Source organism: Enterococcus sp. SMC-9, from assembly GCF_021011285.1.
GTDB lineage: Bacteria > Bacillota > Bacilli > Lactobacillales > Enterococcaceae > Enterococcus_C > Enterococcus_C montenegrensis.
The window spans coordinates 1-461,373 of the sequence record NZ_JAILYE010000001.1 but is presented as its reverse complement, the minus strand read 5'-3'; the positions used below and the strand labels follow the sequence as shown (position 1 = coordinate 461,373).

Below are 461,373 nucleotides of genomic sequence, written 5' to 3'. Positions count from 1 at the left end.
TGAGGTTGCCAATCAACTTGACTTTTATATGCGCTCTCTTGGCGCAACCAGCGTCTCTTTTGACACGATTGTAGCAAGTGGTCTTCGTTCTGCAATGCCTCATGGGGTTGCCAGTGATAAAATAATTGAACAAGGTGATTTAATTACGTTAGACTTTGGTTGTTATTATGAGGGATATGTTTCGGATATGACGAGAACATTTGCAATCGGCGACCCAGGCGAAAAGCTAAAAGAAATTTATCAAATTGTGTTAGAAGCACAATTAAAAGTAATTGAAGCAGCACAACCAGGTTTAACCGGTATTCAATTAGATGCCATTGCCAGAGACCACATTGCAGCGGCTGGATATGGCGAAGCATTCGGACATTCTACCGGTCATGGTATTGGTTTAGAAATTCATGAAGGACCAAATGTTTCCTTTAGAGCAGATAAACAGTTTGTTGTAAATAACGTCATTACAGATGAACCAGGAATTTATTTACCGGGAATCGGTGGTGTGAGAATTGAAGATGATTTATTAATTACAGCTTCTGGGAATGAAGTCTTAACTCGCTCACCAAAAGAGCTGATTATTTTATAAGCTACTAAGCAAAAAAATGCGTTACTACTTGTTGGTAACGCATTTTTTATGTTTTTTTCTAATTTGACCCGAATGTTAATAGTATTTTTTTATTTGCAAAAAGAAATGCGAGAATTATTTTGACCTAAGTGAAAATAACGCTTACAATTCGAAGGAAGGAGGGAAATTATGGTAAAAGAAATTGATGCTGTTTTAAAGCAAGCTGAGCTAATCTATGTACATCAATCTAAATTTAGTGAAGAAGATTGGCATAGTACTTTACATACCCATTATTTTACGGAAGTTATGTACGTATTAAGTGGTAGGGGGAGTTTTATTGTCGAAGGGAAAGAATATCCGATTGCAGCCCACGATATTGTCGTGGTTAATCCGTATGTACGCCATACCGAAAAATCATCAGGAGAATTTCCTTTATGGTATATCGTGATTGGAGTGAACAATATCCGTTTTGTTAAACAAAACAAGCGGGAAAGCCACTATATTTTTCGCGATGTTTTGGACGAAATGGTGCCTTTATTAAAATTGATTATTGCTGAAATAAATGAAAAACAACAAGGGGCAAATGCTGTTTTGCAAAGATTGGCGGAAGTTGTTTTGGTGAAAGTTTTACGCAGTAATAATTTTAGTTTAATCGAGATTGAAAATAAAAATATTTCAAAAGATGGCGCGATTATTAAAGACTTTATTGATCAACATTATAAAGAAAATCTAACCTTAGATGTTTTATCCCGTCAACTGCATTTGGATAAATACTATATGATTCATATTTTTAAAGAGAACTTTGCTGAAACACCCATGAATTATATGATGCAAAAGCGTCTAGAAAACGCCCAAGAATTATTAATTAGTACCGACTATTCTGTTGGTCAAATTGCAGAAATTGCGGGTTTTACTTCGCAATCTTATTTTAACCAAGCCTTTAAAAAAGGGATTGGCACTTCCCCTAATCAATATCGTAAACACCACCGTTAGTTTTAGTATATTTTACTAAATCGGGAATTTATAAATATTTCTAAAAAAACGACCAATATTTTAAAACTAAAGCGCTTACAATAAAGGTATACTTAAGCCATCAAATGAGGGAGGAATCCGACATGAAAAAAGCATTAGGATTGGTATTAGCTTTGGGGTTATCAGGTCTTTTACTAGCAGGTTGTGGCGGTGGTGGCAGTACTGACGGCAGCAACGGAGACAAAGCAGCAGGAGATAAAAAAGTTTTGAAAGTGGCGGCACTAGAATCTGCCTATGGCGCAGATATGTGGGATAAAGTAAAAGCTGCATACGAAAAAGACAATCCCGGCGTGACCGTAGAATTGACCGTTGACAAAAAACTAGAAGATGTCATTAGTCCAAATATGAAAGCAGGAAACTATCCAGATGTAATCTTACTTGCGACCGGGCGTGAAGCGGGGTTGACCGAAACCTTTATCAAAGACAAAAACTTGGAAGATTTAACAGATGTATTTGATATGAAAGTACCTGGTGAAGATAAGACCGTGAAAGATAAATTGATTCCAGGCTTTATTGATACACTAGCAACAAATCCTTACAATGACAAAAAGACGTATATGGCTCCGATGTTTTATTCACCAACTGGTTTATTCTATGATGCAAATCTTTTAAAAACTAAAGGTTGGGAAGTACCAAAAACTTGGGATGAGATGTGGGATTTAGGTGAAAAAGCGAAAAAAGAAGGAATTGCATTATTTACTTATCCAACAGCCGGTTACTTGGACTCATTTATGTATAGTTTGCTTTCTGTAACAGGTGGCCCAGAATTCTTTAATGAAGCGATGACCTATCAAAAAGGAGCTTGGTCTTCTAAAGAAGCGACAGAAGCATTTGATACAGTTGGTAAATTGGCGAAATATACGGCTACAACAACAGTTGCCAATGCCAATGACAATGACTTTACTAAAAATCAACAACTAATTTTAGATGATAAAGCGATCTTCATGCCAAATGGAACATGGGTACCTGGTGAGATGAAAGATGCACCACGAGCTGATGGTTTTGAATGGGGAATGACTGCTTTGCCTGCCTTTGAATCAGGTGGTGATAGCTATTCTTATACATTCTTTGAACAAATGTGGATGCCAACAGGAGCTGCAAATAAAAAAGAAGGTAAGAAATTCATTTCTTATATGTACTCTGATAAAGCAGCAGATATCTTTAAAGAAGCTGGCGCAATTCAACCAATCCAAGGGATGTCAGAAAAATTAGAGGGCGACAATAAATTATTCTACAGTATTTACGATAATGGTGCCAAAGCAGTAATGGGTGGCCTTGAAAATACTGTAACAGTTGAAGGCGTAAATATGCGGGATACATTATTTAGCGCAGTAGACAGTGTTGTTTCTGGCGATAAGACAGTAAAAGACTGGCAAGATAGCGTTGTAAGTGCGGCGGATAAAATTCGTGAAGCAGCAGATAAACAATAAGTAGCAGATAAAAGGCTGTGACAAAGGAATTTGTGGCAGCCTTTTATCATAAAGTAGTAAAAGTTATAAATAAAAAAATAATATCTGTTTATAAATAATACTAAAAAAGGTGATCCTATGAATGAAAAGAAACAAAAGAAGGTGTTTATCACTTTATGTCTGCTCCCAGCGACATTATTGGTATTGATTTTCATGGTGTATCCCACCATTAATGTTTTCTTTATGTCCTTATTTAAATGGGGCGGTTATTCTGCTGAAAAGACATTTGTTGGGTTAGATAATTTTAAGACCTTAATTAAAGACATGGCATTTTTCCGTTCTTTCCAGAACACAATTTTATTAATTGTTATCGTTACTATTTTTACGTTAGCTCTAGCCTTAATTTTTGCTTCAATTTTGACGCGGGAAAAATTCAAGGGTGTTAATTTATTCCGGATTATTTTTTACATCCCTAATATTTTATCAATCGTTGTTATTGCAGCTATTTTTTCTGCTATTTATGATCCCAGCAGCGGGTTATTGAATAATTTATTAAGTGCAGTGCGTCTTGAAAACTTACAACAGTTGTGGCTGGGTAATCAAAAAATTGTTATCTATTCAATTGGGGCGGCCTTAATTTGGCAGGCAATTGGGTATTACATGGTGATGTACATGGCTTCAATGGCTTCAATTCCAGAAAGTCTTTATGAAGCTTCGGCTCTAGAAGGGGCGAGTGCAATCCAGCAATTCTTCACGATAACATTGCCACTAACTTGGAGTACCATTCGAACAACCTTAACTTTTTTTGTGATTAGTACGATTAATTTAAGTTTCTTATTAGTCAAAGCAATGACCAATGGTGGTCCAGATGGCTCAACAGAAGTATTTTTAAGTTATATGTATAAACAAGCTTATACAAATTCTTCTTATGGCTATGGGATGGCAATCGGAGTGGTTGTCTTTACTTTTTCGTTTATCTTATCTGCAGTGTTAAACAAAATTACCAAACGTGACGTTTATGAATTTTAGGAGGGAAACAAGATGAAAAAATCTACAAAACTTTATAAAATCTTTGTCTATGTTGCCCTCATCACGTTGGCAATTTCGATTGTTGTACCGATTGCGTGGGTATTTTTAGCATCAATTAAAGAAAATTCAGAGTTTTACGGCGATCCGTGGGCACTACCAAAAGGCTTTTATTTCGACAATTTTGTAGCCGCCTTCCAAAAAGCTAACATGGGACTTTACATGTGGAATTCAGTCAAAGTAACAGCACTGGCATTAGTGATTTTAATTGTTGTGGCACTCCCAGCAGCATACGTTTTAGCCCGCTTCAAATTTAAAGGCCGTGGGATTTTAAATACATTGTTTATGATGGGCTTGTTTATTAACTCCAATTATATTGTCGTACCGATTTTTCTAATGCTTTTGGACGGGGATAATGCATTGCGAAAAATCAGTGGTCAAGGTTTCTTTATTGATAATCTCTTTGTTTTAGCCCTTGTGTATGCCGCTACGGCCTTACCTTTTACGATTTATTTATTATCAAATTATTTTCGTACGTTATCTTCTTCTTATGAAGAAGCAGCTTATATTGATGGCGCTGGTTTTTTCAAAACGCTGGTGGTCGTCATGGCGCCTTTGGCAAAACCAAGTATTATTACGGTTATTTTGTTTAACTTCTTGAGTTTTTGGAATGAGTATATCATCGCCTTAACGTTGATTCCAGGTCCGAATAAGACGTTACCAGTCGGGTTAATTAATTTGATGGCCGGACAAAAAGCTGCTGCTAATTATGGGCAATTATACGCCGGTTTAGTAATCGTGATGTTACCTACACTAATTTTATATATTTTAGTTCAAAAACAATTGACCCAAGGAATGACAGTTGGCGGGAATAAGGAATAGGAGAGACGAAGATGGAAAAAGGAAGAGTAACCATTCCAAGTGAGAGTAACTTCTTGGCAGAAACCAAACGTTTAATGGCTTTGTGGGGGGCAGATGCCATTCGCGATAGCGATGGTACAAAGCTTGATGAAGAGCTAAAACAAATTGGAGCAAAAATTTATACGACTTATTTTGTAGCAAGAGGACACAATGACTTTGCCCAAAAGCACTTAGAAGAAGTGCAACAAGCTTTTTTGTTAAGTGAGCGGGTCTGTGCCACAGAAGATGAACCTAAAATTTGGTTTATGAAAGGTTATCTAGAAGAACAACTGCAACCAAATTACAGAGAAGATCCCAAAGAATTATGGGAAGTATACGATCGAACGACTGGTGAGAAGTTAGCCAATGAAGATTGGGAAGTGGATCAAAAACAAAATGTCGTTTCTTTAAAAAAATGGCAACCTTATCATGAGTACACAGTTTCCTTTTTAGCCAGTATGATTTGGGATCCAACTCAAATGTACAATCATATCACCAACGATTGGGGAGATAAACCCCATGAGATTCCTTTTGATATTAGACAGCCTGAGTCCAAAGCCTTTGTTCGTAATTTTTTGACCAACTGGCTAGCCGATAATCCAGATACTGATGTGGTGCGTTTTACGACCTTTTTTTATCATTTTACACTATTTTTCAATGATCAAAAAAAGGAAAAATTTGTCGATTGGTTTGGTTATGGTTCGACGGTATCTGTGCGAGCGTTAAAAGAATTTGAACAAGCCTATGGCTACAAATTACACGCTGAAGATTTTGTTGATGAAGGGTATTATAATTCACCATTTCGTGTTCCTTCCCAAGCCTTTTTGGATTATATTGATTTCATCCAACGCTTTGTTGCAAATGAAGCCAAAAAGCTAGTGGAAGTTGTACATGATGCTAAACGAGAAGCGATGATGTTTCTAGGAGATAACTGGATTGGAACAGAGCCCTATGGACCTTATTTTAAAGAAATTGGCTTGGATGCAGTTGTAGGAAGCGTAGGCAACGGAACGACTTTAAGAATGATTTCAGAAATTCCCCATGTGAAGTACACGGAAGGAAGATTTTTACCGTACTTTTTCCCAGATGTTTTTTATGAGGGAAATGATCCAACAATCGAAGCCAAAGAAAACTGGTTAACAGCGCGACGCGCTATTTTACGTAAACCTGTCGATCGCATTGGTTATGGCGGGTATTTATCCCTAGCCAATAAATTTCCTGAATTTGTTGATTACGTAAGTAGTGTCACTGCAGAATTTCGCGATTTGTATGAAAGAATAGCAGATGTCAAACCTTATGTAGGCATAAAAGTTGGTATTTTAAACTCTTGGGGAAAACTGCGTTCATGGCAGACTCATATGGTGGCCCACGCTTTGTGGTATCAACAAATTTATAGCTATCTTGGTGTCTTAGAGTCATTATCAGGACAAAAAATTGCCGTTGAATTTTTAAACTTTGCGGATATAAAAGCAGGTGTTCCAGGAGATATTGATGTTTTGATTAATGTAGGAGATGCGGGTACCGCGTTTTCTGGTGGCAAAAATTGGCAAGATACACAATTAATTGCAACTTTAACGAAATGGGTAGCAAACGGTGGTGGTTTAATTGGAATTGGAGAACCAACGGCTCATCTAGCGAATGGACGCTTCTTCCAATTGGCGCATATTTTAGGTGTCGACAAAGAATTAGGATTCAGCTTATCGACAGATAAATACTTTAAAGATGAAGTTTCAGCACATTTCATCACCGACAAAGCAACGCAGGTAGAATTTGGAGAAATGCAAAAAAATATTTATGCACTATCGGAAGAAACACAAATTTTACGCTATCTTGATGGTAGTGTACAATTGGCTACCCACGACTTTTCTAAAGGACGTGGCGTGTACTTTAGTGGCATGCCTTATTCACCAGAAAATGCACAAATCTTTTTACGGGCCATTTATTATGCAGCCCATAAAGAAGAAGAGTTAAACATTTGGTATGCAGAAAATCCCGATGTGGAAGTTCATGCGTATCCAGAAAAAAGACAATATGCGGTGGTAAATAATACAGACGAAAAACAAGTGTCAAAAATTTATACAGACAAAAAAAATTACGTGATTACATTGGCTCCTGGGGCAATCGAATGGAGGAATTATGATGAGTAAAGCGAAGTTTTGGCTGCAGGTAGCAGTCTTTATCGTCTGTTTTTTATTAATCGTTTATGGTCAAAAAAATATTGGCTATACAGGTTTAGCGTTACAAGTTGTAGGTCTTGCAGGGCTACTTAGTCTTTTGTGGCGCTATAACAAAAATTATCAGTAGGAGATGGCAAAATGAAATATGCAATCGGTATTGATATTGGGGGGACAAAAGTTGCTGGTGGTTTGGTGGATGAACTGGGGAATGTCACCCATATCACCCGTCTACTTTCAAGTGCTAGTGATCGTGAAGGAATGTTTGCTGTCGTTTGTCGCGTAATCGAACAAGTGTTAGTTGATAGTAAGTTATCCCCTCATGAAGTGTGTGTAGGACTAGGGGTTCCCGGTCTAGTGGACCGCAAAGCTGGTGTGGCAGTTTTTCAAAATAATTTAGCTTGGGAAAATTTTCCAGTTGTCGCGCGTTTAAGAGAAGCATTCCCGGCTGTGGGAAATATCGTGATCGACAATGATGTCTATCAAGCAACGCGAGCAGAATGGAATTATGCTGGTCTTAAAAATGAGGAATTACTCGTCTATGTCACCATTAGTACAGGATTGTCTTGTGCTATTATGACTAGAGGTGACTTTATTCGTGGCAATGGTTTTGCCGGAGAACTTGGTTTAATTCCATTAAAGAAAAGAAATGGTCAAATGTATTCTGTCGAGCAAAGTGCGGCAGGTCCTGCTTTAGCAGAACAAGGCAAAGAAGCCTATAATGATGGGACTGTAACACCAGAAGAAATTTTTCGCCGTTATCGCTTAGGAGAACCCTTAGCAAAAGATTTAGTGGAAGCTTGGGGCAAAGATGTTAGTCAGGCGATATACACCATCGTGTCATTGCTAGACCCACAAAAAATTGTTTTTGGCGGCAGTGTTATGACGCTAAATCCTGATTTACTTCCATTAATCAAAACAAAATTAGGAGAATGGATTGTTCCTGCGCAAAGTCATAGTATTAGTACATTAGCTATCTCTCCTTATCCAAACACTGGCGGAATTATTGGGGCTGGTTTACACGCCTTGCAGTAATTTTTTAAGCGCAATTTTTTATTTGGTTTTATCCGATAAAAAATTGCGTTTTTTTGTCGTGAACGCAAACGGTTTTACATAAGAGTTGTAGCTAACAAAGAGGGTTTTTATAGCCTTTGGATTAAAATAATGATAAACTATTAACGAATATGCTGGATTGCAGACAGCCTTTTGGTGCTAGTAAATAAGGAGGATAGCCATGATTTCAGTAAATGATTTTAAAACAGGTTTAACAATTGAAGTTGACGGTGATATTTGGCGTGTGGTAGATTTCCAACACGTAAAACCTGGTAAAGGGGCAGCTTTTGTCCGTTCAAAATTAAAAAATTTGCGGAATGGCGCCGTGCAAGAAAAAACTTTCCGAGCCGGTGAAAAAGTTGCGAAAGCGCAAATTGATAATCGTAAAATGCAATACTTGTATGAAAGTGGCGACAGCCATGTTTTTATGGACTTGGAAACTTATGAACAAATTGAGATTCCAACAGAACAAATTAAAGACGAACTGAAATATATGCTAGAGAACATGGAAATCACGGTTATTATGTATGGATCAGAGATTTTAGGTGTTGATTTACCAAATACTGTGGTTTTAGAAGTTGCTGAAACAGAACCCAATATCAAAGGAGATACTTCTTCTGGGGGCGGTAAACCAGCAACCATGGAAACTGGCGTGACCGTGAACGTACCGTTTTTTGTTAATCAAGGTGATAAATTGATTATTAATACAACTGACGGTTCATATGTTTCACGCGCATAATTGTAATTAGACTGGGGGACGTCATTGTGGCTGACGAAAAGAATTTAGTATTAGATGCAAATCAAGATTTAGGAGAAATTGTAATCGCTCCTGAAGTGATTGAGATTATTATTGGGATTGCCGCTTCCAAGGTTGACGGTGTCTATGACATGCAAGGAAGCTTTACGAGTAATGTGACCCAACTATTAGGTCGTTCAAACCATGGTAAAGGTGTTTCTTTAACAATTGACGAGACCGGGATTAAGGTTGACCTTTACTGCTATATGAAGTATGGTGTTTCTGTGCCAAAAACAGCGATGGAAATTCAAGAACGAGTGAAACAACAAGTACTCTTTATGACAGATGTTGAATTAACTGAGGTAAACGTTCATGTTGTTGCTGTCGTACCAGAAAAAATTGAAACACCAGATTTAGATGAATTATTTGAAAATGAGGAAGAAAATGAGTAAAGAATTATCTCGTCACGAGATCCGAAAAATGGCCTTACAAGCTTTATTTCCCTTAGATTTTAACCAGGATTTAGACAAAAAAGATGCCATTATGCAAGCAATCGAATTAGAGCACCACGAAATGGTGGACGCAGAACAAGAAAATTTTGTTCCTGCATATTTAGATCAATTAGTAGTAGGTGTGTGTGAACATAAAGTAGCCTTAGATGAATTGATTCAAAAACATTTAAAAAAAGGTTGGAGTATTAAACGTCTTTCTAAAATGGATTTGTGTATTTTACGCATTGCCAGCTACGAAATGATGTATGAAAAAGATGTTCCCAACAAAGTGGCCTTAAACGAAGCCTTGGAACTGACCAAGACATTTAGCGATGATCAATCACGTAAATTCGTCAATGGGGTTTTATCCGCAATTAATACGGATTTGACTAAAGAAGTGGCCGATAAGGATAAACTGTAGTGAAGTAAATTAAGGCAGGTGAGAATCTTAAATGATTTTCACCTGTTTTTTTTAGTGATTAGAATTTTTTTAAGACACGAGGGAATCTGCTTTTTAGTCAATTTTATTGGTAGTTTACTTCAAAAATCAACTTTAGTGGCAATCTGTAAAGTATTTCAAAAATTAAGAGAGCATTTTAAAAATATTTTGCCTGAATTACTCAAAAGTTAAGTGAATTTGCCAAGCCTTTATATGCTGTGAGTTGATTTTATTTTTCAATGGTAAATTCTTACAAAATATCGCGGGAACTTTCACAATAAAACTCCCCTGTGCTAGAATAGGTCTAAATGAATGAAAGAGGCGATTGTGTGGCCCAATTATTAGATGGAAAAAAATTAGCAACAACGATGCAGGCAAAAATGAAAGTTGAAGTTCAAAAGATTAAAGAAAATGATGGAACTGCACCTGGTTTAGTCGTAATTTTAGTAGGCGAAGATGCTGCCAGCAAAATTTATGTTCGTAATAAAGAAACGGCAGCAGGTAAGATGGGAATTTATTCTAAAGTTGATCGACGGGCAGCTGATATTACTGAAAAAGAATTATTGGCTTTAATCGAAACTTATAATCAAGATCCACGTTTTCATGGAATCTTAGTCCAATTGCCGCTTCCTGCCCATATTGATGAAGAAAAAGTCATCATGGCCATTGACCCCAAAAAAGATGTGGATGGCTTTCATCCTTTAAACATTGGCCGTTTGTTTGCTGGAGATCCCTTGATGGTTCCATGTACCCCTTATGGAATTATGAAACTTTTAGCAGCTTACGATATTTCAGTAGCCGGGAAAAATGCGGTAGTGATTGGTCGTAGTAATATTGTTGGTAAACCAATGGCCCATCTTTTGTTACAGGAAAACGCGACAGTAACGATTACTCATTCCAAAACCAAAAATTTACCAGAAATTGCTAGACAAGCTGATATTTTAGTTGCAGCAGTAGGTGTCGGACATTTAGTGGATGAAAGTTATGTAAAAAAAGGTGCCGTCGTGGTCGATGTGGGCATGAATCGCGATGCAAATAATAAGTTGATCGGTGACGTTGATTTTGCTGCGGTGGAGCCGATTGCCGATTTTATTACGCCAGTTCCTGGTGGTGTAGGGCCTATGACGATTACGATGTTGTTGTATCAAACAATCAAAGCTTATAATATGCAGAAATCAGGTGTTTAAATGGCGCAGGAGTATTTAACAGTCACAGCATTAACCAAGTATTTGAAACGTAAATTTGATGCAGATCCGTATTTGGAAAAAGTGTACTTGACTGGTGAAATCTCAAATTTTCGCTTGCGACCTAATCATCAATATTTCTCATTAAAAGATGATGGAGCTAAAATTTCTGCGGTAATGTTTAAAGGCGCGTTTAGTAAACTAAAATTTCAGCCAGAAGAAGGAATGAAGGTTTTTATTGTAGGGCGTATTTCCCTTTATGAAGCAAGTGGAAATTATCAAATTTATGTTGAACAAATGGAACCTGATGGCGTCGGAGCTTTGTATCAAGCTTATGAACAATTAAAGGCAAAGCTGGAAAAAGAGGGCCTGTTTTTAGCGCCAAAGAAAGCTTTACCCAAATATCCTAAAAAAATTGCCGTTTTAACCAGTCCTAGTGGAGCCGTCATTCGTGATATTATGACGACTGTGAAAAGACGGTATCCGATTGCTGAGATTACGTTGTTTCCAACCGTGGTACAAGGAGATAAAGCAGCCGGAGATGTCGTAGCTAATATTGAACGTGTAGAAGCCAGTGGAGATTTTGATACGATGATTATTGGCCGCGGGGGTGGCTCGATTGAGGATTTGTGGCCATTCAATGAAGAAAAAGTTGCACGGGCAATTTTTGCAGCTAAAACGCCGATTATTTCTTCGGTGGGACATGAAACAGATACAACGATTGCCGATTTAGTAGCGGATGTGAGAGCGGCAACACCGACTGCCGCAGCCGAATTGGCGGTACCGGTGTTAAGTGATGAGATTTTAAAAATTAAAGAACGACAAACGCGACTAGAACAAGCCTTTATGCATCAACTAGCCTTGAAAAAGGAACGTTATGAACGTCTAAGTGCTTCGTATGTCTTGCGCCAGCCGGAACGATTGTATGAAGCTCAAGCGATTAAATTGGATCAGTTGACACAACGACTGCTGCAAAGTACGCAAAATCGTCTTTTTGAAGAAGAAAAAAAAGTTATGCAACTAGATCATAATTTGCGTCAATTTAATCCTAAAAATAAAGTAAATGAATTAATGCAACAACAAAACTATTTACAAGAACGTTTAGAAAAAAGTATTTATCACTTGTTACAACAAAAGCAACAAGTGTTTCAAAATACAGTGCAGTCTTTGGATTTATTAAGCCCGCTAAAAATTATGGGACGAGGCTATAGTTATACTACTAAAGACGATAGTGTGATTAAAAGTGTTATAGAAATTGTAGTGGACGATACATTAGTTGTTCACTATCAAGATGGTCTGGCCACAGCAAAAGTTAAAAGCATTGCTGAGACAGACAATAAGAAGATAAGCGAGTAAACTAAAAAAAGCTTGAATGTTAAAGCAGCGTCTTTATAAATGGAGGAAATAATGGCTAAACAAACATTTGAAGAATCATTGCAAGAATTAGAAGTTATTGTAAAGCAGCTAGAACAAGGAGATGTTCCTTTGGAAGAAGCTTTGACTGCTTTTAAAAAAGGGATTACATTGAGCAAGCAATGTCAAGAAACTTTAACCAAAGCCGAAGATGCACTAACAAAGATTATGCAAGAAAACGGTGAGACTGTTGTATTTGAAGAGGAAGAAAAATGAGTTTATTAACGACTTTTAAAAACAATCAGCTCCCATTGGTTGAAGCTGAAATGCGCAATTTTCTAAGGCAGCAGACAACAGATGAAACACTCCTTAAAAGTATGCTCTATTCAATTGATGCTGGGGGCAAAAGAATACGCCCGCTATTATTATTAGCCACGATTGCCGGTTTTGAAAAAGAAATTGATTTAGGTGCCTATCAGGTAAGTGCAGCACTAGAGTTGATTCACACCTACTCGTTAATTCATGACGATTTACCGGCGATGGATAATGATCAACTGCGGCGCGGTTTACCAACAAACCACATGAAATTTGGTGCCGGAATGGCGACTTTAGCAGGTGATGGGCTTTTGACTGAAGCATTTCACCTTTTAAGTCGAGCTGATTTAGACGGTGAATTGCGTTTATTATTAGTTCAAAATCTAGCCAAAGCTAGCGGCAGTTTTGGGATGGTTGCTGGTCAAGCGGCAGATGTGCAAGCCGAAGGAAAGCTATTAAATTTACAAGAAATGGCTTATATACACCAACGCAAAACAGGGGCCTTGTTTACGTTTGCTTTGACAGCTGGAGGTTTGTTGGCTCAACAAGAGGAAAGTGTCATCGCCTTATTAGCTATTTTAGCGGAGCATTTAGGACTAGCTTTTCAAATTCGCGATGATTTATTAGACGTAACTGCGACTACTGCCCAATTAGGTAAAAATGTCGGTCATGATGCCGCGTTAAATAAAAGTACCTATCCAGCTTTACTGGGGGTAGAAAAAAGCTATCAATTATTAGCAGCTGAATTAGCAGCATCCAAAGAATCTCTTAAAAAATTACAGGAAATTTCACTGGTGAAACCAGAGTTGTTGCTTATGTTAACAGAAGAATTAACCTTGGAGGCGAAGTTGTAAGATGAAAAAAGAACGTGTAGATGTTTTAGCACACCAACAAGGTTTATTTGAAACCAGAGAGCAAGCTAAAAGAGGTGTGATGGCAGGGTTAGTCTACTTAGCTAAAAATAGCGAACGCTTGGATAAACCCGGTGAAAAGATTGCAGAAGATGCCCTATTAGAACTAAAAGGCGCCAAATTACCCTATGTTTCTCGCGGCGGTTTAAAATTAGAGAAAGCTTTACAAGTTTTTGATTTGACGATGCAAGATAAAGTTTTGTTAGATATCGGCGCTTCTACAGGTGGCTTTACTGATGTGGCGTTGCAAAATGGTGCGAAGTTAAGCTATGCATTAGATGTCGGCTATAATCAATTGGCTTGGAAACTACGCCAAGATCCCCGGGTAGTCGTGATGGAACGCACGAATTTTCGTTATAGTAAACCGGATGATTTTATCGATGGCTTGCCACAAATTGCCACAATTGATGTCTCCTTTATTTCACTAAGTTTAATTTTACCTCCGTTAGCTAAAATTCTAGTGGACAACGGAGATGTCATGGCCCTTATCAAGCCTCAATTTGAAGCTGGAAAAGAAGCAGTAGGAAAACACGGAATTGTAAGAGATCCTAAGGTCCATCAAGCGGTATTGGAAAAGACGCTAAAAATGGCAGTAGCCAGCGGATTTTCTGTGGTTGGGCTAGACTATTCACCAATTAAAGGTGGCGAAGGAAACATTGAGTTTATCACCCACCTGAAAAAAAGTGAAGTTCCAGTGCTGGCTTCAGATATTGTCATTTCCGATGTGGTGGATAGAGCCCATCTGCAATTAAAACAATGAAAGTTTTAGCTCCATCATCCAAATAGTAATTGTATTTTAATTTTACAACGTTTCTCCTTGTGCTAAAGCGTTGTGAAAATAGCTAAAGTACAGCTACTATTTGGATTTTTTTTATTTTTAAAGAAAGTAACAGGGCAATTTTAGTTTTACTCCTACCTTTATTTATACGCAAAAATACGTTATTATTAATAAGAATTCAAAGTAAAATAATTTTTAGAAAAAGGCGTGTGAATTGATTTATTTGATTTACTGCGGCTTTATTTTATGTGAAGGAGCAAGCTATGAGAAAGAAAGAGCGTCATCGTTTGATTACCCGCTTGTTAACAGAAAAGAATATCCAAAAACAAGAAGACTTTGTTGATTTGTTAAAAAGTCGCGGTGTTGTGGTTACACAAGCAACGATTTCTCGTGATATAAAAGAATTAAAATTAATCAAAGTACCATCCCAAGAAGGTGGCTATCGTTATAGTCTACCAGCTGAAACAGCAGAAGATGTAGGCGCAAAATTAGAAAAAATGTTAAAAGATGCCTTTGTTTCTGTCGATCAGATGGAAAAATTTGTGGTGTTAAAAACATTACCCGGAAACGCGTCTGCTATCGCCAATTTAATTGAAAAAAGATTTCAAGATAATCTTTTTTCGGTGTTAAATGATGATGATACGGTTTTAATGATTACCAGGACGGAAACGGCAGCGCAAGATTTACGTCGGGAATTTTTACGCTTTTTATAAAAGCAGGAGTTGAGGCAGATGTTAGTAGAATTAGCGATTAAAAATTTTGCCATTATTTCCAGCCTACGACTGCAGTTTCATGAAGGAATGACTGCCTTAACCGGGGAAACAGGAGCAGGCAAGTCGATTATTATTGATGCGATGGGCCTTTTGTGTGGTAGTCGTGGATCGAGTGATTATATTCGTGAAGGCAGCAGTAAATGTAGTCTAGAAGGCTTATTTGAATTGCCTAAAGACAGTCAATTTAGTGAACTATTACAAGAATTAGGCATTGAAACAGAAGAGGAATTATTAATAGTGCAGCGGGACATTAGCCAAAGTGGTAAAAATATTTGTCGCGTGAACGGGCGCACATTGACGTTGGCTAATTTGCGCCGGATTGGGGCTTTTTTAGTTGATATTCAAGGGCAAAATGAACATCAAGAACTTTTGCAGCCGGAACGTCATTTGCATTTATTGGATCAATTCGGTGGTAAAAAATTTCATGGGTTATTGGAAAAGTATCAACGAGCCTATGAAAAATTTACCCATTTGAACCAGCAGATGCGTAAAATTCAAGCCAATGAACAGTCCTATGTACAAAGAGTGGATATGCTGCATTTTCAGCAAGATGAAATTGCCAGCGCAAATTTAGTACCAAACGAAGAAGAAGAATTAGCAGAAGAACGAGCAAAATTGGGTAACTATCAAAAAATTGTCGATAGTTTGGCCCAAAGTTATGCGCTTTTAACCAATGATGAAGCAAATAGTTTAGATGGAATCGGTGCAGCTTTAACGAGTATGCAAGATATTGCGCATTTGGATAGTGAATACGAAACAGTCAGTGAAAATTTACAATCTGCTTTTTATCTGTTACAAGATGCTGCTGGGGATATTTCCCGGCAATTAGATAGTTTATCCTTTGATGAAGGTCGCCTAGAAGAGGTTAACCAACGTTTGGAATTAATTCGCCAATTAAAACGTAAATATGGTGAAACTATTTCAGAAATTTTAGTTTACTATGATGAAATAAAAAAAGAATTGGCAGAATCGGCTTTTTCTGAAGGACAGTTGGAACAATTAGCAAAAGAGGTCAGTGCCCAAGAAGAAATTACTTGGCACTTAGCTGAAGAATTACACCAAGAGCGCAAAGAAATTGCTAGAAAACTTGCCAAAGCAATTGTAACCGAGTTAAAAGAACTCTATATGGAACACAGTCAATTTGAAGTACGGTTTAAAAATGGTAAAAAAGTACTCCATGAAAATGGGTTTGATGAAGTTGAATTTTATTTGACTACAAATCCGGGAGAACCGTTAAAACCATTAGTCAAAGTCGCGTCTGGTGGGGAATTATCGCGGATGTTGTTAGCATTAAAAACCATTTTTTCTCAAAGTCAGGGCATTACAAGTATTGTTTTTGATGAAGTTGATACTGGCGTGAGTGGCAGGGTCGCACAAGCTATTGCCGAGAAAATCGCTAAAATTGCTGAAAACTCACAAGTTCTATGTATTACCCACTTGCCACAAGTGGCCGCCATTGCCGATTATCAATATTACATTAAAAAAGAAATTAGCCATGGACGGACCCAAACGATCGTCTCTGAATTAGCCCCGAATAAACGGGTGAATGAAATCGCCCGTATGTTAGCAGGTTCAGAAGTGACAGATTTAACGCTGGAACACGCCAAAGAACTTTTAGCTATGGCAGGTCATTAAAGTGTAAAAAAGCCGTGGAATGTAAATGTTTTTCTGTGATTAGATTGAAATTAAAAAGTAAAACAGAATTACCACTAAGACAAAAAGACCATAAAATTCAAAAGATAGCGCTCAAACTTTTGGATTTTATGGTCTCTTTGTTTATAACTGGACAATTCGTCTCCAGTTTTTGTTTAATCAGTATTCATTTTTACATGACGCTTAAAATGGCAGTCAAAAAGACAGAACCAACCGTTAAAATTAGCATCGTCCAGATGACGATTTTAGTTACTTTACTAAAAGTGCTGCTTGATTTTTTTTCGTTCATAGAGGCCACCCTTACATAGATTCTTCTCTTGGAGTTTACTCTCTTTTGCGCCTTACTTCAAGTAAACTGGCAATAAATTCACAAAAGATTCTTCTTTTTTAAATATTTAATTGCTAAATAGCAAAGAAGGATCGTAGCACCAGTAATCAGTAAAAAAGCATTATCCGATTCGGCAAAAGGCAGTTTTACATTCATGCCATAGATACCACCTATAATAGTAGGAATTGTTAAAACGATCGTTAGAGAAGTCAAAATTTTCATCACGATATTCAAGTTGTTTGAAACAATGGCCGAAAAAGTTTCATTCATTTGACTAACGAGTTGTAAATTGATTTTAGCAGAGGTCATGGACTGCTTTGTTTCAACTAATATATCATGGAGATGATTATGATAAGCATGATGATCTTGAAACTCGGTTGTGCTGGCTAATTTAGTTAAGGTTTTAAAATTAGCTTTTGTAGCGGCTTCAAACAAAACCAGACTTTTTTGAATATCCATAAGTTGATAGAGGTGTTTATTTTCGGTGGAAACTTGGATTTGGCCTTCTAATTTGTCGACTTGCCGTTTTAAATCAGCGAGATTTTGATTATACGTTAATGCCAAATGCCATAAAATTTGTAAAACCAAGTTTAACTTGCTGCTCATATCATTTTTAGGTAACGGTTTTTCCAAAATAGCTTTAAAAAAAGGCATATGATAGTTGCAGACGGTAATCAGTTTTTTGTCAGGGGTGATAATTAAGGCTAAAGGGTAAGTATTAAATTGCAAATAACCACTAGGACTTGTTGAAACATAAGGAAACTGTAATAATAGCAACGCAGGAATTAAAAAGTTTTCTTGGTTAAGGCCTTCAGCACGCGCATTTTCTGCATCGTCTAAGACACTGGTTAAGTAATCTTTTGGCAATTCGTATTTTTTTGAAAGATGTTCGATTTCTTCATTGGTTGGTTTTTCAACATGAAGCCAAAGAGACTCTTTAATATCTTCTGTTACATTCAATTGATTATCTTTAAGAAAATAATGCGTAATCATGTAGTCACATCCTTTATGAAACATTATAATAGAAAAACGGTGTGATTTCTTTTGAAAGGGCATGAAAACTTAAGAAAAACTTAGGTGACTACAAGAACTTTTAAAAGAACTGTTACACGGATGTAAAGAAAATCAAGTATAGTTACCCTAGCGGTATGGAGAGGAAATGAAAAATGGAAAAGTTTACACCGTTATTAGCATTTTGGTACATTTTTCCGGTAATCGTTTTGGTTGCCTGTAACTTTTTAGTTACGACCTTTGCTTTAACGAAACGTTTCAAAATCAAAGCACCAGATTTGGCTGTTCCTTTTCTTTTTTTGGGAATCAACCAAGTATCACAAGCTACTTTTGCTTTTTCAGCATTACCGTATTTTATTATTGGTATGTTGGTTTTAGGGATTGGCTTGGCAATTTTCCACGCTTATTTTTATGGTGAACTGTCTTACGGACGTTACTTGAAAATGTTTTGGCGCTTGGTTTTTCTGTTAACAATGGTATTTTATATTTTTGTTATTGTGCTTAGCATCCTGCATTTTGTCTGATTTTCTAGCATTCAAAAGTGAAATGAATTTGTTATTGATTCTGTTGTCTTTCTTGGTGAATAAAAGTCAAAAAACTTCTCTGATTAGTATACATAATTGGTGGTAGAAAGTGGGGGATTGTGGTAGACTGTGTATATCAAGTGGTGACAGGGGGGCTTTTTCGATGTTTATGGGGGAATTTCAGCATTCAATCGATGCAAAAGGTCGTTTAATCGTCCCCGCGAAATTACGAGAAAAACTCGGCGAAAAGTTCATTGTCACAAGAGGACTTGATGGCTGTCTATTTGGTTATCCGATAGCAGAATGGGAAAAATTAGAAGAAAAGCTAAATGAAATGCCATTGGCTAAAAAAGATGCCCGTACCTTTGTCCGTTTTTTCTACTCCGCAGCAACCGAGTGTGAGATTGACAAACAAGGTCGGATTAATATTCCCCAGACTTTACGAAAACACGCCAGTTTGACGAAAAATTGTGTGATTACCGGCGTTAGTAACCGTATTGAAATTTGGGATGAAGCAAAATGGCAGGCTTTCTCAGAAGAAGCCGAAGAGAATTTTGACGAAATTGCCGAAACAATGATTGATTTTGGCTTATAGAAAGAGGAACTTAAATGGCGGAGTCGTTTCAACATTACACCGTGATGCTTAAAGAAACAGTTGATGGACTAAATATTAACCCAGACGGTATTTATGTTGATTGTACCTTAGGCGGAGCCGGTCATAGTCAATATTTATTATCCCAATTGAATGAAAAAGGTCATCTTTATGCCTTTGATCAAGATCAAAAAGCAATTGATCATGCAAAAGATTTTTTAAAAGACGCGATTGCAGCTGGAAAAGTAACCTTTATAAAAAGTAATTTCCGCAATTTAGCTGCCGCATTAAAAGAGCAAGGAATAAATCAAGTTGATGGAGTTTTATATGACTTAGGTGTTTCATCGCCACAACTTGATGAAGCGAGTCGAGGCTTTAGTTACCATCAGGATGCGCCTTTAGATATGCGGATGGATCAAACGGCAGATTTTTCTGCTTATGATTTAGTTAATACTTATGATTATCATGAGTTAGTCAAAATCTTTTATCGCTACGGCGAGGAAAAATTTTCTAAACAAGTGGCCCGTAAAATCGAACGCGCACGTCAAATTGCACCAATTGAAACTACCGGAGAATTGGTGGATTTAATTAAAGAGGCGATTCCTGCACCGGCAAGACGTAAGGGTGGTCATCCAGCGAAACGAATTTTCCAAGCGATTCGCATTGCAGTCAATGATGAGTTAGGTGCAATTGAAGAGTCTCTAGAACAAGCGATAGCACTTTTGAATGTTGGTGGTAGAGTGAGTGTGATTACCTTTCACTCGTTAGAAGATCGTTTGGTTAAAAATATTTTTAAAGAATACAGCAGTCCCAAAGATTTGCCACCAGGTTTACCAATCGTACCAGTGGAATATCAACCAGAATTAAAATTAATTAATCGCAAACCAATTGTTGCAACTACAAAAGAGCTTGATGAAAACAATCGCTCCCGTAGTGCAAAATTGCGAATTGCTGAAAGAATTAAAGAATAAAAAGGAGCGTCGAAATGGCAGAAGCGAAACGTGAATATCACTACGATATGAATCAAGCAGCACCACAAATTGAACAACCAAATCCGTCAGCGAAACCATCGACGCCACCTCGTCCTGAAATTATTCGCATCCCATCTTCACCCGCACGAAAATTAAAACGTATCAGTGGTTTGGAAAAAATTATTGGAATCTTTCTTTTGGCAGCAGTTATCGGATTAGCTGTTTTAACTGTCTATGTAAGGACTGATATCAGTCAATTAGAACGAGAAGTTTCCCAAATTGAAGCACAAACAACACAGCAAGCGGAAGAAAAAACGCGGCTAGAACAAGAAAAAAGCGAACTTTCGAAAACTGAGCGAATTAAAAAAATCGCAGAAAAAAAAGGACTTAAAATTAACGATGATAATTTAAGGAAAGTGAAGTAAATGCGTTTTAAACGAATTAGAAAGTATTTCCGCAAGAAAAATCAAAATCCAACGAACAACCGCAAAAAAGTAGGGATTATTCTCTTTGCTACGAGTATTGGGTTGTTCTTTTTGTTTGCCACTCGTTTGGGCTATTTAGTCGTAGTAGGAAACGTTGCTGGCACATCACTGGAGAAAAAGACAGCGGCATTATATGAAGGCAGCAAAGTAGTCAAGGCTAAAAGAGGAACGATTTACGACCGTAATGGTGTTGCAATTGCTGAAGACGCTACCTCTTATTCTTTAAAAGCTATTTTGTCAAAAAATTACAAAACCGGGGATAAAAAACTGTATGTCCAAAGTAAGGACTACGAAAAAGTTGCTACTATTTTGCATGATGTTTTAGGCTTAGATGAAAAAGAAGTCATAGATCGCCTTAAAGACGGTGCCAAAAATGAACTGTATCAAGTGGAGTTTTCCGGTAAGGGAAAAAATATAACTTTAGAGAAAAAGAAAAAAATCGAAAAAGCGATGGAAGATGCAGGACTTTCGGGATTAGACTTTGATGAACATCCCAATCGTATTTATCCTAATGGTACATTTGCATCTCATTTTATTGGTTATGCCGAGCCTGAAGTAGATGACAAAGGAATTGATAAAGGCTTAGTTGGCAAGATGGGATTGGAGGCTGCTTATAACGATATTTTAAGCGGGACAGATGGCAAAATTGTTTATCAAAAAGATAACTACCAAAACCCATTGCCAGGAACCGTTGCTCAAAAAAAAGCAGCCAAAGATGGTCAAGATATTTACACAACACTTGATAGTGGATTGCAAACTTATTTAGAATCCTTAATGGACACTGCTGTTAAAAAATACAAACCAGAAGATGCGACTGCTGTCTTGATGGAAGCTAAGACTGGCGAAATATTGGCCATGACACAACGTCCAACTTTTAACCCTGAAACAAAAAAAGAATTTTCTGATAAAAACTTCAATTGGATGAACCTGTTAGTTGAAGATCGCTACGAACCGGGTTCAACGATGAAAGTAATGACTACCGCAGCGGCAATTGAGTCCGGTGTCTTTAATGAAAACGAGACGTTTACTTCTGGTGAAATTAAAATTGCTGATGCTACAATTAACGACTGGGATTACCAAGAGCAACGCCGAACTTTGAATATGCGACAAGCGCTATCTTGGTCAAGTAATGTTGGAATGGTAAAACTCGAGCAAAAAATGGGAGATACTTGGCAACAGTATTTGAAGAAATTTGGGTTTGGTCAAAGTACTTACTCCGGTTTGCCGGGGGAAAATAGTGGTATTTTACCAACTAATAATATTGTGGATAAAGCCATGAGCTCATTTGGTCAAGGGGTTGGAGTAACGAATTTTCAAATGATGCGGGCATTTTCTGCAATTGCCAACAATGGTAAAATGTTAGAGCCACATTACATTAGTAAAGTTGTTAACAGTCAAAATGGCACAGAACGTGTAACCGAACCTGAAGTGGTGGGCAATCCTGTTAGTGCACAAACAACGGCAAAAGTACGCGAATATATGCGAGATGTAGTGGAAAGCAAAGACTATGGCAGTGCTTATAACGTGTATCATGTTCCAGGCTATAAAATCGCTGCTAAAACCGGTACTGCCCAAATTGCGGATGAAAAAAACGGCGGCTATTATCAAGGGGATACAGCTTATTTGTATTCTATTGTTGAAATGGTACCTGCAGAAGATCCAGAGTATGTGTTGTACATGACGATGAAGATGCCTGAACATTGGGAACAAAAAGCTTTAGGCGACATTGGGAATTCATTATTAAAACGTGCGATGGAATTTAAAGATGAACAGACAGATCCCGCTAGTGAGAATACAGAAAAAATTGAAATTGCCGACTATCGTAATTTAGGAACAGACTCTGCTGCAGCTGATGCCAGCAAAAATGGTTTAGTTCCTGTCGTGCTTGGCACAGGTAGCAAAATTAAAGAACAAGGAACTTCCCATGGAACAAAAGTATTAGCCGGAGAAAAATTATTGCTGCTAACGACTGGTTCAGAATATTATATGCCAGACGTAACGAGTTGGTCTAAAGCTGACTTAGTTAAATTAGGCGACTTGTTGGGGGTAAAAGTCACTTTTAAAGGCGATGGCTACTGCACAGCACAAAGCCTGGCTCCTTACGAACGCATCGGTGATAAGGCAATAGAATTCACCATGGAATAATTTTTCTAAGCGATTTCTGCTGTAGAAAAATGATATACGCAGTGAAAATAGAACTCATTTTTTAGAAAAAATGAATACATTAAAAAGAACTAGGATGTCAGTTTTTCTAAGCGATTTCTGCTGTAGAAAAATGATATACGCAGTGAAAATAAAACTCATTTTTTAGAAAAAAATGAATACATTAAAAAGAACTAGGATGTCAGTTTTTTTAAGTGATTTCTGCTGTAGAAAAATGATATGCGCAGTGAAAATAAAACTCATTTTTTAGAAAAAATGAATACATTAAAATGAACTAGGAGAATTAAAAAATGGAATGGACAAAGATGATTTTACCGATTGTGAGTAGTTTTGCGATGACCTATGCCGTCATGCCACTTTTTATTGGCTATTTTAGAGTCAAACAATTTGGACAAGAAATTCGTGATGAAGGACCAATGTGGCATAATGCTAAGGCTGGTACACCAACAATGGGTGGCGTTGTCTTTTTAATTGCCTCGGTTTTAACAGGCCTTTGGGTAGGTGCGTGGCAAAATTTACTAACACCATCGTTGTTCATTCTTTTATTTATTCTATTTTTATATGGTTTATTGGGTTTTTTAGATGATTTTATTAAAATCTTTAAAAAACGCAATATGGGGTTGAATTCTCTACAAAAATTAATTGGTCAAATTTTAGGCGCAATTATTTTTTATGTTGTTTTTTTACATGAGGGAAATGCGAACACATTAAATATTTTTGGTTTAGAAGTTAACTTAGGAATTATTTATGGGCTTTTTGTCATTTTCTGGTTAGTTGGTTTTTCCAATGCTGTTAATCTAACGGACGGTATTGACGGATTGGTATCCGGATTGGGGGTTATTTCCTTTGCAACTTATGGTATGATAGCTTGGAAGCAAAACCAATTTGATGTCTTGATCATCTGTTTAAGTGTGATTGGTGGACTATTGGGTTTTTTCCCTTACAACCACAAACCAGCAAAGATTTTTATGGGAGATGTAGGATCGCTTGCCCTTGGCGGTTTGCTTGCGGCAACATCAATCCTTTTACATCAAGAGTGGACGTTGTTATTGGTTGGTTTAATTTATGTGATTGAAACAGCCAGTGTTATGTTACAAGTCACTTCCTTTAAATTAACCGGTAAACGCCTGTTTAAAATGTCACCTATCCATCATCATTTTGAGATGAGCGGTTGGACTGAATGGAAAATCGATCTGGTTTTTTGGGGGATCGCGGTAGTCTGTTCTGCACTTACGCTTTTGATTATTTGGTAGGAGATGGAAAAAATGAAGCAAATTAATGAATATCAAAATAAAAAAGTTCTTGTGCTGGGATTAGCAAAGAGTGGATTCAGTGCGGCCAAATTGTTACATGATTTGGGCGCACTTGTTACCGTTAACGACGGTAAACCCTTTGAAGAAAACCCGGAGGCACAAGATCTTTTAGCGTTAGGGGTAAAAGTTGTTACGGGAAGTCATCCAATTGAATTGTTAGATGAAGATTTTGCCTTGATGGTGAAAAATCCGGGGATACCTTATAGCCAGCCGTTAGTTAAAAAGGCTTTAGAAAAAGGTCTGCCAATTATTACAGAAGTTGAGTTAGCTTATAAAATTGCTGAATGTCCGCTAATTGGGATTACAGGGACAAATGGTAAAACGACCACGACTACTATGATTGGTAAAATTTTAAATGCGGGTATGCGGGAAGGTAAAGCGCTACTAGCCGGCAACATTGGCTATCCTGCTAGTACAGTCGCCCAACATGCGCAAAAAAAAGACGTTATGGTGACCGAACTATCAAGTTTTCAATTGATGGGAATTCAGACTTTTCATCCTGAAATTGCGGTTATCACCAATATTTTTTCGGCACATTTGGATTATCATGGTTCACAAGCTGAATACGAAAAAGCCAAATGGCATATCCAAGAAAATATGACGCCAAATGATCACCTAATTTTAAATTGGGATCAAGCAGTATTACAAAATTTAGCGAAAAAAACCAAGGCAGAAGTTATTCCCTTTTCTAGCACACAAGTTGTTTTTGGTACCTATCAAAAAGCCGGTAAGCTGTACTTTAAAGATGAATTTATCATGGATTCAGACACATTAGGTGTTCCCGGAAATCATAATGTGGAAAATGCCCTGGCCGCAATTGCAGTAGCAAAACTTAAAGGCATTTCAAATGAAGATATCAAAGAAACACTACAAAGTTTCAGTGGTGTGCCGCATCGAACACAATTTGTCGGTACTGTTAATGAACGACGCTTTTTTAATGATTCCAAGGCTACCAATATTTTAGCTACTGAAATGGCTTTAAGTGGTTTTGACCATGAAAAATTAATTTTATTAGCAGGTGGATTAGATCGTGGTAATAGTTTTGATGAATTGGTTCCATCTTTAGTCGGTCTGAAGGCTGTAATTGTTTTTGGTGAAACCAAAGATAAGCTCGCGCAAGCCGCACGAGATGCAAAAGTACCGCGGGTTGAATTTAGTGAAAATGCTGAAACCGCAGTTGAAAAAGCCTATGGAATTAGTGAAGTTGGCGATACGATTTTATTATCTCCGGCAAATGCTAGCTGGGATCAGTACAAAAACTTTGAAATTAGAGGAGATCGCTTTATTGCGGCGGTCAATAACTTGAATAAACAATAGAAATGAGCGAAGCACGTGAAAATACTAGTAACCGGTGGCGGAACAGGGGGACATATCTACCCAGCCTTAGCCTTTGTGAATTATGTTAAACAACAAGAACCGGCTTCTGAGTTTATGTATGTTGGTGGAAAAAAAGGATTAGAAAATAAAATTCTACCAAAAACGGATATTCCTTTTAAAACGTTAGAAATACAAGGATTTAAGCGCAAGTTGTCTTTTGATAATGTTAAAACTCTGCAACTTTTTTTTAAGAGCATCAAAGAAGCAAAACAAATTTTAAAAAACTTTAAACCTGATGTTGTAATTGGAACAGGAGGCTATGTTTCTGGTGCGGTAGTTTATGCTGCTGCCAAGATGAAGATTCCCACAATTGTTCACGAACAAAACAGTATTCCAGGGATAACCAATAAATTTTTAAGTCGTTATGCGACAAAAATTGGGATTTGTTTTAAAGATGCTGCCCAGTTTTTTCCTGCAGAAAAAACGGTATTGGTAGGGAATCCTCGTGCCAGTGAAGTTAGCAATACGCAAAAATCGGATATTTTAACAACGTTTGGTCTAGCAAAAGAAAAGCCTACTGTTTTAATTTTTGGTGGTAGTCAAGGGGCATTAAAAATCAATCAAGCTGTCACAGCTGCGCTCCCGATTTTTGCTAGTCGAGATTATCAGGTTTTATACGCTTCTGGTGAACGCTACTTTAATGAAATTAAAGATGCAGCAAAGATTGATTTAAGCCAGTTGACAAATGTCAGGGTTGCCCCCTATATTGATAAAATGGCAGCAGTGATGGTTTGCTGTGACTTATTGGTGGGACGTGCTGGTGCAACATCTATTGCCGAATTTACGGCTTTAGGCTTGCCAGCAGTTTTAGTTCCAAGTCCTTACGTGACCGCAGATCATCAAACAAAAAATGCGCAAAGCTTAGTCGATGCTAAGGCAGCACTAATGATTAAAGATGATGCGCTAACAGCTGAAACATTAGTTCGTGCTGTTGACGAAATTATGCAAGATCAAGTAAAACGCCAACAGATGGCTAAGGCCTCTAAGGCTGAGGGAATTCCAGATGCTAGTGAGCGTTTATATCAATTAGTTAAAGCAATTACAGTGTAAGTTAAAGGTGGTGACGCATATCAGTAAAAAAGACCAGTCCAAGCAAAAAGGTGAGAATTCTGATGTTCATGCAGTGGATCTGACGCCCTGGCAAAAGGCCAACTTGGAGTATCGGAAAAAAAATGGTCAAGATGCGCCGTGGTCGCCAACAGTCATTGATGGGCAAGAAAAAGAAGAAGTGCAGTTACCCGAAAATGCGAGCGACTTACCAGCTGAGGGAGGATCGTTAAATCCTAATGGTTCTTTTGCCGATCGGCTGCCAAAATTGAAATATGAGCGCAATTCGGTTCTTTATCGCCGCTTAGCAATTATCATCACGCTGTTTTTGATTCCGTTGTTATTTGCTCTTTATTATGTTTCACCATTAAGTAAATTATCCGCACTTCATGTGGTGAAAAATGATGCCGTCTCAAAGGCTGCTGTGACAAAAGCGGCAGACTTTAAACTAAGTCAAGGCCTGTGGTCGCAATATTTTCAGCGTAGTAGTAATGAAGAGAAGATAAAAAAAGCACTACCACGTGTTAAAAATGTGGCAATCTCAATTGAACATTTCAACGAATTTAAACTAGCGATTACCGAATATCAAGAAGTGGCTATTTTAGAAAAAGGCGACAGTTATGCCCCTGTCATTGAAAATGGGAAAGTGTTAGCAGAGACAGTCAAAGAACCAGCTAAAAACTTACCAATTTTAGAAGATTTTAAATCGCAAAAACGAATTCTAGCTGTTTTAACGCAATATCAAAAACTTTCCCAAGAATTACGTTCTAGAGTGTCACAAATTAAATACACGCCAACTAGCGCTAATCAAGAACTGCTAAATCTATTAATGAATGATGGCAATACGGTGATTATTAATATCTCGAATTTAGCAGAACAATTAAAATACTATCCTCAAGTTGCTAAAGAATTAAAAGGCAAAGGGGTAGTGGATATGGAAGTGGGGATTTTCACTTATCCTTATCCCAAAGAAGAAAAAAAAGCTACTACAAAAACCAATGAAACAACAACCGCAAATGATACTACCAATCAAAATGAAACTAATGAAAATACAGCAGAAAATGAAAGCCAAAGTGAAACAAATAATAACAGTCAAATAGGGCAATAAAAATTTCAAATATTTTTCATAACGTATTTCTAAAAAGTCGATTTTTGTGGTATTATTGTTAGCAGTGAACAAAATATTAAACTGATAGATAAAAACGAACCTTTACTGTTCGATCTATATGGAAATTTAGTAGGAGGGAATCCCATTCATGGCAAAAACGGGAATGTATGTCGGCCTTGACATTGGAACGACTTCAGTCAAAGTTGTCGTTGCAGAGTATGTCGAAAACCAAATGAATATCATTGGTGTAGGCAACGCCAAATCTGAAGGTATTAACAGAGGGATTATTGTCGATATTGAAAAGTCGGTTCAAGCAATTCAACGGGCCGTCAAGCAAGCAGAAGAAAAAGCAGGTATCCAAATTCGCAGTGTGAGCGTTGGTGTTCCAGCAAACTTATTAGAAGTAGAAAACTGTCAAGGAATGATTGCTGTTAACAGCGAATCAAAAGAAATTACAGATGAAGATGTACGTAACGTCGCTTCAGCTGCTTTAGTACGTTCAGTTCCTCCTGAAAGACAAATCATTACGATTTTGCCGCAAGAATTTACTGTGGATGGCTTTGAAGGTATTAAAGATCCACGGGGGATGATTGGTGTACGTCTAGAAATGTTCGGCGTTGTTTTCACCGGCCCTAAAACAATTTTACACAACATTCGTAAATGTGTTGAAAAAGCAGGACTTCATTTAAATGAAATGGTGATTACACCACTCGCTTTAACAGAGTCTATTTTATCTGATGGTGAAAAAGATTTTGGTACGACCGTGATTGATATTGGTGGCGGTCAAACGACAACTTCAGTTATGCATGATAAACAATTGAAATTCACCCACGTTAACCAAGAAGGTGGGGAATATGTTACAAAAGATATTTCAACTGTTTTAAATACTTCATTTAACAACGCTGAAGCACTAAAAATCAATTATGGGGATGCTTATCCAGAGCGTACTTCTGCTAGCGAAGAGTTTCCAGTAGATGTCATTGGTAAATCTGAACCGGTTAAAATTGATGAACGCTATTTAGCAGAAATTATTGAAGCGCGGATGGAACAAATCTTCAACAAGTCTAAAGAAGTACTAGACGAAATTGATGCGTTAAGTTTACCAGGAGGTGTCGTTTTAACAGGCGGCGCTGCAAGCTTACCTGGTGTGGTAGACTTAGCCCAAGAAATTTTTGGCACAAATGTGAAATTGTACGTGCCAAATCACATGGGATTACGTAACCCAGTCTTTACTAATGTGATTTCAATCGTAGACTATTCTGCTAACTTAAGTGAAGTTTATCAATTAGCTAAAACGGCTGTAACAGGGGAAAAAACACAACCTGCAACAAGCCATGAAGCACCAGTTCCTGTTACACAAGAGCAAGCCTATGATGAATATGACGGCCAAGAAGATACTTATGAAGAAACAAATGAATCTACTGGCGAAAGCGTTAAAGATAAAGTAAAAGATTTCTTTTCGAATATTTTCGACTAAACCCAAGCAGGAGGAATAAACATTATGGAATTTTCAATTGACAATACCGTAAATGACGGCGCAGTCATTAAAGTTATCGGCGTCGGCGGTGGCGGTGGCAACGCAGTCAACCGAATGATCGAAGAAAACGTTAAAGGTGTAGAGTTCATCGCAGCTAATACGGATGTGCAAGCCTTAAAAAATTCAAAAGCAGAAACAGTTATTCAATTAGGCCCTAAATATACACGTGGTCTTGGTGCTGGTTCACAACCTGAAGTTGGCCAAAAAGCCGCTGAAGAAAGTGAAGAATCAATTCGCGAAGCCTTAGATGGTGCAGACATGATCTTCATCACCGCTGGTATGGGTGGCGGTACTGGTACTGGTGCTGCTCCAATCGTAGCTAAAATCGCCAAAGAACTTGGCGCATTAACTGTGGGTGTTGTGACACGTCCTTTTACTTTTGAAGGACCAAAACGTGGCCGCTTTGCAGCTGAAGGTATCGCACAATTAAAAGAAAATGTGGATACATTATTAATTATTTCAAACAACCGTCTATTAGAAGTTGTTGATAAGAAAACGCCAATGTTAGAAGCTTTCCGTGAAGCTGATAATGTTTTACGCCAAGGTGTACAAGGCATTTCTGATTTGATTACAGCTCCGGGTTACGTGAACTTGGACTTTGCTGATGTGAAAACAGTTATGGAAAACCAAGGTACTGCTTTAATGGGGATCGGGGTTGCCTCTGGTGAAGATCGCGTAATCGAAGCGACGAAAAAAGCTATTTCTTCGCCATTGTTAGAAACTTCAATCGATGGTGCTGAACAAGTCTTATTAAATATCACAGGCGGCTTGGATATGACTTTATTTGAAGCACAAGATGCTTCTGATATTGTTGCAAATGCTGCAACTGGCGATGTAAACATTATCTTAGGTACTTCAATTAATGAAGAATTAGGTGATGAGATTCGCGTAACAGTAATTGCAACAGGAATTGATCCAACAAAAAAAGAAAATAAAGGCCGCACTTCAAGACAAAATCAAATCCACAGCATCCCACAAAAACCGGTTTTAGATATGGAACAAGCAAAACCAACACAACCTGAAGATGATAATGCTTTTGGTGATTGGGATATTCGCAAGGAGCAAACAGTGCGTCCTAAAGTTGATGATACACAATTTGAAAATATCGAAAAGAAAGAATTCGATACATTTAATCGTGACGATGTAAAATCTGGTGATGATGACGAATTAAGTACACCACCATTCTTCCGTCGCAAACGTTAATTAAAGCTTTGGAGGTAAGAGCACATGATTGCTGAGAACTTGCGGGAGGTCCGACAAGAGATACAGGAGTCATGTGCTCTTGTTGGTCGTGATGAAAAAAGTGTCCGGTTGGTTGCCGTGACGAAAACTGTCTCCAGCCAGGTAATGCGCCAGTTAATTGCGCAAAATGTTTTGGATCTAGCAGAAAACCGGACAGATGTTTTCTTAGAAAAAAAACAAGAATTAGCCGATATTAACACGATTTGCTGGCATTTTATTGGCAATTTACAGCGGAGAAAGGTAAAATTAATTATAAATAAAATAGACTATTTCCATGCTTTAGATAACTTAAGCTTGGCGGCTGAAATTCAAAAAAGAGCGGAGCATGTAATTAAATGCTTCGTAGAAGTTAACGTTTCTGGTGAAGCGTCAAAACATGGCGTCACACCGGCAGAACTTCCTGAATTTATTGCTGCTCTTTACGCTTATGATAAAATCCAAGTCGTAGGTCTGATGACAATGGCACCATTTGGAGCTAAGGTAGAAGAACAACGCGCTATATTTGGAAAGCTACGGCAGCTGCAACAAGAAATTGAAGCAGCCAATTTAGTCTATGCTCCCTGTCATGAATTAAGTATGGGAATGAGTAATGACTTTCCAGCAGCTATTTATGAAGGGGCAACATTTATTCGTGTCGGTACGGCTTTAGTCAAAGATGCCTAAAAGGAGGAGTTATCATGTCGATCTTTAGTAAAGCGGCAGATTTTTTCGGTCTATCAGAAGATAGCTATGAAGAATATGAAGTGGCCCCTGCGGTCAATGGTTATGAAGAAGCAGTTGTTGAAGAAATTCCGGTTGAAAAATCAAATCCTGTAACAAATCATGAACCTGTCTATGAAACACCCAAATCAGATAAAAAAGTTGTTTCGTTACGGCAAAATATGAAGACACCCGTAACGCCTAAACGGCAACAGCCGGTAAATACAAGTAAAAATACGGCTGGAAAAATTACGATTTTAGAGCCGCGTAATTACCATGAAGTAAAAAAGATTGCCCAACATATTTTAAATGGAGAAGCAGTCTTAGTTAATTTTCAATCAGTTGAAGAAGATCAAGCAAGACGAATCGTAGATTTTCTAACCGGAACAGTCTATGCTCAAGATGGCGACATTAAACGCGTGGGGGACGAAATTTTCTTATGTACGCCCTATGATGTTGAAATTGACGGTCAAGGAACTTTTCCAACTGAAACGGATTTATACGATTTAAATTGAGGAGGCAATTGCCATTTTTAGGTTATTGAGTTTATTTAGCGATGCCGTTTATTTATATTCGGTTTTACTAATGATTTATGCTTTACTGTCTTGGTTTCCAGGCGGTTATCAATCAGCGATTGGTCGCTTTTTGCGGAAAATTTGTGAACCATATTTAAGTTTATTCGATCGTCTTAATTTAACAATTGGGCCGATTGACTTAACGATTGCTGTTGCAATTATCGTGTTAAATTTGGCCAGCCAAGGCCTAACGACTATATTAGTCAATATTATGTATTAGGAAATGAGGGGTGGGAGTCAATGAACGTAAATGTCTATCAACATTTTCGGGCTGATGAACGCCCTTTTATTGACGCTGTAACCGATTGGATTGAACAAGTGCAAATGCAATATGCACCGTATTTAACCGACTTTTTAGATCCGCGTCAAGCGTATATCGCGCAAACGTTGATTCGTCAGGAAACAGAATTGAAATTTATGTTTTATGGCGGTTATGAACAAGCTGAAAGACGGCGTTTATTAATTTATCCGGATTATTACGAACCCTCTTTAGACGAATTTGATATTGCCGTTTATCAAGTGCACTATCCTGTTAAATTTGCCAATTTAAGTCACGGTAAATTATTAGGTACTTTAATGGGTACTGGAATTAAGCGGGAATATTTCGGTGATATTATTAGTGATGGTACAGCCTGGCAAATCTTCATTGCAAAAGAAGTTGCTAGTTTTGTTGCCTTACAACTTACTAAAGTCGGTAATGTAACAACTCGCCTAGAAGAAGTGCGCTATACAGAGATTTTAAAACCCAAAGACAGTTGGGAAGAAGAAAAAACTACGGTTTCTTCTTTACGTTTAGACACAGTAATCTCTACTGTTTTCAACATTTCCCGCCAGCGGGCCAAACAATTGGTGGAAAGCGGGAAAATCAAAGTCAACTGGACAGAAACGCTGCGACCAGATTTTATGTTAGATTTACTAGACATTATTTCAGTACGGGGCTTTGGTCGTATTCAGCTACAAGGAATTGAAGGTAAAACTAAAAAAGATAAAATACGCTTAACATTAGGTGTTTTAAGAAAATAAGTAAAGGTGGTAGAAAAAATGGCATTAACTCCATTAGACATTAATAATAAGACCTTCGCAGTAAAAATGCGGGGATATAATCAAGATGAAGTAGACGACTTCTTGGATTTAGTTGGTCGTGATTATGAAGAATTACTTCAAAAGAATCGTGAAATGGAAAAAGCTTTAAAACATGCAGAAGAAAAACTGGAATATTTCAATGAATTAAAAGACGCCTTAAACCAGTCCATCATTGTAGCCCAAGATACTGCCGATAAAGTAAAAACGAGTGCCAGCAAAGAATCTGAAGTAATTGTTACCTCAGCGCAAAATCGTGCCGATGAGTTAGTTTCAAGTGCTGAAAAACACGCCCATGAATTAACCACCGCTGCAGAACAAAAAGCTAAAGAAATTTTAAATGATGCTAGCGAAAGTGCGCGTCAACTTGCAACAGAAACCAATGATTTGAAAACCAAAACACGCGTTTTCCACCAAAACTTAACATTAATGTTGCAATCTCAATTAGAACAAGTGAAAAGTCCAGAATGGGATGAAATTTTGAAGCCATTTGCAAGCTACGTTCAAGATGGCCACGAAGCTTTCCAACAACTAATGGAAAAAGAACTTGACAAAGAAAATCCAGATGAAGTAAACTCAAACAGTGATATGACTGAAAATCAAGTCGATATAGTAGAAGCTAGTGAAAAAATCATTACACCAAGTCAAGAAATTCCTGCGGTCAACACATTAGATGATGCCAAAGAATTATTAAATAAAATTGAAGAAAAAGACCAAAAATAGAACAGAAAAGTTTTTAGCATTTCTAAAGCGAGTCGGTGACAGTGAAAGACCGATGAACCCTACTAAAAAAAAGATCCTCTATTGGTTTTAATGTTGAATGAAGTAAACATTGACGTGTGATTCACGTTAACAATCACAAAGAAGTACAGTTTTGTACAAATTTGGGTGGTACCACGACAACGTTCGTCCCTTTTTGGGGATGAGCGTTTTTTTATACACTTTTTCACAGTTGCTAACTGTAAAAATAAAGGACAGGAGCGGATATTCATGAAGATGAAAGAAACATTACATCTAGGTAAAACCGGTTTTCCAATGCGAGGCAATTTGCCAAACCGGGAAAAAGAATGGCAAAAAAATTGGGAAGAAGCTGATTTGTATGGGCAACGCCAAAAATTAAACGAAGGTAAACCTTCTTTTGTTTTACACGACGGTCCGCCATATGCCAATGGGAATATTCATATTGGTCATTCATTAAATAAAATTAGTAAAGATATTATCGTCCGCTTCAAATCAATGTCTGGTTTTCGGGCGCCATATGTTCCTGGTTGGGATACACATGGTTTACCAATCGAACAAGTTTTAACCAATAAAGGGATTAAACGTAAAGAAATGACAATGGCAGAGTACCGGGAAAAATGTCGGGAATATGCGATGTCACAAGTTGATAAACAACGTAATGACTTCAAACGACTAGGTGTTGCTGGTGACTGGGATAACCCCTATGTTACCTTAGACCCAGCCTATGAAGCAGCCGAAATTCGCGTTTTTGGTAAAATGGCAGAAAAAGGCTATATCTATAAAGGTTTAAAACCAATTTACTGGTCACCATCAAGTGAATCTTCTTTAGCTGAAGCCGAAATTGAATATAAAGATGTGAAATCACCATCAATTTATGTTGCCTTTAAAGTAGTAGATGGCAAAGATTTGCTAGATACGGACACTTCATTTGTAATTTGGACAACAACCCCTTGGACCTTACCAGCAAATCTTGGTATTTCTGTTAATCCAACCTATACTTACGTACAAATTGAAGCCGATGGAAAAAAATATGTCGTTGCCAAAGACCTATTAGATACCGTTAAAGATCAAATTGGTTGGGAAAATGTCAAAGTTTTACAGGAATTTCCAGGTACAGCAATGGAGTATATGACGGCAAAACATCCATTTTACGATCGGACCTCACTTGTAATGTGTGGAGATCATGTTACGCTAGATGCCGGAACTGGTTTAGTTCACACTGCTCCAGGACATGGTGAAGATGACTACATCGTTGGTAAAAAATACGGACTAGAAGTTTTATCACCAGTTGATAACCGTGGTATGTTTACGGCTGAAGCACCTGGTTTTGAAGGGATGTTTTACGACAAAGCAAACCCAGAAGTTACCAAGTTATTAGAAGATAAAGGTGCATTATTAAAACTAGACTTCTTTACCCATAGCTATCCTCATGACTGGCGAACAAAAAAACCAGTTATTTATCGCGCAACACCACAATGGTTTGCTTCAATTGATAAATTTAGAAGCGATATTTTAACTGAAATCGAAAAAGTGGATTGGATTATTCCTTGGGGAAAAACACGTCTTTACAACATGATTCGTGACCGTGGTGATTGGGTGATTTCCCGTCAACGAGCGTGGGGTGTACCATTGCCAATTTTTTATGCGGAAAATGGGGAAGCAATCATCACACCGGAAACAATTGAACATGTTGCTGAATTATTTGCCGCTCATGGTTCAAATATCTGGTTTGAAAAAGAAGCCAAGGAATTATTACCTGCAGGCTTTACACATCCTGGTTCACCAAACGGAGAATTTACGAAAGAAAATGATATTATGGATGTTTGGTTTGACTCAGGTTCATCCCATGAAGCAGTCTTGCGCCAACGTCCCGAATTAAGCTTTCCTGCGGATATGTATTTGGAAGGCTCTGACCAATACCGTGGCTGGTTTAACTCAAGTATCACTACCAGTGTTGCCATCAATGGCGTGGCACCTTATAAAGCCGTCTTATCACAAGGCTTCACGTTAGATGGCGAAGGTCGGAAGATGAGTAAATCTTTAGGCAATACCATCGCTCCTGAAAAAGTTATCAATCAAATGGGCGCAGATATTTTACGCCTGTGGGTAGCAAGTGTGGATTATGAAGCTGATGTACGGGTTTCAATGGATATTTTGAATCAAGTTTCAGAAGTTTACCGTAAAATCCGTAACACGATGCGCTTCTTGTTAGCTAATACAAATGACTTTGATCCAAAAGCTGACGCTGTGCCTTTTGAAGAATTACGCTCGGTTGATAAATATATGACAGTACGGTTAAACCAAGTTATAAAGACAATCTTAGAAGATGGCTATGAAAAATATAATTTCTTACACATCTATCGTACCGTCATGAATTTCTTAACAGTAGACTTATCTTCTTTCTATTTAGACTTTGCTAAAGATGTCGTCTATATTGAAGCTGAAAATGACCATGCGCGTCGCGCGATGCAGACAGTCTTTTATCAAGCAGTCGTTGCTTTGACAAAACTTTTGACACCAATCATCCCGCACACAGCTGAAGAGATCTGGTCTTACTTACCAGAAGAAGAAGATTACGTTCAATTAGCAGAAATGCCCGGCTATAAAGAATTTGCCAACCAAGATGAATTACTTGATCTGTGGAGTGCCTTTTTAGACTTTAGAGATAATGTATTAAAAGCTTTAGAGCAAGCCCGAAATGAAAAATTAATCGGTAAACCACTAGAAGCAAAAGTAACGATTTATCCCAATGAACAAGTTGCTGCCCTTTTAACTGCAGTTGATAGCAATTTGGCGCAATTACTAATTGTCGCAGAAGATTACTTTAAAGTTGAACAAGTTGGTAGCCTTGTTCCAGAAAATGCTATGAAATTTGAAGACGTTGCGATTTTAGTTGAAAAAGCAGATGGTCATGTCTGTGATCGTTGCCGTCAAGTTAGAAAAGAAGTCGGTAGTGATAGTGCCTTACCAACCTTATGTCACCACTGTACACAAATCGTCAAAGAAAATTACCCTAATGAAGTAGCTGAAGGAATCGAATAAAAATTTAAAGTCGCCAATCCCGGCTTTTCATGTTATAAATAAGGACCTGGAATGTCTTACATTTCAAGTCCTTATTTCGTCTCTGTTTTTTTAAGCAGATGTTATATTTTACGAACGTTTCTAAAAAAAAACGATGAAAATTTTTGAAAGTAATTGCAGTGTCGTGAAAAACAATGTAAACTAGTAAAAATTAGAATTTTCAGAAAATAAAAAAAGTAGGTGCTTGCGTGGAAAAAATTGCAGAAAAAAACTTGATGTATGACCCCAAGTTTGAAAAAGATGCGTGTGGGATGGGCTTTATCGCACAAAAAGATGGCAAGCCCTCTCACCAATTAGTTGAACATGCCTTAACGATGTTAGAGCGAATGAATCACCGTGGTGGGACTGGTGCTGAACCAGACACTGGTGATGGCGCAGGCATTTTAATGGCTTTACCAGATCGTTTCTTTCAAAAAAAAGCCCAAGAAGCTGGAGTAACATTGCCTAAAAAAGGCGAGTACGCAGTAGCAATGTTATTTTTACCTAAGGATAAAATACAAAAAGAACAAATGACTAATGTTTTAATACAGGACATTTTACAAGCGGGGTATGATGTTTTGTGGGCGCGGGATGTACCCTTTAACTTTTATGAATGTGGCCCTGGCGCTCAAGCTGTTATGCCGAATTTTTTACAATTATTTATTGAAAAACCGATGGATGTGAAAAGCGGCCGCACTTTTGAAGACCAACTATTTCGTTTGCGCCGGAAAATTGAAAAATCATATAATCCAGATGAGCTGGTCATTTGTAGTTTGTCTGCCAAAACAATTGTTTATAAAGGGATGCTACATGCTTACCAAGTAGGCCTTTTTTACCCAGATTTAAAAGATGCGTCAATGGAGACGAGCATTGCCTTGACTCATTCTCGTTTTTCTACCAACACATTTCCAAGTTGGGACCGCGCACAGCCTTTTCGTTTTTTGGCCCACAATGGGGAAATCAACACACTTCGAGGTGCAGAAAATTGGATGCATAGCCATAAAATTGAAGTCTACAACAAAGACAATTCAGATTCGGCAAAACTAGAGAACTGTTTAGAATATTTGTATCGTAACGGCCGCGATATTCCCCATGCATTAATGATGATGGTACCAGAAGCCTGGTCAAAAGAAGCCAATTTAACCAAGGAACTACAAGCCTTTAATGAATACAATGCGAGCTTTATGGCGCCTTGGGATGGACCGGCTGCATTATGTTTTACCGATGGTGAAATTGTTGGGGCAGCTTTAGATCGAAATGGATTACGGCCTTCTCGTTACTCTATTACAAAAGATGGGTTAATTGTGGTTGCTTCAGAATCCGGGGTAGTCGATTTAGCCCCAGAAGATGTACTTGAAAAAGGTGTTTTAGGACCGGCTAATCTGTTTTTAGTCGATACAAAACAAGGAAAAATTTATCGTAACGAAGAAATTCGTCAAAAATATGCTACGGCTAAGCCTTATGAAACATGGCTAAAAGAAAAGCGAATCAATTTAAACGAAATAAAAACACCAAAGAAAAAAAGCAACCCCTTGTCAGAAAAAGAAATCCGACAATTGTGGCGACTCAATGGGTATACTGATGAAATTTTACGTACCGTCATTGTACCAATGGCTGAAAATGGAGAAGAACCTGTTATTTCGATGGGATTTGACTCACCGCTAGCAGTTTTAAGTGAAAAACCACAATCTTTATTCACATACTTCAAACAACAATTTGCCCAAGTGACCAATCCGCCCATTGATGCTATTCGTGAAAAAATGGTAATTGGGACAGAACTTTTCCTCGGTAGAGATAGCGATATTCGCAAAGATCAGGCTGAAAATTGTAGTAAAGTAAAAATTGACAGTCCAATTTTAAGTACAGCAGACTTTGAAAAGTTATTAACGGTCGATCAAGATCAACAAAAAACCGTAGTTCAATCTATTTTGTATCCAGTAAATGAAGATGATCCCAATAGTTTGCAGCAAGCTTTAGAACATGTCTTTAAAGAAGCGGAAACAAAAATCGATAATGGCGGAACGATTATCGTTTTAAGTGATCGCAATCGCCAAAAGGGGGAAATGGCAATCCCAATTTTATTAGCAGTTTCTGGGTTGCATAACTATTTAGTTTCTCGTGGAAAAGGATCACTGGCTTCAATTGTGGCTGATACTGCTGAGGTTTGTGAAGTACATCACTGTGGCATGTTAGTCGGTTATGGTGCTAGTGGTGTACATCCTTATTTAGCCTATGCTTCTTTACTAGCTTATAATTTAAGTGATAAAGTGGAAAATTTTCGCAAGGCTTGTGAAAAAGGTCTCATTAAAGTGATGTCGCGGATGGGTATTTCCACTGTCGCAGGCTATCACGGGGCACAGTTATTTGAAGCAGTAGGAATTTCCAGTACAGTAGTAGAACAATATTTTACTGGTACGGCTAGCCGGATTGGCGGTTTAAATTTGGCCCAAATTGAAGCAGAATATTATGCTTGTTATCAACAAGCTTTTGGTGCTAATGCCAATGATTATTTACCTTCTGGTGGTAGTTATCAGTACAAAGCTGATGGCGAACATCACTTGTTTAATCCCAAAACGATTTATAATTTCCAAAAAGCAGTTCGTAGTGGGCGTTATGAACTCTATCAAGAATACGCCAAAGCTATGAATGAAGAAGCATTAGCAACACCTGCGACTTTGCGTTCGATGTGGGAGTTTAAAAATGTCCGACCGTCAGTAGACTTGGCTGAAGTGGAACCAGCTGCTGATATCGTGAAGCGATTTAAAGTTGGTGCTATGTCCTATGGTTCTTTAAGTGAAGAAGCCCATAAATGTTTAGCAGAAGCTATGAACGCTATTGGTGCGAAATCTAATAGCGGTGAAGGTGGCGAACATCGCGATCGTTTCAAACCACTGCCAGATGGACGAAACTTTAATAGTAAAATTAAACAAGTCGCCTCTGGCCGTTTTGGTGTGAACGCCGAATACTTAATGAGCGCTGAAGAATTACAGATTAAAGTGGCACAAGGGGCTAAACCCGGCGAAGGCGGACAATTGCCAGGCAATAAAGTTTTTCCTTGGGTTGCAGAAATTCGCGGTTCTACTCCAGGGGTTAGGCTCATTTCACCACCACCGCACCACGATATTTATTCCATTGAAGATTTGGCACAATTAATTTATGACTTAAAAGCGATTAATCCTTACGCCAAAATCAATGTTAAGCTGGTCTCTTCGACTGGTGTGGGTACTATTGCAACCGGAGTGGTAAAGGCCGGAGCAGATGTTGTGGTAATCTCTGGCTATGATGGCGGAACCGGCGCATCTCCTAGAAACTCAGTGAGAGATGCTGGTCTGCCTTGGGAAATGGGTTTAACTGAAGCCCATCAAACATTGGCGCTAAATCAGTTGCGCCAACGGGTTATTTTAGAAACTGATGGCAAACTTATGACAGGAAAAGACATTGCCGTTGCCGCCTTATTAGGAGCAGAAGAATACAGTTTTGCTTCTTTAGCATTAGTGGCAGTTGGCTGTGTCATGATGCGGGTATGTAGTTTAAATACCTGTCCTGTCGGTGTCGCCACCCAAAATCCTGCCCTCCGACAATTCTTTGCGGGCAAACCTGAACACGTGATAAATGCAATGATGTTCTTAGCCGAAGATTTACGGGAGATTATGGCGCAATTAGGTTTTAAAACGATTGATGAAATGATAGGTCACACCGAAGTGATTAAACCGCGTTATGTAGCAAAAGGTAAAGCAAAATCCCTTGATTTTTCTAAAATGTTAGCTACAACTGCCGGTATTGAACGAAAAGTAAGTGATCCTTTCTTGGAAAAACGGCAATGGCCATTGCTAGATGATTATGCTAAAGCGGCAATTGAAGCCAAACAAACCGTAACAGTAAAAGAAAATATCAACAATGTGAAACGCTCTGTGGGCGCGCGCATGGGAGGCTGGATTGCTGAACGTTTTGGCAATTACGCCTTAACGCCAGGTTTATTGAAATACGAGTACGAAGGAATTGCGGGTCAAAGTTTTGGTGCCTTTACAACCCAAGGGATGGAGTTAAAATTAATCGGAGAAGCTAACGACTACGTAGCAAAAGGATTAAGTGGTGGACGCTTGATTATTGTTCCTCCCCAAAAAGCAGCATATGATACAAAAAATTCGCCAATTGTTGGAAACGTTGCGTGTTTTGGCGCTAATAAAGGAGAAGCTTACTTCCGTGGTTTAGCGGGCGAACGTTTTTGTGTCCGCAATAGCGGTGCCAAAGTAGTGGTTGAAGGTGTAGGTGATAATGGCTGTGAGTATATGACTGGTGGTATTGCAGTTATTCTAGGAAAAACTGGTCGTAACTTTGCTGCGGGTATGTCAGGTGGCTTAGCTTACATTTACGATCCAGATAAGAGTTTTCCTGCTTGCTGCAATATGGAAATGGTAGAGCTGTATCCAATTGACGAACAAGACCATATCTTAAAAGAATTGATTGAAAATCATTTTGAATATACTGCTTCACCAAAAGCAGCCGAAATTTTAGCAAATTGGGAAACAGCAAAAACAGATTTCATTAAAGTTTATCCAAAGGAATTTCACGCTGTCAACGATGCCTTAAAAGAATTTCAAGCACAAGGACTGGCAGGCGATAAATTGCTACATGCCGCTTTTGAAAAAGTAATCGGCACAAAAAAAGAAGTAACAATTTCAGTTGCAGGAAAGGAGCGTGGCTAATTTGGCAGATCCATTTGGTTTTTTAAAATATCAACGTCAAGATAATCCTTTTCGCCCCGTATCAGAGCGAACTGCCGACTGGTATGAACTGCAAGAACCGCTTGCTGAGAAACAAAGAACAGAGCAAGCAGCCCGCTGTATGAATTGCGGTATTCCTTTTTGTCATTCGGGAACATTTTACGGTACACAAAAAGTTGCCTCTGGTTGTCCCAATGATAACTTAATTCCAGAGTGGAATGATCTCCTTTACCAAGGGCGATTTAAGGCAGCTTTTGAACGTCTTGCCAAAACTAATCCACTACCGGAAATGACCGGTCGCGTTTGTCCAGCTCCATGTGAAAAAGGGTGCACAGAATCATTAAATGGTGATGGTGTAACGATTCATGATAATGAACGTTTTATTATTGATAAAGCCTTTGATGAAGGCTGGGTAAAAGAAAGTGGTCTCTTTGTTACACGTACAAAATTTAAGGTTGCCATTGTTGGCAGTGGTCCGGCTGGGTTAGCGGCGGCTTGGCGTTTAAACCAATTGGGACATAATGTAACGATTTATGAACGTAGTGATCGTTTTGGTGGTTTATTGATGTATGGCATTCCGAATATGAAATTAGACAAAGATATCGTTATGCGCCGCATTAATCTGATGCAAGAGCTGGGAGTTAAATTTATTGCAAATACCGAGATTGGGGTAGATATTACCGCTGCTGATTTAGAAAAAAAATACGATCGCGTGATTTTAGCGACAGGAGCCAGTGTGCCGCGAGACTTAAATGTAACTGGACGACATTTTCAAGGAATTCAATTTGCAGTAGATTATTTAACCGAAGCGACCAAGGATGTTTTAAAGCATGGCAAAGATGCGACCAGCAAAAAATTAGCTGGAAAACATGTGGTGGTGATTGGTGGTGGTGATACTGGAAATGATTGTATTGGTGCAGCCATTCGACAAGGAGCCGCTTCTGTCAAACAATTAGAAATCACACCGGCATTGCCAACACAACGTGCAAGCGATAACCCGTGGCCAGAATACCCATTAACTGGAAAAATCGGCTACGGTCAAGAAGAAGCCCTGCAAACTTTTGGGGAAACGATTACGACTTATAGCACTTCGACTACAGGTTTTATTGGCGCTGAAAGAGGACAAGTGATTGGGGTTGAAACAGTTGCTGTTGATCAAAACTTCCAGCCAATTCCTGAAACCAATCAAGTAGTTCGAGCAGATTTGGTTTTACTTGCGATGGGCTTTTTAGGGGCAGAAAAAAGTTTATTGGAACAGTTTTCAGTTGCTGAAGTTTACGATGATTATACGACCAATAACGAACGTGTTTTAGTAGCCGGGGATGCAAAACGTGGGCCTAGTTTAGTTATTTGGGCGATTTTTGAAGGCCGTAAAACAGCGGAAAAAGTTGATGAAGCTTTGCGCGCATTAGTTTACCAGTAAATAAAATAGAAAACTCCAGTACAAAGGTTCAACATGACCTTTGTACTGGAGCTTTTTTTGGTGTTAAAACGATAAAGATTTGAATTTTAGTCTAATAAATTCCGTTCTCTATACCATTCATCTGGTTGCCAGATCCATGTAAAACCGTCTTTTGCCAGTAAATCAAAAGCAGCTTGTGGCCCCATTGTACCAGCAGCATAATTAGGAAAATCAGGTTTTTGTTTATCCCAAGCAGCGCGAATGCGGTCCACGATGCGCCAAGATTGTGCTACTTCATCCCAATGGGTAAAATTGGTACTATCGCCATTCAAAGCGTCAAAGATCAAACGTTCGTAAGCTTCTGGTGAGTTTTCTACCATTTCAGCAGTATTGCGGTAGTCCAATTTTACGGGTTTTGTAGAATAACCTTGACCGATTTCTTTTCCATTCAACGTCATACTAAAACCTTCTGTTGGTTGAATATAAATTGTCAAAACATTTGGCGGTAATTCGCTTTGGGTATTAACTTCAGTCGTGCTAGAACGAAAGACATTAATTGGTACTTGTTTAAAGACGATATTAATCCGTGTGCCTTTTTCCGTTAGGCGTTTACCCGTACGGACATAAAAAGGTACTCCAGACCAACGGAAGTTATCAATTAAAAATTTGCCTGCAACAAAAGTTTCGGTAGTAGAATCTTTTGCGACATTTGGCTCATGACGATAATCGATAAATTCTTTATCCCCAAGTTTACCCGTTGTGTATTGTCCTCTGATGAAATTTGTATAAACTTCTTCTTCTGAATAAAGGCGTACGGCATTTAAGGCCTTTATTTTTTCGCTGCGGATTGCTTCTTCTGTGAAAGCTACCGGTGGCTCCATCGCAAGTAAAGATAAAACTTGCAGGATGTGGTTTTGTACCATATCTTTTAATGCCCCACTTTGATCGTAGTAGCCACCGCGATCTTCAACACCTAAATTTTCTGCTAAACTAATTTGAACATTGTCAATGTAGCGTTGATTCCACATAGATTCAAATAAATTGTTGGCAAAACGAATAGCTGAGATATTTTGTACCATTTCTTTACCTAAATAGTGATCAATTCGATAAATATCTTTTTCGGCAAAAACTTCATTAATTTCATTATTCAAATCATTGGCAGAAGTAAAGTCAGAACCAAATGGTTTTTCAATGATAACACGATGGTAGCCATCGGTAGCTAACATACCACTTGTCTTTAATTGGGTAACGATAGTCCCAAAAAAGCGGGGAGACATAGCCAGATAGTATAAGCGATTGCCGCCAAGTTGATATTTTTCATTTAAAGTATCCGTCAATTCTTTTAAAACCGAATAGTGACGAGTATCAGAAACATCGTGAGACTGATAATAAAAATGACTAGCAAATTTGTCTGCTTCTTCTTTTGTTGGTTCTAAAGAAGCAATAGACTCTTTAACGACTTCATGATAATGTGCATCACTCCAAGGTCTGCGGGCAGTGCCAATTACTGCAAAGCATTCGCTTAACTCTCCTTTTTTATATAAGCGGAATAAAGATGGGTAAAGCTTTCGTTTGGCAAGGTCTCCGGTAGCACCGAAGATGGTAAACAATACATTAGTATTTTCAGTCATGTGATCTCTCCTTACAATTTATCGACAAAAATCGTGTTGGCAGCTTTATAACTGACCGCCATATTTTTTTCTTTATTGGCAATTGTGATTGGACCTTCATAAGGCGCAATAGCAGTAATGGTGTATTCTTCGTGGATGGCTAAGTCAATACTAACGAGATAATCCAGTAACTCTCGCTCGTCTAATACTCGAGCGATTTTAATTTTTGTCCCGACTGGAAAATCTGCTAATGTTTGCCGTTTTTTCTCTGTAACCAAGGCGTTTTCAGCCGGAATTTGTCCTCCGTGGGGGCAATATGGCGGATGGTTTAAATAATCTTCTAAACGTTTGGCTAATTTGCTAGATGTAACGTGCTCTAAAACTTCGGCATCATCATGGACCTCATTCCAAGAGTAGTGGAGGTGTTCCACGAGAAAAACTTCCCATAAGCGATGTTTACGGACTAAATCACTCGCACTTTTTTTACCAGTTTCAGTCAATTGCACACCTTGGTAGGCAGTATGTTCGACTAAACCTTCTTTTACCAGCTTAGATAGCATTTCGCTAACAGAAGCAGGTGAAACACTTAGTCCAGCGACAATCTGCTTATTGCTGATTTTTTCTTCGTCGCCACCAAGTTCTAAAATTAATTTTAAATAATCTTCACGATTAGGTGTCACAGGAGTCAATCCTTTCTGGTGAATGTCTCATTCACAATGGCTCGCTAACTGTTAGTCAGTAGGCTATCACTATAAATTTTACCAAAAAACGGCTTGATTTACTATGTTTTCAGCTTGAAGTTAGTACAGATAGACAAATGTTTCGTATGATTTTTTTTAAAGCTAAAATTGAGTAAATAAAAAGACCTTTTTCGGCCTTTTTATTTACTCAATTTGGTTAAAGTCTTTTTTAATGACGGTTCATCGCGATTGCTGGATAATTTTGCCAGTATCAGTTCTTAGTTATTAAACTAAAATTACAAAATTTAAGCCCAGTCACCATTGCGGAAAATAGGAACTTTGCTGCCATCTTTTTTTATCCCGTCGATATTCATTTTATCAGAGCCCACCATAAAGTCTACGTGAGTTTGACTACGATTTAAACCATGAGCTGCTAATTCCTCTTCGCTCATTTCAGTTCCGCCCTGTAAACTAAAGGCATAAGCTGACCCCAAGGCTAAGTGGTTGGAGGCATTTTCATCAAAAAGTGTATTGAAGAAAATAATACCCGATTGTGAAATCGGCGATGGATCCGGCACTAATGCAACTTCCCCTAAACTTTTAGCCCCTTCATCGGTAGCTAGTAATTTAGCTAAAACTTCTTGACCTTCTTTGGCGGAAAAATCAACGACTTTCCCATCTTTAAAGGTGAATTTCATCCCAGAAATAATTGAACCAGCGTAACTTAATGGTTTCGTACTGGAGATTACACCGTCAATACGGCGGAAATCTGGGGCAGTGAAAACTTCCTCAGTCGGCATGTTGGCCATAAATTCTTCACCACGAGCGTTAAAGCTACCTGCACCTTCCCAAAGGTGATTTTCTGGCAGACCGATAATTAGATCCGTACCAGGCGCTGTATAATGCAGGGCAGAAAATTGCTCTTTGTTTAGTTCTTCTGCTTTATTGCGTAATGTTTCATCGTGTTTTTTCCAAGCAGCAATGGGATCTTTTGTATCAATTCGCGTTGTTTTAAAGATTTCATCCCATAATTTTGCTTGCGCTTTTTCAGCTTCAAGTTCAGGAAAGACTTTTTGCGCCCATTCTTTTCCAGCGGCTGCGACAACTGTCCAACTAACTTTATTGGCTTGTGTTGCTTTTCGTAGGCCCATCATTGCTTTGCCACTAGCAGCTTGATAAGTTGCTACGCGATTGGCGTCGACACCAGCTAATGCCCCTGGATCAGAAGAAACAACACTAATGCGGCTTGCTCCTTTTTTTAGCCAGTCTTCTGTTTGCTCGACTTTATAAGCAGGAATATTTTCTAAACGTTCTTCATCAGCATGAAGTAAGAATTCCCGTTGAATTTGATCATCTGTCCACTGGACTAAAACTTCTGCTGCACCTAACGCGTAAGCTTTTTGCGTGATTAGGCGAGCTAAAGGCGCTTGGTCGACACTAATTTGTAAAACGACGGTATGGCCTTTTGAAACATTCACGCCCACTGCCACAATTAGCTCAGCGTATTTTGCTAAATTGGTATTAAAATCTGTCATAAAAAAACCTCCAAATTCTTTTAAGAAGTGACAAAATATAGCTCTAATTGTCACTTTTCAAACTATTTAAATAATATCATTTTACAAAATTAAAGACAATGAAAGGGCTTGTTTTTCGTTTTATCGTCTTTTTTAAAAAATATTTTTTTATAAAGCAAAAATAGTTGTCGTTTTCTTTTTTGCAAAGACAAAAAAACATGGTACAATATTAATATAACAAAAAAACGATAAGACTAAAGGAAAAGGGAGTTAAAAAATAATGGCAAGAAAGAAAACAATCACCCGTGATCAGATTTTGAATGCGGCCTATGATGTCGTTGCTACTGATGGTTTTTCCCGTTTCACTGCCCGAAATATTGCGGCAAAAATGAAGTGTTCAACACAGCCAATTTATTTGGAATTTAAAAACATGGAAGATCTTAAAATGGCGTTGATCAAAAAACTACACGATTATTTAGCAACTGAGATTTTTCCAGTAGAACACACTGGGGAAAATATTGTTGATTTAGCTTTGAATTATATTGGTTTTGCGACAGAACATAAGCGCTTGTATCGGGCGATGTATTTAGAAGAGTACGGTGGTGGAAAAGAGATGCAGGAATTTTCTTTCCAATATTTTTCTAATGCGGTAAAAGCTGATTTGGCCTTTAAAGATTTGGCAGATAGTGAAATTGAATCGTTGCATACTGGTTGTTGGATTGTCGCAACTGGAATTGCGGCCTTGAAATCATCCGGAATTATTAACCCAACAGAAGAGCAAATTATTGCCTTAATGCGGGACACAATCAAACAAATTGTGGAAAGAAAAGAGCCACTAGAAATTAATTATTAATTAGAGCGTAAAAATAAAAAAACCAAAAGATTAGCTCCTCATGCAAGTTGTGTTCTTTGTAACCTAGTATTTGGTTAGAACACGAGCAAATCTTTTGGTTCTTTTTTGACGAAATCAAGCAAATATCATCTTGGTGTGTAGCTTTAAAAAATAGTTCGTCAAAGTATGCGAAATTTTCAAAAATACAAGAAACAATTTCAAAAAATCCTATGCTAATTTTTTGAGAACTGAGGGCAGTTTGTAGGCTTTTCTAATAAAAAAGCTAGTTATCCCAAAGCTGTGACGAGTTTTTTAGCGAAGTCTTCTAAATTGTCGATATCTTCTGCTTCAACATTTAGGTCCACTTTAATTGAGTCAGCGCCTTTTGTTGCACCACTTTTTTCAAAAGCTTGCTCAAAATCATCAACTGACTTGGCAAAGTCGTCATAAAAAGTATCCCCAGAACCGCAGACACCATAAATTTTTCCAGCTAAGTCCAATTCTTGCAGTTCTTCGTAGAAATCAACAATCTCATCAGGAAGTTCGCCATCGCCATAAGTATAAGTTGCGACAACACAAATATCTGCTTCTTCAAACTCGGTTGCGTCAACTTGTGTACACTCATCAACTGTAACATCAATATTTAAATTTTCTAATGCTTCTGCCACAACATCGGCAATCTCTTCGGTATTGCCGGTTAAACTGGCGTAGACAATTTTTGCTAAGGTCATTTCAGCCACTCCTTTAAGTAAAAATTAAACTATCGTTTCTCATGATTTTCCTGAAGTTCGTAACGATTATAACAAAAGTAAGGTACCTTGCCTACTATTGTGTTATTTGAATATTTGGCGAAAACCGGTGCCTGTGGTAGAATAATAAAGGTTTAAAGATAAAAAAATCTTTTTTTATCATCTTTTATTTGTACGATTAGTTTAAAAGGAATCTTTATTTAAAAGGAGACGACAGTATGATTACATTAAAATCTGCTAGAGAAATTGAAGCAATGCGAGAATCTGGTGCGTTGTTGGCAGATGTTCACAAACATTTACGTGATTTTATTAAACCAGGTATCACAAGTTGGGATATTGAGGTTTTTGTTCGTGATTTTATTGAAAGCCATGGTGGCGTAGCCGCGCAAATTGGTTTTGAAGGCTACAAATACGCAACTTGTGTCAGCATTAACTCAGAAATTTGTCATGGTTTCCCTCGTAAGAAGCCTTTACACACAGGAGATTTAGTTAAGGTAGATATGTGTGTGGACTTAAAAGGCGCAATGTCAGACTCTTGTTGGGCTTATGTGGTTGGCAGTGCAACGCCAGAAGTTGAAAAATTAATGGCTGTTACGAAAAAGGCTTTGTATTTAGGCATTGACCAAGCACAAGTAGGAAATCGGATTGGCGATATCGGCCATGCTATTCAAACCTATGTAGAAAAAGAAGGCTTCGGTGTTGTGCGAGACTTTATCGGTCATGGCATTGGGCCAACCATTCATGAAGCACCAGCTGTTCCTCATTTTGGTGAAGCCGGTAAAGGGTTGCGCTTAAAAGAAGGAATGGTGATTACCATTGAACCAATGGTAAATACTGGTACTTGGAAAATGAAAATGGACCCGAATGGCTGGACGGCTTATACATTAGACGGTGGTTTGAGTTGTCAGTATGAACATACAATTGCCATCACAAAAGCAGGACCACAAATTTTGACTTCCCAAGGCGAAGAAGGTACGTATTAATTTGAGTAACGGAGTAGGCAAGTGCCTTTTGGTGCTTGCTTATTCTGAAATTTAATTTAAGAAAATAATTAACAATCTCGATAAGCGATAGGTTTGTCGTGATTGTTAATTACTTTCTTACTATCAAGTGTTTCATTTACCTAGTTAGCGACATTTCTTTTGCAAAAAAATTAAAGGAGTGCCAGATGAAGTTTGTTGAAAAAATAAAGAACAACGAAAAATTAATGCGGTTTTTCACCATTGTAAAAAATCGGTTTAGTGATGCTCAAATTGGAAATAACGCAGTCATTGTTGCGTATTATTTACTATTGTCACTTTTTCCCCTCTTAATTGCGGTGGGAAATTTATTACCTTTTCTAAAAATTGATCCAAATTCTATCTTGCCTTATGTTAAAGATATTATTCCCCAAGAGGTTTATACTTTTATTGGTCCAGCAATCAAAAGCCTTTTGACCCAAGGTTCTGGTGGTGTCTTGTCGATTTCAGCACTAGCTGCCTTATGGTCAGCTAGTAAAAGTATTAATGGTCTGCAAACGGCTATGAACAGTGCCTATGGCGTGAATGATCGTAAAAATTTTATTGCTGTACGAATTGTTTCTGTAATTGTAATTGTCTTACTTTTAGTCGCCATGGTTGGTGTAACAGTCGTATTAGGTCTTGGTCGCATGTTATTAGATGGCTTACAACCAATACTTGGTTTTTCAGGCCAGATTATCGATACCTTCCAGCGCTTCAAGTGGCCCCTAACAATTGTTGCTTTACTAGCGATTATGATGATTATTTATTGGATTGTACCAAACGCTAAAGTCAAGTTAATGACCACTTGGCCAGGAGCTGTGGTGGCGACGATTGGCTGGATGGTCTTGGGACAAGCATTTGGTTTGTATGCGCAATTTTTCGCTGCCAAAGTCAGCGGTTATCAAATTATTGGTAGCTTTATCGTCTTAATGTTGTGGTTGAATATGGCTGCAACGATAATTATTTTAGGTGGTATTACCAATGCAATTATTGCAGAGTATATTACCGGACAAGAAGTTCAAGATCGGAAAGGACCATTAACCAAGCTTAGCAAAAAAATTGAAGCTAAAATTGGCAAAGATGATTCCAAGAACTCTTCTAAGTAAAGAAAGCGAGAAAACACGATGACCTTTACCTTTCGTTTTATTATAAGGCTCTTTTTAACAATGATTATCTCTTTGGTTTTGACACCTATTATTAAACTTTTGGCTTTTAAAATTGGAGCAGTGGATAAACCTGGGGCTAGAAGAATTAACACCAAAACGATGCCAACAGCTGGTGGCTTGAGTATTTTTATTTCATTTTCGATTGCGGTGCTTTGGGAATTTAATGATACGTTACCGATTGGAAAAGTTTGGCCAATGATTTTAGGTGCATTAATCATTGTTATTACCGGCTTAATTGATGATGTTTTTGAATTAACCCCACTGCAAAAGACACTAGGGATAACGTTAGCCGCTTTGGAGGCTTACTTCATTGGGGGCATTGAAATTAATACCTTTAGTTTGCCGTTTTTTGGTCGCTTTGAATTAGGATGGTTGAGTTTACCGGTAACATTATTGTGGATTTTAGCAATAACCAATGCTGTCAATCTTATTGATGGTTTGGATGGTTTAGCGGCTGGGATTTCCATTATTGGATTAACGACAATCGGGTTGATTAGTTACTTTTTCTTACCGCGTACGGGTGTTTTTTTGGCAATTATTATCTTTAGCCTAGTAGCTGCTATCCTTGGTTTTTTTCCGTATAATTTTCATCCAGCGACAATTTATCTAGGCGATACAGGAGCACTTTTTTTAGGTTATATGATTGCGATTTTATCTTTGCAAGGATTGAAAAATGCCACATTTATCACGATTTTAACACCAATGTTTATTTTGGGCGTGCCAATTACAGACACTGTTTACGCGATGATTCGCCGTAAGTTTAATAAACAACCTATTTCTTCGGCTGATAAAATGCATTTACATCATCGCCTGCTTTCTTTAGGTTTTACCCATCGCGGGGCAGTGCTGACAATTTATGCGTTAGCCTTAGTTTTTTCTTTTATTGCTTTATTAATGAATTATGCGAGTACCTGGGCGACGGTTTTGCTAATTCTCTTTACTGCTATTGGTTTAGAATTATTTATTGAATTAATTGGTTTGGTGGGAGAAAATCGACAACCGTTAATGTGTGCTTTGAAATTTTTAGGCAATCGCCGTTTTCGGCAAGATGTTTTAAACAAACATCCAGAAGATAAAGAGGATAAATAATAAGGAGTTTTGCTTAGTTGCGAAACTTCTTTTTTTTACGCTTGACATATGAATTGGCATTCATTTATAATACATATGAAAAGATATTCATGTAAACGGTTGTAAAGGAGTGGTTAAAATGGAATTAAAATATCAATTAAATGGTTTGGATTGTGCAAATTGTGCCGCTAAAATCGAACGCGCAATAGCAAAAGTTGATGGAGTGAGTAAGGCACAAGTGGATTTTATGCAGGCAAGCTTAGCGATTGATTGCGATGAAAAAAATGCAGAAGCCATTGAGATAACAAGTAAGCAACTTATAAAAAAAATTGAGCCAGATGTAACGATGATAAAAAAAGATACAGTTAGCCAAAAACATCATCACGATCATGGAAACAAAAACGCAAAAGTATTAGTGACAAGAATTTTACTTACAACGCTAGCACTGTCATTACTACTTTTTTTGCAACTTACAGATCCTTGGAATACAATTTTGTATGCAGCCGTCTATCTTTTAATCGGCTATGACATTGTGAAAACGGCAGTTACAAATTTATTTTCTGGTCAAGTTTTTGATGAAAACTTTTTGATGACCATTGCAACAATTGGCGCTTTTTTTATTGGAGATCACACAGAAGCGGTATTGGTTATGCTCTTATATCAAATCGGTGAGTGTTTCCAAGACTATGCGGTGGGGAAATCTCGCAAAAATATTAAAGCCTTAATGGATGTACGTCCAGACGTTGCACGTTTAGTTACAAAAAATGAGTCGGTAATGGTGAAACCTGAAACAGTTAAGATAGGAGAGCTGGTTCAGGTCAATCCTGGTGAGAAGATTCCTTTGGATGGGATTGTAAAAACAGGGAGTGGCTATTTGGATACTTCTGCTTTGACAGGTGAGTCCATGCCACAAGCCGTAGCCGTCGGTGATCAGGTGTTGAGTGGTTGTATTAACAAAGATACTACTTTAATCGTGGAAGTAACGAAAAATTTTGGTCAGTCAACGGTCAGCAAAATTTTAGATTTAGTAGAGAATGCCAGTAGTCAAAAAGCACCAGCAGAACGATTTATTACAAAATTTGCACGTGTCTACACGCCAATTGTTGTAGTTTTAGCGCTCCTATTAGCCATAGTTCCAACGCTATTTGTCGGTGATTTTCAAGAATGGTTGTACCGAGCCTTAACTTTCTTAGTTATTTCTTGTCCTTGTGCGTTGGTTATTTCAGTGCCGCTCAGTTTCTTTGGTGGTATCGGAGGTGCTAGCCGTGCCGGAATTTTAATCAAAGGATCAAATTATTTAGAAACCTTAGCAAAAGTTAACACAGTTGTTTTTGATAAAACAGGTACTTTAACTAAAGGTGAATTTGCTGTTGCTAAAGTCGTGGTTGAAAAAAGTGAAATTCCTGTTTTAGCCTATGCCAGTGCTTTAGAACAAAATTCAAGTCATCCCATTGCACGTTCAATAGTTTTAGCGGCAAAAGATGAAAAAATACCTGTTGTAAGTGCAAGTAAAGAGATTGCCGGCTTTGGTGTCAGCGGCATAATTGAGGGAAAAGAAGTTTTTGCTGGAAATGATAAATATTTAAAAGAGCATCATATTGCTTTACCCAAAGTAAGCAGTTTAGGCACCGTTGTTTACTTAGTAGTCAACGGCCAATTGGCTGGCTATTTGTTAGTAAACGATCAGATTAAACCAGAAGCTAAAGGTGCAATCAACAAATTAAAAGCACTTGGGGTCAAACAAACAGTTATGTTAACCGGTGACCGCAAAGCAGTTGCCGCAAGTGTAGGCGAAACATTAGGTTTAGATCAAGTTTATGCCCGTCTTTTACCACAAGATAAAGTTAACCATGTAGAAAAATTGCGTGAAAATGATAATAAGGTTGCCTTTGTGGGAGATGGAATTAATGATGCGCCGGTTTTAGCAACAGCTGATATTGGGATTGCAATGGGTGGCTTAGGAAGTGATGCAGCCATCGAAGCGGCAGATGCTGTAATTATGGATGATAACCCAGTTAAAATTTCTACGGCAATCACAATAGCCCGTAAAACATTAAAAATTGTAAAGCAAAATATTATTTTTGCCCTCACTATCAAAATTTTCTTTTTGATTTTAGGTGCTGCCGGTTTTGTTGCAATGGGATGGGCTGTCTTTGCTGATGTGGGCGTCACTTTAATTGCAGTTTTAAATGCGATGCGCTGTTTAAAAACACCAAAGCTTTAAAATAAGTTATGGGCTCGTTTCATTTGCTCTTAGTCCTACATTCATCTAAAATAAAAAAGAAGATTGCCTATTTTCATTATTGTTTTGTACAATGAAAATAGGTATAAGTAGGAGGAGTTCATATGAAAATCAAAGAAAAAATTGCTGAAACTGTAACTGAAACAGCTGAAAAAGTTCGTTATATGTTAAAAAATGATGATTACTTTATCAACGTTTCTAAAAAGGGACTAGACGTAAAAAAAGCACGTCCAACCAAGCACACAATTAAATGGCGGGCTAAAAACTATTAAAAAAATGAAAAGTATCTGATTAAAAAAGGCTCTGGCGAAAAAGTTGTAAAAACTTTCTCCAGAGCCTTTTATTTCTCAATTTCAATACCTAAAACAGTTAAATGGCCGTTACCAACTAATTTAATAACCAATTTGGCCAGATGTTCTGGTGTCATTTGTGAATCTGTTGTTAGCCACCAATGTAAAGTGCCGATAAAAATGGAGGTCATATATTCGATAATAAAGTCCATGGGCACTTCAATTTCATTTTCGGTAATTTTTAAACGGTTAAAGACGTCGGCATATTGTTCATTTAATATGTCGGCAATTTTTTTACGTAAAATTTCATTTGCCGAAGCGTCCATAATCGTCAGATAGAATTTGCGATTTTCATGGATATTCCGATAAATTTTAGTCATAACGACTTCGATTTGTTTGACTTTAATCCGATTGCCTTTTACCAATTCGGCAGGATTTAAAACTGAGGTAAAGGCGGTTAGCGCATAATCGAAAATTGTTTCGTACAGGTCTTGCTTGTCTTTGTAGTGAGCATAAAAAGTCGCACGGTTGATCATTGCCTGATCGGCAATATCTTGTACGGTAACTTGTTCATACCCATTTTTTTCCACCAAATGAATAAACGCTTCAATAATCATTTTATTTGTGCGTTTAACGCGTAAGTCAGTTTTTTTCATTGAAATTTCCTTTCTAGATAAGCAACAAAAAACGTAAGTTTGTTGCTTATGTCACAAACTGCTTTTGTTTGTGTATTGTCAAAAAGTGAGCAAGAATTTAAAATAGACATGAGTATTATATCAGACGGGTTGTAAGTTAATCAACAAGCTGTTGTATAAAAAGGGTGATACATATGAAATTAAAAGCAGGTATTGATGTCGGTTCTACGACGGTTAAATTAGTCATTTTAAATGAAAAAAATGAAACAATTTTCGCAAAATACGAACGTCACTTTTCGGATGTGAAAAAAGCGACAAATAAAATTTTGTCTGAAGGTCAAGCAGTAATCAAAGATACTCCCGTATCTTTACAAATTACCGGTTCTGGTGGGATGGGTCTGGCAGAAGTTTTAGAAATTCCCTTCGTGCAAGAAGTAATTGCTTGTACCAAAACGGTTGAAACAATTATCCCTCAAACAGATGTCGTCATTGAATTAGGTGGTGAGGATGCTAAAATCACCTTTTTTGAAGGGGCATTAGAGCAACGCATGAATGGTAGTTGTGCCGGTGGTACCGGTGCTTTTATCGATCAGATGGCGGTACTTTTAAAAACGGATGCCAATGGGGTTAATGAATTGGCAAAAAATTATCAAACAATTTATCCTATTGCTTCTCGGTGTGGTGTCTTTGCTAAAACCGATGTTCAGCCTTTAATTAATGAAGGCGCTGATAAAGCAGATATTGCAGCGAGTATTTTTCAAGCAGTGGTTAATCAGACAATTGCAGGCCTTGCAGCAGGACGAAAAATCAAAGGGAAAGTTGCCTTTTTAGGTGGTCCTTTGTATTTTATGTCTGAACTAAGAAAACGGTTTGTTGAGACGTTAAATATCGCCCCAGAAGATATTGTTTTTCCTGAAAATCCACAACTATTTGTGGCGATGGGGGCAGCTTTGTTTGCTAAAGAAGGTGAGGCTACCACGTTAGCAAATTTATTGGACCGCTTAGAAAATGGACAACAAGACCAATTAAAGCCTACCGATACATTACAACCCTTATTTAGTAGTGATGCGGAGTTAACAGAATTTAGAACACGTCACGGCCAAGCAACAGCAGAAGAAAAAGATTTGACTACGCATCAAGGCGCAGCATTTTTAGGAATCGATGCAGGTTCAACCACAACAAAAGTGGTGTTAATTGATGATGCGGGTCGGATATTATTTTCTTTTTACGGTAACAATGAAGGCCAGCCACTCGAAACAACCATGGCAGTTTTAACCGATCTTTATCAGAAAATGCCAGCTGATGTTTTTGTCGGAAAAGCAGCAGTAACAGGTTACGGAGAACATCTCATCAAAAATGCGTTGAAAGTCGATATTGGCGAAGTCGAAACCATGGCTCACTACAAAGCAGCCAATCATTTTCAACCAGGTGTAGACTTTATCTTGGATATTGGTGGCCAAGATATGAAAGCTATGACGATTAAAGATGGTGTTTTATCTTCCATTCAGTTAAATGAAGCGTGCTCATCTGGTTGCGGTTCTTTCATCGAAACATTTGCTAAATCGCTAAATTACGATGTAAAAGATTTTGCCCTTGCAGCCACACAATCACAAGCGCCGGTAGATTTAGGTTCTCGTTGTACGGTTTTCATGAATTCAAAGGTAAAACAAGTCCAAAAAGAAGGTGCCAGTGTTGGCGATATTTCAGCAGGACTTTCTTATTCGGTCATCAAAAATGCCATTTATAAAGTAATTAAGATTCGTCGTCCTGAAGAATTGGGAGAAAAAATTGTCTGCCAAGGAGGAACATTTTATAACGAAGCGGTTTTACGTGCTTTTGAAGAAATTTCTGGGCGTCAAGTTGTCAGACCTTCTATTGCAGGGTTAATGGGTGCTTATGGTGCCGCATTAATCGCATTAGAAAATTATGATATTGCTGAAGAAAGCACGATTTTAGATGCCGAAGAATTGGCGACGTTTACTGCTGAAAAAGAATTCACCCATTGCAATTTGTGTGAAAATAAATGTCAATTAACGGTCACGATTTTTTCTGATGGGCGTCAATTTATAACAGGAAATCGCTGTGAACGCGGAGCAAAAATCAAAATTAAAAAAGAAGATCGTCGCGTCAATTTAATAGATTATAAATACAAACGTCTTTTCAAATACCGTCCATTGCGGAAAAAAGATGCGCTAAGAGGCGTGGTGGGGATTCCTCGAGTCTTGAATATGTATGAAAATTATCCTCTATGGCATACGTTATTTACAGATTTAGGTTTTAGAGTCCAACTTTCACCCCGATCAAATAAAGCGTTGTATGAACAAGGAATGGAGACGATTCCAAGTGATACCGCTTGTTATCCAGCTAAAATTACTCACGGTCATATTCAAGCTTTGATTGACAAAGAAGTACCACTGATTTTTTACCCTGGTGTGGTTTTTGAACGGCAAGAAAGTCCAGAAGCAGACAATCATTTTAATTGTCCCATTGTGCAAAGTTATCCCGATGTTATTCGCAACAATGTTGATGATATTCGCGAAGGTAAAGTTGATTACCGCAATCCTTTCTTGAACTTAGCAAATGAGGCTGCGGTAATTGAGGTCTTGAGCAAAACCTTTGCAGATTTGGGGATCACAAAAGAAGAAATGGCTGCTGCTGTTCACCATGGTTTTGCAGAATTGGAAAACTTTAAACAAGACATTCGCAATAAAGGTGAAGAAACTTTGGCCATGTTACAAGCCAAAGGAGAACGTGGTATCGTTATTTCTGGCCGTCCGTATCATTTGGATCCTGAAATTAATCATGGTATCAGTGAGGTTATTACCCAAGAAGGTTTCCATGTTTTAACCGAAGATAGTATTTCTCATTTAAGTGATGTTGGTAATTTGCGCGTGGTAAATCAATGGGTTTATCATTCCCGCCTCTATGCGGCAGCACGCGTGGTGGCAAAATCTAAAAATCTTGAATTAGTGCAATTGAATTCCTTTGGCTGTGGTTTGGATGCGGTGACAACTGACCAAGTCGAAGAAATCATGGAGCAGTATGGAAAAATTTATACGGTGCTAAAAATTGATGAAGGTTCGAATTTAGGTGCGATTCGGATTCGCTTGCGTTCATTAAAAGCAGCAGTGAAGGAACGGGATAAACAAGACTTCACGCCAACAAAACGCTACGATGAGCCAGAAAAAATCGTCTTTACTAAAGATATGCGTAAAAAACATACTTTACTATTGCCGATGCTTAGTCCGATCCATCAAGATGGACTAGTTGATGAAGCCTTAAAAGCTTCGGGGTATAATGTGGTTTGTTTACCTGCAGAAGATAAAGATGCTGTAAATGTTGGCTTGAAATACGTGAATAACGATGCATGTTACCCTGCCATTATCTCAATTGGTCAATTAGTGGAGGCATTAGAAAGTGGTGCTTACGATTTAAACAATACCAGTGTGATGATGACACAAACTGGTGGGGGATGTCGTGCGACAAATTATATTCCGCTCTTACGCAAAGCTTTAAATGATGCTGGCTTCCCACAAGTGCCAGTCGTTTCAGTATCGATGGGAAATAAAGGAGTCGAATCAAATCCAGGTTTCAAATTTACCCTGCCGATGTTAAAACGAATTGTAGTTGCCTTTTTATATGGTGATTTATTTGAACGGGTGGTTTATCGCACTCGTCCTTACGAACTTAAAAAAGGTCAAATTGATCAAATGCACGCAGATTGGTTGAAAAAAGTAGCTAAAAATGTACGCAATGGTTCATTGACCCAGTTTAATCGCAATATGAAAAAAATTATCGCTGATTTTGATACTGTCCCTTTGTCTGATGCAGTGAAACCCAAAGTCGGTGTAGTTGGGGAAATCTTAGTGAAATATTCACCAACGGCCAATAATGATATTGTGCGCTTACTAGAAGCAGAAGGGGCTGAAGCGGTAGTTCCAGATATTATTGGTTTTATGAATTATTCTTTATACAATCAAATTTGGAAGTATGAGAATTTGGGAATGGCCAAAAAAGGGAAAGTTTTAGCTGAATTTGGGATTCGTTTAATCGAAATGGTTGAACGTCCGATGGATAAAGCACTGCGAGCTTCAGAGCGCTTTGATGGTATTCAGTCTATTTACGATTTAGCAGAAGATGCCAGCAAAGTTTTATCCATTGGAAATCACACGGGTGAGGGCTGGTTTTTAACTGGGGAAATGATTGAGTTGTTAAAAACGGGTGTTAATAATATTGTTTGTATGCAACCTTTTGGCTGTTTGCCAAACCATGTAGTTGGTAAAGGCGTTATTAAAGAATTGCGTCATCAATATCCAAAAGCTAACATCGCTGCGATTGATTATGATCCAGGTGTGTCTTTAGTAAATCAATTAAATCGAATTCGTTTAATGATGGCCACAGCCAATAAAATGTTAACTGAAGAAGAACTTTCGGTTTAAAAATGACAGTAAATATCTGTACCAAAATGAAAGTGTAAAAGTAAATAGTGAAAAAAGTCTTGGGAAGATAGCTAATTTCCAAGGCTTTTTTGTGATAAAGGAGAAGAAAAGCAGCTGAAAAGTTTGCTAATTAGGTATATACCAGTTATAATGATGATACGATTTGAGTGGAAATATTACATCAAATGTGATCTTAATTGAAGGAGAAATAATGAATGTCTGATAGTTTACCAATTTATATTCAGATTCACGACCAAATCAAAACTAAAATTGAAAAAGGGGTCTGGCAAATCGGAGACCGCTTGCCATCAGAACGGGAGTTGGCTACTCAATTTAGTGTTAGTCGGATGACCTTGCGCCAAGCAATCCAAACTTTGGCAGATGAAGGGATTTTGGAAAGAAAAATCGGATCTGGAACTTATGTGGCACGACAAAAAGTCCAAGAAAAAATGACTGGCACGACTAGTTTTACTGAAATTATGCTATCTCAAGGCAGAAAGCCTTCTAGTAAAGTAGTTTCTTATTTTATGACGGCGCCAAGTTCTTCAGAAATGGAGAAATTAAAATTGGCCCCAGAAGAAGGTATTTTACGAATGGAGCGAATTCGTTATGCTGATGATGTTCCAATCTGTTTTGAAGTTGCCAGCATTCCAGAGCATTTAATTAAAGAATATAGTAAAGCCGAAATTACGACTTCTTTTTATAAAACTTTAGAAGAAAAAGGCGGTTTAAAAATTGGCGGTGCAAATCAAACGGTTTCTGCCATGTTAGCTTCAGAGCAAATTGCCGAATTTTTGAAGATTAAACGTGGGGATGCAATTTTGCGGATGCGTCAAGTTTCGTATCTAGATGACGGTGCTCCTTTTGAATATGTGAGAACCCAGTATGTTGGCAATCGATTTGAATTTTATTTAGAAAAATAAAAGCCTAAGTTTGTAGCCAAAAGTACAGCTGTTTTTACAGCGTACTTTTTGGCATAAACGAAGGCTTTTTATGCTAGCAAAATTTCGTTATAAGTTTTTTGACCATAAAAAAACTGTACTTGACCGCTTAACAGTTCAGTGATACTTGCTTCAAAGGCGGCCACACTTTCTTCATCGATTGAGCAGACAACCACTACCTCATCGGTAAAGAGTGTCTCTTTTATCGCTAGCTGGTTGTTTTCCAAGTAGTTTTGCAACTTTCCTAGTAAGGGATAAGCAATTGTTAGTGAAACTTCTTGTTGGAGTTTTCCTTCAACGATACCAATTTCATCGATTCCATGGGAAACAGCATGAGAATAAGCGCGAATTAATCCACCCGCTCCTAATTTTGTCCCGCCAAAGTAGCGAGTAACAACCGCTGCAACGTTGATTAAATCTTTTTTGACTAACACTTCTAACATGGGGATGCCAGCAGTTCCACTAGGTTCACCATCGTCACTACTACGTTTGATTTCACTTTTGTCCCCGACTACAAAAGCGCTGCAATTATGGGTAGCTTTCCAATGTTCTTTTTTTACACGTTGAATAAATAGTTTAGCTTCATCTTCTGTTTCCACTCGTTTTAATGAGCAAATAAAACGAGATTTTTTAATTTCAATTTCGGCTACCCCGTCTTTTTGAATCGTTAAATAGTGATCTATCATGAAGGTACTCCTTAGCTTGACTTTTATTTTTAGTATAAAAAAAATATCAACAAGTTGCAAATAGCTATTGGTTGCACTTTTAACCTTATTTAAGCGATAATTAGTAGAGGTGATCAGCATGGCACGAAAATATGACGTTATTACACATTATTTGAAAACAAATGGCGGGTCGCAAGTAACACTGACCTTTACTCAATTTGATGAACTATTATTTCCTGCTAGTGGTCTGCCCAAAAGTGCTCGTAAAACCAAAGAATGGTGGGCCAATGATTATCATTACCCTGAAAAAGGGGCGTATGCTTGGTTAAATGCCGGCTATGAAGTCGTTTATGTTAATTTGGATAAAGAATTTAGCGTTTTTAATAAACTCGTCAAAGCCAAGTGGTTGCTGGCGGAAGACAAGTAGTAAGCGTTGACAAAAAATATTGTTATCTTATAATTGACGTAAGCCTAAGTTAAGCTTAAAGATTACATAAGGAGGAAATAAAATGGCTAAAAAAACAATTATGTTAGTTTGTTCGGCTGGGATGAGTACCAGTTTATTAGTTACAAAAATGCAAAAAGCAGCAGAAGCACAAGGTGTTGAAGCAGATGTCTTTGCGGTATCTGCCTCAGATGCGGATAATTCAATTGAAAGCAAACCCGTTGACGTTATGTTATTAGGACCACAAGTTCGCTTTATGAAAGGCGACTTTGAAAAACGCTTAGCACCAAAAGGAATTCCACTTGATGTCATCAATATGGCCGATTATGGCATGATGAATGGCGAAAATGTTTTAAAACAAGCTATGACGTTAATCGAAAATAAATAATAATAGTAAAAAAAGGTGAACCAAACGTTAAACTTAACGTTTGGTTCACCTTTTTTTATCCTTTCTGCGTACCTATTTTTGAGGTGAAAAAAATGGAATTTTATCCTGGCTATCAGTACTTGGTAACAAAAGCAGAAGTAAGAAAAAACTCAGCACTGTCTTTTCAAAAGGCGATTACAGTTGATGGAGTTTTTTTACGTTGTCGTCGCTGCAATACTAAATTTTTAAAATCAGAAAATCAATTGCCCGATGGCCGTCATTACTGCCGTGCGTGTATGGCATTTGGTCGCGTTACTTCTAGCCATTATTTAGGTGTGCTGCCACTAGCAAACCCGAAAAAAAAGACAGTAGACTTGATTTTTTGCGGACAACTGACTGCTGCGCAGAAAAAAATCAGTCAAGGATTAGTAGAAAATTTTAAACAACAGCGAGCCAGTTTAGTTTATGCAGTCACTGGAGCCGGTAAAACCGAAATGTTGTTTGAATTACTTCATTATTGTTTAGCTAAAGGCCTGAGTGTGGCATTTTGTAGTCCGCGTGTTGATGTCTGTTGTGAAATTCAGCCTCGTCTGCAAGCTGTATTTCCAAAGCTTGAAATCGGGTTGCGTCATTATGGTGCTAAACCCTATCAGCCAACTTCGCTTTTGGTTTGTACGACCCACCAATTACTCTATTTTAAAGCAGCATTTCATTTGATTGTCGTTGATGAAATTGATGCCTTTCCTTACGCTGGTGATCAGAGACTACATTTTGCTGTAAACAATGCCTTACACAAAACAGGTTCTTGTGTCTTTTTAAGTGCGACCCCTAGTGAAACTGAAATTAAAGCTGCTCAAAAGACAGGGGGGTTATTTTGTCTACCTGCACGATTTCATCGTCGCCAGTTACCTCTTCCAAAACTAATAAGAATCAAGACACAAAAATTACCACTATCCTACCGAATTAAAAAGAAGTTTTTAAGTCAAGTGATGCAATTATTACAACACAATCACTTACTCTTATTTTGCGCCACAGTACAGCAAGTGTTGGCCATGGAAAAATTTCTCAAAATGGAATTAGGCAACGTCGCTGTTGGCAGTGTGCATGCGGCAGATTGTGAGCGCCAAACAAAAGTAAAACGTATGCGACAAAATAAATTTCAAATTTTTTGCTGTTCGACTGTCATGGAACGCGGTGTGACCTTTGCCAATGTTTCTGTTTTGGTTTTTGGTGCAGATCATCTAATTTTTACCCAAGCTACCCTCTTACAGATTGCTGGAAGAGCGGATCGTAAAGGTGATTTTTCAAATAGCGAGGTCGTTTTTTATTTTACGCAAATGACAAACGCAATAAGAAAAACGCTTCAAACAACTAAAAACTTGAATCAGCAAGCAAAAAAGGCAGGGTTGCTTAATGAAATGTAGTAATTGTCAGCAAAAAATTAGCCGTAATCTTTTGATACAAGAAATCATCTTTCCTTGGTTACTTGCAAATGAAGAATTATGCGAAGACTGTCTGGCTCGCTTTCAAAAAATTGAACCCAAGCGCGCCTGTGAAGGGTGCATGCGTCCAAATTGCGATGAACTTTGCCAAGATTGTCAAAAATGGCGAAAAATGTATCCTGACTTTGTTCTTTATCACCAAGCACTTTATCACTATAATGATGCTTTTAAAGAATGGTTGTATCGCTATAAATTTGAAGGGGATTATCCATTGTGTCACACGTTTTCTTTATCGGTAAAGCAAGCACTAAAGAGGTATCGTGACTTTATTATTGTTCCGTTGCCGTTATCAAAAGAACGTCAAAAAGAGCGTGGCTTTAATCAAGCAGAAGAACTATTGAAGGCTGCTGGGATTACTTATGAAAATATTTTAATTCGTAAACAACACGATCGTCCGCAAGCAAGTAAAAAAAGAACGGAACGGCTGGGTTTAAAACAACCTTATATTATCAAAAAAGATGTGATAATTTCAGGACGTAAATTTTTATTAGTAGACGATGTTTATACGACAGGACGTACGCTTTACCATGGCGTAGCACTTTTATACGCCCACAATGCAAAGGCCGTTGCAACTTTTACATTGGCACGTTAAAACCTTATGTTAGACGTCATGAATAGATTTGAGAAATTCATGAATTTGTTAGCGTTTAACTTTGCAAATAGGTTAGAGTTCGCTATAATAATAGTAAGAAGAAGGCAAAAGAGTGGTCCTTTTACCTTCTTTAGTGGTAGACGAAAGGGGCAATTGTTATGTTTAGATACAATGTACGCGGAGAAAATATTGAAGTTACAGAAGCTATTCGCGATTATGTAGAGAAAAAAGTCGGTAAGTTGGAGCGTTACTTTACAGATGCGCCCGATGCAACGGCTCATGTGAACTTAAAGGTTTATACTGAAAAAACAGCGAAAGTGGAAGTGACAATCCCACTACCATATTTGGTATTGCGCGCAGAAGAAACTTCACCAGATTTATATGCAAGTATCGATTTGGTCGTTGATAAACTAGAACGTCAAATTCGTAAATTCAAAACAAAAATCAATCGTAAATCTCGTGAAACAGCAGTTCCTGCAGCAGAAGCAGCGGTTTTATTTAACAATGAAGCAGGTGACGATGAAACAGAAGCAGCATTAGATATCGTCCGCACCAAACGCTTATCATTAAAACCAATGGACAGTGAAGAAGCTGTTTTACAAATGAATATGTTGGGACATAACTTCTTTATTTTTGAAGATGCTGAAACCAATGGCACTAGCATCGTTTACCGCCGTAAAGATGGTAAATACGGTTTAATTGAAACAAACTAAAAAAGATAAAAAGGTTCAAGCCAGGCGTCTTAAGTCGTCTAGCTTGAACCTTTTTTTATTTTTGTTTTTTGGAGAAATTTCGTTACTCGCTTTTTTATTCGTTATATTTTTCACTTTGAAAAATTTTGGTTAATAGCCGATTTTTCCGGGCATCATTTAAACGATAATGAACATGGTAAAGACCTGCTAAAATTAAAATACAGTCAAAGACAATCATGGAGATGAAATGCTCTTGTAAAGAAAACACAGCGAATAGTTCATGGGTCGCAACAATCCCATTTAGCACCCCAGCAATAGCGATGTAATACCAAGCTACCGCCTTGTTGAAATAACGAAAAAGTCGATCCATTTCTTTTTTGCTGCTGATATTATCCCGCAACATTTTTATGCCTCGGATTTTTTCTTTGTGAATTTTTAAAGGGGGAAAGAGCCAATACCAAGGGGATACTTTGGGATATTTATGCCCGCTTTTTTGAAATCTCTTTAGCATTTTGTTAGGTTCAGATAACTCTAAGGCTCCTTGGTACAAAGGAAAAACATAAAGTAACCAAACTCCGCAAAACGTTAAGACAGCGTAAATTTTTTCAGCCACAACAATTCACTCCTTTTGGTTTTGTTTTAGCATGTAAGCTTATTTTTGTAAAATAAGCAAAATAGGCTTTCACAAACTTTATTATAGCGTGAAATAAAAATAAATTTCACCTAAAAGCTTGATTACGAAAAATAAAAGGTTAAATATCTTCTCATATTTTGTCTTATTTCCCTTATTTAAAAAAGATAAAATAATAAATTAGAGTAAAGCTTCTTGATTCTAATGCTAAGTATTTCATTTGTTTCAACTTAATGCTAAAATATATGGGAGAGTTTCTAATTGAAACGAGAATTGATGCAAAGAAGGGGAATTATTCACTAATGGCCAACTTTATACGTAAGTTAATTGAAAATGATAAAAAAGAATTAAAACGGTTGGATAAAATTGCCAATGAGGTCGAAACGTTTGCTGAAAAAATGGCGGCATTATCTGATCTTCAGTTAAAAGAAAAAACCGATGAATTTCGCGGACGCTATCAAAAAGGTGAAACGCTAGATCAGCTATTACCAGAGGCGTTTGCAGTTGTACGTGAAGCTGCAAAACGGGTCTTGGGGCTTTATCCTTACCATGTTCAATTAATGGGGGGGATTGTTTTACACGATGGTAATATTTCTGAAATGCGAACTGGTGAAGGGAAAACATTGACTGCAACAATGCCCGTCTACCTAAACGCCCTAAGCGGCGAAGGGGTACATGTGGTAACAGTTAACGAATACTTAGCCACTCGTGACTCGCAAGAAATGGGCGAATTGTACAATTTTCTTGGGATGACGGTTGGTTTAAACATCAACTCTAAAACACCAGAGGAAAAACGGGCTGCCTATGCTTGTGATATCACGTACTCAACGAATAATGAATTAGGTTTTGACTATTTGCGAGACAACATGGTAGTTTATCGCAATCAAATGGTGCAACGACCACTAAATTATGCTGTTGTCGATGAAGTGGACTCGATTTTAGTCGATGAAGCTAGAACACCGTTGATTATTTCTGGACAAGCTGAAAAATCAACCGCACTTTATACGCGCGCTGATAACTTTGTCAAACGCTTGAAAGAAGAGGAAGATTATAAGATTGATATTCAGTCTAAGACAATTGGGTTAACAGAAGCTGGGATTGAAAAAGCTGAAGAAAACTTTGGTCTAAAAAATCTTTATGATATTGAAAATACAGCCTTAACACATCACTTAGATAATGCATTACGCGCTAATTTCATTATGATTCGCGACTTTGATTATGTGGTACAAGAAGGAAAAGTTTTAATCGTTGACCAATTTACAGGACGGATTATGGATGGACGTCGGTATTCTGATGGCTTACACCAAGCGATTGAAGCTAAAGAAGGCGTTGAAATTGAAGATGAAACAAAAACAATGGCAACCATTACCTTCCAAAACTATTTCCGGATGTATAAAAAATTAGCCGGGATGACAGGTACAGCCAAAACCGAAGAAGAAGAATTCCGGGAAATCTACAACATGCAAGTTATCCAAATTCCAACTAACCAACCGGTAATTCGTGATGATCGAGCTGATTTGCTTTATCCAACGCTACATTCTAAATTCGATGCAGTTGTTAAAGACATTAAAGAACGTTACCGTAAAGGACAACCTGTATTAGTTGGTACCGTTGCCGTTGAAACATCAGAATTGTTATCTAACATGTTAGATAAAGAAAAAGTTCCCCATGAAGTCTTGAATGCTAAGAACCACTTTAAAGAAGCGGAAATTATTTTAAATGCCGGACAAAAAGGTGCCGTCACAATTGCAACCAACATGGCTGGTCGTGGTACGGATATTAAATTAGGTTTAGGTGTGGCAGAATTAGGCGGTTTAGCTGTTGTCGGTACTGAACGCCATGAATCACGCCGGATTGATAACCAATTACGTGGCCGTTCAGGTCGTCAAGGGGATCCAGGGGTTTCACAATTTTATTTATCCCTTGAAGATGATTTGATGAAACGTTTTGGTTCTGAACGAATTAAGGCCTTTATGGAACGTATGAACTTGGATGAAGAAGATCAAGTTATTCAAAGTAAAATGTTGACTAAACAAGTGGAATCAGCACAAAAACGGGTTGAAGGTAATAACTACGATACTCGTAAAAATGTCTTGCAATATGACGATGTAATGCGGGAACAACGTGAAGTTATTTACGGTCAACGACAAGAAGTAATTATGGAAGAAAAGGACTTGTCACAAACGCTGATGAACATGGTGAAACGTACGATAAGCCGTGTCGTAGATGCGCATACTCAAGTTGAAGATAAGAGTCAATGGAATTTAGCTGGGATTGTTGATTTTGCAGGTAACGCCATTGTTCACGAAGATAGTATCGCAGTGGCTGATCTGGAAAATAAATCACCCGAAGAAATGAAAACTTTCTTAATGGAGAAAGCACAAGCTATTTTTGATCAAAAGAAAGAGCAATTAAATAGTCAAGAACAATTATTGGAGTTTGAAAAAGTTGTTATCTTGCGGGTAGTTGACTCTAAATGGACAGACCATATCGATGCGATGGATCAATTGCGTCAATCAATTGGCCTGCGGGCTTACGGACAAAACAATCCACTCGTAGAATATCAAACTGAAGGCTATACGATGTTTGAAGATATGGTGGGGGCAATTGAATACGAAGTGACACGTCTATTTATGAAGGCTGAGATTCGTCAAAATGTGCAACGAGAGCAAGTTGCACAAGGTCAAGCGGAACAAGAAGAAGAAGTAAAACCGCAAAAACCACAACCAGTTAAAAAAGTTGGACGTAACGATCCATGTCCTTGTGGTAGCGGTAAAAAGTATAAAAATTGCCACGGCAAAAACGCATAGTTAAAATCATTCATAGACTAAGGCTGGTACGCGACTTGTACCAGCCTTATCTTTTGGTTATGATAGAACCATAAAAATATCTCTACTATAAAAAGAAAAAGCAAAAAGCTGTTTTTAACAGGAGGAATCTTCAATGGAATTAAGTGAGATGAAACAACAGTTAAGTACCATGAAAGACCAAATTCAATCATTTAGGAGGTCTCTTTGACTTAGACGAGTTGGAAGAGGATATTGCTCAAGCTGAACATCAAATGGCTGAGCCAGGTTTTTGGGATAATACAAAAAAAGCGCAAAAAGTTATTAATGAAAATAATGCTAATAAAGCAACTTATGATCAGTTTAATCAATTAGCAGCAGAAGAAGAAGAATTAGCGGTAATGGTAGAAATGTTAGAAGAAGAAGACGATTCAGAAATGAACGCAGAACTGGCAACCAGATTACCTGCGCTAAAAGAAAAATTACAAACTTATGAACTTTCTTTACTCTTAGATGAACCTTATGATCATAATAATGCAATTTTAGAACTACACCCTGGTGCTGGCGGGACAGAATCCCAAGACTGGGGAAGTATGCTTTTAAGAATGTACACCCGCTGGGCAGAAAAGCATGGTTATCAGGTAGAGACATTGGATTACCAAGCCGGTGATGAAGCAGGAATTAAAAGTGTAACCTTGTTAATTAAAGGCCATAATGCTTTTGGTTATTTAAAATCAGAGCGTGGCGTACATCGCCTAGTTCGGATTTCACCTTTTGACTCAAATGCAAGACGACATACTTCTTTTTGTTCGGTGGATGTAATGCCGGAATTAGATGATACGATTGATATCGCAATTAATCCCGATGATTTAAAAATTGACACGTATCGGGCTAGCGGTGCTGGTGGACAGCATATCAATAAAACTGAATCTGCTGTACGTATTACCCATATTCCAACAGGTGTTGTAGTGGCTAGTCAAGCGCAACGTTCCCAGTTAAAAAATAGAGAACAAGCAATGGGCATGTTAAAAGCAAAATTGTATCAACTAGAAGTTGAGAAAAAAGAACAAGAAGCAGCTGCATTAAGAGGCGAACAATTAGAAATTGGCTGGGGTTCGCAAATTCGTTCTTATGTTTTTCATCCTTATTCAATGGTTAAAGATCACCGTAATAATTACGAAACCGGAAATGTCACAGCTGTAATGGATGGTGATTTGGATGGTTTCATTGATGCCTTCTTGAAAATGAAACTACGTCAAGGTGAGGATTAATTTTCTTTTAAATGAAATCAAAATGTAAACTTGTGAAAGATTACTGCAATATTGACATGTTATAATGAGCGGGTATGAAAAAAATGAGATGGAGAGATAGCCATGATTGAAATGAAGGATGTAATGAAGAAGTACTCCAACGGTACGACTGCCATCCGTAATATCACTATCGATATTGATCAAGGTGAATTTGTCTATGTGGTCGGACCTTCCGGCGCTGGGAAATCAACCTTTATTAAATTGATGTATCGGGAAGAAAAAGCTACCAAGGGCGTTTTAAACGTTGCTGGTTATGATTTATTAAACATCAAAAACAAAGAAGTTCCTTTGTTGCGCCGAGAAATCGGGGTAGTTTTCCAAGATTATAAATTATTGCCAAAAAAAACAGTCTATGAAAATGTTGCCTATGCAATGCAAGTAATTGGACGTAAGCCACGAGATATCAAAAAACGGGTAATGGAAGTTTTGGATTTAGTTGGTTTAAAACATAAAGTCCGTGTTTTCCCAAGTGAGTTATCTGGTGGGGAACAACAACGGGTTTCCATCGCGCGGGCAATTGTGAATACACCTAAAGTATTAATCGCCGATGAACCAACTGGTAACTTGGATCCAGAAAATTCATGGGAAATTATGAAACTATTGGATCGGATTAATGGACAAGGAACGACAATTGTAATGGCTACCCATAATAGTACAATTGTAAATACGATTAGACATCGGGTTATTGCAATTGAAAATGGACGCATTATTCGCGACCAAGCGGAAGGAGAATACGGCTACGATGATTAGAACTTTTTTCCGCCACTTATTGGAAAGTATTAAAAGCTTAAAACGTAACGGCTGGATGACAATTGCTTCTGTCAGTGCGGTTACCATTACCCTGACCTTAGTTGGTGTCTTTATGGGTGTTATTATGAATGCTACGAAATTGGCACAAGATATTGAAAAAAATGTGGACGTTTCTGTCTTTGTTGATATTGGAACCAAACAACCTGATATGGATAAATTAAAAACCGAACTAGAAGGATTGGATCATGTTAAAGGGGTACATTTTTCTAGTAAAGCTGATGAATTGAAAAAAATTCAAGACGCGATGGGGGATGCGTGGCAACAATTTGAAGGGGATAGTAATCCGCTTTATGATGTTTATGTTGTGAGTGCAGAAAATCCTAAATATACAAAGACAATTTCAAAAGAAGCTGGAAATTTAAGCAATGTTTTCCGGGCAGATTATGGTGGTACCAACTCAGATCGAATCTTTAAAATTGCCGATGCAATTAAAACATGGGGCTTGGCTGCAGCAGTCTTGCTAGTTTTTGTCGCAATGTTCTTAATTTCCAATACGATTCGAATTACCATTTTATCCCGTCAAAGAGAAATTCAAATTATGCGTCTAGTAGGCGCCAAAAACGGTTATATCCGTTGGCCATTCTTTTTAGAAGGTGGTTGGATTGGCTTACTTGGTTCAGTCGTACCCGTATTGATTATGGTATTTGGTTACAATCAAGTTTACCGTTGGGTTAACCCGTCTTTATTACGTTCAAACTATAGTTTATTAGCACCGGACACTTTTACTTGGCAAATTTGTCTTTTAATGGTGGTTGTCGGTGTGGTTATTGGTTCAATTGGTTCGGTGATGTCTATGCGCCGTTTCCTAAAAGTTTAAAAACTCTTTACGACCGGTTTTTAGCCGGTCGTTTTTTTTTTTGACCATAAGGCAAGTATAAAATTTTCAGATAAGGTATAAAAATCAGTTGTATTGTGTTGTTCTTTACTTTGTTTGCTAAGTCCGCTATCCTTTATAAGGAGAATTCAAATGAAGTAAGGAGAAAAAAGGTGTTGGATTATCTTACCCAAAACATATCGACTATTTTAGTAATCGCCAATATGCTTTTGTCTTTTATTATCATTTTTCGAGAACGAAAACAAACAGCGCAAACATGGGCATGGCTTTTGGTTTTGATGTTTATTCCCGTGTTAGGTTTCATTTTGTATATTTTCTTTGGGCGGGGAATTTCCAAAGAGAAAATCTTTGACTTGAAAATGCAAGGAAAAGTTGGGATGAATGTTGAAATTGAGGAGCAGCGACAAGCCTTAATGCGGAATTTATTTCCCCATCCTAATACTGCGCAAGTGGATGTTAAGCAAATTGTTTATATGCTCACTGTTTTTGAACGGTCCTTATATACAACAACGAATGATGTACAATTATTTACCGATGGCCGTCAGAAATTTGATCGTTTGATTCAAGATATCGATGCGGCTAAAAATCATATTCATATGCAATACTACATTTATCGAAGTGATAATCTCGGCGTAGAAGTTCGAGATGCACTAACGCGGGCAGCCAAAAGAGGAGTAAAAGTAAGAGTTTTGTTGGATGCATGGGGGTCTACCCAAGTCAGCTTGAATTTTTTTAGTGAGTTAAAAGAAGTCGGAGGCGAGGTCTCTTTATTCTTTCCTCTTTTTGTCCCCTACATCAATCCCCGTATTAATTACCGAAACCACCGCAAAATTGTGGTGATAGATGGAACGATCGGCTATACAGGTGGCTTTAATGTGGGAGATGAATATTTAGGGATTGTAGAGAAATTTGGCTATTGGCGGGATAATCATTTGCGCATCTTTGGTCCAGCGGTCTATTCTTTGCAAAACCGATTTTTAATGGATTGGAACTCACAACATAAAAATGAAGTGTTATTTGCAGAAGATTATTTTCCTGTAGTTGAAGCCAGTGGAAACGTGCCAATTCAAATTATTACCAGTGGCCCTGACTCAGAATATGAGCAAATCAAAATGACATATTTGAAAATGATTGGTATGGCAAAAAAAGAAATTCTTATTCAAACACCGTATTATATTCCCGACGAATCCATTCACGAAGCCTTAAAATTAGCGTTGTTATCTGGGGTTCATGTGCAAATTCAAATTCCCAATAAACCAGATCATCCCCTCGTGTATTGGGCAACTTATTCTTTTGCTGCGGAATTATTGGAATATGGGGCGGTGATTGAAACTTATGAAAATGGTTTTATGCACGCTAAAACAATGATTATTGATGCTGGAATTGTTTCCGTTGGGTCAGCCAATATTGATGTGCGTTCTTTTCGACTGGATTTTGAAGTGAACGCTTTATTATATGATGAGAAAATGGCGGCTAAAGTACGACAGGCTTTCTATAATGATTCCTTAAAATCCAAGCTTGTGACAAAAGAATTGTACAACAAACGAAGCGTGATAGTGAAATTTAAAGAAGGTTTGGCACGCTTGATTTCCCCCTTGCTATAAAAAAGCTGAGGAATCATTTACCCTTGAGCCATAAAACCAGGATTTGCTGGAATGTTTTTTCATTTGCGCAATTTTTGATTTATGGCTCAGGGAGTTAGTTAGAAAAGCTGGACAGAGCTAGAGCAGCCAACCAATTTTTTCTTGTAAAAATTTATCCTTTTTTTCTAGATAAAAAAAAGACCGGCAGTCGGCCAGTCTTTGCTTTCATTTCACTGCATATGGGGAGAATGCTGTTGAAATGGTGAAAAGTGAAGTTAATCTTGATTTGGGGTATTTCTTATTTTGGGGAAGTAAGAAAGAATCAATTATCAAATGACACTTTTCACAAAATAGTATAGCATAGTAAAAAATAACTGGGTAGTATTTTTGTAACCCTTGCCAACGGCAGCTAAAAATTTTTCATTTAAATGGCTGTCACTTAATGTTAAAATAATGACTATCGATAAAAGACTTGAATACGTAATGTAAATTACAAGGATGAAAGACAAGGAGCAGATGATGAAAAAAGCATTATTATTTGTAGCATCTTGTAGCCTATTATTGGCTCTGACGGGTTGTGCAAAATGGATTGATCGTGGTGAGTCAATTACCGCCGTAGGATCATCGGCGTTACAACCTTTAGTGGAAACGGTCGCCGAAGAATATCAAAATAAATATCCAGGTAAATTTGTAAACGTTCAAGGGGGCGGCAGCGGGACTGGTTTAAGTCAAGTACAATCAGGTGCCGTTGAAATTGGGAATTCAGATTTATTCGCTGAAGAAAAATCCGGCATTAAAGCCAAAGATTTAGTTGACCACAAAGTTGCAGTAGTGGGAATTACACCGATTGTAAATAAAGGTGTGGGCGTTGATGCGTTGACGATGACACAATTGCGGGATATCTTTTTAGGGAAAATTACCAATTGGCAAGAAGTTGGCGGTAAAAATCAAAAGATTGTCATTTTAAACCGAGCTGCTGGTAGTGGCACGCGGGGAACTTTTGAAAAATGGGTGTTGGATGGAAAAACTGCTATTCGCGCTCAAGAACAAGACTCTAGCGGAATGGTACGTCAAATTGTTGCAGATACTCCGGGGGCAATTAGCTATGTGGCCTTTTCTTATGTAACAAAAGATGTGGCGACTATAAAAATTGACGGTATCACACCAACTGATGAAAATGTTACAACCAATGATTGGAAAATTTGGGCCTATGAACACATGTATACAAAAGGAAAACCAACCAAGTTAACCGAGGACTTTTTAGCTTATATTTTATCAGATGATGTCCAAAAAAATATTGTCGGAAAATTAGGCTATCTTCCTGTTTCAGGTATGAAAGTTGAACGAGACTGGGAAGGTAATGTGATTAATTAAGGAGTTTTTACAAAACACTTTGTCTATGAGACAAGGTGTTTTTTTATAGGGATAGGATAACATTTTCCTAAGAATAAATCGCTTTACAGCAGACTACTTCAAGCAGGCTTTAGCTACAAACTTTTGTCGATTGTAAGTAAGAGTCTGCGAAGCTTTTTATCAATTTGTCAGCATATTTGCCTATTTGGAAGAATGAAAAAGAAAAGGATTTTTTTGACTCAAAAAATTTAAAAAGCAAAAATCGTAAAGTTTACACAAAATTTACAATAAGTTAAAAGCAAATTGACTTTGACGAGGTAGACTGTACAAGTGTGAAAGTATGTCACAAAACCTCTAACAAAAAAATAAATGAGTATAATACGTGAAGTATTAAGGAGGAATTCTTTTTGGAAGATGTAAAAAAAGCACTACTAACCAAATCGAAACGGGCTAAAATGGAAACGCGAGGTAAAATAATTAGTTTTTTATGTATCGCTTTAATTGTTCTAGTGGTTTTATCAATTTTTTATTTTGTCGCCAGTAAAGGTTTGGCAACTTTTTTCACCGATAAAATTAATCTATTTGACTTTTTATTTGGAACCCAGTGGAATCCAAGTCAATTAGGGGCAGATGGAAAACCAATGGTAGGAGCACTTCCAATGATTGCAGGCTCTTTTATCGTTACTTTTTTATCCGCAATTGTTGCAACACCTTTTGCCATTGGGGCAGCAGTTTTTATGACTGAAATTTCTCCAAAGCAAGGACAAAAGATATTACAGCCAGTTATTGAATTACTTGTTGGGATCCCTTCGGTTGTTTATGGTTTTATCGGCTTGTCTGTCATCGTACCGGCCGTCCGTTCGGTCTTTGGTGGCACAGGTTTTGGTATTTTGGCGGGAACATTTGTCTTATTTATTATGATTTTACCGACCGTAACAACGATGACCGTTGATGCGTTAAAAGCAGTCCCAAGACATTATCGGGAAGCATCTTTGGCATTAGGGGCAACGCGTTGGCAAACGATTTATAAAGTGGTTTTACGTGCAGCTGTGCCGGGAATTTTAACGGCCGTAGTTTTTGGTATGGCGCGAGCTTTTGGAGAAGCACTAGCCATTCAAATGGTAATTGGTAATGCGGCTTTAATGCCAAACAGTTTAGTAACGCCTGCATCCACTTTGACATCGATTTTAACGATGGGAATTGGGAATACGATTATGGGAACAGTGGAAAATAACGTCTTATGGTCATTAGCACTCATCTTATTATTAATGTCATTAATCTTTAATATTGTTATTCGTTTAATCGGGAAGAAAGGGGCCTTGAAATAATGAATGCAAAACGTTCTGATAAAATTGCAACTGGCGTTTTATACGCAATTTCTGGTATTATCGTTTTGATTTTAGCCTCTTTACTTTTATATATTTTAGTCAGGGGCGTCCCCCATATTTCATGGGATTTTTTAACACAACCTTCTAAAGCCTACCAAGTTGGTGGTGGGATTGGTATTCAGTTGTTTAACTCGTTTTATTTACTTTTTATTACGATGCTGATTAGTTTTCCGATTTCTCTTGGCGCAGGAATTTATTTATCTGAATATGCCCAAAAAAATTGGATTACAGATGTGATTCGGACGTCAATTGAGATTTTAAGTTCACTACCTTCAGTTGTAGTTGGTTTATTTGGCTTCTTAGTTTTTGTTATCCAGTTTGAATATGGCTTTTCGATTTTATCAGGTGCTTTGGCATTAACTTTCTTTAACTTGCCACTTTTAACCAGAAACGTCGAAGAATCTTTACAAGCGGTTCATTATACGCAACGAGAAGCAGGGCTTGCTTTAGGTCTGTCTCGTTGGGAAACCGTGACACGTATTGTTGTACCTGAGGCAACACCGGGAATTTTAACTGGGGTGATTTTGAGCTCAGGCAGAATCTTTGGTGAAGCGGCGGCTTTGATTTACACAGCTGGACAAAGCGCCCCTGCCCTTGACTTTACCAACTGGAATCCTTTAAGTGTTTCCAGTCCGATTAGTATTTTCCGGCAAGCTGAAACATTGGCTGTCCATATTTGGAAAATCAATACAGAAGGTACTATGCCTGACGGCGCGGCCGTTTCGGCGGGAGCTTCTGCGGTATTAATTATCGCGGTATTGCTCTTTAACTTCGGCGCGCGGGCAGCGGGTAAACGACTATACAAAAAAATGACTTCAGCATAAAATGTGTCCAATTAACAATAAGACAGAAAAAATCCTTACATTTTAAACAAGGAGAAATGTTATGAGTGCCTATAATTTAGAAGATCGCCACATTATTACATTAAATGAAAACCAAGAAAAAGCTTTATATACAGATGACTTACATGTTTGGTATGGTCAAAACGAAGCGATTAAAGGTGTCGATTTAGAATTTGAAAAAAATAAGATTACTGCTTTAATCGGACCTTCTGGTTGCGGTAAATCAACCTATCTACGCTCATTAAATCGGATGAATGACGGTATTGCCAATACGAAAGTTACCGGTAAAATTATGTATAAAGGCGTAGATGTTAATCAACCAAACGTTGATGTGTATGAAATGCGTAAAAGGATTGGCATGGTATTTCAACGTCCCAACCCTTTTTCAAAATCTATTTATGAAAATATTACCTTTGCCTTAAAGCGTCATGGTGAAAAAGACAAGAAAAAATTAGATGAAATTGTAGAAACTAGTTTGAAACAAGCCGCTTTATGGGATCAAGTTAAGGATAGTTTGAATAAAAGTGCCTTGGCGTTATCTGGGGGCCAACAACAACGCTTGTGTATTGCAAGAGCGATTGCGATGAAACCAGACATTTTATTGTTGGATGAACCTGCCAGTGCCCTGGATCCAATTTCAACCGGTACGGTTGAAGAAACGTTAGTAAACTTAAAAGAAAACTATACGATTATTATCGTGACACACAATATGCAACAAGCTGCCCGAATTAGTGACTACACATCATTTTTCTACTTGGGCAAAGCGATTGAGTACGATGAAACCCGTAAAATCTTTACGCGGCCGAAAATTAAAGCCACCGAAGATTATGTTTCCGGGCACTTTGGTTAACAGCAAGTTTAATAGGATTATGGAGGAATAAAATGTCAGATGTAATAATCCAGTCAAAAGATTTACACTTGTACTACGGTGAAAAAGAAGCCTTAAAAGGGATATCCCTTGCAATTAATAAAGGTGAAATTACTGCGATGATCGGACCTTCTGGTTGCGGCAAGTCAACATATCTGCGTTCTTTAAACCGGATGAATGATCTAATTCCAAACGTGACGATTACTGGTAATGTCATCTATAAAGGAAAAGATATTTATGCGCCAAAACAAGATACGGTTGAATTGAGAAAAGAAATCGGCATGGTTTTCCAACAACCCAATCCTTTTCCTTTTTCGATTTACGAAAACGTTATTTATGGGTTAAAATTAAAGGGTGAAAAAGATAAACAAAAACTCGATCAAGTAGTTGAGGAAAGTTTAAAAGCAGCTTCTGTATGGGATGATGTCAAAGATAAACTACATACCAGTGCTTTATCTTTGTCTGGCGGTCAACAACAACGGGTTTGTATCGCCCGCGTATTAGCTGTAAATCCTGAAATTATTTTATTGGATGAGCCTACTAGTGCACTAGATCCAATTTCTTCAGGGAAGATTGAAAATACGTTGTTAGAACTAAAAGAAAACTATACTATGATTATGGTTACTCATAACATGTCACAGGCATCGCGAATTTCAGATAAGACAGCCTTTTTCTTAGATGGTAATTTAATCGAATTTGACGATACAAAGAAAATCTTTTTACAACCGGGTAAAAAAGAAACAGAAGACTATATCTCAGGAAGATTTGGCTAGGAGGGAAAACATGTTACGGACACAATTTGAAGAAGAATTATTAAACTTGCATAACCAGTTTTATGAAATGGGGATGATGGTGAGTTCTGCTGTTCATAAATCCGTGCGAGCTTTTATTAAGCACGATAAAGAGCTGGCAAATGAAGTAATCGACAATGATGAAGCCATCAACGACATGGAAGTAAAACTAGAGAAAAAAAGTTTTGAAATGATTGCCTTACAACAACCAGTAACTACCGATTTGCGTATGATCATTACGGTCATGAAAGCAAGTTCTGATTTAGAAAGAATGGCTGACCATGCTGTTTCAATTGCAAAATCAACGATTCGCGTAAAAGGTGAAACACGGATTGCGGAAATTGAAAAAGATATTTCTGACATGTCTGACTACGTCAAGAAAATGGTAGATAATGTTTTAGTTGCCTACGTTAAAACCAATGAAAAAGATGCCCGTATGATTGCACAAATGGATCAGCGGATCAACGATTACTATGCTTCGATTTATGAAAAAACCATCATCAGCATGAAAGAAAATCCTGAAACTGTCATCAGTGGTACCGACTATTTGTCAGTTGCCCAATATTTGGAACGAATTGGGGATTATGTAACCAATATTTGTGAATGGATTGTTTATCTTGCAACCGGGAAAATCACCGAATTAAATTCCAATCATGATGAGAGTTTCTAAATAAAAATACTAAGCTAAACTTTTCTTGCTGTCATGACGTCAGTTTTAGAATCTTTTGATTTTAGTAACTTGAATTTCTAACCATACTAAAAACACCACAATTCAGCTTTGCAGATAATTTTGCTTGGCGATGATTTGTTGGTGTTTTTATTTTGTAAGTATGAAAGCTAAGTAGCGGTGCTCGTTTTAATCACCGTCAACTTCTGGCTGTTTTTCATTAGCAAGGGCGGCCTTTAAAGTCTGATCATAATTGCGGGCTACAGGTAAAAACAAGTTTATCAAACCACACAGCACCGTACCAACTCCAGCGATTAAAAATAATTTTTCAACGCCCAATTGATCGGCTAAAGGGCCAGCAAAAATTAAACCCACCGGTCCAGTGATACTCATAATGGCGTTTAGCACGCCTAAAACCCGACCTAAATATTGCGGTTTATAACTTTGTTGAATCATGGCCATTAATAAAGTGTTGAAAAAAGGTGTGGCTAGACCACAAAGAGCATTTAATAAAATGAAGTAAAAGAAGCCCTTTTGATTTCCTGGGAGATAACCACAGATAATGTAGCTAATTCCGATAATAAAATAAGCTAGTAAGATTGGCTTCATGCGATCTTGCCATTTGCCAAAAATCCCGATTACAATCCCACCAGCTAACATTCCGACAGAATAAATGACTTCAATTAAACCAGCTTGTTGAATTGTTCCTTGAAAATAGGTTAACGTCATGAGAGGATACATACTTACAGCCGGCATAAAAAGCAGAGTAAAAAATGTACCGATTAAAGTAATGGCCCACAAACCTTTATTTTCAATTAAAAGTTTAAACCCCAACTTACTGTCAGTTAAAAGATGGACCGCTTCTCCTTGCGTTTTAATTTTAGGAATTGTAACTTGTAACAGTAGACTAATCCCTAAAACAGCACCTAAAACATCCAATAAAATTAGAACATTCATTGGGATAACAGCAAATAAATAAGCACCTAGGGCAGGGGCAATAATCATATTAGCTGAACTGACCATCCCAAGTTGCCCGTTGACTCGGGTAAGCTCTGTGTTAGGTACCATAGTTGGTAAAATGGATTGAATTGTAGGCATTTGAAAGGTTTGTGCGACAGAACGGATAAATAAAGAAACAAAAACCAGCCACAGAGGAAAATCTTTGGTAAAGGTGCCAACAAAAGATAAAAGTAAGGCAAACATGGCTACGATTAAGTCGGTTACAATGAGTAATTTTTTCTTATTTAAGCGATCGACAAAAGGGCCGACAAAAGGACTTAATAAAACCATTGGTAGCATCCCTAGTAAAGTCGCAAAACTTAATACTGTTGCGGAACCGGTTTTTTCAGTTAAATACCAGATAATGGCGTATTGTACGACCATACTGGTAATACCTGATAAAAATTGCCCAGATAAAAAGAAGATAATGTTTTTTTGCCAGTTTAAACTGGCGTTTGGTGATGATTTATTAGCCATTAAAATTCCCTCGTTTTCTTTGTTTACCGTTATTTTATCCTGTTTGAATCCCAGTTACAATCTTTTGATAGCTTTTTTCAAGTGTTTTTAGTAGTGTAAGAAACTTTGGCTTGAGGTGGAGAAAAAGTTACGTCTTAAGTCCTATGACAAGTTGGCGTAAAGAAGGCATAATATACGTGTAAGGAAAACTTGCAAATAATAATTAAGGAGGCAATTTCCATGAATGAAAGAGAACGAATTTTGGATTTAGTGAAAAAAGGTGTGCTTTCAACGGAAGAAGCCTTGGATTTGCTGGAAAGCATGGCAACTGCCAGAGACGAAAAACAAATCAAGCAGGCTAGTAAAACAATTCATGCCGATAATGCCAATACTGTAGAAGATAACCATGATACTGCTGATGAAAAATCAGCTGCCGAAAAAGAAGTTGAAGATATTTTAGATAATTTAGCCACAGAAGCGGGCAAAGCTTCGGCTGAACTAGATGAACTAAATGTAGAAATTGCGGGTGTCAAAGACCAACTAACCGAAGTTCGCCACGCTTTAATGGAGTACAACACAAAAGAAGAGTTGGAAATATTAAGTGAGGCAGAAGTAGCCGAACGTCAATTGCTAGAAGAAGATATTAAAGATTTAGAATCTTCTTTAGATGATTTGATTGCGGAAAAAGTTGCGTTAGAAGCACAATTAAAAGACATTAAAAAAGATCAATGGCAAGAAGCCAAAGATAAGATTTCGGCTAAAATTGATTTACCAGATGATTGGAAAGAACAAGCAACTGATGCAATCAATCAAGCTGGAGAAAAAATGGCTGAAGCAGGAACCCACTTAGGTCGCTTTTTAAAGCAAACTTTCCAAACCGTTTCAGAAACTGTGAATGATAACGTGGAGTGGAAAGATATCAATTTAAAAGTTCCTGGTGTTGCGACTACAAAATTTGAACACACATTTGAATACCCTGAAACAGCAGCTAGCATTTTGGATGTTAAAGTTGCAAACGGAAATATTCGTTTTGAAATGTGGGAAGAAGACAGCGTCAAAGTAGATGCTAAAATTAAACTCTACGGCAAAATGAATGAAGCAACTCCTTTTGAAGCGTTTGAAGCTCGCAGTAAAATTGATGTGGATGATGAACATATCTCTTTTCAAGTGCCCAATAAACGAGTACGGGCTGATTTAGTCTTCTATTTACCAAAACGAATTTACGATCATGTTTCAATCCGTTTATTAAATGGGGATGTGACCGTTAAAGAATTGGATGCAAAAGATGTTTATACGAAATCAACTAACGGAAACATCGAATTTCAAACGGTTAATGCCACAATGCTGGAAATTGAAGGCGTCAATGGCGCAATTGATGTATTTAAAGGTAGCATTCTAGATAGTATTATTGAAACAGTCAACGGGACTGTAACGATGACGACTACACCGCAAACATTAGGAGTCTCCTTGGTTAATGGTGATGTTCGCTTAACTTTTAAAGAAAATAATTTGAAAAAAGCGAATGCCAGCTCTGTAAATGGCAATGTTAAAATTGCTTTACCACCAACACTGGGTGTGGAAGGAAATGCCAGAACAAGTTTGGGGAGTATTAATTCACGAATGTCAGCTTATGATGTTGTCAGAGAGAAAAAAGAAAAAATGAATCAAATGCTACAATTTCGTCGTATCAGTGAAGATGAAGTTGCCCATGTAGAATTAACGACTACAACTGGCAATATCTTCTTGAAAGATGCCGATTAAAACAAAAGACAAATCAAAACATGCTAGTGTATTATATAGAGGATAGAGGTGAGAATGATGAAAAAAAGACTGACAAAATCAAGTAATAATGTTGTGTTGACAGGAACTTTGGGAGGAATTGCTGAATTCTTCGGCATTGATCCAACCATCGTACGTGTAATCTTTGTGTTCTTCACTTTGTTTGGTGTTGGCTCAACAATTCCTTTATATATTATCCTGGCGATTATCATGCCTTCTGGGCGTAGTAATCAAAGTGGTTATGGACAATCAAAACGCAACTATCATCCAAATTACAGTGAGCCTAAAGAACGTCCAAGAAAACCAGCTGAAAAAATTGACGATGACGATTGGAGTGATTTCTAATGACTTACTTCCAACGTTTAGTAGTGAATACATTGACGTTTATTGCCCTGGCAGTTTTACTGCCAGGGATGGTTCATGTTAGTAGTTGGCTCATGGCTTTAGTCGCGAGTTTCGTTTTGTCCATTTTAAATGGCTTTGTAAAGCCGATTCTTTCGCTATTGTCACTACCTTTGACGTTTTTGACACTGGGCCTTTTCAGTTTTGTCATAAATGCAGCAATGTTAAAGTTAACGTCAACTTTTGTTGGTGAAATGAACTTTGGTTTTTCATCTTTTGGCGCTGCGATTATGGTGGCTGTAATTATGTCGTTGGTAAATATGATCGTAACGGAACACAATATGCAAAAATATCAAGATGATTAAAAAATCCCGACCTTTTTGGTCGGGGTTTTTGTTTTATCAAAATTTTGCTGTATTATGCTTCTTCAATAAGCTTTTGCAAATGAGCACCGAATTGTGCTGTCGTTTGTAAAGTTGCTGCAGGTAACATCGCAGCAAAATCAGCAGTTACGTAACCTTGTGCCAGAGCTTTTTCAATGGCAGCTGTGATTAAAGCACCCGCTTTAGAGCAGTCTAAATAATCGAGCAGCATGACAGCAGAAAGTAATAATGAACAAGGATTAGCTTTTCCTAAGCCCGCAATATCTGGAGCAGTCCCGTGGGTCGCTTCAAAAATAGCATGACCGGTATTGTAGTTAATATTAGCACCTGGGGCAATTCCAATCCCGCCCACTTGCGCTGCCAGTGCGTCAGAAATGTAGTCACCATTTAAATTGCAGGTAGCGATAACAGAAAAATTAGCGGGATTTAGTAAAATTTGTTGTAAAAAATTATCAGCGATAACATCGTTGACGATAATTTTATGTGTCATCGCTTCATTTAACGCGTTTGTGGCTGCTTCTTTGCCATCTTTTAATAAGATACTTTGGTATTGATTCATTGTAAAACAATAATCAGCATATTTTGTTTCCGCCAGTTCGTAGCCCCATTTTTTAAAACCGCCTTCGGTAAATTTCATGATGTTTCCTTTATGAACTAAAGTAACGGTTGGTAATTTTTGTGTGATAGCATACTCAATTGCTGCACCAATTAACCGTTGACTGCCTTCTTTTGAAATTGGTTTAATTCCAATCGCACTGGTTTTGGGAAAACGAATTTTTGTTACATCAAATTGGTTTGTTAAAATTTCAATTAATTCTTTAACCTCAGGGCTATCTTTTTCAAATTCAATTCCAGCATACACATCTTCGGTATTTTCACGAAAAATCACCATGTCTGTTTTTTCTGGTTCTTTCAGCGGGCTTGGTATGCCAGTAAAGTAGCGAACTGGCCGCACACAAGCAAATAAATCCAGTTCTTGGCGTAAAGCGACATTTAAAGAGCGGATGCCGCCTCCCACGGGTGTTGTTAAGGGACCTTTTAGTGCAACTTTTGCTTCATAAATTGCGTGTAATGTTTCTTTTGGTAACCATTCACCGGTTTTTTCAAAGGCTTTCTCACCAGCTAAAACTTCTTGCCAAATAATTTTTTTGCGCCCTTGATAGGCCTTATTGACTGCGGCATCTATGACAGGGTACGTTGCCTGCCAGATCTCTTTACCAATGCCATCACCTTCTATAAAGGGGATAACAACATGATTTGGAATTTGTAATTTTTTGTTTACTACTGAAATTTTTTCCATGAATACCTCCTATGAAATGTTTTAAGCGTCTAATTTTTTACGAATCACCATAGGTAAAATTCCTTGGTTTTGCCAATAACGAATATCAGCTGGTGCATCAAACCGTAATTTAGCAGAAAAATTGATTGTGCTACCATCACTTTTTTTAGCGACTATTGGAACAATAGCGCCAACTTGTGGTGTTTTGTCTAATAAAATACTGAAATTCTCACTACCGTCTAGTCCCAGACTACAAGCATTTTGATTGGCAAGATATTCGAGTGGAATAATTCCCATCATCACTAAGTTGCTGCGATGAATCCGTTCAAAACTTTCGGCTAAAACAGCTTTAACTCCTAATAGTTGTGGTCCTTTAGCCGCCCAATCACGAGAAGAGCCCATTCCGTAATCTTTTCCTGCTAAAACAATGGTACCTTGATTTTTGCCCTGGTAATACATTGCAGCATCATAAATAGACATCGCTTCACCTGTGGGTTGCAATCGCGTGTAACCACCACTTTTTTCTGGTATTAATTGGTTTTGCAAACGAATATTGGCAAATGTTCCCCGCATCATAATTTCATGATTGCCACGACGCGCACCATAAGAATTAAAATCAGCAACACCAACGCCAAGCGTCTGTAAGTAACGACCAGCTGGAGTATCCAGTGCTATGGCACCAGCAGGAGAAATATGATCGGTTGTAACCGAATCGCCCAGTTTTGCCAAAACGGCTAAATTGGTTAAGCTGCTAACATCAGATAACTCTTTTTTGAGATTGTCAAAAAATGGTGGATTTGCGATATAAGTTGAGTCATCCTCCCACGTGTAACAATCACTAACAGAGGTTTTAATAGCGTTCCAACGCTCGTTTGCATCAAAAAGATTGCCATAGGCTGCCTTGAAAGTTTTAGGACTGATAAAATCAGCAATCGCTTGATTAATCTCTGCACTTGTTGGCCAAATATCTTTTAACATAATATTTTTGCCACAAGTGTCGTAGCCTAATGGTTCGCACGTCAAATCTTTTTGCATTGTTCCTGCAAGTGCATAGGCTACGACAAGTGGTGGAGAGGCCAGATAATTTGCTTTGATTAGTGGGTGAATACGTCCTTCAAAATTGCGATTTCCCGATAAGACCGAAGTTGTCAAAAGATCATTTTCCTCAATGGCGCGACTAACATTTTCTTGTAAAGGTCCTGAATTTCCGATGCAAGTTGTACAGCCATAACCTACTAAGTGAAAGCCTAACTTTTCCAAATAAGGTAAGAGACCACTTTTAGTTAAATAGGCTGTTACAATTTTTGAACCTGGGGCAAGAGAAGTTTTGACATAGTCTGGTACTGTTAAACCCTTTTCAACTGCTTTTTTAGCTAACAAGCCAGCTGCTAACATGACGGAGGGATTACTCGTATTGGTACAACTAGTAATAGCAGCTAATACGACTGCCCCAGTTTGCAAAGATTTTGTTTGATTGTCACAGGTCATAAGTGGCACTGATTTATTTAATGTAATTTCTGGCAGACCAAAGCCTTTAGGTCCAACCGTACTACTGACGCTTTCTTTAAAATCTGTGGCTGCTTTAGATAGGACAATGCGGTCTTGCGGTCGTTTAGGTCCGGCTAATGATGGCTCAACTTGGTTTAAATCTAAGTCAACTACTTTGGTGTAGTTTATTTTATCTGCATCGTTTAAAAAAAGTCCGTTAGCTGTGGCATAGTCTTTTACTAGCGCAATTAAATTCTCGTTACGACCGGTTAGAGCTAAATAAGCTAAAGTTTCTTCATCAATGGGGCAATAGCCACAAGTGGCACCGTATTCTGGCGCCATGTTGGCAATGGTCGCGCGATCGGATAAACTTAGCGTTTTGTAACCACTGCCAAAAAATTCAACAAATTTTCCGACCACATTTTCTTTTCGTAGTTTTTCTGTAACCGTCAATGCTAAATCAGTTGTAGTTGTTCCGGCTGCTAAAGTGCCAGAAAGATTTACACCAATAACTTCTGGGGCTGGAAAATAAGAAGCTTCTCCTAAGATTGCTGCTTCTGCTTCAATTCCCCCCACGCCCCAACCTAAAACACCTAAGCCGTTGATCATGGTGGTGTGGGAATCTGTCCCTTGTAGTGTGTCAGGAAAAATAAGTGCATCTTCAGCATCATTTTCTTTTTTTACCAAAACAACATTCGACAAGGCTTCAATGTTGACTTGATGAATAATACCAGTTTCTGGCGGAACTACTTCGAAATTTTGAAAAGAACTTTGTGCCCATTTCAAAAATTGATAGCGTTCAGTGTTACGTTCAAATTCTTTTGCAGTGTTATAACTCAGTGCTTCTGCAGATTTTGCGCAATCTACTTGAAGGGAATGATCCACTACAAGAGAAACAGGAATGGCTGGATTAATTTGATTTGCATCGCCACCAAGAGCTACCAGTGCATCTCGCATTGCGGCCAGGTCTACGACAGCTGGAACGCCGGTAAAATCTTGTAAAATGACGCGGGCAGCTTTGAAGGGGATTACTCCTGTTGGTTTTTCTGCTTGCCAATTGGCTAAAGCAGCTACATCTGTTTGTGTAATATCTTCGTCTACATTACGGGCGACACTTTCTAAAAGGATGCGAATTGCATAAGGTAGTTTTTTTAGGTCACTATTAAATGTTGCACAAACCTTTTTCAAATCACAATAACGATACGTTTTCTCTGCTACCTTTAGCTGATTTCTCCAGTTCATAAAAACACCCCATTCACGATAATTAGCATAATTATACGTTTTTCTGAAAAGAAAGTAAATATAAAATTATTTATGTTTTTTTCAATAAAAGCGTGTTATAATCATTTTTAACGATTTTTTAGCAGATAATCGCAATAAATTTTATAGGATGTGATGTTATTTATGGGAAAAGAGGATTTTAAAAATGACGATTACCAAAAGTTAGCAAAGCAATGTCAGGATATTTATAAAATCGATATGTATAATTATTCTAAATATAACATTAAAATCGGGTTGCGAGATGTCGATGGAAAAGGTGTCTTAGCTGGTTTAACAACAGTCTCTACGATTTATCCAGAAAAAAAAGTCGCTGGTAAAATAGTTCCTGGTATTGGTGAATTACGCTATCGGGGAATTGATATTAATCAGCTCGTGTCAGGTTTTGTTTCAGAAGGTCGCTTTGGTTTTGAAGAAGTGACATACTTATTATTATTTGGAACGCTGCCAAATGAACAAGAATTAGCAGAATTTCAACAATTGCTTGCAGATAAACGTACATTGCCAACAAATTTTGTCCGTGACGTGGTGATGAAAGCACCATCATGTGATTTGATGAACAATTTATCCCGCAGTATTTTGACCTTAGCGTGTTATGATGAACAGCCAGATGATACCTCGATAGAAAATGTTTTAAAACAAAGTATTATGTTAATCAGTGTCTTTCCATTGTTAGCCGTTTATGCCTACCATGCCTATAATCATTATACTCTGGGAGAAAGCATGTACATTCATCGTCCTGCAGCTAATTTAAGTACAGCAGAAACGATTTTAACGATGCTGCGACCAAATAAAAAGTACACCAAGCAAGAAGCTCAGACTTTAGATATGTCTTTAGTTTTACACATGGAACATGGTGGCGGGAACAATTCGACTTTCACCACAAGGGTCGTGACTTCTAGTGGGACCGATACGTATTCCACGATTGCAGCTGCGCTTGGTTCGTTAAAAGGACCAAAACATGGCGGTGCGAATATTAAAGTTACCAACATGATGGAAGACTTAAAAGCAAATGTTGCAGATTTAACAAACGAAGCTTGTGTAAAAGCTTATTTAGAAGCTGTTATAGAAAAAGAAGCCTTTGATCAAAAGGGATTAATTTATGGCTTTGGTCATGCGGTGTATGGTGACAATGATCCCCGTGCTTCCATTTTTAAAGGATATGTAGAAAAGCTAGCCGAAGAAAAAGGGCCAGAAGAAAAAGCAGAATTTGATTTGTATGCACTAGTGGAGCGTCTAGCACCAGAAGTTATCGCTAAAAAGCGAAAAATATATAAAGGCGTGAGTGCCAATATTGATTTCTTTAGTGGGTTTGTCTACAACATGTTGGGGCTACCAAAAGAATTGTATACCCCGATGTTTGCAGTTGCCAGAATTGTAGGTTGGTCAGCTCACCGGCTAGAAGAGTTGATTAATTCGAGTAAAATTATGCGTCCGGCTTATATGGAAATTACCGAAGACAAAAATTATACGCCTCTTTTTAACCGAGAGTAAAAAAGTAAGCAGTGGCAAGTTAGATTATCTATTACAAAGTCGTCTTTTTTTTAGACTTTATAATAGAAGTAAAAATCGACTTGTCACTGTTTTTTTCGTGCGCCTATCCTAGTAACTTTAGGGATACAATGGTAAAATGAGGCAGATTATACTTTTAGAAATGAGGGAATTATATGGCAGAAGTTGTCAAAGTCATCCAAATGGTTGAAAAATTAAATTTGGAAGTAGTGACAGGTTCGGAAAAAGCGTTAAATCGATTAATTAAAACTGCTGATATATCACGCCCCGGTTTAGAATTAACGGGCTATTTTAATTATTATTCTTATGATCGGTTGCAATTATTTGGAAGTAAGGAAATTACTTTTGCAGAGCGGATGATGCCAGAAGAACGTTTAATGGTATTACGTCGCATGTGTAATGAAGAAACACCAGCTTTTATCGTTTCAAGGGGATTGCCAATACCAAAGGAAATGACTGATGCCTGTGAAGAATTTGATATTGCGATTTTACGTTCACCAATTTCAACATCCCGACTTCTAGGCGAAATGTCGACCTACTTAAGTAGTCTATTAGCCCCACGAACTAGTGTCCATGGTGTATTAGTCGATGTTTATGGTTTAGGTGTTTTAATTCAAGGTGATAGTGGTATCGGGAAAAGTGAAACCGCATTAGAATTAATTAAAAGAGGACATCGGCTAATCGCAGATGATCGCGTTGATGTTTATCAGCAAGATGAATTGACCCTTGTGGGAGAACCACCAAGAATTTTACAACATTTAATTGAAATTCGTGGCATTGGGATTATCGATGTCATGAATTTATTCGGTGCGAGTGCGGTTCGCGGAAGTATGCAAGTACAATTGGCTGTTTATTTAGAAGGTTGGTCAAAAGAAAAAACTTATGATCGCCTTGGTTCAGCATCTACAACTATTCAAATTGCTGAAGTAGATGTACCTCAAATTAAAATCCCAGTAAAAACAGGACGAAATGTGGCGATTATTGTAGAAGTAGCAGCGATGAATTTTCGGGCGAAGGCGATGGGGTATGATGCAACGAAAACTTTTGAACAACGCTTAAGTCAGCTGATTGAAGAAAATTCTGATAGTTAATGAGGCTGGGGAAAACAAGTCGTTTACAGTAGTAATAATTTAATTGAATAGGAGTTTTTTCATGTTAGCAGTAGTTGATCGCGTCGCTTTTGAATTTTTTGGGATAGCCATTTATTGGTATGCCATTATTATTGTTACTGGCGTCATTATTGCGATGTTTTTAAGTTCACGAGAAGCTGTCCGGGTCGGTTTAAAGGCTGATGACGTGACAGATTTCATGTTAGTTGGGTTGCCCGTTGCATTAATTGGTGCCAGACTTTACTATGTATTGTTTGATTTGCCGACTTATTTAAACGATCCCCTGCAAATTTTTAACGTGCGTTCTGGTGGACTTGCAATATATGGCGGCTTAATCGCTGGTGGGATTTGGCTGGTTATTTTTTGTCGGCATCACTTTATTCCAATTTGGAAATTTTTAGATATTGCAGCACCAAGTATTATCTTAGCGCAAGGCATTGGCCGTTGGGGAAACTTCATGAACCATGAAGCATATGGTGCTGTTACTACTAAAGATTTTTTGCAAAATTTACATTTGCCACAATTTATTATTGATAACATGTACATTGAAGGCCATTTCCGACAACCAACCTTTTTATATGAATCTGTTTGGAATGTATTGGGCTTTTTAATCTTAATTATTTTAAGAAATAAAAATATCTTTAAAGAAGGCGAAGTTTTCTTAAGTTATATCATCTGGTATAGTTTAGGCCGTTTCTTTATTGAAGGCATGCGCAGTGATAGTCTTTATCTATTTGGTTCGATTCGCATTTCGCAGGCGTTATCCTTTATCTTGTTCTTTGGTGCCTGGGGGATTTTAATTTATCGGCGTAAAAATAACCAAAAGTTAAAAGATTATGACCGCAGTCACGGCAGTAACCGCTTTTTAATTTAACTAACAGCTGTTAGTCAAATTGTGCTAAAATGAAGTTTGTGTAGTACCTTTCCATTATGGAAAAATAGTTTTTTATGACGTTTTGTTATAGAGAACTTTACAATCAAGGAGGGTTTATTTTGAAACAAAAAATTGCTGTCTTAGGACCGGGTTCATGGGGAACGGCGTTAGCGCAAGTTTTATCTGAAAATGGTCACGAAGTAAGAATTTGGGGGAACAATCCGGCACAAATTGATGAGATTAACACTTATCACACCAATCGTCATTATTTGCCTGATGTGAAGTTACCGGAAAATATTGTCGCAGTAAAAGATATTAATGAAGCAATAGACAACTGTGACGCAGCCCTTTTTGTCGTACCAACCAAAGCAATGCGAATTGTTGCAAAAGAGTTTGCTAAAAATGTAAAACATCAACCTGTTATTATTCACGCTTCTAAAGGTTTAGAACAAGAAAGTCACAAGCGCATTTCTGAAATTTTAACCGAAGAAATTCCTGCTGAAAATCGCAAAGCAGTTGTCGTTTTATCTGGCCCAAGTCACGCTGAAGAAGTGGTGCGTCACGATATTACAACAATTACGGCTGCTAGTGTGGATCAAGCAGCAGCCCAATATGTTCAAGATTTATTTATGAATGATTATTTTAGAATTTATACCAATGATGATGTTATTGGGGTAGAAACTGGAGCTGCGTTGAAAAATATTATTGCCATTGGAGCTGGCGCAATTCATGGTCTAGGCTATGGTGATGATGCAAAAGCTGCAATTATGACCCGCGGTTTAGCTGAAATTAGTCGATTAGGAGTCGCAATGGGAGCTAATCCATTAACTTTCATCGGTTTAAGTGGTGTAGGTGATTTAATTGTAACCTGTACAAGTGTTCACTCCCGTAACTGGCGTGCGGGTAATTTATTAGGTAAGGGTCATTCACTAGATGAAGTTTTAGACAATATGGGCATGATTGTTGAAGGTGTTGCCACAACGAAAGCCGCAATGGAATTGGCTCAAACGTTAAAAATTGAAATGCCAATTACAGAAACTATCTATAGTGTTTTATACGATAATAAACCAATTAAAGATGCTGCTCGGGACATCATGTTGCGGGATGGTCGCAAAGAAAACGAGTTTACTTTAAAATAAAAATTGAGGAGTCTTGGAAAATGAAAGTTAAAAAAGCTGTTATTCCCGCTGCTGGACTTGGTACCCGTTTTTTACCGGCAACAAAAGCGATGGCAAAAGAAATGTTGCCGATTGTGGACAAGCCAACAATCCAATTTATCGTTGAAGAAGCGCTAAAATCAGGAATTGAAGATATCTTAATTGTGACCGGTAAAGCAAAACGTCCTATTGAAGATCATTTTGATGCGAATATTGAATTAGAAACCAATTTAAAAGAAAAAGGTAAGACAGAATTATTAAAATTGGTGGAAGAAACCACAGACGTTAATTTACATTTTATTCGGCAATCACATCCAAAAGGATTGGGACACGCCGTTTTACAAGCTAAAGCCTTTGTTGGTAATGAACCATTTGTTGTTATGCTAGGCGATGATTTGATGGAAGACAAGGTGCCGCTAACAAAACAACTCATCAACGATTACGAAAAAACCCATGCTTCTACAATTGCAGTTATGAAAGTACCACATGAAGATACATCTAAATATGGTATTATCAATCCGGGTGAACAAGTTCAGCCTGGTTTGTACAACGTTAAAAACTTTGTAGAAAAACCAGCGCCAGAAAAAGCGCCAAGTGATTTAGCGATTATTGGTCGTTATTTACTAACACCAGAGATTTTTAATGTTTTGGAAGTACAAAAACCCGGTGCAGGTAACGAAATCCAATTAACCGATGCCATTGATGAATTAAATAAAACACAACGGGTCTTTGCTCGGGAATTTAAGGGCCAACGTTATGATGTTGGCGATAAATTAGGTTTTATGAAAACAAGCATTGACTATGGCTTGAAACATCCTGAAGTTAAAGATGGCTTAAAAGATTATATTTTAGAATTAGCTGATGAATTTAAAAAAGATACAAAAACAAAATAAGCGAACAGAAAAACTTGCGTAAGATTTTTTCTTACGTAGGTTTTTTGTTTTTGGAAGCGGCTTACAAATAGATTGCAATAGGAAAATAGAAAAATTCATTTGTTCTTTTTATTTGTTTCAAAAGTTACCTCGTGATATGCTTAGTATGACGGAATTTAAAAAAATTTCAGTGTTGGAAAGGAGTTTTGGCATGAGTGGAGGAGAAATTGCAGCATTAATTGCAGCGATTGCCTTTGCTGTTTTAGTGGTATTTGTTATTCGTTTACTAGCCCAAGTGCAAAAAACAGTAGCAAGCGTCAGTACAACTGTGGAGGAAGCAAACAAAACAATTCGTGTTGTTACCAAAGATGTGGATGTTTTAACTAGTGAGGTAGAAGGGTTATTGGTTAAAACCAATACTTTACTTAATGATGTCAATGGAAAAGTTGCTACCATTGACCCGTTATTTACAGCAGTTGCTGATTTAAGTGAAAGTATTTCAGATTTAAATCGCTCTGGTAAAAATGCCGTAGCCAAACTAGGTGCGGTGGGTAAAACGACTGCTCAAGCAACAGTAGCAGGAAAAGTTGGTCAAACAGCATTAAAATTTTTCAATAAACAACGCGCAAACTCAAAAAGCGAATAGATAAAAATAAATGGAGGGATTCAAGTGGGAAAAACAAGTGGATTTTTATTAGGCGCAGTAGTAGGTGGTGCGGCAGCTGCAGCAGCGGTGATGCTGCTGGCACCAGAATCTGGTCAAGAATTACGTAAAAAAATAGCAGCACATACTGATGATTTATTGGACTTTGCTAGCGATTATGCAGATATGGCAAAAGAAAAAAGCCAAGATTTAACGGACATTGCCAAAGATAAGGCGGCCAAATTATCACAACAAGCAGAAGAAACAGCAGATAGCTTGAAAAATAAAACAAGTGATTCTTTGGAGGATTTACAAGACTCATCAGCAGACTTGATTGCCAATTTGAAAAAACAAACCGGAGATCTGTCTGAAAAATTTAAAAAATCAGCTGCAGAAGTAAAAGAACAAGGTCAAGACATCGCAGAAGAGAAAAAAGATGATATGCAAGACATTATCATTGATGCAACAAAGAGTGCCAAAGATATGCAAGAAACAGTTGAAGAAGGTGTATCAGAAGCCAAACCGGTGGCAGAATCCTTAAAAGAAAATACAAAAGCGGCTGCAAAAGAAGCAAGTGTAGCAGCCAAAGATGCTGCTGACAAAACAAAAGATGCGACGGCTGAAGAAACCAACATGGCAGCACAAGATTTTAAAGCGGCTGAAAAAGAATTAAAAGAAAAAGTGGAAGAAAATAATCCTGAATAATAAAGAAGCACCTCTGCCAAATAATTAGCAGAGGTGTTTTTAATGTATCAAACAAATGTAAGCTAAAAGGCATCTACTCGCCTACTGGACTTAAATTTCCAGTTAAAAATAAATTATGCGTAAAACAGATTATTCTCTTTAAATCAATAAGTGACACTAAAAATAAAATAAACTGGATAGTCCCACAACAGCAGTAGCTATTTTTGAAATTATCCAGTTTCTTATTTGCAATAAAAGATGCCAGTTTTAGCTTCGATAGTTCGATAAAAGGGCAATTAAAAAATTATTTTGTGATGATTTGCAATTCTTTTGGTGTTTTGGTAAAGGCTGCACATCCTTTTTGGGTCACGTGGATGCAATCTTCAATACGTACACCAACTTCACCTGGTAAATAAATACCAGGTTCAATTGAAAAGCACATTCCTTCTTCAATCACTAAATCGTTACCTTCAACAAGGGATGGGAATTCATGGACAGTAGTGCCGATGCCATGTCCCAGACGGTGGTTGAAATATTTCCCATAACCGGCTTTTTCAATTACATCGCGGGCAACTTGATCAATTTGAGCCGCAGTCACACCGGGGCGAACAAAATCTTGTGCGGCTAATTGTGCTTCTAAGACAATTTGGTAAATTTTTTCTTGTAACGCTGTGGGTTTTTGAAATGCAACAGTGCGTGTTGCATCACTGCAATAGCCTTTCCAGATAACACCTAAATCAAAAAGAACTAACTCATTTGGAACAATTTTACGTGCTCCAGGGGTACCATGGGGATTTGCAGCGTTATCACCAGCCAAAACGATGGTGTCAAAGCTCATTTGGCTAACGCCACGTCGTTTTAATTGATATTCAATTTCTGCGGTGATTTCTGCTTCAGATGCACCTGCTTTGATAGCGGCAAAACCGATTTTAAATGCTTCATCTGCCCAGTCACCAGCTTCTTCTAACAGTTTAATTTCACTAGCTGTCTTACGTAATTGACTTTGTTGAATGACAGAGGTTAAATCAAAATTAAAATCAGTGTGGAGTAAAAGAGATCGGAGTATCTCAAGCCGATCAACGGTTAAATGATTCTTTTCAATAGCCATTTTTTTGGGTTCATCAAAACGTGCTTTAATAGCGGCTACAATTAATTGCCAAGGGTTTTCATTATCCGCATAACCTAAAACATCAAATTGCCAGCTGCTGTTTTTGGCTGTTTCAACCTCTAAAGCTGGGGTAAATAAAAATGGATCGGCAGTAGCCGAAATAAACAGCGCCAAAACACGTTCATGGGGATCACTTTTATAACCGGAATAATAGGCAATGTGATCTGGATTGGAAATATAGGCCAAAGGAATATCGTGAGATTTTAACCAAGTCTTTAACTCTTCAATTTTTGCTAAATTCATAAGGAAACCTTCTTTCAAAATAGTCACTTTCATTTTAGCATACTTCTTTCAAAAAAGAATTTTTGAAAAATGATAAAAATTTTCAGGAAAGGAAAGTAAAACGGTTGCATTCTGATTCTTTCCATGCTATTCTAACAAAGAAATGTAAATGGTATTTTCAGAAAATACAAATCACGCTATCAAATAAGGAGATATGAAATGGACAAACAAACAATTACAATTTATGACGTTGCCCGTGAAGCCAATGTTTCAATGGCTACTGTTTCGCGTGTTGTCAATGGCAATCCCAATGTGAAGCCTGCTACTCGCAAAAAAGTCTTAGAGGTTATCGATCGCCTAGACTATCGGCCTAACGCAGTTGCCCGTGGCTTAGCAAGTAAAAAAACGACAACGGTAGGGGTTATCATTCCTGATGTTAGCAACATGTATTTTGCTTCATTAGCTCGCGGGATTGATGATGTAGCGACAATGTACAAATACAATATTATTTTAGCTAACTCAGATGGTGATACACAAAAAGAAGTGAACGTTTTAAACAATTTATTAGCTAAACAAGTAGATGGCGTTATTTTTATGGGACACCGTATTACCGATGAAATTCGTGGTGAATTTTCCCGTTCTAAGACACCCGTTGTGTTAGCAGGCTCAATTGACCCAGATGAACAAGTAGGTAGTGTAAACATTGATTATACAAATGCAACAAAAGACGCTGTTAATTTATTAGCAAAAAACGGCAATGAAAAAATTGCTTTTGTCAGTGGTGCATTGATTGATCCAATTAATGGTCAAAACCGTTTACAAGGTTATAAAGAAGCACTAAAAGAAAATAATTTAACCTACAATGAAGGGTTAATTTTTGAAGCAAAATACAACTTTAAAGATGGTATTTCTTTAGTTTCACGTCTTAAAAACAGTGGTGCTACAGCAGCTTTTGTTACAGATGATGAACTGGCAATTGGTATTTTAGATGGTTTAGTTGATGAAGGTGTTAATGTACCAGAGGATTTTGAAATTCTGACAAGTAATAATTCATTACTAACAGACGTTGCCCGTCCACGTCTATCTAGTATTACCCAACCGTTGTATGATATCGGGGCAGTTTCAATGCGTTTGTTGACCAAAATGATGAATAAAGAAGATGTCGAAGAAAAGACAATTATCTTACCTTATGGTATTGATGAAAAAGGCTCAACAAAATAATCGAATAAGCTAAATAAGCGTCCGTGCTATTTTATGGACGCTTATTTTAATAATTGGGATAAAGAAAAAGAAAAAATTTCGTAAAGCATTTGGCTTATTTGTTTTTTAGCATGTGTTTTGCTGATCGGTATTAATAATAGAAGATAAAAAAGCAGGCGAATTTTCGCCTGCTTTTATTATTGTCCTGTATTATTGTTGGTAGTCCCGTTGCTATTTGCATTGTTATTTGTAGTACTACCATTGTTGCTTGTTGAATTATTGTTATTATTTGTATTGCTGTTGCTATTTGAATTATTATTGGTACTGTTTCCGTTAGTTGTCGTGTTGTTTTTTTGTTGATTATTATTGGTCTTTGGTTTTGCATAAATTTTATTCCAATAATCAGCGTAATTAGCATCTGTGCCACCAATACCAAAGCGGTAATTACTTTCACCTGGTCCATTTTTTGCCCACAGAGAAGTTGTGGTATCGTTTGGAACTTGCATTGTAGCTCCGTTGTAGCTGATGCTTCCTGGTAATTCACCGGTAGCTTTGGCAACTGTTTCTTGTTTTACCGAACCATCTAATTTGAATTTTTGATCTGTGCCAAAAATATCAGGATTAGCCATATAAATTCGATTAATCAAATATGCCATGTAATTTCCGGTTCTACTGCCGGCGCCATCATCATTTTTTTCTTTTTGACTATCCATCCCAGACCAGCTACCAATCGTAACTTTTGGTGTCGAGACAATTAACCATGAATCACGGTAATAATCAGAAGACCCAGTCTTACCAACCCAGTCTGCTTGACCTAGGTACCAGTTCAAATTACTAATCGTCGATTTAAACGGGGTAGTGATTCCTTGGCTTAAGACATTACGCATCAAATTGTTCATGATGGAAGCTGTTGCCTTAGAAAAGACGCGAACGGGTTTGTTTTCATGTTGATAAATAGCTTTACCTTGGCTGTCAGTAATCGATTCAATCAAGTAACCTTGTTGGTAGACGCCGCCGTTAGCTAAAGCTTGGAAACCATTTGTTTGTTGAACCGTTGTCACATCCATTGGTCCAAGCGGAGCAGATTCAACATTCCAAGAATTGTTGGCTGGGAAATTCATTTTAGCCAAATAATTGTCATAGACGAAATCCGCAGATTTTTTTTCTTGTAATTCTTGATACACATGGTAGGCTGTAATGTTGGTTGATTCAGCTAATGCATCTTCAACGGTTTGGAAAGTTTTGGATCCTTTATTGGTTGCATTGACGATTTCTTTACCGGCATCTTCGCCAGCTTTCCATTTCGCTGGATAATCTGAGATGCGACTTTGGCTGCCAATTAGACCTTGGTCAATGGCTGGGCCATATACTAAAATCGGTTTAATCGTTGAACCGGCAGCCCGTGAAGTATCAAAGGCGTGATTGTTTTGGTTATCGCTGAAATCGCGACTTCCGATAAAACCTAAGATTTTGCCGGTGGCATTATCCATCATGACATTTCCGACTTCGATTTTATCACCACTGTAATTATCTAACATGTAGCCGTATTCTGCGACACCTTTTTGCATGGCGTCATAAATCTTTTTATCAATAGTTGATTTAACCGTGTAACCACCATTAACTAACTCATTTTGTGCTTTTTCAAGATAAGCTTCTTTTGTTTTTTTCTTTTCGTAATCTTGTGTTGAAACGCCGTCATCTTTGGCTAACTTTTGTGCGACGATACTTTTAGCTTCGTTCATAACGGTATAATATAAGAAACCGTGGTCGTCATTATTTTGCGTTTGTTGTTTTAAGAAATCTTTTTTCAAATCATACTTTTTCGCTGCTTCGTATTCTTTTTTACTAATGTCGTGGTTGCGATACATACTAAATAGAACAAAATCTTTTCGTTCTAGGCCGGCAGTGACGTTTTCTTTTAATTTGCCAGTATTATCAAAGGGACTGTAAACGATAGGACTTTGCGGTAGACCCGCAATAAAAGCTGCTTGCGGTAAGTTGACGTCTTTGGCATCTTTGCCAAAAATACCTTTTGCTGCTTCTTGAACACCCGCGATATTTTGCCCCTTATTATTTCGCCCAAAAGGAGAGACATTCAAATACATTGTCACAATTTCGTCTTTACTAAAGAACTTCTCAACTTCCATGGCCAAAAGAATTTCATTGGCTTTGCGCTTGAAGGTGGTTTCGCTAGTTAAAACCTGCTGCTTGACTAATTGTTGGGTTAAAGTAGAACCACCCCCACCGCCAAAACCAGTTGCTTCTGATAACAGCGCACGGACAACAGCTTTTGGTACAACGCCATTATGTTCATAAAAATATTCATCTTCGGTGGCAATAATAGCTTTTTTTAGTAGGTCAGAAACTTGATCTGACTTTACTGATGTTCGAAATAAATCAGAACGGATAGTAGCGATCGAACTGTTATCGGCGTATGTTAATTTGGAAGTTTGCGAAACATCTCCCAGTTCTTTTTGCATTGTGGTTTTATTAGGAGCAGGTGTGTCTTCGACTAAGTAAGCGAAATAACCGGCACCAATCCCTAGCGCTAATGCACCACCAATAATCAGACACGAAATTCCAACTAAAATTAAGGAATGTAAGACCCGTAATGAAATATTAAAGTAAAACCAACCCTTTTTTCGATCAGAAAAAGGCTCATCATGATGTTTTTGCTTTTTAGGCAATGACTTTCACCTCAGTTTTAAATTTACCGTGTCATTATAGCAAAAAAGTTCTTAAATAGATAGATTTCTACTATTATGGTGGGGAAATACTAAGAAAAAACCAAACTTTTAAGGATTGAAATGGGGGTAAAATACTTTTTTGCAGCAGTTTTGGACTTGTTAAAAGAGTTGAAAAAGAAAAATGTTAAAATAATTAATAGGGAAAACAGTGCAAAATCCAAATAAAGAATTGAATTTTTAAGGAGAAATAGAAATGAAAGAGATTTTAATCAGTGCGTTTAGTTTATTATTTATTATTTTTTTAGGGTATCTGTTTAAACGCTTCGGGATTTTTAGTAAAGCCGATGGCAATCGTCTTTCACAGATCATTTTAAATTTAACGCTCCCGGCGGCGATTGTGGTGAACTTAGCGCAACTGAATGTTTCTTTTAACATCACAGCATTAATCGCAATTGCAGTTTTCTTTACATTAGTTCAATTGCTTTTTTTACGCCTTTTTAAAGGACGACAAAGCCAAAGAGAACTTTCCTTTACCCTTTACATGGGATCTGGTTTTAACATTGGTAATTTCACTTTACCTTTTGCGCAAAGCTTTATCCCGCAAGCCATTCCCTTGATTTCACTTTTTGATATTGGCAACTCGATAATGTTAGCAGGGGGAACAGGTTTAGTAGTTGAGGCGTTGACTGGGGAAAATTATGTCTTTAATTTAAAAGCATTCCTGCAAAAACTAGGGCGCAGTGTCCCTTTTATGTGTTACCTTGTGCTGCTTTTGTTACGGACAGCCAGTATTGCAATCCCTGAAATGCTGATAACAGTGGTAGCACCTATCGCTAGCGCCAATACTTTTTTATCAATGTTCATGATTGGGCTGTATTTGGAGTTTAAGCTGCCTCACTATGCTTGGTTATTAGTTTTAAAAACACTTCTTTTAAGATATACAATCGGTCTTATTTTAGTTGTAATTGTCTATTTTACACCAATAAATCAATTAATGAAGTTAGTATTGAGCATTTTAGCAGTTACGCCCATTCCAATTTTTAATGTCATGAATGCCGTATTATCTGGAAGTGATGAAGAAAGTGTGGGCTTTTGTTCTTCGCTTAGTTTTTTAATTAGTTTACCACTTATGACGGCTTTGATTTTTATTTATCGCTAAAATTGAGCGTAAAGATTTCTTTTTGCTAAAAGCTTGCTTACAATAATAAAAAATAGTTATGAAAGAAGTGAAGATATGTTAATCGGTTCTCATGTTTCCTTTAAAGCTAGTCAGGCCTTAGCTTCTTCGGTTGAAGAAGCATTAAGTTATGAAGCGAATACGTTTATGCTTTATACTGGCGCTCCCCAAAATACACGTCGTAGTGAGATGGACCAAGCTAGTATTGCCGCGGGTAAAAAAATGATGGTAGAAAACGAGATGCACGAATTTGTCGTTCATGCACCTTATATCGTCAACTTAGGGAATACAATTAAGCCTCAGAATTTTGGATTTGCCATTGAATTTTTACGTTCAGAAATTATGCGCGCTCAAGAACTTGGTGCCAAACAAATTACCTTACATCCTGGTGCCCACGTTGGCGCAGGGCCACAAGCGGGGATTGAACAAATTGTTAAAGGATTAAATGAAGTTTTAACAAAAGACCAAATTCCTCAAATTGCGTTAGAAACGATGGCAGGAAAAGGCACAGAAATCGGCCGTAGTTTTGAAGAATTAGCAGCAATCATTGACGGCGTCACGCTAAATGATAAACTGTCCGTTACCTTTGACACGTGTCACACTAACGATGCTGGTTATAATGTGAAAGACGATTTCGATGGCGTGTTAGCGGAATTTGACCGCGTGATCGGGTTAGAACGTTTAAAAGTCGTTCATTTAAACGACTCTAAAAATATACGCGGTGCAAAAAAAGACCGGCATGCCAATTTAGGTTTTGGAACAATTGGGTTTAATGCACTACATTATATTGCCAATCACGAAAAATTAGCAACATTGCCTAAAATCCTTGAAACGCCATATGTTGGAGAAGATAAAAAAAATAAAAAGCCTCCTTATAAATTTGAAATTGCCATGTTGCGTAGCGGCGTTTTTGATCCAGATTTATTAGAAAAAATTATGGCGCAATAAATTTAAATTTCTAAAATAAAAAAGTCAAATACCGCCACAACTAATCGTGGGGCGGTATTTGACTTTTTTGTAGATTATAAGGAAAGTATAAAATTTTCAAAACTTCACAAACTAGTTCTTAGTGACTAAAAGCTAGTTTGTGAAGTCTTTTTTAAGACGAATGTTTGGCTGTCGCCAACTGCGCTTTGCTAAAGAAGCGTTTTATTTCCACGTCTGCTGCAGCAGCGCAGTCAGAAGCGTGAATAACATTTTGCGACTTATTGGTGGCAAAATCGCCACGAATTGTGCCAGGTGCAGCTTCTAAGGCATTAGTCGATCCAATCATTTTACGCACCATTTCAATTGCATTTTCACCTTTTAAAACGATAAAAACAACAGGACCTGATGTCATGTAGTCAATAATATCTTGAAAAAAAGGCTTATCAGCAAGATGAGCATAGTGGGCTTTGGCGGTTTCTTTAGTTAACAGACCGTAGCGCATTGCTTCAATTGTCAGCATGCGTTCTTCAAAGCGACTGATAATACGACCGACTAAATGACGTTTGACGCCATCTGGTTTAATAATAATTAAAGTTTTTTCTTCCATTGCACTCACCTCAAAAAAATTTATAAATTTAGCATAGCATGTTTTTTATAATTTGAAAACGCTTACTTTGTTTTGCCTTGCGAAAAGCTCTTTTCATTTGCTTGCTTTTCTAGTAAAATGACACAGTGAGACTATAGAAGAAAGGAGAGATTTTCATGTCAACATCAATCGTAGTACTTATTGCAATTATTGCGGCTTTACTAGGTGCAGTCGGTGGCTTTTTCTTAGCCCGTAAATATATGAAAGACTATTTGGAAAAAAATCCTCCCGTTAACGAGGAAATGTTACGTTCAATGATGATGTCGATGGGCCAAAAACCATCAGAGAAAAAAATTCGTCAAATGATGCAGCAAATGAAAAACCAAGGGAAAAAATAATCTTTTGGTTTTCTGTCGTGACGGGCTGAATTTTTCAGTCCGTCTTTTTTGTGCCCTTTATTCAAAGGTACAAAAAAATTTAAACAGAATTTTCAAATTATTCTTGTAATAGTTAAAGATAGCAGGAATTTAAAAGGAGGTACTTATGTCAATTTTTAAAAAGTTAGGTTGGTTTTTTAAACAGGAAAAAAGGCACTACATTATCGGTGTAACATCTTTAATTTTAGTGGCCATTTTTCAATTAATACCCCCAAAAGTAATTGGAATTATTATTGATGAAATTGCTGAAGATAATATTCACTTAAAGATTATTTTAGGTTGGGTTGTAGTATTAGTTTTAGCTGCTGTCGCACAATATATTTTTCGCTATATTTGGCGCACTAATATCTGGGGCAGTGCTGCTCGCTTGGAAAAAGATCTTAGACGCCAGCTTTTTGATCATTTTACGAAGATGGATCAAATCTTTTATCAGAAACACCGTACAGGAGATCTAATGGCCCATGCAACCAATGATTTAAACGCCATTCAAAATGTTGCTGGCGCAGGAATATTAACCTTTGCTGACTCATTTATCACCGGTGGAATAACTATTATTGCCATGATTTTATTTATCGATTGGCGGCTAACGCTGATTGCATTATTACCATTACCCTTGTTAGCAGTGACCTCACGTGTACTAGGCACAAAACTCCATGATGCTTTTCGGGATGCACAGGAGGCTTTTTCAAATATTAACGATAAGGCACAAGAAAGCATTACTGGGATGAAGGTTTTAAAAACTTTTGGTCAAGAGCAAGAAGATATTGTTGATTTTTCAAGGAAGATTGATGATGCAATCGTCAAAAATAAACGAGTCAATTTTTTAGACGCCTTATTTGATCCTTTTATCACATTAATTATTGGGCTTTCTTACGTTGTAACAATTATCATAGGTGGGAATTTTATTTTGAATGATACGATTACAATTGGACAATTGGTATCATTTATAAGCTATATCGGGATGTTAGTTTGGCCGATGTTTGCGATTGGTCGACTCTTTAATGTTTTAGAAAGAGGCAACGCCAGTTACGATCGGGTAGCGGAGTTATTAAGCAACAAGACACATATTATTGAAAAAGAAAATGCAATTCATGAGGCGCCAAAAGGAACTTTGGAATTTTCAATTCGCAGTTTTTATTATCCCGATAGCAAAGAAGAAACACTAAAGAATTTGCAGTTTGTCGTAAATGAAGGTGAAACATTAGGCATTGTAGGGAAAACCGGTAGTGGCAAGACCACGATTATGAAATTATTACTGCGGGAATTTGATGATTACGCAGGCCAAATTACATTTGATAGCCGTAATATTAAAGACTACACCTTAGATGCTTTACTGGGCTCGTTAGGCTACGTTCCACAAGATCATTTTTTGTTTTCGACTACGATTCGCGACAATATCCGTTTTATCGACCCAACCCTGCCACAAAGTGAAGTTGAGCAGGCAGCGCAATTGGCCGACATTGCCACGGATATTGAGGAAATGCCAGCAGGTTATGATACCTTAGTAGGAGAACGAGGTGTTTCGTTGTCCGGCGGGCAAAAACAACGATTATCCATCGCGCGTGCGTTAATTGCCAAACCAGAAATTTTAATTTTAGATGATGCACTTTCTGCGGTTGATGCGAAAACAGAAGAAGCGATTTTAAGCAACTTAAAAGCCGCACGGCAAAATAAAACGACCATTATTGCTGCCCATCGTTTGAGTAGTGTTATGCATGCTAAAGAAATCATTGTAATTGAAGAAGGGCAAATAATAGAACGGGGAACGCATCAAGAATTACTAGCTTTAGGTGGTTGGTATGCTAAGATGTGGGCCAAACAGCAACTTGAAGCCAAGATTACTAGGGGGGATATTTAATGGAAGAATCTGCATGGTCCAAATCACTTTCATTTAAAGAGCAAAAACAAATTGTAAAACGAATGTTTAAATTTGCGAAGCCTTTTGCTAAAACATTTATTGTAGCGATCGTTTTTGCCTTGGCCTTAGCAGTTGTCAATATTTTACTACCACGTATTATTCAAACCTATATGGATGATTACTTAACCACTAAAACTGCTACACAAAAAATTATTTATTTTTTTGCTGCTCTGTATTTTTTTGGTGTCCTGTTAAAAGCGATAATTTGGTTTTTCCAATGGTTTTTATACTCCATGGCATCACTGAAAACATTTCAGTATATCCGTGTAAAACTTTTTGAAAAATTGCATACGCTAGGAATGCGCTATTTTGATCAAACACCAGCTGGTTCTATCGTTTCTCGGGTGACCAATGACACGGAGACATTGTTTGAATTTTGGTATGTTTTTTTGATGGTGCTTACCGGTATTTTTGCGATAATTTCATCTTTTGTGGCGATGTTTTCAATCAATCGAAAAATTGCTTTGATTAATTTAATCTTTTTACCAATTTTAGTAATCGTCATTTGGTATTATCAAAAATTCAGTTCAAAAATTTATCGACAAATGCGGGAAAAATTAAGTCAATTAAATACCAAGCTAAATGAATCTATTTCAGGAATGCAAATTATCCAACAATTTCGTCAAGAAGCGCGATTGAAAAATGAATTTGAAACAATCAATGATGACTATTTAAAAACACGCTTTGCCATGATTAAAACAAATTCACTGCTTTTAGCACCAATTATTAATTTGTTATATGCTTTAGCAATTGCGTTATCTTTATCTTTATTTGGCTTTGATGCGCTTGATTCTCCAGTGGAGGTGGGGATGATATACGCTTTTACCACGTATGTGCAGGGATTTTTTAACCCTATGACGCAAATGATGGACTTTTTGAGTGTTTTCACCGACGGAATTGTAGCGGCTAGCCGTATTTTGAAGATCATGGACACAACAGAAGCAACGCCAGCTCAAAACCCTAAGGCCAATGCTAAAATTGGCGCTGGGAAAATTGAATTTCGTCATGTTAGCTTTTCTTATGATGGTAAGCATGATGTGTTAAAAGATATTTCCTTTGTTGCTAATCCCGGTCAAACAATTGCACTCGTAGGGCATACTGGTAGTGGGAAAAGTTCGATCATTAATGTTCTCATGCGTTTTTATGAATTTCACGCGGGGGAAGTTTTGATCGATGATAAAAATATTAAAGACTACCCTATGAGTGAACTACGAGAAAAAATGGGTCTAGTTTTACAAGACGCCTTCATGTTTTATGGTGATATTGCCACAAATATTCGTTTGTTAAATACAAATATCAGTGACGCTGAAATTAAAGCAGCGGCAGAATTTGTCCAAGCAGATAAATTCATTAATCAACTGCCGGGAAACTATCACGCTAAAGTAATTGAAAGAGGAGCGAGTTATTCGAGTGGCCAGCGCCAACTTTTATCTTTTGCCCGGACGATGGTTACAAATCCTAAAATCTTAGTATTGGACGAGGCAACTGCAAACATTGATACTGAGACAGAAAGTTTGATTCAAGCTAGTTTGGCCAAAATGCGTAAAGGTAGAACGACCATTGCCATTGCGCACCGCCTCTCTACGATTAAAGATGCTGATTTAATTTTAGTATTAGACAAAGGTGAAATTGTTGAAACTGGAAATCATGCTACCTTGTTGGCAGAAGATGGATTATATGCTGCAATGTATAAATTGCAAAGTAGTGAAGTTTAATTAAAAATAAAATGGCAGGATTTCCGGTGATAAAGAAATTCCTGCCATTTTCTATTTTTTTGAATTAAAATGAATAAAATTTGCAATAGCCATTGACAGCGCTTTCTAACGTCTGTTACAATAACTTTAAATTAAATAGACCAAACAAATGGATAGTGATTGTTTAAATACAAGCTAAACCTAATGAGATGATGCCTTTATTTTGTGCGCGCTCATTAGGTTTTTTGTTTGTCCATTTTTTGAAGGGAGGAATAAAAATAGAATTAAGAAACAAAAAAGTTTATGTAAGCGTTGACAAAGATAACGCTTATTAGTATCATCAAATTATAATCTAAATGAGTCGAAGATTAATTTTAGATTAGTTAAAGCGTGACGTGGAGGCCGACACTGATGCAAATCAAAAAAATCTTAAATAACAACGTAATTATTACGACTGACAAGCGAAATAACGAGCTTGTCGTGATGGGAAAGGGGATAGCATTTCAAAAAAAGATTGGTGATGAAGTAGTTGAAGGACAAGTGGATAAAACTTACCGACTGTCTAATACAGATTTAAATGCCAAGTTACAAGAACTATTAGAAGATGTACCAATTGGTTATTTAGAACTGGCAACAGAAATAATTGATTGTGGTAAAGAAAAATTGAATGCACCATTAAATGATTCCATATATATCTCTTTAACAGATCACTTGCATACTGCTGTCGAGCGGGTAAAAAAGAAAATACGAGTACCCAATTTATTACTTTGGGATATCAAACGCTTTTTTACGGCAGAATATAGCATTGGTAAAGATGCTGTAGCGATGATTCAAAAACGTTTTAAAGTTGATTTGGGCGTTGATGAGGCTGGATTTATTGCCTTACATCTCGTTAATGCCCAAACTGAAATTGATAATGATAATGTTTATGAAATGACCGAATTGATGCAAGAAATTATTCGGATTGTCAGCTATTATTTTAAAGTTCAATTTGATGAAGAATCTGTTTATTATTATCGTTTCACTACCCATTTACGTTTTTTTGCATCCCGAATTATGAACCATCGTCAAAATGAAGGTGAAACAGACGAAGAGTTGCTTTTGATTATTCAAAAAAAATATCACAACGCCTATAACTGTGTAGAAAAAGTTAATGAATACGTTACAAAAAAATATAACTACCTCATGTCAAATGATGAGAAATTATATTTGACCATTCACGTGGCACGACTAGTACAAAAATTGGGTCAAGATGAAGGTGGCACAGCCACCAAAAAATAAAAATAACTGGAGGAATTAGTGTGGGTAAATATCACGATTTAGCCGAAAAAATTGTTGAAAATGTAGGCGGAAAAGAAAATATCAATAGTTTGACACATTGTATTACGCGGTTGCGCTTCAAGTTAAAAGATGAAGGCAAAGCAAACGATGATATCCTAAAAAATATGGACGGCGTCGTAACTGTAATGAAAAGTGGCGGTCAATATCAAGTTGTAATCGGAAATCATGTTCCAGATGTCTATGCAGACGTTTTAGAAGTAGCGGGAATTTCAGGTGAGACAGAAGAAGCAAGCGGTGACGGCAATATCTTTAACCGCTTAATTGATATCTTAAGTGGTTGTTTCCAACCATTCTTAGGCGCATTAGCTGCAGCCGGTATGATTAAAGGGCTAAATGCATTACTAGTTTTCTTAGGAACGTTAGGCTGGTTTACCTACACGGCGCAATCAGGCACTTATATGATGCTAAATGCAATTGGGGATTCGATTTTTTACTTTATGCCAGTTATCTTAGGTTATACAGCTTCAAAAAAATTCAATTTAAATCCAATGATCGGGATTACAATTGGTGCTGCGTTAGTTTATCCAACGATTCAAGGATCTGCATTACAAGCCTTGGTCGAAGAAGGCGCTGCTGCTCCTTATAGTATCTTTGGTTTACCAGCATTTACTACTTTCTTAGGTATTCCTTGGGTAGGGGCAAATTATACAAGTAGTGTTGTACCGGTAATTTTCATCATCGCCTTTGCTGCACAAGTACAAAAATTGATGAAACGTGTCATTCCTTCTGTTGTTCAAACATTCTTAGTACCATTTTTTGTACTATTAATTTCATTGCCAGTTGGCTTTTTAGTTATTGGCCCAATCATTAGCATGCTAACTGATTTATTAAGTGCTGGTTTCCAAGCGTTAATGACATTCTCACCAGCTTTATATGGTGCAATTTTAGGTTTCTTCTGGCAAGTGTTGGTAATCTTTGGATTACACTGGTCAGTTGTACCATTGGCAATTATGCAAGTAACACAAGAAGGTTTCTCACAAGTGTTAACAGGTTCATTTGCTGCTAGCTTCTCACAAACAGCAGTTGTCTTAGCAATGTTCTTCAAACTTCGCGACAAAAAATTAAAAGCACTATGTCCACCAGCAATCATCTCAGGTATTTTTGGGGTAACAGAACCAGCTATTTACGGGATTACATTACCGAAAAAGACGCCGTTTATTTTCTCTATGATTGGTGGAGCAATCGGCGGATTGATTTTAATGTTAAATGATGTCACTTCTTACACAATGGGTGGTTTAGGAATCTTTGGTTTCTTTAACTTCATTACCCCAGAAGGTAATGCGTCTACTGTTATCCCAGCAGTAATTGCAGTCTTAGTAGCCTGCGGTGTCAGCTTCTCACTAACTTTCTTCTTCTGGAAAGATGAAACAGTCGAAGTTGAAGAAGGACAAGCCGCAATGGAAGTTAGAAAAGAAATTGTTACAGCGCCAATTAACGGTGCCATCATGCCACTAAGCACATCAAAAGATGAAGCATTTGCTCAAGGTATTTTAGGTAAAGGTGTATTGATCCAACCAGAAAGTGGTGAAGTTGTCGCACCATTTGACGGTACAGTAATGACACTGTTTCCGACAAAACATGCAATTGGCTTGGTTTCTGATAATGGTTTAGAATTATTAATTCACATTGGAATTGACACTGTACAACTAGACGGTAAATTCTTCACACCCCATGTTAAGCAAGGGGATAAAGTAAAACGCGGTCAAAAATTAATGAGCTTTGATATTAAAGCAATCCAAGCTGCAGGTTACAGTGTTGAAACACCAGTCATCGTAACCAATTCAGCAGACTATTTGGATATTTTAGAAAGTGATAAACCAAATGTTGCCAGTGGTAGTGATGAATTAATCACAGCTTTAGCATAAGAAAATAAGACGAGCTGACTATTTCGTCAGCTCGCCTTTTTCACCTGAAACTTATTTGAGTCATTAGTTTGGGGTAAAGGAATCGTGGATTTGAACCGGAACTTGATTTTTTTCGGACATAATGGTGGAACTAATCTTACGATGATCAATTTGTTGCCCGATTTTAATTAGATGTTCTAATTCTTGCTGGTAATTTTCAGCAAAAACAACACTGTATAAGACATCGAGTAAATACGTGATTGATAGATTAGTTGTGAAATTACCAATCTTTGAATAGAGGCGTTCTCTTGTTGTCATTTGTAAGGTGCAAGTTGCTCTTTCCATTAAAGAATTATCGCCAATACTGGTAATTGCAATAAAAGGTACTTCTTGTGCAGCTAAAATTTTAGCAGTTTGTAAGATAGTGCTATTTTCGCCAGTATAAGAAATTAAGATTGCCGTATCATTTTTTGTTAAATTATAGGCCTCATAAGCCGTTTCCCCTTGGATTTGACTGGTAGTAACGATTTTTCCAATGCGATTCATTTTCACAGCAAAGTCTTGAGCGATTAATGTGTTGGCGTTGTTACCAAAAATTCTTGTGATACGCGCCTTTAGTAAAAGATCTTTTGCCATTTTTAAGGTGTCGTGTTGTATTAAAGATAATGTATCGCTAATGGTCGTTTGTTCTAATTGAGCCAATTTACTGGCGATGCGCAATAAACCGTCATTTGGCGTGAAAGGAAGATTAGCATCGACTGTTTGAAAGTGATGGGTTAAATAGTCTTGCTCTTTTAAAAACGCATTTTTAAATTCGACCCAACCCTTAAAATCCAGTTTTTTGGCAATGCGAATTAAGGTGGAAGGATGAACAAAAGTCGCTTCTGCCACTTCTTTAATGGTTAAGTTCAAACTTTGGGGCCGCTTTAAAATGAAGGCGACAACATTTTGTTCAGCATCAGAAAAACTTGTTTGGCGAATTTTTTCTTGAATCAGCATAAATAACCTCTTTTAACTTTATTTACAATTATTATATCGTATTTGTAAATTTTATTTACAAAAAATAAAATGAATTTTCTTTAATTTGTAAACGTTTTAGCAATTCGTTGTTATTCTATTGTTTTTAGACTAAAACTCATCAATAATTAAATTATCAAGTAAACAAAGGAGCTGTCGGTATGAAAAAAGGCGTAAAAATTGCGACAATTGGTGGCGGAAGTAGTTATACACCAGAATTAATGGAAGGCTTTATTAAACGGTATGATGAACTACCAATTTCTGAAATTTGGTTAGTGGATATCGAAGCCGGAAAAGAAAAATTAGAAATTGTAGGGGCGATGGCACAACGAATGTGGGATGCTTCACCATATGATGTGAAAATCCATTTAACCTTAGATCGCAAAGAGGCATTAAAAGATGCAGACTTTGTTACAACGCAATTTCGTGTCGGTCTATTAGATGCTCGTGTTAAAGATGAGCGCATTCCAGCGTATTACGGTATGTTAGGGCAAGAAACAAATGGCGCTGGTGGTATGTTCAAAGCTTTTCGGACAGTTCCGGTTATTTTAGATATCGTTGAAGACATGAAACGCCTGTGTCCAAATGCTTGGTTAGTCAATTTTGCAAATCCAAGTGGCATGGTAACTGAAGCAGTCGTGCGCTATGGCAAATGGGATAAAGTAATTGGTCTTTGTAATGTACCCGTAATGGCAACCATGCTTGAACCAGGTTTGATTGGCAAACAAACGGATGAATTAATTTACAAATTTGCCGGTTTAAATCACTTCCACTGGCATAAAGTTGCCGCTAATAATGGTCAGGATGTAACGATGGAACTGATTGATAAAATGTATGAAGAAGATAATGGTTTACCAAAAAATATTTATGACATTCCCTTTGAACGGGATTTATTAGAGCAAATGAAAATGATTCCATGTGCGTATCATCGTTATTATTATCAAGAAGAAGAGATGTTAGAACATGCGTTAGAGGAATATCGCACAATCGGAACGAGAGCACAGCAGGTGAAACGCACGGAACATGAATTATTTGAACTTTACAAAGATGAAAACTTAGATCATAAACCAGAACAATTGCAACAACGTGGTGGTGCTTATTATTCTGATGCTGCTTGTGAAACAATTGCCTCGATTTATGCGAATAAAGAAACACAAATTGTCGTGTCAACTAAAAATAATGGTGCTGTACCGGATTTACCAGCAGATTGCGTTGTTGAAGTAACTGCTTACGTAGGGGCACAAGGAGCTCGGAATGTAGCCTTTGGTGAATTGCCAACTGCAGAAAAAGGCTGGTTACAAGTAATGAAAGCAATGGAATTATTGACTATTGAAGCTGCGGTAACAGGAGATTACGGGACAGCGTTACAAGCTTTCACATTAAATCCATTAGTGACTTCAGGAAAAACAGCGAAACGCGTGATGGATGAGTTATTCATTGCCCACAAAGAGTACTTACCAAATTTCAAAGAAACAATTGAACGTTTGGAAAAAGAAGGCGTTGAAGTGCAAGATGAAGTTGTTCGATCGTTAGATTTAGTAAACGTATAAAGCGATAAATAGACATTTTCTAAGAAAATAGTGTAATGAACTTGGCATAATAATGACTTGAATTTGAGAAATTAAGAAAAATTGGAGGCTTTACAATGGGATTTAGAAAAGACTTTTTATGGGGCGGCGCAACAGCAGCCAATCAATGTGAAGGCGGTTATAACGAAGGTGGGCGTGGTTTAGCCAACGTAGATGTGGTGCCAATTGGCCCAGATCGCTTTCCTGTTATTACCGGCGAAATGAAAATGTTTGATTTTGATGAGGAGCATTTTTATCCGGCCAAAGAAGCAATTGACATGTATCACCGTTGGCAAGATGATATCGCGTTATTTGCGGAAATGGGCTTTAAAACATATCGCTTATCCATTGCCTGGAGTCGTATTTTTCCAAATGGTGATGAAAAAGAACCTAATGAAGAAGGTTTGAAATTTTACGAAGATATTTTTAAAGAGTGCAAAAAATATGGGATTGAGCCTTTAGTTACAATTACTCATTTTGATTGTCCCATGCATTTGATTAAAGAATACGGTGCTTGGCGTAGTCGCAAGCTCGTTGATTTTTACGAAAATTTATGTCGCGTGATTTTTAATCGCTATAAAGGTTTAGTAAAATATTGGTTGACTTTTAATGAAATTAATATGATTTTACATGCACCGTTTATGGGGGCGGGTCTTTGCTTTGAACCAGGAGAAAACAAAGAACAAGTGAAGTATCAAGCGGCGCACCACGAATTAATCGCTTCTGCTATTGCTACCAAGATCGCCCATGAAGTGGACCCTGAAAATAAAGTAGGCTGTATGTTAGCCGCTGGAGCCTACTACCCTTATTCATGTAAACCAGAAGATGTTTTTGCATCTCGAAATGACGATCGCGAAAACTACTTCTTTATTGATGTTCAGTCTCGCGGTGAATATCCTGCGTATGCGCTAAAAGATCTAGAACGCAAAGGTATTGAACTGAAAATGGAAGATGGTGATTTGGAACTATTAAAAGAAAATACTGTCGACTTTATTTCATTTTCTTACTACTCCTCACGCGTTGCAACAACTGACCCAGAATTATTGGAACAAACAGCTGGCAATATCTTTGCTTCAGTTAAAAATCCATATTTGAAAGCTAGCGAATGGGGTTGGCAAATTGATCCACTAGGTTTACGGATCACATTAAATGATATTTATGATCGCTATCAAAAACCATTATTCATCGTAGAAAATGGCTTAGGAGCAGTGGATACTCCAGATTCAGATGGTTATGTTGTGGACGATTATCGAATTGAGTATTTATCTGCTCATATTGCGGCTATGAAAGATGCTGTGGAATTAGACGGTGTTGACTTGTTAGGTTACACCACTTGGGGTTGTATCGATTTGGTTTCTGCTGGAACCGGTGAAATGAAAAAACGTTACGGCTTTATCTATGTTGATCGGGATAATGAAGGCAATGGCACTTTAGCTCGGACTAAGAAAAAATCATTTGACTGGTATAAACAAGTGATTGCGACAAATGGCGAAGATTTAAGTGCAGAATAAACAAGCAAATTTTGCTACTACTTTTACAAAATAAATGAAAAGCCAGCTCACTTGGGCTGGCTTTAAAAAAGTTGCAGGAGGAAAATATATGGCATTTAGTAAAGATTTTTTGTGGGGTGGCGCAACGGCAGCCAATCAATATGAAGGCGGCTATTTATCTGGTGGAAAGGGCCTAGCGACTTTAGATGCTATCACAGGTGGCAGTAAAGATAATCCCCGTATGATTACCTTTAAAACAGAAGATGGAAAAATTCATGAGGTAACAAGAGAAGAAGGTCTACCAAAAGGCGCGACAGGGTATATTGACCCAGATAAATACTATCCTAGCCACGTTGCAACTGACTTTTATCATCATTATAAAGAAGATATTGCCTTATTTGCAGAGATGGGTTTTAAGTGTTTCCGACTATCATTGTCTTGGGCGCGTATTTGCCCGAAAGGAACTGATGAAATCAATGAAGAAGGTTTAGCTTTTTATGATGCAGTTTTTGATGAGTTATTAAAATATGGTATTGAACCGGTTGTCACCATTAATCATTTTGATATTCCAATGTATTTAGCGGATAAATTGGATGGCTGGAATAATCGTAAAACAGTTGATTACTTTGTCTTCTTTTGTGAAACAGTCTTTAAACGATACAAAGATAAAGTGAAATATTGGATGACATTTAATGAAATTAACTTTTTGAGAAGCTGGACCCAAATTGGTATTCATCAAAATGACAATCAGCATCGCTATCAAGCTATTCATCATTTGTTTGTAGCTAGTGCTAAGGCAGTAATATTGGGTCACAAAATTAATCCAGCTTTTAAAATCGGCATGATGGTGGCTTATATTCCAAGCTATCCGATGACAAGTAATCCTGAAGATGTGATGGCAGCTTTAGAATTTAATCGTGGTCAAGAATTTTTCATTGATGTTCAAGTGAAGGGGACTTATCCTGCTCACAAATTAAAATGGTTTGAGCGGGAAAATATCACCATCAAAAAAGAGGCTGGTGATGATGAGCTGATTAAAGAAGGCACCGTGGACTATATTGGCTTTAGTTACTACATGTCAACGGCCTCTTCTGCTAATCCAGAAAATGTGAAGTATGTTGGCGGTAACCAGCAGCCAGCAGTGAAAAATCCTTATTTAGCTGAATCTGAATGGGGCTGGGCAGTTGATCCATTAGGACTTAGAATTTCTTTATGTAACTTGTATGATCGTTATCAAGTACCATTATTTATTGTTGAAAATGGTTTTGGTGCAGTAGATGTTGTGAAAGAAGATGGTAGTATTGAAGATGATTACCGCATCGACTACTTCAAGAAACATATTGCTGCTATGAAAGATGCTGTGGAATTAGACGGGGTTGATTTAATGGGGTACACGCCTTGGGGCTGTATTGATTTGGTTTCAGCCGGAACTGGTGAGATGAAAAAACGCTATGGCTTCATTTATGTCGATTTAGATGATCAAGGTAAAGGGTCACTGGCGCGTTCTCGCAAAAAATCTTTCCATTGGTATAAAGAAGTAATTGCTTCAAATGGAGAAAAACTAGCTTAATTAATCATGTGATATAAGCACTTTTTTGTAATCATCAGATTATAAAAGGTGTTTTATATCACATTTTTTTATTGGGAAGAATGCGTGCTACAAGCTTGTTTAAAAAAAGTCGCCAAATGTGAAAAAAATTGCGAGCTAGGGATTTAAATTGTAAGAAAAAAGTAATATAGTTTTAGGTAATATGATTTTTCTTATAAGCAGATTATTAGACAGCTAAGTTTATTTCAACTAGAGTTAGCTTACTAATAGAAAGTAAGTGGAGGTAAAAAATAATGTATGATGTAATCGTAATCGGCGCCGGCCCCGCCGGTATGACAGCGGCTTTATATGCGTCTCGGTCGAATTTATCCGTTTTAATGATTGAAAGAGGTGCTCCGGGGGGGCAAATGAATAACACTGCCGAAATTGAGAATTATCCAGGCTTTGATTCCATTATGGGACCAGAACTTTCTATGAAAATGTATCAAAATGTTGAGAAATTTGGAACTAAAAATGAATACGGCATTGTACAAGATGTGGTAGATCATGGTAGTTATAAAGAAGTTATCACAGAAGAAAATAGTTACAAAGGCAAAAGTGTCATTATTGCAACTGGCTGTGTTCACCGTAAATTAGGTGCCCCTGGTGAAGAAGAGTATGCTGGTCGTGGGGTTTCTTATTGTGCAGTTTGTGATGGAGCCTTTTTCCGGAATAAAAAACTAATTGTTGTAGGCGGCGGCGATTCTGCTGTAGAAGAAGCAATTTATCTGACACAATTTGCAAGTGAAGTTGTCATTGTTCATCGCCGGGATGAATTACGGGCACAAAAAATTATCCAAGATCGCGCTTTTGCAAATGAAAAAATTAGTTTTATCTGGGACTCGGTAGTAGAAGAGATAACAGGTAACGACATGGTAGTAACCGGGGTTAATATTCGCAATGTTAAAACAGATGAAGTTTATGAAACAACAGCAGATGGTGTCTTTATCTATGTTGGTTTAGAACCTCTATCAGCACCTTTTACTAAATTGGATATTTTAGATGAGGCTGGGTGGTTATTGACAGACAGCTTTATGAAGACTGCTATTCCAGGTATTTTTGCAATTGGCGATGGCCGGGCAAAAGATTTACGTCAAATTACCACCGCTGTTGGTGAAGGTGGTATTGCAGGACAACAGGTCTTTCAATATTTAGAAAACTTAAAGGATAGCCAAAGTGTTGGTCAATAAAAATTTTTAAAGTCGATGCTAAAATAATTTGAAAATCCAGCTGAGATGAATGCAAGCGATAAGGCAATCATTTCTCTGGATTTTTTGTGATCTTTAAAAACAATTATTTAAAAAAGACAGCTACATTATTGACTCAGCTTTTTCTAATTTTTATCAACAAAAGCACTTTTTTATCAGTACGTGTTTTGTTTGGATGAATTGCCAATATTTTAAAAACATTGTTATGAAAGATTGTTGGCGTTATCAAGGTGAAATGATATACTTAAAAAGTAATTAGAAAAATTGAAAGAGGTGTTATTTCATGTCTTGGGAACAAGTCTATGAACAATGGGTAAACGATGGAAATTTAGAAGAAAATTTAAAGCAACAATTAGCTGATCTAAAAGAAGATCCTGAGAAACTAGAAGACGCGTTTTATGCACCTCTGGAATTTGGTACTGCTGGTATGCGAGGAATTTTAGGCCCGGGTATTAATCGTATGAATATCTATACTATCCGACAAGCCACAGAAGGTTTAGCTCGCTTTATGGATGAACAAGATGACAACACAAGAAGACGCGGTGTAGCCATTGCCTATGATTCTCGCCATATGTCGCCAGAATTTGCAATGGAAGCGGCCAAAACATTAGCAAAACACGATATTCCTTCCTACGTTTTTGAAAGTCTTCGTCCAACGCCAGAATTATCTTTTGCGGTGCGTTACTTAAAAGCTTTTACCGGTATTATGATCACAGCTTCTCATAATCCTGCTGCATACAATGGTTATAAAGTCTACGGACAAGACGGTGGTCAAATGCCACCTGCTGATGCGGATGCTTTAACAACGTTCGTGCGCTCAATTGATAATCCATTAGAAATTCAAGTTTTATCTGATGAAGAAGTAGAGCACAGTGGCTTAATTAATATTATTGGTGAAGAAATCGATACCGCATATCTAAAAGAAATTAAAACAGTCACTATTAATCAAGATTTAATTAATGAAATGGGCAAAGACTTAAAATTAGTCTATACGCCACTACACGGAACTGGCAAAATGTTGGGAGAAAAAGCTCTAAAACAAGCTGGCTTTGAAAAATTTGCTTTAGTGCCAGAACAAGCGGTCGTCGATCCTGACTTTTCTACCGTAAAATCACCAAACCCAGAAGAACATTCTGCTTTTGAATACGCAATTGCTTTAGGTAAAAAAGAAGATGCCGATCTTTTGATTGCCACAGACCCGGATGCTGATCGCCTTGGAGCAGCAGTACGCTTACCAAATGGTGAATATCAAGTCTTAACTGGTAATCAAATTGGTGCACTCTTTACGGAATATATTTTAGCCGCTCATAAACAAGCAGGGACACTCCCAAGCAATGCTGCTGTCTTAAAATCAATCGTTTCAAGCGAATTGCCAACTGCTATTGCAGCTAAATACGATGTTGCCATGCTCAATGTTTTAACTGGCTTTAAGTTTATTGCCGAAAAAATTAAACAATTTGAAACAGATCATAGCCAAACTTTTATGTTTGGGTTTGAAGAAAGCTACGGCTATTTAGTTAAACCTTTTGTTAGAGACAAAGACGCGATTCAAGCTTTAGTTTTATTGGCTGAGGTTGCAGCTTACTACAAAAAGCAAGACAAGACACTATTTGATGGTTTACAAGATATTTTTGAAACCTATGGCTATTATGCTGAAAAAACTATTTCTGTAACCTTAAGTGGTTTAGAAGGACCAGCTAAAATTAAAGCGATTATGAGTAAATTCCGCACTCAAGCGCCAAGTGAAATTGGTGGCGTAAAAGTCGTGCAGACAGAAGACTTCAAAGCGCGAACAATTATGGGTCTAGATGGCAATGAAGCAAAAATGACAACTCCTGCTTCTGATGTGTTGAAATACGTCTTAGAAGATGAAAGCTGGATTGCCGTCCGTCCGTCTGGTACAGAACCAAAAATCAAGTTCTATATTGGTGTAAAAGGTGAGAATCAAAAAGATGCGATCGAAAAAATTGCTGTCCTTGAAAAAGCAATTAACGAAATAACTGCGGATTAAGAAATAAAAGAGGTGTCTACATGGAGCAAGAAACAGAAATTCTGCAAGTTAGTCGTCTTTTTAAAGTTTTAGCAGATAAAACACGACTTAAAATTTTACTAGCGTTAAAAAAAGGTGAATTGAATGTGACAACTATCGGTGAAGTAGTTGAAATGGAACAGTCAGCAGTCTCCCACCAGTTAAAACTTTTACGAGATAATCGTGTAGTAAAGTCTCGCCGAGAAGGCAAAACTGTTTTATATAGTTTAGATGATCATCACGTATTGGATATATTAGAACAAACCTTTGAACATATTCATCATAGCTAATTATTAATGAAAGACTTTTTGCACAAAATTCATTATGTTTCTTGTCTTTACTGAAAAAAACTAGGACTTTCATTTACGAAAGTCCTAGTTTTTTTGAATCATTTTTGGTATGCTTAAAGAAATTTCTTTGAAAACAACGAATGTATTCTAATTCATTTGAATGACAACTTTTAGGAGGTAGTATGGAAAAGCGATTGAAAATTGGTCTATTAGGTTTAGGTGTGGTCGGCTCCGGAGTAGTAAAAGTGATAGCCCAAAATAGCACGAAAATCTTGTCTGCTACCGGTATTAAACTAGAAGTTGCGAAAGCTTTGGTACGAATCGGAGAAGATAAAAAAACTATTGCAGCTGAACATGGTTTTTCTTTAGTCCATGACATTAAAGACATCACCGATGATCCTGAAATTGACATTGTAGTAGAAGTCATGGGGAAAATTGAGCCAGCGAAATCTTTTATTTTAGCAGCTCTTAACAGCGGCAAGCATGTTGTTTCAGCAAATAAAGATTTGATTGCCCAACATGGCAATGAATTAGTTGCAACAGCCCAAGAAAATGGCTGTTACTTCTATTACGAAGCGAGTGTTGCCGGAGGAATTCCAATTTTACGAACACTCGTAAATAGCTTTTTAGCAGATGAAATCACTGAAGTTTTTGGTATTGTAAATGGGACAACCAACTATATGCTGACGCAAATGCTAGAAAATAATCTTTCTTATGAAGTTTCCTTACAACAAGCCCAAAAACTTGGCTTTGCAGAATCAGACCCAACCAATGATGTTGACGGAATTGATGCTGCTTATAAAGCCGTAATTTTAACCAGATTTGCATTTCATCAGGATTTAGGTATGAAGGATTTTGCTGTTACCGGGATTCGCGGAATGGATTTAGCAGATTTGAAATTGGCCCAACAGTTAGGCTATGAAGTTAAATTAATCGCGCAAACAAAAAACTCTGCTAATGGTGTTTATGCGGATGTCGCACCCAAATTAGTACCAAAGCGTCATCCTCTAGCAAGTATTTACAACGAATTAAATGGTGTCTTTATTAAAAGTTATGGTATCGGAAAAAGTATGTTTTACGGTCCAGGTGCCGGATCAATTCCAACAGCAACAAGTGTCGTAAATGATTTGGCTGTTATTGCCCAGCGCACGGCAGAAAAACTACCGGTAGCGCCTTTTACAGATTACAAAGCACAGGTAAACTTGCAAAATAAATCGGATGTAACGGGTCGTTTTTATTTAGCTTTAAAAGCGGATACCAAGCAACAGCAAACTCAAATTGCGACAATTTTTTCTGAAATAAACTTGGCTGTTGAACTAGTAGAACAAAAGCAAACCGATGATTTTCGTGTTGTTTATTTAACGCAAAATATATCGTTAGAAAAACGTGATGAGGTAGTAACAGCACTAGCTGACGTTGATGTAAAAGTAACGCAGATGATGGAAATATTGGAGGGATAAAGATGTACGAAGGCTTATTAAAAACTTTTAAAGAGTATTTACCTGTAACAGAAAAAACACCAATGATTTCACTAGCAGAGGGAAATACACCACTTATTCCTTTAAATAGCTTGTCAAAAGAGTTGAAAATTAACTTGTATGGCAAATATGAAGGCTTAAATCCGACTGGCTCATTTAAAGACCGCGGAATGGTAATGGCTGTAGCCAAAGCTGTTGAAGATGGGGCGAAAGCAATTATTTGTGCCTCAACAGGTAATACTAGTGCGGCAGCGGCAGCGTATGCAACTAGAGCAGGTATCAAAGCTTACGTGGTTATCCCAGATGGTAAAATTGCAATGGGAAAACTAGCTCAGGCAATTATTTATGGTGCTGATATTATTTCGATTCCAGGTAATTTTGATGAAGCTTTAAAAGCAGTCCGTGAAATTGCGGAAACAGAGGCGGTAGCATTGGTAAATTCTGTGAATCCGTATCGTTTAGAAGGACAAAAAACAGCTGCCTTTGAAGTGTGTCAACAATTAGAAAAAGCTCCCGATGTTTTAGCAATTCCGGTTGGGAACGCGGGAAATATTTCAGCTTACTGGAAAGGTTTTAAAGAATGGCATGACGTAAAAGGAACAACTTTGCCACGTATGCACGGTTTTGAAGCAGAAGGTGCAGCAGCGATTGTAAAAGGGGCAGTGATTGCGCAACCTGAAACAATTGCAACGGCAATTCGGATTGGTAATCCTGCAAGCTGGAAGTTAGCTGAAGCTGCCAGAGACGAGTCAAAAGGCTATATTGATTCTGTAACAGATGCAGAAATTTTGAATGCATATAAAAAAGTTGCAGCCCAAGATGGTGTTTTTGTGGAACCTGGTTCAGCAGCGTCTTTAGCCGGGGTAATTCAACATGTTAAAGCAGGCAAAATTAAAGCAGGTGAAACAGTCGTTTGCGTCTTTACCGGCAACGGATTAAAAGATCCTGATACGGCAATTAATGAAACTACAGTGGACATTCATAAAATGAGTGATTTAGAAGAGATGCGTAATCACTTACGTCAAGGAGTGGCAAAACTATGAGAATCCGCGTACCGGCCACTAGTGCCAACTTAGGTCCCGGTTTTGATTCTTGTGGAGTAGCGGTGAGCTGTTATTTGTTTGTGGAAGTTGTAAAGCCAGCTATAACGTGGCAAGTAGAGCATAGCTATGGCGATTTCATTTCATCTGATGCGAGCAATTTAATTGTTCAAACAGCTTTAAAGACAGCGCCAAATCTTTTACCCCATCATATTAAAGTGACGTCTGATATTCCGTTGACACGAGGATTGGGAAGTAGTTCTTCTGCAATTGTAGCCGGAATTGAATTGGCCAATCGTTTAGGAAATTTGGAATTAAGTGAAAGTGATAAAATCAAATTAGCTACTGAGATGGAAGGGCATCCAGATAATGTTGCGCCAGCAATTTGTGGTGATTTAGTTGTTGCAAGTTATCATGATGACAAAACGTACTATCTGAAACATTATTTTCCTGACTGTGATTTAATTGCTTTTATACCTAACACGGAACTGGCAACTAGTGAAAGTCGTGATGTTTTACCTACACAGCTGTCTTATAGCCAAGCAGTAACTGCTAGTAGCATTGCCAATGTTATGGTGGCAGCTTTAATGGCAGGAAATTTAGCAGTGGCGGGAAAAATGATGGAACAAGATCAATTTCACGAACAATATCGTAGTCTTTTCGTGCCACATTTAGCGAAAATTCGAGAAATTAGTCATGCTCAAGGTGGCTTTGGCTGCTATTTAAGTGGAGCTGGTCCAACTGTTATTATTTTGGCACCAAAAAATAAAACAGCTCAAATAATACCACAACTAAAAATGCTTGATAAAAAAGCGACCATTGAAATTTTCCAAGTTGATCGTGAAGGTGTTCAAGTTTTTTAAAAGACGGGAAAGACTTTTAAAAGTCATTAATCAAATTAACCAGGACTCGCCTCAGTTGGCGAGTTTTTTGTAAATCAGATTAGTTCAATTATTCACAACTTGACAAAAAAAGGAGGCAGAAAAAATGAAATTTGAAACAAAATGTTTACATGCAGGTTATACGCCACAAAACGGTGAGCCGCGGGTCATGCCGATTGTGCAAAGTACAACGTATACTTATGACTCAACTGAAAGCATTGGCAAACTTTTTGATTTGGAAGAAGCGGGATTCTTTTATACACGTTTGGCTAATCCTACCACCAATGCAGTAGAAGAAAAAATTGCCAATCTTGAAGGTGGTGTGGGGGCTTTGTGTACGTCTTCAGGACAAGCAGCAACCTTTTTGGCTCTTTTGAATATTCTTACTGCAGGGGATCATTTTATTTCTGCTGCTGCTATTTATGGTGGAACCTTTAATTTGTTTGCCCATACGTTAAAGAAAATGGGAATTGAAGTTACTTTTGTTGATCAGAATGCTTCGCTAGCTGAATTACAAAAAGCGATTAAAACAAATACCAAAGCAGTTTTTGCTGAAACAATTGCAAATCCAGCAATGAAAGTATTGGATATTGAAAAATTTGCGACTTTAGCTCATCAAAATGAAGTTCCGTTTTTAATTGATAATACTTTTGCCACACCATACTTTTGTCGACCAATTGAATTTGGCGCAGACGTTGTAATTCACAGTACCACAAAATATCTCGATGGACATGCTGTACAAACCGGTGGCGTGATTGTCGATAGTGGGAAATTTAATTGGGCTAACGGGAAGTTTCCGCAACTTGCTACACCAGATGAAACATACCATGGTATTATCTATACGGAAACTTTTGGAGTCGCTGCTTATATTACCAAAGCCCGTGTGCAATTGATGCGGGATTTAGGTGCGACGCCTTCGCCTCAAAACTCATTTTTATTAAATCTTGGCATTGAAACATTACCGGTGCGGATGGATCGGCATTTTGAAAATGCGATGAAGGTAGCCGAATTTTTAGCATCAGAAAAAAGCGTTACACAGATTACTTATCCAGGATTAAAGACAGATACTAATTATCAATTAATGCAAAAATATCTACCTAATGGTTTATGTGGTGTGATTTCCTTTGAGATTGGGAAGGATCGCAAAAGAGCTGCTCAATGGTTGGATGCTTTAAAATTGGTTTCTTTGGAGGTGCATGTGGCCGATATTCGTACGTGTGCGTTGCATCCTGCAAGTGCTACTCATCGCCAATTAACAAGTCAAGAGTTGCAACAAGCCGGCATTTCACCGGGTTTAATTCGTCTTTCTTGTGGCTTAGAAAATGCAGAGGATATCATTAAAGATTTAAAACAAGCATTTAGACAACTGGAGGGATAAGCATGCCAATTCGCTTACCAGATAGTTTTCCTGCCAAAGCCATTTTGGCTGCAGGGGATATTTTTGCCATTGATGACAAAAGAGCTAGGACACAAGACATCAGACCACTGGAAATTTTAATCGTTAATTTAATGCCGGATAAAATTACTACTGAAACGCAATTGTTGCGTTTAATTAGTCAAAGTCCTTTGCAAATCAATGTTGAGTTTTTACAAATGAATACTCATGCCCACAAAAATGTCGCAAAAAGCCATTTAGACCAATTTTATTTAAGTTTTAATGAGATTAAAGAACGCTTTTATGATGGCCTAATTATCACCGGAGCGCCGGTGGAAGAGCTTGATTTTGAAGAAGTTGATTATTGGCAGGAATTATGTTTTGTAATGGAGTGGAGTAAGCAAAATGTGACGTCGGTCATTCATATTTGCTGGGGAGCACAGGCGGGGCTTTTTTACCATTACGGGGTGAAAAAAGTGATGTATCAAGAAAAACTATTTGGTAATTTTTGCCAGTACACAATAGCAAATCGACGGCTTTTTCGTGGCTTTGACGATTATTTTTGGGGACCGCAATCTCGTTATACAGGGATTAATTGTGAAGATTTAACACAAGCACCAGTTGCAGTAGTTGCCAAAAGTAAGGAAATTGGGCCAACGATTTTGTTGAGTGATGATGAACATGATATCTTTTTATTAGGTCATTATGAATATGATACAGACACATTGCATCAGGAATTTTTACGGGATCAAAAAAGAGGGCTAAATCCCAAAGTACCTGAAAATTACTATCCTACTAATGATTACACTAAAAAACCGGTTAATAATTGGCGGGGGCATAGTCAGCTGCTGTGTCACAATTGGTTAAATGATGTTTATCAAATAACCCCTTATAATTTAGCTGATATCCCAAAGGAAAATCAGCGGCGTAAAAAAAATACTAAAAAATAAGCGATACCTAAGAAAAAAGCAAGGAGTACAGCAGGCTGTTGCCGCCAGTAATCCTTGCTTTTTTCTAGGTATTTTTCTTACTCTTCTTCCATTGTATAATAACTGTGGTCTTCTAAGTCTAAGGCATTCATAATCATTGAAGCTGTTTCTTCGATTGATAAGGAGGCCACGTTAATCACGACACAACCCAATTTTTCGTATAAGTCATTTGCAAATTCTAATTCAGCCCGAATTTTATCAATATCCGAGTAGGCCGTATCTGGATTCAAACCATAAGCAATCATTCGTTCTTTTCGAATCCCATTTAAAACGTTGGGATCATTCGTGAGACCAACGATTTTTTTCTTATCCACTTCCCAGAGCTGTTTGGGAATATGAGCTTGAGGCACAAGGGGTAAGTTGGCAACTTTTAAGTTTTTATTGGCTAAAAATAAGCTTAAAGGCGTTTTTGAAGTCCGCGAGACGCCTAACAGCACCACATCTGCCTCTAAAAAACCACGAGGATCTTTACCATCATCGTATTTAACGGCAAATTCCATTGCTTCAATGCGTTTGAAATAGTTTTTATTTAAGTGGTGCAGTGCACCTGGTTCACGTGTTGGAGCTACACCAGTTCGTTTTTCAATTTCCAAAACGGGGGCTGATAAAACGTCAAAGCCAAATAAATTACTTTCTTGGCAAAAATCACGAATTAATTGGACTAAATCTTCATTAATCATCGTGTATAAAATCAAGGCGTTGAGTTTTTTTGCTTCTTTTAAGGCTTTTAATAGTGTCTTTTTGTCGCTCATAAAAGTCTTGCGAAATAAATTAAACTCTACGGTGGGGTATTGGGCCATGGTGGCTTGCGCCAATTTTGTAGCCGTTTCTCCGGCAGAATCGGAAATGACAAAAATTGTTAAGATTTCTTCAGCAGCTTTACTCATCTTTTTCCCTCACTTGTAATTTGTTGTAGTTTATTATACCATATCCAAGTAAAACTAATTCGTAATCATTATGATTTGTCTGATACGATAAAGACAAAGTTGCTGTTTTTATCCAAGTAGATGTGTTAGGAGGTTTTTCTTGTGACAAGAGAAATGACAAAAATTGACCAGGCAATGGTAACTTTAAAAGAACATGGCTTTAAAAAAACTAATAAACGGGAAAAGTTGTTAACTTTTTTAGCCAAAAAAAATCGTTATGTGGCAGCTAAAGAAGTCCAAGAATATATGGAAGGCGAATTTGGAAGTATCAGTTTTGATACGATTTATCGCAATCTCCATGATTTTTCAGAAATTGGTTTATTAGAAGAAACAGACTTAAACGGTGAGATGAAATTCCGCTTTCACTGCTGTCAGGATAAAAATCATCATCATCATCATTTTATCTGCACGGTTTGTGGTAAAACCCAAGAATTAGATCTTTGCCCCATGGATTTTTTCAAAGGACAACTTCCCGGTTGCACCATCGAAGGCCATCGTTTTGAGATTTTAGGGCGCTGTGCTGACTGTCAATAGTTATTTTTTCATCCTTTTCACGAATTTTCAGGCGAAAAAGATTTTTTTCTTTGCACCATACTCTTGACACTATTTTATTACTTAGCTATAATTTTTTAAGGACAGTGTTGTTTTTTGAAAATGTTTCGATTAACAAAAACGGTTACTTTTTAGGCTCGGAGGGAGGGAATTTACATGTCAAAAACAGTGGTTCGTAAAAATGAATCTCTTGACGACGCTCTTCGTCGCTTCAAACGTTCCGTTTCAAAAGCTGGGACTCTTCAAGAATCTCGTAAACGGGAATTTTATGAAAAACCAAGTGTGAAACGTAAGAAAAAATCTGAAGCTGCTAGAAAACGCAAAAAATTCTAGTTTGCAACAAGATTGGAGCTGGTAGTGTGTCACTACTAAGTACTTTGAACGATGATATGAAGACAGCGATGAAAGCTAAGGATAAAGAGTCTTTGCAGGTGATTCGCATGTTGAAGGCATCGTTGCAAAACGAACAAATCAAAAAAGGTGCAGAATTAACTGACGATGAAGAATTGACCGTTTTATCACGGGAAATGAAACAACGTCGTGATTCTTTAACTGAATTTGAAAAAGCAGGACGAGACGATTTGGCAACGCAAGTAAAAGCCGAAATCAAAGTCGTTGAAAAGTATTTACCAGCACAACTTTCTGAAGAAGAAATTCGTCAGATTGTAACAGATGCAATCAGTAAAACTGGCGCTACTTCACCAAGTGAGTTTGGTAAAGTGATGGGGGCTGTAATGCCTTTAGTCAAAGGGAAAGCTGATGGTAATCAGGTAAATGCTATCGTCAAAGAATTATTGAATAAATAGTTATTTAATCGCAGACTTCTGTCTGCGATTTTTTTTCTTTTAAGTTTTGAATGTGGTATGATAAAACAGAAAACTTACCCATTTAAAACGGGGCAAAAAGGGAAATGACAAGGAGATGTAACTTTTTGACAGAAGATAAAAAAGTCTTGGAATTAAAACTCAGTGCTAAAGATGATATCAGCATGTTGTTAGGTGCCCATGATAAACACTTAAAGTTGATTGAAGAAAATACACACGTTATCATTAACAGTCGCGGCGAAACAATTATGATTGAAGGCGAAGCTAGTTTTGTAGCAGTGGCCCAACAAGTAATTACAGCCTTACAAGAGTTAATTAATCGCGGGGTACATATCAGCACCCCTGATGTTGCCCAAGCACTAAAAGCGATTCCGTTACAAGGCGTTAATGCTTTTTTAGCATTATACGAAGAAGAAATTGTAAAAGATCGTAATGGCAAGGCAATTCGGGTGAAAAATCGCGGACAAAAGCAATATTTAGAAGCCGTGAAAAAACACGATGTCGTTTTTGGGATTGGTCCGGCTGGAACCGGGAAAACATTTTTGGCGGTCGTTTTAGCCATTGCAGCTTTAAAAAAAGGTCAGGTGCAAAAAATCATTCTAACGCGTCCTGCTGTCGAAGCTGGGGAAAATTTGGGCTTTTTACCTGGGGATTTAAAAGAAAAGGTTGACCCTTACTTGCGTCCGGTTTATGATGCACTGTATCAAATATTTGGTGTGGAACATACCAATCGTTTGATGGATCGCGGTATCATTGAAATTGCACCCTTAGCTTATATGCGTGGTCGGACCTTAGAAGATGCTTTTGTCATTTTAGATGAAGCTCAAAATACAACGATTATGCAAATGAAAATGTTTTTGACACGACTAGGGTATAACTCAAAAATGATTGTCAATGGTGATACGAGTCAGATTGACTTACCTAAAGGCGTAGTCAGTGGTCTAGTGCATGCTGAACGAACACTAAGCAATATTTCACAAATTGCTTTTGTTAATTTTGAAGCCAGTGATGTCGTGCGCCATCCTGTCGTCGCAAGAATTATTGAAGCATATGACAAAGCTAGTTTAAAAAAAGATTAGTGGTGCTGTAAGAAATAGGGGGAAATAATTTGATTATTGAGCCGTTAAGAAAAATCCGTGAACGTCTGGGACGTTTTTATATTCCGCTGATACTTCTCGTGTTTTTTATCAGCTGTTTTGGTCTTTTATTTACGAGTGTAAAACAAAAAAGTGTCGATTATCACGAAGGTCAAGTTGCCAGTGAGAGTATTCGGGCGAATAAGACAGTCGAAAATAAGGCGGCAACAGATCAAAAACGTCAGCTTGCAGCCGAGGCTGTTGTACCGGAGTATACGTATCAAGAAGATATTTCAGAAACACAACACAGCCGCATTGAAACTATTTTTAACCTGATTGCACAAGTTAAAAAATCAGTTGATGATGAGCACGAGCAGCGTCAAAAACAAGCCAAAGATAAAGAAATTCCAGCGGTTACAACCGAGGATTATATTGCCTCATTAAAAAAATCATTTGAAAAGGTAAATGATGAAGATGTTCAGTTTTATCAAGCAATTCCAGCTTCATTTTATGAAATTGCTTTTACTTTAAACAGTGCCGCCTTAAACACTGTGAGAGATAATAGTTTAAATATTTTAGCTGAACAGATGAAAAATCAAGTTCGTGAATCTAATTTAGCGGATTTCAAAAACAATGCTGAAAATGAAGTCGATGCATTAGCAATATCCAGTATGGCAAAAGATGCCATGAAAGAACTGTTAAAAAACGCGATTGTTGTAAATGATTTTCCTAATGAGAAAAAGACCGAAGAACTAAAAGAACAAGCTCGGGCTAGTGTGGCACCAGTCATGATCATACAAGGGGAAGTCATCGTCAGAGAAGGCTCTCAAATTGATGCAAGTGCCATTCAAAAATTACAACTTTTGGGATTAACGAGTCAAAATACTTCTTTTTTCCCAATTGTCGCAATGGTGGCCGGGATAATCGTTCAAATTTTAGTCTTACTTTATTTTGCACGGCAATATGCAGACAAAAATAAACGACAAGAGTTTTTAACCTTTTATACATTGGCGATGATTACAAGCATTGCTATGATGAAATTTTTTCAACTCTTCCAAACGGAATTACTACCTTATATCCCGTTATTTTTCCCAGCAGCATTTGTGCCGTTGGTCTTGAATATTTTCGTCAATCGTCGCGCCGGAATTATTGCAGCCATGTTTCAAGTAATTGCAGCTGTATTTTGTTATTATGATGCACTTGGGACCAATCTGTTGACCATCGTCTTATTGACTTATTTATTTTCTGGTTTGATGGGGGCGATTGTTAGACGAGAAAGAATCTCCAAACAAGGTTTTTCAGCTGTCATGTGGTTAATCGTCTTTCCTTTTTTATTAAATATTGTTTTAGTAGTGTTTCAAGGTTTAACCCTAACAGATGCTAGAACATGGACGACGATTATTTGCGGCTTGGCTGGAACGCTTTTATCTTTTCTACTAACGATGGGCTTACATCAGTATATTGAACTTTTGGTGACCGATAATAGTGTGATTGTTTTAAATGAGTTGAGTAATCCCAACCATCCACTTTTGAAAAAATTGTTGGAAGAAGCACCGGGGACTTATCATCACAGCATGATGGTAGCAAACTTATCAGCAAATGCGGTAGCGCTGATTGGTGGTCACTCGCTCTTAACGCGGGTTGCCTGTTATTATCACGATATCGGAAAATTGAAACACGCGAATTTTTTCGTGGAGAATTTACCTGCTGGCGCTGAAAATCCACATAATTTCTTATTGCCAGAAGATAGCAAGCAGATTATTTTTGGTCACGTTACCGATGGTGCTAAGGTGTTGAAGGAATATAAGATGCCTAAAATGGTAATTGATATTTGCTACCAGCATCACGGCACAACCTTAATGAAATATTTTTATGCTAAAGCAAAAGAACGTAATCCGGAAGTGACAGAAGCCGAATTTCGCTATCCAGGGCCAAAACCCCAGACAAAAGAAGCTGGCGTTGTGAATATTGCTGATAGTTGCGAAGCGGCAGTGCGGGCGATGGATCATCCTACGAATGAAAAAATTCGTCAATTTGTTCATAATTTAATTGTTGACCGTATCTTAGACGGACAATTAGATGATAGTGGCTTGACGTTAAAGGAAATTCATATTATTGAAGATTCTTTAGTCAATGGCTTGTGCAGTACTTTTCACTCCCGGATTAAATATCCGAAGATGAAATCAGAAGCAGAGAAAATGAAAGAAGAACAAGAAAGAAGCGATAAATAATGGATATTACCTTTATGGATGAAACCAATTCCCTTACACCTGAAAAGATGCAAGAAGTGGACGATTTGTTGCAATTTGCGGCAGATTATTTGAAATTACCGCAAGAAACAGAAATGTCTGTTACTTTTATGGACAATGATGCCATTCAAGTTATTAACCGCGATTATCGTGGTAAAGATCGCCCGACTGATGTTATTAGTTTTGCATTAGAAGAAGAAGGTGAAGGCGAGATTCCAGTTGTTTTTGCAGATGGGCAAAATCCACTGCCAAGAGAGCTGGGCGATTTGATGATTTCTTTGGATAAAACAAAAGAGCAGGCCCAAGAGTATGGTCATAGTTTTGAAAGAGAGTTAGGGTTTTTGGCGCTGCACGGTTTTTTGCATATTAATGGTTACGATCATATGACCAAAGAAGATGAAAAAGTGATGTTTGGATTACAAAAGGAAATTTTGGATGCTTATGGACTTAAAAGATAAGAATACAAAGAAAAATAAGTATTTTATTACTTCAGTAGAATTTGCTTTCACAGGTATTCAAACAGTCTTTAAAGAAGAGCGGAATATGCGCAAGCACGTCTTTTTTGGTATCTTAGCCATCATAGCGGGGGGGATTTTTCAGTTAAGTCGCTTTGAATGGTTATGGTTGTTACTCGCGGTCTTTTTAGTTTGGATTGTGGAAATTATCAATACGGTTTTTGAGAATGTCGTGGATATGTTTACGGATTTTCACTTTCATCCGATTGGTAAAAAAATTAAAGATATGGCAGCTGGCGCTGTTTTGTTAACATCCTTTTTTGCGGTAATTATTGGAGCAATTCTATTTTTACCAAAAATTTGGCAATTATTGTTTTAAAAGAAATGAGGAATATTATGTCAGAACATAAATCAGGTTTTGTCGCAATTGTAGGACGTCCCAATGTCGGCAAATCAACATTATTAAATCGAATTGTCGGGCAAAAAATTGCCATTATGAGTGATAAAGCCCAAACGACTCGGAATAAAATTCAAGGTGTTTATACAACCCCAGATGCTCAAATTATTTTTATTGATACACCTGGTATCCATAAACCTAAACATCGTTTAGGTGATTTCATGGTGGAAACAGCCTATAGCGCGCTAAAAGAAGTAGATGCTGTTTTATTTATGATCAGTGCGGATGAAAAACGCGGTCGTGGTGATGACTTTATCATGGAACGCTTGAAAACAAACGACACACCTGTTTTTTTAGTTATCAATAAAATTGATAAAGTACATCCAGATGATTTATTGGGAATTATTGAAGATTATACAAGCCAGATGGATTTTGCCGAAGTAGTTCCTATTTCTGCAACAGAAGGCAATAATTTTGAAACATTAATGAATACGTTGATTAAACAAATGCCAGCAGGGCCACAATATTTCCCTGATGACCAAATCACCGATCACCCTGAATATTTTATTGTATCTGAGTTAGTCCGAGAAAAAGTTCTATTATTAACCCGCGATGAAGTTCCCCATTCCGTTGCAGTTGTGGTCGACAGCATGAAACGGAATGAAAACGATAAAGTGCATATTCAAGCCACGATTATTGTCGAACGTAATAGTCAAAAAGGGATCATTATCGGCAAAGGGGGCAAAATGCTAAAAGATATTGGCACTAAAGCTCGCCGTGATATTGAACAGTTATTAGGAGATAAAGTCTTTTTGGAACTTTGGGTTAAAGTTCAAAAGGATTGGCGTGATAAACAAACCTATTTGCAAGATTATGGTTACCGTCCGGATGATTACTAAGGAGTTTTTCCATGCAATTAGCTGAAAGCCGCGGATTGATTTTGTTTTCCCGGGACTATAAGGAAAAAGACAAATTGGTAAAAATTTTTACTGAATCAGCTGGTAAGCAAATGTTTTATGTTAAAGGTGTGCATAAGAAAAATAACCCGTTAACTTCTGTATTGCAAAACTTTACCGAGGCGACTTTTATCATGAATTTAAAGGCAGAAGGGCTTTCTTTTTTGAATGGGGCTAAAGATGTTAAGCCACTGACAACAATTCAACAAGATATTTTTTTGGCGGGTTATAGCACTTATTTGTTGAATCTCGCCGATGCTGTGATTGAAGATAAAGTATATGATCCTAATCTCTATCAGTTTTTATCGTTGTCTTTAAATTTAATCAATGAAGGTTATGATGCGGAAATTATCACCAATATTTTTGAGGTACAAATACTGCAGCGTTTTGGTGTGGCACCAATTTTTGATCACTGTGTCATTTGCGGAAAAACTACCGGTCGTTTTGACTATTCGTCTAAATACGGGGGTGTTTTGTGTGAAGCGCATTTTTCATGTGATGAACATCGGTATCATGCCGATCCTGCTGCCATGCACTTTATCCGCTTGTTTAATCAGATAGATTTAAGTAAGGTCAAGACAATAAACGTGAAACCAGCAGTAAAAAAAGAGATTCGTCGCGTAATTGACCAACTTTATGATGAATATGTTGGCATTCATTTGAAGAGTAAAAAATTTATTGACGACATGCATAATTGGCAAGACTTAATGAAACCAGAGTCTTAATCTTACGCGGTATAGCTGTAAATTTATCCGAATATTATCGTGGTTTTTTACATAGAGCATTGTGATTGCTCTTTTGTGTGAAAATCACTGCGATAGTATTTGGATATTTTTGTATCTGTTTATTTCACGAACGATTTTAGCTTTATTTGAAATAATTAGTCGTATTAAAAAGACAATTTGAAGGAAATCAAGTAAAATGAAGATATCAAAATTGATTTTTACACAACCGGTGAATAAAGGGGAGAAAGATTTGACGTTATCAGATATTGAAATTGTACAGCAAGTAGAGATGAAAAATATTACAGAAATTGCTGCAAAATTAGGGATTGCGGCTACAGATTTAGAATTGTATGGAAATTATAAAGCCAAAATAAAACCAAATGCTAAAAAACCGCTAAAAGGAAAATTAATTTTGGTAACAGCTATTAGTCCAACGCCCGCCGGTGAGGGAAAAACCACCACGGCTGTAGGTTTAGCAGATGCTTTAGGCCATATTGGTAAAAAGGCTGCAATTGCATTGCGAGAACCTTCTTTAGGACCAGTGTTTGGTATTAAAGGAGGCGCAGCTGGTGGCGGCTATGCCCAAGTAGTGCCCATGGAAGATATTAATTTACATTTTACCGGTGATTTTCATGCGATTGGAGCTGCGAATAATTTATTAGCGGCTATGCTAGACAACCATATTCACCAAGGCAATGCATTGGAAATTGATAGCCGTCAAATTACTTGGAAACGCGCAGTTGATATGAATGATCGCCAATTGCGCCACATTGTAGACGGTTTGCAAGGACGTTTGAATGGTGTGCCTAGAGAAGACGGTTTTGAAATCACTGTTGCTTCTGAGATCATGGCAATTTTATGTTTAGCGGCTGATTTGGCAGATTTAAAAAAACGCTTGGAAAAAATTGTTGTTGCCTATCGTTTTGATGGCAATCCGGTTACTTGTGGTGATTTAAAAGCCGCTGGAGCAATGACAGCTTTATTAAAAGATGCTATTAAACCTAACTTAGTCCAGACATTAGAACAAACTCCGGCGTTTATTCACGGTGGACCTTTTGCTAATATTGCCCATGGCTGTAACAGTGTACAAGCGACCAAAATGGCTTTACAATATGCAGATTATGCGGTAACAGAGGCAGGCTTTGGCGCAGATTTAGGAGCCGAAAAATTTATGGACATCAAATGCCGACTAGCAAAATTAAAACCGGATGCGGCTGTATTAGTTGCAACTATTCGGGCGTTGAAAATGCATGGTGGTGTCGCTAAAAATGATTTAACGAGTGAAAATGTAGCTGCTGTTGTAGCAGGTCTGCCAAACTTAGAACGCCATTTACACAATTTAAAAGATAATTTTGGTTTGCCGGTAGTTGTTTGTATTAACCAGTTTCCACAAGATACGCCAGCTGAATTAGCAGCTGTAAAAAAAGCATGCGAAGAGCGTGGAGTAGAAGTAGTTCTTTCAGACGTTTGGGGTACTGGTGGTGCTGGTGGCGTAGAATTAGCCCAAAAAGTAGTCGAATTAGCAGATACACAAAGTGATATAACATTCGCTTATGAGACGAATCTTTCTTTAGTTGAAAAAATTGAAACGATAGCAAAAAAAATCTATGGTGCAAAGGGTGTTGAATTTACACCACAAGCCAAACGAGAATTGGCTAAACTAGCAGAACTCGGGTTTTCCGATTATCCAATTTGTATGGCAAAAACACAATATTCTTTCAGTGACAATCCCAATCTACTAGGTGCACCGAAGGATTTTACGATTACTATTCGCTCGGTTAAGGTTTCAGCTGGGGCAGGTTTTATTGTGGCATTAACAGGAAATATCATGACAATGCCAGGTTTACCGAAAAAACCTGCGGCAGAAAACATTGATGTAGATGAATTTGGTAATATTACCGGTTTGTTTTAATTTTTTAATTGACAAAACTTAGGTTAAACCGCTATGATAAACAAAGATTGATACGGTGAACAAGACGAAAAATAAGCAAATGAACAAGCGATTGCGGGAAAGTGGAAGCCGCAAGCAGGAACTTATTTGGGGGCAACTTGGGAGTATCCAGTTGAATATTTTAAAGCTGCTGAGCAATCAGAAGCAGGGTGGAACCGCGAAGAATTCGTCCCTGCATAGATGAAAATCTATGCAGGGCTTTTTGTTTTTCTTAGGGAAAACTTGAAAAATTTGAAACTGTGTCTTGCGACTATAAATTTAGTAAGCTTAAAAGTTGGTCTAAGGAGGGTGAACAAATGCAATTTGATATGGAAATTAATGCCAATGAATTTAAAGAAAAAAAATTAAAAGTTTTAGCTAATGTGCCGCTGAAAGTTGTGATTAGAGATGATAGTGGTCAACTGGTAGAAGAGTTTATTACCAAACCAAGTCAAATGCTTTATGACTTAGCTTTTATAACGGAAAAAATGGTAGTGGAAGTTCATTTAATTCCTGGCAATCCAGTTGAATTTTATCCAGTGGTAAATGCTCTTTAAATAATTAAAGGAAATTGAAAATAGTAGGAGGAAATAAAATGAGTAAAAAAATGACTGTGCAAAATATTATTTTGACACTGCAACAATTTTGGTCTGGTAATGGCTGTATGTTAATGCAAGCTTATGATACCGAAAAAGGAGCCGGGACTATGAGTCCTTATACATTTTTGCGCGCAATTGGACCAGAACCTTGGAATGCAGCTTATGTAGAGCCTTCTCGCCGCCCTGCTGATGGTCGTTATGGTGAAAATCCGAATCGTTTATACCAACACCATCAATTTCAAGTTGTCATGAAACCATCTCCAGAAAATATTCAAGAGCTTTATTTAGAAAGCTTGAAATTATTAGGCATTGATCCTTTAGAACACGATATTCGTTTTGTAGAAGACAACTGGGAGAACCCTTCAATGGGCTGTGCTGGTCTTGGTTGGGAAGTTTGGCTTGATGGAATGGAAATTACCCAATTTACGTATTTCCAACAAGTGGGGGGCTTGCCTTGTAAACCAGTTACGTCAGAAATCACCTACGGTTTAGAACGTTTAGCTTCTTATATTCAAGAAGTTGAAAGTGTGTATGACTTAGAATGGGCTGACGGGGTTAAGTACGGAGAGATTTTCCGCCAACCAGAATATGAACATTCAAAATATTCTTTTGAAGTAAGTGACCAAGCGTTGTTATTGGGCAATTTTGACCGCTTTGAAGCTGAGGCAAAACGTTGCATCGATCAAGATTTGGTTCATCCAGCCTACGACTATATTTTGAAATGTAGTCACACATTTAACTTATTAGATGCAAGAGGAGCTGTTTCTGTAACAGAGCGTGCGGGTTACTTAGCGCGTATTCGTAATATGGCTAGAGCGGTTGCCAAAATTTTTGTAGCGGAGCGGGCGAAATTAGGTTATCCGTTATTAGCACCTGAAGAAGCGGCAAAATTATTGAAGGAGGAAAACTAAGATGGCAAAAGATTTATTATTGGAGATTGGTTTAGAAGAAATGCCTGCTCATGTAGTAACTCAGAGTATGAAACAATTAGAAAAAAAAGTTAGTGAATTTTTAGCTCATGAAAAATTAGCTTTTTCTTCCATCAAGTCATTTAGTACGCCGCGGCGTTTAGCTGTTCTTATCAGTGAAGTGGCAGAAAAACAAGCTGACACAGAAGAAGAAGTGAAAGGGCCAGCTAAAAAAATCGCGTTAGATGGTGAAGGCAATTGGTCAAAAGCGGCAGAAGGTTTTGTTAGAGGTCAAGGATTGACAACAGAGGCTATTACTTTTAGAGAATTAAAAGGGGTAGAATATGTTTATGTAACAAAGTATGCCAAAGGTAAACCGGCTATTGAAGTATTGGCGGGTTTAAAAGAGGTAATTACAAGTCTAAGCTTTCCGGTGACGATGCATTGGAATAAATATGATTTTGAATATATTCGTCCGATTCACTGGATTGTGGCCTTATTAGGTGAAGAAGTAATTCCATTTTCAATTTTAGATGTTGAAACTGGCAATACAACCAGAGGGCATCGTTTCTTAGGCGATGATGTGACGATTGAAACGGCAAATTCATACGAAGAAAAATTAAATGAACAGTTTGTGATCGCAGATCCTTTAAAACGAAAAGCACTGATTGTGGAACAAATTAATGAAATTGCAACAAAAAATGATTGGCAAGTGGGCTTAGATGAAGATTTACTGGAAGAAGTAAACAACTTGGTGGAATACCCAACTGCTTTTGTTGGTAATTTTGAAGATCGTTTCTTATCAGTACCAGAAGAAGTTTTAGTAACTTCAATGAAAGAACATCAACGCTATTTTGATGTCCGTAATCAAGCTGGTTTACTGTTACCACATTTTATTTCCGCCCGTAATGGTAATGCTGTAAAATTGGATAACGTGATTAAAGGCAATGAAAAAGTATTGACGGCGCGTTTGGAAGATGCGGAATTCTTTTATAAAGAAGACCAAAAATTAACAATTGATGCCTGTGTGGAAAAATTAAAAAATGTGACCTTCCATGAAAAAATCGGTAGCATTTATGAAAAAATGCAACGAGTAGCTGAAATTGCCAAAATTGTTGGAAAAACAGTTGGTTTATCACAAGACCAGCTAGAAGATCTAGCTCGTGCAGCTGAAATTTATAAATTTGACCTTGTGACCAATATGGTGGGAGAATTTCCTGAATTACAAGGTGTAATGGGAGAAAAATATGCGTTATTACAAGGCGAAAAACCAGCAGTAGCAAAAGCTATTCGGGAACACTACTTGCCAATTGCCAGCGAAGGAGAACTTCCGGATTCTGAAATTGGAGCTGTGTTGGCGATTGCCGATAAATTAGATAGTTTATTGTCCTTCTTTGCAGTGGGGATGATTCCAAGTGGTTCAAATGACCCGTATGCATTGCGACGTCAAACCTATGGTATTGTGCGTATTATTGAAAATAAACACTGGGCTTTTCCACTGGTTGAATTGCAAGAGGAAATTAGCGCAGCGATTAGCTTAGATGAAAAACGTTATGGAATAAAATTAGCAAGTAGTCAAATTGAAGTCGTGAACTTTGTAAAAGCACGTTTGAAACAATTTTTATTGACGAAAAACTTGCGTCACGATGTGATTGACGCCGTGATTAATGCAGAACAAAGTAATTTAACTGCGCTATTTTCTTCGGCTAAAATTTTACGTCAACATTTAAATGACCCGGATTTTAAACCATCAATGGAAGCTTTGACCCGGGTAATTAACTTAGCGAAAAAAGCAGAAGTAGAAGACTTAAATGTCAAACCAGAACTTTTTGACAATGAGGCGGAAAAAGAATTATTTGAGGCTGTAACTGACTTAGAAAATCGGTTTGTACGTCAAACGATGGCCCAAAACTACGAGGACTTAACTGCTTTACGACCATTAATTGAAAATTATTTTGATCAAACCATGGTCATGGTCGATGACGATAAAGTTCGTCGTAATCGGTTAACACAATTAAATAAAATTGCTAAAATGGCATTGGCAGTTGCCAGTCTGGATGCATTGATTACAAAAAATTAAAAAAAAGCTACAAAGTTTGCTTAAAAGGCAGACTTTGTAGCTTTTTTGTTATTTACGTTTTTGCTTGCCGGCATTGCGACCTTGTTTGCCGCTGTTACGATTTTTATTTTTCTTCGTATAATCGGCTACGTTTTCTTTCATTTCTTTTGGTGTAACATCTTTTCTTGGTGGTGTTACGACTGTTTTTGGTGGATTTTTTTTCATTTCAGCTTGTACTTGTGCTTTAATTCGTGGCTTCATAATAACGTTAGTAATGAAGGTTTGTAGACAGCTGATTAGACCACCGACTACCCAGTACAAGGTTACCCCAGCTGGTGCACTCATGGACATGAAAACAATCATCAATGGTGAAACAATCAGCATAGAACGCATCGTTTTCTTTTGTTCTTCTGGAACGCCAATTTGTGAGATAAAACCTTGAACCAAATAAAATAGACCAGCGATAACAACGAGGGCAATACTAGGATTACCTAAGTTAATGCCCATGAAAGTAGCGCTTTTTATCCCAGGCGTGAAGCGGGCAGTATAATACAACGCGGAGAAAATCGGCATTTGAATTAATAAAGGTAAACAACCCATTCCACCAAACATGCTGACGTTATTTTCTTTATAGACAGCCTGCATTTCTTGTTGTGCTTTCATTTGTTCTTCTGGAGATGTTGCAGCCTTCAATTTAGCTTGGGCTTGATCGATTTGTGGTTTCAAAAATTGCATTTTTTCAGATTGCACCATCGTTTGTTTTGACTGGTGAATTCCCAAAGGCAATAAGATAATTCTAACAATAATCGTGACCATAATAATGGCTAGACCATAACCCCAGTTGAAGTCTTTTGCCAGGTATTGTAAAAATCCTCCTAGTGGTTCCACTAAAATACGGTAAATCATGCCATCTTTATCTGGGTTACCATTCTTATCAACGGAAACACAGCCAGAAAGGGTAATCATAATTCCAATCAGACCAGATGCCAATAGCCAGTTTTTTAATTTTGTCATTTGCTTCGTCCTTTACTTTGTAAATTTACACAAAAGTAATCATACTAGAAAAACGGGCAACTGTAAACGTGCTTCACAAAATATTCAAGAATAAAGGCTATGATTCGCATAAAAAAGTTAGCGTTATCATAAAAAAAGCGGCTTAGCCGCTAATAGCCAAAGGTCACTTCAAAAGTGTCCCGCTCTTTAATCATTGGATCATCGGTAATATCTAAATAAGTTACGTGACCGGCCGGAGAAGGAGAGGCTTTGACGCCTGCAATAAATTTCTCCATTGCCTCTTGTGGGCCAAAAGCTTCAATTCCCACTGAGCCATCTGCTTCATTCCAAACTGCACCATGAATGCCTAATCGATCTGCTAACATTTTAGTTGTATAACGAAAGCCAACTCCTTGCACTCGGCCTTGTACATTCATTCTTACTTTCCGCATGATAATCACCTCATTTTTATCTTAATTTAATGATAGCTTTTTTGCTGACATCCCACAAGCTTTCTGCTGAAAATGCTATAATAAGGCGAGGTGAAACCATGAAAGAAATTCAATCAAATAAAAATCCGTTAGTTAAAACGTTAAAAAAGCTCCATCAAAAAAAATACCGGGATCAACAAGCCCAATATCTGTTAGAAGGTTTCCACTTAGTTGAAGAGGCCCATAAAAGCGGCGCCCAAATTCAGACTATTTTAGTCAACGAACGTGGTCAAAAAGAATGGGGCGACTTTTTGGCAAATTATGAAGCAATTTGCTATTTGGTACCAGAAACCATTTTAAAAGAACTTTCAGAACAACCAACTCCTCAAGGGATTATTGCAGTGGTAGCCAAAATGAAATCACAAGTGCAATTAAAAAAAGGCGCTTGGATTTTATTAGATCGGGTGCAAGATCCAGGAAATGTGGGAACGATTATTCGAACCGCTGATGCAGCTGGTTACGATGGGGTAATTTTAGGAGAAGGCAGTGCGGATCTTTACAGTACTAAAGTTTTGCGGAGTATGCAGGGAAGTAATTTTCACTTGCCGGTTATTCCCATGAATCTTGTTACAGCAATTGAAGCGTTAAAACAACTAGGGGTATCCGTTTATGGTACGCAATTAAATAAAGATGCCAAAAAATTCAATGAAGTACCAAAAGGTGATGTGGCTATTTTGGTTGGCAATGAAGGACAAGGTGTCACCCAAGAGTTGTTGGCGTTAACTGACCAAAATCTTTATATTCCAATTTTGGGACAAGCCGAGTCTTTAAACGTGGGAATTGCAGCGGGGATTTTATTATATTACTTTAAATTGTAGCAATTGAAATATTTTAAAGAACTGTTAAGCTTGAGTCCGCTTTCTTTAAATGTTTAAAAAAGGTGCTATACTTACACTTGTACGAAAAAAGATAAGCTAAAGGTGGCTATTTAATAAATGATTGAAAACTGGCGCAAAGATTCTGAATATATGTCTTATGTAGCAGATTTGCTGGCAACACCTGAAGTACAAAAGTTGAGCCAATACAAACAACACGTAAATTCGACACGTTTGGAACATTCATTAAGTGTTTCTTATTACAGTTATAAATTAGCAAAAAAATGGGGCGGTAATGCAAAAGCAACAGCTAGAGCAGGCCTTTTACATGATCTATTTTACTATGATTGGCGCACGACGAAATTTGACGAAGGTTCTCATGCTTATATGCATCCTAGAATTGCCGTTAAAAATGCGGAAAAAATCACTGAATTATCCCCGTTAGAAAAAGATATTATTTTGAAACATATGTGGGGGGCAACAATTGCGCCACCTAAATATAAAGAAAGTTATATCGTAACGATGGTCGATAAGTATTGTGCAATTAAAGAAGCAGCAGAACCAATGACCAAGTCAATGAAAGTCCGTTTCAATCAGTTGTTTGGACATAAAACTTCATTTTAAAGTAAAAAGGCAGAACAAAAGTTAACTAACTTTTGTTCTGCCTTTTTTGTAGTTCAATTAATGCAGCATTTAATCTTACTTAGCTCTTAACCGATAAAAAATGACATGACAGATAAGAAAATAAAAAGTGCCATAATTAAGCCGCAAATAATAAAATGCCGTTTTTTATGCAATGCGACAATTGCGATATATTCACGCAAAAAGGCATTTGGCAAGTAATAAAGGGCAGTTTTAGCTCCAATTCCATCTGCTTTTAAACCAGCTTGATGGGCATAAATTCCAGCACGAAAAATATGGTAATTGTTGGATGTGAAAATTACTTTATAAGGCAATGGCTGAAGTTGGTCCATGATTTTTTTAGAAAACTGCATGTTTTCTAAGGTGGTAGTGGACTTATCTTCAATTAATAAATCAGCAGCAGCTACACCTTTTGCTTGCGCATAGTTGGCCATTGCCACACCTTCTGGTAGTTTTTCATCTAAACCTTGACCACCAGACATTAAAATCTTTGCGTGTTTATCAGCTACTTTTATTTGATGCTGATAAAATTTAATCGCCACGTCAATGCGTTTGGCTAAAAGTGGGGATACGGTATCGCCGTTTAAAAGTCCTGCTCCAAGGACAATAATATAATCTTGATTTGGTTTAGGGTGATTAAATTGATACAAAATAGAAACACTTAAAAAGTTAAAAAAGACTAAGGCAAAATAACCCATCATAAATGGTAGTGCAGCTAAAATCATGGTTAGCCATTCAGGTAAGCGTTGGGCGATGAAAAAATCGTAAATTAAGAAAATCGTTAAAAAGATAGCTAGTAACAAGGTTAGCATATTGGCCAGTGAGTGGGATTCTTTGCGTAAAACAATCAGTGCATTCCAGTATAGAAAAATAAGTAAAGAAACAAAACCGAAAATTAAAACCGCCGCTAATAAGACAAGAGCGAGACCCAAAAGTCCAAAAGCAACTATGCTGGAGGTAATGCTGACGTTATAGATTAAATAAAAACCAAAGACAAAAATCAAAATATTAAACAAGACCCCGTTTAATAAGCGAGCTTTATTTTTAAAATAGCTCCATAAAAAAACAGCTAAATAAGCAAGGGGCAAGCTAAAAAAGTACCCGCCGTTCAACATTTCAATGCCCGCAAAATAAAAAATTAGACAAATACAGCTCCAGACGAGACAAAAAAAGATCGTATCAGGGTCTGGCTTTTTTTTACGCCATGAAATTGTTGCCAATATTCCCCCAACTAAAAAAATTGCTAATAAAATTTCTGGTAAAAAATTCATATGTTCAACTCCTTAATCATTTTTAGTATAGCGGATTGTAACTGTTTTGGCTTGTCAAAAAGCTATGATTTTTTAAAAAAGTTATTTTCTAGTACAATAAACATAAATGCGTGGAAAGAAGGGATGAAATGGAGTTAGGTGAAATAAGACGTGTGAGTCTACCAGCTTTTACTGTGATCGGCAAAGAAGGCAAAGGCTTAGCAGCAGAAGGTTCTTCTTGGGTACCATTATTATGGGATGGTGTAAATGAACATTTTGAAGAAATAGCAGCAAATGTGTTCGTGGAACCTGAGGAAATTCATTTGTGGGGACTTATGAGCGATCAAAGTGAGTGGTTGTATCCTTGGAGTGAAATCGGACGGTATTTGGCGGGAATGGCTGTACCCAATGACACAAAAGTACCACTGGGATGGCAAAAGTGGGAGATGCCAGAACTAGAGTATTTCGTAATTAAAACCAATGAGGCAAATTTAGCCGACATGACTGAAAAGATGTTGGTAGAAATTTTACCTCAAAATAATGTCACGTTAACAGCAGCCATTCAAGAACATTATTTACCTGATTTTGCACCAGGGGAAGTTGAGCTGTATTTTCCAATTTCAGCAGTTGTTTCAGCAATTTAAGTATAATCGTAATAATCTTAAATCCTATGATAAAATTTTTATGGCGTACTTTTAAGTGTGCCTGTAATAAAAATTACAACTTCAAAAAACAAGGAACTACCCGTTACAAAAAAAGTAGTACGCGTGACACTTTAAAAAGTGTTCCTCGTACTACTTTTTAACTAGCAGAAAGTGTAAAACTTTCTGCTGAATAAATCCCTCTAGGAAAAATAAGCAAAAAACTTTTAAATTTGAAACAATTTCTGAAAACTGCATGGGTATTTTTCAAAAGTAGAGGGCGGCTTTGTAGCCATTTGTATGTTCATTTTAAAAAATTGATTGGAAAAAGTTCTCAATTTTGCGGCCGAAGATGACAAAGATATTGGCTTTTTCTACAGCTTTGTCAATTACAATAGAGACTTCATGGCTAGGCGCTTTTTCTAAGTAGCCTAGATTATCTCCTTTTAAGCTGACTGTAGCTTTTCCAATTACATCGCCCTTTTCAACAGGGGCTTTGACAGCACCGTCACTGACTTTTTTAGTGTCAAATTTTGGTGTAATGATTAATTCTTCTGTTAAGTCATCTCTGACCCATAATGTAACGGAATCTTTTAATGAAATAGTCGTTTTTAATTGCTTGCCATCTGTAATGGCAATATTTTTTTGTTTAGGCAGTTGACTACCAGCTTTTAAAACTTCTTTTTGCTGCCAGTGATCGTAACAATAGTCCATTAATTTACCTGTTTCGACAAAACGGGCACTGGGATTATTTTTGTGATCGGTCGCATTTAAAACAACGGTTATAATTCGCTGTCCATCTCTTTGAATCGTGCCAACAAAACAAGCACCGGCTAATTCGGTTGTACCTGTTTTAAGTCCGTCTACGCCTTCTTTGGCATTGATAAATCCTGGAAGCATCCAGTTCCAATTGACCATTTCTACGGGCGATTGGGTATTAGCGCCAAACATTTGGGTGGTAGTCGCAGAAACTTTTAAAACATCGGGATAATCTTTAATTAAGTGGCTGGCAACAATTGCGACATCTCGTGGGGATAAAAGATTTTCTGCATCCGCCGCAGAGCCGGGATAGCGATTGTCACCCAAATACTGGTTATTTAAACCAGAAGCGTTATAAACTTTAGCATCTTCTATGCCCCAATCTTTTAATTGGACGCGCATTTGGTCGACAAATTTGGCCTCAGATCCAGCAATTTTTTCTGCTAATGCAACAATAGAAGCGTTGGCCGATTGGATAATAGCAGAGTCAAATAATTCTTTAACGGTATAAGTATTTTCTTTGTGTAAAGGAACATTGGAAAGATCTGGGGTGACGCTTAAATTAGCGGCATAATCAGAAATCGCAACAGTATCTTCCCAATTTAGTTTCTTTTCTTTGACAGCTTCTTCGACTAAATAAAGACTGATAATTTTAGTGATAGAGGCAATTCCCATCGGCGTGTCGCCAGCTTGATTATAAAGTATCTTGCCGGTTTTAAAATCAACGGCAATCGCTCCTTTGGCGTTGATTTTAAAATTATTATTAGTTTCCTCAGCGGCTACGACATTGGTGGCAAAGCCAAAGGTAAAACAAAAAAGCAAAAGAGTAAGCAGAATTTGCTGTATTTTTTTCATGATAAGCTCCTTTAATTAGACATTACAAGTTGTAATTCTATCAAAGACTAGCAGACAAAACAATTGTTCCCAATAAAGTTTCGTAAAAAATACAAGAAAAATTATCAAAGAAAATCTAAGGAGGAAAATAAGATAGAATAAGCAGATGAGGCTACGACGAAAATTTTAAAAGTGAAAAGCGGGTTCAATTAAAAAAGCCATCAAAATCAAGAGAGAAAATTAACAATTCTACCTTGATTTTGATGGCTTAATTTACTAGAAATAATGAACTTTAATTGCGGTGGTGATTTTTTACGCGAACAGGAACTTTCTCCATTTGATTTTCGTCATTGATATAACGAAAAACTGCATAGGCTGAAATGCCCAATAATACGACCAAACTAAACATTGTAAATAATGTAATCATCGTTGCAAGCATACTCAAAACCCTCTTTCTATAAGTTACTTTGGCTACGGTTACAAATCCTCACAATTAGTATAACAATAATTATGAAATCAAGCTACTGGAATGCCTTCATTTCCTTTTTTGGGGGAAGTTGGCGATAAGATATGGCAACTTCCGTCAATTTCGGTTTCATCATAAAAATGAAGGCGTCCATCTTTTAAAACAAACGTTAACTTATAACCTAGTTCATCTAAAAGAATCAAGTGCTCAGGGGTCAATTCAACCAGAGTCGTTTGAATTGGTTTTAAATTTCTTGTGAGCTGCCAGTTGTCATTAATTGTAAAATGAACTTTTTCCAAAGGCGTCTGATAAAACCAGCTTCCGATAAAAATTGAAGGTTGTTGTTTATTTTTATGCCAAAAAATAGTACCCACCAATCCAGTTAATACAGAAATTCCAAGCAATAACGGAAAATGTTTTTTCATCAGGTATACCTCCTTAGCTAGCAGTGATTGCAGTATAGCACAGGGAATTTTTCTAGCCCTCGGTCTAAAGTTGGAGATTGCAGTATTTTTCTTTTTTATGATAAGATTTAGCCGGCAGGTGAGAAGATGCAATACGAAAATATTAGAATGGCGCATTTTATTGTCAGAGACAACCGTTTTATTTGTCATTGTAAGTTAATTGAAACCGATGAAGTGGTAGTAGTCCACGTTAAAAATACTGGTCGCGGTAAGGAAGTCTTACTAGCAGGCGCTTTAGTGGCCTTAAATTATCAACCAAGTCCGAAACGAAAAACAGATTATGATCTCGTAGCGGTCAAAAAAGATGCGATGTGGATTAATATTGATAGCCAATTACCAAATGCTTTAGCCTATGAAGGTATTTTGACAGGGAAAATCAACTTACCTCATTTTCCCGGAAAGTTAGCTAGCTTAAAAAGAGAAGTTACTTATGGTAATTCCAAGTTTGATTTATTTGCTAAAAGCGATACGGGGGCGAAAGCTTTTATAGAAGTAAAAGGAATGACATTGGAAAATAAAGGCATTGGCGCTTTTCCCGATGCTCCGACTTTACGGGGATTAAAACACGTGAAAGAATTGCAAATGGCCCACGATGCAGGTTATTTTACCTACGTTTTATTTATTGTTCAATTTGAGAAAATTACAAAAGCGACGATTCATGCTGAGATGCAACCACAATTAGCTGAAAATTTCGCATTAGCAATGGCAGACGGCGTTGAAGTTTTAGCGTATAATTGTAAAGTAGAACCAAATCAGGTCATACTTAAAAAGCAAGTCCCCTTTGATTTGGCTTATCCTTTTATTGATCCCAATGAAGTTAACGACGGTTAAGAAGATTAAAAAAGTAAAGGAGCGAGAAATATGATTAATTTAGGTATTATTGGTACAAACTGGATTACCCATCAATTTGTGGAGGCAGCCCTTGCGACGAAAAAATATGACTTAGTCGCGGTTTATTCCCGTTCGTTGGAAAAAGCTCAAGAATTTGGTCGTCGCTACCATGAAGATGTCGAGTATGCAACAGATTTGAAGACTTTTTTCAATTTAGCCCATTTGCACACTATCTACATTGCTTCTCCCAATGCGCTCCATTTTGAGCAAGCCAAGGCTGCGATTATTGCAGGGAAAAATGTCATTGTTGAAAAACCAGCTTTTTCAACCCCACAAGAAATGGACGAAATTATCGAATTAGCCAATCTCCACAATGTCTTTTTCTTTGAAGCAGCACGCAATATTCATGAAAAAGCATTTGATACAATTAGTGAGTTTTTACCTTTGAAAGATCATATCATTGGTGCCAACTTTACTTTTATGAAATATTCTTCTCGTTATGATGCTGTTTTAGACGGCGAGGAACCCAATATTTTTTCACCGCAATTTTCAGGTGGCGCCATCATGGACTTAGGTGTTTATCCACTATATGCGGCGTTAGGTTGGTTTGGTGTGCCCCAAAAGGCCCATTACTTTGCCCGCAAAATTGCAACGGATGTCGATGGCATTGGCACGATTATTTTACGCTATGATTTATTTGACGTCACCATTTTACAAGGAAAAATTGGCGATTCGTTTTTACCATCTGAAATTTATTTTGACAATGGGACTTTGACTTTAAATGGCATCAATTCTTTTGAAAAAGCAGAGTTTTATGATCGGAATGCTAAAAAACGGCTTTTATTGCCAATTACCTTAAAAGAAAATCCAATGGAGGAAGAAGCACTGGCATTTGCCAATGTAATGAATCATCCAACCGATAAAAATCAAGGTGTTTTATATGAAGAATGGGTTGAATTAGCCCGGAATGTGAACCAATTAATTTACGATTTGCGGCAGCAAGCAGGGATTAGCTTTGCTGCTGATAAAAAAGATGAGGAAAAAAATTCATGATACCAGAAAGTTTACCGGCAACGCTTTTAGAGCAATGGCAAAAAGCCGGCTATGAAAATGCAGCACTAATTCAAAAGCAAGTTTTTGAACCTTTAAAAACGCGACAAAATGTTTTAGGCGTGGCACCAACTGGTTCCGGCAAAACAGTTGCTTATTTACTACCAAGTCTAATGCAAGTAACTCCAGGTGGTGGTAATCAATTGCTGATTTTGACTGCTTCCCAAGAATTGGCGATGCAAGTACTTGAGACGGCTCGTTTTTGGACAGAGAAAACCCAATTGAAGGTACAACCTTTAATCGGTGGTGCCAATACAAAGCGCCAACTAGAAAAGTTAAAAGAAAAACCAGAAATTTTAATCGGTACTGCTGGCCGTGTGTTGGAATTGATGAAAACTAAAAAAATTAAAAGTCATCAGTTACAAACAGTTATTTTTGACGAAGCCGACCAATTGTTAGCTGGCCAGGCCTTAGAAATTGCCAAAGGAATATTGCAACATCTAGATCGATCTTGTCAGTTGAATTTCTTTTCAGCAACTGCTTTAAGTGTCTTGCCAGAAATTAAAACGATTACCAAAGATGATTTTACACTGATTGATGTCACCAAAGAAGATAATAGTCAAGGTGAAGTTGCTCATCTTTATTTAATGACTTCAAAGCGTAAAAAAGCAGATACGTTAAAAAAATTATTACATGTGGCAGATTTTCGCAGTTTGATCTTCTTTAACGAAGTAGCAGAGCTTGGGGCGGTAGCAGAAAAATTGCAATATCACAACCTACCAGTAGCAACACTGGCCTCTGATCAAAATAAAATGTTACGCAAAACCGCGTTACAGGCTTTTAAAGCAGATAAAATTAAGGGATTATTGACTACCGATGTTGCTGCTCGCGGTCTTGATTTAGCTGATTTACCGATGATTGTCAATGTAGAAGTACCTATGGACGATGCTAGTTACCTCCACCGTGCTGGTCGTGTGGGGCGAATGGGTAAAAAAGGAACCGTTATTACGCTAGTGGCAGAAAATGATTTATCTTACTTAAAAAAAATGACGAAAAAAATGGCGTTGCCTTTAAAGGAAGTTTTTCTTTATGGCGGTCAGCTTGTTGACACGCGTCCTGTTATTAATGAAAATGAGAAAAAATCTCAGAAGCTGCCGATTGAAAAAGAAAAGCCAAAGCCTAAATTGCACACTAAAGAGAGTATTGTCAAAAAGAAAAATAAGAAACGTCACAAGAAACAAAAAAATATTGGAAAAAGGCGCGTTTAGCGCCTTTTTTTGTGCTATTCTTAGAGTGTAAAAAAATGAGGCAAGGAGCTTGTCATGAATTCACGGAAAGAAGAAATCTTACACACATTAGAAATGCGCAAACAAGGAATGACGGCTGTTCAGATTGCGGAGTTATTAAATATTGATAGAACCAATGCCAGCCGCTATTTAAATGAATTGGCAAAAGAGCAACGGATTGTAAAAAATCCTGGTCGACCAGTAATCTATGAACCCTTATCAGAAGAACAAGTACATGTTGATAATTCTTCTGCAGTGACCTTTGATGCGTTAGTGGGGGAGACAGGTTCTTTAAAGGTAGCCATTCAACAAGCCAAAGCCGCAATTTTATATCCACCGCGGGGACTACATACTATTATTTTTGGTGATACTGGAACAGGGAAGTCACTTTTTGCCGAGTGTATGTATCAGTTTGCGTTAAAATCCCAAACCTTAAAAAAAGATGCTCCTTTTGTATCCTTTAATTGTGCGGATTACGCACAAAACCCGCAATTATTATTTGGTCACATTTTTGGGATTAAAAAAGGGGCTTATACGGGAGCTAATGAAGATAGCCCAGGTTTAATTGCTAAAGCTGACAATGGCATACTATTTTTAGATGAAATTCATCGCCTACCTCCAGAAGGACAAGAAATGCTCTTTACCTTTATTGATAAAGGGGTCTATCGTCCACTCGGAGAAAGTAATAAGACCTATGAGGCTGCAGTCCAAATTATTGGGGCGACAACAGAATCCTCAGAGAATTTTTTGACAACATTTAATCGCCGCATTCCAATGTCGATTACATTGCCAAGTATCAAGGCCCGCTCTTTGGATGAACGGTATGAAATCATTACGCTATTTATTAAACAAGAAGCCAACCGCTTAAAACAAAAGATTGAAGTAGAACAAGATGCGATTATTGCATTTATGTTATACCAAGCTGAAGGTAATATTGGGCAAATAAAGCGAGATTTAAAATTAGTCTGTGCCAAAGCATTCTTACATTACCGAACCAAACAACAAGACAGTCTGTTGGTCCGCAAGGAAGATTTATCTCTGCCGGTCCAAAAAGGGCTGTTAATGCGCAAAGACTACAGCGAAGATTTAAAACAGTTTTTGGAAGGCAAGGGAAACTTACTTAGCTTTGAGCCTGGTGCAACCGAAGTAGTATGGAGTCAAGATCCAGAACGGAATATGCAAGTTTACAATGCAATTGAAGAAAAAGTCACCACATTATCTGACCAAGAGTTAAACAACGTTGATTTAGAGCAATTGATTTTAGGAGATGTGGATGCTTATTTTGAAACATATGTTGAGGAATTAACGCAAAGTACATTGCACAAGGAATTGCTACCTAAAGGGATTTGGCAGTTGACCAGTGAACTTTATGAAGTGGCTGAAGAGCGCTTGGAGCGAAAATACAATGAAAAGGCCCGCTTTGCTTTTGCGCTCCATTTGCAAAGCACGATCGAACGTTTAAAAGATGGGCATACGATTATTCATCCGGATTTAAATAATATCCGAAAAAACTTTAAACAAGAATTTCAAGTGGCACTCGATTTGTCTACTATTATTGAAGAACGCTGTCACATTGAGATTCCTTTTGATGAGATCGGTTTTATTAGTATGTTTTTATCCATTCAAGTGGGACAAAATACCGCATTACCAGAAAAAAACGTTGAGGTTATCGTATTGATGCACGGTAAGCAAACGGCAACTTCAATGTTAGAAACAGCCCAAGAATTATTAGATACTACAACAGGTATCGCCTTTAACATGAGTTTGGATATGGAAGTTCAAACCATTTACAATCAATTGTTAAGCTATGTGCAACAAAATGAGGCAAAACTGACCGGCGGCATTTTACTTCTGACAGATATGGGTTCTTTGAATTCTTTTGGTGATCTAATTTATGAAGAGACCGGTATTCGAACAAAAGCAGTATCTATGACTAGTACGATGGTGGTTTTAGAAGCACTGCGGATGGTGGACATGGGAAGAACTTTAGAAGATATTTATCAAAATACATTGTTGTCTTTTAAAGCAATTGTAAAAGATGAGTTCAATCTTCATAAGAAAAAACAAAAGAAAGCCGTCGTTGTAACCTGTTTTACCGGCGAAGGTGTTGCTAGTAAATTATATGAGCGCATTACACCGGTAGTTGATAAATCGCAAACAGAAGTCATTCAAATGCAATTTATTGAAAAAAATGCTTTCTTACAACACATTGACGCACTAATGGCGGAATATGATATTAAAGCAATTGCCGGAACCGTAGAAATTGATTATCAAAATATTCCTTTCTTTTCAGCTTATGAAATATTTGATAACGAGCGATTGCGTGTATTAAAACAAATCGTAAACGATGATATCCCCCTTGAAAAAATTGGGAAGTCCCTCCAAGAAGCCTTAACGAGTGTGAGTGGGGTCGAACAGTTGATGATGCAATTGCAACAGCTTTTACATCATGTTGAAGGACAAATGCATGCAGTTTTAGAACCAAGTGTGGATGCGGGCATTATGATCCATCTTGCCTTTTTAATTGATAATTTGCGAAATGGCGGAACTTCACGACAATTTGATAATTTAACTAGTTTTCAAAAGAAATATCGCTTGGAGTGTGATTTACTGAGAACGAGTCTAATGCCAATTGCCAAAAATTATCAGGTCGAATTTAGTGATGATGAGATTGCCTATATCGTCCAAATGATCCAACAAAATAAAATCACCAGTACGTATCCGCTTACACAGAAAAATTAGTGTGTAATTTGTGTGTGTGTTCTGTGTATTAAAAAACAACGATTAAAACGCTTTAATAACAGCGTTTTAATCGTTGTTTTATTTTGGCACACTTCTTGCATTATAGTTAAGTGTAAGATAAATGAAAAAGAGGTGAGATAAAATGGCAAAAGAAACAATTATGTTAGTTTGTTCAGCAGGGATGAGTACAAGTTTACTTGTGACCAAGATGGAAAAAGCAGCTGAAGAAAAAGGTATTGATGCCGATATCTTCGCAGTTTCAGCATCTGAAGCAGACAATATTTTGGAAGAAAAAAATGTTGATGTATTATTACTTGGCCCACAAGTTCGCTTTATGAAAGCGCAATTTGAACAAAAAGTTGCACCAAAAGGCATCAAATTAGATGTTATCAACATGGCAGATTACGGCATGATGAATGGTGAAAAAGTTTTGGCGCAAGCTGAAAAATTGATGAATGAAGAATAATCGTTAGGAGGGAATTTTGTGGAAGAACAACAAAGCTTGGAAGCCATCATGGGTTTGATCATGTATGGTGGGAATGCCAAAAGTGATGCGATGGAAGCAATTCAAGCCGCTAAAAAAGGTGATTTTGAATTAGCAGATAAAAAAATCGCAGACGCGGAAAATTCTCTGACTGAAGCACATCATTCACAAACCAATATGTTAACCCAAGAAGCACAAGGCAAACATGTTGCTGTAACACTTTTGACTGTTCACAGTCAAGATCATTTAATGACTGCCATTGCTGTCACTGATTTAGCAAAAGAAATTATTGATGTTTATCGCAAAATGGCAAAAATGGAAGCCGAAAAATAGGCTTGCTACAGGTTTATTAAATAATTAGCTTACTGCTAGGCAGGTGAGCAGTTTAAAACATCTTTTTTATACGTGGTTGTTTGTTAAAAGGATGATACCTGTAATTTTTTATTAGGAGGAAATAAAATGGATGCATTAACAGCGTGGTTAGAGAAGCACGTGCTTCCGATCGCAGCAAAAATTGGTTCCCAAAAACATTTGGTTGCTTTACGGGATGCCTTTATTGGCACGATGCCTGCTACTATGGCCGGTTCAGTAGCCGTTATGATCAACGCAATTATTCGTGATTTACCAGGGCAATTTATCTCAACTTGGGGTGCCAGCATTGCTGAAGGAAAAGGTATCTTTGCTCTTATTAGTACGATCATTACAATCAATGGTTACGTTTGGAATGGTACATTAGCAATCGCCGGGATTATCTTCGCCTTTTCATGGGGCTTTAACTTAGCTCGTGCTTATGGTGTTAATGATTTAGCCGGTGGTATCGTGTCTCTTGCGGCCGCTATTTCTGGTGTAACGTATTCTTACTCTGGTACATTAGCACAAAAAATGCCTGCAGACTTAGTTGATCAAATCAATGCGAATTCTGCAACAAGCGGTTGGTCTGCAACTGCTGATGGCATTACAGCAAATGCGTGGGGCTGGATTCCATTAAACAACATGGATGCAAACTTCTACTTTACCGCAATGATTGTTGGTTTTGTAGCAAGTATTATCTTCTGTAAATTAATGTTGGCTAATATTACTATCAAAATGCCAGAACAAGTGCCACCAGCAGTTTCAAAAGCTTTTGCCGCAATTATTCCTGCGACAGCTGCTTTATATGCAGTAGCACTTTTCTACTGGATCTTCTCTAAATTAGTTCCAGGTATGACATTATTGGCTTGGATTCAAGAAATGATTGCTAAACCATTGCTTGGTTTCTCTCAAGGTTACGGCGCCGTATTAATTGTGACTTTATTCGTACAATTATTCTGGTTCTTCGGGATTCATGGTACCAACGTATTAGCACCAATTTTAGAAGGTGTATTCTCTGTAGCACAACTTAAAAACGTTAACTTGTTCCAAGAAGGCGGTATGTCTGCCGTTATCGACGATGGTTACAAATGGGTTCGTGGTTCATTTGATATTTATGCATGGTTTGGTGGTGCCGGTGGTACCTTGATGCTTTTGATTGCGATTTTAATCTTCTCAAAACGCGCAGATTACCGTGCAGTTGGTACTTTGGGTGTTGGCCCTGGTATCTTCAATATTAACGAACCAGTTATGTTCGGGATGCCAATTGTATTAAACGCATTGTTATTCATTCCTTATATCTTAGCGCCACTAGTATCTGTTTCAATCGGTTTCTTTGCAACGCAAGCTGGTTGGGTAAACCCAGTATCACAACAAGTTGTTTGGGTAACACCACCAATTCTAAATGCATTGTTAGCGACAGCAATGGACTGGCGTGCAGTAGTTGTTTCAATCATTTGTATGGCTGTAACATTTGTAATTTACACACCATTTGTTATTGCAGCAAATAAGATTCAACCAACTGATTTATAAAATGTCGAAGAACTGTTTTCGCTTCCCAAAGAGGTGGAAGCAGTTCTTTTCTTATGAAGAATTTTATGGGAAAATAAAACCGTCAAGGCAGTTTAACGTAAGTATAGAAAGCTTTGCTGTAAAAAAGTTAAAAGTGCAATCTAGGAGTAATAAATTTATTAAGGAGGAATTTTCATGATTAGTATTGCAAGTGCGATGCAACAAGAAGAAATAAAAAAATTATTGGCTGAGTATAATGAAGCTGGGATCAGCTATTCTTTCAAAGAAAAAAAAGGGATCAAATTATATTTTGAAGTAACTGGTGACCAAGAGCAAGCAGCAACTACTGCAAAACAATTAATTAAAGCACAGCCTTGGGGATCTGTTTTATATTTCCAAGCTGCAGTAGAAGCATAAATAAAAGCATAAAGCAGCGCTTTAGAAAAAATGGATTTAACAAAAGGTGTAAAAGTAGGAAGTAGGATGATAAATATGGTAAAGAATGGCTTGTTTTTATGTAGTATCGGCTTTTTAATCACTATTTATAGTTTTAGCGGACCATCGCAACAAATGAATGTGGGACGTTTGATAGTAGGGTTAGCGTTTATTTTGGTTGGTGGACTATTATTTCTAAAAGGCAAAACGCCAAAACGTGAAAGAGGCGATAAAGCATGAAAGTAGAAAAAAATTTGAATATTTCAGCAGAAAAATTTTTTGATAAGATGATGGACTCAGTTATTTTTGATGTCAGAAAAGCGACGGGGAAAAATATTACACGCAAACAATTAAAAAATCTTTCCTACGTGAAGCAATTTTCGAAAAATAGCAGTGCCAAAATTACAATTGAAGAATTGGTTGAAAATCAAATATATCAATTTAAAACCTCAACAAGCCGTAACGAATTTGTCGTCCGCTATGAAATTACACCAATTAACGACAAGACTTGTAAAGTCAGCTATAACGAAAATATGCAATCTTTTGGTTTTATGCAACAAATGAATGATATGATTTTAGGCATTATGCTAGGATTTTTCCGCAAGCGCCAGTTTGGTAAGATGCTAGAAAATATGGCAAATGCCAATTAAAAAGGGGGCTATGGCCACCTTTTTTCGTTTGGAGGGAAAACCGGTGACAATTGTAAAGATGAAATCAAATTTTAATGACCAGATGTTTGACTTGGCGGCTTATGCTTTTGCTCGTGAGAAGAGCGCTACAAAAGTTGAACGTTTTGAATATCTGGCCCGAAATTCTAAAAACTATGGTTCTTTGGCGGAAAAGAAATTGGTTAGTCAAATTATGGCTACGCCTTTTTTAGTCAATTTTTGGAATCAGACGTTTGAAATGAGGGGAATTGGCTATGTTTCCAGTTATCCTGAATTTCGCAAACAAGGTCGTATTGATAAGCTTATGAAACAAGTGCTAGAAGACAGTTATGATGAGGGCGTACAGTTAGCTTATTTAGCACCGTTTTCCTATCCTTTTTATCGCCGCTATGGCTATGAGACAGCATTTTTGCAAATTCGTTATGAGGCTCTAGCAGAAAAATGGCCTTTTGGCGGTCAAAGTCACGGTAAAGTCAGCCGTGTTTCTTTTGAAGTAGCGCAAAAGAATATGGCAGAAATTTATCAAAAAAGTACTGAAAGTATGCGTGGGGGAATGTTGCGGGCTGAGTGGTGGTTTACCTACAAATTTTCTTTGCATAAAAATTTTAACTTTGCACTATATGAAGAAAACGGGGTAAAGTGTGGTTACGTTGTTTATCAAATTAGCGTCGATAAATTGGAAATCATAGAATTAGTGGCCTTGTCAGAAAAAGGAAAAAGAAGTTTGCATGATTTTATTGCAGCACATAGCGGCACAGTCAAAACAATTCATTGGACGCATCCGTTTGGCGGTACAACCAAATTACTGCAAGTTTTGGATCCACAAGTAGAAGTGAAGATTTTACCTTATATGATGGCGCGGGTTGTCAATGTGGCGACCTTTTTAAAATCATTTCCTTGGCAAGAAAAGATTCTGTCAGATTTCGCTATTGAAATTTATCAGGATAATTATTTGCCAGCTAATAATGGTATATACGAGATTTATCCAGATGGGAATGTTTCCAAGGTTAAAGAAAGTTTGTTGCCAAAGATTAAAGCCACGCCACAAAGCTTTACACAGTTGTTTTTAGGTAGTGTGAAGATCAAATCTTTACAGGCAGAAGAAAAAATTGATGTAACACCAGAGCTGGCTTATGCCTTAGAAAAATTGCTACCATCAGAAAAACCGCTATTAGCGGACTATTTTTAAAATAAAAAAGAAGCCCTAAACGGACTTCAAAACGTTCCCGACTGGAATTGAACCAGCGGCCTGTCGCTTAGGAGGCGACCGCTCTATCCGACTGAGCTACGGGAACATACTGTTATATTTTAGCCTGAAGTGATAAAGGATGCAAGTCGTCCGTAAAGAAAGAGGAATACAAATGGTAAAACGATTAATTAGTGCTGATTATAGTGATGTAAAAAAAATGAGTGCCAAAGAATTGAAACAATCGATTAAAGCAAGTGAAGGTCGTGTAATTGTAACAGAAACGGTTGTGCAAACAATTCCACAAGCAATGGATGTAACCAATGCAGAGGTAGCAGCATCATTTGGCGCTGACTTAATTTTATTAAATGGTTTTGATTGTTTTCGGCCAGTTGTTTTTGGGATGCCGGGCTTAACACCAGAAATGATTTTTGATGAAAAAACAGTGATTGAAAATCCAATCCCAACTTTAAAAAAATTAACAGGACGACCAATTGGCATTAATTTAGAGCCTATTGCCGCCGAGTTGGATTTGATGAGTGAGCAAGTTGTCATCTCTAAGGGACGAACAAGTTCCATTGAAACAATTCAAGAAGCAGAAAAATTAGGTGTTGATTTTATTTGTTTTACTGGAAACCCCGGCACCGGTGTAACCAACGCTGCAATTGCTGATGCTGTCAAAATTGCCAAAGAACATTTTTCAGGCCTAGTGATTGCTGGAAAAATGCACAGCGCAGGCTCAAGTGAACCGGTTGTGACCAAAGAGGCTGTAGCTGCTTATGCCAAGGCAGGAGCAGATATTTTATTACTACCAGCTGTTGGAACGATTCAAGGCTTTTTAGAGCAAGATTTAATTGAAGCGGTAAAATTGGCAAAAGAAAATGATCTGCTAACAATGACTGCCATCGGTACTAGCCAAGAAAGTGCACGTCCAGAAACGCTACGACAAATGGCGATCACTAATAAAATATGTGGCGTTGATTTGCAACATATTGGCGATGCTGGCTATGGCGGCATGGCACCTGCAGAAAATATTTTCGAAATGTCTATTGCAATTCGAGGGATGCGCCACACCATTAATCGTGTGTCTCGTTCAATCAATCGCTAAAGTATAAATAAACTTAAAGCCACTATTTTGTAAGAAAACTTACAAAATAGTGGCTTTTTGTCTATAGACCATCTAAACCACCGGCACCGCCGTTATGTCCGCCGACCAAATGACTGCGGGCTAGACTGCGGGCACCATCTAATTTGCTTGTCGCGTGAATAATCGCAGCAAATCCATATTTTGTCCGAATTTTATCGATAATTTTATCTAAACGTTCATCGTTTATTTGGACTTCTGGGGAAGTAAACAAATTCAACTGCTTCGCATTTGTATAAATAAGTTTTCCATAACTAATTCCTATATGACGGACAACTTGCCCCGTATAATACTTACGAAAAATAGTTAGACAGTAGTGGATTAATTCTTTTGTATTATCTGTGGCTGTAATTTTCATTTGATGAGAAAAGCTGTCTTTTTCACCACCACGACTAGTACCAATATATACAGATACACATTGGCTGAGACAATGGTGACGGCGAATGCGGGCAGCAACTTGTTCAGCCATCTCTTTTATTACAATTTCAATTTCCTTTTGATCTGTATAATCTTTTGGTAAAACTTGACTGTTGCCATAAGATTTCTCTTTGGTAGGAGGTGATTTTTCGGCAATAATCGTGCGATCAATCCCGTTTGCATGATAGTAAAGTTGCAAACCTAAAATGCCAAAGTGACTTTTTAGGATGATGGGATCACTATTGGCCAATTGTCTAATCGTATCAATTCCTAAATTGTAAAGGCGTTTTTTCATACGGCGGCCGATGCCCCAAAAATCTGTTAGTTCGGGAATAGACCAAACTTTGGTTAAAACATCTTGGTAACGAATTTCAGCAATGAAACTAGGACTGTGTTTGGAAAAATTATCTAGTGCAAGTTTTGCCAGAAGTGGATTATCACCAATGCCAATGGACAAAATTAACCCCAACTTTTCTTTAACCTCATTTTGAATGTGGTGAGCCAAACGCATACGTTTCATATACCGTGATTCCGTCGGATCGGGATAAAATAAATTTAAAGAATGACTAACATCTAAAATGGATTCATCAATGGAATAAGGCAATAAATCTTCATCAGCCACGTATTGCTTGAAAATAGCGTTAAAACGCATATTTTCTTTAATGTACAAACTCATGCGCGGCGGCACTTTTAAAAGGTTGGGATGATCGGGTAAATTGTCAGCTCGGGTCACGTTTGTGATTCCTAATTTATTTTTTGCCGCCGGAGAAGAGGCGAGGATTAAACCGTTACCGGTATTATCTTCACTACTCATTACGACCAAAAGCGTGGTTAAGGGGTCTAAGTTGCGCATCACGCATTCCACGGTTGCATAAAAGGATTTGACATCAATAAATAAAATATCTTGAACAATTTCTTTACGATAATCGAAGTTTGCTTCCATCGAATCACCTTCTTTCATCTTTATTATACGAACATGTGTTTGTTTTTGTAAAGCGAACAGAAAGTAAAAACTGGTTTGGCTTAGAAATGAACAGAGGCCTTATTACTTTATGTAAAAATGTAAGCGTGTTACACTTTTAATGTAGTGTTATTCATTATTTTTAGGAGGTAATGTTTTATGACCAAAGTTGGAAATGAAGTCTTGCGGCAATTAACTGCTGATCTTGAAAAAGGGCCTTTTGTCACGATTATGCTAAATACCCATGTTGCCCACCAAGATGTAGAAAAAGATCAAATCAAATTTAAAAACTTCGCCAAAGAAGCCAAAAAACGTTTTGAAAAGAAATATCCTGAAAAAGAATGGAAAAAAATTCAAGATAAAATTGATACGCTTTTAGCTGACGCTTCTTTCTGGCGTAGCGGAACAAAAAGTGTTGCCGTTTTCTTGACACCAGAAGAAACGCTTGTTCATCGCTTAAACATTGCTGTTGATGATCAGTATTATGTAGGGGACCTCCCTTACTTACTGGCTTTAATTAAGAATGGTCAGTTTAACTATACGTATTATTTATTGGCTTTAAATCGCGACTCAATGAAGTTATATTTTGTTGATAATAAAGAAATTACCGAAGTGATGTTGCCAGAAGATGCGCCAATTGATGTTAAAACAGCTCTCGGAGACGAATTAACTGGCGGGAGTCTAAATTATAGCTCCCAAGGTAGTCAAACAGGCTCAAAAGAAGGTATTGCTTATCATGGTGTTAATGCCAAAGATGAAGAAGTAGAAATAGACTGGGTAAATTATTATCAAGCAGTCGATACTTTCTTTAAAGATAAATTTGACAACCCAGCAAATTATCCAATGTATTTATACGCCTTGCCAGAAAATCAAACTATGTTCAAAAAATACGCTAAAACACCGTATTACCAAGCTGATGCTGCTATTTCAGGTTCACCGGCTCAATTAGATATTAAGAAAATTAAAGAAGATTTAGGTGAGATTGCAGACACGTTATCTCAAGCTGAAATTGCTTCTTATCAAAAATTATTAGACAAAAAATTTGTTGATCAATTGCCAGATATTGCATTAGCGGCTAAAGAAGGACGCATTTCGGATTTATTTATTGCAACTTCTAATTTAGTGGACGGTTTTGGTGAAGATCCAGATACAGAATATGATCGACGACAAGTTTTGAATAATTTAGTTGCCGATGTTGTTAAAAACAGTGGCCAAGTTTTTGTTTTAGAGCAAAAAGATGCACCAGATGAAAAGAGTTTGACGGCTATCTTACGCTACTAATCCCTTTAACAGCTACGTTTTCTAGCGATTAATTTCGTAAAAAAAAGCTTTGTGCCAAAGAAATGAATTCTTTTGGCGCAAAGCTTTTTAAATTGTCTTAACAATTAGTAAAAATAAATTCGCTTTTATAAATTATTTGTGGTACAATTCTTTTTGTAGTTATTGTAAAGGTAATTAATGGCAAGCTTGTTTCATATTTAAACATCTTCCACTTTTTCACCGGATACAAGGAATTGCACAAATACGTGTGTTTCACACAAGGAGGATTTTTAATATGCAAACAGGTACAGTTAAATGGTTCAACGCAGACAAAGGTTTTGGTTTCATTACAGCAGAAGACGGTAACGATGTATTCGTTCACTTCTCAGCTATCCAAGGCGACGGCTTCAAAACTTTAGAAGAAGGCCAAGCAGTAACTTTCGACGTTGAAGAAGGTCAACGTGGCCCTCAAGCAACAAACGTTACTAAAGCTTAATTAAATCTAACGTATCAGCCTGACGATTTTATCGTCAGGCTTTTTTTTGTCTAAAAATTTTAATCGCCTATTCTTCTTTTGTTCACTTATGCTGGCCGCAAATTTTGCAACGGCCTTGTTAAAAAGCATGTTTTTATTTCGCGGTTATTGAAAAAATAGTATAATTTCAAAAGGGCCTTAGTTCCCATTATGAAATTTATTAGGAGATGGCTTAGGATGAACCAAAATACAACGTATGCCGTAGTGGATATCGAAACAACGGGCACAGATCCCAAGGTTGATCGCATTATCCAAATCGGCTGTGTTTTAATTAGAAATGGCCGTCTAATCAATCGTTTTGCGACAGATATTAATCCAGGAAGAAAAATTCCTAAACAAATTCAAAACCTAACGCATATTTCCAACAGCCGTGTTCAAAAAGCACCCTATTTTGAAGATGTAGCTTTTATTATTGCTGATCTATTGGCGGATACGGTTTTTGTGGCACATAATATCTTTTTTGATTACCAATTTTTAAATGCTGAACTTAAACGTTGTGGTGTGACGCCTTTAAAAATACCCGGTATTGATACGGTTGAGTTAGCTCAAATTTTTCTGCCAGAAGAAAGCAGCTTTCGATTAAGTGATTTAGCTGAAAGTTTTGGCCTACAACATGACAATCCCCATCAAGCAGACAGTGATGCTGAAGTTACTGGTGCCTTGTTACTTTATATTGAAGCCGTGATGCGGCAGTTACCTTTAGTAACGTTAAAGACTATCAGTGAGCGGGCAACGCTTACTGCGATGCAGACAGGGGAATATATCGCCAATATCTACTTACAACAATTAAAAGAAAATCCACCTTTAGCTGCTGGCCTAGAAGTAATTGACGGAATTGCTCTAAGAAAAAAAGCAGTAACGTTATATGAAGATACTTATTATCAGACAAAGTATCCCCAAAAGAAAATACAAAAAGAAAAGCTTTATCAAAATGAACTATCGTTTCGCAAAGAACAAGCACGGCTCATGAATTTAGTTCATCAGCACTTTACTCAAGATGAACCAAAAGACTTGCTCATTGAAGCTGCTACAGGTATGGGAAAAACGATTGGTTATTTATTACCTGCTAGTTTTCTAGCCACGCCGGAAAAACCGGTGGTTGTTAGTACAGTCTCGTTATTATTGCAAGAGCAAATCATGAAAAAAGATATTCCCTTGTTAAACCGCTTTTTAGAACAAAAATTACAAGCTGTTGTGGTGAAAAGTAAACGACATTATTTGGATTTAGCGCGATTTAAACAAACGCTAAGTAAACCAGTTTCACAAAAACAATACGCTCTTTATCAAATGGCGGTCTTGGTTTGGTTAACCAAAACGACAACAGGAGATTTCGGCGAGCTGAATTTAATTAACTTAAATCATCTTTTCTTTCAAGATGTGGCGCATCGCGGCGTGAATTACTTGTCAAAAAAATCACCTTTTTATCAACATGACTTTTTAAAGTTTTTAAATAGTCAAATGCAAGAAAGCAATTGTTTAATTGTAAATCATGCTTTTTTGGCACAAGAAAGTTTACGAAAAGAACCATTATTACCTGAATCGCCCTATCTTATTATTGATGAAGCCCATCATTTGCCGACAATTTGTGAAAAAATTGCAGCAGAGTCATTTAACACTTTCACCTTTGAAAAGCAGGTACAATTAGCGCTTAGCGAAGAAGGGATTTTTGCCAAACTAGACGATTGGCTAGCAGAAGAAATGGCGGCCAAACACTTCATTGCATTACTGCAAGAAGAGTTAAAAGAATTAGTTGCTAGTTATGAAGTGCTGCGTGATTTATTACTACACAAATTAGCTCCAGAACAAGAAATTATAACGTCAGCAGATTTTTTAAAGTTTGATAAAAAGACTTTAAAATGTTTTAAGAAGATTGAACTCTTTTTAAAAGAAAGCAGCGAGATTAAAGCAAGCTGGCAACAATTTCTTGAAAAACGCGAATTTGCTTGGAGCACAACGGCGCAAATTGATTTTGCCACTTTAGCAGATTTGTTAGACGAATTAGAAAAACAAAAACGTATCATGCAACGATTTTGTCATGATTTTGCGCCGCGCTATACCCATTGGATTTTACGAAGAGAAAAACACCCAGGGTTAACTTTTCAAGTCACCGATTTTAACGCCGCAATTTTACCTCAAACAAAGTGGTACCCAAGGTTTGAAAAAATTGTTTACGTTGGTGGCGCGTTAAAACTTACAAAAGATCGCAACCTATTTGCCAAACGCTTAGGGATACCAACAGCAAGTTTAAAGATTGTCCCGGCTCCGTTTGATTACGCCAATCAAACGGAAATTTTAGTACCTACCAAAGCGGCCTATATACCTAAGCTTTCACCAAGTGAATACAGTGACTTTTTGGCCGAAAATTTAACGCTTTTATTAAAAGATTTTAAACGACCAGCCTTGGTATTGTTTACTTCTCACGATGTGCTACAAAAAGTATATGAGAAAATGCATCTAACATTTTTGGAAAACGGTCGAGAAATACTTGCCCAAGGAATAGGGGGCAGTCGAGATAAGTTGTTAAAACGCTTTAGTCAAAGTAATGCTGGGATTTTATTTGGGACTGATAGCTTTTGGGAAGGAATTGACTTACCAGGAGAGCAATTAGAATTAGTAATTGTGACGCGCTTGCCTTTTGAAAATCCCAAACGCCCGTTTATTCACGCGCGCTATGAGTTTTTAAATGCGATTGGCGTAGATCCTTTTAATGAAGAGTCATTACCTAATGCGATGTTGAAATTGCGACAAGCTTATGGACGGCTTATTCGTTCATCTACCGATCGGGGCGTGATGGTGGTATTAGATCGGCGTTTTGTTAACACCACTTATGGCAAAAAATTACGACAGGCAATTCCTAAAAAAGTTACAATCAGTGAAAAACCTATTTTAGAGATAGCTGCAGAGATTACAGAATTTTTAAAAGATTAGTGGATTTTTGATAATGAAAAACTTTTTACTTTGAAATCTGCTATAATTAAAAGCAATTATCACAAAAGGAGCGTCAACCTGTGAAAAAAAACTTGGCAAAAGAAGAGCGCCAGGAACTGATTTTATTTATTATTTCTGGTGTTTTAGTGGTTGTTATTGCTTTGGGTGTATTAGGCTATTTGAAGGCGCAGAGCCCCCTGCAACAAGCAAAAAAAGAAGCAACGACACTAGCAAAAAAACATACCAACTTGGTAAATGTCGACGAATTTTACTGGTACAATCGCAAGCAAACGTACTTTAGTTTAATTGGCAGTGATAAAGATGGAAAAGAAATTGCAGTCATTGTACCAAAGTCAGGCGATAAAATTACCGTATTGCCGCAAAAAGAGGGCATTACAGCCGATAAAGCTAAAGCCTTGGTCAATAACACCTTTCATAGTCAGACGGCGAAGAAGGCTGAATTAGGCATGTATGATAAAAAACCAGTTTGGGAAGTAATGGCAACAGATAAAGAAGGCCAGATTACTTATTATTTATTGTCCTTTGAAAAAGGGGAAGAAGTAAAAGTTATTAAAGCTGTGTAAGTTTTTAAAATTGTTTATTATTCCGAAAAGATTTCGGCTTAAATAACCGCTTCACGAATTTTTTAATTTTATTGAGGAGATGATGAGTATGAAATTATCGCAACGGGCCCAAAAATTAGAACCATCTGTAACGCTGGCAGCCGCAGCGAAAGCTAAAGCGCTAAAGGCAAAAGGAGTCGACGTTTTAAGTTTAACAGTAGGTGAGCCGGATTTTACTACGCCAAAAAATATTAAAGATGCGGCAATCACAGCGATTAATTCCGGTCAAGCTAGCTTTTACACGCAATCTGCTGGTATTCCAGAATTACGTCTGGCGATTGCAGACTATATGGAAAAGTACTACGACCGCAAGTATGCAATTGAAGAAATAATCGTGACCGATGGAGCAAAATATGCGCTGTACAATTTGTTTCAAGCAATTTTGGATAAAGGAGATGAGGTCATCATTCCGGTTCCATATTGGGTTAGTTATGGCGAACAAGTGAAATTGGCTGAAGGTGTTCCGGTGTATGTCGACGGTTTGTTTGAAAATGATTTTAAAGTAACTGTTGCCCAATTAGAAAAGGCAAAAACAAAAAATACCGTTGCATTAATTCTTAACTCACCATCAAATCCAACTGGGATGATTTATACAAAAGAAGAGTTAACGGCTATTGGCAATTGGGCGGTTAAAAATGATATTTTAATTGTTGCCGATGATATTTATTGCCGCTTAGTTTATGACGGAAATGAATTCACACCGATTGCGACACTATCTGAGGCGATTGCCAAACAAACGATAGTAATTAATGGCGTATCAAAGACATATGCTATGACCGGGTGGCGGATTGGTTTTGCAGTAGGGGACGAAAAAATTATTAAAGCTATGACGAACATTGCCTCGCAATCAACCAGTAATCCGACTGCTGCTAGCCAATATGCGGCTTTAGAAGCATTAAGCGGTGATCAGACTTCTGTTGAAAATATGCGGGCTGCTTTTGAAGCGCGCTTGAACAAATTATATCCGCTAGTGGCGGCAATTCCAGGTGTTGAGTTGAAAAAACCCCAAGGAGCCTTTTATCTATTTCCAAATGTTAAAAAAACAATGGAAATGTGTGGTTATGATGATGTGAATGTTTTTGTCGAAGATTTGCTGGAAGAAGGACACGTTGCCTTGGTGACAGGAGCCGGGTTTGGTGCTCCAGAAAATGTTCGGATCAGTTACGCTGCTAGTTGGGATATTTTAGAAGAAGCAGTTAGACGAATGCATAAATTTGTTGAAAACAAACGCAATAAAGATTAGAATGCTAAGGGGTAATCCTTATACTAGTAATTATTGTAAATAGAATAGGAGAGACACAAGTGGAACAAATTCAAATTATTGACGCAAAAAACCACGTTGGTGAAATTGTCACAATTGGTGCTTGGGTTGCTAACAAACGTTCTAGTGGTAAGATTGCTTTCTTACAATTACGAGATGGAACAGCATACTTTCAAGGTGTGGTAGTAAAAAGTGAAGTGCCTGAAGAAGTTTTTCAAATGGCCAAAAATTTAAATCAAGAAACTGCTATTTTAGTAACTGGCGAAATTAGAGAAGATAGTCGTTCAAAATTTGGCTATGAAATTGGTGTACAAAATGTGGAAATCATTGGTGAAAGTCATGACTATCCGATTACACCAAAAGAACATGGTACAGACTTTTTGATGGATCACCGCCATTTATGGTTACGTTCATCTCGTCAGCATGCTATCATGCAAATTCGTAACGAATTAATTCGGGCAAGTTATGAATTCTTTAATAAAGAAGGTTTTGTTAAAATTGATCCACCAATTTTAACCGGTTCAGCACCAGAAGGAACAACCGATTTATTTGAAACAAATTATTTTGATCAAAAAGCCTACCTGTCTCAATCTGGGCAACTTTATATGGAAGCTGCTGCCATGGCTTTTGGGAAAGTATTTTCATTTGGGCCGACTTTTAGAGCAGAAAAATCTAAAACACGTCGCCATTTGATTGAATTTTGGATGCTAGAACCTGAAATGGCCTTTATGCATCAAGAAGAAAGTCTAGAAGTCCAAGAACAATATGTGGCTTACTTGGTACAAAGTGTATTAGATAATTGTGATTATGCATTACATGTGTTAAAACGCGACCGTGCGGTTTTAGAAAAATATACGCAATTACCATTTCCACGTATCACTTATGATGATGCAATCAAACTATTACAAGAAAATGGGTTTGATGATATTGAATGGGGCGATGATTTTGGTTCTCCTCACGAAACTTTTATTGCTAACTCCTTTGACCGACCTGTTTTCATTTTGAATTATCCAAAAGCAATCAAACCATTTTACATGAAACCACATCCAACTAGAGAAGATTTGGTGATTTGTGCGGATATGATTGCGCCAGAAGGCTATGGTGAAATTATCGGTGGCTCTGAACGGGCAACAGATTATGAATATTTACTTGAACAAATTCGCGCTCATGGTTTAGATGAAAAAGAATATTCTTGGTATTTGGATTTGCGCAAATATGGATCTGTGCCTCACGCAGGTTTTGGTTTAGGGTTAGAAAGAACCGTTACTTGGTTAGCCGGCATTGAACATGTCCGTGAAGCGATTCCATTTCCACGCCTGTTAAATCGAATTTATCCATAAAAATGAAACCGCCGCTAATTAAAAGCGGCGGTTTTTTTTATCGGTTTGAAAGATCGTGTTTTTTAGAATTCATAAATTTATTCAAATGCAATTATTTTATTTAAGTATTTTAAACTTGAATTAAAAATTGGTATATAAGTATATACAAGTTGAAAATATTGATTTAAAGCTAATTTATCTTGATTTTAATTCAAAAGGTATGTTATCATGGGTGCAACGTAAGGAAAGAAGAGGGGTTATGAAAGTGATAGCAGAAAAATCAATCGTGTTAGGTAAACAATATATGGTACAGCCCAAAGGATTCCATCGTGCAATTTTAGCAACAGCAGCAAAAGTAGCAACAGACGGCATTGTTTTTAAAGTCGATTTTTGTGAGCTGTGTGACCGCGACCAAGTATCACAAGACAATCCCTATGTAACAGCTACTAGCTATGATGTGAAACGCGCTGTTGGTGAAAATTGTTTCTTTAGCTAATTTTATTGTGAGCTCAAACCACAGTCTTTTAGACTGTGGTTTTTTTGTAGCAAAAAAGTTGATGACCGACAAAAGAAATTATAGCCTAACTTCAAGCAATTTCGTTGTTAAACTAAATTTTTGAAAAATCAAAAATATCATTTAATCAAAATCCTACCGGTATTAAAAAAGCTTTTTACCAGCTGCACATCTGCTAAGTTTTTTGCCCATGCTTTAAGTTTAATCTCCATTTTCATCAAATACAGGAATGAATTTGCTAGTTAGATGGATAAAAAAATTAATATTCCCCCAAAAGGGCAATCTTAATATGACAGTTTGTTTACAATTATTTTCAATCATTGGCTTTTCATGTACAATAGACCATAGTGTAAAAAAGGAGCAAATATGAAAACTATCAGTGCAACGGTAAAACATGGTTATCTAAAATTAATTCACGTATTGAGCCAAAGAAAAGTAGAAAAGAAGAAAATCGTTTTTTTACTTAGCTTTCCAACAACGAGCGGTATTATTTTAGAGCGCCTTGCCCCTTACTTCAAAGGCGATTTAGTTATTGGTTATACTAATAATAGTGCGTCATTAGCACAAACGTATCAAAAATTTGGCTGTAAGATATATTCACTAGCGAAAAAGAAAATTTTTGCTAGCAAAATAATTGCTTTAACAAAAAACGCAGATGTCGTGTTATGTGATAATTATTTTGCTTTTTTAGCAGGACTTCAATTTTCTGAAAATACAGCGGTCTTACAACTATGGCATGCCGATGGCGCTGTGAAATCTTTTGGACTAGAGGCTAAATATGCACTAGCTGCAAGTAGTGAGGATAAAAAGCGTTATCAAGCTGTTTATGAACGTTTTACTCATTACGTGGTGGGATCAAAAAAAATGATGACTATTTTTAAAGACAGTTATCAAACAACTACGGCTGAGTTTTTACCCTTTGGTTATTTACCGACTGATATTTATTTTGATAAAAACAGTAAACAATTAAATAAAAAAAAGTTTATTGAAAAATTTGGCACAAAAAAGACGCTACTGTATGCTCCGACTTATCGTGAAAACTATGAAACACCACTATTAGATTTTGAAACATTAGCAGCAAAATTAGGGAACCAATGGCAGCTGCTTGCGCATCCGCACCCACACGATAAAGTCTTACGAGCAAAACTTGCTACGTATAAAAACGTGGTGACAGATTTTGAGACACTTTCGCTGCAGGCGCTATTGCAAAACGCCGATTGTCTAATATCTGATTACTCATCGGTTCCTTTTGAGTATGCATTGGCAAATCCTAAGGGAAAACTTATTTATTATTGTCCAGATTTTGATCAGTATAATGAAACAGTAGGACTGCAAAAAGATTTTAGTGAGTGGTTGCCAAAAGTTTTAACTACAGATGAAGCAGGGTTAATACAGCTAATCTCAGCGTACCCTTATGAAAATTTAGAGAATTTCAACAAACTTTGGAATACTTACAATAAAGGGGATGCTTGTAAACAATTGATAGAATGGATTGAAAATAGATGAGGGAAATGATTTTAGGGCTGCCCGTTGATAAAATTACGTATGAAGACATTTTAACAGATGTCCCTAAATTTTTAGAAGGTAACCAGAAAATGAGCATCATTAGTGTCAACCCGCAAATTGCGCTTGAAGCTAACAAATATCCCAGTGTAATTGATTTACTTGCCAAAAGTACACATCGCATTCCTGATGGCATCGGCGTTGTTTTAGTCTCAAAAATGACCGGTGGTAAAATTAAAGAACGCGTAGCCGGCTTTGACTTAATGGTAAAACTTTTGGAATATGCCAATAAGACACAAAAAAAGTGTTTTTTTTATGGCGCTAAACCAGAAATTTTACAAGATGCCATCAAAAATATTCAAAAAGACTATCCTAATTTGATCGTTGTAGGCAGCATTGATGGTTATACAAAAATGGATGATCACGAAATCGTGGCGGCGATGAATAAAGTAAAACCAGATTTTATATTTGTTGCTTTAGGTTTTCCCCGCCAAGAACTTTGGCTGGCAGAAAATATGGGTAGTGTCAACGCACACGTCTTTCAAGATGTCGGGGGAAGTTTTGATGTTTTAAGCGGACATGTTAAACGTGCACCAGATTTTTTTATTAAAACACATTTAGAGTGGCTATATCGCTCATTAAGCAATCCGACGCGAATTGGTCGAATTGTACAGTTACCGATTTTTGTAGTAAAAAGTTTGTGGTGGAAGATGAGGAATGGTAATGATTAAGAAAAAACGCGGATTGGATGTAAAAATATTACTTATTATACCAGCATATAATGAGGAAGCGAGTATATTGAATACGATCAGGAAGGTTAATGATTTTCGTGGTTCATTTCCATATACTTTAGACTACGTTGTAATTAATGATGGTTCAACTGATGGTACAGCCGATATATTAAAAAACGCGAATGCCAATTCAATTAGTTTAATTACGAACATGGGGATTGGTGGTGCGGTTCAAACAGGATATCGTTATGCAAAAGAAAAAGACTATGACATTGCCATACAATTTGACGGAGATGGCCAACACGATATTAATTCATTAGAAAATTTGGTTAATCCTATTTTAAATCAGCAAGCTAATCTTGTAGTTGGATCACGCTTCATGGGAGATAAATTAGCTGATTTTCAAACTACTGGAATGAGAAGATTTGGAATCAATATTATTTCTTTTTTTATCAAATTAGTTACAGGGAAAAAAATATTTGACACAACTTCAGGATATCGTGCTGCTGATAAGTCAGTCATTCAATTCTTTTCTCACAGATATCCCGTTAAATACCCAGAACCAGAATCGATTGTTCACATTTTGAAGAAAAAACTTTTTGTTGAAGAAGTTGCGGTCAACATGTTTGAAAGAAATGGAGGAGAATCCTCTATTACACCATTAAAATCCATCCGCTACATGTCTGATGTTTGTTCATCAATAATTATATCTGCTCTTATGAAGGAGGAAGATTAGTGATCAATATATTCTCAATTATAATGTTAATTGTTGCGTTATTATTTTTGTATTTCATCGTCCGAAATATAAATACTAATAAGTTTCTACTAGAAAATGCAGCTATATGGATAGTTTTTGGAGTTATTTGGGTTATTTTTTCCCTGTTTCCTAAAATTCCAGCATCTATAGCTAATTTATTTGGTTTTCAAATTACGTCAAATTTTTTAATGTTTTCTGCAATAATTTTTTTACTATACCTAGTATTTCGATTGTCTATTAAACTGTCTAGACAACAAAATCAGCTTAATATTCTGATTCAAGAAATATCAATTCTGAAGTCGAAAAAAGAAAAATAAAGAGGAGATTTATACATGGACTCTACGGATCATACTTTTGTAATTTGTGCCTATAAGGAAAGTGAGTTTCTAGAAGACTGCATACTTTCGCTGAAAGAGCAAAGTTTGAAATCTAAAATCATTATGTATAGCTCTACGCCTAATGATTTTATCAAAAGCTTGGGGGAAAAGTACGCAATACCTTTTTATACTAAACCTGGAGGAGGTATTGGAAAAGATTGGAATAATGCACTCTCGTTTGTAACTACAAAATATGCTACAATTGCTCACCAAGATGATGTTTATCTTAATCAATATTTAAAAAAAATCATAGAGAAAGTAGATGAAGATACATTAATAGTTTACAGTGATTATAAAGAATGGAAGAATGGAGAAATTATTGCAAAAAATTTAAATCTTAAAATTAAACACGCAATGCTAAATGCCATATCCCTTTTTCCTAAAAATAAATTTTGGCGATTAAGAATTTTAGCGTTTGGAAATCCAATCTGCTGTCCTGCTGTAACTTATAATTTAGATAAATTAAATGCATTTAAGTTTAATGAAACGATGAAAGTTTCTCTTGACTGGCTGGCTTGGTATGAGATTGGAAAAATGGAAGGAAACTTTCAATTCATAAATCATGATCTAATGTATCATAGAATTCACGAGGATTCGGAGACAACAAATACAATTTCTGACAATACACGAACAAAAGAAGATATATTAATGTATAGAAAATTTTGGCCACGCCCAGTTGCCGAGCTTTTAATGAAATTTTATGCAAAGAGTCAAACTACAAATAATTAATTGGAGATGTTATGATGATTCTATTTTTACTCTATGTGGTGTTATCGACTTCAGGATTAGTACTTTTCAAATTGGGGTCAACTGGAGGAGGAATATCTCTGACTCTAAGTAAGACTGCATTTGGTTTTCACATACCCGTATTGAGCTTATTGGGATTACTGTGTTATATGATTAGCTTTTTAATGTGGATGTATATTATTTCTAAATCTGACATAAGTTTTGTCGTACCCTTAGGCGTGGCTTTGACTAATCTTGCAGTATTGGTGAGTTCATATTTTATATTAAATGAAACTATCACCTATACTACGATTATTGGTGCAGCATTAATTATTATTGGTGCAGTTATTTTAAATTTGAAATAATATGTAGACGGAGGAAGTTTTGAATAATTTACGACTAGATTTTTTTAAAAATAGGTGGTTTGTTCTTTCTTGTTTTTTAGTAGCAATAATTGGCGGAGGGTACTCCACTGGTTTTCGTCAATTTGATTGGTGGCCTATATTTTTCATTTTTTTTGTAGGTGCGGCGGCAGTTTTATTTCTAACTTCCGAGTTAGAATGGGTTTCACTAGCTATAATTGCCTTATTTGGAACGCTTTTTGTCTTTTTGTCTCCTATATTTGATGTTTTAGATGAGCCAGCACATTATGCTCGAGCAGAATACGTTGCAGAAGGAAACTTCTTTTTAAGTAACGATAAAAGTAATTTGAAAATTTCAAAGGATTATGAACTTTTAGAAAAGCAAACGGGATATAATGGTATCAATCGATTGAAACCCAAAAAGAATCTAATGGAACTCAATCTATTCGAAATTGAGCATAATTCAAAAGAAACAATTGAGACCAAAATAAAAGCGACGCGGCCTTATGGCACCCTAATGTATTTACCAAGTGCCCTGGGGATTTTTTTAGGCAGAATATTCACTGGAAATCTTGGCGTAATGTTTTATTTAGGAAGGTGGATGAATCTTTTTGTCTATGCCCTAATGTCTTTTTTTGCCATAAAGAAAGCCGGAAATTTCAAGTTAATATTAGCATTCTTTTCAATTCAACATTTGCCAGTATATATATCTGCTTCGTTTAGTCAAGATGCTATTTTTTATGGTTTGATACTTTTAATAATTAGCAAGTATGCTAGTATTTTTTGTCGCGATAATAAAATTGAATTAAAGGACCTAATCTATTTAATGGTATTATGTTGTTTGATGGCAATGAGTAAATTACCTTATGTAGCTCTGATAGGTTTGCTGATTTTTATTCCAATTAAAAAATATAAAAATATTAAATTATACTTTTTAAGTTTTGGTGTCTGTTTAGTAGTACTAATATTTTCTCTACTTTGGATTAAAATTTATTCTTCTATTACACCGGATGATTTACCAAAACAAGTTAATGAGTCTCTACAATTGAAACATATTATGGAACACCCTAGGTATTTTCTAAATAGTCTCTCTTCGGGAGTCGTCGAAAGTGTTTTAAAAATTAAACAATATTTTTCTTTTGGCTGGTCATATTATTACTCAGAAATTGCTACTTTTATAAGCCTTATATTAGCGGGAGCTGTTATATTATTTTCACCATTGCAGTTTGTGGGTAGAGTAAACAAATTTTTCAAAATTGCTGTCATTTTAGTAAGTTTTGCAATAATAATTTTGACAAATATTATCATGTATTTATCATTTACAGGAGTTGGAGAAAAGGTGATTAATGGAGTACAAGGAAGATATTTTTTTGGAATTCTTGTTTTCTCGCCATTTTACCTAAACCAATCGCATAAATTTTTTATTGGTAACATTGAAGAAGTTGTTGACGAAAGTCGTATTGCGCAGTTAATTCTTGGATTTTCAATCTTGTTATTAGTTTGGATGGCGACCATGAGAATAGGAGCGTATTATTAATTATTTTGAATCAGAGAGGGAAGCTAAAATATGAAAGGTATAATTCTAGCAGGAGGATCGGGCACACGCCTATATCCACTAACCAAAGCAACATCGAAACAACTGATGCCAGTCTATGATAAACCAATGATTTACTATCCAATGTCTACACTGATGCTGGCTGGAATCAAAGAAATCCTAATTATTTCAACGCCACAAGATACACCACGGTTTGAAGAATTATTTGGTGACGGTCATGAGTTAGGAATTCAAATTGAATATGCTATTCAACCAAGCCCAGATGGTTTAGCCCAAGCTTTTATAATTGGGGAGAAATTTATTGGGGATGACAGTGTTTGTTTAGTCTTAGGCGATAATATTTATTATGGTGGCGGACTATCAAAAATGTTACAACGAGCCGCCGCAAAAGATGAAGGTGCGACAGTTTTTGGCTACCATGTTAATGATCCTGAACGCTTTGGTGTAGTGGCCTTTGATGAAGAAATGAATGCTATTTCGATTGAAGAAAAGCCAGAACAGCCAAAATCCAATTATGCAGTTACAGGACTTTACTTTTATGATAATGATGTTGTTGAAATTGCCAAAAGCATTCAACCATCTCCACGAGGAGAATTGGAAATCACAGATGTAAACCAAGTTTATTTAGAGCGTGGTAAACTTTCTGTAGAAGTAATGGGACGCGGCTATGCTTGGTTAGATACAGGAACCCACGAATCGTTGTTAGAAGCTTCCACTTTTATAGAAACAATCGAAAAACGCCAAAACTTAAAAGTAGCTTGTCTTGAAGAAATTGCCTATCGTATGGGCTATATCACAAAAGAAGAACTGAAAGAATTGGCACAACCTTTAAAGAAAAATCAATACGGACAATACTTACTCCGTTTAGTGGAAGAGGCGTAATGATGGGAAAGATTAACGTAACGAATACTAATTTACAAGATGTTAAGATTATCGAACCAGCTGTCTTTGGGGATCATCGTGGCTTTTTTACCGAAAGCTATTCAGAACAGGACTTTAAAGCTGCAGGAATTGGGTATGATTTTATTCAAGATAATCATTCTCTGTCCACTCAACCAGGAGTCTTGCGTGGACTGCATTTTCAAAAAGGGAAAGCTGCACAAACGAAATTGATCCGGGTTGTCTCTGGTGTTGTTTTGGATGTGATTGTGGATATTCGTAAGGGCAGCCCTACATATGGAAAATGGGAAGGGTATCTTTTATCTGAATATAATCATCGCCAGTTATTAGTACCAAAAGGTTTTGCTCATGGTTTTGTCACGTTAACGCCAAATGTGAATTTCTTATATAAATGTGATAATTATTACAATACCGATGCGGATGCAGGTATTGCTTTTGATGATCCTGAGTTAGCGATTGAATGGCCAATTTCTTTGGATAAAGCAATCTTGTCAGAGAAGGATAAACAGCATCCTACCTTGAAAGAATTTGATTCAGAAAATCCATTTGTTTATGGTGAAATTTAGGAGGTAGACTAGTGAAAAATATTATTGTTACCGGAGGAGCCGGTTTTATTGGCTCTAACTTTGTTCACTATGTTGTGAAAAACCATCCCGAAGTGCATATCACGGTCTTGGATAAACTAACCTATGCTGGAAACAAAGAAAATTTAGCAGGACTACCTTCTGACCGTGTGGAGTTGGTCGTTGGAGACATCGCAGACGCACCGCTTGTAGAGAGCTTAGTAAAAGAAGCAGATGCGGTAGTTCATTATGCTGCAGAATCCCATAATGACAATTCATTAAAAGATCCATCACCTTTTATTCAAACGAACATTGTAGGTTCTTTTGTTCTACTAGAAGCTTGTCGTAAGTTTGGCGTCCGTTACCATCATGTGTCCACAGACGAAGTGTATGGGGATTTACCATTACGAGAAGATCTCCCAGGACATGGCGAAGGTGAAGGTGAGAAATTTACAGACCATACACCGTACAATCCTTCTAGTCCATACTCTGCTTCAAAAGCAGGTTCTGATTTATTGGTAAGAGCCTGGGTAAGATCATTTGGTCTGCAGGCGACTATTTCCAACTGTTCCAATAACTATGGACCTTATCAACATATTGAAAAGTTTATTCCGCGTCAAATTACGAATATCTTAAGCGGCATCACGCCAAAACTTTATGGCGATGGAAAGAATGTCCGGGATTGGATTCATACTAATGATCATTCTTCTGCCGTTTGGTTAATCCTAACCAAAGGAAAAATTGGAGAAACGTATCTAATTGGCGCCGATGGTGAAGAAGATAATAAAACGGTAATGGAATTGATTTTAGAAGAAATGGGTTTACCTAAAGATGCCTACGAACATGTCAATGATCGTCCGGGACATGATTTGCGCTATGCGATTGATTCTACCAAATTACGTGAAGAATTAGGTTGGCAACCTAAATTTACCGATTTTCGTTCTGGCTTGAAAGATACAATTGCTTGGTATACAAGTCATGAAGATTGGTGGCAAGCAGAAAAACAAGCAGTAGAAGCTAACTATGCCAAACAAGGGCAATAAATAAAATAATGGAAAAATATAAAGCAGGAGAATTCCTGCTTTTTTAGGAGGATAAAAATGATTTTACTCACAGGAGGAAACGGACAATTAGGAACAGAACTACGCCATTTGTTAGATGAAAATAAAGTTGACTACGTTTCTACGGATGCTTCAGAAATGGATATAACTGATGCAAAAGCAACGATGGCATTTATTACAGATTTGAAACCTGATGTAATCTATCATTGTGCAGCCTATACAGCAGTGGATAAAGCTGAAGACGAAGGCAAAGAACTGGATGAGCAAATTAATGTAATAGGTACTGAAAATGTTGCGAAGGCTGCAAAAGTGGTTGATGCGACAATGGTGTATATTAGTACAGATTACGTTTTTGATGGTAGACAACAGGGACATGAGTATCAAGTAGATGATCAAACCAATCCTTTAAACGAATATGGTCGAACTAAGTTATTGGGTGAAAATGCAGTAAAAGAAATCCTTGAAAAGTATTATATCATCCGTACTTCATGGGTTTTTGGCCAATATGGACATAATTTCGTCTTTACGATGCAAAACTTAGCGAAAACACGGGATACACTTACGATTGTGAATGATCAATTTGGTCGTCCAACGTGGACACGCACATTAGCAGAATTTATGTTATTTGTAATTGAAAAACGAGCAGACTATGGCACGTATCATTTATCAAATGAAAATAGCTGTTCGTGGTATGAGTTTGCCAAAGAGATTTTAAAAGATACGAATGTAACCATTCTGCCAGTTACCTCAGCAGAGTTCCCACAAAGAGCGACACGGCCGCAATATTCTGTAATGGACTTATCGAAAGCAACAGCTTTGGGTTTTGAGATTCCGACTTGGGAAGAAGCTTTAGAATTAATGTTGGATACAGTTAAATAAAGAGTGGTTTATCAAATTTAATTTAATAACGAAAATAAATATTTTCTTTGTTTTTTTATACTTTAATTGTATGATTAAAATATAATGGGAAAAGGAGATTGAAAATGAAAAGGAACATAAGATGGACTGTTGGAATCTTGTTATTAAGTTCGTTGTTAGGCAGTATACCAGTTCATGCGGTAGAGGATACTCTGCAAAGTCATGTAATAGACCAACCGTCAATGACAACCGAAAGTACTCAGGATGATTCATCGGAAAATAAGAAAGTTCAAAATAGTCGTGAAGATGTACCTTCTTTTGATGATGCTGATAAAACAGACTCATCACAAGAATACATTAATGAGTCTAGTGCAAGTGACGTATCAGATGATACGCGAGTAGATAAAGATCTTGAAAATTATCTACAGCGAACTGATGATTTATTTCCTTTACAAGAAAGTCGCTCGGATTTAAATGGATCAGCAGGGAAAAGAAATTTACGTTCTTTAGGGAGAAGCTCGTTTTCGATTCCAATAATTAACGCAGGAGAAGCTGGTCGGCCTAGATTTGACTTTATTGATGTATCGTCTTGGAATAATAACTTGAAAGTTTCAGACTATGTAAAAATTAAAAATTATGGTATTAAGAGCGTAATTGTTAAATTAACTGAAGCCACTTCTTACCAAAATCCTTACGCGGCTGATCAAATAAAAAATGCACATGCGGCAGGTCTCAAAGTTCATGTATATCACTATAGTTGGTTTACCAATGTAGCAGCTGCAAGACGGGAGGCGGAATATTTTGCCGCCCTAGCAAAAAAATTACAGTTATCGAGTAGCACTATCATGGTAAATGATATTGAAGAACCCAAAATTATAAATAGTGGCGATCATACAACAAACTCGCAGGCTTTTGCACAGCGATTGAGCGAGCTAGGCTTTAAGAATACTATGCATTATGTAGGACGCAGTTGGGTTGATACAGGGAAAATTAGTGCACAAAAACTCGGTATGGAAAACTGTTGGGTAGCGCAGTACCCATATAATCCTACCAATCATTGGAACACAGATTTCAGTGCTTGGCAGTGGACTTCTCAAGTAGTGTTTCCCGGCGTAAATGGCGTCTTTGACATGTCGGCGGACTACAAAGGAAAATTTACCGGTAATCTACAAGGAGACGCGATTAGAGATCAGCGTTATGTAACGATTTCGAAAGGTAATTATTCTATTTGGCAAAATTTTTCATGGAAAAAACGTTCAACTTCAGATAACTATTTAAATAAAACTCTCGAGGTTCGGTATCGGTACGATCATCTTAACGGTTCAAGTTATTATTCACTTTATGATAATAACGGCAGTTGGGTTGGCTATCTGAATAAAAGTGCAACAACCACTGGAGCAGGGGGACAATTTGGTAAGATATTTTCAACAAATAATTATGTGAAATTAAATGCCGATGCAAAACTATATACTAACAAAACATTAAGTAAACAAAAAAATATTTCTGCTACAATGAAAAATGAAGTTTATTCATCAAAATATTACTATGTAGGGTTTAACGGAAAACGTTATGATTCAGTTTATGATATAAGCGGGACTTGGCTAGGCTATGTTGAAAATATCCTTTTAGACAAACAGGGAAATCAGGGGCCAACGCGATCATTTCATCAATACGTTTCAATTAGCAGTAAAAATTATAATATTTGGCACAACTTCTCTTGGAAAAAAAGAGATGCGTCTTCAAATTATTACCAACAAACTGTAAATGCAAAATATATTTATGAACATACAAATGGCAGTGGCTATCTTTCGCTTTATGATAAGAATAACAGGTGGATTGGCTACATTAATAAAAACGCAACAAGAACAACAGGAAAACAAGGGGTGGCATTTGCTTATAATAAGACAGTAAAAATTAAGCGGAAAAATTATAGCATCTGGCAAAACTTTTCTTGGAAAGAAAAAAACAAAAGTAATAATTATTTGAATCAAAACGTGATTGCTAAGTATCAGTATAGACATCTTAATGGTGCAACTTACTATTCACTGTATAACAACAATGGTGTCTGGCTAGGTTATATCAATGCAGATGCTACAAAATAATTATTGATAAATTTTTAAAATAATAAAAAGCATTTCACTCCTCCTTACTTTCGTGTATAATGGTACAAGCTAGTATCATGAAAGTAAGGAGGAGTTGTTTTGTCTAAACAACATCCGGAAGAAGAATCTTTTAAAGACAAGATTTTAAATTCGTTAAATAACTCAGATGAGGAAACTTCAAAGAATGAAAGAAGTTCAACTCGTCAAGGTCAACAAAATAGAAATAGTTCGTCAAATGGTCAACGAGAACGTTTGAATGTTTCCAAAGAATCAGTTGGTGCAAGAAGAAGTGGTGGAGCAAAAAGCAATTCACCAAGTACTAAAAAAAATACGCCATCAAAAAAGGATGCAAAAGAAGTAAAAAAAGTGCCTGCTAAAAAGAAGCTTAAAAAAGAAAAAGTGGACACGAATACAAAAGTACCACTTAGCACGTCTTCAGATGAGATGCAGCGCAGAAAAATGCGTCAAAAAGAAGACCGCATCGTTAGTAAAATTGTGACGGTTGTTGTAGTTGCCTTATTAGTTATTGGTGGTATTTTAGGCTTTTCTGTTTATCGTTATGTTTCAAGTAGCTTACAACCTTTAGACACTGATAGTAAAAAAACTATTGCAGTAGAAATTCCAAGTGGTTCATCGAATAAACAGATTGGTGAGATTTTGCAAGAAGACAAAGTGATTAAAAGCGGTATGGTATTTAATTACTATACAAAATTTAATAACTTGACTGGGTTTCAAGCGGGCAGTTATCATTTTTCTCCGTCTATGACATTAGAAGAAATTAGTAAAAATCTACAAGGTGGGGGCGCCGGAACTGCAGGTGCAGATGCGAAGTTAACTATTCCAGAAGGCGTTGATATTGATAAGATTGGTGATATTATTGCCAAAGATACGAAAATTAAGAAATCCGAATTTATCGATTTGATGAGGAATGAAGATTTCTTTAAGAAAACACAAGCGAAGTATCCTGATTTATTAGCGAGTGCGGCGAAAGCTAAGGGAGTTCGTTATCGCCTAGAAGGCTACTTATTCCCTGCGACGTATGATTATTATAAGACTTCGTCATTAGAAGATATCGTAACCCAAATGATTGACAAAACTAATACTGTAATGTCAGCATACTACGATACAATTAAGCAGAAAAATATGGATGTACAAGAGGTTCTGACCCTTGCTTCTTTAGTTGAAAAAGAAGGGGTAACAGAGACGGACCGTAAAAAAATTGCGCAAGTATTCTTTAATCGGATTGCCGCGGGGATGCCATTGCAATCAGATATTTCCATTTTATACGCTTTAGGCGAGCATAAGGAAAAAGTTTACAACAAAGATTTACAAGTAGACTCGCCTTATAATTTATATACTAATACTGGGTATGGTCCAGGACCGTTTGATAGTCCAAGCGAACAATCAATTAAAGCAGTTTTAGATCCAACACCAAATAATTACTATTACTTTGTTGCAGATATTAAAACTGGTAAAGTTTATTATGCTGAAACATATGAAGAACATTTGGCCTTAGTTGAAAAATATGTAAATAATTAAATAAATGACGTTTACATTTTAAAAAAAGCATGGTAACCTTTTCGATATTAATTGCGAAAAGGTTACTATTTGCGATTTTAGAGTTGAAAATGAAGGAGAAATTACCATGGTAGAAAAAGTTTATCCAATGACAGTTGAAGGTAAAGAAAAATTAGAACAAGAATTAGAAGAATTAAAGACTGTAAAACGAGGCGAAATTATTGAGCGAATTAAAATCGCACGTGGATTCGGTGACTTATCAGAGAACTCTGAATATGAGTCTGCTAAAGATGAACAAGCATTTGTGGAAGGTAGAATTACCACATTAGAAAATATGATTCGTTTTGCCCAAATTATTGACAACGATGGGGTCGATAACGATGAGGTCTCCCTTGGAAAAAAAGTAACGTTTGTAGAACAACCTGATGGTGACGAAGAAGAATATACAATCGTTGGTAGTGCTGAGTCAGATCCGTTTTCTGGCAAAATTTCTAACGATTCACCAATTGCACAAGCTTTAATTGGCAAAAAAGTTGGTGATGAAGTAACAATTCAAACTCCTGGTGGCGACATGTTAGTAAAAATTACAAAAGTTGCACAGGCCTAATTAAACTAATGAAAAAACTTCTGAAACTTTTTGTTTCAGAAGTTTTTTCATTCTCTAGACCGATTTTATTTATTCTGATTTTCGTTATGATAAAATAGAAATGTTGTAATGAAAGTTAATGAAAATTGTAGGAGAGTTTCTTTATGAATAAAATGATTTATAGGGGGTGGAGAAGTTGAAAAATCCGTGGCGTTTTTTTCTTATAGTAGAGGCACTATTGCTTCTTTATGCTCTTTGGCAAGTTTTCAATAGTCCACCACTTTTTATGCTGCTACTTTTTGGTATCCTTTGTTTGTATTTTGCCAGTCGCGGAAAAAAACGAGGTCGAAGAACGAATTTTCGCTTGGTTGTGGGCTGTTTAGCTGTTTTTATTAGCTTGTTAAATAATCCAGCAGTCTGGTTGATGTTGGTGTTTGGTGTGTTGTTTATTGGTTTAAAAGGTGTAGAGTTAACAGGAATAGATCCGACTAAAAATGCTTTTTGGAAGAAAAAGCAGATGATAATGGTGGAAACAGAAGCTCCAGGGTTACATCCTGATAAACGCCAACGACAAAATTTGTTTGGAAATGAAAGAATTGGTAATCAAGTTTTCGAGTGGGATGATATAAATATTAATATGATTTCTGGAGATACTATCATCGATTTAGGAAATACGATTTTACCAAAAAGAGACAATATTATTATGTTGCGAAAAGGTTTTGGCAGAACGCGAATTTTAGTGCCTTTAGGTATTGGTATTGCGTTAGAACATGGTGGCTTTATTGGTAATGTGACTTTTGTGGGAGAACAAACTCCGCTTCGCAGCGAGCGAATTACGGTATATAGTGAAGATTATGATACGAGTGAGCGCCGAATTAAGATTTTATCCAGTACGTTGGTTGGGGATATTGAGGTGATTCGGGTATGATGGCAAAAATTTCCAAAGGGATGATTGCATTATATACCGGTATTGCAATTTTTATTACGCTGATTTTAGTTTTGTTTTCTTATCTTCATGCCAATAATGTAAAGAATTGGTGGTTGGTTTCCTTACAGACACGTATTTTCTTTTTACCTTTAATATTTTATATTTTAGCGATTTCAGTCGGTTTTGGGATTGTCACCTACATTTTGATTTCTTTATTTCGCAAGAGTTCTTATGGCGGCATCGAAGAAAAATTAAGGTTGTTAGTGGCCGGAAATTATGATTCTGACTTGCTAGGTGAACCATTATCACATTCTAAAGAAAATCATTATTTAACAGCGATTGATCAAGATATTACACAAATTGGCAAAAAAATGAATGAGCTTTCAACGGAATTACAGGTGCTAAATAGTCGACCACAATTAATGGATGGCCAAACAAAAGAAGAAATTTTGGAAATTGAACGACACCGCTTAGCCCGGGAGTTGCATGATTCTGTTTCACAGCAACTTTTTGCAGCAATGATGATGTTATCTGCTTTGAATGAGCAGGCAAAAAAAATGGAGCTACCAACACCGCAACAAAAGCAGTTACAAATGGTATCTGATATTATCAACGCTTCCCAGTCGGAAATGCGGGCCTTACTGCTACACTTGCGCCCGGTTAATCTTGAAGGGAAAAGTTTGAAACAAGGTATTGAACAATTATTAAAAGAATTACAATCCAAAATAAAAATCAAGCTAAAATGGGAGGCAGAAGAGATAACTTTGGCGCCGACTATTGAAGATCAGCTTTTTCGGATTGTTCAAGAATTATTATCCAATACATTACGTCATGCCAAAGCAGATGAGTTAGAAGTTTATTTGCACAAAGTTGGTCAAAATGTTTTATTGCGGGTAGTTGATGATGGTGTGGGATTTGATACAAGCGAGCAAAATGCTGGAAGTTATGGTTTAATGAATATTAAAGAGCGTGTCGCCAGTGTTGGTGGAACATGTAAAATTATCAGTTTTAAAGGACAGGGAACCAGTGTGGAAATAAAAATTCCAATTGTCTAATTTTTTATTGTTACGGGTTTCTTTAAAGGAGGATGTTGGTGTGATTAAAGTTTTACTTGTGGATGACCACGAGATGGTGCGTTTAGGTGTATCTTCTTATTTATCCATTCAAGATGATATAGAAGTTGTAGGTGAAGCTGAAAATGGCCAAATTGGTTATGAAAAGGCGTTATCTTTAAAACCAGATGTAATTTTGATGGATTTAGTGATGGATGTCATGGATGGTATTGCGTCAACTAAAGCTATTTTAAAAACATGGCCAGAAGCCAAAATCTTAATTGTTACCAGTTTTATTGACGATGAAAAAGTTTATCCTGCTATTGAAGCAGGTGCGTCTGGTTATTTACTGAAAACATCTACGGCCCATGAAATAGCTGATGCAATTCGAGCGACTTACCGGGGCGAACGAATTTTAGAGCCAGAAGTTACAAGCAAAATGATGAATCGTTTAACGAATAAAACGCCAATTTTACACGAAGATTTAACAAATCGGGAAAGAGAAATTTTATTATTAATTGCACAAGGAAAAAGTAATCAAGAAATCGCTGATGAATTATTCATCACCTTAAAGACTGTGAAAACACATGTCTCGAATATTTTATCAAAATTGGAAGTTGAAGACCGAACGCAAGCGGCTATTTATGCCTTTAAACATGGACTAGCCAAATAAAACAAAACCTCTTCGATAGCACAACGAAGGGGTCTTTGTTATACTAGCTACATAAGTTACGATAGCTGTTTTAAATAAAGTGTACGAATGAAGGAGAATAGAATGAAACAAAATTATGCCATTATTGGTTTAGGGCGTTTTGGAGGCAGTATTTGTCGAACTTTGATTGAATCTGGTCAAGAGGTTTTAGCGATTGATAGTAGTGAAGATCGTGTAAATGAATATATGAATATCGCAACCCATGCTGTCGTGGGAAATGCGCAAGACGAAATGACTTTACGCTCATTGGGCATTCGTAATTTTGATCATGTGATTGTCGCAATTGGAGAAGATATTCAAGCAAGCATTTTAGTTACGTTAATGGTAAAAGAAATGGGCGTCCCAAATGTTTTGGCTAAAGCGCAAAACGAATATCACGCCCGGGTATTAGAAAAAATCGGCGCCGATCGCGTTGTGCATCCTGAAAGGGATATGGGGGTAAGAATAGCCCATAATCTCGTTTCTAAAAATATTTTAGATTATGTCGAATTATCAGATGACTATTCATTGGCAGAAATACGTGTGACCAATCCCAAATTTTATGATAAGACATTGGCAAACTTGAATTTCCGTCAAAATTTTGGTTTAACGGTAGTCGGTATTCGCCGGGTTAACGGCAAAGTTGTTGTTTCTCCTACCGCCGATGAAATCGTTTTAAAAAATGATAATCTTTTGGTGATTGGTGAAACAGACGACGTGGATATTTTAGATGAAAAAATGAATGATTAGTGAGGGATATTAATGAAAATAACAATAACACCAGCAGCGGCAAAATGGTTTAAAACAGAATTAACAGTTGATGAGGGGATGGGCGTTCGTTTTTACGGTAAAGTTTACGGTAAAACGCAAGTTCACGAAGGTTTTTCAGTTGGGATGTCTGTTGATACCCCAGAAAATCCAATTGCAAAAGCAACCGCTGATGGGATTTTATTTTATGCCGATGAAGCAGATGAATGGTTTTTCAAAGGCTATGATTTAACCGTCGACTTGGATGAAAAATTAAATGAACCTAAGTATTTATTTACAGAAGACTAAACTATTATAGGAGTTTAAGCAAATGCTTTTGTCGGTTATTGTACCGTGTTTTAATGAAGAAAAAAGTTTGCATTACTTCTTTGCTGAAATGGCAAAAATTGAAAAAGTGCTGCCTTTAGATGTGGAATACATTTTAATCGATGACGGATCTACTGATAAGACTTTGAAGCTGATGAAAGAATTGTCAGTAAAGAGTGGTGGAAAGGTTCATTATTTTTCATTTTCTCGTAATTTCGGCAAGGAGGCTGCAATATATGCGGGGTTACAAAATGCCAAAGGAGACTATGTGACACTAATGGATGCTGATTTGCAAGATCCACCGCAATTATTAGTGGAGATGTATGATTTGTTAGTAGCCCATGATTTAGATAGTGTCGCTACCAGAAGAAAAAACCGCGCTGGTGAACCTAAGCTTAGGAGTTTATTTGCGCGCTTATTTTATTATTTGATGAATAAAATTGGCGAGACTGAACTCGTGTCTGGTGTCCGTGATTTCCGACTTATGACAAGGCAAATGGTAGATGCTGTTTTGCAAATAACTGAATATAACCGTTTTTCTAAAGGAATTTTTAGTTGGGTTGGTTTTAAAACAGAGTACATTGCTTATGAAAATGTTGCACGTGTTGCGGGTAAAACTTCTTGGTCTTTTTGGCAACTTTTAAAATACTCGATTGATGGGATCGTGAATTTTTCTGACTTACCACTAAACATCGCTTCTTTTGTAGGTGCTTTGTCGTGTTTTGGCTCTGGTATTGCCTTGATTTTTATTGTTGTACGGGCCTTATTGTTTGGCGACCCTACCAGTGGCTGGCCTTCTATGGTTTCCATTTTTCTATTTGTGGGGGGCTTACAGTTACTTTGCTTAGGGATTATCGGGAAATATATTGGCAAAATATTTTTGGAAACAAAAAAGCGACCCCATTACTTAATAAAGGAGTCAGATAAAAATAGACCGTAAAACCTTGTTGAAAAACTGACAGTTCGTTAGCTTTTCAACAAGGTTTTTTGTTTTTTTATTGAGCACGAAGACAATACAACTATAAAAAAATTTTTAGTAACCTTTTGTAAGATCAACTTGATTTTGGCTGACAGCTTGCGTTTTAACAAAGGAGTCAAGATTTTTCAAAAAGATCCTCATGAATTTTTGCTGGAAATGTGGTACCATGCCAGCAATATGGGGAGTAATCAAAATGTTATCTAGCTCCCATAGGGGACTATTAGAAGCAAGTGGCTCTTCTTCAAAGACATCTAATGCGGCATAGGCAATTGTTTGTTCTTGTAGAGCTTTAACTAGGGCAGGTGTATCCACGCTGGCACCTCTTCCGACGTTAATAAAAGTAGCACTTGGACGGAGTAGATTGAAAAATTCTGTGTCATACAGATGATACGTTTCAGCGGTGAGGGGAAGAATGTTGACAATGAAATCAAATTGTTGAGCTATTGTTTTTAGTTCTGAAATTGCATGTGTATTCGTGAAATTTGGGGCACTGTGGCCAGAAGTATTAATTCCGGTGGGATGATTACCAAGTATATTCAAAGTTCCAGCGAGTTCTTGGCCAATTTGACCAGTACCAACAATCAAAATTTTTTGTTCTTCTAATTTGCCATAAAAAATAGTTTGTTGCCATTTTTTATGACGTTGGCCAACAGCTGCTTCATTAAAGCCTCTAAGGCGCATCAAAATTGTCGTTAAAACGTGTTCACTAATCGCTTCTTTGTGAATACCTTTTGCATTCGTCAATAAAATATTTTGCTTTTTAAAATCTTGAAGTGGAAGATAATCAACTCCAGCGGAAATACTTTGTACCCACTTTAAGTTGGAATTAGGTGCTAGTAATTTATCCCATTTTTTTTGCCAACCGATGGTAATTTCCACTTGTTGCCAAGCTGCAGTTGTAGCGATTTCGGTAATAAAATCATATTCTGGCGCAATTTTTTTTATTTCATTAATCAATTCTGGTTTAAAAGGGCGACTGGATAAGATATATTTCGTCATAAAACTTCCTCCTTTATGTACATACTTTTATTGTAGCAAAGGAAATTAAAAAAGACGCTTTTCAAGTTTTGTAGGACTCTAAAAGTTAGATTTTTAAGCTAACTTTTAGAGTCACTACATTGAAAGGCGTCTTTTATTTAATTTGATTTTTGTTCTTCTTGCGGGATTTTTTTAATGACTTGATTAAAGATAAATAAAGTTGCAATCAAAATGAACATGGTAGCATCGAAATTCATTGTCACAAAATGGATAATTGCAGTTAAGATCACAGGTAAAGTTGCAGCGAAAACTACAATTTTAAAATTCTCAAAGCTACTTAGTTTTAGCCGTCGCATTTTTGTTTGCAGTGTTGCACCAAGTGTTGCAAACAATAAGGTGACAAGTAAATTCACAACGCTAGGGTAAAGTGAAACTAAAAAAGCAATCAGATACATCCACCAAGGAATCTTAGTGCCTTGTAAATAATCTCGGATATGACTACCAGATAAAGAAGCAAGGGATGCTTCAGAATAAGGTATAACTATTTGATTGTCACCAAGTAGTGCAGAACTTGCGCCAGTACTTGGCATTGCTACAACTAAATCATCTTTTAAAAGACCGATACTAAGAAAGTTTCCCACCATATCTGTTGTAATATCTTTGGCAGTTCGTTTGCCTTGCGGATCAAAGGTGAAAATAATCGAATCAGTTTGGTAGATAAATCCTTTTTCTTTTGCATCCGCTGGTTGTAACTGGTTCTTTTCAATTGTAAAATCAGGTAGCTTAGCGGCAATTTTTTGGCCATCATGTTGAATATCGTGAAAAACACTGCTAACCTTATAGGCCAGAGGTAATGTAAGAATAGCGCCTAAGATAAAAATATAGCCAATCACTTTACCAAAGGCTAATTTTTTTGCTGCAAGTAACTCCCGAAACTGGAAAAAAGAACTTTTCATTAAGTGTAACATTCAGAGCAGGACTCCTTTTTATAAGTATTCAATCCATTCTATCGAAGGTCTGGGGCTTTTACAAGGAGAATTGATTAAATATCTTTGAAATTAGTAGTTTCTATTTTAGTTTTTGTTTATTCTTATATTCAGTAGAAAAATAAAGAGGTACTTAAATGAAATATTATTTGCAATTTAAAACGAAAATGAAGCGACGTCATTTATGGGAAGTTTTTATCTATTTATTTTTTGGCGGACTAGCTACTGTTGTAAATTTTGTTATCTATTTTTTTGCGCGTGATGCTTTTAACTTAAATTTATTTAATTCTAATTCAATTTCATGGTTAGCTGCTGTACTATTTGCTTTTGTAACAAATAAGTTATGGGTTTTTAAGTCAGAATCAGAAAACTTTTTTGAATTAATAATCGAGTTTGGTAAGTTCATTTTTTATCGCATTGTATCCTATGGACTTGACATGGGAATGATGTTTCTTTTCGTTGATAGCCTGGAAATCACCGATTTTTGGGCAAAACTAATAACGCAAGTTGTAGTTGTCATTGCTAACTATCTTTTTAGCAAATTGTTTATTTTTAAATCAAAAGATAAAGTGGTTTAAATGTTGCTCAAATTAATTAAATTGAGGCATATTTTTTGAATAATTGACTTTTCTCTGATAGTGTTTACATTGTAAATAACATTTAGGAGGATTTCGAAAATGGCTTATACTTTACCAGAATTACCTTACGCATATGACGCATTGGAACCTTATATTGACGTGGAAACAATGCACTTGCATCATGACAAACACCACAATACTTATGTGACAAATTTAAATGCGGCTTTAGAAAAATATCCAGAATTAGCAGAAAAAAGTGTGGAAGAATTGATTGCTTATATGGATGAAATTCCGGCTGATATTCGTACCGCAGTTCAAAATAATGGCGGTGGACATGCTAATCATACTTTCTTTTGGGAAATTATGGCCCCAAATGCTGGCGGGGCGCCAACGGGTTCTTTAAAGGATGCCATTGATGAAACTTTTGGCTCTTTTGAAGATTTTAAAAATGAATTTAAAACAGCCGCTACAGGACGTTTTGGTTCTGGTTGGGCGTGGTTAGTAGTAGATAATGGTAAATTGGCGATTATGTCAACAGCCAATCAAGACTCTCCTTTAATGGAAGGTAAGACACCAATTATCGGTTTAGATGTATGGGAACATGCTTATTATTTAAAATATAAAAATGTACGGCCAGATTACATTGCAGCTTTCTGGGAAGTTGTAAACTGGGACAAAGCAAACGAACACTTTGAAAAAGCATAGTAAGTAGTCTAAAATGTGATGAAGGGAAACTTTCATCACATTTTTTTATTTTGGAGGCGTTGAAGTGGAGAAAAAAAAGGTTGAAACACAAAATGATATCCAGGCTTTATATCCTGTCGTGGTCGAAATTTGGCAAGAATGGTTTACGCCGATAATTGGCGCAGAACAGGTTGATTTTATGTTGCATAACTATCAGTCAGAAAAAAATATTGCGGATGAAATTAAAAACGATGTGCACTATTTTGCATTAATACAGGAAAATGAAATAATTGGCTACACTGCCTATGAAATAAAAAATGAAGTTATTTATATCAGCAAACTTTACATCAAAAAGCAATTTCGCGGGCAAGGGTTAATGCGTCATATCTTTGATTGGTATGATAGCCTAAGTAAGGCACTAAACTTGAGGCAACAATTGCGGGTAAATCGGGATAACGCACAGTCTGTGGCAATCTATGAGCATCGGGGCTTTAAAATTGTTGCCACCAAAGACGATGAAATTGGTCAAGGCTTTATTATGAATGATTATATTTTGGAAAAATAAGATTTGCTACCGCTTCCAATTTTCGTTATAATTAAGTGACGGAATATCCGTTAATTATTTTTTTGGAGGCTACACAAAACATGGAACAAGGAAAAGTGAAATGGTTTAACAACGAAAAAGGGTTTGGCTTTATTACAACTGAAGGTGGCGATGATGTATTCGTACACTTTTCAGCAATTCAAGGGGATGGCTTTAAATCATTAGAAGAAGGCCAAGATGTTGAATTTACCATCGTTGAAGGCGCTCGCGGCCCACAAGCAGCGGAAGTAACTAAATTATAATTTAGTTTTTAACCGGATTTTGATCCGGTTTTTTTATTTGGTTGCCTTTTTAAAGCTTTTTTGCTATCTTCGTTATAAGAAAAAGAAACGAGGGAAAGACATGAAACGTGTTATTACTTATGGAACTTTTGACTTATTACATTATGGGCATATTAATTTATTGCGCCGTGCGAAAGAGCAAGGGGACTATTTAGTAGTTGCTTTGTCAACAGACGAATTTAACTGGGATGAAAAGCAAAAAAAATGTTATTTCAGTTATGAAAAACGCAAACAATTACTAGAGGCAATCCGTTATGTGGACTTGGTTATCCCAGAAGAAGGTTGGGATCAAAAATCAAGTGATATCAAATTGTATCACATTGATAAATTTGTGATGGGAGACGATTGGGCTGGTAAATTTGATTTTCTACAAGAAGAAACAGATGCAGAAGTTATTTACTTACCACGTACGCCAGAAGTTTCTACGACACAGATAAAAAATGATTTAAAACTAAAATAAACAAAAAAGTCGAGATTTTTCTCGACTTTTTCATATTTTTGTTCTATTTTATTAGAGGCAGTTTTGACCAACAACTAAAATATGGTATGATGTAGCGTGAACTATTTCAAGTCAATATCTGGTAAAGGATGAAGATTTTGGAAAATAATATTAAAGTAAGAAGCACTCTTGTCACCAAAGAGTACGATTTGTACAAAAAGAAATCCGATAAAGTAAAAGCGTTGTTCAAATTTTATCACCGAAATGTCCCACGCTTTTGGGCACTAAAAGGTGTCAGTTTTGAAGTGAAAGCCGGCGAGTCAGTAGGGATAATCGGGATAAATGGTTCAGGTAAGTCAACTTTATCCAATATCATTAGTGGAATTATTCCACCAACATCAGGCACGATGGAGGTAAATGGTGATACTTCTATTATTGCTATTGGTGCCGGTTTAAAGCCACAATTAACGGGTATTGAAAATATTCGCTTAAAAGCATTAATGAGTGGTCTGACTAATAAGGAAATCGATGCAAAGATGGAGGAAATTGTTGCTTTTGCCGACTTAGGTGATTTTGTAAATCAACCGGTAAAAAGTTATTCTAGTGGGATGAAGTCCCGGTTAGGTTTTGCGATTGCCGTTCATAATGACCCTGATATTCTTATTATTGATGAGGCTTTATCCGTGGGGGATGAAACTTTTTATCAAAAATGTGTCGATAAAATTATGGAATTTAAAGAACAAGGCAAGACTATTTTCTTTGTCAGCCACTCACTTCCTCAAGTGGAAAAACTTTGTGATAAGACAATTTGGATGCATTACGGTGATATGCGCGCGATAGGGCCAACAGATGAAGTAATGGCGGATTATCGGGAATTTATTAATTGGTTTAAGAAACTATCGAAAAAAGAACAAAAAGCATATCAAGACAAGTGCAAAGAAGAACAAAAATCGTTTAATCTGGATAAACTTGCAGATAATGCTAAAAGTGATCAACATTTGGCTGCCCAGCACTTGTCAGAAGTTCAGGTCAATAAGAATTTAAAACGAACGCCATTAGGTGATAAAATGACTGGAATAACGAAAGCTATTCTAATTGGTGCAATTACCGTAACCACTTTTTTTTCATTAGTATCTTTTAGTGGCCGTTCATTGACCCATGCTATTAAGCATCCCGTTGATACGATTGTACAAGTTTTTAAATAAGGATGGCTAATTTTAGTCGTTGTCATGTAAAGGAAGATTTTAGTGAAAGAAATTTGGTTGATAATTAAAGAACAATTTCAACATCTGGGCATGATTTTTCGGATGTCTCGCTATGAAGATAAAGCCACTTATCAAAGCCACTATTTGGGTCTTGCTTGGCAGATTTTAAATCCTGCGATTCAAGTGGGAATTTATTATTTGGTATTTGGGATTGGTATGAATGGGAATCGTAAAATTGACGGAGTTTCATTTTTTGTCTGGATGATGATGGGGATTACAGCGTGGTTTTATACGAACGCTTCAATTTTAGGGGCGTCTAATTCCATTCATCGTCAAGTAGGTATGGTAGCCAAAATGAAATTTCCGGTGAGTGTTTTACCAACAATTAATATTATTAGTAATCTATCCTCTTATTTTCCAATGCTTGCGATAGTAATCGGTGCGCTTTTGTTATCTGGCGTTGCGCCGACCATTTACTGGCTTCAGTATATATACTATTTTGTTTGTATGGTAGTATTCTTATTTGCCTTTGGTATTTTGAACTCAACAATTACGGTGTTAATTCGTGACTACCACATCTTTTTACAATCTGTTTTACGATTGTTGTTTTATGTTTCTGGTACTATTTGGGATATTAATAATCGTAATTTGCCAGTATGGTTAGTTAAAATTTTGAAATTAAACCCGATATACTATATTAATGACGGCATTCGGGATTCTTTTTTAAGCCGCGCTTGGTTTTGGGAAAAAGCCAATTATACGCTGATTTTTTGGGGAATAATTTTAATTTTATTAATCCTTGGCAGTCATCTGCATATGAAATTCAGAGCACGTTTTGTCGATTATATTTAGTACAAGGAGCGATCATTTTTGGTCGCTTCTTTTCATTTGTGTTGCAAAAATATTAAGTTTGAGTAATAAACGTAAACTTAGATTGCTGAAATAAAAGAAGTGTGGCAAAATTTATACGATATTCAACAAATGAAAAAGTTAACTAAGAGGTGTCCAATGCGTTTATATCAAAAAATTATTTTGGGAATTGTAGGTCTAATTACGGTTGCAGTTTTAGGCGCTACTGCTTATGGCATTAAAATGTATCACGATGCGAATAGTTCGTTTAATGCGATTGTTGAAAAAATTGATCGAAAAAATAGTCGCCACGTTTCAAAAGCTAATATCGATAATACGGAGCCGTTTTCAATTTTATTAATGGGAATTGATACGGGAGCTCTAGGACGAACAGAACAAGGGCGTTCTGATTCTATGATGGTAGTAACGGTGAATCCTGCAAAAAAACAATCAACGATTGTTAGTCTAGACCGTGATATCTATACGCAAATTGTTGGTTATGGTACGATGGATAAATTGAATCACGCCTATGCTTTTGGTGGTGTAGAGATGGCAATGGATTCTGTTGAGAATTTGTTAGATGTTCCATTAGATCATTACGTATCTATCAACATGCAGGGGTTAAGAGATTTAATTGATGCTGTTGGTGGTATAACAGTTGATAATAAAATTGATTTTACGTTAGAAGGAGTCCATGTTCCCAAGGGGAAAATTAAACTCAATGGTAAAACGGGTTTAGCTTATGCCAGAATGCGGAAACAAGATCCTCAAGGGGATATCGGACGACAAAAGCGACAACGTGAAGTTATTACTAAAATTGTCAATAAAGTAATGAGTCTTGATAGTGTCGCAAACTATCAAAAGATTTTAAAAGCGGTAGAAAAAAATACAAAAACAGATCTTTCTTGGGAAGATATGTTAGATATCGCCAATAACTATATTCCAGCCTTTAAAACAATCAAACAAGATCAACTCGAAGGTGAAGGACAAATGATCAATGGCATTTATTATCAAATGCTGGGTCTTAATCAAGTCCTGGAAATGCAAAATAAATTAAAAACGGAATTGAATTTACCGACAAGTGAAACTTTGCCAACTGGTGATGAATATACAAGCGGCTATGCTCAAGGACAATTTTACGATGATACAAACCAAACTGCAGAAGCTGATGGTTCTGTTCAAAATGTGACCGGAACAGAAAATTATGGTGATGGTAGCCAAGATGGAAGTAATACTGGTTATGATCAAAATTACGATGAGCAAGCGGCCTATTAATTAAACTTAAAGATAATGTGAAGGCAATCCTTTGAAATAGGATTGTCTTTTTTATGTGTAGAGCAATTAGTGGGGGTAGCAGTGATAGGCCTGCTTTGAAAATATAATTATTTTTACTTACCCACAATTTTATAAAAATAAAAGCTTACTAAAAGTAATGTTTCACGATTTATGAGAAATGATTTGATACTAAAGTCTGAAATTCATGTATTTTGTTTAGATAAAATTAAAAATATAATTATTCTTGTGGAACATTTTAAAAATACTTAGAAAACAAGCTTAAGGTTTTATTTATTTAGTGAATAAAACTGTATTATCAATGTTTTTTTGGTAAAATAAGACGGTACTGATGTTTTGGAAGGATTTGACACATGAAAGATCTTAAAAATAAATTAACACGAGCCCATATTGAAAAAAAATTAAAAGATGGACGAGCACCTTCAAAAACGGCGCCTCGTTCTCATGTTCCGTTTCGCTTGAATTTCCTTTTCTTTATTATTTTCGCATTGTTTATTGCTTTAATTGCGCAATTAGGTTATTTGCAAATTGTAAATGGCGATAATATTGCAACGCAACTAAAAGCCTCGTCGACAATTAAGATTAAAGGAAGTACACCACGGGGCATGATTTATGATGCAACGGGAAAACCATTGGTATCAAACGAAGCAAATCCTGCGATTACCTTTACCCGGGGTAATACTATGTCAGCTGAAGATTTACTAAAAATCGCCAATCGCTTAAATGAATTAATCGACGTTCCAATTGAAAAAACATTGCAAGAGCGCGATTTAAAAGATTATTGGCTGGCGAATCCTGAAAATCTAAAAAAAGCCAATAGTCGTTTGAGTGCAAGTCAAAAGTTGATCACCGATCAAAGTAAACGTTACGCCTTGTTAGTTGATAAAGTTTCGGATAAAGAAATTCAATTTGATACAAAACAAAAGAAAGCTGCGATGATTTTCAAAAAAATGAACAGTGCATCGGCACTAAATACTGTTTATATTAAAAATCGCGATGTTACTGATGAAGAACTTGCTATTGTAGCAGAACGGGCAAGTGAGTTATCTGGAGTTTCTACAGGTACGGATTGGAGCAGAGACTATGCTCAAAAAGGCTCGCTGCGCAGTATTTTAGGCAATGTATCAACTGAGACAACGGGGTTGCCAGCAGAAGATTTAGAGAAATATCTAGCAAAGGGCTATGCTAGAAATGACCGGGTTGGGACAAGCTTTTTAGAAAAGCAATACGAGGATGTTTTACAAGGAACAAAATCTCAATATGAAGTGATATTAGATCGACAAGGTAATATTTCTAGTCAAAAAGAAGTCTCGCCGGGAGCAAAAGGGGATAACTTAGTGTTGTCGCTAAATGCAGAATTTCAAAAACGGGTTGAGAATATTTTGAAAAAAAATTACCAAGGATTAATCGATGCTGGAAAAGCTGACTATTCACCGGGAGCCTATGCTGTGGCGATGGATCCCAATACCGGTGGTGTGTTGGCGATGGCGGGTTTCTTACACAAAGAAAAAAGTGATGATTTAGAAGAACATGCCCTAGGAACTGTGCAGTCAGCTTTTGTACCAGGGTCTGTTGTTAAAGCGGGAACGCTAACGGCAGGTTGGCAAAATGGTGTCTTAGATGGCAATGAAGTTTTGTATGATGAACCGATCAAAGTTAACGGTACCGAAATAAAGGCTTCTATTTACAATAAAGACGGCAGTGGCAGTCGTAATTTGTCTGCCCGTAAAGCATTGGAAATTTCCTCTAATGCTTATATGATGAAAGTGACCTTTAAATTACTGAATATGAATTATCAGTATAATGTTTCAATGCCTTTAATTGATAAACAGGTGAAAGCTTATGATGCGTTACGCAAAGCATTCTCAGAATATGGGATGGGCGTAAAAACAGGAATTGATATTCCCAATGAAGAAGATGGTATTTCTACACCAATTCGTTATTTGGATTCACAAAATAATGGTGGTAGTGTGCTAGATTTATCTTTTGGACAGTTTGATACGTATACGCCAATGCAACTTGCCCAATATGCAGCAACTGTTGCAAATGGCGGCAAAAGAATTCAACCTCATCTCGTGAGTGGTATTTATGGTAATGATACAAATGGTGGACTAGGTAACTTGAAAAAAGCCATTCAACCGAAAGTTTTAAATACAGTTAATCTTTCCAAAAACCAAATGGATATTATTCAAGGTGGTTTTTACGATGCCGTTCATGGCAACGATCCTTTTACTACGGCTACTGCCTTAGCTGGAGCAAAAATGACGGCCTCTGCTAAAACAGGTACCGCCGAAACGGCTGTTTATAAAGATGGCAAAAAAATTACTGATACCATTAATAGCAATATTGTGGCCTATGGTCCGTCTGATGATGCAAAAGTAGCAATCAGTGTCATGCTACCAAATTTAAAAAATGACGATGACCATGTCAATGTAACAACCGCTAAAGAAATTATGGATGCTTACTATGATCTTTACATGAACAACTAAAAAGTAAGGGGTGTGACAATTTTTGTCAGGCCTCTTATTTTTTGTTGCCTTATTTGTTGTTGTTACTTGTCAAGTACAGATGTTTGCGCTACTGTTAGGGAGACATTTTTAAAGGGAGTAAAAATCATGAGTAAAGACTTTGAAACACAGCTGAATTTATTACGAACAAAATATGGTAGTTTAACAATGGCAGAAAGACGGCGTATTTTGGAAAAAGTGCGACGTAAAAATCTTTTCAGCTATCGAAAATTGGAACGCTTAAAGCACGAACTCCTACGCTTAGAAGCAAAAAGAGCACAATTGGAGCTTGAAGAAGAACCAGGTGAGTTAACGGAGCTTGAACAAAAAATTGTGGCGCGCAAAGAAATCTTTTTAAAATTATTATGTGAATTTAAACAAAAGGAGTAAGGCATGGAATTAGTTGAATTAATTATTTTAATTGCTGTTGCAATTACTTTTTCAAATATTTTTGCCAAAATTATTCCCACCATTCCTATTTTTTTCATTCAAATATTTTTTGGAATTCTCGTTGGTTTATCGAGTTACGGTCGGACGTTAAATTTTAGGCCGGAAATCTTTCTGGTTTTAATTATTGCTCCGTTGCTATTTCGCGAAGGGGAGCACGCAGATTTGCCGGTAATTTTTAAAAACTTTGGTACCATCTTATCTTTGGCTTTTGGTGGTGTGTTGGTAACACTTGTGGCAGTAGGTTTTACATTGCATACATTGATGCCGACGATCCCTTTAGCTGCTTGTATGGCTTTTGGTGCTGCATTAGGACCTACAGATGCAGTAGCAGTCACTTCGATTACCAAATCGCTGAAAATTCCTGATCGCGTTATGCGGATATTAGAAGGCGAAGGACTTTTAAATGATGCTTCTGGCGTTACGGCTTTTCAATTTGCAACAGTTGCTCTTATTACGGGTAGTTTTTCATTGTGGCAAGGTTCTTGGCGTTTATTATTTGCCAGTGTCGGTGGGGCTTTAGTCGGGATGATAGTAGTCTGGGGAAAAAGAAAATTAATTCGCTTAATTGAACAACTATCCGCACAAGATGTTACGGCTTATCTACTCATTGAGCTATTGCTTCCTTTTGTAGCCTATGTTTTTTCTGAAATTATCGGTGTGTCGGGAATTATTGCGGCAGTTGTCGCTGGTGTTATGCAAGCTACTGGGCGTCAAAAAGTGACATTGTTTCAAGCAGAACTTGCTAATGTCTCTACTGCAACATGGAATACCATCGTATTTACCTTAAATGGTTTAGTCTTTATCTTTTTAGGAATTGAGATTTCGCAAGTTTTCTCACCAATCTGGGAAAGTGATGTCTATGCAAACTGGCTACTCCTTTTAGTTATTGTGGCAGTTACGGCGATTTTGTTTTTTATCCGTTTCATTTTTTTACTTCTTTTAAATCTTTTTAGTACCAAAAAAGGAAAAGCCAAAACGTGGCAGGAAATCTTACTTTTAACATTTGGTGGTGTGAAAGGAACCGTCAGTTTAGCTACAATTTTTATTTTGCCCACAAGTCTTCATGGTGAAATCTTTCCTGAACGTAGTGTTTTGCTGTTTTTGACAGCTGGTGTCATTTTATTAAGCCTCGTCATTAGTTTAGCTGTTTTACCGCAATTAGCTGATGGTGAAGCGGAGGTTCCCGTGGATGAAAAAGGATTAGCTATTTTAGCTGAAGTCAAAAAAGAATTACGGATAGACCAAAAAGAGACAACCTTAACCGAAAGTGAACAAATTGCCTTAAAAGCGGTTATCCAAAGTTATGAAAATCGCATGTGGGATACGTATACTGCCGCAATGACTGAAAGTGAACGTCAAGAAGTGCAAGAAATTCAAGCTTTGATTATTGGGATTGAGCGAGATGGATTAGATGAAAGTTTTCGCCGCCATGAAATTGACGTGAACACCTATCGCTTTTATTCGCGGTTTATTGCAAATTTCCAACATTCTGTAGGGCAACAAATTTTATCTTTTCTAGCGTTTTGGCTATTGGTTGTACGCCGAATTATTCGCGTAATTTTACATCCCAAATTATTTTTTGAACGAAGACAAACTACACCAAAACAAATGCAGCCAAATGACTTAAGTCAGATAAAAAAAGTTTATTTGCGTAATACTAAATTAATTAAGCAAAGCTTGACCAGTTTAGATGGTGTTTATGATGAAAAAATTATTGCTCATTTCTTGGAACAACGGCAAAATATGATGGGACGGCTAGAATTAAATGATTTTATGGCTGCGGTCATGATTCGCCAAGATCCAGCTTATATTAAAGAAATGCTACGGGGCTATTATTTAGAGCGAAAAGTAATTGATACATTTGAAACAGCAGGTACAATTACCACTTTTGCGGCAAATGAATACCGACGTAAAGTAAATTTATTAGAATCCTATGCGATGGGCCAGACGGGGAATTTACCCAAAATTCCTTTTTTTAGATGAATTTAAATTGAGCAGATAGGTATTTTGCCTACCTGCTTTTTTTTACAAATAATGGTACAATGTGTGAGATATTGGAGGGGAACAAATGAAAGAATTAAAAGTAGTAGGCTTAAATAAAACTTACGGCGAAAAGACCTTGTTTTGTGATTTAAACTTTATGATCCATGAAAAAGATCGAATTGGTTTAATCGGAATTAACGGGACTGGTAAAAGTAGTTTGTTAAAAATTATTGCCGGCATTGAAAGTGGCGACGGTGATTTGAATCCTCTAGAATATGCCAAAGATTATCGCATTGCCTATTTAGCCCAAGAAAGTGATTTTGCGGGTGATCAGACGGTTTTACAAGCAGTTTTTGAAAGTGATAGTTTAAAAGTTCAAGTCGTTAAAGAATACGAACAGGCCTTGCAGCAACTGACAGAAGATGGTACGAATGAACAAGCTCAAAAACGTTTTGTAAAAGCCGAAGCGGCTATGAATGAGCAAGATGCCTGGCAAACAGATACCAATGCCAAGATTATTTTACAAAAATTGGGTATCCAACAACTAAATGAACCGATTAAAAATTTATCTGGGGGCCAACAAAAACGGGTCGGATTGGCACAAGTTTTAATTGATGAACCTGATTTGCTTTTATTAGATGAACCGACAAACCACTTAGATTATGACGCGATTACTTGGCTGGAAAATTATTTGAAAAATTACCAAGGATCGCTTTTGATGGTCACCCACGACAGGTATTTCTTGGACCGTGTGACTAACCGGATTTTTGAACTAGCAGACGGTGCATTACAAGAATTTAATGGTAATTATGAAAACTATTTAGCCGCAAAAGCGGAAAGAGAACGGGTAAACGCTGAAGCAGAGCAAAAGAAAAAGCAGCTTTATAAACAAGAACTGGCTTGGATGCGTGCTGGTGCAAAGGCAAGAACGACTAAGCAACAAGCTCGTATAAATCGTTTTGAAGATTTAAAAGAGAGTATGAGGCAAAATAAAGGTGATGACCAAGTAAGTATTGAAATTGCGACAAAGCGTCTTGGTAAAAAGGTCGTTGAATTAAAAAAAGCAAATTATGCTTTTGAAAATAAAGTGATTGTAAAAGATTTTGATTTATTAATTCAAGCGCGAGAACGAATTGGTATTACGGGTGAAAATGGTGCAGGTAAGTCGACGCTGCTAAACATTATTGCGGGTAAAATCCCTTTGCAAAGCGGAATTTTAGCAATTGGTGAAACCGTAAGAATGGCCTACTACACCCAACAAAACGATGCCATGGACCCGAATCAGCGAATGATTAGTTATTTACAAGAAGTAGCCGAAATGGTCAAAAAAAATGATGGTACCACAGTTAGTGTAACTGAAATGCTGGAGCGCTTTTTATTTCCGCGTCATACCCATGGGACACCCATTGGAAAACTATCTGGGGGTGAAAAACGGCGCTTGTTTTTATTGAAATTATTGATGAGTCAACCAAATGTCTTGTTGTTAGATGAACCAACCAATGATTTGGATATTGCGACTTTAACGGTTTTAGAAGATTATTTAGATACATTTGCCGGTGCTGTTTTAACAGTTTCCCATGATCGATATTTCTTAGACAAAGTAGCAGAAAAATTACTAATTTTTAATGGCAATGGAAATATCACTTCTTATTTTGGCAGTATCACCGATTATTTAGCCAACAGCTTAGAAGAAGATATGCTACCAAATGCAACAAAGAAGGTAAGTGTGGAAACTACGCATACAAAAGAGGCTGCGATTAAGAAAAAACTAACCTATATGGAACAAAAAGAGTGGGAAACAATTGAAGAAGACATTACTGCCTTGGAAGAAAAAATTGCAGCATTAACTGAAGAAATGAATCACCAAGGAGCAGACTTTACGAAATTACAAGAATTACAAAAACAAATTAGTTCATCTGAAAAAAATTTAGAAGACAAAATGCAACGTTGGGAATATTTAAGCGAATTTGTAGTGGAATAAAGAATTTATCAGTGAAATTTGAGGGGGATATTCATGGAACAAGCATATTTAGATTTAGGGAAAAAACTATTAGAAGAAGGCCACGATAAAGGGGACCGGACAGGGACCGGAACTAAAAGTTTATTTGGCTATCAGATGCGTTTTGATTTAAATGAAGGCTTTCCACTGTTAACGACCAAGCGGGTACCATTTGGCTTAATCAAAAGCGAACTATTGTGGTTTTTAAAAGGGGATACCAATATCCGTTACTTATTGCAACACAATAACCATATTTGGGATGAATGGGCTTTTGAACGCTACATTAAAAGTACAGATTATAAAGGGCCGGATATGACTGATTTTGGTCGGCGCTCACTGGTTGATGAAAAATTCAATGAAGAATATCAAAAACAGTTAAAAGATTTTTGTGAAAAAATTGTTGCCGATGAAAAATTTGCCGCAAAACATGGAGACTTAGGTCACATTTATGGATATCAATGGCGTCATTGGGAAAAACAAGATGGGACGTTTATCGATCAAATTAAAGATGTCATTGAAATGATCAAAAAAAATCCCGATTCACGTCGCTTAATCGTGACTGCCTGGAATCCAGAAGATGTACCTTCAATGGCTTTACCACCATGTCATACAATGTTTCAATTTTATGTCTATGATGGCAAATTAAGTTGCCAGCTCTATCAAAGAAGTGCTGATGTGTTTTTAGGTGTTCCCTTTAATATCGCCAGTTATGCATTATTAACACATTTAATTGCCCATGAAACAGGTCTTGGCGTGGGAGAATTTGTGCATACTTTAGGGGATGCGCATTTGTATCAAAATCATATTGAACAAATGAAAGAACAACTATCGCGCGAGGTGAGAAGCGCACCAACATTAGTTTTAAACCAAGAAAAAGCCTCTGTTTTTGATTTTGAGATGGAAGATATTAAAGTAGAAAATTATAATCCTCATCCAACAATTAAAGCGCCAATCGCGGTTTAAGTTTTAGTCAAAAATTTTAAAAGGAGGTAGCCATGCTAGCAGCAATTTGGGCACAAGATCAAAATGGCTTAATTGGTAAAAATGAAGTTCTACCTTGGTATTTACCAGATGATCTAAAATTTTTTAAAGAGATGACATTGGGTAAAACCCTCGTCATGGGGAGAAAAACTTTTGAGGGTATGGGGGGGCGCCCTTTGCCTGGACGAAGGACAATCATTTTAACCCGTAATGAAAATTACCAAGCACCAGTGGGCGTACTTGTTATGAATGATATTAAGCAAGTTATCGCCTATGCAAAAGCAAGTGATCACACGGTTTTTATCGCTGGTGGTGGGGCAATTTATGCAACGTTATTGCCGGCTTGTGACTATATTTTTCGAACGGTGATTGAAAATTCCTTTGAAGGGGATACGTATTTTCCTGAAGTTAAGTGGGAAAACTGGCGCTTAATCAAAAAAGTTGCGGGAAAAGTTGATGAAAAAAATAAATTCCCTCACTCTTTTGAAGAATATGAACGCATCCATTTAGACTAAACAAAAAGTGCAATCAAAAGTTAACTTTTGATTGCACTTTTTAACTATATGGAAAGTATAAATTTTTAGATAATTTATTATGTGTAAAGTAAGATGGAAAAGTACATGAGACCAGCCCCTAACATGACAAACAAATGCCAGACAACATGCATGAAGCGAATATTTTTAAGACTGTAAAAAAGCGCGCCAACAGAATACGCAATACCGCCTGAAACTAAAAGGGCAGTGCCGACATTGCCTAAAGAAAGCCATAAATCTTTAGCTGCAATTAAGCAAAGCCATCCCATAAATAAATATATGAAAGTTGAGACTTTCGAGACGGTGTCTTTTTTATGCAGCGTCAAGGATTTATAGACAATGCCGCTGATAGCTAAAAGCCAAATTAACGCAAATAATGTCCAACCAAGCCAGCCTTTAACACTTAGTAGGCAAAATGGTGTATAACTACCGGCAATTAAAAGAAAAATTGAATCGTGATCGAAAACTTGGAAGACTTTTTTTGCTTTGGTGAAAATTAAACTATGAAATAAGGTGGAAGATAAAAATAATAAAATCATCATTGAACCATAAATTGCATACGAGACGACGTGAAGAGCTGAGTCTAAACGGGCTCCTTTAACTAATAAGATAACTAAACCAGCTACTGCTAAACCAAAACCGATACCGTGGGTCACAGCGTTTAAGACTTCGTTGACGATTAAATATTTACGGGAAAATTGCGGTTTGTCCACGTATTTACAGCCTCCTTTTAGGGAATGTTCCAAAATTAATGAAAAAACAAAATGTCTCTGTTATACTTAGTGACAGAGCATGTTTAGCTGTATTTTAACATGAAGATGAGCAATGTTAAAGGAAGAGTGAAGGAACCATGGCAAAACTTAAAATAGTTACCGATTCATCGTGCACGATGGAAAAAGCGTTACAAGAAAAATTAGATATTCAAATCGTTCCCTTATCGGTTATGATTGATGGCGTTTTATATAAAGATGATGAAACGTTACCTGGGGAAAAGTTTATGAGTATGATGGCCAGTGCCAAAGAACTGCCTAAAACGAGTCAGCCGCCGATTGGGGAGTTTGTCGAACTTTTTGATGAACTGGGAGCAGATGGTAGTCAGATTTTATCAATTCATATGACAAAAGGCTTAAGCGGGACTGTTGAAGCTGCCCGACAAGCCAGCAACTTGTCAAAAAGTGATGTGACTGTCATCGACAGTGATACAACTGACCAAGGATTATCTTTCCAAGTCATCAAAGCCGCTGAAATGGCACAAGCTGGGAACTCTTTAGCAGAAGTTTTGGTAGCTGTTGAAAAAGTACGGGAAAATACGAAGCTTTATATTGGTGTTTCCACTTTGGATAATTTGGTGAAAGGTGGCCGAATTAGTCGTGCTACTGGCATTTTATCGAATTTATTAAATATGCGCGTTGTAATGGACTTTGATCATTCAGAGTTAATTCCTGTGGTTAAAGGGCGCGGCACTAAAACATTTACCAAGTGGTTTGACGGTTTGAAAAAAGAATTGCAACAAAAAACAAATGTTAAAAGTATTGGGATTTCCCATGCTGATGGGTTAGCATTATGTGAAGAATTTAAAAAGGAACTGCAAGAACTATTTCCAGAAATGCATATTCCTTTGTTGCACACCACGCCAATTATTGCGACCCATACAGGTAAAGGCGCTTTTGCCATCACCTATTATACCGAAGACTAATAATTTGAAGTTGAGACAAAGATAAGTTGGCAAAGTGCCAAAATAAGATAGAAAAGTGCTTTAAAGCTCTTAAGGTTAGTAGTTTTTAAGAGCTTAGCATTTCACTAGACGATTTTGGCAGTTAGCGTCAACTTGTGGTTTTTGTTTCAACTTTTTTATTTTTTCAGCAATAATAAAAAAGACTGCAATAAAAATTGTAGAAAAGTAAAGCTTTATAGGAAAGCGGTGGACAAACTACCCATTTCATGTTTTTTTTGCTAAAATAAGCGGTGCTATGGCTTTTGCTACTAGTCCAGTAAAAGTGTGACAAGTCTGGAAGTTTCGTTGTCAAAAAAAGCGCATGGTTTAATCTTTTTGTTAAGGAATAGAAATTATTTTGCCCAAATTCGTAACAGGATGTTTTTTAATCATCAATAATAGTTTATTTAATTAAAAGGAGGTTTAGCTTTTGAAATTTTTTAAACCCCTGATTACGCTTTTAAGCGTAGGAATTGGAGCATTGCTTATTTATATCGTATTAAATCAGACGATTCCGCAGGCAAAACCAATTTTAAAGCCTGCCCAAGTTAGTGAAGTGGTAAAAAATCAAAAGGAAAAACTTCACTTTGTCGCCATTGGGGATTCCCTAACTGAAGGCATCGGCGATGAAACAAAACGTGGTGGTTTTGTACCGATAGTAACCAGTGATATTACAGAACGTTATCGTTTAACGAGTGTGGAAGTGGAAAACTATGGTGTTGCTGGTGAACGCAGTGATCAGATTTTAACGCGCATGAAAAAAGAGGAGTCAATTTTAGCAAATGTTGCTACTGCCGATATTCTAACGTTAACGGTGGGGGGCAACGATTTAATGAAGGTCATCCAAGATAACTTCTTTGGTTTATCGATTAAGACTTTTAAAAGACCACAAGAAAAGTATCAAAAAAGAGTGGCTGAAATTATTGCGCTAATGCAAAAACAAAATAAAAATGCGCCAATCTATGTCTTTGGTATTTATAATCCTTTTTATTTAAACTTTCCTGAAATTACCGATATGCAAAAAATTGTTGATAACTGGAATTTAGCGACTGAAGAAACCACGAAAACATTCAAAAACGTCTACTTTATTCCAATTAATGACCTGTTATATCGGGGTTTAGATAGTGAGGTAGGTATTGATAGTACCCTGGATTCTTCAACCGAAGATGAGATAAAAAGTTCTGATAGTAGTGATTTAAATATTGTAGACAACAACGCTTTGTATGATCAAGATAAATTTCACCCCAATAATTTAGGCTATCAGTTAATGGCAAATGCATTGCGGGATGAATTAATCAAAACACAAGCACAATGGCTAATTAAAAAGTAGACCAGAAAATAAAGACGAGGAGCAGTCACATATGACAGAGAATAAATCAACGCAAACTCGCGAAGAAAAACAAGCATCAAAAAAATTTGACTTTAAAAAAATGAACGGCTGGAAAATTGCCTTTTTGTGTTTAATTGCTTTTGTTTTAGGAACAGGTGTGTTTTTGGGGACACGAATTTTTTCCATTCGCGAACCCGATTATAGTAAAACAACAAAAGTATTAGACAAAAAAGGACAAGAAGTAACGACGATCTCCATGAATAAAAGTCAATTGAATGCTTTGATTGATTACTATTTAACCGATTTTCAAAAAGATAGTAGTGTGAAGTATCAATTTGCTTTGGAAAATGAAGCAATGCTTTCGGGGGAAACCAAAGTATTAAATTTTCCTGTACATTTTTATTTGTATTTTGATCCTTTTGTGATGGAAAATGGCAATATCCAATTACGGGCGAAAAGCATGTCGATTGGCACACTTGGTTTACCGATTGAAGAAGTGATGAAATTGGTAAAACGTGGTTATGATTTTCCAGAATGGATTGAGGTAAAACCAAAAGATAAATCGATCACGTTGCGCTTGGATCAATTTCAATTACCTACGGGACTTTTCGTCAAAGCAAAAAAAATCAATTTAATTGACGATGAGATTCAGGTAGGCTTATATTTACCGGAAAGAAAGGACTGATTTGATGGAACGAGCAATTTTTGCTGGTGGATGCTTTTGGTGCATGGTGCAACCTTTTGATGAGCAACCTGGCATTTATACAGTAACCTCTGGTTATACTGGGGGGCATGTTAAAAATCCAACTTATGAACAAGTTTTGACCCACACAACAGGTCATACTGAAGCTGTTGAAATTATTTTTGATCCAGCAGTGATCCGTTATACCGATTTATTGCAAATTTATTGGCAACAAACAGATCCAACGGACGCCTTTGGTCAATTTCAAGATCGTGGTGATAATTATCGGCCGGTAATTTTTTATTTGAACGAAGAACAAAAAGTTGCAGCTTTAAAAAGTCGTCAAGCTTTAGCTGACAGCGGTATTTTTAAAGAACCAATTGTCACGCAAATTGAGCCTGCGCAACCTTTTTATGAAGCAGAGGGGTATCATCAAGATTATTATAAAAAAAATCCCCAAAACTTTGCTCTAAATCACCAAAGAAGAGCAGAATTTATCAAAGAGCATTGGGAGGATTTTGATGCGTAGAAGTTTTTATCACTATGTTCTCACCTTAAAAGGTCCCAATCACTTAAGTGAAGAGCAAGTTTTTGCCAATCATGTTAGTTGTGATATTCAATTTCCAAAACATACTAGTGATTATGATGAATTATCGAGCTATTTAGAAATGAATGTTGATTATTTATCTAGCATGGATATTTTTGACCGTATTTATGAACAATACGTGGAAAACAATCGTTAAGAAAGTAGGCCAGGGATGAAAAAAATATCCATAAAATTATACCTCATCTCTTTACTTGCAGCGGCACTTTTATTTGGTGGTGGCGGTTATTTATACGGTACGCTGCACGAGTTGCAAAAAGAATCCCGTAGCCCTCAGACAGATGAGCTGGCTAAAGTACATCAATTATACGACGAAATAAAAAGTAGCTATTATCGAGATGTTGATTCTAAAACTTTAGTAAATGGTGCTCTTAAAGGTATGACAGAGGCTTTAGGTGACCCGTATACAACCTTTTTAGATGAAGAAGGTTCTAGTCAGCTCAACCAATCACTATCCGATAGTTTTGAAGGAATTGGTGCTACTTTGCAAATAAAAAATGATTATCCTGAAATAGCGCAAGCACCAATTAAAGATACACCGGCTGCTAAAAAAGGTTTGAGGGCAAAAGATATCATTTTAAAAGTAGATGATATGGCAACTAAAGGTAAAAAATTAGATGAGGTTGTTAGTAAAATTCGAGGTAAAAAAGGAACTGAGGTAACTTTAGAAATTAGGCGGGGGCATGAAACGTTTACCACGAGTCTAAAAAGAGCAAAAATTTCCATACACACCGTAACAGATAAAATCAGCGTAGATGACAAACAAATTGGTGTAATTCAAATTGCTAGCTTTGGTGAAAATACTGCCAAAGAATTAAAGGATGCCATTGTTTCATTGCGCAAACAAGGCGCAAAGTCATTTATTTTAGATGTACGACAAAATCCTGGTGGCTTATTAGATCAAGTTGAGGAAATGGCGAGCATGTTTTTAAAAGATGGTCAAACAATTGTTGAATTTAAAGACAATCATCGAACCGTGTCAAAAGCGGTGGCGGGCGAAAAGTTTGATCAAGGTTTTAAAGTCAGTGAACCAAGTGTCGTATTAGTTGACGGTGGTTCTGCTTCGGCGGCAGAAATCTTTGCAGCGGCTTTAAACGAGTCTGCTAATATACCAATTATTGGGACGACAACTTTTGGTAAAGGAACGGTTCAAACGATTAGCCCAATTGATGACAAGAGTAGTTTAAAACTAACCGTAAGTAAATGGCTAACGCCAAAAGGCCATTGGATTCACGAAAAAGGATTAACGCCAACCATAAAAGCTGATTTTCCCGATTACGCTTATCTTGCGCCTTTGCCGCGGGATAAAGAATTAAAAGAAGGACAAACATCAGCAGAGGTTAAACGCTTGAATCGCTTTTTAGCGGCGCTGGGGTATGATACAAAAGAAGATGTTTTTACCGCAGAAACGACAAATGCTTTAAAAGATTTTCAAAGTAAACATAAATTGTCTGTAACCGGCATTTTAAATAAAGAAACAGCTGATGCAATTGAAAATGAATTGGCACTACAAATCAGGGCCCATGATGCAGCTTACAACAGGGGACTTACTGAATTAAAAAAAGAAATGACAGCAAAGAAGTGATGCAGGAGAAATGGTATGAAAAAATTTAAAGATTATTTTTGGATGACAATAAAATATGCCATTATTGCCCTTTCACTTGCTATTTTAGTTCGTGGTTTTTTGTTAATTCCAGTACCGGTTGAAGGAAATTCGATGGAGACAACCTTGAAGCAAGGGGATATGGTTGTCATGGAAAAGATTTCTAAAATTAAACGTTTTGATGTGGTTGTTTTTCAACTTGCAAGTGGTACAACGTATATTAAACGTGTCATCGCGTTACCTGGAGATGAGTTGCGTTATGATAATGACAATCTTTATATTAACGGTAAAAAAGTCCCAGAAAAATTTTTAGTTGCAAATAAGCGGCACTTGGCAGATGAAGGTTCATTTACCAATGACTTTTCTTTAGAGGAGTTGACGGGGACTAAAAAACTGGCACGAGACAGTTATTTTGTTATGGGAGATAACCGGCGTATTTCAAAGGACAGTCGCTCTTTTGGTGCCATTAAGTCCCAAGATATTTTAGGCAAAGCTCGTTTTGTTTATTATCCTTTGAAACATTGGCGTATTATTTAAAAAAACCGGAGCAATTAAATTGCTTCGGTTTTTTTTAATAGTGCTTTTACGCTTAATTTAAGTCTGAAAGCTGTTTAACGTTTCAAGAAACGCTTAACACCGTGAAGGGGCGTATTTTTGCCAACGGCACGATTGTCAATAAATAAAATGGCTAACATAACGTAAGCTATCCAGCTATCTCTGGAATACAAGGTGTAGCGAGAACGCCATTGACTGGCATATTTTTCTTTATAGTCTCGTAAACCTTGGAAAGAATAAAATCGGGAACCAAACTCATAAACTAAATAGGCAATTCGTTCTTGAATAAAACTTTTGCGGGATTGTCCAACATTTGAAAGTGGGGCCATGCCTAGATCAAAATATTGAATACCTTCGTTTTGCATATAAGCAAATAAATTAACAAATAGAAAATCCATACTACCAGATGGGGCTTTGTCAGCATGGTGTCGCATTAAATCAATCGTTCCAATTTCTTTTGTATAAGTTGGAATAATATTCGCAAAAGAGACGATTTCTCCTGCGCTATTTTTCACTACAGCCATTGGTCCGCGTTGTAAATAATCTTCATCAAAAAAGCCAAGGGAGAAGCCTTTTTCCTTGCGGCCATCTAACCAACTATCGGAAATTTCTTTAAAAGTAGCCATGGTTTCAGTCGAATAAGGCGGTTGGATAACTTCAAAGGTAAACCCATTTTTCTCAATTTTGTTTAAGACCGCTCGTGTCCCCTTCATTTTCTTACCTGAAGTTGTAAAAGTATCCAACTCAACTAAAGCTTCTTCACCCATTTTGATAAAGTCGTATCCTAATTCATGCAAAATCATAACGGTGTCTTCGTCTGTTTCATAAAAGACAGGCAAGTAACCTAACACATCGGCATCGCGGATAAATTGCGCAATAGCTGCTTCAAAATCTGATTTTTTACCATTAGGACTGCCCATCACGATATTTTTATTATTATAGGTAGCAAATTGTAAAAAGACAGTGTCATCAGTACCGTCGTTATAAACATAAATATTTTTGTCTTTTAAATAAACTAATTGAGAATCTGAATTTCCACCGTAAGTGTTTAATATATGACTGACTTTGGCTTCGTTGAACGTTTCGCCAGGCTGCGTTTTCTTTCCTTGCAAGTAGCGGACAAAAAGTAAAATAAACAACGCGATTACTAAAATAGCAATAAAGCCTGAAAACCATAATTTTTCAGATGGAAACAAGAAAAAGCTGATGATTTTTTTGTGGTGATGGGGAAATGTTGGTAAATTGTAAATCCCAATAATTAAATACAATAAAGTTAATCCACCAATAATTATGCCATCAATGGTCAACTGCTCAAAAGAATAAACCAATTGTTCGCGGAATAATTCTGTTTTTGATAAAAGTGTAATGAGTAGAATCAGGCTTAAAAAGATAACCGCAACAAGACTAAAATCAATTAAAAAGGTGTAAATAATGGCAGCTACAAGCAACATGATCGTAGGAAAGTAAGCTCGTTTTACCCTTGAGGCAATCGCGCGCCCCATAATCAATAAGCTAAATCCTAAAATGATACTAGGAAACTGAACGATAATATGAAAACGAAATGGATTGACATGTTGCAGCCATTTGAATTCTGAAAAAGCTTGGGGAACAGTCGCCATTAAGACCATCATAATGCCAGAAAAATATAACATAGCTACTTCAATTTTATGGAAAACCTCTAATGTCAACTGTTTAGGAATACCAGAGTAGCGGGTATCCACTTTGGTCCATAAATTTTTGAAAAACAGCACTAATCCAATTGCAACAGGAATCAAGTAATAAAAAATACGGTACAATAGCAGCCATGCAATAACTGTTTCACGATTAATTCCCAGATTGGATAATCCTAAGATCATCATGATATCAAAACTGCCTAGTGCACCTGGAATCATGGAAACAATCCCAATGACAGAAGCAGCGATGTAAAGGGGTAAAACTTGCCATAATGGAAACGGAACTTCCATTAGATAGCCAATTGCTAAAAATGAACCGGCAACACCTGTCCACTCAAGAAAAGAACTGGCGATTAATTCCAAGCGATACTGTGGCTTTAAGCCGCCTAACAAGCCGGTTTTTTTGAAGTGGGTGATAAGTAAAACAACGGGAAAATATAAGCCACCACCGATTAACCAAATCCAATATTGTTTTAAATAAGGATTGATATCTGTGAACATCACTAAGAAAAACGAAATAAGACTATAAATAGAAAGACCAGACATTAAAAAGATTAAAATCTTGGATAAGGCACTTGCGACATCTTTGCCTTTTTGTCCTTTGCCAAAAAATTCAGAGCGTAAACCGATACTAACAAATCCGCCAAAGCCTGCGATATTATTAATCGTGTTGATTAACCAACTCGTTTCAAAAATATAACTTTTTTTATGATCCAAATTTAACATTTTATTTAAGGTGAAGTCATAACCTACCATCGGCAAGACCGCTACAAGACCAATTACAAGCATTAAAAAGACTTTATAGATAGGTACATCAACTAAGGTCATCTTTAATTGATCAATATTAATGGTTTTACTGATGGAGATTAATTCACCGGCGACAATTACGATAACAGCAAATAGAAAAATTGTTTTTAAAATACTTTCATAGCTTTTTACTTTGGTAATAATTTTTTGCATACCAACACCTACTTTTCTTGTAAAAATTTGTAAACAACATGGTTGAAATATTCTGGGTGACGTTGTGCAGCTGTGTGACCAGCTCTTTTTATCAAAATTAACGTACTATTCGCTAAAAGAGCGGCAATTTTTTTGGTGTGACTAGTCTTAATGACATCTTGTGTGCCTGCGATCACTAAAGTAGGCGCGACAATTTGCTTTAAATCGGCTTCTGTTAGGGGTAAGTCATCTATCATTAAGCCGAGCATATTTTTTTGGCGATAAAAATAGTGACTGAAAAGGCCTAAAAAGGCAGAGGCAAAATAACCGAATTGGGTGGCAATTTTTGGTGGCCATTTTTCTCCGCTTAAGCGATAATTGCCGGAATTTAAAATTAGCTTTTCTATTTTATCAGGAAAAATATGGGCAAAAACCATGGCGAGATTAGCACCGTCGCTGAAACCTAGTATACTTGCTTTACTGAGCTTTAGTTGCTCCATGACTTCGGCTAAGTCACCAGCTAAAAGTCGAAAATTAAGTTCATTGGCTTTGTTATCAGAACGGCCGTGACCGCGGGTGTCAAGCACGATGCAGTCAAAATAAGCAGCAAAAAAAGGAATTTGCTCTTTGAAGTAGCGCCCACTGCTGTTATTACCATGTAAAAAAATTAAAGGCTTCCCTGCACCGTAGCGCTCATAATAAAGCTTTGTTTGATCGTTTAAAAAAATATAGCCGTTTGTCATGGACATCCCCTCAATTTCATTATAACGATTGTTTAACATTCTGAACAATGATACGGGTAACAATGAACAAACAATACTGTAAGTTAGCGGCACGAAATCTTTTGTTTTTCTAAAATTATTCCAAAGAATCTAGTTAGACATAGTCACAGGAATTTAGAAATAGTAGTATAGAAAAATACTCAGAAGATTTGGATGGTTTATATGTTTAAAAAGATTAGCAAGTTCTTATTGAAAATTATCGTTTTGATCGTTTTAATCGGTGTCATGGTGACAGGATATCGCAATTATCAAATACTAAAACGGGTGCATCAATATGATGCTATCGTGGCACAAACAGTAAAAAAATATCAAATTCAAGATCAAAAACAATTGGCACAAGCAATTATTTTTACAGAGTCAAAAGGTCGGGGCTCTGATATTATGCAAAGCTCTGAAAGCAGTTATGGCCAGCAAAATAAAATTGCCACTTCTGATGAAAGCATTGACGCAGGAGTGAATTTTCTGGCACAAGCTATTAAAAAGGCAAAAGATGCCGATTGTGACATTTGGACGGCGGTTCAGGCTTATAACTTTGGTCTCGACTATGTTGATTACGTTGCAAAAAATGGTGGTAAAAATACATTAAAGTTGGCGGAAAGCTATTCTAAAAATGTTTTGTCACCAATTTTAGGGAATGAAGAACAAACAAAATATCGCTATTGGGGACTGCAGTCTATTTTCTACAATGGAGGATTTTTATATCACAATGGCGGCAATTTATTTTATGCTGACGTGGTAAAGATGAATGAAAAGAAAATCAATTGGACAAACTTTCTATTTTAACTTGCAAGCCAAGGCAAGTATGCTAAACTTTAAAAGGGAATTTTCATTAGTTATGTTGTTTAATTTGAATTTATGATGAGGAGTGTTTAGTTGTAATGGAAAAATCAATGTCAAAAGAGGCGAAAACCAAAGATTGGTTATTGCGTTTTGTCAAAGGGATGTTTATTGGCTCTGGCTTTATTTTACCTGGGGTTTCTGGCGGAGCGTTAGCAGCGATTTTTGGTATTTATGAACGGATTATTTCTTTTTTAGCTCATATTACCCGCAACTTTAAAGAAAATGTTTTGTTTTTTATCCCAGTTGGACTAGGCGGTGTTACGGGAGTATTCTTGTTATCTTTTGTCGTTAGTTTTTTACTGGGAACTTATGAAACAATTATTTTATGGTTTTTTGTAGGCTGTATCATTGGAACTGTACCGGCTTTATGGCAAGAAGCAGGAAAAAAAGGGCGGAGTATGCGAGAAATTATCATCTTAGCTGTCAGCTTTGTTTTGGGCTTTTTGTTCTTATGGAAAGGTTCAGGCTTATTCTCACATGTGGATCAAAACTTTTTCACCTGGGTTATTGCAGGTGGCTTAATTGGTCTGGGAATGATCGTGCCTGGGCTTAGTCCTTCTAACTTCTTAGTTTATATGGGAATGTATAAGGCTATGTCTGACGGCATTAAAGATTTGAATTTCAGTGTGATTATTCCAATTGGCATTGGTGGGATTGTGACCGTTTTAGGCTTATCAAAAGTAATGGATTATATTTTTAGTAAAGCGTATCCGCAATTATTCCATTTTATTTTAGGAATTGTTTTTGCTTCAACCGTGATGATTGTCCCAACAAATTACAGTGGTTTTAATTTTGGTAGTTATGCAGGCTGCTTTGTCTTGTGTATGTTAGGTATATTATTAGGAGCTTGGATGAGTAAACTAGAAGATCAATACAAATAAAAAGTATTTGAACATTCAAATATGAAAGATTAACAAATTATCTTTTTGCAACCACTATTTTTTCGTTTTTTTCAATTACGACACTTTGGGGCGTAACACTTGAAAAACAATAAGAATATGTTAGAATATAGTTTGTATTATTGGGTCTTTTTTGAAGTCGCGCTGATTTTTAATTAGTGCGATTTTTTACCGATAACAATTATTTAATAATTTGCAGGCTGGAGGTGAGTGAAGTGGCAAGAATACCTCAGAATGTAATTGATGAGATTCGTGAAAAAAGCAATATCGTCGAAGTCATCGGCCAATACGTTCAGCTTAAAAAAGCCGGCAAAAACTATGTAGGCTTATGTCCTTTTCACGAAGAAAAAACACCTTCTTTTTCTGTTGCTGAAGATAAGCAGATTTTCCATTGTTTTGGTTGTGGTCGTGGCGGCAATGTTTTTGGTTTTGTGGAAGAATTGGAAGGGTTAACTTTTCCAGAAGCAGTGGCTAAGGTGGCTGAGATTGAACAAATTCCTTTTGCCCCTGAGTACAAAATTGATACGCAAGCACACACGCTAAACTCGCCGCAGCAAGGGCTAATTAAGCTCCACGAAAAAGCAAAAGAAGTATATCATCATATGTTGGTAAATACTGCTGCTGGACAAGCTGCGCTAGATTATTTGTTAAACCGCGGCTTAACAGAAGAGCTGATTGCAGAATTTGAGATTGGCTTTGCTCCAAATGAAAGACAGTTTTTACGGCAAGTTTTTGCAAACGAGAAAGTTGAGACTGTACTTCTAGCACAGACAGGACTTTTTGTTGAGCGGGAAAATGGAGAATTGGCTGATCGTTTTTACCAGCGGATTATGTTCCCAATCCATGATGCAAAGGGTAAGACAATTGGTTTTTCCGGCAGAATTTTAACAACAGAAGAATTCAAAGGAGAAAATCAACCGAAATATTTGAACTCGCCGGAAACTGAATTATTTAACAAACGGCAAGTACTCTTTAACTTTGATAAAGCCAGACCAACTATTCGTAAAGAAAATACGGTGTTTTTATTTGAAGGGTTTATGGATGTTATCGCGGCATGGCAGTCTGGTGTGAAAAACGGAATTGCCAGCATGGGAACGAGTTTAACTAGTCAGCAAATCGCTGCAATTGAACGCGTTGCTGGTGAAATTGTCATTAGCTATGATGGAGATAAAGCAGGATTAGCTGCTACTGATCGTGCGATTGGCTTATTGGCTGAACACAGTAATTTGGATTTGGCAATTTTACAATTACCAGAAAAACTCGATCCAGATGAATATGTAAGAAAATATGGTAGTGCGGCGTTTTATGATTTGGCGTATCACGGGCGTGAGACGGTTTTTGGTTTTAAAATGGCCTATTTGCGCCAAAATCGCAATTTAGGTAATGAAAAGGAACAATTGGATTATGTTACGGAGCTGTTGCAAGAATTGGCAAAAGTCGATTCTTTGTTAGCACAAGATCGTTATTTAACCCAAATTGCAATGGAGTTTCATTTGAGTCGTGAAACATTGCAACAACAACTAAGTGAATTTAAACAAGCGCGTCGGCAAGCAGAAAAAAAGCCAACCCAACCAAAGGCTGATTATGAACAAGCAAGTCATGATGTGAGTGGTGACTCATCAAGCACTGTGCTGCCTCAGACACCAAAACGGGCGTTAACACAGGTGGAACGTGGTGAGCAGTTGGTTTTATATCGACTTTTCAACGACAGTTCATTACTGGCACGCCTACAGCAAGCGCAATTAGTTTTTATTCACGACGAGTACCAAACAATTTATTTTATGTATGAAAACTTTATTGAGAGTTTTGGTAGTTTTTCGCTACCGGATTTTCTCGATTATTTGACGGAGACGTCAATAAAAAATAAAGTGATTGAAATTGCCTATCTCACTGTGCCACAAGATTCTTCAGAAGAAGAAATAAAAAGCATTTTGCGTTTATTCCAAAAGGCGCGCATTGCTGAAAAAATTAATCAAAAGAAATTTCTGCAGCAAGAAGCAAGTCAATTGGGCAATATGCAACAGGCATTGGAGTTGGCAGTTGAAATAATAGATTTAACAAAAAAATTGCAGCAAGCTTAACTACACAAAGGGGGCCTTCTTTTCATGGCAAAAGAACAAAACACAGAATATGATAAAGCGGTAAATGCTTTTATCAAAGAAAATAAACCCAATGGCCAAGTCGTATACGACGAGTTGTCCAATAAATTGGCCACACCTTTTTCATTAGATGCTGATGCAATGGACAAATTAATCCAAAAAGTCGAAGATGCTGGTATCAGTGTTGTTGATGAAAATGGTGAACCGTCTGTTCACAGCTTAAAGAGCAATGAAAAAAAAGCAGAAGCAGCTAAACAAGAAGATTTATCTGCTCCAACAGGCGTTAAAATCAACGATCCTGTGCGGATGTATCTAAAAGAAATTGGCCGGGTTCCGCTTTTAACAGCTGAAGAAGAAGTTGAACTAGCTTTAAAAATTGAAGAAGGCGATCAAGAAGCAAAACAACGCTTGGCAGAGGCTAATTTGCGTTTAGTTGTTTCGATTGCAAAACGATATGTTGGGCGCGGAATGCAATTTTTGGATTTAATTCAAGAAGGCAATATGGGCTTGATGAAAGCCGTTGAAAAATTTGATTATCGTAAAGGCTTCAAATTTTCAACATATGCGACGTGGTGGATTCGTCAAGCAATTACACGGGCTATCGCTGACCAAGCCCGGACGATTCGTATTCCTGTGCACATGGTTGAAACTATCAATAAATTAATTCGAATTCAGCGACAATTGCTACAAGATTTAGGTCGGGAACCAACGCCTGAAGAAATCGGAGCTGAAATGGATTTGCCAACTGAAAAAGTTCGCGAAATTTTAAAAATTGCACAAGAACCTGTTTCATTGGAAACGCCAATTGGTGAAGAAGATGATTCACATTTGGGTGATTTTATTGAAGACCAAGAAGCAACAAGTCCTGCTGAACATGCAGCTTATGAATTATTAAAAGAACAACTTGAAGATGTTTTAGATACTTTAACAGACCGAGAAGAAAATGTCTTACGTCTCCGGTTTGGTCTTGATGATGGACGTACTAGAACCCTTGAGGAAGTCGGAAAAGTCTTTGGTGTTACCAGAGAACGGATTCGCCAAATCGAGGCAAAAGCACTACGAAAATTGCGCCATCCATCTCGTTCTAAACAATTAAAAGATTTCTTAGAATAAAAAAACTGTTGCGCTATAAAAATGGCGCAACAGTTTTTTTATGCGGCTAATTTTTAGTAAATGTTTTGCACCTGTAATTTTCTTAATAAAATCCTAACTTCCTATCCTAAGCCGAAACGTTTATAATAGACTAGATAGTCTGGCAGTTTTTTAGCTGGCTAATGTGAAATCAAAGTTTTATGCAGAAAGGAAGCAAGAAAAACAGTGATTAACAAATGTCCCCACTGTGGGTTTGAACCTCTTGAGGGTAAAATGGTTTGTCCGCGTTGTGGTGAAGAAATAAAAGAAAATATTGCCGGGAAACTTGCAACGATTAAAGAAAACAATCGCGAAAATAATGATTCCGTTAAATGGTCGGATTTTAAAGATGTTTCAATTGGTTCTGTGATGGAAGAGTCTTTAAATGAAGCGACAAAAGAAGATGATTTGGCTGATGTGAATCCAATTTTAGCTGATTATATTAAAAAGCATAAAGATGACTATGAAGAAGACGAGTCGACACCAGCAGTTAAACAAATCAAAGCTGAGGATAAAGACGAGAAAATTATAGCGGGCAACGAAGAGGCTAAAGAGGCTAAAGAAGAGTTATCTAACTTTCAGTCAAAGAATGAAGAAATTGACGAAAGTAAAAAGGATTCCAGAACGTACGAAAAAGACACTGCCGCCAGCGAAGAGCTAAATGAGGAACAAAGTGAAGCACCAAGTGAAGCGCTAAACGAAGAGCCAAGTGAAGAATCGCAAAAAAAAGCAAAAACAATACGTGAAACGACGGTGTCAAAAGCGGCTTCAGTCACAAAGAAGACAACTACAGCTGCAGATGAAATAGAAGTTGCCACAAGCAAAGGCGAAGAAACTGAAGCTGACCATATGCTGCAAAAATCAACTTTACCAACAAAAGAGCAAACAGATGTAGACCAGGATAAAAAAGAAGACGCCGTTTTACCATCTGAAGCAAGCAAAATACCTAAGGAAACTGAAAAAAATGAAATTGATCCTGCGGCACTTAATGATAATAACAAGCCAACAACGTCTAAAGCACCGAAAAAGAAATGGCCATATGTTCTTTTAGCAGCAGTACTTGTCTTAGGTGGAGGAGTTGGCTATTATGGTTATGATCAAAGTGTAAAAGCTACGGCGCAAAAAGAGCAACAACAAATTGAAAAACAAGAAACAGTTATCCAAAACCAACTGGCTGACTTTTATACTGATAAGCAGCAACAATTTGTTAAAGCGGATAAAACAAGTGATGAACTAACGGATTTAACCGCGCAAGTTAAAGAGTTAACAAAAAAAGCTAGCAATACTGAAACGAAAGATCGCGCCCATCATTTAACCAATGAAATTGGCCGTATCAAAGAAAAAATTGCCACTGTTACACGTGTAAATAATCTGTTTGAAACTCCAATTATAAGTGGTGACCAAGTGAAAAAAGATATCGCAATCAAAGGTGACGCAATAAATGTTGAAGTGTTAACTGCAGATGATGAATTTGCAAAAACAATCAACGGCGTGATTAGTGAAGCCAAGTCTCAGTTTAATGATTTAACAAGCGCCCAAAAAGCCGTGACTGTTGTATATGCAGACAATAAGGTTAAAGATAAAGCGACGCGCACACAATATCAAGCTGCCCAAAAAGCAGTAGCAAAACTGGTCGACGGCAATCAAAAACAAACTTTAGTAGCTAATTTAAAAAAAGTTGATGCGAAATTAGGCAAGAAAGAAGCAGCTGCGGCTAAGAAAAAGCAAGCAGAAGCAGAAGCTGCTGTTAATGCCGCCAAAAAAGCGCAGAGTACTACTAGCAGTCAAAATTCACAAGCAGGTAGTTTACCGGCAGAAGCATCACCAAATATGCGCCCCAATACAGACAATGCACCAATTATGGCCACAAATCCAAGTGCCGTAGCAGATAGTGCAAATCCTGCCTGGGTCTGGAATTCTGGTATCCAAGAAAAAGTTATTCAAACCTGTATTGATCGGGGTTATGTTGTTGCTGGTGGTTATTATTTAGAACCTGTTACGATCGAAAACGGCGAAGGGTATTATAACTTGTATGCTACTAATACGCAGTCTTCTTTACTAAAAGGAATTTCGGCAAAAGCTTTACCATATTACATTGTCACAATTAATTGTAAAACAGGTTATTTCCGTGGTAACGGCAATGACCATACCATTCGATAGTAAAAAAACGAATATTATTTATTTTCTGATAATTGCTTGTCTTGCCCTCTTTTTTTCGTTATGATTAAAAGCAAACGAAAAGAAGGGGGCATTTTTGTGGAAGAAGTACAGCGTTATGAAAGCTTTTCAGATGGTGTGAAAGCTTGTGTGCCCACAATGTTAGGCTATATTGGAATTGGTTTTGCTGCAGGTGTTGTGGAAAAAGGTGTGGGACTTTCCCTTTTAGAAATTTTATTGTTATCGTTATTTGTTTATGCAGGTAGCGGTCAATTTATTATTTGTGGTTTATTAGCAATTCAAGCGCCGATTTCGACTATTATTTTAACGGTCTTTTTAGTTAATTCGCGGCATTTTTTGATGAGTTTATCAGTAACTAGCTATTTTAAACCCTATTCAATTTTAAATAATATCGGTATTGGTACACTTTTAACTGACGAATCTTATGGTGTTTTAACAACAGCGCTGCAAGAAAAACGACCGTTGACTGCAAAATGGATGCACGGACTAAATGTTGCTGCCTATTTGACTTGGACTTTAGCCAATGTGTGCGGAGGCCTTTTAGGTCAATTTATTCCTGATCCAAATCGATTTGGCTTGGATTTTGCATTAACCGCGATGTTTTTAGGCTTATGTTTATTTCAAATTGAGTTACCATTAAAAAAAAGAACGAAACAAACACTACAAGTGCTTGCTAGTGTCGTTATCGCCTTAGTTTTATTTATGCGGTTTACTTCGGCTGAAATTGCAGTAATTGCGGCAACTTTGATTGGTTGTTTAGTAGGGACGGTGACTCATGATGCTTAATTTGAATATCTTGATTTTAATTTTAGGCTGTAGTATCGTCACTTGGATTCCACGAATTCTACCTTTTGCCTTTGCGCAAAAATTGAAATTTCCTCCTAGAGCGGAAATATTTTTATCGTATTTACCCCTTTGCATTTTATTTGCCCTTTTAATACAGAGTTTGCTGAACTTTAGATCAGGAAATTGGCCTACTATTAAAGGACCAGAAGTACTTGCCAGCATCCCTGCTTTAATGGTAGGTTACTATACGAAGGACTTAATGAAAATTGTGATTGTCGGCATTGTAGCGATTGCTTTAATCCGGCTAGTCATCTAGTTAGGCGCATGTGCGCAACAAGGAGAAAAAAATTATGAATGAATTATTAGCTACTATTATTAGTGGAATGGTAACAGATGAAAACGAAACGGCCTATTTTGTCCAAAAAAACGGTGTGACGTTTCGTTTACCAAAAAGTGAAGGGGAGCACCAATTAGGCGAAAGTGTCACTGGTTTTGCTTATCAAAATCAACGGCATGAAAATGCTTTAACAACCAATATTCCGAAAAGTCGTAAAGGACACTATGCCTTTGCAACGGTTATTGCCACCAGACGAGACTTAGGTGTCTTTGTAGATATTGGTTTGCCAGACAAAGAAGTTGCGGTTTCTTTAGATGAATTACCAACATTAACGGAATTATGGCCTAAAAAAGGTGATCGTTTGCTTGTCGCTTTACGCGTCGATCAAAAAGACCGTATTTGGGGTACGCTGGCAGAAGAAAAAGTTTTTCGCTCTATGAGTAAAAAGGGCAAGGAAGAACAAAAAAATCAAAATATTACCGGAACCGTTTTTCGCTTGAAAATTGCTGGAACGTATCTTTTAACAGAAGATTTTTATCTTGGCTTTATTCATCCTAGCGAGCGGTACCAAGAACCACGCTTAGGAGAAATCGTCTCAGGACGCGTCATTGGGGTGAGACCAGATGGTGTATTGAATGTTTCTCTTAAACCACGGGCCTATGAGGCAATTAGTGATGATGCAGAAATGTTATTGGCGTATTTGCGTCGTGCTAAAGAAAATAAAATGCCGTATACCGACAAATCTGATCCCCAAAGCATTCAAGAGATGTTTGGGATTAGTAAAGGACAATTTAAACGGGCGATGGGACATTTGCTAAAAGCAAAATTAGTGATGCAAAAAGATGGATTTACCTATCTAATTGAGAAAACAGACCTTGTATAATTCTTGCTTTTTCCTTATAATAAGTATAATCTAGGGTTTGTAATTAAAGGCTAGTTTAGAATTGTTATAAAGAAGGTTGCGGAGGATATATGGATACAACAACTACAATGAAAAAAGTGAAACAACAACTTCACGAAGCCGGATTCAAATTAACTCCGCAGCGAGAAGCAACGTTGTTAGTTTTATTAGAAAATGAAAAAGATCATCTCTCTGCTGAAGAAGTGTTCTTTTTTGTAAAACGAAAAAGTCCTGAAATTGGCTTAGCTACTGTTTATCGCACTTTAGAAATTTTAACAGAATTACACGTGGTGGATAAGGTTAGCTTTAATGATGGTGTTTCGCGCTATGATTTAAGAAAAGAAGGAGCACAACATTTTCATCATCACTTGTTGTGTATTGAATGTGGCAATATTGAGGAGATTGAAGAAGATTTATTAGGTGACGTGGAAGAAATAGTCGAAAATAAATATCATTTTGTTGTCAAAGATCATCGTTTAACTTTTCATGGATTATGTCAAAATTGTCAAAAAAAATAAAGTTATGCCAGAGTCAATTGAAGGCTTTGGCGTAGCTTATTTTTTTATCTGTTATAAATGGGTTTCATTTGGTATGATGATAAAGGTGCAATTGAAGAAGGCAAGGGAGAATTATGCAAGAACAAATTACAGATTATTTACATTATTTGACAATTGAAAGAGGTCTGTCTGAAAATACGAAGAAAAGTTATCAACGAGATCTTTTACAATACCTCTCTTTTTTAGAAAAACAAAAGATAACCGACTGGCAAGAAGTCGATCGTTTTACAGTTGTTAGTTTTTTACAGGAACTAAAAGAAGGCGGAAAATCTAGTGCAACGATTGCTCGAATGATTACGAGTTTACGACGATTTCACCAGTTTTTACGGCAAGAACGCATTACAGATCATGATCCCATGCAACATATTGATTCTCCTAAAAAACAGCAAAAATTGCCAGATACATTAAGTTTAGGCGAAGTTGAACAATTGCTTGGCACACCTGATACCAAAGAAACATTGGGCTTAAGAGATCGAGCAATTTTAGAAGTGATGTATGCAACGGGCTTACGGGTCAGTGAATTGATTAATTTAAAATTAAACGATGTCCACTTAGAAATGGGATTGTTGCAAACTTTGGGCAAAGGCGATAAGGAGCGGATTGTACCTTTGGGTGATATCGCTATAAAATGGGTACGTCGTTATCTCGCTGATGCCAGACCTTATTTGACTCGTAAAAATCCAGCAGAATCCCATCTATTTGTGAATAATCACGGTAGTGGACTTAGTCGGCAGGGAATTTGGAAAAATTTAAAGGCGATTGTACAAAAAGCCGGTATTTATAAAACGGTAACGCCTCATACATTACGCCACAGTTTTGCTACCCATCTGCTAGAAAATGGTGCTGATTTAAGAACGGTGCAAGAACTATTAGGTCATGCCGATATTTCCACAACCCAAATTTATACCCATATTACAAAAAAACGCATGACGGATGTCTATAAGCAATATTTCCCGCGTGCATAAAAGTTGGTGAATTATGAGTGAGATTAATGTTAAACTGGATGTTTTCGAAGGTCCATTGGATTTATTGCTGCATTTGATTCAAAAATTGGAAATTGATATTTACGATATTCCCATTGCAGCAATTACAGAGCAATATATGCAATACATTCATGCCATGCAGACCTTAGAGTTAGAAGTTGCGGGGGATTATCTGGTTATGGCAGCAACCCTTATGGCAATTAAGTCCAAAATGCTTTTGCCTAAACAGGAATTTGTGGCAGAAGAAGATGCTTATGAAGAAGATCCAAGGGAAGTTTTGGTCAGCCAGCTACTGGAATACCGCAAATTTAAATATGCAGCTGAAATCTTGTCAGATAAAGCCAAAGAACGCAGCGATTACTTTACCAAAGAACCTATGGATGTGGACGAGTATAAAGAGGATAGCCCACTTTTACCTGCGAATCAATTAAATACCATCGACTTGTTTTTGGCTTTTCATAATATGCTGGAAAAAAAGAAAAAGCGTCAGGTAATCGAAACGACTATTACTTCTGATGAAACCACCATTGAAGACAAGATGTCTGTTATAAAAATTGGATTGGCAAATTTAAAACCTCACGAGGGGAAAAATTTGGCTGATTTTTTACAAAACTATACAAAAAGTGAAGTTGTCACTACCTTTTTAGCGTTATTGGAACTGATGAAAAATGGAAGTGTGGCAATTGTTCAATCAGAAAACTATGGTGAAATTACCTTATATGCAACAGGAGAAAAAGATGAAGATCAGTGATTTAGAAGCGATTTTATTCGTAGTTGGAGACGAAGGAATTGGCTTAGAAGAATTAAGCTACTTATTAAATACCAAAACAGCAGAAACTTATGAAATGATTCAATTATTGCAAGGACGCTATGATGAAGAGGAAAACTCCGCATTGCATATTTTAGAAGTAGGGAATCATTTTGTTTTAACGACAAAAAAGAAATTTGCTCCGTTGCTAAAAAAATATGCGCAATCGCCTCTGTCAAATACCTTATCGCAAGCTGCGCTTGAAACGCTTGCAATTATTGCTTATAAACAGCCCCTCACTAGAATGGAAGTCGATGAGATTCGCGGCGTTCAATCTAGCGGCTCTGTTCAAAAATTAGTCGCCCGACAATTGATTGAAGAAAAAGGCCGAGTTAATGGACCAGGACGGGCAATTTTATATGGAACAACCGATTATTTCATGGACTACTTTGGTCTTAAAACATTAGGTGAATTGCCGGATATAGAAGCGATGGAAGACGAATTAACAGAAGATGTCCCGATGGATTTATTTTTTGATCGTTTCAAGGAAACAGAAAATGGAGGACAAGAATGATGGAGAGACTACAAAAAGTAATTGCCCATGCAGGCATTGCATCACGCCGTAAAGCAGAGGAATTAATCACGCAAAAAAGAGTCAAAGTTAATGGCACAACGGTAACAGAACTAGGAATTAAAGTCAGTCCCAAAGATCAAATTGAAGTAGATAACGTTCCAATTAATCAAGAAGAACCTGTTTATTTTATGTTTTATAAACCTCGTGGAGTCATATCTGCGGTTAGTGATGATAAAGGACGCAAAGTGGTAACGGATTACTTTATGGGAATTTCTGAACGAATTTATCCGGTCGGTCGTCTGGATTATGATACGTCAGGATTATTATTATTAACAAATGATGGTGCGTTTGCCCAAAAACTAACGCACCCCAAACACGAAGTCGATAAAGTCTATGTGGCTAAAGTAAAAGGCGTGCCAGAAAAACAACAATTACGGCCATTAAGTCGCGGCTTGTATTTTGAAGGTGTCAAATATGCGCCAGCACGCTATGATGTTTTATCTGCTGATACGAAGGCACAAACCTCAATTATTCAACTAACGATCCACGAAGGTCGTAATCATCAAGTTAAAAAAATGTTGCAAGCAGTAGGTCTACCTGTGCAAAAGTTGAAGCGGGAAAAATATGGCAATTTAACCTTAGAAAACTTACGCCCTGGGGAATATCGTCCTTTGCACAAAAAAGAGGTTAGCCAACTTTTAAATTTAGCCAAGAATTAATACTTGTAATTTTTCTCTTTTCTTATATAATGTAAGTGTAATTAAATACAAGGTTCGTCTTCAGGGGCAGGGTGTGATTCCCGACCGGTGGTAATAGTCCACGAACTGCATTAAGTTGCGGTTGAATCGGTGTAATTCCGATACCGACAGTATAGTCTGGATAAAGAAGATAGGGCTTATTTGAAGTAGCTTATTTCAGATAACTCTAACTCTATTTTCCCTGCATGGAAAATAGAGTTTTTTTATTGGAAAAGTTATTTCAAAAGGTTCGATTGAAGATGGGTCCTTACCTAGGAGGATTTCAATGAAGAACACAAAGGTACAAAAAATGGTGGCTGTCGCATTATTTGCGGCAATGGGAGTTATTTTACAGTATGTTGCGTTTCCACTTTTACCGGCTTTCTCTTTTATGAAAGTTGACTTTAGCGATATACCCGTAATGTTGAGCATGTTTTTATTCGGGCCGATGGCAGGGATTGCGACAGCTTTTATCCGTTCCTTATTACACCTACTTACAACCGGCTTAGAGTTGAGTAATTTAATTGGCGATGCTGCAAGCTTTTTTGCTAGTGTACTCTTTACTTTACCAATGTATTATTTCTTTAACGGGAATAAAAATGGTAATAAAAAAATTGCCAGAAAAGTTTTAGGGGTAACAAGTGGCGTTTTAGCTATGACGATTTTCATGAGTATTGCTAACTATTTTGTTATCACACCTGTCTATTTAAATGTACTAGGTCTGACAGCTGATAAAATGTTAGGCATGTCACTGGCTCAATACGTTGCAATTGGGGTTGTACCCTTTAATTTATTAAAAGGTGCGATTGTCAGTGCAGCATTCTTAGTCATTTACACCAAATTGCTTCCATTTTTAGAGCAAAAACGACGTAAACAGCAACACATTGGTTAAAATTAAAAAGATGGCACAAATGTTGAGCAGACATTTGTGCCATCTTTTTTTGATAATAATTTTTTAGCAATCGGTCAATCACTATCTCAAAACGTATCCTTCAAAAATAAAAAAACTTTTAAAAAATTAACAGTGGCTAAAAAACTTCCCACAAATTTAACTTATTGCGGAAATTTGTGTGTTTTGTGCTCAAATTTTCTAGCTAACTAGGATTATTAAAATACGAAATCTTTAATTCAAAAAAACATTGCTTTTTTTTAATGAAATAAAATACAAAAAGAAGCAAAATGATAAAGCGTTTTCATCTCGTTGGGTTTTTATATGCAATGAATTGTATAATAATCAAAAATATATTGTATAAAGAGAAATCCATCACGTTTTCAAGTAGGCATTTTTCATATTAGTAAAAAAATCTAGCGTTACAATTATTGTAGGAGTGGAACAAAGACCGTGGCAATCCGTTCTACTTACAAATTCGTACACTATAAAATGAATATGCATAATAACAAAAAGAAAAAGACGATAAGAAAACTTGTGTAATTATTTCCCAGATCGTCTTATCTTTGATAAAATAACTATGTAATCTATTTTATAGTTACAATATAGAAAAGAGAGGAAGAGAAAAAATGGAAAATACGCAAACGAAGAAAAAATTCCAGATGCCTTCAGCGTACACGGTATTATTCATTATCATTGCATTCATCGCCATTTTGACTTGGTTCATTCCAGCCGGTCATTATAAAGTGGACGATGCTGGTAACATTTTAGCAGGAACCTATGAACGGGTTGCTCAAAATCCACAAGGGTTCTACGATGTTATGATGGCACCAGTCTTAGGGATGTTAGGTTCTGATACAACAGATCCAGCTATCTCGATTTCATTTTTCATCTTAATCGTTGGGGGATTTCTTGGAATCGTTAACAAAACCGGCGCATTAGATGCAGGTATCGGCTCAATCGTAAAACGCTTTAAAGGCCGTGAAAAGAACTTAATCTTTATCTTATTACCAATTTTTGCTTTGGGCGGTTCAACTTATGGGATGGCCGAAGAAACAATTCCGTTTTATTCATTACTGATTCCAGTTATGATGGCGGTTGGTTTTGACTCTATCGTTGCTGTATCAATCGTGCTAATTGGTTCTCAAGTTGGCTGTTTAGCATCAACAGTTAACCCATTTGCCACAGGGGTTGCTTCTGATGCAGTTGGTATTTCAATGGCAGACGGTATGTTATTACGTATTATCATGTGGGTTGTCTTGGTGGGTATTTCAATTGCTTACGTTTATCGTTATGCAGCAAAAATTGAAAAAGATCCAACGCAATCAATCGTTTACAGCCAAAGAGAAGAAGACGCAAAACATTTCGATATTGAAGCAATTAACCGTCAAGAAGGCGTAACGAAAAAACAACGTAACGTAAATATCTTGTTTATCTTGACATTCTTCTTGATGATTTTGAGTTTAATTCCTTGGGAAGAATTTGGGATTAATATTTTTGCCAACTTTACTAAATGGTTATCTGGTCTTCCAGGTTTAGGCATGGTGTTAGGAAAAGATATGCTACCATTTGGTCAATGGTACTTCCCAGAAATTACAATGTTATTCTTATTGATGTCAATTATTGTTGCAATTGTTTACGGCTTTAAAGAATCAGACTTTATTTCTGAATTTTTAACGGGTGCTTCTGATTTAATCGGGGTTGCCATCGTCGTAGCTGTTGCCCGTGGTATTCAAGTTGTGATGAACAACGGGATGATCACCGATACCATCTTAAACTGGGGTGAAAAAGGACTTTCAGGTCTTTCATCTATCGTCTTTATCATTTTGACATTTATTTTCTACATTCCAATGTCATTTTTAATTCCATCAACATCTGGTCTTGCCGCAGCAACAATGGGTATTATTGGACCAATGGGCGAATTTGCTGGTGTTGGTAAAGATTTAGTTATCACAGCTTATCAATCAGCTTCAGGTTTGGTAAACTTAATTACACCAACTTCTGCTATTGTTATGGGTGCTGTTGCGATTGCCCGCATTGATATTGGTAAATGGTGGAAATACATCACCAAATTAATTGCCATTTTATTTGTGGCAATTTGTATCTTGCTTGCAATTGGGACAATACTATAAGATAGACAAATTTTCATAATTTGGCTAAGATGAAGTTAACTTTATATCTATAACTGAGTTTCTCAGTTTTAAAAAGAGAGTTTCGGTTATTCTTGAAGCTCTCTTTTTCTTATTTTTGGTAATTTGTAAAAAAGTTATGCAACTTTACTTTTTTACTTTTAAAATTTAGGAGGTAGTACAATGAAACAATTCGTTACCCAAAAGCATCACGAAGAAGCAGTCGAAGCATTAAAAAAATTAATTCAGGTTCCTTCAGTTTTAGATGAATCTGACAGTGGTGAAGGCCATCCATTCGGGAAAAACGTAGTGAAAGCTTTAGATCAAGTTTTAGAAATTTGTGATAGCATTGGTTTTCGGACGTTTAAAGATCCAGAAGGTTACTATGCCTATGCTGAAGTCGGTCAAGGAGACGATTTATTTGCGATTTTATGTCACATGGATGTAGTGCCAGCCGCCGAACAAAAAGGTTGGAATACTGACCCGTTTGATCCAGTCATTAAAGATGGTATTATCTACGGTCGCGGTTCCCAAGATGATAAAGGTCCTTCAATGGCTGCGTTATATGCTGTTAAAGCATTAATGGATGATGGTGTTGAATTTAACCAACGCATTCGTTTTATCTTTGGTTCTGATGAAGAAAACTTATGGCGTTGTATGGAAAAATATAACGAAAAAGAAGAAAGTGCAACAGCTGGAATCGCGCCAGACCACAGCTTCCCGTTAACATTTGCTGAAAAAGGTTTGCTACAAGCTTATCTTGTTGGCTCAGGAACGGATAAAATTGCTGTTAATGCTGGTGGTGCGCTAAACGTTGTGCCAGATACAGCCCCTTATGAAGGTGAACACGTAAATGCAGTCAAAGCTGCTTTAGACAAATTAGGCTTCCCGTATGAAATGGAAGGGGAGACAGTTGTTGTTCAAGGTAAGAGCGTTCACGCAAAAGACGCACCAGAAGGAATTAACGCAATTACGCGTTTAGCTATGGCATTAAGTGAAGTGGTCGACTTTGCTCCTTTGAATTTCTTAGGCAAACTAGTTAAGGAAAATGCAACAGGTGAAAATGTTGTTGGTAAAACACAAGATGCGCAATCAGGTGAGTTGACAATGAACTTTGCTAGTTTAATTATTTCGCCAAAAGAAACTAAAATTGGTGTAGATATGCGCTTACCAGTAACAGTTAAAAAAGAAGAATTAGAAGAAAAAATTGCAGCAAAAGTGAAGGAATACGATTTGACTTATCAAGAATTTGATTGGTTAGATTCTTTATATGTCCCTCAAGATTCTACTTTAGTCAAAACATTATTAGCAACTTACCGGGAAATGACAGGGGATATGACAGAACCTGAAATTTCTGGTGGTGCAACTTTTGCCCGCACAATGAAAAATTGTGTAGCTTATGGTGCAATGTTTGAAGACACACCAGACTTTATGCACCAAGCCAATGAACAATGGGAATTAGACCAAATGTACAAAGCAATGGACATTTACGCTGAATCTATTTATCGTTTATGTGCAAAATAGTTTCACACAGCTCTAAACGAAAAAATTAACACAAATACCCAAACGCAATGATCTTCTTACTGACAGTTTTATAACTGTGAGATAAGGACGATCTTGAGCGTTTGGGTATTTTATTTCGTTTTTTCTATTATTTTATTTTTTTCTGTTATTTCGTATGCTATTTAAAAGTAGTATTTTTAAAGTAATTTCAACTAGCGCGCTTTTTCTTTTTCAAGTAAAATTGCTCTGACAGGACATTTAGCAGCGGCTTTTTTTACTGCAGTGAGTTCTTTGGTACGTACAAACTGTTGGCTAGCTTCTGGTTCTTCTTTAAACAAAACGATACCTTCTTCATCGTAATCAAAAATATCGGGTGCATAAATTGCACAAAGACCACAGGCGATACAGCGTTCTGGAACAAGACGGCAAGTCGTCGTCATTTTTTCCACCAACTTTCAGGAGGATTTTTTATGAATCAATTTATTTTAGCCTTATTTTCAATGACTGACAAGTTAAAGACCAGTACGCTTTTTCATTTGCTAAAAGGCAAGCGAACATCAGCAATTATGAGTTATGCTTTTTTTACGAATTTATTACCTTTTTTAGGTTGCCAAGTAGATCTTTCTTTAAAAGTATTTGAAAATGCTATTGCCACGTTAGAAAATGAAGGATTGTTGGTTAAAAGTGAGGCTGCAACTTATCGGATTACAGCCAAAGGACAAAGCAAATTGAACCTTCAGTTAAGAGAAAGTTTACTTGAAGTGGATTATTTTAATTTTGGTCGCAGTGATGAAAATTGTTTTCGACTACTGGCTTACTTTATTCAACAGGTTTCAAAAGGGCAAGAAAATTTGCGCCCTTTAGAGACAAGTCCGTTATTTACACGTCCAGTTGCCCAACTCATCACACAGCAAAAAGCAAGTCCGGATATTTTATATGAAGAATTAGCGCAACTTTTTAATAAACTAACACAAGTTGCAGGCGATTTTTTAGCGCAACAATTTAGCGGGGCTACTGTTTTGGCTAAAACAGCTTATCAAATACTGCCAGACGAATATCAAAAGGAGCCTTGGAGTCAACTTTATCAGGCTAGTTGTCTACACCCTTTATTAAAGGAAATAAAAAAAGCTCAGAAAAAGACGTTGTGTTATCAACTTTTAAAAGGTCTTTTACAACAGAATTATAACAAGAGCATGCTTTATACAAGACAACTCTTATTAGAAGAAAAATCAATTGGTGAAGTTGCACAGATTCGTGATTTAAAAGTCGGGACAATTTCTGACCATATTGTTGAATGGTCATTATATGAAGCAAGTTTTCCCTTTGAGCGCTTTATTTCAAAAGCCAGCCGGGAAAACTTAGATTTACTCGCTGCAAAAGAAAATGTATATGCCATGCGCTATAGTGCTGTAAATGAAAAATTTCCGTTGGATTTTATCGAATTTCGTTTGTATCAAATTAAACAAAAGAGGGACGAAAATTATGACATTAGAGGATAGTCTAAAATACTATTTTGGCTTTACAACTTTTCGGCCTGGTCAAAAAGAAGTAATTACAGCACTATTAGCAAAAAAAGATGTTCTTGGCATTTTACCAACAGCAACTGGTAAAAGTTTGTGTTATCAGTTAGCCAGTTATTTAACCTCAGGGATGACAATTGTCGTGTCGCCGCTAATTGCACTAATGGAAGATCAAGTAAATCAAATACAGCCTAAATTAGGATCAGCGGTGGCTTTAAATAGTCAGTTGACAGCTGCAGAAAAAGAATTTGTCTTGCTTCATATAGCAGATTACAAGTTTTTATTTATTAGCCCTGAAATGCTATGGCAAAAAAAGGTTTTACAAGTATTAAAACGTCAAAAAATTGGCTTGTTTGTCATAGATGAGGCTCATTGTGTATCGCAATGGGGCATTGATTTTAGACCGGAGTATCGGCAATTAAATAAGGTCAAAGAATTTTTAGATAATCCCGTTACACTAGCGTTAACGGCAACGGCGACACCTTTTGTTCAAACCGATATTGCCCAACTTTTACTGGATAACGATTATCAGTTGGTAAAAAAATCAGTAGATCGTAAAAACATTCGTCTTTTTGTACAGCACACGCAAGAAAAATTGCCCGACTTAGAAAACTTATTAGAAAATATGCTCGGTCCGGGAATTATTTATTGCGCTACCAAAAAAACAGTAGAATTTCTTTATCAAAACTTAAAAGACAAATTTAATGTCGGCTTTTACCACGGTGGTTTAAATGGGAGTGAAAGAAGTCGCTTACAGTTGCAATTTCAAAGTAACCAACTTGATATCTTAATTGCGACTAATGCATTTGGAATGGGGATTGACAAAGGGGATATTCGTTTTGTTATCCATTTTGATCTACCTGACAGTATTGAAAACTATGTACAAGAAATCGGCCGCGCAGGACGGGATGGCAAGATAAGCCAGGCAATATTACTTTATCAAAAAAATGATGAAAAAATTCATCATTACTTCAAACAAATGCGCCAAGATGAACGTAGTGGTTTCCAACAATTGTTAAATGATCGCTCGGAAATAAATAGCGAACTACAAAGAAAGTGGCTTGATTTGAGTCAGAGTATAGGTTCTAACGAAGTGTTACAAGCGCTAAAAGTAAATGAGCAGGTGAAAAGTGATAAATTAGCTCAAATGCTAGCTTATATTCAAACGACTACTTGTCGCCGCGCTTTTATCTTAGATAATTTTGCTGAAAGTTTGCAACAAAAGCCGCCTGAGTGTTGTGATAATGACAATGCGGTCATAAAATATAGCCAAAGTGTACAAAAGAGAAGCACTGAAACAAAACATTGGCAGGAGATTTTCCTAAAATTATTTAAAGAAAACGATTGAAGTTATATTTTAGCGACAACAATAAAATGCCTATGGTATAATACACTGCGAAAGCTTTTCAGGAGGTAGGAACATTGAGTAAAAAGAAAAATGATTTTGACAACGAAACACAAGAACCATGGGAACAACCAATTTATGATACCGATGATGAAACTTCATCACGAGCACAACAGCGCCGTCAAAAGCGTGGAACATCAAAGTTCTTAGTTATTTTGGTCATCTTATTATCACTTTGTATCTTAGTACCAGCAGGCTTTGTTATGTGGTTAACACATGATAAGAAGAATGCCGATTCTACACCATCAACGGCTTCTTCGTCATTAGTTTCTTCAACCAAAGAATCATCGACTGAAGAATCTTCAACAGCCGAAAGTTCAACGACTGAATCTTCTGAAAGTGAATCAAGTTCAAGTTCAAGTGAAGAATCAGTACCAAGCTCAACAGAAAATAATCAACAAGAAAATCAAAACCAAGAGCAACAAAATCAAGCAAACCAAAATCAACAACAAAATCAAAATCAACAAGATCAAAATGCACAAGCTGGTGAACAATACATCACTGTTCAAAATGGTGAAGGTCCAAATCAAGTTGCAGCACGAGCTGGGATTTCAGTTGATCAACTATATCAACTAAATGGCATTGATCCAAATAACTTCTTGTTATATCCAGGCCAACAATTACGAATTAAGTAAAAAATAGCCGCTCCAAAAATCACGGTATTTTTGGTTCGGCTTTCTTAATGTCTAGTTTTTTAATTTACTTTGTACATGCTAAGTTCCTACTTAGAAGCGAAGGTTACTTTAAGCGTTTGTTTAAAAAAGTATTTAAAAAACTTTTCTAATGTCTAAAGATAGGTGGCAAACAAATGGAAAAAATTAATATTGCAATTGATGGACCAGCTTCTTCTGGTAAAAGTACAGTAGCGAAAATTTTAGCAAAAGATTACGGCTTCATCTATACGGATACAGGGGCTATGTACCGTAGTGTGACTTTCATGGCGATTAAACATCACGTCTTATTTTCAGATGAAGCAGGGCTAGTTGCGCTAATCCATCGTTATCCGATTACGTTTAAGCAAAGTGAAGCAGGACAATTGGTTTTTATTAATGGTGAGGATGTCACCTTAGCTATCAGAAAATCAGATGTCACCAATAACGTCTCTGAAGTTTCTGCCCATGAGTTAGTTCGCAAAGAGCTCGTTAAGCAACAACAAATCATCGCAAAAGACGGTGGTGTGGTGATGGATGGACGGGATATTGGCACAGCTGTGTTACCAGCTGCTGAAGTGAAAATTTTTCTAGTTGCAAGTGTCAAAGAAAGAGCAGAACGTCGCTACAAAGAAAATCAGGCAAAAGGAATCCCAACAGATTTTGAAACGTTAAAAGCAGAAATCGAAAAACGGGATTACATTGACTCCCATCGTGAAGTCTCTCCTTTAAAACAAGCGCAAGATGCAATTTTAATTGATACGACCGGAAAAACAATCGTAGAAGTAGTGGCAATGATTAAAGCAGTTGTTAACGAAAAAGGTTATTTGTAATTTTTGAGACTTACACAGTTTAAGTGTAAGTCTTTTTGTTTGGTGAAATGTTTTTTGTGTCGTTATAATAGACTGAGAGGCTAAATTTTATCTAAAGTAACGCTATCTTCGGATGAAATTTACTGGTAACATCAATTTTAAAGGGAAAAAACGCTAAAATGGAGCAATTTTCAAGAAATAATGGAAATCGCTTTATTTTTGGGGTAGAATAATTTAAACTTAAAATTGTAGTGTGTAGTGCACAGCGATCGATTAATTGTTGGTTAGGAGGACATATGTCATGACAGAATTTGAAAACAATCAAGTAGAAAACGGCGAATCTATGGCGGATGCTTTGGAAAGCTTCCAAGAAGTCAAGGTGGGGGATATTGTCAAAGGCGAAGTTTTAGCCGTTGAAGACAAACAAGCCATCGTCGGTATTGAAGGCGCTGGTGTTGAAGGGGTAGTTCCAGTTAAAGAATTATCAACTCTTCCAGTTGAAGATATCAACGAAGCTGTAAAAGTAGGGGATGTCTTAGAGTTAGTTGTCATCTCTTCGATTGGTAAAGATAAAGAAAACGGTAGTTACTTATTATCAAAACGCCGTTTAGATGCAAAAAAAGTCTGGGAAGATATTGAACAAGACTTTAAAGATGGCAAAATTATCGAAGCACCTGTTACCAATGTGGTTAAAGGTGGCTTAGTTGTTGATGTTGGCGTGCGCGGTTTTGTGCCAGCTTCAATGGTTGAAGATCATTTTGTAGCTGATTTTGAAGAATATAAAGGTCAAACTTTGACTTTCAAAATTATCGAAATTGAACCATCAGAAAATCGTTTGATCTTATCACATAAAGCAGTTGTGGAAGCACAAAAAGCTGTTCGTAAAGAAGAATTGTTAAGTTCTATTCACGATGGTGATGTGATTGAAGGGACAGTTGCACGTTTAACTGATTTTGGTGCCTTTGTTGACCTGGGGGGAATTGATGGTTTAGTTCACGTATCTGAAATTTCTCATAGTCATGTCGACAAACCAAACGATGCTCTAAAAGTTGGCGATAAAGTACAAGTAAAAGTATTATCGATTGATCCTGAAAAAGAACGTATTTCATTATCTATTAAAGATACTTTGCCTGGACCTTGGTCTGACATTGAAGAAAAGGCAGCAGTGGGAACAGTTTTAGATGGTACTGTAAAACGTCTAACAAGTTTTGGTGCTTTTGTAGAAGTATTCCCAGGGGTAGAAGGATTGGTTCACATTTCCCAAATTTCTCACAAACACATTGCCACACCTCATGAAGTATTGCATGAAGGTGACGAAGTGAAAGTGAAAGTTTTGGAAGTAAATCCTGATGAACATCGCATTGCGCTTTCAATTAAAGCATTAGAAGAAAAACCAGCTGAAGAAAAAGTTGTGGAAGAAGACAGCTATGAATTACCAGAAGAAAGTACTGGTTTTACAATGGGTGATATTTTAGGTCAAGCTTTAGCTGATAATGATGACGCAAATGAAGAAGCAACTGTTTCTGAAGATGCAAATGACGTCGTTAAAGAAGACGAAGAATAATTTCGTATAAGTTGTAAAAAATGAAGAGATACTGCATAATTTCTCTATGAGATGCAGTGTCTCTTTTCTTTTTTTTACTTGCATGTTGTCTGTGCTTTAGGTAAACTAAGAAAGATTGTGCAAGTGGACTGTATTATCAGATAAATTTTGTTACGATAAAGATAAAATTTTTTATTAAAAGAAATTGTTGTGAAGAAACGAGGAGGTAGAGTTATGGCAAATCCAACTCTTGCGATTGTCGGCCGTCCCAATGTGGGAAAATCGACAATTTTTAACCGCATTGCCGGTGAGCGTATTTCAATTGTGGAAGATACTCCAGGTGTTACGCGAGACCGTATTTATGCAAGTGGTGAATGGCTAGGTCGCGATTTCAGTATTATTGATACTGGTGGGATTGACTTAGGTGATGAACCTTTTATGGAACAAATTAAACATCAAGCAGAAATTGCAATTGATGAAGCTGATGTGATTATTTTTGTCACGAGCGCTAAAGAAGGCGTGACTGATGCTGACGAAATGGTCGCACGGATTTTATATCGCAGTAATAAACCAGTAATTTTAGCTGTCAATAAAGTCGACAATCCCGAAATGCGTTCTGAAATTTATGAGTTTTATTCTTTAGGACTAGGCGATCCGTATCCAATTTCTGGTAGCCATGGTTTAGGTCTAGGGGATGTATTAGACGAAGCTGTTAAACATTTTAGTGATGAAATGGAAGAAGACGAGGGTGTTATTAAATTTAGTTTGATCGGTCGTCCTAATGTTGGAAAATCTTCTTTAATCAATGCAATTTTAGGTGAAGATCGCGTAATCGTTTCAGATATTGAAGGAACAACTAGAGACGCAATTGATACGCATTTTACTTCTGAAAACGGGCAAGAATTTTTAATGATCGATACAGCTGGTATGCGTAAGCGTGGCAAAGTGTATGAAAGTACCGAAAAATATTCGGTCATGCGAGCAATGCGGGCAATTGAACGTTCCGACGTTGTTTTAATGGTCTTAAATGGTGAAGAAGGCATCCGGGAACAAGACAAACGGGTAGCAGGCTATGCTCATGAGGCTGGTAAAGGAATGATTATAGTTGTCAACAAGTGGGATCTAGTTGAAAAAGAAACCAATACCATGCGCGATTTTGAAGCTGAAATTAGAGATGAGTTTCAATATCTGGATTACGCACCGATTATTTTCGTTTCTGCTGTAACCAAACAACGCCTAGGAAAATTACCAGAATTAATTGAAGAAGTCAGCATGAATCAAAATCTTCGGGTTCCATCTGCAGTCTTAAATGATATTATAATGGATGCGGTGGCAATTAATCCAACACCTACAGATAAAGGCAAACGTTTGAAGATTTTTTACGCAACGCAAGTGGCAGTAAAACCACCAACCTTTATTATTTTTGTGAATGAAGAAGAATTGATGCACTTTTCATATGCACGCTTTTTAGAAAACCAAATTCGGAAAGCCTTCACCTTTGAAGGAACGCCAATTCGAGTTATTCCAAGACGGCGAAAATAGCGATTTTATCATATTTTTATCGCTTTATCAAAAGATAACGCTCCCTTTTGATAAAAAGAATCATGAAGGTGAAAAAAGCTGCTTAAAATGCCCAAAATCCTTGATATTACAAGGTTCTTATGATAACGTAGTATCAGAATATTGATACTGATCAATATTTTTCACAAAAAGTTGGACCACTCAAATTTTTGTGAATTGATGTTTACATCAAGACTCTTTTTAGGAGGTGAAATCATCCATGGCAAATAAAGCTGAATTGATCGAAAAAGTTGCACAAGCTACTGACTTAACTAAGAAAGACGCTACTGCAGCTGTAGATGCTGTTTTCTCAACAATCCAAGATGCTTTAGCTAAAGGTGAAAAAGTTCAATTAATCGGTTTTGGTAACTTTGAAGTTCGCTCTCGCGCGGCTCGTAAAGGACGTAACCCACAAACTGGTGATGAAATTGAAATCCCTGCAAGCAAAGTACCTGCTTTCAAACCAGGTAAAGCATTGAAAGATGCTGTGAAATAATTGCAGTGAAAAGACCGCCAGGGCCCTAGGGCTCTGACGGTCTTTTGTTTTGTCAGAAATTGATAGCTAGTAAAAAATTATCAAGATAAGGTGACTTACTAATAAATTTATTGCAACGACTAGTCTTTCTAATTGCTAAATTTAACCCATTTTCTACATTTAAAGCTTTTCTTTAGCTTCCTTTAAGCTTTTGTATTTATACTGTAAGTAGAAAAGAAAGGGGCAAAAAAGGCGATGTTAAAAAAGACTTTTATAATATTACTAGTCCTCACGGGAACTATTTTGCTCCAAACAAAGACATTTAAGATAAATGAAAAGGAAAACCAATCCTTTGAAAAAACAGTTAATACACTAAATGAAGAGCAGGGTAAAGTTTCTAACACTTTACTCGATGTGCCTCTTGAAAATCAGTTTGCAGGAGATGTTCCCCTTGAAAATGGTTGTGAAATAACGGCACTTTCGATGTTGCTCCAATTTTATGGTTATAAGACAAATAAAAATGAATTGGCAGAAAAGTTAGCTTATGTGCCAGTTTATGAAGATGAAGAAAATGACATTCACGGTGATCCCCGCAGTGGTTTTGTCGGTAACATTTATGAAGGTTATCTAGCAATGGGGGCTTTTGTAGAGCCAATTGCCAAAGTAGCAAAATCAGTTGTGCAAAGTGACTATCGTGTTGTCAGTTCAAGCAACACTGATTTTTACTCTTTGTTGCAACAAGTAATGAATGGTGTACCTGTTTGGATTGTAACTACTGTCGATTTTGTTATCCCAACAGAAGGTGATTTTATGCTGTGGCAAACAAATAATGGCAGTGTTTCAGTAACAGCACTATGTCATGCAGTGGTAATTACTGGTGTTAAAGATAGCGATATTTACGTTAACGATCCTTACGGCCAAAAAAAAGTAGTTAATTCGGATGTTTTAAAAAGTATTTATGAAAAAATGGGTTCGCAATCACTTTATTTAGCTAAAGAGGATAAATAAAGTGCTATTTTAAATAAAAACTCAAAAGAATATTCTGAAAATTCTTGACTTATTTTACTTGCTTCTGTATGATTGGCTTTAAATATTAAGCGAACAAAAGAGGAGTAACAAATTTTCAGGCTTTTCAGAGAACTGGCGGCAGGTGCGAGTCAGTAAGTCAAAATTTGTGAATGGACTTTTGCGCTGATAACTTGAACATCAGTAGGGTTATCCGGAAAACTCCCGTTATCTAAAGGAAGGTTGTTGTTTGACGACTGAATAAGAGGTTTATTTCGGTTACTTAAATTGCTTGGAATAAACAAAATGAGGTGGCACCGTGAGCTATTCGCCCTCAAGTCTGCATTAGCAGGCTTGGGGGCTTTTTTGTTTTTTAAATGGAGGGATGGTATGAAAATTATACAAAGGATGAATGGTGACTTTTTAACACCGGTTTCATTATATTTACGCTTAAAATCCAAAGAAAAATTTTTATTGGAAAGTTTGCTTCAAAATCATCAACAGGAGTGCTATTCGATGATTGCACTTGATCCAATCGATAAGTTGTCCTATCAAAATGGAATCTTCCAAACGCAAAATAACTGTTACCCAGTGACAGATCCTTTAAAAGAATTAGAAAAATATGTCGTGAAAAATTGTGATATTTTACCCCAATTGCCCTTTCAAGGAGGAGCAATTGGTTATGTTGGCTATGATATCGCGGCTTGCTATGAAAATATCGGTAGCATACCTCCTGATGAAATGGAATTGCCAGATTTACATCTTTATCTTTTTGAAACATATGTGATCAATGAGCACGTTAAAAAGCAGGTCACTATCATCTGTAGCAACGCCTACAGCAATTGTGATAAAACAACATTGCAAAGGCGTTGTCAGCAGTTAGTAGAAGAAATAAAAGTAATGGCAGAAGATGAAATGACGCCTATGAGGGCATTAAAGCTAAAAGCTGAGCCCTCTGTTTGTCAAAAAGAGTTTGAAACAATTGTTAAAAATGCCCAGAAATTAATTGCCGCCGGAGATATGTTTCAAGTTGTTTTATCCCAAAGATTAACAGCTGAATTAACAGCCACGCCATTTGCCTATTATCGTCAGTTAAGAAAATCAAATCCATCGCCATATATGTATTATTTAGATTTTAAAGATTACCAAATTATAGGTGCATCACCAGAAATTTTAGTCAGTGTAAAAGATCAAAAAATAGTAACGAATCCAATTGCAGGTACGAGACCGCGGGGGAAAAGTGAATTAGAAGATAAGCTTTTTGCTAAAGAGTTACTGGCTGATGAAAAAGAACGAGCAGAACACATGATGTTAATTGATTTAGCCCGAAATGATTTGAATAAGGTATCAAAATTAGGATCAGTTGCTGTAACGCAGCTGATGACAATTGAAAAATATCGCTTTGTGATGCACATCTGTTCTGTTGTGGAAGGAAAAATGAAAAAAGAGCTAACGCCTATGGACGCCTTAAAAGCCATATTACCAGTGGGAACAGTTTCTGGTGCGCCTAAGATTCGCACAATGCAGCGAATCTATCAATTTGAAAAAGTGAAAAGAGGTGTCTATGCTGGCGCGGTTGGCTATTACTCCTTGAATAATGAAGCGGATTTTGCAATTGCAATTCGAACAGCAGTTGTCAAAAATCAAATCATTTATTTACAAGCCGGTGCTGGTGTTGTCTACGACTCGAACCCTACAAAAGAATATTTCGAGACACTACATAAAGCTCAAGGGCTTTTGGAGGTGGGATTATGATTTTGTTGGTAGATAATTATGACTCTTTTACTTATAATTTAGCGCAGCTTTTTCCTGGTAGAAAATTAACAATTTTAAGAAATGATGATCCAGATTTGTACGAGGTTGCAAATGTTGCAAAGGCGATTGTATTCTCACCAGGACCAGGTGTCCCCAGTGAAGCTGGTGAGATGGAAAACTTGATTCGAAATTTTTATCAGACAAAGCCAATGCTGGGAATTTGTTTGGGACATCAGGCAATCGGAGAAGTTTTTGGTGGGCAGATCATTCAAGCCCCTGCGGTTTTACACGGGAAAGTTTCCGAGCTTTATCACAAGGGATGTGGTCTTTTTGCAGGATTGCCTGAAAGATTTGAAGTTATGCGCTACCATTCATTACTTTTAAACAGTTTGCCTTTAAAACTTGAGGTTCACGGTTGTAGTGATGGCTTAATTATGGCGATTAAACATCGAGACTATCCAATTTTTGGCTTGCAGTTTCATCCGGAATCTATCGGAAGCCAATTTGGGCAAGAATTGATAAAAAACTTTATTACAGTTTTGGAGGAAGTAAAATGAAGCAGCTTTTTGAAAAATTATATCAACAAAAAAATTTAGCTGAAGGTGAGATGAAACAAGTAGCACAAGCCATGTTTAGTGGTCAGCTAAGGGAAAGTCAAATCAGTGCCTTTTTAATTGCGCTAAAACTAAAAGGTGTAACCTCTTATGAGATGGCCGCATTGGCTCAAGTGTTGCAACAAGCAGCGTTAAAAATTGACAATACTCCTGTGACGGCAATGGATAATTGCGGTACAGGAGGTGATAACTTACAGACTTTTAATATTAGTACAACGGCAGCCTTTGTTTTGGCAGCAGGCGGTATTCCCATGGCAAAGCACGGTAACCGTAGTATTTCGAGTCGCTCTGGTAGTGCCGATGTTTTAGAAGCGTTAGGAGTGAAGCTTGCTTTGTCAAAACAAGCGCTAAGTTATTTGCTAAATGAAATTGGTATTGCCTTTCTTTTTGCACCAGCGATGCATAAAAATATGTGTTATGTCAGTAAAATACGGCAAGAATTGGCGACACCGACGATATTAAATTTAATTGGTCCGCTTACAAATCCCGTTACATTACAAACCCAATTAATGGGGACATGTGCGGGTGATTTAATCAAAGAAACTTGTGAAACATTAATGCACTTAGGTCGTAAAAGAGCGATTGTCCTTCATGGTTTTGGCGGGATGGATGAAGCAAATTTAAGCGGGGATACCCAATATGCGCTTTTTGATGGTGAGAATGTAACGCAACACGTTGTTAGTTCAAAAGAATTGGGATTACCAACTTATGAAATAGCAGCAATTTCAGGAGGAGATGCCAAAGAAAATAGCGAAATTCTTTTAAGCGTCTTGCAAAACAAAACTTCCCCCTATCTAGATACAGTAATTTTAAATGCTGCTTTTGGTTTTTATGCTAATGGTAAAGTTTTAAGTCTCACAAAAGGCATTGAATATGCACGAAGTATTATTGCATCGGGAGCCGCTTATGACAAATTGCAACAGTTAATTAAATTACAGGAGGTAGCCTGATGGATTTTTTAGCCAATATTTTAGCACAAAAAGAAATTGAAGTTGCAAAAATGCAGGTAGAACCGATCATCTTACGCCAAGACTTAGTCAGCTTTATAAAAATTGTGAAAGAAAATCCCCAGATAATGCATGTGATTGGTGAGATTAAGCGAGCATCGCCATCAAACGGTGATATTAATTTAACAGCTGATATCTTAGTACAAGCAAAAACTTATGAGTCAGCGAAAGTTAGCGCCATTTCTGTTTTAACAGATCCAATTTTTTTTAAAGGTAGTATCACTGATCTAAAAAAAATAGCAAAAACAGTTCAAGTACCGATTCTTTGTAAAGACTTCATCATTTCCAAAAAACAAATCAATCGTGCTTATAATGCGGGGGCTAGCCTGGTCTTACTAATCGTAGCAGCATTATCACAAGCTAATCTAAAAGAATTATTTGACTATGCTAAATCACTCCAGTTAGAAGTACTGGTAGAATGTCACAATGCTGGTGAAATCACACGAGCAAAAGCCCTTGGTGCTGACTTAATTGGTGTCAACAATCGTAATTTAACGACATTTGAAGTTAGTATAGATGTTAGCATTGCTTGTGATATAGCAGATGAAGGTATTTATATTAGCGAATCAGGTTTTAAAACGCAAGCAGATGTCAATTTAATCAAGGATAAATTTCATGGTGTTTTAGTTGGCGAGACATTAATGCGCAGTAGTAATCCTAGTGAGAAAATACAAGAATTGCAGGTGAGCTGTCAATGACGAAGGTGAAAATTTGCGGCATTACCGATAAAGAAACGTTGCTAAAAATATGTCAATTAAAAGTAGACTATGTTGGTTTTGTTTTTGCCAAAAGTCCCCGCCAAATAACGCCAGAAAAAGCAGCCGCAATAAGCGAAGTGGTACCTAAAACGATAAAGAAAGTCGGGGTATTTGTTTCACCAACAATAGCTGAGGTAATACAAATTGCTACTACCGCAAAATTAGATGTTATTCAAATTCACGGCAAAGTGCCGAAAAGTTCATTACCACTACCTGTCATTATTGCCCAAAGCCCTGACAAAAAAGATTTTAATTGTTGTGCTGATTACTTACTTTTGGATGCTCCAGCTGGAAAATATGCCGGTGGTAATGGTGCTATTTTTGATTGGAAAAAAATTGAGGTAGCAAAAATCGACAAAACAAACTTATTTATAGCAGGTGGTTTAAACAGTCAGAATGTAACAGCAGCCATTGCATATTTTTCACCATTTGCTGTCGATGTTTCAAGTGGCGTTGAAACTGGAGGAAAAAAAGATTTAGCAAAAATTACTGCATTTATTCAAAAAGTTAAAACTAATTAAAATTTTTTAGGAGGAATTAGATGTATAAAATGCCAAATGAAAAGGGTTTTTATGGTTCTTTCGGGGGACAGTTTGTCCCGGAAACATTGATGTATGCTGTTAAAGAACTGACTAAAACATATGAAGCATCAAAAAAAGACGAAGCCTTTCAAGCAGAGCTAAGCTATTATTTAAAAGATTATGTTGGACGTAAAACGCCTTTGTTTTTTGCCGAACGTTTAACAAATTATTGTGGCGGGGGCAAAATTTATTTAAAAAGAGAAGATTTAAATCATACGGGTGCTCATAAGATCAATAACGCTTTAGGCCAAGTTTTGCTAGCGAAAAAAATGGGCAAAACTAAAATAGTTGCTGAAACGGGTGCTGGTCAACATGGGGTAGCAACGGCGACAGCAGCAGCGCTATTTGGAATGGAATGCATTATTTTTATGGGAGAAGTGGATGTTAGCCGCCAAGAATTGAATGTTTTTCGGATGGAGCTTTTGGGGGCAAAAGTTGTTAGTGTAACTTCTGGAAGTAAAACCTTAAAAGATGCGGTGAATGAGGCATTACGCTATTGGGTTGCGCAGGTGGAAGATACGCATTACGTGATGGGATCAGTTTTAGGTCCTCATCCGTTTCCTGAAATTGTACGGGACTATCAAAGTGTTATTGGTCAAGAAGCCCGGGAACAATATTTTGCAAAAGAAAAAAAGCTACCAGAAATTGCCCTTGCCTGTGTTGGTGGTGGCAGCAATGCTATGGGGCTGTTTTATCCATTTATAAATGATGAATCGGTAAAATTAATTGGGGTAGAAGCTTCGGGTAAAGGACTTGATACCTCACAGCACGCAGCTTCAATAACTAAAGGGGCAGTTGGTGTTTTACATGGTAGCAAAATGTTCTTATTACAAGATGCGGATGGTCAAGTGGAAGAAGCTTTTTCTATTTCTGCTGGACTAGATTATCCGGGGATTGGACCAGAACATTCTTATCTACATGAAATAAAGAGAGCTGAATATGTAAGTGTAACAGATGAGGAGGCGGTAGCTGCTTTTCACTTGCTTTCCAAGTTAGAAGGGATTATTCCTGCTTTGGAAAGTTCCCATGCTATTGCGTATGCTTTAAAACTTGCCCCAACTTTAGCAAAAGATGAAGGAATGGTAATTTGTTTATCTGGTCGTGGCGATAAAGATGTAGCCCAAATCAAAGAAAGAGAGGGAAAATAAGATGAAATCACTAACATATTTTTTACAAAAGAAAAGACAAACCGGAAAAACATTGTTTGTTCCCTATCTCATGGCCGGTGCCAACGGATTAGAAAATTTAGCCCAAGAAATTCATATGTTAGCCGAGTGTGGTGCAGATGCAATTGAAATTGGTATTCCTTTTTCTGACCCAGTTGCAGATGGTCCGACAATTCAAAAAGCGGGCCTAAAAGCATTACAAAAAAAAATAACATTGGCAAAAATTATCGCTGCCTTAAAAGAGATACACGCACCAGTGCCTTTAATCATGATGGGCTATACAAATTCTTTTTTTCGTTATGGTCTTGAAAAGTTCGTTGAAGATATCGCGCAAACGGATGTAAAAGGAATGATCATTCCCGATTTACCCTTTGAACATCGTGATTTAGTCAAACCAGTATTGGATGAAAATGATATTGCATTATTACAATTGATTTCTTTGACTAGTTCAAAAAAACGTATCACCGAACTTTTAAGTGTAGCAGAAGGCTTTGTCTATGCTGTAACACTTAACGGCATCACAGGAAGTAAGAATGATTATGAAAAAAAATTAGACGACCACTTGGCCTATATCACCAAGCAAAGCAGTATCCCAGTTTTGGCTGGTTTTGGTATTAGTCAAAAAGAACATGTGACACGTTTTAAAGCCAATTGTGATGGCGTTGTCATTGGCAGTAAAATCGTTTCGACTTTGGAAAATGAAGGAATAGCAGCAACCAGTAAAATGATTTCTCAAATTATGCAATAATGAACCCTAACATTCGTTATGAATGACAAAATATTAGAGTTGAGATAGCATAATTAATAAGTAGTGTTAGAATAATCAGTTTGTCGCAAATTTTTTGGGAAAAACAGCAAACAATTTTCTGAACAATAAAGAAAGAAAATAAAAAAAATTCTGAAAATTCATTGACTTTACTTAGTGAACACGATATATTTAACAAAATTAATTGAAAATAAGCCTTTTAAGAATAGGAGAATCCTTTATGTGCAAATTCGACTTGAATCATGAAATCGTCATTTTAATTATCAAGTCCTGGACTTAGAACACGGAAGATGAGTAAAAATCCGATTGTTTGAGTCCTATTTGCGCTAGCGAGAGGGATTCTTACTAAAGCATCCCAAAACATTGGGATGCTTTTTTTCTTAAATCGATAAAAATGGGAGCTGATGAAATGAGAAGTGATCAAATAAAAAAAGGAATCGATGCGGCGCCAGCTCGCAGTTTATTGTATGCAACTGGACAAGTTAAAAATATTCAAGATATGAATAAACCTTTTATTGCCATCTGCAATTCTTATATCGATATTGTTCCCGGTCACGTTCATTTAAGAGAGCTTGCTGAAGTAGCTAAAGAAGCGATTCGCGAAGCTGGTGGCATTCCTTTTGAGTTTAATACAATTGGTGTTGATGATGGGATTGCGATGGGACATATTGGGATGCGCTATTCATTGCCTAGTCGTGAATTAATTGCTGATGCAGCTGAAACGGTGATAAACGCGCACTGGTTTGACGGTGTTTTTTATATGCCGAATTGCGACAAGATTACACCGGGAATGATCATGGCTTCGGTTAGAACTGATGTCCCTTCAATTTTTTGTTCTGGCGGTCCCATGAAAGCAGGAATTGATCCCAAAGGACACAAAGCGACGTTATCTTCAATGTTTGAAGCTGTTGGTGCTTACAAGGAAGGTCAGATGTCAGAAGCTGATTTTAATTTTTTAGAACAAAATGCCTGCCCGACTTGTGGTTCTTGTGCTGGAATGTTTACCGCCAATTCTATGAACTGTTTGTTAGAGATTTTAGGATTAGCATTACCGGGTAATGGAACGATTTTAGCCGTTTCCAAAGAACGAAAAGAATTAGTCCGAAAATCGGCTCATCATTTAATGGATCTTGTGAAAAAACAAATAAAGCCTCGTGAAATTGTAACAAAAGAAGCAATCGATGATGCTTTTGCTTTGGATATGGCGATGGGCGGTTCAACCAATACGGTGTTACATACCCTAGCGATCGCCAATGAAGCACAAATTAATTACAATTTGGAAGAAGTTAATGCAATTGCTAAACGTGTTCCTTATTTAGCTAAAATTGCCCCATCCTCTGCTTATTCAATGCATGATGTCCACAAAGCAGGTGGTGTTTCTGCCATCATTAATGAATTAGTTCACATTGAAGGAGCGATTCATTCCGATCGGATTACAGTGACGGGTAAAACAATTCGAGAAAATGTGGCCCATGCCACAATTCAAAATGAAGCGGTTATTCATCCAAAAGAAAATCCTTATAGTTCAGTGGGTGGACTATCAATTTTATATGGCAATATCGCACCAGAAGGTAGTGTCATTAAAGTTGGTGGGGTAGATCCTAGTGTTAAAGTCTTCACAGGAAAAGCAATTTGTTTTAATTCTCACGATGAAGCAGTTAATGCGATTGACAATCATATTGTTCAAAAAGGTCATGTGGTCGTAATTCGTTATGAAGGGCCAAAAGGCGGACCAGGAATGCCTGAAATGCTGGCCCCAACATCTAGCATTGTTGGACGTGGTTTAGGCAAAGACGTGGCGTTAATTACAGATGGACGTTTTTCTGGGGCAACAAGAGGAATTGCAGTTGGTCATATTTCCCCTGAAGCTGCTAGTGGTGGGCCCTTGGCGCTCATTTGTGATGGTGATGAAATCACAATTGACTTAGTAAAACGAACCATTAACGTAGCTTTATCCCAAGAAGAAATGACTTTTCGTGCAGAAGGGTTACCGCAATTTAAACGTAAAGTCAAAAAGGGTTGGTTAGCCCGCTATTCAGCTTTAGTTACCTCGGCTCATACCGGTGGAATCATGAAATTACCAGAAGAAATGGAGTGATATAAATGGCAAGTACGCAAAAAAATGCAAGCGTCGCAGAACAATTTTCAGGTGCAAAATTATTATTAGACTGTCTAGCAAAACAAGACGTTGAAATTATTTTTGGGTATCCTGGCGGCTCGGTCTTGCCATTATATGACGCGCTTTACCACGAAGATATTCCCAATATTTTAACCCGACACGAACAAGGAGCTGTTCATGCCGCACAAGGATATGCTAAGTCAACCGGAAAACCGGGAGTTGTTGTTGTTACGAGCGGTCCGGGAGCAACAAATGTTGTAACAGGGATTGCTGATGCGATGAGTGATTCAGTCCCTTTAGTTGTTATTACCGGGCAAGTGGTGACGCAAGGAATTGGTAAAGATGCTTTTCAAGAAGCTGATATTTTAGGTATCACGCTACCGATTACAAAAAATAATTATCAAGTCCGTAATATCAATGATTTACCCCAAATTTTAAACGAAGCGTTTCATATTGCCACTACAGGTCGTAAAGGTCCAGTAGTAGTTGATTTGCCTAAAGATATGACAGTTTGTCAAACTGATGCGAAACCAGCAAATGAAGTTCACCTAGAAAGCTATCATCCCAATACGCAGCCTTCTGCACTGCAGATAAATCGGTTGATGGAAAAATTAGCAGAAGCAAAACGACCTGTAGTTTTAGCTGGTGGAGGAGTTGTGGCCGCAAATGCAGCAATGGAACTTACGCGTTTTGTTGAAAAATATCAGATTCCCACAATTTCAAGTTTGCTGGGTTTGGGCGTTCTTAAAAGCGATCATGAATTATTCTTAGGCATGGCAGGTATGCACGGATCTTATGCAGCTAATATGGCATTAGTGGACTGTGATTTATTGATTAACTTTGGTTGTCGTTTTTCAGACCGTTTGGCAACTTCTCCAAAAGATTTTGCCCAAAACGCAACAGTAGCTCACGTTGATATTGATCCTGCAGAAATTGGGAAAATCATTCCAACTGCGATTCCCATCGTAGCAGACGTAAAAAAAGCTCTTTTGAGTATGTTGAATAAAGAAATTAAAGTCCAAGATACTAGAAAATGGCAATCTTTATGCCTGCAGCGTCACCAAGAAAAACCATTTACTTACGATCGTAATAGCACTACAGAAATTAAACCACAAAAAGTAATTGAACTTGTGGGAAAATTGACGAAAGGTAATGCTTACGTGGTAACTGATGTTGGCCAACATCAAATGTGGGTTGCGCAGTATTATCCTTTCAAATTTGCCAATCAATTGGTTACAAGCGGTGGATTAGGGACTATGGGTTGTGGTATTCCCGCTGGTATTGGTGCTAAATTTGGGAATCCCGATAGTCAAATTGTCGTTTTTGTGGGGGATGGCGGTTTCCAAATGACCAATCAAGAGTTCGCCATTTTAAATGAACACCAATTAGATATTAAATTTATTTTGCTAAATAATAATTCTTTGGGAATGGTGCGACAATGGCAGGAAGTTTTCTATGAGAATCGTCGTTCCCAATCAGTTTTTGCAAGCTCACCAGACTTTGTCATGTTAGCAAAAGCTTACGGCATAAATGGCGTCAAAATTGAAAATCCAGCAACGATGGAAGCTGATTTTACTAAGGCATTTAACAAGCCAGGACCAGGCTTAATTGAAGTTGTTATTTCCCCTACCGAACATGTCTTACCGATGATTCCTCCGGGAAAAGCTAATGATCAAATGATAGGGGTGGACTAAAATGAAACGGATGATTACTGCGATGGTCTACAATCACGTTGGCGTTTTAAGTCGGATTAGTAGTGTCTTGTATCGCCGACAAGTGAATATTGAAAGTATTTCCGTTGGAGAAACTGAAGATAAAGAAATTTCTCGCATGACCTTTGTTATTAATGTTGCGACCTTAGCTGAAGTTGAACAAGTCACCAAACAGCTCAATAAACAAATTGCGGTCGTAAAAGTTTCTGATATTACCGATGAGCCACATCTTGAGCGGGAATTGGCACTGGTCAAGGTGAATGCGCCAGCTGCTACGAGAACAGAGATTAAAACAATGATCGAACCCTTTCGAGCAGACATTGTCGACGTGGGTATCAAAACTATTGCCGTTCAAATTGCCGGCTCATCTGAAAAAGTTGATGCGTGTATTGATATTTTAAGACCATACGGAATTAAAGAAATGGCACGTACAGGCATTACTGGCTTTACTAGAGGTTAATCGCAAAAAATTGCTGTTAATATAATTTTGAATATTTGGAGGGACTTTAATATGGTAAAAGTTTATTACGAAAATAGTGTAGAACAAGATGCATTGCAAGACAAAACGATTACAATTGTAGGTTATGGTTCACAAGGACATGCTCATGCGCAAAATCTGCGAGATACAGGACACAACGTTATTATTGGTATTCGTGAAGGCAAATCAGCTGACGCAGCCCGTGAAGACGGTTTTACCGTTAAGTCAGTAGCGCAAGCAACAAAAGAAAGTGACGTTGTAATGATTTTGGCACCAGATGAAATTCAAGGTGAACTTTACGACAATGAAATCGCCCCGAACCTTGCTGCTGGTAATGCATTAGCTTTTGCCCATGGATTTAATATCCATTTTGATGTTATCACACCTCCGGCAGATGTTGATGTTTTCTTAGTTGCACCAAAAGGACCAGGACACTTGGTTCGCCGTACTTTCACAGAAGGATTCGCTGTCCCGGCGTTGTTTGCAGTATATCAAGATGCTAGTGGCAAAGCACAAGATATTGCGCTATCTTATGCAAAAGGAATCGGAGCCACCCGCGTTGGTGTATTGGAAACAACTTTCAAAGAAGAAACTGAAACAGATCTATTTGGTGAACAGGCTGTTTTATGTGGCGGTCTAACTTCAATGATCGAAGCAGGTTTTGAAACCTTAGTCGAAGCTGGATACCAACCAGAACTTGCCTATTTTGAAGTATGTCATGAAATGAAATTAATCATCGATTTGATTTATGAAGGTGGTTTTTCTAAGATGCGTCATTCTATTTCAAATACAGCTGAATATGGGGACTATGTTTCTGGGCCACGTGTGATCACAGCCGAAACAAAAAAACATATGAAAGAAGTTTTAACTGATATTCAAAACGGGAACTTTGCCAAAGGTTTTATTGATGATAATAAAGCTGGTTTTCCTGAGTTTAAGCAAATGCGAAAAGAAAACGCCGGACATCAAATTGAACAAGTTGGTAATGAACTACGAAAAATGATGCCTTTTGTAACGAAAAAAGATTAGTTTTGGAGGTGAGCACCTTGGATTTGACGACGGATGTACAAATCAAAAGGGCATACAAAGTATTAAAAGAGGCAGTTAGCCATACGCCATTACAATACGATCGCTACTTATCTGAAAAGTATGAGGCAACGATTTTATTAAAGCGGGAAGATTTGCAAAAAGTTCGTTCCTTCAAGTTAAGAGGTGCTTATTATGCCATAAAAAAACTACCCCATGAACAATTAGTTAATGGGGTAGTTTGTGCTAGTGCTGGTAATCATGCCCAAGGAGTTGCTTATACTAGTCACGAAATGAACATTTCTGCTGTTATCTTTATGCCCACAACGACACCGCACCAAAAAATTGCACAGGTAGAATTTTTTGGTGGCAAGAAAGTTTCAATCAGATTAGTTGGCGATACTTTTGATGCTTCAGCAAAAGCGGCAAAAGAATTCGCAGTAAAACACAAAATGGCATTTATTGATCCTTTTAATGATCCAGATATTATTGCTGGACAAGGTACACTAGCGCTTGAAATGATGACCGATGCCCAAAAAGAAGGATTTAAGCCTGATTATATTTTAGCTGCCATTGGTGGCGGCGGGTTAATCAGCGGGATTGCCTCTTATGTAAAAAATACGAGTCCAGCAACAAAAATTATTGGAGTTGAGCCAAAAGGAGCACCTTCTATGCAGGCGGCTTTTGATCATGGTGGTCCAGTTTCATTAAATGAAATTGACAAGTTTGTTGACGGCGCTGCGGTTAAAGAAGTGGGGTTATTAACGTATTTTCATGCCAAAGCTTACCTAGACGCGTTAGCAGTGGTAGATGAAGGTTTAGTTTGTTCGACTATTTTAGAATTATATACCAAGCAAGCGATTGTGGCTGAGCCGGCTGGTGCTGTGAGTGTGGCAGCATTAGAAGTTTTAAAAGATGAAATTAAAGGAAAAACCATCATTTGCGTTATCAGTGGTGGGAATAATGATATTAGTCGCATGGCAGAAATTGAGGAACGTTCTCTTGTTTATGAAGGCTTACAGCATTATTTTGTGGTGAATTTTCCACAACGTCCTGGTGCTTTAAAGGAATTTGTGAGTGAAGTTTTAGGTCCAAAGGATGATATTACGCGTTTTGAATATACAAAAAAAATTAATCGGGGGACAGGTCCAGTCGTGTTAGGTGTCCTGCTTAAAGAAACCGCTGATTTAACGGCGTTATTAACGCGCTTGGAGCAATTTGATCCAACATATATTAACTTACAAGCAGCACCTTCGCTTTACTCATTATTAGTTTAATTAAGTTTTAAAAATAAAGGAAATAGCAGGTAATCGTTACATTTAATTAAATAGAAATATATCTATTATTTTATGACTATAAAAAATAGCTTCAGCTAAAACTACTAAAAGCAAATGGTAGAGTAGGGTTAGTTGAAGTTTTTTTTGACATGTAGAATGTATTTGATCCTTCTAAGCTAAGTTATTTGCGGCAAAAGGAAAAACGTGCTATATTAACAAAGCGTAAATATTACGTTTTAAATGCTCAAATAATTGTCTGCTGGCTAAAAAAAGAAAGGACAGCAAAATGGCAAAAAAATCAAAAATTGCAAAATCAAAAAAACAAGAAGCGATGATTGCGCGTTATGCGGCGATTCGCTATGAATTAAAACAAGCCCACGATTATGAAGCATTGGCGAAATTACCCAAAGATTCTAATCCTAACCGCTTGAAAAATCGTGACCGGATTGACGGACGTCCAAGAGGCTATATGCGCAAGTTTGGCATGTCACGGGTAAAATTCAGAGAATTGGCCCATGAAGGCAAAATTCCTGGTGTAAAAAAAGCAAGTTGGTAATTTGATTGGTCGTAGGAAACTTCTCATTAAAAGTGGGAAGTTTTTTTCTTTTTTTTGAAGGAGAAAATGATGGCGAAATCTTTTGGTTCTCTGCCTTTTAATGATAAACTTATACTAGGAGGAGCTTATGGAGAAGAGCTATCAAAAAGACCAATTGACCACACAGATATTTTATGGCGAAACATTAAATAAAAGTATCAATCCTGCTGCTAGCGATAATTTACACGTGATTATTTTAACAAATCAGAAATATTATGATCGTTCTTTTGAAAAAGTCAGTCAGCTTTTCAAAAATGCCTATGACATTGACTGGTATGTTTGTCGCAATCAAACATATTGTAATAATTTAGAAGAACTAATGAATTTACTCCACTTTTTAGAACGATTTCCGTCAAATCGCAAGTATCTATTTTGTGGTTATGGAAATGAAGGTGTTATGCAGTTAACTGGCTTTTTAGCACAGACCACGGTTTTGCCCGGGCATTACTGGTGTCTCCCGGTTTCGGTTCGTTCTTTAGCCAAAGCCTTAATCACAGAACAAGCCGTAATGAAACAAAACAGCCAAGTGTTACTGCAGGTTAAAAATTTGCCACAGGCAGTATATTTTGATCAAACTTTGACAGAAGCACAAACAGAGGGAAAATTAGTTGATCTACTAGTTTTCATACGAATAGGTCTAGTTTGTGACTACGATTTCTTGCAAAATTTATATCAGAATTTTCCTAATCAACAACTAGTATATCGCCGTTCTTTTGCTGCTTTAATAACAGAGTTGATTGATTATTATGCTGAATCAGCTGAAATTGAAACCTTCGGGCAGTTATTTGAAGCGGCTTTTTACCAAACCGAAAATGGACATTTGCTATCTTCTAATATGAAACGTTTATTTGGAATTTTATTCCATTTATTCTGGAGCGATGCCAATGACAAACTGCACTTTAATTTGAAAAATTTTTTAATTTGGTTTCAACGACTAGGCTATCCTATTTATTTACCAAAACAGATTTCTTTAACCGATTACCAGTTGCAAGTTTTAGCTCAAGCACAAAAAGAGGCACCAATTTTCGTGTTAGCAAAAATCGGCAAAGTTGGTAAGAAAACAAAGGTTACCGTTCAATCATTACAACAAGCAATTGAAAAATATCAAGCTATCATAAAGGAGATTCGTGAAAGTTAATGGAAAAATCATATAGTGAACAAATGCTAGAAGCCTTAGAAAATGAAGATTTGGTGAGTGCTAATTTAGCATTCAATCAAGCGTTAGTTAAAGATGATGATAGTCAATTACACGAATTGGCACAATATTTGTTACAGATTGGTTTTTTAGAAGAATCGGAACAGACTTTTTTACATCTATTGGAGAAATATCCTAATAATGAAGAATTATATTTAGGCTTAGCTGAAGTGGCCATTGAAAATGATAATAGTGACCAAGCGTTGAATTTTATTGAAAAAGTTCCCAAAAATAGTGATTATTATGTACAAGCACTACTATTAGCTGCGGATCTTTATCAAATGATTGGTATTCCAGAAGTTAGTGAAGCAAAATTGACTGAAGCTGCAAAAATTTTGCCAGACGAACCTTTAATTCAATTTGCTTTAGCGGAGTTATTTTTCACAACCGAGCGTTTTGGTGAGGCTGCGACGATTTACCAAATTTTATTAAATTCCAATATAACAGAAATGGCAGATATCTTATTAGAAGAACGCTTAGGCACGGCGTTAAGCATGGAGGGTCAATTTGAAGAGGCTGTACTTCATTTGCGTCGCGCACTCGAAACGCAAGTAACCGATGATCGCCTTTTTCAAATTGCTTTTGTGTACCGTCAATTAAAAGAAAATGAACAAGTTATTCAATATCTTGAGCAATTACGCAGTTTAAACCCACAATATCAATCCTTGTATTTGTATTTAGCAGAAGCAATGCAAGATGAAGAGCAGTTAGAAGAAGCCCAAGAAGTAATTGAAGCGGGGATTAAAGAAAATCCTTTTAATGTTGATTTTTATCAATTTGCCTCTGAGAATGTTTACCGACTTCACGATGATAAAAAAGCTGAAGAATATTTGCAAAAAGCATTGGAAACCGGTGATAAATTAGACCAAACACTATTTATGTTGAGTAATCTATACTTAAAACAAGAAGAATACGAAGCGGTTATTACGACGATTGACCAAATGGAAAATCCCGATGACGCCTATGCCCAGTGGAATTTGGCTCAGGCCTATAATCAATTAGAAGACTTTAGCCAAGCAGCGATTCATTACGAAAAAGCTAATATTGAATTGCATCACGGACCAGAATTTATGAAAGAATATGGGATTTTCTTACGAGAAGAAGGTCAGATTCAAGCTGCAAAAGAATTATTGGAACACTATCTGGCTCATGAGCCTGGTGATTTAGAAGTACAGTCGATTTTGGAGGCTTTATCATAAAGAAAAGAAGGTGAGGACGATGTTTATCGACGTCAAAGAAAAGAAAAATTTTCTCAATTGGTTTGTTACCCATGCCTCTTTTAGCCGTCGGGAAGTTTGTTGGATTTTAAATTACTTAGCAAATCATGAAGCAATTTTAAACAATGTTCATTTTGTTGAAAATGCAGATACGACCAGTCGGGGGTTACAGATTCGTGATTTAACAGTCCAAGGTGATCCTATCAAATTGTTTATTTCAGGAAAAGTTTTTGACGACAGCGACCAAATTTTTCATGAAATTCGTTTGAATTGGAAAGATGCGTTATATATTGAATGCCTCTTTGACAATGCGTGGGATAATCCTGGCTATTTGTCGATTTTAGAGGATAATCCTTTCATGAAGTGGAATGAAAACATCGATCCTGATATAATTGACAGTATTGATCAATTCCTCTTTGAAGAAGAGCAAACGGCACGGATTAAGCAATTGTATCAAGAAATTGACGCAGCGTTAGAAAAAGGTGATGAAGAGACATTTTTACGTTTATCAGAAGCTGTGAACAAAGAGTTAGAGCAATATAAAGGACAAAAAACAGTTGATTAAAATGGCGGTAAAATTTTATTCCTAAGTATTTTAGGATAAGATTTTACCGCCTTTTTTATGAGAGGTTAACTATGATTTTTGACCTTTTTAAAAAAGTTATTTTTGGGGCGTTTGTAAGTGAAGCCTTCACCTGCCACTTCATGGACATTGATAACGGAAATAAAAGCTTGTTCATCAAATTCAGCAATAATGCGTTTTACCTCCATAACTTCTCTGGAAGTAACCACCATGTACAAAATATTTTTATCTGTACCAGAATAGGCGCCCTCGCCTTTTAAAAAGCTGGTACCCCGTCCGGTTATTTCCATTAAGACAGGTGCCATTTGTTTTGTCTCATTGGAAATAACGAGAATGCCTTTGGCTGAATAGCCGCCGTCTAAAATGGTATCTACGATGTTGGCAAAGACATAAGAGAAAATTAACGTATACATCATTCTTTTTAAATCAATATAAGTTAAGGAAGCCAATAAAATTAAAATATCAAAGAAAAATAAGGAGCGACCGACTGAAATCCCCTGTTTTTTTTCTAAAATGCGGGCGATAACATCGCTACCACCGGTGGTACCACCGACACGGTAAACGATCCCGCTACCAAAACCGGCGATAATACCGGCTAGTAAAGCTGAAATAAGCAAATCATGTTCCAAGTTAATCGCCAAAGGAACTTTCTGCCAAATAAAAAGCCATACAGACAAGCTGGTGGTGCCAAAAATAGTGTAGTAAAAAGAACGTTTTCCTAAGATTTTACCGCCTAAAATAATAATTGGGATATTTAAAACAAAGGTACTATAGGCTGGGTTAATGCCAAATAATGCCCGTAAAATCAAGGTAATCCCAGTTACGCCCCCTTCAGCGAGGCTATTTGGGATGTTGATATAAATTAAACCAAATGCATAAATACAGGTGCCAATCAGAATTAAAATTAAATCTTTTAATAAAGGAGTATATTTGTTTGTATTCATGGTCTCACCTTCTTTTTTATCAATTAGAAACTAAGGAAGATAACGCCTGTTTTCTGCCTTCTCAAATGTAGCACGAAAAAATGACACTGACAATTGGCGCATACTTTGAATTGCAGAATTATTTTGATAAGATAATGACAGGAGTGATCACATGAGTAAAAAAACATTGCAACAGATGCAACATGAAGTAGATGATTATATCGACCAATTTAAAGTAGGATATTTTTCTCCGCTAGCCCAACTTGCGCGTATGACAGAAGAAGTGGGAGAATTAGCTAGAGAGGTAAATCATTACTACGGTGAAAAACAAAAAAAGGCAGAAGAAGCCCCAAATACAGTTGCTGAAGAACTAGGGGATGTATTTTTTGTCTTATTATTAATGGCGAATTCTTTAGAAATTGATTTAACAGAAGTTTTTGATCAAAATATGGCGAAATTTAATCAGCGGGATTATTACCGCTTTGAAAGAAAAGACGGCAAGCGTGCCCCGGAGGATGAAAATGCGATTAGCTAAATTACCTGAAGAATTCCAACGTGCTTTACCGGTAACCAATCAAATTGAGGCAGCTGGTTTTGAAGCTTACTTTGTAGGCGGTAGTGTGAGAGATATTTTGTTGGGACATAAAATTCATGATGTTGACATCGCTACTAGTGCATTTCCGGCAGAGATTAAAGAGATCTTCCCCCGCACAATTGATATTGGCATCGAGCATGGCACGGTTTTAGTTTTGCAGCAAGAGGAACAATATGAAGTGACCACTTTTCGGACAGAGTCGACGTATCAGGATTTTAGACGTCCTGATCAAGTGGAGTTCGTCCGGTCTTTAACAGAGGATTTAAAACGTCGGGATTTCACGATTAATGCCTTTGCGTTAAAAGATGATGGCGAAATCATTGATTTATTTGATGGTTTAATGGATTTAGAAGAACACGTCTTAAAGGCAGTAGGAGATCCTCATGAACGCTTTCATGAAGATGCGCTGCGCATGATGAGAGGCTTACGTTTTGTTAGCCAACTAGGTTTTGCTTTTGAGGTTGAAACTTTTGATGCAATTTTGGAAAACCATACACTACTCGATAAGATTTCAGTTGAACGCATTTATGTTGAGTTTAGTAAACTTTTGTTAGGTAAATTTCGCAATCAAGCAATTTCATTTCTCGTGGAAACAGAATGTTATTTGTATTGTCCAGGGTTGCGGCATTACGGCGAGGCTTTATTGCGCTTTGCCGATATGAAACCTTTGACTTTCTCCTCAAAAGAACAAGCGTGGACAGTGCTCATTGAACAAATGGGGATGGGGCAAACATTAATTCGTCCATTTTTAAAACAATGGAAGGCGTCAAATGAGTTAATTCAAAATGTCCAAGCACTTCATTGGGGATTGAAAATACGGCAGGAAAAACCATTAACAAATTGGGAAATTTATCAATTAGGTTTAGAAAATAGTTTGACAGTAGAAGCTTTGGCACCATTTTACAACTTGACTGCTGATTTAAAAAAAATAGAAATGCAATATGAAAAATTGCCGATTAAACAATTACGGGACTTAGCAGTTAACGGTAACGACTTATTACAAACTTTTGATCGAAAGCCTGGTAAATGGTTAAAAGAAATCTTAAGTCAATTGGAATATCAAGTAGTAACACAAGTCTTGGAAAATGATGCTAAAATTTTGTTAAAAACAGCACAAGAAATACTACAAGCAGGTGAGCAGTAATGAGACAAAAACAATTTACAGTCACCAAAGATTTAACAGCAGAAAAAATGGGTTCAGGTGGCTTGGCGGTGTTAGCTACGCCAGCTGTTGTACAAATGGTAGAAAATACTTGTTTTGAATACTTGCAAGAAAAACAACTAGACAGCACTAAGACAACGGTTGGTGTAAAGTTTGAGCTGGTGCATCTAAAGCCTTCTAAAATTGGTGCAACAATAACAGTTGAAGTGGATATTGAATTAAGTCAGTCAGGCAAAACGCTCTTTTTGTTTCAGTGTTATGAAGGAAATGTTGTGATTGCAAAAGGAAAACATCAACGCGTCGAAGTGAAAACCGCTGACTTTTTGAATCAGCTGTAAGCATTTTCTTATCCTGCATTTTAAAGTTGTGCTAAACTAATGAGTGGAGTGAAACAAATTGTTAAAGTCACAATTGTTGTGTTATCAATCACAAAGGTTGTTGACAATCTGAGGAGGAAGTCAAATGGCTAGAGAAATGACAGCTTTGAAATTTTATTTCCGTAATGGAGAAACTTGGACGATTAACCGTCGCTTTATTGGCGATTTGTGGATTAAACAAATTACCACAAGTTTTGGTCGAATTAATGGCAGTGAATTTGTTGAAATTCATCCATGTGCGGGCTTTAAAATTGAAATTTATCCAGAAGGTGATCATGTTGCAACCCATGATATTAACCTGGGTGGTTTAGAATTGGGGATGTTTGCCCGTGCTTTGAAATATCAAGATATCGAACGGATGGAAATTTTATTTAAAGCCGGCAAACCAGATATGGTCTACTTCCCATATAAAGACAAAGATACAGAAGGTTTGGATAATGTTTACCAAACAACTAAAGTAAGCGAAGAAACAAAGAGCCTTTATATCGTAATTAACCCAGAACAAACAGTAGATGATGTCTACGGTGAATTTTTCGAATAAAAAGAGAATACAAAGTCCCCCACAAAAATTTTAATTTTGTGGGGGACTTTTATCATAACCGTCTGTATTTTTCAATCGTAAGATCGCCATATTGAAAAATACAAGTGATTCTATTGTCATCATCTACCACTCTTTATCGTCAAGTAAAACTACTTAACAAAAATCACTTAAAAGACTAGCATTCAGAGAAAAAACATGCTATCATATTCAAGTCTGAGAGAAATCTTAGAGTACGAATGAGGATATGGGAGGGAAAAACATGCGCGTAAACATCACATTAGAATGCACTTCTTGCAAAGAACGCAACTATTTGACAAGCAAAAACAAACGTAACAACCCTGACCGCTTGGAAAAAAATAAATATTGCCCACGCGAAAGAAAAGTTACTTTACACCGCGAAACTAAATAATCGTTTCAGAAACCCTTTAAGACCAGTGTTTTAGAGGGTTTCTTTTTTTGTGACGTAGGTTTTGAAGTAGATTTGTTAGAAATTTAAATGGTTGATAAGTTTATCAACCGTAGAAGTTTTGTTATTTTTTGTAAGATGAGTATAGGTATCCATGGTGATGGTAATTGATGAATGACCCAATCTTTCTTGGATTTCTTTTGCATCGACACCGGCTTCAAATAACATTGTAGCGTGAGTATGACGAAAACCGTGATTCCCGATATTTTGTAATCCTACCGCTGCGGCAATTCTCTTTGAACGCTGGTAGGTATCTGTCCGATATATCCACCGTCCTTCAATATCTGTAAATACTGAATTGTTTTTTGTGATACCGTTTTTTAAAAGGAACTCTTTTTGCTGCAGTCGCCACTTCTTTATGATGTTCATAGTTTGTGTATCTAAAATGATTTCACGGAAAGATGCATCATTTTTTGGATCAGTAATTTTATATCCGGTCTTTGTTTTTGATAGGGTTTTATTGATGTCTAAGGTGTTTTCTTTGAAATTAACGTCATTCCAGGTTAAGGATAATATCTCGCCAATACGGGCTCCAGAATAAGCCATAAGTCGAAAAAGAGCATTATCTAGTCGAGCGTAATACAATTGTACGGGACTAGTATCGGAAATATTTCTGATGTGGCTTTCACTAAATTCCAAAAATTTCTTGAGTTCTTCTTTTGAATAATACTTGATATCTTTATTATTGCTTTTCTTTCGATCACGATTGATTTGTTTTGGAGAAGTAATTTTTCGAAACGGATTTGAATCAATCACTTCCAAAGTTACGGCGTAATCACCAATACGTTTTACGTATGATAGTAGCATCGAATACATACCGAACTTTTTTGCCCAATCATTAACTGTCTTTTGGGCAGTTTTTGTGTCAATTCGTTCGAAGATCATCTCGCCAAAAATAGGAATAATATATTTTTTGATACGTGTATCTGTGGTCATCCAGGTAGATTCTCTCACAGTGGTTTGATAGTTCGGAAACCACAAGTCGTACACTTCTTTAAACGTTGTTTTTGATTTTATTTCTTCCACACCATCTACGTGATTCAACAATAATTGGTTGAGTGCATATTGCGCTTCTTTCTTTGTTGAAAATCCACGTCGAGTGGTATTTATTTGTTTCCCTGTTACATAGTCAGTTCCGAGATACGTGGTAAACATCCATCTTTTTGTACCGTTCTTTAATTTGTATTCTTTAAAAGTAGCCACATTGAATCAACTCGCTTTCTTTGATACAATAGACGTAATTAAATAGGCCTATTGCATAGGGTTTATTTATGTCAGCACATCCTTTTACTTGGTAGGTGGGGGATGTGTATTTTTTTATTCGATGATATAATTAGTTGTATAATAAACCAACCAATTATAGAAGTGGTTTTCTTGTCTCTTCAGGTAGTATATTTATGAGTTCTTTTACAACTGAAGCAATCTCGTCAGAATTATTAGGATCAATCATACTTACACACACCCTTTCCTTGTTATAATATTATTGAATAATCTCAGAAATGAGGTAACTAGCCGTGTGCCAGCACGGTTTTTTTATTTTATTACTTCATAAAGCGAATGCTCCATTTCGACCACACGTTCAAGATTTTTCCCTAACTCAATCATTTGGTTTTTGGCTCGTCCGTTCATAATCTTATTTGCCAATTTATAGGCAGTTATGTAAGAAGCATTAAATCTTGCCTGCATGGTTTGAACAAGGCGAGTGAAGATAGCGGCTTCTGAAATTCCGTATTCAGCAGAGACATGAGCAATTGATTTTTGTTGTTTCAGTTCACTAATTAACACTGGATCTGGAAGCAAAATGACCGATGCGCCAATATTGGCTTGAAATTCCGGTAATAAGTCAGCTGAGGAGTAGGCCAGTGAAACTTTGTCATCCGTAAAAACTGGTGTATCTTCGTTCAAGTGATACAAATAATGAATGAGCTCATGACTAATCGTGAAATTTTGGCGCTTTATAGCCATATTATTGTTCACCGCTAGGGTGACTTCTAAATCATCCTTGACTATCATTCCGGAAATATTTTGTCTGGCCTTACCGTTAAATGGATATTTTCTTAAAACAATCTGATCACTCATAATGTAATCCCAAATTTCTCTGTAATCATAGCTTCTGGCGTTCATGTCCATTCCAAACATAAGCGCCGAAATATAGTCGTTTATTTTATAAGAAAAAGCTAAAAACTCTTCCGCTTCAACTGACATTGCAACAAACCGCCTAACTATTTTTATTTTTTCTTTCGTTCTCTTCTCTAATTTCATTAATTCGCCAAGCGAAAAACTTTTCGATTTCTTTTTCTACTCCAAGAATGTCATCTTCAGAAAGTCCTTCTGTATTCATTCTCATCATGACTTGCTTAGCTAGACTTTTATTATTGGAGTCTTCCGATGTGGTAAGATCTGGGTCATTGGTACGTCCAAGTAAGTAATCAGTAGATACGTTAAAGTAGTCTGCAACTTTTTCAAGTCGATCTGCTTTCGGCTGAGACTTTTTCCATTGATAAAAAAGATTTTCACTAAATCCCATATCAATAGCAGCTTTTTGAATTGAAATACCTCTTCTGTCAGATAATTCTTTTATCCTGTCAAACACAGTCATATCAAGGTTCCTCTCTTTCACGAGAAAGAGAATTATAGTTTTCTATAAAAATAGGTTGACTAATTTTATAGTTTGCTATAATATTGTTCTCGTAAGATAAATAGCAAGAAAAAGCGTAAGAAAACAGACTATATAGAAAATTCGTTTGGCAGCGGTAAATTCTACAAAGTTAGTCGTGTATTCGGCTTATTTAACTATGTTTTCATTTTATAGCTAACTATAAAAAGTGTCAATTGTTTTTATAGTATTCTTACTGTTTATCTTACAAATAAATTTGGAAGGAGAAAAAATATGCCAGATTCAAAACTTGGAAGAGAACGTGTTTTGAAATATTTAGATGAAAATAATATTGATCTCGTTGATCTAGCAGTGATGTACGGGATGACGAAACAAGATATCACAAGCTATCTAAAAGGGAAATTAGTAAATAATCCGAAAGCAAAACAGCTTTTAGTGAAAATTATTTCTGACTTCAAAATTCGATAGGAGGGTTTCTAATGCAAGTAATGCTTACTGAAGAAGATGCTAACACGTTAAAAAAATTCATTTATGATCTTGTAACAACAGAGATAGATAAAGCGAAGCGCGATGCCTCCGTAAATAAGAGAGTTTTGAATCAAAGCCAAATTGCAGATTATTTTGAGGTATCTACTACAACGATTCGTCAGTGGGAGACGCTAGGTATGCCATACGGAAGCATGGGAAGTAAGTCAAAGTTTTATGACAAAGAAGAATGTCGTAAATGGGTTTTAAGTCAAAAGAGGTGAAAACATGAAATTTCTAACACGAATTAATGACAACTTAACAGCGATGATTGTCATTTTAATATTCTGTATCCTATTTGCTGGATTTGCTTTTATGGGAAGTATCAATATTTGGGTTACTTGGATTGTTATCTTTATTTTTGCAATTGTTGCAATTTCATTTTGCTTAGGCGCATATGTCCAGGAATTGGAATTAAAAAAAGACTGACTCGGCCGGGAAGCTCTAAGTCAGTCAATAAAACATATTACAAGCTCATTTTAGCATGAGCGATAGGAGAAATCGAATGACTAAGATTGAAGCACTACTTTCAGCGCTATCTCAAGCCTGCAGTGATGATGGATCATCTCTTGTTGTGGGTATATCAAAAAATCACGAATTGGAACACATGGAGTTTGTAGGCCGTACCGACGAAATGGCACTCATAAATTTAGTTGCGGCCGATACTATCTGTGATTTGATTGATGCTAAACAGTGTGATTGTCCAGGCTGTCAGCAAGCAAAAAAATTGTTGAAGAGAGAGAAGTCACAGAAGAAAAAAACGAAAAGACCACAAATCCACATTGTCGACATGATGAATGAAGATCCAAACATTGATGATATCTTGCAACGAATTTTTGGAGGTGGTAATCGTGACAATGATCAAAATTAATTCGATTAAATATCGGCACTTCAAAGGGATAGAAAATTTTGATCTTGATTTAATGGGGAATAATGCTACCGTAACCGGTCAAAACGGGTCTGGGAAAACCACGTTAGCTGATGGCCTTCTTTGGTTGTTGTTTGGCAAGGATAGCAAAGGTGCATCTATTAACCCTAAACCTTTGGACAACGCCAACAGCGAGGTCTTGGGACTATCTCCTGAAGTTGAAGCCGAAATGATCATTGATGGAAAAGTGACCATTTTAAAACGCGTGCAACAAGAAACTTGGACCTCAAAACGTGGCGAACTTGAAAAAACACGTGGTGCCGATATAACTAAGTATTTCATTGATACAGTTCCTGTTAAGCAAAAAGAGTGGAAAGACTATCTAGCCGCTTTAGGTAACGAAAGCATTTTACAGATTTTAGCTGATTCAGGATTTTTTATGCGACTTGATTGGAAAAAGCGTCGTGAAATTTTAGTCAGCATGACTGATGTCACAGACAACTCTATTATCGCTGGTGACGAGAATTTAAAAGAACTGCCAGAAATTTTAGGCGATCATTCTGTTGATGATATGCGAAAAGTGTTAGCTGGACAGAAAAAAGAAATTAAATTAGCTATTGACGGAGTTCCAGCACGTATTCAAGAAGTCACTGACATGAAAGCAAAATTGATTGCTGATTTGGGTGATTTAACTCAAGAAGAAATTAAAGCTGACATTATGGATCGTGAAGCTGATATTTCTGACTTGCAACTTAAGCTAGAAACTTTAAAAAGTACGGATAGCAATCAGATGAAGCAATCAGAAATTGCAAAGTTAAAATTGGAATTAGAACAAGCTCGTACCCAATATTTAACGGATTCTAATCTTCAAACGCAATCCTTGCAAAATGATGTTATGACGCAGCAGTCAGAAGTTAATCGTCTGCGCCGGGAAAAATCAGATACAGAATCAAAATTGCACGATTTAACCAATAAAATCCAATCTGGCAATGATCAATTATCACAGATGAAGGCTGAACGAAATAAATTTAAGGATGTTGAGTTTGACGATCATAAAAAAATCTGCCCGACTTGCGGCCAAGATTTACCAGTTGATCAGATTGAGAAATTGGTTGCGGACTTTAACCAACGGAAATCAAATTGGTTAGAAACTGACGCTGAAAAAGGAAAAGCTTTGAAAGCATCGATTAATGAGTTAGCAGCTGAAAAAGGAAAGCTTGAAGTAAATTTGGATTCAATCGATTTGGGCTATAAATCAGCCGAAGAATTACTTAATCGACTGAATGACGAGTTAAACAACGTTAAAGCTGAAATTAAAACTTTTGAAGAGACTGCAGTTTATCAATCAATCACTTCCAAAATTGAGATGATTGCAGCTGCAGATGATGATACCGATATTTCTAGCAATCAGAAAGCTGAAATCAAGCAAAGTGTTGATAGTAAGCGTGCTGATATTGCTGATTTACAAGCCAAGTTATCTTCGTTTAGTCAATTATCAACATTTGACACACGTATCGAAGAATTAAAAAACGAAGACAAACGTCTCAAGGATCAGAACCAGGATGTTGAAAGAAAATTGTGGCTTCTGGATGAATTCACTCGTAAAAAAGTAGCGGCTCTTGAGAACTCTATTAACGAAAAATTTGAGTTGGTTCGCTGGAAATTGTTCAATATCCAAAAAAATGGTGCGTTAGCTGAAGTGTGTGAGGCAACTTATCAGGGGATTGAATACGGCACTAGTTTAAATACCGGTGCAAGAATTAATTGTGATTTAGATATCGTCAATACACTCTCCAAAGAATTAGGTATCAAAATGCCATTGTTCGTTGATAATACAGAATCTGTTAATCAATTGATTTCTGTTGATACACAAGTGATTGAGTTAAAAGTTGGGCGCAATAAAGCATTGAAAGTTGAGGTATAGAAATGAATGAAATTATTGTCTACGCAAAAATCGGTGGTAAAAAACAATTTCTAGGCACCTTTGATTCCATCGATGAGATTCAACCTGAATTAGATCGTCTGCTTGAATTTAATAATAAAATTTCATGGACACCATTCGTTTATTTTTTGATGAATGGCGAAGAATACAAGCTTTATTTGGAGGATGAAAAATAATGACAAATCAAACACCAGCATTACTGCAGAAAGATATCACTGATCAGGTCACAAAAAAGGTGCAAGTCATGCAACAAGATGGTCTAGCTTTGCCGGCTTCCTACAGTCCGGCCAACGCTCTTAAATCGGCCTTCTTTGCTATGACGAATGCGCAAGGTGGAAATCTGATTGAAAAATGTACGCCGGAATCAATCGCAAACTCTCTTTTGGATATGGTGATTCAAGGCTTGTCTCCAGCTAAAACACAATGTTATTTCGTTCCTTACGGAAATCAGTTGAAGATGACACGTTCCTATTTTGGTACTCAAGCTGTGTTGAAACGATTGACTGAAGTTAAGGATGTATGGGCCAATATTATTTACCAAGGGGATGAGTTTGAAACTGATTTTGACCATGGTCGAGAAGTTTTAGTTAAGCACAAGTCTAGTTTTGCTAACAAAGACAATGGAATCATTGGGGCGTATTGCATTATCGAAAAAACAGATGACACACAAGTTCTAACCGTGATGACTAAGAAAGAAATAGATGCCAGCTGGAGCCAAGCTAAAACCAAAAATGTTCAGAATAAATTTCCTCAAGAAATGGCCAAACGTACAGTAATTAATCGAGCAGCTAAAGCATTTGTGAATACAAGTGATGACTCTGATCTATTGATTGAAGCAATCAACAATACAACCGCCAACGAATATCAGGATGAGTCCGAAAGAAAAGAAGCCGAAATCATTGATGAAATTGATAAGAATGCCAATTCTGAAGTTTTAGATCCAGAACCACCTCGTCAGCAAAAGAAGTCTGAACCGAAAGTGGCGGAACCAGTTTTTGATGATATGCCAAATTTTGGACCAGAGCCCGATCGAGTGTATGGCGAAGGCCCGGGAGAGGATGATCCGTATTGATTAAGATCAAAAGTTTCGGATCTGGATCAAATGGCAATTCCTATTTAATTGATGATGGTCAAACACAATTGATGATTGAGTGTGGAATATCGTTAAAAAAAGTTCAACAAGCAATGCGTTTTAATTTTAGTAAAGTTGCTGGTTGTTTAATCAGCCATGAGCATCGAGATCACTGTAAATATGTTTCTCAGTTTATTGATTCAACCAGCATTGATTTTTACTCGACTCAAGGAACTTTTGAAGGAATGAGCGAAGACCAAATGCTTCATATCCAAGCGAATGATTATTATCGTTTCAATTTCTTGAAATATAAAGATACGAAAAAAATTGGCACCTGGTATGTAACCCCATTTGAGACAGAACATGATGTAAAAGAGCCTTGTGGATTTTTGATTGATAACTCAGCTGGTGATCGCTTGGTATTTATCACCGACAGCTATTATGTCCGGTATAAATTTCCTAATGTCACACACATGATGATTGAGGCAAATTACTCCAAGGAGATCATTGATCAGGATATGACTGAGGGTTTTGACTTAAAACGCAAGAGCAGACTGTTAGAAAGTCATTTTGATTTTGATCGCACTCTGGACTTCATCAAAACCAACAAATCAAATCGACTGCAAGAGATATGGCTTTTACATCTGTCTGATTCAAATAGTATCGAAAAACAATTCAAAGAAGAAACTCAGCGATTAACTGGCGTTCCTGTCTATATAGCTTAGGTGGTGAGTAGATGGCCGACAAGGGATGGATAGCTCTTCACCGCAGCATTCGGGATCACTGGCTTTATCAAGAAAAAAGGGTCTTTTCAAAATATGAAGCGTGGTTGGATATCCTGATGGACGCCAATCACCAAGATAATAAAATTGTGTTTGATGGTCAATTAATTGAAATTAAACGAGGCCAGAAAGTGACTTCTCTTAGACAATTAGCTGAAAGATGGGGATGGTCGAGGCATAAAGTATCGGACTTCTTAGACTTATTAGAACGGGACGCAATGTTGACCAGAAAAAGTGACACCAAAAAGACGCTGTTAACTGTGATAAATTACGATTCTTACCAAAACGACCGACCGCAGAAGGGACAACAAAAGGGACAGCAACCTAGCCACGCTCGTGACACAGACGTGACACAGACGGACACAAACAACAATGATAACAATGTAAACAATGATAACAATATAAACAATGTAGTAGTTGTTGGTAGCGATGTTCCTGAAGTTTACAAAATGTATGAACAGGTCTTCGGAATACTTAATCCGATTACAATACAAAACCTTCAATATTGGTGTAATGATTTATCTCCTGAATTAGTAAAGGAAGCTCTTATAATTTCCGCTAAGGGGAATGCCAATAATTTTAAATACACCGAATCTATTTTAAAACGCTGGGAAAAAGCTGGTGTGAAAAATTTGAGTGATGTAGCTGAGTTAAATCAAAAACGTGAACAATCTAGCAAAAGTACGAAAAAGAGCAAACAGAAAATACCAAGTCAAACAAATTCGAGGGTGAATTATTAATGAATCCATTAAAAGTGTTGGAACATGTTCATGATTCAAATGAGTTTTGTGAAATTCACCAGCAAAAAAAAGTGAGTATCGGGAACTCTAAGCCGTTTTGCTCTACATGTCAAAGAGAAGAAATGGAGCAAAAAGAAAAAGCAATTGTGATGGCAGCTTCAGATCGTCATCACCGCAGGAGAACTTTAGAAACTTTATCAAAAGATTCATTAGTAGGGGATGAAACACTTTGGAACGCTGATTTTTCAAATTATATTCCCGATAATTATGAGACAAACGATGCTTTATCTAAGTCAAAAATATTGGCTGCTGACTATTTGAATCCAGAGAAAAAGTTTAACACTTTATTCACTGGACTTCCCGGAGCTGGTAAATCTCATTTAGCCATGTCCATTGTTAAAGAAGTAAACGAAAAAGCAAATCCTTACATGAGCTGTCTATTTATTTCTACGGTGGAACTACTTCGCTTAATCAAAGATTCAATTAGCAATAAAGAAAGTAAATTCACTGAAGAGAACATGGTTCGCTTGCTAACTAGAGCTGATTTGTTAGTTCTAGATGATTTGGGAAGTGAATCAAGCTTGAAATCAGATACAACTGAGTCAAGCGAATTTAATCAACGAGTTCTTTATGCAATTTTGAATTCTCGTAACAGAACAATTATCACTACTAATTTGAATTCACAAAAAATGAATGAAATTTATAACCCAAAACTAGTGAGTAGAATTCATCGCGCAGTGGAAGGGAAAATAATTAAATTTACAGAACAAACTAAAGACAAAAGATCAAAAATTTTTTACTAGAAGGTGAAAAAATGCAGTGTAGTAAATGCGAAAATCAGCGAGTGATTTGGGTAGAAATCACTCCTGGTCTTACTAAATGTCAGCCCTGTCCAGTTTGTAACTCAGATGGTCAAGCAGTCGCCGAAGAACAAAAAGAATTTGAACAGATTTACGCTGATCTTTCTGAAAAGCGAGATGCTCAGATTAGGAGGGCTGTCGGTGATTAAAGGTAAGGCAGTAAAAGTGACCAGGTATATTGGGCCAGAAGGAACCTTAGTCCGTAAGCCTTCCGAAGCACAGCTCTTTTCAGATGAATCGTTGGCAGATGTAGCAGCTGAAGTAGCTAACGGTTGGGTAGTTGATGTTTTAATCCCAAATCGAAAGCCTCCTGCTCCATCAAAGCCAGTGAAATCAAATCAATCTTGGATGCGGGGTGGGTGTTAATGGAGATGAAAAAGAGTTTTTATCAAACTTTGAGAAAATCTGTTGGCTTAAAACAAGATGAAATGGCAGCGAAGTTGGGCATCTCATACTCTCATTATACGAAATTAGAAACAAACAAAGTGAATCCGAGTTATGACTTGCTTTTAAGCACAAAGAAAATCTTTCCAAAAACTGACATGAATAAATTTTTTCAATAAAAAAACGCCGACCTGGTGAAGTCGACGAATTACTATTTTTTAATCGTTTGAGATTGTCACCAGGCAATCCCCCTCAGCAGATAAAGGTTAGTTTCCTTTGGTGCTGCTACTGAGAAAGAACTTACAACTACTAACTGCCATAAAAGGTTCCATCTGTCTAAGGGGTTAAAAGCCGTCTGGGTTTCATTCGAATAAATCAAATCAAAAGCTCCAGATGCTCACTTTTAACCATTCATCAATGACAGCAGTTTATGTCTTTCACAGCTAGTCGGTTTAGTCAAAACTAATAATATTGGGTGGAAGCCAAATTATTAGTTAAGGTTGTTAATTCGATTGTGATTCAGCTTTGTTCAAAAGTTTTGCCATGAGGCACCACTCTCCTTCAAAGAACAACTTAATTATAAAATAATTTCTTTTTTAAGGAAAGATACAGAAGGTAAAAATATGGAAATAAAAATTACGATACCAGGTCAGCCGGTTCCGCAAGGTAGACCGAGATTTGCCAGACAAGGAAATTTTGTCCGCACCTATGATCCAAAACCGAGTGTCGAATATAAAAAAAGAGTAGCTTCAGCTGCTATTCAAAAAAGACCACAAAAGCTCCTTGAAGCGGAGTTGGAGGTCGAGGTTCATATCTACAAAGAAACATTAAAAAGCTTTACGAAACAAAAGAAAATTGACGCTGAAGCAAAAATATTACGTCCGTTAACTAAACCCGATGCTGATAATTATGCGAAAGGGATTTTAGACGCTCTAAAAGGCATCGTTTGGAAAGATGATGGTCAAGTAGTCGATTTGATTGCGCGGAAGTATTATTCAGCGGTACCTCGAGCAGAAGTTTTTATACGTGAGATTAGCCCGATACAAGAAACATTACTTTAGGAGAGAAGAATGAAAAATATCAAGGATTTAATAGATTATGCTGCAGGTTGTATGTTCATAGCAATAGGAATAATTTTCAGTATTGGCATATTATTTTTCATCGCCAAAGCTGTTTTGCTGATGTGGCATGCAATCTTCTAGGAGGAAAAATGACAAGTTCAGAACAACCACGTAATTGGAAAGTACAAATTTTGGATGCAGATAATAATGTCCGCATGCATGCAGAAGTTTTTGGAACAGAATATAAAGCAAAAAAATTGTGCCGAAAATTTGAAAATCGCAGGAAAAAAGAAGCAGCGAAAGAACAAAGTCTTCGGTCAGATCGTGACCGAGACAAACAGAAAAAACATTGGTTTTAGGAGGACTTAACTATGGGACAAGCAGTAGACGACATTTTAGAAGGTCTGACCTGTCAGGTTTGTGGCCAATATATTGATTTTGAAGCTCCTGGATATCCACGAACGTGCGAGGACTGCGAGGAGGAAGATGAGTAAAAAGTCAGATGAATTCACAGATTATCTTATGGCTAAGTGGGAGGGGCTGCCCCATAAAGAACAGATTTTATTTGAAATCGTCTTTATCGCAGGGTTAATCAAAATGGGGAAAGAAGCCCAATTTAACATTAGTCGTTGCAGCAGCATCGACATGAACGGTAAGAAAAAACTGATTTACACTATCGAAACGGAGGAAGAATAAATGTCACTAGAATTCAAACCAACAATCAAATCAATCAACATCGCCAATGAGGATCTGACTAAGATCACTCTTGAAATCAAAAATAACTCTCTAGATGGGAAGTTGGATGATCTCCGGAAGCTGTCCGGCAAAACTGTCGTGGTATCTATTCTGCCAGACAGCTACAGCTACACTCAGCAAATCGACCGCAGTACCAACCTTCCGGTAACAGAGTGGATTGTCAATCCTGACGGAACTGCCGAGATCAAAACGACTGAACAGACACAGCTGGATGTGGATGGCAAAGGGAATATCGATATCCAGGAAGTCCGGAAAAAAGTCGACAAAGAATTGGTGGATGAGTATATCATGGCGGCTAAGATTCTGCAGCTGCCACCGAATATCATCATCAATCCAAGGGATGTGATCGAGCGCCTGCAGGACGGTGAGGATCTTGGTGAAATTGCCGATAGTTATGAAATGAGTGATAGCGCCCTGCTGAACGATATCGAAAAAGCTCGCCAGTATTTTGCTCCGTTTGCGGATTTCTGGGACGAACATCGGGATGAGATTACCTTTGCTGCTACCGACCAGGAGCCGGACGAAACACCGGACGAATCCGAAGAAAGCCCGACTGATGAAGGGGAGAACGAACCGGACGATTCTGGGAACGCAATTGCTGATTCTGATAACGAAACTGCCGAAAATCAGAACGAAGATGCTGATTCTGAGGATGATGAGGAAGATCCGTATTGAGTTAGGAGACTGAGATGAAAGTAGGCGACGTTGTCCAAGGAGCTTCCTGCAGACCAGGCGGCGGTGTGATTCGAGGCACCGTCGTCTTGGTTAAGGAGTATACCTTGGTTGTATCCACTGGAAACGGAAATGAGTTAGTTAAGAAGAATGGAGTTGAGAAAGTGAGCCAAGAGATTACAAGTCAGTTGATCAATGAATTTTTGCAGGATAGAGGCTACAAAAAGAATACCTGGACTGTCTATCAAAAGCACCTTGAGCTTGTTATGAAACTAATTGACGGCAAGATTAATCCGTCAGCTATTGCCAATACAGAAAAATTTATCAATGAAAAGATGCCACCTGCAAAGGCGAAACAAGCATTGGGGGCTATCAAGAAATATTTAGAGTGGGTTGGCTACTATGATGTTGAAGATGCTCTTCCAGTGGAGGAGTCGATACCTGTTTCAACAAAACCGGCCCCAAACCGCTTCAATCCTTCAAAAAGTGATAAGCCTGATATTTCCCAAGAAGAAAGAGAACGTAAGGCGAAAGAAATGGCGGATATGATTAAGCAAGCAGAACGTACTGAAAGTTCTTCGGTTGATGAAAAAGTCTCGCTGCCACGAGATACGAAGCAAGAGGAAACTATTTTAGATCGAGATACTGCTACTTTGGTGATCATTGGGAAAGCTTTTGTAAAAATCTGTTCAAACGAAAAAGAGATCCATCTGACAAAAGATTTCAAAATGGCTTCCGAGGTTAATGAGTTACAGGCAGAGGTCATCATTGATGAGTATGGCGGCCGAAAAGTGCAAGTTGAAACCAAATACATTTTGCATTATCAGTGAGTTTTCTTTTGACTTAATTTTGAAATCTATGCAAAATGCTGATGTATCAACGTTTTTATCTGCTGATTTTCGATTGAGTTTCGAGTGAATTCTGATTAATGATAAAAAGAAAAAGTTGCCAAAGTAGGCAACTTTTTAAAGATAGGGTGGATGATAGTTCAATTTTTCGATAATTATTTTTTCCTCATAATTTGGTGCTTTATGAAGCTGAGACTTGTTGTCCAGTACCCATTCATTATTATTTGCATCTGTGAAAAAGACGATTGGTACATCGTGTTTGCCTCCCATGGATGAACCTCTAGATTCCATAGTAATTGTTTTTGTTCCAGGTGGCACAATCTCTATGTGCTTGATATATCCATGCGAACTAATTTGATCAGCTAATGTTAGTTTAGAGCTGTTTAAAACACTAATGACAAAAACATCGTGAATAGGAACTCTGGACGTATTATATATTTCAACAACAAGACAAGCATCATCCAGTTTGCTTGTTGCATAGATACATGTAGCTTGTTCTTTCTTGTCAAGTTCATATCGCTCTCGAGACTCTTTTTTTGAATAATACAGGGATAGTATAACTGCTCCTACTGTACCAACGGTTGTAAGGATGTTAAGAATTATTTCAAATGTGTCAGAAAAAAAGAATTCAGAAAAAAATCTTTCAAGTAGCATCTATATCACCTCAATGTAATTATCATATCATAGTTAAACAATTAAGGAGACTTTAAATGAAAAATGATCTAACAGCTGAAGAATGGATCGCTTTAGCAGCGGCATTGAACTATACAAATGAAGAATTCCTATATGCAGAACGAGGCGATGTTGTTCATGAGTATGAGGTCGCTGTGGAAAAAGTAAATAAAGTTGCCGAAGAGATACGAAATCGGCAAGGGAAAAACAAATAAAAAAGCCGGATTTCTCCAGCCACTGGGTAATATTTCGACAAAAATATTATAACACACAGCGACAGGGGGAATCAGTTAACATGGCGCTTTTTGATGTTTCTAAGTATCAAACTCCAGACATTCTTGAGGTGGATATGCGAGCCACCAGAAAAAACTTTGAAACGTTCATGACAGTTTACGGTGCAGCACGAGAGAAAGTCGGTAAAAACAGGATGCCAAAAATGACCCAATCTTTTAGCGCAATGCCTGCAAGTACCAGTAGCGAATACTCTGGTGACGCTGAACGCTTTATGATAGAACGCGAACAATTCATGCCAGAATATCGAGAACTCCATTCGATTTTTGGCCAAGGATATTTTGCCATTAGCAATCCGCTTCGGCAAGATGCCACTGATCGTCGGCGACAATTATTTATGTTGCGATATGTCTATGGTCACAGTGTTAAAGAAATTTGCGAACAAATCTATGCTGGAAAATCTTTTGTATCAGAGGAAAGTCAAAAAGGATTTATCCAATTTTGTGATAAAGTTGGATTGTTGGTTCATGAGGAAGAGACTGAAAGATTAGTTAACCCTATTACCAAATCTTTTGAGTAAGCAGACCATTCGCAGACGTTTGCCGGTCGTTTTGCGGTCATTTTCCGGACCGCAACAGTCAAATTTCATGGTAAATTAGTATTATCAAATAATTAATAAAACGAAGCAGTCATCATTTTGGTGGCTGCTTTTTTGTTGGAGGATATATGGAAAATGAATTGTTACCAGGAGATATTGTTTCCGTGATTGTAGAGGAGTCTTTTTGTGGATTACCGATTGGCGTCCATCAAGGAATTATTGTTGATTTAGTAGGATACGGTCTATCTATTGCTTTTACCGATGTTCAGCTGGCCATTCGAGCGAAAGGATTAGGCGTAGGTCAATTTTTAGATCAAGCTTGCTGGGGAAACTTTGAGATTGTTAGAATTTGTCGAGGGACTTTACACAACTAGCCTATTTCCTGATAAAATAGTCTATATCAAGGTCGGAGGTAATTATGAAAAACTTTTGGTATGGATTTTTTGGAGGAATCGTTGCTACTAGTATATTAGTAGTTATGGTATTTGGTTTTAGTAGTTCGTACTCTACATTATTGGCAACATGGTTAGCTTCAATCGGAACTATCGGAGCTGTAATAGTATCTCTATGGTTAGCACAAAATGGAAATAAATTGACGTGGACATTGACATTGCAAAATACTGTCGAAGGTAATCACGAAGTTATATTGATAAACACCGGCGAAAAACCGCTGTACTTGCAGGTTTTTACTTGTAGAGTTATAGATATTAAAAAAAATATAGAATATCAAGGGGATAGTCCTTTTTTTGGTGAATTTGGGGTAGTTCATTCTGTGCTGCCAGGCAATAAAATTTCTATGGTAGGTCTTTATGGAGGAATAATTGATGAAATTCGTAAAGAATATATGAATAAAGCCCAAGACGTTAGAATTGAAATTGGAATGGAAATACTTGGAAAAACAGATAAACTTTTTTATATAAATCTTTTGGGCGACGGGGTGAATCTGGAATTGAATTCCAAATATGAAACTGTTCCTAGAGGATAGTTATTTATTAATATTAAGTTCTTGTAAAGCAGTGTCCAATTGGATATTGCTTTTATTTAAGAAAAGGAGGTAGACACTTCAGTGGCTGCCTTTTTGTTTGAGGAGGTTTTTTATATGTGTAAATCTCTCGTTTCGGAGGGGTGGGGGAAAGTCGGCTTATCAGTTACTGGAAAACTTTGTTATAATATTAAAAAAGACGATATGGAGGTAAATTTGATGGATTCGACACTTGTAGATTTAGGCGTACGTCTTGCGGAGGTTGGGGTAAAAAACACAGCAACTTCAGTAACGGCTACAATCAGAGCTTTAAAAGCTGATAGAGATAAAGATAAAACTATCAATGGTTTAACTGAAATAATTTCAGAACTGATTGATGATAAGCAAGAGGCTGAGATGATTGCAAAGTCCTACCGCGATGAGCTAGCAGCACAAAAATTAGGGAATCAGGATATTGATTATATAGTTGATACTGTTTTACCCGCTTTTAAAGATTTTGTAAAAAGAGTTTCCAATCCTAATAATCCGGAAGAAATCAAAAAAATGGAAGAAACTGTGAAAAGTATTGAGGCTCTTGAACCACTCTTAACAGTTAATACACTTACTGTATTACAAACCCTTGGCTTTAGTTTTAGAAAAGGTATAGGAGAACCATTAACTGAATTGACAAGCAATATGATTAGTGGAAAACAAAAAGAAAATCAAACACATCTTAACGAACTAGTTTATGAACGAGATATTGAATATTTCAAACTTATTCAGGATGAAGAAGCCTTCGAAAGATTTATGAGTTTAAAATAGAACACGTGCAGTTGATGTGTAGATATTAACTGCTTTCATTTTTCAAAATCAAAACTCAACAAACTGATAGTGAGGTGGTGTCGTATGCATGGCAAGGCAACGTAATCCTCGCAGAGATCAAGCATTAAAAATTTTTATAGAACGCAATGGAGAGGTAAGCAATCGTGAGCTTGCCTCTTTTTTAGATGTTCCGGAAAAGACAATCTCTGCTTGGAAGTTTAAAGACAAATGGAAAGATAAATTAAATGGAGTACTCCAATCAAATGAACGGAGTACTCCCAAAAACAAAGGGAGTACTTCTAATAAAAGTGGAGCTCCATTAGGAAATCAGAATGCTGTCGGTAACAAAGGCAATGCGAAAGCTTCTGCCCCAGCTGGCAACAAGAATGCCGTTACCACTGGAGAGCATGAATCAATTTTTCTTGAAACTATGAGCGATGACGAAAAGGACCTTTACTCAACAATGAGCGAAGATCCTTTTTTTGTGATGACTGAAGAAGTCCGACTTTTGAAAATTCGGCAGCTAAGGATGATGAAACGAATTCAGAAAGCTGAAGCAGGTCTGAATGAATCTGAGCTGGAATATCTGCAAGAGCTTCGTGGTAGGACTGCAATCATGGAATCTACTAAACAAAAAGGAAATACTGAATTGGTTCTTACAGAAGTCAAGGAGCGCAAGACCAGGAAGATTGATGATGTTCTCAGAATTGAGGATGCACTGACCAGGGTCAGTGGTCAACTTCAGAAAGCCATCAAACAGTTGGAAGAAATCGCATTGAACAAACGTCGTCTAGTATTGATTGAAGCTCAGACAGACCACACCAAAGCCCAGACCACTAAGGCGTTGATTAACAAAGATGGTGACGAGAATGACGGCGGCACAGTGATCAATATCATTGACGACATCACTGCCCAGGGACAAGAAGGTGAAGAGAATGGCTAAAGTTATCACTCAAAAAAATGTGCGACTTACCGATGTTTTAGCACCTTCTTTCTATCCATTTCACCAGGCAGTCAAAGATGGTCTGAATTCGTCTTATTGGCTCAAAGGCGGCCGTGGTTCTACAAAGTCGTCAGCAATCTCTGTTGAGATCATACTCGGTATTGAAAAGGATGTTAATGCAAATGCTGTGGTATTGCGTAAAGTCGCTGAAACGTTGCGAGAATCAGTCTACGAGCAAATGTTGTGGGCCATTGACATTTTGGGTTTGACAGATGAGTATCATGCATCAATCAAACCATTGCGAATCACTAAAATTAAGACTGGCCAACGAATTATTTTTAAAGGTGCTGAGAAACCTAAGAAGGTAAAGGCTAGTAAATTCCGTCGTGGTTACGCTAAGTTCATCTGGTTTGAGGAAGTTGATGAGTTTAATTCAATGGCCGAACTTCGAACGATCATTCAATCGCTTGGTCGTGGTGGTGCTGGAATTAAGATTTTCTACTCTTTCAACCCGCCAGAATCTAATACGAATTGGACTAACTTAGAAATTCAATCTCAAAAGATTAGAAATGATGTTTTTGTCCATCACAGCGACTACAGGAACGTCCCTAAAGAGTGGCTAGGAGAATTGTTCATTCAAGAGGCGGAACACCTTAGAAAGACAAATGAGACCAAATGGCGGCATGAGTATTTAGGAGATGTAACGGGTACTGGCGCTGAAGTGTTCAAAAATATCACAGTGCGGAAAATCACTGATGAAGAGATTGCGTCGTTCGATAAGATCCATCACGGTCTCGATCATGGCTATGCCGGGGACCCGATGCACTACACAAAAAACTATTACGACAAAACTCGCTTAAGGTTGTATATCTTCGGTGAGGTTCATCAAGTCGGTCTTTCAAACAGAAGAGCAGTCGAGTCTATCCAGAAGCTGAATCCTAGCAATGATTTTGTTACTGCTGACAGCGCAGAGCCTAGGACGAACAGCGAATTTGAAAGCCTAGGACTGAGAATCAAGAAAGCCAAAAAAGGCCCAGGCTCAATTGAGCATGGTATTAAGTGGCTTCAAGATTTAGAAGAAATAATCATCGATCCTTATCGCTGCCCCAATACCAAAAGAGAATTTACCACTTACGAGGTCGATCGAGATTCCAACGGGAACCTAAAAGGGTCGTATCCGGATCGCAACAACCACTCGATTGATGCAACTAGATATTCGCTGGAAGACGAGATGGCCAAAAGAGTCGCGAAAGTTCGCAAGAAAATCAAAGGTTTATAAGAGAGGTGAGAAAATGGCAATTGCAATTAATCGAGAAATTGCTGGTAATTTGGATAATCCGTCAGCAGAATTATTGAACTACTGCATGGCACAGCATCTGAATAACAAAGCAAGGCTTGAAAAGCTGTCGAACTATTATGATGGCAAGCAGGAAATTTTGAATCGCACAAAAGAGGATGATTCAGCACCAAACAATAAAATTCTAATTAATCATGCAAAGTACGTGGTGGATATGAATGTCGGGTTCATGGTGGGAAACCCTATCGCTTACAGTGCTTCTCAGGGAAATGATATCTCGTCTATCTTGGAGGAGTACGACCGAATCGATATTGTTAGTCATGATACCGAGTTGGAAAAGGATCTTTCGACTTTCGGAGTCGGCTATGAGCTCATCTACCTACGAAAAGTATCAGAGACAGAAACTGAGACAGATGTCCGCTGCATTGACCCGCGAGGAATTTTTCTCGTGACAGATGACACCATCGACAAGAATCCACTCTTTGCGGTACACGTCCAACCTGTCTACGATTTGGAAGGTGGCATCGACCATTATTTGTACAAGTATTACAACGACAACCGAATTATCACCTTTAAATCTGACACAGAAGGGCAGAGTGGATACACATTTGTTAAGGCTCTACCGCATTACTTTGGCCGTGTCCCAGTAATCGAGTATCGAAATAACGAGGAGAAACAGGGAGACTTCGAACAGGCTATCAGCCTGATTGATGCCTATAACCTTCTTCAATCAGATCGTCTGAATGACAAGGAAGCTTTTGTGGATGCCATTCTATTTATTCAAGGATTCATGCTTGATGATGAAGATGGACAAGCATTGATGGAAGAAAGGATGCTTCAAGTTACCGGAACTCCATCCGAAACTGCCGCTGGATATTTGACCAAGGAACTGAATGAAAGCAACGTCTCTATGCTACGAGATGCGATCCTGGACGATTTCCATAAAGTGACCTATGTTCCAAACATGAACGATGAAAACTTTGCTGGCAATGTTAGCGGTGAGGCTATGAAGTACAAGCTTTTCGGACTTCTGCAACTGATGTCAGTGAAATCCCGATACATGATTAAGGGTTTGCGTCAACGGCTTGAAATCTTCGCCAATATCCAAAACCTTAAAGGTCCTAAAGTGGATGTGACTGGGGTAGAGATTAAGCTTAAGCCGAATCTGCCAGTTAATACTTCAGACACGATTAGTCAGATTGTATCAGCGTATAATGCTGGCATTTTGCCTTTGCGTTTCTTACTAACGTGGTTACCTGATATCTCAGATGTGGATGAAGTGCTAGAGCAACTAAATCTCGAAAAAGAGGAAGCTATAGCTCTTCAGCAAAAGGCCATGGGTTCTCAGGCTGATGATAGCCATAGTGATTTAGATGATGAACCGAATGAAGAAGACGGTGAGGTAAATGGCGAAGAAGAGTAATAAGCTATCTTACTGGCAGCGCCGGGCTCTTGAAGACGAGAAAGCCATTAACGACTGTGCAAAGCAGGTAGAAAAGACAATTGTATCAGCATATCGCCAAGCTCAGGAATATATGACCCAGAAAGCCAAAAAGCTTTTCAAACGGGCTCAAGCGAAGACAGGCTATGAGGAAGCTGAACTCAAAACGCTACTAAATGAAACCGTGCCGGTTGAACAGCTGGTCGAGCTTCAGCGATTGGCGAAGAATATCAGTGATCCGAACATTCAAGCATCAGCTAAGAAGCGGCTGGATGCTTTAGCGATGAAACACCGTATCACTAGGGAGGAGGACTTGAAAGCAAAGGCCCACCTTGTTACTCGTCAGATTGCTGATGTCCAGCTGAGTGAGTCTACGGACTATTTCGTGGACGCCATTCAGAAAGCCTACCAACGAGAGCAAGCTAATGTGGCTATCCAGAGCTTAGAGGCTAAGGGTGTACAGCTAGAAATCTGGAACCAGTCAGACTGGGAAAACGCCCAGCATGAATTCAAACAACTTTCCACCAAAGAAACTCGGAACATCCTAGAGAGCCATTGGCACGGATCGAATTATTCTAAGAGAATCTGGAATGATACGGACAAGCTGGCCAAACGATTAGAGGAGCTTTTTACCGTTGAAGCACTCACCGGTATGAGTCAGCAAGAGATGGTGCGAGCCATTTCTAAAGAATTTAATACGTCCATTGGGATAGCGCAACGATTGATCCGAACTGAAGCCAATTATATGGCGAATCAAGCTAAGTTGAAATCTTGGGTTGATAATGGGGTGGAGTATTACCGGTTAGTAGTGGTTCTGGACTTTCGCACTTCTAGCATTTGTCAGTCGAAGTCGAAAGAGAACAAGCGATACAAAGTATCTAAAGCCGTTGTGAATGGGGCAGCAGGAAACTATCCTCCGTTCCATCCATGGTGTAGAACGATTGCCATTGCTGATTTTGGCAAACGAACCGCAGCGGGAATGAGGATTGCCAATGACCCAATCAGCGGGAAGACGTTTGATTTACCACAGCGAGCCACCTACGAGGACTGGATCAACAAGCTTCGTGAATCGTATTCTGATGAAGAAATTTTCAAACATAAGGAAATGATTCTGAACCGGTCGAAAGATAATATTAAGTACAGAGAAATGAAGCAAATGCTTGGCAGAAAGCACCCTAATTTGCCATCTTCATTGGATGAATACCAAGAAATAAAGTATAATAATAGTGAGGATTGGCATCAGCTGCAAGATAATTTGTATGTGAAACGGCGGCTTTTAGATGGGCGTTGGGGTTCTAAACTAAATCCCGAAAAGCAAGCACCACATATGAAATCAACTGTTGGAAAAGGGAAAAGCTATTTTGAAGATGATGCTGATGTTCAGGCGTTGTTCGATAAGTATGCCGGGATAGGGACTCTGGAAAGAGATATTAGAGGCCGTCGAAGAAATACCGAAATTATTTCGACCAAAGAGTTTCAAGGAACAGCAGTCAGCAAATCAGAAAGTAAAGGGACAAATACTTTCAAAATACACCATTCGAAGAGGCGCACACATATTGTTCCAGTTAAAGAAAGAGGTAATAGATCATGAATTTAGAACAGTATTTAGGCAAAAAATTGAAAGTTACTTTTGTTGACGGTCAAGTATTAACGGGATTTTGTAATACATTCACTGGTAGAATGGATACCGAAGATGAGCTTTATGATGAAATCACAATTAAAACAGACAAATATCCTTATGTGAGTTTTAACGAAAGCGAAATCGAATCAATAGAAATCATTGAATAGCACCCAGTCACAATCCAGTGATTGAGTGCTATTTTTGTACTCAAAATGAAAGGAGGATACAAGTTTATGCAGATTGGAGAGAAAAAATATAATGAAGTTAATATCACTGACAAAGAAGGCGCCCTTCTAGTATCAATCAGTGATTCCGATGTAATCAGCTATGGGGAAATAAAAGTAGAATTGGTCGAGAAAAGCGATAATTAGTCTAGATTGTTATTCTCAGACTTGTCAGGGTTTGAGACTGGAGTTTCTACTCCGTTAATTTTGCGAACGTGATAGTTGTCGTAGTTACCTTGTTTGATTTCTTTAACAAATTGCGATCTAGTCATATCTTTATTCTTAAAATTATCATGGAAGGTTGTATTTCTTCCATTGTCATTTTCAGATGTTACAGTAATTCTTTTTGGCATTAGCAGACTCCTTTCAGCTCTCGACCAATTCAATAGTATTATATACCCAAAATTAAGGAGGTATTCTAATGAATGATGAAAGATTGAATAACCCTTGGCGACCGATGACCTTACGAGAGGTAGTCGGTCTTTTTGTGTTACCACTAAAGAAACCTCCAGATAGAAAGGAGAAGTCAGATGAATGTATTCAAAGTAACTTTTAGCCATGCTTGGAATCATTGGAAGGATTTCACTTTCGTGACCTGTTCTTCCAAAGCAGATGCAATTCAGAAAGCAATGTCTGAAATTGACATCCCAGAAGTGATGAATGAAAAGTTGATTATTACTGTGTCAGTGGAAGGTCACTTAAGAAAGAGGAAGTAGAATGGATGATTTTAACCTGATTAAGCAGAAAAAAGAGCGCGGTGATACCAATCAAGAATTTATGGATAAATCAAAAGAGTTCTTTGAAAATGCTGACAGTATTGTTGTAGTCGGCGTGAATCCTGATGGTATTATCTCTACCTTCTATACTCAAAGTACATCCCTAAATGCGATTGGTATGATGGAAGTAGCTAAATCACAACTCATTTCAGAAATGGAAGTATAAAGAAAAAACTATTTATCAAAAGAGAGGATTTTGCAAAATGGAATTGATTGTATTCACAAATAACGGACAAACCTATCACTTTAATGATGTAACAAATTTTAGACCAACAACTACCGGATTCTCTTTTTCATATACAGGGAAAGCAACAGGTGTAACTCGTCAGACAGTATTTAACAACACCAGCACAGCAGGCTACGCGTTAAGGGAGGTTAAGGAATAGTGGATTCTCAAAAATTTATTAAACGTTGCATCAGTGAAGTGAAAAAATACGTTGAGGAGCACTTGGATAAATCAGATGGACCAATTGTTTTCGACGTCTTTATGGTATGGCATTGTAAAACACTGCAAAATAGTAAAGCACTGTTTTCAACAACGATTAGTGATGGCATGTATTACGAGATCACATACAATGGTGATAAAGATGAATTTTACTTTGACGCCTACAAGAAATTTGAAAATCGCTGTATAAAGGCCTAATAATTACTGGGCTTTTTTATTTTGCCCTCTACTTTTCGGGGCGTTAAATATTGAACTGTCTCGCCGCCGGGCGTAAAACGAGATTCGAGTAGCGACGTAATCGCCGGAGGAAATACTATGAAAGACTTATTTAAATTGCCGATGAATTTGCAGTTTTTTGCTGAACAAGACGACGAACAAGAGACTGGTGCTGATGATGAAAATCAACAACAGGATCCGCCAGAAAGAAAATTCACCCGTGCTGAAATGGCTGGAATTATCGCTGCAGAGGTAAAGAAAGCCACGGAAGCCATTGTTCAGAAAAAAGACGAGGAAATTCAGCAGGCAAAGACTGAGGCTGAGAAACTGGCGCAGATGAATGAAGATCAAAAGTCCGAGTATGAGCGACAACAGCGCGAAGATGCTCTTTCGAAGCGTGAGGCTGATATCACTGCAAGAGAATTACGAGCTCAAGTTACTGTCCAACTGACTGAAGATAATCTACCTGCTGAACTGACTGATTTGTTGAACTTTTCTGATGCAGATGCATGTAACAATTCCTATCAAAAGGTAAAAGATGCCTTTGCAAAAGCTACTGGCTCATTTGATGAGGCTGTGCAAGCTGAGGTTAACAAACGTCTAGCCAATTCGGCTGATCAACCTTTAGGAAATGGTCATCAATCTGCTGCTGGTAACAACAATCCTTGGTCGGAAGAATCTTTCAATCTAACTGAGCAAGGCCGGATTTTAACAGAGGATCCGGAACGTGCGAAGTTATTAATGCAACAAGCCAAAAAATAATAAGAAAAGAGGAACAGTGAATGACTCAATTAAAAATGAAAATGGACCTTCAATATTTTGCTGCTAAGACAAAAATTGAAGATGTAATTGTCCCAGAAGTCTTTAATAAGTATGTAATTGAACGTACTGCAGAATTATCAGCTTTGTACCAATCCGGAATTGTCGTGGCCGATCCAGAATTAGACGCTTTAGCCACAGCTGGTGGTAAGTTAATCAATATGCCATTTTGGTCAGATTTAACTGGAGAAGATGAGGTGTTATCAGATACTGATCCATTAGAAACTGACAAAATTACTTCTGGTCAAGACCAAGCTGCATTACTAATGCGTGGTAAAGCTTGGAAAGCAAATGATTTAGCAAAGGCGCTATCAGGTGATGATCCAATGCGTGCTATTGGTGATTTAGTAGCAGCGTACTGGGCACGTCGCCAACAAGTTACTTTGTTATCTACGCTAAAAGGAGTGTTCGGAGCAGCGTCCACTAAAATGACTGGAAACTCTTTAGATATCTCTGCTGAAACTGGCAATGCTGCAGCCTTTACTGGCGAAACTTTTATTGATGCATCATATAAACTGGGCGATTCCGAAGAAAAATTAACTGCACTTGCTGTGCACTCTTCTGTGTATGCTAGCTTACGGAAACAAAATTTAATTGAATTCTTGTTAGCATCGGATAACAGTAAGATTCCAACTTATATGGGTAAACGTGTAATCGTAGATGATGGAATGCCTATTGCTGGCGATACTTTTACTTCTTACATTTTCGGTGCAGGTGCAATTGGTCTGGGTAATGGCGCTGCACCAGTTCCGACTGAGACGGATCGTGATGCTTTGGCTGGGGATGACATCCTAATCAACCGTCAACACTTCTTATTGCACCCTCGCGGCGTAAAATTTACCAATAAATCTGTTGCGGGTTCTTCACCTACGAATGCGGAATTAGCAACGGGGACAAACTGGGAACGGGTTTATGAACCTAAAAACATTCGTATCGTACAGTTCAAGCATAAACTTTATGTGCCAACTGTGACGGTTTCTGGCGGCACTGGCGGAGAGTAAGGAGGTCTAATTGATGGATGAGGAAAAGCTGAAAGAAATGACTGATTCCTTAGCAATCCGCTTAGGCGTTAGTGACGAGAATGAGAAAGCTAAGCTAAAAGGTCTAATCGAGGATGCTTTAATCCTCGTCCTCGATTTTACTGGACGAGATGTTGATAGTATCGTGGCCCCTTTGTACTACTATGCTCGCCAATTAGCTGTGATTACATGGAATCGTGAAGGAAATGAGGGGGAGGCTTCTCGTAGTGAAGGAGGCATTTCTCAGACTTTCATTATCGATATCCCTCCAGATATTCAATCTGGTTTGCGGCGTTATCGTGTTGGGAAGGTGGTCAAGCGTTATGCGCCTAAGAAAGCGTGAGCTTCAAACGGTTTGGTTGAAACATCGAAAAGTTACTTCTGACGATGAGGGGAATGATGTAATCACCTACTCGGAGGACCCCAAAAAATTGCAAATGAATGTTCAATCGGCTGGTGGTCAAGTAATGGCTCAGATTTATGGTGAGAGCCTTCCTTACGTCAAGACATGCAAGTATCAAGGAGACCAGCTAAAAGTCGGGCAGAACGAAAAGGACGGCATTTGTATGTACGTTTCAAAGGACAAGGAGCCAGACTATGAGATTGTAGCGATTCAACCTTTTTCTACTCATCTGAATATCACGCTGAAAAAGCGAGGTGTTTCTAATGGGAGTTGAGATTAAGGGAATGGACAGCTTGCGTCGAAAGCTGAAGGCTACACCGAAAATCCTTGAAGATGCGATGTGGGATGCGACGTTTGAAATTACTGAATTAATCAAGCAAGCAACAGAGCTTCGGATTGCTTCCAGTGTGAAATATAGTAGTGGTGAATTGCTTGGTAGTTTCAAAAATGAAGTAGTGATCAATGCTCAAGGGAAAATTGTTGGGCGAATCTGGTCTGACAAAGAGCAAGCTATGTATCGCGAGTTTGGTACAGGGCCAGTTGGTCAGGCAAGTCAGAAAGATCTGCCAGAAGGGATTACTCCTGTCTACTCAACTTCTGCATGGTTTATTCCGGTTGACGAAGTTGAGATAGATTTAGAAGCTATTTACGGTATTCCTCGGATTACAATCCAAGGGAAAGGCTTCTTCCTAACCCGCGGTCAGCCAGCCCGGCCTGCATTGTATCCGTCCTTGAAGGAAATCGTGGAGCAAGCACCAGATATCTACAAGGAACATGTACAAAAACGACTGAAGGAGCTGAAATAGATGGAAATTATCAACATGAAATCTGTGACAGTTGAAGTCCTAAAGTCGGTTCCCGAGATCAAAAAAGTTGCTACTGATTATCCATCGAATTGGACTACTTTTCCAACAGCAATCTATCGAACTGTCAGTAAACCTTATCAAGTCGATGCACTTGGACAAGAACTGCAGACGCAGTGGACAATAACAATTGAAATATATGGAACAACAAGCTTAACCAATATCGCAGGAAGTGTATTAGACACATTTGGTGGTATTGGTTTTTTTGGCACTACAAAAGATGCAAATACAGCTGATTTGAAACGAGTAATCGTTGAGGTATCAGCTGTAGTGGACAATATAACAAAATACGTATATCAGAAATAGGAGGAATTAAATTATGGATTTTGCAGGTCTATTATCAAAAGGTACCGTCTTAACATATAAGGATGGCGCAACAAGCAAAACTGTAGCAGCGGTCAAATCGATTCCAGCTTTGGGATCCGATCCTGAAAAAGTCGATGTCACTCACTTGGGATCACCTAAAAAAGCATATATTAAAGGTATCGAGGATACAGATAATTTAGAATTCGCCATCATCTATCAGGGTGATAACTTCCGCGATATCCACACATTGGTGGAAACTGGTAAATCGGTTGAATGGACAATTACGTTCCCAGATGGGTTGAAATCTGAGTTTAAAGGTGAACCGTATTACAAATTTGATGGTGTGGAAGTTAACCAAGCTGTTGGATTTAACTTAGGCGTCGTTGTAAGTGATGGTCCAACTATGACACCCGCACCAGAAACACCAGAAGGATAATAAAACAAATTTTGAGACCAGGATATTTCTTGGTCTCTATTTTTTACCATTTTAGGAGGAAAATAAATGCCAGCAAAAAACAAAATCGTACAAATGCCAAACACAACAACTTTCCAGTTAGGTGATCTGACACTTCAGCTGCGCTTGGACGGGAAAGCAATTTTAAATATTGAAAAACGTTTAGACGAAGGAATCATGGGTCTATTTGTTAAAAAGCAAGGTGAAATCAAATTGCCACCTGCAAATACTTTGCTGATTATTCTTCAGGGAGCAAATAAAACGTCTGGGGTTACTGACAAAACAATTGTTGAAGCTTTTGAAAAATATATCGAGTCAGGGAAAACTACTATGGATTTATTTGGCGATATTAATGAATTCTTGGACGAACAAGGTTTTTTCGGAAAGAAAGAAACAGACAGCGAAGCGACAGATGGGGAATCTTTGGATCAGGAACCCGCAGCGGAAGCGGACAGCCTGCTGTAACATTTAACACCTTATCAGAATTACTGGATCATATGTATCCCCAAGCTGTTGAAGCTGGTATTCCAGCAGTAGATTACTGGCAAATGACGCTAGAAGAAATCATGATCCAGGTTGCTGCTAATAAAAAGAATAAAGAAAATGAGTTGCGGGAACAAGCTTTGTTCGACTATTCGCAACAGCGCTTGGCAGTATTTGCCTTTAACGATCCTAAGAAATTTCCAAAGTTCGAGGAGGCTTATCCATTTCTAAATCAAATTAGGGATGCGGTAGAAGAGGAGAAGACAGAAGAACAGCTGAAACAGGAAAAAATGTCTCGAGAACAAGAAATATTCTTGGCTCAGGCGGAAGCCATCAAAGCAACCCGTGAACGGAGAAAACTTTTGGAAGAAAGGTAGGTGAGAAATATGGAGTTGGAAACTCTTGAAGTTCTATTGGATGTTAACACTGCCAGAGTAGAGGAATCTTTAGAACGAGTTTTACCACAAATCGAAAGCGCGATGAATCGTATTCAGCAAATATCTGGCAATTCAATGGATCGCACTGAAAAGAACATGAATATCGAAAAAGGCACCAGTAATTTTTCTAAGCAACTCGATAAAATGAATCAAACATTAGAAAAAACCATGTCTAACTTTGAAAAGACAACGAAGCAATCGAGTGAACAGGTTGGTGATAATTTTTCATCCGGAATTCGGAACGCTCGGCCTAAAGTAACTAAGGAAATCGATGCGATGGTCAATGAGATCAATGCCAAGATGGGTCAAGCAAAGGCAGCTCAAGAAAAAGTAGCATACTTGAAATCACAACGCCAATCAGCTTCTTCTGCTGGAGATACTGGCAAGGTAGTGAAATATGACGAACAAATCGCTCGCTCTCAAGCTCAGATGTCAAAGTTTGAAGACCAGGCAAAAGGGATGGCCAATACTATCAAGCGTGAATTCGATGCTGTTCCACAGTCACTGGATACCATTACGAAATCAATGGCTCAAAACGAAAGCCAAATCGAAGCAATGCGGAAAAGAATTAAAACCCTGAAAGCAGAATATGCAGAGCAAAGAAAGCCAGTTGGTAGTTTCAGTAGTGGATTTACCGGTTCTGAAGACACACCACAATCGCTAAAAACATCAGCTGAAATAGAGAAGCAGTCTGCAAAAATGGCGAAATTAATCAGTAGCAATGATCGTTTGCAAAAAGAATATGCTCAAACTGAAGATCGCGCTACATCGCTCAGGAAAGCTTTAGCTCGTATCAACAACACTATGAGTCAGTCCTCTATCCAGACGGGTTCAGCCGCCAATGGTGCTGCTCAAACAGGCACTGGATTAAAACAATCTGAACGCGCCGTTTCCAAATACGGTGGTGTCTTTAATCGAATGTCCAATGCTGTTTCTCACGGCTTTGGGGGTATAGGAAATGGACTAAAATCTTCACTTGGATTCATTGGAAAGTTCGGAAGTCTATTTTCTAATTCATCCAAAAAAGTTACAGCTGGCAATAATCAAATGATGAATAGTACCAATGCTTTTGGCCAATCAATGCGATACCTGTTACCGTCCTTAGTTGTATATCAATTGCTTGGCGGAGCCATCCGGGCATTAGCAGGCGGTATGTTCTCTGCGCTAAAAACGAATGATCAATTTGCTAACTCATTGAATCAGATTAAAGTCAATTTAATGACAGCTTTTTATCCGATTTATACCGCAATTCTACCGGCAGTGAATGCTTTAATGTCAGCCCTTGCTCAATTAACAGGACAATTTGCTTCATTTATTGCCGGCGTTTTTGGGACAAATTACGAAGCAGCAAAAGCAGGTGCAAGCAGTCTTTATGATAATGTGCAGGCGTTAGAAGATACGGGATCATCAGCGGATAAAGCCAAAGAAAAGGTTAAAAAGTTTCAAAAATCATTAATGGGGTTTGATCAGATTAACAAGCTGAATCTTGATTCTGATGATGATGATAAAAAAGATACATCACTTGACAACAAAGCCCCAAGCATAGATTTTGGCAAAGCCACAGGTACCTACACAACACCAAAATGGATGTTAGATATCCAGCGACTGCTAAAAGACTTTTTCAAACCTTTTAAAGATGCTTGGAAAAATCAAGGTCAGAAAGTAATAGATGCGTGGGAATATGCGTTAGGCGAAGTGATTGGTTTAGCTTCAGCAATTGGCAAGTCATTTATGGAAGTATGGACAAACGGAACAGGACAGTTATTCATTGAGAACTTACTCATTCTTCTAGCAGATGTTTTAAACATTATTGGCGATATTGCCGGAGCGTTTAAGCGGGCATGGGAAGATAACGGACGAGGAACACGGCTGATACAATCCATTTTTGATATGTGGAACCGAATCCTTGAATTACTTCATGAAATTGCTGTTGCTTTTCGTAATGCGTGGAATGACGGTCGTGGCGAAAGTATAGCTGCAAATATCTTAGAAATTTTTACCAACATCTTTAACACGGTAGGAAATCTCGCCGGTCAATTGAAAAAAGCTTGGAAAGAGGGAAAAACTGGAGAATCAATCTTCGGTACAATCTTAGATGTTGTAGACGATTTACTAGGGAATATCAATAGTATGACGAAAGCGACGTCTGATTGGGCAAAAACGTTAGATTTTACACCGCTATTAAAGTCTATTGATAAGCTGTTAAAATCTATTCGACCGATTACAAAGAATATTGGTGATGGGCTAGAGTGGCTATATAAGAATGTCTTACTACCTTTCGCAGGATTTGTGATTGAAGATTATATTCCAAAATTCTTTGAATTACTTGCTGGAGCTTTAGATGTACTGAATCAAGTGATTGAGATTCTGAAACCAATTTTCAAGTGGTTCTGGGACACAGTCCTTCAACCGTTGATCACAATTGCCAAGTTTTTAATTATTGAACAATTCGAATTCTTTATTCGGGTTTTAAAGAAATTAAGCGATATTCTTGATGTTGTAGCAGATGCCGTTAAAAATCCCAAAAAAGCAATTTCTGATCTTGGCGATTTAATTTCATTGAAATTCGATCAAATTAAAAAAACAGTATCGGACACATGGTCGAAAGTCACTACATGGACTTCAAAAACTTGGAATGGTGCGAAAGACACCGTCAAAACAAAAGCTTCAGAGATTTGGGACAATGTGAAGAACCGTTGGGCTGATATCAAAAAAAATACACGGGAAACTTGGGATAATTTTTCTTCAAAAGTTTCCGATAAATCGCGTAGTGCAAAAGATAATGCATCAAGTCGTATTAGAGAATTGAAGAACAACGTCTCTGATCGTTGGAACGAAACATGGTCTAAAACTAAGACGATTTGGGACAATGTGAAAGACAAAGTTACTACTAAATCTGGTGAAGCTCGTGATCGCGCTTCAAGTGCTTTTCGAACTTTGCGTTCTAATTTGTCAACGTCACTTGAAGGCGTGAAGAAAACCGCTTCTGATGTTTTTGGAAAAATCGGTTCGTGGGCAGCGGATTTGCCTGGACGAATTGCTAAAGGTTTACGAAATGGTGTGAAATCTATAAAAAATGCCGCGGCATCAATTGGTAATGGAATTGTTGGCGTTGTCGGTAAAGCGATGAATGGTGTTATTAACGGGATAAACTGGGTTTTAGGAAAAGTCGGAGCTGGAAAGAGCAAATTGACTCTATGGACCATACCTAAATACGCAAGGGGAACTGGGTATCATCCTGGTGGATTAGCGATGGTAAATGATGGCTTAGGCAATAATTACCGTGAAGCATTCCGGACTCCAGATGGTCGCACTGGCATCTTCCCGGCACAAAGAAATTTAATGGTGAACTTACCAGCCGGAACGTCTGTTTTAAGCGGTCCCAAAACTTCTGCTATGTATGGGATTCCAGCATATGCTAGTGGTATTGGTGATTGGTTTAAAGAAAAATGGAATGGTGCTAAAAAAATTGCATCTGATGTTTGGTCGTATGCTTCTAATCCTAAGAAACTTCTCAATGCTGCAGTTTCAAAATTTGTTAATTTGAAAAATGCTGTTGAACCAAGTTTGTCGATGGCTAAAGGGTCTGTCGGTACCATCGCTGAAGGGGCATACAATTGGGTTAAATCTAAATTCGATGCCGGATATAAAACGTATCAAGAAAGCTTAAGTGGAGGAGATGGCAGTCACGATGGTTCGATGGGCGGCTGGGGAGTCTACAAATACCTTTATGATGTTGCTCAGAAAACGATGAAACGATTCCCCGGAATGGTAATCACTTCGGGTCAACGAAATGGCGATCCATATTCACACGGAAAGCATATGGCGATTGATATTGCTTATCCAGCCAGCATGAACGGCTCGAGAGCATATTTTGGACCAGCTAACTACGCGTTTGAACAATTTCCTTCACAAGTTGCGTACGTCATTACTCAAGGTAAAGTTCGCGATAGAAAAGGAATGTCAGGCACTGGAGCTAGTGGAACGTGGACAAGATGGCCAGACAACGATCACTATGACCATCTCCATATTAACGGGTCGCTGGGTGCAAATGATGTCGCTAAGAAAGGTGCAAACTTCGGGACTGAAGGTGGAAAAATTGCAAACCAAGGTAGTGGTGTAGAAAGATGGCGAGGTACCGTAAATAAAGCTCTAAAAATGTTAGGTATCTATTCTGTCGGGAACGCCAACAGAACGTTATATCAAATGAAAACAGAGTCAAATGGTAATCCTAATGCAATCAACAATTGGGATATTAATGCTATCAATGGCACACCTTCCAAGGGGCTAATGCAAGTGATAGATCCAACTTTTAGGTCTTATGCTCGTAGTCCTTACAATAAAAATATTTGGGATCCGTTGTCTAATATTTTGGCTTCGATGCGGTACGCGTTAAGCCGTTACGGATCATTAGCTAACGCTTATCGCGGTGTTGGATACGAAAACGGTGGTCTCGTCACACAAGATGGACTTTACCGAATGGGTGAAGGTAATAAGAAAGAGATGGTCATTCCGCTTGAAAAACCGCAACGAGCAGTTGAATTGATTCAACAGGCCATTGAGTACCTAGGTTTGGATATGTTTGGTTCGGCTTTGACCTTGCCGGAAATTTTCCAAGAGCCAAGCTTTGCACCATCGAATAGTACCTTCAGCAATAACGACCAAATGAACTACCAAGGCGGCGGGATGCAAGACTTCACATCAGCGATGGTGACCACGTTGATGAATGCTATCTCTGCCATGGGAGCAACGCCAACTCAAGAACCGAACGGCGATATCGTCATCAACATTGGCGGCAAAGAGTTTGGTCGCATAGCTGTCAAAGAGATCAACAAATACCATCAACAGCTTGGACATACCGAGCTGAATATCTAAGGAGGTTGAGAGATGGCTGGTTATCTAAGTGTCAATGGAGTCAGACTCAAGACTCCAAAGAAATTTTCAGTCGGAATCCAGGCAGTTGATGGAGATTCTGGCCGAAATGCTAATGGTGATATGGTCCGGGATTATATCACCACCAAGCGGAAAATGGATATTGAATGGGGTCCTTTGACTGATAACGAGATTTCTACGATCTTAAATGCGGTCATGGGGGTCTTTTTTAGTGTTACCTATCCAGACCCGATGTCTGGCGGAATGATGACGAAAACATGCTATGTTGGAGATAGAACATCTCCAAGCTATTCTTGGAATGATAAACTCCCCAAATGGGAAGGTCTAACAATGAGTTTTATTGAAAAATAGGGGGTGAGGGAATGCTTGCAATTAGCGATGCAGTAAAAGAGGCATGGCTAAGTCCGGCACGACAATTATCTATTCGTGTAAAGGTAGATAAAACAACGTATGGGAGTGAGGATGTTTCCTCACTCTCTTTTGATTCTGGCAGTATATCTGGTGAAGTTTATCAAATCGGTTCAACATATATGAATTCGGTGACATTAAGCTTTCCGTCAATAATCGAAACTATCAAGGAGGATTTGGAAGTAATTCCAGAACTCGGCATATTAGTTGATGGAGAGTATCATTTTTCAAAACTCGGCCATTTTTATATCACCGAATTTAACCGTGATCGAAATGCGAATGTCACAACTATTACCGCAAATGACAAAATGATTTATCTTGAAGGTGCTTACGATTCGAAATTGACTTATCCAAAACCGTATCGAGAGGTTGCTTTAGAAATTGCCAACCTAGCAGGTGTTGAAGTCAATCAAGCTTCTTTTGCCAGTTTGGGTATTGGAGCAATTAAAAAGCCAGAAGGATATACATTTAGACAAGCAATTGGACTTATTGCTCAGTTTGAGGGTGGCTTTGCCAGCTTCAATCGAGATGGGGAGTTGGAAATCCGGCGGCTTCGACCAACAGAATTTGGTATCACTCCCGAAAGCTACTTACTCAAGGGTTTCACCAAAAACGAAAATTCCTACAAAATTGGCGGCATTACAGTACGAATTGGTGAAGAAGAAACCGATGTTTTAAAAGTTGGAACAACGACCGGTTCTCAAATTGAATTAGAAAACAAGGTTATGACCCAAACTCTTTTAAATCAGATGTGGGAGTTAGTCAAATCTATTAACTATTTTCCGTTTGAATTGAAATGGCGTGGGTGTCCTCCTTTAGAAGCTGGTGATTGGATATACGTTACTGATCGAAACGGTAAACAGTATTCCGTTCCCAATTTATCGTACAGTATGAACTTTAACGGTGGTTTATCTGCTGAATCAAAGGCAACTACTAACTCTGTCTCAGGAAATGCCACGAAATACCGTGGAACGTTAAATCAAAAAGTTCAGTGGCTTGAATCAATTCTTAGCTCAAACGATTGGAATCACAATTATTATGATGCAGAACCAGAAAATCCCAAGGTTGGAGATTTATGGTTTAAAAAAGTTGGTAAAGACATTGAGATTTGGCAATATGTTGAAACAGATGGTGTGCAAGATTGGGAATTACAAATTTCATCTGCGCCAAATCAAGAATTGCTAGACATGATCGAGGACTTAGTTAAGGAGACTGCAGAGGCCCAAGCGGCAGCTGAAGAAGCCAAGGCAGCAGGAGAAGCTGCAGAACAATTAGCAGAAGAAGCTAAAACGGAATCTGCTAAGGCTATAGAAGATGCTAACGCGGCAGTCGCTGGTGTTACCAATTTAGGACAGATAGTCCAGGCGGTTGACCAGGCAGCACAGTTAGCCATCGAACAGTCAGCTAATGCTGTAACAGATGCCCAAGCTGCTATGGTAAAGGCAAACGATATATTAGGCACTGTTACGGAGCTTGAGGGCACAATTACCAATATTACTGCTGACATTGACGCTATTAACGGAGAGTTATCGGTCAAGGTAGACCAAACAACTTTTAATCAGTTAAAGGGTACTGTCGACACGCATAGCACGTCAATTAGTGCGAATGCCCAAGCAATCACGCAAAAGGCAAATCAAACGCAAGTTAACGCAATTGATCAGACAGTGATTAGTCATACTGCAGAGCTGACGACGCAGTATGATAAGATTGCTGGTCTGGTGACAAAAACTGACGGTCAATCGACTAAGATTAGTGCTTTAGAATTGCAGGCTGGTCAGTTTAACCTGACGCTGAGTAGCGTGCAGCAGGACGTTGCCAGTATAGAGGTTGGTGGACGGAACTATTTCTTAAATTCTACAACGGAACTTACAGGCTCAAGAGAGTTTGTAAACAGCCCTGCATGGGATATGGCACCGCTAATTGACAAGTATGGATTAGACCAACACTACACAATCAGCTTTGACCTGAAGTCTAAAATTTCAGGTTACATTAATGTTTATTCACAAAATGGCTCAGGCACAAGATATGATATTGGCATAACTACCATAAATGCTACTACTGAATACAAGAGATATTCCGTGACGTTTAAGCCTAAAAACAGCAATATGTCTTTATCACAAGCACTGTTAGCTTTTTATGGCACGTATGATAGCGGTAGAATCCCGACCATAAAAAACGTAAAATTTGAGTTAGGCAATAAAGCTACTGACTGGACACCGGCTCCGGAAGACATGGCAACAGTTACTGCACTAACAAGTGTGCAGGCAACTGTTGATGGATTAGTCACCACTGTGGCTACTAAAGCTAACCAATCACAAGTAACACAGTTGGCAGATCAGATTACGAGTGTTGTGACTGACTTAAATATTTTAGAAAATGGTACGAGAAACTTACTCAGAGGTTCATCACGCTTTGACTATGGAGTTAGTTTGAGTCTAGCAGCGAGAGTTATTTCTGCGCCAACATTTTTGGGGAATTATACAATTGAAATTGATGAACCAGGATCAGGATATGCAGATACTATATCCTGGAGGACAACCACTCAAATGAGCGGAAATCAATATACGTTATCTTTTTGGGCAAAAGCTTCTGGAGCTAGCAAAGTATTGAGAGCATACCTTTATAATCCTAATTCAGTGACTAAAACTGAAACAAGTACAGGGTATATAGGTGCAGGCTCTGATGGTCAAGCAGTTTTTAATCTTACAACAGAATGGAAAAAATATTGGGTTAAATGGACTCAGACGCCAAGCAATTCAGTGAAGACAGTTATCTTAGGAAGAATATATAATGCTGGTGGAGGAACATTTAGCTTTTCTAGCCCGATTCTTGTCGAGGGAAGTATAATTCCAGATTGGACGCCAGCGCCTGAAGATTTGGCGACTGCCTCTCAAATCACACAACTTTCAGACCAAATTAATTTGAGAGTCCAAAAAGGCGAAGTCATTAATCAGATTAATCTATCAACTGAAGGCGTCTTAATAGCCGGTGAGAAAGTCTGGATCACTGGTCTAACTAAAATAGACAATGCGGTAATCGCTACAGCTAACATTAAAGATTTAGCTGTCACGAATGCTAAGATAGCAAATCTTGCTGTAAACACCGCAAAAATCGGCGATGCAGCAATTGTGACCGCAAAAATCGGAGACCTGGCTGTCACGAATGCTAAGATTGCAAATCTAGCTATTAACGATGCTAAAATTCAAAATGCATCAATTAGCAGTGCAAAAATCATTAATCTCGACGCTTCAAAAGTCGTAGCAAATACATTATCTGCTATCACCACCAATACTGGTACATTAAATGTTTCTGGTTGGTTAAATATGACAACAGATAATTTGGGACTGAGAGGTACATTTGATTTTGGCGATCCATATCAAGGCGCTTATAATTTCCGGTGGTATGACGGGGATATGAGAATCTCACATCGCCATATGTACCTAAACGGCGGATTATACAACGTAAATTCCAACCAAACTAAAGGCTCATGGATTGCTGATTATGAAACGTTTTACGGACCTGATTACGCCAAGTTTCGGACCGCAGCAAAAAACGGAAATTTAAAAAACAGGGTAGATATTACTTCTGATGCAATCACGATGGGTACAGCTTACGAAAATTCGAATATCCAATTGTTCAGCGATGGGACAAGCTTCTTTAGAAACGACATGCAGACTTTGGGGAATATCTCTATAGCTAGCGATAAAGCACTAAAAGCATTTATTATCCAAGCTTTAGATGCATCGACCAATATCTACTTTAACGCCGGTCGAACTGAATTAGCCGATTTTCGCGTTGGCAAAGATGGTTCAACTTTGAACGGTGGTCGTGTAGTGCAATCAAAAGCTGTCTACAATCGGACATACTCATCAGCAGCCAACATGATTATCACGGCAGATGGGATTTTAGGACGCTCCACATCTGCGAGAAAGTATAAAGCTGACATCCAAACCGCTAATGATGTTATTAATAAGGCGAAAAAAGTGCTGGATCTCAGTCCAGCCAGCTGGTGGGATAAAGGCGAGTTAGCTGATGGAGTGGCTAAAGAAAGATACTATGGATTCATTGCTGACGACTTTGCGGCCAAGGAACTAACGGAAGTCGTAATCTACGAAAACGGTGAGATCGAGTCTTTAGCCTATGATCGCATCAGTATGTATCACAACGTTATATTGACAGAACACGAGCAAGAAATTAACAAGCTAAAGAAAAAAGTTGAAACATTAGAAAACGAGATTAGAGTGCTGCAAGTAGCTTAGCTTGTAGTGCTCTTTTAATTTTTTTAGGAGGTAAATAGATGAAAATCAAAATCAAAAATAAAGAATTAGCCAATGTAGAGCAATTTCTTGGAAATCTAACAATGAAGGGAAAACAGAGTATTGCACGGTCACGTATGTTGCAAATCTTGGAAAAAAAGCAAAAAGAATTTGCAGAAGATCGTAAGTCAATTGTAATTGCCTATGCAGAAAAAGACGATAAAGGTGAAGCAATCGTCAAAGAAGATGGGACTTATGAATTATCAACAAAAGGTAATGCAGAAGCGTCTAAAGAGATTGCTGATTTGCTAGAAGAAGATGCTGTCATTGACTACGGTGAATACTCTAGTCGCCTTAATGACTTAGAAAAATTTATCATCGAATTTGACGATGAAGTATCTGGTAATGTCGCGCAAGGATTTTTTGTCTTGACCACTGCGTTTGAAAATAAGGAGGTATAGCTATGAATTGTGAAAAAGAAATAGATGTTTTAAAAAGTAACCTCGCATATCTAGAAGCGCAAATTAAAAAAAACGAGTTTGATATTTATAATCTTCAAATGATTATATCTGAAATGAAAAAGACCCACAGCTAATGTGGGTCTTTGAGAGATTAAGAGACTATCCATTTCTTAGGATCTGAAGTATCGACATGATAGCCATTTTTCTCCATTTCAAAAAGCATATCAGATTTATTCATAGCATATTGTTCTGGAATAACCTGAATTGTGCTTCCCGGAAATTGCAAATGGAGTTTCAAATGTCTGTCTAAAAAATCCCACCCATAGTTTGGTAGTTTCTGTTCTTCTCGTGGACTCAATCCCATAATTTTTCACCTCGCTTTCAAAGCGAGTATATCAAATAAAATTTATCCGGAGGAAAAATAATATGAATAACAATTTTAAAATCACAAATATGGTATTTGACTACTATTCTGATCCAATGAACGTAGGAGTCAATTTCACTGCAGAATTTGAAAGTGGCAATAACATTGCTGGGAAAGTTAATTTGACAATGGATGAGTTTAATTCAAATACTGGCGGATTGGTTGGCTATTCTAAAATGATTAAAGACAAACTTGTCGCTGATTTTGAAGGTTTAGCGGCAGCGAATTCTAAATAAAGTCGAAAGCCGGAAAGTTGGTGAGGTATGTCAGATTTAAAAAAGAGATTGCGCCAGGATTGGCAGTTTATATTAATTGCCCTGACGACAGCAGGGGTAGGGTTGAATTTTTTAATCCATCCTGGTCTGTTGGAAGATAAGTCCACATACGCTTTTATCATGAACGTTTTAGATGATGCCGTATTTTCTGTGCCAATTATGGTCGCGGGAATTATCGGTGTCATTTTATTTTTTCTTGGTAAAAAACAGTATCGTTCATTTCTTTTAGTTTTTTACCAATTTGTCTGGATGATTTTGCTATTAGCCTACGCTTGGCGAGCAATTAGTGGTTTCCAAAATAGTAGCTGGATTATGGCGTTATGCATTAATATTGCCATTTTTCTGCTTGCTTTGTGGGGTGATCTAGATGGGTGAGTATCAATGGATCATCACATTAGGAGGAGCAGCCATTGGGGCTATAGCTACTCTATTTGCAACGAAATCCACAAACAGCACAACACTCGCAAAAACTAACAATGATAATGCGGTGCAACTGTTTCAGCAGTACAAGGAGCTAAATGATCAGCTGCAAAGTAAGGTTGATCGTTTAGAAGACAAATTGGAAAAACTTCAAGAAAAGTACGAAAAAGAAATTGCTTTCTACCAAAAAGAAATCGAGCGATTAGAAGATGAGAACGAAATGTTGGTATCTGAATTGGAAAATTTGAAAGGTGGTAAATAGAATGGAGAATATTTTAACAGCAGCAACAGCTATTGGTGTGCTAGTTTTGGCCACTACACAGCTGATCAAGAACCAAATTCCAAATAATAAATGGTTGCCAGTGATCAATGTTGTCACTGGTATTTTTATTGGCGTTGTTTATGCAATCTCATTCCAACCAGCAGACATAGTGCTGTATGGATGGGGCGGATTCATCGCCGGTTTGGCTGCAGGCGGTTTTTATGATTTAGGTGCAGGGTTCGTGAAAGGAGACAAATGAGATGGCTTTAAAAATTGAAAAACAAATTCGGCAAGGCTTGCCACAAGTCGGAGTTAAACCGTACGGACAAATTCATGCACATTCAACGGGAAATCCCAGTTCAACAGCTCAAAATGAGGCAGACTATCATATGAGACGACCTGTTGAAAGTGGTTTTTTTAGTCACGTAGTTGGTAATGGTCGTATTATCCAAACGGCTCCTGTTAATCGTGGTGCTTATGATGTTGGCGGTGGGTGGAACGCTTGGGGATACGCACACGTAGAATTAATCGAAAGTCATAAGACGAAAGCTGAATTCACTCGCGATTATAAATTATACGTAGAATTATTGCGCCAGTTAGCTATGGAAGCTAAAATCCCCTTAAAAGTAGATGCTGGAAATGTAGGCATTTTAAGTCACGAGTATTGTACTAAACATCAACCCAATAATGGCAGTGATCACGTTGACCCTTATCCTTATTTAGCAAAATGGGGAATTAGCCGAGCACAGTTTAAAAAAGATGTTGAAAAGGGAATGGAGGTAACTACCACTATGGCTAAATACGCAACAGAACCTGGAACTTATGAGGTAATCAAAGTTGGATCAGCTGGATATGAATATCTTTTTGACGATGTTGGTCGTAAGTCAAAACGACGAGTTCGACTTGCGAAAGGTAGCAGAATCTATTTTAGAGAATTACCAAAATACGGTAGCATTCGTGTGGCCAAAACAGCAGTAGGATTTATGACAGCTAATTTAGAATATGTAAAGAAAGTTTAATTAGTAAAACCCCGGTCTCAATTAAGAGACCGGGGTTATTTTTTTGTTTAATTAGCAATCATTTATTTCGATAAGTTAATTACAAGAGGTTCATTCTCGCTTGTTGGCATATCTTCTGAAAGTGATACATTAACGGGTTTATCAGTATTATTTAAAAGTATTCCTATTGCGCATTGCACGCTTTTGCCTGGTAATAATTCAGCATAGCTTTTTTCTTCAAATTCCTCATAGAATTTATTTTGTTCGGAAATCGCCGTATTATAAGTATCAACATCTTCAACAGTGCTCCCATCATCATTATACATAGGATATAGAGCTTCTGCTGCATCAAATTTACCTACATCTTCGGTTAAATCAAATTCAGATGTTCCATCTTGTTGTTTGAAGGTTAGTAACGAAAGTATGTCATTAGGAACTAGGTTATCTTCAGATTTATTTTCTACCGTATACCAAATGATAAGTCCATCTTCATCAGTAGAATTATTATGTCCGACCTGTGTTTTATCAATCGTTAATTTATAATTAACGCCGGTCAAAGTTTTATCTTTAAAAGACATCTCAAAAGCATCTTTTTCACTGCTGTTTTGAGTAGAAGCGTTTATCTCGGTAGTTGGTTCAGTAGAGGATGACGATTTTATTTCGTTTGAATTTGTTTCTTTGGTTGTTGAGCAACCTGATACAAAAAATCCAGCTAAAACTAAAACTACTAATAACACCTTTTTCATTTAAATCCCCGCCTTCACTTTTTTCATAATTAATTGTAACAAAGTAGGTCTGTAATGACGAATAAAATTATGAAAGTAAAAAATAGAGATTATTTAATAGAAGAAAAAAATGACTATATGATTGACCTAGTTTTAGTCTCGTAAAAGAATTTAATCAAATCAATCAAAAGGTGAGGTTTATTGATATACCAAGGATAAAGTGCTAAGAAATCAACCCTATTTAGACAGGGCGTTTACACCGCGAAACTAAATAATCGTTTCAGAAACCCTTTAAGACCAGTGTTTTAGAGGGTTTCTTTTTTTAGCGGAAATCAAAGCTATTGCTTATGATTTTTCTTGTTTATTTTTTCTTTCAACCATTTACCTTCCATAACACTTCCCCAAGCAGCAAAACCAATTATTGCAAAAGTGCCTACTATAACAATGATATCACGCATAGGCTTGTCAGCTCCTTTTTAATATTATACATTAGTCAAAAGCCAATCGTTTTAATAAAACACTTTCTTTAGACTAAATATTAGTGAAAGACTTGTATTAATCAACTTAATTTTTTAAAGACCAACAGTTAGTAACAGGTGAAATCTACTTTTAGTTATTTTTTTTAGATTTTTGTTAAAATCTATCAGATTTCATAAAAGCACAGGTTAGAAAAGGGCTGAAGGTGTGTTGTTGAAAAATAATGGACCAAAGTGTTTTCTAACGTGTTAAAAGTTTTACTATTGCGCTATAAGAGGGAAAATCTTTCTTAGAGTTTAATTATTTTACTCAAGTTTCTGAATGCGGAATTTTTTTGACTTTCATAACATCTAAGAAGAAAGTAAAAATTGGGATGCCAACAATTAAGCCCCAAATTCCAAAAAGGCGCTCTGCCACTAAGAGAATCACAAAGGTGTAAAAGATGGGTAATTCTGTACGGCTTGACATAAATTTGGGATTTAAGACATAGGCTTCTAGAATATGGATGCCAAGAATCATGAATAAGATAAAAATTAAGTCCCACATTCCCCCTTGTGAATAGGCAATAAATGACAGCGGAATACTTGAAATAATGGCTCCAGCAACAGGGATGAGACTAAATAAGAAGACCATTAAGCCCAAACTTGGTAGTTGATGAAATCCCATAATGGCTAAGCCGATAACCGTAATGACGGTGTTTACGATAGCGATAAAAAATTGTGCTTCTAAAACGACGCCAAAAGTGTTAATAAATTTTTGGGCAAAGTAAAATATATCTTGGAAAAACCAGCCAAAATCACTAGTAAAAAATAATTTTGAGAAATCTTTTACTTTCTTTAATTCAACGGTAAAAAAGAAGCTCAGTAAAAAAGATAAAGCTAGCGAAACAGCGAGTTTGCCAAAATCGTGGAGGTACCCAATGATAAAGCTGGCGCCGCCTTTTAATTGGTCAAGAAATTCACTCCGTTGGACGTATTGTAAAATCCAGTCGAGGACTTGATTGGAATTAGTCGGTTGGTTGTCGTAGAAGTCTATGACCGTATCGACCATGTGCCAAGTTTGGTGAAATAAGATTGGGATATAGTTGGTTAAGGCAATATACAAAAGTAATAGTGTTCCACCATATAAGGCAACCACGATAAAAATGGGTTTAATTTTGATCAAGCGTTGGACCAATTGTACAAAATGAATAGCCAAATAGGTGAAAATAAAGGTTAATAAGATTGGTGTCATAAGACTACGGGCAAAATAAAGTAAAAAAATGATGCTCAACAACACAACATAGCGTCTTAATTTAAGATTGGCAACAAAATTATGATAAAGTTTCAATTAGACACACCTCGTTTTTATAAATGTTTTCTTTAGTATAGTCGTTTTTGATGAGCAAACCTATTAAATTCAGTTCAACGAACAAAAATGTTAGGTAGTAACATGTTATTCTTAAGGGAGTCTATTTTTTAATGAAGTAAAATAGCAGCTTTTTAAACTGTCTTTTTATAGGTGAAAATTTGAGAAAAAAGCTACTTCTCGATTACCTTTTAGCCGTAAACAGGAGTTTAGAATAGATGAATGTCTTCACACCTAGCTGAAATAAAAAAGAGGCTTCACTTCGTTAGAACTAGTAAAATTACAGACAAAGGCGGAAAAAAGGATTTATGAATAATCAACAACTTTATTTTGATTCATTTGGTCAACCAGCTAGAGTTATTCAAATGAAAGATAAGCAGCTTACAAGTTTGAATGAGGGGGAAATTTTAGTTGAGATGTTGTATGCACCAATCAATCCATCTGATCTAATCCCAATAACTGGTGCCTATGCCCACCGAACTCCTTTACCCAGCCTTATTGGCTATGAAGGTGTGGGACTTGTCCGACGTGTGCACAATGAGTCAGATAAGCACTTGTTAAATAAACGAGTCTTACCTTTACGAGGAGAGGGAACTTGGCAGAAATTTGTAGTGACACAGGCGGATTATGCGATCGTGATTCCTGAAGAAATTGATTCTATCACTGCCAGTCAGGCTTATATCAATCCGGTTACGGCCTGGGTGTTGTGTGTGGAGGAATTTAAGTTAAAAAAAGATGATTTCTTAATCATCAACGCTGCAAATTCTTCGATCGGTAAATCATTTATCCAACTTGCAAAAATACTAGGATTTAAATTGATTGGCGTAGTACGAAATGAGAAGGCGCGAAAAGAGCTAGAAAAACTTGGTCTGTTTTTTGTTGTGAATTCAGCTAAAGAGGATATAAAAGCTACCGTCACAAAAATAACCAATAAAAAAGGGGTTCAGGCTGCAGTGGACTCTATCGGTGGTCAACAAGGCAATATTTTGGCTGAGTGTGTAACAGCAGGAGGAAAGTTTCGTACAATAGGATTGTTGTCAGGAGAGCAGGTTGATTGGCAGTTTTTGACTACCCAGTTGGATATTTCGGTAGAAATTTTTCATTTGCGTCATTGGCTAGACCGTATCACAAATGCCAAATGGCAGCAGACTTTTACAGAAATTTTTTACTACTTGAAAAGTGGACTTTGGCATTTACCACGACCTTCAGCATTTTATTCATTGATACAATTCAAACAAGCAATTGCAGACTTTGAGCAATCAGACAAAAACGGAAAAGTGCTTTTTGATTTTTGTGATAACATAAAAGCATAAAAAATGGCATCTGCTACTGTAGTAATTTTCCCAAAATTAGCGTAAAAAGCTAATTTTTTAGGCGATACAACAGCTATAGCAGGTGCCATTTTTATTTATTTTAGTTTTGCTTTGACATCTTCAATCATCTTTTGATACGCGATGGGGCCATTATACAACCAGCTTTTTTCAGGGCCGAATTCCCATAAATTCCCATTTTTTACTGCGGGAATATTTTGCCATAAAGGATCTTTGAACATTGCCGCTTTTTTGTCACTATTAACAAGAATTAAATAGTCACAATCAATTTGGGCTAATTTTTCTAGTGAAACCGCCGACCAATCTGAAGTTGCTTTTTCGCTGATTTCTTTGGTTAGATTCGGAACTTTAAAGCCTAATTGTTGATACAACAGATCACCGCTGGAACGTGTGTCAGCAACCATAAAAGCAGAGTTATTGGTTACCCACAAAACAGCGACAGATTTACCTTCTATTTTTTTGGCATAATCTTTTTTAGTTTCAGCTACTAATTTTTCATAGTCCGTAATGATTTTTTTGCCTTCTTTTTGTTTGTTCAAGACATTGGCAACGTCAGTTAATTTAGCTTGCCAAGTAACTTTTTCGCCGTTTTTAACAACATAGGTTGGAGCAATTTTGGCGTATTTATCGTATTTTCCCCCTTCGACTAAACCGTTTGATTCAATTAATAATAAATCAGGTTCATAGGATAAAACATCTTCATAAGGTAAGTCATAATTAATTAAAGGAACATCTTTTAGATCCTTACGCAAATAATCTTGACGAGATCCACCCCCAACAGTCCATTGGGCAACTGGTTTTTCTCCTAATGCTACTAGGTAATCTTCTAAATAACTGCCAATAATTCGCTTGGGATTATTGGGAATTTCAACTTTATGATCCAATTGATCGGTCAGTGTCCGACTTTCTTTTTGAGTGGACTCTTTATTTTCCGTCCCACAACCTGCAAATAATAAAAGACTAGCTAATAATACTAAACCGGTGGTAATTTTTTGATACTTCTTCATGAATGACTTCCTTTCTTGTAAAGCAAATTCAGGTATTTATTTCTTTAAATGAGAATGATTATCAATTAAAGATACTAGCATATTTCTCTTTTTTGTCAATTTTATTTTTATGACAAATGCGATGAAATCAATTTTCCTACTATTGACGAATTGAAAAATTAAAGCGATAATTGATAATCATTATCAATGAAAGTAGAGAATTACAATGACTACCTTGGAAGCAAAAGAGATAACTGTTGGTTATCAAAAACAAATTATTATTGAATCGTTGTCGCTCCAATTACCAGTAGGAAAAATAATTGGGTTAATTGGACCAAATGGCAGTGGCAAGTCGACACTATTAAAAACATTGGCGCGAATTATGCAGCCACAAAAAGGGGTAGTAAATCTAAATGGTGTCAGTATCAAAACGTTACCGACAAAAGAAGTGGCACAGCAGATCGCTTTACTTGCACAAAACACGGAACAAAATCTTGAGTTGACAGTTAGAGAATTAGTTTCTTACGGACGTTTCCCCTATCAAAAGGGACTGCGACAATTGGATCAAAAAGATCAAGAGGCAATTAATTGGGCACTTTCTGCAACCGGCCTTGAAAATCTAGCCCAACGTTCATTACAAGCTCTCTCGGGTGGACAGCGGCAACGTGTTTGGTTGGCAATGGCATTAGCACAAGATACAGATATTTTGATTTTGGATGAACCAACAACTTTTTTAGATCCAGCTCATCAGTTGGAAATTTTACAACTACTTCAAAAAATCAATCAAAAGTATCAAAAAACGATTGTCATGTCTATCCACGATTTAAATTTGGCTTCCCGTTTTTCTGATATCCTAATTGGTTTAAAACAAGGTCAAATTATAGCTAATGGGACACCACAAAACGTCATGACCACTGAAATTTTGGCGCAATTATTTGCCATTAAGGCGGAATTAACAGTAGATATCAAAACGGAAAAACCGCTTTTAATGAATTATGAATTGCAGGAGACAGAAGATGAAGATTAGTCGTTTTATTTTGGTCTGGGGATTTTTAATAATCGCGGCTTTTTTAGTTCTATTTTTATCATTAACAAATGGAGCTGCTGATATTTCTATTCGTGAAATTATAAGTGCTTTTTTTCACTTTGATAAAAACAATCAAGCCCAACAAATAATCGTGAACTTACGTTTACCTCGCATTATCGGTGCTTTTTTTGTGGGAAGTGCATTTGCTTTAAGTGGAGCAGTTATGCAAGGGGTGACTAGAAATCCACTAGCTGATGCTGGTTTATTAGGAATTAACAGCGGTGCTTCGTTAGGCTTGGCGCTTGTTTTTATTTTGTGGCCCAAGGCTTCAATTAATCAAACAATTTGGTTTTCTTTTGCGGGTGCTTTTTTAGCCGCCTTTTTAATTTTTTTGGTCAGCCGCCGTTCTGTTACCACCTTGACACCAACGCGTCTTGTGTTGGCCGGGGTGGCGATTAGCAGTCTTTTTACCGCACTTAGTCAGGCATTGTCGCTTTTGTTTGATTTGCAACAAGATATTGCCTTTTGGTTTGTTGGTGGAGTCGCCAATATTACTTGGGAGCAATTAAAACAAGTTTGGCTGCTTTACTTAATTGCAGTAACAGGCATTTTGTTTCTTGCCGGGGGCATTAATTTATTACTTTTAGGGGATGACAATGCATTAGCTTTAGGAAAAAAACCGGGGCGTATTCGTTTTTTTACTTTACTATTTGTCGTTATTTTGGCTGGAATTGCGGTGGCACTTGTTGGCCCCATCAGTTTTATCGGACTGATGGTCCCTCATGTCTTGCGCTATTTTACAGGAGATAATTATCGCCGTTTATTGCCATTAGTTTTGGTTGGCGGGGGGCTGTTTGTAGTGTTAGCGGATTTATTAGCCCGCCTTTTAAATCCGCCATTTGAAACACCTTTAGGACTTTTGATTACAATTGTCGGGGTTCCATTTTTACTCCTAAAGATTTGGAGGAGTCGAGCGTGAAAAAAAAATATGTGTATGGCATTGTCCTTGGTTTACTCCTTATTTTACTTTGGCTGAGCATTATACTTGGACGTCAAATTTTAACTTTGAATGATATTTTACTATTGATCAATGGAAAGGCTAGTAATGCATTGCAATTAACAGTTTTTGAGTTGCGGCTACCGCGAACTATTTTAGCTGTTTTAGGTGGTGCCGGCCTGGGCGCAGCGGGATATTTATTGCAAGGTGTGACCCGTAACGATTTAGCAGATGCATCTTTACTGGGAATTAATAGTGGTGCCGGTTTTTTTGTACTGATTTATCTTGGTTTTTTTGCTCAAGGGAGTGGCTTTTTGCTGCCGCTATTAGCATTAGCAGGTGGTTTGATTGCGGTCTTTGCAGTATATGGGATTGCCTATCAAAAAGGTCCTTTTTTAACTTTGGATAAATTATTATTAGCAGGGATTGCTGTGAACGCTGGTTTTGGCGCTTTGACTTTATTGGGCACGATTAAAGTGGCACCAGATCGCTATCGTTTTGTAACAAATTGGCTTGCAGGCTCGTTATGGGGGGCAAACTGGAGTTATGTTTTTATTTTACTCAGCTGGCTTATCCTTTTACTTGGGGTCACATTCAGACAGTTGCCTTATTTAGACTTATTGCAGTTAAACGATGAGCAGGCTTTCAGCATAGGTGTAAAAGTTCGCAGCGTTCGCCTTCGTTTTTTATTTTTAGGGGCGGCGATAGCAGCCAGTTGCGTGGCATTTTGCGGAAACTTAGCTTTTGTTGGACTCTTGGCACCTCATATTGCGAAGACTTTAGTAAAAGGGCGAGCGCAACAACGTTTTCCATTAACCTTATTGATTGGTTCTGTAATTGTTTTAGCCGCTGATACCTTAGGCAGATTACTTTTAACTGGTGGTGAATTACCTGCAGGCGTAATGATTGCCATTTGTGGTGCACCTTATTTCTTGATTTTATTGGTGCAAAAGCCCAAGGTATAAGACTATCGGTAATGAATTGCTACCCTCTTTAGGATTACTAGAATTAGGCAAGGGGTAAGGTTTGTTTTTACTTACTACTTGTCTTGTTTTTACTTAAAATGAAAATGCAGGCATTTTGGTATTTTCCAGCCGTTTGCTATTTTTTTATTTTTTCGATACCATGCAATTAGAGTCTTAATTAGTCTGTTAAGATGACGTATCGCGAGATTTCACTTGGAAAATATCCTGAATAAGGAGCGATGGATTTGGATAAAAAAGAGTTACGCCAAAAAGGAATTGCTAAGTTGCAAGAATTAGCTCTTCATAAAGGTAAAAAACAAGAAAAAGAAACCATTATTTTGCAATTGTTATTTGCCAGTCGTCTATGGCAAGAGGCAAATTGTATTGCAGCTATCCGTGCAACGGACATAGAATTAGATACGCAGCCAATTTTTCAACGAGCTTTTCAAGAAGGTAAACAAATGGTTGCCCCCAAAGCTTTACAAAATCGTTTATTGACTTTTCATCCGGTTGTTGAAGATACAAGCTATCACGTTTCTAATTTTGGTGTACAAGAACCACTAATAACTGATACAGTAGCAAAAGATGAAATTGATTTATTAATAGTTCCTGGCATCGTTTTTTCAAGTCGCGGTTATCGCATTGGTTTTGGTGGCGGGTATTACGATCGCTTTTTAATGGATTATAAAGGACAGACGGTTAGTTTGGTTTTTAACGAGCAGATTGTTGAGGATTGGCAGCCTGAGAAATTTGATCTTCCGGTAAAAAAAATAATTACGGATTATAGAAGTGAGGTTGTTTATGAATAACGAATGGAAAATGACATTAAAACGCTGGCTTAATCGGCCGGTTGTTACGTACAGCTTTTTAGCAATTCAAACAGTCGTTTATTTGCTTATGTTTATTCCCAGTCTACAAATTGAAGCTCGTGGTGTGATGTTTGGACCTTTTGTCGCCTATCTTCACCAATACTGGCGCTTTATAACACCGATATTTATCCACTTTTCACTGACCCATTTTGCTGTTAATTCAATTGTATTATATTTTATTGGGCAGCAAGTTGAAGCCATCTATGGCCATTGGCGTTTTTTTGTTTTGTATTTATTAAGCGGCGTGATGGGAAATGCAGTCAGTTTTGCATTTAATAACGCAGGCATCCGTTCAGCTGGTAGTAGCACTTCAATTTTTGGTGTCTTTGGGGCCTTTTTGTTATTAGGATATTATTTCCGCAATAATCCGGCTGTGCAAGGCATGGTCAGACAATTTGCCCTTTTTGTTGGTCTTAGTTTATTATTTGGTATTTTTGATCAATCGATTGATATCTGGGGACATATCGGCGGTGTTATCGGTGGGCTATTGTTAGGGAATGTCGTAGCGCTACCACAAAATCACGGTCGTTTTTCAATTCATACAAGAGTCATTTGCGGTGTTGTTTTTGTATTTCTTTTCGTGATTTGTCTTTTATATGGTTTAAAAAAATATGGATTGCTTGTATAATATGCGAGGAAGTGTGTAAAATGGAAACTCTTTACGATGTTCAGCAATTATTTAAACGTTTTGGTATTTATATTTATGTAGGCAAGCGCATTTATGATATCGAATTAATGTTAATTGAATTAAAAAATTTATACAATGGTCGTTTAATCGATCACGATACGTATCTAACTTGCTGGCGCATATTAAAACGAGAGCATCGCATTGAAGAAAGTCGGCAGAAAGGATAATTGTACATGGACAAAAAAATTATCGGAATTGATTTAGGCGGGACTACAGTAAAATTCGCAATTTTAACTACCGCAGGAGAAATTCAACAAAAATGGAGTATTGAAACCAACATATTGGATGAAGGTAGTCATATCGTACCAGAAATCGTGGAATCAATTAACCATCATTTAGCCTTATACAACATGAAACCAGCAGATTTTGTTGGAATTGGAATGGGAACACCAGGTAGTGTTGATCGTAATGCAGGAACAGTAATTGGGGCTTACAATTTAAATTGGACGACCTTGCAACCTGTTAAAGAACAAATTGAAGCAGGAACTAAAATTCCTTTTGCCATTGACAATGATGCCAATGTTGCAGCTTTGGGCGAACGTTGGTTAGGTGCTGGGGAGAATAACCCAGACGTTATCTTTATCACCCTTGGTACCGGCGTTGGTGGTGGTATTATCGCTGAAGGTCATTTATTACACGGTGTTGCAGGTTGTGCCGGTGAAATCGGCCATGTCACAGTTGATCCAGCAGGTTTCCAATGTACTTGTGGTAAAAAAGGTTGTTTAGAAACCGTTTCTTCTGCTACTGGTGTTGTACGGGTAGCCCGTCATTTAGCTGAAGAGTACGCAGGGGATTCGAAATTAAAAGCGCAACTAGATGAAGGGTATGATATTTCATCTAAAGATGTTTTTGATTATGCCCAGACAGGTGACGCCTTTGCTTTAATGGTCGTTGACAAGGTCTGCTTTTATTTAGGCTTAGCATGTGGTAATTTAGGCAACACCTTAAATCCATCTGCAATTGTTTTAGGTGGTGGAGTTTCAGCAGCAGGGGAATTTTTACGTAGTCGCGTTGAAAAGTACTTTGCTGAATTTACTTTCCCACAAGTAACTGAAAGTACCAGTATTAAATTAGCACAACTAGGCAACGAAGCAGGCGTTATTGGCGCAGCTTCATTAGCATTAGATTTCGTGAAATAGGAAGGAAAGCAAAAGATGTCTCCAATTATTATTATTGATATTGTTTTAATTGCAATTTTATTAGGAATCGGAATTAATGAATTGTATCTTCGAATTATGGCTAAAAAATCTGCTACAACAATTGATCAAGAGACTTTTCGAGAAGGTATGCGTAAAGCACAAGTCGTTGATGTTCGGGAAAAAGATGAGTTTGATGCCGGACATGTATTAGGTGCCCGTAATATTCCCTACTCTGTTTTGAAAAATTCAATTGGTAGTATTCGTAAAGATCAACCAGTTTACATTTATGATCAAAAACGAGCAATTGCAGTACGAGCGGCCAACAAATTGCGTAAAGCCGGCTATACAGATATTTACTTATTAAAAGGTGGATACCAAAGCTGGGAAGGAAAAGTTAAAAAGAAAAACAGTTAAATTTTTGATACTGGAACAAAGGTCACTTCTGGCTTTTAGTCCAGTATTTTTTTTATTGGGCGGTTTTACCAAGAAGTGCTAGACTAAAGAAAGGAGGGATTAATCATGATTACGACAAAAAGAATTTATGCCGACTACGAAAAAAAAGATGGCTTTCGCGTTTTAGTTGATCGAGTCTGGCCGCGGGGCATTAAAAAAGTGGATGCACACTTGGATGAATGGTTAAAAGAAATTGCTCCTTCAACAGAATTGCGAAAATGGTTTGGCCACAAGCCAGAAAATTTTCCGGTCTTTAAAGAAAAGTATATCGCGGAGTTGCAAACTGAGCCGGCTAAGTCTGCACTTGCCCAACTTACGACAATTGTTCAGCGAAAAGAAAAAGTAACGTTGTTATATGGCGCTAAAGATGAAGTGCATAATCAAGCGGTTGTGTTAGCAGAATATTTAAACCGCAAAACATAATTTTTATTTATCAGTAAATAGATTAAAAGAAAAAAGACTACTAAGATAAGCAGTCCTTAGAGATACATTAAAAAAATCACACCAGTTGATGGTGTGATTTTTTTATTAGCGGGCAACGCGTTTACGCATTGCTTTTTTTCGGTTTTCTTCAATCATCGCTTCTTTTTCATCGATAGGATCGATTACTTGTTTTTTGACAGTTGCTACAAAAGCACCTGCTGCTGCAACGGTAGCCAAAGTACCGACTAAGACACCTGATACAAATTTTTTCATCCCAATCACTCCGTTCATACTTTTATTATATTATGTAACAAGTTCACTAAAAATAAAAGCTAAACGCTTTTTTTAGTTAGTGACTGGCATTAAGTTCGTAAATAAATAATCGTTGAAAATATTTAGTAAATAAATTATAATAAATTTACTAAACAAAAATGATGAGGTGTTTTTTGATGACAAAAGACTTACAAGAACTTTTTAATGCGAAATTTGGTAATAAATCAACCGGTGAATATTTTGCTCCAGGCCGAATTAATTTAATTGGCGAACATACAGATTACAATGGCGGTTATGTTTTTCCAGCTTCAATTACAATCGGTACTTATGGGTTAGCACGAAAACGTGAGGATAAAAAAGTCCGTCTTTATTCGGAAAACTTCCCGGAAAAAGGAATTATTGAATTTTCAATTGATGATTTGGATTTTCGTAAAGAACACGATTGGACTAACTATCCAAAAGGGATGATGCGCTTTTTAAAAAGTGATGGCTTTCAAATTGAAAGTGGCATGGAAATTCTTTTTTATGGTACTATTCCAAATGGAGCAGGTCTTTCATCTTCAGCATCGATTGAGCTTTTGACAGGGGTAATCTTACAAGATTTATTTAACCTTGATGTCAAAATGATTGAATTAGTCCAAACAGGTAAACGCGTAGAAAATAAATTTATTGGTGTCAATTCAGGTATCATGGATCAATTTGCAATTGGTATGGGAAAAATGGATCATGCCATTTTGCTGGATACAAATACACTTGAATATGAATTGGTTCCAGCGGAATTTGGTAAATACGTTGTGGCGATTATGAATACGAATAAACGCCGTGAATTAGCTGACTCGAAATACAATGAACGCCGAAGTGAATGTGAAGAAGCCTTGAGTCGCCTCCAAACAAAATTACCGATTAGATCATTAGGTGAGTTATCAGAAGCAGAATTTTTCAATAATACGGATTTAATTGGGGATGAGGTTCTCATTAAACGAGCAAAACACGCAGTTACTGAAAATGAACGGACTAAAAAAGCCAAGATGGCATTAGTTAACGGTGATTTAGCAACTTTTGGTAAATTATTAAATGCATCTCATGCGTCTTTGCAGTATGATTATGAAGTGACAGGTATTGAGTTGGATACTCTAGTAGCTACAGCCCAAGCGCAATCAGGTGTATTAGGGGCGCGCATGACTGGAGCAGGTTTTGGTGGCTGTGCGATTGCACTTGTTAAAGAAAGTGAATTTGAGCATTTTACTGAAAATGTAAAAGCTGCCTACAAAGAGAAGATCGGGTATGCTACAGATATTTACAAAGCGAGTATTGATGATGGTGCCCGCAAATTAAAATAAAAAATGGAGGCTTTAAAATGTCAATTTTAGTATTAGGCGGAGCTGGTTATATCGGCTCTCACGCAGTGGATCAATTAATTACCAAAGGATACGACGTGGTGGTTGTGGACAATTTATTAACTGGGCACAAACAAGCAATTCATAAAGATGCGCGTTTTTATGAAGGGGATGTGCGGGATAAAGACTTTTTAGAAAGTGTTTTTCAAAAAGAGAAAATTGAAGGTGTCATTCACTTTGCGGCTAGTTCTTTAGTTGGCGAATCAGTAGAAAAGCCATTGAAATATTTTAATAATAATGTCTACGGAATGCAAATTTTATTAGAAGTGATGCAAGCAAATGATGTAAAAAATATTGTCTTTTCTTCTACTGCGGCAACTTATGGCGAACCAAAAGTTGTACCAATTAAAGAAACGGCTGAAACTGCACCCAAAAATCCATACGGGGAAAGTAAACTGATGATGGAAAAAATGATGAAATGGTGTGACAACGCATACGGGATGAAATACGTTGCCTTGCGTTATTTCAATGTTGCCGGAGCTAAAGCAGATGCTTCAATTGGGGAAGATCACGATCCGGAAACCCATTTAGTACCGATTATTTTACAAGTTGCTTTAGGGCAAAGAGAGGCGTTGCAGATTTTCGGTGATGATTACAAAACACCAGATGGCACTTGTATTCGTGATTATGTTCAAGTAGAAGATTTAATTGCCGCGCACATTTTAGCTTTAGAATATTTAAAAGCAGGTAACAAAAGCAATGTCTTTAATCTTGGCAGTAATAATGGTTATTCCGTTAAGGAAATGCTAGAAGCCGCTAGAGCAGTTACGGGTAGAAAAATTCCTGCCAAAATTGCCCCCCGAAGAAAAGGGGACCCTGCAACACTTGTGGCTGCAAGTGACAAGGCAAAAGAAATTTTAGGCTGGCAACCTGCGTATACCGACATTAAAGATATTATTAAAACAGCTTGGGATTGGCACGTTAGTCATCCTCATGGTTATGAAGACTAGGAGGTAAAATAATGAGTATCAGCCAGATAGTGGTGGATTTTGCGACATTAGCCATTCATGCCGGTGGTTATATGGAATTAGACCGCTTATATTTACAAAATCGGATTATTGCTTTAATTGGGGAGGATGGTCTGGATGAGGTTAAGCCACAAAGTGCGACCCAAAATTCTTTAGAGTTATTAGATGCATTAGTAAAAAAGGCAAAAGAAAATGGTGTAATCGGAGATAGTCTAGCCCAAAAAGAAATTTTGGAAGCGCAGTTAATGGATTTTTTGACGCCGCCGCCTTCAGTTGTTAATGCTTTTTTTGCCCAACATTATGCTAAAACACCAAAAGCCGCAACCGAATACTTTTTTAAATTATGTCAAGAAAATGACTATATTAAAACGCGTGCTATTGCTAAAAACATTGTTTTTCCAGCTGAAACGAAATATGGAAAATTAGAGATTACAATTAATCTTTCTAAACCAGAAAAAGACCCTAAAGAAATTGCAACAATGAAAAATGTGACAGCCGGCGATTATCCCAAATGTATGCTTTGCATGGAAAATGAAGGCTATAAAGGGCGCCTGAATTATCCAGCGCGGACCAATCACCGCATTATTCGCATGAACTTGAATGGTGAGAGTTGGGGATTTCAATATTCCCCATATGCCTATTATAATGAACATTGCATTGTCTTATCAGAAGAGCATCGCCCGATGCAAATTAGCCGGGCAACTTTTGAACGTTTATTGACCATCATTGAAGTTTTACCCCATTATTTTGTGGGCTCAAATGCGGATTTACCGATTGTAGGAGGATCAATTTTATCCCATGACCATTATCAAGGTGGAAAGCACACCTTTGCGATGGCAAAAGCTCCCCTTGAAAAAGAAATTAATTTAAGTGTTTTTCCAAATATTAAAGCGGGAATTGTAAAATGGCCGATGTCAGTTCTTCGGTTGCAAGGAGCAGACAAAACTGAAATGATAAATGCTTGCGAGTATATCTTACAAGCCTGGAAACACTATTCAGATGAAAGTGTTTGTGTCAAAGCATTTAGTGAAGATGGCACGCCACATCATACGATAACGCCCATTGCCAGAAGAAATGGAAAGTTATATGAGGTTGATTTAGTATTGCGGGATAATAATGTTTCAAAAAAATTCCCCGATGGTATTTTTCATCCCCATCCAGATGTGCAACATATTAAAAAAGAAAATATTGGTCTGATTGAGGTAATGGGACTAGCTGTCTTACCACCAAGATTATTACCTGAATTAGAAGAAGTTGAAAAATATGTATTAGGCAAACCTAATAATATTGCCGACTACCATAAAACCTGGGCACAAGCGATGATGCAAACCCATGAATTTACGCCAACAAATGCCATGGATATCATACATGGTGAAGTTGGACAAATTTTTGCCCGTGTTTTGGAAGATGCTGGTGTTTTTAAACGGGATAAAGTGGGGAAACAAGCCTTTTTGCGTTTTACTGATACACTTTAAGCGTTAAAAAATCAGCTGCACAAATTTGTTTATCTTTAACTTACAACTCGAGAAATAAAACTAAAGGAGGTGTAGCATGGCAACAATTAAAGATATAGCCCAAAAAGCCAACGTCTCCCCGGCCACTGTTTCGCGAGTCTTAAATTATGATGCTGGACTTTCAGTGGGACAAGATACCAAACGGAAAATTTTTGAAGCAGCAGAAGCTCTCAATTATACGAAATATAAAAACAAGCAAAAAAAAGCAGACCAAGTCTTACGCTTAGTTCAGTGGTATAACGACGAAGAGGAATTGGAAGATTTGTATTATTTGGCGATTCGTTTAGGCATTGAACGAAAAGCAGAAGAATTAAACGTACAATTAGTAAAAGAATCTTTATCTGAACTTTCCGAGACAAAAACCGATGGGATCATCGCATTGGGAAAATTTGATGCCAAACATATTAAAACGCTAAAGAAAATGAAGCAACCACTTTTATTTGTGGATTATGATGGAATGTCAGCTGGGTTTGATTCTTTAGTTGTTGACTTTCATCAGGCAGTAGATTTAGTCATTGATCATTTCATCAAAGAAGGGCATGAAAAGATCGCTATTTTAGCTGGTGTAGAGTTTACGAAAGATTATCATAATGAAATTGCTGACCCTCGCTTGCGTTTGTTTACTGAACGGTTGCGGCAATTGAAGCTTTTAAATTCACAGTATGAAATCACAGGTGATTTTACAGTTGAAGGTGGCTATCAAGCCGTTAAAAATTTTTTGCAGTCTGAAAAAGAAATTCCCAGCGCACTATTTGCCGCAAGTGATGCAATGGCAGTTGGGGCACTAAAAGCCATTCACGAGGCAGGCTTAAAAGTACCGGCAGATATTTCAGTTATTGGTTTTAATGATGTTAGCGTGGCCAAATATGTAACGCCTGCTTTGTCTACCATTCAAGTACCGACAGAGTGGATGGGAGAATTAGCTCTAGAAACGATGGTACAAATTGAAAAAGATGAAGCACCCGTGCCACGCAAGATTACAATTGGCACGAAACTGATTTTAAGAGAGTCAACATTACAAACAAACTAGTTGAAAGATGTTACCGCAGTTGTTTTATATCTGACGGTAGCATTTTTTATTGGCTCTACGCAGGTTTATTTAACTTTTTTAAATTTGTGGTAAAATACACTAGAGTTAAAGGAGAGGATAGCACCGTGAAGATATTGGCTTTTGATACATCAAATAAAACCTTAACAGTCAGCGTGATGGCTGAAAACATCGTCTTAGGCGAAATTACAACAAATGTTAATAAAAATCATAGTGTGACGTTAATGCCCGCTATTGCTGAGCTAATGGAAAAAGTTGCATTAACTCCACAAGAAATTGAGCGCATCGTAGTTGCCCAGGGACCTGGATCTTACACGGGGCTTAGAATTGGTGTCACAACAGCAAAAACACTAGCAGATACACTACATTGTGAGTTGGTTGGTGTTTCTAGTTTGGCTTTAATTGCCGCCAATTGCCGTAATTATGCAGGCGTTATTGTCCCATTATTTGATGCAAGAAGAAACAATGTATACACTGGTCTTTATCAATGGGTTGCAGATGAATTGCAAATGATTCAAGCAGATCGCCATATGGCACTAGCAGATTTACTAGTACAGTTGAAAAATGAAGATGACATTTTATTTGTCGGAGAAGATGTGGCAAAGTTTGCCGCGGAGATAAGTGAAAGTTTACCCACTGCAAAAATAAATAAAATTTCCCATTGGCAACTTCCCAGTGGTGCAGTTTTAGCAGAATTGGGTGCCAAAAAAGCACCAGTGACCAATATTGACACTTTTTCACCGCTATATTTAAAACGTGTCGAAGCAGAAGAAAAATGGCTGGCTGCCCACAAAGATTGGTCAGGTGACGAAAATTATGTTGAAAAAATTTAAAGCTCTTTTTCCAAAACCACCTTTTAAAAGTGCAGGCTATCCAAAAAGGATTTATCCAGGACATGCAGCCTGGTTTGTTCGCGAAGTGACAAATGACGACATCAAAGCGCTTTTAGCAGTGGAAAGAAATGTTTACCATGGCAAGTTACCTTGGACTAAATCAGCATTTTTGTCAGAATTAATTTCACCGCTACCACATTTGTATTTATGTGTGGAAGCTGAAGCTATTTTAGCTTTTGGCGGATGCCGTATTATTGGTAATGATGCCCATATCACCAATATTGCCGTTGATCCAGATTTTCAAGGAAGTGGCATTGGCACATTTTTATTACAAGAGCTGGAACATTTTGCTAAAAAAAATGGTTGTTTGACCATGTCTTTGGAAGTTCGGTTAAGTAATCGCGATGCGCAACGCCTATACCGCAAATTAGGATATGTTTCACGCGCAATTAAAACCGCCTATTATGATCAAACAAATGAAGATGCATTGGATATGGTGAAATACATTGACTGATTTTAAGATTAAAGAAAAAAAGGACTACAACTTGACGGAACTGGCAGATTCATTGTATAACATTGCAGAGGCTGCCTATCAAACAGGAAGTCCTTGGAAAAAAGAGCAATATCTCGCTGATTTAAAAAATGCTGCAACCAATTATTTTATTATAGAAGAAAAAGGACAAGTAGTAGCTTTTTTAGCTTATCAAAAAATTATTGATGAAGTTGAAATTGCCAACGTGGCCGTTCATCCTGCAACGCAAAATAAAGGTTACGGCGGTCTTTTAATGAAGTTAGTGGATAAAATTCCCTCAGTAAACCAATTTTTTTTAGAGGTACGGGTAAGAAATTTTTCTGCCAAAAATCTCTATTTAGCGCATGGTTATAAGGTCATTAGTCGACGGGCAGATTATTATCAAAATCCACGGGAAGATGCCTTAATTATGTTAAAGAAAGTGGGGCCAATTCAAACAAATGAGTTCTGAATTAATTTTAGCCGTTGAAAGTAGCTGTGATGAAACAAGTGTTGCAGTGATTAAAGACGGTCATGAAATATTAAGTAATATTGTTGCTTCCCAAATTAAAAGTCACCAACGTTTTGGTGGCGTTGTGCCAGAAGTTGCAAGTCGTCATCATGTGGAGCAAATTACGCTTTGTTTACAAGATGCGTTAAGTGAAGCACAAGTTACACCAAAAGATTTAACTGCTGTGGCGGTAACGTATGGTCCTGGTTTAGTCGGCTCGCTTTTAATTGGAATCGCAGCGGCCAAGGCGTTTGCCTGGGCGCACCAATTACCGTTAATTCCTGTAAATCATATGGCAGGACATATTTATGCAGCACGGTTAGTAAAACCATTAGAATTTCCTTTAATGGCTTTACTTGTTAGTGGTGGGCATACGGAGTTAGTTTACATGGCTGAAGACGGCTCTTATGAAATTATTGGTGAAACCCGAGATGACGCTTGTGGTGAAGCCTACGATAAAGTAGGACGCGTCTTAGGTTTAAGTTATCCTAGCGGTAAAGAACTAGATCAGCTTGCTCATCTGGGGAAAGATACGTTTCATTTTCCTCGCGCAATGATCCATGAGGATAATTATGATTTTAGTTTTAGCGGTTTAAAAAGTGCCTTTATTAATTTAGTGCACAATGCAGATCAAAAAGGTGAAGTGTTAGCAAAAGAAGATCTAGCTGCAAGTTTTCAAGCCAGCGTCGTAGATGTTTTAACTGCAAAAACAATCCGTGCTTGTCAAAATTGGCCAGTTAAACAATTAGTTGTTGCTGGTGGCGTTGCAGCCAATCAGGGGCTGCGAGAACGTTTAGGTGAAGTATTGCTCAAAGAAGCTCCAGGCGTTGAATTAATTGTACCGCCGTTGCGTTTATGTGGAGATAATGCTGCAATGATTGGTGCTGCCGCTCATGTAGAATTAGCAAAACAACATTTTGGCAACTATTTTCTAAATGCTAAACCGGGTTTGGAATTAGCCTGATTTTTTTCAAAAGAAGTTTTTAATCCGCAATTAATTTGAAAAAAAGAAAATTACAATTACGGTACACTTATTGATGTAAGCTAGAACTAAAACATTTAAGATTCTTGATGGATTTTTGGGGGAAATGAAGTCAAACTTTTTAAGTGGCTTTTTTCTGGCTTACATTTACAAATATAAAAACGGATGATTTGGCATAGGCTAAATCATCCGTTTTTATATTTTGACTAGGCTATTTGATTACATCTTCATAAAAAGTGAATATTTTTTTTTCATAATCAATTAAACCTTTTTCTTTTAGCTTTTTAATGACTTGACCTGCTGTTTCACGGGTAGTACCACTATTAACAGCTAATTCTTTTAAAGTAATTGGAAATGGAATCGTGACTTTGGTTTTGGATTCTGGTTGTCCTAACTCTCGTTTTAATATGTAGAGATTTTGGGTTACACGATCGTGAGCATTTGAAGTTAAGCCCGTTTGTAGGCGTAATTGATGGCTTTCGATAATTTTATTTTGCTTTTTGATAAGGTAAAGTAACTGCTGGTTGTTCTTTTGACAAATTTGTTCATAAATTTGGGTAGGAAAATAGAAGGTTTCAATGTCAGTCATGGCTTGAGCACTATGGGTGTAAACATCTGCTTCGAAAACGCCTCCCAAAGGAAAAACACTGTAATTGGTTACGTAATCATAATAGTAGTAAGTTGCACTTTCATCATAGCGTTCAATTCGTACCAAACCAGCAACGACATAATACAGTCGGTCTCTTGCATCCCCTTCGTCAAAGAGTACTTGTCCTTTTTTATAAGAACGTAATAAAACATTGGCCTTTAAAAGTTGGAATTCGTCATCAGTAAGGTGTTCAAAATCTGCTTGGTATCTTAAACGGGAAAATTGATAGTCTACCTTATCGGCATACATAAATGGCTAACTCCTTTTTTACACTTTTTTTCTCTAGTTTATATTGTTGCCTTTTTCCTTTGGTTTGTAAAGGGAAAAATAAGGTGTAGACGGCAGATTTCAGCAAAAAAATAATATGAGAATGTAAGTCGGATTTTTATTGAGTGAAAATGGCAAAAATGAATAAAACAAGGTTTTGCATACCGAAAATATACAAAAACCGCTGAAAAGTATGCGTTTTCAAATTATTTAGACCTTTAAAATAAAGAGAATATTCTATATGCAAAAAAAAAATCCAAATGAATAAATATTTTTTTTTCGTTCAAAATGAATAAATATATCTTCTGTTATGATTGTTTCATTCATTAATCGGGTAAATATAAATAACATCTAATATAATGTGAAATATTTCTCCTTTATAATGTTAGATAAATTTGAAAGCCCTTTCTTTTAAGGGTTAATCTATTAATGTAATCAATAACGAGGAGGCAATAAAAAATGGACAAACCAATTCACGTGTTTTCCGAAATCGGAAAACTAAACACTGTTCTATTGAAAAGACCTGGCGCAGAAGTTGAAAACTTAACTCCAGACATTATGGATCGTTTATTATTTGACGATATTCCATATTTGCCAAATGCCCAAGCAGAGCATGACGAGTTCGCCAAAGTTTTACAAGACAATGGTGCAGAAACTCTGTATTTAGAAAAATTATCAACAGAAGCTATTGATGCTGGTAATGTGAAAGAAGAATTCTTAAACCGCATCTTAGATGAATCTCATATTGATTCAGCAGCTGTCCGTCAAGGATTGTTCGAATATCTGCTTAGTATGGAAACACAAGACATGGTTGATAAAATCATGGCTGGGGTACGTACAAAAGAAATCGATGTTAAATCTCGTTCATTACTAGATTTATCTGCTGACGATGAATATCCATTTTACATGGATCCAATGCCTAACCTATACTTCACTCGCGACCCTTCTGCATCAATTGGTAACGGCATGACTGTTAACAAGATGACTTTTGAAGCACGTCGTCGTGAATCATTATTTACAGAATATATTTTAAATCATCATCCACGTTTTGCAGGCAAAGTTGATGTTTGGTTAGACCGTGAAGCTGAAGGCCATATTGAAGGTGGGGACGAATTAGTTCTTAGCCATGAAGTATTAGCAGTTGGTATTTCACAACGGACAAATGCGAAAACTTTGGAAAAATTAGCGCGCAATATGTTTGCTAAACATGCTGGTTTTGAAAAAGTTTTAGCAATTAAAATTCCAAACAACCGTGCAATGATGCATTTGGATACTGTATTTACAATGGTAGATTACGATAAATTTACGATTCATCCAGCTATTCAAGATGCTGATGGTAAAATCGATTGCTTCATTTTAGAACCAAATGGCGACGATATCACAATCACACAAACAAATGACTTGCACGGTACATTAAAAGATTTATTACATTTAGATGATTTGGTATTAATTCCAACCGGTGATGGCGATGCAATCGTTGCACCTCGTGAACAATGGAATGACGGTTCAAATACCTTAGCAATTGCACCAGCTGTAGTAGTAACGTATAATCGTAACTATGTATCAAACGAAATTCTACGTAGCTATGGTATTAAAGTGTTAGAAATCCATTCAGGAGAATTATCACGCGGTCGTGGTGGCCCTCGTTGCATGAGTCAACCATTAGTACGTGAAGATCTAAAAAAATAAAGGTATGAATTGGTTCTGCGGGCGGCTGTAAGCCGTCTTGCGGACCAAATGAAAACTAACTAAAGGAGAGCTCAACTTATGAAAGAATCAGTATTCCAAGGAAGAAGCTTGTTAGCAGAAAAAGATTTTACAAAAGAAGAATTACAATATCTAATCGATTTTTCTGAACATTTGAAAGATCTTAAAAAACGTGGGATTCCACATCGCTACTTAGAAGGTAAAAATATTGCACTTTTATTTGAAAAAACTTCTACACGGACACGGGCTGCTTTTACTACAGCTTCAATTGATTTAGGTGCACATCCGGAATACCTTGGTGCAAATGATATTCAATTAGGTAAAAAAGAATCTACAGAAGATACTGCAAAAGTATTGGGTCGTATGTTTGACGGAATTGAATTCCGCGGATTCAGCCAAAAAATGGTTGAAGAGTTGGCTGAGTTTTCAGGCGTTCCAGTTTGGAATGGTTTGACAGACGAATGGCATCCAACACAAATGATTGCCGACTTCTTAACAATCCAAGAAAACTTTGGCACAGTTGAAGATATTACATTGGCTTACTGTGGAGATGGCCGTAATAACATGGCAAACTCATTGTTAGTAACAGGTGCGATTTTAGGTACAAATGTACGTATCGTAGCACCAAAAGAATTACAACCTGAAGAAGAAATTCAAAAAATGGCACAAGAGTTTGCTGAAAAATCTGGTGCTAAATTAATGGTAACAGACGATGTTGATAAAGGCGTTGATGGCGCTGATGTATTGTATGCCGATGTTTGGGTATCAATGGGTGAAGAAGACAAATTTGAAGAACGTATCAAATTATTGCGTCCTTACCAAATCAACATGGAATTAGTTGAAAAAACACATAATACAGATCGCTTAATCTTCTTACACTGCTTACCAGCATTCCATGATACAAACACTGTATATGGCGAACAAATGAAAGAAAGATTTGGTATTACTGAAATGGAAGTTACAGATGAAGTCTTCCGTTCTAAATATGCGCGTCAATTTGATCAAGCGGAAAACCGCATGCACTCAATCAAAGCTATTATGGCTGCGACATTAGGTAATCTGTTTATTCCACGTGCTTAATCGCTACTAAATTAAAACCTACTTTAACTAAGACGAGTCAGTTCTTTGAGCCTTTTGCCTGTCAAAAGAGCTGGCTTGTTTTGGTGTTTCTAAAAACTGTCAAAATTTCTTACGAGGAGCGATAATTATGGCAAAACGTAAAGTCGTTGTAGCTTTAGGTGGTAATGCAATCTTATCTGATGACGCAACTGCACAAGCACAACAAAATGCATTAAAAGAAACTGCAAAATATTTAGTTCAATTTATCGAACAAGGGGATGAATTAATCATCTCCCATGGTAATGGTCCCCAAGTTGGGAACTTATTAATCCAACAAGCGGCAGCGGACTCTGAAAAAACACCAGCTATGCCTTTAGATACTTGTGTTGCTATGACAGAAGGTTCAATTGGTTACTGGTTGCAAAATGAAATGGGCGCTATCTTAAAAGAAAAAGGTATTGATAAAGATGTTGTTTCTTTAGTGACACAAGTTATTGTGGCAGAAGACGATCCATCTTTTAATAATCCAAGTAAACCAGTTGGTCCATTCTTCACTGAAGAAGAAGCCAAACAACAAATGCAAGCGGGCAATGCTACTTTTAAAGAAGATGCAGGGCGAGGCTGGCGTAAAGTTGTTGCATCACCAAAACCACTTTCAATTAAAGAAGCACGCGTGATCGAAAGCTTAGTAGATCAAGGTGTGGTGACAATTTCTGTTGGTGGTGGCGGTATTCCTGTTGTGGAAACTGCAAAAGGTTTGGAAGGTCGCGAAGCTGTAATTGACAAAGATTTCGCTTCTGAAAAATTAGCTGAAATCATTAAAGCAGACCTTCTAATCGTCTTGACTGGTGTTGATAATGTGTATGTAAATTATCAAAAACCAGATCAAAAGAAATTAGAACGCGTGACAGTTTCAGAAATGAAACAATACATTCAAGAAGATCAATTTGCTCCAGGCAGTATGTTGCCTAAAGTACAAGCATGTATTGAATTTGTTGAAGCTCGTCCTGAAGGTAAAGCAATCATCACTTCATTGGAAAATATTGAAAACTTATTGGCTAATGAAGATGGCACGATTGTAGTTGCCGACTAATAGTTAATTTGCTAAAAAATATCTCTGCTGTACATTTTTCTCCTTTAGGGTACAGTGGGGATATTTTTTGAAATCTAATTAGTAAAAATACAATTTTAAACAAAGAAATGAAAGAAAATACTTTTTCGTTTAAAATAATGATAAAAAGACTAGCCAGAAAAAAAAGTATTTGTTATAATCAGTGTCAGTTTAATAATTGATTTTGTGAACAAGAGAGTATTGTTTGTTGGAAATTTAGCGAGTTTGGGCGGGTGTGAGCCAAGCAAGAAGACAAATAAGAAACGCACTTGGGAAAATCTGCATGTAGCAGACGGCGATCTACCGTTATAGAAGAAGCTGGTTTGAGTATTCAAACAACAAGAGTGGTACCGCGGGAAGTCTCGTCTCTAACGATTATCGTTAGGGGCTTTTTTTATTGACAAAATCAAGAATAACTAAAGCTCTAAGTGGCTTTGGTGATCATTAAATTGTAAAATAAGGGTAACTGATGAGTTTTTAGCTCATTTTAATCTAAGGAGGATATCAGATGAACAACAAAGATGTCGTAGCAAAAGCGCTTTATGATGTATTAAAAGATGATTTAACCATGGAGCAAATCGAAAAATTATTGGAAAATCCAAAATCAGCTGATCATGGGGATGTTGCTTTTCCAGCCTTTGCTTTAGCTAAAGCGTATAAAAAAGCGCCACAACAAATTGCACCAGAATTAGCGGAAAAAATTGATGGCAAAAACTTTGAAAAAATCGAAGTAGTAGGTCCATACTTAAACTTCTTTATGAATAAAGGTGCTATTTCTGAAAAAGTTTTAGCGACTGTTGTCAAAGAAAAAGAACATTATGGGGATGCCAATATAGGTGAAAATCGTAATGTACCAATCGATTTGTCTTCACCCAACATTGCCAAGCCGATTTCAATGGGACATTTACGTTCAACGGTTATCGGAAATTCAATTGGGTTTATTATGGAAAAAATCGGCTACAACCCAATTCGTATTAACCACTTAGGTGACTGGGGTACGCAATTTGGTAAATTAATTGTTGCTTATAAAAAATGGGGTTCTGAAGAAGCTGTAAAATCTGAACCAATCAACGAGTTATTACGTTTATACGTGCAATTCCACGAAGAAGTAGAAACACAACCTGAATTAGACGATGAAGCGCGGGCATGGTTCAAAAAATTAGAAGACGGCGATAAAGAAGCGGTTTCTTTATGGCAATGGTTCCGTGATGAGTCAATGAAAGAATTCAATAAGATTTATGACATGTTGGAAGTGAAGTTTGACTCATTAAACGGTGAAGCTTTCTACAATGACAAGATGGATGAAATCATTGAATTGTTAGAAGAAAAACATTTGTTAAAAGAAGACCGTGGGGCTGAAATCGTTGACTTATCTGCTTATGATTTAAATCCAGCGTTAATTCGTAAGTCAGATGGCGCTACACTTTATATTACCCGTGACTTAGCGGCAGCGTTATACCGCAAGCGCACGTATGACTTTGCGCAATCCATTTATGTTGTCGGAAATGAACAAAGTTATCACTTTAAACAATTAAAAGCAGTCTTAAAAGAAATGGGCTTTGACTGGTCTGATGATATGCATCATATTGCATTTGGTTTAATTACTCAAGGTGGTAAGAAATTGTCTACCCGTAAAGGTAAAATTGTCTTACTAGAAGAAGTGTTAAATCAAGCGATTGATTCAGCCAAAGAACAAATCTCTGAAAAAAATCCTGACTTGGAAAATAAAGATGAAGTAGCAAAACAAGTTGGTGTGGGGGCAGTTATTTTCCACGATCTTAAAAATGATCGTTTAAATACCTTTGACTTCACGTTAGAAGAAGTTGTTCGTTTTGAAGGTGAAACAGGACCATACGTACAATACACACACGCTCGTGCAATGAGCATTTTGGCTAAAGCTGGGTTTACACCAAATGAAGCGGCTGATTACAAACTAAATGATGAAACATCTTGGGAAGTTGTAAAATTAATTCAACAATACCCAGAAACAATCTTAAAAGCAGCTGCTAATTATGAACCATCTGTCATTGCCAAACATGCAATTAAATTGGCACAAGCGTTTAACAAATACTATGCGAATGTGAAGATTTTAGCAGACGATGATCAAAAGGATGCTCGTTTAGCTTTAGTTTATGCAGTTACCGTTTTACTAAAAGAAGATTTACGTCTATTAGGATTACATGCACCTGAGAAAATGTAATAAATTACCGTAAAAACAGCGGGAAAAGTCGTTTCTAATGACTTTTCCCGCTGTTTTATTTCCCATAGGTTTCAATATAATAAAAAGCTAGCTTATACGTAAAGATGTCATTTACTAATAAGTGTGGATTTTAATAAAAATTGTTGTGACTATTTAAGTATTAGCCAGCATAATATTAGCAAAAAAGCGACAAAAAACGGCGGAACCACAACAAAGATTAGGTGGCTAATTCTCAGGCCAATTTCCCTTTCTTTTTTATAGGCAGACTTTGTTACGTCTTCTTTGAATTTTTGGGGTGATCGCGCCCAAAAAAGGCCGCTGGTAATTTGTAATAAAATGGCCAGCAAAAGTAAAAAGCCAGTGATGGCTAAACCCACAAACAAAAGTACTGTCAAATGATCAAGTCCAGTTAGTGTATTATTCATCACGATTGCTCAAATTGAAGCAATTGTTGCATTTTTTTAATCCCAATTACTTTTATCAATAATGGTATTCGCGGTCCGTGATCTTGATTTAAAGTCAATTGATAAAGGGCGGTAAAGAGTTCTTTTTGTTTGCTGCGTTTCGTTTTTTTATCGCTGGTATCGGATAAATCGTAAATTTTTTGCATGAAATCTGCAGCTGTTAAATCATTTGCTTGCGGAAGTATTTGACGAAATTTTTCTATTTCTTCTTTTACTTCATCCGAAAGTTTTTGATAGGCTGCAAAATTTTTGGTGTCATTGATTGTAATCAGACGGTTTTTGGCATCATTTTCAATCCAATACTGTGCACGAGGCAAGATGTAATCAATTGCGGCTTCTGAATAAGCAGCTTCATTTTGCAATAATTCCTTAGCTAATGAATCGTTATTGGCGGTAATGGCTAAGATGCTAACTACATGGCCAAATTCAGGATAATTTTCTTTTAAATTCACACCAGTTAATTGTAATAATTGGTGGCGGGTTTCATCTAGTTGATTATTTTTAGCTTTTGTAACCAGTTGCTCAAATTCTTTGTAGTTGCGCAAAACATCATCATCAAGACCTAGATCAAATTGCGCTTTTGGCTGATATTTTCCGTATAAATAGAAAACCAGCTCTGGTGTATAAATAGATAATAAGTCTGGTAATGTCAAAATATTGCCAGCAGAGCTTGACATCTTTTTGGTTTGACCTTTAATGTTTACAAAATCATAAGGCTGGTACATGGGGGCGTGCCATTCAAAAATTTCAGCAGCAATTGCTTTAGCAACATCAAAACTCCCATTTTTTGAAGAGTGATCTTTACCTCCGGGTTCAAAAGCAACTTTTTCATAACGCCATCGCATTGGCCAGTCGATTTTCCAGTGAAGTTTAACCCGTTGGTTTTGTCCAATTTGTTGTTTGGCAACATGACCGCAATTGTGACAAGTATAAGAAATACGTTGTGTCTTTTCATCATAGTGGGTAATTGTTGTCGTGTCGTGATAGCAGTTGTCGCAGTATAAAGAGATTGGATAATAGCTTTCTCTTTCTAAATCGTCGGCTTTTTCGGTACGGAAACGGCTTAAAATATCATATATTTCTTTACGTTTGCTTAAGGCTAAGGCGATATCTGCATCATAAGCGCCGCTTTCATAAGCCTTTGTTTCAAAGATAAATTCTGGTGTGATATGCATTTGTTTTAAATCATGGATAAACAAATTTTCGAAATAATCACCATAGGAATAAACGGATTCAGATGCCTGACTAGGAGGGGCTATTTTAGTGTAAGGCATTCCAATTTTTTCTGCTGTGACCCCGGTAACATTTTTAGGAATCTTTCGTAAACGATCATAATCGTCCCATGATAAAATATAACGGGGAGTAGCACCTAAAAAGTGTAGTGCCTGCGTGACAAAATAGGTGGTGACAATTTCGCGAAAATTACCGACATGAATGTAGCCAGAAGGACTAACCCCAGAAGCACAAGTAATGGGTGTCTTTTTGTCAGGGTATTTTCTTATTAGTGCTTGTGCAATTTGAAAAGCCCAGTGCATAAAAAATTCCTCCTTTATTCTTGTATTTAAATTTTTATTATAGATTAATTGTAGCATTGAAATGTACAAAGTTAGCTTGCAAAAGGTTCTAAGTTAATAAAAAAATCCCAATAGTTAATAAAGAAATACAGTGGCAAATTTAGTATAAGCTAAATTTCAGGAGTATATCTTTATTTATGCTATTGGGATTTTTTAGTTAGTTTTAAGCGATAATATGAGATTTAAAATATTCTTCAATTTTGAGTGCGTCTTCTTCTGTTCGCGAGATAACAATGACCGTGTCAAAACCAGCAATAGTGGTGACTTTTTCAGGTACATCGATATCGTCAATTAAAGCACATAAGACTTGGGCGTTATCCGGGATAGTGACGATAATCGTTAAAAATTGAACGCGTTCCACTTTAACAACGACATCTTCGACCATATGAATGAGGCGGCGTTCTTCTTCACGGCCATCTCCTTCAAAGCGGTCTCCTTGGAAAATTTCAAAACGGGCGACACCATTTTCATCAGGTACCTTGATAATTTTTAAATCGCGGATATCCCGCGAAATTGTTGCTTGTGTAGCTGTCACACCATGGCTTTCCAAAATATTTAAAAGCTCTTCTTGTGTACGAACGGTTTGATTGCTAACAATTTGTTTAATTAATAAATGACGATCAGCTTTACGCATCGGTTTGCTCCTTTAATAAAAATTTGCAATCTCATCATAACAAAATAAGTACTTTTAAGATAGTAGTATTAATGATTTTTTATACATCAAAGGAATTGTTAATTTAACTTTATGCGAATTAATGCGATTTATTAAGATGTGTTTGAATTATCTGTCTTTTTCAAAACGCTAAATTAACGAAAATAATAACATTTAAAAGGAGAAATATATCTTATTTTAGCTGCGAATACGTTACACTTTTTCACCTTTATCAAGATAAAATTTAAAAAAGGTGATTTCATGCTTGAAACTAAAGACCTTTATCGGTATAATAGCAAATGTTGTGGGGTGAAGACTCTACAGCTAAAAAATCCACATCAAAAACGGATCTGAGACAGGGTGCTTTACAAATAGTAAAGTCTGCCAAAGAGCTTGACGTTTTTGAAAGGGAAAAACCAAATTGGAGGAAACAAAAACATGGCAGTAATCTCAATGAAACAATTGCTAGAAGCCGGCGTACACTTTGGTCACCAAACTCGTCGCTGGAACCCAAAAATGAAGAAATATATCTTCACAGAACGTAATGGTATCTACATTATCGACTTACAAAAAACAGTTAAGTTAGTAGATGTAGCATACGACTACATGAAAAACGTTGCTGAAGAAGGCGGCGTTGCATTGTTTGTTGGTACTAAAAAACAAGCACAAGAAGCTATCAAAGAAGAAGCAACGCGTGCTGGTCAATTCTACGTTAACCATCGTTGGTTAGGTGGTACGTTGACTAACTGGGAAACAATCCAAAAACGTGTAGCTCGTTTGAAACAAATCAACAAAATGGAAGAAGACGGTACTTTTGAAGTACTACCTAAAAAAGAAGTTGTGGGCTTAAACAAAGAACGCGAACGTCTTGAAAAATTCTTAGGTGGTATTGCAGATATGCCACGTATTCCAGATGTAATGTACATCGTTGACCCTCGTAAAGAACGTATTGCTGTTCAAGAAGCTCGTAAATTGAATATTCCAATCGTAGCGATGGTTGATACAAACTGTGATCCAGATGAAATCGATGTTGTAATCCCATCAAATGATGATGCGATTCGCGCCGTTAAATTAATCACAGCTAAAATGGCTGACGCTTTAATCGAAGGCAACCAAGGTGAAGACCAAGTTGTTGAAGAAACTTTCGTATCAGAAGATGCTGAAGGCACTACTTCAATCGAAGAAATCGTTGACGTTGTTGAAGGCGACAACCAAGCTGAATAATTTTAGTTAAATAATTTTTGACACGGAGCTGTTTCAAAGGCTAGGCGGCAAGCCTCACTCTCCTTTGAAACAGCTTTTTTTAAAGAAAATGCAGACTATCTGCAACAAATTTCGAGGAGGAACCACAAAATGGCAGACGTTACAGCTAAAATGGTTAAAGAATTACGCGACATGACAGGTGTCGGTATGATGGATGCAAAACGTGCATTAGTAGAAGTTGAAGGCGACATTGAAAAAGCCGTAGATTTATTAAGAGAAAAAGGTATGGCCAAAGCTGCTAAGAAAAATGACCGTATCGCAGCGGAAGGATTGGCTTCTGTTGCTGTAAACGGTAACGTTGCAGCAGTTGTAGAAGTAAACTCAGAGACTGACTTTGTTTCTAAAAACGAAATGTTCCAAGATTTAGTTAAAGAAATCGCTGAATTAGTAGCAGCAAACAAACCAGCTGACATGGAAGCTGCTATGAAATTAGAAACTGCTAAAGGTACAGTTGAATCTTCATTAATCGAAGCAACGCAAGTTATCGGCGAAAAAATCAGCTTCCGTCGTTTTGAAGTTGTTGAAAAAGATGATAATGCAGCATTTGGCGGCTACTTACACATGGGCGGACGTATCGCTGTATTAACTGTTTTAGATGGTACAACTGACGAAGCAGTTGCAAAAGATGTTGCAATGCACGTTGCAGCTATCAACCCACGTTACGTTGACGAATCACAAATTCCAGCTGAAGAGTTAGAACATGAAAAAAATGTTTTAACTGAACAAGCTTTAAACGAAGGCAAACCAGCTAATATCGTTGAAAAAATGGTTGAAGGCCGCTTGAAGAAATTCAAAGCTGAAATTTCTTTAGTTGACCAACCATTTGTTAAAGATCCAGATATGACTGTTTCCAAATACGTTGCTTCAAAAGGCGCGACAGTGAAATCATTTGTTCGCTTTGAAGTTGGCGAAGGTATCGAAAAACGCGAAGATAACTTTGTTGAAGAAGTTATGAGCCAAGTTAAAAAATAATTCTATTCAATTGAATAGTAGGGAACGCATTTTATGCGCTCCCTTTTTTTAAAGCCAGTTATAAAAATAACGGCAAAGACTGACAAAGGTGCAAAGATTATTCTGATCTATGCTACAATAGTCAGTAGAAGATACGGAGGAAGCAAAATGGTTAAACCAAAATATCAACGAGTAGTCCTAAAATTAAGTGGGGAAGCATTAGCAGGCGATGAAGGCTTCGGCATTAAACCACCAACTATTAAAGAAATTGTCAAAGAAATTAGAGATGTCCATGAACTTGGTGTCGAAATGGCGATTGTTGTCGGTGGCGGCAATATTTGGCGGGGACAAATTGGTGCCCAAATGGGAATGGAAAGAGCACAAGCGGATTACATGGGAATGTTAGCAACCGTCATGAATGCTCTAGCACTCCAAGATACCTTGGAAAACGAAGGGGTACCAACCCGTGTGCAAACTTCAATTGAAATGCGTCAAATTGCAGAACCATATATTCGCAGACGAGCAGAACGTCACCTTGAAAAAGGTCGGATTGTCATTTTTGCTGGTGGAACGGGTAATCCTTACTTTTCAACGGATACTACAGCTGCATTGCGCGCAGCAGAAATTAATGCTGACGTAATTTTAATGGCAAAAAATAATGTTGATGGTGTTTACTCTGCAGATCCAAAATTAGATGATACTGCTGTTAAATATGAAGAATTAACACATTTAGATGTGATTGCAAAAGGTCTTCAAGTAATGGATTCAACCGCAAGCTCACTAAGTATGGACAATGATATTCCTTTAGTTGTCTTCAATTTAAATGAACCAGGAAACATTCGCCGTGTTATTTTAGGTGAGCATATTGGAACTACAGTGAGGGGGAAATAAAATGGCAGATGCAACAATGACAGAAGCAAAAGAAAAAATGCAAAAGGTCGCTGATAATTTACGACGTACATTGGGACAAATTCGAGCTGGTCGTGCCAACGCAGGCTTACTTGACCGTATCTTAGTACCGTATTACGGCGCACCAACACCACTTAATCAAATGGCTTCAATTCAAACTCCAGAAGCACGGGTGCTTTTAATTACGCCTTTTGATAAATCAATGATTAAAGAAGTGGAAAAATCACTATTGACAAGTGATATTGGAATTACACCGCAAAGTGACGGTACGGTAATTCGTCTTGTCTTTCCGCAATTAACCGAAGAACGTCGGAAAGAATTAGCTAAAGAAGTAAAAAAAGAAGCAGAAAACGCTAAAGTTGCTGTTCGTAACGTGCGCCGTGATGCGATGGATGCTTATAAAAAACAAGAAAAAAGTAGCGATATCACTGAAGACGACTTGCGCAACTTAGAAAAAGATGTGCAACAGTTAACCGATGATAGTATTAAGCAGTTAGATCAAATCGCTGCTGATAAAGAAAAAGAACTTTTAGAAGTTTAAAGCTTTGATGAAAGCCACACAATTTTTGTGTGGCTTTTTTGGTGTCAAAATGACAATCATAAAAAAGCAAATGATAGCAACATTCTTACTGTTTTGTTAGCAAAGCTTTACAGATAAAGCTTGTAAATTTAGATTGCCCATCGATTAGAAGTGTCTTATGGCCAAAAATTTAAATCTTTCAGTTGTTTTTTTGTGAAACAAAATCAACTGAAAATGGTTATGTTAATAATGTATTTGCACGAAATATATTACCTGCATTCTTTTTGTGAAACATTATAGTGCGTAAAAAAGCGCTTTTCATATCAAATATGTGGATAAAGGCCTTAAGATTTTTACTAAGCCTTACTGCTTTTCATAGGCAAGCATTCTGATTATTGCTATAATGGGGAAGATGATTTATTTTAGAGTGAGAATTAGTTAGGAGGCTTTTTTATGTGGCGTTTTTTCCCACAGAAAAATAAATATGTGCAAGAAGAAGCAGAGTTTACTTTTGATAGTGACAAAGCTGTTCCTAAACATATTGCGATTATTATGGATGGCAATGGTCGCTGGGCACAAAATCGGCGCTTGCCGCGGGTAGCTGGACATAAAGAAGGGATGGAAACAGTTAAGACGATTACCAAGCACGCTTCTAGTTTGAAAATAAAAGTGTTAACGCTCTATGCTTTTTCGACTGAAAATTGGAAACGACCAGAAGAAGAAGTTAGTTTTTTAATGCAATTACCGGTAGATTTTTTTGATAAGTTTGTGCCAGAATTAATCAAAGAAAATGTTAAGGTAAATGTCATGGGCTATACGGAATTTTTACCCGCGCATACGCAAGAAGCAGTCAAGAAGGCAATTGAACAAACAAAAGATAATACCGGCATGGTTTTAAATTTCGCTTTGAACTATGGGAGTAGGGCTGAAATTGTGACGGCAGTAAAAGATATCTACACAGAGCTCAAAAAAACAGATGCAAAGGAAGAGGAAATTACTGAAGCTCTTATTAGCGAGCATTTAATGACAGGATTTTTACCAAGTGAATTGCGTGATCCAGAGTTATTGATTCGCACCAGTGGTGAAGAGCGGATTAGTAATTTCTTATTATGGCAGATTGCCTATAGTGAACTTTTCTTTACCGATGCTTTGTGGCCAGATTTTAATGGTGAGTTACTGGAAATGGCGATTGCTTCGTTTCAAAATCGCGATCGCCGTTTTGGTGGTTTGAAAAAATAAAGGAACTTTTGAAAACAAAGGAGGAGTAGTTGTGAGACAACGAGTCATCACAGCAGTAGTCGCCTTGGCATTATTTATTCCGATTATTTATGTCGGCGGTATTGCAATCGAAGTGACTGCAGCTGTTTTAGCTGTAGTAGCAGTTTATGAATTATTTAGAATGAAAGAGTTAAACATAGTCAGTTTTGAAGGAATTATAAGTGCCATTGGTGCAGTTTTGCTAGTTTTACCTAAGGAGCGTTGGTTTTTCTTTTTACCCGCTAATGTAGATACTTTTTCACTGTTTTATCTGACGGTACTGCTTTTATTAGGTGCTGCTGTAGTATCTAAAAATATGTACACGATTGACGAAGCGGGCTTTCCAGTATTAGTTAGTTTGTATGCGGGCATGGGTTTTAGAGATTTTGTTAGTGCCCGAGGGGAGAGCCTCATTATTTTATTCTTCGGACTACTAATTGTCTGGGCGACAGATATTGGTGCCTATATGGTTGGGCGTCAATACGGCAAAAATAAATTATGGCCAGAAATTTCACCAAATAAAACTGTCGAAGGTGCCCTTGGTGGTATCGTTTCAGCAGTGGTCGTTGCCGCTGTGTATGTCTTAATTTTCCAAGGCAAACAAGATTTTGGACATTCGCTACCGCTTGTTTTGATTTTCACAGTAATTTTCTCTATTGTGGGACAATTTGGTGACTTAGTAGAATCAGCCGTTAAACGCCATTTCGGTGTTAAAGATTCAGGTAATATTTTACCGGGTCACGGTGGTATTTTAGATCGTTTCGACAGCCTATTGTTTGTTTTTCCAATTATGCATTTGTTTGGTATCTTTTAAAATAATAATGAACTTTAAGCAGTCTTTAAGAGGCAGAGAATACCTGGCTTTTAAAGATTGCTTTATTTTAATGGAACATTTTAGTTTGCGATTTGTAAAATAGAGGATAAAATGACAAAAAGCGATTGGGCATTTTGCCCACAGTATTTCTGTGATAAAATAAACTAGCACAGTTTACGTATGTAAGTAGTTTTTTAGTAAAAAAAGCTATGAATGAAGGGAAGACAGAACATGAAGACACTTATTACATTTATTATCGTGTTTAGTGTAATTGTTATTATACACGAATTTGGTCATTATTTTTTTGCAAAACGAGCGGGTATTTTAGTGCGAGAATTTGCGATTGGAATGGGACCAAAAATTTGGGGACATCAAGGTAAAGATGGGACTACGTTTACCTTGCGGGCATTGCCAATTGGCGGATATGTACGAATGGCTGGCAATGGCGAAGATGAAGTAGAATTAACTCCAGGAATGCCAATTGGTTTGGTATTAGATGAAAAAGGGAAAGTGACTCAAATCAATACCAGTAGTAAAGTGCAATTGGTAAATGCTTTTCCTTTTGAATTAGCTGAATTTGATTTAGAAGACAAATTGTTCGTTTCGGGATATCAAAATGGTGATGAGAGCCAATTAGTAACATATGATGTTTTGCACGATGCCACGATTATAGAATCTGATGGTGTTGAAGTGCGCATTGCACCGCGAGATGTCCAGTTTCAATCGGCAAAGTTATGGCAGCGCATGTTGACTAATTTTGCTGGCCCGATGAATAACTTTTTGTTGGCGATTGTTTTGTTTATTGTTATCACCTTTATTCAAGGGGGCGTAGCAATAACCAATACAAATAAAATTGGCGCAATTAGTGAAAATTCACCAGCGCAATCAGCTAAGTTAAAAGAAGGCGATGCCATTCAAAGTATTGATGGGCAGAAAATTTCTTCTTGGGATGATTTAACAGCTGCTATTACAGGCAGTAAAAAATCAGTTTTGAATTTTACAGTCAAAAGAGAAAATGAAACATTTACTACACAAGTAAAACCGGAAAAAGAAGAAGTTGACGGACAAAAAGTGGTGCGAATTGGGGTACAAGTACCAATGGATACTAGTTTTTTAGGCAAATTCACAGGAGGCATTAAACAAGCTGCGAATAGTTCAGTTCAATTATTGCGCGCGTTAGGTAATTTGATTGCTAAACCAGATATTAATAAACTGGGTGGACCAGTTGCGATGTTTCAAATGTCTTCTGAAGCTGCGAAGCAAGGTCCGCTGACCGTCATGGTTTTAATGGCCGTTATCTCCATGAACCTTGGCGTAATGAATTTATTGCCTATTCCAGCCTTGGATGGTGGAAAAATTGTGTTGAATGTTATCGAAGGACTACGAGGAAAACCCTTAAGTCAAGAAAAAGAAGGAATTTTAACCTTAATTGGTTTTGGTTTCTTATTGCTGTTAATGGTACTTGTGACTTGGAATGATATTCAACGTTGGTTCTTTTAAAAAAAGCGTCCAAACAGTTTTGAATTGTTTGGCGTTTTTTACTTCGTGCAATAATTTAAAATATAGCTTATACTATTTCAGGTATCTTTAAGCAAGAAGGGGGAAGATTTTTTGGCAAATGGAAATGAACGTTTTGCAATTTTATTAGAGCAAATCGATTTGGCGCCAGAACAAAGGCAGCATCCCTTATTAAAAGACGGCGAAATCACGGAGGTTATCGTCCATCGGAAGTCGCGTGTCTGGGAATTCACTTTATCTATAGCAGAGCTTTTACCGGCTGCACTCTATCAAAATATATGGCAAAATCTGCAATTAGCTTTTAATGAAATTGCACAAGTTAAATTGCATATCAATACCGCAAAAAATGAATTTGATGAGACGCTTTTACAAGAATATTGGACGTTGGCTATGCAGCAAAATTGTAGTACTAAAGCGGTTGAACAAGCAGTAAAAGGACAAATGCCCTTTAAAGAAAACAACAAAATTATTTTGCCAGTAGTCAATGAAGCTGTAATTTCTTATTTGACTAGTGAATACTTACCAAAAATGGAAATGAGTTACCAAGACTTTGGGTTTCCTAAATTTCGCATTGAGCCGCGCTTTGATGAGGCAAAAGGAGCACAAGCATTGCAAGAAATGGCACAAAGGCAAGAAGTGCAACATGCGCAATTAATGCAACAAGCTCAAGAGAATATGGCCATACATGTTCAAAAGAAAAAACAAGAAAAAAATCCAGCTGCAGGACCACTTGTTTTAGGCCGCAATATTCCAAGTGATGAGCCTATCACACCTATGGTTAACATTATTGAAGAAGAACGACGTGTTACTTTTGAAGGTTTTGTTTTTGATGCCGAAGTGCGGGAACTACGTACAAAACGTAAATTACTGACAATAAAAGTCACGGATTATACGTCTTCTTTTATTGTAAAAAAATTCTCAAATGGAGAAAAAGATGAACAAATCTTTGAAGCTTTAACAAAAGGCAAATGGCTAAAAATTAGAGGGAGTATTCAAGAAGACACCTTCCAAAGAGATTTGGTAATGATCGCCCAAGATATAGCTGAGGTCAAACATGATCCTCGTAAAGATTATGCACCAGCAGACGAAAAGCGTGTGGAGTTGCATATGCATTCGAATATGAGTACCATGGATGCGACAAATAGCGTCTCTGATTTAGTTGCTCAAGCAGGAAAATGGGGACATCGCGGGATTGCAATTACCGATCACGGTGGTGCCCAAGGATTCCCAGATGCTTATCATGCAGGGGAAAAAGCAGGGGTGAAAGTTTTATATGGCGTGGAAGCCTATGTGGTGGATGACGGTGTACCGGTGGCTTATAATCCAGCCCATGTTTCGTTAACCGATGCAACCTATGTTGTTTTTGACGTGGAAACGACCGGCTTATCTGCAGTTTATGATACGATTATTGAATTAGCAGCTGTAAAAATGCACAAGGGAAATGTCATTGCTACTTTTGATGAATTCATTGATCCTGGCCACCCTTTGTCTAAAACGACAGTAGATTTGACAGGTATCACCGATGAAATGGTACGAGGATCAAAACCTGAAAAAGAAGTTATGGCACTCTTTACGGAGTTTGCCAAAGATAGTGTTTTGGTTGCCCATAATGCTTCTTTTGATATGGGGTTTATTAATACAACTTATAAACGCCTAGAGATGCCAGAAGCTGTTAATCCAGTTATTGATACCTTAGAGTTGGCACGTTATTTGTACCCGGAATTTAAACGATTTGGTTTAGGTGTTTTAACGAAAAAATTTGGTGTTGGTTTAGAACAGCATCACCGGGCGATTTATGATTCAGAAGCTACGGGGCACTTAGCTTGGATTTTTGTTAAAGAGGCAATGGAAAAACACGACATGCATTATCACGAGGATTTAAACCGGCATGTTGGTGGAGAGAATTCTTTTAAAGCTGCCAGACCTTTTCATGCAACTATCTTAGCGCAAACGCAAGCAGGGCTAAAAAATCTCTTTAAATTAATTTCAATGGGAAATGTAAAATATTTTCATGGTGGTGTGCCCCGCATTCCGCGCTCAGAAATTTCAAAACTACGAGAAGGTTTGCTACTAGGAACAGCCTGTGATAAAGGCGAAGTATTCGTTGCGATGATGCAAAAAGGTGTCGATGAAGCAAAAGAGAGAGCGAAGTTTTACGATTACATCGAAGTCATGCCAAAAGCAGTTTATGCTCCTTTGATTGAGCAAGAGTTAGTTAAAAACGAAGCTGATTTAGAAGAAATTATCCGCAATTTAGTAGCGATTGGGCATGAACTAGATAAACCAGTTGTGGCAACGGGTAACGTCCATTATTTAAATGAAGAAGATGGTATTTACCGTAAAATTTTGATCAACTCACAAGGTGGTGCCAATCCGTTAAATCGGCACAGTTTGCCAGACGTTCATTTTCGAACAACCGATGAAATGTTGACTGCTTTTCAGTTTTTAGGTCCAGAAACCGCTAAAGAAATTGTGGTGGAAAATCCTAACAAGTTATTGGATTCCTGTGAAAAAGTAATACCTGTCAAAGATAAACTTTACACGCCTAAAATTCCCGGTTCAGAAGATGAAATTACTAATTTAAGTTATAATCGCGCCAAGGAATTGTATGGGGATCCTTTACCAGATATTGTAGAAAAACGATTGGAAAAAGAATTGAAATCAATTATCGGTAATGGGTTTTCTGTGATTTACTTGATTTCACAAAAATTAGTGCATAAAAGTAATGAAGACGGCTATTTGGTTGGTTCCAGAGGGTCGGTTGGCTCCAGTTTTGTTGCCACTATGACCGGGATTACCGAGGTAAATCCTTTGGCTCCGCATTATTATTGTCCAAATTGTCAGTACTCGGAATTTTATGAAGATGGGTCCTATGGCTCGGGCTTTGATATGCCGGAAAAAGCTTGTCCAAAATGTGGTACGCGGCTAAATAAAGACGGCCATGATATTCCCTTTGAAACTTTCTTAGGTTTTAAAGGAGATAAAGTTCCCGATATTGATCTGAACTTTTCCGGAGAATATCAACCAGAGGCTCATAATTATACAAAAGTTTTGTTTGGTGAAGATTATGTTTATCGGGCTGGTACAATCGGTACAGTAGCTGATAAGACAGCCTATGGTTTTGTGAAGGGTTATGAAAGAGATCACAACATGCAATTGCGGGCGGCTGAAATCGATCGGCTCGCACAAGGGGCAACTGGTGTGAAACGAACTACCGGTCAGCATCCGGGGGGGATTATTGTAATTCCTGATTATATGGATGTTTATGATTTTACCCCGATTCAATATCCTGCTGATGATTTAAACGCGGAATGGAAGACAACCCACTTTGATTTTCACTCCATTCATGACAACATTTTAAAACTGGATATTCTCGGCCATGATGATCCTACTGTTATTCGAATGTTGCAAGATTTATCTGGTATTGATCCTAAAACAATTCCAACCGATGATCCAAATGTCATGCGCATTTTTGACGGTCCGGATGTTTTAGGTGTGACAGAGGAACAAATTTTCTCTCGAACCGGCACGTTAGGTATTCCTGAATTTGGGACGCGTTTTGTACGGGGGATGTTAGAAGAAACGCATCCCGCTACTTTTGCTGAATTATTACAAATTTCTGGGCTATCCCACGGAACCGATGTCTGGTTGGGCAATGCAGAAGAATTAATTCGCCAAGGGCAAGCAACTTTAGCAGAGGTAATTGGTTGTCGTGATGATATCATGGTTTATCTAATGCATGCCGGCCTTGAAAGTGGTATGGCGTTTAAGATTATGGAAACAGTACGTAAAGGACAATGGAATAAAATTCCTGATGATTTGCGGGAGACGTATCTTGCAGCTATGCGGGAAAATAACGTGCCTGATTGGTATATTGATTCTTGTTCAAAAATTAAATACATGTTCCCCAAAGCCCATGCGGCAGCTTATGTATTGATGGCGTTGCGGGTAGCTTACTTCAAAGTTTACTATCCAATTTTATATTACTGTGCCTATTTCTCAGTACGAGCAGATGACTTTGACTTAGTGTCTATGACCCGAGGCAAAGACGCTGTTAAAGATCGGATGAAAGAGATAACTGATAAAGGTTTGGAAGCCTCCACTAAAGAAAAGAATATGTTGACCGTTTTGGAATTAGCAAATGAGATGTTAGAACGTGGCCTAGAATTTGGCATGATTGATTTGTATAAATCAGATGCAGTGAATTTTGTCATTGAAGATAACAAATTAATTGCACCATTTCGAGCTGTACCAAGTTTGGGTATCAACGTAGCCAAACAAATTGTTGAAGCCCGTAAAGATGGTCCGTTTCTTTCCAAAGAAGATTTAGCAAACCGTGGGAAAGTATCCAAGACCTTGATTGAATATATGTCTGAAAATGGTGTTTTAAAAGATTTACCTGATGAAAATCAATTGTCTTTATTTGATTCTATGTTTGATTAAATTAAATCTGAACTAAAGGTATCTATCTTTGGTTCAGATTTTTTCTATACTAAAAAATGGCGAAGAAAAATTTAGTGCCAAAAGTAATTTGTGGTAAATTTTTGCTAAAAATTTTTCAACTGTTTCTTTGTTGATTTTTTTGATTACGGCACATTATTTAGCGATAAAAACTATCAATCTCAATTAAAATAGCGTAATATTATTTAAAAGTAGTAATGTTTTACGGAAAGGGGATTGCAGATGTTAAAAGAAGAACGTTTTAATGCAATCGTATCATTAGTTGATGAAAAAGGAACTATTCGGGTAGCTGATATTGTAGAGCGCTTGAATGTCTCAGATATGACAGTGCGGCGAGATTTGACAGAATTGGAAGAGCAAGGCCGTTTAAAACGTGTCCATGGTGGTGCCAAGACTGTTCATACTTATCGGCAAGAAGAATTATCCCATTCTGATAAACAAATTATCAATATGACCGAAAAAAAAGCAATTGCCCAAAAGGCACTAGAATTAATTAAAGAAGATGAAACGATTTTTCTAGGTCCGGGTACCACCATCGAAGTCTTAGCTCAATTAATTCAGCATAACTCACTACGGGTAGTTACAAATTGTCTACCAGTTTTTGAAACACTTAGTAAAAAACAGGGAAATTTGAAAGTATATTTAATTGGTGGCGAAATGCGGATGCGCACGCGGTCATTTTTTGGCGAAATCGCGAATATCGCGTTAGCTGACATGCATTTTCATAAGAGTTTTTTTAGTTGTAACGCACTAAAAGAAGATAAAATTATGACAGCTACCATCGAAGAAGGTCAAACACAGTTAATCGCATTGCAAAATTCTTTTGCCCGCTATTTACTAATGGATACTTCAAAAATTGATAAAGAAGACTTCTATACTTTTTATCGCTTAAAAGATGTGAGTGCTGTTATCACAAATCAAGACGAATACAATAGCAGTCAAATCTTTGAAGATAAGGTTTCTGTTATCAAAGGCTGACAAAACGAAAGCCTGAAACAAACACTTGTAGTGCTACAAGTGTTTGTTTTTTTGTTTCTGTACAAAAATGATACCGTTTAACAAAAAATAAACGCAAAAAATAAAACAACAACCCAATAAAAGTGTTGAAAAATGTTTGTAAATGTTTTATTATAACGAAGGAAGGTGATGAGATGCTCAAAACAAAACGCCAACAAGCGATTATTGAATTGTGTGAAGTGCATGGTGTTGTGACGGTGAAATTTATTCAGGAACAATTGAAAGTTTCTGATATGACGATTCGCCGTGATTTAGATGAATTGGCTTCTCAAAACCGATTGATTCGGGTTCACGGGGGCGCTAAAAGTCTCGACTTTGAAAATGAACGTCCAGTTGAGTTATCCCACGGTGAAAAAAAGCAACTTCATAGTCGTGAGAAAGAATATATTGCCCAACAAGCAGCAGCGGCAATTCAAGAAAATGATACTATTTTTCTTGGGCCGGGTACGACAATTGAGTTAATGACAAAATATTTACCGGCCAAACATTTACGCATTATTACCAATAGTCTTCCAGTTTTTAATTTGTTAACGGCAAATGAAAAACATGATTTATACTTAATCGGGGGAGAATATCGCAATATTACCGGTGCTTTCGTTGGCTCCATTGCCAATGAAACAATCCAAAAATTAAGTATTCAAAAAGCATTTGTGGGGGTCAATGGTATTACAGAAGAATATGTGTCTACCTTTAGTATCGAAGAAGGAAAGTTTCAACAACTGGTGCTAGACAAAGCCCAACAAAAATTTTTGGTTGCCGATGCGAATAAGTTTAACCATAGTGATTTTTATAATTTTTATAGTTTGAAAGAAATTAATGCTTTGTATACCGATGACACAATTAGTGACAGTGTAAAAAATCACTATGGGCAATATACGAATATTATTCATTAAGGGGAGATAAAATGCGGGTTGTATTAGGTTCAGATGCACAGGCAAAGAAATTGAAGGATATTATCAAAGAGTATCTAGTTGGCGAAGGTTTTGAAGTCGTGGATAAAACAGAAACACCAGCCGCAGATTTCATTGATTCAACTTTAGCTATCGCAAATGATATTAAAGAAAACGCAGGCTCAATGGGAATTGCTTTTGATGGTTACGGTGCGGGGAGTTTTATGGTAGCCACAAAAGTTAAAGGCATGGTCGCTGCAGAAGTCTCTGATGAACGTTCTGCATATATGACTAGAGAACACAACAATGCCCTTATGATTACGATTGGTTCTGAAATTGTCGGTGAAGAGTTGGCAAAAAATATTGTCAAAGAATTTTTATCTGCTCACTATGACGGTGGCCGCCATCAAATTCGCGTGGATATGTTAAATAAAATGGCGTAAAAGGAGGAATGAATAATGAAAATTGCCATTGGTTGTGACCACATTGTCACAGATACAAAAATCGCAGTTTCTGATTTTTTGAAAAGTAAAGGTTATGAAGTAATAGATTGTGGCACGTACGATTTCACTCGGACCCATTATCCAATTTACGGTAAACGCGTCGGAGAAGCAGTAGCAAGTGGGGCTGCAGACCTTGGTGTGACGATTTGTGGTACCGGCGTTGGGATCACAAACTCTGTCAATAAAGTGCCCGGTGTACGTGCTGCCCTAGTGCGGGACATGACGACTGCCATTTATTCAAAAGAACAATTAAATGCCAATGTAATTGGTTTTGGTGGAAAAATTACTGGTGAATTTTTAATCAATGATATTATTGAAGCTTTCATTAAAGCAGAATATAAAGAAACACCAGAAAACAAAGCGTTAATTGAAAAAATTAATGCCGTTGAAGGATTAAAACCAGAACAAGCAGATGCGCATTACTTCGATGAATTTTTAGCAAAATGGGAACGTGGCGAATATCACGACTAATAATTGATTAAAAAATAAATGGAGGGATTGCTATGATCGTAACGATTACGATGAACCCATCGATTGATATCTCGTATCCCCTTGAAACGTTTAAACTGGACACAGTCAATCGTGTAACAAACGTAAAAAAAACTGCTGGCGGTAAGGGGCTAAACGTAACCCGCGTTTTAAAACAACTAGGAGACGATGTCACAGCTAGTGGTCTATTAGGTGGTTTTTTAGGCGAGAGTATCAAAAAAGATTTAGATGAGGTCAATATTGCCCATTCTTTTAGCCAAATTAATGGTGAAACTAGAAACTGTATTGCCGTCTTACATGAAGGGATGCAAACAGAGATTTTAGAAAGTGGACCAGTTATTTCAGCCGCAGAAGCAGAAGTCTTTTTAACTCATTTTGCTGATTTGGTGAATAAAGCCAGTATCTTATCTTTTTCTGGCAGTTTGCCAGCCGGCTTGCCAAAAGATTTTTACGCTAAAATGATCGCTATTTGTAACGAAAATAACAAGCCCGTCATTTTAGACTGTTCTGGGGAATCGTTAAAATTAGTGCTAGAAAGTGACGCAAAACCACTATTGATTAAACCTAATACAGAAGAGTTAGCCGATTTATTAGGAAAAGAAGTTCCTGATGATATTGATACTTTAAAAGAAACGCTACAAGATGAATTGTTTGCTGGGATTGAATGGATTGTTGTTTCGATGGGAGCAAAAGGAGCCTTTGCAAAACATCATGACAAGTTTTATCGTGTTGAAATTCCAAAAATTGATGTTGTCAATCCAGTTGGGTCAGGGGACTCTACTGTTGCCGGCTTGACATCTGCGATAAACAACGGTGATTCAGATAGTGATATCTTGAAAAAAGCCAATGTTTTGGGTATGCTTAATGCGCAAGAAGCTGTAACGGGGCACGTTAATTTGGATAATTATCAAAAATTATTCGATCAATTAAAAGTGTCTTTAGTATAGAAAAATTTTAGGAGGAATATACAATGACAACAGAAGCAAAAAAAGCCTTTATCAAACAATTAAGTGACAAAAATGGTGTGATCTCTGCCCTTGCGATCGACCAACGTGGTGCTTTAAAGAAAATGATTAATAAATACCAAGATACACAAGCACAAGCAGTTCAAATCGAAGACTTCAAAAAAATCGTGTCTTCTGAATTAACCCAATATGCTTCATCTATTTTATTAGACCCAGAATATGGCTTACCAGCTGCTAAAGTTCGCGACGAAAACGCAGGGTTATTGTTGGCCTATGAAAAAACAGGCTACGATGCTTCAACCCCAGGACGCTTGCCAGACATTTTGTCTATCTGGTCAGTGAAACGTCTAAAAGAAGCAGGCGCAGACGCATGTAAATTCTTACTTTACTACGATGTAGATGAAAGTGATGAAATCAACGATCAAAAGAAAGCCTTCATGGAACGAATTGGTTCTGAATGTGCCGCAGAAGATCTACCTTTCTTCTTGGAATTGGTTTCTTATGATGCCAATGATGCGGATGCCAGCACCAAAGAATATGCGGTTAAAAAACCACATAAAGTTATCGAAATGATGAAAGAATTTTCAAAACCACGTTATGGTGTTGATGTTTTAAAAATGGAAGTTCCGGTTAATATGAACTATGTAGAAGGTTACGCAAAAGGTGAAGTGGCGTATACAAAAGCAGAAGCTATGGCTTACTTCAAAGAACAATCAGAAGCAACTGACTTACCATTTATCTTCTTATCAGCTGGTGTTACAGCTGAATTGTTCCAAGAAACATTGAAATTCGCCAAAGAAGCAGGCTCAACATTTAACGGTGTTTTATGTGGTCGCGCAACTTGGGCAAACGGCGTAGAACCTTTTATCACAGGTGGAGAAGATGCAGCTAGAGAATGGATGCAAACACAAGGCCGTAAAAATATTGAAGAATTAAACGAAGTACTCCAAGCAACTGCAACACCGGTTAAATTATAATTTTATCAACTTTTAGAACCGTCATTTTGGCGGTTTTTTTTCTGCATAAAAAAAGCGAGACTAAATTCGGATTACGACATTTAGTCTCGCTTTTTTTAATAGTTTCTGGTTGGTTATTCTGTTTATTCAATTAGGATAAAGGCTATTTTTTTGTCATTTTTACCACGACTTCACAACGAGCTGTTTGTGGGAACATGTCGACAGATTGTAAATAATGAATATTATAAACCTGAGCCAAACTAACTAAATCTCTGGCCAGAGTCGAAACATTACACGAAACATAGACGAGTTTTTTTACTGGTTGTTGTGTTAACGCGCGTAATAATTTTTGATCTAATCCAGTTCGGGGGGGATCGACCACGATTGCATCGGGTTGAAAACCTGCTTTTAACCATTTCGGTAAAAGCTCTTCAGCTGTGCCGGTTTCATAATGCGTGTTCGTAACCCCTAAGCGTTTGGCATTCCGTTTGGCATCTTCAATCGCTTGTGGGATGGTGTCCATGCCCCGGACTTCTTTGGCGATTTTAGCCATGGATAATCCGATAGTTCCTACACCGCAATAAGCATCCACTAACGTTTCTTGTGGTGATAGTGCTAAAGCACGCCGGGCTTCAGCATATAAAATTTTTGTTTGGTAGGGATTTAATTGGAAAAAAGCTCGCGCTGATAAATCAAATTTTAAATCATCTAATGCTTCAGCGATACTTTCTTTTCCCCATAAGAGCTCGGTTGTATCCCCCATAACCAAAGAAGTCTTCTTATTTTGTACATTTTGCATGATAGAAACAAGTTGGGGCACACGTTGCGTCAATTCGCGAATTAAACTATTTTTTTGGGGTAATTTATTCGTGTGGGTAATCAAGACGAGTTGAATTTCGCCAGTTTTAATTCCTTTACGTACCATTAATGTTTTTAAAATACCACTATTTTTCTTTTCGTCATAAATAGGGATTTGATATTTGTTAATGAGTTGGACAGCAGTATTGATGAGTGTTTGGGTATCTGGTTCTTGGACAATACAATTATCAATTGCTACTAAGTTATGGGAGGCAATTTCATAAAGACCAGCCTCTGCTTTTTGTTTTTTTAAATTATAACGTAATTGAAACTGTGCTTTATTGCGATAGCGCCATGGCTCTTGCATCCCAATGGTTTCTTTTAACTCGTAATTTTTATAGCCAGCTGGTTTAAACTTCGTTAAAGCTTGCTGCAATAAATCGCGTTTAAAATCTAATTGTTTATTATATGATAGGTGCTGTAATTGACAGCCGCCACAACGATCATAAAAAACACAAGGAGCAGTAATGCGATCTGGGCTTTTTTTGACTATTTGAATAATCTGCGCTTCAGCAAACTTTGCAGTGACGTTGGTAATTTTGGCTTGGATCTTTTCACCGGGTAAAGCTTTGGGGATAAAAATAATTAAACGTCTGAAATATGCAATTCCTTCGCCGTTAATGCCTAGACGCTTAATCGTGACGTTGATTTTTTGACCATTTTTCACAACTTGTTCCATAAAAGACTCCTTGTTTTAGCGGTAAAAATAAGCTCCGCGTTTCTGTTGGTTTTTACTGTAGTTATCTTAACACACTAATTCATGAAACAAAACAATCCAGAAAGCTTTGGCCCCACGGTATTTTGTGATACACTACAAACGTACATTCGCTTGTTAATTTGTAGAGTTGACCTGATAAAATATTGAAAGAGGAGGCGTCTGTATGCTTACCGTTGCAAAAGTAGCCAAGGCAAAACATGGTTTTTATGAAGTCGACTTATCAGACGGCAATTCACTAAAAGTCTCAGAAGATTTATTAATCAAATTCCGCTTATTAAAGGGAATGGAATTAGATGAAAAAGATGTTGAAGAGATAAAAAAAAATGCCCATTACGATATCGGTGTTCAATTTGCGCTAAATTATATTAGTTACCAGTTGCGTTCTGAAAAAGAAGTGCGCAGTTACTTAAAGGAACGTGAAATTCCAAGTTTTGATCGAGAAAAAATCATTCGTCATTTAAAAGACTTAAGTGTGCTGGATGATAAAGTCTATGGTGAGAGTTATGTTCGGACACAAATGCGACTAAGTGATAAAGGTCCCAGTGTATTAAAACAACAGTTGCAACAAAAAGGGTTAAAACCAGAAGTAATTGACGCTGCACTTAGTCTTTATAATGAGAAAATACAGTTTTCAGTAGCCCAGCGTGCTGCTGAAAAGGCTCTTAAGAAAATCCACAATAAAAGTTTCAAGGAAACAAAACAAAAATTACAGCTTTCCTTAAGACAAAAAGGTTTCAGTGGCGATGTAGCATCAGCTGTATTGGATAGTCTAGAATTAGAGATGGATGAAGAAACGGAAATAGAAGCCCTAAAAAAAGCTGGTGAGAAACTGTGGCGGCGTCATCAAAATAAAGCGCCCCACATTCGTAATCAAAAAATTAAACAAAGTCTTTATCAAAAGGGTTTTGCATTAGAGGAGATTCAGCAGTTTATCGATGAGCAGACAGAATGAGTACTTAAATGAAAAGCAAATAAAAAAGCTTCAAACAGACTTTATCTCGTGGTATGAAAATGAGCGACGCAACTTGCCATGGCGGCAGACAAATGATCCGTATTTTATTTGGATTTCAGAAATTATGTTGCAACAGACCCGAGTGGATACGGTAATTGCCTATTTTTATCGGTTTACAAAAAAATATCCCACAATAAAAGCATTAGCCCAAAGCGATGAACAAGAACTTTTAAAAGTTTGGGAGGGACTGGGGTATTATTCTAGAGCACGTAATTTAAAAAAAGCGGCCCAACAAATTATGACAGAATTTGACGGTGTTTTTCCAAGCGACATTGAAGCTATTCGTTCATTAAAAGGAATTGGACCGTATACCGCTGGCGCGATTGCCAGCATCGCTTTTCAAAAAGCAGAACCGGCAATTGACGGCAATGCAATGCGTGTAATCAGTCGCTTGTACGGTGTCGACTCAGATATTGCCAAACCAGCTAGTCGCAAGATTTTTGATGAAATTTTGCGTAAACTGATCCCAACCAGTGCACCAGGAGATTTTAATCAGGCTTTGATGGATCTTGGATCAGGGGTTTGTACGCCTAAAAAGCCAGAGTGTCTTAGTTGTCCTTTAAAAAACTTTTGCTTTTCCTATAAAACACAGCAACAAGAAAAATTTCCGGTTAAAACTAAAGCTGCTAAACCAAAAGACGTATATTACGTTGCCGTTGCCATTGTTAATGATAGTGGAGAATATCTTTTAGTACAGCGGCCTGATGAAGGACTCTTAGCAAAAATGTGGACATTTCCTTTAATTGAAGTAAGTCGGCAAGACTTTGAAATAACACAAAAAAACTTTGCAAAAAATGCTGCCCCTATTGATCTTTTTAGTGTGGCAGAGGAGGTGCCGCTACCAGCCAGCTTGCCGCAAGATGTCGTTTGGCAAAAACGACATTTAGGCGAAATCAAACATATTTTTAGTCATTTAAAATGGCATGTATTGCTTTTTTATGGCGTAGCCCAATCAAATTTTGCCAAGCCTTTAAGGGGGCGATTTGTCCCAATCAAAGAGTTTAGCACCTATGTATTCCCGAAACCGCAGCAAAAGTTAGTAGGCCTATTGGAAAAAAGCAAACAGTGAATAAACATTTCTAGTCAAGCTTTGTTTTTATTGCTATAATAATTACGATGTCGGTGTAAAACATACCCAACATACCATCACGGTTAAAAGGGAAGGTTAGAGTATGCAAATTCCAAAAGAAGGCGAGTTTGTAACAATCCAGAGTTATAAACATGATGGCAATTTGCACCGTACGTGGCGAGATACAATGGTTTTAAAAACCAGCGAATATTCGATGATTGGCGTAAATGACCACACACTGGTGACAGAGTCTGACGGTAGACGATGGGTGACTAGAGAACCTGCAATCGTTTATTTTCATAAAAAGTGTTGGTTCAACGTCATTGCTATGATTCGCGAAAAAGGTGTCTCTTATTATTGTAATCTAGCTTCACCTTATTTATTAGATGAGGAGGCCTTGAAGTATATTGATTATGATCTTGATATCAAGGTTTTTCCTGATGGTGAAAAGCGGCTACTAGATGTGGATGAATATGAGCAACATAGTAAACTCATGCATTATCCCAAAGACGTTGATTATATTTTAAAAGAAAACGTCAAAATATTAGTGGATTGGATTAATAATGGTAAAGGTCCTTTTTCAGAAGGCTATATCGATATTTGGTATGACCGCTACAAGCAATTGTCACGAAAATAAAAAAACTATCCTGCATTTTTGTGTGGGATAGTTTTTTTAGGCTCATTTAAGTAAATTAAGGTACAATAAAGATATCAAATAAATCACAGGTTGGATAATAGATGAAACGAAAAATTAAGTTTACAATTGTCATTTTAGTAATCGCCATAATCAGCGCTGGCGCTCTAATTGGACAATATAATATAAAAAGTGAAGCACAGCCAACAGTGAAGAAAAAAGAACAAGAGTCTTTTGTTACGATTGTAGATTCTAACCCGTTAACCGTAAGCACAAAAAAAGTGCAAGTTTATGTTGATCCGGCGTTATACAGTACCACGGCTGAAACGGCAAATGACTATGTTGCCTTAAAAGAGTCCCCCAACGCAAAAAGTGCGACTTTAGTTAATTTGTACCGCGGAGAATGGGGCGCATACTTAGCAAGTCAAAATGATTGGATTAAAATCAATAGCAATGACGGAAAAATCGGATGGTTAAAAAAAGAAAACACCCAAATTATGACCAGTACACGTAAAGTGAAACCGACATTAACGCAATTTAAAGTGGTCTTGGATGCCGGTCATGGTGGAATTGACACTGGTGCAGAAAGTGACGATGGTACACTTACTGAAAAAGAATTAACACTTCAGACCGTAAAAAAAATTGGTGCGGCGTTAGAAAAAATCGGTGTTAGCGTTGCATATACCCGGACCCAAGACAACTATTTGGCGTTGGAAGATATTACCAAAAAATCAATGGCAGAAAGTGCGGATCTATTTATCAGTATTCATTATGACAAATACGACTATGATAACGGCATGAATGGACAAACGACCTACTATTACTATCAAGATGATAAATTTGCCGCAACGAGTATTAATACAGCACTTCAAAAAAACTTAGCCTTGAATAATAACGGCATTAGGCTGGGCAATTACTTTGTGTTACGCCAGTCTAATCGTCCCAGCCTATTATTAGAATTGGGCTATTTAAACAGCGACAGTGATTTAGCACTAATCAAGCAAGCAGACTTTCAAGACAAAGTAGCTACAGGGATTGTAGCTGGTATTCAGACTTACGTTAATGAACTGAATTTGAACCAATAAACAAAAGCCCAAAGAAATAGTAATTGTTTTAACAACTACTGTTTCTTTGGGCTTTTTAGTCTATATGCAAGCTTATCGTATTAAGTTTTTGCAAGATCAACTTGATTAAATGAACTAGATTTTAGTCTGCCAATTTTTTTATCATGGTGACGTGTTTAATGCCTGCTTCTGTAAAAGGTTCCCCGGTCGCCTTAAAACCCATTTCTTGGTAAAAAGCGCGTGCTTGCCATTGTGAGCCTAAGGTAATTTCTTTAAAATCATGTTCTTTTGCAAAATCTTCTGCCCCTTGTAACAAAATTTTTCCTAAACCTTTACCCCGATATTCTTTTAGCACAGCCATGCGTTGTACTTTTACTGTAGTATCATCTAGTGGCAAAAGACGGACGGTTGCCAGTGGTTTTTTTTGGTCATCATATAAGACAAAATGGATTGCATAAGCTTCGTTACCATCAATTTCAATGGATAAAGGAACTTTTTGTTCTTTTACAAAAACTTGGTTACGGATTTTCACCGCAGCTAAATAAATCTCACTCATAGTATCTCTAGTTTGGAGGATACGCAAAAAAATCGCCTTCTTTCAATATTTTTTCAATTCTTGCAAAAATAATTGCAAATACCCTTGTTTTAAGTTTGCAAGTCAGTTATTTTTTGATAAGATTAGTAACAACTAAAATTAAAACAGAATGACGAAATTGTAAACTGTTTTGTTTAGCTGAAGGAGTGATAATTTGTTAGAAAAACTAAAAAATTCAAAAATCATGTTTTGGTCATTAGAATTACTAATTTTGGCTACCTTGATTTTTGTTTCAACCAAAATTGATTTCATTTTTAAACCAATTGGAACTTTTTTCTCAACCCTTTTTGCACCAGTTCTAATTGCGGGGTTTTTGTATTATTTATTAAACCCAATTGTGAACTTATTGGAAAAAAGAGTCAAACTAAAACGAATTTATGGAATTATTTTAGTTTTTATTCTTTTAATCGGTGCGTTGGTCTTAATTATCGGTAGTGTTATTCCAAGTCTTGTCAGCCAAATTACTTCGTTGGCTGAAAGTATCCCTTCATTTATTGCAAGTGTGGAGGACTGGATCAGAGAAATGGCACGTAGTCCGTTTTTCAAACAAATCGATCTGCAAGCGCAATTTGATAAATTGGACATTTCCTACGGTACGATTATTCAACGCTTTTTAAGTAGCCTTTCCAATAGTATCGGTTCAATTGTTGGTCAAGTCGCAAATGCCACGATGATTATTGTAACTGCGCCCTTTATTTTATTTTACATGTTAAAAGACGGAAATCGTTTGGTGCCAAATATTCAACGTTTCTTTCCCGTTAATCGGCGCCAGCAAATTGTGGATCTCTTAGGAAAGTTAAATTATACATTATCGAAATATATTAGCGGACAAGCCATTGAATGTGTTTTTGTTGCTACATTTACTTTTATCGGGTATTTGGTCATCGGGGTGGATTACGCCTTCTTATTTGGTGTGATTGCAGGGGTCACCAACTTAATTCCTTACTTGGGTCCTTATTTAGGGCTGATGCCAGCTGTTTTAGTGACTGTTTTTGATTCACCACTAAAAGCATTGCTGTGTTGTGTTGTCGTCTTAATTGTACAACAATTAGATGGAAATATTATTTATCCTAACGTAATTGGAAAAACATTGTCCATTCATCCTTTGACGATTATTTTAGTTTTATTAGTAGCCGGAAACATTGCAGGGTTATTAGGGATTTTCTTAGGGGTGCCATTTTACGCTGTGTGCCGGGTTTTAGTCACCTTTATTGTGAAGTTAGTGAAAGAAGATAAAAAAATCCATGAGGATGAATTAGTAAAAGATGAGATACAACAAACGGAGTAGTATTGTTTTTATTGCAAAGAATTTACCTTTGTGATACGATTTTAGCGTGGCATTTGCCACGCTTTTTTTCTATTTAAACATGAAAATATAAGGAGAGAAAGAAATTATGAATTCTGACCCCGAGAGTCAGTCGCTGATCGCCCAGTTTTTATTATTAATTGTTTTAACGCTGATTAATGCCTTTTTGGCTGCTTCAGAAATTGCCGTTGTGTCAATTAACAAAAACCGGGTGGAACAAAAAGCTGAAGAAGGCAATGTCAAGTCGCAAAAATTACTCAAAATATTGGAAAACCCAACTAACTTTTTATCCACCATCCAAGTGGGGATTACGTTAGTAAATATTTTATCAGGGGCATCCTTAGCTGACACGCTATCTAGCCGTCTGGCACCTGTTTTAGGTGGTGGAGCTGCCGCTAAAAGTATTGCCAATATTATCGTTTTAGCGATTTTAACTTATGTGTCCATCGTTTTTGGGGAATTATACCCTAAGCGAATTGCCTTAAATAAATCAGAAGAAGTTGCGACTTTTACTTCTGGTGTTATCCGTGTCATTGGCACAATCGCAAAACCTTTTGTGTGGTTATTATCGGCATCAACCAGTCTATTGGCAAAAATTACGCCGATGGATTTTGATGATGAAGACTCAAAAATGACCCGCGATGAAATGCGTTATATGTTGGAAACAGAAGGTGTTTTAGAAGAAGACGAATTGGAAATGTTACAAGGGGTCTTTTCACTAGATACAAAAGTGGCGCGCGAAGTCATGGTACCTAGAACAGACGCTTTTATGGTAGACATTAATGATCCAATCGCTGAAATTGTAACTGACGTGTTATCAGAAAATTATTCCCGTATTCCAGTCTATGATGAAGATAAGGACAAAGTAATTGGTGTCTTGCATACTAAGAATCTTTTGAAAGCGGCTTATCAATTTGGCTTTGAAAATATTGATATGCATAAGATTTTACAAGAGCCTTTATTTGTACCAGAAACAGTTTTTATTGACGACTTATTATATGAATTGAAAAAGACCCGTAACCAAATGGCGATTCTTTTAGATGAGTATGGTGGTATGGTAGGGGTTGTGACATTAGAAGACTTGTTGGAAGAAATCGTAGGTGAAATTGACGATGAAACCGATGAAGTAGAAAAACTATATGAACAAGTAAATGATCATGAATATATTATTCAAGGTCGCATGCTAATTGATGAGTTTAACGAAGCCTTTGACACGGACTTGCATATGAGTGATGTGGATACAATGGCTGGATACCTAATCACAGCTTTGGGAACTATTCCAGATGAAGGTGAGAAACTTTCTTTTGAAGTGGACAACTTGACTCTGATTTCTGAAGAGATGGAAGGTTCACGTGTGTTGAAAATCCGCGTTATTTTCCGCGACCCGGAAATTGAAGTTCAACCAGAGGAAGAAAGACGTCATTTTCGTAAAGAGTTTGAAGATGACGAGCCAAGACGTTAAGAAGTGGAGGTGATGTGCTGAAATTTTGGCACATCACTTTTTTATCGTTTATGAAATTTTCATTCCATGCTATACTAGCATAGTTGTTTACTATTACCCTAAGCCAAAATACAAGTTAATGGCTACTGCCATTTTTAATTTTACGAAATAAAGGAGAACACAATGGATAACCCAAATTTACGAAAAGAAGTCGATAGCCGACGCACGTTTGCAATTATTTCCCACCCGGATGCGGGGAAAACAACAATTACCGAACAATTATTACTTTTTGGTGGTGCCATTCGCCAAGCAGGGACTGTTAAAGGAAAAAAAACAGGTAATTTTGCCAAATCTGACTGGATGGAAATTGAAAAACAACGGGGGATTTCCGTTACAAGTTCTGTGATGCAGTTTGATTACGATGATAAACGTGTGAACATCTTAGACACACCCGGACATGAAGATTTCTCTGAGGATACGTATCGGACATTGATGGCGGTGGATAGTGCTGTTATGGTTATTGATAGTGCCAAAGGGATTGAAGCACAAACAAAAAAATTATTTCAAGTGGTAAAAAAACGAGGAATCCCGATCTTCACTTTTATTAACAAATTAGACCGTGATGGCCGTGAACCACTGGAATTACTGGAAGAATTAGAAGATTTATTACAAATTGAATCATTTCCAATGAACTGGCCAATTGGGATGGGAAAAGGTTTAGAAGGTTTATACGATATTTATAATGAGCGGATTGAATTGTATCGACCAGAAAATTACGGTGGAAAACGTTTAATTCCTCTAGATGAAGAAGGCGAAATTCCAGCGGACCACCCTTTTCGTGGCAGTGGTCAGTATGACCAAGTCTTAGAAGAAGTTGAATTAGTTAAAGAAGCCGGCGATAGCTTTGATCGCAAAAAAATCGCCAGTGGCAAACAAACTCCTGTCTTCTTCGGTTCAGCTTTAACTAATTTTGGTGTTCAAACTTTCTTAGAAACATTTTTAGAATTTGCGCCATCTCCTTATGCCCATAAAACCGAAGAAGGAGATGAAGTCAGTCCATATGAGCCAGAATTTTCCGGTTTTGTCTTCAAAATTCAAGCGAATATGAATCCAGCTCACCGTGACCGGATTGCATTCGTTAGAATTTGTTCAGGAACCTTTGTTCGCGGGATGGACATCACCTTAGAACGTACTGGTAAAAAAATGAAATTAAGCAATGTTACTCAATTTATGGCAGATGCTAGAGAAAATATCCAAGAAGCTGTTGCTGGCGATATTATCGGGGTTTATGATACTGGTAATTATCAAATTGGCGATACGCTTTATGAAGGAAAATTAAAAGTTGCGTATGAAGAGTTGCCATCATTTACGCCAGAGCTATTTATGAAAGTACAAGCCAAAAATGTGATGAAACAAAAATCATTTCATAAAGGCATTCAGCAATTGGTGCAAGAAGGCGCTATTCAGATGTACCGTACTTATTTAACTGACGAATATGTCATTGGTGCGGTAGGCCAATTGCAATTTGAAGTTTTCCAATATCGGATGAAAAATGAATACAATGCCGAAGTTGTTATGACACCGATGGGACATAAGATCGCTCGCTGGATCGATCCTGCCCAACTTGATGAAAAAATGAGCTCTAGTAGAAATATTTTGGCTCGTGACCGTTTTGATCAACCTTTATTCTTATTTGAAAATCAATTTGCGATGCGCTGGTTTGCTGATAAGTATCCTGATGTGGAATTAAAGAGTTTGATGTAAGTGATAAAAATAGACACCTTACTTAAAAAAGTAGGGTGTCTATTTATTTAATAACAATATATTCATCTAAAGCAATAAGTTTATTTGTAAATAAAACCCAAAAATTATGCTAGTAATCAATTGAAATTGAGAATTTTTTTTTTTGAAATATAATCGCCTAGCCAAAGATTATTCCTTTGTGCTATTATGAAGTATAAACTCAAAAGGGGAAGTAAGATGTTAGAAAATATTTTGTTAGACGATCCAGCTCAAAATAAATTGATGCTCTTTAAGCACATGCTAGAACTTGATCGCGGTTTATACCCAATTCATTATTTTGAAAAATACACTGGTTTTTCTCATATTAAAACAGCTAATCTGCTAAACCAAATGAATCAAGATTTAAAAGACTTAGAAACTGGATATGTGTTGTTTACAGAAAAAGAAAAAGTACAAATCGATGGGAATTTACCCAAATTTCACAGCTATCAACAGTTTCTTTTTCAAAGTAGTGTACCTTATCGCGTCTTAGTGGCTACCTTGCTTCAACCGGAAATGGATTTAAAAGATTTTGGGCAACAAACAAATTTAAGTCAATCTTCTTTAATGCGGCGACTAAAACCCTTAGTTGCTTATTTAAAAGATAAAGGAATTCGATTAAATTGTCTACAAATGGAAGTGACTGGACGAGAAGCGCTGGTACGAATTATGTACTTCAATTTTTTGTGGATGGTGGATTTTGGCACAGAATTATTCCAGCATTTTGAAATTCTAAATGTTGATTTGAATGCGTTGTTTGATGAAGATGACTTAGCTTTTCTAAAATACGTAGAACAACGGGAATTTACGGTCTATCAAGCGATTAGTTTGTTACGGACTCAACTAGGCTATTATGTCGACGAACCAGAGATTAACCATTATTTCTATCCAACAACAATTAATGGCCGCTTTAAACAAAAGTTAGCGCAAAGTGGTGTAGCTGAAACATACCAAGAAAGAGAAGCTAATTTTGTATCTTATATGATTTTTTATTGGCCACAGTATTTTTCAGAAGATGATCCCCGTCTGTCTTTTGTACGGAAAAATTATAAGAACCTGACAACTTCAAAGGAAAAGGCAAAAGTCTTTTTTGATAAAATGCTGCCCTATTTCCAAAGCTTTTCCCGTAGCAAGCAGGAATTAATTCTGTTAAATTATCAAACGATTTTTCTACGCCAAGAATTATTTGACGGCAAAGCACCGAAAAATCTAGATTTCATCTTGGAAAGTTTGAAAATTCAACATCCCAATTATGAAATTTTACATGGACATATTGCCAGTGCAATAGAAGCAGAGGAAAGCGCTGATTTAATTAATCTTTTAACTTTAGTCAGCTTGCCACAAGTTGAACGCAGTGAGAAGACAGAAAAGATTAAAGTAGGAATTATTGGCTTTCCTAACCACTTCTTATTATATTCTTTGATTAATCGTATCGAGGACTTGCCATTTGTCGAATATTCTTTAATGAATACCGCCTCTAAAGAAAAATACGACGCAGTAATTACATGTTCTAACTCGCTCGTTCCGTTAGAGAACTCAAATTACTGGATTGTTGAAGGTGAAGATTCTTTTGATGCAACAGATGATTTTTTATTTCATATTTTTAAAGAAAGACAAAAAGATCAAAAAGTTCATTTGAATATTGGTTAAAGCTAACCCGTAAAGATCTGCCTTGTCTAAAACTTAGGTAAAAAGGGATGTTGGAAAATTCAGAATTACTGAAAAACTTTAGAGAGGCTATTAACGAGTTATGGGTCAGTTATATAAAAAAATCTGGGATAAAAAGGCAACGTGGCTTTTTATCCCAGATTTTTTTATGATGCATTGTTACTTAGTTGGTTTGTTTTAATTGAAATTTCTACAAGACCTGGTAGCTCAATTTGGGTAATTGTATCAGGCTCATAACTGCCAGAGGGCATTTTTTTCAAAAAATATTCTTTTACTTCATTAATTTCACGTTCGTTAAGGTTGCGCTTTTTATTAATCAGCAAAATTTCGTTATGATGCGGGGCAACTGTATAAACGATGGTCGAATTGCCCGCCGTATAAACTTTCACCAATTCGGCGTCCGTATTTTCTAACTGATTGCGTACCAAACGCGAATGGCTATTGGTAACGTTGATTAATTTCATCTGGTTCACTCCTTCAAGGCAAGTTTGAACTAACTCAATTATTATTATACGGTTCCGGACTTATTTAGCAAAGTGATTACACTTGAAAAATCAAACAAAATTTGTTAATTTTGGTAGTTTTCTAAACTATTTTTTTGTATATGAGCTAAAAAGCAGAGGTCTAACTTTTATTAAAAGTTAGACCTCTGCTTTTGTTAATTTAATTATTCTTCTTTTGTTTTGTCTTGATTACTTAAATCTTCTTTTGAATCTTTTGTCTCATTAACCTGTAAGGCGGTAACTTCAATTTTACCGTCTTTGGTTAAGTGGGCAGTGAGTTCTTTAACTGTTGGATGATCTAAGAAGTATTCGGCAATGCCATCTTCAATTTGATCTTGAATAGTACGACGTAATGGGCGAGCACCCATTGCAGGGTTATACCCCAAGTCGACTAATTTTTCTTCTACATCTTTTGGTACAGTGATGTGTAAGTGTTGTACAGCCAGCATATCGTTTACTTCATTTAACATTAAGTCGACAATGTGAAGTAAATTGTCTTTACTTAAAGCTTTGAATTCGATAATACCGTCAAAACGGTTCAAAAATTCAGGTGAGAAGTAATTGTTTAATTGATTTAAGACAGAACGTGTCACGCCTTCTCTGGTTGCGCCAAAACCAACGCTGGCTTCGACATTACCTGTGCCGGCATTACTTGTCATAATAATCAATGTATCTTTGAAGCTAACTGTTCGCCCTTGGGCATCGGTTAGACGTCCATCGTCTAAAATTTGCAAGAACATGTGCAAAACATCTGGATGGGCTTTTTCGATTTCATCTAACAAAATCAAGCTGTAAGGATTACGACGAACTTTTTCTGTTAATTGACCAGCTTCTTCATAGCCAACATAGCCTGGAGGAGAACCGATTAATTTAGCCACACTATGTTTTTCCATGTACTCAGACATATCAAAACGAATCATAGAATCTTCAGAACCAAACATTTCATAAGCTAATTGTTTTGCTAATTCAGTTTTACCAACACCAGTTGGTCCAACGAATAGAAAAGAGCCGATTGGACGATTTTTCTTGCCCAAACCAACACGATTACGGCGGATAGCCTTAGCAACTTTATCAATTGCTTCATCTTGACCAATAACATGTTCTTTTAAATCATGGCCGAGATTTTTCAATTGTGTTTGTTCTTTTTCTTTTAATTCGCCAACGGGAATACCCGTACGTTCTTCAACAATTTGTTCCATATCTTTTTCAGAGATGGTAGGTGTTTCTTCATCGCTGATTTGTTTATTTTTCATTTCTTCTAATTTATTGATTTGATCGCGATAATACGCTGCTTTTTCAAAATCTTCTTCCTTAGAAGCTTGTTGTTTTTGTGCTTCGGCATCCGCCAGCTTTTTCTCAATGGCTTTTGGATCAACTAATTGAATCGTTAAGTTTTTCTTGGAACCTGATTCATCTAATAAATCAATTGCTTTATCAGGTAAAAAGCGATCTTGGATATAACGATTTGAAAGGATAGCCGCCGCTTTGATTGCATCATCGGTATATTTTACATGGTGATAATCTTCATAACGTGGTTGCAAACCTTTCAAAATTGCGATGGTTTCTTCAACGGAAGGTTCGTCTACTCGAACTGGTTGCATCCGACGTTCTAAAGCAGCGTCTTTTTCAATGATGCGGTACTCGTTTAAAGTAGTAGCACCAACCATTTGCAATTCTCCTCGAGCTAAAGCCGGTTTCAAGATATTGCCTGCGTCCATATTGCCATCACCAGCCGCACCGGCACCAACAATTTCGTGTACTTCATCAATGAACAAGATAACATTTTCAGCTTGTTTAATTTCATCGATTAACTTTTGCATCCGTTCTTCAAATTGCCCTCTTATACCTGTTCCTTGAACTAGAGAGGCTACGTCTAAACGGATAACTTCTTTATCAAGAAGTTTTTGTGGAACATCGCCGTCGACGATCTTTTGAGCCAAGCCTTCAACGACAGCCGTTTTACCCACACCGGGTTCTCCGATTAAAACAGGGTTATTTTTTGTTCGACGATTTAAAATTTCAATAACACGTTTAATTTCTTCGTCACGACCGACAACTGGATCAATATCACCATTACGGGCTTGTTCAGTGATGTTGATACCATATTCACCTAAAAGACCGTTAGCTCCTTGGTTTTGGCGAGGAGGTTGTCCGCCGTTAAAGTTATTGCCACCACCAAATTGCGTAGGGGGCGTTTGTTCACCAGCATTTCTTGGTTGCATTTGTTGCGACATTTGACGGAATAAATCGTCAAGACTTCCAAAGCCAAATGGATCTTGGGCCATCATACTTGTTTGACTACCAGTTTGATTTTTTAGTTTTTGGTAGCAGCTTTGGCAGTAGTCCAGTTGCTTTCTTTGGCCATTTACATTTGCGTATAAATGAATGGTTGCTTCATTTTTGCCACAGTTTTGACAAAGCATAAATAATTCACGACCTTTCATGGATTTACTTACATTTATTATTGTAACGTGCTTTTTTTAATCAGTAAAAAGATACACCTAAAAAGCGAGGTCTAGTCAAAGTTATCTTTGACCTTTATTGACCATAACTGTATTATACTAAATTTATTTATTGGTGCAAGTAATTTGTCTGATTTGAAAATCAGTAACTTTTTTTCATTTTGTTACTGGATTAAATATTTTTTTAGTATAAATGCCCAATAACTTGCCTCTAAAAGATTGGAATAGAAATTATTTTGCTAATTGGACTAGATATCTTTTGTTCTATTATGAGAGAAAACGGTTGTACGATTGAAAAAAAAATGGTAATCTTAACAGTTGAAAGGGCCTTTTTTGATGGTTTATTTGGACTGTTAAAAAAGAAAACCCTCACAAAAAACTTGTTTCACAAAGGAGACCGATTAATATGGAAAAAAAAGATTTTCACGTAGTAGCAGAAACTGGGATTCACGCACGTCCAGCTACATTATTAGTACAAACTGCTAGCAAATTTAACTCTGACATTAACTTAGAGTACAAAGGTAAATCTGTAAATCTTAAATCTATCATGGGCGTTATGTCTCTTGGTGTTGGCCAAGGTTCTGATGTAACAATCACTGCTGAAGGTGACGCAATGGCAGCAATCGTTGAAACAATGAAGAAAGAAGGATTATCTGAATAATGGTTGAAATGCTAAAAGGGATCGCCGCAAGTGACGGAGTTGCCGTTGCAAAAGCTTACCTGCTAGTTCAACCGGATTTATCCTTTAACAAAATTTCTGTAGAAGATACTGAAGCAGAGGAAAAAAGAATAGACGATGCTTTAGCAAAATCTACCGAAGAACTACAACAAATTCGGGAAAAAGCAGCGCAAAGTTTGGGCGAAGCAGAAGCTCAAGTATTTGACGCTCATTTAATGGTTCTTTCAGATCCTGAAATGATCGGTCAAATTAAACAAAACGTGAAAGATAACAAAGTCAATGCTGAATCAGCATTGAAAGAAGTTACCGACATGTATATTGGCATGTTTGAAGCAATGGACGACAATGCTTACATGCAAGAACGCGCAGCTGATATCCGTGACGTTGCCAAACGTGTCTTAGCACATTTGTTAGGGGTTACTTTACCAAACCCTTCAATGATTAATGAAGAAGTTGTTGTGGTTGCCCACGACTTAACACCAAGTGATACTGCACAATTAGATCGCAAATTCGTTAAAGCCTTTGTTACTGACATCGGTGGACGGACTTCTCACTCTGCAATCATGGCACGTTCTCTTGAAATCCCAGCAATTGTTGGGACAAAAGAAATTACTGCCAAAGTAAAAGCAGGGGACATTCTAGCTGTTAATGGTATCATTGGGGATGTCATCATTGATCCAACTGAAGACCAAAAAGCACAATTCCAAAAAGCTGGTGCAGATTTTGCTGCCCAAAAAGCTGAATGGGAAAAACTAAAAGAAGCAGATACTGTCACAGCTGACGGTAAACACTTTGAATTGGCTGCTAATATTGGAACACCAAAAGATTTAGAAGGTGTTCACAATAATGGCGCTGAAGCAATCGGTTTATATAGAACTGAGTTTCTTTATATGGATTCTCCTGATTTTCCAACTGAAGAAGATCAATTTGAAGCTTATAAAGCAGTTTTAGAAGGTATGGGTGAAAAACCTGTCGTTGTTCGTACCATGGATATCGGTGGTGACAAGGAATTACCTTACTTGACTTTACCGCATGAAATGAATCCTTTCTTAGGTTACCGCGCATTGCGTATCAGCTTGTCAGAATTAGGAGACGACATGTTCCGTACACAGTTACGGGCATTGTTACGTGCTTCTGCTTTTGGTAACTTACGTATTATGTTCCCAATGGTAGCAACTTTGAAAGAATTTAGAGCGGCTAAAAAAATGTATGATGAAGAACGTCAAAAATTAATCGACGAAGGTGTAACAGTATCTGATACAATCCAAGTCGGTATTATGATTGAAATTCCAGCGGCGGCTGTCTTAGCTGACAAGTTTGCCAAAGAAGTTGACTTCTTCAGTATTGGTACTAATGATTTGATCCAATACACAATGGCAGCAGACCGTATGAACGAACGCGTGTCTTATCTTTACCAACCATATAACCCATCTATTTTACGTTTGATTAAAAACGTAATTGATTCAGCTCATGCTGAAGGTAAATGGGCAGGTATGTGTGGTGAAATGGCCGGTGACCAAACTGCTGTGCCAATTTTGATGGGAATGGGCTTGGATGAATTCTCAATGAGCGCAACATCAATTCTTAAAACACGTAGCTTAATGAAACGTTTATCTACTGAAGATATGAAAGTTCTTGCTGATAAAGCATTAAATGATTGCGATACAATGGAAGAAGTCATTGAATTAGTAGAAGAAGCTGTTAAATAAAAAGTTTTTAACCTCAGAGATTTTCTCTGAGGTTTTTTTGTCGTACATAATAATACATAGCTGATAACTTACAAATTCAATTTTTGACAGCGTCAAAAAAGAAAAGCGTTTTCTAATATGCTATGCTAAAGAAAAGGGTTAGGAGTTGGCGAAATGCATGAGTATGATCTGACAACGTTCGAGATAATTGCTAGATTGTCTTTGGCAATTGTAATGGGCGGGACAATTGGCTTCGAGCGAGAATATAAGAGTCGTCCTGCCGGCATGAAGACGCATATTTTAGTTTGTGTGGGTGCGGCATTAATTGCGCTGATTCAAGATGAAGTCGCTTCACAAACGGTGGAATTTGCGCAACAAATGCCAAAACTTGCTAATGTGATGACGGCAGATCAAACCCGTTTAGTCGCACAAGTCGTTAGCGGTATTGGTTTTTTAGGGGCGGGAACAATTATTATGACAAAACAAACAGTCAAAGGTCTGACAACAGCGGCATCTGTTTGGGCAGTCGCATCAATTGGAATTGCTTTGGGAATGGGATTTTATCTAATTTCTCTCACTGGCTTTTGTTCTATTATGATAGCGCTAGCATTGATTTCATATTTAGTACCGCTACCAAAAGTAAGACGTCTACAAGTTGAAATCGCCCATGGTGATCAGACCGTGGCTTTTATTAAAAATTATTTGGCTAAAAATGAAGTAATCGTGGAAAAATCTGACCTTAAAATTACGCGGGAAAACCCAAAGTCAAATCGTAAATATTTAATTATGTTCACATTGACAGTGCCAAAGGATGTAGACGAAGAAGATTTAGTGTCTGAGCTTTCGGATAATTCAGATATTTTAATGATTCAGATTGTTGAATAGTCTAACGAGTTTGTCACTTGCACGTTTTTTTATTGCTATTTTAGTCACACAAACGCTAAAATATAAGATGAAATAGGACTATAGTTTGATTTAAGTATATAAGAGCTATGATACACTATAAAAAAGTTGTTGGTTAACTGTATTAGTTACAGCGAAATAGTTTGGAGGAAAGACTGTGAAAATCGGGTTTTTTACAGATACCTATTTCCCGCAAGTAAGCGGGGTTGCAACGTCAATTAAAACATTGAAGACCGAGTTGGAAAAAAAGGGGCATGAAGTCTATATTTTTACTACAACAGATCCTAATGCAGTTGGTATTGAAGAAGATATTATTCGAATGCCAAGTGTTCCTTTTGTCTCGTTTAAAGATCGCCGTATCGTTGTGAGAGGGATGTGGTATGCGTATTTAATTGCCAAAGAGCTAGAATTAGACTTAATTCATACCCATACTGAATTCGGGGCGGGTCTTTTAGGAAAAATGGTCGGCAAGAAATTGAAAATACCAGTAATTCATACGTATCATACAATGTATGAAGACTATTTACATTATATTGCCAAGGGAAAAGTGGTTCGACAGTCTCATGTGAAATATTTTTCTCGTTTATTTGCCAATCATACAACCGGAGTAGTGTGCCCTAGTGAGCGCGTGATTGATACTTTAAGAGGGTACGGGGTTACTTCGCCGATGCGGGTAATTCCAACTGGGATCGAATTAGAGAAATTTGAACGCCCCGATATAACAGAGGCTATGAAAAAAGAATTACGGCAAGACTTAGGTATTTTAGATGATGAAATCATGTTATTGTCTTTAAGTCGTATTTCTTATGAAAAAAATATTCAAGCAATTGTTCATGGACTTCCTGCTATTGTAGAAAAATTACCACAGGCTCGTTTAGTAATCGTTGGGAAAGGTCCTTACATGGAAGACTTAAAAGAGTTGGTGGCAAGCCTGTCTTTAAGTGATTGTGTTCATTTTGTCGGTGAAGTCCCTAACGATGAAGTAGCGCTTTATTATCATGCCGCGGATTATTTTGTTAGTGCTTCTACTTCAGAGACACAAGGTCTTACTTACACAGAAGCAATGGCAGCAGGGACACCGTTAGTAGTTGAGGGAAATGACTATTTAAACAATTTAATTGATGATCCATCTTTTGGCGTCACGTTTGCGACTGATGATGATTTTGCAGCTGCTTTGGTCCAATATATCAATAAAGGATTACAAGTAGATTCTAAAAAACTTTCAGCTAAACTGTATGAAATTTCCGCAACGCATTTTGGTGAGGCGATGTTAGATTTTTATCATGATATGATTGCTTATTATGCTAATTTATCTTTAGAAAAAGAAACTGAACCAGCGATGAAAAAAATCAAAGTGAAATTATATTCCTTTAAACGTACCTCCAATTAATTTGTAGACATATTGCAAGAAAAAATCACAACTTTAGCTTATACTAAAGTTGTGATTTTTTTACGTGTTTAATACGTAGAGAGGATGGTAAAAATGAAAATTGGTTTTATCGGTATCGGTGTCATGGGGCATTCCATGGTATCGCATTTAATGGATGCAGGCAATGAAGCGTATGTCTATAATCGAACAAAAAGTAAAGCAGATAAGATTGTTGAAAAAGGTGCCATTTGGAAAGATACGCCAGAAGCAGTTACGCAAAGTGCTGATGTAGTATTTTCAATTGTGGGCTATCCTAATGATGTAAAAGAAATTTACTATGGCGAAAATGGTATTTTTTCAGCGGATGTAAAAGGGAAAATTTTAGTTGATATGACAACAAGCACACCTTCTTTAGCAGAAGAAATTGCTAAAACAGCTGTACAAAAAGGTGCGCAAGCGCTAGATGCACCTGTTTCTGGTGGTGATCTGGGTGCCAAAAATGCAACCCTGACCATTATGGTAGGTGGAACTAAGGAAGCTTATGAAAAAGTGCTTCCGCTTTTTAAAGCAATTGGTAAAACCTATGCACTACATGGTGGTCCTGGTAAAGGCCAACACACAAAAATGGCCAATCAAATCATGATTGCTGGCACAATGACGGGTATGACAGAGATGCTGGTTTATGGTAAAGCAGCAGGATTGGATTTGCCAAAAGTTATTGAAACAGTAGGTGGGGGTAGTGCCGCCAATTGGTCACTAACAAACTATGCACCGCGTATTTTAAAAGAAGACTACACACCTGGCTTTTTTGTAAAACATTTCATTAAAGATTTGAAGATTGCACTAAATGAAGCTGAAAAAATGAAGATTGATTTACCAGCGACAAAAGAAGCGACACGGTTATACGAATTGTTAGCTGAAAAAGGTTATGAAAATGATGGTACTCAAGCTTTAATTAAACTATGGTGGGGAAACTAAGGTTTTTACAAAAAAATATGATTTTTTTGTAAAAATCAATGCAAGCTGCTATCGCTTTTGATACAATATAACAGAAGTTGAGAAAAAGGAGGCTTTCCCCATGACAAGTTCACAATTAGTTGCCATTATCAGACGGCTAGAAGCAATGACTGAAGCAACCGATAATGAAATTCAAGTCCGCCGCTTTGAAAAAGAAGGCGTTGAAAAATGTACCGTGACTTACGATAAATCAACTGAAACATTTGAATTGACTGAAACAGATACCCAACAACACTATCAATTCGACAATATTGATATCGTGGCAATGGAAATCTATGATTTAATTCAATAATCGGCATAAAAAAACACGAGAGGAATTTTCTCTCGTGTTTTTTTGACGGCAAAAAGTATAAGTTTTTCACAAGTAAAAACAGTGATCTAACTGCTTTAGCATGGTTCAACCCTTTGGTCAAAGCTTAAATTTACGAAAATGAAAAGCTATTTTTCTCAAATTTTGGTTTTATAGCTCAGGGCTGAAGGATTCCTTTAGCTTTTTTGTTGCAGTTTTATTCGCTTAATTCTTTCATTAAAGCTGGGACAGTCGTCATTTCATTAACCTTAAAAACATTACTGCCAGCAAAAACCAATCCGCAATCAGGGTTTTCAGTGACACTATTTAATAGCATTTCTGTAATACAATAAGGAATTGTCTTACGATCGCAATGATCATATGACAGACAACTACGGCATTTTGCAATCGGGATTTGTTTTGTTTTAATCGTTTCGGTAAATTTATTTTCTATAGCTCTACCGGGCATGCCAACAGGACTTTTAATGATTTTAACATCTTCTTTTTTTGCATTTAAATAGCGTTGTTTGTAATCGCTAGGGGCATCACATTCTTCTGTTACTACAAACCGGGTTGCCATTTGGACACCGGCGCAACCAAGTTCAAGGTAATGGTCTATATCAGCGCGATCATAGACGCCACCAGCAAAAAAGACGGGAATTTCACATTGAAATTTTTTGCCATATTCTTTTGCAACAGCAATGATTTTTTTGACTTCTTCATCCATGTTCGCAATCGCGTTTTCTATACCGTCGTACTTAAACCCTAAGTGACCACCTGCTTCTGGCCCTTCAATAACTAAAAAATCGGCAGTACGCGTATAACGTTTTGCCCAAGTGCGTAAGAGTACTTTCGCTGCTTTTTCAGAGGAAACAATAGGGGCGATTTTAGTTTTTGAACCGGCCACTAATTCTGGTAAGTGAATCGGTAGACCAGCGCCAGAAATAATCACATCAGCACCGACTTCTACGCAACGTTGTACATATTTTTCATATTTAAAAGTTGCGCACATGATATTAAATCCCACGATACCGTTTCCTGCAATGGTCTTTGCCATTTCGTATTGATCTTTGATCGCTTTCATATTGGCTTTAAAAGGGGCTCGTTCAAAAAGAGGGTCGTTAAATCCAATCTGAGCACAAGAAATAATGCCCATTCCGCCATTCTTTGCTACACTGCCGGCTAAACGAGAAAGGCTGACACCAATACCCATTCCTCCTTGAATAATTGGAACTTCTAAAGTAAGGTCACCAATTGTAACGGGTGTTAATTTCATAGTCGTCTCCTTAATAAAATACTTTGATTTTCAAACTAAATTAAATATTAGCTTCCGCATAGAACCTTGTCAATCAAATTTTAGAATATCGGCAATAAACTCAGAAATTGTTAACTGTTAGTTTAGAAAATAGAAAAATTTGTAAAAAAGTATTGCATTTTCAAAAAGTATATAATATATTTTGATAGTCAAATGATTTGATAATCAAACTAATTTGGATGGTGAAAGTGTGGATAAAGATCTTGAAACAGTCAATGACTATCTCGTCAGCGTCTTCAATGATATTTTAACAATCGAAGAATCGGAGCTGCAAAAATCCCAATTCAATGATTTGAGTATTACTGAAATGCACACGATCGAAGCTATTGGCATGTATAAAAAAAAGACTACTTCAGAAGTAGCAAAAGAACTTTCCATCACGGTGGGGACATTAACGACCGCCATCAACCGGTTAGTTAAAAAAGGCTACGTTGAACGTATTCGTAGTGAAGATGATCGACGGGTTGTCAAACTCGGTTTGACAAAAAAAGGCAAGTTATTATTCCGAGTTCATCAATATTTTCATCGTCAAATGATTAAACGTGTCCTAACTGGCATGGATAGTGATGAGGAAGCAACTTTGTTAAAAGCTTTAAAAAATCTCCATGATTTTTTACAAGAGTATAAGTGAGTGTGAAGATGAGAAAATACGGAAAAATTACAGCTACGGCTAGCTTTGTTCCGCCACAAATCATTAAAAATGATGACTTGGCTAAAATTATGGATACTTCAGACGAGTGGATTAAAAGTCGAACTGGTATTTTAGAACGCCGCATTGCTACAAGTGAGAACACTTCTGATTTATGTATCGGTGTTGCTGAAAAATTATTAGCCAAAAGTAAAGTTGCTGCTGATGAATTGGATTTCATTATTGTCGCAACGATGACACCTGATTATGCGACGCCTTCTGTTGCATGCATAGTGCAAGGGGCAATTGCCGCACGTAATGCACTAGCCTTTGATTTATCAGCTGCGTGTTCAGGTTTTGTCTACGCCTTATCATTGGCCGAAAAGCTACTGCAAACAACGGCGCAAAAGGGTCTGGTCATTGGCGGCGAAGTTCTTTCAAAAAGTATAGATTGGCAAGACCGCACAACTGCTGTTTTGTTTGGCGATGGTGCTGCCGGTGTTTTACTTGAAACAAGCATGCTCCCAATGATTAATAAAGAAAAATTACAAGCCGATGGCACTAGAGGGGCAGCACTGACCTCAGGTTATGTAGAAAATGGTAGCCCGTTTGCCGCTAAAAAAGGACAAGCTTCACCTTATTTGCAAATGGAAGGTCGGGAGATTTTTGATTTTGCAACGCGTGATGTTGTAAAGGCAATTGATAATTTAGTAGCCGAAGATAAAGATGAAATTGACTTTTATCTACTACATCAAGCAAATTCCCGTATTTTAGACAAAGTGGCAAGAAAACTAAAAGTCCCGCGGGAACGCTTTTTACAAAATATGGACAAGTATGGTAATACGTCTGGAGCAAGTATTCCACTTCTTTTAGACGAAGCTGTAACAGATGGAATTATTCGTCTGGATGGCACACAAAAATTGGTGTTTTCAGGCTTTGGCGGTGGTTTAACTTGGGGAGTTATACAAGTGACACTGTAAAACCTGTTTGCAATATAAACTTAAAAATAATTCATTTAATTGGAGGAAATACACATGGTATTTGAAAAAATTCAAGAAATCGTAGCAGAAGAATTAGGTAAAGAAAAAGATGAAATTCAATTAACAACAAACATTCAAGAAGATTTAGAAGCTGATAGCTTGGATTTATTCCAAATTATTAATGAAATCGAAGACGAATTCGATGTGAAAATTGAAACTGAAGAAGGCATCGCAACTGTTGCTGATCTTGTAAAATATGTTGAAGCACAAAAAGCTGAATAATTACTCTTAAGCTGGGCGGTAGTCTGGCTTTTCTTATAATGAAAGAAATTTTTTCTTTCATTATAAGAAAAGCTAATCAAATGAAATTGAAAGCTTAGAAAACTGTAAAATAAACTGTTTTAAGATGACGACTTGAAATGAAAAGACGGAGGATAATGAATGAAAACAGCTTTTTTATTTAGTGGTCAAGGAGCGCAATATACTGGCATGGGAAAAGAGTTATATGCTAATGAGAAAATCGTAGCGGAAACTTTTGACCAAGCTAGCGAAGCGTTAGGGTACGATATGGCGGCATTGTGCTTTGATGAAGATCAAGTGGATAAATTAAATCAAACTGAATATACGCAACCGGCAATTTTGACAGTTAGTATCGCATTTTGGCGTCTCTTGTCAGCAAAAGGTTTTACAGCAGATGCAGTTTGTGGTTTGAGCTTAGGAGAGTACTCTGCTTTAGTTGCAAGTGGTGCAATTGATTTTAAAACAGCAGTAGCTTTAGTTGCAAAACGTGGTCACTTTATGGCTAACGCCGCCCCGGCTGGAAGTGGCAAAATGGTAGCAGTTATGAATACACAAAGTGAAATCATCGAACAATGTTGCCAAAAAGCCAGCGATATTGGCATTGTTTCACCGGCAAACTACAATACACCACAACAAATCGTGATTGGTGGTGAAGTAGCTGCTGTGGATAAAGCATGTGAATTATTAATGGAAGCTGGTTCTAAACGTTTGATTCCATTAAATGTTAGCGGTCCTTTTCATACTGCATTATTAAAACCGGCGGCTGAGCAATTAGCAGTAGAATTGGCAAAAATTAATTTTGCGCCAATGACAGTCCCTGTTATCAGTAACACAACAGCGCAAGTGATGCCACAAAGTGAAATTAAATCACTTTTAGAGCAACAAGTAATGTCACCTGTTCATTTTTATGAAAGTGTAGATACATTAAAAAAATTAGGGATTACTCAAATGGTGGAAATTGGACCGGGAAAAGTGTTGAGTGGTTTCTTAAAGAAAATAGATAAAACAATTGCAACAACACGAGTAGAAGATAGCAAAACATTAAATGAAACAATTGCATTCTTGGCGGACGAATAGTCGCCTTTTTGGAGGAAGAGATGGAGCTTAAAGGAAAAAATGTCTTAATTACAGGTAGTACCAGAGGAATTGGTTGGGCAATTGCAGAAGCCTTTAGTCAAGAAGGTGCAAATATTATTTTGAATGGGCGACGCCCGGTTCCACAAGAACTAATTGACACAATCAAAGCTCATGGTGTTTTTTGTATGGGCGTTGCTGGTGATATCAGCGACTATACAACAGCTAAGAATTTATTAGTAGAGGTTGAAGAACAATTAGGAAACGTTGATATCTTAATCAATAATGCAGGGATTACCAATGATAAGCTGTTATTACGCATGACACCTGAAGATTTTGAGAGCGTTATGAAAATTAACTTAAGCGGAACTTTCAATATGACGCAATTGGTTATGAAAAAAATGTTGAAAAAACGTTGTGGTGCAATTATTAACATGTCTTCGGTCTCAGGTTTAATCGGCAATGCGGGCCAAGCAAATTACGCTGCCAGTAAAGCAGGGATGGTTGGGTTTACCAAATCGGTGGCAAGAGAAGTAGCACCTAGAGGAATTAGCTGCAATGCAATTGCACCAGGTTTTATTGCCACTGATATGACAGAAGTTCTTTCTGATAAAGTCAAAGAACAAGTGACACAAAATATTCCAATGCAAAAATTTGGTACAGTAGCAGATATTGCCCAAACAGCAGTTTTTCTAGCTAAAAGTCCGTATATCACTGGTCAAGTTATTAATGTTGACGGTGGTTTAGTGATGCATGGCTAGATGTGGCTGTTTGTTTGAAGAAAAACAGATTTAACAAGGAGGACAATATGAATCGCGTAGTCATTACAGGTTACGGTGTCGCTTCGCCAATTGGTAACGATGCCCAAACATTTTTAGATAGTTTAAAAGAAGGAAAAAATGGGATTGGTGAAATCACGCAATTTGATGCAAGCCAGACTGGTATTACAGTCGCAGCGGAAGTAAAAGACTTTCCGTTTGATAAATATTTCATCAAAAAAGACGCCAAAAGAATGGATAAATTTTCATTGTTTGGAATTTATGCAGCTTTAGAAGCTGTGGCAATGTCTGGTTTAGACACAAAACAAATGGATGTTGATCGTTTTGGGGTGATGGTAAGCTCTGGTATTGGGGGTCTACAGACAATTCAAGATCAAGTTATTCGTATGCATGATAAAGGTCCAAAACGTGTTTCACCAATGTTTGTACCAATGTCGATCGTTAATATGGTCGCAGGGAATATCGCCTTAAAAGTTGGTGCTAAAGGTATTTGTACAAGTACTGTAACAGCTTGTGCTTCTGGTACCCATTCAATTGGCGAAGCTTTTCGTAATATTAAACACGGCTATGCAGATGTTATTTTAGCCGGTGGTGCTGAGGCATCCATTAATGAAATTGGTATCTCTGGTTTTGCAGCTTTAACCGCTCTAACTAATGAAAGTAATCCAGATAAAGCTTCTGTCCCATTTGATGAAAATCGTAGTGGTTTTGTTATGGGTGAAGGCGGGGGTGTCGTTGTTGTAGAATCATTAGAACACGCACAAGCGCGGGGTGCAAATATTTTAGCTGAAATCGTTGGCTATGGTGCAAATTGTGATGCTTATCATATGACTGCGCCAAATCCCGATGGCTCTGGCGCTGGCAAGGCAATGAAATTGGCAATGCAAGAAGCAGGTATTACACCAAAGGACGTAGATTATATTAATGCCCATGGAACTAGTACTCCTGCTAATGATGTAGCCGAAGCTAAGGCCATTCAATATGGCTTAGGTGAAGGATACAAAGATACGTATGTTAGCAGTACGAAATCTATGACCGGCCACTTATTAGGTGCTGCTGGTGGTGTAGAGGCAATTGCTTCAATTTTGGCATTACAACATCAATTTGTGCCGCCAACCATTAATGTCACAAAGCAAGATCCTGCAATTGATTTAAATGTTGTTACCAATCAAGCAAAAGAGGCAGAATTAAAATATGCTATGAGTAACTCATTAGGTTTTGGCGGTCACAATGCTGTGATTTGTCTAAAACGTTGGGAGGCGTAGTTTACGTGAATATCAATGAAATTAAGGACTTATTAACACAATTTGATCAGTCTACATTGACGGAATTTGATTTAAAAGATAATAACTTTGAATTGTACTTTAATAAAAATCAACAAGTGCGAAGTCAGAATACTTCTGCACCACAAGAAATTAAATCGCAAGGCACAACGCCACCAGCAGCAAATTTTGGTTTGGACAATGAGTCTTTAGATGCTGCCGCTATTACACCAATAGCACCTTCAGAAGATATTAAAGTAACAGGTACAGAAATTGTCTCTCCATTAGTAGGTGTCTGCTACTTACAAAGTGGTCCAGATCAGCCAGCTTTCAAAAAAGTTGGTGATAAAGTGGAAAAAGGCGAAGTTCTTTGCATTATTGAAGCGATGAAAGTCATGAATGAGATCGTCAGTGACATTACTGGCGAAATCGTTCAAATTTTAGTGGAAAATGAACAAGTGGTGGAATTCAATCAGCCATTGTTTGTTGTGAAAGAAGGTTAAATCATGTCAGTGATGACAATTGAAGAAATTAAAGCAATTATTCCCCATCGTTATCCTTTTTTATTAATTGATCGAATAGAAGAATTAGAAGAAGGTAAAAAAGTTGTTGCTAAGAAAAATGTGACCGTAAATGAGCCTTTCTTTCAAGGTCATTTTCCGCAAGAGCCGGTTATGCCAGGGGTATTAATTATTGAAGCCTTGGCCCAAGCAGGTGCAGTGGCATTACTTTCTTTACCAGATTTTAAAGGAAAAACAGCTTATTTTGGTGGGATTGATAAGGCGAAATTCCGTCGTAAAGTCGTACCTGGAGATACATTAATGTTGGAAGTTGAAATCTTAAAAGTTAAAGCTTCAGCTGGAATCGGCAAAGGTATCGCTTATGTTGATGGAAAAAAAGCTGCTGAAGCAGAATTAACCTTTATGATTGGATAGGTGAATGTATGTTTTCAAAAGTTTTAATTGCAAATCGTGGAGAAATTGCGGTACGCGTTATTCGGGCGTGTCGTGAACTAGGAATTCAAACGGTTGCTGTATACTCTGAAGCAGATAAAAATGCACTCCATGCCGAAATGGCAGATGAGGCAATCTGTATCGGTCCTGCCAAGGCCAGTGATTCTTATTTGAATGTTCAACAAATTTTAAGTGCTGCAATTGTCACAAAAGCAGAAGCGATTCATCCGGGCTTTGGCTTTTTATCTGAAAACAGTCGCTTTGCTGAAATGTGTGAAGAATGCAACATTACTTTTATTGGACCTAAAAGTGAGACGATTGATGCCATGGGAAACAAAATTAATGCACGACAACTAATGATAAAAGCAGACGTTCCGGTTATTCCAGGCAGTGAAGGTGCATTAGATACTGTTGCTGAGGCATTGGCATTGGCTGATGAAATTGGTTATCCAGTAATGTTAAAAGCAGCTGCAGGTGGTGGTGGTAAAGGTATCCGCAAAGTGATGACACAAGAGGAATTACCGCAACATTTTAAATCCGCCCAACAAGAAGCAAAAGCAGCTTTTGGTAATGATGCTATGTATTTGGAAAAAATTGTCTACCCAGCTCGTCATATCGAAGTTCAGATTTTAGGTGATGATTATGGCAATATTATTCATTTAGGTGAGCGAGATTGCTCGTTGCAACGTAATAATCAAAAAGTTTTGGAAGAAGCACCGTCTGTTGTGATTTCCAAGCAAAAACGCTCGGAATTAGGGGCAGCGGCTGTACGGGCTGCAAAAGCGGTTAACTATCGTAATGCAGGTACAATTGAATTTTTAATGGATGAGAGTGGTTCTTTTTATTTTATGGAAATGAATACCCGAATTCAAGTCGAACACCCAATTACTGAAATGATTACGGGGATTGATCTTGTAAAAAAACAATTGGAAATTGCCGCTGGTGAAAAATTAACTTTAAAACAAAGTGAGATAACAATCAGTGGCCATGCCATTGAATGTCGAATTAATGCAGAAAACCCTGCTTTTAATTTTGCGCCAGCTCCAGGTACAATTCACAATCTCTTTTTACCTAGTGGTGGACTAGGCTTACGTGTTGAAAGTGGGATGTATTCTGGATATACAATCCCGCCTTATTATGACTCCATGATTGCAAAAGTTATAGTTCATGGGCAAACACGTTTTGAAGCATTAATGAAAATGCAACGGGCACTAGGAGAATTAGTCACAGATGGCGTGACGACCAATGCCGAATTTCAAATGGATTTAATTTCTCATCCGAATGTGATTGCCGGTGATTATGATACTGCCTTTTTACAAACTATCTTTTTACCAGAGTGGACACCTGAAGCATAGGAGGGATTTATTTGGCTTTATTCAAAAAGAAAAAATATATTCGGATCAATCCCAACCGTACGCAGGGGACAAATCAAAAACCACAGGTTCCAGATAATTTGTGGGCAAAATGTCCGAATTGCAAACATATGCTTTATACCAAAGATATTGGGGTAGAAAAAATCTGTCCATATTGTGGTTATAATTTTAGAATTAGCGCTTGGGAAAGAATCGCAATTACGATTGATGAAAAAAGTTTTGATGAGTGGGACGTTGATATTTTTACTAAAGATCCACTGAATTTTCCAGGTTATAAAGAGAAAATAAGACAGACGCAAAAGAAAACCGGCTTACATGAAGCGGTATTAACCGGCGAAGCAACAATCAACGGTCTGCCTTTAGCACTAGGAATTATGGATCCGCATTTTATTATGGGGAGTATGGGGACAATCGTCGGCGAAAAAATCACCCGTCTATTTGAAAAAGCACTTGAAAGAAGATTACCTGTAGTGATTTTTACAGCTTCAGGGGGAGCCAGAATGCAAGAAGGAATTTTTTCTCTAATGCAAATGGCAAAAATTTCAGCGGCAGTAAAACGCCATAGTAATGCTGGACTATTTTACTTAACGGTTTTGACAGATCCGACAACAGGTGGCGTGACGGCGAGTTTTGCCATGGAAGGGGATATTATCTTGGCAGAACCACAAAGTCTAATTGGCTTTGCTGGTCGTCGCGTAATCGAACAAACGATTAAACAAGAATTACCCGAGGACTTCCAAAAAGCAGAATTTTTGTTAGAACATGGTTTTGTCGATCAAATTGTTCCACGTATCGAGTTAAAGAATAAAATTGAACATTTGTTGAAATTACACACGACAGAAGGGTGGTTGGCTAAATGACCGCGGCTCACGAGATTGTGCAGTTGGCCCGCGGCAAAGAACGGCTGACTGCTTTAGAATTTTTTGATTTAATTTTTGAGGACTATGAAGGATTCCATGGAGACCGACTCTTTGCAGATGATCAAGCAGTGGTCGGTGGCATCGCGACATTAAATAAAAAACCGGTCACGGTTATAGGGATTCAAAAAGGGCGGGATCTGCAGGAAAATTTGCAAACCAATTTTGGTTCGCCCCATCCTGAAGGTTATCGTAAGGCCTTGCGATTAATGAAACAGGCGGAAAAATTTCAGCGTCCGGTGATTACTTTCATTAATACTGCTGGTGCATATTGTGGAATCGGTGCTGAAGAAAGAGGCGAAGGTGAAGCGATTGCCAAAAACCTGATGGAAATGTCTGATTTGAAGGTTCCGATTATTGCGATTATCATTGGCGAAGGTGGTAGTGGAGGTGCCTTGGCCTTGGCTGTGGGTGATGAAGTATGGATGATGGAGCATTCTATTTATGCAATTTTATCGCCGGAAGGTTTTGCTTCTATTTTGTGGAAAGATGGTAGTCGCGCTAACGAAGCGGCTGCATTGATGAAAATTACGGCCCAAGAATTATATGATTTAAATGTAATTGAAAAAGTTATTCCCGAGACAAAAGAGGGAATAACTTTGCCACAAGAAACGATAGTTCAGTACATGCAGCAGGAGCTTGCTGCAAAATTAACTGTCTTAGCACAAAAGGACGTCGAAACTTTATTGAACGAGCGCTATGAACGCTTCCGTAAGTATTAAAAAGACGTATCATTTCCTAAAACAGGAAATGATACGTCTTTTTGCGGTGATAGTAATGAAAACAGAAGCTGTATAAATAAAAAATATGATAAAATCAAGTAAATAAAATCTACAAAGGAGTACACCATGGAAGCAATTATCGCTGCAATTACAGCCTATCAACCGGCTACGACACAAGAAGTTGCGGATAAGAAGTTATTTATGGAACAAATTCGATACCAAGAAAACTTGCTCACACGAGAAAATCTGGACTATCATTTTTCATCTTCTGCTTGGGTAGTTAACCCAGACTATGATAAGACCTTAATGATTTATCACAATATTTATCAATCTTATGCATGGACAGGAGGGCATGCAGATGGAATGAGTGATTTATTACAAGTCGCAAAAAAAGAATTGGTGGAAGAAACGGGAATCAAAAATTATCAAGTAGTTACTGAGAAGTTATTTTCTTTTGATATTTTACCAGTACCTGCACATTATAAAAATGGAAAATTTATTAAAGAGCACAATCACATCAACACCACCTATCTTTTTGTAGCACCAGAAACACAAAATTTACAAATTAAACCGGATGAAAATAGCGATGTGAAGTGGATTGCTGCCGATAAATTAGAACAAGCAGTGGCAGAAGTTGCGATGCATCCTTATTATCGCAAACTAATGAACAAAGCTAAAAAATTTAAAGAATAGACCCGCTCGAAAATAGAAGACTGAAGGAAGTAATTGAGATATCCTGAGGAGTAAATGAAATTTATCTTTAGTGTCTTGAAAAACTTTTAGTCGTTGCTGTTTGATTATAAATAGATTTAGGATGAAAATTAGGGAATTTTTGTTCTAAATCTATTTTTTTGTATAAAAAATGTATATTTTAAAGTTGAGGGAAATTTCTCTTAAAATTATTTTCGTTGGAAATGCTGAAATAATGGGATTTATTTGATAATGATAAAAAAAGTTGAATTTAGCTATGAAATAATATACGTATCTTTAGTGAAAAAATTCAGAAAAAGCGTGCATTTGAAAAAACCTTGTGCTAATATGTATATATTCTCAATAAAGAGATTAAAAGTGAATATATATTTATTAGGAGTGATTGGATGAAAAAGTTTTTGACAAGTTTAGCAATTGTAGGGATCTGTTTTTTATTAACGGCCTGTGGCAGTAAAAAAGAAGAGGATAAATTGGCTGCCATTAAAGAAAGTGGTGTACTGAAAGTTGGTACTTCAGCTGAGTTTGCGCCGTTTGAATTTCATACGATGGTTGATGGCAAAGATAAAATTGTCGGGGCGGATATGGATTTGGCACAAGCGCTTGCTGATAAATTAGGCGTGAAATTAAAAATTGAAGATATGGAATTTAATGCGGTCTTAGCTACCTTAAAAGAAGGTAAAGTTGATCTTGGTATTGCCGGTATCTCTGCTACACCTGAACGTCAAAAATCCTTTGACTTTTCGGCCAACTATTATAATCCCCCTCAAAAAGTTGTCATTAACAAAAAAAATGCCGCCAACTATAATTCTATCGCCAGTCTAAAAGGAAAGAAAATCGGAGCACAAAAAGGCTCCATTCAAGAAGATATCGTCAAAGAACAAATGCAAGACCCACAAATTGTTTCTGTAGCAAAAGTTCCCAATTTAATTTTAGAAGTAAAACAAGGTTCAATTGATGCATTAGTTGTGGAGGAAACTGTAGGTGCTGCTTATATAGCGCAAAATCCGGAATTGCAATTTGCGACAATTGATTTAAAATCCAGTGAAGATGAAGCTTATGCGATTGCAATGCAAAAAGGCAGCGATACTTTGAAAAGTGAAATTGACAAAATTATTAAGGAATTAATTGATTCAGGGGAAATCGAAAAATATGTCAATGAAAATACAGCGATCGCAAATAAAACAACCAAAGAATAAAAATGGGGAATGAAAATGGATTTTTCTTTTTTAACTGAATATTATCCGTATTTCTTATATGGAACGGTTATTACGCTAATCATCTCAGTAGTAACAATTATTATTGGGACCATCATCGGAGTTCTAATGGCATTGGCCAAACTTAGTTTTGTAGCGCCATTAAGATGGCTGGCAAATATTTATATTGAATTATTCCGCTGCACGCCAATGCTGATTCAAATTATGATTGGTTTTGTCTTGTTGCAAGGAACTTTTTCTGCACCGACAATTGATATTGGTATTTTAAAATTAGATTTTACTCGTCTAATTCCAGGGATTATTGTTATTTCCTTAAATTCGGGTGCTTATGTCGCTGAAATAGTGCGGGGAGGCATTCAATCGGTGGACAGCGGCCAAAGTGAAGCGGCAGGCTCTTTAGGGTTAAAACCGATGCAGGCAATGCGTTATGTTATCTTTCCACAAGCTTTACGAAATATTTTACCACCAATGGGAAATGAGTTTATTATTTTGATTAAAGATTCATCATTACTTTCTACAATTGGCATTTATGAGCTGATGAATACTGCCCAAATTGTTATTACTAATTCTTATATTCCACTGGAACCTTATTTTGTAGCAGCCGCCATTTATTTTGTTATCACTTTTTCAACGGGGCGAATTTTGGCCTGGTGGGAACAAAAGATGGGCGTTGGCTATAGTCGATAAGTGGAATTTAAAGGAGGAGGAGTATGTCTGTTTTAATTGATGTCAAAGGTCTGCATAAGTCTTTTAAAAATAACAAGGTTTTGAAAGGAATTGATACACAAATTCAAAAAGGTGAAGTTGTGGTCGTCATTGGGCCATCAGGTTCAGGCAAAAGTACTTTTTTACGTTGTTTGAATTTATTAGAGACGCCGACACAAGGTGAAATATTTTTTGAAAATCAAAATATAACCGATTCAAAAAATGATTTGTACCAAATGCGCGAAAAGATGGGGATGGTTTTTCAAAATTTTAATTTATTTCCTAATATGAAGGTTTTAGATAATATTACGTTAGCACCTCGGAAAGTTAAAAACATCACCAATGCTGAAGCTGAAACAATTGCCCGAGAGTTATTACGAAAAGTTGGCTTAGCTGATAAAGCTATGGCCTATCCCCAGTCGTTATCCGGTGGTCAAAAACAACGAATAGCTATTGCCAGAGCGTTAGCCATGCAACCAGATGTCATGCTTTTTGACGAACCAACCTCAGCGCTTGATCCAGAAATGGTGGGTGAAGTTCTACAAGTTATGCAAGACTTAGCTAAAGAAGGGATGACAATGGTGATTGTTACCCATGAAATGGGCTTTGCTAAAGAGGTAGGCGATCGTGTCTTGTTTATGGACGAAGGAATTATTCGAGAAGAAGGAACACCGACAGAACTTTTTGATCATCCGCAAAATAAACGGACCGCTGATTTTTTATCAAAAGTTTTATCCTAAATAAAAAAACAAGGATATGTTTCAAATAAGTTGCCAGGAATAACTAGCACTTGCAAGAAAACATATCCTTGTTTTTTTAAGGTTGTTCGTCAGTTTTTGTATCTAATTCAAAAGGTGAACCGACATAGATGTAGCGTGTTGTGACAACGCCATCTGGATCAGTAGAACAAATTTCTTGTTTGAAAGGAAAACAAATTCGTTGGCCTAGTTTTGTTTCATCGCTAGTTGCAATAATTTGGAAATTAGGTGCAGTAGGCAATGCTTCGGCTACTTTATCTATGATCATTTCGTCAGTCATATCTTTAGTCTTAACAATTCGTTTGTAGTCCTCCAAAAAAGCAGCTTGATTTCCAAAGATTTCCATATGCTTCGCTCCTTCATCTGAAAATTAAAATTAAAATACCAATTACAAATAAAAATAAAATGAGATATAAAAAGAAAGTCCATAATCCTGCAAGAAATTTTCGCATGAATATCACCTTTTTTTAGTATAACATAACTTGTGATATTCGACAGAAATGACATTTTTTAAATGAGAAGTCTATCAGTTATTTTGAATCTAATAAAATTTGCTGCAACGTATACGCTGCATTGGCTGCAATTTTCGTATTTGGATTACGATAGGTTATCAGTGCTTTCCAAAGTGCCCAGCCCTTGGCCCGATTTATGAGCTTTTCATCTAAATTTGCGAGAAAAACCGAGCGGCTATCTTTTTCAAAAAAGCTCCAAGCCATAGCGTAATCACAAGCAGGGTCGCCAACGGCCATGATGCCAAAATCAATGACGCCATGAAGTCGACCTTTTTGTACAATCAAATTTCCTGGTGCGATATCGCCGTGAAGCCAAACAGGTTCGTGTTCCCAAGAAGAAGTAATGGCATTTAGCCAAATTTTTTCTAATTGCTTTATGGGTAAATCGTTTTGCAAAGTGGTGAAAGTACTTATAACTTCGTCATGATAAACACTAGGACTGGCACCTCTAAAAAAATTGTGATTTCCTGCAGCTGGTGCAGTTGTAATAGGTACTTTTTGCAACTCCACTAAAAATTTAGTTAAATCCAAGGCTAATAAAGAAAGATTGGCAACGTTTTTTCTTGTAAGTGTTTCTCCGGAAATGAACTGGTTGACTGACCAAAAAGAAGGATATAAGACACTAGGATGACCTAAACCAAGTGGTGTTGGAATATGAAAACTCAAGTGTTTAGCTAAGACAGGTAGCCAAACACTTTCCTTTTTTATTTGCGGTTCATACTTTGCTGAACGTGGCAGGCGGATTGTCATATTTTGACCCAAACGGAAGGTTTGGTTATCATGTCCGCTATTTTTGACAAAGGTAATCTCGAGATCTTGCCATTGGGGAAATTGGTGTGAAATTAAATTTTTAACTGAAGCAAGCGTTAGCATCGGGGTTCTCCTTTAAAAAAAGCTGATTTTGACCCATTAATTGTTAGTGAGTCAGGCAATTACGAGTGAAGAAATCGATAAAATTCATATGTAAAGCTGAGACTATAAAAAACTTTGGGTACTTTTTGTGCAATAAATAAAAAAAGTTTACAAATCTGTATGAAAACACAGTTTGTAAACCTATAATAAAAGCGGGTGACGAGAATCGAACTCGCGACGGAAGCTTGGGAAGCTTCTGTTTTACCACTAAACTACACCCGCAAGACAAGAAATAGTATATAGCTTTTTTTATTTTCCGGCAAGTGATTTGTTAGCAATTAAAAAAAATTATTTTTAAACTCTCAAAATTATCGACTATTTTTTTAAATTAGGCGTCTATTTTTAATAAAGTTTGAAATAATGAGGATGAAAATTACGAAAGCTAGAATTATGACACATTTTATAGTATAATTTCGGTTTGAGGAGTACACGGTACTCCTTCATTTTTTGAGTAAAGGAGCACCTATGTTTCAGGAATATAAACCAACGTGGATGGTTTCGGCCATCTATCAGATTACACCGGAACAATTAAAAAAACACGGCATTAAAGCTGTTTTAACAGATTTAGATAATACTTTAATCGCTTGGAATAATCCCAATGGGACCGAAGAGTTACGCCAATGGCTAAAACAAATGGATGCTGCTAAAATTCCTGTTGTTGTCGTTTCTAACAATAATCATGAACGCATTGCCCATGCATTAGCACCTTTTGGTTTAGATTTTGTTTCCAGAGCTTTAAAACCTTTTGCAAGAGGGATTAAGGCGGGCTACCAAAAGCTGGGAATGAAAAAAGAAGATGTCGTAATGGTGGGCGATCAAATTATGACAGATATTCGTGGAGCTAATAGAGCAGGCGTTAAAAGTATTTTGGTGAAGCCAGTTGTGGCAACAGACGGCTGGAATACGCGGATCAATCGCTTTTTTGAACGGAAAATCATGAAGCATTTACAAAAAAATAATCCGGATATGAAATGGCAAGGTGAATTAAATGACTGAAACTGAAACAATTTATTGTATTGGCTGTGGTGCCGAAATTCAAACACAACATCCAGGTGAGTTAGGTTATACGCCACAATCGGCGCTAGATAAAGGGCTTGAAACGGGTGAAGTGTATTGTCAACGTTGTTTTCGCTTGCGACACTACAATGAAATTCAACCAGTCGCTTTAACAGATGATGATTTTCTACGCTTATTAAATGAATTGGGGCAAAAAGATGCTTTAATTGTAAATGTCGTTGATATTTTTGATTTTAATGGCTCACTTATTCCCGGATTACATCGTTTTGTCGGTGATAATCCCGTGTTGATGGTGGGAAATAAAGTCGACATTTTACCAAAGTCGTTAAAACGAGGGAAAATGACGCAATGGATGCGGGAAAGAGCTCACGAAATGGGTCTGCGTCCCGTGGATGTTTTATTGACGAGTGCCAAGAAACCACAAGAGATGACAGAACTGTTAGATACAATCGAAAAATATCGTGATGGGCGGGATGTTTATATTGTCGGTGTGACGAATGTTGGAAAATCAACGCTAATCAATCAAATCATTAAGCAGACTGCTGGTGTCAAAGACTTGATTACAACTTCACGCTTTCCAGGCACAACGTTAGATAAAATTGAAATTCCATTAGAAGATGGACACTTTTTGATTGATACACCAGGGATTATTCATCGTGAACAAATGGCGCATTACTTAGGTGCGCAAGATTTAAAAATTGTTGCACCACAAAAAGAAGTTAAGCCTAAAGTTTACCAGTTAAATCCTGAGCAAACGCTCTTTTTGGGTGGTTTGGCACGTTTTGATTTTATTAAAGGTGAGCGTAGCTCATTTGTAACATATGTTTCAAATGATGTGGAAATTCACCGGACAAAATTACCAAATGCTGACGCTTTTTATGAAAAACACGTGGGGGGGCTATTACAACCGCCACGCCCAGAAGAAGTAGCAGATTTTCCACCTTTACAACGTTTTGAATTTTCAATTAAAGAAAAAACAGATATTGTCTTTGCTGGGCTGGGCTGGATTACAATTACTAATCCATGTGTTATTGCCGGTTGGGCGCCTAAGGGTGTTGCGGTCTTAACCAGAAAATCATTGATTTAGAAAGAAGGCAACTATGGAATTACGAGGAAAACAAAAACGCTTTTTAAGAAGCAAAGCGCATCACCTACAGCCAATTTTTCAAATAGGAAAAGGCGGCATTAGTGGTCCAATGATTACCCAAATTGGAGAAGCGTTGGAAAAAAGGGAACTAATTAAAGTTTCTTTGCTACAAAATACAGATGAGATTGCAACTGATGTCGCACATATTTTAACAGAGGAAGTACACTGTCAAGTTGTTCAGATTATCGGCCGTGTTTTAGTCTTATACCGACCAAGCAGCAAAGAAAAATATCAAAGAATTTCAAAAGAAGTAAAAGCAATTTAGGAGGTTTGGCAGATGCAAAAAGTGGCAGTTGGTGTCGTACCGCAAGTAAAAATGGCACCGCTAAACAACAAGCGTCGTAAACAAGTTGGTATTTTAGGTGGGAACTTTAATCCGGTACATGTGATGCATTTAATTATTGCAGACCAAGTAGGACAACTTTTAGGTTTAGATGAAGTACGTCTAATGCCAGAGTATCTGCCCCCTCATATTGATGCAAAAAAGACAATTTCAGCCCACCATCGCATAGAAATGTTAAAGTTAGCTGTTCAAGATAATCCACGCTTAAAAGTAGAGGATGTTGAAATTAGACGGCAAGGTGTTAGTTATACGATTGATACCATGAAGATTTTAAAAGAACAAAATCCAGATACTGATTTTTATTTTATTATTGGTGGCGATATGGTGGCTTATCTACCGAAATGGCGTCAAATTGATGAGTTGGCTGATTTAGTTCAATTTGTAGGCGTTAAACGTCCTGAGTACAGTCAAGAAAGTCCGTATCCAATTATTTGGGTGGACATTCCACAGATGGATTTGAGTTCGTCTCTGATTCGTAAAAAGATTGCCCAGGGGTGCTCGGCGCGCTACTTTCTGCCAGATCCTGTGTTAAACTATATTTTAGAAAAGGGGCTGTATCTTGATGAAATATAGTGATAATTATACGGCGATGGATCGAAAATTACTGATGCAAAAAGTTCAGATGCAAATGAGTGAAAAACGCTTTAAACACGTTTTGGGTGTGGAAGAAACTGCGATTGCCTTGGCAAGTAAATATGGTGCTTCACCAGAAAAAGCAAGTATTGCTGCTTTGACGCATGACTACGCTAAAGAAAGAAGCGACGATGAATTTCAATTGGTTATTCGTCGTGATGGTTTTGATTTGGACTTGTTAAACTGGGGTAACGCCATTTGGCACGGCATTGTGGGGGCTGACTTTGTTCAGCGAGAGTTAGAAATTGATGACGAAGAAATTTTAACAGCGATTGCGTTGCATACTACCGGTGCAGCTGAAATGTCACTTTTGGCAAAAATCATTTATGTAGCGGACTTTATTGAACCTGGACGAGACTTTCCAGGGGTTAAAAAAGCACGGGAAATAGCATTAATTAATTTAGATGAGGCTGTTGCTTATGAAACAAAGCATACACTGACCTATCTAATTGAACAAAACAAGCCCATTTATCCAAAAACAATTGAGACATATAATAAGTGGGTCGCAAATCACGCTTAACTAAAATAACGTAACACCAAATATAGGAGGGAACTACCATAGAAAGTGAAAAGATTTTACAAACAGCAGTAGAAGCTGCTGATTCAAAACATGCGCAAGATATTATTGCATTAGATGTGCGAGAAATTTCCCTATTGGCAGATTATTTTTTAATTTGTTCTGCAAATAGTGAACGTCAGATTAATGCGATCATTGATGAAATCGTCGAAAAAGAAGAAACACAAGGAGTTGCCATCAAAAGAATTGAAGGTAAAGACGGAGCTAAATGGGTTTTAATTGATCTAGGGGATGTTATTGTCCACGTATTTAGCACAAGCGAGCGGGAATTTTACAATTTAGAAAAATTGTGGTCTGACGCACCTTTAGTTGACCTAAATGCATGGCTTGTATCTTAAAATGACATATGAAACATTTGCTTTTGTTTATGATGAAGTGATGGATAAAAGTCTATATGAAAAATGGTATGAATTTTCAAAGCGCCATTTAAAGCAAAAAAAACAATTACTAGAATTGGCATGTGGTACCGGGGCACTAGCCTGTCGCTTTGCCAAAGACGGTTATGATGTGACGGCTTTAGATTTATCGGAAGAAATGTTAATGATTGCAAGCCAACGAGCTTTTGAAGCGGATGTTTCGGTACAATTTATTGAAGGTGATATGCTGGATTTAAATGATATCGGCGAATACGAAGCTGTTACGTGCTTTTCGGATTCACTATGCTATATGCCAGATGAACAAGCCGTTCAACAAGTTTTTGATGGTGTCTATCAGCTGTTAAAAAAAGAGGGAATCTTCATTTTTGATGTTCACTCTCTTTATCAAATCAATGAAGTTTTTCCTGATTATAACTACCATTATCAAACCGATGAGTTTGCTTTTTTGTGGGAAAGTTATCAAGGAAAGCTACCTGATAGTATTGAACATTTTCTAACTTTTTTTGTCGCGCAAAACACAGAGTGCGATTTATTTGAACGCAGAGATGAGTTGCATAAAGAACGTACTTACTCATTGGAACTTTATCAAAGAATGTTGGAAAATGCTGGGTTTAATCAGATAGAGTGCTTTGGTGATTTCACCGATAGTCAGCCAAATGAAAAAACGCGCCGTTGGTTTTTTGTTTGTCAAAAATAAGTGAATACAAAATTATCCGGACGCAAGATATGAAACGTTTTAACATATCAGTCCGGTTATATTTGTTTATGTCATAATTACCTGTTTTAAAAAGAAAGGAAAGAAAAATGAAAGCTTGCGGTGTTATTGTTGAATACAATCCCTTTCATAATGGCCATCTTTATCATATCAAAACAGCCCGCAAGAAAAGTCAGGCGGACGTTGTCATTGCTGTAATGAGTGGAAATTTTTTGCAGCGAGGAGAGCCAGCGGTGGTGGATAAATGGCAAAGAGCAGATGCTGCACTGGCTCATGGTGTGGATTTAGTAATTGAATTACCCATTCAATACGCTTGCCAAGCAGCGGATATATTTGCAAAAGGCGGCATCAAAACGCTGGCAGCATTACAATGTGATAGTTTGTGCTTTGGAACTGATTATGATGCAACGTTTGATTATAATGCTTTTGGACAACAGTTGAATCGGCAGTCTGCTGAAATAAAGGCACTGTTTCAACGAAAGGCGGATCAAAAAAAGACGTATCCACAAATTATGCAAGAAGTTTATCAGGAACTGTTTAACCTACCGCAAGTTAATCAAATGTTGCCTAATCATATTTTGGGTTTGAGTTATGCCAAAGAAAATGCGCAGCTGCAAAATCCGATGAATTTAATTGCTATTAAAAGACAAAAAGCAGGTTATCACGATATTCAAATTACAGATGGAAAAATCGCCAGCGCTACAGCAATTCGTAAGTTACTTCAAGAAGATGGCGATATTTCTAATTTTGTACCAACCAAGACAAAACAAAGTGTAGAAAAATATTCTGTTGATTGGCATAACTTTTGGCCTTATTTACGTTACCGCTTAATGAGTAGTAGCCTAGAAGATTTATTAATCCTCTATCAAATGGAATCAGGGCTTGCCTTGAAAATGCAGCAAACTGCACTTAATACCACAGATTTTACGGATTTTTTGTCTCAAGTAAAATCAAAGCATTATACATTAACCCGGATTCAAAGACAGCTATGTTATATTTTGTTGAATATTACACGTGCTGAAATGCAGCTTGCTTGGTCAGATAATTATTTGCGTATACTCGGGTTTAACCGTAAAGGACAAAAATATTTGAATCAACTTAAAAAAGTGACCCCTTGGCCACTACTTGCAAAAATCGGCAAAAGTGGTGCCAATCAAGTCCCCTTAACTTTAAGAGCCGATGAAATTTATCGGTTGGCAAGTAAAGACATTAGCGAACAAAATTTTGGTCGAAGGCCTTTGAAATTGAATTGAGACTAAAAAATACTTCACAGGAAGCCTTCACACAAGTATAATGGAAAAGGACGTTTTTTCGTCAGTTGAATAATATAGAAACGGAAGTGAAAGTATGGGTCGTAAGTGGGCAAATATCGTCGCGAAAAAGACCGCAAAAGACGGTGCAAATAGTCGTGTTTATGCAAAATTTGGGATTGAAATCTACGCAGCAGCAAAATCAGGTGATCCTGATCCCCACGCCAACCAAAAATTACGTTTTGTTATCGAACGGGCGAAAACGTATAATGTGCCAAAACACATCATTGATCGTGCGATTGAAAAAGCAAAAGGATCTGGCGATGAAAATTATCAAGAGTTGCGTTATGAAGGCTTTGGGCCAAATGGTTCAATGGTAATTGTAGATGCCTTAACCAATAACGTTAATCGTACCGCTGCTGATGTTCGCGCTGCTTTTGGTAAAAATGGCGGGAATATGGGAGTATCTGGGGCTGTTAGTTACATGTTTGATAATACTGCGATTTTTGGTTTTGCCGGCGAAGATGCCGATGAAATTTTAGAATACCTAATGGAAAAAGACATTGATGTTCGCGATGTTACAAAAGAAGACGATCAAATCATCGTTTATGGGGAACCAGAGGACTTTAACAGTATTCAAGCAGCATTAAAGGAAAAAGGAATTGCTGAGTTTTCAGTAGCAGAAATTCAAATGATGCCTCAAAATGAAATCCAATTAACAGGCGAAGATTTAGAAAAATTTGAAAAAATGATCGATGCCTTAGACGATTTGGAAGATGTACAACAAATCTTCCACAATGTAGAATTGGACGATTAAGATAGTTAACATAGAATATAAAAGTTACGAATAGTTAAAAAGAGGACTACTAATTGATATGCTCCAATAACTAGAATTTAATTTTTCTTTGACCTAGTTAAGGGAGCTTATCAAAAAGTAGCTCTCTTTTTTTGTTTATTTAAATTTGCGTAACTGTTTTCCTTAATTGAAACTAAAAAAATTAAAAGGCTGTTAGCCAACCGATGCTAACAGCCTACAAAGGAGAAAATTTCAATATCATACCATGGAAAAAGAGTAGCACGACAATTCGATGGATTCAACACTTCTAAGTTAAAAGAACAGCATTAGAACAATAAAAAAGTACATGCTTAGTGGTGTTATCCACAATAAGTACAAAAAGGCTAATTCATTTATAGAATTGATTTGAAAGTGGAGATTCTTGTCATATTTTTCTATCAAAGTGGTATGCTTTTACAAGGGGGAAAGATGATGAGAATAAAAAGTGTTCCGATTTTAGTTTTTGTTTATCTTGCATTTGCGATAGCGGGTAGATTTTTTAATAGTAGTGAAAAGAAAAAGGCTTTACTTGCAACGATTATCGTTAGAATAGCGCTATTTGTATTCGCTTTGTTTGCTACCTTTATAAAAGATATTCCAGAATTGGCCAGTGTATTTTTGAATGCCGACCTTAATTATGTCTCACCGCCAGATCTTGCTGTTTTGATTGGGATACCACTTTTACTGGTGGATATTGTCGATAGTGGGTTTAGTTGGAGTGATTTAAAAAAAGAAAAATAAAACGGCTCGTCAGATCAAATATTTGAAGCTAAAAATAAGTAAAAGACCGCTCCTATTTGATTAAGTTAAAATAATTTGGACGCTATCTTAAGCTGATTTTTTTCAAGATAAAATCGCAAAAAGGAGGCAAACTCTAAATTAGCATATTTAAGCTTAATTTTTGACAACTTTTCCAAGCTTTGGGATAGTGGAATAGGAGGGGATAATATGATTCAAGCATATAAAGAATACTGGCATAATATGACTGTAATGAATGCCTCTGCAAAAAGAGGGCAATATTGGTGGCCACAACTCGTGAATTATTTGGTATTGGCACTTTACTCCATTCTAACGGGTGTTAGCCGTTATATAGAAATTACACCAGATGATGTGACGGTCATCAAAGAGTGGAACACGATTACAATCATTTTTATTTTATTAAATGCATTAATCTGGCTCGCTAATTTTACTGTACGAGCAAGACGCCTACATGATCGCAATCACAGCAATTGGTGGATTTTGTTTTACTTAATTCCAATAATCGGTACGATCGTTATTTTCATTACACTAATTTTGCCAAGTAAATCCAATACACGTTGGCCTCAGAATCAATCAGAATTTTAGGATGAAAAGCTAAAAAAAGCACCTGCAACATTTCACAGTGAAGTGTTGCAGGTGCTTTTTTGGTCTGGCGGCACAGAAGTATCCATTTTATTTTTCACAAGAAAAAATATTAATAGGACTACTTTAGCACTTTTAATCCCCTCAAACTGGCTTCTAAGCCTTAAGCCGAAATTTTTTATTGTTAGCAAGGCAACTGAGTGCAAGTAACTTTTTTATTATGCTGACTTGGTAAAAAGACTTTGTAGCGCGGCAATAAAATATGGCAAATATAAAAACCATAAGTTGAGCCGTTGCCATAATCCCCGGTGGGAAACTTGGAATTGGCTAATAATTGGGATTTTTGGCATTGCAAATAAAAACATAAAAATCAAAGCAGCAATAAAAATAAGTGGTAATAAAATAATCATTACTGAATTTTTTTCTTTTTGATAGAGGAGAAATAAAAGTAATGTTCCCACTAAAAGTGCAACAAACCCTGCTCCTGAAGCGTAATTGTGAAGCAGTGAGGTGAAGTCTACTTCGCTGGAGTTAGCTGCTCGGTCGAAAATACCGGTAATAATACAGTCGCCAATACCAAACAACATTACCATCAAAGAAAGAACCAACGCCAGTTGAGAATTTGTTTCTTTGAACCGCTGAAAGATAGCTGGGCCACTTAAGACAAAGAGAGTACCGTTAATAATTTCCCAGATTTTAAATGCCCATTTTGTCGGGCTGTCGGTTTCACCAAAAGTTGAGATGAGATCATTAATTTGACTATAATTGGGATAGTACTTCGCCAAAATAAAAGGGAGTGCGATCTCACTGACAATGGCTAATAACAATAAATAAAAGCCATATTCTTTTAACAATTTCATGTTAATCACTCCAATAATTCAATTTACTTACAAATAATATTTTAATCTTATTTGGTTAACTTGGAAACTAAAAAGACTTTGCGTAAGGGCTACCAAATCCTAATCGGAAAATTGTCAAATTGTGCTATACTATTAATGCTTTGAAGATAGAAAGAAAGAGGTTAATCGTGTGAAAGCAAAATACATTTTAGCGTTGGACCAAGGAACAACTAGTTCTCGGGCCATCATTTTTAATAAAGCAGGAAAAGCTGTGGTTAGTGCACAGCGGGAATTTCCTCAGATTTTTCCTAAAGCCGGCTGGGTAGAACACAATCCGGTTGAAATTTGGAATTCAATTCAGTCAGTGATTGCAGACGCCTTAATCGATGGCAATATTAAGCCGCATCAAATTGCAGCAATCGGGATTACCAATCAGCGGGAAACGACAGTAATCTGGGATAAAGAAACAGGAGAACCAATTTATAATGCGATTGTATGGCAGTCAAAGCAAACGAATGAAATTGCGGCAGCTTTAAAAGAAGCAGGTCATAGCGAAATGATTCAACAAAAGACTGGCCTTTTGATTGACTCTTATTTTTCGGCGACAAAGGTAAAATGGATTTTAGATAACGTTCGTGGTGCAAGAAAGCAGGCAGAAGAAGGTGCATTGTTATTTGGAACAATTGACACGTGGCTTTTGTGGAAATTAACTGGCGGTAAGGTTCACGTGACCGATTACACGAATGCCAGTCGAACAATGATGTTTAACATTCACGACTTGTGTTGGGATGAAGAAATTCTAAGTCTTTTGGATATTCCCAAAACATTATTGCCTGAAGTCCGTTCAAATTCTGAAATTTATGGTTACACAGACGATTATTTATTTTATGGTCAAAAAATCCCAATCGCAGGTATGGCCGGTGATCAACAAGCTGCGTTGTTTGGGCAGCAGGCTTTTGAAGTTGGCAATGTCAAAAATACGTATGGAACAGGAGCCTTTATTGTTATGAATACCGGCAGTGATGCAATCACCTCTCAAAATGGATTGCTGACGACCATTGGTTATGGAATTAACGGCAAAATTACTTATGCATTAGAAGGGAGTATTTTTGTTGCAGGTTCTGCTATTCAATGGTTACGCGACGGACTGCGTTTGTTTGATCAAGCGCCGGATTCTGAGACTTATGCCAGTCGTGTTAAAGATAGTGATAATGTGTATGTTGTTCCGGCTTTTACTGGATTAGGTGCACCTTATTGGGACCAAGAAGCGCGCGGTGCAATTTTTGGTTTGACTCGTGGTACAACAAAAGAACATTTAATTCGTGCAACACTGGAGTCATTAGCTTATCAAACTTGTGACGTTGTTAAAACGATGGCAGAAGATGCCAAAACACCGATTACCATTTTAAAAGTTGACGGTGGCGCCTCAAAAAATGAGCTGTTATTGCAATTTCAAGCAGATATTTTACAAACGCCAGTTGAAAGAGCCAGCTATCTAGAAACTACGGCTTTAGGGGTAGCTTATTTAGCCGGTCTTGCTGTTGGTTTTTGGCAAGACTTAGATGAATTGCAAACATTTCAAGCGCAGGGAAAATCCTTTGAACCAAAAATGGCAAAAGAAATTTGCGAAAATTTATATGCAGGGTGGCAAGAGGCAGTAAATGCTACTATGGGCTTTAAGCATCGACCATTAGAAAAATAACGTTTTTTTCCCAGACTAGCTAGCAAGTACTTGTATTTGAAAAAAATATGGTATACTAATTGAGTGGAAACGTTATCTTTAAGGTGGTGGAAATCTTTGGAAAAAATTAGTTTAGAACCCTTTGATCGCATTTTAAGTGATTACCAACAAAAGGCAGAATTAGCCGTCTCGGTTAGTGATTGTTCAACTTTAGCGCGGAGGTGTCAAAGCTTTGGTGTCGATGGCTATCGCTTGGGGGATTTTCGAGGCGCGGGTTATTTAAATCGTTATGTTTACTACTCTGTAACCCAAGCACCCATGTTAATCTATCGTAAAAAATATTTAATTCCCTTAGTATTCCGCCATAATCCAGAAAGTTATGAACTTTTTTCGGAAGAGTATCGTTTGGAGAGTTTTTTCATTTTATTAGCATGGTATTTAAAAAATGAACCGCAAAAAGTCATCTTACAGGATTACGAAAAGGTAAAAAATAAGCGTCTGTATCATGAATTTACTGTAATTGACAGTGCTTTTTTAGTTTTTCGTCTATCGGAGATTTTAGATGCGGCTGGTTTGCCAATAAGTCATTGTGCTAACCTTGCTACCTTTAAAGAATGGAACAAGCAACATCGACTATTAGATAACGGACTGGTTGGTCGCCACGCAAAAATCTTTGATGAAGAAGATAAAAAGCAATCCTCAGAATTAAAAATGATTTTGCAATTAATTCAATTGAAATATCCCAATACGAAATTATTCATATAAAAAAAACCCAAACCTATTGCTAGCAGCTGCGAAAAATTTCGGCAGTGCTTTGTCATTGGTTTGGGTTTTTATGGCTAAAATTGTTATAAGACGATTTTATTAAAGGTTAAAGGATCGGCTGTATCAAAAAATGGCGAGAGAACTTCCGGGCTTATCACCGTTAATTCATGCATTGCCCGCGTTGCAATCGTATAGAAAATTAAACGATCTTGTGGTGTTTTGAAACTTTCATCTACTTGCCAAGCATAGACGCGATCAAATTCTAATCCCTTTGCCAAATAGGCCGGAATAATCATAATACGACGTTTCATAAAGTCTTCTTCAGAAACAATTAATTGAATTTCTTTTTGTAAATCTTGATCTAGCGCATGATACAAGTTCACGCAGTCTTGACTAGTGCGGCAAATAATGGCGGTACGCCAGTATTTGGCTTTTGCTTCATTTGCTTTTAGATCATTTTTTAAATAAGTCAAACATTGCTGTTCATTAAAGCCTGTAACAAGCGTCGGTAGATCACCTTTTCTGGCGGTCAACTCCACAGTATCATCTTCAGATAAAAACTGATTGGCAAAATCGGTAATTTCTTTGGTTGAACGATAACTAGTGGTTAGCTGATAACGGGTAACTGCTTGATCTGAAAAAAGATCAGCTAAATTTCCCACAATTGTTTCATTACCAAAAACTTTTTGATTTAAATCACCACATAAAGTCAGATTAGCCTGCGGGTATAATTCTCGCAAAAGGGCTACTTGCGCAGGGGGAAAGTCTTGCATTTCGTCAATAAAAATAAAGCGTGCTTGCACAGGTAAGTCGACTGGGCGCAATCCTTTTAACAATAAAAAGAACAAAACTGCGTCTTCTTGTTTTAAAAGACGATTTTTTAACAGCCTGCGCGTTTCTTCAATGCTTTTTTGCCACTGGGTTAGATCAACGTGGTGAGCTGATAAAACTTTCTTTGGAATACTTTGTAAAAAGTGGAGGTATTGCTTTGAAAAGTTAATAAATTGAAATCGCTTGATGCTTCTTACCATGCTACGAAAATGGCGCTTAACAATTTGCTTTTTGATTTGATTCCGTAATTTTCGTTCATTTTCTTCAGAATCGGTTAAATTCGGATGGTCAGCAAAGTATTGTTGTAATTCTTCTTCTGCAGCATCTTTCACCCAGCTTTTTTTCGCTTCATCTTTTTGTAAACCGCCAACTTTTTTTAGCAGTTTTGTTTGTAAAAGTTGTGTTCGTTGATAAAGCGGTAAGTTAGGATTTGTTTCTTCGTACCAATTGCGCATTTGTTTTGTGGAAATTAAAGTTTGCCCGTTAATTTTAAGATTGCGGAACAAAGGTCCTAATTGTGTAATTTTTTGAATGTAATTCTTACTTGCTTTAACTAAGACCAAACTACTTTTAAGGCGTTCACTTTGTTTTTCATTACCAGTTAAAAAGACAGTTTCTTGTTCTGCTTCTTTTTCAATTGTAAAATTTGGTAATAGTTGATCCATAAAGGCACGAAATGTCCGCGTTGGAACTGTACTTTCTCCTAATGAAGGCAAAACCATAGAAATATAGTCAGAAAATAAGTGATTTGGTGAAAACAAGAGTACCTGTTCATCAGCTAACCATTTGCGATTGCGATATAATAAAAATGCAATTCGCTGTAAGAGTGCTGACGTTTTACCGCTACCAGCAATTCCTTCAATTAACATTATCTTACTGGTGGTATCGCGAATAATTTTGTTTTGCGCTTTTTGAATGGTGGAGACAATATTTTTCATCTGAGAAGAAGAAGCTTCATCTAGAATTTCTAATAAAAACTCATCGTTGATTACTTCTGATGTGTCTACCATCGAAAGCATTTTACCCGCTAGAATTTTAAATTGCCGCTTAAGTAAAAGTTCTACTTCATAACGATCGTGATCAGTTTCGTAAAAGGCAGGCCCTAATTCACCTTCATAATAAAGATTGGCAATTGGCGCGCGCCAATCAATGACGATGGTTTCTTGGTTTTTATCCCGTAAAGAAGCGATTCCAAGATAAAGTGTTTCTTTGCCTTCTTTGCCCTCAGTAAAATCTATTCGAGCAAAGTAGGGATTGTCTTTCATAGTAGCCAAAGTTTTTAAACGTTTTCCTTGGCTTTCAGCAGTGTGGTATTTTAATAATAGTTCTTGTTCATGTTGGCGATATTCAACCGCAGATTCGTAAAATGCTTCGTCTGAGCCACCACGAATTTGATGGTCGGCTACTTCTTTTAGTTCGGCTTGCATTTTGCCACTTAATTGTTGTTGTTGTTCTTTAATTAATTGTTGCTCGTTGTAAATAAGCGCAATTGTCCATTCGACATGTTGCTGCTCTTTGGCACGTTCATCCATAAAACAAGCCTCCGTTTCGTAAAAGTGTGATAAAAAATCACGCCATAAAATTATAGCACAGTTTTCGGGTTGAAAAAAAGACTGGGCTTTGGAAACTTTGAAAAGAAAGGATAAGAAAATGCGTACTGAAAAAGAAATGTATGATTTGATTTTAAATATTGCCAAATCCCAACCACAAGTTAAAGCCGTAGCGCTGACTGGTTCCAGAGTAAATCCCAATGCTACAAAAGATAGCTTTCAAGATTATGATGTTGTTTATTTAGTTGATGAAAAAAAGGCACTACTGCGTGATAGAAGTTGGTTAGAAAATTTTGGTAAAAGATTAATTATGCAATGTCCTGAAGAAATGACCTTATTTCCTGCCACATTAGGGGCTTGTTTTACATTTTTAATGTTGTTTTTGGATGGGAATCGCATCGATTTAACTTTGTGTCCCATAAAAAATAAAGAGGAATGGTTAGCCCAGGAAAAAATCGTAAAAACGCTTTGGGATCCCACGCATCTTTTGCCTACATTTTCACAAAATAGTAAGACACCTTATTTTGTAAAAAAACCTACTCAAGCAGAATTTTTAGATTGTTGTAACGAATTTTGGTGGGTATCTACTTATGTGGTGAAGGGACTGTGGCGTCAAGAAAATCTTTATGCAATCGATCATCTCTATGGAACTTGTCAAAAGGAGTTACGCCGCTTACTCACTTGGCAAGTTGCCTTAAAGTACAATGATAAAATTGATACCGGTAAAAATGATAAGTATTTACTACATTTTTTACAAGCGGATGTTTCTCAAAATTTAATGGGATTATTTGATTTTACTACGCTGGCAAAAACATGGGAGAGCCTTTTTGCAACGCAACAATTATTTCAGCAAAATGCAATAAGCTATGCAGAGAAATGTGGCTTTTCATATGATTTACAAACTGCTGAAAATGTCTTAGATTACTGTAAACAATGGTATCCTGGTAATTTATAAATCTAATTGTAAATGATTATTTGTTTCAGTTAGCACTTTTTCATTTCTATTTTAAGCTAAGAAAGCTATCCTTTAATTGAGGCTTACAGTAGTAAGTGGGAAGGTGGGGAATGAAAATGAGTCATTTTAAAAAATTTTTCTTAACATTAGTAGTAGGTGCGTTTGCCCTCTTCTTTGAATTTATTTTAAAACAAGGGCAATGGGCTTATCTTTTAGTCACGATTGTAGGTGGCGTTATGGCCTTGACCATGTTAATTGAAATGATTAAGACATTGCGCTCTGGTCGTTACGGAGTAGATATTTTAGCGATTACTGCGATTGTTGCAACATTAGCAGTTGGCGAATATTGGGCTAGCTTGATGATTTTGATTATGTTAACAGGTGGCGATAGTCTAGAAGATTACGCGAGTCGGCAAGCAGGACGGGAATTACAATCTTTATTAGATAATTCGCCGCAAATCGCTCACCGTAAAATTGGTGAGCGCTTAGAAGATTTAACGTTAGATAAAGTGCAAGTCAACGATGTTTTAGTTGTAAAACCACATGAAATCGTACCTGTTGACGGAGAGGCATTACAAGCTGGAAGTGTTGATGAATCATCTTTAACAGGAGAATCCCGACCAGTTGATAAAAATATTGGGGATGAAATTATGTCAGGTTCTGTGAACGGAGAAGGCACACTGCTCTATAAAGTAACCTCATTAGCAGAAGACTCCCAGTACCAGCAAATTGTCAAGCTGGTGAAAGAATCTCAGGAAAAACCGGCTCATTTTGTCCGGATGGCAGATCGCTACGCAGTTCCGTTTACGGCGGTTGCCTATTTAATTGGAGGTATTGCTTGGTTTGTGACCAAAGATCCGGTTCGTTTTGCAGAAGTCTTAGTTGTAGCTTCTCCTTGCCCGTTGATTTTAGCAGCGCCCGTTGCTTTAGTTGCTGGAATGAGTCGCTCCAGTCGTAATGGGATCGTAGTGAAAACGGGCACGACAGTTGAAAAGCTAGCCGCAGCCAAAACTATTGCCTTTGATAAAACTGGGACGATTACAAAAGGTCAATTAACTGTTGAAAAAATAAATCCAGTCGCTGGTTTTTCTGAAGATAAATTTTTGAGCTACTTGGCCAGTGCCGAACAAGAATCATTGCATATCCTGGCCCGTTCTCTTGTATCTTATGCGCAAAAACGTGTGCCACTAGTGCCGGTTACAAATTTGGAAGAAGTAGTCGGTTCTGGTGTAAAAGGTGAAATAAATGGGCAAGTAATTAAAATTGGGCGTGCTGATTTTGCGCATGGGGCTGTTCAAGCGGGGGACAAAACGATGATTTTTGCTTCTTTAGATGATCAATACATCGGTAGTGTAACTTTTACAGATGAAATAAGACCTGAAGCGCAAAAAACAATCGCGCAATTACGTTTTCTAGGTGTCGATAATGAAATTATGTTAACTGGAGATCGCAAAAAAATTGCAGAGTCGACTGCTACTGAAGTTGGCATTCAGGCAGTCTTTGCTGAGTGTTTACCACAAGATAAAATTAATGTCTTAAAAAATATAGCAAAAACTGAGCGTCCATTAATTATGGTTGGCGATGGCATTAATGATGCGCCTGCCTTAGCTATTGCCGATGTCGGAATTGCGATGGGGGCACATGGATCTTCTGCCGCTTCGGAGAGCGCAGACGCTGTTATTTTGAAAGATGATTTAAGCCGTGTTGCCACAGCAGTGGAAGTCGCACAAGATACGATGAAAATTGCGCGTCAGTCAGTTTTGATTGGTATTTTTATCTGTGTGGGTTTAATGCTGATTGCAAGCACTGGTGTAATCCCAGCGTTAATTGGGGCAATGTTACAAGAGGTTGTTGACACCGTTTCAATTTTGAGTGCTTTGCGGGCTAAAAATGATCGAAAGCCAGTAAAGGATAAAGCACAATAAAAAATAATAAACCCTTTTGTGAAAGAATATGGAGTCGTCTCTTACAACTAGTTACAAGACGGATAAGAGGATAATATACGGCTAAGTCGCACATAAATAAAAAAGGTTGTCAACTTCTAAAATATATCTCAAAAGCAATGCATTGTATCTAAACAATTTGGGTTTTATAGGAGACATTTCTTTTGGTTTATGGTTAAAATAAAGGTAATTAAAAAAAGGAAGTGAAAGATATGCCATTTGTTCACATTGAATTAGTTGAAGGCCGCAGTAAAGAACAATTAGCTGCAATGATGAAAGACGTCACAGAAGCAGTCCATAAAAATACAGGGGCCCCAAAAGAACACATCCACGTTATTATAAATGAAATGAAAAAAGGGACTTATGCCGTAAATGGTGAATTTAAGTAAGTTCATTCTTGCATTTTTCAAAAAGAAGTGTTTAAATAAAAACAACTTATTAAAGCCAACTGACTTTGAGAGTCTGTAACAGAGAGGAAAACAATTGCTGAAAGTTTTCTAGCAGAAAACCAAATGATGACCACTTTATGAACTCCTGATTAATCTCAGGCGGAAAGCAACCGTTACCTGCTTTAAGAGAAGAGACAATATTTGTCTTAAAATTAGGTGGAACCACGTTAATTACGTCCTAGTGCTATTGTAGCGCTAGGACTTTTTTTATTATTAAGGAGGAATTATTTATGGCAATTACAATTACGTTTCCAGATGGCGCGAAAAAAGAATTTGAAGCCGGTGTAACAACTAAAGATATCGCAGCTAGTATTTCCAATAGCTTGGCTAAAAAAGCGTTAGCTGGCAAAGTAAACGGAGAATTAGTCGATTTGAGTCGTCCAATTGAAGCGGATGCTACCATAGCGATTATTACACCAGCTGATGAAGAAGCGCTACCTTTATTGCGCCACTCGACTGCGCATTTGATGGCGCAAGCAGCTCGTCGCTTATTCCCAAATATTAACTTTGGTGTCGGCCCGGCAATTGAAAGTGGTTTTTACTACGATACAGATAATGGTGATCACCCAATTACTGCGGAAGATCTACCAGCTATTGAAGCAGAAATGATGAAAATCGTTAAGGAAAATTTGCCAATTGAACGTTTAGTTTTATCTAAAGATGAAGCTTTAGCATTGTTTAAAGAAGATCCTTACAAAGTTGAATTAATCAGTGAATTACCAGCTGATGAAATTATTACTGCTTACCGTCAAGGAGAATTTGTCGATTTATGCCGTGGACCTCATATTCCGTCAACAGGTCGTATTCAAGTTTTCAAATTATTATCTGTAGCTGGTGCGTACTGGCGAGGAAATTCAGACAATCACATGATGCAACGTGTTTACGGAACAGCCTTTTTTGATAAGAAAGATTTAAAAGAGTTTATCAAACAAAGAGAAGAAGCCAAAGAACGTGATCACCGTAAATTAGGTAAAGAATTAGATTTATTTATGGTTTCACCAGAAGTTGGCTCTGGCTTGCCATTCTGGTTACCAAAAGGTGCAACAATTCGTCGTACTATCGAACGTTATATTGTTGATAAAGAAGTAAGTCTTGGCTACCAACACGTTTATACGCCAATCATGGCAGATGTTGAATTGTATAAAACTTCTGGACACTGGGATCACTACCACGAAGATATGTTTCCGCCAATGGATATGGGGGATGGGGAAATGCTCGTTTTACGTCCAATGAATTGCCCACACCATATGATGGTTTACAAAAACGACATACACTCTTATCGTGAGTTACCAATTCGAATTGCTGAACTTGGTATGATGCATCGTTATGAAAAATCAGGTGCATTGTCAGGGCTACAACGGGTTCGGGAGATGACATTAAATGACGGCCATACTTTTGTTCGTCCCGACCAAATTAAAGATGAATTTAAACGAACACTTGATTTGATGGTGAATGTCTATGCTGATTTCAATATTACTGACTATCGCTTCCGCTTGAGCTATCGTGACCCAAATAATACTGAAAAATATTTTGACGATGACGCAATGTGGGAAAATGCACAGACAATGTTGAAAGCTGCGATGGATGAACTTGGTTTGGAATATTTTGAAGCAGAAGGGGAAGCAGCCTTTTATGGTCCAAAACTTGATGTTCAAGTTAAAACAGCCTTGGGGATGGAAGAAACACTGTCTACTATCCAATTAGACTTCTTATTACCAGAACGCTTTGACTTAACGTATGTGGGTGAAGATGGTGAAAATACGCATCGTCCTGTTGTTATCCACCGAGGAATTGTTTCAACAATGGAACGCTTTGTCGCTTATTTAACAGAAGTTTACAAAGGAGCTTTTCCAACTTGGTTAGCACCGATCCAAGCGACAATTATTCCTGTTTCTGTTGAAGCACATTCAGATTACGCTTATGAAATCAAAGAACGTTTGCAAGAAAAAGGAATTCGTGTTGAAGTTGATGATCGCAACGAAAAAATGGGGTATAAAATTCGTGCTTCCCAAACACAAAAAATTCCGTATCAATTAGTTGTTGGCGATAATGAAGTAAAAGATGCAACAGTAAATGTACGCCGTTATGGAAGTAAAGAGACTTCTGTTGAAGAGTTGAATATTTTTGTGGATGCGATTGCCGCTGAAGTGAATAATTACAGCCGCGTATAATTTTTTTGAAGCTGACCTGCCTTTTTAAACATTTATATGATAAAGTAATTTGTGAAAGTTCTGAAGAATTTTCATACAGGAAAATTATTTTTGAAATGTAATAAAGTAAAAGGAGGCAGCTTCTTTTACATATTGAACTGATTGAAAAGGGGAGTTTAATGTGATACATCCTATTTTGCAAAGGCGCTCAGTTATTGCTGTGATTTTATTGACCTTAATTACAGGAGGAATTTATGGTATTTATTGGATTTATGTGACGACACGAGATTTGAATGAATTTACGGGTGATTACTGCATAAAACCTGGTTGGACATTATTGTTTGGTTTGCTTACGTGTGGCTTATATATGTTTTATTGGTGGTATAAAATCAATGATCTTGTGATGGCAGCACAAAAAAAAGCGCAGCGACCGTTTCGCAGTGATAATAAGTTGCTTTTTATTGTTTTGCGTATTTTTGGACTTGCAGTTATCAATATGGCCATTGTGCAATCGGATTTAAACGATATTTACTATAATTTCACGCCTGCAAAAACACCAGCCAACCAGATAGAAGATGATGACGAATGGTCAGATTATTAGAATGTCCGTTACGAGCCATTACAGGGGTTCCTTGCCCAATGTGTGGTATGACCCGTTCATTTATTCATTTAGCCCAGGGGGATATTAGTGGTGCTTTTTCTTATCATCCGCTTTTTTGGGTGATTATCTTATTAGTTCTTTTATATTTTATTAGTTTAAAAAAAGCGCGCGCGCAACAAGTTTTAAAAAACAAGTATTGGTGGCTTAGCATTGCTGGTCTGTTTATTTGTGTCTATTTCATCCGAATGATGACACTTTTTCCAGATAAAGCACCATTAGATTTCAATTTTAATGCTTTTTTACCAAAACTTTGGCAAATTTTCACTACTTAAATAACGTCATTTCTGCTTTCAGTTGTGATTTTCAAAAAATTGTGTTACAATGTGTAACGGTAATGATACTTAGTGGAGTGAGGGATTTTTTCCCTCACTCTTTTTAATGAAAAGAATTGGTCCAAGGAGGCGATGATTGTTGAGTACAGTTGTAGAGACAGTAACTGGTTTGGTTCAGCCGATTTTAGATGAACAAAATTTTGAATTAGTAGAAGTCGAGTTTGTTAAAGAAGGCAAAAGCTGGTTTTTGCGCGTATTCATCGACAAAGAAGGCGGCATTGATATTGAAGAGTGCGCTTATGTAAGTGAGAAATTAAGTGAAAAGTTGGATAGTTTGGATCCCGATCCGATTCCCCAAGCTTACTTTTTAGAGGTGTCATCCCCTGGTGCCGAACGACCGTTGAAAAAAGAAGCGGATTATGAAAAAGCTGTAGGTGAATATATCCATATTTCATTATACCAAGCAATCGATGGCCAAAAGCAATATGAAGGGTTTTTAATGTCGCTTAGTGAAACAGAACTAGTATTAAAAATCAAAATTAAAACACGGGAAAAAGAATTGACTTTTGATCGTAAAAATATTGCCAAAGCTCGCTTAGCTATTCAATTTTAAAAAAGGAGTCCCAAGCAGATGAGTAAAGAAATGTTAAATGCACTAGATGCATTAGAAGCTGAAAAAGGCATCTCAAAAGAAATCGTAATTGAAGCGTTAGAAGCCGCTTTAGTTTCAGCTTATAAACGTCACTATGGCCAAGCCCAAAACGTTGAAGTGGAATTCAATCAAAAAAAAGGCGATATCCATGTTTACGCTGTTAAAGAAGTAACAGAAGAAGTTATGGATTCACAATTAGAAGTCTCTTTAAAAGAAGCGATTAAAATTAATCCTGCTTATGAAATTGGCGATAAAATTCGTTTTGAAGTAACGCCTAAAGACTTTGGTCGCATTGCGGCACAGACTGCAAAACAAGTCATTTTACAACGGGTCAGAGAAGCAGAAAGAACGATTATTTATAATGAATTTTCTGCCTATGAAAAAGACATTATGCAAGGGATTGTTGAACGTCAAGACAATCGCTACATCTATGTTAACTTAGGTAAAATCGAAGCTGTTTTGTCAAAACAAGATCAAATGCCAAATGAGTTTTATCAACCCCATGACCGGATTAAGGTCTATGTTTCTCGCGTTGAAAACACATCAAAAGGCCCACAAGTCTTTGTTAGTCGCTCACATCCAGATTTATTACGCCGTTTATTTGAACAAGAAGTACCAGAAGTTTATGATGGTACTGTAGAGATTGTTAGCATCGCAAGAGAAGCAGGCGATCGTTCAAAAGTTGCGGTTCGTTCTGATGACCCTAATATTGATCCTGTTGGCACTTGCGTTGGGCCAAAAGGACAACGGGTTCAAGCGATTGTTAATGAATTAAAAGGTGAAAATATGGATATTGTCGAGTGGGATGAAGATCCAGCAATTTATATTGCAAATGCTTTAAATCCTGCTGAAGCACAAGATGTTATCTTTGATTTGGATAACCCTCGGGCGTGTACCGTTGTTGTACCGGATTACCAACTTTCACTTGCAATTGGTAAACGGGGGCAAAATGCTCGTTTGGCAGCAAAATTAACCGGCTACAAAATTGATATTAAAGCAGAATCTGATATGGAAGAGTTTTATGCCAAATTAGAAGAAGGCGACTATATCGATGAAGGGGAGTTTTCAACTGAGGAAATTTCTGTTGAAGATGCACCAACACAGCCGGTTGATGAAGTGATTGAAAACAGTGATATGACGAGTGATGATTACGAAAATATTGCTTTTGACGAAGAAAAAGAGGATTAATCAGGAGGTGATTTCATGAAGAAACGCAAGATTCCTTTACGCAAATCCGTTGTTTCCGGTGAAATGAAGCCAAAAAAAGAACTGATTCGTATTACTCGTTCTAAAGAAGGTGTTGTTTCGATTGACCCTACTGGTAAATTACCAGGCCGCGGCGCTTATGTTGCGATTGAGCCAGAAGAAGTTCAAATGGCTTGGGACAAAAAGATTTTGGATCGCGTTTTAGAAACTACGTTGACTGATGCGTTTTATCAAGAACTCCTTGATTACGTCACCCATCAAAAAGCCCGTCGTGAGTTATTTGGCAATGGATAAAAATAAGGTATTGAACATGTTAGGTTTAGCAATGCGCGCTGGAAAGTTGGTCACTGGCGAAGAACTGACATTAAAAGAGATTCGTCGCAACAAAGCTCGTTTGGTATTAATCGCCGCAGATGCGGGCAAAAATACCCATAAAAATATAAGTGATAAGTGCACTTATTATAAAATTCCCTACACAGATCGTTTAACCGCCTTGGAAATTGGAGGTGCGATCGGCAAGCCCCGAATGGTTATTGGCATCTTAGATAACGGCTTTGCCAAAAAGATAGGAGAATTAATACAAGGTTAGGAAGGTGATTGCATGGGAAAAAAACGAATTTATGAACTTGCAAAAGAAATCAACAAATCTAGCAAAGAATTAGTGGATAAAGCACAATCTTTAGGATTTGATGTGAAAAATCATATGGGAGCAATCTCAGATACTGAGGAGAAAAAGTTACGCCAAGCAGTTGGCGTCAATGAAAGTACTGGCAATGCTCCAAAACCTGCATCCCAACCAGCTAACCCAGATGAAGCAAAAAAACCTGAACATAAAAAATTTGTGACCCAACGGAATAATCCGAAGTTTCAAAATCGGAACAATCCGAGCAACAAACAAGGACAAAACCGCAATCAAGGTCAAAACAAGGACCACAATAGAGGACAACAACAAAGTCAACAAAATCAAAACCGTCCACAAGTTGGTACAAACAAATCACAAGCACCACAAAACAACCGTTCAAATAATACTGTACCGCCGACTGCTAAAGCAGCTCCAATGAATTCTGAAAATAAACAACAAAAAACTGCGTCGGTCAATCAACCAGTAGTGAACAAAAAAACGGAGGATCAAAAGCCTATTAATAATAATAACCAAAAACGGAGTAATCAAACTGGGCAACAAAGACCAGCTCAACAAGCTCCGCAACAAAAACCACAAAATCAAAAAACTACAAGTCAACAAAAGCCAGCTGGACAACAAAGACCAGCAACAAAACCTGTGGCTAACACGAATAAATCGGCTGCAAAACCTGCAAGTAACCAACCAGCGGCTAAAGCTGATGGTAATAAAGGTGGCAACCGTAGTAATGACAACCGCAATAAAAATTACGGTCAACAAAATCGTCAAGGAGCTTACCAACAAAATCGGAATAAGTTCAAGAAAAAAGGTAAAAAAGGAAAACAACAAGTTTCCAATAAACCTGCTGTACCACCACGTAAATTCCGTGAATTACCTGAAGTATTGGAATATACAGAAGGCATGAACGTAGCCGATATCGCTAAAAAAATCCACCGTGAACCAGCGGAAATCATCAAAAAATTATTTATGATGGGGGTTATGGTTAACCAAAACCAAGCCTTGGATAAAGACACAATTGAACTTTTAGCGACAGACTATGGTATTGAAGCACAAGAAAAAGTTCAAGTAGATATCGCTGATATTGATAAATTCTTTGAAGCTGAAGAAGTCGTTGCAGAAAACTTAGTACCGCGTCCGCCAGTTGTTACTATTATGGGGCACGTTGACCATGGTAAAACCACATTACTTGATACCTTGCGCCATTCTCGTGTTACAAGTGGTGAAGCTGGGGGGATTACGCAGCATATTGGGGCTTACCAAATTGATATTGACGGTAAACCAATTACTTTCTTGGATACACCAGGGCATGCGGCCTTTACAAGTATGCGTGCACGAGGAGCCAGCATCACAGATATCACAATTTTAGTAGTAGCTGCAGATGACGGAGTAATGCCACAAACAGTTGAAGCAATTAACCATGCAAAAGCGGCAAAAGTGCCAATTATTGTTGCAGTAAATAAAATTGATAAACCTGGTGCTAACCCACAACATGTAATGCAAGAATTAAGTGAATACGAATTGATTCCTGAAAGTTGGGGTGGCGACACCATTTTTGTTGAAATTTCAGCGAAATTCGGTCAAAACATCGACGAACTTTTGGAAATGATTTTATTAGTTGCTGAAGTAGAAGACTTAAAAGCAGATCCAAGTCAACGGGCAATCGGTACAGTGATTGAAGCTCGCTTAGATAAAGGGAAAGGTCCAGTTGCAACGTTATTAGTACAACAAGGAACTTTACATGTTGGTGATCCAATTGTTGTCGGTAATACTTACGGCCGTGTGCGGGTTATGACTAATGATTTAGGTCGTCGTGATAAAGCAGCAGGTCCAGCAACACCAGTCGAAATTACTGGTTTAAATGATGTGCCACAAGCTGGTGATCGTTTTGTTGTTTTTGAAGATGAAAAAACAGCACGTGCTGCCGGTGAAGAACGGGCAAAACGGGCGTTGATGGAACAACGCGCTTCTAATAGCCGTGTGACATTGGATAACTTATTTGAAAGCCTAAAAGAAGGCGAATTAAAAGAAGTTAACGTTATCATTAAAGCCGATGTACAAGGTTCAGCAGAAGCTCTAGCTGCTTCATTGCAAAAGATTGAAGTTGAAGGTGTGCGGGTTAATATCGTCCATTCAGCAGTTGGTGCCATTAATGAAAGCGACGTAACCTTAGCAGCTGCAAGTAACGCGATTATCATTGGCTTTAACGTACGACCAACACCACAAGCAAAACAACAAGCCGATGCTGAAACGGTAGATATTCGTTTGCACCGGATTATCTACAAAGCAATCGAAGAAATTGAAACTGCGATGAAAGGGTTACTTGATCCTGAGTTTGAAGAAAAAATTACAGGTCAAATGGTGGTTCGAGAAACATATAAAGTTTCCAAAGTTGGAACAATTGCGGGTTGCTTTGTAACTGATGGCTTTATTCGTCGCGATAGTGGCGTACGGGTTATTCGTGATGGTATCGTTATTTACGAAGGCGTACTTGCTAGTTTGAAACGGTTTAAAGACGATGTAAAAGAAGTAAAACAAGGCTTTGAATGTGGCGCTATGGTTGACAAATTTAATGACGTGAAAGTTGACGATGTCATTGAAGCTTATGTAATGGAAGAAATCAAAAACGACTAAGATAAATGGAGGACGCAATTATGGCCAATTATCGTGATCGTCGTGTTGCCCACGAGATTTTAAGAGAAGTGAATGATATTTTACGTAAAAGAGTCCGGGATCCTCGGGTTCAAGATGTCACCATAACAGATGTCCGAGTAACGGGAGATTTGCAACAAGCGACAATTTTTTACAGTATTTTATCAGATCTTGCTTCTGACAAACAAAAGGCGCAAGCTGGACTAGAAAAAGCGAGTGGTTTAATTCGCCGTGAATTAGGTCAACGGTTAACATTGTATAAAACACCGGAAATCGTTTTTGAACTTGATAGCTCTGTGCAATATGGTAACAAAATCGACGAAATGATCCGTAACTTACACAAGGATTGATAAATGGAAGCTACTTTGAAAGGGAAACCTTTTGGAGTAGCTTTTTTTCTGCTATAATGGGGCAGTTGAGTTGAATTAAAGAGATAGCGAGGAGTTAGAATGGACGGCATTTTAGCTTTATGGAAAGAACGCGGTATGACGAGTCATGACTGTGTCTTTAAATTACGTAAAATTTTAAAAACAAAAAAAATTGGTCATGGTGGTACACTTGACCCGGATGTCGATGGTATTTTACCGATTTGTATCGGCAAAGGTACAAAAGTGATTGAATTTATGCAAGATAGCGGCAAAGTTTATAGTGGCGAAATCACAGTTGGTTATACGACAACAACAGAAGATGCTTCTGGGGAAAAAGTTGAAGTTATGCCAATAAATACTCCTTTTACGAATGCTGAAATCGATGCGGCTATGAAAACAATGGAGGGTGAAATCACACAGATTCCCCCTATGTACTCGGCTGTAAAAGTTAATGGTAAAAGATTGTATGAATATGCCAGAGCTGGCTTAACAGTTGAACGCCCGAAAAGAAAAGCAATGATTAAAAGTTTTCGACGTACCAGTGAGCCCACTTTCGATGAAGAGGCAAAAACGCAAAGTTGGCGTTTTGAAGTTGCGTGTGGCAAAGGAACTTATGTGCGAACTTTGGCAGTGGACACCGCAAAAAAACTTGGTGTTCCCGCTCATATGTCTGATTTAACACGTCTGGAAAGTGGCGGTTTAAAAGTTTCTCAGTCCCTAACCTTAGCTCAAGTAGCCGATGCGGTAGAAAATCAGACTATTTTAGAATATATACTGCCAATTGAATATGGGATTGCTGCTTTTCATAAAGTAAATATCGATGATAAAATCTGGCAGCAGGTTAAAAATGGTATGCGCTTATCTCCAACAGCTTTTGGTCTGGAAAAAGTGCCAAGTGAGCCGATTGCTTTATATTATGCTGGAAAAGTTGTAGCTTTATATGAGAGTAATTCTAAAGAAAAAAATAAGTTGAAACCTTTAAAAATGTTACGAACTGAGGTCTAATATTGTGAAAATTATCCAAATTCATCACCCTTATACAAAAGAGCAAATTCCCAACGAGCCAGTTGTGTTAGTACTGGGTTTTTTTGATGGCGTTCATCGCGGGCATCAAAAAGTTATTTTAGCTGGTAAAAAATTAGCTGAAGAAAAAGGGGTTAAACTGGCCGTAATGACATTTAACCAACATCCTTCTGTCGTGTTTAAAAAACAAGAAGGAGAAAATTTGAAATATTTGACGACCTTAAAGCAAAAAGAGTATCACATGGAGCGTTTGGGTGTGGACTATTTATATGAAATTGAATTCACCTCTAATTTTGCCTATTTAAAACCGCAAGATTTTGTCGATCAGTATATTGTGGGACTACATGCAGTGGCTGCTGTCAGTGGTTTTGATTATACTTATGGTCCAAAAGATATCGCAGATGTCTCTCACTTGCCTCAATACGCCAAAGATCGTTTTGAAATTATCACCGTTGCAAAAGAAACTTTAGCTGGTGATAAAATCAGTTCTACTAGAATTCGCGATCTATTGGATGAAGGCAATATGGAAGAAGTTACACGGCTATTGGGCTATATTTACGAAATTGAAGGTTTAGTGGTTCATGGAGAAGCCCGTGGTCGCACGCTTGGCTATCCGACAGCTAATATTCGTTTTAAAGCCAGCGTTCGCTTACCTAAAGAAGGCGTCTATGTTTCTGAAATCAAAGTAGCCGGCAAATGGTATAAAGCAATGAGCTCCATTGGCCATAACGACACTTTTGGTGAAGGAAGAAAATTGACAGTTGAGGTTTTTATCTTAGATTTTAACAAAGATATCTATGGGGAAACGGTACGTGTTCGTTTCAACCATCTAATCCGTGAGCAAGTAAAATTTGACGGTGCTGATGGATTGATTACACAATTAAAGCAAGATGAAAAAGACACACAAGACTATTTTAAAAAATAAAGAAAAAGAAGTTTACTAAAACGTTGTGACCAAAAAAGCTAATTTTTCGGCGTCACGACAATGGGTAAGCTTCTTTTTTTATTTGTTTTAAAGGATTTTTTAAAGGATTTTATGTGTTTAGTGAGAACAAATCTCAACGATAAACCGAAATAATTTGTGATACATTGAGCATTTTTATCAGTCTTTTTGCTAAAATAAAAATGTAAGCGTTTTTATACAAAAAGGAGGAGTACCGGTGGAAAAAAAAGCAGTTGATTTTGAATTTGTTGAAACAGTATCTCAGAGACAAGAGCTGCTGGTGCGCTTGGGAGAATTAAAAAATCAGCCAAGCGCGCAAATGACAGCTTTACAGACAGCACAACAAATATATGGGTATTTGCCAATCGAAGTATTACAAGTTATCGCAAAAGAGTTACAAGTACCTTTAGAAAAATTATACAGCACAGCTACCTTTTACTCCCAATTCACCTTTGTCCCAAAAGGTGAATATACCATCAGTGTGTGTATGGGGACTGCTTGTTATGTAAAAGGCGCAGGAAATATTTTAGACTCCTATGAAACTACGCTTAAGATTAGTGCGGGCAAAACAAGTACAGATTGTAAATTTACGTTGGAATCATGTCGCTGTATTGGTGCTTGTGGCTTAGCGCCGGTATTGACAGTCAATGAAGAGGTTTATGGTCGTTTGACTAAGAAAAAAGGCGATAAAGTTTTGGCAAGCTACCAAAAGATAGCACTTGAAGGCAACAAGTAAAGATTGAGGTGTGGGGTGTAAAGATGCAAAATTGGCAAGAATTAAAAGCAGTAAAGGTACAATATCAACAACAAGTAGTTTTGCGAACACAAAAAAAAGCTACAATAAGCAATAGGCGCGAAATTTTAGTATGTGCCGGTACCGGTTGTTTGTCTTCTAAAAGTCGTGCTTTTATAGAGGTGTTAGAAGACGAATTGATAAAAAATGAGCTGCAAGATAATGTGCAGGTAGTTGCCACTGGCTGTTTTGGTCTCTGTGCCCAAGGGCCGATTGTTATTGTTTACCCAGAAGGAACTTTTTATCATCAAGTTAAGCCTAAGGACGCCAAAAAAATTGTTGAAAAACACTTAGTCGCAGGTCAGCCAGTTGAAAAACTTCTGTATCATGATCACAAAACAAAAGAAGTGATTAAAAAACTTTTAGATACTCCTTTTTATCACAAACAAAAACGAGTGGCGCTGCGGAATTGTGGTCGAATTGATCCAGAAAAAATTGAAGAATACATCGCATTTGATGGTTATGAAGCTTTAGCGAAAGTTTTACACGACTATACCTCTGATGATGTTTTAAAAATACTAGAAGATTCAGGTATTCGTGGGCGTGGGGGCGGAGGGTTTCCCACTTTTTTAAAATGGACTTTTGCTAAAAATAGCGCTGGTAATGAAAAATATGTGATTTGTAATGCGGATGAAGGTGATCCAGGAGCTTTTATGGATCGTTCAGTTTTAGAGGGAGATCCTCATGTAGTGTTAGAAGCAATGGCGATTGCCGGCTACACGATTGGTGCTAATAAAGGTTACATTTATGTTCGGGCAGAATATCCAACCGCCGTTGAACGATTGGAAATCGCACTTAAAGCCGCAAGAGAAAATGGTTTATTGGGAGAAAACATCTTAGACAGTGGCTTTTCTTTTCAAATCGAATTACGTCTTGGTGCTGGCGCTTTTGTCTGTGGCGAAGAAACAGCGCTGCTTGAAAGCATTGAAGGTCATCGTGGTGAACCGCGGCCGCGGCCGCCATTTCCAGCGATAAAAGGACTTTTTGGTAAACCGACAATCGTGAATAATGTGGAAACCTATGCGAATATTCCGCAAATTATTGTTAAAGGACCAAAATGGTTTGCCCAAATGGGAACGCAAAATGCAAAGGGGACAAAAGTTTTTGCATTAGGCGGTAAAATTCAAAATACCGGATTAGTTGAAATTCCAATGGGGACGACATTAAGAGAAATTGTTGAAGATATTGGTGGCGGTATTCCCGAACAAAAAGCTTTTAAAGCGGCGCAAACAGGTGGTCCTTCTGGTGGCTGTATTCCTAAGGAACACTATGATATCCCCATTGACTATGATAACTTAATGAACATTGGCTCTATGATGGGTTCAGGGGGACTGATTGTAATGGATGAAGAGAATTGTATGGTGGATATTGCTAAATTTTTCTTGGAATTTACAGTAGAAGAAAGCTGTGGTAAATGTGCCCCTTGCCGGATTGGTACCAAACGCCTTTTGGAAATTTTAGAAAAAATTACATTGGGAAAAGCTACATTGGCAGATTTAGATAAAATGGAGGAATTGTGTTATCACGTCAAAGAAAATTCATTATGTGGCTTAGGACAAACTGCACCCAATCCTGTTTTATCTACTTATCACTATTTTAAAGAAGAATATTTAGCTCATGTCAACAAAAGATGTTGTCCAGCCGGAGTATGTAAAAATTTAATTCAATATACAATTGATCCAAACAAATGTACAGGGTGTATGGCTTGCGCCAAAAATTGTCCCGTATCAGCTATTTTTGGTGAAGTCAAAAAAGTTCATGAAATTGAGCAATCGCTTTGTATTAAGTGCGGTTTATGTATCGATACGTGCCGTTATGCTGCTATTAGTGTGCATTAGGAGGTTAAGCAGATGAAAGAAATCGAAATTTTTATTAATGGGAAATCTTATTATGCACCAGCGGGAATGACGATTTTAGAAGCGGCGCGTCTTCATGATATTGAAATTCCGACCCTATGTTTTTTAAAAGAAATTAACGAAATCGGCGCTTGTCGTATTTGTGTGGTAGAAGTAGAAGGTATAAAAAATTTGGTGACTGCCTGCGTTTATCCGATTCAAACGGGGATGAAAATCAAAACAAATTCACAACGGGTATTTAAATCACGGAAATTGACCTTGAAACTAATTTTGTCCACTCATGAGCGAAAATGTTTATCGTGTCTTCGCAACGGCAATTGTGAATTACAAAGGCTGTGTAAAGAGTTTAACGTTGATGATGAAGACTATTACAACGGTGAAAATAAGGAATACGCCTTTGACGATAGTGCGGTTCACATGGTGCGTAATAATAATAAGTGCATTTTGTGTAAACGCTGTGTTGCAGCTTGTGAAAAATGCCAGGCAATTAGTGTAATTGGCGCAAATGAACGTGGTTTTAATACGCATATTGGTTCTGCGTATGATTTAAGTCTAGGAGAGGTGGCTTGCATTTCCTGTGGGCAATGTATTGTTGTTTGTCCAACTGGTGCGATTCATGAAAAAGATCAAACGGATCTCGTCTGGCAGGCATTGGAAAATAAAGACAAATTTGTAGTGGTCCAAACGGCACCCTCTATTCGCGTAACCTTAGGTGAGGCTTTTGGTATGCCTATTGGTAGTAATGTTGAAGGGGAAATGGTCGCTTCGTTGCGAAAATTGGGCTTCGATAAAATTTTTGATACGAATGTGGCGGCAGATTTTACCATTGTGGAAGAAGCTCACGAGTTTATTGAAAGAATCAAAAATAATGGGCCATTCCCGTTATTTACTTCTTGCTCGCCAGGATGGGTAAAGTACTGTGAATCTTATCATCCTGAACTGATAAAAAATTTATCCAGCTGTAAATCACCGCAACAAATGTTTGGGGCCTTAACGAAGACTTGGTACGCCAAAAAAATGAATTTAAATCCGGCTGATATTTTTGTTGTAGGCATTATGCCATGTACAGCTAAAAAATTTGAAGTAACTAGAGAAGATGAAGCAGCAGCTGGATTTCCCGATGTAGATGTTGCTCTTACGACACGGGAATTGGCCCGGATGATTGAGCGCGGAGGGATTAAATTTAAAGAGTTAACAGATGCCAAATTTGATCATCCGCTAGGTGAAGCAACCGGAGCTGGGTATATCTTTGGTGCGACAGGTGGTGTAATGGAAGCAGCGTTACGAACTGCAGTTGAAAAGTTAGCAAGTCAAAAAGTGATACCTTTATCATTTAAGGAAGTGAGGGGGATGAAAGGCATCAAAGAAGCCAGTTACAATCTAGGTGGCCAAAAAATTAATATCGCTGTTGCCTCAGGAATAGGAAATGCCAAACGTTTAATTGAAGAAAAAATTCAAACAGGTGAAAAAACCTATCACTTTGTTGAAATAATGGGATGTCCTGGAGGCTGTATTAATGGTGGAGGACAACCGATTCAACCAGCTTCTGTGCGTAATTTTGTTGATTTAAATAGCTTGCGTGCTCAAGCGCTTTACTCCGAAGATGAAAGAAAAGTTTTGCGTCGCTCCCATGAAAGCCCGATGGTAAAACGATTGTATGAGGAATTTCTTGTGGCGCCAGGAAGTGACAAGGCCCACGCGTTATTGCATACGTCTTATCACCAGGCCATGGAAGTTAAATGACAACTGAGGGCTAAAATCAAAAAATATATCTGATCTAGTCATTTTGCGTCGCTTTTAGCTAGGCTAGCGTTGCTTTGGGTAAAAGCGGGATTATTAATTTGTTTGAATGCTACGACGGTAAATTCTATTTAATTGAGGAATAACTATGCTCCCAACAACTCCGCCAATTAAGGCAGTGATAAGTTGTGGCAAACTGAACATTTGTGTCAGTGTCTGAACAGATTGCGTTGGTATTTTAGCAACTAAGAAGAAAGGGAGTACAAGTTTAACAACTAACAGCCATAAGACAGAAAATTTCAAAATGGCACCACTAACGGCAGAAAAAATTAAACGAGAAAAACGATAAGTGCTTTGATTTTTAAGCAGGAAAAACCAAGTTGTAACAAGTACGGCATTTCCAAGCATAATACAGATAATCAATTGCGGAAACTGAGGCCCAATTCCTAAAAAGAAGGCAAAGATTGGTGAGAGCAGGGCTACTACTAGCCCACTAATTTCTCCGGTGAGAGCTACTGTTACAATCAAAATCAAATTGACTAAGCTACCAGTTACCAATTGCCCAAAGCCGATAGTAGCGACTTGAAAAATGACTGTTAACGCAATCATAAAAGCAGTTTGCGTAATAAATCGGGTTTGACTTAGTTTTAAGTTGTTCATAGTAGACACCCTTTCAAAAAAGCGTTTTCTTTATTGTAACAAATTATGTGAAGATTTAGATAAATTTGTATAATAAAAGTTATTTTAAATGAAAAAATGTGTGGAAATGCTGGTAAAAAATGAATAAAAGAAAAAAAAGATGTCAAATTTTGTTTAGTTCTTAACAAGAATGAAGTAAAATGTGATTAAGTATTAATTACTATAAAGAAATTTTTAATTGAAAAAATCATTTTTTAAACATATGAGGAGGAACAATAATGGCAGTAGCAAAAATCGTTTATGCAAGTGCAACAGGGAATACAGAAGGAATTTCAGAAATTTTAGAAGATGCTTTTAAAGCACTGGATATTGATGTTGAAAGAATCGAAGCAGATGACGCCGATGATGCGACTTTTGATGATGCAGATATTTGTGTCGTTGCAACGTACACAGATGGTGATGGGGAAATTCCTTTTGATTTGGAAGATTTCTATGATGAATTACCAGATTTTAACTTAGATGGTAAAGTCTTTGGTGTTGTCGGATCTGGTGACAGCGAATTATATCCAGATTATTTCTGTCAAGCAGCAATTGACTTTGACCAAGCTTTTGAAAAAACAGGGGCAAAACGAGGCGCGGAATTAGTCAAAATTGAAAATGATGCAGACGATGAAGATGAAGAGGTGTTAAAAGCTTTTGTGACAGCCTTAACAAAAGCGTAAGTTAGAAAAGGGGTATGATTTTCGTTGTTTAAAATAGTTGAGAGAAATGAATTAAATCCAATTGAATTTGAAATTTTTGTTGAGGCACCACGAATTGCACAAAAAGCACAAGCTGGTCAATTTGTCATTTTGCGAATTGATGATAAAGGTGAACGGATTCCACTAACGGTTGTGGATGTGGAACCGGAAAAAGGATTAGTTCGTTTAATTTTTCAAGTCATTGGTAAATCTACAGCTGCTTTAGCAAAGTTACAAGCCGGGGATAGTTTGACTGATATTGTGGGGCCCTTGGGAAAAGCAACGGAAATTGAAACGTACGGGACGGTGTTATTAGTTGGTGGCGGAGTTGGCATTGCCGCACTGTTTCCAATTGTCAAAGCGTTAAAAATAGCAGGAAATAAGGTTATTACTGTTTTAGGAGCTAAGAGTAAGGAGCTAATGATTCTTGCCGATGAATGTGAAAAATATTCCGATGAACTTTACTTGATGACAGACGATGGTACTCTAGGACAAAAAGGTTTAGTGACGGACGCAATGAAAGCAGTTTTTGCCAAAGAGAAAATTGACACTGCTTGGGCCATCGGACCTAGTATGATGATGAAATTCTCTACTCTAAGTGCTAATGAAGCTGGTGTACCGATTTTTGTTTCCTTAAATCCAATCATGGTTGATGGAACGGGGATGTGTGGTGGTTGCCGCGTAACAGTCGATGATCAAATTAAATTTGCCTGTGTCGATGGACCAGAATTTTTAGGTGCCAAGGTTGATTGGGATGAATTTGTTAATCGGATGCAACAATACCGCAATGAAGAAAAACTTGCTGATACTGTATATGAAGGAGGAATGCTGAATGGCTAAGCGTAGTTATACTAAGACGCCGATGCGTGAGCAGGCTCCTGAAATTCGCAATCAAAATTTTTCTGAAGTTGCTTTAGGATACACCTTAGAAGAAGGACAATTAGAAGCAACGCGCTGTTTACAGTGTAAAAATGCACCCTGTATTCAAAATTGCCCAGTAATGATTGATATTCCAGGTTTTATTAAACATATTGAAGTAGGCGATATGAAAGCTGCTCATGAGGTATTAAGTAAATATACGAACTTGCCTGCAATTTGCGGCCGCGTCTGCCCGCAAGAAAAACAATGTGAAATGACTTGTCGCCTGGGACGTTCAAAGAAATTCGAGCCAGTTGCAATTGGTAAATTAGAACGCTTAGTAGCTGATTGGGCACTTCAACAACCAATTGAGACTGTGACTAATAAAAAAGATAAAGGAAAAGTCGCAGTCATTGGTTCAGGTCCTTCTGGGTTAACAGCAGCAGGAGATTTAGCAAAACTTGGTTATGATGTTACGATTTTTGAGGCCCTACATGCACCAGGAGGGGTTTTAACTTATGGAATTCCTGAGTTTCGTCTACCTAAAAAAATTGTAGAAAAAGAAATTGAAACAATTATAGCTCAAGGCGTAAAAATTGAGACAAATGTTGTGGTTGGAAAAACAATTACGATGGAAGAAATTCAAGCTGAATTTGACGCGTGCTATTTATCTGTTGGTGCAGGTGCACCAAACTTCATGAATATTCCTGGTACTTCTTTAAATGGTGTTTATAGTTCAAGTGAATATTTGACGCGAATTAATTTGATGAAAGCTTACGATTTTCCTAATTACGATACACCTGTTCAAGCTTCAAAAAACGTTGTTGTAATTGGTGGCGGGAATGTAGCGATGGATGCCGCGCGTTCGGCTAAACGTTTAGGTGCTAAAAATGTTGCAGTTATCTATCGTCGTTCAAAAGAAGAGTTACCCGCTAGAGAAGAAGAATATCACCATTCGGTTGAAGAAGGAATTAACTATCATTGGCTAACAAATCCAATTGAATATCTCAATGATGGCACCGGTAAATTGAAAGCTGTAAAATGTGTGAAAATGAAATTAGGTGAAGCTGATGAATCTGGACGCCGTCGCCCAGAGGTGATTCCTAATAGTGAATTTATTATTACTGCGGATACGGCAATTGAGGCAATCGGTCAAGGCTCTAATCGAGTTTTGCTGGATACGTTCCCTGCATTACAATTAAACCGCTGGGGGTATATTGATGCCGATGTTAAAACAGGAGAGACGAATATTCCAGGTGTTTTTGCTGGGGGAGATATTGTAACAGGGGCGGCAACGGTTATTTTGGCGATGGGTGCTGGCAAAGTTGCTGCAACACAAATTGACAGCTATATCCAAAATCAAAAAGTCCATGTATAATAACAAAGTATTTATGGCGATTTGCCATAATTTATAAGTGAGGTGACTGGAATGAAAAAAATGAAAACGATGGATGGTAATACCGCAGCTGCTTATATTTCATATGCTTTTACTGAAGTTGCCGCAATTTATCCGATTACACCAAGTTCAACAATGGCTGAGATGGTTGATGAGTGGTCTTCTGTTAATGATCAACGCAATATTTTTGGCGAGACCGTTAATTTAGTTGAATTGCAATCTGAAGCAGGAGCAGCAGGTACTGTTCACGGTTCATTGAAAACAGGGGTATTAACAACAACATATACAGCATCACAAGGCTTACTTTTGATGATTCCCAATATGTTCAAAATTGCAGGAGAACTTTTGCCGACAGTATTTCACGTCGCTGCCAGAGCTGTTTCTACGAATGCTTTATCTATTTTTGGCGATCATAGTGACGTGATGGCTGCCAGACAAACGGGATTTTGTATGCTGGCTGAATCTAGCGTGCAAGAAGTAATGGATTTGTCGGCTGTGGCACATTTAGCTTCAATTGAAGGTAGTTTGCCTTTTATGAACTTTTTTGACGGGTTCCGCACCAGTCATGAGTTACAAAAAATTGAGGTATTGGATTATGACGATTTAAAAGAAATGGTAAATTGGGAAGAATTGGATAAATTCCGACAAAGAGGTATGAATCCTAATCACCCTACTGTTTCTGGGACTGCTCAAAATCCGGATATTCATTTCCAACAACGAGAAACTGTTAACCAGTATTATGATAATATCTTACCAGTTGTTCAAAAATACATGGGTAAAATTAACGCTTTGCGGGGGACTGATTATGATTTAACGAATTATTATGGCGATCCCAACGCTACTGAAGTTATTATTTCCATGGGTTCTGCTTCGCCAACAATCCAGCAGACAGTAGATTATTTAAATAAGCAAGGCCGTAAAGTAGGGCATTTAAATATTCATTTATATCGTCCCTTCCCGGCAGAAAATATGTTGCAAAATTTACCTGATACAGTTGAACGGATTGCTGTTTTGGATCGGACCAAAGAACCGGGTTCAGATGGTGAACCTTTATTGCTAGACGTGCAAAGTGTTTTGTATCGTCATGTTAATCGTCCAATTGTAATTGGTGGTCGTTATGGGATTGCTTCAAAAGATGTGACACCAGATCAAATTGTCACGGTTTTTGATCATTTATTATTACCACCAGAGCAGTTAAAATACCGCTTTACAATTGGTATTAAAGATGATGTGACACATTTATCTTTACCACAATCAGAAATTTTGGATTTAACATCGCCTAGTACTTTCCAAGCGAAGTTTTGGGGCTTTGGCTCAGATGGTACAGTTGGAGCCAATAAACAAGCTATTAAAATTATTGGGAATAATACGGAGCAATATGCGCAAGCTTATTTTGCTTATGACTCCAAAAAATCTGGTGGGCTAACAATCTCGCATTTGCGTTTTGGTGATCATGAAATTCGTTCTACGTATAATGTGGAGTCAGCTGATTACATCGCTTGTCATAATAGCGCCTATATTCATCAATATGAGTTATTAAAAGGTTTAAAAGACGGCGGAACATTCTTACTTAACACGGTTTGGGATGAAGAAAAAGTTAAAAAGAACTTACCAAGTCGCTTGAAGAAGTATTTGGCTGTCCATAATATTAATTTTTATATTATCAATGCAATGGATATTTCCATTAAAAATGGACTTGGTCGTCGCATTAATACGGTATGTTCGGCTGCCTTCTTTGAAGTAACTGATATTATGCAACGTGAAACTTTCTTACCTTTATTAAAACAAGAAGTACAAAATGCCTATGGTAAAAAATCAATGAAACTCGTTGAAAATAACTGGAATGCCATTGACGAAACTTTTGCAGCTTTAACAAAAGTTGAGGTGCCAAAAGAGTGGGCTGATATTGAAGTGCCAAGTAGAAATCCAAAAGATGATATGAACAAACCGGCTTATATTCGCAACATCTTAGAACCGATTAACCGACAAGAAGGAAACAGCCTGTCGGTTAAAGACTTGATGGATAACGATATGTTAGGTGGCACGATGGCAATGGGTTCTGCGGCTTACGAAAAGCGGGGTATCGCTTTAGAAGTACCAGAATGGTTACCAGATGCTTGTACGCAATGTAACGAATGTGCCTTCATTTGTCCCCATGCTGCGATTCGTCCTTTCTTAGCGGATGAAGAAGAAGCAAAAGAGGCACCGGCAGGTTTTATCACGCGGAAAATGCGCGGTGCAGATGGTTTAGAATATCGTATTCAAGTATCTGTCGAAGATTGTACGGGGTGTGGTCTTTGTGTTGAAGCTTGTCCAGCTAAAGGAAAAGCATTAGTCATGAAACCTTATGAAGAAATGAAAAATGAAGCAATGAACTGGGCTTTTGCGATGACTTTACGGCAAAAAGCAAATCCTGTGAAAAAAGAGTCTGTTAAAGGTTCCCAATTTGAACAACCGCTATTGGAATTTTCTGGGGCTTGTGCCGGGTGTGGTGAAACGCCATATATCAAATTATTAACGCAATTGTACGGCGATCGTATGATGATTGCCAATACTACAGGTTGTTCTTCTATTTGGGGAGGCTCTTCACCGGCTACACCATATACAACAAATGCAAGTGGTTGTGGTCCTGCTTGGTCTAATTCTTTGTTTGAAGATAATGCAGAGTTTGGTTTGGGGATGTATATCGCCAATGAAACAAAACGCAAGCGTTTGGCAACGGCAGTGGAAAGTATTTTACGGCAAAATTCTGTTTCAAAAGAAACGACAGCTTTGCTGACTGATTGGTTGGAGCATATCCACGATGGAAGTGGTACACAACAACGGGCAGCAAAAGTTATTTCAGCGTTAAAAACAGAAACGGATAGCGCTGCTGTAGCACCATTATTAAAATACCAAGATATGTTTGTTAAACCAAGCCAGTGGATTATTGGTGGTGACGGTTGGGCTTATGATATTGGTTATTCTGGAATCGATCACATTTTAGCAACTGGGGCCGATGTTAATATTTTTGTAATGGATAATGAATTATATGCCAATACAGGTGGACAAATGTCCAAAGCAACGCCAACTTCTGCGATTGCAAAATTTGCTGCTGGTGGGAAGAAAACGAAGAAAAAAGATTTGGGTATGATGGCAATTGCTTATCAAGATGTTTATGTCGCTCAAATTTCAATCGAGGCTAACGCCAAACAAGCTTTAAAAGCCATTATGGAAGCCGAAGCTTATCCGGGCCCTTCAATTATCATTGGTTATACCCCTTGTATTAACCACGGAATTAAAGGTGGTATGAGCCAGTCTATTAAAGAAAGTAAGGCTGCTGTTGAAAGTGGTTACTGGCAATTGTATCGTTATGATCCGCGCTTACGGGAAAAAGGTAAAGATCCAATGCGAATTGACTTTAAAAAAGTTGATTTTACCAAGATGAATGAATTTTTAGAAAATCAAGTTCGTTTTTCTGCTTTGCGCAACATTAAATCATCAACTGAAGAGGTGGATGAAATGTTAGAGCAAACGGTTCAAGATATGGAAGAAAGAACCGGAGTATACAGCCAATTAGCAGATTTGAAGAAATAGTAAAAAGCCAGTTTTGCCGTAAGCAAAACTGGCTTTTTTTATATAAAAGAAGGTTATGTTTAATCAGTAATTTCACGAATGGAGAAGCTAGCTGATTTAAACAAATGATGATTTATTACGAAGACTTTATCGTGCTGTTCGTGAACTTTACCAATTTCATATTTAATAATTTTTTCTTCGCCAGCTTTTAAGATATGCTGGGATTGATAGGGTTTAGTATGTTTGGGATTATCTAACCAATTTCTGGTGTCTAAACTATAGCTGTTATGAATTGCCTGCACCGTACCGTCAAAGACTTTGATGTGAAAGTACCTTGTACCGGTTTTGTTAAAATGCAAAGTATGAAGACGCTTATTGCCAAATAATTTTGTGAGGAAGATTTTTTCCGGATTAGTTTTCATTTGAGACTCCTTTTTTGGGAATTTCAGATAAGCGATAGCCAACGTGCTTTTTTAAAAGAACAGATTTTGGTCGCACAATAAGTTGAGACGTATAAATCCCTTGATGACCGGATATGAAATAACTAATAAAAGCACTTGCTACATAAAAAGGCAGCATTTTTGCGCCGAATAAGTCAATCCCCAACATAATTGTCGTTAAAGGAGCGTTAGCAGCACAACCGAAGACACAAATCATACCAATGGCAGCAAATAAGCTAGGTGAAAGTTGAAAACTGGTAGCAATTCCAGATCCTAAAGCAGACCCGATATCAAATAATGGTGTCACTTCACCACCTTGAAAACCTGCCCCCAAACTTAAACTAGTAAACAATAATTTAAACAAGGCCTGTTTTACAGATGCAAGTCCTAAAAAGGCATCCTTTATCATCCAAAGGCTCAATCCTTCATATTTTTCTCCTTGCAAAAGGAGCATTAGGATAACTACAATCGCACCTGTAACAAATGCTCGTATTAAAAAATGGGGAAGAGCTTGGCGATAAAATTTTTTAAAGCTGTGAGTTAAGTAGGCAAACAGTCGTCCAGCTAAACCAAAGGCAATGCTTGCAACAATAAATACTAAAACAAAGCGGGGTGTAATGCTTGTTAATTCCTCAATATGATAATGACTATGACTGGTACCCCAAATTAACGCTGTAAAATTGCCGACGTATGCAGCTGTAAAGCAAGCTAGTAAAGCGTTGCGCTCTATTTTTCCAATATACGCCATTTCCATGCCAAAAAATGCTCCAGCTAAAGGAGTACCAAAGATCGAGGCAAAACCGGCACTGATACCCGCGTGAATTAATAGTTTGCGGTTTTTTTTATTTAATTTTAATTGTAAGCCTAATTTGTTTGAAACAACACCGCCAATTTGTACAGCACTGCCTTCACGACCAACAGAGGCACCAAATAAATGGGATAAAATTGTAAAGATAAAAGTAAAAAATCCCATTCTGACTGGTACACGAGCTTCTTTTTGAATACTTTCAATAATCAAATTGTTACCCTTATCTGCGCCTTTGCCATAATTTTGGTATATATAGGCAGTTAGGACACCCAGTATTGGTAAAAAATATAGGAGATAGGCATGGCTATCTCGGAAACTTCCCACCCAAGCTAAACCGGCTAATAAAAAATGAGAGACGGTCCCGGTAATAAGTGCAACAATGAAAACCGCACCGTAAAAAATGCCACTTTCTTTTACCATTTTTACTACTGCTTTTTCGAACATTTAAATCCCCCTAAAAATAATGTGATGAAATATCTGGGTTGATGTTTTCGCAAAATAAACACAAAAAAAAGCTAATGGTTCTACAAATAAACTTGCAGAAGTCATTAGCTTAATAGCGGTTTTGGATAATTCCAAGGGAGAACATCATTCCCGAGATATTTAACTGTTGTTAGTTTAGCGAAAAGTAGTATTCAAGTCAAGAAAATTTCAGAAAATATTTTTTGACAGTGAATAACGTCAATGCTTTGTCAGTTTGACGCGCTTTTGATAACATAATGATGTATTCAAAATAAATTTGAGGTGAAGATATGCGAATAAATAAATCTAAAGTTGCAATTATTGGTAGTGGTCTGGTGGGTTCTTCAACTGCCTTTAGTCTCATTACCCAAGGTGTTTGTGATGAGGTGTTAATGGTTGATATAAATGCTGAAAAAGCGTCAGGTGAAGTACGGGATTTGCGAAATTCCATTCGTTTTTTAGGTCGGAATGTGCGGGTAAAAGCTGGCACATACACAGATTGTGCAGATGCAGATATTGTCGTTATTACTGCCGGTGCACCACCAAAAACAGGACAAACGCGATTGGATACCTTAGATATTAGTGCCAAAATCGCTAAATCAATTGTGGAACCTGTCATGGCAAGTGGTTTTGATGGAATTTTTATTGTTGTTTCTAATCCAGTCGATATGTTAGCACATTTGGTTTATAAATTATCAGGGCTACCCAAAAACCAAGTTATTGGTTCTGGAACTTCTGTTGATTCTGCTCGTTTACAAAACTTTTTAGCAGATTTAGTTGATGTTGATCCTAGAAGTGTATATGCATACGCTCTAGGTGAGCATGGGGACTCTTTGATGGTACCTTGGTCAACGGTAACGGTAGCGGGAAAATCATTTACAGATATCATCGCTGATAATACGGAATTAGTAGGAGATGTAGACTTAGATGAGATAGTTTATAAAACTACACAAGAAGGTTGGGAGATCTATAACCGTAAAGGAACAACTTATTATGGGATTGCATCTGCCTGCGTGGGGATTATTAAAGCTGTTTTATATGACGAAAACTCAATTGTTCCGGTTTCAACTTTATTGGAAGGTGAGTACGATGAAACAGGAATTTTTGCTGGTGTTCCAGCTGTTTTAAATCGCTCGGGTGTTTTTGATATCTTAGAAATTCATATGACTGCAGAAGAAGAAGCAAAATTCCATCACTCTGCAACGGTTATTCGGGAATACACAGAAAAAATTCAAAAGTATGAAAACTAGTCTAAATTTTTCCTGTTGCGCATAAAGTAAAAAAAGTAAACCACATAAATTAAATGTTAAATCGCCATAAGTTGAACAAAAATAGTATCCGATTTTTAGGAGGTCGAAATTTGAAAGTAGAAGTTAAAAATAAAGATTTCCATTATCAATTGACTTTTGAAAGAAAAACCATTGAAAATGTCACCTTGATTGTGTGTGGCACGATTTTATTGAAAAAGTTAATCAAAGATTGGCGTAAGAAACGATAGTAGAAAGAGATATTACATTACAAAATGGAGTAACAAAATAATATTTTTGTAATTTTTAGGTTGAAAGTAAGGCTTTCATTTTACGATTAATGTTTTCTTAATTTTTATCACTTAAATTATGGTTGTTATATGACAATTGTCAGAAAATTTTTGAAGGAAATAATTCAAAAGATAAAAGGAATAGACCACCTCTTTTTTAATAAAGCTGGTTTTTTGTAATAATTTTTGTGAAACTGAAATATTCTGTTACGGCGTTGTCACCTATAAATCGCTGCTCCTTGTTATGATATACAAGTCGTTTGAGACGAATATTGAAACAATAAAGGAGCAACTTATAGATGAAATTAGTAAAATCACTTTTTGCAACAACAGCAATTCTAGCCGGTGTCGCAGCCTTTGGTGTTAATGCCAATGCCGCCGAAGTTGAACATACCGTTACAAGTTCAGATACATTAACAAGTATCTCTTTGAAATACTATGGTGACACAGATCATGTTCAAGCAATTGCAACAGCAAATAAAATTACAAACGTTGATTTAATCATTGATGGACAAGTATTGAAATTTGATACAGACAAAGATGTTACGACTTCATCAGACACTACTGCTGCACCAGCTAATCAAACAACGAGCCAAGAAGAAAGTTCAGCAGCAACAACGAATACAGCCTACTCTGGTCGTACAATCACGATGGAGTCAACTGCATATAGCTCTGATCCGGCCGATGCTTTAGGTGGTGGCACAGTGACTGCGACTGGTCAAAATCTTTTAGAAAATCCGATGGCAGTTGCCGTTGATCCTAGCGTTATTCCTTTAGGTACCCATTTATATGTTGAAGGTTATGGCGAGGCCTACGCAGTTGATACGGGTTCTGCAATTCAAGGAAATATTATTGACGTTCATTTTCCGACAGCCGCACAATGTGATGTTTGGGGCCGCCGACAAGTGCAAGTAACCATTTTAGATAATTAATTTAAAAATTATAATTAGAGGCGCAAGCCAGTCTTTCATATTGAAAAAGACTGGCTTGTGCTTTTTTGCTTTGTTTTTGCAGACAAGCCTGCTACGTAATAAATATATGAGGGAAAAGTGATAATCATTAAAAAATAGACATGGTTTTGTTTTTTGTTTGTCATTTTATTGTATACTTAAATTATTAGGTACTTTTTTGGCAAAAGTATCGAAAATTTTTTTAAGGAGGGACCATATGCGAAAAAATTTTCAAGAAGTGATTGTTGCTATTTTACCGATGACAGTTTTAATTGTCATTTTGACTTTTATTTTTGCGCCGTTACCTTTTGAAGACCTGGCTACTTTTATTGTTGGGGCAGGAATTATGATGATTGGCATGACGCTGTTTTTATTTGGTGCGGAATATTCGATGTTGCGAGTTGGCGAATTAGTAGGGGAATATATGATCAAACGCCGCAGTTTAGCAATCATGATTAGTCTGGGCTTTTCAATTGGCATCGGGATAACAATTGCCGAGCCTTCTGTCCAGGTTTTGGCACAACAAGTGACAGAAATCTCAGAGGGTACGATTACAAAAGCTGTTCTGATTGGGGTAGTAAGCGTCGGTACGGGAATATTTCTGGCTTTTGCCTTGTTACGAACAGTGTTTCGTCTGTCTTATTATCACATGATGTTAATTGGCTATGTTGCAGTCTTTATCGCCTCATTTTTTACCAGCCCGGAATTTATGCCGATCGCTTTTGATGCTGGCGGTGTCACCACAGGTCCGGTTACAGTACCGTTTATTTTAGCATTGGCCAGTGGGTTGACGAGTATGATTCATCAAGGAAAAGGAGAAAACGATAGTTTTGGTATGGTAGGTGTTTCTTCTTTAGGCCCAATACTTGCAGTAATGGTTTTGGGGGTGATTTTCCAATGATTTTTTTACAACAAGTCTTTACCGGCTTCACTGAAATGATTAAAGATGTCTTAATTGCAATTTTTCCAATTGTCTTTTTATTTGTCTTGTTAAATTTTACCAGCTTTAAGCTGAGTAAAAAGAAATTCAGTCAGATTTTAAAAGGTTTTTTGATTACGACAGTAGGGTTAATTTTATTTTTGCATGGTGTTAACATTGCTTATGTGCCAGTGGGGCAATATTTAGGAAGTGAAATTGCACAACTGGATTACAATTGGATTTTAATTCCCTTGGGATTTTTAATGGGTTTTTTGGTAGGCTTTGCTGAACCTGCAATTCACGTGATGGTCAAACAAGTGGAAGAAGAAAGTGGTGGAACGGTACGCGGCAAGGTACTATTAGCTGTCGTGTCGCTTGGAATTGGGGCAGCGGTTAGTTTGTCGATGTGGCGTTTACTGGCAGGATTTAGCCTTTATTACTTTCTTATTCCGGGCTATATTGCAGTCTTTATTTTAGGACGTAAAGTTGACAAAATGTTTTTGGCCATGGCATTTGATAATGGCGGGGTGGCAACTGGACCGATGTGTTCAACCTTTATTTTATCAATGGCCGTTGCTATTGCGGCTGAAATTGAAGGGCGTAGCCCGTTGATTGATGGTTTTGGTGTGGTGGCCTTAATTGCTTTAACACCGATTTTATCCACCTTAGCACTAGGATATATTTATAAAAAAAGAGCAGAACAAAAAGCAGTGAAAATGGAGGCTGAAAAATGAACAAACCAGTAGCTTTGAACCTTGAGATGATTATTACGATTGTAGACCGTGGCATTGGCGATGAGGTCATTAATTATTCAAAATTAGCCGGAGCAAATGGCGGAACTTTGCTTCATGGTAAAGGATCTGGCTCTCATGATAAAGGAAAGTTTTTCGGGATTGAAATTGAACCTGAAAAAGATGTTGTTTTGACTTTGGTGCCAGATACTTTAACAAATGAAGTGATGGATGCTATTGGTAAAGGGATTAAAATTAGCGAGCCCGGTAATGGAATTTGCTTTAGTATTGATATTGATAAGGTAATGGGAATCACAGAAATCAATTCCTATCGTAAAGTAGTCGATATGGATCAATTATTAGATTAGTGTAGTAAAAAAGTAAAATCACCAGCTGGTATTTCTTAGTCTTTAAAAAGAGTAAGAAATACTAGCTGGTGATTTTTTAATTGCAGGGTTTAGTTTGGTAATTGCGCTTTTTGCTCATGATCTAAACGACGTAAATCTTTCATCGCTCTAACATAAGAGTACAATAAAACAACGACTGATCCAGCCCAAGCAAGTGGAGAAGCAGCTGCTGCCCCGGGATATTGGAAGTAGTGAGTTAAAACAATTGCAGCAAAAGAACGCATAATCAATTCCATGATACCCGCGATTGTGGGGATTTTGGTCTGTCCCAAGCCTTGTAGCGTATACCGTAAAATAAAAAGAATAGCCAAAATCCAATAAAGACTAGCGACGATTAAAAAGTAAATACGAGAAAGTTCAAAAACCTTCGTCTCACTACGACTAACAAATAATGCAACAAAGGAATCACCAAATAAAATTACGACAATGCCTGCAACAATACTAAAAATAATACTCATAATTAAGCATTGCTTGACCCCTTCTAGAATGCGCCCATATTCTTTTGCCCCGTAATTTTGGGCGGTAAAGGTGGCCATTGTCACGCCAAAGCTCATCATCGGCTGAGTTGCAAATTGATCAATCCGTCCGGCAGCAGCTTGAGCTGCTACTGCATCTGTTCCCAAACTATTGAGTGCCGACTGTAAAATAACTGCCCCAATAGCGATAATAGAAGCTTGAAAGGCCATTGGTAGACCGGCATTTAAATGAACACGGTATTCATCTTTTAAGTTTTTGAAATCATTTTTGCTAATTTGTAAAAGCGGGATACGGCGTTTAATATAAATAAAGCACATCAAGCTAGCTGACATTTGGGCGATAACCGTTGCATAACCAGCGCCTGATACACCCATATTAAATTTAGTAATGAAAATTAGATCTAATACCACGTTGATGATGACAGCAAAAATCAAGAAGAATAACGGCGTACGACTGTCCCCTAACGCCCGCACCATATTACTCAAAAGATTAAAAGCCATGGCTGCAAACATTCCGCCCAAAATAACGGAGATAAATTCTTCCGCTTGATCAAAAATTTCTGGTGGAGTTTGCATAATATGCAGTAAAGGGCGTAGAAAAACTAAACTCAAAACCGTCAAAATAAGGGTAACGATTAAACTAATCACAAGACTTGCAGCAAAACTTTTTTTGACTCCTTTGTAATCTTTTGCACCAAAACGTTGGGCAGTAATAATGGAAAGCCCTGCGGTTAAACCTTGGGCAAAACCAATGATTAAAAAAGTAATGCTCCCTGTTGAACCTACAGCGGCTAAAGCATCTTTGCCGATTGTTTGACCGACAATGATCATGTCTACCATATTGTAAAACTGTTGGAAAATATTCCCTACAAATAATGGAATTGTAAACATAAAAATCAGTTTGGCCGGTGTTCCTTTTGTCAAATCTTTCATTTATTTACTCCTATTTTTTTGTAAATTTATTTTTAATTCAAACTTGTTACCTAAGCAAAGTAAATGGTAGCATAACGACTATTAAATACAAGCCTTTTCAAAGAGGTTTTGCAAGAATTTTCATTTTTTTCATGACATTTCTTTTTATTACTGGGATAATAGAGCTAAGGAGGCGGCAAGATGAAAGTTGTATTGATACGCCACGGTGAAAGTATTGCAAATTTTGAAAATTATTGGACGGGGTGGCTGGACGTCCCCTTAACAAAAAAAGGTGAAGAGCAGGCAAAAGCAGCTGGAAATAAAATAAAAATGGCTCAGCTGCAATTTGATGCCGTTTTTACTTCTGTTTTGCAACGTGCCATTTTAACAAGTCAATTGGTTTTAGAAGCAAGCGATCAATTGTGGGTGCCATTAATAAAAACTTGGCGCTTAAATGAACGACATTATGGTGCTTTAATTGGTAAGAATAAAGATGAAATGACAGCAATTTATGGCGCAGAACAAGTAAAAAAATGGCGGCGGGGATATTTTGAAATGCCACCATTAGAATATGCAGGAAATTTTGATCGCCGTTATCAAAATTTGGCAACCCAAGATCTACCAAAAGGAGAAAGTCTTGACTTAACGGTTAAACGGGTTATTCCATTGTGGCAAGATCAAATTGTACCGCTATTGTTAGAGGGTAAGAATATTTTAATAGCTGGACATGGCAACAGTTTACGGGCATTAGTGAAATATTTAGAAGCTGTTCCAGAAAATGAGATGGATACGATTGCAATTCCCAATGCTGCACCAATCGTTTATGAATTCGACGATAAGCTGCAAATAATCGCGAAAAAGTTGCTATAAACACGAACTTTTCAAGCTTATAATTCAATTATGTTCACTTTTTTGTCGAAAGGACAACTTTTTTTTGCTATACTCGAAAAAAACAGGAGGTATTTTTATGAAAGCTATTTTAACAGTAATCGGACAAGACAAGGTGGGAATCATTGCCGGCGTCAGCCAAAAGTTGGCTGACTTAGATATTAACATTTTAGATGTCTCCCAAACCATTATGGAAGATTATTTTACAATGACCATGATGTTACAGTTAAAACAAACCGCAGAGTTTGAAAGTATCAAAAAGGCACTTAACTTAGTAGGAGATAGTTTAGGTGTCAAAATTAACATTCAAAATGAAGAAATTTTTAATGCAATGCATAAATTATAGTAAGGGGTTATAACCATGGAGACAAATCAGATTTTAGAAACCATTCGCATGGTAGAAGAAGAAAACCTGGATATACGTACGATCACAATGGGAATCTCTTTACTAGACTGTATCAGCGGCGATGTCAAAAAGACTTGTGACAATATTTATCAAAAAATTACAACCAAAGCTTTCGACTTGGTAAAAGTAGGAGAAGATATTGAAACGGAATTCGGTATTCCTATTATCAATAAACGTATTTCTGTAACACCGATTTCACTGATTGCTGCTGCAAGTGGAACAAAAGATTGCATTCCTTTTGCAAAAACTTTAGATAAAGCAGCAATTGCTTTAGGTGTAAACTTTATTGGTGGCTTTTCAGCTTTAGTTGAAAAAGGCTATCAAGGTGCCGATGAGGCGTTGATTGCTTCAATTCCAGAGGCGCTAAAAGAAACGCAATTTGTTTGTTCTTCGGTTAATATCGGTTCTACCCGGGCGGGAATTAATATGGATGCAGTTAAATTAATGGGGGAAACAATCAAAAAAACTGCGGATGCTTCTGATATGGGGTGTGCCAAATTAGTTGTTTTTGCTAATGCAGTTGAGGATAATCCATTTATGGCTGGCGCCTTTCACGGCGTTGGTGAAGCTGATTGTGAGATTAATGTTGGTGTCAGTGGTCCCGGCGTTGTAAAACGGGCATTAGAAAAAGTGAAAGGCGAATCTTTTGATGTCGTAGCTGAAACTGTTAAGAAAACTGCTTTTAAAATTACGCGTATGGGTCAAATGGTCGGACAAGTTGCTTCAAAACGTTTAGGTGTACCCTTTGGTATTGTCGATTTGTCATTAGCACCAACGCCTGCTGTAGGAGACAGCGTGGCTTTAATTTTAGAGGAAATGGGTTTGGAATCAGTTGGAACCCACGGCACAACTGCAGCTTTGGCACTTTTAAATGACGCTGTAAAAAAAGGTGGCGTTATGGCTTGTAATCATGTCGGTGGATTATCGGGTGCTTTTATTCCAGTTTCTGAAGATGCAGGGATGATTAAAGCTGTTGAAAACGGATTATTGAATTTAGAAAAATTAGAAGCAATGACGGCAATTTGTTCAGTTGGTTTAGATATGATTGCTATTCCTGGTGATACGACTGCTGAAACGATTGCGGCAATGATTGCCGATGAGGCAGCGATTGGCGTGATTAATCATAAGACCACTGCAGTTCGGATAATTCCAGCTAAAGGACAAAAAGTTGGAGACATGGTAGAATTTGGTGGCTTGTTGGGTCGTGCGCCAGTAATGAAAGTTAATCCGGCTAAAAGTGCTGATTTTATCGCGCGGGGCGGCCGTATTCCAGCCCCAATCCATTCATTTAAAAACTAAAGGTTGATGAAAATGAAAGATTTTATTTGGGATTTTGACGGTACTTTATTTGATACGTACCCCAATATGTTAAAAGCTATTTTAAAAGTTTTGCAAGAAGAAGGTCTAAATCCTCCAAAAGAAGAAATTTATCGTCTTCTAAAAGAAAAATCTTCAAAAGCCGTCACTGAAGGCTATGACTTAGACTTTGTTGATTTTTCCAAGCGATTTCATCAATATGAAGATCAAATGGATAAATGGCCGCATCCTTTTAAAGGCGTAAGAGAAATGTTATCGGCTGTAAAAGAGCAGGGTGGACAAAATTTTATTATGACCCATCGAACTGTCGCATCCACCAAAAAATTATTGGCCTATTACCAATTGACTGATTTTTTTGTTGAAATTGTCGGCGAAGAAAATAATTTTGCAAGAAAACCGAATCCAGAGGCGTTGCTTTATTTGCTTGCCAAATATCAGTTAATAAAAATGCAAATGGTGATGGTAGGTGATCGCCTTTTAGATATTACTGCGGGTAAACAGGCTGGTTTAAAAACCATCTTTTTTGATAATGAAGGCTTATTAAAAAATATCCCCGCAGATTACTACGTTACTGATTTTAATCAGTTACAAAATCTCATTACAAAATAAAAAAATCGTGAAGATTAGCAAAAGCTGGTTTTCACGTTTTTTTATTTAGAAATTATTGCAGTTTTTTTATTTCTTTTGCGTAAATAATTGTGAAAGGAGGAAGAAGATGGCATTTTTTTATGAACACAAAACACGAGTGATACTAGTTGGTGCAGTTTTGTCTGTCTTGTTGCTTATCGGCGGGCTTTTTATCTGGCAAAAACAAAATGAAAAAAAGTCATGGGCGTCGTTACCTTTGGACTCGAGTAGTCAAATTGAACAGACAAAGGAAAGTAAAACAAAAGTAAAGACAATTACAGTTGATATTAAAGGAGAGGTTGCAAAACCAGGGGTGTATGAACTACCTATGGATTCTAGGATGCAAAAACTTGTTCAAGTAGCTGGAGGATTTACTAAAGGTGCCCTGCAAAAAGAAATTAATTTGGCCCAAAAATTGCAAGATCAACAGATGGTTTATGTACCAAATCAAAAAGAATCAACGTCTGTCAGTATTGGTAATGATTTTAGCGTCGGTAAACAGGCAACTTCCAATTCAGAAATGGTCAATATTAATACCGCAGATTTAACCAAGTTACAAACACTTTCAGGCATTGGCGAAAAAAAAGCGGAGGCAATTATTGCGTATCGGGAAGAAAATGGAAGTTTTAAATCAATAGAAGAGCTAAAAGAAGTTTCAGGAATCGGGGAAAAGACGGTTGAAAAATTACGTGCATCGATTACAATATAAATAAAATAATAAAGGAGCAACGCTATGGCTGATCAAAGAATCCCTTGGGACCAATATTTTATGGCACAAGCGGTACTTTTAGCATTACGCAGTACATGTACCCGTCTTGAAGTTGGGGCAACATTAGTAAAAGATAAACGCATTATTGCAGGAGGTTATAACGGGTCAGTTAGTGGTGATGTTCACTGCATCGATGATGGTTGTTATGTGGTAGATAACCATTGTATTCGCACCATTCATGCGGAAATGAATGCATTATTGCAATGCGCGAAATTAGGCATTTCCACAGATCAAGCAGAGGTTTATGTAACGCATTTTCCTTGTCTGCAATGTACCAAAGCGCTTTTACAAGCAGGTATTCGAAAAATCTACTACTTACACGATTATCGTAATGATCCATATGCGATTGAATTAATTGCACAAGTGGGAGCAACCGCCCAAAAAGTTGACTTAGATCCTGAATATTTTCAAAAACTTTCTTTTGGTTCTTTAAACGAAGTAACTGATTAACGATTTAGCTAATCGCTGGATTATCCCGAGTCTTGCGATGGTTCTTATTATCTGTGGTATTTATTTAAATTGTCCACTGCTATTTTTAATACTGTTTTTATATTGTGTCTATTTTTGCTGCAGCCGCCAGTTCAAACTTGTTTTTGTGATTGGGTTCTGCAGTCTTTTTATCGTACCACGGCTGCTGACAACTTTAGATAAAATTGATCATGATTATACATTAAAACAGGAGTTTATTTTAAAAGTTTCTGCAGATAGTCTAAAAATTAATGGGGATAATTTGAGTTTTCATGGCGAAAATCAACGTGGCGAAGTTTTTAGCTGTTATTATACTTTTCAAAGTGAGACAGAAAAAAAGCAGATAGCAAATAAAGACCTTCAGCAAAACTACGCTACTATTTTTGGCACGTTTACAAAAGGAAGAGGGCAGCGAAATTTAGCTGGCTTTAATCAACAAAAGTATTTGAGAAGCCATGGTTATTGTGGTGTGTTAAATAGCAAAAAAATTAATTGGCACGCTAAAAAAACTTTCACCTGGGATCAAGTGCGTGCTTTTTTTATTCGCCAGCTAAAGAGGAAGCTGCCACAAAAAACGAGTGCTTATCTTGGGGCATTATTTTTTGGCTATAAAGATCAAGACTTTAAACAAACGCAGGGCACATTATCACCAAGTGGTATTTTGCATTTTTTTAGTATCTCAGGTATGCATGTGCATATCTTTTTAGGGGCATGGTTAGGTTTATTGCAATGCTTACGGCTAACGTTAAAAGAAAGTCTGCTGCCAGTCCTTATTTTTGCTGTATTTATTCTCCTTTTGACAGGTGGAAGCGTTGGAATCTGGCGAGCAACGTTGCTTTTTATCTTAAACCTATTAATAAAATTTTTGCCGATTGTCTTATCACCAATGGATAAATTTGGTATTGTTCTTTTGCTATGTTTATTTAAAGAGCCGTTACTAATTTTCCAGACTGGCGGGCAATTATCCTTTATGATGTCGCTTTTATTGGTTATCACAGTCAATGAGCAAGGTAAGCTAAAAGACTTTAAAACGAGTAGTTGGTTAACCCTTTTGGCATTACCGTTAATTTGCTTTTATTTTTATGAATGGCCATTGTTGGGCGGTTTTTTAACTGTCACCTTATTACCAGTGTTCAAATTTTTTTTATTACTAGTAGGACTGGTGATTATAGTCGGTACATTTGTTATTTCGTTTGACTTTCTGATTCATTTATTTGAAAAATTTATTTTTCTCTTTGAAAGTCTTTTGGCAAATACCGTCCATTTTACTTTACCAATTGGCTGGGTACCGCCGTTATATGTCTTTTTACTAACTTTTTTAGGGATTTATCTGTATCAAAAGAAATTTTCTAAAATAAAACTAGCTATTTTACTGCTTTTTTTGCCATTTTTAATTAATCGCGTGACATTTCCTTTAATGGTGGCTTTTGTGGATGTCGGTCAAGGCGATGCGATCGTTTTTAAAGCACCCTTTAACCGGGAAGTAATTTTAGTGGATACAGGTGGAAAAGTGCTTTTTCCACAAGAGAAATGGCAGCAGAAAATTCAAAACAGCAATGCCCAAAATACACTGGTACCTTTTTTAAAAGCTTGCGGGATTAAAAAAATTGATAGCGTAATTATTACCCATGGTGACAGTGATCATATGGGAGACTTAGATGTCGTATTGGAAGATTTTGATGTAAAGGAGTTAGTTTTAGGTGCAGGAAGTGAAAAACAGCCCAATATTGCAAAGTCTTTAAATCAGTTGCCCAAAAAAACAGATTTAAAACTGCTTTCTGGGGCAGCATCTGTCACCGGTTATTTTCCGTTACGTGTTTTTGCCCCCCTCAAAAGCAAAGGGGAAAATGAAGACTCCCTTGTTTTGCAAACTCAAATAAAAAAGCAACGCTTTTTATTGACTGGAGACTTAGATCAAGCTGGAGAAAAACAGCTGCTAAAAAAATACCAAAATTTAAAAAGCGATGTATTAAAGTTAGGACATCACGGGAGTAAAACCTCATCTTCGTCTATCTTTATTCAAAAGGTCGCACCAAAAGCCGCTATTATTTCCTGTGGCTTAAATAATCGTTTTAATCATCCGCATCAGGAAGTTTTAGAAACACTAAACAAACAGCAAGTCACAACTTTTCGCACCGATCAACAAGGGATGATTTATTATTCTTGGGGCTTTTTAGAACCTGTCGCAACGCCCAAAACCGTTGAAGAATCTGCTAGCCCTCCGCAGTAGAAAATGTTAGGATGTAAAAAAGAGTCATTGTAAGGAGAAAAAAATGAAAGCCCAAGAAGCATTACAAGCAATTAAAGAAAAACCACTGGCACCGTTATATCTTATCTTAGGGACCGAAAGCTATTTGCAAGATCGCATCAAGCACGCTTTTATGGAGCGACTGCAATTAAAAAAAGATGATTTAGACTTGGTTTATTTTGACTTGGAGCAGGACCCTTTAAATTTAGTCGTGGCAGAAGCGCAAGCACCGTCTTTGTTTTCTTTAGAAGATAAACGGTTAATCATTGCTGAAAATCCGTTGTTTTTGACTGCAGAAAAAAAGAGTAATGTGATTGAACAAGACTTAACAGATTTTTTGAGCTATTTAACCGATCCGGCGCAAAGTGGTGTCATAGTTATGATTGCGCCTTATGAAAAATTAGACGAACGTAAAAAGGTCACCAAGTTGTTAAAAAAACAGGCAGTTGTAATCGATGTACAACCTTTAAAAGAACAAGACGTACAGCGTTATGTGCGCCAGACGCTAGCGGCTGCAAACATTCAGTTAGACCGCCAGGCTTTTGATACTTTTATGCAACTTACAGAAATGGATTTAACCAAAGCAATGCAAGAGTTGGATAAATTATTATTATACGGGGCAACGGGTGCGTCTTTAACAAAAGATGTGATTATACAGTTGGTGCCACAATCTTTGGAAAATAATATTTTTGAATTGACAGAAAATGTCTTAGCAGGTAATGCCGACAAAGCATTACGGATATATGAAGATTTACATCTACAAGGAGAAGAGACGATTAAAATCAACGCTATTTTAATCGGGCAGGTGCGCCTGTTGTTGCAGACTAAAATATTGATGAAGGCGGGCTATCAACAAGCCAATATCGCCCAGACGGTAAAGGTACATCCTTATCGTGTAAAATTGGCCATGCAGCAAGTAAAAAAATACGATGAAAAACAGCTTATGACGCTGTTTGATGAATTAGTCGAAAATGATTATCTTGTTAAAACGGGCCAGATGGATAAAGAATTTTTATTCCAACTTTTTGTTTTAAAAACCGCGCGATAAAAATTTTGCTAAACTTAATAAGTAAAAGAAAAAGCGTTGAAGAATTAACTTCAACGCTTTTTGAAACTACTTAGCGATTTTTTTGCTTAAACGAGCTTTATCGCGGTTAGCTTTATTTTTGTGGATCAAGCCTTTAGTTTCGGCCATATCGATCGCTTTGCTAGCTTCTTTATACAAAGCTTCTACGTTGTCGGCACCAGCTTCGACAGCTTGTTCGAATTTTTTGATGCTTGAACGCACAGCACTCATTTGAGATGAATTTTTAGCGTTAGCAGCAGTGCTAGTTTTCACGCGTTTGATTGCAGATTCAATGTTTGGCATAAGTTTCACCTCCGAATAAAAAGTTTTGCATGATAAGTCATACAAATCAACACTAATCATTATACCCAAACATTGTAAGCAATGCAATAAAAGTTGTAAAGAAATTTTACTTAACAGAAAAAGTTAAAAAAATAGCGCAAACAAAATTGAAATATGCTATGATACTAACGTAAAAAAACAAATCTGCTTTTTGGTGGTGTAATTTTTTGAGTATAGCATTAGTTGTAACGATTACCCTGGTAATGGGCGTTATTTTTGTCAACGGATGGACTGACGCACCCAATGCCATTGCGACGGCTGTTTCTACACGGGTTCTAAAACCAAACGTGGCAATCTGGATCGCGGTAATTATGAACTTTCTTGGCGCATTAGTGATGACTTATTTTAATGCACAAGTTGCAGAAACAATCAGTAATATTGTAAGTTTTGACGCCCAAGGGAATATTGGCGCCTCACAAGTAGCACTGGCAGCTTCACTTTTTTCAATTGTTGTCTGGGCAGTCGCGGCTTGGTATTTTGGTATTCCCACCAGTGAATCCCATGCGTTAATTGCTGGTTTAACTGGTTCTGCAATGGCTTTAGGCGGTCTTGGTGCCGTTAATGGACAAGAGTGGATTAAAGTGTTAATTGGTTTAGTCGTGTCTACAATCTTAGGTTTTGGTGGTGGCTATTTAATTACTAAGCTCATTGCGCTTATTTTTCGCGATGTTCCAAGAAGAAAAGCCAACAAGTTTTTTACTGTCGGCCAAGCTATTGCAGCGGCAGCCAATGCCTTTTTACATGGCGCTCAAGATGGGCAAAAATTTATGGGGGTCTTTATGTTAGGCCTTTACTATAACAATTTGGCTGAAAAAACTGGTGGTGGTTTTACCATTCCACTATGGGTAATGGCGTTATGTTCGATCACGATGGGGATTGGAACTTCCGTTGGTGGTATGAAAATTATTAAATCGGTCGGAATGGATATGGTGAAACTAGAAAAATATCAAGGCTTCTCTGCTGACGTAAGTGCAGCAATTGTTTTATTTCTAGCTTCAGTCTTTGGTATTCCAGTTTCAACTACCCATACTAAAACGACTGCTATTATGGGCGTAGGCGCATCAAGACGACTTTCCAGTGTGGATTGGCGGATTGTAAAAGAAATGATTTTTGCCTGGGTAATGACATTTCCAGGTTGTGGTTTAATTGCCTATTTAATGGCGAAATTATTTGTTGCAATCTTTTAATTTAGATAAGGAGCTTATACAATGGCACGAAGAAAACAATATGATTTTTTAGGTGCAATGGCACATTTGACCCAAAATGCAGCGGATGCGGCAGAAGTGTTAGTGCAATTAGTAAAAAATTATTCTGCAGAAACGCTAACATTAGAGGCAGAGAAAATTCATGATTTGGAAAAAGAAGGCGACCGCATTGTGACGGAGCTGACTAATGAATTGTATGATGCATTTATAACCCCTATTGATCGGGAAGATATTTTGATTATAGCAGAAAGAATCGATGATATTTTAGACGGGATTAATGCCTTGACTTATCTTTTTGAAAACTTAGCTATTACTAAAATGCGTCCACAAACAGATGAGTTTGCTAAAATGGTTTTAACAGCAACAAACGGAGTTCATACGGCGATGCTAGAATTTCCGAAGTTTAAACATTCAAAAACTTTGAAGAAAATGATTGATGAAGTAAATCAGGTTGAATCAGAGTCTGACCGCCTATATTCTGAATTGAAAAAAGGCTTGTTTACCGAAGAAACTGACGTTTTAGAAATTATTAAATGGAAAGACGTCTATGATCGTTTGGAACAAATCGTTAATGCTAGTGAAGATGCTGTGGATATTATTGACGGCATGGTAATTAAAAATACTTAATGAAAAGGTGCGGGCAAGTTTTATGACTTGTCCGCACCTTTTTTAAACAAAAAAATTTACGTTGACCTGCTAAGCTGTTATTTTTCAATAACGTAAAAGTTTCATCTAGCTATTTTTATAGCAAACACGTTTATTTTTAGCGACGTCTTTTTAGTAAATGACGAGATATTTTGCTAAGTTATAAAGAAAAGGTGTGGCATCGCTTCGATGCCACACCTTTTCTTTTATTCAATGAAAAAAATTACATTGCGATTAGCCAATAACCAATTAAGATAACGCCTAAAATAATTCGGTACCAGCCAAAAATGGTAAAGTCGTTTTTCTTGATGTAGTTCATTAAAAATTTAATTGCTAATACTGAAACGATGAAAGATACGGCAGTACCAACTAATAATACAATTGTACTTTGGAAGCTAAAACTGTTGCCATGCATAATAAATTTTACAATTTTCAAACCACTGGCACCAATCATCGTAGGAATTCCCATAAAGAAAGAAAATTCGGTGGCAACAAAGCGAGAAGCCCCAATTAAAATACCACCCAAGATTGTCGCACCAGAGCGGGAAGTACCAGGCACTAATGATAAGACTTGGAACATCCCGACGATTAATGCTGCTTTGTAAGTAAATTTATTTAAATCTGTGCATTTTGGTGTTACATTTTTGTTGCGTTTTTCCACCACGATAAAAGCAATCCCGTAAATAATCAACATCAATGCTACTGGGAAAAACTTATGGAAATGTGCATCTAACCAATCATCTAAAGGTAATCCGATAATAACTGATGGAATAACGGCTACAACAACTTTGAACCAAAGATTCCAAGTATCTTTTTTCTCAATCTCACTTTTATGAGGAGAAAAAGGATTCAATTTATTAAAGTAAAGATAGATAACCGCAAGTATTGCACCTAATTGAATCACAACGTTAAACATTGTCATAAAGGCTTCTGATTCTTGCAGCTTGATAAATTCATTAGCCAAAATTAAGTGTCCAGTACTACTAATTGGCAACCATTCTGTGATTCCTTCAATGATTCCTAGAATAATCGCTTTTAAAATGTTAAGCAAAAACATGCTTTCATTCCTTTCTTAACTTGATAAGTTTGTAGTTGGCACTAAGCGCCATAAAAAGATTACAGGCTATAGTATACCCTTAAAATTTTGGAAAACCAATTGCTTTATTGAGTCTTTTATAAAAAAAAGACAATCCGCAAAATTTTTTGACGGACTGTCTAAAGGGAAAATATTTTTTTAAAAACTTATTGAATTAAACGTTTAAGCTAAAAGGTTTTTTGAAATCTTTTTGCCCTCTTCAATAAAATTAGTAGAACCGACTTCTTCGATGGAAAAATTGCCATTTTCGTCATAAGTTAACCGAGTGACACTCCCGTTTTGCAAATCGACCCGAACCGGTTGTGTTTCGTCGATTAAATTGAGTAAAAAGGCAATCGTGAAGCCGTGGGAAACAATGACAGCTTTGCCACCACCTTTTTTTTGCACGCGATGTGCAATATCTTCAAAACCAGAAAGTACGCGATTTTTAATTGTTTCAAAATCTTCTGCCCAATTAGCAGTGTCGGCATCTTTAACAGCTTCAGCAATTTTTTCAAATGAAATGTTAGTTTCCCACATTTCTTCGCTGTCTTTAAAGTTTAAAACTCGAGGCAAAACACCCCACATTTCAGAATCATAACCACCTTCTAAAGAACCCCAGCACCACTCTCTGATGCGATTGTCTATCGAGTAAGGAATTTTATTCCCATCGTTATGTTCACCTAAGACGATCCGCATTGTTTCGATTGCGCGGCCAGAATCACTGGAAACAGCTTCAACGAAGTCTGTTTCTTTTAAACCAAGACCTAAATAATGAATCATTTGGGCACCTTGTTCCGTTAGGGGAGTGTCACACCATCCTTGGGCTCTTTGCAGTGCATTAAACATTGTTTTGCCATGACGAATAACATAAAGTTCAACTTTTTCCATCTTGAAATCTCCTTTTTAATTCTTTAACTTTTAGTAAAATAGTAAATGCTAACGTGTTGCTAGAAAAAACGGATTGGATTTTTTTTCGCGTTCAACAGTAGTTGCCTCACCATGACCCGGATAGACGGGAAATTCATCTGGTAAAGTAAAAAGTTCTGTTTTGATACTGGTCAATAGCTGTTCAAGATTGCCTGTTGGTAAATCGGTACGCCCGATACTGCCACGGAATAAGGCATCGCCACTGATAACAAAAGAATCAAAAATAAAGCTAACACTCCCAATGGAATGACCCGGAGTTGCCACAACCTCAAAGGTCATGCCGCCTAGCGTGTATTCTTTTAATTCAAATAAAAAGTCTGCTGGTGCAACAAGAATGTTTTCCAGCTCATCGTGTCTTCCTAGGCCAGAAAGATTCATAATCGGATCTTGCAACCAATCTGCCTCTAAGGGGCTAACATAAAGAGGAATGTTGTAGTAATCGCGTAATTCATCGACAGCTCCAATGTGGTCATAGTGGGTATGGGTCAATAAAATTGCTACCGGTTTTGCCTTTAACTTTTCTATTTCTTGGATAATAATTGGACCATCCGCACCGGGATCGATAATTAAAAGATTTTCTTTATCAGCTACTAAATAGCAATTTTCTTGAATTGCCCCGGTTGGAATTTTGATAATTTCCATTTCTTCGCCTCCAAACAACATTTGTCTCCTTCAGTATAGCGTAAAGAACAAAAACAAACAAAGGGAGATGTCTGAAGTAGCCCTTTGTATAAATATGCTATGATAAAAGAAAAAAGTTGCAGCGGGGGTAGAAAAAAGATGAAATTTTATCTGAGGGATAGTTTAGTAGAATTAGGTATGACAGCCATCGTACTAGCAAAAGTAACAAATGTTACACCAGATGTTCCGTTAACCAAAGAGTTGGAAAACTATATTACCGCAAGTGAGAAATTAGCGGCAAATTATGATCGAGAGGCGATTCGTGTTCATTCAGTTATTGCGGGTTATCGTGCCAAGATGCAAGCAATCGGTCAGAGTGTAAAAAAAAATCCCCCCACAGCAGAAGCCTTGATCAAAAATATTCAGCGACGTGGAAGTATGCCGCGGGTAAATAGTATTGTAGATTTATACAATGCAGAAGCACTGCACTCATTTTTGGCCATTGGTGCCCATGATTTTGATACCATTACTGAATTTGTTGAATTTACACGAGCCTATGAGGCGACCGTTTTTTTCCCAATTGGCTCTAATGAAAAACAAGTTAGCGTAGGGGATATAATTTATCGCGATCAAAAAGGCGTGATGGCGTATCTTGATGCCCGTGATGGCGAAGCTTATAAAATCACACCAAAGACGAAAAACCTATTATTAATCATGCAAGGAAATGCCAATACCGATGTCCCTTCACGAATCGCGGCATTAAAAAGAGTCTGTAAAAATATTAAAAAAATATGTCCTTTATCAGCTTATGAAATTGCTGTTGTTACGCAAAAAGATGACACTTTTTTTGAATAATTTTTGACATCTTTGCTGCTTTCTTCGTTGTTATAATGAAGGGAGGAGAAGAAGATGTATCAAGAGTTTTGGTATTTTTTATTGTATTTGCAAGGTACAGGGATTTTTAATGTAGTAGCAGTTTTAGCAATTGCGATGATTTTTGACTTTTTTAGTGGTATGGTAGTGGCTAAAATCAAAAGGGTGATATCTTCTCGGATTGGCATTAATGGGATTATTCGAAAACTGGCAAGCATGTTGTTGTTACTGTTCTTTGTTCCAGTCGCCTTTATTTTGCCAGCTAAAACGGGTGTCGCCATGTTATGGGTCTTTTATTTAGGCTACTTATGTTTAGAAATTGAATCTATTTTTGAAAACTATCGTAAACTTGGCTTTGATATGACGATCTTTACAAAGTTTTTGGCCGAAATCGTTGCATTATGGAAACGCAAATAAAAACCACAAAATAAATGAATTGACTTAAAAAAGCTGTGACAAAAGTGTCATGGCTTTTTGGCTTTTAAAAGACCTATATAGCCCTAATAGAAAAGTCAGCTTCCAGTTGTTTTGGTTTTTAATTTCTGTTAAATTGAGTTGTATTTTAAAAAGATGACTTAAATTATTGGGAGGTGAGCCTTTGCAAAGTGCGAGAGTTTCAGTTAGAAAACTAGTGACCTTTATTTTGCGTAAAGGGAGTATCGATAGTCGTCATACAAGTAGTCATACAGCCCAAGAAGGTGCCAAAATTCACCGCCGTCTGCAAAAAGCTGCCGGAGACGACTATCAAAAAGAAGTCTTTTTAAAACAGACTGTTAAAATAAATAATGACGAACTTACAGTAGAAGGGCGTGCGGATGGACTATTTGCCAATGAGGTAGGCTATGTGATTGATGAAATTAAAACATCTGAAACACCTTTTGAGGAATTACCGCCGGAACAAAAAGAATTATTCTTTTATCAAGGTATGGTTTATGCTTATATTTACGCTTTACAACAAGAATTAACGACAATTAGTGTTCAGTTAACGTATTTTCAAACAATTGAAGAGAAAATTACAAAAGAAATTCGCCAATTCCAGTTGGAAGAATTGGCTGATTTTTTTGGCGATTTAACCAACGAGTACCAAAAATGGTTAGAATTTCAAAACAACTGGCGTAGAGTTCGCAATACGTCCTTACAGCTTTTGCAATTTCCATATGATGAATTTCGGATTGGGCAAAGAGAGCTAGCTGTTGCAGCCTATAAAACCTTAAAAACACAACAGCGGCTTTTTGTTGAAGCACCCACAGGTACCGGTAAGACGATTTCAACACTTTTTCCAGCTTTAAAGGCATTAGGAGAAGAAGACAACGACCGCATTTTTTATCTAACAGCAAAGACCATTACCCGCCAAGTAGCAGAAGACGCCTTAAAATCCCTTAGTGGTGAAAAAGGTGCCCAAGTAAAAAGTGTTACACTCACTGCCAAAGATAAAATTTGTTTTTTGACGGAACGCAACTGCACCCCAGAGCACTGTCCTTTTGCTAACGGGTATTACGATCGCATTAACGAAGGTTTATGGGACTTATTGCATCACGAAAATCAAATTACTAGACCAATTATTGAAAAATACGCGAAAAAACATACCCTTTGTCCTTTTGAGTTGTCCCTTGATGTTAGTTTATGGTGCGATGTTATTGTAGGGGATTATAATTATTTATTTGACCCCACTGTGTATTTGCGCCGTTTTTTTGAAGAAGAAGAAAACTATTATTTTTTAATTGATGAAGCCCATAATCTAGTCGCTCGTTCAAGAGAAATGTATTCTGCTAGTATTAATCGGCAAAGCGGGGAACATTTACTAGCATTACTACCAAAAAAAGAGCGGAAATTACGGCGGGCGTTAACTTCATTGGATGATGAGTTTAGCCTAATTGAGACAGCAGTCACAAAGAAAAATGATATTTTTTTCTCCCAAACGCCACCGGCCGAGACTTTAAATAAAAGATTGTATAAAGTTTCTGAAAAACTCCAAGAGTGGTTGGGCGAAAATCCGAAAGACAAAGCCCAAGAAATCGCATTAAATTACTACTTTGCTGTATTAAATTATCTTAAAATTAGCGAACTTTACGACGATCATTATGTCACGACAGTTACCCGTAACTACCACGATGTTACCTTAAAACAATTTTGTCTTGATCCGGCGCCGTTTTTAGAGCAAATGCTAGCAAAAGGGAAAGGAGCGGTTTTATTTTCTGCCAGTTTTACACCATTAGATTACTATCAAGATGTTTTAGGCGGAGGCAGTGAGGCATTGCGTTATCGTTTGCCCAGTCCTTTTCCCAAAGAAAACCAAGGGTTATTTTTATTGGACTATATTCCGACAACTTACAAAAATCGCGAAAAAAGCTTGCCAGATTTAATTTTGGCTATTTATGAGATGGCAACAGCCAAAACAGGCAATTATTTCGTTTTCCTACCTTCATATGCGTATTTGGATTTAGTAGCTGAAGATTTCAAAAAAACTTATCCTAACATACAGGTAATGATTCAAAATACTGAATTAACTGAAATAGAACGAGAAAACTTTTTAGCGGCCTTTGTAGCTGAACCTAAAACTTCTTTAGTTGCATTTTGTGTACTCGGTGGTGTTTTTTCAGAAGGAATTGATTTAAAAGCAACTCGTTTGATCGGCAGTATGGTGGTAACTGTTGGTCTGCCTCAAATCAATCCTGAACAAGAATTACTAAAAGACTATTACGGTGGCAAAAAAGGGTTTGATTATGCATATCGACTGCCGGGGATGAACAAAGTCCTACAAGCAGCCGGTCGTGTCATCCGAGATCAAAATGATTATGGTGTGGTTTTATTAGTAGATCAACGGTTTGAAAATTCTGATTATAAGGCCCTTTTTCCGGCGCATTGGCAACATTATCTGTCAATTAACAATCGTCAGGAACTAAAACAAAATTTATTGCATTTTTGGGCACAAAAAAATAGCTAAAATGATTGCATTAACAGCAACAACTGCTATATTAGAAATGGAATGATATTGTCAAAATTGATGTGAAATAAATTATCACAAAAAGGAGTTTGAAGGTAGTGACAAAAGTTTGGCAGCAGCACCTGCAAATGGAAATGATGAAAAAAATTGGAGTTGTTTTGCTCTCAGGCGTAATCGCTGCGGTGGCACTGAACTTCTTTTTAATCCCGGCACAAGTCTTGGCAGCAGGGATGAACGGGGTCGCACAAATTGTTGTCTCATTAGGACAACAATACTTAGGTATCACTTTTGATACTGGGATTTTTATTTTCTTATTAAATGTGCCAATTTTTGTCGTGGGCTTTTTAAAATTGGGGAAAGCCGCAACATTTTGGAGTTTTATGAATGTTATTAGTGTTTCTTTATTCACCATTATCATTCCACAAGGAGAAGTGACAAATAATATCTTGATGAATGCCATTGTTGGTGGAGTCTTATTAGGTGTCGGTGGTGGCCTGTCTTTGAAATTTGGGTTTACTACCGGTGGTTTAGATATCGTTTCGCTTATTTTATCCAACACGACCGGGAAAACTGTCGGTAATTTTATGTTGTTACTAAACGGGATTATTGTTTTGATTGCTGGTTTTATTTTTAACTGGGAGAGCGCACTATATACAATCATTTCTATTTATGCGATGAGTCACGTCGTTGATGCAATTCATACAAGTCATCAAAAAGTGACGGCTTTTATTATCACAACAAAACCAAATGAAGTCGGTCAGAACATTTCAGAACATATTTTTCGTGGAATGACGTTACTACCTTCAATGGGAGGGTATTCTGGGGTAGAAGGCAAAATGATTATGATGGTTGTCACCCGTTATGAATTATATGATTTAGAGCAGGCAATTTTAGAAGTGGATGAAAATGCTTTTGTCGATTTTGTACCAACGCAATCTATTATCGGACGTTTTGCTAGTGAAGATGATCAACGAACGTTTAAAGCAACAGGAGTCTTTCCTGAAATTAAAATGACGAAGAAAAAAAGCCATAAATAATTCCTTTAAAAATGTTAGCTATAAAGTGAAATAAAAAGTAAACGAACAATTCAAACTATCCGTACTCTCTTTAAGTAATTTACTTGTGAGAAGAGAGTGACAGTTAAATGAAGTGTTCGTTTTTTTTATTATTCTAAAATAATTTTAAGAAATTTAAGAAAAATATAAATTGAAAGAAGCCTACTATTTTTTTTTAAAAAGACTTTTTCTTTTTTTATAACATATGCTATTTTGAAAGTAGGAAATAAATTTATGTGCAAAAAATAAATTTATTCACTTGCTAATGAAAGGGGATGGTATTTTTGGATGACGACTCACCTGAGGGAGAGCAGAAGTTTTTAGTTTGTTTGGCTTACTTTTTAATTGAATAAAAAATAAAGCACGTCATTGACCGTTGTGTCTGTGAGGGGCTTATTTGTCGTTTATTCAAAAATAAAGGAGTGCAAACATGGAAAAATATCAAGATTTTCAGTTGGAAAAACAAGAACTATTAAAAAAATATGGTGTACGAGAAGTTGCATTAGGTCTTGGTGAGGATGAGGCCAAAAGAAGGTTGCAAAAAGATGGTTTGAACCAGTTAACGAGTCAGAAAACTCCCAAATGGAAATTACTGTTGCGACAATTTCACAATATGATTATTTACATTTTATTATTTGCGGCTGTTTTGACGTTGTTAATGGGACATGTTTCAGATGCGATTATCATTGCTGTGGTTGTTATTGTCAATGTATTAATCGGCTACTACCAAGAGGCAAGTGCTGCAGATGCACTAGAAAAAATCAAAGAATTGTTGTCGCAAGAAGCGACAGTTTATCGCGATGGCATTCGGCAAGACATCGCAGCTGAAAAATTGGTGGTAGGCGATGTTGTCTTTTTAGAAGCTGGCGATAATGTTCCTGCCGACTTAAGAATGGTCGAAACCGACAATTTACGTATAAAAGAGTCTTCATTGACCGGAGAGGCTGATTCGGTAGAAAAAAATGCGGACCAAATCAGTGAAGCTGCTACGCCGCTAGCAGAAAGAAACAACTTAGCTTTTGCTTCAACTGCAGTCACAGCGGGCAGCGGTATTGGAATTGTTATTGCCACTGGTGCAAACAGTGAAATTGGAAAGATTTCAACAGAAGTAGCTCAAACAAAAAGTGAAAAGACACCTTTAATGAAAGAAATTGATAATCTGGGAAAAGGGATTACTTGGGTAATTATCGGCGTTTCGGTTCTTTTATTTATCCTAAGTCTTCTGTTAGAAACCTATGCAATTTCGGTTCTAACACTGGCGGTGGTGACTATGATTGTGGGCTCAATTCCAGAAGGACTGCCGGCAACGACATCTGTTGTTTTGGCCATGGGCGTAAATGAGATGGCAAAAAAAAATCATACCATTGTCAAAACGCTTCCAGCTGTCGAAACATTAGGATCAGTTGCGGTGGTTGCAACCGATAAAACGGGGACCTTAACCAAAAATGAAATGACCGTAAAGGACATTATTTTTTCAAAACGTCAATTAAAGGTCTCAGGAGATGGGTATGACCCCACCGGTGCTATTCTTAGCGCTGATAATCAAGTTGTCGAATTAGATGAAGAATTAAAGTTGTTTTTAGAAGCAGGATTTGAAGCCAACGATACTGTTTTGCATAATGAAGCTGGCTGGCAAATTAATGGTGAACCAACGGACGGTGCCTTTTTAACATTGTATTATAAGCAATTTCCCTTCCCTAAAAAAACAGAGTATACCGAAATTGACATGTTGCCATTTGACTCAGATTACCGATATATTGCTAAATTAGTAGAGAAAAAAGATGGGCAGCGAATTTTATTTATCAAAGGGTCCCCCGATAAATTGTTTTTAATGGCAAAAGCCAATGGAAAACAAAAATTTGCTGAGGACTATTGGACAAATCAGGTAACCAACTTAACTGAGCAAGGAAAACGAGTTGTTGCGGTTGGGTACCAAGTTGTGAGCAATTTGGTTACACAAATTACACCTGAGCTTTTAACCAAAGGTATTCATTTTCTCGGAATTGCCGGCATTATCGATCCACCAGAAGAATCGGTGATACCTGCGTTAAAGGAAATGAATCAAGCTGGGGTGAGTGTCAAAATGATTACAGGCGATCATCCGCTGACAGCAAAAGCAATTGCAGAAAAGCTCAATTTGGCACCTGAAGTTTCAGTTATCACCGGAGGCCAATTAGAGCAAATGTCCCCACAAGAACTAGAACAAGCAGTAGTAGAAAATCAAGTGTTTGCAAGAACGACACCGCAAAATAAATTGGAAATTGTTGCTGCCCTCCAAAAAAATGGCTTGGTGACAGCGATGACTGGAGATGGCGTGAATGATGCGCCAGCATTAAAAAAAGCCAATATTGGTGTTGCAATGGGGAAAAAAGGAACGGATGTGGCCAAAGATTCAGCAGATATGATTTTAACTGACGATAATTTTGGCACAATGGCAGTTGCGATTCGTGAGGGGCGCAGGATTTATGACAATATCAAAAAGAGCATTCTCTTTTTGTTGCCAACTTCTTTTGCAGAAGGGTTGATTATCGCCTTTACAATATTATTGCAAAAAGATATGCCGCTACAGCCTACACAGTTGCTTTGGATTAACATGGTTTCAGCGATTACGATTCAATTTGCCTTCATTTTTGAACCGGCAGAAGCCAATATTATGACACGAAAACCAAGGCAGTCAACGGGACGAATATTTAATCGCCATGACATTTTTCAAATGGGCTATGTCTCTATTTTAGTGGCAGCTATCAGCCTGATTTCATACGAGTGGTTGCTTTTGCAAGGTGTGACGAGGGTCGTGGCTAGTACGATGATGATTAATATCGTTGTTTTAAGCAAGATTTTTTACTTGTTTAATATTCGAACGAAAGCGCCACTTTTTTCAAAAAGTTTCTTTACTAATCCCAAAGCCTTTTGGATTAGCGGAACTATGCTTTTGTTGCAGATTGCACTAACATATCTTCCGTTTATGCAAAACTGGTTTTATACAGCCGCTTTATCGCCTTTGGAATGGGGAATCGCTGTGGCAGCCGGGGTCATGATATTAGCTATCACTGAATGTGATAAATTATTACGCATAAAAAATAAGACTAAATAAAAAATTGAAAATTGTTTTTGTAAAGATAAAAAGATAAAAGGCGTAACCTTTCCTGTGGTTTAGGGAAAGGTTACGCCTTTAAATTTCTATTAAAGTTTAGCGAATACCCAAAGCAATTCGGGCATAACGGCTCATTTTATCAGTAGTCCAAGCAGGGTACCAAACCAGTTTAACTTCCGTTTTAGTAACTTCTGGCACTTCAGCTAGCGCTTGATGGATTTGATCGGTCAAAATATCAGCCAAAGGACAACCCATGGTGGTCAAGGTCATTTTAATGACGGCTTCTCCTGTTTCGCCTTCAAATTCAATATCATATATTAAACCAAGATTGACAATATCGATCCCTAATTCAGGGTCAATCACAGTTTCTAATGCGGTTAAAATACGTTCTTTGATTTCTTCAATTTCTTGTTCGGTGCGGATTTCATTCATAACTGCAACCTCCTTTAGAATTCTGTTCAAATAATAACTTGTTTTTTGGTATTTGTAAATCATCTGTGCGCTAAAAAAAGAAAGACGAACAAAAAACAAGAATTATGCGTAAGTTTTATTGTTACTATTGAATTTATGCTAAAAAGCCGCTATGCTAAGTCCAACAAAAAATGAAATGAGGCGATTTTGTGTTAACCACCAACTTTTTGGACTTTGATTTTGAAAATCCCTTTATGAATGCTTCAGGTGTTCATTGCATGACCATAAAAGAACTTGACGAACTAAGTACTTCAGCAGCAGGCGCTTATATTATGAAAAGTGCGACACCTGAAAAGCGAGCAGGAAATAGCGAGCCGCGTTATTACGATGTTCCTTTAGGTAGTATTAATTCGATGGGGTTACCTAATTTAGGTTTTGAGTACTATTTGGAATATGCCTTGAAACAACAAGAAAACACAAAACGCCCCCTATTTTTCTCAGTTGCCGGAATGAGTGTGGCAGAAAATATTGCGATGTTAAAAGAAATTGAAGCCAGTGATTTTGCAGGGGTAACTGAATTAAATTTATCTTGTCCTAATGTTCCAGGCAAGCCGCAAGTTGCTTATGATTTTGAGTTGACAGAAGAAACATTAAATCAAGTTTTTACATTTTTTACCAAGCCTTTAGGTGTGAAATTGCCACCGTATTTTGATATGGCACATTTTGATCAAATGGCAGAAATTTTAAATAAATATCCGTTAGCTTACGTGAATTCTATCAATAGTATTGGAAATGGCTTATATATCGACACAACCAGCGATCAAGTCGTCATTAAACCCAAAGAAGGCTTCGGTGGAATTGGTGGTCAATACGTAAAACCAACGGCTTTAGCCAATGTGCGAGCTTTTTATACACGTTTAAAACCAGAAATTAAAATCATCGGAACCGGCGGTATTTTAACAGGCCAAGATGCCTATGAGCATTTATTGTGTGGCGCTACGATGCTACAGGTGGGAACGCAACTGCAAAAAGAAGGACCGGCTATTTTCGAGCGTTTGACTAAAGAGTTGGCTAGCATTATGACTTTAAAAGGCTATCAAACAATTGATGAATTTCGGGGAAAATTAAAAGTCATTGACTAATTAGCAAAAAAGATTGTACCTCAAAAGGTATAATCTTTTTTACTACCAAAAGAAAATTACAATAGTAGGTACTTTAAAAAAATTAAAATGAAACGATCAAAAAAATGTGTTGAATTTCTTTTTTCATAAATTTTGTGATTTACTTACGAGAATCTTCCTTTTTGCTTAAATGGATATTCATTGAAATACCGGTGTCGTTATTATATATTTATTGTAAGAAGGTTCTAATCCTAGCGTAAGTTATGGAATAGAGTCGGGTTACGTTATAAATTTTTATCAAGAACATTAAAAAGAGCCGGCTAAAGGATGTTGTTTATGAAGAAGATGAAGATATCTGTTCGTGATATCGCGATTTTTGGTGGTTTTATCGCCATTTTAATAATCATTCGAATATTTATTTTCTCCCCAGTAATTGTTGACGGCTCATCAATGGCACCAACGCTTTACGATGGTGATCGGGGGTTTGCCTTGAAAATCGGCAAGTTGCAGCGGTTTAGTATCGTTGTATTAAACAATCCAGATCAATTTAGTGAAGAGGAAAAATTCATTAAACGGATCATTGGTTTGCCAGGAGAAAAAATCGAATACAAAAACAACAACCTTTTTATTAATGATAAAGCCACTTCCGAAGGGTTTAAAACCGGTGATATGGTATGGGAGATGGATAATTTTACTTATCGCATTCCTAAGGGTGAATATTTTGTTTTAGGAGATAACCGAGATCACTCGACAGATAGCCGTAATTTTGGTTCCATCCACCGTGATGAAATTATCGGCGCATTTCGTTTGCGCTTTTACCCAATTAGTTCGTTTCGTTTATTTTAACTAAGGAGTTTAAGCAGTATGGAAATAAGATTAGCAACTTTTTTTGATCTACCTGTGATTATGGAAATTATTGCAGATGGACGAGCTTCTTTAAAAGCTCAAGGATCCCCTCAGTGGCAAGATGGCTATGGACCTGATGAAGACCAAATGACAAAAGATGTGGCAAATAAATTCTGTTGGGTTGCCATAATGGAAGGCAGTATCGTGGCAGTTGCAAGTTTAGTCGAAGGAATTGATCCTGTTTATACTGCTATTTGTGGTCGTTGGATGACAGTTGACCGTAAGGATTATGTGTCAATTCATCGCGTAGCGGTTAGCAAAAATTTTGCCAAAAAAGGAATTGCCCAAAAATTTTTAGCTGCTTTAATTAATAATGCCGAAAAAAAGGGGTTTAAAGATATTCGAATTGATACGTATCCAGAAAATTTTCCTATGATCAAGACGATCAATGCACTTGGATTTAGTTATTGCGGTCAAGTTGAATTTCCCATTCCGTCAGGTCTACGAAACGCATATCAGTTGGTAACGCAATAAAGTTAGTTATTTTTTCTTTAATTTGGACGCGTCAAAATAATTAAATTTATTTATTAAAATTGGCTGAAATCATTCTCTAATCTTGAGAAACTAGCAAAAACCCTTTAGGATGCTAGTTTCTCTTTTTATTCAAGTTGTAGTTACGACTGTTATATTAATTATTCAGACGTTTTGACTTAGAATTTCATGAGAATATGTGCTAATATAATAGCGAGGAAATAAAAGGGGGTTCTCTGATGAAAAAAAGGAATAGTCTACGTTTGCGAAGGGCACTTTCTATGTTTAGTATTGTGTTAGTGCTTTTTTCGCAAGGAACGCCGGCTTTCGCAAATGTTGTTACAACTACGCAAGCAAGTGAAGCAGTTCAAAATAATAGTGATACAGCGGTAACAGAAACCAAAAATAGTCCTGAAAATACAGGTGAAGTTAGTGAAGGTGAAAACGACCCGACACCTGCACCGACACCGGTGGCTGTGGACAAAACTGTGTTAACAGAAATGTACAATCAGTTGCAAAATCTGATTAATACAGAAGATCAATATCGCCCCTCTACATTCCCAGGTGATAAAATAAATGAGCTTTTCCAGGAAGCTTCGGTAATGCAAAATGCAAACGAGGTTGATCAAAATACTGTTGATGCTTTGGTTGAAAGGATTAAAGTGTTTTTAGGTAGTCTACAACTGGAAGTAAAACCCGATAAGGAAAGCTTACAAGCTTTGTTGAAAAAGGCAATGGACTTTAAGGCTAGCGAATATACACCAGCTTCATTTAAGGTTTTGCAAAAACAAATTGGACTAACCAATACTCTCTTAACCAATGAGGATGCTTCTAGTGATGAAGTTAGCAGCATGTTGGTTAATTTACAAAAGGCAATTACTGGATTAGTAAAAGTGGAGGCGCAAAAACCTACGCCTACGCCAAAACCAGATCCTAAGCCAGAAACAAAGCCTAATCCTAAACCAAAGCCACAGCCGAATAAGCCTGCGACCAATAAACCAAATCAAAGCAATACAAATCAAAACCAATCAAAGCCAAGCACAACAGATGCAACAACCCCCAAACAACCTGTTCAAGGTCCAAGTAAAGATGGCACAGCATCTGCACCATTGGATGATAATTTGGTTGTCGACAGTTTAACTGATTCAAATTTAAATGGTTTTGAATTGCCGTTGTTAAATAGTTTAAAGGATAAAAAGCAAGGTGCTATAATCGCAGCTGCTTTGAAGACTCTGAATAAACCTTTTGCAAAAGATGGTAAAGCACCGTCTGCCTTTAATAATTTAAGTTTACCAAATTACCTTTATAACGAAATTTTTGGCATAACTCTTGGTAAAAATTATGAGGAAATGGTAAAAGATAAAAAGCAAATTTCATTGGAAAAAGCGCAACCTGGTGATCTTCTTTTCTGGCAAGATAAAGAAGTTAACAAAGTTGCCATTTACCTTGGTCAGGGTAAATATATAATGGCCACTGATGAAAATCACGAGGCTTTAAAAGAACAAAATAAACTAAAAGAAGCAGCATTAGAGAAAAAAGAAACTACTAGTGATGCTACTAAAGATACAGAACAAACAAAAGATAAAGAAGAATTGCCAGGTGTCCAAATTTTCACCATTCAAGGTTATGAAGTTAATGACGCCGGAATTGTAAAAATTGCTGATAAAACAGATGCAGACAGTAAAGAAGAAAATGATACAGCGCTATTAAGCGAAAAATATGGCGTTATAAAAAACCCATCTTTTGCAGTTAGCATGCCGGGAAATCTCGTTTTGACACAACAAGGTGAAAAGACATTAGACAATTACGCAGCTACTGTTGATTTTAAAGCCAATCCGATTACACAACGCTTCATCGATGCAATTGCAGATGATGCCAGAGAATTAGGGTTAAAATATGATGTTTTTGCTTCGGTCATGATCGCTCAGGCAATTTTGGAAAGCGGTTCTGGTGGCAGTGGGTTATCAAGAGCACCTTATTACAACTTGTTTGGAATTAAAGGTTCTCACGGCGGTTCTTCTGTTGCTATGAAAACAATGGAAGACAAAGGAAACGGCGAGTTGTATCAAATCACGGCAAACTTTAGAAGTTATCCTAGTTACAAAGAATCATTAGCAGACTATGTTGAACTAATTCGTGGCGGTATTTCTGGAAACGATGGTTTTTATCAAGGCGCATGGCGTTCTGAGGCGGGAAATTATCTCCAAGCAACAGACCATCTAATGGGGAAATATGCAACGGATACGCAATACAGTAATAAATTAAATTCGATTATCGCAGCTTATCATTTAACCCAGTACGATGAACCTGAAACACCAGTTGGAACAAAAACCGGAATGATTATTCAATCACGGCAAAATATTCCAACCTACTATCGTAATAAAATGATTTTCCCTGATTTTGATGGTCGCAACTATAATACTTCTGGTTCTTATCCAGTGGGACAATGTACGTGGTATGTTTACAATCGGATTACCCAATTAGGTGGCCGGGTTGACAACTTTATGGGCAATGGTGGCGAATGGGGCCAAAAAGGTGCTCGTTTAGGCTATAAAACAACTGGAACACCAAAAGTTGGTTATGCCGTAAGTTTCCATCCTGGAGTTGCTGGTTCTAGTTCCGTGTATGGTCATGTGGCATTTGTTGAAGCTGTTGGACCAGATGGCATTTTGGTCTCAGAAGGAAATGTTGTCAGGCCAACAACTGTTTCATACCGTATTATCCCTAATAGTATTGCCCGCTCTAACAATGTTACGTATGTAGCACCAAAATAAAAAATGAAAGTCCCCGTACAAAAGCTAAACTAACTTTTGTACGGGGACTTTTTGTGTCTGTCTAAGTATTAAGTAAAAAGCAATTGAAATTTATAAAAGCGATTTAAAAGAAGAAAAAATCCTGGGCTTAAAAAATTTCCAATCTTTTTTTGCGGTATCTTTTTTCTTAGAATTGATCAATCGCTACTTCACGCTTTTATCAACACTTCAAGTGAAAATTTCCAACACTGTATTTTTTTGTTCTAGATGTGTTGAAAGTGTCAGAAAAACGCTGAAATCAAGCGGGATTTGAACCTTAGACAAAAGTTGGCACGCAACTTGCTTGTATAAAAGTGTCAGTAAGGAGGGAAGAAAAAATGAATACTATCATTCTAGCAAGCCACGGAGAATTATCACAAGGCTTAAAGCAAACCGCTGAAATGATTCTAGGTCCAGCAAATAATATTTACGCACTATCGGCTTATCGCGATGAAGATGAACCAATCGAAGGACAAATGCAGCAATTAGTTACAAAACTGGGGACGAAAAATTTATTTATCTTAACAGATATTTTAGGGGGGAGTGTTAATAACGAAATGTTACCCCTTTTAAAAGACAACCCCGAAATACATCTTATTACCGGAATGAATTTACCCCTTGTGATTTCCATCGCAACACAGGCTGGGAAAATTAGTTCAAATGATTTACAAAGGATTATCATAGAAAGCCAAAATTCACTAATTGATTGTAGTCGTCTATTACAAACATCAGAAAAAGGAGGTGATGATCTATGATCAAACTTGTACGCATTGATCACAGATTGTTACACGGACAAGTAGTGTTTTCTTGGAGTAAGTCTTTACAAATAAATCGCATTATCGTGGTAAACGACGAAGCGGCCAATGATGAATTTAAAAAGATGTCCTTAGAATTGTCCAAACCCCAAGGAATTAAATTGAATATTTTCACAGTGGCCAACACTTTAGCAAAAATGCCAAAAGTTGAAACGCTAAAAGAAAATATCATGTTGATTTTTGGGAATACTAAAGATGTCCGCAAATTTTGTGAAGGCTATCAGAAAATTGAGGCCATCAATTATGGCGGCATTATTAAAAAAGAAGGGGCTAAGCAATTTAGCAACGCTATTTTCTTAACAGAAAGTGAAATTGAAGATGCCAAAGCGCTAAAAGCAATGGGGATTACACAGTTTATGCAGCAGGTACCAACCTCTAAAAAAGAGGATTTAAATACAATGATTTAAAAGAAAGGGGTTTGCGTTATGTTGTTTCAATCGATTGCCCTGGGTCTAATCGGAATATTTTGTATTCTGGACTCCAGATTGTTAGGAAGACTGAACTTTGAACGGCCTTTAATTGTGAGTACGCTGGTTGGTTTGGTATTAGGAGATTTGGAAAAAGGTTTGATGGTTGGGGCATCGTTGGAATTGATGTCTTTGGGGTTGGTAAATATTGGGGCAGCTGCACCGCCGGATATGAATATGGCTTCTATTATTGCAACGGCTTTTGCAATTTTATCTGGTTCAAATGCGGAAACAGCGTTAACCATTGCAATTCCAATTTCTGTATTAGGTCAAATGTTAGGGATTTTAATGCGAACGGTCTTATCAAATTTAACACACCGTGCGGATACGTTAATTGCTGAAGGTAAGTTTGCTGGTGCAAGAAGGATTCATATTGTTTATGGCTCGGTTTTGTATTCCTTAATGTATTTTATTCCGATTTTTCTAGCTATTTATTTTGGTACCGATTTGGTCAAAAGTATTGTTGACAGCATTCCTGCTTGGTTAACAAATGGTTTGACTTTAGCAAGTAAGATTTTACCGGCTTATGGTTTTGCCTTGCTTTTACAAACAATGTTAACAAAGAAAATGGTACCGTTTTTATTGCTGGGTTTTTTAATAACTGCATATTCTGGCCTAAGTATCACAGGGGTTGCAGCATTTGCCTGCATTGTAGCGTTTGTGATGGCCCAAGTTAATTTTGGTGGCAGTAATGGTGGTAATGCTGCGCAAAGTGAACCTGATCCTTTAGACGATTTATAGAAAGGAGTCTTATAAATGACTAAAAAAGATCCAAACAGTTGGAAATATTGGCAATTCTTCTGGCGCTCGTGGGCGATTCAAGCTTCATGGAATTACGAGCGGCAAATGAATATGGGGTTTATGTATGGAATTGCGCCGATCATCGACAAAATTTACGACAAACCAGAAGACGCTTCAAAAAAGATGGAAGCTTACGAACGTCACATGGCGTATTACAATTGTACACCGCAGACTAGTGCTTTTGTACTGGGTTTAGCCGCTTCAATGGAAGAACAATATGCACAAGACCAAGAAAACTTTAATCCAGAAGCAATTGGGGCTTTAAAGACTTCTTTAATGGGACCACTATCAGGGATTGGCGATTCTTTTTTCCAAGGAACTGTCCGGGTTTTAGCTTTTGGTTTTGGGATTAATTTAGCGCAACAAGGAAGTATTTTGGGACCAATTTTAGCGATGATTATCTCATTTGTCCCTTCGTCTTTAGTAACTTATTACGGTGGTAAGATTGGATATAACACAGGGAATAAATATTTAGCTAAACTTTATCAAGAAGGTTTAATGGATAAGGTAATGTATGTTTGTACGATTGTAGGTTTGATGGTAATCGGGGCAATGATTGCAAGCATGATCGGCATTACAACACCTTTAAAATTTGGCAAAGCATTTGTTTTACAAGATGTTTTAGATAATATTATGCCACAATTAATTCCTTTGGGTCTGACATTTTTTATGTACTGGTTACTACAAAAGAAAGTTAAAACCGGCGTAATGTTGGTCATTTGTATTGTAGGCGGGATTTTATTAAGTGTATGCGGCATTTTTAGTTAAGGGACAAACCTATTCAGGTTCAAATAAAAAAGTTAAGAGGAGGAATTCAAAAATGAATTCAAAATTAAGTCCAAAAGAGATTGTAAAAGAAATCGTTAGTAATAAAGAAGTGACATCCATCGTCTTTGTTGGCTGTGGTGCGTCAAAAGCTGATTTATATCCAGGTAAATACTTTTTAGACCAAAATGCACAAAAATTACGGATTAGTCATTTTACAGCCAACGAATTTAACTATGCGACACCTAGCTCAGTCGACGAGCATACTGTGGTTATTTCAGCTTCATTAGGAGGTACCACTCCTGAAACTGTTCAAGCTAACGCAGTAGCCAAAGAGAAAGGTGCCACAGTTATTAGTTTAACACGTAGCGTAGATTCTCCGCTAACAAAAGATGCAGATTATGTCATTTATCACCGTTTTGCTGAAAATTATGCTGCGAAACTTGAAAAAACCGGCTATTGCTTGTTGTTAGCAGTTGAGTTGTTAAATCAAATTGAAGGCTATGCTGACTACGATAAAATGATGGATGGTTTCAGTAAAATTTACGATTTATCACAAGAGAGCGCTGAAGGAGCACGCTTACAAGCGAAACAATTTGCCCAACGCTTCAAAGACGAAAAAGTTATCTATGTTATGAGTTCAGGGGCAACTCACGAAGTAGCCTATTCGACTTCAATTTGTTTAATGATGGAAATGCAATGGATCAACTCCGGTACTTTCCATGCCGGTGAATTCTTCCATGGGCCATTTGAAATTACCGATAAAGGTGTGCCATTTATCTTACTGATGAACGATGGCCGCACACGTCCAATTGACGCACGAGCATTAACCTTCTTAGATCGTTTCGATGCGAAAACAGAAGTTGTGGATGCACTAGATTGGGGTCTATCGGCTCATATTGCAAAAGAAGTCTTAGATTACTTCAATCCATTTGTCATTACGGCCGTCTTCCGTGTTTATGCTGAAGAATTGGCTGAAGCGCGTCAACATCCATTAACAAAACGTCGTTATATGTGGAAACTTGAGTACTAAGCTTTCATAAGCTGGGGCATTTGCCTCAGCTTTTCTGTCTTGTATTGAAAGCTGGTATGAAATCTCTTACAATTGATTAAAAAAGAAGCTAGGTGGTGTAAATCATGAATGAAAAAGTAGAAAAATATTTAATTGACTTAACGCGAGATTATGACAAGCATCATCGTGGGGATTTTTCTGCCTCAGCCATTAGTGAGCATATCGGGTTAAACCGTAGCACGACCAGTTCTTACTTAAATCAAGGGTTAAAAGAAGGCGTAGTTGTCAAAGTTAAGAGCTATCCGGTCGCTTTTTTACACGTTACAACACTTGCTGAGCTGGGAATTATCGTAAAAGGCGCAGAGTATGAGAGTTGGGAAGATTTATTTACATTGGAAAAACAAAATGCATTAGAGCTAGTAATTGGTGCCAAAGGGAGTCTAAAAGAAGCGATTGATCAAGTGAAAACAGCGGTGCTTTATCCAAATAACGGGTTGCCGATTCTTTTGTCTGGCAGTAGCGGTTCAGGGAAAACATTCTTAGCTGAAAAAATTCACGAATACGCAGTCACAGAGAAGGTCATTCAAAAAGATTCCCCTTTTATCGCCTATAACTGTGCTCAATATTTCAATAATCCAGAATTGTTATCCTCTGCTTTGTTTGGTCATATTAAGGGGGCTTTTACCGGAGCTGAAAAAGATCATATCGGTTTAATTGAAAAGGCAGATAACGGTATTTTATTTTTGGATGAAGTGCATCGACTGTCAGATGAAGGGCAAGAAAAATTATTTACCTTCATGGATACCGGTGAATTTTCACCTATGGGAGATAATGCCCTTAAACGCAAGGCAAAGGTACGGCTAATTTTTGCCACAACAGAAAATGTCTATCAGACTTTTTTGCCAACTTTTATTCGGCGTCTGCCGGTAATTGTAAGTTTGCCCAATTATGAACAGCGCCCGCAGTCAGAAAGAATGCAGCTAATTGATACTTTTTTTGTGAATGAGGCGAATATTTTAAAAAAGCGAATTGATGTTAGCTATCAACTAGTAGACTTTTTGTTAAATAGTGACTTAGAAGGCAATGTGGGTAAAATCAAAAATATTGTTAAATACATTTGCGGCAGCGCCTATGCAAAAAATCAAAACAACCCTGCAATAAGAGTGCGCTTAAAAGATTTACCTCAAGAGAATGCGCTACGTTTAAAAGAGCAGTTGAAAAAGACGATTAAAGCTTTACCAGATCGCCAATATTTGCCCCATACGAAAAATCAGGTTTTTTTAGAGTCTACTGAAGCAAAGCAGATCCGACAATTATTTGAAAAAATGGTTCAACTTTACCAAAAAGTCGATGAACAAGAGTTAGCCATCAAGGATTTTATTACAACGATGGTAAATCGTGTCAATAACTTAATGGATGAATTTATGTTTAAAGATAGTTATGCTAAAGAAGAGTCTTTTTATTCCGTTTTGACCTATCAAATTCGAGAAACCTTTGATTGGATGCACGATAATTATGGATTTGATCAAGATGGTAACCGGGTTATCGCACTCGCACAATACCTTTATCGCAAAAATAATACCGATACGATTGCAGAAAATCACGAATGGCATACGATAAAACCAAAGCTATTGCGTTTAATTTCCAGTTCAATGGATACTTCTTATTGGTATGCAAAGAAAGCTTTAGGTCATATTTCCCGTCAATTGGACCAGGATTTTAAAGACGAGGATTTAATCTTTATTTCTTTTTACTTTCACGGTTTGCAAATAACGCCCCGTGAAAAAGAAATCAAAAGTATTATTCTAGCCCATGGTTATTCCACTGCCAGTAGTCTAGCTAATGTCGGCAATCGCATGTTACAACAAAATATTTTTCATGCTTATGATATGCCGATAAATATCACACTAGACAAAGTCGAAGAACAAGTCATTCGATTTATTAACGATTACCATACAGACGCTGGTTTAATTTTATTAGTGGACATGGGTTCGTTAAATCAATTAGGTGAGCGCTTAGAAGATAAAATTCGCGGACCATTATTGATTATTGACTATGTTTGCACCCCGTTAGTTTTAGAAATTGGTCATTTAATTCAAAATCAATTATCTATTTCAGAAATCAGTCAACGAGTTGATATTGAAAATAAAGTTCAAAAGCAATTGATTTTGCCAAAGCAAGAGAAAAAACAAGCTATTTTAACTTGTTGCTATACTGGAATGGGCTCTGCCATTCAAATTCAAGAAATTTTAGAACATTGTCTAAAAGACTACTGCGACGAGTTAGCCATCATACCTTATGATTATCACAAGTTAGAAAAAAATAAACTGTATGAAGATCCTTTTCAAATGTATGAAGTGTTAATGATTGTTGGTACAGAAGATCCCAAAATTCAGCAGATTCCTTATATCGGCTTAGATCACTTAATTAATGGGGAAGATATAGAGAAATTTGTTACAATTTTACAAGATTATTTTGATATTAGTGACAAAGCATTAAAGGAACAGCTAATGTTTAGCTTTTCCATTAACAAAATCGTTGAGAATTTAACGATTCTAGATGCGACAAAGCTTTTACGTCTGGTGCAAAGTGCAGTATCACAAGCAGAGGTTAATTTAGCCATTACGCTTTCAAATAGTAAATTATTTTTATTGTATTTGCATTGCTGTTGTATGATTGAACGAATTTTACGTAAAGAAAGTGTTGATCAACAAGAAGATATTGCTGAATATTTAGCACAAGCTGGCATGGAAATGGAACAAATTCATCGAGCATTTCGCAATGTCGAAAATGAATATACTATTCAGATCTCGGATTTAGAGCTGCGTCTAATTCACGAAATAATTAATGGCTAGGAGTGATTTATATGATTTTAGGTATAATTTTTGATATGGACGGTGTTTTAATTGATTCTGAAAGCTTTTACTTTCAGCGGCGGATGGATTTTTTTGCTGAAAAAAATTTGAGTCCAGGCTCAAAAAACAAATTGGATTTTGTTGGCTTGACTGAAGCGGGTATTTGGCAAGTTTTAGTCCCAGCAAAAGAAAACCGTGCATTATTAAAAAAAGAGTATCAAGATTATCAGCAAACACATCCAATTGATTTTACCAAGGCCTTGCGAGGGGATGTTAAGAGTGTATTGACTTATTTGAAGGCTAAAAAAATAAAGATAGCACTTGCTTCATCATCGCCTGAAAACGAAATTTATACGATGCTTGCTCAAAATAATTTAACATCTTTCTTTGATTTTGTTATTTCCGGCGAAAGTTTATCAAAAAGTAAACCACATCCAGAAATTTATCAATTGGCTGAAGCGGCGCTAAAGTGTGATCGCTGCATTGCAGTAGAAGATTCACCAGTCGGGATTGCTTCTGCGAAAGCTGCACAACTGTATACATTGGCACTAAAACAAGATTTTCCAATTGATCAACGACAAGCGGATATAGTTATTGATCATTTATCTGATATTATAAAAGTGGTAGAGAATTGTCTTGTATATTAAGTTAGTAAAAAAAATGTACCTTGTAACAATCTTTGAGAATCGACGAAAACTACTTGTCCAATGCGTAACACTTTTGGTAAGATGACAGTGATTTGAAAAAGGAAGGTGCCCCATGAAAAAAAGATTAAAGAAGAAGCATGCCTACAAAAAATATATTCACGATATTTTTACTGGATACGAAGAAATGATTAGCACGCCAAATTTAGAAAAACTAACTTTTTCTTACTTAAACGAAGAAACAATTATTTACCGCGATGAAGAAAAACGGATTCGCTTTTTAAGTCGCGATAAGTAAACTTGCTAAGGAGATGGAAATCTCCTTTTTTTGTGCCTGAAAAATAAAAAAATAACCGAATTTTAAGAGGGATTTCTCTTACTTTTTTTACAGTTTAGGTTTTTTTGTGAAGAAAAAGATTAACTTCTTTTTTTGTAAGCGCAAAAAAAGCGAACAAAAGATAAAAAGAGTAGTTTTGGCACGGTGGTGAGCTGGTATTTTATGAAAATAAAACGGTTGACGCAAATACTTGGAAGTGGTAAATTAATCAACGTTGGCAAGGCAGTCACACGATTGAAAACAACTTGAAACATTTTTGAAAAAAGTTGTTGACAGTTGCTACAACGACTGTTAAACTAACGAAGTTGCTTGATGAGCGGCGAACTTCTGAAATATCATTTCAAAAAGTTTTTAAAACTTTTTGAAAAAAATAGTTGACAGAAATCAAGTCAGCTGATAGGATATAAGAGTTGCTGAAACATTTCAAAATGCAACCAACTGCAAGTTAAATAAATACATTTAACTTCGCAAGTAGACCTTTGAAAACTGAACAAAGCAAGCAAACGAACCAATGTGTAGGGCGCTTCTTTTATAGAAGCAAACAACATGCAAGCAATAGCTAGCAAAGTTAATTTTTATTTGAGCTTAACAGTCTATGACTGTTCAAACACTTTTTATGAGAGTTTGATCCTGGCTCAGGACGAACGCTGGCGGCGTGCCTAATACATGCAAG

Annotated in this window: 460 protein-coding genes, 2 tRNA genes, 1 rRNA gene, 1 pseudogene, 2 riboswitches and 3 other annotated features (1 of these 469 only partly in view); of the genes and pseudogenes, 399 read left to right on the top strand and 65 right to left on the bottom strand. The window is 37.3% G+C overall.

Annotation, left to right across the window (positions count from 1 at the left end; translation table 11 throughout):
* From K4422_RS02300 to recN, 18 genes are all read left to right on the top strand, one after another.
* Window positions 1-580, top strand: the 3' portion of a protein-coding gene (locus tag K4422_RS02300; RefSeq protein ID WP_206903914.1) for a M24 family metallopeptidase. 488 nt of this gene lie to the left of the window's left edge; 580 of the gene's 1,068 nt are visible here — the last part of the coding sequence; its start codon lies beyond the left edge, outside the window; the stop codon is at window positions 578-580.
* 168 nt (window positions 581-748) lie between these two features.
* Window positions 749-1,552, top strand: a complete 804-nt coding sequence (locus K4422_RS02295) for a helix-turn-helix domain-containing protein (RefSeq protein ID WP_206903858.1) — start codon at window positions 749-751, stop codon at window positions 1,550-1,552.
* A gap of 122 nt (window positions 1,553-1,674) precedes the next feature.
* The gene (locus K4422_RS02290) at window positions 1,675-3,021 is read left to right on the top strand and encodes a carbohydrate ABC transporter substrate-binding protein (RefSeq protein ID WP_206903859.1); all 1,347 of its coding nucleotides are present in this window, start codon (window positions 1,675-1,677) and stop codon (window positions 3,019-3,021) included.
* Between the two features lie 117 nt (window positions 3,022-3,138).
* The gene (locus K4422_RS02285) at window positions 3,139-4,029 is read left to right on the top strand and encodes a carbohydrate ABC transporter permease (protein WP_206903860.1); all 891 of its coding nucleotides are present in this window, start codon (window positions 3,139-3,141) and stop codon (window positions 4,027-4,029) included.
* 12 nt (window positions 4,030-4,041) lie between these two features.
* The gene (locus K4422_RS02280) at window positions 4,042-4,908 is read left to right on the top strand and encodes a carbohydrate ABC transporter permease (protein WP_206903861.1); all 867 of its coding nucleotides are present in this window, start codon (window positions 4,042-4,044) and stop codon (window positions 4,906-4,908) included.
* 11 nt (window positions 4,909-4,919) lie between these two features.
* Window positions 4,920-7,073, top strand: coding sequence for a 1,3-beta-galactosyl-N-acetylhexosamine phosphorylase (gene gnpA / locus K4422_RS02275; protein WP_230708905.1), 2,154 nt, complete (start codon window positions 4,920-4,922; stop codon window positions 7,071-7,073).
* The gene (locus K4422_RS02270) at window positions 7,066-7,230 is read left to right on the top strand and encodes a DUF6903 family protein (protein ID WP_206903863.1); all 165 of its coding nucleotides are present in this window, start codon (window positions 7,066-7,068) and stop codon (window positions 7,228-7,230) included. Before gnpA ends, K4422_RS02270 begins: the two co-directional genes overlap by 8 nt.
* Window positions 7,231-7,241: 11 nt before the next feature.
* Window positions 7,242-8,135, top strand: coding sequence for an ROK family protein (locus tag K4422_RS02265; protein WP_206903864.1), 894 nt, complete (start codon window positions 7,242-7,244; stop codon window positions 8,133-8,135).
* A 199-nt stretch (window positions 8,136-8,334) separates the two neighbouring features.
* Window positions 8,335-8,892, top strand: coding sequence for an elongation factor P (gene efp, locus K4422_RS02260; RefSeq protein WP_206903865.1), 558 nt, complete (start codon window positions 8,335-8,337; stop codon window positions 8,890-8,892).
* A 26-nt stretch (window positions 8,893-8,918) separates the two neighbouring features.
* Window positions 8,919-9,341, top strand: a complete 423-nt coding sequence (locus tag K4422_RS02255) for an Asp23/Gls24 family envelope stress response protein (RefSeq protein WP_206903866.1) — start codon at window positions 8,919-8,921, stop codon at window positions 9,339-9,341.
* Window positions 9,334-9,801 carry a transcription antitermination factor NusB gene (gene nusB, locus K4422_RS02250; protein ID WP_206903867.1) on the top strand — a complete coding sequence of 156 codons (468 nt, stop codon included), beginning with the start codon at window positions 9,334-9,336 and terminating at the stop codon, window positions 9,799-9,801. Before K4422_RS02255 ends, nusB begins: the two co-directional genes overlap by 8 nt.
* Window positions 9,802-10,148: 347 nt before the next feature.
* Window positions 10,149-11,006 (top strand): bifunctional methylenetetrahydrofolate dehydrogenase/methenyltetrahydrofolate cyclohydrolase, encoded by an 858-nt coding sequence (locus tag K4422_RS02245; protein ID WP_206903868.1) that lies wholly within the window; start codon window positions 10,149-10,151, stop codon window positions 11,004-11,006.
* Window positions 11,007-12,359, top strand: coding sequence for an exodeoxyribonuclease VII large subunit (gene xseA / locus K4422_RS02240; protein ID WP_230708904.1), 1,353 nt, complete (start codon window positions 11,007-11,009; stop codon window positions 12,357-12,359).
* A gap of 51 nt (window positions 12,360-12,410) precedes the next feature.
* Window positions 12,411-12,632, top strand: coding sequence for an exodeoxyribonuclease VII small subunit (locus K4422_RS02235; protein ID WP_206903870.1), 222 nt, complete (start codon window positions 12,411-12,413; stop codon window positions 12,630-12,632).
* On the top strand, window positions 12,629-13,525 hold the full coding sequence (locus K4422_RS02230) for a polyprenyl synthetase family protein (RefSeq protein WP_206903871.1): 897 nt from the start codon (window positions 12,629-12,631) through the stop codon (window positions 13,523-13,525). Before K4422_RS02235 ends, K4422_RS02230 begins: the two co-directional genes overlap by 4 nt.
* Window position 13,526: 1 nt before the next feature.
* Window positions 13,527-14,342, top strand: a complete 816-nt coding sequence (locus K4422_RS02225; RefSeq protein ID WP_230708903.1) for a TlyA family RNA methyltransferase — start codon at window positions 13,527-13,529, stop codon at window positions 14,340-14,342.
* Window positions 14,343-14,623: 281 nt separating this feature from the next.
* Window positions 14,624-15,073, top strand: a complete 450-nt coding sequence (argR, locus tag K4422_RS02220) for an arginine repressor (protein WP_206903873.1) — start codon at window positions 14,624-14,626, stop codon at window positions 15,071-15,073.
* Window positions 15,074-15,091: 18 nt separating this feature from the next.
* Window positions 15,092-16,768: a DNA repair protein RecN gene (gene recN, locus K4422_RS02215; RefSeq protein WP_206903874.1), complete on the top strand. Its 1,677-nt coding sequence runs from the start codon at window positions 15,092-15,094 to the stop codon at window positions 16,766-16,768.
* Between the two features lie 190 nt (window positions 16,769-16,958).
* On the opposite strand, the gene K4422_RS02210 is transcribed toward recN, so the two are convergent.
* Both K4422_RS02210 and K4422_RS02205 read right to left on the bottom strand, forming a co-directional pair.
* Window positions 16,959-17,075, bottom strand: coding sequence for a DUF4044 domain-containing protein (locus K4422_RS02210; RefSeq protein ID WP_016172522.1), 117 nt, complete (start codon window positions 17,073-17,075; stop codon window positions 16,959-16,961).
* A gap of 78 nt (window positions 17,076-17,153) precedes the next feature.
* A complete protein-coding gene (locus tag K4422_RS02205) occupies window positions 17,154-18,107 on the bottom strand; it encodes a magnesium transporter CorA family protein (RefSeq protein ID WP_206903876.1) in 954 nt (317 codons plus the stop codon).
* 173 nt (window positions 18,108-18,280) lie between these two features.
* Here K4422_RS02205 and K4422_RS02200 point away from each other — a divergent pair, with 173 nt between their 5' ends.
* The 19 genes from K4422_RS02200 to K4422_RS02110 all read left to right on the top strand — a co-directional run bounded on the left by K4422_RS02200 (window position 18,281) and on the right by K4422_RS02110 (window position 42,786).
* Window positions 18,281-18,649 (top strand): DUF3397 domain-containing protein, encoded by a 369-nt coding sequence (locus tag K4422_RS02200; protein ID WP_206903877.1) that lies wholly within the window; start codon window positions 18,281-18,283, stop codon window positions 18,647-18,649.
* 163 nt (window positions 18,650-18,812) lie between these two features.
* Entirely contained in the window at window positions 18,813-19,244 is a 432-nt protein-coding gene (mraZ, locus tag K4422_RS02195) for a division/cell wall cluster transcriptional repressor MraZ (RefSeq protein WP_206903878.1), read from the top strand.
* A 14-nt stretch (window positions 19,245-19,258) separates the two neighbouring features.
* Window positions 19,259-20,212 carry a 16S rRNA (cytosine(1402)-N(4))-methyltransferase RsmH gene (rsmH, locus tag K4422_RS02190; protein ID WP_230708902.1) on the top strand — a complete coding sequence of 318 codons (954 nt, stop codon included), beginning with the start codon at window positions 19,259-19,261 and terminating at the stop codon, window positions 20,210-20,212.
* 14 nt (window positions 20,213-20,226) lie between these two features.
* On the top strand, window positions 20,227-20,637 hold the full coding sequence (gene ftsL / locus K4422_RS02185) for a cell division protein FtsL (protein ID WP_206903880.1): 411 nt from the start codon (window positions 20,227-20,229) through the stop codon (window positions 20,635-20,637).
* Window positions 20,638-22,842, top strand: a complete 2,205-nt coding sequence (locus K4422_RS02180) for a penicillin-binding transpeptidase domain-containing protein (protein ID WP_230708901.1) — start codon at window positions 20,638-20,640, stop codon at window positions 22,840-22,842. It abuts the gene before it with no gap.
* A 308-nt stretch (window positions 22,843-23,150) separates the two neighbouring features.
* Window positions 23,151-24,113, top strand: a complete 963-nt coding sequence (gene mraY, locus K4422_RS02175) for a phospho-N-acetylmuramoyl-pentapeptide-transferase (RefSeq protein WP_206903882.1) — start codon at window positions 23,151-23,153, stop codon at window positions 24,111-24,113.
* Between the two features lie 12 nt (window positions 24,114-24,125).
* Complete coding sequence (gene murD, locus K4422_RS02170; protein ID WP_230708899.1) at window positions 24,126-25,490, top strand: UDP-N-acetylmuramoyl-L-alanine--D-glutamate ligase; 1,365 nt, start codon at window positions 24,126-24,128, stop codon at window positions 25,488-25,490.
* Between the two features lie 15 nt (window positions 25,491-25,505).
* A complete protein-coding gene (murG, locus tag K4422_RS02165; RefSeq protein ID WP_230708897.1) occupies window positions 25,506-26,600 on the top strand; it encodes an undecaprenyldiphospho-muramoylpentapeptide beta-N-acetylglucosaminyltransferase in 1,095 nt (364 codons plus the stop codon).
* Between the two features lie 10 nt (window positions 26,601-26,610).
* Complete coding sequence (locus K4422_RS02160; RefSeq protein WP_230708895.1) at window positions 26,611-27,705, top strand: cell division protein FtsQ/DivIB; 1,095 nt, start codon at window positions 26,611-26,613, stop codon at window positions 27,703-27,705.
* A 148-nt stretch (window positions 27,706-27,853) separates the two neighbouring features.
* Window positions 27,854-29,182, top strand: a complete 1,329-nt coding sequence (ftsA, locus tag K4422_RS02155; RefSeq protein ID WP_206903886.1) for a cell division protein FtsA — start codon at window positions 27,854-27,856, stop codon at window positions 29,180-29,182.
* A 24-nt stretch (window positions 29,183-29,206) separates the two neighbouring features.
* Window positions 29,207-30,445, top strand: coding sequence for a cell division protein FtsZ (ftsZ, locus tag K4422_RS02150; protein WP_206903887.1), 1,239 nt, complete (start codon window positions 29,207-29,209; stop codon window positions 30,443-30,445).
* Between the two features lie 24 nt (window positions 30,446-30,469).
* Window positions 30,470-31,147 carry a YggS family pyridoxal phosphate-dependent enzyme gene (locus K4422_RS02145; protein WP_230708893.1) on the top strand — a complete coding sequence of 226 codons (678 nt, stop codon included), beginning with the start codon at window positions 30,470-30,472 and terminating at the stop codon, window positions 31,145-31,147.
* A gap of 14 nt (window positions 31,148-31,161) precedes the next feature.
* Entirely contained in the window at window positions 31,162-31,698 is a 537-nt protein-coding gene (locus K4422_RS02140) for a cell division protein SepF (RefSeq protein WP_206903889.1), read from the top strand.
* A 70-nt stretch (window positions 31,699-31,768) separates the two neighbouring features.
* Window positions 31,769-31,978 (top strand): YggT family protein, encoded by a 210-nt coding sequence (locus K4422_RS02135; protein WP_051113726.1) that lies wholly within the window; start codon window positions 31,769-31,771, stop codon window positions 31,976-31,978.
* A 20-nt stretch (window positions 31,979-31,998) separates the two neighbouring features.
* Window positions 31,999-32,781, top strand: a complete 783-nt coding sequence (locus K4422_RS02130; RefSeq protein WP_230708891.1) for a YlmH family RNA-binding protein — start codon at window positions 31,999-32,001, stop codon at window positions 32,779-32,781.
* 18 nt (window positions 32,782-32,799) lie between these two features.
* Window positions 32,800-33,561, top strand: a complete 762-nt coding sequence (locus tag K4422_RS02125; RefSeq protein ID WP_206903892.1) for a DivIVA domain-containing protein — start codon at window positions 32,800-32,802, stop codon at window positions 33,559-33,561.
* Window positions 33,545-33,755, top strand: a binding site (T-box leader). (Overlaps the previous gene by 17 nt.)
* Before the next feature lie 73 nt (window positions 33,756-33,828).
* On the top strand, window positions 33,829-36,621 hold the full coding sequence (gene ileS / locus K4422_RS02120) for an isoleucine--tRNA ligase (RefSeq protein ID WP_230708889.1): 2,793 nt from the start codon (window positions 33,829-33,831) through the stop codon (window positions 36,619-36,621).
* A 254-nt stretch (window positions 36,622-36,875) separates the two neighbouring features.
* Window positions 36,876-41,345 carry a glutamate synthase large subunit gene (gltB, locus tag K4422_RS02115; RefSeq protein ID WP_230709009.1) on the top strand — a complete coding sequence of 1,490 codons (4,470 nt, stop codon included), beginning with the start codon at window positions 36,876-36,878 and terminating at the stop codon, window positions 41,343-41,345.
* A 1-nt stretch (window position 41,346) separates the two neighbouring features.
* On the top strand, window positions 41,347-42,786 hold the full coding sequence (locus K4422_RS02110) for a glutamate synthase subunit beta (RefSeq protein ID WP_230708887.1): 1,440 nt from the start codon (window positions 41,347-41,349) through the stop codon (window positions 42,784-42,786).
* Between the two features lie 86 nt (window positions 42,787-42,872).
* On the opposite strand, the gene zwf is transcribed toward K4422_RS02110, so the two are convergent.
* From zwf to K4422_RS02095, 3 genes are all read right to left on the bottom strand, one after another.
* Window positions 42,873-44,396, bottom strand: a complete 1,524-nt coding sequence (zwf, locus tag K4422_RS02105; protein ID WP_230708885.1) for a glucose-6-phosphate dehydrogenase — start codon at window positions 44,394-44,396, stop codon at window positions 42,873-42,875.
* 11 nt (window positions 44,397-44,407) lie between these two features.
* Window positions 44,408-45,055 (bottom strand): metal-dependent transcriptional regulator, encoded by a 648-nt coding sequence (locus K4422_RS02100; protein WP_206903896.1) that lies wholly within the window; start codon window positions 45,053-45,055, stop codon window positions 44,408-44,410.
* Between the two features lie 305 nt (window positions 45,056-45,360).
* Window positions 45,361-46,590, bottom strand: a complete 1,230-nt coding sequence (locus K4422_RS02095; RefSeq protein WP_230708883.1) for an aminopeptidase — start codon at window positions 46,588-46,590, stop codon at window positions 45,361-45,363.
* Between the two features lie 259 nt (window positions 46,591-46,849).
* Here K4422_RS02095 and K4422_RS02090 point away from each other — a divergent pair, with 259 nt between their 5' ends.
* Window positions 46,850-47,422, top strand: coding sequence for a TetR/AcrR family transcriptional regulator (locus K4422_RS02090; protein ID WP_206903898.1), 573 nt, complete (start codon window positions 46,850-46,852; stop codon window positions 47,420-47,422).
* A 266-nt stretch (window positions 47,423-47,688) separates the two neighbouring features.
* Here the strand turns inward: K4422_RS02090 and K4422_RS02085 are convergent, their stop codons facing one another.
* Complete coding sequence (locus K4422_RS02085) at window positions 47,689-48,132, bottom strand: flavodoxin (RefSeq protein ID WP_230708881.1); 444 nt, start codon at window positions 48,130-48,132, stop codon at window positions 47,689-47,691.
* Window positions 48,133-48,368: 236 nt separating this feature from the next.
* On the opposite strand from K4422_RS02085, the gene map reads away from it, so the two are divergent.
* The 5 genes from map (at window position 48,369) to K4422_RS02060 (ending at window position 53,899) form a co-directional block, all read left to right on the top strand.
* Window positions 48,369-49,133, top strand: coding sequence for a type I methionyl aminopeptidase (gene map / locus K4422_RS02080; protein ID WP_206903900.1), 765 nt, complete (start codon window positions 48,369-48,371; stop codon window positions 49,131-49,133).
* Between the two features lie 185 nt (window positions 49,134-49,318).
* Complete coding sequence (locus K4422_RS02075) at window positions 49,319-50,257, top strand: YihY/virulence factor BrkB family protein (protein ID WP_206903901.1); 939 nt, start codon at window positions 49,319-49,321, stop codon at window positions 50,255-50,257.
* An 18-nt stretch (window positions 50,258-50,275) separates the two neighbouring features.
* Window positions 50,276-51,406, top strand: coding sequence for a glycosyltransferase family 4 protein (locus K4422_RS02070; RefSeq protein ID WP_206903902.1), 1,131 nt, complete (start codon window positions 50,276-50,278; stop codon window positions 51,404-51,406).
* Window positions 51,407-51,524: 118 nt separating this feature from the next.
* Window positions 51,525-53,609 (top strand): heavy metal translocating P-type ATPase, encoded by a 2,085-nt coding sequence (locus K4422_RS02065; RefSeq protein WP_230708879.1) that lies wholly within the window; start codon window positions 51,525-51,527, stop codon window positions 53,607-53,609.
* A 122-nt stretch (window positions 53,610-53,731) separates the two neighbouring features.
* A complete protein-coding gene (locus K4422_RS02060) occupies window positions 53,732-53,899 on the top strand; it encodes a hypothetical protein (protein ID WP_206903904.1) in 168 nt (55 codons plus the stop codon).
* 68 nt (window positions 53,900-53,967) lie between these two features.
* Here the strand turns inward: K4422_RS02060 and K4422_RS02055 are convergent, their stop codons facing one another.
* Entirely contained in the window at window positions 53,968-54,573 is a 606-nt protein-coding gene (locus K4422_RS02055; protein WP_230708877.1) for a TetR/AcrR family transcriptional regulator, read from the bottom strand.
* Window positions 54,574-54,746: 173 nt separating this feature from the next.
* On the opposite strand from K4422_RS02055, the gene K4422_RS02050 reads away from it, so the two are divergent.
* Entirely contained in the window at window positions 54,747-58,991 is a 4,245-nt protein-coding gene (locus K4422_RS02050; protein WP_230708875.1) for a 2-hydroxyacyl-CoA dehydratase, read from the top strand.
* A 215-nt stretch (window positions 58,992-59,206) separates the two neighbouring features.
* Entirely contained in the window at window positions 59,207-59,914 is a 708-nt protein-coding gene (locus tag K4422_RS02045; RefSeq protein WP_206903907.1) for a GntR family transcriptional regulator, read from the top strand.
* Window positions 59,915-59,982: 68 nt separating this feature from the next.
* Here K4422_RS02045 and K4422_RS02040 read toward each other — a convergent pair whose 3' ends face one another.
* Complete coding sequence (locus K4422_RS02040; RefSeq protein ID WP_206903908.1) at window positions 59,983-60,618, bottom strand: YigZ family protein; 636 nt, start codon at window positions 60,616-60,618, stop codon at window positions 59,983-59,985.
* A gap of 118 nt (window positions 60,619-60,736) precedes the next feature.
* Between K4422_RS02040 and K4422_RS02035 the strand changes: the two genes are divergently transcribed.
* From K4422_RS02035 to hpf, 5 genes are all read left to right on the top strand, one after another.
* Window positions 60,737-61,024, top strand: coding sequence for a DUF7662 domain-containing protein (locus K4422_RS02035; RefSeq protein ID WP_230708874.1), 288 nt, complete (start codon window positions 60,737-60,739; stop codon window positions 61,022-61,024).
* Between the two features lie 82 nt (window positions 61,025-61,106).
* Window positions 61,107-61,430, top strand: a complete 324-nt coding sequence (locus K4422_RS02030) for a PTS sugar transporter subunit IIB (RefSeq protein WP_230708872.1) — start codon at window positions 61,107-61,109, stop codon at window positions 61,428-61,430.
* Between the two features lie 92 nt (window positions 61,431-61,522).
* Window positions 61,523-62,833 carry a helicase-related protein gene (locus K4422_RS02025; protein ID WP_230708870.1) on the top strand — a complete coding sequence of 437 codons (1,311 nt, stop codon included), beginning with the start codon at window positions 61,523-61,525 and terminating at the stop codon, window positions 62,831-62,833.
* The gene (locus tag K4422_RS02020) at window positions 62,823-63,503 is read left to right on the top strand and encodes a ComF family protein (RefSeq protein ID WP_230708868.1); all 681 of its coding nucleotides are present in this window, start codon (window positions 62,823-62,825) and stop codon (window positions 63,501-63,503) included. Before K4422_RS02025 ends, K4422_RS02020 begins: the two co-directional genes overlap by 11 nt.
* Window positions 63,504-63,661: 158 nt before the next feature.
* A complete protein-coding gene (gene hpf / locus K4422_RS02015) occupies window positions 63,662-64,216 on the top strand; it encodes a ribosome hibernation-promoting factor, HPF/YfiA family (RefSeq protein WP_206903160.1) in 555 nt (184 codons plus the stop codon).
* A 94-nt stretch (window positions 64,217-64,310) separates the two neighbouring features.
* Here hpf and K4422_RS02010 read toward each other — a convergent pair whose 3' ends face one another.
* On the bottom strand, window positions 64,311-64,808 hold the full coding sequence (locus K4422_RS02010; protein WP_230708866.1) for a hypothetical protein: 498 nt from the start codon (window positions 64,806-64,808) through the stop codon (window positions 64,311-64,313).
* Between the two features lie 320 nt (window positions 64,809-65,128).
* On the opposite strand from K4422_RS02010, the gene secA reads away from it, so the two are divergent.
* The 11 genes from secA to phoU all read left to right on the top strand — a co-directional run bounded on the left by secA (window position 65,129) and on the right by phoU (window position 78,062).
* Window positions 65,129-67,636, top strand: coding sequence for a preprotein translocase subunit SecA (gene secA / locus K4422_RS02005; protein ID WP_230708865.1), 2,508 nt, complete (start codon window positions 65,129-65,131; stop codon window positions 67,634-67,636).
* A gap of 133 nt (window positions 67,637-67,769) precedes the next feature.
* A protein-coding gene (prfB, locus tag K4422_RS02000; RefSeq protein WP_230708862.1) for a peptide chain release factor 2 occupies window positions 67,770-68,883 on the top strand; the annotation gives its coding sequence in 2 pieces (ribosomal slippage) (window positions 67,770-67,841 and window positions 67,843-68,883; 1,113 coding nt in all).
* Window positions 68,884-68,985: 102 nt separating this feature from the next.
* Entirely contained in the window at window positions 68,986-69,672 is a 687-nt protein-coding gene (ftsE, locus tag K4422_RS01995; RefSeq protein ID WP_206903157.1) for a cell division ATP-binding protein FtsE, read from the top strand.
* Entirely contained in the window at window positions 69,665-70,549 is an 885-nt protein-coding gene (gene ftsX / locus K4422_RS01990) for a permease-like cell division protein FtsX (protein WP_206903156.1), read from the top strand. Before ftsE ends, ftsX begins: the two co-directional genes overlap by 8 nt.
* A gap of 170 nt (window positions 70,550-70,719) precedes the next feature.
* Window positions 70,720-72,171, top strand: a complete 1,452-nt coding sequence (gene cls / locus K4422_RS01985) for a cardiolipin synthase (RefSeq protein WP_396139458.1) — start codon at window positions 70,720-70,722, stop codon at window positions 72,169-72,171.
* 498 nt (window positions 72,172-72,669) lie between these two features.
* A complete protein-coding gene (locus tag K4422_RS01980; protein WP_206903155.1) occupies window positions 72,670-73,524 on the top strand; it encodes a phosphate ABC transporter substrate-binding protein PstS in 855 nt (284 codons plus the stop codon).
* A gap of 386 nt (window positions 73,525-73,910) precedes the next feature.
* Window positions 73,911-74,831: a phosphate ABC transporter permease subunit PstC gene (gene pstC / locus K4422_RS01975; RefSeq protein WP_206903154.1), complete on the top strand. Its 921-nt coding sequence runs from the start codon at window positions 73,911-73,913 to the stop codon at window positions 74,829-74,831.
* A complete protein-coding gene (pstA, locus tag K4422_RS01970; protein ID WP_206903153.1) occupies window positions 74,831-75,715 on the top strand; it encodes a phosphate ABC transporter permease PstA in 885 nt (294 codons plus the stop codon). The genes pstC and pstA overlap by 1 nt, the downstream gene beginning before the upstream one ends.
* 61 nt (window positions 75,716-75,776) lie before the next feature.
* Window positions 75,777-76,583, top strand: coding sequence for a phosphate ABC transporter ATP-binding protein PstB (gene pstB, locus K4422_RS01965; RefSeq protein WP_206903152.1), 807 nt, complete (start codon window positions 75,777-75,779; stop codon window positions 76,581-76,583).
* A 32-nt stretch (window positions 76,584-76,615) separates the two neighbouring features.
* Window positions 76,616-77,374, top strand: coding sequence for a phosphate ABC transporter ATP-binding protein PstB (gene pstB, locus K4422_RS01960; protein WP_206903151.1), 759 nt, complete (start codon window positions 76,616-76,618; stop codon window positions 77,372-77,374).
* A 10-nt stretch (window positions 77,375-77,384) separates the two neighbouring features.
* Window positions 77,385-78,062, top strand: a complete 678-nt coding sequence (gene phoU / locus K4422_RS01955) for a phosphate signaling complex protein PhoU (RefSeq protein ID WP_206903150.1) — start codon at window positions 77,385-77,387, stop codon at window positions 78,060-78,062.
* Window positions 78,063-78,248: 186 nt separating this feature from the next.
* Here phoU and K4422_RS01950 read toward each other — a convergent pair whose 3' ends face one another.
* Window positions 78,249-79,535 carry an MFS transporter gene (locus K4422_RS01950; protein ID WP_230708861.1) on the bottom strand — a complete coding sequence of 429 codons (1,287 nt, stop codon included), beginning with the start codon at window positions 79,533-79,535 and terminating at the stop codon, window positions 78,249-78,251.
* 219 nt (window positions 79,536-79,754) lie between these two features.
* On the opposite strand from K4422_RS01950, the gene liaX reads away from it, so the two are divergent.
* From liaX to K4422_RS01935, 3 genes are read left to right on the top strand one after another with little or no spacing between them, the layout of a single operon-like run.
* On the top strand, window positions 79,755-81,275 hold the full coding sequence (gene liaX / locus K4422_RS01945; protein ID WP_206903148.1) for a daptomycin-sensing surface protein LiaX: 1,521 nt from the start codon (window positions 79,755-79,757) through the stop codon (window positions 81,273-81,275).
* Between the two features lie 57 nt (window positions 81,276-81,332).
* Window positions 81,333-81,638: a PspC domain-containing protein gene (locus K4422_RS01940; protein ID WP_206903147.1), complete on the top strand. Its 306-nt coding sequence runs from the start codon at window positions 81,333-81,335 to the stop codon at window positions 81,636-81,638.
* On the top strand, window positions 81,638-82,000 hold the full coding sequence (locus K4422_RS01935) for a phage holin family protein (RefSeq protein ID WP_206903146.1): 363 nt from the start codon (window positions 81,638-81,640) through the stop codon (window positions 81,998-82,000). The genes K4422_RS01940 and K4422_RS01935 overlap by 1 nt, the downstream gene beginning before the upstream one ends.
* Before the next feature lie 52 nt (window positions 82,001-82,052).
* Here K4422_RS01935 and icd read toward each other — a convergent pair whose 3' ends face one another.
* Together icd and acnA are read right to left on the bottom strand one after the other, a co-directional pair.
* Window positions 82,053-83,318, bottom strand: coding sequence for an NADP-dependent isocitrate dehydrogenase (gene icd / locus K4422_RS01930; protein WP_206903145.1), 1,266 nt, complete (start codon window positions 83,316-83,318; stop codon window positions 82,053-82,055).
* 21 nt (window positions 83,319-83,339) lie between these two features.
* The gene (gene acnA / locus K4422_RS01925) at window positions 83,340-86,027 is read right to left on the bottom strand and encodes an aconitate hydratase AcnA (RefSeq protein WP_230708859.1); all 2,688 of its coding nucleotides are present in this window, start codon (window positions 86,025-86,027) and stop codon (window positions 83,340-83,342) included.
* A 153-nt stretch (window positions 86,028-86,180) separates the two neighbouring features.
* Between acnA and K4422_RS01920 the strand changes: the two genes are divergently transcribed.
* From K4422_RS01920 to K4422_RS01890, 7 genes are all read left to right on the top strand, one after another.
* Window positions 86,181-87,557, top strand: a complete 1,377-nt coding sequence (locus K4422_RS01920) for a citrate/2-methylcitrate synthase (protein ID WP_230708856.1) — start codon at window positions 86,181-86,183, stop codon at window positions 87,555-87,557.
* Between the two features lie 173 nt (window positions 87,558-87,730).
* Window positions 87,731-88,666, top strand: a complete 936-nt coding sequence (gene hprK / locus K4422_RS01915) for an HPr(Ser) kinase/phosphatase (RefSeq protein ID WP_206903142.1) — start codon at window positions 87,731-87,733, stop codon at window positions 88,664-88,666.
* A gap of 61 nt (window positions 88,667-88,727) precedes the next feature.
* Window positions 88,728-89,558: a prolipoprotein diacylglyceryl transferase gene (gene lgt, locus K4422_RS01910; RefSeq protein ID WP_230708854.1), complete on the top strand. Its 831-nt coding sequence runs from the start codon at window positions 88,728-88,730 to the stop codon at window positions 89,556-89,558.
* Window positions 89,559-89,677: 119 nt separating this feature from the next.
* Window positions 89,678-90,697 (top strand): NAD(P)H-dependent glycerol-3-phosphate dehydrogenase, encoded by a 1,020-nt coding sequence (locus tag K4422_RS01905; RefSeq protein WP_277988639.1) that lies wholly within the window; start codon window positions 89,678-89,680, stop codon window positions 90,695-90,697.
* Window positions 90,698-90,717: 20 nt separating this feature from the next.
* The gene (gene galU / locus K4422_RS01900) at window positions 90,718-91,608 is read left to right on the top strand and encodes a UTP--glucose-1-phosphate uridylyltransferase GalU (protein WP_230708852.1); all 891 of its coding nucleotides are present in this window, start codon (window positions 90,718-90,720) and stop codon (window positions 91,606-91,608) included.
* 190 nt (window positions 91,609-91,798) lie between these two features.
* The gene (locus K4422_RS01895; protein ID WP_206903138.1) at window positions 91,799-92,233 is read left to right on the top strand and encodes a DUF948 domain-containing protein; all 435 of its coding nucleotides are present in this window, start codon (window positions 91,799-91,801) and stop codon (window positions 92,231-92,233) included.
* Window positions 92,234-92,257: 24 nt separating this feature from the next.
* On the top strand, window positions 92,258-92,935 hold the full coding sequence (locus K4422_RS01890; RefSeq protein ID WP_230708850.1) for a YtxH domain-containing protein: 678 nt from the start codon (window positions 92,258-92,260) through the stop codon (window positions 92,933-92,935).
* 283 nt (window positions 92,936-93,218) lie between these two features.
* Here K4422_RS01890 and K4422_RS01885 read toward each other — a convergent pair whose 3' ends face one another.
* Entirely contained in the window at window positions 93,219-94,325 is a 1,107-nt protein-coding gene (locus K4422_RS01885) for an aminopeptidase P family protein (protein WP_230708849.1), read from the bottom strand.
* A gap of 198 nt (window positions 94,326-94,523) precedes the next feature.
* Between K4422_RS01885 and ccpA the strand changes: the two genes are divergently transcribed.
* Window positions 94,524-95,525, top strand: coding sequence for a catabolite control protein A (ccpA, locus tag K4422_RS01880; protein WP_206903135.1), 1,002 nt, complete (start codon window positions 94,524-94,526; stop codon window positions 95,523-95,525).
* Between the two features lie 176 nt (window positions 95,526-95,701).
* Here ccpA and K4422_RS01875 read toward each other — a convergent pair whose 3' ends face one another.
* On the bottom strand, window positions 95,702-98,191 hold the full coding sequence (locus K4422_RS01875) for a transglycosylase domain-containing protein (RefSeq protein WP_206903134.1): 2,490 nt from the start codon (window positions 98,189-98,191) through the stop codon (window positions 95,702-95,704).
* Between the two features lie 253 nt (window positions 98,192-98,444).
* Here K4422_RS01875 and K4422_RS01870 point away from each other — a divergent pair, with 253 nt between their 5' ends.
* Window positions 98,445-99,350: an AEC family transporter gene (locus K4422_RS01870; RefSeq protein ID WP_230708848.1), complete on the top strand. Its 906-nt coding sequence runs from the start codon at window positions 98,445-98,447 to the stop codon at window positions 99,348-99,350.
* A 75-nt stretch (window positions 99,351-99,425) separates the two neighbouring features.
* Complete coding sequence (locus K4422_RS01865; RefSeq protein ID WP_230709005.1) at window positions 99,426-100,316, top strand: deoxyribonuclease IV; 891 nt, start codon at window positions 99,426-99,428, stop codon at window positions 100,314-100,316.
* A gap of 151 nt (window positions 100,317-100,467) precedes the next feature.
* Here the strand turns inward: K4422_RS01865 and ndk are convergent, their stop codons facing one another.
* On the bottom strand, window positions 100,468-100,902 hold the full coding sequence (gene ndk / locus K4422_RS01860; RefSeq protein WP_206903132.1) for a nucleoside-diphosphate kinase: 435 nt from the start codon (window positions 100,900-100,902) through the stop codon (window positions 100,468-100,470).
* Between the two features lie 155 nt (window positions 100,903-101,057).
* On the opposite strand from ndk, the gene K4422_RS01855 reads away from it, so the two are divergent.
* The 5 genes from K4422_RS01855 to K4422_RS01835 all read left to right on the top strand — a co-directional run bounded on the left by K4422_RS01855 (window position 101,058) and on the right by K4422_RS01835 (window position 108,136).
* The gene (locus K4422_RS01855; RefSeq protein ID WP_071863680.1) at window positions 101,058-101,279 is read left to right on the top strand and encodes a YneF family protein; all 222 of its coding nucleotides are present in this window, start codon (window positions 101,058-101,060) and stop codon (window positions 101,277-101,279) included.
* A gap of 145 nt (window positions 101,280-101,424) precedes the next feature.
* Window positions 101,425-103,176, top strand: coding sequence for an ABC transporter ATP-binding protein (locus K4422_RS01850; protein ID WP_230708847.1), 1,752 nt, complete (start codon window positions 101,425-101,427; stop codon window positions 103,174-103,176).
* Window positions 103,176-104,951: an ABC transporter ATP-binding protein gene (locus tag K4422_RS01845; RefSeq protein WP_230708846.1), complete on the top strand. Its 1,776-nt coding sequence runs from the start codon at window positions 103,176-103,178 to the stop codon at window positions 104,949-104,951. The genes K4422_RS01850 and K4422_RS01845 overlap by 1 nt, the downstream gene beginning before the upstream one ends.
* 390 nt (window positions 104,952-105,341) lie before the next feature.
* Window positions 105,342-106,211 carry a BglG family transcription antiterminator LicT gene (licT, locus tag K4422_RS01840; RefSeq protein WP_206903129.1) on the top strand — a complete coding sequence of 290 codons (870 nt, stop codon included), beginning with the start codon at window positions 105,342-105,344 and terminating at the stop codon, window positions 106,209-106,211.
* A gap of 20 nt (window positions 106,212-106,231) precedes the next feature.
* Window positions 106,232-108,136, top strand: coding sequence for a beta-glucoside-specific PTS transporter subunit IIABC (locus K4422_RS01835; RefSeq protein WP_206903128.1), 1,905 nt, complete (start codon window positions 106,232-106,234; stop codon window positions 108,134-108,136).
* A gap of 63 nt (window positions 108,137-108,199) precedes the next feature.
* Here K4422_RS01835 and K4422_RS01830 read toward each other — a convergent pair whose 3' ends face one another.
* Window positions 108,200-109,114: a MurR/RpiR family transcriptional regulator gene (locus K4422_RS01830; RefSeq protein WP_230708845.1), complete on the bottom strand. Its 915-nt coding sequence runs from the start codon at window positions 109,112-109,114 to the stop codon at window positions 108,200-108,202.
* Window positions 109,115-109,293: 179 nt separating this feature from the next.
* Between K4422_RS01830 and K4422_RS01825 the strand changes: the two genes are divergently transcribed.
* The 11 genes from K4422_RS01825 (at window position 109,294) to K4422_RS01775 (ending at window position 123,029) form a co-directional block, all read left to right on the top strand.
* Window positions 109,294-110,682 (top strand): 6-phospho-beta-glucosidase, encoded by a 1,389-nt coding sequence (locus K4422_RS01825; RefSeq protein WP_206903126.1) that lies wholly within the window; start codon window positions 109,294-109,296, stop codon window positions 110,680-110,682.
* 95 nt (window positions 110,683-110,777) lie between these two features.
* Entirely contained in the window at window positions 110,778-112,211 is a 1,434-nt protein-coding gene (locus K4422_RS01820; protein ID WP_230708843.1) for a 6-phospho-beta-glucosidase, read from the top strand.
* Window positions 112,212-112,299: 88 nt separating this feature from the next.
* Window positions 112,300-113,760, top strand: a complete 1,461-nt coding sequence (locus K4422_RS01815; protein ID WP_230708842.1) for a glycoside hydrolase family 1 protein — start codon at window positions 112,300-112,302, stop codon at window positions 113,758-113,760.
* Between the two features lie 272 nt (window positions 113,761-114,032).
* Complete coding sequence (trxB, locus tag K4422_RS01810; RefSeq protein ID WP_206903123.1) at window positions 114,033-114,968, top strand: thioredoxin-disulfide reductase; 936 nt, start codon at window positions 114,033-114,035, stop codon at window positions 114,966-114,968.
* 301 nt (window positions 114,969-115,269) lie between these two features.
* Window positions 115,270-116,997: a phospho-sugar mutase gene (locus K4422_RS01805; protein WP_230708841.1), complete on the top strand. Its 1,728-nt coding sequence runs from the start codon at window positions 115,270-115,272 to the stop codon at window positions 116,995-116,997.
* Window positions 116,998-117,017: 20 nt separating this feature from the next.
* Entirely contained in the window at window positions 117,018-117,305 is a 288-nt protein-coding gene (locus K4422_RS01800; protein WP_206903121.1) for an ArsR/SmtB family transcription factor, read from the top strand.
* A gap of 182 nt (window positions 117,306-117,487) precedes the next feature.
* Window positions 117,488-118,765: a homoserine dehydrogenase gene (locus tag K4422_RS01795; protein WP_230708840.1), complete on the top strand. Its 1,278-nt coding sequence runs from the start codon at window positions 117,488-117,490 to the stop codon at window positions 118,763-118,765.
* 2 nt (window positions 118,766-118,767) lie between these two features.
* Window positions 118,768-119,826, top strand: coding sequence for a threonine synthase (thrC, locus tag K4422_RS01790; protein ID WP_206903119.1), 1,059 nt, complete (start codon window positions 118,768-118,770; stop codon window positions 119,824-119,826).
* Window positions 119,823-120,686 (top strand): homoserine kinase, encoded by an 864-nt coding sequence (gene thrB, locus K4422_RS01785; protein ID WP_230708839.1) that lies wholly within the window; start codon window positions 119,823-119,825, stop codon window positions 120,684-120,686. The genes thrC and thrB overlap by 4 nt, the downstream gene beginning before the upstream one ends.
* 124 nt (window positions 120,687-120,810) lie before the next feature.
* On the top strand, window positions 120,811-122,082 hold the full coding sequence (locus tag K4422_RS01780) for an O-acetylhomoserine aminocarboxypropyltransferase/cysteine synthase family protein (RefSeq protein ID WP_230708838.1): 1,272 nt from the start codon (window positions 120,811-120,813) through the stop codon (window positions 122,080-122,082).
* 2 nt (window positions 122,083-122,084) lie between these two features.
* The gene (locus K4422_RS01775) at window positions 122,085-123,029 is read left to right on the top strand and encodes a homoserine O-succinyltransferase (protein WP_206903116.1); all 945 of its coding nucleotides are present in this window, start codon (window positions 122,085-122,087) and stop codon (window positions 123,027-123,029) included.
* Window positions 123,030-123,106: 77 nt separating this feature from the next.
* Here K4422_RS01775 and K4422_RS01770 read toward each other — a convergent pair whose 3' ends face one another.
* Window positions 123,107-123,955, bottom strand: coding sequence for a pyruvate, water dikinase regulatory protein (locus K4422_RS01770; RefSeq protein WP_206903115.1), 849 nt, complete (start codon window positions 123,953-123,955; stop codon window positions 123,107-123,109).
* A gap of 153 nt (window positions 123,956-124,108) precedes the next feature.
* On the opposite strand from K4422_RS01770, the gene K4422_RS01765 reads away from it, so the two are divergent.
* The 13 genes from K4422_RS01765 to glyS all read left to right on the top strand — a co-directional run bounded on the left by K4422_RS01765 (window position 124,109) and on the right by glyS (window position 136,745).
* A complete protein-coding gene (locus K4422_RS01765; RefSeq protein ID WP_206903166.1) occupies window positions 124,109-124,528 on the top strand; it encodes a Fur family transcriptional regulator in 420 nt (139 codons plus the stop codon).
* A gap of 174 nt (window positions 124,529-124,702) precedes the next feature.
* Complete coding sequence (gene rpsU / locus K4422_RS01760) at window positions 124,703-124,879, top strand: 30S ribosomal protein S21 (RefSeq protein WP_002356740.1); 177 nt, start codon at window positions 124,703-124,705, stop codon at window positions 124,877-124,879.
* 26 nt (window positions 124,880-124,905) lie between these two features.
* Entirely contained in the window at window positions 124,906-125,352 is a 447-nt protein-coding gene (locus tag K4422_RS01755) for a GatB/YqeY domain-containing protein (RefSeq protein ID WP_206903114.1), read from the top strand.
* A gap of 182 nt (window positions 125,353-125,534) precedes the next feature.
* The gene (locus K4422_RS01750; RefSeq protein ID WP_407649843.1) at window positions 125,535-126,449 is read left to right on the top strand and encodes a PhoH family protein; all 915 of its coding nucleotides are present in this window, start codon (window positions 125,535-125,537) and stop codon (window positions 126,447-126,449) included.
* Between the two features lie 29 nt (window positions 126,450-126,478).
* The gene (locus K4422_RS01745) at window positions 126,479-128,677 is read left to right on the top strand and encodes an HD family phosphohydrolase (RefSeq protein ID WP_206903112.1); all 2,199 of its coding nucleotides are present in this window, start codon (window positions 126,479-126,481) and stop codon (window positions 128,675-128,677) included.
* Entirely contained in the window at window positions 128,677-129,153 is a 477-nt protein-coding gene (ybeY, locus tag K4422_RS01740) for an rRNA maturation RNase YbeY (protein WP_206903111.1), read from the top strand. Before K4422_RS01745 ends, ybeY begins: the two co-directional genes overlap by 1 nt.
* On the top strand, window positions 129,137-129,529 hold the full coding sequence (locus K4422_RS01735; protein WP_206903110.1) for a diacylglycerol kinase family protein: 393 nt from the start codon (window positions 129,137-129,139) through the stop codon (window positions 129,527-129,529). The genes ybeY and K4422_RS01735 overlap by 17 nt, the downstream gene beginning before the upstream one ends.
* A gap of 17 nt (window positions 129,530-129,546) precedes the next feature.
* A complete protein-coding gene (gene era / locus K4422_RS01730) occupies window positions 129,547-130,446 on the top strand; it encodes a GTPase Era (RefSeq protein WP_206903109.1) in 900 nt (299 codons plus the stop codon).
* Between the two features lie 11 nt (window positions 130,447-130,457).
* Window positions 130,458-131,228 (top strand): DNA repair protein RecO, encoded by a 771-nt coding sequence (recO, locus tag K4422_RS01725; protein ID WP_230708836.1) that lies wholly within the window; start codon window positions 130,458-130,460, stop codon window positions 131,226-131,228.
* Window positions 131,229-131,424: 196 nt separating this feature from the next.
* The gene (locus K4422_RS01720; protein ID WP_442896726.1) at window positions 131,425-133,140 is read left to right on the top strand and encodes a formate--tetrahydrofolate ligase; all 1,716 of its coding nucleotides are present in this window, start codon (window positions 131,425-131,427) and stop codon (window positions 133,138-133,140) included.
* A gap of 335 nt (window positions 133,141-133,475) precedes the next feature.
* Window positions 133,476-133,715, top strand: coding sequence for a hypothetical protein (locus K4422_RS01715; protein WP_230708834.1), 240 nt, complete (start codon window positions 133,476-133,478; stop codon window positions 133,713-133,715).
* A 38-nt stretch (window positions 133,716-133,753) separates the two neighbouring features.
* Window positions 133,754-134,668 carry a glycine--tRNA ligase subunit alpha gene (gene glyQ / locus K4422_RS01710; RefSeq protein ID WP_206903106.1) on the top strand — a complete coding sequence of 305 codons (915 nt, stop codon included), beginning with the start codon at window positions 133,754-133,756 and terminating at the stop codon, window positions 134,666-134,668.
* 1 nt (window position 134,669) lies between these two features.
* On the top strand, window positions 134,670-136,745 hold the full coding sequence (gene glyS / locus K4422_RS01705; protein ID WP_230708832.1) for a glycine--tRNA ligase subunit beta: 2,076 nt from the start codon (window positions 134,670-134,672) through the stop codon (window positions 136,743-136,745).
* Between the two features lie 48 nt (window positions 136,746-136,793).
* Here the strand turns inward: glyS and yidC are convergent, their stop codons facing one another.
* Both yidC and K4422_RS01695 read right to left on the bottom strand, forming a co-directional pair.
* Window positions 136,794-137,738 carry a membrane protein insertase YidC gene (gene yidC / locus K4422_RS01700; protein ID WP_230708830.1) on the bottom strand — a complete coding sequence of 315 codons (945 nt, stop codon included), beginning with the start codon at window positions 137,736-137,738 and terminating at the stop codon, window positions 136,794-136,796.
* Window positions 137,739-137,887: 149 nt separating this feature from the next.
* Window positions 137,888-138,169, bottom strand: coding sequence for an acylphosphatase (locus K4422_RS01695; RefSeq protein WP_206903103.1), 282 nt, complete (start codon window positions 138,167-138,169; stop codon window positions 137,888-137,890).
* 98 nt (window positions 138,170-138,267) lie between these two features.
* Between K4422_RS01695 and K4422_RS01690 the strand changes: the two genes are divergently transcribed.
* Entirely contained in the window at window positions 138,268-139,026 is a 759-nt protein-coding gene (locus K4422_RS01690; protein ID WP_230708828.1) for a TrmH family RNA methyltransferase, read from the top strand.
* Window positions 139,027-139,143: 117 nt separating this feature from the next.
* Window positions 139,144-139,647, top strand: a complete 504-nt coding sequence (locus K4422_RS01685) for an HD domain-containing protein (RefSeq protein ID WP_230708826.1) — start codon at window positions 139,144-139,146, stop codon at window positions 139,645-139,647.
* Window positions 139,648-139,733: 86 nt separating this feature from the next.
* On the opposite strand, the gene K4422_RS01680 is transcribed toward K4422_RS01685, so the two are convergent.
* The gene (locus tag K4422_RS01680) at window positions 139,734-140,936 is read right to left on the bottom strand and encodes a YdcF family protein (RefSeq protein ID WP_230708824.1); all 1,203 of its coding nucleotides are present in this window, start codon (window positions 140,934-140,936) and stop codon (window positions 139,734-139,736) included.
* Window positions 140,937-141,064: 128 nt separating this feature from the next.
* Between K4422_RS01680 and K4422_RS01675 the strand changes: the two genes are divergently transcribed.
* Complete coding sequence (locus tag K4422_RS01675) at window positions 141,065-141,559, top strand: GyrI-like domain-containing protein (protein WP_230708822.1); 495 nt, start codon at window positions 141,065-141,067, stop codon at window positions 141,557-141,559.
* A 306-nt stretch (window positions 141,560-141,865) separates the two neighbouring features.
* Here K4422_RS01675 and K4422_RS01670 read toward each other — a convergent pair whose 3' ends face one another.
* From K4422_RS01670 to K4422_RS01660, 3 genes are all read right to left on the bottom strand, one after another.
* A complete protein-coding gene (locus tag K4422_RS01670; RefSeq protein WP_230708820.1) occupies window positions 141,866-143,170 on the bottom strand; it encodes a serine hydrolase in 1,305 nt (434 codons plus the stop codon).
* A gap of 271 nt (window positions 143,171-143,441) precedes the next feature.
* The gene (locus K4422_RS01665) at window positions 143,442-143,588 is read right to left on the bottom strand and encodes a hypothetical protein (protein ID WP_206903097.1); all 147 of its coding nucleotides are present in this window, start codon (window positions 143,586-143,588) and stop codon (window positions 143,442-143,444) included.
* 77 nt (window positions 143,589-143,665) lie between these two features.
* Window positions 143,666-144,040 (bottom strand): DUF4828 domain-containing protein, encoded by a 375-nt coding sequence (locus K4422_RS01660; protein WP_230708818.1) that lies wholly within the window; start codon window positions 144,038-144,040, stop codon window positions 143,666-143,668.
* A 126-nt stretch (window positions 144,041-144,166) separates the two neighbouring features.
* Between K4422_RS01660 and sfsA the strand changes: the two genes are divergently transcribed.
* The 11 genes from sfsA (at window position 144,167) to K4422_RS01605 (ending at window position 154,624) form a co-directional block, all read left to right on the top strand.
* Window positions 144,167-144,910, top strand: a complete 744-nt coding sequence (sfsA, locus tag K4422_RS01655) for a DNA/RNA nuclease SfsA (protein WP_230708817.1) — start codon at window positions 144,167-144,169, stop codon at window positions 144,908-144,910.
* A 30-nt stretch (window positions 144,911-144,940) separates the two neighbouring features.
* Entirely contained in the window at window positions 144,941-145,963 is a 1,023-nt protein-coding gene (locus K4422_RS01650) for a Gfo/Idh/MocA family protein (RefSeq protein WP_230708815.1), read from the top strand.
* Window positions 145,960-147,228 carry a DEAD/DEAH box helicase gene (locus tag K4422_RS01645; RefSeq protein WP_230708813.1) on the top strand — a complete coding sequence of 423 codons (1,269 nt, stop codon included), beginning with the start codon at window positions 145,960-145,962 and terminating at the stop codon, window positions 147,226-147,228. Before K4422_RS01650 ends, K4422_RS01645 begins: the two co-directional genes overlap by 4 nt.
* Window positions 147,229-147,282: 54 nt before the next feature.
* Window positions 147,283-149,988, top strand: a complete 2,706-nt coding sequence (locus K4422_RS01640; protein WP_206903092.1) for a sigma 54-interacting transcriptional regulator — start codon at window positions 147,283-147,285, stop codon at window positions 149,986-149,988.
* A gap of 142 nt (window positions 149,989-150,130) precedes the next feature.
* Entirely contained in the window at window positions 150,131-150,454 is a 324-nt protein-coding gene (locus K4422_RS01635; protein ID WP_016172413.1) for a PTS sugar transporter subunit IIB, read from the top strand.
* An 18-nt stretch (window positions 150,455-150,472) separates the two neighbouring features.
* Entirely contained in the window at window positions 150,473-150,805 is a 333-nt protein-coding gene (locus tag K4422_RS01630) for a PTS lactose/cellobiose transporter subunit IIA (RefSeq protein ID WP_206903091.1), read from the top strand.
* A 126-nt stretch (window positions 150,806-150,931) separates the two neighbouring features.
* Window positions 150,932-152,353, top strand: coding sequence for a PTS sugar transporter subunit IIC (locus K4422_RS01625; protein ID WP_206903090.1), 1,422 nt, complete (start codon window positions 150,932-150,934; stop codon window positions 152,351-152,353).
* A gap of 174 nt (window positions 152,354-152,527) precedes the next feature.
* Window positions 152,528-152,749 carry a hypothetical protein gene (locus tag K4422_RS01620; protein WP_206903089.1) on the top strand — a complete coding sequence of 74 codons (222 nt, stop codon included), beginning with the start codon at window positions 152,528-152,530 and terminating at the stop codon, window positions 152,747-152,749.
* A 75-nt stretch (window positions 152,750-152,824) separates the two neighbouring features.
* On the top strand, window positions 152,825-153,007 hold the full coding sequence (locus K4422_RS01615; RefSeq protein WP_396139483.1) for a hypothetical protein: 183 nt from the start codon (window positions 152,825-152,827) through the stop codon (window positions 153,005-153,007).
* Window positions 153,004-153,417 (top strand): DUF3284 domain-containing protein, encoded by a 414-nt coding sequence (locus K4422_RS01610; protein ID WP_230708811.1) that lies wholly within the window; start codon window positions 153,004-153,006, stop codon window positions 153,415-153,417. Before K4422_RS01615 ends, K4422_RS01610 begins: the two co-directional genes overlap by 4 nt.
* The gene (locus tag K4422_RS01605; RefSeq protein ID WP_230708809.1) at window positions 153,407-154,624 is read left to right on the top strand and encodes a GNAT family N-acetyltransferase; all 1,218 of its coding nucleotides are present in this window, start codon (window positions 153,407-153,409) and stop codon (window positions 154,622-154,624) included. The genes K4422_RS01610 and K4422_RS01605 overlap by 11 nt, the downstream gene beginning before the upstream one ends.
* Window positions 154,625-154,656: 32 nt before the next feature.
* Here the strand turns inward: K4422_RS01605 and K4422_RS01600 are convergent.
* Window positions 154,657-154,730 (bottom strand) — tRNA-Arg (locus tag K4422_RS01600).
* A gap of 66 nt (window positions 154,731-154,796) precedes the next feature.
* On the opposite strand from K4422_RS01600, the gene K4422_RS01595 reads away from it, so the two are divergent.
* The gene (locus K4422_RS01595; RefSeq protein ID WP_206903085.1) at window positions 154,797-155,729 is read left to right on the top strand and encodes a DUF7916 family protein; all 933 of its coding nucleotides are present in this window, start codon (window positions 154,797-154,799) and stop codon (window positions 155,727-155,729) included.
* 61 nt (window positions 155,730-155,790) lie between these two features.
* On the opposite strand, the gene K4422_RS01590 is transcribed toward K4422_RS01595, so the two are convergent.
* Window positions 155,791-157,125, bottom strand: a complete 1,335-nt coding sequence (locus K4422_RS01590; RefSeq protein ID WP_230708807.1) for a Y-family DNA polymerase — start codon at window positions 157,123-157,125, stop codon at window positions 155,791-155,793.
* A 177-nt stretch (window positions 157,126-157,302) separates the two neighbouring features.
* Between K4422_RS01590 and K4422_RS01585 the strand changes: the two genes are divergently transcribed.
* The 27 genes from K4422_RS01585 (at window position 157,303) to K4422_RS01455 (ending at window position 183,867) form a co-directional block, all read left to right on the top strand.
* The gene (locus tag K4422_RS01585; RefSeq protein ID WP_230708805.1) at window positions 157,303-158,424 is read left to right on the top strand and encodes a baeRF6 domain-containing protein; all 1,122 of its coding nucleotides are present in this window, start codon (window positions 157,303-157,305) and stop codon (window positions 158,422-158,424) included.
* 274 nt (window positions 158,425-158,698) lie between these two features.
* Window positions 158,699-158,899, top strand: a complete 201-nt coding sequence (locus K4422_RS01580) for a cold-shock protein (RefSeq protein ID WP_206903083.1) — start codon at window positions 158,699-158,701, stop codon at window positions 158,897-158,899.
* A 216-nt stretch (window positions 158,900-159,115) separates the two neighbouring features.
* Window positions 159,116-161,866: a helicase C-terminal domain-containing protein gene (locus K4422_RS01575; protein WP_230708803.1), complete on the top strand. Its 2,751-nt coding sequence runs from the start codon at window positions 159,116-159,118 to the stop codon at window positions 161,864-161,866.
* An 80-nt stretch (window positions 161,867-161,946) separates the two neighbouring features.
* Window positions 161,947-162,450: a cell wall elongation regulator TseB-like domain-containing protein gene (locus K4422_RS01570; RefSeq protein WP_230708802.1), complete on the top strand. Its 504-nt coding sequence runs from the start codon at window positions 161,947-161,949 to the stop codon at window positions 162,448-162,450.
* Between the two features lie 88 nt (window positions 162,451-162,538).
* Window positions 162,539-163,732, top strand: coding sequence for a pyridoxal phosphate-dependent aminotransferase (locus tag K4422_RS01565; RefSeq protein ID WP_230708801.1), 1,194 nt, complete (start codon window positions 162,539-162,541; stop codon window positions 163,730-163,732).
* A 59-nt stretch (window positions 163,733-163,791) separates the two neighbouring features.
* On the top strand, window positions 163,792-165,090 hold the full coding sequence (asnS, locus tag K4422_RS01560; RefSeq protein ID WP_206903079.1) for an asparagine--tRNA ligase: 1,299 nt from the start codon (window positions 163,792-163,794) through the stop codon (window positions 165,088-165,090).
* Between the two features lie 238 nt (window positions 165,091-165,328).
* Window positions 165,329-165,565, top strand: a complete 237-nt coding sequence (locus K4422_RS01555; RefSeq protein ID WP_230708800.1) for a hypothetical protein — start codon at window positions 165,329-165,331, stop codon at window positions 165,563-165,565.
* A 384-nt stretch (window positions 165,566-165,949) separates the two neighbouring features.
* On the top strand, window positions 165,950-167,089 hold the full coding sequence (locus K4422_RS01550) for a CDP-glycerol glycerophosphotransferase family protein (RefSeq protein ID WP_230708799.1): 1,140 nt from the start codon (window positions 165,950-165,952) through the stop codon (window positions 167,087-167,089).
* A complete protein-coding gene (locus K4422_RS01545; RefSeq protein WP_230708797.1) occupies window positions 167,086-167,817 on the top strand; it encodes a WecB/TagA/CpsF family glycosyltransferase in 732 nt (243 codons plus the stop codon). Before K4422_RS01550 ends, K4422_RS01545 begins: the two co-directional genes overlap by 4 nt.
* Window positions 167,810-168,553 carry a glycosyltransferase family 2 protein gene (locus K4422_RS01540; RefSeq protein ID WP_230708795.1) on the top strand — a complete coding sequence of 248 codons (744 nt, stop codon included), beginning with the start codon at window positions 167,810-167,812 and terminating at the stop codon, window positions 168,551-168,553. Before K4422_RS01545 ends, K4422_RS01540 begins: the two co-directional genes overlap by 8 nt.
* 23 nt (window positions 168,554-168,576) lie before the next feature.
* The gene (locus K4422_RS01535; RefSeq protein WP_230709002.1) at window positions 168,577-168,891 is read left to right on the top strand and encodes a DUF2304 domain-containing protein; all 315 of its coding nucleotides are present in this window, start codon (window positions 168,577-168,579) and stop codon (window positions 168,889-168,891) included.
* Between the two features lie 15 nt (window positions 168,892-168,906).
* Window positions 168,907-169,680 (top strand): glycosyltransferase family 2 protein, encoded by a 774-nt coding sequence (locus tag K4422_RS01530; RefSeq protein ID WP_230708793.1) that lies wholly within the window; start codon window positions 168,907-168,909, stop codon window positions 169,678-169,680.
* A gap of 14 nt (window positions 169,681-169,694) precedes the next feature.
* Window positions 169,695-170,042 carry an EamA family transporter gene (locus tag K4422_RS01525; protein ID WP_230708791.1) on the top strand — a complete coding sequence of 116 codons (348 nt, stop codon included), beginning with the start codon at window positions 169,695-169,697 and terminating at the stop codon, window positions 170,040-170,042.
* A gap of 19 nt (window positions 170,043-170,061) precedes the next feature.
* The gene (locus K4422_RS01520; protein ID WP_230708789.1) at window positions 170,062-171,576 is read left to right on the top strand and encodes a DUF2142 domain-containing protein; all 1,515 of its coding nucleotides are present in this window, start codon (window positions 170,062-170,064) and stop codon (window positions 171,574-171,576) included.
* Window positions 171,577-171,606: 30 nt separating this feature from the next.
* Window positions 171,607-172,476, top strand: a complete 870-nt coding sequence (rfbA, locus tag K4422_RS01515; protein WP_230708786.1) for a glucose-1-phosphate thymidylyltransferase RfbA — start codon at window positions 171,607-171,609, stop codon at window positions 172,474-172,476.
* Between the two features lie 11 nt (window positions 172,477-172,487).
* Window positions 172,488-173,060 carry a dTDP-4-dehydrorhamnose 3,5-epimerase gene (gene rfbC / locus K4422_RS01510; RefSeq protein WP_230708999.1) on the top strand — a complete coding sequence of 191 codons (573 nt, stop codon included), beginning with the start codon at window positions 172,488-172,490 and terminating at the stop codon, window positions 173,058-173,060.
* Window positions 173,061-173,071: 11 nt separating this feature from the next.
* Window positions 173,072-174,100 (top strand): dTDP-glucose 4,6-dehydratase, encoded by a 1,029-nt coding sequence (rfbB, locus tag K4422_RS01505; protein WP_230708784.1) that lies wholly within the window; start codon window positions 173,072-173,074, stop codon window positions 174,098-174,100.
* A 57-nt stretch (window positions 174,101-174,157) separates the two neighbouring features.
* Complete coding sequence (rfbD, locus tag K4422_RS01500) at window positions 174,158-174,997, top strand: dTDP-4-dehydrorhamnose reductase (RefSeq protein WP_230708782.1); 840 nt, start codon at window positions 174,158-174,160, stop codon at window positions 174,995-174,997.
* A gap of 104 nt (window positions 174,998-175,101) precedes the next feature.
* Window positions 175,102-177,078 (top strand): GH25 family lysozyme, encoded by a 1,977-nt coding sequence (locus tag K4422_RS01495; RefSeq protein ID WP_230708780.1) that lies wholly within the window; start codon window positions 175,102-175,104, stop codon window positions 177,076-177,078.
* A 99-nt stretch (window positions 177,079-177,177) separates the two neighbouring features.
* Entirely contained in the window at window positions 177,178-178,617 is a 1,440-nt protein-coding gene (mltG, locus tag K4422_RS01490; RefSeq protein WP_230708777.1) for an endolytic transglycosylase MltG, read from the top strand.
* Between the two features lie 106 nt (window positions 178,618-178,723).
* Window positions 178,724-179,203, top strand: a complete 480-nt coding sequence (gene greA, locus K4422_RS01485) for a transcription elongation factor GreA (protein WP_206905472.1) — start codon at window positions 178,724-178,726, stop codon at window positions 179,201-179,203.
* Between the two features lie 175 nt (window positions 179,204-179,378).
* Window positions 179,379-180,110 carry a cell wall-active antibiotics response protein LiaF gene (liaF, locus tag K4422_RS01480; protein ID WP_230708775.1) on the top strand — a complete coding sequence of 244 codons (732 nt, stop codon included), beginning with the start codon at window positions 179,379-179,381 and terminating at the stop codon, window positions 180,108-180,110.
* Complete coding sequence (locus tag K4422_RS01475; RefSeq protein WP_230708773.1) at window positions 180,107-181,165, top strand: sensor histidine kinase; 1,059 nt, start codon at window positions 180,107-180,109, stop codon at window positions 181,163-181,165. Before liaF ends, K4422_RS01475 begins: the two co-directional genes overlap by 4 nt.
* A 40-nt stretch (window positions 181,166-181,205) precedes the next feature.
* On the top strand, window positions 181,206-181,835 hold the full coding sequence (locus tag K4422_RS01470; protein WP_206905479.1) for a response regulator transcription factor: 630 nt from the start codon (window positions 181,206-181,208) through the stop codon (window positions 181,833-181,835).
* A 102-nt stretch (window positions 181,836-181,937) separates the two neighbouring features.
* A complete protein-coding gene (locus K4422_RS01465; protein ID WP_206905481.1) occupies window positions 181,938-182,603 on the top strand; it encodes a potassium channel family protein in 666 nt (221 codons plus the stop codon).
* Between the two features lie 12 nt (window positions 182,604-182,615).
* Window positions 182,616-182,909: a HesB/YadR/YfhF family protein gene (locus K4422_RS01460; protein ID WP_206905484.1), complete on the top strand. Its 294-nt coding sequence runs from the start codon at window positions 182,616-182,618 to the stop codon at window positions 182,907-182,909.
* A gap of 22 nt (window positions 182,910-182,931) precedes the next feature.
* Complete coding sequence (locus tag K4422_RS01455; protein ID WP_230708771.1) at window positions 182,932-183,867, top strand: glycosyltransferase family 2 protein; 936 nt, start codon at window positions 182,932-182,934, stop codon at window positions 183,865-183,867.
* A 93-nt stretch (window positions 183,868-183,960) separates the two neighbouring features.
* Here K4422_RS01455 and K4422_RS01450 read toward each other — a convergent pair whose 3' ends face one another.
* On the bottom strand, window positions 183,961-184,905 hold the full coding sequence (locus tag K4422_RS01450) for a phosphoglycerate dehydrogenase (protein WP_230708769.1): 945 nt from the start codon (window positions 184,903-184,905) through the stop codon (window positions 183,961-183,963).
* 137 nt (window positions 184,906-185,042) lie between these two features.
* The gene (locus K4422_RS01445) at window positions 185,043-185,852 is read right to left on the bottom strand and encodes a DUF1189 domain-containing protein (RefSeq protein ID WP_230708767.1); all 810 of its coding nucleotides are present in this window, start codon (window positions 185,850-185,852) and stop codon (window positions 185,043-185,045) included.
* Window positions 185,853-186,007: 155 nt separating this feature from the next.
* On the opposite strand from K4422_RS01445, the gene K4422_RS01440 reads away from it, so the two are divergent.
* From K4422_RS01440 to K4422_RS01375, 14 genes are all read left to right on the top strand, one after another.
* Window positions 186,008-186,448 (top strand): GtrA family protein, encoded by a 441-nt coding sequence (locus tag K4422_RS01440; RefSeq protein WP_230708765.1) that lies wholly within the window; start codon window positions 186,008-186,010, stop codon window positions 186,446-186,448.
* Window positions 186,449-186,547: 99 nt separating this feature from the next.
* Complete coding sequence (locus K4422_RS01435; RefSeq protein ID WP_230708763.1) at window positions 186,548-187,153, top strand: superoxide dismutase; 606 nt, start codon at window positions 186,548-186,550, stop codon at window positions 187,151-187,153.
* A 64-nt stretch (window positions 187,154-187,217) separates the two neighbouring features.
* Complete coding sequence (locus K4422_RS01430) at window positions 187,218-187,697, top strand: GNAT family N-acetyltransferase (RefSeq protein ID WP_230708762.1); 480 nt, start codon at window positions 187,218-187,220, stop codon at window positions 187,695-187,697.
* 80 nt (window positions 187,698-187,777) lie between these two features.
* Window positions 187,778-187,978, top strand: coding sequence for a cold-shock protein (locus K4422_RS01425; RefSeq protein WP_071863753.1), 201 nt, complete (start codon window positions 187,778-187,780; stop codon window positions 187,976-187,978).
* A gap of 100 nt (window positions 187,979-188,078) precedes the next feature.
* Window positions 188,079-188,477: a glycerol-3-phosphate cytidylyltransferase gene (gene tagD / locus K4422_RS01420; protein WP_230708761.1), complete on the top strand. Its 399-nt coding sequence runs from the start codon at window positions 188,079-188,081 to the stop codon at window positions 188,475-188,477.
* A 128-nt stretch (window positions 188,478-188,605) separates the two neighbouring features.
* Window positions 188,606-189,661, top strand: a complete 1,056-nt coding sequence (locus K4422_RS01415) for an ABC transporter ATP-binding protein (RefSeq protein ID WP_230708760.1) — start codon at window positions 188,606-188,608, stop codon at window positions 189,659-189,661.
* Window positions 189,662-189,703: 42 nt separating this feature from the next.
* A complete protein-coding gene (locus tag K4422_RS01410) occupies window positions 189,704-190,513 on the top strand; it encodes an ABC transporter permease (RefSeq protein ID WP_230708758.1) in 810 nt (269 codons plus the stop codon).
* A gap of 156 nt (window positions 190,514-190,669) precedes the next feature.
* Window positions 190,670-191,785, top strand: a complete 1,116-nt coding sequence (locus K4422_RS01405; RefSeq protein ID WP_206905524.1) for an LCP family glycopolymer transferase — start codon at window positions 190,670-190,672, stop codon at window positions 191,783-191,785.
* A 371-nt stretch (window positions 191,786-192,156) separates the two neighbouring features.
* Window positions 192,157-194,292 (top strand): penicillin-binding transpeptidase domain-containing protein, encoded by a 2,136-nt coding sequence (locus K4422_RS01400; protein ID WP_206905527.1) that lies wholly within the window; start codon window positions 192,157-192,159, stop codon window positions 194,290-194,292.
* A 126-nt stretch (window positions 194,293-194,418) separates the two neighbouring features.
* On the top strand, window positions 194,419-194,700 hold the full coding sequence (locus K4422_RS01395) for an AAA family ATPase (RefSeq protein ID WP_230708756.1): 282 nt from the start codon (window positions 194,419-194,421) through the stop codon (window positions 194,698-194,700).
* Window positions 194,701-194,703: 3 nt separating this feature from the next.
* Window positions 194,704-196,743 carry a cation:proton antiporter gene (locus K4422_RS01390; protein WP_230708754.1) on the top strand — a complete coding sequence of 680 codons (2,040 nt, stop codon included), beginning with the start codon at window positions 194,704-194,706 and terminating at the stop codon, window positions 196,741-196,743.
* Window positions 196,744-196,828: 85 nt separating this feature from the next.
* Window positions 196,829-198,724 carry an ABC-F family ATP-binding cassette domain-containing protein gene (locus K4422_RS01385; RefSeq protein WP_230708752.1) on the top strand — a complete coding sequence of 632 codons (1,896 nt, stop codon included), beginning with the start codon at window positions 196,829-196,831 and terminating at the stop codon, window positions 198,722-198,724.
* Between the two features lie 33 nt (window positions 198,725-198,757).
* Window positions 198,758-199,705, top strand: a complete 948-nt coding sequence (locus K4422_RS01380; RefSeq protein ID WP_206905532.1) for a thymidylate synthase — start codon at window positions 198,758-198,760, stop codon at window positions 199,703-199,705.
* Between the two features lie 32 nt (window positions 199,706-199,737).
* Window positions 199,738-200,238: a dihydrofolate reductase gene (locus K4422_RS01375; protein ID WP_230708750.1), complete on the top strand. Its 501-nt coding sequence runs from the start codon at window positions 199,738-199,740 to the stop codon at window positions 200,236-200,238.
* 77 nt (window positions 200,239-200,315) lie between these two features.
* On the opposite strand, the gene trhA is transcribed toward K4422_RS01375, so the two are convergent.
* Window positions 200,316-200,969, bottom strand: coding sequence for a PAQR family membrane homeostasis protein TrhA (gene trhA, locus K4422_RS01370; protein WP_230708747.1), 654 nt, complete (start codon window positions 200,967-200,969; stop codon window positions 200,316-200,318).
* 137 nt (window positions 200,970-201,106) lie between these two features.
* Between trhA and K4422_RS01365 the strand changes: the two genes are divergently transcribed.
* From K4422_RS01365 to lepB (K4422_RS01335), 7 genes are all read left to right on the top strand, one after another.
* On the top strand, window positions 201,107-201,952 hold the full coding sequence (locus tag K4422_RS01365) for a DegV family protein (protein ID WP_206905550.1): 846 nt from the start codon (window positions 201,107-201,109) through the stop codon (window positions 201,950-201,952).
* Window positions 201,953-202,400: 448 nt separating this feature from the next.
* Window positions 202,401-203,300: an SGNH/GDSL hydrolase family protein gene (locus tag K4422_RS01360; protein ID WP_230708745.1), complete on the top strand. Its 900-nt coding sequence runs from the start codon at window positions 202,401-202,403 to the stop codon at window positions 203,298-203,300.
* A gap of 31 nt (window positions 203,301-203,331) precedes the next feature.
* Window positions 203,332-203,985 (top strand): YpmS family protein, encoded by a 654-nt coding sequence (locus tag K4422_RS01355; protein WP_230708743.1) that lies wholly within the window; start codon window positions 203,332-203,334, stop codon window positions 203,983-203,985.
* A 4-nt stretch (window positions 203,986-203,989) separates the two neighbouring features.
* On the top strand, window positions 203,990-204,511 hold the full coding sequence (msrA, locus tag K4422_RS01350; protein ID WP_206905559.1) for a peptide-methionine (S)-S-oxide reductase MsrA: 522 nt from the start codon (window positions 203,990-203,992) through the stop codon (window positions 204,509-204,511).
* Window positions 204,504-204,725 carry a YozE family protein gene (locus tag K4422_RS01345; protein ID WP_206905564.1) on the top strand — a complete coding sequence of 74 codons (222 nt, stop codon included), beginning with the start codon at window positions 204,504-204,506 and terminating at the stop codon, window positions 204,723-204,725. The genes msrA and K4422_RS01345 overlap by 8 nt, the downstream gene beginning before the upstream one ends.
* A gap of 15 nt (window positions 204,726-204,740) precedes the next feature.
* Window positions 204,741-206,171, top strand: a complete 1,431-nt coding sequence (locus K4422_RS01340; protein ID WP_230708741.1) for a S41 family peptidase — start codon at window positions 204,741-204,743, stop codon at window positions 206,169-206,171.
* A 15-nt stretch (window positions 206,172-206,186) separates the two neighbouring features.
* Window positions 206,187-206,726, top strand: a complete 540-nt coding sequence (lepB, locus tag K4422_RS01335) for a signal peptidase I (protein ID WP_206905566.1) — start codon at window positions 206,187-206,189, stop codon at window positions 206,724-206,726.
* A 74-nt stretch (window positions 206,727-206,800) separates the two neighbouring features.
* Here lepB (K4422_RS01335) and mprF read toward each other — a convergent pair whose 3' ends face one another.
* Window positions 206,801-209,377: a bifunctional lysylphosphatidylglycerol flippase/synthetase MprF gene (gene mprF / locus K4422_RS01330; protein WP_230708739.1), complete on the bottom strand. Its 2,577-nt coding sequence runs from the start codon at window positions 209,375-209,377 to the stop codon at window positions 206,801-206,803.
* A gap of 8 nt (window positions 209,378-209,385) precedes the next feature.
* On the bottom strand, window positions 209,386-210,138 hold the full coding sequence (locus tag K4422_RS01325; RefSeq protein ID WP_230708737.1) for an alpha/beta fold hydrolase: 753 nt from the start codon (window positions 210,136-210,138) through the stop codon (window positions 209,386-209,388).
* Between the two features lie 162 nt (window positions 210,139-210,300).
* Between K4422_RS01325 and K4422_RS01320 the strand changes: the two genes are divergently transcribed.
* The 16 genes from K4422_RS01320 to K4422_RS01245 all read left to right on the top strand — a co-directional run bounded on the left by K4422_RS01320 (window position 210,301) and on the right by K4422_RS01245 (window position 227,450).
* Complete coding sequence (locus K4422_RS01320) at window positions 210,301-210,921, top strand: lysozyme family protein (protein WP_206905568.1); 621 nt, start codon at window positions 210,301-210,303, stop codon at window positions 210,919-210,921.
* 95 nt (window positions 210,922-211,016) lie between these two features.
* Window positions 211,017-211,859, top strand: coding sequence for a DUF368 domain-containing protein (locus K4422_RS01315; protein ID WP_230708735.1), 843 nt, complete (start codon window positions 211,017-211,019; stop codon window positions 211,857-211,859).
* A 233-nt stretch (window positions 211,860-212,092) separates the two neighbouring features.
* On the top strand, window positions 212,093-213,958 hold the full coding sequence (gene dnaG / locus K4422_RS01310) for a DNA primase (protein ID WP_230708732.1): 1,866 nt from the start codon (window positions 212,093-212,095) through the stop codon (window positions 213,956-213,958).
* 24 nt (window positions 213,959-213,982) lie between these two features.
* Complete coding sequence (rpoD, locus tag K4422_RS01305; RefSeq protein ID WP_206905576.1) at window positions 213,983-215,089, top strand: RNA polymerase sigma factor RpoD; 1,107 nt, start codon at window positions 213,983-213,985, stop codon at window positions 215,087-215,089.
* 252 nt (window positions 215,090-215,341) lie between these two features.
* Window positions 215,342-217,267 carry a cell division site-positioning protein MapZ family protein gene (locus K4422_RS01300; RefSeq protein ID WP_230708730.1) on the top strand — a complete coding sequence of 642 codons (1,926 nt, stop codon included), beginning with the start codon at window positions 215,342-215,344 and terminating at the stop codon, window positions 217,265-217,267.
* Window positions 217,268-217,327: 60 nt separating this feature from the next.
* Window positions 217,328-218,071: an AzlC family ABC transporter permease gene (locus K4422_RS01295; RefSeq protein ID WP_268990956.1), complete on the top strand. Its 744-nt coding sequence runs from the start codon at window positions 217,328-217,330 to the stop codon at window positions 218,069-218,071.
* Window positions 218,064-218,387, top strand: coding sequence for an AzlD domain-containing protein (locus K4422_RS01290; RefSeq protein ID WP_206905777.1), 324 nt, complete (start codon window positions 218,064-218,066; stop codon window positions 218,385-218,387). The genes K4422_RS01295 and K4422_RS01290 overlap by 8 nt, the downstream gene beginning before the upstream one ends.
* A 34-nt stretch (window positions 218,388-218,421) precedes the next feature.
* Window positions 218,422-219,291 carry a CvfB family protein gene (locus tag K4422_RS01285; RefSeq protein ID WP_230708728.1) on the top strand — a complete coding sequence of 290 codons (870 nt, stop codon included), beginning with the start codon at window positions 218,422-218,424 and terminating at the stop codon, window positions 219,289-219,291.
* An 89-nt stretch (window positions 219,292-219,380) separates the two neighbouring features.
* The gene (gene fur / locus K4422_RS01280; RefSeq protein ID WP_206905589.1) at window positions 219,381-219,827 is read left to right on the top strand and encodes a ferric iron uptake transcriptional regulator; all 447 of its coding nucleotides are present in this window, start codon (window positions 219,381-219,383) and stop codon (window positions 219,825-219,827) included.
* Between the two features lie 113 nt (window positions 219,828-219,940).
* Window positions 219,941-220,831 carry a site-specific tyrosine recombinase XerD gene (gene xerD / locus K4422_RS01275; RefSeq protein ID WP_230708726.1) on the top strand — a complete coding sequence of 297 codons (891 nt, stop codon included), beginning with the start codon at window positions 219,941-219,943 and terminating at the stop codon, window positions 220,829-220,831.
* Window positions 220,832-220,844: 13 nt separating this feature from the next.
* Window positions 220,845-221,600, top strand: a complete 756-nt coding sequence (locus K4422_RS01270; RefSeq protein ID WP_230708724.1) for a segregation/condensation protein A — start codon at window positions 220,845-220,847, stop codon at window positions 221,598-221,600.
* Window positions 221,587-222,171, top strand: a complete 585-nt coding sequence (gene scpB / locus K4422_RS01265; RefSeq protein WP_230708722.1) for an SMC-Scp complex subunit ScpB — start codon at window positions 221,587-221,589, stop codon at window positions 222,169-222,171. Before K4422_RS01270 ends, scpB begins: the two co-directional genes overlap by 14 nt.
* Window positions 222,171-222,890 carry a pseudouridine synthase gene (locus K4422_RS01260; protein WP_230708997.1) on the top strand — a complete coding sequence of 240 codons (720 nt, stop codon included), beginning with the start codon at window positions 222,171-222,173 and terminating at the stop codon, window positions 222,888-222,890. The genes scpB and K4422_RS01260 overlap by 1 nt, the downstream gene beginning before the upstream one ends.
* A gap of 52 nt (window positions 222,891-222,942) precedes the next feature.
* A riboswitch (FMN riboswitch) is annotated at window positions 222,943-223,065 on the top strand.
* Between the two features lie 129 nt (window positions 223,066-223,194).
* The gene (locus K4422_RS01255) at window positions 223,195-223,800 is read left to right on the top strand and encodes an ECF transporter S component (RefSeq protein ID WP_230708720.1); all 606 of its coding nucleotides are present in this window, start codon (window positions 223,195-223,197) and stop codon (window positions 223,798-223,800) included.
* A 626-nt stretch (window positions 223,801-224,426) separates the two neighbouring features.
* Entirely contained in the window at window positions 224,427-225,929 is a 1,503-nt protein-coding gene (locus K4422_RS01250) for a YfcC family protein (protein ID WP_230708718.1), read from the top strand.
* Between the two features lie 180 nt (window positions 225,930-226,109).
* Window positions 226,110-227,450, top strand: a complete 1,341-nt coding sequence (locus K4422_RS01245; RefSeq protein ID WP_230708716.1) for a M20 family metallopeptidase — start codon at window positions 226,110-226,112, stop codon at window positions 227,448-227,450.
* 191 nt (window positions 227,451-227,641) lie between these two features.
* Here K4422_RS01245 and K4422_RS01240 read toward each other — a convergent pair whose 3' ends face one another.
* Window positions 227,642-227,869, bottom strand: a complete 228-nt coding sequence (locus K4422_RS01240) for a ferredoxin (protein ID WP_206905609.1) — start codon at window positions 227,867-227,869, stop codon at window positions 227,642-227,644.
* 30 nt (window positions 227,870-227,899) lie between these two features.
* Here K4422_RS01240 and K4422_RS01235 point away from each other — a divergent pair, with 30 nt between their 5' ends.
* The 24 genes from K4422_RS01235 (at window position 227,900) to K4422_RS01120 (ending at window position 253,230) form a co-directional block, all read left to right on the top strand.
* Window positions 227,900-228,928: a helix-turn-helix domain-containing protein gene (locus K4422_RS01235; RefSeq protein ID WP_230708714.1), complete on the top strand. Its 1,029-nt coding sequence runs from the start codon at window positions 227,900-227,902 to the stop codon at window positions 228,926-228,928.
* Window positions 228,912-230,297, top strand: a complete 1,386-nt coding sequence (locus K4422_RS01230; protein WP_230708712.1) for a RecQ family ATP-dependent DNA helicase — start codon at window positions 228,912-228,914, stop codon at window positions 230,295-230,297. The genes K4422_RS01235 and K4422_RS01230 overlap by 17 nt, the downstream gene beginning before the upstream one ends.
* A 74-nt stretch (window positions 230,298-230,371) precedes the next feature.
* Window positions 230,372-230,989, top strand: coding sequence for an SAG1386/EF1546 family surface-associated protein (locus K4422_RS01225; protein ID WP_206905612.1), 618 nt, complete (start codon window positions 230,372-230,374; stop codon window positions 230,987-230,989).
* 173 nt (window positions 230,990-231,162) lie between these two features.
* Window positions 231,163-231,837, top strand: a complete 675-nt coding sequence (gene cmk, locus K4422_RS01220) for a (d)CMP kinase (RefSeq protein ID WP_230708707.1) — start codon at window positions 231,163-231,165, stop codon at window positions 231,835-231,837.
* A 280-nt stretch (window positions 231,838-232,117) separates the two neighbouring features.
* Window positions 232,118-233,380: a 30S ribosomal protein S1 gene (rpsA, locus tag K4422_RS01215; protein ID WP_230708705.1), complete on the top strand. Its 1,263-nt coding sequence runs from the start codon at window positions 232,118-232,120 to the stop codon at window positions 233,378-233,380.
* Window positions 233,381-233,593: 213 nt separating this feature from the next.
* Window positions 233,594-234,901: a ribosome biogenesis GTPase Der gene (der, locus tag K4422_RS01210; protein ID WP_230708703.1), complete on the top strand. Its 1,308-nt coding sequence runs from the start codon at window positions 233,594-233,596 to the stop codon at window positions 234,899-234,901.
* A gap of 238 nt (window positions 234,902-235,139) precedes the next feature.
* The gene (locus tag K4422_RS01205) at window positions 235,140-235,415 is read left to right on the top strand and encodes an HU family DNA-binding protein (RefSeq protein ID WP_016172327.1); all 276 of its coding nucleotides are present in this window, start codon (window positions 235,140-235,142) and stop codon (window positions 235,413-235,415) included.
* 234 nt (window positions 235,416-235,649) lie between these two features.
* Complete coding sequence (locus K4422_RS01200; RefSeq protein ID WP_230708696.1) at window positions 235,650-236,402, top strand: C39 family peptidase; 753 nt, start codon at window positions 235,650-235,652, stop codon at window positions 236,400-236,402.
* A gap of 83 nt (window positions 236,403-236,485) precedes the next feature.
* Window positions 236,486-236,738: a binding site (T-box leader), on the top strand.
* Window positions 236,739-236,789: 51 nt separating this feature from the next.
* Window positions 236,790-238,154 (top strand): anthranilate synthase component I, encoded by a 1,365-nt coding sequence (gene trpE, locus K4422_RS01195; RefSeq protein ID WP_230708694.1) that lies wholly within the window; start codon window positions 236,790-236,792, stop codon window positions 238,152-238,154.
* Complete coding sequence (locus tag K4422_RS01190) at window positions 238,151-238,711, top strand: anthranilate synthase component II (protein ID WP_230708692.1); 561 nt, start codon at window positions 238,151-238,153, stop codon at window positions 238,709-238,711. The genes trpE and K4422_RS01190 overlap by 4 nt, the downstream gene beginning before the upstream one ends.
* Window positions 238,708-239,718 (top strand): anthranilate phosphoribosyltransferase, encoded by a 1,011-nt coding sequence (gene trpD / locus K4422_RS01185; RefSeq protein ID WP_206905628.1) that lies wholly within the window; start codon window positions 238,708-238,710, stop codon window positions 239,716-239,718. Before K4422_RS01190 ends, trpD begins: the two co-directional genes overlap by 4 nt.
* Entirely contained in the window at window positions 239,718-240,473 is a 756-nt protein-coding gene (locus K4422_RS01180) for an indole-3-glycerol phosphate synthase TrpC (protein ID WP_230708690.1), read from the top strand. The genes trpD and K4422_RS01180 overlap by 1 nt, the downstream gene beginning before the upstream one ends.
* Window positions 240,470-241,054 (top strand): phosphoribosylanthranilate isomerase, encoded by a 585-nt coding sequence (locus K4422_RS01175; RefSeq protein WP_230708689.1) that lies wholly within the window; start codon window positions 240,470-240,472, stop codon window positions 241,052-241,054. The genes K4422_RS01180 and K4422_RS01175 overlap by 4 nt, the downstream gene beginning before the upstream one ends.
* A gap of 20 nt (window positions 241,055-241,074) precedes the next feature.
* Window positions 241,075-242,262 (top strand): tryptophan synthase subunit beta, encoded by a 1,188-nt coding sequence (gene trpB, locus K4422_RS01170; protein WP_230708687.1) that lies wholly within the window; start codon window positions 241,075-241,077, stop codon window positions 242,260-242,262.
* 1 nt (window position 242,263) lies between these two features.
* The gene (gene trpA, locus K4422_RS01165) at window positions 242,264-243,028 is read left to right on the top strand and encodes a tryptophan synthase subunit alpha (protein ID WP_230708685.1); all 765 of its coding nucleotides are present in this window, start codon (window positions 242,264-242,266) and stop codon (window positions 243,026-243,028) included.
* 427 nt (window positions 243,029-243,455) lie between these two features.
* Window positions 243,456-245,144, top strand: coding sequence for a dihydroxy-acid dehydratase (ilvD, locus tag K4422_RS01160; protein WP_230708682.1), 1,689 nt, complete (start codon window positions 243,456-243,458; stop codon window positions 245,142-245,144).
* Between the two features lie 5 nt (window positions 245,145-245,149).
* A complete protein-coding gene (ilvB, locus tag K4422_RS01155; RefSeq protein ID WP_230708681.1) occupies window positions 245,150-246,859 on the top strand; it encodes a biosynthetic-type acetolactate synthase large subunit in 1,710 nt (569 codons plus the stop codon).
* A gap of 1 nt (window position 246,860) precedes the next feature.
* The gene (gene ilvN, locus K4422_RS01150; RefSeq protein WP_206905647.1) at window positions 246,861-247,337 is read left to right on the top strand and encodes an acetolactate synthase small subunit; all 477 of its coding nucleotides are present in this window, start codon (window positions 246,861-246,863) and stop codon (window positions 247,335-247,337) included.
* Between the two features lie 51 nt (window positions 247,338-247,388).
* A complete protein-coding gene (gene ilvC, locus K4422_RS01145; RefSeq protein ID WP_230708680.1) occupies window positions 247,389-248,384 on the top strand; it encodes a ketol-acid reductoisomerase in 996 nt (331 codons plus the stop codon).
* A 17-nt stretch (window positions 248,385-248,401) separates the two neighbouring features.
* Entirely contained in the window at window positions 248,402-249,658 is a 1,257-nt protein-coding gene (gene ilvA, locus K4422_RS01140) for a threonine ammonia-lyase IlvA (RefSeq protein WP_206905651.1), read from the top strand.
* Between the two features lie 286 nt (window positions 249,659-249,944).
* Window positions 249,945-250,214, top strand: coding sequence for a 30S ribosomal protein S14 (gene rpsN / locus K4422_RS01135; protein ID WP_206905659.1), 270 nt, complete (start codon window positions 249,945-249,947; stop codon window positions 250,212-250,214).
* Window positions 250,215-250,341: 127 nt separating this feature from the next.
* On the top strand, window positions 250,342-251,391 hold the full coding sequence (locus tag K4422_RS01130; RefSeq protein WP_206905660.1) for a hypothetical protein: 1,050 nt from the start codon (window positions 250,342-250,344) through the stop codon (window positions 251,389-251,391).
* A complete protein-coding gene (locus tag K4422_RS01125) occupies window positions 251,391-252,647 on the top strand; it encodes a tetratricopeptide repeat protein (RefSeq protein ID WP_230708679.1) in 1,257 nt (418 codons plus the stop codon). The genes K4422_RS01130 and K4422_RS01125 overlap by 1 nt, the downstream gene beginning before the upstream one ends.
* 19 nt (window positions 252,648-252,666) lie before the next feature.
* Complete coding sequence (locus tag K4422_RS01120; RefSeq protein ID WP_230708678.1) at window positions 252,667-253,230, top strand: YpiB family protein; 564 nt, start codon at window positions 252,667-252,669, stop codon at window positions 253,228-253,230.
* Window positions 253,231-253,295: 65 nt separating this feature from the next.
* Here the strand turns inward: K4422_RS01120 and K4422_RS01115 are convergent, their stop codons facing one another.
* On the bottom strand, window positions 253,296-254,192 hold the full coding sequence (locus K4422_RS01115; RefSeq protein ID WP_206905663.1) for a YitT family protein: 897 nt from the start codon (window positions 254,190-254,192) through the stop codon (window positions 253,296-253,298).
* A gap of 151 nt (window positions 254,193-254,343) precedes the next feature.
* Between K4422_RS01115 and K4422_RS01110 the strand changes: the two genes are divergently transcribed.
* The 5 genes from K4422_RS01110 to rpmG all read left to right on the top strand — a co-directional run bounded on the left by K4422_RS01110 (window position 254,344) and on the right by rpmG (window position 257,255).
* Window positions 254,344-254,706 carry a nucleotide pyrophosphohydrolase gene (locus K4422_RS01110; RefSeq protein WP_206905664.1) on the top strand — a complete coding sequence of 121 codons (363 nt, stop codon included), beginning with the start codon at window positions 254,344-254,346 and terminating at the stop codon, window positions 254,704-254,706.
* The gene (locus tag K4422_RS01105; RefSeq protein WP_230708677.1) at window positions 254,693-255,910 is read left to right on the top strand and encodes a CCA tRNA nucleotidyltransferase; all 1,218 of its coding nucleotides are present in this window, start codon (window positions 254,693-254,695) and stop codon (window positions 255,908-255,910) included. Before K4422_RS01110 ends, K4422_RS01105 begins: the two co-directional genes overlap by 14 nt.
* Entirely contained in the window at window positions 255,910-256,266 is a 357-nt protein-coding gene (locus K4422_RS01100; protein WP_230708676.1) for a thioesterase family protein, read from the top strand. The genes K4422_RS01105 and K4422_RS01100 overlap by 1 nt, the downstream gene beginning before the upstream one ends.
* Window positions 256,267-256,390: 124 nt before the next feature.
* Window positions 256,391-256,846: a hypothetical protein gene (locus tag K4422_RS01095; RefSeq protein WP_206905669.1), complete on the top strand. Its 456-nt coding sequence runs from the start codon at window positions 256,391-256,393 to the stop codon at window positions 256,844-256,846.
* A gap of 259 nt (window positions 256,847-257,105) precedes the next feature.
* Complete coding sequence (rpmG, locus tag K4422_RS01090) at window positions 257,106-257,255, top strand: 50S ribosomal protein L33 (protein ID WP_016172256.1); 150 nt, start codon at window positions 257,106-257,108, stop codon at window positions 257,253-257,255.
* A gap of 75 nt (window positions 257,256-257,330) precedes the next feature.
* Here rpmG and K4422_RS01085 read toward each other — a convergent pair whose 3' ends face one another.
* The 3 genes from K4422_RS01085 to K4422_RS01075 form a co-directional block, all read right to left on the bottom strand.
* Complete coding sequence (locus tag K4422_RS01085; RefSeq protein ID WP_230708674.1) at window positions 257,331-258,515, bottom strand: site-specific integrase; 1,185 nt, start codon at window positions 258,513-258,515, stop codon at window positions 257,331-257,333.
* Window positions 258,516-258,845: 330 nt separating this feature from the next.
* The gene (locus K4422_RS01080) at window positions 258,846-259,517 is read right to left on the bottom strand and encodes an ImmA/IrrE family metallo-endopeptidase (RefSeq protein WP_230708672.1); all 672 of its coding nucleotides are present in this window, start codon (window positions 259,515-259,517) and stop codon (window positions 258,846-258,848) included.
* Between the two features lie 13 nt (window positions 259,518-259,530).
* The gene (locus K4422_RS01075) at window positions 259,531-259,911 is read right to left on the bottom strand and encodes a helix-turn-helix domain-containing protein (protein WP_230708670.1); all 381 of its coding nucleotides are present in this window, start codon (window positions 259,909-259,911) and stop codon (window positions 259,531-259,533) included.
* A gap of 291 nt (window positions 259,912-260,202) precedes the next feature.
* Between K4422_RS01075 and K4422_RS01070 the strand changes: the two genes are divergently transcribed.
* The 20 genes from K4422_RS01070 to K4422_RS00985 all read left to right on the top strand — a co-directional run bounded on the left by K4422_RS01070 (window position 260,203) and on the right by K4422_RS00985 (window position 270,421).
* A complete protein-coding gene (locus K4422_RS01070; protein WP_230708668.1) occupies window positions 260,203-260,397 on the top strand; it encodes a hypothetical protein in 195 nt (64 codons plus the stop codon).
* A gap of 11 nt (window positions 260,398-260,408) precedes the next feature.
* Window positions 260,409-260,678, top strand: coding sequence for a MerR family transcriptional regulator (locus tag K4422_RS01065; protein WP_230708666.1), 270 nt, complete (start codon window positions 260,409-260,411; stop codon window positions 260,676-260,678).
* 4 nt (window positions 260,679-260,682) lie between these two features.
* Complete coding sequence (locus tag K4422_RS01060; protein ID WP_230708664.1) at window positions 260,683-260,883, top strand: hypothetical protein; 201 nt, start codon at window positions 260,683-260,685, stop codon at window positions 260,881-260,883.
* A gap of 76 nt (window positions 260,884-260,959) precedes the next feature.
* Complete coding sequence (locus K4422_RS01055; protein ID WP_230708662.1) at window positions 260,960-261,325, top strand: hypothetical protein; 366 nt, start codon at window positions 260,960-260,962, stop codon at window positions 261,323-261,325.
* The gene (locus K4422_RS01050) at window positions 261,312-263,246 is read left to right on the top strand and encodes an ATP-binding protein (protein WP_230708991.1); all 1,935 of its coding nucleotides are present in this window, start codon (window positions 261,312-261,314) and stop codon (window positions 263,244-263,246) included. The genes K4422_RS01055 and K4422_RS01050 overlap by 14 nt, the downstream gene beginning before the upstream one ends.
* A 2-nt stretch (window positions 263,247-263,248) precedes the next feature.
* Entirely contained in the window at window positions 263,249-263,440 is a 192-nt protein-coding gene (locus K4422_RS01045; RefSeq protein WP_230708660.1) for a hypothetical protein, read from the top strand.
* Window positions 263,440-264,336, top strand: a complete 897-nt coding sequence (locus K4422_RS01040) for a recombinase RecT (RefSeq protein ID WP_230708658.1) — start codon at window positions 263,440-263,442, stop codon at window positions 264,334-264,336. The genes K4422_RS01045 and K4422_RS01040 overlap by 1 nt, the downstream gene beginning before the upstream one ends.
* Window positions 264,333-265,061 carry an MBL fold metallo-hydrolase gene (locus K4422_RS01035; RefSeq protein WP_230708656.1) on the top strand — a complete coding sequence of 243 codons (729 nt, stop codon included), beginning with the start codon at window positions 264,333-264,335 and terminating at the stop codon, window positions 265,059-265,061. The genes K4422_RS01040 and K4422_RS01035 overlap by 4 nt, the downstream gene beginning before the upstream one ends.
* A gap of 11 nt (window positions 265,062-265,072) precedes the next feature.
* Complete coding sequence (locus K4422_RS01030; protein WP_230708654.1) at window positions 265,073-265,858, top strand: DnaD domain protein; 786 nt, start codon at window positions 265,073-265,075, stop codon at window positions 265,856-265,858.
* Window positions 265,858-266,661: an ATP-binding protein gene (locus K4422_RS01025; protein ID WP_230708652.1), complete on the top strand. Its 804-nt coding sequence runs from the start codon at window positions 265,858-265,860 to the stop codon at window positions 266,659-266,661. The genes K4422_RS01030 and K4422_RS01025 overlap by 1 nt, the downstream gene beginning before the upstream one ends.
* 11 nt (window positions 266,662-266,672) lie before the next feature.
* Window positions 266,673-266,867, top strand: a complete 195-nt coding sequence (locus K4422_RS01020) for a hypothetical protein (RefSeq protein ID WP_230708650.1) — start codon at window positions 266,673-266,675, stop codon at window positions 266,865-266,867.
* Window positions 266,860-267,084 (top strand): hypothetical protein, encoded by a 225-nt coding sequence (locus tag K4422_RS01015; protein WP_230708648.1) that lies wholly within the window; start codon window positions 266,860-266,862, stop codon window positions 267,082-267,084. The genes K4422_RS01020 and K4422_RS01015 overlap by 8 nt, the downstream gene beginning before the upstream one ends.
* Window positions 267,084-267,281: a helix-turn-helix domain-containing protein gene (locus K4422_RS01010; protein WP_230708647.1), complete on the top strand. Its 198-nt coding sequence runs from the start codon at window positions 267,084-267,086 to the stop codon at window positions 267,279-267,281. The genes K4422_RS01015 and K4422_RS01010 overlap by 1 nt, the downstream gene beginning before the upstream one ends.
* 444 nt (window positions 267,282-267,725) lie before the next feature.
* Window positions 267,726-268,163, top strand: a complete 438-nt coding sequence (locus K4422_RS01005) for a RusA family crossover junction endodeoxyribonuclease (RefSeq protein WP_230708646.1) — start codon at window positions 267,726-267,728, stop codon at window positions 268,161-268,163.
* Window positions 268,164-268,172: 9 nt separating this feature from the next.
* A complete protein-coding gene (locus K4422_RS13540) occupies window positions 268,173-268,304 on the top strand; it encodes a hypothetical protein (RefSeq protein ID WP_268990955.1) in 132 nt (43 codons plus the stop codon).
* A gap of 8 nt (window positions 268,305-268,312) precedes the next feature.
* The gene (locus K4422_RS01000; protein WP_230708645.1) at window positions 268,313-268,522 is read left to right on the top strand and encodes a hypothetical protein; all 210 of its coding nucleotides are present in this window, start codon (window positions 268,313-268,315) and stop codon (window positions 268,520-268,522) included.
* A 12-nt stretch (window positions 268,523-268,534) separates the two neighbouring features.
* The gene (locus K4422_RS13535) at window positions 268,535-268,657 is read left to right on the top strand and encodes a hypothetical protein (RefSeq protein WP_268990954.1); all 123 of its coding nucleotides are present in this window, start codon (window positions 268,535-268,537) and stop codon (window positions 268,655-268,657) included.
* The gene (locus tag K4422_RS00995) at window positions 268,650-268,859 is read left to right on the top strand and encodes a hypothetical protein (RefSeq protein WP_230708643.1); all 210 of its coding nucleotides are present in this window, start codon (window positions 268,650-268,652) and stop codon (window positions 268,857-268,859) included. Before K4422_RS13535 ends, K4422_RS00995 begins: the two co-directional genes overlap by 8 nt.
* Window positions 268,860-269,594 (top strand): hypothetical protein, encoded by a 735-nt coding sequence (locus tag K4422_RS00990; RefSeq protein WP_230708642.1) that lies wholly within the window; start codon window positions 268,860-268,862, stop codon window positions 269,592-269,594. It begins immediately after the preceding gene.
* A gap of 14 nt (window positions 269,595-269,608) precedes the next feature.
* On the top strand, window positions 269,609-270,421 hold the full coding sequence (locus K4422_RS00985) for a hypothetical protein (RefSeq protein WP_230708641.1): 813 nt from the start codon (window positions 269,609-269,611) through the stop codon (window positions 270,419-270,421).
* A gap of 135 nt (window positions 270,422-270,556) precedes the next feature.
* Here K4422_RS00985 and K4422_RS00980 read toward each other — a convergent pair whose 3' ends face one another.
* Window positions 270,557-271,093 (bottom strand): hypothetical protein, encoded by a 537-nt coding sequence (locus K4422_RS00980; RefSeq protein ID WP_230708640.1) that lies wholly within the window; start codon window positions 271,091-271,093, stop codon window positions 270,557-270,559.
* A gap of 56 nt (window positions 271,094-271,149) precedes the next feature.
* On the opposite strand from K4422_RS00980, the gene K4422_RS00975 reads away from it, so the two are divergent.
* From K4422_RS00975 to K4422_RS00925, 11 genes are all read left to right on the top strand, one after another.
* Window positions 271,150-271,326, top strand: coding sequence for a hypothetical protein (locus tag K4422_RS00975; protein WP_230708639.1), 177 nt, complete (start codon window positions 271,150-271,152; stop codon window positions 271,324-271,326).
* Between the two features lie 167 nt (window positions 271,327-271,493).
* Window positions 271,494-271,922 (top strand): ArpU family transcriptional regulator, encoded by a 429-nt coding sequence (locus tag K4422_RS00970; protein WP_230708638.1) that lies wholly within the window; start codon window positions 271,494-271,496, stop codon window positions 271,920-271,922.
* A gap of 146 nt (window positions 271,923-272,068) precedes the next feature.
* Window positions 272,069-272,314, top strand: a complete 246-nt coding sequence (locus tag K4422_RS00965) for a hypothetical protein (protein WP_230708636.1) — start codon at window positions 272,069-272,071, stop codon at window positions 272,312-272,314.
* A 44-nt stretch (window positions 272,315-272,358) separates the two neighbouring features.
* The gene (locus tag K4422_RS00960; protein WP_230708634.1) at window positions 272,359-272,925 is read left to right on the top strand and encodes a hypothetical protein; all 567 of its coding nucleotides are present in this window, start codon (window positions 272,359-272,361) and stop codon (window positions 272,923-272,925) included.
* Window positions 272,926-273,006: 81 nt separating this feature from the next.
* On the top strand, window positions 273,007-273,723 hold the full coding sequence (locus K4422_RS00955) for a hypothetical protein (RefSeq protein ID WP_230708633.1): 717 nt from the start codon (window positions 273,007-273,009) through the stop codon (window positions 273,721-273,723).
* 88 nt (window positions 273,724-273,811) lie between these two features.
* On the top strand, window positions 273,812-274,666 hold the full coding sequence (gene terS / locus K4422_RS00950; protein WP_230708631.1) for a phage terminase small subunit: 855 nt from the start codon (window positions 273,812-273,814) through the stop codon (window positions 274,664-274,666).
* Window positions 274,659-275,945, top strand: coding sequence for a PBSX family phage terminase large subunit (locus K4422_RS00945; protein WP_230708629.1), 1,287 nt, complete (start codon window positions 274,659-274,661; stop codon window positions 275,943-275,945). Before terS ends, K4422_RS00945 begins: the two co-directional genes overlap by 8 nt.
* Window positions 275,946-275,958: 13 nt before the next feature.
* On the top strand, window positions 275,959-277,386 hold the full coding sequence (locus K4422_RS00940) for a phage portal protein (RefSeq protein WP_230708626.1): 1,428 nt from the start codon (window positions 275,959-275,961) through the stop codon (window positions 277,384-277,386).
* The gene (locus K4422_RS00935; protein WP_230708625.1) at window positions 277,370-278,995 is read left to right on the top strand and encodes a polymorphic toxin type 50 domain-containing protein; all 1,626 of its coding nucleotides are present in this window, start codon (window positions 277,370-277,372) and stop codon (window positions 278,993-278,995) included. Before K4422_RS00940 ends, K4422_RS00935 begins: the two co-directional genes overlap by 17 nt.
* Window positions 278,992-279,192, top strand: a complete 201-nt coding sequence (locus tag K4422_RS00930; RefSeq protein ID WP_230708623.1) for a hypothetical protein — start codon at window positions 278,992-278,994, stop codon at window positions 279,190-279,192. The genes K4422_RS00935 and K4422_RS00930 overlap by 4 nt, the downstream gene beginning before the upstream one ends.
* 66 nt (window positions 279,193-279,258) lie before the next feature.
* Complete coding sequence (locus K4422_RS00925) at window positions 279,259-279,396, top strand: hypothetical protein (RefSeq protein ID WP_230708621.1); 138 nt, start codon at window positions 279,259-279,261, stop codon at window positions 279,394-279,396.
* Here K4422_RS00925 and K4422_RS00920 read toward each other — a convergent pair.
* Complete coding sequence (locus K4422_RS00920) at window positions 279,393-279,602, bottom strand: hypothetical protein (RefSeq protein ID WP_230708620.1); 210 nt, start codon at window positions 279,600-279,602, stop codon at window positions 279,393-279,395. The genes K4422_RS00925 and K4422_RS00920 overlap by 4 nt on opposite strands.
* A gap of 68 nt (window positions 279,603-279,670) precedes the next feature.
* On the opposite strand from K4422_RS00920, the gene K4422_RS13530 reads away from it, so the two are divergent.
* From K4422_RS13530 to K4422_RS13525, 19 genes are all read left to right on the top strand, one after another.
* The gene (locus K4422_RS13530) at window positions 279,671-279,805 is read left to right on the top strand and encodes a hypothetical protein (protein ID WP_268990953.1); all 135 of its coding nucleotides are present in this window, start codon (window positions 279,671-279,673) and stop codon (window positions 279,803-279,805) included.
* A complete protein-coding gene (locus K4422_RS00915) occupies window positions 279,780-279,965 on the top strand; it encodes a hypothetical protein (protein WP_230708618.1) in 186 nt (61 codons plus the stop codon). The genes K4422_RS13530 and K4422_RS00915 overlap by 26 nt, the downstream gene beginning before the upstream one ends.
* Before the next feature lies 1 nt (window position 279,966).
* Window positions 279,967-280,191, top strand: coding sequence for a hypothetical protein (locus K4422_RS00910; RefSeq protein WP_230708617.1), 225 nt, complete (start codon window positions 279,967-279,969; stop codon window positions 280,189-280,191).
* 37 nt (window positions 280,192-280,228) lie between these two features.
* The gene (locus K4422_RS00905) at window positions 280,229-280,411 is read left to right on the top strand and encodes a hypothetical protein (RefSeq protein ID WP_230708616.1); all 183 of its coding nucleotides are present in this window, start codon (window positions 280,229-280,231) and stop codon (window positions 280,409-280,411) included.
* Window positions 280,411-280,668 carry a DUF6275 family protein gene (locus K4422_RS00900; RefSeq protein ID WP_230708614.1) on the top strand — a complete coding sequence of 86 codons (258 nt, stop codon included), beginning with the start codon at window positions 280,411-280,413 and terminating at the stop codon, window positions 280,666-280,668. Before K4422_RS00905 ends, K4422_RS00900 begins: the two co-directional genes overlap by 1 nt.
* A 117-nt stretch (window positions 280,669-280,785) precedes the next feature.
* Window positions 280,786-281,448, top strand: coding sequence for a DUF4355 domain-containing protein (locus tag K4422_RS00895; protein ID WP_230708612.1), 663 nt, complete (start codon window positions 280,786-280,788; stop codon window positions 281,446-281,448).
* A 20-nt stretch (window positions 281,449-281,468) separates the two neighbouring features.
* A complete protein-coding gene (locus K4422_RS00890) occupies window positions 281,469-282,506 on the top strand; it encodes a major capsid protein (protein ID WP_230708610.1) in 1,038 nt (345 codons plus the stop codon).
* Between the two features lie 37 nt (window positions 282,507-282,543).
* A complete protein-coding gene (locus K4422_RS00885) occupies window positions 282,544-282,867 on the top strand; it encodes a phage head-tail connector protein (protein WP_442896614.1) in 324 nt (107 codons plus the stop codon).
* Window positions 282,848-283,201, top strand: coding sequence for a hypothetical protein (locus K4422_RS00880; protein ID WP_230708605.1), 354 nt, complete (start codon window positions 282,848-282,850; stop codon window positions 283,199-283,201). The genes K4422_RS00885 and K4422_RS00880 overlap by 20 nt, the downstream gene beginning before the upstream one ends.
* Window positions 283,191-283,733, top strand: a complete 543-nt coding sequence (locus K4422_RS00875; protein WP_230708603.1) for an HK97 gp10 family phage protein — start codon at window positions 283,191-283,193, stop codon at window positions 283,731-283,733. The genes K4422_RS00880 and K4422_RS00875 overlap by 11 nt, the downstream gene beginning before the upstream one ends.
* The gene (locus K4422_RS00870; protein WP_230708601.1) at window positions 283,734-284,096 is read left to right on the top strand and encodes a hypothetical protein; all 363 of its coding nucleotides are present in this window, start codon (window positions 283,734-283,736) and stop codon (window positions 284,094-284,096) included.
* A 10-nt stretch (window positions 284,097-284,106) separates the two neighbouring features.
* Entirely contained in the window at window positions 284,107-284,532 is a 426-nt protein-coding gene (locus tag K4422_RS00865) for a phage tail protein (protein WP_230708989.1), read from the top strand.
* Window positions 284,533-284,598: 66 nt separating this feature from the next.
* The gene (locus K4422_RS00860) at window positions 284,599-285,015 is read left to right on the top strand and encodes a DUF6096 family protein (protein ID WP_230708599.1); all 417 of its coding nucleotides are present in this window, start codon (window positions 284,599-284,601) and stop codon (window positions 285,013-285,015) included.
* Between the two features lie 32 nt (window positions 285,016-285,047).
* Window positions 285,048-285,410: a hypothetical protein gene (locus K4422_RS00855; RefSeq protein WP_230708597.1), complete on the top strand. Its 363-nt coding sequence runs from the start codon at window positions 285,048-285,050 to the stop codon at window positions 285,408-285,410.
* Window positions 285,411-285,419: 9 nt separating this feature from the next.
* On the top strand, window positions 285,420-290,345 hold the full coding sequence (locus K4422_RS00850; RefSeq protein ID WP_230708595.1) for a transglycosylase SLT domain-containing protein: 4,926 nt from the start codon (window positions 285,420-285,422) through the stop codon (window positions 290,343-290,345).
* A gap of 12 nt (window positions 290,346-290,357) precedes the next feature.
* Window positions 290,358-290,714: a DUF6711 family protein gene (locus K4422_RS00845; protein WP_206902167.1), complete on the top strand. Its 357-nt coding sequence runs from the start codon at window positions 290,358-290,360 to the stop codon at window positions 290,712-290,714.
* Between the two features lie 593 nt (window positions 290,715-291,307).
* Window positions 291,308-295,030 (top strand): hypothetical protein, encoded by a 3,723-nt coding sequence (locus K4422_RS00840; protein ID WP_230708593.1) that lies wholly within the window; start codon window positions 291,308-291,310, stop codon window positions 295,028-295,030.
* Between the two features lie 38 nt (window positions 295,031-295,068).
* Window positions 295,069-295,488: a DUF1617 family protein gene (locus K4422_RS00835; protein ID WP_230708591.1), complete on the top strand. Its 420-nt coding sequence runs from the start codon at window positions 295,069-295,071 to the stop codon at window positions 295,486-295,488.
* Window positions 295,489-295,490: 2 nt separating this feature from the next.
* The gene (locus K4422_RS13525; RefSeq protein WP_268990950.1) at window positions 295,491-295,622 is read left to right on the top strand and encodes a hypothetical protein; all 132 of its coding nucleotides are present in this window, start codon (window positions 295,491-295,493) and stop codon (window positions 295,620-295,622) included.
* A gap of 17 nt (window positions 295,623-295,639) precedes the next feature.
* On the opposite strand, the gene K4422_RS00830 is transcribed toward K4422_RS13525, so the two are convergent.
* Window positions 295,640-295,852, bottom strand: coding sequence for a hypothetical protein (locus tag K4422_RS00830; RefSeq protein ID WP_230708589.1), 213 nt, complete (start codon window positions 295,850-295,852; stop codon window positions 295,640-295,642).
* Between the two features lie 62 nt (window positions 295,853-295,914).
* Between K4422_RS00830 and K4422_RS00825 the strand changes: the two genes are divergently transcribed.
* The 5 genes and pseudogenes from K4422_RS00825 to K4422_RS00805 form a co-directional block, all read left to right on the top strand.
* Window positions 295,915-296,148: a hypothetical protein gene (locus K4422_RS00825; protein ID WP_206902170.1), complete on the top strand. Its 234-nt coding sequence runs from the start codon at window positions 295,915-295,917 to the stop codon at window positions 296,146-296,148.
* A gap of 27 nt (window positions 296,149-296,175) precedes the next feature.
* Window positions 296,176-296,562, top strand: coding sequence for a hypothetical protein (locus K4422_RS00820; RefSeq protein ID WP_230708587.1), 387 nt, complete (start codon window positions 296,176-296,178; stop codon window positions 296,560-296,562).
* A complete protein-coding gene (locus K4422_RS00815) occupies window positions 296,555-296,869 on the top strand; it encodes a hypothetical protein (RefSeq protein WP_230708585.1) in 315 nt (104 codons plus the stop codon). Before K4422_RS00820 ends, K4422_RS00815 begins: the two co-directional genes overlap by 8 nt.
* 1 nt (window position 296,870) lies before the next feature.
* A complete protein-coding gene (locus K4422_RS00810) occupies window positions 296,871-297,128 on the top strand; it encodes a hypothetical protein (protein ID WP_230708583.1) in 258 nt (85 codons plus the stop codon).
* 1 nt (window position 297,129) lies between these two features.
* Window positions 297,130-297,643, top strand: a pseudogene (locus K4422_RS00805) (N-acetylmuramoyl-L-alanine amidase); the annotation flags it as partial.
* A 307-nt stretch (window positions 297,644-297,950) separates the two neighbouring features.
* Here K4422_RS00805 and K4422_RS00800 read toward each other — a convergent pair.
* On the bottom strand, window positions 297,951-298,613 hold the full coding sequence (locus tag K4422_RS00800) for a DUF5067 domain-containing protein (RefSeq protein ID WP_230708581.1): 663 nt from the start codon (window positions 298,611-298,613) through the stop codon (window positions 297,951-297,953).
* A 765-nt stretch (window positions 298,614-299,378) separates the two neighbouring features.
* Complete coding sequence (locus K4422_RS00795; RefSeq protein ID WP_206905671.1) at window positions 299,379-300,398, bottom strand: AI-2E family transporter; 1,020 nt, start codon at window positions 300,396-300,398, stop codon at window positions 299,379-299,381.
* A 326-nt stretch (window positions 300,399-300,724) separates the two neighbouring features.
* Here K4422_RS00795 and K4422_RS00790 point away from each other — a divergent pair, with 326 nt between their 5' ends.
* On the top strand, window positions 300,725-301,729 hold the full coding sequence (locus K4422_RS00790) for a zinc-dependent alcohol dehydrogenase family protein (RefSeq protein ID WP_230708579.1): 1,005 nt from the start codon (window positions 300,725-300,727) through the stop codon (window positions 301,727-301,729).
* Window positions 301,730-301,824: 95 nt separating this feature from the next.
* Here K4422_RS00790 and K4422_RS00785 read toward each other — a convergent pair whose 3' ends face one another.
* The gene (locus K4422_RS00785) at window positions 301,825-302,754 is read right to left on the bottom strand and encodes an ABC transporter substrate-binding protein (protein WP_230708577.1); all 930 of its coding nucleotides are present in this window, start codon (window positions 302,752-302,754) and stop codon (window positions 301,825-301,827) included.
* Window positions 302,755-302,959: 205 nt separating this feature from the next.
* Here K4422_RS00785 and K4422_RS00780 point away from each other — a divergent pair, with 205 nt between their 5' ends.
* The 9 genes from K4422_RS00780 (at window position 302,960) to K4422_RS00740 (ending at window position 309,294) form a co-directional block, all read left to right on the top strand.
* Window positions 302,960-303,760 (top strand): ABC transporter ATP-binding protein, encoded by an 801-nt coding sequence (locus tag K4422_RS00780; RefSeq protein WP_230708575.1) that lies wholly within the window; start codon window positions 302,960-302,962, stop codon window positions 303,758-303,760.
* Window positions 303,750-304,739 carry a FecCD family ABC transporter permease gene (locus K4422_RS00775; protein ID WP_230708574.1) on the top strand — a complete coding sequence of 330 codons (990 nt, stop codon included), beginning with the start codon at window positions 303,750-303,752 and terminating at the stop codon, window positions 304,737-304,739. The genes K4422_RS00780 and K4422_RS00775 overlap by 11 nt, the downstream gene beginning before the upstream one ends.
* Entirely contained in the window at window positions 304,736-305,722 is a 987-nt protein-coding gene (locus tag K4422_RS00770) for a FecCD family ABC transporter permease (protein ID WP_230708572.1), read from the top strand. Before K4422_RS00775 ends, K4422_RS00770 begins: the two co-directional genes overlap by 4 nt.
* 245 nt (window positions 305,723-305,967) lie before the next feature.
* Entirely contained in the window at window positions 305,968-306,531 is a 564-nt protein-coding gene (locus K4422_RS00765; RefSeq protein WP_230708570.1) for a 5-formyltetrahydrofolate cyclo-ligase, read from the top strand.
* Window positions 306,524-307,219, top strand: a complete 696-nt coding sequence (locus tag K4422_RS00760; RefSeq protein WP_230708568.1) for a rhomboid family intramembrane serine protease — start codon at window positions 306,524-306,526, stop codon at window positions 307,217-307,219. The genes K4422_RS00765 and K4422_RS00760 overlap by 8 nt, the downstream gene beginning before the upstream one ends.
* A gap of 20 nt (window positions 307,220-307,239) precedes the next feature.
* Complete coding sequence (locus K4422_RS00755) at window positions 307,240-307,446, top strand: YqgQ family protein (RefSeq protein WP_230708567.1); 207 nt, start codon at window positions 307,240-307,242, stop codon at window positions 307,444-307,446.
* A gap of 6 nt (window positions 307,447-307,452) precedes the next feature.
* The gene (locus K4422_RS00750) at window positions 307,453-308,418 is read left to right on the top strand and encodes an ROK family glucokinase (protein WP_206905698.1); all 966 of its coding nucleotides are present in this window, start codon (window positions 307,453-307,455) and stop codon (window positions 308,416-308,418) included.
* Window positions 308,419-308,433: 15 nt separating this feature from the next.
* Window positions 308,434-308,832, top strand: a complete 399-nt coding sequence (locus K4422_RS00745) for a rhodanese-like domain-containing protein (protein WP_230708565.1) — start codon at window positions 308,434-308,436, stop codon at window positions 308,830-308,832.
* Window positions 308,833-308,937: 105 nt separating this feature from the next.
* On the top strand, window positions 308,938-309,294 hold the full coding sequence (locus tag K4422_RS00740; protein WP_206905700.1) for a DUF488 domain-containing protein: 357 nt from the start codon (window positions 308,938-308,940) through the stop codon (window positions 309,292-309,294).
* A 105-nt stretch (window positions 309,295-309,399) separates the two neighbouring features.
* On the opposite strand, the gene K4422_RS00735 is transcribed toward K4422_RS00740, so the two are convergent.
* A complete protein-coding gene (locus K4422_RS00735) occupies window positions 309,400-309,567 on the bottom strand; it encodes a DUF3042 family protein (protein WP_206905701.1) in 168 nt (55 codons plus the stop codon).
* A 176-nt stretch (window positions 309,568-309,743) separates the two neighbouring features.
* On the opposite strand from K4422_RS00735, the gene K4422_RS00730 reads away from it, so the two are divergent.
* From K4422_RS00730 to tsaD, 8 genes are all read left to right on the top strand, one after another.
* Window positions 309,744-310,907 carry a galactokinase gene (locus K4422_RS00730; RefSeq protein ID WP_230708563.1) on the top strand — a complete coding sequence of 388 codons (1,164 nt, stop codon included), beginning with the start codon at window positions 309,744-309,746 and terminating at the stop codon, window positions 310,905-310,907.
* Between the two features lie 17 nt (window positions 310,908-310,924).
* The gene (gene galE, locus K4422_RS00725; protein WP_206905703.1) at window positions 310,925-311,914 is read left to right on the top strand and encodes a UDP-glucose 4-epimerase GalE; all 990 of its coding nucleotides are present in this window, start codon (window positions 310,925-310,927) and stop codon (window positions 311,912-311,914) included.
* 11 nt (window positions 311,915-311,925) lie between these two features.
* Entirely contained in the window at window positions 311,926-313,407 is a 1,482-nt protein-coding gene (galT, locus tag K4422_RS00720; RefSeq protein ID WP_230708561.1) for a UDP-glucose--hexose-1-phosphate uridylyltransferase, read from the top strand.
* A 76-nt stretch (window positions 313,408-313,483) separates the two neighbouring features.
* Entirely contained in the window at window positions 313,484-314,476 is a 993-nt protein-coding gene (locus K4422_RS00715; protein ID WP_230708559.1) for a LacI family DNA-binding transcriptional regulator, read from the top strand.
* Window positions 314,477-314,601: 125 nt separating this feature from the next.
* The gene (tsaB, locus tag K4422_RS00710) at window positions 314,602-315,327 is read left to right on the top strand and encodes a tRNA (adenosine(37)-N6)-threonylcarbamoyltransferase complex dimerization subunit type 1 TsaB (RefSeq protein ID WP_230708557.1); all 726 of its coding nucleotides are present in this window, start codon (window positions 314,602-314,604) and stop codon (window positions 315,325-315,327) included.
* Window positions 315,311-315,841 carry a ribosomal protein S18-alanine N-acetyltransferase gene (gene rimI / locus K4422_RS00705; RefSeq protein ID WP_206905713.1) on the top strand — a complete coding sequence of 177 codons (531 nt, stop codon included), beginning with the start codon at window positions 315,311-315,313 and terminating at the stop codon, window positions 315,839-315,841. The genes tsaB and rimI (K4422_RS00705) overlap by 17 nt, the downstream gene beginning before the upstream one ends.
* Window positions 315,834-316,310, top strand: coding sequence for a ribosomal protein S18-alanine N-acetyltransferase (rimI, locus tag K4422_RS00700; protein WP_230708555.1), 477 nt, complete (start codon window positions 315,834-315,836; stop codon window positions 316,308-316,310). The genes rimI (K4422_RS00705) and rimI (K4422_RS00700) overlap by 8 nt, the downstream gene beginning before the upstream one ends.
* The gene (tsaD, locus tag K4422_RS00695) at window positions 316,300-317,313 is read left to right on the top strand and encodes a tRNA (adenosine(37)-N6)-threonylcarbamoyltransferase complex transferase subunit TsaD (protein WP_230708553.1); all 1,014 of its coding nucleotides are present in this window, start codon (window positions 316,300-316,302) and stop codon (window positions 317,311-317,313) included. Before rimI (K4422_RS00700) ends, tsaD begins: the two co-directional genes overlap by 11 nt.
* A 229-nt stretch (window positions 317,314-317,542) precedes the next feature.
* Here tsaD and K4422_RS00690 read toward each other — a convergent pair whose 3' ends face one another.
* Window positions 317,543-318,229, bottom strand: coding sequence for a Crp/Fnr family transcriptional regulator (locus tag K4422_RS00690; protein ID WP_230708551.1), 687 nt, complete (start codon window positions 318,227-318,229; stop codon window positions 317,543-317,545).
* A gap of 477 nt (window positions 318,230-318,706) precedes the next feature.
* Between K4422_RS00690 and arcA the strand changes: the two genes are divergently transcribed.
* The 4 genes from arcA (at window position 318,707) to argS (ending at window position 324,324) form a co-directional block, all read left to right on the top strand.
* Complete coding sequence (gene arcA / locus K4422_RS00685; protein WP_206905730.1) at window positions 318,707-319,936, top strand: arginine deiminase; 1,230 nt, start codon at window positions 318,707-318,709, stop codon at window positions 319,934-319,936.
* Between the two features lie 78 nt (window positions 319,937-320,014).
* A complete protein-coding gene (argF, locus tag K4422_RS00680) occupies window positions 320,015-321,034 on the top strand; it encodes an ornithine carbamoyltransferase (RefSeq protein WP_206905732.1) in 1,020 nt (339 codons plus the stop codon).
* A 127-nt stretch (window positions 321,035-321,161) separates the two neighbouring features.
* Window positions 321,162-322,106 (top strand): carbamate kinase, encoded by a 945-nt coding sequence (arcC, locus tag K4422_RS00675; RefSeq protein WP_230708549.1) that lies wholly within the window; start codon window positions 321,162-321,164, stop codon window positions 322,104-322,106.
* A 195-nt stretch (window positions 322,107-322,301) separates the two neighbouring features.
* Window positions 322,302-322,497, top strand: a binding site (T-box leader).
* A gap of 135 nt (window positions 322,498-322,632) precedes the next feature.
* Entirely contained in the window at window positions 322,633-324,324 is a 1,692-nt protein-coding gene (argS, locus tag K4422_RS00670; protein WP_230708547.1) for an arginine--tRNA ligase, read from the top strand.
* 149 nt (window positions 324,325-324,473) lie between these two features.
* Here argS and K4422_RS00665 read toward each other — a convergent pair whose 3' ends face one another.
* From K4422_RS00665 to K4422_RS00655, 3 genes are all read right to left on the bottom strand, one after another.
* Complete coding sequence (locus K4422_RS00665; RefSeq protein ID WP_230708546.1) at window positions 324,474-324,749, bottom strand: hypothetical protein; 276 nt, start codon at window positions 324,747-324,749, stop codon at window positions 324,474-324,476.
* Complete coding sequence (gene lysS, locus K4422_RS00660; RefSeq protein ID WP_230708545.1) at window positions 324,749-326,323, bottom strand: lysine--tRNA ligase; 1,575 nt, start codon at window positions 326,321-326,323, stop codon at window positions 324,749-324,751. Before lysS ends, K4422_RS00665 begins: the two co-directional genes overlap by 1 nt.
* A 202-nt stretch (window positions 326,324-326,525) precedes the next feature.
* Complete coding sequence (locus K4422_RS00655; RefSeq protein ID WP_206905742.1) at window positions 326,526-326,996, bottom strand: arginine repressor; 471 nt, start codon at window positions 326,994-326,996, stop codon at window positions 326,526-326,528.
* 456 nt (window positions 326,997-327,452) lie between these two features.
* Here K4422_RS00655 and rpsB point away from each other — a divergent pair, with 456 nt between their 5' ends.
* From rpsB to lacD, 14 genes are all read left to right on the top strand, one after another.
* Window positions 327,453-328,238 carry a 30S ribosomal protein S2 gene (gene rpsB, locus K4422_RS00650; RefSeq protein ID WP_206905744.1) on the top strand — a complete coding sequence of 262 codons (786 nt, stop codon included), beginning with the start codon at window positions 327,453-327,455 and terminating at the stop codon, window positions 328,236-328,238.
* A gap of 129 nt (window positions 328,239-328,367) precedes the next feature.
* The gene (gene tsf, locus K4422_RS00645) at window positions 328,368-329,249 is read left to right on the top strand and encodes a translation elongation factor Ts (RefSeq protein WP_230708544.1); all 882 of its coding nucleotides are present in this window, start codon (window positions 328,368-328,370) and stop codon (window positions 329,247-329,249) included.
* A 147-nt stretch (window positions 329,250-329,396) separates the two neighbouring features.
* Window positions 329,397-330,119, top strand: coding sequence for a UMP kinase (pyrH, locus tag K4422_RS00640; protein ID WP_206905747.1), 723 nt, complete (start codon window positions 329,397-329,399; stop codon window positions 330,117-330,119).
* A gap of 1 nt (window position 330,120) precedes the next feature.
* Window positions 330,121-330,678 carry a ribosome recycling factor gene (gene frr, locus K4422_RS00635; RefSeq protein WP_206905748.1) on the top strand — a complete coding sequence of 186 codons (558 nt, stop codon included), beginning with the start codon at window positions 330,121-330,123 and terminating at the stop codon, window positions 330,676-330,678.
* Window positions 330,679-331,110: 432 nt separating this feature from the next.
* A complete protein-coding gene (locus tag K4422_RS00630) occupies window positions 331,111-331,896 on the top strand; it encodes an isoprenyl transferase (protein ID WP_230708542.1) in 786 nt (261 codons plus the stop codon).
* A 31-nt stretch (window positions 331,897-331,927) separates the two neighbouring features.
* Window positions 331,928-332,728 (top strand): phosphatidate cytidylyltransferase, encoded by an 801-nt coding sequence (locus tag K4422_RS00625; RefSeq protein ID WP_230708540.1) that lies wholly within the window; start codon window positions 331,928-331,930, stop codon window positions 332,726-332,728.
* 231 nt (window positions 332,729-332,959) lie between these two features.
* Window positions 332,960-334,228 (top strand): RIP metalloprotease RseP, encoded by a 1,269-nt coding sequence (rseP, locus tag K4422_RS00620; RefSeq protein ID WP_206905751.1) that lies wholly within the window; start codon window positions 332,960-332,962, stop codon window positions 334,226-334,228.
* 111 nt (window positions 334,229-334,339) lie between these two features.
* Window positions 334,340-338,689, top strand: coding sequence for a PolC-type DNA polymerase III (locus K4422_RS00615; RefSeq protein WP_230708538.1), 4,350 nt, complete (start codon window positions 334,340-334,342; stop codon window positions 338,687-338,689).
* A gap of 240 nt (window positions 338,690-338,929) precedes the next feature.
* Window positions 338,930-339,685, top strand: a complete 756-nt coding sequence (locus K4422_RS00610; RefSeq protein ID WP_206905755.1) for a DeoR/GlpR family DNA-binding transcription regulator — start codon at window positions 338,930-338,932, stop codon at window positions 339,683-339,685.
* A 173-nt stretch (window positions 339,686-339,858) separates the two neighbouring features.
* Complete coding sequence (locus K4422_RS00605; RefSeq protein ID WP_230708536.1) at window positions 339,859-340,617, top strand: DeoR/GlpR family DNA-binding transcription regulator; 759 nt, start codon at window positions 339,859-339,861, stop codon at window positions 340,615-340,617.
* A gap of 11 nt (window positions 340,618-340,628) precedes the next feature.
* Window positions 340,629-341,057: a galactose-6-phosphate isomerase subunit LacA gene (lacA, locus tag K4422_RS00600; RefSeq protein WP_206905757.1), complete on the top strand. Its 429-nt coding sequence runs from the start codon at window positions 340,629-340,631 to the stop codon at window positions 341,055-341,057.
* 15 nt (window positions 341,058-341,072) lie between these two features.
* Window positions 341,073-341,588 carry a galactose-6-phosphate isomerase subunit LacB gene (gene lacB / locus K4422_RS00595; RefSeq protein ID WP_230708534.1) on the top strand — a complete coding sequence of 172 codons (516 nt, stop codon included), beginning with the start codon at window positions 341,073-341,075 and terminating at the stop codon, window positions 341,586-341,588.
* Window positions 341,589-341,620: 32 nt separating this feature from the next.
* Window positions 341,621-342,553 (top strand): tagatose-6-phosphate kinase, encoded by a 933-nt coding sequence (locus K4422_RS00590; RefSeq protein ID WP_206905900.1) that lies wholly within the window; start codon window positions 341,621-341,623, stop codon window positions 342,551-342,553.
* Between the two features lie 23 nt (window positions 342,554-342,576).
* Entirely contained in the window at window positions 342,577-343,548 is a 972-nt protein-coding gene (gene lacD, locus K4422_RS00585) for a tagatose-bisphosphate aldolase (RefSeq protein WP_230708532.1), read from the top strand.
* Window positions 343,549-343,690: 142 nt separating this feature from the next.
* On the opposite strand, the gene rlmD is transcribed toward lacD, so the two are convergent.
* Window positions 343,691-345,064, bottom strand: a complete 1,374-nt coding sequence (gene rlmD / locus K4422_RS00580; protein WP_230708531.1) for a 23S rRNA (uracil(1939)-C(5))-methyltransferase RlmD — start codon at window positions 345,062-345,064, stop codon at window positions 343,691-343,693.
* Window positions 345,065-345,266: 202 nt separating this feature from the next.
* Between rlmD and recX the strand changes: the two genes are divergently transcribed.
* The 4 genes from recX (at window position 345,267) to K4422_RS00560 (ending at window position 348,903) form a co-directional block, all read left to right on the top strand.
* A complete protein-coding gene (gene recX, locus K4422_RS00575) occupies window positions 345,267-346,055 on the top strand; it encodes a recombination regulator RecX (RefSeq protein ID WP_230708529.1) in 789 nt (262 codons plus the stop codon).
* Window positions 346,039-347,184 (top strand): A/G-specific adenine glycosylase, encoded by a 1,146-nt coding sequence (gene mutY, locus K4422_RS00570; protein ID WP_230708527.1) that lies wholly within the window; start codon window positions 346,039-346,041, stop codon window positions 347,182-347,184. The genes recX and mutY overlap by 17 nt, the downstream gene beginning before the upstream one ends.
* Window positions 347,185-347,287: 103 nt before the next feature.
* Window positions 347,288-347,821 (top strand): nucleoside tri-diphosphate phosphatase, encoded by a 534-nt coding sequence (ntdP, locus tag K4422_RS00565; protein WP_071864770.1) that lies wholly within the window; start codon window positions 347,288-347,290, stop codon window positions 347,819-347,821.
* 101 nt (window positions 347,822-347,922) lie between these two features.
* Window positions 347,923-348,903, top strand: a complete 981-nt coding sequence (locus tag K4422_RS00560) for an N-acetylmuramoyl-L-alanine amidase (protein ID WP_230708523.1) — start codon at window positions 347,923-347,925, stop codon at window positions 348,901-348,903.
* 121 nt (window positions 348,904-349,024) lie between these two features.
* Here K4422_RS00560 and K4422_RS00555 read toward each other — a convergent pair whose 3' ends face one another.
* Window positions 349,025-349,465 (bottom strand): GNAT family N-acetyltransferase, encoded by a 441-nt coding sequence (locus K4422_RS00555; RefSeq protein ID WP_206903971.1) that lies wholly within the window; start codon window positions 349,463-349,465, stop codon window positions 349,025-349,027.
* A gap of 166 nt (window positions 349,466-349,631) precedes the next feature.
* Between K4422_RS00555 and K4422_RS00550 the strand changes: the two genes are divergently transcribed.
* From K4422_RS00550 to K4422_RS00535, 4 genes are all read left to right on the top strand, one after another.
* A complete protein-coding gene (locus K4422_RS00550) occupies window positions 349,632-350,765 on the top strand; it encodes an AI-2E family transporter (RefSeq protein WP_206903972.1) in 1,134 nt (377 codons plus the stop codon).
* Window positions 350,766-350,871: 106 nt separating this feature from the next.
* Window positions 350,872-352,245: a hemolysin family protein gene (locus tag K4422_RS00545; RefSeq protein WP_206903973.1), complete on the top strand. Its 1,374-nt coding sequence runs from the start codon at window positions 350,872-350,874 to the stop codon at window positions 352,243-352,245.
* Between the two features lie 162 nt (window positions 352,246-352,407).
* On the top strand, window positions 352,408-353,988 hold the full coding sequence (locus K4422_RS00540; protein WP_206903974.1) for a peptide chain release factor 3: 1,581 nt from the start codon (window positions 352,408-352,410) through the stop codon (window positions 353,986-353,988).
* 216 nt (window positions 353,989-354,204) lie between these two features.
* A complete protein-coding gene (locus K4422_RS00535) occupies window positions 354,205-355,656 on the top strand; it encodes a helix-turn-helix domain-containing protein (RefSeq protein ID WP_230708522.1) in 1,452 nt (483 codons plus the stop codon).
* Between the two features lie 164 nt (window positions 355,657-355,820).
* Here K4422_RS00535 and K4422_RS00530 read toward each other — a convergent pair whose 3' ends face one another.
* Together K4422_RS00530 and K4422_RS00525 are read right to left on the bottom strand one after the other, a co-directional pair.
* Window positions 355,821-356,138 (bottom strand): DUF1827 family protein, encoded by a 318-nt coding sequence (locus tag K4422_RS00530; protein WP_206903976.1) that lies wholly within the window; start codon window positions 356,136-356,138, stop codon window positions 355,821-355,823.
* 203 nt (window positions 356,139-356,341) lie between these two features.
* The gene (locus K4422_RS00525; protein WP_206904193.1) at window positions 356,342-358,600 is read right to left on the bottom strand and encodes an ATP-dependent Clp protease ATP-binding subunit; all 2,259 of its coding nucleotides are present in this window, start codon (window positions 358,598-358,600) and stop codon (window positions 356,342-356,344) included.
* A gap of 445 nt (window positions 358,601-359,045) precedes the next feature.
* On the opposite strand from K4422_RS00525, the gene K4422_RS00520 reads away from it, so the two are divergent.
* From K4422_RS00520 to K4422_RS00495, 6 genes are all read left to right on the top strand, one after another.
* Window positions 359,046-359,300 (top strand): phosphocarrier protein HPr, encoded by a 255-nt coding sequence (locus K4422_RS00520; protein WP_230708521.1) that lies wholly within the window; start codon window positions 359,046-359,048, stop codon window positions 359,298-359,300.
* Window positions 359,300-361,027 carry a phosphoenolpyruvate--protein phosphotransferase gene (gene ptsP / locus K4422_RS00515; RefSeq protein WP_206903977.1) on the top strand — a complete coding sequence of 576 codons (1,728 nt, stop codon included), beginning with the start codon at window positions 359,300-359,302 and terminating at the stop codon, window positions 361,025-361,027. The genes K4422_RS00520 and ptsP overlap by 1 nt, the downstream gene beginning before the upstream one ends.
* Before the next feature lie 153 nt (window positions 361,028-361,180).
* Window positions 361,181-361,891: an MgtC/SapB family protein gene (locus tag K4422_RS00510; protein WP_230708518.1), complete on the top strand. Its 711-nt coding sequence runs from the start codon at window positions 361,181-361,183 to the stop codon at window positions 361,889-361,891.
* Window positions 361,892-362,066: 175 nt separating this feature from the next.
* The gene (locus tag K4422_RS00505) at window positions 362,067-363,299 is read left to right on the top strand and encodes a glycosyltransferase family 4 protein (protein ID WP_230708516.1); all 1,233 of its coding nucleotides are present in this window, start codon (window positions 362,067-362,069) and stop codon (window positions 363,297-363,299) included.
* Between the two features lie 93 nt (window positions 363,300-363,392).
* Window positions 363,393-364,256 carry an NAD(P)-dependent oxidoreductase gene (locus tag K4422_RS00500; RefSeq protein WP_206904194.1) on the top strand — a complete coding sequence of 288 codons (864 nt, stop codon included), beginning with the start codon at window positions 363,393-363,395 and terminating at the stop codon, window positions 364,254-364,256.
* 100 nt (window positions 364,257-364,356) lie between these two features.
* The gene (locus K4422_RS00495; RefSeq protein WP_071864753.1) at window positions 364,357-364,587 is read left to right on the top strand and encodes a YkuJ family protein; all 231 of its coding nucleotides are present in this window, start codon (window positions 364,357-364,359) and stop codon (window positions 364,585-364,587) included.
* Window positions 364,588-364,801: 214 nt separating this feature from the next.
* Here K4422_RS00495 and K4422_RS00490 read toward each other — a convergent pair whose 3' ends face one another.
* Window positions 364,802-365,860 (bottom strand): NAD(P)H-dependent flavin oxidoreductase, encoded by a 1,059-nt coding sequence (locus tag K4422_RS00490; RefSeq protein WP_230708515.1) that lies wholly within the window; start codon window positions 365,858-365,860, stop codon window positions 364,802-364,804.
* A gap of 229 nt (window positions 365,861-366,089) precedes the next feature.
* On the opposite strand from K4422_RS00490, the gene fabT reads away from it, so the two are divergent.
* The 15 genes from fabT (at window position 366,090) to K4422_RS00415 (ending at window position 378,257) form a co-directional block, all read left to right on the top strand.
* Complete coding sequence (gene fabT / locus K4422_RS00485) at window positions 366,090-366,530, top strand: fatty acid biosynthesis transcriptional regulator FabT (RefSeq protein WP_016172187.1); 441 nt, start codon at window positions 366,090-366,092, stop codon at window positions 366,528-366,530.
* A gap of 8 nt (window positions 366,531-366,538) precedes the next feature.
* Window positions 366,539-367,507, top strand: coding sequence for a beta-ketoacyl-ACP synthase III (locus tag K4422_RS00480; RefSeq protein ID WP_230708514.1), 969 nt, complete (start codon window positions 366,539-366,541; stop codon window positions 367,505-367,507).
* Window positions 367,508-367,561: 54 nt separating this feature from the next.
* Window positions 367,562-367,789: an acyl carrier protein gene (locus K4422_RS00475; protein ID WP_071864750.1), complete on the top strand. Its 228-nt coding sequence runs from the start codon at window positions 367,562-367,564 to the stop codon at window positions 367,787-367,789.
* 159 nt (window positions 367,790-367,948) lie between these two features.
* On the top strand, window positions 367,949-368,884 hold the full coding sequence (gene fabD / locus K4422_RS00470) for an ACP S-malonyltransferase (protein ID WP_230708513.1): 936 nt from the start codon (window positions 367,949-367,951) through the stop codon (window positions 368,882-368,884).
* Between the two features lie 20 nt (window positions 368,885-368,904).
* Complete coding sequence (fabG, locus tag K4422_RS00465) at window positions 368,905-369,642, top strand: 3-oxoacyl-[acyl-carrier-protein] reductase (protein ID WP_230708512.1); 738 nt, start codon at window positions 368,905-368,907, stop codon at window positions 369,640-369,642.
* A gap of 47 nt (window positions 369,643-369,689) precedes the next feature.
* On the top strand, window positions 369,690-370,925 hold the full coding sequence (fabF, locus tag K4422_RS00460; protein ID WP_230708510.1) for a beta-ketoacyl-ACP synthase II: 1,236 nt from the start codon (window positions 369,690-369,692) through the stop codon (window positions 370,923-370,925).
* 5 nt (window positions 370,926-370,930) lie between these two features.
* A complete protein-coding gene (gene accB, locus K4422_RS00455; RefSeq protein WP_230708508.1) occupies window positions 370,931-371,425 on the top strand; it encodes an acetyl-CoA carboxylase biotin carboxyl carrier protein in 495 nt (164 codons plus the stop codon).
* 12 nt (window positions 371,426-371,437) lie between these two features.
* The gene (fabZ, locus tag K4422_RS00450) at window positions 371,438-371,857 is read left to right on the top strand and encodes a 3-hydroxyacyl-ACP dehydratase FabZ (RefSeq protein ID WP_230708986.1); all 420 of its coding nucleotides are present in this window, start codon (window positions 371,438-371,440) and stop codon (window positions 371,855-371,857) included.
* A gap of 8 nt (window positions 371,858-371,865) precedes the next feature.
* Window positions 371,866-373,230, top strand: coding sequence for an acetyl-CoA carboxylase biotin carboxylase subunit (locus K4422_RS00445; protein ID WP_206903985.1), 1,365 nt, complete (start codon window positions 371,866-371,868; stop codon window positions 373,228-373,230).
* A gap of 11 nt (window positions 373,231-373,241) precedes the next feature.
* Window positions 373,242-374,108 (top strand): acetyl-CoA carboxylase, carboxyltransferase subunit beta, encoded by an 867-nt coding sequence (gene accD, locus K4422_RS00440; RefSeq protein ID WP_206903986.1) that lies wholly within the window; start codon window positions 373,242-373,244, stop codon window positions 374,106-374,108.
* A complete protein-coding gene (locus K4422_RS00435; protein WP_230708506.1) occupies window positions 374,105-374,887 on the top strand; it encodes an acetyl-CoA carboxylase carboxyl transferase subunit alpha in 783 nt (260 codons plus the stop codon). Before accD ends, K4422_RS00435 begins: the two co-directional genes overlap by 4 nt.
* 126 nt (window positions 374,888-375,013) lie before the next feature.
* Entirely contained in the window at window positions 375,014-375,580 is a 567-nt protein-coding gene (locus K4422_RS00430) for an NUDIX hydrolase (protein ID WP_230708504.1), read from the top strand.
* Window positions 375,581-375,984: 404 nt separating this feature from the next.
* A complete protein-coding gene (locus K4422_RS00425; RefSeq protein WP_230708502.1) occupies window positions 375,985-376,794 on the top strand; it encodes a transporter substrate-binding domain-containing protein in 810 nt (269 codons plus the stop codon).
* Between the two features lie 15 nt (window positions 376,795-376,809).
* On the top strand, window positions 376,810-377,499 hold the full coding sequence (locus K4422_RS00420) for an amino acid ABC transporter permease (protein ID WP_230708500.1): 690 nt from the start codon (window positions 376,810-376,812) through the stop codon (window positions 377,497-377,499).
* Between the two features lie 23 nt (window positions 377,500-377,522).
* Window positions 377,523-378,257: an amino acid ABC transporter ATP-binding protein gene (locus K4422_RS00415; protein WP_230708498.1), complete on the top strand. Its 735-nt coding sequence runs from the start codon at window positions 377,523-377,525 to the stop codon at window positions 378,255-378,257.
* Window positions 378,258-378,333: 76 nt separating this feature from the next.
* Here the strand turns inward: K4422_RS00415 and K4422_RS00410 are convergent, their stop codons facing one another.
* The 3 genes from K4422_RS00410 to K4422_RS00400 form a co-directional block, all read right to left on the bottom strand.
* Window positions 378,334-378,621, bottom strand: a complete 288-nt coding sequence (locus tag K4422_RS00410; protein WP_206903992.1) for a hypothetical protein — start codon at window positions 378,619-378,621, stop codon at window positions 378,334-378,336.
* A 184-nt stretch (window positions 378,622-378,805) separates the two neighbouring features.
* Window positions 378,806-379,660 carry an aminoglycoside phosphotransferase family protein gene (locus K4422_RS00405; protein WP_230708497.1) on the bottom strand — a complete coding sequence of 285 codons (855 nt, stop codon included), beginning with the start codon at window positions 379,658-379,660 and terminating at the stop codon, window positions 378,806-378,808.
* A gap of 190 nt (window positions 379,661-379,850) precedes the next feature.
* Window positions 379,851-379,921 (bottom strand) — tRNA-Gly (locus K4422_RS00400).
* 243 nt (window positions 379,922-380,164) lie between these two features.
* Between K4422_RS00400 and K4422_RS00395 the strand changes: the two genes are divergently transcribed.
* The 11 genes from K4422_RS00395 to K4422_RS00345 all read left to right on the top strand — a co-directional run bounded on the left by K4422_RS00395 (window position 380,165) and on the right by K4422_RS00345 (window position 387,937).
* Window positions 380,165-380,695: a YqeG family HAD IIIA-type phosphatase gene (locus K4422_RS00395; protein ID WP_206904002.1), complete on the top strand. Its 531-nt coding sequence runs from the start codon at window positions 380,165-380,167 to the stop codon at window positions 380,693-380,695.
* Complete coding sequence (gene yqeH / locus K4422_RS00390) at window positions 380,688-381,803, top strand: ribosome biogenesis GTPase YqeH (protein ID WP_230708496.1); 1,116 nt, start codon at window positions 380,688-380,690, stop codon at window positions 381,801-381,803. The genes K4422_RS00395 and yqeH overlap by 8 nt, the downstream gene beginning before the upstream one ends.
* Window positions 381,804-381,816: 13 nt before the next feature.
* The gene (yhbY, locus tag K4422_RS00385) at window positions 381,817-382,128 is read left to right on the top strand and encodes a ribosome assembly RNA-binding protein YhbY (RefSeq protein ID WP_230708495.1); all 312 of its coding nucleotides are present in this window, start codon (window positions 381,817-381,819) and stop codon (window positions 382,126-382,128) included.
* A gap of 51 nt (window positions 382,129-382,179) precedes the next feature.
* Window positions 382,180-382,779, top strand: a complete 600-nt coding sequence (locus K4422_RS00380) for a nicotinate-nucleotide adenylyltransferase (RefSeq protein ID WP_230708983.1) — start codon at window positions 382,180-382,182, stop codon at window positions 382,777-382,779.
* Window positions 382,769-383,359, top strand: a complete 591-nt coding sequence (gene yqeK, locus K4422_RS00375) for a bis(5'-nucleosyl)-tetraphosphatase (symmetrical) YqeK (RefSeq protein ID WP_206904017.1) — start codon at window positions 382,769-382,771, stop codon at window positions 383,357-383,359. Before K4422_RS00380 ends, yqeK begins: the two co-directional genes overlap by 11 nt.
* 53 nt (window positions 383,360-383,412) lie before the next feature.
* Complete coding sequence (rsfS, locus tag K4422_RS00370; RefSeq protein WP_206904208.1) at window positions 383,413-383,754, top strand: ribosome silencing factor; 342 nt, start codon at window positions 383,413-383,415, stop codon at window positions 383,752-383,754.
* Window position 383,755: 1 nt separating this feature from the next.
* Window positions 383,756-384,490 carry a class I SAM-dependent DNA methyltransferase gene (locus K4422_RS00365; RefSeq protein WP_206904020.1) on the top strand — a complete coding sequence of 245 codons (735 nt, stop codon included), beginning with the start codon at window positions 383,756-383,758 and terminating at the stop codon, window positions 384,488-384,490.
* 107 nt (window positions 384,491-384,597) lie between these two features.
* Entirely contained in the window at window positions 384,598-385,761 is a 1,164-nt protein-coding gene (locus K4422_RS00360; protein WP_230708494.1) for a nucleotidyltransferase, read from the top strand.
* 94 nt (window positions 385,762-385,855) lie between these two features.
* Window positions 385,856-386,575: a YebC/PmpR family DNA-binding transcriptional regulator gene (locus K4422_RS00355; protein ID WP_206904022.1), complete on the top strand. Its 720-nt coding sequence runs from the start codon at window positions 385,856-385,858 to the stop codon at window positions 386,573-386,575.
* A gap of 450 nt (window positions 386,576-387,025) precedes the next feature.
* A complete protein-coding gene (locus K4422_RS00350) occupies window positions 387,026-387,334 on the top strand; it encodes a hypothetical protein (RefSeq protein ID WP_230708493.1) in 309 nt (102 codons plus the stop codon).
* Between the two features lie 207 nt (window positions 387,335-387,541).
* On the top strand, window positions 387,542-387,937 hold the full coding sequence (locus K4422_RS00345; protein ID WP_206904024.1) for a DUF805 domain-containing protein: 396 nt from the start codon (window positions 387,542-387,544) through the stop codon (window positions 387,935-387,937).
* 215 nt (window positions 387,938-388,152) lie between these two features.
* On the opposite strand, the gene K4422_RS00340 is transcribed toward K4422_RS00345, so the two are convergent.
* Window positions 388,153-388,794 carry a DUF998 domain-containing protein gene (locus K4422_RS00340; RefSeq protein ID WP_230708492.1) on the bottom strand — a complete coding sequence of 214 codons (642 nt, stop codon included), beginning with the start codon at window positions 388,792-388,794 and terminating at the stop codon, window positions 388,153-388,155.
* A gap of 169 nt (window positions 388,795-388,963) precedes the next feature.
* On the opposite strand from K4422_RS00340, the gene glpK reads away from it, so the two are divergent.
* Entirely contained in the window at window positions 388,964-390,475 is a 1,512-nt protein-coding gene (gene glpK, locus K4422_RS00335; RefSeq protein WP_230708490.1) for a glycerol kinase GlpK, read from the top strand.
* A 96-nt stretch (window positions 390,476-390,571) separates the two neighbouring features.
* Window positions 390,572-391,219: a hypothetical protein gene (locus K4422_RS00330; RefSeq protein ID WP_230708489.1), complete on the top strand. Its 648-nt coding sequence runs from the start codon at window positions 390,572-390,574 to the stop codon at window positions 391,217-391,219.
* Between the two features lie 83 nt (window positions 391,220-391,302).
* Here K4422_RS00330 and helD read toward each other — a convergent pair whose 3' ends face one another.
* Entirely contained in the window at window positions 391,303-393,582 is a 2,280-nt protein-coding gene (gene helD / locus K4422_RS00325) for an RNA polymerase recycling motor HelD (protein WP_230708487.1), read from the bottom strand.
* A gap of 88 nt (window positions 393,583-393,670) precedes the next feature.
* Between helD and K4422_RS00320 the strand changes: the two genes are divergently transcribed.
* From K4422_RS00320 to K4422_RS00240, 17 genes are all read left to right on the top strand, one after another.
* Window positions 393,671-394,555, top strand: a complete 885-nt coding sequence (locus tag K4422_RS00320) for an aminoglycoside 6-adenylyltransferase (protein WP_230708485.1) — start codon at window positions 393,671-393,673, stop codon at window positions 394,553-394,555.
* Window positions 394,556-394,671: 116 nt separating this feature from the next.
* On the top strand, window positions 394,672-396,480 hold the full coding sequence (locus tag K4422_RS00315; protein ID WP_230708483.1) for a heavy metal translocating P-type ATPase: 1,809 nt from the start codon (window positions 394,672-394,674) through the stop codon (window positions 396,478-396,480).
* Between the two features lie 230 nt (window positions 396,481-396,710).
* Window positions 396,711-396,887: a 2-hydroxymuconate tautomerase gene (locus K4422_RS00310; protein ID WP_230708481.1), complete on the top strand. Its 177-nt coding sequence runs from the start codon at window positions 396,711-396,713 to the stop codon at window positions 396,885-396,887.
* 290 nt (window positions 396,888-397,177) lie between these two features.
* Window positions 397,178-399,118: a threonine--tRNA ligase gene (thrS, locus tag K4422_RS00305; RefSeq protein ID WP_230708479.1), complete on the top strand. Its 1,941-nt coding sequence runs from the start codon at window positions 397,178-397,180 to the stop codon at window positions 399,116-399,118.
* A 160-nt stretch (window positions 399,119-399,278) separates the two neighbouring features.
* Window positions 399,279-399,698: a DUF4234 domain-containing protein gene (locus K4422_RS00300; RefSeq protein WP_206904038.1), complete on the top strand. Its 420-nt coding sequence runs from the start codon at window positions 399,279-399,281 to the stop codon at window positions 399,696-399,698.
* The gene (locus K4422_RS00295) at window positions 399,683-400,030 is read left to right on the top strand and encodes a DUF2752 domain-containing protein (protein ID WP_230708477.1); all 348 of its coding nucleotides are present in this window, start codon (window positions 399,683-399,685) and stop codon (window positions 400,028-400,030) included. Before K4422_RS00300 ends, K4422_RS00295 begins: the two co-directional genes overlap by 16 nt.
* 139 nt (window positions 400,031-400,169) lie before the next feature.
* Window positions 400,170-400,643: a ribosome maturation factor RimP gene (rimP, locus tag K4422_RS00290; RefSeq protein ID WP_206904043.1), complete on the top strand. Its 474-nt coding sequence runs from the start codon at window positions 400,170-400,172 to the stop codon at window positions 400,641-400,643.
* 18 nt (window positions 400,644-400,661) lie between these two features.
* Window positions 400,662-401,870, top strand: a complete 1,209-nt coding sequence (gene nusA / locus K4422_RS00285; protein ID WP_230708476.1) for a transcription termination factor NusA — start codon at window positions 400,662-400,664, stop codon at window positions 401,868-401,870.
* A gap of 15 nt (window positions 401,871-401,885) precedes the next feature.
* Window positions 401,886-402,182 (top strand): RNase P modulator RnpM, encoded by a 297-nt coding sequence (gene rnpM / locus K4422_RS00280; RefSeq protein ID WP_206904047.1) that lies wholly within the window; start codon window positions 401,886-401,888, stop codon window positions 402,180-402,182.
* Window positions 402,175-402,477, top strand: a complete 303-nt coding sequence (locus K4422_RS00275; RefSeq protein ID WP_206904050.1) for a YlxQ-related RNA-binding protein — start codon at window positions 402,175-402,177, stop codon at window positions 402,475-402,477. Before rnpM ends, K4422_RS00275 begins: the two co-directional genes overlap by 8 nt.
* 12 nt (window positions 402,478-402,489) lie before the next feature.
* Window positions 402,490-405,159, top strand: a complete 2,670-nt coding sequence (gene infB, locus K4422_RS00270; protein ID WP_230708475.1) for a translation initiation factor IF-2 — start codon at window positions 402,490-402,492, stop codon at window positions 405,157-405,159.
* A 20-nt stretch (window positions 405,160-405,179) separates the two neighbouring features.
* A complete protein-coding gene (gene rbfA, locus K4422_RS00265; RefSeq protein ID WP_206904052.1) occupies window positions 405,180-405,527 on the top strand; it encodes a 30S ribosome-binding factor RbfA in 348 nt (115 codons plus the stop codon).
* Between the two features lie 99 nt (window positions 405,528-405,626).
* Window positions 405,627-406,550: a tRNA pseudouridine(55) synthase TruB gene (gene truB, locus K4422_RS00260; RefSeq protein WP_230708473.1), complete on the top strand. Its 924-nt coding sequence runs from the start codon at window positions 405,627-405,629 to the stop codon at window positions 406,548-406,550.
* A 4-nt stretch (window positions 406,551-406,554) separates the two neighbouring features.
* On the top strand, window positions 406,555-407,493 hold the full coding sequence (ribF, locus tag K4422_RS00255; protein ID WP_206904057.1) for a riboflavin biosynthesis protein RibF: 939 nt from the start codon (window positions 406,555-406,557) through the stop codon (window positions 407,491-407,493).
* 235 nt (window positions 407,494-407,728) lie between these two features.
* A complete protein-coding gene (locus tag K4422_RS00250; protein ID WP_230708472.1) occupies window positions 407,729-408,247 on the top strand; it encodes an NADH-quinone oxidoreductase subunit NuoE family protein in 519 nt (172 codons plus the stop codon).
* Window positions 408,248-408,270: 23 nt separating this feature from the next.
* Entirely contained in the window at window positions 408,271-410,142 is a 1,872-nt protein-coding gene (locus K4422_RS00245; protein ID WP_230708471.1) for an NADH-quinone oxidoreductase subunit NuoF, read from the top strand.
* A 12-nt stretch (window positions 410,143-410,154) separates the two neighbouring features.
* The gene (locus K4422_RS00240; protein WP_230708470.1) at window positions 410,155-411,903 is read left to right on the top strand and encodes an NADH-dependent [FeFe] hydrogenase, group A6; all 1,749 of its coding nucleotides are present in this window, start codon (window positions 410,155-410,157) and stop codon (window positions 411,901-411,903) included.
* 93 nt (window positions 411,904-411,996) lie between these two features.
* On the opposite strand, the gene K4422_RS00235 is transcribed toward K4422_RS00240, so the two are convergent.
* Window positions 411,997-412,560 carry an ECF transporter S component gene (locus K4422_RS00235; RefSeq protein ID WP_206904063.1) on the bottom strand — a complete coding sequence of 188 codons (564 nt, stop codon included), beginning with the start codon at window positions 412,558-412,560 and terminating at the stop codon, window positions 411,997-411,999.
* 257 nt (window positions 412,561-412,817) lie between these two features.
* Between K4422_RS00235 and K4422_RS00230 the strand changes: the two genes are divergently transcribed.
* From K4422_RS00230 to nifJ, 4 genes are read left to right on the top strand one after another with little or no spacing between them, the layout of a single operon-like run.
* Window positions 412,818-413,261, top strand: a complete 444-nt coding sequence (locus tag K4422_RS00230) for a flavodoxin (RefSeq protein WP_206904064.1) — start codon at window positions 412,818-412,820, stop codon at window positions 413,259-413,261.
* A 24-nt stretch (window positions 413,262-413,285) separates the two neighbouring features.
* Entirely contained in the window at window positions 413,286-414,119 is an 834-nt protein-coding gene (locus K4422_RS00225; protein WP_206904065.1) for a sulfide/dihydroorotate dehydrogenase-like FAD/NAD-binding protein, read from the top strand.
* On the top strand, window positions 414,112-415,515 hold the full coding sequence (gene gltA, locus K4422_RS00220) for an NADPH-dependent glutamate synthase (protein ID WP_230708469.1): 1,404 nt from the start codon (window positions 414,112-414,114) through the stop codon (window positions 415,513-415,515). The genes K4422_RS00225 and gltA overlap by 8 nt, the downstream gene beginning before the upstream one ends.
* A 51-nt stretch (window positions 415,516-415,566) precedes the next feature.
* Entirely contained in the window at window positions 415,567-419,109 is a 3,543-nt protein-coding gene (gene nifJ / locus K4422_RS00215; protein WP_230708468.1) for a pyruvate:ferredoxin (flavodoxin) oxidoreductase, read from the top strand.
* 59 nt (window positions 419,110-419,168) lie between these two features.
* On the opposite strand, the gene K4422_RS00210 is transcribed toward nifJ, so the two are convergent.
* Window positions 419,169-419,510 carry a hypothetical protein gene (locus tag K4422_RS00210; protein ID WP_230708467.1) on the bottom strand — a complete coding sequence of 114 codons (342 nt, stop codon included), beginning with the start codon at window positions 419,508-419,510 and terminating at the stop codon, window positions 419,169-419,171.
* Window positions 419,500-420,780 carry a chloride channel protein gene (locus tag K4422_RS00205; RefSeq protein WP_230708466.1) on the bottom strand — a complete coding sequence of 427 codons (1,281 nt, stop codon included), beginning with the start codon at window positions 420,778-420,780 and terminating at the stop codon, window positions 419,500-419,502. The genes K4422_RS00210 and K4422_RS00205 overlap by 11 nt, the downstream gene beginning before the upstream one ends.
* An 88-nt stretch (window positions 420,781-420,868) precedes the next feature.
* A riboswitch (Fluoride riboswitch) is annotated at window positions 420,869-420,941 on the bottom strand.
* 147 nt (window positions 420,942-421,088) lie between these two features.
* Here K4422_RS00205 and K4422_RS00200 point away from each other — a divergent pair.
* From K4422_RS00200 to K4422_RS00175, 6 genes are all read left to right on the top strand, one after another.
* On the top strand, window positions 421,089-422,048 hold the full coding sequence (locus tag K4422_RS00200) for an L-lactate dehydrogenase (RefSeq protein ID WP_230708465.1): 960 nt from the start codon (window positions 421,089-421,091) through the stop codon (window positions 422,046-422,048).
* Window positions 422,049-422,158: 110 nt separating this feature from the next.
* Window positions 422,159-422,296, top strand: a complete 138-nt coding sequence (locus K4422_RS00195; protein ID WP_230708464.1) for a hypothetical protein — start codon at window positions 422,159-422,161, stop codon at window positions 422,294-422,296.
* 338 nt (window positions 422,297-422,634) lie between these two features.
* Window positions 422,635-423,267 (top strand): 3D domain-containing protein, encoded by a 633-nt coding sequence (locus tag K4422_RS00190; protein WP_230708463.1) that lies wholly within the window; start codon window positions 422,635-422,637, stop codon window positions 423,265-423,267.
* 235 nt (window positions 423,268-423,502) lie between these two features.
* On the top strand, window positions 423,503-424,186 hold the full coding sequence (locus tag K4422_RS00185) for a DUF1538 domain-containing protein (RefSeq protein WP_230708461.1): 684 nt from the start codon (window positions 423,503-423,505) through the stop codon (window positions 424,184-424,186).
* Complete coding sequence (locus K4422_RS00180; protein WP_206904096.1) at window positions 424,183-424,938, top strand: DUF1538 domain-containing protein; 756 nt, start codon at window positions 424,183-424,185, stop codon at window positions 424,936-424,938. The genes K4422_RS00185 and K4422_RS00180 overlap by 4 nt, the downstream gene beginning before the upstream one ends.
* Window positions 424,935-425,303, top strand: coding sequence for a P-II family nitrogen regulator (locus K4422_RS00175; protein ID WP_206904098.1), 369 nt, complete (start codon window positions 424,935-424,937; stop codon window positions 425,301-425,303). Before K4422_RS00180 ends, K4422_RS00175 begins: the two co-directional genes overlap by 4 nt.
* 89 nt (window positions 425,304-425,392) lie before the next feature.
* Here K4422_RS00175 and K4422_RS00170 read toward each other — a convergent pair whose 3' ends face one another.
* On the bottom strand, window positions 425,393-426,751 hold the full coding sequence (locus K4422_RS00170; protein WP_230708459.1) for an MATE family efflux transporter: 1,359 nt from the start codon (window positions 426,749-426,751) through the stop codon (window positions 425,393-425,395).
* Window positions 426,752-426,931: 180 nt separating this feature from the next.
* Here K4422_RS00170 and K4422_RS00165 point away from each other — a divergent pair, with 180 nt between their 5' ends.
* The 8 genes from K4422_RS00165 (at window position 426,932) to holA (ending at window position 434,501) form a co-directional block, all read left to right on the top strand.
* Window positions 426,932-427,600 (top strand): 2,3-bisphosphoglycerate-dependent phosphoglycerate mutase, encoded by a 669-nt coding sequence (locus K4422_RS00165; RefSeq protein ID WP_230708457.1) that lies wholly within the window; start codon window positions 426,932-426,934, stop codon window positions 427,598-427,600.
* A 97-nt stretch (window positions 427,601-427,697) separates the two neighbouring features.
* Window positions 427,698-427,964: an ACT domain-containing protein gene (locus K4422_RS00160; protein ID WP_206904108.1), complete on the top strand. Its 267-nt coding sequence runs from the start codon at window positions 427,698-427,700 to the stop codon at window positions 427,962-427,964.
* 15 nt (window positions 427,965-427,979) lie between these two features.
* Complete coding sequence (locus tag K4422_RS00155) at window positions 427,980-429,323, top strand: PFL family protein (RefSeq protein ID WP_206904110.1); 1,344 nt, start codon at window positions 427,980-427,982, stop codon at window positions 429,321-429,323.
* A 12-nt stretch (window positions 429,324-429,335) separates the two neighbouring features.
* The gene (locus tag K4422_RS00150; protein WP_230708455.1) at window positions 429,336-429,950 is read left to right on the top strand and encodes an HAD-IA family hydrolase; all 615 of its coding nucleotides are present in this window, start codon (window positions 429,336-429,338) and stop codon (window positions 429,948-429,950) included.
* A 106-nt stretch (window positions 429,951-430,056) separates the two neighbouring features.
* Complete coding sequence (locus K4422_RS00145; RefSeq protein ID WP_230708453.1) at window positions 430,057-430,677, top strand: helix-hairpin-helix domain-containing protein; 621 nt, start codon at window positions 430,057-430,059, stop codon at window positions 430,675-430,677.
* A 24-nt stretch (window positions 430,678-430,701) separates the two neighbouring features.
* A complete protein-coding gene (locus K4422_RS00140) occupies window positions 430,702-431,187 on the top strand; it encodes a ComE operon protein 2 (RefSeq protein ID WP_206904125.1) in 486 nt (161 codons plus the stop codon).
* A 145-nt stretch (window positions 431,188-431,332) separates the two neighbouring features.
* On the top strand, window positions 431,333-433,435 hold the full coding sequence (locus K4422_RS00135; protein WP_230708451.1) for a DNA internalization-related competence protein ComEC/Rec2: 2,103 nt from the start codon (window positions 431,333-431,335) through the stop codon (window positions 433,433-433,435).
* A gap of 43 nt (window positions 433,436-433,478) precedes the next feature.
* Window positions 433,479-434,501: a DNA polymerase III subunit delta gene (gene holA, locus K4422_RS00130; protein ID WP_230708449.1), complete on the top strand. Its 1,023-nt coding sequence runs from the start codon at window positions 433,479-433,481 to the stop codon at window positions 434,499-434,501.
* Window positions 434,502-434,567: 66 nt separating this feature from the next.
* On the opposite strand, the gene rpsT is transcribed toward holA, so the two are convergent.
* Complete coding sequence (gene rpsT, locus K4422_RS00125) at window positions 434,568-434,822, bottom strand: 30S ribosomal protein S20 (RefSeq protein ID WP_071864692.1); 255 nt, start codon at window positions 434,820-434,822, stop codon at window positions 434,568-434,570.
* A 242-nt stretch (window positions 434,823-435,064) separates the two neighbouring features.
* Between rpsT and K4422_RS00120 the strand changes: the two genes are divergently transcribed.
* Both K4422_RS00120 and K4422_RS00115 read left to right on the top strand, forming a co-directional pair.
* The gene (locus tag K4422_RS00120; RefSeq protein ID WP_206904210.1) at window positions 435,065-436,048 is read left to right on the top strand and encodes an inorganic phosphate transporter; all 984 of its coding nucleotides are present in this window, start codon (window positions 435,065-435,067) and stop codon (window positions 436,046-436,048) included.
* A gap of 21 nt (window positions 436,049-436,069) precedes the next feature.
* Complete coding sequence (locus tag K4422_RS00115; protein WP_206904132.1) at window positions 436,070-436,693, top strand: DUF47 domain-containing protein; 624 nt, start codon at window positions 436,070-436,072, stop codon at window positions 436,691-436,693.
* 241 nt (window positions 436,694-436,934) lie between these two features.
* Here K4422_RS00115 and K4422_RS00110 read toward each other — a convergent pair whose 3' ends face one another.
* The 3 genes from K4422_RS00110 to K4422_RS00100 all read right to left on the bottom strand — a co-directional run bounded on the left by K4422_RS00110 (window position 436,935) and on the right by K4422_RS00100 (window position 439,358).
* Window positions 436,935-437,768, bottom strand: a complete 834-nt coding sequence (locus K4422_RS00110; RefSeq protein WP_230708447.1) for an undecaprenyl-diphosphate phosphatase — start codon at window positions 437,766-437,768, stop codon at window positions 436,935-436,937.
* Between the two features lie 201 nt (window positions 437,769-437,969).
* A complete protein-coding gene (locus tag K4422_RS00105; protein ID WP_230708446.1) occupies window positions 437,970-438,677 on the bottom strand; it encodes a histidine phosphatase family protein in 708 nt (235 codons plus the stop codon).
* A gap of 48 nt (window positions 438,678-438,725) precedes the next feature.
* Window positions 438,726-439,358 (bottom strand): MBL fold metallo-hydrolase, encoded by a 633-nt coding sequence (locus tag K4422_RS00100; RefSeq protein WP_206904147.1) that lies wholly within the window; start codon window positions 439,356-439,358, stop codon window positions 438,726-438,728.
* 138 nt (window positions 439,359-439,496) lie between these two features.
* On the opposite strand from K4422_RS00100, the gene K4422_RS00095 reads away from it, so the two are divergent.
* The 5 genes from K4422_RS00095 (at window position 439,497) to K4422_RS00075 (ending at window position 447,303) form a co-directional block, all read left to right on the top strand.
* Window positions 439,497-440,192, top strand: coding sequence for a B3/B4 domain-containing protein (locus K4422_RS00095; protein ID WP_230708444.1), 696 nt, complete (start codon window positions 439,497-439,499; stop codon window positions 440,190-440,192).
* Window positions 440,193-440,246: 54 nt separating this feature from the next.
* Window positions 440,247-440,627, top strand: coding sequence for a phage holin family protein (locus tag K4422_RS00090; RefSeq protein WP_230708442.1), 381 nt, complete (start codon window positions 440,247-440,249; stop codon window positions 440,625-440,627).
* 181 nt (window positions 440,628-440,808) lie between these two features.
* On the top strand, window positions 440,809-443,154 hold the full coding sequence (locus tag K4422_RS00085; RefSeq protein ID WP_230708440.1) for an ATP-dependent DNA helicase: 2,346 nt from the start codon (window positions 440,809-440,811) through the stop codon (window positions 443,152-443,154).
* A gap of 128 nt (window positions 443,155-443,282) precedes the next feature.
* The gene (locus K4422_RS00080; protein ID WP_268990962.1) at window positions 443,283-444,191 is read left to right on the top strand and encodes a YitT family protein; all 909 of its coding nucleotides are present in this window, start codon (window positions 443,283-443,285) and stop codon (window positions 444,189-444,191) included.
* Window positions 444,192-444,639: 448 nt separating this feature from the next.
* Entirely contained in the window at window positions 444,640-447,303 is a 2,664-nt protein-coding gene (locus K4422_RS00075) for an HAD-IC family P-type ATPase (protein ID WP_230708435.1), read from the top strand.
* A gap of 96 nt (window positions 447,304-447,399) precedes the next feature.
* On the opposite strand, the gene K4422_RS00070 is transcribed toward K4422_RS00075, so the two are convergent.
* Window positions 447,400-447,735 carry a metal-sulfur cluster assembly factor gene (locus K4422_RS00070; RefSeq protein ID WP_206904153.1) on the bottom strand — a complete coding sequence of 112 codons (336 nt, stop codon included), beginning with the start codon at window positions 447,733-447,735 and terminating at the stop codon, window positions 447,400-447,402.
* Between the two features lie 188 nt (window positions 447,736-447,923).
* Here K4422_RS00070 and K4422_RS00065 point away from each other — a divergent pair, with 188 nt between their 5' ends.
* The 13 genes from K4422_RS00065 to K4422_RS00005 all read left to right on the top strand — a co-directional run.
* Window positions 447,924-448,856, top strand: coding sequence for a dihydroorotate oxidase (locus K4422_RS00065; RefSeq protein ID WP_206904164.1), 933 nt, complete (start codon window positions 447,924-447,926; stop codon window positions 448,854-448,856).
* Window positions 448,857-449,171: 315 nt separating this feature from the next.
* Window positions 449,172-449,681, top strand: coding sequence for a signal peptidase I (lepB, locus tag K4422_RS00060; protein WP_206904166.1), 510 nt, complete (start codon window positions 449,172-449,174; stop codon window positions 449,679-449,681).
* Between the two features lie 18 nt (window positions 449,682-449,699).
* Window positions 449,700-450,215, top strand: a complete 516-nt coding sequence (locus K4422_RS00055; protein ID WP_230708433.1) for a GNAT family N-acetyltransferase — start codon at window positions 449,700-449,702, stop codon at window positions 450,213-450,215.
* 236 nt (window positions 450,216-450,451) lie between these two features.
* Entirely contained in the window at window positions 450,452-452,986 is a 2,535-nt protein-coding gene (locus K4422_RS00050; protein WP_230708432.1) for a glucosaminidase domain-containing protein, read from the top strand.
* A gap of 356 nt (window positions 452,987-453,342) precedes the next feature.
* Window positions 453,343-453,759 carry a PTS sugar transporter subunit IIA gene (locus K4422_RS00045; RefSeq protein ID WP_230708431.1) on the top strand — a complete coding sequence of 139 codons (417 nt, stop codon included), beginning with the start codon at window positions 453,343-453,345 and terminating at the stop codon, window positions 453,757-453,759.
* Window positions 453,756-454,226, top strand: a complete 471-nt coding sequence (locus tag K4422_RS00040; RefSeq protein ID WP_206904176.1) for a PTS sugar transporter subunit IIB — start codon at window positions 453,756-453,758, stop codon at window positions 454,224-454,226. Before K4422_RS00045 ends, K4422_RS00040 begins: the two co-directional genes overlap by 4 nt.
* An 18-nt stretch (window positions 454,227-454,244) precedes the next feature.
* Window positions 454,245-455,027 (top strand): PTS mannose/fructose/sorbose/N-acetylgalactosamine transporter subunit IIC, encoded by a 783-nt coding sequence (locus K4422_RS00035; RefSeq protein WP_230708430.1) that lies wholly within the window; start codon window positions 454,245-454,247, stop codon window positions 455,025-455,027.
* 15 nt (window positions 455,028-455,042) lie between these two features.
* Window positions 455,043-455,855: a PTS system mannose/fructose/sorbose family transporter subunit IID gene (locus K4422_RS00030; RefSeq protein ID WP_206904180.1), complete on the top strand. Its 813-nt coding sequence runs from the start codon at window positions 455,043-455,045 to the stop codon at window positions 455,853-455,855.
* A 52-nt stretch (window positions 455,856-455,907) separates the two neighbouring features.
* Window positions 455,908-456,885, top strand: a complete 978-nt coding sequence (locus K4422_RS00025; protein WP_230708429.1) for an SIS domain-containing protein — start codon at window positions 455,908-455,910, stop codon at window positions 456,883-456,885.
* A 104-nt stretch (window positions 456,886-456,989) separates the two neighbouring features.
* A complete protein-coding gene (locus tag K4422_RS00020; RefSeq protein ID WP_230708427.1) occupies window positions 456,990-459,719 on the top strand; it encodes a sigma 54-interacting transcriptional regulator in 2,730 nt (909 codons plus the stop codon).
* A gap of 11 nt (window positions 459,720-459,730) precedes the next feature.
* A complete protein-coding gene (locus K4422_RS00015; protein WP_230708425.1) occupies window positions 459,731-460,366 on the top strand; it encodes an HAD family hydrolase in 636 nt (211 codons plus the stop codon).
* A gap of 112 nt (window positions 460,367-460,478) precedes the next feature.
* Window positions 460,479-460,661 (top strand): hypothetical protein, encoded by a 183-nt coding sequence (locus K4422_RS00010; RefSeq protein WP_206904192.1) that lies wholly within the window; start codon window positions 460,479-460,481, stop codon window positions 460,659-460,661.
* Window positions 460,662-461,312: 651 nt separating this feature from the next.
* A 16S ribosomal RNA gene (locus K4422_RS00005) occupies window positions 461,313-461,373 on the top strand; the annotation flags it as partial.

Excerpts from the sequence above, each read along its gene's own strand:
- K4422_RS02295 (WP_206903858.1), top strand. The coding sequence starts at position 749 with ATGGTAAAAGAAATTGATGCTGTTTTAAAGCAAGCTGAGCTAATCTAT.
- K4422_RS02290 (WP_206903859.1), top strand. The coding sequence starts at position 1,675 with ATGAAAAAAGCATTAGGATTGGTATTAGCTTTGGGGTTATCAGGTCTT.
- K4422_RS02285 (WP_206903860.1), top strand. The coding sequence starts at position 3,139 with ATGAATGAAAAGAAACAAAAGAAGGTGTTTATCACTTTATGTCTGCTC.
- K4422_RS02280 (WP_206903861.1), top strand. The coding sequence starts at position 4,042 with ATGAAAAAATCTACAAAACTTTATAAAATCTTTGTCTATGTTGCCCTC.
- gnpA (WP_230708905.1), top strand. The coding sequence starts at position 4,920 with ATGGAAAAAGGAAGAGTAACCATTCCAAGTGAGAGTAACTTCTTGGCA.
- K4422_RS02270 (WP_206903863.1), top strand. The coding sequence starts at position 7,066 with ATGAGTAAAGCGAAGTTTTGGCTGCAGGTAGCAGTCTTTATCGTCTGT.
- K4422_RS02265 (WP_206903864.1), top strand. The coding sequence starts at position 7,242 with ATGAAATATGCAATCGGTATTGATATTGGGGGGACAAAAGTTGCTGGT.
- efp (WP_206903865.1), top strand. The coding sequence starts at position 8,335 with ATGATTTCAGTAAATGATTTTAAAACAGGTTTAACAATTGAAGTTGAC.
- nusB (WP_206903867.1), top strand. The coding sequence starts at position 9,334 with ATGAGTAAAGAATTATCTCGTCACGAGATCCGAAAAATGGCCTTACAA.
- xseA (WP_230708904.1), top strand. The coding sequence starts at position 11,007 with ATGGCGCAGGAGTATTTAACAGTCACAGCATTAACCAAGTATTTGAAA.
- K4422_RS02235 (WP_206903870.1), top strand. The coding sequence starts at position 12,411 with ATGGCTAAACAAACATTTGAAGAATCATTGCAAGAATTAGAAGTTATT.
- K4422_RS02230 (WP_206903871.1), top strand. The coding sequence starts at position 12,629 with ATGAGTTTATTAACGACTTTTAAAAACAATCAGCTCCCATTGGTTGAA.
- K4422_RS02225 (WP_230708903.1), top strand. The coding sequence starts at position 13,527 with ATGAAAAAAGAACGTGTAGATGTTTTAGCACACCAACAAGGTTTATTT.
- argR (WP_206903873.1), top strand. The coding sequence starts at position 14,624 with ATGAGAAAGAAAGAGCGTCATCGTTTGATTACCCGCTTGTTAACAGAA.
- recN (WP_206903874.1), top strand. The coding sequence starts at position 15,092 with ATGTTAGTAGAATTAGCGATTAAAAATTTTGCCATTATTTCCAGCCTA.
- K4422_RS02210 (WP_016172522.1), bottom strand. The coding sequence starts at position 17,075 with ATGAACGAAAAAAAATCAAGCAGCACTTTTAGTAAAGTAACTAAAATC.
- K4422_RS02205 (WP_206903876.1), bottom strand. The coding sequence starts at position 18,107 with ATGATTACGCATTATTTTCTTAAAGATAATCAATTGAATGTAACAGAA.
- K4422_RS02200 (WP_206903877.1), top strand. The coding sequence starts at position 18,281 with ATGGAAAAGTTTACACCGTTATTAGCATTTTGGTACATTTTTCCGGTA.
- mraZ (WP_206903878.1), top strand. The coding sequence starts at position 18,813 with ATGTTTATGGGGGAATTTCAGCATTCAATCGATGCAAAAGGTCGTTTA.
- rsmH (WP_230708902.1), top strand. The coding sequence starts at position 19,259 with ATGGCGGAGTCGTTTCAACATTACACCGTGATGCTTAAAGAAACAGTT.
- ftsL (WP_206903880.1), top strand. The coding sequence starts at position 20,227 with ATGGCAGAAGCGAAACGTGAATATCACTACGATATGAATCAAGCAGCA.
- K4422_RS02180 (WP_230708901.1), top strand. The coding sequence starts at position 20,638 with ATGCGTTTTAAACGAATTAGAAAGTATTTCCGCAAGAAAAATCAAAAT.
- mraY (WP_206903882.1), top strand. The coding sequence starts at position 23,151 with ATGGAATGGACAAAGATGATTTTACCGATTGTGAGTAGTTTTGCGATG.
- murD (WP_230708899.1), top strand. The coding sequence starts at position 24,126 with ATGAAGCAAATTAATGAATATCAAAATAAAAAAGTTCTTGTGCTGGGA.
- ftsA (WP_206903886.1), top strand. The coding sequence starts at position 27,854 with ATGGCAAAAACGGGAATGTATGTCGGCCTTGACATTGGAACGACTTCA.
- ftsZ (WP_206903887.1), top strand. The coding sequence starts at position 29,207 with ATGGAATTTTCAATTGACAATACCGTAAATGACGGCGCAGTCATTAAA.
- K4422_RS02145 (WP_230708893.1), top strand. The coding sequence starts at position 30,470 with ATGATTGCTGAGAACTTGCGGGAGGTCCGACAAGAGATACAGGAGTCA.
- K4422_RS02140 (WP_206903889.1), top strand. The coding sequence starts at position 31,162 with ATGTCGATCTTTAGTAAAGCGGCAGATTTTTTCGGTCTATCAGAAGAT.
- K4422_RS02135 (WP_051113726.1), top strand. The coding sequence starts at position 31,769 with ATGATTTATGCTTTACTGTCTTGGTTTCCAGGCGGTTATCAATCAGCG.
- K4422_RS02130 (WP_230708891.1), top strand. The coding sequence starts at position 31,999 with ATGAACGTAAATGTCTATCAACATTTTCGGGCTGATGAACGCCCTTTT.
- K4422_RS02125 (WP_206903892.1), top strand. The coding sequence starts at position 32,800 with ATGGCATTAACTCCATTAGACATTAATAATAAGACCTTCGCAGTAAAA.
- ileS (WP_230708889.1), top strand. The coding sequence starts at position 33,829 with ATGAAGATGAAAGAAACATTACATCTAGGTAAAACCGGTTTTCCAATG.
- gltB (WP_230709009.1), top strand. The coding sequence starts at position 36,876 with ATGTATGACCCCAAGTTTGAAAAAGATGCGTGTGGGATGGGCTTTATC.
- zwf (WP_230708885.1), bottom strand. The coding sequence starts at position 44,396 with ATGACTGAAAATACTAATGTATTGTTTACCATCTTCGGTGCTACCGGA.
- K4422_RS02095 (WP_230708883.1), bottom strand. The coding sequence starts at position 46,590 with ATGACAGATTTTAATACCAATTTAGCAAAATACGCTGAGCTAATTGTG.
- K4422_RS02090 (WP_206903898.1), top strand. The coding sequence starts at position 46,850 with ATGGCAAGAAAGAAAACAATCACCCGTGATCAGATTTTGAATGCGGCC.
- K4422_RS02085 (WP_230708881.1), bottom strand. The coding sequence starts at position 48,132 with ATGACCTTAGCAAAAATTGTCTACGCCAGTTTAACCGGCAATACCGAA.
- map (WP_206903900.1), top strand. The coding sequence starts at position 48,369 with ATGATTACATTAAAATCTGCTAGAGAAATTGAAGCAATGCGAGAATCT.
- K4422_RS02075 (WP_206903901.1), top strand. The coding sequence starts at position 49,319 with ATGAAGTTTGTTGAAAAAATAAAGAACAACGAAAAATTAATGCGGTTT.
- K4422_RS02070 (WP_206903902.1), top strand. The coding sequence starts at position 50,276 with ATGACCTTTACCTTTCGTTTTATTATAAGGCTCTTTTTAACAATGATT.
- K4422_RS02065 (WP_230708879.1), top strand. The coding sequence starts at position 51,525 with ATGGAATTAAAATATCAATTAAATGGTTTGGATTGTGCAAATTGTGCC.
- K4422_RS02060 (WP_206903904.1), top strand. The coding sequence starts at position 53,732 with ATGAAAATCAAAGAAAAAATTGCTGAAACTGTAACTGAAACAGCTGAA.
- K4422_RS02055 (WP_230708877.1), bottom strand. The coding sequence starts at position 54,573 with ATGAAAAAAACTGACTTACGCGTTAAACGCACAAATAAAATGATTATT.
- K4422_RS02050 (WP_230708875.1), top strand. The coding sequence starts at position 54,747 with ATGAAATTAAAAGCAGGTATTGATGTCGGTTCTACGACGGTTAAATTA.
- K4422_RS02045 (WP_206903907.1), top strand. The coding sequence starts at position 59,207 with ATGTCTGATAGTTTACCAATTTATATTCAGATTCACGACCAAATCAAA.
- K4422_RS02040 (WP_206903908.1), bottom strand. The coding sequence starts at position 60,618 with ATGATAGATCACTATTTAACGATTCAAAAAGACGGGGTAGCCGAAATT.
- K4422_RS02035 (WP_230708874.1), top strand. The coding sequence starts at position 60,737 with ATGGCACGAAAATATGACGTTATTACACATTATTTGAAAACAAATGGC.
- K4422_RS02030 (WP_230708872.1), top strand. The coding sequence starts at position 61,107 with ATGGCTAAAAAAACAATTATGTTAGTTTGTTCGGCTGGGATGAGTACC.
- K4422_RS02025 (WP_230708870.1), top strand. The coding sequence starts at position 61,523 with ATGGAATTTTATCCTGGCTATCAGTACTTGGTAACAAAAGCAGAAGTA.
- K4422_RS02020 (WP_230708868.1), top strand. The coding sequence starts at position 62,823 with ATGAAATGTAGTAATTGTCAGCAAAAAATTAGCCGTAATCTTTTGATA.
- hpf (WP_206903160.1), top strand. The coding sequence starts at position 63,662 with ATGTTTAGATACAATGTACGCGGAGAAAATATTGAAGTTACAGAAGCT.
- secA (WP_230708865.1), top strand. The coding sequence starts at position 65,129 with ATGGCCAACTTTATACGTAAGTTAATTGAAAATGATAAAAAAGAATTA.
- ftsE (WP_206903157.1), top strand. The coding sequence starts at position 68,986 with ATGATTGAAATGAAGGATGTAATGAAGAAGTACTCCAACGGTACGACT.
- ftsX (WP_206903156.1), top strand. The coding sequence starts at position 69,665 with ATGATTAGAACTTTTTTCCGCCACTTATTGGAAAGTATTAAAAGCTTA.
- K4422_RS01980 (WP_206903155.1), top strand. The coding sequence starts at position 72,670 with ATGAAAAAAGCATTATTATTTGTAGCATCTTGTAGCCTATTATTGGCT.
- pstA (WP_206903153.1), top strand. The coding sequence starts at position 74,831 with ATGAATGCAAAACGTTCTGATAAAATTGCAACTGGCGTTTTATACGCA.
- pstB (WP_206903152.1), top strand. The coding sequence starts at position 75,777 with ATGAGTGCCTATAATTTAGAAGATCGCCACATTATTACATTAAATGAA.
- pstB (WP_206903151.1), top strand. The coding sequence starts at position 76,616 with ATGTCAGATGTAATAATCCAGTCAAAAGATTTACACTTGTACTACGGT.
- phoU (WP_206903150.1), top strand. The coding sequence starts at position 77,385 with ATGTTACGGACACAATTTGAAGAAGAATTATTAAACTTGCATAACCAG.
- K4422_RS01950 (WP_230708861.1), bottom strand. The coding sequence starts at position 79,535 with ATGGCTAATAAATCATCACCAAACGCCAGTTTAAACTGGCAAAAAAAC.
- liaX (WP_206903148.1), top strand. The coding sequence starts at position 79,755 with ATGAATGAAAGAGAACGAATTTTGGATTTAGTGAAAAAAGGTGTGCTT.
- K4422_RS01940 (WP_206903147.1), top strand. The coding sequence starts at position 81,333 with ATGAAAAAAAGACTGACAAAATCAAGTAATAATGTTGTGTTGACAGGA.
- K4422_RS01935 (WP_206903146.1), top strand. The coding sequence starts at position 81,638 with ATGACTTACTTCCAACGTTTAGTAGTGAATACATTGACGTTTATTGCC.
- icd (WP_206903145.1), bottom strand. The coding sequence starts at position 83,318 with ATGGAAAAAATTTCAGTAGTAAACAAAAAATTACAAATTCCAAATCAT.
- acnA (WP_230708859.1), bottom strand. The coding sequence starts at position 86,027 with ATGAACTGGAGAAATCAGCTAAAGGTAGCAGAGAAAACGTATCGTTAT.
- K4422_RS01920 (WP_230708856.1), top strand. The coding sequence starts at position 86,181 with ATGTTATTTATGGGAAAAGAGGATTTTAAAAATGACGATTACCAAAAG.
- hprK (WP_206903142.1), top strand. The coding sequence starts at position 87,731 with ATGGCAGAAGTTGTCAAAGTCATCCAAATGGTTGAAAAATTAAATTTG.
- lgt (WP_230708854.1), top strand. The coding sequence starts at position 88,728 with ATGTTAGCAGTAGTTGATCGCGTCGCTTTTGAATTTTTTGGGATAGCC.
- galU (WP_230708852.1), top strand. The coding sequence starts at position 90,718 with ATGAAAGTTAAAAAAGCTGTTATTCCCGCTGCTGGACTTGGTACCCGT.
- K4422_RS01895 (WP_206903138.1), top strand. The coding sequence starts at position 91,799 with ATGAGTGGAGGAGAAATTGCAGCATTAATTGCAGCGATTGCCTTTGCT.
- K4422_RS01885 (WP_230708849.1), bottom strand. The coding sequence starts at position 94,325 with ATGAATTTAGCAAAAATTGAAGAGTTAAAGACTTGGTTAAAATCTCAC.
- ccpA (WP_206903135.1), top strand. The coding sequence starts at position 94,524 with ATGGACAAACAAACAATTACAATTTATGACGTTGCCCGTGAAGCCAAT.
- K4422_RS01870 (WP_230708848.1), top strand. The coding sequence starts at position 98,445 with ATGAAAGAGATTTTAATCAGTGCGTTTAGTTTATTATTTATTATTTTT.
- K4422_RS01865 (WP_230709005.1), top strand. The coding sequence starts at position 99,426 with ATGTTAATCGGTTCTCATGTTTCCTTTAAAGCTAGTCAGGCCTTAGCT.
- ndk (WP_206903132.1), bottom strand. The coding sequence starts at position 100,902 with ATGGAAGAAAAAACTTTAATTATTATTAAACCAGATGGCGTCAAACGT.
- K4422_RS01855 (WP_071863680.1), top strand. The coding sequence starts at position 101,058 with ATGTCAACATCAATCGTAGTACTTATTGCAATTATTGCGGCTTTACTA.
- K4422_RS01850 (WP_230708847.1), top strand. The coding sequence starts at position 101,425 with ATGTCAATTTTTAAAAAGTTAGGTTGGTTTTTTAAACAGGAAAAAAGG.
- K4422_RS01845 (WP_230708846.1), top strand. The coding sequence starts at position 103,176 with ATGGAAGAATCTGCATGGTCCAAATCACTTTCATTTAAAGAGCAAAAA.
- licT (WP_206903129.1), top strand. The coding sequence starts at position 105,342 with ATGCAAATCAAAAAAATCTTAAATAACAACGTAATTATTACGACTGAC.
- K4422_RS01830 (WP_230708845.1), bottom strand. The coding sequence starts at position 109,114 with ATGCTGATTCAAGAAAAAATTCGCCAAACAAGTTTTTCTGATGCTGAA.
- K4422_RS01825 (WP_206903126.1), top strand. The coding sequence starts at position 109,294 with ATGAAAAAAGGCGTAAAAATTGCGACAATTGGTGGCGGAAGTAGTTAT.
- K4422_RS01820 (WP_230708843.1), top strand. The coding sequence starts at position 110,778 with ATGGGATTTAGAAAAGACTTTTTATGGGGCGGCGCAACAGCAGCCAAT.
- K4422_RS01815 (WP_230708842.1), top strand. The coding sequence starts at position 112,300 with ATGGCATTTAGTAAAGATTTTTTGTGGGGTGGCGCAACGGCAGCCAAT.
- trxB (WP_206903123.1), top strand. The coding sequence starts at position 114,033 with ATGTATGATGTAATCGTAATCGGCGCCGGCCCCGCCGGTATGACAGCG.
- K4422_RS01805 (WP_230708841.1), top strand. The coding sequence starts at position 115,270 with ATGTCTTGGGAACAAGTCTATGAACAATGGGTAAACGATGGAAATTTA.
- K4422_RS01800 (WP_206903121.1), top strand. The coding sequence starts at position 117,018 with ATGGAGCAAGAAACAGAAATTCTGCAAGTTAGTCGTCTTTTTAAAGTT.
- K4422_RS01795 (WP_230708840.1), top strand. The coding sequence starts at position 117,488 with ATGGAAAAGCGATTGAAAATTGGTCTATTAGGTTTAGGTGTGGTCGGC.
- thrC (WP_206903119.1), top strand. The coding sequence starts at position 118,768 with ATGTACGAAGGCTTATTAAAAACTTTTAAAGAGTATTTACCTGTAACA.
- thrB (WP_230708839.1), top strand. The coding sequence starts at position 119,823 with ATGAGAATCCGCGTACCGGCCACTAGTGCCAACTTAGGTCCCGGTTTT.
- K4422_RS01780 (WP_230708838.1), top strand. The coding sequence starts at position 120,811 with ATGAAATTTGAAACAAAATGTTTACATGCAGGTTATACGCCACAAAAC.
- K4422_RS01775 (WP_206903116.1), top strand. The coding sequence starts at position 122,085 with ATGCCAATTCGCTTACCAGATAGTTTTCCTGCCAAAGCCATTTTGGCT.
- K4422_RS01770 (WP_206903115.1), bottom strand. The coding sequence starts at position 123,955 with ATGAGTAAAGCTGCTGAAGAAATCTTAACAATTTTTGTCATTTCCGAT.
- K4422_RS01765 (WP_206903166.1), top strand. The coding sequence starts at position 124,109 with ATGACAAAAATTGACCAGGCAATGGTAACTTTAAAAGAACATGGCTTT.
- rpsU (WP_002356740.1), top strand. The coding sequence starts at position 124,703 with ATGTCAAAAACAGTGGTTCGTAAAAATGAATCTCTTGACGACGCTCTT.
- K4422_RS01750 (WP_407649843.1), top strand. The coding sequence starts at position 125,535 with ATGTTGTTAGGTGCCCATGATAAACACTTAAAGTTGATTGAAGAAAAT.
- ybeY (WP_206903111.1), top strand. The coding sequence starts at position 128,677 with ATGGATATTACCTTTATGGATGAAACCAATTCCCTTACACCTGAAAAG.
- K4422_RS01735 (WP_206903110.1), top strand. The coding sequence starts at position 129,137 with ATGGACTTAAAAGATAAGAATACAAAGAAAAATAAGTATTTTATTACT.
- era (WP_206903109.1), top strand. The coding sequence starts at position 129,547 with ATGTCAGAACATAAATCAGGTTTTGTCGCAATTGTAGGACGTCCCAAT.
- recO (WP_230708836.1), top strand. The coding sequence starts at position 130,458 with ATGCAATTAGCTGAAAGCCGCGGATTGATTTTGTTTTCCCGGGACTAT.
- K4422_RS01720 (WP_442896726.1), top strand. The coding sequence starts at position 131,425 with ATGAAGATATCAAAATTGATTTTTACACAACCGGTGAATAAAGGGGAG.
- K4422_RS01715 (WP_230708834.1), top strand. The coding sequence starts at position 133,476 with ATGCAATTTGATATGGAAATTAATGCCAATGAATTTAAAGAAAAAAAA.
- glyQ (WP_206903106.1), top strand. The coding sequence starts at position 133,754 with ATGAGTAAAAAAATGACTGTGCAAAATATTATTTTGACACTGCAACAA.
- glyS (WP_230708832.1), top strand. The coding sequence starts at position 134,670 with ATGGCAAAAGATTTATTATTGGAGATTGGTTTAGAAGAAATGCCTGCT.
- yidC (WP_230708830.1), bottom strand. The coding sequence starts at position 137,738 with ATGACAAAATTAAAAAACTGGCTATTGGCATCTGGTCTGATTGGAATT.
- K4422_RS01695 (WP_206903103.1), bottom strand. The coding sequence starts at position 138,169 with ATGCGGAAAGTAAGAATGAATGTACAAGGCCGAGTGCAAGGAGTTGGC.
- K4422_RS01690 (WP_230708828.1), top strand. The coding sequence starts at position 138,268 with ATGAAAGAAATTCAATCAAATAAAAATCCGTTAGTTAAAACGTTAAAA.
- K4422_RS01685 (WP_230708826.1), top strand. The coding sequence starts at position 139,144 with ATGATTGAAAACTGGCGCAAAGATTCTGAATATATGTCTTATGTAGCA.
- K4422_RS01680 (WP_230708824.1), bottom strand. The coding sequence starts at position 140,936 with ATGAATTTTTTACCAGAAATTTTATTAGCAATTTTTTTAGTTGGGGGA.
- K4422_RS01675 (WP_230708822.1), top strand. The coding sequence starts at position 141,065 with ATGGAGTTAGGTGAAATAAGACGTGTGAGTCTACCAGCTTTTACTGTG.
- K4422_RS01670 (WP_230708820.1), bottom strand. The coding sequence starts at position 143,170 with ATGAAAAAAATACAGCAAATTCTGCTTACTCTTTTGCTTTTTTGTTTT.
- K4422_RS01665 (WP_206903097.1), bottom strand. The coding sequence starts at position 143,588 with ATGCTTGCAACGATGATTACATTATTTACAATGTTTAGTTTGGTCGTA.
- K4422_RS01660 (WP_230708818.1), bottom strand. The coding sequence starts at position 144,040 with ATGAAAAAACATTTTCCGTTATTGCTTGGAATTTCTGTATTAACTGGA.
- sfsA (WP_230708817.1), top strand. The coding sequence starts at position 144,167 with ATGCAATACGAAAATATTAGAATGGCGCATTTTATTGTCAGAGACAAC.
- K4422_RS01650 (WP_230708815.1), top strand. The coding sequence starts at position 144,941 with ATGATTAATTTAGGTATTATTGGTACAAACTGGATTACCCATCAATTT.
- K4422_RS01645 (WP_230708813.1), top strand. The coding sequence starts at position 145,960 with ATGATACCAGAAAGTTTACCGGCAACGCTTTTAGAGCAATGGCAAAAA.
- K4422_RS01640 (WP_206903092.1), top strand. The coding sequence starts at position 147,283 with ATGAATTCACGGAAAGAAGAAATCTTACACACATTAGAAATGCGCAAA.
- K4422_RS01635 (WP_016172413.1), top strand. The coding sequence starts at position 150,131 with ATGGCAAAAGAAACAATTATGTTAGTTTGTTCAGCAGGGATGAGTACA.
- K4422_RS01625 (WP_206903090.1), top strand. The coding sequence starts at position 150,932 with ATGGATGCATTAACAGCGTGGTTAGAGAAGCACGTGCTTCCGATCGCA.
- K4422_RS01620 (WP_206903089.1), top strand. The coding sequence starts at position 152,528 with ATGATTAGTATTGCAAGTGCGATGCAACAAGAAGAAATAAAAAAATTA.
- K4422_RS01615 (WP_396139483.1), top strand. The coding sequence starts at position 152,825 with ATGGTAAAGAATGGCTTGTTTTTATGTAGTATCGGCTTTTTAATCACT.
- K4422_RS01610 (WP_230708811.1), top strand. The coding sequence starts at position 153,004 with ATGAAAGTAGAAAAAAATTTGAATATTTCAGCAGAAAAATTTTTTGAT.
- K4422_RS01605 (WP_230708809.1), top strand. The coding sequence starts at position 153,407 with ATGCCAATTAAAAAGGGGGCTATGGCCACCTTTTTTCGTTTGGAGGGA.
- K4422_RS01595 (WP_206903085.1), top strand. The coding sequence starts at position 154,797 with ATGGTAAAACGATTAATTAGTGCTGATTATAGTGATGTAAAAAAAATG.
- K4422_RS01590 (WP_230708807.1), bottom strand. The coding sequence starts at position 157,125 with ATGGAAGCAAACTTCGATTATCGTAAAGAAATTGTTCAAGATATTTTA.
- K4422_RS01585 (WP_230708805.1), top strand. The coding sequence starts at position 157,303 with ATGACCAAAGTTGGAAATGAAGTCTTGCGGCAATTAACTGCTGATCTT.
- K4422_RS01580 (WP_206903083.1), top strand. The coding sequence starts at position 158,699 with ATGCAAACAGGTACAGTTAAATGGTTCAACGCAGACAAAGGTTTTGGT.
- K4422_RS01575 (WP_230708803.1), top strand. The coding sequence starts at position 159,116 with ATGAACCAAAATACAACGTATGCCGTAGTGGATATCGAAACAACGGGC.
- K4422_RS01565 (WP_230708801.1), top strand. The coding sequence starts at position 162,539 with ATGAAATTATCGCAACGGGCCCAAAAATTAGAACCATCTGTAACGCTG.
- K4422_RS01555 (WP_230708800.1), top strand. The coding sequence starts at position 165,329 with ATGAAAGTGATAGCAGAAAAATCAATCGTGTTAGGTAAACAATATATG.
- K4422_RS01550 (WP_230708799.1), top strand. The coding sequence starts at position 165,950 with ATGAAAACTATCAGTGCAACGGTAAAACATGGTTATCTAAAATTAATT.
- K4422_RS01545 (WP_230708797.1), top strand. The coding sequence starts at position 167,086 with ATGAGGGAAATGATTTTAGGGCTGCCCGTTGATAAAATTACGTATGAA.
- K4422_RS01540 (WP_230708795.1), top strand. The coding sequence starts at position 167,810 with ATGATTAAGAAAAAACGCGGATTGGATGTAAAAATATTACTTATTATA.
- K4422_RS01535 (WP_230709002.1), top strand. The coding sequence starts at position 168,577 with ATGTTAATTGTTGCGTTATTATTTTTGTATTTCATCGTCCGAAATATA.
- K4422_RS01530 (WP_230708793.1), top strand. The coding sequence starts at position 168,907 with ATGGACTCTACGGATCATACTTTTGTAATTTGTGCCTATAAGGAAAGT.
- K4422_RS01525 (WP_230708791.1), top strand. The coding sequence starts at position 169,695 with ATGATTCTATTTTTACTCTATGTGGTGTTATCGACTTCAGGATTAGTA.
- rfbA (WP_230708786.1), top strand. The coding sequence starts at position 171,607 with ATGAAAGGTATAATTCTAGCAGGAGGATCGGGCACACGCCTATATCCA.
- rfbD (WP_230708782.1), top strand. The coding sequence starts at position 174,158 with ATGATTTTACTCACAGGAGGAAACGGACAATTAGGAACAGAACTACGC.
- K4422_RS01495 (WP_230708780.1), top strand. The coding sequence starts at position 175,102 with ATGAAAAGGAACATAAGATGGACTGTTGGAATCTTGTTATTAAGTTCG.
- greA (WP_206905472.1), top strand. The coding sequence starts at position 178,724 with ATGGTAGAAAAAGTTTATCCAATGACAGTTGAAGGTAAAGAAAAATTA.
- K4422_RS01475 (WP_230708773.1), top strand. The coding sequence starts at position 180,107 with ATGATGGCAAAAATTTCCAAAGGGATGATTGCATTATATACCGGTATT.
- K4422_RS01465 (WP_206905481.1), top strand. The coding sequence starts at position 181,938 with ATGAAACAAAATTATGCCATTATTGGTTTAGGGCGTTTTGGAGGCAGT.
- K4422_RS01460 (WP_206905484.1), top strand. The coding sequence starts at position 182,616 with ATGAAAATAACAATAACACCAGCAGCGGCAAAATGGTTTAAAACAGAA.
- K4422_RS01455 (WP_230708771.1), top strand. The coding sequence starts at position 182,932 with ATGCTTTTGTCGGTTATTGTACCGTGTTTTAATGAAGAAAAAAGTTTG.
- K4422_RS01450 (WP_230708769.1), bottom strand. The coding sequence starts at position 184,905 with ATGACGAAATATATCTTATCCAGTCGCCCTTTTAAACCAGAATTGATT.
- K4422_RS01445 (WP_230708767.1), bottom strand. The coding sequence starts at position 185,852 with ATGTTACACTTAATGAAAAGTTCTTTTTTCCAGTTTCGGGAGTTACTT.
- K4422_RS01440 (WP_230708765.1), top strand. The coding sequence starts at position 186,008 with ATGAAATATTATTTGCAATTTAAAACGAAAATGAAGCGACGTCATTTA.
- K4422_RS01435 (WP_230708763.1), top strand. The coding sequence starts at position 186,548 with ATGGCTTATACTTTACCAGAATTACCTTACGCATATGACGCATTGGAA.
- K4422_RS01425 (WP_071863753.1), top strand. The coding sequence starts at position 187,778 with ATGGAACAAGGAAAAGTGAAATGGTTTAACAACGAAAAAGGGTTTGGC.
- tagD (WP_230708761.1), top strand. The coding sequence starts at position 188,079 with ATGAAACGTGTTATTACTTATGGAACTTTTGACTTATTACATTATGGG.
- K4422_RS01415 (WP_230708760.1), top strand. The coding sequence starts at position 188,606 with ATGAAGATTTTGGAAAATAATATTAAAGTAAGAAGCACTCTTGTCACC.
- K4422_RS01405 (WP_206905524.1), top strand. The coding sequence starts at position 190,670 with ATGCGTTTATATCAAAAAATTATTTTGGGAATTGTAGGTCTAATTACG.
- K4422_RS01400 (WP_206905527.1), top strand. The coding sequence starts at position 192,157 with ATGAAAGATCTTAAAAATAAATTAACACGAGCCCATATTGAAAAAAAA.
- K4422_RS01395 (WP_230708756.1), top strand. The coding sequence starts at position 194,419 with ATGAGTAAAGACTTTGAAACACAGCTGAATTTATTACGAACAAAATAT.
- K4422_RS01390 (WP_230708754.1), top strand. The coding sequence starts at position 194,704 with ATGGAATTAGTTGAATTAATTATTTTAATTGCTGTTGCAATTACTTTT.
- K4422_RS01385 (WP_230708752.1), top strand. The coding sequence starts at position 196,829 with ATGAAAGAATTAAAAGTAGTAGGCTTAAATAAAACTTACGGCGAAAAG.
- K4422_RS01380 (WP_206905532.1), top strand. The coding sequence starts at position 198,758 with ATGGAACAAGCATATTTAGATTTAGGGAAAAAACTATTAGAAGAAGGC.
- K4422_RS01375 (WP_230708750.1), top strand. The coding sequence starts at position 199,738 with ATGCTAGCAGCAATTTGGGCACAAGATCAAAATGGCTTAATTGGTAAA.
- K4422_RS01365 (WP_206905550.1), top strand. The coding sequence starts at position 201,107 with ATGGCAAAACTTAAAATAGTTACCGATTCATCGTGCACGATGGAAAAA.
- K4422_RS01355 (WP_230708743.1), top strand. The coding sequence starts at position 203,332 with ATGACAGAGAATAAATCAACGCAAACTCGCGAAGAAAAACAAGCATCA.
- msrA (WP_206905559.1), top strand. The coding sequence starts at position 203,990 with ATGGAACGAGCAATTTTTGCTGGTGGATGCTTTTGGTGCATGGTGCAA.
- K4422_RS01345 (WP_206905564.1), top strand. The coding sequence starts at position 204,504 with ATGCGTAGAAGTTTTTATCACTATGTTCTCACCTTAAAAGGTCCCAAT.
- K4422_RS01340 (WP_230708741.1), top strand. The coding sequence starts at position 204,741 with ATGAAAAAAATATCCATAAAATTATACCTCATCTCTTTACTTGCAGCG.
- lepB (WP_206905566.1), top strand. The coding sequence starts at position 206,187 with ATGAAAAAATTTAAAGATTATTTTTGGATGACAATAAAATATGCCATT.
- mprF (WP_230708739.1), bottom strand. The coding sequence starts at position 209,377 with ATGCAAAAAATTATTACCAAAGTAAAAAGCTATGAAAGTATTTTAAAA.
- K4422_RS01325 (WP_230708737.1), bottom strand. The coding sequence starts at position 210,138 with ATGTTAAACAATCGTTATAATGAAATTGAGGGGATGTCCATGACAAAC.
- K4422_RS01320 (WP_206905568.1), top strand. The coding sequence starts at position 210,301 with ATGTTTAAAAAGATTAGCAAGTTCTTATTGAAAATTATCGTTTTGATC.
- K4422_RS01315 (WP_230708735.1), top strand. The coding sequence starts at position 211,017 with ATGGAAAAATCAATGTCAAAAGAGGCGAAAACCAAAGATTGGTTATTG.
- rpoD (WP_206905576.1), top strand. The coding sequence starts at position 213,983 with ATGGCAAAAGAACAAAACACAGAATATGATAAAGCGGTAAATGCTTTT.
- K4422_RS01300 (WP_230708730.1), top strand. The coding sequence starts at position 215,342 with ATGGTTTGTCCGCGTTGTGGTGAAGAAATAAAAGAAAATATTGCCGGG.
- K4422_RS01295 (WP_268990956.1), top strand. The coding sequence starts at position 217,328 with ATGATTAAAAGCAAACGAAAAGAAGGGGGCATTTTTGTGGAAGAAGTA.
- K4422_RS01290 (WP_206905777.1), top strand. The coding sequence starts at position 218,064 with ATGCTTAATTTGAATATCTTGATTTTAATTTTAGGCTGTAGTATCGTC.
- K4422_RS01285 (WP_230708728.1), top strand. The coding sequence starts at position 218,422 with ATGAATGAATTATTAGCTACTATTATTAGTGGAATGGTAACAGATGAA.
- fur (WP_206905589.1), top strand. The coding sequence starts at position 219,381 with ATGGATACAACAACTACAATGAAAAAAGTGAAACAACAACTTCACGAA.
- xerD (WP_230708726.1), top strand. The coding sequence starts at position 219,941 with ATGCAAGAACAAATTACAGATTATTTACATTATTTGACAATTGAAAGA.
- K4422_RS01270 (WP_230708724.1), top strand. The coding sequence starts at position 220,845 with ATGAGTGAGATTAATGTTAAACTGGATGTTTTCGAAGGTCCATTGGAT.
- scpB (WP_230708722.1), top strand. The coding sequence starts at position 221,587 with ATGAAGATCAGTGATTTAGAAGCGATTTTATTCGTAGTTGGAGACGAA.
- K4422_RS01260 (WP_230708997.1), top strand. The coding sequence starts at position 222,171 with ATGGAGAGACTACAAAAAGTAATTGCCCATGCAGGCATTGCATCACGC.
- K4422_RS01255 (WP_230708720.1), top strand. The coding sequence starts at position 223,195 with ATGAAGAACACAAAGGTACAAAAAATGGTGGCTGTCGCATTATTTGCG.
- K4422_RS01250 (WP_230708718.1), top strand. The coding sequence starts at position 224,427 with ATGGAAAATACGCAAACGAAGAAAAAATTCCAGATGCCTTCAGCGTAC.
- K4422_RS01245 (WP_230708716.1), top strand. The coding sequence starts at position 226,110 with ATGAAACAATTCGTTACCCAAAAGCATCACGAAGAAGCAGTCGAAGCA.
- K4422_RS01240 (WP_206905609.1), bottom strand. The coding sequence starts at position 227,869 with ATGACGACGACTTGCCGTCTTGTTCCAGAACGCTGTATCGCCTGTGGT.
- K4422_RS01235 (WP_230708714.1), top strand. The coding sequence starts at position 227,900 with ATGAATCAATTTATTTTAGCCTTATTTTCAATGACTGACAAGTTAAAG.
- K4422_RS01230 (WP_230708712.1), top strand. The coding sequence starts at position 228,912 with ATGACATTAGAGGATAGTCTAAAATACTATTTTGGCTTTACAACTTTT.
- cmk (WP_230708707.1), top strand. The coding sequence starts at position 231,163 with ATGGAAAAAATTAATATTGCAATTGATGGACCAGCTTCTTCTGGTAAA.
- rpsA (WP_230708705.1), top strand. The coding sequence starts at position 232,118 with ATGACAGAATTTGAAAACAATCAAGTAGAAAACGGCGAATCTATGGCG.
- der (WP_230708703.1), top strand. The coding sequence starts at position 233,594 with ATGGCAAATCCAACTCTTGCGATTGTCGGCCGTCCCAATGTGGGAAAA.
- K4422_RS01205 (WP_016172327.1), top strand. The coding sequence starts at position 235,140 with ATGGCAAATAAAGCTGAATTGATCGAAAAAGTTGCACAAGCTACTGAC.
- K4422_RS01200 (WP_230708696.1), top strand. The coding sequence starts at position 235,650 with ATGTTAAAAAAGACTTTTATAATATTACTAGTCCTCACGGGAACTATT.
- trpE (WP_230708694.1), top strand. The coding sequence starts at position 236,790 with ATGAAAATTATACAAAGGATGAATGGTGACTTTTTAACACCGGTTTCA.
- K4422_RS01190 (WP_230708692.1), top strand. The coding sequence starts at position 238,151 with ATGATTTTGTTGGTAGATAATTATGACTCTTTTACTTATAATTTAGCG.
- trpD (WP_206905628.1), top strand. The coding sequence starts at position 238,708 with ATGAAGCAGCTTTTTGAAAAATTATATCAACAAAAAAATTTAGCTGAA.
- K4422_RS01180 (WP_230708690.1), top strand. The coding sequence starts at position 239,718 with ATGGATTTTTTAGCCAATATTTTAGCACAAAAAGAAATTGAAGTTGCA.
- K4422_RS01175 (WP_230708689.1), top strand. The coding sequence starts at position 240,470 with ATGACGAAGGTGAAAATTTGCGGCATTACCGATAAAGAAACGTTGCTA.
- trpB (WP_230708687.1), top strand. The coding sequence starts at position 241,075 with ATGTATAAAATGCCAAATGAAAAGGGTTTTTATGGTTCTTTCGGGGGA.
- trpA (WP_230708685.1), top strand. The coding sequence starts at position 242,264 with ATGAAATCACTAACATATTTTTTACAAAAGAAAAGACAAACCGGAAAA.
- ilvD (WP_230708682.1), top strand. The coding sequence starts at position 243,456 with ATGAGAAGTGATCAAATAAAAAAAGGAATCGATGCGGCGCCAGCTCGC.
- ilvB (WP_230708681.1), top strand. The coding sequence starts at position 245,150 with ATGGCAAGTACGCAAAAAAATGCAAGCGTCGCAGAACAATTTTCAGGT.
- ilvN (WP_206905647.1), top strand. The coding sequence starts at position 246,861 with ATGAAACGGATGATTACTGCGATGGTCTACAATCACGTTGGCGTTTTA.
- ilvC (WP_230708680.1), top strand. The coding sequence starts at position 247,389 with ATGGTAAAAGTTTATTACGAAAATAGTGTAGAACAAGATGCATTGCAA.
- rpsN (WP_206905659.1), top strand. The coding sequence starts at position 249,945 with ATGGCAAAAAAATCAAAAATTGCAAAATCAAAAAAACAAGAAGCGATG.
- K4422_RS01130 (WP_206905660.1), top strand. The coding sequence starts at position 250,342 with ATGGAGAAGAGCTATCAAAAAGACCAATTGACCACACAGATATTTTAT.
- K4422_RS01125 (WP_230708679.1), top strand. The coding sequence starts at position 251,391 with ATGGAAAAATCATATAGTGAACAAATGCTAGAAGCCTTAGAAAATGAA.
- K4422_RS01120 (WP_230708678.1), top strand. The coding sequence starts at position 252,667 with ATGTTTATCGACGTCAAAGAAAAGAAAAATTTTCTCAATTGGTTTGTT.
- K4422_RS01115 (WP_206905663.1), bottom strand. The coding sequence starts at position 254,192 with ATGAATACAAACAAATATACTCCTTTATTAAAAGATTTAATTTTAATT.
- K4422_RS01110 (WP_206905664.1), top strand. The coding sequence starts at position 254,344 with ATGAGTAAAAAAACATTGCAACAGATGCAACATGAAGTAGATGATTAT.
- K4422_RS01105 (WP_230708677.1), top strand. The coding sequence starts at position 254,693 with ATGCGATTAGCTAAATTACCTGAAGAATTCCAACGTGCTTTACCGGTA.
- K4422_RS01100 (WP_230708676.1), top strand. The coding sequence starts at position 255,910 with ATGAGACAAAAACAATTTACAGTCACCAAAGATTTAACAGCAGAAAAA.
- K4422_RS01095 (WP_206905669.1), top strand. The coding sequence starts at position 256,391 with ATGGCTAGAGAAATGACAGCTTTGAAATTTTATTTCCGTAATGGAGAA.
- rpmG (WP_016172256.1), top strand. The coding sequence starts at position 257,106 with ATGCGCGTAAACATCACATTAGAATGCACTTCTTGCAAAGAACGCAAC.
- K4422_RS01080 (WP_230708672.1), bottom strand. The coding sequence starts at position 259,517 with ATGTCAGTTGAAGCGGAAGAGTTTTTAGCTTTTTCTTATAAAATAAAC.
- K4422_RS01075 (WP_230708670.1), bottom strand. The coding sequence starts at position 259,911 with ATGACTGTGTTTGACAGGATAAAAGAATTATCTGACAGAAGAGGTATT.
- K4422_RS01070 (WP_230708668.1), top strand. The coding sequence starts at position 260,203 with ATGCCAGATTCAAAACTTGGAAGAGAACGTGTTTTGAAATATTTAGAT.
- K4422_RS01065 (WP_230708666.1), top strand. The coding sequence starts at position 260,409 with ATGCAAGTAATGCTTACTGAAGAAGATGCTAACACGTTAAAAAAATTC.
- K4422_RS01060 (WP_230708664.1), top strand. The coding sequence starts at position 260,683 with ATGAAATTTCTAACACGAATTAATGACAACTTAACAGCGATGATTGTC.
- K4422_RS01055 (WP_230708662.1), top strand. The coding sequence starts at position 260,960 with ATGACTAAGATTGAAGCACTACTTTCAGCGCTATCTCAAGCCTGCAGT.
- K4422_RS01050 (WP_230708991.1), top strand. The coding sequence starts at position 261,312 with ATGATCAAAATTAATTCGATTAAATATCGGCACTTCAAAGGGATAGAA.
- K4422_RS01045 (WP_230708660.1), top strand. The coding sequence starts at position 263,249 with ATGAATGAAATTATTGTCTACGCAAAAATCGGTGGTAAAAAACAATTT.
- K4422_RS01040 (WP_230708658.1), top strand. The coding sequence starts at position 263,440 with ATGACAAATCAAACACCAGCATTACTGCAGAAAGATATCACTGATCAG.
- K4422_RS01030 (WP_230708654.1), top strand. The coding sequence starts at position 265,073 with ATGGCCGACAAGGGATGGATAGCTCTTCACCGCAGCATTCGGGATCAC.
- K4422_RS01025 (WP_230708652.1), top strand. The coding sequence starts at position 265,858 with ATGAATCCATTAAAAGTGTTGGAACATGTTCATGATTCAAATGAGTTT.
- K4422_RS01020 (WP_230708650.1), top strand. The coding sequence starts at position 266,673 with ATGCAGTGTAGTAAATGCGAAAATCAGCGAGTGATTTGGGTAGAAATC.
- K4422_RS01010 (WP_230708647.1), top strand. The coding sequence starts at position 267,084 with ATGGAGATGAAAAAGAGTTTTTATCAAACTTTGAGAAAATCTGTTGGC.
- K4422_RS01005 (WP_230708646.1), top strand. The coding sequence starts at position 267,726 with ATGGAAATAAAAATTACGATACCAGGTCAGCCGGTTCCGCAAGGTAGA.
- K4422_RS13540 (WP_268990955.1), top strand. The coding sequence starts at position 268,173 with ATGAAAAATATCAAGGATTTAATAGATTATGCTGCAGGTTGTATGTTC.
- K4422_RS01000 (WP_230708645.1), top strand. The coding sequence starts at position 268,313 with ATGACAAGTTCAGAACAACCACGTAATTGGAAAGTACAAATTTTGGAT.
- K4422_RS13535 (WP_268990954.1), top strand. The coding sequence starts at position 268,535 with ATGGGACAAGCAGTAGACGACATTTTAGAAGGTCTGACCTGTCAGGTT.
- K4422_RS00995 (WP_230708643.1), top strand. The coding sequence starts at position 268,650 with ATGAGTAAAAAGTCAGATGAATTCACAGATTATCTTATGGCTAAGTGG.
- K4422_RS00990 (WP_230708642.1), top strand. The coding sequence starts at position 268,860 with ATGTCACTAGAATTCAAACCAACAATCAAATCAATCAACATCGCCAAT.
- K4422_RS00985 (WP_230708641.1), top strand. The coding sequence starts at position 269,609 with ATGAAAGTAGGCGACGTTGTCCAAGGAGCTTCCTGCAGACCAGGCGGC.
- K4422_RS00980 (WP_230708640.1), bottom strand. The coding sequence starts at position 271,093 with ATGCTACTTGAAAGATTTTTTTCTGAATTCTTTTTTTCTGACACATTT.
- K4422_RS00975 (WP_230708639.1), top strand. The coding sequence starts at position 271,150 with ATGAAAAATGATCTAACAGCTGAAGAATGGATCGCTTTAGCAGCGGCA.
- K4422_RS00970 (WP_230708638.1), top strand. The coding sequence starts at position 271,494 with ATGACAGTTTACGGTGCAGCACGAGAGAAAGTCGGTAAAAACAGGATG.
- K4422_RS00965 (WP_230708636.1), top strand. The coding sequence starts at position 272,069 with ATGGAAAATGAATTGTTACCAGGAGATATTGTTTCCGTGATTGTAGAG.
- K4422_RS00960 (WP_230708634.1), top strand. The coding sequence starts at position 272,359 with ATGAAAAACTTTTGGTATGGATTTTTTGGAGGAATCGTTGCTACTAGT.
- terS (WP_230708631.1), top strand. The coding sequence starts at position 273,812 with ATGGCAAGGCAACGTAATCCTCGCAGAGATCAAGCATTAAAAATTTTT.
- K4422_RS00945 (WP_230708629.1), top strand. The coding sequence starts at position 274,659 with ATGGCTAAAGTTATCACTCAAAAAAATGTGCGACTTACCGATGTTTTA.
- K4422_RS00940 (WP_230708626.1), top strand. The coding sequence starts at position 275,959 with ATGGCAATTGCAATTAATCGAGAAATTGCTGGTAATTTGGATAATCCG.
- K4422_RS00935 (WP_230708625.1), top strand. The coding sequence starts at position 277,370 with ATGGCGAAGAAGAGTAATAAGCTATCTTACTGGCAGCGCCGGGCTCTT.
- K4422_RS00930 (WP_230708623.1), top strand. The coding sequence starts at position 278,992 with ATGAATTTAGAACAGTATTTAGGCAAAAAATTGAAAGTTACTTTTGTT.
- K4422_RS00925 (WP_230708621.1), top strand. The coding sequence starts at position 279,259 with ATGCAGATTGGAGAGAAAAAATATAATGAAGTTAATATCACTGACAAA.
- K4422_RS00920 (WP_230708620.1), bottom strand. The coding sequence starts at position 279,602 with ATGCCAAAAAGAATTACTGTAACATCTGAAAATGACAATGGAAGAAAT.
- K4422_RS13530 (WP_268990953.1), top strand. The coding sequence starts at position 279,671 with ATGAATGATGAAAGATTGAATAACCCTTGGCGACCGATGACCTTACGA.
- K4422_RS00915 (WP_230708618.1), top strand. The coding sequence starts at position 279,780 with ATGAATGTATTCAAAGTAACTTTTAGCCATGCTTGGAATCATTGGAAG.
- K4422_RS00910 (WP_230708617.1), top strand. The coding sequence starts at position 279,967 with ATGGATGATTTTAACCTGATTAAGCAGAAAAAAGAGCGCGGTGATACC.
- K4422_RS00905 (WP_230708616.1), top strand. The coding sequence starts at position 280,229 with ATGGAATTGATTGTATTCACAAATAACGGACAAACCTATCACTTTAAT.
- K4422_RS00895 (WP_230708612.1), top strand. The coding sequence starts at position 280,786 with ATGAAAGACTTATTTAAATTGCCGATGAATTTGCAGTTTTTTGCTGAA.
- K4422_RS00890 (WP_230708610.1), top strand. The coding sequence starts at position 281,469 with ATGACTCAATTAAAAATGAAAATGGACCTTCAATATTTTGCTGCTAAG.
- K4422_RS00885 (WP_442896614.1), top strand. The coding sequence starts at position 282,544 with ATGACTGATTCCTTAGCAATCCGCTTAGGCGTTAGTGACGAGAATGAG.
- K4422_RS00880 (WP_230708605.1), top strand. The coding sequence starts at position 282,848 with ATGCGCCTAAGAAAGCGTGAGCTTCAAACGGTTTGGTTGAAACATCGA.
- K4422_RS00875 (WP_230708603.1), top strand. The coding sequence starts at position 283,191 with ATGGGAGTTGAGATTAAGGGAATGGACAGCTTGCGTCGAAAGCTGAAG.
- K4422_RS00870 (WP_230708601.1), top strand. The coding sequence starts at position 283,734 with ATGGAAATTATCAACATGAAATCTGTGACAGTTGAAGTCCTAAAGTCG.
- K4422_RS00860 (WP_230708599.1), top strand. The coding sequence starts at position 284,599 with ATGCCAGCAAAAAACAAAATCGTACAAATGCCAAACACAACAACTTTC.
- K4422_RS00855 (WP_230708597.1), top strand. The coding sequence starts at position 285,048 with ATGTATCCCCAAGCTGTTGAAGCTGGTATTCCAGCAGTAGATTACTGG.
- K4422_RS00850 (WP_230708595.1), top strand. The coding sequence starts at position 285,420 with ATGGAGTTGGAAACTCTTGAAGTTCTATTGGATGTTAACACTGCCAGA.
- K4422_RS00845 (WP_206902167.1), top strand. The coding sequence starts at position 290,358 with ATGGCTGGTTATCTAAGTGTCAATGGAGTCAGACTCAAGACTCCAAAG.
- K4422_RS00835 (WP_230708591.1), top strand. The coding sequence starts at position 295,069 with ATGAAAATCAAAATCAAAAATAAAGAATTAGCCAATGTAGAGCAATTT.
- K4422_RS13525 (WP_268990950.1), top strand. The coding sequence starts at position 295,491 with ATGAATTGTGAAAAAGAAATAGATGTTTTAAAAAGTAACCTCGCATAT.
- K4422_RS00830 (WP_230708589.1), bottom strand. The coding sequence starts at position 295,852 with ATGGGATTGAGTCCACGAGAAGAACAGAAACTACCAAACTATGGGTGG.
- K4422_RS00825 (WP_206902170.1), top strand. The coding sequence starts at position 295,915 with ATGAATAACAATTTTAAAATCACAAATATGGTATTTGACTACTATTCT.
- K4422_RS00820 (WP_230708587.1), top strand. The coding sequence starts at position 296,176 with ATGTCAGATTTAAAAAAGAGATTGCGCCAGGATTGGCAGTTTATATTA.
- K4422_RS00815 (WP_230708585.1), top strand. The coding sequence starts at position 296,555 with ATGGGTGAGTATCAATGGATCATCACATTAGGAGGAGCAGCCATTGGG.
- K4422_RS00810 (WP_230708583.1), top strand. The coding sequence starts at position 296,871 with ATGGAGAATATTTTAACAGCAGCAACAGCTATTGGTGTGCTAGTTTTG.
- K4422_RS00800 (WP_230708581.1), bottom strand. The coding sequence starts at position 298,613 with ATGAAAAAGGTGTTATTAGTAGTTTTAGTTTTAGCTGGATTTTTTGTA.
- K4422_RS00790 (WP_230708579.1), top strand. The coding sequence starts at position 300,725 with ATGAATAATCAACAACTTTATTTTGATTCATTTGGTCAACCAGCTAGA.
- K4422_RS00785 (WP_230708577.1), bottom strand. The coding sequence starts at position 302,754 with ATGAAGAAGTATCAAAAAATTACCACCGGTTTAGTATTATTAGCTAGT.
- K4422_RS00780 (WP_230708575.1), top strand. The coding sequence starts at position 302,960 with ATGACTACCTTGGAAGCAAAAGAGATAACTGTTGGTTATCAAAAACAA.
- K4422_RS00775 (WP_230708574.1), top strand. The coding sequence starts at position 303,750 with ATGAAGATTAGTCGTTTTATTTTGGTCTGGGGATTTTTAATAATCGCG.
- K4422_RS00760 (WP_230708568.1), top strand. The coding sequence starts at position 306,524 with ATGAATAACGAATGGAAAATGACATTAAAACGCTGGCTTAATCGGCCG.
- K4422_RS00755 (WP_230708567.1), top strand. The coding sequence starts at position 307,240 with ATGGAAACTCTTTACGATGTTCAGCAATTATTTAAACGTTTTGGTATT.
- K4422_RS00750 (WP_206905698.1), top strand. The coding sequence starts at position 307,453 with ATGGACAAAAAAATTATCGGAATTGATTTAGGCGGGACTACAGTAAAA.
- K4422_RS00745 (WP_230708565.1), top strand. The coding sequence starts at position 308,434 with ATGTCTCCAATTATTATTATTGATATTGTTTTAATTGCAATTTTATTA.
- K4422_RS00740 (WP_206905700.1), top strand. The coding sequence starts at position 308,938 with ATGATTACGACAAAAAGAATTTATGCCGACTACGAAAAAAAAGATGGC.
- K4422_RS00735 (WP_206905701.1), bottom strand. The coding sequence starts at position 309,567 with ATGAAAAAATTTGTATCAGGTGTCTTAGTCGGTACTTTGGCTACCGTT.
- K4422_RS00730 (WP_230708563.1), top strand. The coding sequence starts at position 309,744 with ATGACAAAAGACTTACAAGAACTTTTTAATGCGAAATTTGGTAATAAA.
- galE (WP_206905703.1), top strand. The coding sequence starts at position 310,925 with ATGTCAATTTTAGTATTAGGCGGAGCTGGTTATATCGGCTCTCACGCA.
- galT (WP_230708561.1), top strand. The coding sequence starts at position 311,926 with ATGAGTATCAGCCAGATAGTGGTGGATTTTGCGACATTAGCCATTCAT.
- K4422_RS00715 (WP_230708559.1), top strand. The coding sequence starts at position 313,484 with ATGGCAACAATTAAAGATATAGCCCAAAAAGCCAACGTCTCCCCGGCC.
- rimI (WP_206905713.1), top strand. The coding sequence starts at position 315,311 with ATGTTGAAAAAATTTAAAGCTCTTTTTCCAAAACCACCTTTTAAAAGT.
- tsaD (WP_230708553.1), top strand. The coding sequence starts at position 316,300 with ATGAGTTCTGAATTAATTTTAGCCGTTGAAAGTAGCTGTGATGAAACA.
- K4422_RS00690 (WP_230708551.1), bottom strand. The coding sequence starts at position 318,229 with ATGTATGCCGATAAGGTAGACTATCAATTTTCCCGTTTAAGATACCAA.
- arcA (WP_206905730.1), top strand. The coding sequence starts at position 318,707 with ATGGACAAACCAATTCACGTGTTTTCCGAAATCGGAAAACTAAACACT.
- argF (WP_206905732.1), top strand. The coding sequence starts at position 320,015 with ATGAAAGAATCAGTATTCCAAGGAAGAAGCTTGTTAGCAGAAAAAGAT.
- arcC (WP_230708549.1), top strand. The coding sequence starts at position 321,162 with ATGGCAAAACGTAAAGTCGTTGTAGCTTTAGGTGGTAATGCAATCTTA.
- argS (WP_230708547.1), top strand. The coding sequence starts at position 322,633 with ATGAACAACAAAGATGTCGTAGCAAAAGCGCTTTATGATGTATTAAAA.
- K4422_RS00665 (WP_230708546.1), bottom strand. The coding sequence starts at position 324,749 with ATGAATAATACACTAACTGGACTTGATCATTTGACAGTACTTTTGTTT.
- lysS (WP_230708545.1), bottom strand. The coding sequence starts at position 326,323 with ATGCACTGGGCTTTTCAAATTGCACAAGCACTAATAAGAAAATACCCT.
- K4422_RS00655 (WP_206905742.1), bottom strand. The coding sequence starts at position 326,996 with ATGCGTAAAGCTGATCGTCATTTATTAATTAAACAAATTGTTAGCAAT.
- rpsB (WP_206905744.1), top strand. The coding sequence starts at position 327,453 with ATGGCAGTAATCTCAATGAAACAATTGCTAGAAGCCGGCGTACACTTT.
- tsf (WP_230708544.1), top strand. The coding sequence starts at position 328,368 with ATGGCAGACGTTACAGCTAAAATGGTTAAAGAATTACGCGACATGACA.
- pyrH (WP_206905747.1), top strand. The coding sequence starts at position 329,397 with ATGGTTAAACCAAAATATCAACGAGTAGTCCTAAAATTAAGTGGGGAA.
- frr (WP_206905748.1), top strand. The coding sequence starts at position 330,121 with ATGGCAGATGCAACAATGACAGAAGCAAAAGAAAAAATGCAAAAGGTC.
- K4422_RS00630 (WP_230708542.1), top strand. The coding sequence starts at position 331,111 with ATGTGGCGTTTTTTCCCACAGAAAAATAAATATGTGCAAGAAGAAGCA.
- rseP (WP_206905751.1), top strand. The coding sequence starts at position 332,960 with ATGAAGACACTTATTACATTTATTATCGTGTTTAGTGTAATTGTTATT.
- K4422_RS00610 (WP_206905755.1), top strand. The coding sequence starts at position 338,930 with ATGTTAAAAGAAGAACGTTTTAATGCAATCGTATCATTAGTTGATGAA.
- K4422_RS00605 (WP_230708536.1), top strand. The coding sequence starts at position 339,859 with ATGCTCAAAACAAAACGCCAACAAGCGATTATTGAATTGTGTGAAGTG.
- lacA (WP_206905757.1), top strand. The coding sequence starts at position 340,629 with ATGCGGGTTGTATTAGGTTCAGATGCACAGGCAAAGAAATTGAAGGAT.
- lacB (WP_230708534.1), top strand. The coding sequence starts at position 341,073 with ATGAAAATTGCCATTGGTTGTGACCACATTGTCACAGATACAAAAATC.
- K4422_RS00590 (WP_206905900.1), top strand. The coding sequence starts at position 341,621 with ATGATCGTAACGATTACGATGAACCCATCGATTGATATCTCGTATCCC.
- lacD (WP_230708532.1), top strand. The coding sequence starts at position 342,577 with ATGACAACAGAAGCAAAAAAAGCCTTTATCAAACAATTAAGTGACAAA.
- rlmD (WP_230708531.1), bottom strand. The coding sequence starts at position 345,064 with ATGGAACAAGTTGTGAAAAATGGTCAAAAAATCAACGTCACGATTAAG.
- recX (WP_230708529.1), top strand. The coding sequence starts at position 345,267 with ATGCTTACCGTTGCAAAAGTAGCCAAGGCAAAACATGGTTTTTATGAA.
- mutY (WP_230708527.1), top strand. The coding sequence starts at position 346,039 with ATGAGCAGACAGAATGAGTACTTAAATGAAAAGCAAATAAAAAAGCTT.
- ntdP (WP_071864770.1), top strand. The coding sequence starts at position 347,288 with ATGCAAATTCCAAAAGAAGGCGAGTTTGTAACAATCCAGAGTTATAAA.
- K4422_RS00560 (WP_230708523.1), top strand. The coding sequence starts at position 347,923 with ATGAAACGAAAAATTAAGTTTACAATTGTCATTTTAGTAATCGCCATA.
- K4422_RS00545 (WP_206903973.1), top strand. The coding sequence starts at position 350,872 with ATGAATTCTGACCCCGAGAGTCAGTCGCTGATCGCCCAGTTTTTATTA.
- K4422_RS00540 (WP_206903974.1), top strand. The coding sequence starts at position 352,408 with ATGGATAACCCAAATTTACGAAAAGAAGTCGATAGCCGACGCACGTTT.
- K4422_RS00535 (WP_230708522.1), top strand. The coding sequence starts at position 354,205 with ATGTTAGAAAATATTTTGTTAGACGATCCAGCTCAAAATAAATTGATG.
- K4422_RS00530 (WP_206903976.1), bottom strand. The coding sequence starts at position 356,138 with ATGAAATTAATCAACGTTACCAATAGCCATTCGCGTTTGGTACGCAAT.
- K4422_RS00525 (WP_206904193.1), bottom strand. The coding sequence starts at position 358,600 with ATGCTTTGTCAAAACTGTGGCAAAAATGAAGCAACCATTCATTTATAC.
- K4422_RS00520 (WP_230708521.1), top strand. The coding sequence starts at position 359,046 with ATGGAAAAAAAAGATTTTCACGTAGTAGCAGAAACTGGGATTCACGCA.
- ptsP (WP_206903977.1), top strand. The coding sequence starts at position 359,300 with ATGGTTGAAATGCTAAAAGGGATCGCCGCAAGTGACGGAGTTGCCGTT.
- K4422_RS00510 (WP_230708518.1), top strand. The coding sequence starts at position 361,181 with ATGCATGAGTATGATCTGACAACGTTCGAGATAATTGCTAGATTGTCT.
- K4422_RS00500 (WP_206904194.1), top strand. The coding sequence starts at position 363,393 with ATGAAAATTGGTTTTATCGGTATCGGTGTCATGGGGCATTCCATGGTA.
- K4422_RS00495 (WP_071864753.1), top strand. The coding sequence starts at position 364,357 with ATGACAAGTTCACAATTAGTTGCCATTATCAGACGGCTAGAAGCAATG.
- K4422_RS00490 (WP_230708515.1), bottom strand. The coding sequence starts at position 365,860 with ATGAAATTAACACCCGTTACAATTGGTGACCTTACTTTAGAAGTTCCA.
- K4422_RS00480 (WP_230708514.1), top strand. The coding sequence starts at position 366,539 with ATGAGAAAATACGGAAAAATTACAGCTACGGCTAGCTTTGTTCCGCCA.
- K4422_RS00475 (WP_071864750.1), top strand. The coding sequence starts at position 367,562 with ATGGTATTTGAAAAAATTCAAGAAATCGTAGCAGAAGAATTAGGTAAA.
- fabD (WP_230708513.1), top strand. The coding sequence starts at position 367,949 with ATGAAAACAGCTTTTTTATTTAGTGGTCAAGGAGCGCAATATACTGGC.
- fabG (WP_230708512.1), top strand. The coding sequence starts at position 368,905 with ATGGAGCTTAAAGGAAAAAATGTCTTAATTACAGGTAGTACCAGAGGA.
- fabF (WP_230708510.1), top strand. The coding sequence starts at position 369,690 with ATGAATCGCGTAGTCATTACAGGTTACGGTGTCGCTTCGCCAATTGGT.
- fabZ (WP_230708986.1), top strand. The coding sequence starts at position 371,438 with ATGACAATTGAAGAAATTAAAGCAATTATTCCCCATCGTTATCCTTTT.
- K4422_RS00445 (WP_206903985.1), top strand. The coding sequence starts at position 371,866 with ATGTTTTCAAAAGTTTTAATTGCAAATCGTGGAGAAATTGCGGTACGC.
- K4422_RS00435 (WP_230708506.1), top strand. The coding sequence starts at position 374,105 with ATGACCGCGGCTCACGAGATTGTGCAGTTGGCCCGCGGCAAAGAACGG.
- K4422_RS00430 (WP_230708504.1), top strand. The coding sequence starts at position 375,014 with ATGGAAGCAATTATCGCTGCAATTACAGCCTATCAACCGGCTACGACA.
- K4422_RS00425 (WP_230708502.1), top strand. The coding sequence starts at position 375,985 with ATGAAAAAGTTTTTGACAAGTTTAGCAATTGTAGGGATCTGTTTTTTA.
- K4422_RS00420 (WP_230708500.1), top strand. The coding sequence starts at position 376,810 with ATGGATTTTTCTTTTTTAACTGAATATTATCCGTATTTCTTATATGGA.
- K4422_RS00415 (WP_230708498.1), top strand. The coding sequence starts at position 377,523 with ATGTCTGTTTTAATTGATGTCAAAGGTCTGCATAAGTCTTTTAAAAAT.
- K4422_RS00410 (WP_206903992.1), bottom strand. The coding sequence starts at position 378,621 with ATGGAAATCTTTGGAAATCAAGCTGCTTTTTTGGAGGACTACAAACGA.
- K4422_RS00405 (WP_230708497.1), bottom strand. The coding sequence starts at position 379,660 with ATGCTAACGCTTGCTTCAGTTAAAAATTTAATTTCACACCAATTTCCC.
- K4422_RS00395 (WP_206904002.1), top strand. The coding sequence starts at position 380,165 with ATGTTTCAGGAATATAAACCAACGTGGATGGTTTCGGCCATCTATCAG.
- yqeH (WP_230708496.1), top strand. The coding sequence starts at position 380,688 with ATGACTGAAACTGAAACAATTTATTGTATTGGCTGTGGTGCCGAAATT.
- yhbY (WP_230708495.1), top strand. The coding sequence starts at position 381,817 with ATGGAATTACGAGGAAAACAAAAACGCTTTTTAAGAAGCAAAGCGCAT.
- K4422_RS00380 (WP_230708983.1), top strand. The coding sequence starts at position 382,180 with ATGGCACCGCTAAACAACAAGCGTCGTAAACAAGTTGGTATTTTAGGT.
- yqeK (WP_206904017.1), top strand. The coding sequence starts at position 382,769 with ATGAAATATAGTGATAATTATACGGCGATGGATCGAAAATTACTGATG.
- K4422_RS00365 (WP_206904020.1), top strand. The coding sequence starts at position 383,756 with ATGACATATGAAACATTTGCTTTTGTTTATGATGAAGTGATGGATAAA.
- K4422_RS00360 (WP_230708494.1), top strand. The coding sequence starts at position 384,598 with ATGAAAGCTTGCGGTGTTATTGTTGAATACAATCCCTTTCATAATGGC.
- K4422_RS00355 (WP_206904022.1), top strand. The coding sequence starts at position 385,856 with ATGGGTCGTAAGTGGGCAAATATCGTCGCGAAAAAGACCGCAAAAGAC.
- K4422_RS00350 (WP_230708493.1), top strand. The coding sequence starts at position 387,026 with ATGAGAATAAAAAGTGTTCCGATTTTAGTTTTTGTTTATCTTGCATTT.
- K4422_RS00345 (WP_206904024.1), top strand. The coding sequence starts at position 387,542 with ATGATTCAAGCATATAAAGAATACTGGCATAATATGACTGTAATGAAT.
- K4422_RS00340 (WP_230708492.1), bottom strand. The coding sequence starts at position 388,794 with ATGAAATTGTTAAAAGAATATGGCTTTTATTTATTGTTATTAGCCATT.
- helD (WP_230708487.1), bottom strand. The coding sequence starts at position 393,582 with ATGGATGAACGTGCCAAAGAGCAGCAACATGTCGAATGGACAATTGCG.
- K4422_RS00315 (WP_230708483.1), top strand. The coding sequence starts at position 394,672 with ATGAGTCATTTTAAAAAATTTTTCTTAACATTAGTAGTAGGTGCGTTT.
- K4422_RS00310 (WP_230708481.1), top strand. The coding sequence starts at position 396,711 with ATGCCATTTGTTCACATTGAATTAGTTGAAGGCCGCAGTAAAGAACAA.
- thrS (WP_230708479.1), top strand. The coding sequence starts at position 397,178 with ATGGCAATTACAATTACGTTTCCAGATGGCGCGAAAAAAGAATTTGAA.
- K4422_RS00295 (WP_230708477.1), top strand. The coding sequence starts at position 399,683 with ATGGTCAGATTATTAGAATGTCCGTTACGAGCCATTACAGGGGTTCCT.
- nusA (WP_230708476.1), top strand. The coding sequence starts at position 400,662 with ATGAGTAAAGAAATGTTAAATGCACTAGATGCATTAGAAGCTGAAAAA.
- rnpM (WP_206904047.1), top strand. The coding sequence starts at position 401,886 with ATGAAGAAACGCAAGATTCCTTTACGCAAATCCGTTGTTTCCGGTGAA.
- K4422_RS00275 (WP_206904050.1), top strand. The coding sequence starts at position 402,175 with ATGGATAAAAATAAGGTATTGAACATGTTAGGTTTAGCAATGCGCGCT.
- infB (WP_230708475.1), top strand. The coding sequence starts at position 402,490 with ATGGGAAAAAAACGAATTTATGAACTTGCAAAAGAAATCAACAAATCT.
- rbfA (WP_206904052.1), top strand. The coding sequence starts at position 405,180 with ATGGCCAATTATCGTGATCGTCGTGTTGCCCACGAGATTTTAAGAGAA.
- truB (WP_230708473.1), top strand. The coding sequence starts at position 405,627 with ATGGACGGCATTTTAGCTTTATGGAAAGAACGCGGTATGACGAGTCAT.
- K4422_RS00245 (WP_230708471.1), top strand. The coding sequence starts at position 408,271 with ATGCAAAATTGGCAAGAATTAAAAGCAGTAAAGGTACAATATCAACAA.
- K4422_RS00240 (WP_230708470.1), top strand. The coding sequence starts at position 410,155 with ATGAAAGAAATCGAAATTTTTATTAATGGGAAATCTTATTATGCACCA.
- K4422_RS00235 (WP_206904063.1), bottom strand. The coding sequence starts at position 412,560 with ATGAACAACTTAAAACTAAGTCAAACCCGATTTATTACGCAAACTGCT.
- K4422_RS00230 (WP_206904064.1), top strand. The coding sequence starts at position 412,818 with ATGGCAGTAGCAAAAATCGTTTATGCAAGTGCAACAGGGAATACAGAA.
- gltA (WP_230708469.1), top strand. The coding sequence starts at position 414,112 with ATGGCTAAGCGTAGTTATACTAAGACGCCGATGCGTGAGCAGGCTCCT.
- nifJ (WP_230708468.1), top strand. The coding sequence starts at position 415,567 with ATGAAAAAAATGAAAACGATGGATGGTAATACCGCAGCTGCTTATATT.
- K4422_RS00210 (WP_230708467.1), bottom strand. The coding sequence starts at position 419,510 with ATGAAAACTAATCCGGAAAAAATCTTCCTCACAAAATTATTTGGCAAT.
- K4422_RS00205 (WP_230708466.1), bottom strand. The coding sequence starts at position 420,780 with ATGTTCGAAAAAGCAGTAGTAAAAATGGTAAAAGAAAGTGGCATTTTT.
- K4422_RS00200 (WP_230708465.1), top strand. The coding sequence starts at position 421,089 with ATGCGAATAAATAAATCTAAAGTTGCAATTATTGGTAGTGGTCTGGTG.
- K4422_RS00190 (WP_230708463.1), top strand. The coding sequence starts at position 422,635 with ATGAAATTAGTAAAATCACTTTTTGCAACAACAGCAATTCTAGCCGGT.
- K4422_RS00185 (WP_230708461.1), top strand. The coding sequence starts at position 423,503 with ATGCGAAAAAATTTTCAAGAAGTGATTGTTGCTATTTTACCGATGACA.
- K4422_RS00180 (WP_206904096.1), top strand. The coding sequence starts at position 424,183 with ATGATTTTTTTACAACAAGTCTTTACCGGCTTCACTGAAATGATTAAA.
- K4422_RS00175 (WP_206904098.1), top strand. The coding sequence starts at position 424,935 with ATGAACAAACCAGTAGCTTTGAACCTTGAGATGATTATTACGATTGTA.
- K4422_RS00170 (WP_230708459.1), bottom strand. The coding sequence starts at position 426,751 with ATGAAAGATTTGACAAAAGGAACACCGGCCAAACTGATTTTTATGTTT.
- K4422_RS00165 (WP_230708457.1), top strand. The coding sequence starts at position 426,932 with ATGAAAGTTGTATTGATACGCCACGGTGAAAGTATTGCAAATTTTGAA.
- K4422_RS00160 (WP_206904108.1), top strand. The coding sequence starts at position 427,698 with ATGAAAGCTATTTTAACAGTAATCGGACAAGACAAGGTGGGAATCATT.
- K4422_RS00155 (WP_206904110.1), top strand. The coding sequence starts at position 427,980 with ATGGAGACAAATCAGATTTTAGAAACCATTCGCATGGTAGAAGAAGAA.
- K4422_RS00150 (WP_230708455.1), top strand. The coding sequence starts at position 429,336 with ATGAAAGATTTTATTTGGGATTTTGACGGTACTTTATTTGATACGTAC.
- K4422_RS00145 (WP_230708453.1), top strand. The coding sequence starts at position 430,057 with ATGGCATTTTTTTATGAACACAAAACACGAGTGATACTAGTTGGTGCA.
- K4422_RS00140 (WP_206904125.1), top strand. The coding sequence starts at position 430,702 with ATGGCTGATCAAAGAATCCCTTGGGACCAATATTTTATGGCACAAGCG.
- holA (WP_230708449.1), top strand. The coding sequence starts at position 433,479 with ATGAAAGCCCAAGAAGCATTACAAGCAATTAAAGAAAAACCACTGGCA.
- rpsT (WP_071864692.1), bottom strand. The coding sequence starts at position 434,822 with ATGCCAAACATTGAATCTGCAATCAAACGCGTGAAAACTAGCACTGCT.
- K4422_RS00120 (WP_206904210.1), top strand. The coding sequence starts at position 435,065 with ATGGGCGTTATTTTTGTCAACGGATGGACTGACGCACCCAATGCCATT.
- K4422_RS00115 (WP_206904132.1), top strand. The coding sequence starts at position 436,070 with ATGGCACGAAGAAAACAATATGATTTTTTAGGTGCAATGGCACATTTG.
- K4422_RS00110 (WP_230708447.1), bottom strand. The coding sequence starts at position 437,768 with ATGTTTTTGCTTAACATTTTAAAAGCGATTATTCTAGGAATCATTGAA.
- K4422_RS00105 (WP_230708446.1), bottom strand. The coding sequence starts at position 438,677 with ATGGAAAAAGTTGAACTTTATGTTATTCGTCATGGCAAAACAATGTTT.
- K4422_RS00100 (WP_206904147.1), bottom strand. The coding sequence starts at position 439,358 with ATGGAAATTATCAAAATTCCAACCGGGGCAATTCAAGAAAATTGCTAT.
- K4422_RS00095 (WP_230708444.1), top strand. The coding sequence starts at position 439,497 with ATGAAATTTTATCTGAGGGATAGTTTAGTAGAATTAGGTATGACAGCC.
- K4422_RS00090 (WP_230708442.1), top strand. The coding sequence starts at position 440,247 with ATGTATCAAGAGTTTTGGTATTTTTTATTGTATTTGCAAGGTACAGGG.
- K4422_RS00080 (WP_268990962.1), top strand. The coding sequence starts at position 443,283 with ATGGAAATGATGAAAAAAATTGGAGTTGTTTTGCTCTCAGGCGTAATC.
- K4422_RS00075 (WP_230708435.1), top strand. The coding sequence starts at position 444,640 with ATGGAAAAATATCAAGATTTTCAGTTGGAAAAACAAGAACTATTAAAA.
- K4422_RS00070 (WP_206904153.1), bottom strand. The coding sequence starts at position 447,735 with ATGAATGAAATCCGCACCGAACAAGAAATTGAAGAAATCAAAGAACGT.
- lepB (WP_206904166.1), top strand. The coding sequence starts at position 449,172 with ATGAAGAAGATGAAGATATCTGTTCGTGATATCGCGATTTTTGGTGGT.
- K4422_RS00055 (WP_230708433.1), top strand. The coding sequence starts at position 449,700 with ATGGAAATAAGATTAGCAACTTTTTTTGATCTACCTGTGATTATGGAA.
- K4422_RS00050 (WP_230708432.1), top strand. The coding sequence starts at position 450,452 with ATGAAAAAAAGGAATAGTCTACGTTTGCGAAGGGCACTTTCTATGTTT.
- K4422_RS00045 (WP_230708431.1), top strand. The coding sequence starts at position 453,343 with ATGAATACTATCATTCTAGCAAGCCACGGAGAATTATCACAAGGCTTA.
- K4422_RS00040 (WP_206904176.1), top strand. The coding sequence starts at position 453,756 with ATGATCAAACTTGTACGCATTGATCACAGATTGTTACACGGACAAGTA.
- K4422_RS00035 (WP_230708430.1), top strand. The coding sequence starts at position 454,245 with ATGTTGTTTCAATCGATTGCCCTGGGTCTAATCGGAATATTTTGTATT.
- K4422_RS00030 (WP_206904180.1), top strand. The coding sequence starts at position 455,043 with ATGACTAAAAAAGATCCAAACAGTTGGAAATATTGGCAATTCTTCTGG.
- K4422_RS00025 (WP_230708429.1), top strand. The coding sequence starts at position 455,908 with ATGAATTCAAAATTAAGTCCAAAAGAGATTGTAAAAGAAATCGTTAGT.
- K4422_RS00020 (WP_230708427.1), top strand. The coding sequence starts at position 456,990 with ATGAATGAAAAAGTAGAAAAATATTTAATTGACTTAACGCGAGATTAT.
- K4422_RS00015 (WP_230708425.1), top strand. The coding sequence starts at position 459,731 with ATGATTTTAGGTATAATTTTTGATATGGACGGTGTTTTAATTGATTCT.
- K4422_RS00010 (WP_206904192.1), top strand. The coding sequence starts at position 460,479 with ATGAAAAAAAGATTAAAGAAGAAGCATGCCTACAAAAAATATATTCAC.